The sequence below is a fragment of the Nitrospira sp. genome (assembly GCA_029194665.1).
Lineage (GTDB): Bacteria > Nitrospirota > Nitrospiria > Nitrospirales > Nitrospiraceae > Nitrospira_D.
The window spans coordinates 632,586-1,093,958 of the sequence record JARFXO010000001.1 but is presented as its reverse complement, the minus strand read 5'-3'; the positions used below and the strand labels follow the sequence as shown (position 1 = coordinate 1,093,958).

General features: G+C 56.0%; 445 protein-coding genes, 1 tRNA gene, 1 other RNA gene, 2 pseudogenes and 1 riboswitch (1 of these 450 cut by a window edge). Of the genes and pseudogenes, 237 read left to right on the top strand and 212 right to left on the bottom strand.

The window, feature by feature from the left end:
- Positions 1–43 precede the first annotated feature (43 nt).
- Positions 44–388 (top strand): hypothetical protein, encoded by a 345-nt coding sequence (locus P0119_05230; protein ID MDF0665465.1) that lies wholly within the window; start codon positions 44–46, stop codon positions 386–388.
- Positions 389–643: 255 nt separating this feature from the next.
- Here P0119_05230 and P0119_05225 read toward each other — a convergent pair whose 3' ends face one another.
- Positions 644–1,636, bottom strand: a complete 993-nt coding sequence (locus P0119_05225; GenBank protein ID MDF0665464.1) for a hypothetical protein — start codon at positions 1,634–1,636, stop codon at positions 644–646.
- 326 nt (positions 1,637–1,962) lie between these two features.
- Here P0119_05225 and P0119_05220 point away from each other — a divergent pair, with 326 nt between their 5' ends.
- From P0119_05220 to P0119_05185, 8 genes are all read left to right on the top strand, one after another.
- Positions 1,963–2,916: a universal stress protein gene (locus P0119_05220; protein ID MDF0665463.1), complete on the top strand. Its 954-nt coding sequence runs from the start codon at positions 1,963–1,965 to the stop codon at positions 2,914–2,916.
- 160 nt (positions 2,917–3,076) lie between these two features.
- A complete protein-coding gene (gene rnk / locus P0119_05215) occupies positions 3,077–3,493 on the top strand; it encodes a nucleoside diphosphate kinase regulator (GenBank protein ID MDF0665462.1) in 417 nt (138 codons plus the stop codon).
- A gap of 339 nt (positions 3,494–3,832) precedes the next feature.
- Positions 3,833–4,750: a DUF1207 domain-containing protein gene (locus P0119_05210; protein MDF0665461.1), complete on the top strand. Its 918-nt coding sequence runs from the start codon at positions 3,833–3,835 to the stop codon at positions 4,748–4,750.
- A gap of 83 nt (positions 4,751–4,833) precedes the next feature.
- A complete protein-coding gene (gene ftsH, locus P0119_05205; protein MDF0665460.1) occupies positions 4,834–6,636 on the top strand; it encodes an ATP-dependent zinc metalloprotease FtsH in 1,803 nt (600 codons plus the stop codon).
- A 97-nt stretch (positions 6,637–6,733) separates the two neighbouring features.
- Positions 6,734–7,843 carry an ABC transporter permease gene (locus P0119_05200; GenBank protein ID MDF0665459.1) on the top strand — a complete coding sequence of 370 codons (1,110 nt, stop codon included), beginning with the start codon at positions 6,734–6,736 and terminating at the stop codon, positions 7,841–7,843.
- An 85-nt stretch (positions 7,844–7,928) separates the two neighbouring features.
- The gene (locus P0119_05195; protein ID MDF0665458.1) at positions 7,929–8,738 is read left to right on the top strand and encodes an ATP-binding cassette domain-containing protein; all 810 of its coding nucleotides are present in this window, start codon (positions 7,929–7,931) and stop codon (positions 8,736–8,738) included.
- Positions 8,739–8,813: 75 nt separating this feature from the next.
- Positions 8,814–9,776: an MlaD family protein gene (locus tag P0119_05190; GenBank protein MDF0665457.1), complete on the top strand. Its 963-nt coding sequence runs from the start codon at positions 8,814–8,816 to the stop codon at positions 9,774–9,776.
- Positions 9,777–9,801: 25 nt separating this feature from the next.
- On the top strand, positions 9,802–10,440 hold the full coding sequence (locus P0119_05185; GenBank protein ID MDF0665456.1) for an ABC-type transport auxiliary lipoprotein family protein: 639 nt from the start codon (positions 9,802–9,804) through the stop codon (positions 10,438–10,440).
- A gap of 49 nt (positions 10,441–10,489) precedes the next feature.
- Here P0119_05185 and P0119_05180 read toward each other — a convergent pair whose 3' ends face one another.
- Together P0119_05180 and P0119_05175 are read right to left on the bottom strand one after the other, a co-directional pair.
- A complete protein-coding gene (locus P0119_05180; GenBank protein ID MDF0665455.1) occupies positions 10,490–11,275 on the bottom strand; it encodes a 4'-phosphopantetheinyl transferase superfamily protein in 786 nt (261 codons plus the stop codon).
- 37 nt (positions 11,276–11,312) lie between these two features.
- Positions 11,313–20,561: an amino acid adenylation domain-containing protein gene (locus P0119_05175; protein MDF0665454.1), complete on the bottom strand. Its 9,249-nt coding sequence runs from the start codon at positions 20,559–20,561 to the stop codon at positions 11,313–11,315.
- A gap of 748 nt (positions 20,562–21,309) precedes the next feature.
- On the opposite strand from P0119_05175, the gene P0119_05170 reads away from it, so the two are divergent.
- The 16 genes from P0119_05170 to rlmB all read left to right on the top strand — a co-directional run bounded on the left by P0119_05170 (position 21,310) and on the right by rlmB (position 32,190).
- Positions 21,310–21,528, top strand: a complete 219-nt coding sequence (locus tag P0119_05170; GenBank protein ID MDF0665453.1) for a DUF2892 domain-containing protein — start codon at positions 21,310–21,312, stop codon at positions 21,526–21,528.
- A 67-nt stretch (positions 21,529–21,595) separates the two neighbouring features.
- Positions 21,596–21,763, top strand: a complete 168-nt coding sequence (locus P0119_05165) for a hypothetical protein (GenBank protein MDF0665452.1) — start codon at positions 21,596–21,598, stop codon at positions 21,761–21,763.
- Positions 21,747–22,010, top strand: coding sequence for a Dyp-type peroxidase (locus P0119_05160; GenBank protein ID MDF0665451.1), 264 nt, complete (start codon positions 21,747–21,749; stop codon positions 22,008–22,010). The genes P0119_05165 and P0119_05160 overlap by 17 nt, the downstream gene beginning before the upstream one ends.
- Positions 22,011–22,039: 29 nt before the next feature.
- Entirely contained in the window at positions 22,040–22,399 is a 360-nt protein-coding gene (locus P0119_05155) for a DsrE family protein (protein MDF0665450.1), read from the top strand.
- Positions 22,400–22,427: 28 nt separating this feature from the next.
- Complete coding sequence (locus tag P0119_05150) at positions 22,428–22,964, top strand: cytochrome c (GenBank protein ID MDF0665449.1); 537 nt, start codon at positions 22,428–22,430, stop codon at positions 22,962–22,964.
- Between the two features lie 377 nt (positions 22,965–23,341).
- On the top strand, positions 23,342–23,785 hold the full coding sequence (locus P0119_05145) for a CBS domain-containing protein (protein MDF0665448.1): 444 nt from the start codon (positions 23,342–23,344) through the stop codon (positions 23,783–23,785).
- 268 nt (positions 23,786–24,053) lie between these two features.
- A complete protein-coding gene (locus P0119_05140) occupies positions 24,054–24,638 on the top strand; it encodes a DUF3365 domain-containing protein (GenBank protein MDF0665447.1) in 585 nt (194 codons plus the stop codon).
- A gap of 83 nt (positions 24,639–24,721) precedes the next feature.
- On the top strand, positions 24,722–25,330 hold the full coding sequence (locus tag P0119_05135) for a hypothetical protein (GenBank protein ID MDF0665446.1): 609 nt from the start codon (positions 24,722–24,724) through the stop codon (positions 25,328–25,330).
- Between the two features lie 283 nt (positions 25,331–25,613).
- Positions 25,614–27,263, top strand: a complete 1,650-nt coding sequence (gene cimA / locus P0119_05130) for a citramalate synthase (protein MDF0665445.1) — start codon at positions 25,614–25,616, stop codon at positions 27,261–27,263.
- Between the two features lie 140 nt (positions 27,264–27,403).
- Positions 27,404–27,679, top strand: a complete 276-nt coding sequence (locus P0119_05125) for an integration host factor subunit alpha (GenBank protein MDF0665444.1) — start codon at positions 27,404–27,406, stop codon at positions 27,677–27,679.
- 242 nt (positions 27,680–27,921) lie between these two features.
- Complete coding sequence (locus P0119_05120; protein ID MDF0665443.1) at positions 27,922–28,272, top strand: MerR family transcriptional regulator; 351 nt, start codon at positions 27,922–27,924, stop codon at positions 28,270–28,272.
- A gap of 73 nt (positions 28,273–28,345) precedes the next feature.
- A tRNA-Pro gene (locus P0119_05115) sits at positions 28,346–28,422 on the top strand.
- 95 nt (positions 28,423–28,517) lie between these two features.
- Positions 28,518–29,330 (top strand): 5'/3'-nucleotidase SurE, encoded by an 813-nt coding sequence (gene surE / locus P0119_05110; GenBank protein ID MDF0665442.1) that lies wholly within the window; start codon positions 28,518–28,520, stop codon positions 29,328–29,330.
- Entirely contained in the window at positions 29,330–29,968 is a 639-nt protein-coding gene (locus P0119_05105) for a DedA family protein (protein MDF0665441.1), read from the top strand. Before surE ends, P0119_05105 begins: the two co-directional genes overlap by 1 nt.
- 4 nt (positions 29,969–29,972) lie before the next feature.
- The gene (cysS, locus tag P0119_05100; GenBank protein MDF0665440.1) at positions 29,973–31,454 is read left to right on the top strand and encodes a cysteine--tRNA ligase; all 1,482 of its coding nucleotides are present in this window, start codon (positions 29,973–29,975) and stop codon (positions 31,452–31,454) included.
- Positions 31,429–32,190, top strand: a complete 762-nt coding sequence (gene rlmB / locus P0119_05095) for a 23S rRNA (guanosine(2251)-2'-O)-methyltransferase RlmB (protein MDF0665439.1) — start codon at positions 31,429–31,431, stop codon at positions 32,188–32,190. Before cysS ends, rlmB begins: the two co-directional genes overlap by 26 nt.
- Positions 32,191–32,197: 7 nt before the next feature.
- On the opposite strand, the gene P0119_05090 is transcribed toward rlmB, so the two are convergent.
- A complete protein-coding gene (locus tag P0119_05090) occupies positions 32,198–32,476 on the bottom strand; it encodes a LuxR C-terminal-related transcriptional regulator (GenBank protein ID MDF0665438.1) in 279 nt (92 codons plus the stop codon).
- A gap of 156 nt (positions 32,477–32,632) precedes the next feature.
- On the opposite strand from P0119_05090, the gene P0119_05085 reads away from it, so the two are divergent.
- The 6 genes from P0119_05085 (at position 32,633) to P0119_05060 (ending at position 38,777) form a co-directional block, all read left to right on the top strand.
- Positions 32,633–33,418: a prepilin peptidase gene (locus tag P0119_05085; GenBank protein ID MDF0665437.1), complete on the top strand. Its 786-nt coding sequence runs from the start codon at positions 32,633–32,635 to the stop codon at positions 33,416–33,418.
- Between the two features lie 286 nt (positions 33,419–33,704).
- The gene (locus P0119_05080; GenBank protein ID MDF0665436.1) at positions 33,705–34,136 is read left to right on the top strand and encodes a hypothetical protein; all 432 of its coding nucleotides are present in this window, start codon (positions 33,705–33,707) and stop codon (positions 34,134–34,136) included.
- A gap of 8 nt (positions 34,137–34,144) precedes the next feature.
- Complete coding sequence (locus tag P0119_05075) at positions 34,145–34,630, top strand: prepilin-type N-terminal cleavage/methylation domain-containing protein (GenBank protein MDF0665435.1); 486 nt, start codon at positions 34,145–34,147, stop codon at positions 34,628–34,630.
- Complete coding sequence (locus P0119_05070; protein ID MDF0665434.1) at positions 34,627–35,385, top strand: hypothetical protein; 759 nt, start codon at positions 34,627–34,629, stop codon at positions 35,383–35,385. The genes P0119_05075 and P0119_05070 overlap by 4 nt, the downstream gene beginning before the upstream one ends.
- A gap of 10 nt (positions 35,386–35,395) precedes the next feature.
- Entirely contained in the window at positions 35,396–36,868 is a 1,473-nt protein-coding gene (locus tag P0119_05065; GenBank protein ID MDF0665433.1) for a hypothetical protein, read from the top strand.
- A gap of 82 nt (positions 36,869–36,950) precedes the next feature.
- Entirely contained in the window at positions 36,951–38,777 is a 1,827-nt protein-coding gene (locus tag P0119_05060; GenBank protein ID MDF0665432.1) for a GspE/PulE family protein, read from the top strand.
- 8 nt (positions 38,778–38,785) lie between these two features.
- On the opposite strand, the gene P0119_05055 is transcribed toward P0119_05060, so the two are convergent.
- Positions 38,786–39,106, bottom strand: coding sequence for a PilZ domain-containing protein (locus P0119_05055; protein ID MDF0665431.1), 321 nt, complete (start codon positions 39,104–39,106; stop codon positions 38,786–38,788).
- Between the two features lie 285 nt (positions 39,107–39,391).
- Here P0119_05055 and P0119_05050 point away from each other — a divergent pair, with 285 nt between their 5' ends.
- The 14 genes from P0119_05050 (at position 39,392) to P0119_04985 (ending at position 56,176) form a co-directional block, all read left to right on the top strand.
- Entirely contained in the window at positions 39,392–39,901 is a 510-nt protein-coding gene (locus P0119_05050; GenBank protein ID MDF0665430.1) for a prepilin-type N-terminal cleavage/methylation domain-containing protein, read from the top strand.
- Positions 39,902–39,919: 18 nt separating this feature from the next.
- The gene (pilV, locus tag P0119_05045) at positions 39,920–40,432 is read left to right on the top strand and encodes a type IV pilus modification protein PilV (GenBank protein MDF0665429.1); all 513 of its coding nucleotides are present in this window, start codon (positions 39,920–39,922) and stop codon (positions 40,430–40,432) included.
- Positions 40,433–40,465: 33 nt separating this feature from the next.
- Entirely contained in the window at positions 40,466–41,734 is a 1,269-nt protein-coding gene (locus P0119_05040; GenBank protein MDF0665428.1) for a PilW family protein, read from the top strand.
- Between the two features lie 2 nt (positions 41,735–41,736).
- The gene (locus P0119_05035; protein MDF0665427.1) at positions 41,737–42,330 is read left to right on the top strand and encodes a hypothetical protein; all 594 of its coding nucleotides are present in this window, start codon (positions 41,737–41,739) and stop codon (positions 42,328–42,330) included.
- Positions 42,331–42,377: 47 nt separating this feature from the next.
- Positions 42,378–42,722 (top strand): hypothetical protein, encoded by a 345-nt coding sequence (locus P0119_05030; protein MDF0665426.1) that lies wholly within the window; start codon positions 42,378–42,380, stop codon positions 42,720–42,722.
- A 61-nt stretch (positions 42,723–42,783) separates the two neighbouring features.
- A complete protein-coding gene (locus P0119_05025) occupies positions 42,784–47,142 on the top strand; it encodes a PilC/PilY family type IV pilus protein (GenBank protein ID MDF0665425.1) in 4,359 nt (1,452 codons plus the stop codon).
- 6 nt (positions 47,143–47,148) lie between these two features.
- A complete protein-coding gene (locus P0119_05020; GenBank protein MDF0665424.1) occupies positions 47,149–48,213 on the top strand; it encodes an Ig domain-containing protein in 1,065 nt (354 codons plus the stop codon).
- Between the two features lie 91 nt (positions 48,214–48,304).
- Complete coding sequence (locus P0119_05015; protein MDF0665423.1) at positions 48,305–49,372, top strand: PhoH family protein; 1,068 nt, start codon at positions 48,305–48,307, stop codon at positions 49,370–49,372.
- On the top strand, positions 49,372–49,866 hold the full coding sequence (gene ybeY, locus P0119_05010; protein MDF0665422.1) for an rRNA maturation RNase YbeY: 495 nt from the start codon (positions 49,372–49,374) through the stop codon (positions 49,864–49,866). Before P0119_05015 ends, ybeY begins: the two co-directional genes overlap by 1 nt.
- A 2-nt stretch (positions 49,867–49,868) precedes the next feature.
- Positions 49,869–50,804, top strand: coding sequence for a signal recognition particle-docking protein FtsY (ftsY, locus tag P0119_05005; GenBank protein ID MDF0665421.1), 936 nt, complete (start codon positions 49,869–49,871; stop codon positions 50,802–50,804).
- A gap of 89 nt (positions 50,805–50,893) precedes the next feature.
- Positions 50,894–51,679: a response regulator gene (locus P0119_05000; GenBank protein MDF0665420.1), complete on the top strand. Its 786-nt coding sequence runs from the start codon at positions 50,894–50,896 to the stop codon at positions 51,677–51,679.
- An 11-nt stretch (positions 51,680–51,690) separates the two neighbouring features.
- Complete coding sequence (locus P0119_04995; protein MDF0665419.1) at positions 51,691–53,901, top strand: M1 family aminopeptidase; 2,211 nt, start codon at positions 51,691–51,693, stop codon at positions 53,899–53,901.
- Positions 53,888–55,012, top strand: coding sequence for a hypothetical protein (locus tag P0119_04990; protein ID MDF0665418.1), 1,125 nt, complete (start codon positions 53,888–53,890; stop codon positions 55,010–55,012). Before P0119_04995 ends, P0119_04990 begins: the two co-directional genes overlap by 14 nt.
- Positions 55,013–55,087: 75 nt before the next feature.
- Complete coding sequence (locus P0119_04985; GenBank protein ID MDF0665417.1) at positions 55,088–56,176, top strand: phosphatase PAP2 family protein; 1,089 nt, start codon at positions 55,088–55,090, stop codon at positions 56,174–56,176.
- Between the two features lie 30 nt (positions 56,177–56,206).
- On the opposite strand, the gene P0119_04980 is transcribed toward P0119_04985, so the two are convergent.
- The 7 genes from P0119_04980 to P0119_04950 all read right to left on the bottom strand — a co-directional run bounded on the left by P0119_04980 (position 56,207) and on the right by P0119_04950 (position 63,978).
- Entirely contained in the window at positions 56,207–58,111 is a 1,905-nt protein-coding gene (locus P0119_04980; GenBank protein MDF0665416.1) for a response regulator, read from the bottom strand.
- The gene (locus tag P0119_04975) at positions 58,108–59,535 is read right to left on the bottom strand and encodes a histidine kinase dimerization/phosphoacceptor domain -containing protein (protein MDF0665415.1); all 1,428 of its coding nucleotides are present in this window, start codon (positions 59,533–59,535) and stop codon (positions 58,108–58,110) included. Before P0119_04975 ends, P0119_04980 begins: the two co-directional genes overlap by 4 nt.
- Positions 59,536–59,725: 190 nt before the next feature.
- On the bottom strand, positions 59,726–61,555 hold the full coding sequence (locus P0119_04970; GenBank protein ID MDF0665414.1) for a glycosyltransferase family 39 protein: 1,830 nt from the start codon (positions 61,553–61,555) through the stop codon (positions 59,726–59,728).
- Complete coding sequence (locus P0119_04965) at positions 61,552–61,842, bottom strand: lipid-A-disaccharide synthase N-terminal domain-containing protein (GenBank protein MDF0665413.1); 291 nt, start codon at positions 61,840–61,842, stop codon at positions 61,552–61,554. The genes P0119_04970 and P0119_04965 overlap by 4 nt, the downstream gene beginning before the upstream one ends.
- A gap of 72 nt (positions 61,843–61,914) precedes the next feature.
- Positions 61,915–62,649, bottom strand: a complete 735-nt coding sequence (locus P0119_04960) for a glycosyltransferase family 2 protein (protein MDF0665412.1) — start codon at positions 62,647–62,649, stop codon at positions 61,915–61,917.
- 220 nt (positions 62,650–62,869) lie between these two features.
- Complete coding sequence (locus P0119_04955; protein ID MDF0665411.1) at positions 62,870–63,361, bottom strand: hypothetical protein; 492 nt, start codon at positions 63,359–63,361, stop codon at positions 62,870–62,872.
- A gap of 56 nt (positions 63,362–63,417) precedes the next feature.
- Positions 63,418–63,978 carry a hypothetical protein gene (locus tag P0119_04950; protein ID MDF0665410.1) on the bottom strand — a complete coding sequence of 187 codons (561 nt, stop codon included), beginning with the start codon at positions 63,976–63,978 and terminating at the stop codon, positions 63,418–63,420.
- A gap of 157 nt (positions 63,979–64,135) precedes the next feature.
- On the opposite strand from P0119_04950, the gene P0119_04945 reads away from it, so the two are divergent.
- The 10 genes from P0119_04945 (at position 64,136) to P0119_04900 (ending at position 74,705) form a co-directional block, all read left to right on the top strand.
- The gene (locus P0119_04945; GenBank protein MDF0665409.1) at positions 64,136–65,605 is read left to right on the top strand and encodes an SAM-dependent methyltransferase; all 1,470 of its coding nucleotides are present in this window, start codon (positions 64,136–64,138) and stop codon (positions 65,603–65,605) included.
- Positions 65,606–65,915: 310 nt separating this feature from the next.
- Positions 65,916–66,728: a lipase family protein gene (locus P0119_04940; protein MDF0665408.1), complete on the top strand. Its 813-nt coding sequence runs from the start codon at positions 65,916–65,918 to the stop codon at positions 66,726–66,728.
- Between the two features lie 118 nt (positions 66,729–66,846).
- A riboswitch (guanidine-I (ykkC/yxkD leader) is annotated at positions 66,847–66,951 on the top strand.
- Positions 66,952–67,080: 129 nt separating this feature from the next.
- Positions 67,081–68,559 carry an APC family permease gene (locus P0119_04935; protein MDF0665407.1) on the top strand — a complete coding sequence of 493 codons (1,479 nt, stop codon included), beginning with the start codon at positions 67,081–67,083 and terminating at the stop codon, positions 68,557–68,559.
- 88 nt (positions 68,560–68,647) lie between these two features.
- Positions 68,648–69,796 (top strand): agmatinase family protein, encoded by a 1,149-nt coding sequence (locus tag P0119_04930; GenBank protein MDF0665406.1) that lies wholly within the window; start codon positions 68,648–68,650, stop codon positions 69,794–69,796.
- A 203-nt stretch (positions 69,797–69,999) separates the two neighbouring features.
- Positions 70,000–70,224 (top strand): hypothetical protein, encoded by a 225-nt coding sequence (locus P0119_04925; protein MDF0665405.1) that lies wholly within the window; start codon positions 70,000–70,002, stop codon positions 70,222–70,224.
- Between the two features lie 3 nt (positions 70,225–70,227).
- A complete protein-coding gene (locus P0119_04920; GenBank protein MDF0665404.1) occupies positions 70,228–70,617 on the top strand; it encodes a type II toxin-antitoxin system death-on-curing family toxin in 390 nt (129 codons plus the stop codon).
- 117 nt (positions 70,618–70,734) lie between these two features.
- On the top strand, positions 70,735–72,384 hold the full coding sequence (locus tag P0119_04915; protein MDF0665403.1) for an AsmA family protein: 1,650 nt from the start codon (positions 70,735–70,737) through the stop codon (positions 72,382–72,384).
- A gap of 91 nt (positions 72,385–72,475) precedes the next feature.
- Positions 72,476–73,282: a mechanosensitive ion channel family protein gene (locus P0119_04910; GenBank protein ID MDF0665402.1), complete on the top strand. Its 807-nt coding sequence runs from the start codon at positions 72,476–72,478 to the stop codon at positions 73,280–73,282.
- A gap of 397 nt (positions 73,283–73,679) precedes the next feature.
- A complete protein-coding gene (locus P0119_04905) occupies positions 73,680–74,060 on the top strand; it encodes a putative addiction module antidote protein (protein MDF0665401.1) in 381 nt (126 codons plus the stop codon).
- Between the two features lie 189 nt (positions 74,061–74,249).
- Positions 74,250–74,705 carry a hypothetical protein gene (locus P0119_04900; GenBank protein ID MDF0665400.1) on the top strand — a complete coding sequence of 152 codons (456 nt, stop codon included), beginning with the start codon at positions 74,250–74,252 and terminating at the stop codon, positions 74,703–74,705.
- A gap of 84 nt (positions 74,706–74,789) precedes the next feature.
- Here the strand turns inward: P0119_04900 and P0119_04895 are convergent, their stop codons facing one another.
- On the bottom strand, positions 74,790–74,960 hold the full coding sequence (locus P0119_04895; GenBank protein ID MDF0665399.1) for a hypothetical protein: 171 nt from the start codon (positions 74,958–74,960) through the stop codon (positions 74,790–74,792).
- Between the two features lie 463 nt (positions 74,961–75,423).
- Here P0119_04895 and P0119_04890 point away from each other — a divergent pair, with 463 nt between their 5' ends.
- The 3 genes from P0119_04890 to P0119_04880 all read left to right on the top strand — a co-directional run bounded on the left by P0119_04890 (position 75,424) and on the right by P0119_04880 (position 76,372).
- Positions 75,424–75,606, top strand: coding sequence for a DUF4160 domain-containing protein (locus P0119_04890; protein MDF0665398.1), 183 nt, complete (start codon positions 75,424–75,426; stop codon positions 75,604–75,606).
- A gap of 94 nt (positions 75,607–75,700) precedes the next feature.
- Positions 75,701–75,991, top strand: a complete 291-nt coding sequence (locus P0119_04885; GenBank protein MDF0665397.1) for a DUF2442 domain-containing protein — start codon at positions 75,701–75,703, stop codon at positions 75,989–75,991.
- 30 nt (positions 75,992–76,021) lie between these two features.
- Entirely contained in the window at positions 76,022–76,372 is a 351-nt protein-coding gene (locus P0119_04880; GenBank protein ID MDF0665396.1) for a type II toxin-antitoxin system MqsA family antitoxin, read from the top strand.
- 230 nt (positions 76,373–76,602) lie between these two features.
- Here P0119_04880 and P0119_04875 read toward each other — a convergent pair whose 3' ends face one another.
- The 4 genes from P0119_04875 to P0119_04860 all read right to left on the bottom strand — a co-directional run bounded on the left by P0119_04875 (position 76,603) and on the right by P0119_04860 (position 81,032).
- Positions 76,603–78,231, bottom strand: a complete 1,629-nt coding sequence (locus tag P0119_04875) for an SUMF1/EgtB/PvdO family nonheme iron enzyme (protein ID MDF0665395.1) — start codon at positions 78,229–78,231, stop codon at positions 76,603–76,605.
- Between the two features lie 12 nt (positions 78,232–78,243).
- Positions 78,244–78,729 (bottom strand): hypothetical protein, encoded by a 486-nt coding sequence (locus P0119_04870; GenBank protein ID MDF0665394.1) that lies wholly within the window; start codon positions 78,727–78,729, stop codon positions 78,244–78,246.
- 249 nt (positions 78,730–78,978) lie between these two features.
- Positions 78,979–80,169, bottom strand: a complete 1,191-nt coding sequence (locus P0119_04865; GenBank protein ID MDF0665393.1) for an aminotransferase class V-fold PLP-dependent enzyme — start codon at positions 80,167–80,169, stop codon at positions 78,979–78,981.
- 5 nt (positions 80,170–80,174) lie between these two features.
- On the bottom strand, positions 80,175–81,032 hold the full coding sequence (locus P0119_04860) for a tryptophan 2,3-dioxygenase family protein (GenBank protein MDF0665392.1): 858 nt from the start codon (positions 81,030–81,032) through the stop codon (positions 80,175–80,177).
- Positions 81,033–81,604: 572 nt separating this feature from the next.
- Here P0119_04860 and P0119_04855 point away from each other — a divergent pair.
- Entirely contained in the window at positions 81,605–81,943 is a 339-nt protein-coding gene (locus P0119_04855) for a PepSY domain-containing protein (protein ID MDF0665391.1), read from the top strand.
- Positions 81,944–82,081: 138 nt separating this feature from the next.
- On the opposite strand, the gene P0119_04850 is transcribed toward P0119_04855, so the two are convergent.
- Entirely contained in the window at positions 82,082–83,206 is a 1,125-nt protein-coding gene (locus tag P0119_04850; protein MDF0665390.1) for a lipocalin-like domain-containing protein, read from the bottom strand.
- 316 nt (positions 83,207–83,522) lie between these two features.
- On the opposite strand from P0119_04850, the gene P0119_04845 reads away from it, so the two are divergent.
- The 4 genes from P0119_04845 (at position 83,523) to P0119_04830 (ending at position 86,935) form a co-directional block, all read left to right on the top strand.
- Positions 83,523–84,206, top strand: a complete 684-nt coding sequence (locus tag P0119_04845) for an LON peptidase substrate-binding domain-containing protein (GenBank protein ID MDF0665389.1) — start codon at positions 83,523–83,525, stop codon at positions 84,204–84,206.
- 5 nt (positions 84,207–84,211) lie between these two features.
- The gene (locus P0119_04840; protein ID MDF0665388.1) at positions 84,212–85,183 is read left to right on the top strand and encodes an ATP-binding cassette domain-containing protein; all 972 of its coding nucleotides are present in this window, start codon (positions 84,212–84,214) and stop codon (positions 85,181–85,183) included.
- A gap of 11 nt (positions 85,184–85,194) precedes the next feature.
- Complete coding sequence (locus P0119_04835; protein ID MDF0665387.1) at positions 85,195–85,974, top strand: ABC transporter permease; 780 nt, start codon at positions 85,195–85,197, stop codon at positions 85,972–85,974.
- A gap of 103 nt (positions 85,975–86,077) precedes the next feature.
- On the top strand, positions 86,078–86,935 hold the full coding sequence (locus P0119_04830; GenBank protein ID MDF0665386.1) for a transglutaminase-like domain-containing protein: 858 nt from the start codon (positions 86,078–86,080) through the stop codon (positions 86,933–86,935).
- On the opposite strand, the gene P0119_04825 is transcribed toward P0119_04830, so the two are convergent.
- The 3 genes from P0119_04825 to P0119_04815 form a co-directional block, all read right to left on the bottom strand.
- Positions 86,936–87,691, bottom strand: a complete 756-nt coding sequence (locus P0119_04825) for an MBL fold metallo-hydrolase (GenBank protein MDF0665385.1) — start codon at positions 87,689–87,691, stop codon at positions 86,936–86,938.
- Positions 87,692–87,707: 16 nt separating this feature from the next.
- Entirely contained in the window at positions 87,708–91,103 is a 3,396-nt protein-coding gene (locus P0119_04820) for an adenylate/guanylate cyclase domain-containing protein (GenBank protein ID MDF0665384.1), read from the bottom strand.
- A gap of 117 nt (positions 91,104–91,220) precedes the next feature.
- Entirely contained in the window at positions 91,221–94,616 is a 3,396-nt protein-coding gene (locus P0119_04815; protein MDF0665383.1) for an adenylate/guanylate cyclase domain-containing protein, read from the bottom strand.
- Between the two features lie 64 nt (positions 94,617–94,680).
- Between P0119_04815 and P0119_04810 the strand changes: the two genes are divergently transcribed.
- A complete protein-coding gene (locus P0119_04810; protein MDF0665382.1) occupies positions 94,681–94,842 on the top strand; it encodes a hypothetical protein in 162 nt (53 codons plus the stop codon).
- A 33-nt stretch (positions 94,843–94,875) separates the two neighbouring features.
- On the opposite strand, the gene P0119_04805 is transcribed toward P0119_04810, so the two are convergent.
- Complete coding sequence (locus tag P0119_04805) at positions 94,876–96,957, bottom strand: AarF/UbiB family protein (GenBank protein MDF0665381.1); 2,082 nt, start codon at positions 96,955–96,957, stop codon at positions 94,876–94,878.
- A gap of 230 nt (positions 96,958–97,187) precedes the next feature.
- Between P0119_04805 and P0119_04800 the strand changes: the two genes are divergently transcribed.
- On the top strand, positions 97,188–97,823 hold the full coding sequence (locus tag P0119_04800; protein MDF0665380.1) for a HEAT repeat domain-containing protein: 636 nt from the start codon (positions 97,188–97,190) through the stop codon (positions 97,821–97,823).
- A 24-nt stretch (positions 97,824–97,847) separates the two neighbouring features.
- Here P0119_04800 and P0119_04795 read toward each other — a convergent pair whose 3' ends face one another.
- Entirely contained in the window at positions 97,848–98,687 is an 840-nt protein-coding gene (locus P0119_04795; GenBank protein MDF0665379.1) for a metallophosphoesterase, read from the bottom strand.
- Positions 98,688–98,810: 123 nt separating this feature from the next.
- On the opposite strand from P0119_04795, the gene P0119_04790 reads away from it, so the two are divergent.
- The 4 genes from P0119_04790 to P0119_04775 all read left to right on the top strand — a co-directional run bounded on the left by P0119_04790 (position 98,811) and on the right by P0119_04775 (position 102,818).
- Positions 98,811–99,857, top strand: a complete 1,047-nt coding sequence (locus P0119_04790) for a tRNA pseudouridine(13) synthase TruD (protein MDF0665378.1) — start codon at positions 98,811–98,813, stop codon at positions 99,855–99,857.
- A gap of 218 nt (positions 99,858–100,075) precedes the next feature.
- Positions 100,076–100,459 carry a hypothetical protein gene (locus P0119_04785; protein MDF0665377.1) on the top strand — a complete coding sequence of 128 codons (384 nt, stop codon included), beginning with the start codon at positions 100,076–100,078 and terminating at the stop codon, positions 100,457–100,459.
- A gap of 293 nt (positions 100,460–100,752) precedes the next feature.
- Positions 100,753–102,021 carry a TIGR00300 family protein gene (locus P0119_04780; GenBank protein MDF0665376.1) on the top strand — a complete coding sequence of 423 codons (1,269 nt, stop codon included), beginning with the start codon at positions 100,753–100,755 and terminating at the stop codon, positions 102,019–102,021.
- Positions 102,018–102,818 (top strand): arginine deiminase-related protein, encoded by an 801-nt coding sequence (locus P0119_04775; GenBank protein ID MDF0665375.1) that lies wholly within the window; start codon positions 102,018–102,020, stop codon positions 102,816–102,818. Before P0119_04780 ends, P0119_04775 begins: the two co-directional genes overlap by 4 nt.
- A 92-nt stretch (positions 102,819–102,910) precedes the next feature.
- On the opposite strand, the gene P0119_04770 is transcribed toward P0119_04775, so the two are convergent.
- Complete coding sequence (locus P0119_04770) at positions 102,911–103,111, bottom strand: hypothetical protein (GenBank protein MDF0665374.1); 201 nt, start codon at positions 103,109–103,111, stop codon at positions 102,911–102,913.
- Positions 103,112–103,448: 337 nt separating this feature from the next.
- Between P0119_04770 and P0119_04765 the strand changes: the two genes are divergently transcribed.
- Entirely contained in the window at positions 103,449–104,471 is a 1,023-nt protein-coding gene (locus P0119_04765) for an NAD(P)-dependent glycerol-3-phosphate dehydrogenase (GenBank protein ID MDF0665373.1), read from the top strand.
- Positions 104,468–105,256: a nickel pincer cofactor biosynthesis protein LarB gene (gene larB, locus P0119_04760; GenBank protein MDF0665372.1), complete on the top strand. Its 789-nt coding sequence runs from the start codon at positions 104,468–104,470 to the stop codon at positions 105,254–105,256. The genes P0119_04765 and larB overlap by 4 nt, the downstream gene beginning before the upstream one ends.
- A gap of 66 nt (positions 105,257–105,322) precedes the next feature.
- Here the strand turns inward: larB and P0119_04755 are convergent, their stop codons facing one another.
- Positions 105,323–105,874 (bottom strand): hypothetical protein, encoded by a 552-nt coding sequence (locus P0119_04755; protein MDF0665371.1) that lies wholly within the window; start codon positions 105,872–105,874, stop codon positions 105,323–105,325.
- A gap of 178 nt (positions 105,875–106,052) precedes the next feature.
- On the opposite strand from P0119_04755, the gene larC reads away from it, so the two are divergent.
- Genes larC through rsmA form a run of 5 tightly spaced genes read left to right on the top strand, consistent with a single transcriptional unit; the run spans position 106,053 to position 110,456 of the window.
- Complete coding sequence (gene larC, locus P0119_04750) at positions 106,053–107,270, top strand: nickel pincer cofactor biosynthesis protein LarC (GenBank protein ID MDF0665370.1); 1,218 nt, start codon at positions 106,053–106,055, stop codon at positions 107,268–107,270.
- Positions 107,267–108,268, top strand: a complete 1,002-nt coding sequence (locus tag P0119_04745) for a hypothetical protein (protein ID MDF0665369.1) — start codon at positions 107,267–107,269, stop codon at positions 108,266–108,268. The genes larC and P0119_04745 overlap by 4 nt, the downstream gene beginning before the upstream one ends.
- Before the next feature lie 58 nt (positions 108,269–108,326).
- On the top strand, positions 108,327–109,355 hold the full coding sequence (pdxA, locus tag P0119_04740) for a 4-hydroxythreonine-4-phosphate dehydrogenase PdxA (GenBank protein ID MDF0665368.1): 1,029 nt from the start codon (positions 108,327–108,329) through the stop codon (positions 109,353–109,355).
- 19 nt (positions 109,356–109,374) lie between these two features.
- Positions 109,375–109,665 carry a hypothetical protein gene (locus P0119_04735; protein MDF0665367.1) on the top strand — a complete coding sequence of 97 codons (291 nt, stop codon included), beginning with the start codon at positions 109,375–109,377 and terminating at the stop codon, positions 109,663–109,665.
- A gap of 2 nt (positions 109,666–109,667) precedes the next feature.
- Positions 109,668–110,456, top strand: a complete 789-nt coding sequence (gene rsmA / locus P0119_04730; GenBank protein MDF0665366.1) for a 16S rRNA (adenine(1518)-N(6)/adenine(1519)-N(6))-dimethyltransferase RsmA — start codon at positions 109,668–109,670, stop codon at positions 110,454–110,456.
- A gap of 140 nt (positions 110,457–110,596) precedes the next feature.
- Here the strand turns inward: rsmA and P0119_04725 are convergent, their stop codons facing one another.
- Together P0119_04725 and P0119_04720 are read right to left on the bottom strand one after the other, a co-directional pair.
- Positions 110,597–111,229: an OmpA family protein gene (locus P0119_04725; GenBank protein MDF0665365.1), complete on the bottom strand. Its 633-nt coding sequence runs from the start codon at positions 111,227–111,229 to the stop codon at positions 110,597–110,599.
- A gap of 24 nt (positions 111,230–111,253) precedes the next feature.
- Positions 111,254–112,465 (bottom strand): hypothetical protein, encoded by a 1,212-nt coding sequence (locus P0119_04720; protein ID MDF0665364.1) that lies wholly within the window; start codon positions 112,463–112,465, stop codon positions 111,254–111,256.
- A 942-nt stretch (positions 112,466–113,407) separates the two neighbouring features.
- Here P0119_04720 and P0119_04715 point away from each other — a divergent pair.
- Positions 113,408–114,331, top strand: coding sequence for a GGDEF domain-containing response regulator (locus P0119_04715; protein ID MDF0665363.1), 924 nt, complete (start codon positions 113,408–113,410; stop codon positions 114,329–114,331).
- Between the two features lie 33 nt (positions 114,332–114,364).
- Here P0119_04715 and P0119_04710 read toward each other — a convergent pair whose 3' ends face one another.
- Positions 114,365–115,156, bottom strand: a complete 792-nt coding sequence (locus P0119_04710; GenBank protein MDF0665362.1) for a right-handed parallel beta-helix repeat-containing protein — start codon at positions 115,154–115,156, stop codon at positions 114,365–114,367.
- 276 nt (positions 115,157–115,432) lie between these two features.
- Between P0119_04710 and ybgF the strand changes: the two genes are divergently transcribed.
- Entirely contained in the window at positions 115,433–115,924 is a 492-nt protein-coding gene (ybgF, locus tag P0119_04705; GenBank protein MDF0665361.1) for a tol-pal system protein YbgF, read from the top strand.
- Positions 115,925–115,960: 36 nt separating this feature from the next.
- Here ybgF and P0119_04700 read toward each other — a convergent pair whose 3' ends face one another.
- Entirely contained in the window at positions 115,961–116,467 is a 507-nt protein-coding gene (locus P0119_04700; GenBank protein MDF0665360.1) for a DUF2726 domain-containing protein, read from the bottom strand.
- Complete coding sequence (locus P0119_04695) at positions 116,464–117,663, bottom strand: anhydro-N-acetylmuramic acid kinase (protein ID MDF0665359.1); 1,200 nt, start codon at positions 117,661–117,663, stop codon at positions 116,464–116,466. Before P0119_04695 ends, P0119_04700 begins: the two co-directional genes overlap by 4 nt.
- Before the next feature lie 148 nt (positions 117,664–117,811).
- Between P0119_04695 and P0119_04690 the strand changes: the two genes are divergently transcribed.
- The 4 genes from P0119_04690 to P0119_04675 all read left to right on the top strand — a co-directional run bounded on the left by P0119_04690 (position 117,812) and on the right by P0119_04675 (position 121,226).
- Complete coding sequence (locus tag P0119_04690) at positions 117,812–118,762, top strand: metal ABC transporter substrate-binding protein (protein MDF0665358.1); 951 nt, start codon at positions 117,812–117,814, stop codon at positions 118,760–118,762.
- 38 nt (positions 118,763–118,800) lie between these two features.
- Positions 118,801–119,592, top strand: a complete 792-nt coding sequence (locus tag P0119_04685) for a metal ABC transporter ATP-binding protein (protein ID MDF0665357.1) — start codon at positions 118,801–118,803, stop codon at positions 119,590–119,592.
- 16 nt (positions 119,593–119,608) lie between these two features.
- Entirely contained in the window at positions 119,609–120,439 is an 831-nt protein-coding gene (locus tag P0119_04680) for a metal ABC transporter permease (GenBank protein MDF0665356.1), read from the top strand.
- Positions 120,440–120,596: 157 nt separating this feature from the next.
- A complete protein-coding gene (locus P0119_04675) occupies positions 120,597–121,226 on the top strand; it encodes an outer membrane beta-barrel protein (GenBank protein MDF0665355.1) in 630 nt (209 codons plus the stop codon).
- A 72-nt stretch (positions 121,227–121,298) separates the two neighbouring features.
- Here the strand turns inward: P0119_04675 and P0119_04670 are convergent, their stop codons facing one another.
- From P0119_04670 to P0119_04660, 3 genes are all read right to left on the bottom strand, one after another.
- Positions 121,299–121,730, bottom strand: a complete 432-nt coding sequence (locus P0119_04670; protein ID MDF0665354.1) for a GNAT family N-acetyltransferase — start codon at positions 121,728–121,730, stop codon at positions 121,299–121,301.
- A 326-nt stretch (positions 121,731–122,056) separates the two neighbouring features.
- The gene (locus tag P0119_04665) at positions 122,057–122,479 is read right to left on the bottom strand and encodes a hypothetical protein (protein MDF0665353.1); all 423 of its coding nucleotides are present in this window, start codon (positions 122,477–122,479) and stop codon (positions 122,057–122,059) included.
- Entirely contained in the window at positions 122,473–123,477 is a 1,005-nt protein-coding gene (locus P0119_04660; GenBank protein ID MDF0665352.1) for an RluA family pseudouridine synthase, read from the bottom strand. The genes P0119_04665 and P0119_04660 overlap by 7 nt, the downstream gene beginning before the upstream one ends.
- 184 nt (positions 123,478–123,661) lie before the next feature.
- On the opposite strand from P0119_04660, the gene P0119_04655 reads away from it, so the two are divergent.
- Together P0119_04655 and P0119_04650 are read left to right on the top strand one after the other, a co-directional pair.
- Positions 123,662–125,092: a circularly permuted type 2 ATP-grasp protein gene (locus P0119_04655; protein ID MDF0665351.1), complete on the top strand. Its 1,431-nt coding sequence runs from the start codon at positions 123,662–123,664 to the stop codon at positions 125,090–125,092.
- Between the two features lie 55 nt (positions 125,093–125,147).
- Positions 125,148–126,128 carry an alpha-E domain-containing protein gene (locus P0119_04650; GenBank protein MDF0665350.1) on the top strand — a complete coding sequence of 327 codons (981 nt, stop codon included), beginning with the start codon at positions 125,148–125,150 and terminating at the stop codon, positions 126,126–126,128.
- A 456-nt stretch (positions 126,129–126,584) separates the two neighbouring features.
- On the opposite strand, the gene P0119_04645 is transcribed toward P0119_04650, so the two are convergent.
- The 5 genes from P0119_04645 to P0119_04625 all read right to left on the bottom strand — a co-directional run bounded on the left by P0119_04645 (position 126,585) and on the right by P0119_04625 (position 132,767).
- Positions 126,585–126,788: a hypothetical protein gene (locus tag P0119_04645; protein MDF0665349.1), complete on the bottom strand. Its 204-nt coding sequence runs from the start codon at positions 126,786–126,788 to the stop codon at positions 126,585–126,587.
- 336 nt (positions 126,789–127,124) lie between these two features.
- The gene (locus P0119_04640; GenBank protein ID MDF0665348.1) at positions 127,125–130,463 is read right to left on the bottom strand and encodes a transglutaminase family protein; all 3,339 of its coding nucleotides are present in this window, start codon (positions 130,461–130,463) and stop codon (positions 127,125–127,127) included.
- A gap of 4 nt (positions 130,464–130,467) precedes the next feature.
- On the bottom strand, positions 130,468–131,196 hold the full coding sequence (locus P0119_04635; protein MDF0665347.1) for a peptidase: 729 nt from the start codon (positions 131,194–131,196) through the stop codon (positions 130,468–130,470).
- A gap of 257 nt (positions 131,197–131,453) precedes the next feature.
- Positions 131,454–132,215, bottom strand: a complete 762-nt coding sequence (locus P0119_04630) for a class I SAM-dependent methyltransferase (GenBank protein ID MDF0665346.1) — start codon at positions 132,213–132,215, stop codon at positions 131,454–131,456.
- A gap of 12 nt (positions 132,216–132,227) precedes the next feature.
- Complete coding sequence (locus P0119_04625; protein ID MDF0665345.1) at positions 132,228–132,767, bottom strand: GNAT family protein; 540 nt, start codon at positions 132,765–132,767, stop codon at positions 132,228–132,230.
- Between the two features lie 614 nt (positions 132,768–133,381).
- Between P0119_04625 and P0119_04620 the strand changes: the two genes are divergently transcribed.
- On the top strand, positions 133,382–134,011 hold the full coding sequence (locus P0119_04620; GenBank protein MDF0665344.1) for a DUF3365 domain-containing protein: 630 nt from the start codon (positions 133,382–133,384) through the stop codon (positions 134,009–134,011).
- Between the two features lie 151 nt (positions 134,012–134,162).
- Here P0119_04620 and P0119_04615 read toward each other — a convergent pair whose 3' ends face one another.
- The 8 genes from P0119_04615 to P0119_04580 all read right to left on the bottom strand — a co-directional run bounded on the left by P0119_04615 (position 134,163) and on the right by P0119_04580 (position 143,191).
- A complete protein-coding gene (locus P0119_04615) occupies positions 134,163–134,585 on the bottom strand; it encodes a F0F1 ATP synthase subunit epsilon (protein MDF0665343.1) in 423 nt (140 codons plus the stop codon).
- Between the two features lie 130 nt (positions 134,586–134,715).
- Positions 134,716–136,158 carry a F0F1 ATP synthase subunit beta gene (atpD, locus tag P0119_04610; protein ID MDF0665342.1) on the bottom strand — a complete coding sequence of 481 codons (1,443 nt, stop codon included), beginning with the start codon at positions 136,156–136,158 and terminating at the stop codon, positions 134,716–134,718.
- Between the two features lie 213 nt (positions 136,159–136,371).
- Positions 136,372–137,892, bottom strand: a complete 1,521-nt coding sequence (atpA, locus tag P0119_04605) for a F0F1 ATP synthase subunit alpha (GenBank protein ID MDF0665341.1) — start codon at positions 137,890–137,892, stop codon at positions 136,372–136,374.
- 9 nt (positions 137,893–137,901) lie between these two features.
- Positions 137,902–138,441 carry an ATP synthase F1 subunit delta gene (gene atpH, locus P0119_04600; GenBank protein ID MDF0665340.1) on the bottom strand — a complete coding sequence of 180 codons (540 nt, stop codon included), beginning with the start codon at positions 138,439–138,441 and terminating at the stop codon, positions 137,902–137,904.
- A 321-nt stretch (positions 138,442–138,762) separates the two neighbouring features.
- Entirely contained in the window at positions 138,763–139,752 is a 990-nt protein-coding gene (locus P0119_04595) for a carbonic anhydrase family protein (GenBank protein ID MDF0665339.1), read from the bottom strand.
- 778 nt (positions 139,753–140,530) lie between these two features.
- The gene (locus P0119_04590; GenBank protein ID MDF0665338.1) at positions 140,531–141,334 is read right to left on the bottom strand and encodes an OmpA family protein; all 804 of its coding nucleotides are present in this window, start codon (positions 141,332–141,334) and stop codon (positions 140,531–140,533) included.
- Positions 141,335–141,605: 271 nt separating this feature from the next.
- Complete coding sequence (mscL, locus tag P0119_04585) at positions 141,606–142,028, bottom strand: large-conductance mechanosensitive channel protein MscL (protein ID MDF0665337.1); 423 nt, start codon at positions 142,026–142,028, stop codon at positions 141,606–141,608.
- 47 nt (positions 142,029–142,075) lie between these two features.
- On the bottom strand, positions 142,076–143,191 hold the full coding sequence (locus P0119_04580; GenBank protein MDF0665336.1) for a DUF481 domain-containing protein: 1,116 nt from the start codon (positions 143,189–143,191) through the stop codon (positions 142,076–142,078).
- Positions 143,192–143,891: 700 nt separating this feature from the next.
- Between P0119_04580 and P0119_04575 the strand changes: the two genes are divergently transcribed.
- Entirely contained in the window at positions 143,892–144,896 is a 1,005-nt protein-coding gene (locus P0119_04575) for a hypothetical protein (protein ID MDF0665335.1), read from the top strand.
- 57 nt (positions 144,897–144,953) lie between these two features.
- Here P0119_04575 and P0119_04570 read toward each other — a convergent pair whose 3' ends face one another.
- Positions 144,954–145,436 (bottom strand): hypothetical protein, encoded by a 483-nt coding sequence (locus P0119_04570; GenBank protein MDF0665334.1) that lies wholly within the window; start codon positions 145,434–145,436, stop codon positions 144,954–144,956.
- Positions 145,437–145,498: 62 nt separating this feature from the next.
- On the opposite strand from P0119_04570, the gene P0119_04565 reads away from it, so the two are divergent.
- Positions 145,499–145,843, top strand: coding sequence for a hypothetical protein (locus tag P0119_04565; GenBank protein MDF0665333.1), 345 nt, complete (start codon positions 145,499–145,501; stop codon positions 145,841–145,843).
- Here P0119_04565 and P0119_04560 read toward each other — a convergent pair.
- Positions 145,823–146,482 carry a hypothetical protein gene (locus P0119_04560; GenBank protein MDF0665332.1) on the bottom strand — a complete coding sequence of 220 codons (660 nt, stop codon included), beginning with the start codon at positions 146,480–146,482 and terminating at the stop codon, positions 145,823–145,825. The two genes, P0119_04565 and P0119_04560, sit on opposite strands and share 21 nt — an antisense overlap.
- A gap of 276 nt (positions 146,483–146,758) precedes the next feature.
- Between P0119_04560 and P0119_04555 the strand changes: the two genes are divergently transcribed.
- Positions 146,759–147,496, top strand: a complete 738-nt coding sequence (locus tag P0119_04555) for a methyltransferase domain-containing protein (protein MDF0665331.1) — start codon at positions 146,759–146,761, stop codon at positions 147,494–147,496.
- On the opposite strand, the gene P0119_04550 is transcribed toward P0119_04555, so the two are convergent.
- From P0119_04550 to P0119_04515, 8 genes are all read right to left on the bottom strand, one after another.
- Complete coding sequence (locus tag P0119_04550) at positions 147,497–148,393, bottom strand: hypothetical protein (GenBank protein MDF0665330.1); 897 nt, start codon at positions 148,391–148,393, stop codon at positions 147,497–147,499. It abuts the gene before it with no gap.
- Positions 148,394–148,441: 48 nt separating this feature from the next.
- The gene (locus tag P0119_04545; GenBank protein ID MDF0665329.1) at positions 148,442–148,957 is read right to left on the bottom strand and encodes an O-acetyl-ADP-ribose deacetylase; all 516 of its coding nucleotides are present in this window, start codon (positions 148,955–148,957) and stop codon (positions 148,442–148,444) included.
- Positions 148,958–149,051: 94 nt separating this feature from the next.
- Positions 149,052–149,996 (bottom strand): hypothetical protein, encoded by a 945-nt coding sequence (locus tag P0119_04540; protein ID MDF0665328.1) that lies wholly within the window; start codon positions 149,994–149,996, stop codon positions 149,052–149,054.
- Positions 149,997–150,528: 532 nt separating this feature from the next.
- Positions 150,529–152,577, bottom strand: coding sequence for an isoamylase (locus P0119_04535; protein ID MDF0665327.1), 2,049 nt, complete (start codon positions 152,575–152,577; stop codon positions 150,529–150,531).
- Positions 152,578–152,639: 62 nt separating this feature from the next.
- Entirely contained in the window at positions 152,640–153,890 is a 1,251-nt protein-coding gene (locus P0119_04530; GenBank protein ID MDF0665326.1) for a hypothetical protein, read from the bottom strand.
- 26 nt (positions 153,891–153,916) lie between these two features.
- Positions 153,917–155,071: a hypothetical protein gene (locus P0119_04525; GenBank protein MDF0665325.1), complete on the bottom strand. Its 1,155-nt coding sequence runs from the start codon at positions 155,069–155,071 to the stop codon at positions 153,917–153,919.
- A gap of 2 nt (positions 155,072–155,073) precedes the next feature.
- Positions 155,074–156,876, bottom strand: coding sequence for a GMC family oxidoreductase (locus P0119_04520; protein ID MDF0665324.1), 1,803 nt, complete (start codon positions 156,874–156,876; stop codon positions 155,074–155,076).
- 18 nt (positions 156,877–156,894) lie between these two features.
- Entirely contained in the window at positions 156,895–157,962 is a 1,068-nt protein-coding gene (locus tag P0119_04515) for a gluconate 2-dehydrogenase subunit 3 family protein (protein ID MDF0665323.1), read from the bottom strand.
- A 754-nt stretch (positions 157,963–158,716) separates the two neighbouring features.
- Here P0119_04515 and P0119_04510 point away from each other — a divergent pair.
- From P0119_04510 to panC, 4 genes are all read left to right on the top strand, one after another.
- Positions 158,717–159,400, top strand: coding sequence for a type 1 glutamine amidotransferase (locus P0119_04510; GenBank protein MDF0665322.1), 684 nt, complete (start codon positions 158,717–158,719; stop codon positions 159,398–159,400).
- A 129-nt stretch (positions 159,401–159,529) separates the two neighbouring features.
- Positions 159,530–160,705, top strand: coding sequence for an LL-diaminopimelate aminotransferase (locus P0119_04505; protein ID MDF0665321.1), 1,176 nt, complete (start codon positions 159,530–159,532; stop codon positions 160,703–160,705).
- Positions 160,706–160,794: 89 nt separating this feature from the next.
- Entirely contained in the window at positions 160,795–161,349 is a 555-nt protein-coding gene (folK, locus tag P0119_04500) for a 2-amino-4-hydroxy-6-hydroxymethyldihydropteridine diphosphokinase (protein MDF0665320.1), read from the top strand.
- Positions 161,346–162,206: a pantoate--beta-alanine ligase gene (panC, locus tag P0119_04495; GenBank protein ID MDF0665319.1), complete on the top strand. Its 861-nt coding sequence runs from the start codon at positions 161,346–161,348 to the stop codon at positions 162,204–162,206. The genes folK and panC overlap by 4 nt, the downstream gene beginning before the upstream one ends.
- Before the next feature lie 15 nt (positions 162,207–162,221).
- Here panC and P0119_04490 read toward each other — a convergent pair whose 3' ends face one another.
- The 6 genes from P0119_04490 to P0119_04465 form a co-directional block, all read right to left on the bottom strand.
- Complete coding sequence (locus P0119_04490; GenBank protein ID MDF0665318.1) at positions 162,222–162,734, bottom strand: PilZ domain-containing protein; 513 nt, start codon at positions 162,732–162,734, stop codon at positions 162,222–162,224.
- Positions 162,731–163,165, bottom strand: a complete 435-nt coding sequence (locus P0119_04485; protein ID MDF0665317.1) for a MazG nucleotide pyrophosphohydrolase domain-containing protein — start codon at positions 163,163–163,165, stop codon at positions 162,731–162,733. Before P0119_04485 ends, P0119_04490 begins: the two co-directional genes overlap by 4 nt.
- Before the next feature lie 10 nt (positions 163,166–163,175).
- Positions 163,176–164,534 (bottom strand): DNA recombination protein RmuC, encoded by a 1,359-nt coding sequence (gene rmuC, locus P0119_04480; protein MDF0665316.1) that lies wholly within the window; start codon positions 164,532–164,534, stop codon positions 163,176–163,178.
- 127 nt (positions 164,535–164,661) lie between these two features.
- Positions 164,662–167,298, bottom strand: coding sequence for a PEP/pyruvate-binding domain-containing protein (locus P0119_04475; GenBank protein ID MDF0665315.1), 2,637 nt, complete (start codon positions 167,296–167,298; stop codon positions 164,662–164,664).
- A 15-nt stretch (positions 167,299–167,313) separates the two neighbouring features.
- Positions 167,314–168,651 carry a glycerate kinase gene (locus tag P0119_04470; protein MDF0665314.1) on the bottom strand — a complete coding sequence of 446 codons (1,338 nt, stop codon included), beginning with the start codon at positions 168,649–168,651 and terminating at the stop codon, positions 167,314–167,316.
- 4 nt (positions 168,652–168,655) lie between these two features.
- On the bottom strand, positions 168,656–169,705 hold the full coding sequence (locus P0119_04465) for a lytic transglycosylase domain-containing protein (protein MDF0665313.1): 1,050 nt from the start codon (positions 169,703–169,705) through the stop codon (positions 168,656–168,658).
- A gap of 121 nt (positions 169,706–169,826) precedes the next feature.
- Between P0119_04465 and P0119_04460 the strand changes: the two genes are divergently transcribed.
- Positions 169,827–170,534, top strand: a complete 708-nt coding sequence (locus tag P0119_04460; protein MDF0665312.1) for a uracil-DNA glycosylase — start codon at positions 169,827–169,829, stop codon at positions 170,532–170,534.
- 473 nt (positions 170,535–171,007) lie between these two features.
- Entirely contained in the window at positions 171,008–172,429 is a 1,422-nt protein-coding gene (locus tag P0119_04455; protein MDF0665311.1) for an OmpA family protein, read from the top strand.
- A 76-nt stretch (positions 172,430–172,505) separates the two neighbouring features.
- Here the strand turns inward: P0119_04455 and P0119_04450 are convergent, their stop codons facing one another.
- The 3 genes from P0119_04450 to P0119_04440 all read right to left on the bottom strand — a co-directional run bounded on the left by P0119_04450 (position 172,506) and on the right by P0119_04440 (position 173,461).
- Complete coding sequence (locus P0119_04450; protein MDF0665310.1) at positions 172,506–172,706, bottom strand: hypothetical protein; 201 nt, start codon at positions 172,704–172,706, stop codon at positions 172,506–172,508.
- 87 nt (positions 172,707–172,793) lie between these two features.
- Positions 172,794–173,249, bottom strand: coding sequence for a PIN domain-containing protein (locus P0119_04445; protein MDF0665309.1), 456 nt, complete (start codon positions 173,247–173,249; stop codon positions 172,794–172,796).
- Positions 173,243–173,461 carry an AbrB/MazE/SpoVT family DNA-binding domain-containing protein gene (locus P0119_04440; protein ID MDF0665308.1) on the bottom strand — a complete coding sequence of 73 codons (219 nt, stop codon included), beginning with the start codon at positions 173,459–173,461 and terminating at the stop codon, positions 173,243–173,245. Before P0119_04440 ends, P0119_04445 begins: the two co-directional genes overlap by 7 nt.
- Before the next feature lie 426 nt (positions 173,462–173,887).
- On the opposite strand from P0119_04440, the gene P0119_04435 reads away from it, so the two are divergent.
- From P0119_04435 to P0119_04415, 5 genes are all read left to right on the top strand, one after another.
- Entirely contained in the window at positions 173,888–174,349 is a 462-nt protein-coding gene (locus P0119_04435) for a hypothetical protein (GenBank protein MDF0665307.1), read from the top strand.
- An 81-nt stretch (positions 174,350–174,430) separates the two neighbouring features.
- Positions 174,431–175,018, top strand: a complete 588-nt coding sequence (locus tag P0119_04430) for a hypothetical protein (protein ID MDF0665306.1) — start codon at positions 174,431–174,433, stop codon at positions 175,016–175,018.
- A 213-nt stretch (positions 175,019–175,231) separates the two neighbouring features.
- Positions 175,232–175,459, top strand: a complete 228-nt coding sequence (locus P0119_04425; GenBank protein MDF0665305.1) for a hypothetical protein — start codon at positions 175,232–175,234, stop codon at positions 175,457–175,459.
- 30 nt (positions 175,460–175,489) lie between these two features.
- The gene (locus P0119_04420) at positions 175,490–175,822 is read left to right on the top strand and encodes a nucleotidyltransferase family protein (protein MDF0665304.1); all 333 of its coding nucleotides are present in this window, start codon (positions 175,490–175,492) and stop codon (positions 175,820–175,822) included.
- Between the two features lie 55 nt (positions 175,823–175,877).
- Positions 175,878–176,147: a DUF86 domain-containing protein gene (locus P0119_04415; protein ID MDF0665303.1), complete on the top strand. Its 270-nt coding sequence runs from the start codon at positions 175,878–175,880 to the stop codon at positions 176,145–176,147.
- Positions 176,148–176,439: 292 nt separating this feature from the next.
- Here P0119_04415 and P0119_04410 read toward each other — a convergent pair whose 3' ends face one another.
- Together P0119_04410 and P0119_04405 are read right to left on the bottom strand one after the other, a co-directional pair.
- Positions 176,440–177,045, bottom strand: coding sequence for a 2,3-bisphosphoglycerate-dependent phosphoglycerate mutase (locus P0119_04410; GenBank protein MDF0665302.1), 606 nt, complete (start codon positions 177,043–177,045; stop codon positions 176,440–176,442).
- 68 nt (positions 177,046–177,113) lie between these two features.
- A complete protein-coding gene (locus P0119_04405; GenBank protein ID MDF0665301.1) occupies positions 177,114–177,767 on the bottom strand; it encodes a DUF2628 domain-containing protein in 654 nt (217 codons plus the stop codon).
- A gap of 170 nt (positions 177,768–177,937) precedes the next feature.
- Between P0119_04405 and P0119_04400 the strand changes: the two genes are divergently transcribed.
- Genes P0119_04400 through dapB form a run of 8 tightly spaced genes read left to right on the top strand, consistent with a single transcriptional unit; the run spans position 177,938 to position 186,022 of the window.
- Positions 177,938–179,155 carry an acetylornithine transaminase gene (locus P0119_04400; protein ID MDF0665300.1) on the top strand — a complete coding sequence of 406 codons (1,218 nt, stop codon included), beginning with the start codon at positions 177,938–177,940 and terminating at the stop codon, positions 179,153–179,155.
- On the top strand, positions 179,155–180,132 hold the full coding sequence (argF, locus tag P0119_04395) for an ornithine carbamoyltransferase (protein ID MDF0665299.1): 978 nt from the start codon (positions 179,155–179,157) through the stop codon (positions 180,130–180,132). Before P0119_04400 ends, argF begins: the two co-directional genes overlap by 1 nt.
- An 8-nt stretch (positions 180,133–180,140) precedes the next feature.
- Positions 180,141–181,355: an argininosuccinate synthase gene (locus P0119_04390; GenBank protein MDF0665298.1), complete on the top strand. Its 1,215-nt coding sequence runs from the start codon at positions 180,141–180,143 to the stop codon at positions 181,353–181,355.
- Positions 181,355–182,767: an argininosuccinate lyase gene (gene argH / locus P0119_04385; GenBank protein MDF0665297.1), complete on the top strand. Its 1,413-nt coding sequence runs from the start codon at positions 181,355–181,357 to the stop codon at positions 182,765–182,767. Before P0119_04390 ends, argH begins: the two co-directional genes overlap by 1 nt.
- Entirely contained in the window at positions 182,764–182,991 is a 228-nt protein-coding gene (locus tag P0119_04380; protein MDF0665296.1) for a hypothetical protein, read from the top strand. Before argH ends, P0119_04380 begins: the two co-directional genes overlap by 4 nt.
- Positions 182,992–183,037: 46 nt before the next feature.
- Positions 183,038–184,309 carry a diaminopimelate decarboxylase gene (gene lysA / locus P0119_04375; protein MDF0665295.1) on the top strand — a complete coding sequence of 424 codons (1,272 nt, stop codon included), beginning with the start codon at positions 183,038–183,040 and terminating at the stop codon, positions 184,307–184,309.
- Between the two features lie 8 nt (positions 184,310–184,317).
- Complete coding sequence (dapA, locus tag P0119_04370) at positions 184,318–185,190, top strand: 4-hydroxy-tetrahydrodipicolinate synthase (protein ID MDF0665294.1); 873 nt, start codon at positions 184,318–184,320, stop codon at positions 185,188–185,190.
- Between the two features lie 28 nt (positions 185,191–185,218).
- Positions 185,219–186,022 carry a 4-hydroxy-tetrahydrodipicolinate reductase gene (dapB, locus tag P0119_04365; GenBank protein MDF0665293.1) on the top strand — a complete coding sequence of 268 codons (804 nt, stop codon included), beginning with the start codon at positions 185,219–185,221 and terminating at the stop codon, positions 186,020–186,022.
- A gap of 1,090 nt (positions 186,023–187,112) precedes the next feature.
- Here the strand turns inward: dapB and P0119_04360 are convergent.
- Positions 187,113–187,424 carry a hypothetical protein gene (locus tag P0119_04360; GenBank protein ID MDF0665292.1) on the bottom strand — a complete coding sequence of 104 codons (312 nt, stop codon included), beginning with the start codon at positions 187,422–187,424 and terminating at the stop codon, positions 187,113–187,115.
- A gap of 171 nt (positions 187,425–187,595) precedes the next feature.
- On the opposite strand from P0119_04360, the gene fsa reads away from it, so the two are divergent.
- On the top strand, positions 187,596–188,243 hold the full coding sequence (fsa, locus tag P0119_04355) for a fructose-6-phosphate aldolase (protein ID MDF0665291.1): 648 nt from the start codon (positions 187,596–187,598) through the stop codon (positions 188,241–188,243).
- Between the two features lie 295 nt (positions 188,244–188,538).
- On the opposite strand, the gene P0119_04350 is transcribed toward fsa, so the two are convergent.
- On the bottom strand, positions 188,539–190,422 hold the full coding sequence (locus P0119_04350; protein ID MDF0665290.1) for a potassium transporter Kup: 1,884 nt from the start codon (positions 190,420–190,422) through the stop codon (positions 188,539–188,541).
- A 382-nt stretch (positions 190,423–190,804) separates the two neighbouring features.
- Between P0119_04350 and P0119_04345 the strand changes: the two genes are divergently transcribed.
- The 4 genes from P0119_04345 (at position 190,805) to P0119_04330 (ending at position 193,995) form a co-directional block, all read left to right on the top strand.
- Complete coding sequence (locus P0119_04345) at positions 190,805–191,122, top strand: hypothetical protein (GenBank protein ID MDF0665289.1); 318 nt, start codon at positions 190,805–190,807, stop codon at positions 191,120–191,122.
- On the top strand, positions 191,119–191,388 hold the full coding sequence (locus P0119_04340; GenBank protein ID MDF0665288.1) for a hypothetical protein: 270 nt from the start codon (positions 191,119–191,121) through the stop codon (positions 191,386–191,388). Before P0119_04345 ends, P0119_04340 begins: the two co-directional genes overlap by 4 nt.
- 541 nt (positions 191,389–191,929) lie before the next feature.
- A complete protein-coding gene (locus tag P0119_04335) occupies positions 191,930–192,172 on the top strand; it encodes a hypothetical protein (protein MDF0665287.1) in 243 nt (80 codons plus the stop codon).
- 353 nt (positions 192,173–192,525) lie between these two features.
- Entirely contained in the window at positions 192,526–193,995 is a 1,470-nt protein-coding gene (locus P0119_04330; GenBank protein MDF0665286.1) for a hypothetical protein, read from the top strand.
- 2,401 nt (positions 193,996–196,396) lie between these two features.
- On the opposite strand, the gene P0119_04325 is transcribed toward P0119_04330, so the two are convergent.
- The 5 genes from P0119_04325 to P0119_04305 all read right to left on the bottom strand — a co-directional run bounded on the left by P0119_04325 (position 196,397) and on the right by P0119_04305 (position 200,682).
- Positions 196,397–197,154, bottom strand: a protein-coding gene (locus tag P0119_04325) for an IS5 family transposase (GenBank protein MDF0665285.1) whose coding sequence is annotated in 2 segments (ribosomal slippage) — positions 196,397–196,819 and positions 196,822–197,154 — 756 coding nt in all. Because the reading frame shifts where the segments join, the coding sequence is not laid out codon by codon here.
- Between the two features lie 116 nt (positions 197,155–197,270).
- Positions 197,271–197,564 carry a BrnA antitoxin family protein gene (locus tag P0119_04320; GenBank protein ID MDF0665284.1) on the bottom strand — a complete coding sequence of 98 codons (294 nt, stop codon included), beginning with the start codon at positions 197,562–197,564 and terminating at the stop codon, positions 197,271–197,273.
- Between the two features lie 391 nt (positions 197,565–197,955).
- On the bottom strand, positions 197,956–198,978 hold the full coding sequence (locus P0119_04315; protein MDF0665283.1) for an ATP-grasp domain-containing protein: 1,023 nt from the start codon (positions 198,976–198,978) through the stop codon (positions 197,956–197,958).
- The gene (locus tag P0119_04310; GenBank protein MDF0665282.1) at positions 198,975–200,036 is read right to left on the bottom strand and encodes a putative zinc-binding metallopeptidase; all 1,062 of its coding nucleotides are present in this window, start codon (positions 200,034–200,036) and stop codon (positions 198,975–198,977) included. The genes P0119_04315 and P0119_04310 overlap by 4 nt, the downstream gene beginning before the upstream one ends.
- 148 nt (positions 200,037–200,184) lie before the next feature.
- The gene (locus tag P0119_04305; GenBank protein ID MDF0665281.1) at positions 200,185–200,682 is read right to left on the bottom strand and encodes a hypothetical protein; all 498 of its coding nucleotides are present in this window, start codon (positions 200,680–200,682) and stop codon (positions 200,185–200,187) included.
- A gap of 72 nt (positions 200,683–200,754) precedes the next feature.
- Between P0119_04305 and ttcA the strand changes: the two genes are divergently transcribed.
- The 8 genes from ttcA to P0119_04265 all read left to right on the top strand — a co-directional run bounded on the left by ttcA (position 200,755) and on the right by P0119_04265 (position 209,001).
- Positions 200,755–201,639, top strand: a complete 885-nt coding sequence (ttcA, locus tag P0119_04300; protein ID MDF0665280.1) for a tRNA 2-thiocytidine(32) synthetase TtcA — start codon at positions 200,755–200,757, stop codon at positions 201,637–201,639.
- Between the two features lie 46 nt (positions 201,640–201,685).
- Entirely contained in the window at positions 201,686–202,786 is a 1,101-nt protein-coding gene (locus P0119_04295) for a sensor histidine kinase (GenBank protein MDF0665279.1), read from the top strand.
- Complete coding sequence (locus P0119_04290) at positions 202,783–203,430, top strand: response regulator transcription factor (GenBank protein ID MDF0665278.1); 648 nt, start codon at positions 202,783–202,785, stop codon at positions 203,428–203,430. The genes P0119_04295 and P0119_04290 overlap by 4 nt, the downstream gene beginning before the upstream one ends.
- Positions 203,431–203,681: 251 nt before the next feature.
- A complete protein-coding gene (locus P0119_04285; GenBank protein MDF0665277.1) occupies positions 203,682–204,494 on the top strand; it encodes a methane monooxygenase/ammonia monooxygenase subunit C in 813 nt (270 codons plus the stop codon).
- Between the two features lie 118 nt (positions 204,495–204,612).
- Positions 204,613–205,455: a methane monooxygenase/ammonia monooxygenase subunit A gene (gene amoA, locus P0119_04280; protein ID MDF0665276.1), complete on the top strand. Its 843-nt coding sequence runs from the start codon at positions 204,613–204,615 to the stop codon at positions 205,453–205,455.
- Complete coding sequence (locus P0119_04275) at positions 205,452–206,711, top strand: methane monooxygenase/ammonia monooxygenase subunit B (GenBank protein ID MDF0665275.1); 1,260 nt, start codon at positions 205,452–205,454, stop codon at positions 206,709–206,711. Before amoA ends, P0119_04275 begins: the two co-directional genes overlap by 4 nt.
- Before the next feature lie 355 nt (positions 206,712–207,066).
- Positions 207,067–207,906, top strand: a complete 840-nt coding sequence (locus tag P0119_04270; GenBank protein ID MDF0665274.1) for a hypothetical protein — start codon at positions 207,067–207,069, stop codon at positions 207,904–207,906.
- Between the two features lie 366 nt (positions 207,907–208,272).
- Positions 208,273–209,001, top strand: coding sequence for an MOSC domain-containing protein (locus P0119_04265; protein MDF0665273.1), 729 nt, complete (start codon positions 208,273–208,275; stop codon positions 208,999–209,001).
- Positions 209,002–209,100: 99 nt separating this feature from the next.
- Here P0119_04265 and P0119_04260 read toward each other — a convergent pair whose 3' ends face one another.
- The 13 genes from P0119_04260 to ccmA form a co-directional block, all read right to left on the bottom strand.
- Positions 209,101–209,697, bottom strand: a complete 597-nt coding sequence (locus P0119_04260; GenBank protein MDF0665272.1) for a NapC/NirT family cytochrome c — start codon at positions 209,695–209,697, stop codon at positions 209,101–209,103.
- Between the two features lie 2 nt (positions 209,698–209,699).
- The gene (locus P0119_04255; protein MDF0665271.1) at positions 209,700–210,425 is read right to left on the bottom strand and encodes a cytochrome c family protein; all 726 of its coding nucleotides are present in this window, start codon (positions 210,423–210,425) and stop codon (positions 209,700–209,702) included.
- A gap of 168 nt (positions 210,426–210,593) precedes the next feature.
- A complete protein-coding gene (gene haoB, locus P0119_04250; protein MDF0665270.1) occupies positions 210,594–211,577 on the bottom strand; it encodes a hydroxylamine oxidation protein HaoB in 984 nt (327 codons plus the stop codon).
- 41 nt (positions 211,578–211,618) lie between these two features.
- Positions 211,619–213,331: a multiheme c-type cytochrome gene (locus P0119_04245; GenBank protein MDF0665269.1), complete on the bottom strand. Its 1,713-nt coding sequence runs from the start codon at positions 213,329–213,331 to the stop codon at positions 211,619–211,621.
- A 225-nt stretch (positions 213,332–213,556) separates the two neighbouring features.
- On the bottom strand, positions 213,557–214,849 hold the full coding sequence (gene ccmI / locus P0119_04240; protein MDF0665268.1) for a c-type cytochrome biogenesis protein CcmI: 1,293 nt from the start codon (positions 214,847–214,849) through the stop codon (positions 213,557–213,559).
- Positions 214,846–215,295 (bottom strand): cytochrome c-type biogenesis protein CcmH, encoded by a 450-nt coding sequence (locus P0119_04235; GenBank protein ID MDF0665267.1) that lies wholly within the window; start codon positions 215,293–215,295, stop codon positions 214,846–214,848. The genes ccmI and P0119_04235 overlap by 4 nt, the downstream gene beginning before the upstream one ends.
- A gap of 8 nt (positions 215,296–215,303) precedes the next feature.
- Positions 215,304–215,831 (bottom strand): DsbE family thiol:disulfide interchange protein, encoded by a 528-nt coding sequence (locus P0119_04230; GenBank protein ID MDF0665266.1) that lies wholly within the window; start codon positions 215,829–215,831, stop codon positions 215,304–215,306.
- On the bottom strand, positions 215,828–217,819 hold the full coding sequence (locus tag P0119_04225; GenBank protein MDF0665265.1) for a heme lyase CcmF/NrfE family subunit: 1,992 nt from the start codon (positions 217,817–217,819) through the stop codon (positions 215,828–215,830). Before P0119_04225 ends, P0119_04230 begins: the two co-directional genes overlap by 4 nt.
- Entirely contained in the window at positions 217,816–218,307 is a 492-nt protein-coding gene (gene ccmE, locus P0119_04220; protein ID MDF0665264.1) for a cytochrome c maturation protein CcmE, read from the bottom strand. Before ccmE ends, P0119_04225 begins: the two co-directional genes overlap by 4 nt.
- The gene (gene ccmD / locus P0119_04215) at positions 218,291–218,476 is read right to left on the bottom strand and encodes a heme exporter protein CcmD (protein MDF0665263.1); all 186 of its coding nucleotides are present in this window, start codon (positions 218,474–218,476) and stop codon (positions 218,291–218,293) included. The genes ccmE and ccmD overlap by 17 nt, the downstream gene beginning before the upstream one ends.
- Positions 218,476–219,237: a heme ABC transporter permease CcmC gene (gene ccmC, locus P0119_04210; protein ID MDF0665262.1), complete on the bottom strand. Its 762-nt coding sequence runs from the start codon at positions 219,235–219,237 to the stop codon at positions 218,476–218,478. Before ccmC ends, ccmD begins: the two co-directional genes overlap by 1 nt.
- A gap of 9 nt (positions 219,238–219,246) precedes the next feature.
- A complete protein-coding gene (gene ccmB / locus P0119_04205) occupies positions 219,247–219,930 on the bottom strand; it encodes a heme exporter protein CcmB (GenBank protein MDF0665261.1) in 684 nt (227 codons plus the stop codon).
- Entirely contained in the window at positions 219,927–220,547 is a 621-nt protein-coding gene (gene ccmA, locus P0119_04200) for a cytochrome c biogenesis heme-transporting ATPase CcmA (GenBank protein MDF0665260.1), read from the bottom strand. Before ccmA ends, ccmB begins: the two co-directional genes overlap by 4 nt.
- Positions 220,548–220,764: 217 nt before the next feature.
- On the opposite strand from ccmA, the gene P0119_04195 reads away from it, so the two are divergent.
- The 6 genes from P0119_04195 (at position 220,765) to P0119_04170 (ending at position 227,102) form a co-directional block, all read left to right on the top strand.
- The gene (locus P0119_04195) at positions 220,765–221,316 is read left to right on the top strand and encodes a DUF1269 domain-containing protein (GenBank protein MDF0665259.1); all 552 of its coding nucleotides are present in this window, start codon (positions 220,765–220,767) and stop codon (positions 221,314–221,316) included.
- 424 nt (positions 221,317–221,740) lie between these two features.
- Positions 221,741–222,949, top strand: coding sequence for a threonine ammonia-lyase (gene ilvA, locus P0119_04190; GenBank protein ID MDF0665258.1), 1,209 nt, complete (start codon positions 221,741–221,743; stop codon positions 222,947–222,949).
- Positions 222,950–223,108: 159 nt separating this feature from the next.
- A complete protein-coding gene (locus P0119_04185; protein ID MDF0665257.1) occupies positions 223,109–224,452 on the top strand; it encodes a cytochrome ubiquinol oxidase subunit I in 1,344 nt (447 codons plus the stop codon).
- A 15-nt stretch (positions 224,453–224,467) separates the two neighbouring features.
- Positions 224,468–225,505, top strand: a complete 1,038-nt coding sequence (cydB, locus tag P0119_04180) for a cytochrome d ubiquinol oxidase subunit II (protein MDF0665256.1) — start codon at positions 224,468–224,470, stop codon at positions 225,503–225,505.
- A gap of 24 nt (positions 225,506–225,529) precedes the next feature.
- Positions 225,530–225,733 carry a hypothetical protein gene (locus P0119_04175; GenBank protein ID MDF0665255.1) on the top strand — a complete coding sequence of 68 codons (204 nt, stop codon included), beginning with the start codon at positions 225,530–225,532 and terminating at the stop codon, positions 225,731–225,733.
- A 52-nt stretch (positions 225,734–225,785) separates the two neighbouring features.
- The gene (locus tag P0119_04170) at positions 225,786–227,102 is read left to right on the top strand and encodes a nucleoside transporter C-terminal domain-containing protein (GenBank protein ID MDF0665254.1); all 1,317 of its coding nucleotides are present in this window, start codon (positions 225,786–225,788) and stop codon (positions 227,100–227,102) included.
- Here P0119_04170 and P0119_04165 read toward each other — a convergent pair.
- Both P0119_04165 and P0119_04160 read right to left on the bottom strand, forming a co-directional pair.
- Positions 227,091–228,518, bottom strand: coding sequence for a hypothetical protein (locus P0119_04165; GenBank protein MDF0665253.1), 1,428 nt, complete (start codon positions 228,516–228,518; stop codon positions 227,091–227,093). The two genes, P0119_04170 and P0119_04165, sit on opposite strands and share 12 nt — an antisense overlap.
- Positions 228,519–228,545: 27 nt before the next feature.
- Positions 228,546–228,812, bottom strand: a complete 267-nt coding sequence (locus tag P0119_04160; GenBank protein MDF0665252.1) for a hypothetical protein — start codon at positions 228,810–228,812, stop codon at positions 228,546–228,548.
- Between the two features lie 772 nt (positions 228,813–229,584).
- Between P0119_04160 and P0119_04155 the strand changes: the two genes are divergently transcribed.
- Positions 229,585–230,610: an OmpA family protein gene (locus P0119_04155; GenBank protein MDF0665251.1), complete on the top strand. Its 1,026-nt coding sequence runs from the start codon at positions 229,585–229,587 to the stop codon at positions 230,608–230,610.
- Between the two features lie 154 nt (positions 230,611–230,764).
- Here the strand turns inward: P0119_04155 and P0119_04150 are convergent, their stop codons facing one another.
- Complete coding sequence (locus P0119_04150) at positions 230,765–230,965, bottom strand: hypothetical protein (GenBank protein MDF0665250.1); 201 nt, start codon at positions 230,963–230,965, stop codon at positions 230,765–230,767.
- A 163-nt stretch (positions 230,966–231,128) separates the two neighbouring features.
- Entirely contained in the window at positions 231,129–232,394 is a 1,266-nt protein-coding gene (locus P0119_04145; protein MDF0665249.1) for an MFS transporter, read from the bottom strand.
- 233 nt (positions 232,395–232,627) lie between these two features.
- Here P0119_04145 and P0119_04140 point away from each other — a divergent pair.
- Positions 232,628–232,986, top strand: a pseudogene (locus P0119_04140) (IS1595 family transposase).
- Positions 232,987–233,054: 68 nt separating this feature from the next.
- Here the strand turns inward: P0119_04140 and P0119_04135 are convergent.
- The 3 genes from P0119_04135 to P0119_04125 all read right to left on the bottom strand — a co-directional run bounded on the left by P0119_04135 (position 233,055) and on the right by P0119_04125 (position 237,900).
- Positions 233,055–233,465 carry a hypothetical protein gene (locus P0119_04135; GenBank protein ID MDF0665248.1) on the bottom strand — a complete coding sequence of 137 codons (411 nt, stop codon included), beginning with the start codon at positions 233,463–233,465 and terminating at the stop codon, positions 233,055–233,057.
- Between the two features lie 247 nt (positions 233,466–233,712).
- Complete coding sequence (locus tag P0119_04130; protein ID MDF0665247.1) at positions 233,713–237,249, bottom strand: vitamin B12-dependent ribonucleotide reductase; 3,537 nt, start codon at positions 237,247–237,249, stop codon at positions 233,713–233,715.
- Between the two features lie 279 nt (positions 237,250–237,528).
- Positions 237,529–237,900, bottom strand: coding sequence for a DUF4359 domain-containing protein (locus tag P0119_04125; protein ID MDF0665246.1), 372 nt, complete (start codon positions 237,898–237,900; stop codon positions 237,529–237,531).
- 127 nt (positions 237,901–238,027) lie between these two features.
- Between P0119_04125 and P0119_04120 the strand changes: the two genes are divergently transcribed.
- Entirely contained in the window at positions 238,028–238,321 is a 294-nt protein-coding gene (locus P0119_04120; protein MDF0665245.1) for a hypothetical protein, read from the top strand.
- Here the strand turns inward: P0119_04120 and P0119_04115 are convergent.
- Both P0119_04115 and P0119_04110 read right to left on the bottom strand, forming a co-directional pair.
- A complete protein-coding gene (locus P0119_04115; protein ID MDF0665244.1) occupies positions 238,316–239,608 on the bottom strand; it encodes an MFS transporter in 1,293 nt (430 codons plus the stop codon). The genes P0119_04120 and P0119_04115 overlap by 6 nt on opposite strands.
- 153 nt (positions 239,609–239,761) lie before the next feature.
- Positions 239,762–240,166 carry a hypothetical protein gene (locus P0119_04110; protein ID MDF0665243.1) on the bottom strand — a complete coding sequence of 135 codons (405 nt, stop codon included), beginning with the start codon at positions 240,164–240,166 and terminating at the stop codon, positions 239,762–239,764.
- Between the two features lie 136 nt (positions 240,167–240,302).
- Here P0119_04110 and mtaB point away from each other — a divergent pair, with 136 nt between their 5' ends.
- The 3 genes from mtaB to P0119_04095 all read left to right on the top strand — a co-directional run bounded on the left by mtaB (position 240,303) and on the right by P0119_04095 (position 244,657).
- Positions 240,303–241,640: a tRNA (N(6)-L-threonylcarbamoyladenosine(37)-C(2))-methylthiotransferase MtaB gene (gene mtaB, locus P0119_04105; GenBank protein ID MDF0665242.1), complete on the top strand. Its 1,338-nt coding sequence runs from the start codon at positions 240,303–240,305 to the stop codon at positions 241,638–241,640.
- Complete coding sequence (gene miaB / locus P0119_04100; protein ID MDF0665241.1) at positions 241,637–242,968, top strand: tRNA (N6-isopentenyl adenosine(37)-C2)-methylthiotransferase MiaB; 1,332 nt, start codon at positions 241,637–241,639, stop codon at positions 242,966–242,968. Before mtaB ends, miaB begins: the two co-directional genes overlap by 4 nt.
- A gap of 669 nt (positions 242,969–243,637) precedes the next feature.
- Entirely contained in the window at positions 243,638–244,657 is a 1,020-nt protein-coding gene (locus P0119_04095) for a hypothetical protein (protein ID MDF0665240.1), read from the top strand.
- Between the two features lie 11 nt (positions 244,658–244,668).
- Here P0119_04095 and P0119_04090 read toward each other — a convergent pair whose 3' ends face one another.
- Genes P0119_04090 through P0119_04080 form a run of 3 tightly spaced genes read right to left on the bottom strand, consistent with a single transcriptional unit; the run spans position 244,669 to position 246,508 of the window.
- Positions 244,669–245,385 carry a 3'-5' exonuclease gene (locus tag P0119_04090; GenBank protein ID MDF0665239.1) on the bottom strand — a complete coding sequence of 239 codons (717 nt, stop codon included), beginning with the start codon at positions 245,383–245,385 and terminating at the stop codon, positions 244,669–244,671.
- Positions 245,382–245,786: a (deoxy)nucleoside triphosphate pyrophosphohydrolase gene (locus tag P0119_04085; protein ID MDF0665238.1), complete on the bottom strand. Its 405-nt coding sequence runs from the start codon at positions 245,784–245,786 to the stop codon at positions 245,382–245,384. Before P0119_04085 ends, P0119_04090 begins: the two co-directional genes overlap by 4 nt.
- Positions 245,783–246,508, bottom strand: a complete 726-nt coding sequence (locus P0119_04080) for an A/G-specific adenine glycosylase (protein ID MDF0665237.1) — start codon at positions 246,506–246,508, stop codon at positions 245,783–245,785. The genes P0119_04085 and P0119_04080 overlap by 4 nt, the downstream gene beginning before the upstream one ends.
- Positions 246,509–246,683: 175 nt before the next feature.
- On the opposite strand from P0119_04080, the gene P0119_04075 reads away from it, so the two are divergent.
- Together P0119_04075 and P0119_04070 are read left to right on the top strand one after the other, a co-directional pair.
- Complete coding sequence (locus P0119_04075) at positions 246,684–247,154, top strand: hypothetical protein (protein ID MDF0665236.1); 471 nt, start codon at positions 246,684–246,686, stop codon at positions 247,152–247,154.
- A 183-nt stretch (positions 247,155–247,337) separates the two neighbouring features.
- On the top strand, positions 247,338–247,697 hold the full coding sequence (locus P0119_04070) for a PilZ domain-containing protein (GenBank protein ID MDF0665235.1): 360 nt from the start codon (positions 247,338–247,340) through the stop codon (positions 247,695–247,697).
- 54 nt (positions 247,698–247,751) lie between these two features.
- Here the strand turns inward: P0119_04070 and P0119_04065 are convergent, their stop codons facing one another.
- The 6 genes from P0119_04065 to P0119_04040 all read right to left on the bottom strand — a co-directional run bounded on the left by P0119_04065 (position 247,752) and on the right by P0119_04040 (position 255,297).
- On the bottom strand, positions 247,752–248,789 hold the full coding sequence (locus P0119_04065) for a hypothetical protein (GenBank protein MDF0665234.1): 1,038 nt from the start codon (positions 248,787–248,789) through the stop codon (positions 247,752–247,754).
- The gene (locus P0119_04060) at positions 248,786–249,496 is read right to left on the bottom strand and encodes a toll/interleukin-1 receptor domain-containing protein (GenBank protein MDF0665233.1); all 711 of its coding nucleotides are present in this window, start codon (positions 249,494–249,496) and stop codon (positions 248,786–248,788) included. Before P0119_04060 ends, P0119_04065 begins: the two co-directional genes overlap by 4 nt.
- Before the next feature lie 150 nt (positions 249,497–249,646).
- Positions 249,647–252,394: a CHAT domain-containing protein gene (locus P0119_04055; GenBank protein ID MDF0665232.1), complete on the bottom strand. Its 2,748-nt coding sequence runs from the start codon at positions 252,392–252,394 to the stop codon at positions 249,647–249,649.
- A gap of 338 nt (positions 252,395–252,732) precedes the next feature.
- On the bottom strand, positions 252,733–252,966 hold the full coding sequence (locus tag P0119_04050; protein ID MDF0665231.1) for a hypothetical protein: 234 nt from the start codon (positions 252,964–252,966) through the stop codon (positions 252,733–252,735).
- Between the two features lie 2 nt (positions 252,967–252,968).
- Positions 252,969–253,157 (bottom strand): hypothetical protein, encoded by a 189-nt coding sequence (locus tag P0119_04045; protein ID MDF0665230.1) that lies wholly within the window; start codon positions 253,155–253,157, stop codon positions 252,969–252,971.
- Positions 253,158–254,256: 1,099 nt separating this feature from the next.
- A complete protein-coding gene (locus P0119_04040) occupies positions 254,257–255,297 on the bottom strand; it encodes a cadherin-like beta sandwich domain-containing protein (protein MDF0665229.1) in 1,041 nt (346 codons plus the stop codon).
- A 317-nt stretch (positions 255,298–255,614) separates the two neighbouring features.
- Between P0119_04040 and P0119_04035 the strand changes: the two genes are divergently transcribed.
- The 10 genes from P0119_04035 to P0119_03990 all read left to right on the top strand — a co-directional run bounded on the left by P0119_04035 (position 255,615) and on the right by P0119_03990 (position 269,718).
- Positions 255,615–256,367: a hypothetical protein gene (locus P0119_04035; protein ID MDF0665228.1), complete on the top strand. Its 753-nt coding sequence runs from the start codon at positions 255,615–255,617 to the stop codon at positions 256,365–256,367.
- A gap of 190 nt (positions 256,368–256,557) precedes the next feature.
- Positions 256,558–257,757, top strand: coding sequence for an outer membrane beta-barrel protein (locus tag P0119_04030; protein MDF0665227.1), 1,200 nt, complete (start codon positions 256,558–256,560; stop codon positions 257,755–257,757).
- 226 nt (positions 257,758–257,983) lie between these two features.
- A complete protein-coding gene (gene kdpF, locus P0119_04025) occupies positions 257,984–258,073 on the top strand; it encodes a K(+)-transporting ATPase subunit F (GenBank protein ID MDF0665226.1) in 90 nt (29 codons plus the stop codon).
- Positions 258,073–259,875, top strand: coding sequence for a potassium-transporting ATPase subunit KdpA (gene kdpA, locus P0119_04020; GenBank protein ID MDF0665225.1), 1,803 nt, complete (start codon positions 258,073–258,075; stop codon positions 259,873–259,875). Before kdpF ends, kdpA (P0119_04020) begins: the two co-directional genes overlap by 1 nt.
- Before the next feature lie 18 nt (positions 259,876–259,893).
- Entirely contained in the window at positions 259,894–262,017 is a 2,124-nt protein-coding gene (kdpB, locus tag P0119_04015; GenBank protein ID MDF0665224.1) for a potassium-transporting ATPase subunit KdpB, read from the top strand.
- Positions 262,018–262,056: 39 nt separating this feature from the next.
- Positions 262,057–262,647, top strand: coding sequence for a potassium-transporting ATPase subunit KdpC (kdpC, locus tag P0119_04010; protein ID MDF0665223.1), 591 nt, complete (start codon positions 262,057–262,059; stop codon positions 262,645–262,647).
- Positions 262,648–262,816: 169 nt separating this feature from the next.
- Positions 262,817–264,595, top strand: a complete 1,779-nt coding sequence (gene kdpA, locus P0119_04005) for a potassium-transporting ATPase subunit KdpA (protein MDF0665222.1) — start codon at positions 262,817–262,819, stop codon at positions 264,593–264,595.
- A gap of 566 nt (positions 264,596–265,161) precedes the next feature.
- The gene (locus P0119_04000) at positions 265,162–267,858 is read left to right on the top strand and encodes a sensor histidine kinase KdpD (protein MDF0665221.1); all 2,697 of its coding nucleotides are present in this window, start codon (positions 265,162–265,164) and stop codon (positions 267,856–267,858) included.
- 27 nt (positions 267,859–267,885) lie between these two features.
- A complete protein-coding gene (locus tag P0119_03995; protein MDF0665220.1) occupies positions 267,886–268,578 on the top strand; it encodes a response regulator in 693 nt (230 codons plus the stop codon).
- A gap of 300 nt (positions 268,579–268,878) precedes the next feature.
- Positions 268,879–269,718 carry a hypothetical protein gene (locus P0119_03990; GenBank protein ID MDF0665219.1) on the top strand — a complete coding sequence of 280 codons (840 nt, stop codon included), beginning with the start codon at positions 268,879–268,881 and terminating at the stop codon, positions 269,716–269,718.
- Between the two features lie 49 nt (positions 269,719–269,767).
- Here the strand turns inward: P0119_03990 and P0119_03985 are convergent, their stop codons facing one another.
- Both P0119_03985 and P0119_03980 read right to left on the bottom strand, forming a co-directional pair.
- Positions 269,768–270,502 (bottom strand): hypothetical protein, encoded by a 735-nt coding sequence (locus P0119_03985; protein ID MDF0665218.1) that lies wholly within the window; start codon positions 270,500–270,502, stop codon positions 269,768–269,770.
- 150 nt (positions 270,503–270,652) lie between these two features.
- Entirely contained in the window at positions 270,653–271,120 is a 468-nt protein-coding gene (locus P0119_03980; GenBank protein ID MDF0665217.1) for a hypothetical protein, read from the bottom strand.
- Positions 271,121–271,227: 107 nt separating this feature from the next.
- Here P0119_03980 and P0119_03975 point away from each other — a divergent pair, with 107 nt between their 5' ends.
- The 4 genes from P0119_03975 to P0119_03960 all read left to right on the top strand — a co-directional run bounded on the left by P0119_03975 (position 271,228) and on the right by P0119_03960 (position 276,214).
- Positions 271,228–272,595, top strand: coding sequence for a M20/M25/M40 family metallo-hydrolase (locus P0119_03975; GenBank protein MDF0665216.1), 1,368 nt, complete (start codon positions 271,228–271,230; stop codon positions 272,593–272,595).
- Between the two features lie 301 nt (positions 272,596–272,896).
- Positions 272,897–273,226: a divalent-cation tolerance protein CutA gene (locus tag P0119_03970; GenBank protein ID MDF0665215.1), complete on the top strand. Its 330-nt coding sequence runs from the start codon at positions 272,897–272,899 to the stop codon at positions 273,224–273,226.
- 128 nt (positions 273,227–273,354) lie between these two features.
- Complete coding sequence (locus P0119_03965) at positions 273,355–274,377, top strand: M23 family metallopeptidase (protein ID MDF0665214.1); 1,023 nt, start codon at positions 273,355–273,357, stop codon at positions 274,375–274,377.
- Positions 274,378–274,531: 154 nt separating this feature from the next.
- Positions 274,532–276,214, top strand: a complete 1,683-nt coding sequence (locus P0119_03960) for a formate--tetrahydrofolate ligase (protein MDF0665213.1) — start codon at positions 274,532–274,534, stop codon at positions 276,212–276,214.
- Positions 276,215–276,217: 3 nt separating this feature from the next.
- Here P0119_03960 and hflC read toward each other — a convergent pair whose 3' ends face one another.
- From hflC to P0119_03905, 11 genes are all read right to left on the bottom strand, one after another.
- A complete protein-coding gene (hflC, locus tag P0119_03955) occupies positions 276,218–277,078 on the bottom strand; it encodes a protease modulator HflC (GenBank protein MDF0665212.1) in 861 nt (286 codons plus the stop codon).
- A complete protein-coding gene (gene hflK, locus P0119_03950; protein ID MDF0665211.1) occupies positions 277,075–278,202 on the bottom strand; it encodes an FtsH protease activity modulator HflK in 1,128 nt (375 codons plus the stop codon). The genes hflC and hflK overlap by 4 nt, the downstream gene beginning before the upstream one ends.
- A 515-nt stretch (positions 278,203–278,717) precedes the next feature.
- A complete protein-coding gene (locus P0119_03945; protein MDF0665210.1) occupies positions 278,718–279,785 on the bottom strand; it encodes a cysteine synthase A in 1,068 nt (355 codons plus the stop codon).
- Between the two features lie 83 nt (positions 279,786–279,868).
- A complete protein-coding gene (locus P0119_03940; protein ID MDF0665209.1) occupies positions 279,869–280,711 on the bottom strand; it encodes a phosphate ABC transporter ATP-binding protein in 843 nt (280 codons plus the stop codon).
- Positions 280,708–281,571 (bottom strand): phosphate ABC transporter permease PstA, encoded by an 864-nt coding sequence (gene pstA / locus P0119_03935; GenBank protein ID MDF0665208.1) that lies wholly within the window; start codon positions 281,569–281,571, stop codon positions 280,708–280,710. Before pstA ends, P0119_03940 begins: the two co-directional genes overlap by 4 nt.
- Complete coding sequence (pstC, locus tag P0119_03930; GenBank protein MDF0665207.1) at positions 281,564–282,442, bottom strand: phosphate ABC transporter permease subunit PstC; 879 nt, start codon at positions 282,440–282,442, stop codon at positions 281,564–281,566. The genes pstA and pstC overlap by 8 nt, the downstream gene beginning before the upstream one ends.
- The gene (locus tag P0119_03925) at positions 282,399–283,265 is read right to left on the bottom strand and encodes a phosphate ABC transporter substrate-binding protein (protein MDF0665206.1); all 867 of its coding nucleotides are present in this window, start codon (positions 283,263–283,265) and stop codon (positions 282,399–282,401) included. The genes pstC and P0119_03925 overlap by 44 nt, the downstream gene beginning before the upstream one ends.
- A gap of 35 nt (positions 283,266–283,300) precedes the next feature.
- Positions 283,301–284,338 carry an arsenosugar biosynthesis radical SAM protein ArsS gene (gene arsS / locus P0119_03920; GenBank protein MDF0665205.1) on the bottom strand — a complete coding sequence of 346 codons (1,038 nt, stop codon included), beginning with the start codon at positions 284,336–284,338 and terminating at the stop codon, positions 283,301–283,303.
- Positions 284,339–285,526 carry a methyltransferase domain-containing protein gene (locus tag P0119_03915; protein MDF0665204.1) on the bottom strand — a complete coding sequence of 396 codons (1,188 nt, stop codon included), beginning with the start codon at positions 285,524–285,526 and terminating at the stop codon, positions 284,339–284,341.
- Between the two features lie 357 nt (positions 285,527–285,883).
- Positions 285,884–286,069 (bottom strand): hypothetical protein, encoded by a 186-nt coding sequence (locus P0119_03910; protein ID MDF0665203.1) that lies wholly within the window; start codon positions 286,067–286,069, stop codon positions 285,884–285,886.
- Between the two features lie 213 nt (positions 286,070–286,282).
- Positions 286,283–286,573, bottom strand: a complete 291-nt coding sequence (locus P0119_03905; GenBank protein MDF0665202.1) for a hypothetical protein — start codon at positions 286,571–286,573, stop codon at positions 286,283–286,285.
- A gap of 617 nt (positions 286,574–287,190) precedes the next feature.
- Here P0119_03905 and P0119_03900 point away from each other — a divergent pair.
- The 3 genes from P0119_03900 to P0119_03890 all read left to right on the top strand — a co-directional run bounded on the left by P0119_03900 (position 287,191) and on the right by P0119_03890 (position 290,552).
- Positions 287,191–287,715 carry a hypothetical protein gene (locus P0119_03900; GenBank protein ID MDF0665201.1) on the top strand — a complete coding sequence of 175 codons (525 nt, stop codon included), beginning with the start codon at positions 287,191–287,193 and terminating at the stop codon, positions 287,713–287,715.
- A gap of 104 nt (positions 287,716–287,819) precedes the next feature.
- On the top strand, positions 287,820–288,632 hold the full coding sequence (locus P0119_03895) for a methyltransferase domain-containing protein (GenBank protein ID MDF0665200.1): 813 nt from the start codon (positions 287,820–287,822) through the stop codon (positions 288,630–288,632).
- A gap of 57 nt (positions 288,633–288,689) precedes the next feature.
- Positions 288,690–290,552 carry an ATP-dependent DNA helicase gene (locus tag P0119_03890; GenBank protein ID MDF0665199.1) on the top strand — a complete coding sequence of 621 codons (1,863 nt, stop codon included), beginning with the start codon at positions 288,690–288,692 and terminating at the stop codon, positions 290,550–290,552.
- 164 nt (positions 290,553–290,716) lie between these two features.
- Here the strand turns inward: P0119_03890 and P0119_03885 are convergent, their stop codons facing one another.
- Complete coding sequence (locus tag P0119_03885; protein ID MDF0665198.1) at positions 290,717–290,941, bottom strand: hypothetical protein; 225 nt, start codon at positions 290,939–290,941, stop codon at positions 290,717–290,719.
- An 846-nt stretch (positions 290,942–291,787) separates the two neighbouring features.
- On the opposite strand from P0119_03885, the gene P0119_03880 reads away from it, so the two are divergent.
- From P0119_03880 to ssrA, 3 genes are all read left to right on the top strand, one after another.
- Positions 291,788–292,222 (top strand): hypothetical protein, encoded by a 435-nt coding sequence (locus P0119_03880; protein ID MDF0665197.1) that lies wholly within the window; start codon positions 291,788–291,790, stop codon positions 292,220–292,222.
- 191 nt (positions 292,223–292,413) lie between these two features.
- Positions 292,414–293,658 (top strand): NnrS family protein, encoded by a 1,245-nt coding sequence (locus tag P0119_03875; protein ID MDF0665196.1) that lies wholly within the window; start codon positions 292,414–292,416, stop codon positions 293,656–293,658.
- A gap of 121 nt (positions 293,659–293,779) precedes the next feature.
- Positions 293,780–294,129, top strand: a transfer-messenger RNA (tmRNA) gene (gene ssrA, locus P0119_03870).
- Between the two features lie 178 nt (positions 294,130–294,307).
- Here ssrA and P0119_03865 read toward each other — a convergent pair.
- Together P0119_03865 and P0119_03860 are read right to left on the bottom strand one after the other, a co-directional pair.
- Entirely contained in the window at positions 294,308–294,886 is a 579-nt protein-coding gene (locus P0119_03865; GenBank protein ID MDF0665195.1) for a plasmid pRiA4b ORF-3 family protein, read from the bottom strand.
- A gap of 576 nt (positions 294,887–295,462) precedes the next feature.
- Positions 295,463–296,014: a response regulator transcription factor gene (locus tag P0119_03860; GenBank protein ID MDF0665194.1), complete on the bottom strand. Its 552-nt coding sequence runs from the start codon at positions 296,012–296,014 to the stop codon at positions 295,463–295,465.
- Positions 296,015–296,410: 396 nt separating this feature from the next.
- On the opposite strand from P0119_03860, the gene P0119_03855 reads away from it, so the two are divergent.
- Entirely contained in the window at positions 296,411–298,642 is a 2,232-nt protein-coding gene (locus tag P0119_03855; protein ID MDF0665193.1) for a trehalose-6-phosphate synthase, read from the top strand.
- A gap of 10 nt (positions 298,643–298,652) precedes the next feature.
- Entirely contained in the window at positions 298,653–299,480 is an 828-nt protein-coding gene (gene otsB, locus P0119_03850) for a trehalose-phosphatase (GenBank protein MDF0665192.1), read from the top strand.
- 8 nt (positions 299,481–299,488) lie between these two features.
- On the opposite strand, the gene P0119_03845 is transcribed toward otsB, so the two are convergent.
- Positions 299,489–300,994 carry a fused MFS/spermidine synthase gene (locus P0119_03845; protein MDF0665191.1) on the bottom strand — a complete coding sequence of 502 codons (1,506 nt, stop codon included), beginning with the start codon at positions 300,992–300,994 and terminating at the stop codon, positions 299,489–299,491.
- Between the two features lie 223 nt (positions 300,995–301,217).
- Between P0119_03845 and P0119_03840 the strand changes: the two genes are divergently transcribed.
- Entirely contained in the window at positions 301,218–302,543 is a 1,326-nt protein-coding gene (locus tag P0119_03840) for a UDP-glucose/GDP-mannose dehydrogenase family protein (GenBank protein MDF0665190.1), read from the top strand.
- A 6-nt stretch (positions 302,544–302,549) separates the two neighbouring features.
- Here P0119_03840 and P0119_03835 read toward each other — a convergent pair whose 3' ends face one another.
- From P0119_03835 to P0119_03805, 7 genes are read right to left on the bottom strand one after another with little or no spacing between them, the layout of a single operon-like run.
- A complete protein-coding gene (locus tag P0119_03835; GenBank protein MDF0665189.1) occupies positions 302,550–303,254 on the bottom strand; it encodes a HEAT repeat domain-containing protein in 705 nt (234 codons plus the stop codon).
- Positions 303,255–303,281: 27 nt separating this feature from the next.
- Positions 303,282–304,049 carry a HEAT repeat domain-containing protein gene (locus P0119_03830; GenBank protein ID MDF0665188.1) on the bottom strand — a complete coding sequence of 256 codons (768 nt, stop codon included), beginning with the start codon at positions 304,047–304,049 and terminating at the stop codon, positions 303,282–303,284.
- On the bottom strand, positions 304,042–305,142 hold the full coding sequence (locus tag P0119_03825; protein ID MDF0665187.1) for a HEAT repeat domain-containing protein: 1,101 nt from the start codon (positions 305,140–305,142) through the stop codon (positions 304,042–304,044). Before P0119_03825 ends, P0119_03830 begins: the two co-directional genes overlap by 8 nt.
- Positions 305,143–305,175: 33 nt before the next feature.
- The gene (locus P0119_03820; protein ID MDF0665186.1) at positions 305,176–306,276 is read right to left on the bottom strand and encodes a HEAT repeat domain-containing protein; all 1,101 of its coding nucleotides are present in this window, start codon (positions 306,274–306,276) and stop codon (positions 305,176–305,178) included.
- Between the two features lie 54 nt (positions 306,277–306,330).
- A complete protein-coding gene (locus tag P0119_03815) occupies positions 306,331–307,686 on the bottom strand; it encodes a HEAT repeat domain-containing protein (protein MDF0665185.1) in 1,356 nt (451 codons plus the stop codon).
- Entirely contained in the window at positions 307,679–308,146 is a 468-nt protein-coding gene (locus P0119_03810) for a hypothetical protein (protein ID MDF0665184.1), read from the bottom strand. Before P0119_03810 ends, P0119_03815 begins: the two co-directional genes overlap by 8 nt.
- Positions 308,147–308,151: 5 nt before the next feature.
- A complete protein-coding gene (locus P0119_03805) occupies positions 308,152–309,171 on the bottom strand; it encodes an alkaline phosphatase family protein (GenBank protein ID MDF0665183.1) in 1,020 nt (339 codons plus the stop codon).
- 175 nt (positions 309,172–309,346) lie between these two features.
- On the opposite strand from P0119_03805, the gene P0119_03800 reads away from it, so the two are divergent.
- From P0119_03800 to P0119_03775, 6 genes are all read left to right on the top strand, one after another.
- A complete protein-coding gene (locus P0119_03800) occupies positions 309,347–310,321 on the top strand; it encodes a hypothetical protein (protein ID MDF0665182.1) in 975 nt (324 codons plus the stop codon).
- Positions 310,318–310,866, top strand: a complete 549-nt coding sequence (locus tag P0119_03795; GenBank protein ID MDF0665181.1) for a hypothetical protein — start codon at positions 310,318–310,320, stop codon at positions 310,864–310,866. Before P0119_03800 ends, P0119_03795 begins: the two co-directional genes overlap by 4 nt.
- A 77-nt stretch (positions 310,867–310,943) precedes the next feature.
- Positions 310,944–311,264 carry a DUF2283 domain-containing protein gene (locus P0119_03790; protein MDF0665180.1) on the top strand — a complete coding sequence of 107 codons (321 nt, stop codon included), beginning with the start codon at positions 310,944–310,946 and terminating at the stop codon, positions 311,262–311,264.
- Positions 311,261–311,551, top strand: a complete 291-nt coding sequence (locus tag P0119_03785) for a hypothetical protein (GenBank protein ID MDF0665179.1) — start codon at positions 311,261–311,263, stop codon at positions 311,549–311,551. The genes P0119_03790 and P0119_03785 overlap by 4 nt, the downstream gene beginning before the upstream one ends.
- Entirely contained in the window at positions 311,541–311,930 is a 390-nt protein-coding gene (locus P0119_03780; GenBank protein MDF0665178.1) for a DUF6516 family protein, read from the top strand. The genes P0119_03785 and P0119_03780 overlap by 11 nt, the downstream gene beginning before the upstream one ends.
- A 616-nt stretch (positions 311,931–312,546) precedes the next feature.
- Positions 312,547–313,815 (top strand): hypothetical protein, encoded by a 1,269-nt coding sequence (locus tag P0119_03775; GenBank protein ID MDF0665177.1) that lies wholly within the window; start codon positions 312,547–312,549, stop codon positions 313,813–313,815.
- On the opposite strand, the gene lon is transcribed toward P0119_03775, so the two are convergent.
- Positions 313,812–316,217, bottom strand: a complete 2,406-nt coding sequence (lon, locus tag P0119_03770; GenBank protein ID MDF0665176.1) for an endopeptidase La — start codon at positions 316,215–316,217, stop codon at positions 313,812–313,814. The genes P0119_03775 and lon overlap by 4 nt on opposite strands.
- Positions 316,218–316,510: 293 nt before the next feature.
- On the opposite strand from lon, the gene P0119_03765 reads away from it, so the two are divergent.
- Positions 316,511–317,053 carry an NUDIX hydrolase gene (locus P0119_03765; GenBank protein ID MDF0665175.1) on the top strand — a complete coding sequence of 181 codons (543 nt, stop codon included), beginning with the start codon at positions 316,511–316,513 and terminating at the stop codon, positions 317,051–317,053.
- Between the two features lie 194 nt (positions 317,054–317,247).
- Here P0119_03765 and P0119_03760 read toward each other — a convergent pair whose 3' ends face one another.
- Both P0119_03760 and P0119_03755 read right to left on the bottom strand, forming a co-directional pair.
- The gene (locus tag P0119_03760; protein MDF0665174.1) at positions 317,248–318,228 is read right to left on the bottom strand and encodes a site-2 protease family protein; all 981 of its coding nucleotides are present in this window, start codon (positions 318,226–318,228) and stop codon (positions 317,248–317,250) included.
- An 11-nt stretch (positions 318,229–318,239) separates the two neighbouring features.
- Positions 318,240–319,082 carry an MBL fold metallo-hydrolase gene (locus tag P0119_03755; protein MDF0665173.1) on the bottom strand — a complete coding sequence of 281 codons (843 nt, stop codon included), beginning with the start codon at positions 319,080–319,082 and terminating at the stop codon, positions 318,240–318,242.
- Between the two features lie 246 nt (positions 319,083–319,328).
- Here P0119_03755 and P0119_03750 point away from each other — a divergent pair, with 246 nt between their 5' ends.
- Positions 319,329–319,499, top strand: a complete 171-nt coding sequence (locus tag P0119_03750) for a hypothetical protein (protein MDF0665172.1) — start codon at positions 319,329–319,331, stop codon at positions 319,497–319,499.
- Between the two features lie 44 nt (positions 319,500–319,543).
- Here the strand turns inward: P0119_03750 and P0119_03745 are convergent, their stop codons facing one another.
- From P0119_03745 to P0119_03730, 4 genes are read right to left on the bottom strand one after another with little or no spacing between them, the layout of a single operon-like run.
- Positions 319,544–321,001 carry a pitrilysin family protein gene (locus tag P0119_03745; protein MDF0665171.1) on the bottom strand — a complete coding sequence of 486 codons (1,458 nt, stop codon included), beginning with the start codon at positions 320,999–321,001 and terminating at the stop codon, positions 319,544–319,546.
- 50 nt (positions 321,002–321,051) lie between these two features.
- A complete protein-coding gene (locus tag P0119_03740; GenBank protein MDF0665170.1) occupies positions 321,052–322,656 on the bottom strand; it encodes a pitrilysin family protein in 1,605 nt (534 codons plus the stop codon).
- Positions 322,653–323,300 carry an HAD-IA family hydrolase gene (locus P0119_03735; GenBank protein ID MDF0665169.1) on the bottom strand — a complete coding sequence of 216 codons (648 nt, stop codon included), beginning with the start codon at positions 323,298–323,300 and terminating at the stop codon, positions 322,653–322,655. The genes P0119_03740 and P0119_03735 overlap by 4 nt, the downstream gene beginning before the upstream one ends.
- Entirely contained in the window at positions 323,300–323,764 is a 465-nt protein-coding gene (locus P0119_03730; GenBank protein ID MDF0665168.1) for a hypothetical protein, read from the bottom strand. Before P0119_03730 ends, P0119_03735 begins: the two co-directional genes overlap by 1 nt.
- 336 nt (positions 323,765–324,100) lie before the next feature.
- Here P0119_03730 and P0119_03725 point away from each other — a divergent pair, with 336 nt between their 5' ends.
- The 3 genes from P0119_03725 (at position 324,101) to hemL (ending at position 326,624) form a co-directional block, all read left to right on the top strand.
- Complete coding sequence (locus P0119_03725; GenBank protein ID MDF0665167.1) at positions 324,101–324,529, top strand: ribonuclease domain-containing protein; 429 nt, start codon at positions 324,101–324,103, stop codon at positions 324,527–324,529.
- 26 nt (positions 324,530–324,555) lie between these two features.
- Entirely contained in the window at positions 324,556–325,104 is a 549-nt protein-coding gene (locus tag P0119_03720; GenBank protein ID MDF0665166.1) for a barstar family protein, read from the top strand.
- 236 nt (positions 325,105–325,340) lie between these two features.
- Complete coding sequence (hemL, locus tag P0119_03715; protein MDF0665165.1) at positions 325,341–326,624, top strand: glutamate-1-semialdehyde 2,1-aminomutase; 1,284 nt, start codon at positions 325,341–325,343, stop codon at positions 326,622–326,624.
- A 120-nt stretch (positions 326,625–326,744) separates the two neighbouring features.
- Here the strand turns inward: hemL and P0119_03710 are convergent, their stop codons facing one another.
- Positions 326,745–326,975: a hypothetical protein gene (locus tag P0119_03710; protein MDF0665164.1), complete on the bottom strand. Its 231-nt coding sequence runs from the start codon at positions 326,973–326,975 to the stop codon at positions 326,745–326,747.
- Positions 326,976–327,095: 120 nt separating this feature from the next.
- Here P0119_03710 and P0119_03705 point away from each other — a divergent pair, with 120 nt between their 5' ends.
- On the top strand, positions 327,096–327,692 hold the full coding sequence (locus P0119_03705; protein ID MDF0665163.1) for a thermonuclease family protein: 597 nt from the start codon (positions 327,096–327,098) through the stop codon (positions 327,690–327,692).
- A gap of 395 nt (positions 327,693–328,087) precedes the next feature.
- A protein-coding gene (locus tag P0119_03700) for an IS5 family transposase (protein MDF0665162.1) occupies positions 328,088–328,845 on the top strand; the annotation gives its coding sequence in 2 pieces (ribosomal slippage) (positions 328,088–328,420 and positions 328,423–328,845; 756 coding nt in all).
- Positions 328,846–329,417: 572 nt separating this feature from the next.
- On the opposite strand, the gene P0119_03695 is transcribed toward P0119_03700, so the two are convergent.
- A protein-coding gene (locus P0119_03695; GenBank protein ID MDF0665161.1) for an IS5 family transposase occupies positions 329,418–330,175 on the bottom strand; the annotation gives its coding sequence in 2 pieces (ribosomal slippage) (positions 329,418–329,840 and positions 329,843–330,175; 756 coding nt in all).
- Between the two features lie 77 nt (positions 330,176–330,252).
- Between P0119_03695 and P0119_03690 the strand changes: the two genes are divergently transcribed.
- From P0119_03690 to P0119_03655, 8 genes are all read left to right on the top strand, one after another.
- Positions 330,253–332,025, top strand: coding sequence for a hypothetical protein (locus tag P0119_03690; GenBank protein MDF0665160.1), 1,773 nt, complete (start codon positions 330,253–330,255; stop codon positions 332,023–332,025).
- Positions 332,026–332,481: 456 nt separating this feature from the next.
- A complete protein-coding gene (locus tag P0119_03685) occupies positions 332,482–332,697 on the top strand; it encodes a transposase (protein MDF0665159.1) in 216 nt (71 codons plus the stop codon).
- A gap of 183 nt (positions 332,698–332,880) precedes the next feature.
- Complete coding sequence (locus tag P0119_03680) at positions 332,881–333,204, top strand: type II toxin-antitoxin system RelE/ParE family toxin (protein MDF0665158.1); 324 nt, start codon at positions 332,881–332,883, stop codon at positions 333,202–333,204.
- Entirely contained in the window at positions 333,201–333,494 is a 294-nt protein-coding gene (locus tag P0119_03675; protein MDF0665157.1) for an XRE family transcriptional regulator, read from the top strand. The genes P0119_03680 and P0119_03675 overlap by 4 nt, the downstream gene beginning before the upstream one ends.
- 252 nt (positions 333,495–333,746) lie before the next feature.
- Positions 333,747–333,974, top strand: a complete 228-nt coding sequence (locus tag P0119_03670; GenBank protein ID MDF0665156.1) for a hypothetical protein — start codon at positions 333,747–333,749, stop codon at positions 333,972–333,974.
- The gene (locus P0119_03665) at positions 333,964–334,395 is read left to right on the top strand and encodes a putative toxin-antitoxin system toxin component, PIN family (protein ID MDF0665155.1); all 432 of its coding nucleotides are present in this window, start codon (positions 333,964–333,966) and stop codon (positions 334,393–334,395) included. Before P0119_03670 ends, P0119_03665 begins: the two co-directional genes overlap by 11 nt.
- Positions 334,396–334,606: 211 nt before the next feature.
- A complete protein-coding gene (locus P0119_03660; protein ID MDF0665154.1) occupies positions 334,607–334,843 on the top strand; it encodes an XRE family transcriptional regulator in 237 nt (78 codons plus the stop codon).
- A gap of 119 nt (positions 334,844–334,962) precedes the next feature.
- Positions 334,963–335,163, top strand: coding sequence for a hypothetical protein (locus P0119_03655; protein MDF0665153.1), 201 nt, complete (start codon positions 334,963–334,965; stop codon positions 335,161–335,163).
- A 530-nt stretch (positions 335,164–335,693) separates the two neighbouring features.
- Here P0119_03655 and P0119_03650 read toward each other — a convergent pair.
- Positions 335,694–337,094 carry a pentapeptide repeat-containing protein gene (locus P0119_03650; protein MDF0665152.1) on the bottom strand — a complete coding sequence of 467 codons (1,401 nt, stop codon included), beginning with the start codon at positions 337,092–337,094 and terminating at the stop codon, positions 335,694–335,696.
- 837 nt (positions 337,095–337,931) lie between these two features.
- On the opposite strand from P0119_03650, the gene P0119_03645 reads away from it, so the two are divergent.
- From P0119_03645 to P0119_03630, 4 genes are all read left to right on the top strand, one after another.
- Positions 337,932–338,417, top strand: coding sequence for a hypothetical protein (locus tag P0119_03645; GenBank protein MDF0665151.1), 486 nt, complete (start codon positions 337,932–337,934; stop codon positions 338,415–338,417).
- 366 nt (positions 338,418–338,783) lie between these two features.
- A complete protein-coding gene (locus P0119_03640) occupies positions 338,784–339,218 on the top strand; it encodes a GFA family protein (protein MDF0665150.1) in 435 nt (144 codons plus the stop codon).
- A gap of 600 nt (positions 339,219–339,818) precedes the next feature.
- Positions 339,819–339,992 (top strand): hypothetical protein, encoded by a 174-nt coding sequence (locus P0119_03635; protein MDF0665149.1) that lies wholly within the window; start codon positions 339,819–339,821, stop codon positions 339,990–339,992.
- Between the two features lie 834 nt (positions 339,993–340,826).
- Positions 340,827–341,486, top strand: a complete 660-nt coding sequence (locus P0119_03630; GenBank protein MDF0665148.1) for a hypothetical protein — start codon at positions 340,827–340,829, stop codon at positions 341,484–341,486.
- Between the two features lie 717 nt (positions 341,487–342,203).
- On the opposite strand, the gene P0119_03625 is transcribed toward P0119_03630, so the two are convergent.
- Positions 342,204–342,341: a hypothetical protein gene (locus P0119_03625; GenBank protein ID MDF0665147.1), complete on the bottom strand. Its 138-nt coding sequence runs from the start codon at positions 342,339–342,341 to the stop codon at positions 342,204–342,206.
- A 296-nt stretch (positions 342,342–342,637) separates the two neighbouring features.
- Entirely contained in the window at positions 342,638–342,820 is a 183-nt protein-coding gene (locus P0119_03620) for a hypothetical protein (protein ID MDF0665146.1), read from the bottom strand.
- A 508-nt stretch (positions 342,821–343,328) separates the two neighbouring features.
- Between P0119_03620 and P0119_03615 the strand changes: the two genes are divergently transcribed.
- The 8 genes from P0119_03615 (at position 343,329) to P0119_03580 (ending at position 350,767) form a co-directional block, all read left to right on the top strand.
- The gene (locus P0119_03615) at positions 343,329–344,351 is read left to right on the top strand and encodes a DUF2278 family protein (protein MDF0665145.1); all 1,023 of its coding nucleotides are present in this window, start codon (positions 343,329–343,331) and stop codon (positions 344,349–344,351) included.
- A 126-nt stretch (positions 344,352–344,477) separates the two neighbouring features.
- Positions 344,478–344,870 carry a hypothetical protein gene (locus P0119_03610; GenBank protein ID MDF0665144.1) on the top strand — a complete coding sequence of 131 codons (393 nt, stop codon included), beginning with the start codon at positions 344,478–344,480 and terminating at the stop codon, positions 344,868–344,870.
- A 173-nt stretch (positions 344,871–345,043) separates the two neighbouring features.
- Positions 345,044–345,784 carry a peptidoglycan recognition family protein gene (locus P0119_03605; protein MDF0665143.1) on the top strand — a complete coding sequence of 247 codons (741 nt, stop codon included), beginning with the start codon at positions 345,044–345,046 and terminating at the stop codon, positions 345,782–345,784.
- Positions 345,732–346,418, top strand: coding sequence for a hypothetical protein (locus P0119_03600; GenBank protein MDF0665142.1), 687 nt, complete (start codon positions 345,732–345,734; stop codon positions 346,416–346,418). The genes P0119_03605 and P0119_03600 overlap by 53 nt, the downstream gene beginning before the upstream one ends.
- A gap of 403 nt (positions 346,419–346,821) precedes the next feature.
- A complete protein-coding gene (locus P0119_03595; protein ID MDF0665141.1) occupies positions 346,822–347,154 on the top strand; it encodes a hypothetical protein in 333 nt (110 codons plus the stop codon).
- Positions 347,155–347,321: 167 nt separating this feature from the next.
- A complete protein-coding gene (locus P0119_03590; GenBank protein ID MDF0665140.1) occupies positions 347,322–347,498 on the top strand; it encodes a hypothetical protein in 177 nt (58 codons plus the stop codon).
- Positions 347,499–348,033: 535 nt separating this feature from the next.
- The gene (locus P0119_03585; GenBank protein MDF0665139.1) at positions 348,034–348,441 is read left to right on the top strand and encodes a hypothetical protein; all 408 of its coding nucleotides are present in this window, start codon (positions 348,034–348,036) and stop codon (positions 348,439–348,441) included.
- 322 nt (positions 348,442–348,763) lie between these two features.
- Positions 348,764–350,767 carry an OmpA family protein gene (locus P0119_03580; protein ID MDF0665138.1) on the top strand — a complete coding sequence of 668 codons (2,004 nt, stop codon included), beginning with the start codon at positions 348,764–348,766 and terminating at the stop codon, positions 350,765–350,767.
- Between the two features lie 97 nt (positions 350,768–350,864).
- On the opposite strand, the gene P0119_03575 is transcribed toward P0119_03580, so the two are convergent.
- On the bottom strand, positions 350,865–352,091 hold the full coding sequence (locus P0119_03575) for a hypothetical protein (protein ID MDF0665137.1): 1,227 nt from the start codon (positions 352,089–352,091) through the stop codon (positions 350,865–350,867).
- A gap of 161 nt (positions 352,092–352,252) precedes the next feature.
- On the opposite strand from P0119_03575, the gene P0119_03570 reads away from it, so the two are divergent.
- Positions 352,253–353,110: a methyltransferase domain-containing protein gene (locus tag P0119_03570; protein ID MDF0665136.1), complete on the top strand. Its 858-nt coding sequence runs from the start codon at positions 352,253–352,255 to the stop codon at positions 353,108–353,110.
- 8 nt (positions 353,111–353,118) lie between these two features.
- Here P0119_03570 and P0119_03565 read toward each other — a convergent pair whose 3' ends face one another.
- On the bottom strand, positions 353,119–353,535 hold the full coding sequence (locus P0119_03565) for a YbgC/FadM family acyl-CoA thioesterase (protein MDF0665135.1): 417 nt from the start codon (positions 353,533–353,535) through the stop codon (positions 353,119–353,121).
- A gap of 115 nt (positions 353,536–353,650) precedes the next feature.
- The gene (locus P0119_03560; protein ID MDF0665134.1) at positions 353,651–354,907 is read right to left on the bottom strand and encodes a TIGR02710 family CRISPR-associated CARF protein; all 1,257 of its coding nucleotides are present in this window, start codon (positions 354,905–354,907) and stop codon (positions 353,651–353,653) included.
- A 149-nt stretch (positions 354,908–355,056) separates the two neighbouring features.
- On the opposite strand from P0119_03560, the gene P0119_03555 reads away from it, so the two are divergent.
- Genes P0119_03555 through P0119_03535 form a run of 5 tightly spaced genes read left to right on the top strand, consistent with a single transcriptional unit; the run spans position 355,057 to position 358,750 of the window.
- Positions 355,057–355,485: an NfeD family protein gene (locus P0119_03555; GenBank protein MDF0665133.1), complete on the top strand. Its 429-nt coding sequence runs from the start codon at positions 355,057–355,059 to the stop codon at positions 355,483–355,485.
- A 26-nt stretch (positions 355,486–355,511) separates the two neighbouring features.
- A complete protein-coding gene (locus tag P0119_03550; protein MDF0665132.1) occupies positions 355,512–356,450 on the top strand; it encodes a paraslipin in 939 nt (312 codons plus the stop codon).
- Positions 356,451–356,503: 53 nt separating this feature from the next.
- Complete coding sequence (locus P0119_03545; GenBank protein MDF0665131.1) at positions 356,504–357,082, top strand: D-sedoheptulose 7-phosphate isomerase; 579 nt, start codon at positions 356,504–356,506, stop codon at positions 357,080–357,082.
- Complete coding sequence (locus P0119_03540) at positions 357,066–358,058, top strand: hypothetical protein (GenBank protein ID MDF0665130.1); 993 nt, start codon at positions 357,066–357,068, stop codon at positions 358,056–358,058. Before P0119_03545 ends, P0119_03540 begins: the two co-directional genes overlap by 17 nt.
- Positions 358,055–358,750, top strand: coding sequence for a SprT-like domain-containing protein (locus P0119_03535; GenBank protein MDF0665129.1), 696 nt, complete (start codon positions 358,055–358,057; stop codon positions 358,748–358,750). Before P0119_03540 ends, P0119_03535 begins: the two co-directional genes overlap by 4 nt.
- Positions 358,751–358,788: 38 nt before the next feature.
- Here P0119_03535 and P0119_03530 read toward each other — a convergent pair whose 3' ends face one another.
- Complete coding sequence (locus tag P0119_03530; protein MDF0665128.1) at positions 358,789–361,539, bottom strand: response regulator; 2,751 nt, start codon at positions 361,537–361,539, stop codon at positions 358,789–358,791.
- A gap of 228 nt (positions 361,540–361,767) precedes the next feature.
- On the opposite strand from P0119_03530, the gene rfaE2 reads away from it, so the two are divergent.
- The 4 genes from rfaE2 (at position 361,768) to P0119_03510 (ending at position 367,702) form a co-directional block, all read left to right on the top strand.
- Positions 361,768–362,250, top strand: a complete 483-nt coding sequence (rfaE2, locus tag P0119_03525; protein ID MDF0665127.1) for a D-glycero-beta-D-manno-heptose 1-phosphate adenylyltransferase — start codon at positions 361,768–361,770, stop codon at positions 362,248–362,250.
- 3 nt (positions 362,251–362,253) lie between these two features.
- Positions 362,254–365,724: a transcription-repair coupling factor gene (gene mfd, locus P0119_03520; GenBank protein ID MDF0665126.1), complete on the top strand. Its 3,471-nt coding sequence runs from the start codon at positions 362,254–362,256 to the stop codon at positions 365,722–365,724.
- A 13-nt stretch (positions 365,725–365,737) separates the two neighbouring features.
- Positions 365,738–366,646 (top strand): peptidylprolyl isomerase, encoded by a 909-nt coding sequence (locus P0119_03515; GenBank protein ID MDF0665125.1) that lies wholly within the window; start codon positions 365,738–365,740, stop codon positions 366,644–366,646.
- A gap of 72 nt (positions 366,647–366,718) precedes the next feature.
- Positions 366,719–367,702: a peptidyl-prolyl cis-trans isomerase gene (locus tag P0119_03510; protein MDF0665124.1), complete on the top strand. Its 984-nt coding sequence runs from the start codon at positions 366,719–366,721 to the stop codon at positions 367,700–367,702.
- 27 nt (positions 367,703–367,729) lie between these two features.
- Here the strand turns inward: P0119_03510 and yihA are convergent, their stop codons facing one another.
- Positions 367,730–368,350, bottom strand: coding sequence for a ribosome biogenesis GTP-binding protein YihA/YsxC (gene yihA / locus P0119_03505; GenBank protein ID MDF0665123.1), 621 nt, complete (start codon positions 368,348–368,350; stop codon positions 367,730–367,732).
- Between the two features lie 136 nt (positions 368,351–368,486).
- On the opposite strand from yihA, the gene mtgA reads away from it, so the two are divergent.
- Positions 368,487–369,173: a monofunctional biosynthetic peptidoglycan transglycosylase gene (gene mtgA, locus P0119_03500; GenBank protein MDF0665122.1), complete on the top strand. Its 687-nt coding sequence runs from the start codon at positions 368,487–368,489 to the stop codon at positions 369,171–369,173.
- A 7-nt stretch (positions 369,174–369,180) separates the two neighbouring features.
- Here mtgA and P0119_03495 read toward each other — a convergent pair whose 3' ends face one another.
- From P0119_03495 to P0119_03480, 4 genes are read right to left on the bottom strand one after another with little or no spacing between them, the layout of a single operon-like run.
- Positions 369,181–369,618 (bottom strand): VOC family protein, encoded by a 438-nt coding sequence (locus P0119_03495; GenBank protein ID MDF0665121.1) that lies wholly within the window; start codon positions 369,616–369,618, stop codon positions 369,181–369,183.
- A 9-nt stretch (positions 369,619–369,627) separates the two neighbouring features.
- Positions 369,628–370,356 (bottom strand): hypothetical protein, encoded by a 729-nt coding sequence (locus P0119_03490; GenBank protein ID MDF0665120.1) that lies wholly within the window; start codon positions 370,354–370,356, stop codon positions 369,628–369,630.
- Positions 370,357–370,400: 44 nt separating this feature from the next.
- The gene (locus P0119_03485) at positions 370,401–370,778 is read right to left on the bottom strand and encodes an IS5 family transposase (protein MDF0665119.1); all 378 of its coding nucleotides are present in this window, start codon (positions 370,776–370,778) and stop codon (positions 370,401–370,403) included.
- Positions 370,779–370,786: 8 nt separating this feature from the next.
- Positions 370,787–370,978: a hypothetical protein gene (locus tag P0119_03480; protein ID MDF0665118.1), complete on the bottom strand. Its 192-nt coding sequence runs from the start codon at positions 370,976–370,978 to the stop codon at positions 370,787–370,789.
- 143 nt (positions 370,979–371,121) lie between these two features.
- Here P0119_03480 and istA (P0119_03475) point away from each other — a divergent pair, with 143 nt between their 5' ends.
- Entirely contained in the window at positions 371,122–372,390 is a 1,269-nt protein-coding gene (istA, locus tag P0119_03475) for an IS21 family transposase (protein ID MDF0665117.1), read from the top strand.
- Positions 372,387–373,169 carry an IS21-like element helper ATPase IstB gene (gene istB, locus P0119_03470; protein ID MDF0665116.1) on the top strand — a complete coding sequence of 261 codons (783 nt, stop codon included), beginning with the start codon at positions 372,387–372,389 and terminating at the stop codon, positions 373,167–373,169. Before istA (P0119_03475) ends, istB (P0119_03470) begins: the two co-directional genes overlap by 4 nt.
- Positions 373,170–373,230: 61 nt before the next feature.
- Here istB (P0119_03470) and P0119_03465 read toward each other — a convergent pair.
- The 12 genes and pseudogenes from P0119_03465 to P0119_03410 form a co-directional block, all read right to left on the bottom strand.
- Positions 373,231–373,410, bottom strand: a pseudogene (locus P0119_03465) (transposase).
- Between the two features lie 276 nt (positions 373,411–373,686).
- Positions 373,687–374,925, bottom strand: a complete 1,239-nt coding sequence (locus P0119_03460; GenBank protein MDF0665115.1) for an ATP-binding protein — start codon at positions 374,923–374,925, stop codon at positions 373,687–373,689.
- A 76-nt stretch (positions 374,926–375,001) separates the two neighbouring features.
- A complete protein-coding gene (locus tag P0119_03455; protein ID MDF0665114.1) occupies positions 375,002–375,979 on the bottom strand; it encodes a WYL domain-containing protein in 978 nt (325 codons plus the stop codon).
- Positions 375,980–375,992: 13 nt separating this feature from the next.
- Positions 375,993–376,877 (bottom strand): isoaspartyl peptidase/L-asparaginase family protein, encoded by an 885-nt coding sequence (locus P0119_03450; GenBank protein MDF0665113.1) that lies wholly within the window; start codon positions 376,875–376,877, stop codon positions 375,993–375,995.
- Entirely contained in the window at positions 376,874–377,440 is a 567-nt protein-coding gene (locus P0119_03445) for a hypothetical protein (protein MDF0665112.1), read from the bottom strand. Before P0119_03445 ends, P0119_03450 begins: the two co-directional genes overlap by 4 nt.
- A gap of 117 nt (positions 377,441–377,557) precedes the next feature.
- Positions 377,558–378,007, bottom strand: coding sequence for a D-aminoacyl-tRNA deacylase (gene dtd, locus P0119_03440; protein MDF0665111.1), 450 nt, complete (start codon positions 378,005–378,007; stop codon positions 377,558–377,560).
- Positions 378,008–378,016: 9 nt separating this feature from the next.
- The gene (locus P0119_03435; protein ID MDF0665110.1) at positions 378,017–378,535 is read right to left on the bottom strand and encodes a methylated-DNA--[protein]-cysteine S-methyltransferase; all 519 of its coding nucleotides are present in this window, start codon (positions 378,533–378,535) and stop codon (positions 378,017–378,019) included.
- 13 nt (positions 378,536–378,548) lie between these two features.
- Positions 378,549–380,162 (bottom strand): murein biosynthesis integral membrane protein MurJ, encoded by a 1,614-nt coding sequence (gene murJ / locus P0119_03430; GenBank protein ID MDF0665109.1) that lies wholly within the window; start codon positions 380,160–380,162, stop codon positions 378,549–378,551.
- A 174-nt stretch (positions 380,163–380,336) separates the two neighbouring features.
- On the bottom strand, positions 380,337–380,867 hold the full coding sequence (locus P0119_03425) for a polymer-forming cytoskeletal protein (protein ID MDF0665108.1): 531 nt from the start codon (positions 380,865–380,867) through the stop codon (positions 380,337–380,339).
- A 130-nt stretch (positions 380,868–380,997) separates the two neighbouring features.
- The gene (locus tag P0119_03420; GenBank protein MDF0665107.1) at positions 380,998–381,660 is read right to left on the bottom strand and encodes a hypothetical protein; all 663 of its coding nucleotides are present in this window, start codon (positions 381,658–381,660) and stop codon (positions 380,998–381,000) included.
- Entirely contained in the window at positions 381,647–382,516 is an 870-nt protein-coding gene (locus tag P0119_03415; GenBank protein ID MDF0665106.1) for a TPM domain-containing protein, read from the bottom strand. Before P0119_03415 ends, P0119_03420 begins: the two co-directional genes overlap by 14 nt.
- A gap of 34 nt (positions 382,517–382,550) precedes the next feature.
- Positions 382,551–383,153 carry a LemA family protein gene (locus tag P0119_03410; GenBank protein ID MDF0665105.1) on the bottom strand — a complete coding sequence of 201 codons (603 nt, stop codon included), beginning with the start codon at positions 383,151–383,153 and terminating at the stop codon, positions 382,551–382,553.
- A gap of 100 nt (positions 383,154–383,253) precedes the next feature.
- On the opposite strand from P0119_03410, the gene P0119_03405 reads away from it, so the two are divergent.
- Entirely contained in the window at positions 383,254–383,559 is a 306-nt protein-coding gene (locus P0119_03405; GenBank protein MDF0665104.1) for a hypothetical protein, read from the top strand.
- Positions 383,560–383,574: 15 nt separating this feature from the next.
- Here P0119_03405 and P0119_03400 read toward each other — a convergent pair whose 3' ends face one another.
- The 4 genes from P0119_03400 to P0119_03385 form a co-directional block, all read right to left on the bottom strand.
- A complete protein-coding gene (locus tag P0119_03400) occupies positions 383,575–384,099 on the bottom strand; it encodes a PilZ domain-containing protein (GenBank protein ID MDF0665103.1) in 525 nt (174 codons plus the stop codon).
- 51 nt (positions 384,100–384,150) lie between these two features.
- Positions 384,151–384,570: a hypothetical protein gene (locus P0119_03395; protein ID MDF0665102.1), complete on the bottom strand. Its 420-nt coding sequence runs from the start codon at positions 384,568–384,570 to the stop codon at positions 384,151–384,153.
- 111 nt (positions 384,571–384,681) lie between these two features.
- Positions 384,682–385,005 (bottom strand): hypothetical protein, encoded by a 324-nt coding sequence (locus P0119_03390; protein ID MDF0665101.1) that lies wholly within the window; start codon positions 385,003–385,005, stop codon positions 384,682–384,684.
- Positions 385,006–385,143: 138 nt separating this feature from the next.
- Complete coding sequence (locus P0119_03385; protein MDF0665100.1) at positions 385,144–385,326, bottom strand: hypothetical protein; 183 nt, start codon at positions 385,324–385,326, stop codon at positions 385,144–385,146.
- A gap of 644 nt (positions 385,327–385,970) precedes the next feature.
- On the opposite strand from P0119_03385, the gene lpxC reads away from it, so the two are divergent.
- Positions 385,971–386,900: a UDP-3-O-acyl-N-acetylglucosamine deacetylase gene (gene lpxC / locus P0119_03380; protein MDF0665099.1), complete on the top strand. Its 930-nt coding sequence runs from the start codon at positions 385,971–385,973 to the stop codon at positions 386,898–386,900.
- 216 nt (positions 386,901–387,116) lie between these two features.
- On the opposite strand, the gene P0119_03375 is transcribed toward lpxC, so the two are convergent.
- Positions 387,117–387,632: a winged helix-turn-helix domain-containing protein gene (locus tag P0119_03375; GenBank protein ID MDF0665098.1), complete on the bottom strand. Its 516-nt coding sequence runs from the start codon at positions 387,630–387,632 to the stop codon at positions 387,117–387,119.
- 186 nt (positions 387,633–387,818) lie between these two features.
- Between P0119_03375 and P0119_03370 the strand changes: the two genes are divergently transcribed.
- Genes P0119_03370 through P0119_03360 form a run of 3 tightly spaced genes read left to right on the top strand, consistent with a single transcriptional unit; the run spans position 387,819 to position 389,372 of the window.
- On the top strand, positions 387,819–388,643 hold the full coding sequence (locus tag P0119_03370; GenBank protein ID MDF0665097.1) for an inositol monophosphatase family protein: 825 nt from the start codon (positions 387,819–387,821) through the stop codon (positions 388,641–388,643).
- Positions 388,644–388,702: 59 nt separating this feature from the next.
- Positions 388,703–388,984 (top strand): hypothetical protein, encoded by a 282-nt coding sequence (locus P0119_03365; protein ID MDF0665096.1) that lies wholly within the window; start codon positions 388,703–388,705, stop codon positions 388,982–388,984.
- A 55-nt stretch (positions 388,985–389,039) separates the two neighbouring features.
- Positions 389,040–389,372, top strand: a complete 333-nt coding sequence (locus P0119_03360) for an arsenosugar biosynthesis-associated peroxidase-like protein (GenBank protein ID MDF0665095.1) — start codon at positions 389,040–389,042, stop codon at positions 389,370–389,372.
- Between the two features lie 83 nt (positions 389,373–389,455).
- On the opposite strand, the gene P0119_03355 is transcribed toward P0119_03360, so the two are convergent.
- The 11 genes from P0119_03355 to P0119_03305 all read right to left on the bottom strand — a co-directional run bounded on the left by P0119_03355 (position 389,456) and on the right by P0119_03305 (position 401,003).
- Entirely contained in the window at positions 389,456–389,959 is a 504-nt protein-coding gene (locus tag P0119_03355) for a type VI secretion system tube protein Hcp (GenBank protein MDF0665094.1), read from the bottom strand.
- A 46-nt stretch (positions 389,960–390,005) separates the two neighbouring features.
- A complete protein-coding gene (locus P0119_03350; protein MDF0665093.1) occupies positions 390,006–391,553 on the bottom strand; it encodes an SUMF1/EgtB/PvdO family nonheme iron enzyme in 1,548 nt (515 codons plus the stop codon).
- A gap of 157 nt (positions 391,554–391,710) precedes the next feature.
- Positions 391,711–392,682: a formylglycine-generating enzyme family protein gene (locus tag P0119_03345; GenBank protein ID MDF0665092.1), complete on the bottom strand. Its 972-nt coding sequence runs from the start codon at positions 392,680–392,682 to the stop codon at positions 391,711–391,713.
- Between the two features lie 46 nt (positions 392,683–392,728).
- Entirely contained in the window at positions 392,729–393,079 is a 351-nt protein-coding gene (locus tag P0119_03340) for a 4a-hydroxytetrahydrobiopterin dehydratase (protein ID MDF0665091.1), read from the bottom strand.
- A gap of 83 nt (positions 393,080–393,162) precedes the next feature.
- Positions 393,163–394,434, bottom strand: a complete 1,272-nt coding sequence (locus tag P0119_03335; protein ID MDF0665090.1) for an SUMF1/EgtB/PvdO family nonheme iron enzyme — start codon at positions 394,432–394,434, stop codon at positions 393,163–393,165.
- A 247-nt stretch (positions 394,435–394,681) separates the two neighbouring features.
- The gene (locus tag P0119_03330; GenBank protein ID MDF0665089.1) at positions 394,682–394,891 is read right to left on the bottom strand and encodes a YgiT-type zinc finger protein; all 210 of its coding nucleotides are present in this window, start codon (positions 394,889–394,891) and stop codon (positions 394,682–394,684) included.
- A 133-nt stretch (positions 394,892–395,024) separates the two neighbouring features.
- Complete coding sequence (locus tag P0119_03325) at positions 395,025–395,222, bottom strand: hypothetical protein (protein ID MDF0665088.1); 198 nt, start codon at positions 395,220–395,222, stop codon at positions 395,025–395,027.
- Positions 395,223–395,440: 218 nt separating this feature from the next.
- The gene (locus tag P0119_03320) at positions 395,441–396,910 is read right to left on the bottom strand and encodes an SUMF1/EgtB/PvdO family nonheme iron enzyme (protein ID MDF0665087.1); all 1,470 of its coding nucleotides are present in this window, start codon (positions 396,908–396,910) and stop codon (positions 395,441–395,443) included.
- Complete coding sequence (locus tag P0119_03315) at positions 396,907–398,547, bottom strand: toll/interleukin-1 receptor domain-containing protein (protein ID MDF0665086.1); 1,641 nt, start codon at positions 398,545–398,547, stop codon at positions 396,907–396,909. Before P0119_03315 ends, P0119_03320 begins: the two co-directional genes overlap by 4 nt.
- Before the next feature lie 201 nt (positions 398,548–398,748).
- A complete protein-coding gene (locus tag P0119_03310) occupies positions 398,749–399,495 on the bottom strand; it encodes a hypothetical protein (protein MDF0665085.1) in 747 nt (248 codons plus the stop codon).
- A 467-nt stretch (positions 399,496–399,962) separates the two neighbouring features.
- Positions 399,963–401,003: a hypothetical protein gene (locus P0119_03305; protein MDF0665084.1), complete on the bottom strand. Its 1,041-nt coding sequence runs from the start codon at positions 401,001–401,003 to the stop codon at positions 399,963–399,965.
- On the opposite strand from P0119_03305, the gene P0119_03300 reads away from it, so the two are divergent.
- Positions 400,984–401,673, top strand: coding sequence for a glycerophosphodiester phosphodiesterase family protein (locus P0119_03300; protein MDF0665083.1), 690 nt, complete (start codon positions 400,984–400,986; stop codon positions 401,671–401,673). The two genes, P0119_03305 and P0119_03300, sit on opposite strands and share 20 nt — an antisense overlap.
- A 562-nt stretch (positions 401,674–402,235) precedes the next feature.
- Here the strand turns inward: P0119_03300 and P0119_03295 are convergent.
- Entirely contained in the window at positions 402,236–403,207 is a 972-nt protein-coding gene (locus P0119_03295) for a formylglycine-generating enzyme family protein (protein ID MDF0665082.1), read from the bottom strand.
- A 166-nt stretch (positions 403,208–403,373) separates the two neighbouring features.
- On the opposite strand from P0119_03295, the gene P0119_03290 reads away from it, so the two are divergent.
- Together P0119_03290 and P0119_03285 are read left to right on the top strand one after the other, a co-directional pair.
- Positions 403,374–403,820 (top strand): hypothetical protein, encoded by a 447-nt coding sequence (locus P0119_03290; GenBank protein MDF0665081.1) that lies wholly within the window; start codon positions 403,374–403,376, stop codon positions 403,818–403,820.
- A 3-nt stretch (positions 403,821–403,823) separates the two neighbouring features.
- On the top strand, positions 403,824–404,663 hold the full coding sequence (locus P0119_03285) for a mechanosensitive ion channel (GenBank protein ID MDF0665080.1): 840 nt from the start codon (positions 403,824–403,826) through the stop codon (positions 404,661–404,663).
- Between the two features lie 93 nt (positions 404,664–404,756).
- On the opposite strand, the gene P0119_03280 is transcribed toward P0119_03285, so the two are convergent.
- A complete protein-coding gene (locus tag P0119_03280) occupies positions 404,757–405,806 on the bottom strand; it encodes a cytochrome c peroxidase (GenBank protein MDF0665079.1) in 1,050 nt (349 codons plus the stop codon).
- Positions 405,807–406,146: 340 nt separating this feature from the next.
- Complete coding sequence (locus P0119_03275; GenBank protein ID MDF0665078.1) at positions 406,147–407,604, bottom strand: catalase; 1,458 nt, start codon at positions 407,602–407,604, stop codon at positions 406,147–406,149.
- A gap of 313 nt (positions 407,605–407,917) precedes the next feature.
- Here P0119_03275 and xth point away from each other — a divergent pair, with 313 nt between their 5' ends.
- Positions 407,918–408,691, top strand: a complete 774-nt coding sequence (gene xth / locus P0119_03270; GenBank protein MDF0665077.1) for an exodeoxyribonuclease III — start codon at positions 407,918–407,920, stop codon at positions 408,689–408,691.
- Between the two features lie 70 nt (positions 408,692–408,761).
- On the opposite strand, the gene P0119_03265 is transcribed toward xth, so the two are convergent.
- Entirely contained in the window at positions 408,762–408,917 is a 156-nt protein-coding gene (locus P0119_03265; protein ID MDF0665076.1) for a hypothetical protein, read from the bottom strand.
- A 253-nt stretch (positions 408,918–409,170) separates the two neighbouring features.
- Here P0119_03265 and P0119_03260 point away from each other — a divergent pair, with 253 nt between their 5' ends.
- The gene (locus tag P0119_03260) at positions 409,171–410,436 is read left to right on the top strand and encodes an NAD(P)/FAD-dependent oxidoreductase (protein ID MDF0665075.1); all 1,266 of its coding nucleotides are present in this window, start codon (positions 409,171–409,173) and stop codon (positions 410,434–410,436) included.
- A 50-nt stretch (positions 410,437–410,486) separates the two neighbouring features.
- Here P0119_03260 and P0119_03255 read toward each other — a convergent pair whose 3' ends face one another.
- On the bottom strand, positions 410,487–411,305 hold the full coding sequence (locus P0119_03255; protein MDF0665074.1) for a hypothetical protein: 819 nt from the start codon (positions 411,303–411,305) through the stop codon (positions 410,487–410,489).
- 206 nt (positions 411,306–411,511) lie between these two features.
- Here P0119_03255 and P0119_03250 point away from each other — a divergent pair, with 206 nt between their 5' ends.
- Complete coding sequence (locus P0119_03250) at positions 411,512–411,733, top strand: hypothetical protein (GenBank protein MDF0665073.1); 222 nt, start codon at positions 411,512–411,514, stop codon at positions 411,731–411,733.
- 172 nt (positions 411,734–411,905) lie between these two features.
- Here the strand turns inward: P0119_03250 and P0119_03245 are convergent, their stop codons facing one another.
- Positions 411,906–412,904 carry a zinc-dependent alcohol dehydrogenase family protein gene (locus P0119_03245; protein MDF0665072.1) on the bottom strand — a complete coding sequence of 333 codons (999 nt, stop codon included), beginning with the start codon at positions 412,902–412,904 and terminating at the stop codon, positions 411,906–411,908.
- 51 nt (positions 412,905–412,955) lie between these two features.
- Positions 412,956–413,570, bottom strand: a complete 615-nt coding sequence (locus P0119_03240; GenBank protein MDF0665071.1) for a YceI family protein — start codon at positions 413,568–413,570, stop codon at positions 412,956–412,958.
- A 163-nt stretch (positions 413,571–413,733) separates the two neighbouring features.
- On the opposite strand from P0119_03240, the gene tdh reads away from it, so the two are divergent.
- The 3 genes from tdh to P0119_03225 all read left to right on the top strand — a co-directional run bounded on the left by tdh (position 413,734) and on the right by P0119_03225 (position 417,129).
- Positions 413,734–414,768: an L-threonine 3-dehydrogenase gene (tdh, locus tag P0119_03235; protein MDF0665070.1), complete on the top strand. Its 1,035-nt coding sequence runs from the start codon at positions 413,734–413,736 to the stop codon at positions 414,766–414,768.
- 77 nt (positions 414,769–414,845) lie between these two features.
- Positions 414,846–416,036: a glycine C-acetyltransferase gene (locus P0119_03230; GenBank protein ID MDF0665069.1), complete on the top strand. Its 1,191-nt coding sequence runs from the start codon at positions 414,846–414,848 to the stop codon at positions 416,034–416,036.
- A 169-nt stretch (positions 416,037–416,205) separates the two neighbouring features.
- Positions 416,206–417,129, top strand: coding sequence for a HaeII family restriction endonuclease (locus P0119_03225; GenBank protein ID MDF0665068.1), 924 nt, complete (start codon positions 416,206–416,208; stop codon positions 417,127–417,129).
- 18 nt (positions 417,130–417,147) lie between these two features.
- Here P0119_03225 and P0119_03220 read toward each other — a convergent pair whose 3' ends face one another.
- Positions 417,148–417,450, bottom strand: a complete 303-nt coding sequence (locus P0119_03220) for a hypothetical protein (protein MDF0665067.1) — start codon at positions 417,448–417,450, stop codon at positions 417,148–417,150.
- Between the two features lie 525 nt (positions 417,451–417,975).
- Between P0119_03220 and P0119_03215 the strand changes: the two genes are divergently transcribed.
- Together P0119_03215 and P0119_03210 are read left to right on the top strand one after the other, a co-directional pair.
- Positions 417,976–418,611, top strand: coding sequence for a sigma-70 family RNA polymerase sigma factor (locus P0119_03215; protein MDF0665066.1), 636 nt, complete (start codon positions 417,976–417,978; stop codon positions 418,609–418,611).
- 338 nt (positions 418,612–418,949) lie between these two features.
- Complete coding sequence (locus tag P0119_03210; GenBank protein MDF0665065.1) at positions 418,950–420,656, top strand: hypothetical protein; 1,707 nt, start codon at positions 418,950–418,952, stop codon at positions 420,654–420,656.
- A 227-nt stretch (positions 420,657–420,883) separates the two neighbouring features.
- On the opposite strand, the gene P0119_03205 is transcribed toward P0119_03210, so the two are convergent.
- Positions 420,884–421,255 (bottom strand): hypothetical protein, encoded by a 372-nt coding sequence (locus tag P0119_03205; protein ID MDF0665064.1) that lies wholly within the window; start codon positions 421,253–421,255, stop codon positions 420,884–420,886.
- Between the two features lie 118 nt (positions 421,256–421,373).
- Between P0119_03205 and P0119_03200 the strand changes: the two genes are divergently transcribed.
- A complete protein-coding gene (locus P0119_03200; protein ID MDF0665063.1) occupies positions 421,374–421,937 on the top strand; it encodes a transposase in 564 nt (187 codons plus the stop codon).
- On the opposite strand, the gene istB (P0119_03195) is transcribed toward P0119_03200, so the two are convergent.
- The 5 genes from istB (P0119_03195) to P0119_03175 are packed head-to-tail and all read right to left on the bottom strand — an operon-like array spanning position 421,934 to position 424,883.
- The gene (gene istB / locus P0119_03195; protein MDF0665062.1) at positions 421,934–422,716 is read right to left on the bottom strand and encodes an IS21-like element helper ATPase IstB; all 783 of its coding nucleotides are present in this window, start codon (positions 422,714–422,716) and stop codon (positions 421,934–421,936) included. The genes P0119_03200 and istB (P0119_03195) overlap by 4 nt on opposite strands.
- Positions 422,713–423,753, bottom strand: a complete 1,041-nt coding sequence (istA, locus tag P0119_03190; GenBank protein MDF0665061.1) for an IS21 family transposase — start codon at positions 423,751–423,753, stop codon at positions 422,713–422,715. Before istA (P0119_03190) ends, istB (P0119_03195) begins: the two co-directional genes overlap by 4 nt.
- Before the next feature lie 27 nt (positions 423,754–423,780).
- Positions 423,781–424,254, bottom strand: a complete 474-nt coding sequence (locus P0119_03185; GenBank protein MDF0665060.1) for an IS630 family transposase — start codon at positions 424,252–424,254, stop codon at positions 423,781–423,783.
- Entirely contained in the window at positions 424,205–424,609 is a 405-nt protein-coding gene (locus P0119_03180) for an IS630 transposase-related protein (protein ID MDF0665059.1), read from the bottom strand. The genes P0119_03185 and P0119_03180 overlap by 50 nt, the downstream gene beginning before the upstream one ends.
- Before the next feature lie 34 nt (positions 424,610–424,643).
- Entirely contained in the window at positions 424,644–424,883 is a 240-nt protein-coding gene (locus P0119_03175) for a hypothetical protein (GenBank protein ID MDF0665058.1), read from the bottom strand.
- Positions 424,884–425,020: 137 nt separating this feature from the next.
- Between P0119_03175 and P0119_03170 the strand changes: the two genes are divergently transcribed.
- Positions 425,021–425,899 (top strand): IS1380 family transposase, encoded by an 879-nt coding sequence (locus P0119_03170; protein ID MDF0665057.1) that lies wholly within the window; start codon positions 425,021–425,023, stop codon positions 425,897–425,899.
- Between the two features lie 15 nt (positions 425,900–425,914).
- On the opposite strand, the gene P0119_03165 is transcribed toward P0119_03170, so the two are convergent.
- A complete protein-coding gene (locus tag P0119_03165; GenBank protein MDF0665056.1) occupies positions 425,915–426,037 on the bottom strand; it encodes a hypothetical protein in 123 nt (40 codons plus the stop codon).
- Positions 426,038–427,010: 973 nt separating this feature from the next.
- On the opposite strand from P0119_03165, the gene aat reads away from it, so the two are divergent.
- Together aat and P0119_03155 are read left to right on the top strand one after the other, a co-directional pair.
- Positions 427,011–427,691 carry a leucyl/phenylalanyl-tRNA--protein transferase gene (gene aat, locus P0119_03160; GenBank protein MDF0665055.1) on the top strand — a complete coding sequence of 227 codons (681 nt, stop codon included), beginning with the start codon at positions 427,011–427,013 and terminating at the stop codon, positions 427,689–427,691.
- Between the two features lie 96 nt (positions 427,692–427,787).
- A complete protein-coding gene (locus P0119_03155) occupies positions 427,788–428,108 on the top strand; it encodes a rhodanese-like domain-containing protein (protein ID MDF0665054.1) in 321 nt (106 codons plus the stop codon).
- A 98-nt stretch (positions 428,109–428,206) separates the two neighbouring features.
- On the opposite strand, the gene P0119_03150 is transcribed toward P0119_03155, so the two are convergent.
- The 9 genes from P0119_03150 to P0119_03110 form a co-directional block, all read right to left on the bottom strand.
- Entirely contained in the window at positions 428,207–429,130 is a 924-nt protein-coding gene (locus P0119_03150; protein MDF0665053.1) for an SDR family oxidoreductase, read from the bottom strand.
- Positions 429,131–429,169: 39 nt separating this feature from the next.
- Complete coding sequence (locus tag P0119_03145) at positions 429,170–429,898, bottom strand: TlyA family RNA methyltransferase (GenBank protein ID MDF0665052.1); 729 nt, start codon at positions 429,896–429,898, stop codon at positions 429,170–429,172.
- Positions 429,899–429,995: 97 nt separating this feature from the next.
- Positions 429,996–430,253 (bottom strand): exodeoxyribonuclease VII small subunit, encoded by a 258-nt coding sequence (gene xseB, locus P0119_03140; GenBank protein ID MDF0665051.1) that lies wholly within the window; start codon positions 430,251–430,253, stop codon positions 429,996–429,998.
- Positions 430,254–430,311: 58 nt separating this feature from the next.
- Positions 430,312–431,712, bottom strand: coding sequence for an exodeoxyribonuclease VII large subunit (gene xseA / locus P0119_03135; protein MDF0665050.1), 1,401 nt, complete (start codon positions 431,710–431,712; stop codon positions 430,312–430,314).
- A gap of 68 nt (positions 431,713–431,780) precedes the next feature.
- Positions 431,781–432,560, bottom strand: a complete 780-nt coding sequence (locus P0119_03130) for a TIGR00282 family metallophosphoesterase (GenBank protein ID MDF0665049.1) — start codon at positions 432,558–432,560, stop codon at positions 431,781–431,783.
- On the bottom strand, positions 432,557–434,137 hold the full coding sequence (gene rny, locus P0119_03125; protein ID MDF0665048.1) for a ribonuclease Y: 1,581 nt from the start codon (positions 434,135–434,137) through the stop codon (positions 432,557–432,559). The genes P0119_03130 and rny overlap by 4 nt, the downstream gene beginning before the upstream one ends.
- A gap of 509 nt (positions 434,138–434,646) precedes the next feature.
- Positions 434,647–434,943, bottom strand: coding sequence for a cell division protein ZapA (locus tag P0119_03120; GenBank protein MDF0665047.1), 297 nt, complete (start codon positions 434,941–434,943; stop codon positions 434,647–434,649).
- Positions 434,936–435,190, bottom strand: a complete 255-nt coding sequence (locus P0119_03115; GenBank protein MDF0665046.1) for a hypothetical protein — start codon at positions 435,188–435,190, stop codon at positions 434,936–434,938. Before P0119_03115 ends, P0119_03120 begins: the two co-directional genes overlap by 8 nt.
- A gap of 66 nt (positions 435,191–435,256) precedes the next feature.
- A complete protein-coding gene (locus P0119_03110; GenBank protein ID MDF0665045.1) occupies positions 435,257–437,560 on the bottom strand; it encodes a transglycosylase SLT domain-containing protein in 2,304 nt (767 codons plus the stop codon).
- Between the two features lie 151 nt (positions 437,561–437,711).
- On the opposite strand from P0119_03110, the gene rlmN reads away from it, so the two are divergent.
- From rlmN to larE, 4 genes are all read left to right on the top strand, one after another.
- Positions 437,712–438,791 (top strand): 23S rRNA (adenine(2503)-C(2))-methyltransferase RlmN, encoded by a 1,080-nt coding sequence (gene rlmN / locus P0119_03105; GenBank protein MDF0665044.1) that lies wholly within the window; start codon positions 437,712–437,714, stop codon positions 438,789–438,791.
- 1 nt (position 438,792) lies between these two features.
- Positions 438,793–440,193, top strand: a complete 1,401-nt coding sequence (locus P0119_03100) for a pitrilysin family protein (protein MDF0665043.1) — start codon at positions 438,793–438,795, stop codon at positions 440,191–440,193.
- Positions 440,194–440,272: 79 nt separating this feature from the next.
- Positions 440,273–441,586, top strand: a complete 1,314-nt coding sequence (locus P0119_03095) for a pitrilysin family protein (GenBank protein MDF0665042.1) — start codon at positions 440,273–440,275, stop codon at positions 441,584–441,586.
- A 12-nt stretch (positions 441,587–441,598) separates the two neighbouring features.
- The gene (gene larE / locus P0119_03090; protein MDF0665041.1) at positions 441,599–442,408 is read left to right on the top strand and encodes an ATP-dependent sacrificial sulfur transferase LarE; all 810 of its coding nucleotides are present in this window, start codon (positions 441,599–441,601) and stop codon (positions 442,406–442,408) included.
- Between the two features lie 22 nt (positions 442,409–442,430).
- Here larE and atpF read toward each other — a convergent pair whose 3' ends face one another.
- The 4 genes from atpF to P0119_03070 form a co-directional block, all read right to left on the bottom strand.
- Positions 442,431–442,937, bottom strand: a complete 507-nt coding sequence (atpF, locus tag P0119_03085) for a F0F1 ATP synthase subunit B (protein MDF0665040.1) — start codon at positions 442,935–442,937, stop codon at positions 442,431–442,433.
- An 84-nt stretch (positions 442,938–443,021) separates the two neighbouring features.
- Entirely contained in the window at positions 443,022–443,252 is a 231-nt protein-coding gene (gene atpE / locus P0119_03080; GenBank protein MDF0665039.1) for an ATP synthase F0 subunit C, read from the bottom strand.
- A 36-nt stretch (positions 443,253–443,288) separates the two neighbouring features.
- A complete protein-coding gene (locus tag P0119_03075; protein MDF0665038.1) occupies positions 443,289–444,041 on the bottom strand; it encodes a F0F1 ATP synthase subunit A in 753 nt (250 codons plus the stop codon).
- Between the two features lie 12 nt (positions 444,042–444,053).
- Positions 444,054–444,293, bottom strand: a complete 240-nt coding sequence (locus tag P0119_03070; GenBank protein ID MDF0665037.1) for an AtpZ/AtpI family protein — start codon at positions 444,291–444,293, stop codon at positions 444,054–444,056.
- A 241-nt stretch (positions 444,294–444,534) separates the two neighbouring features.
- Between P0119_03070 and P0119_03065 the strand changes: the two genes are divergently transcribed.
- The 3 genes from P0119_03065 to P0119_03055 all read left to right on the top strand — a co-directional run bounded on the left by P0119_03065 (position 444,535) and on the right by P0119_03055 (position 447,701).
- Complete coding sequence (locus P0119_03065; protein MDF0665036.1) at positions 444,535–446,013, top strand: anthranilate synthase component I family protein; 1,479 nt, start codon at positions 444,535–444,537, stop codon at positions 446,011–446,013.
- Positions 446,014–446,061: 48 nt separating this feature from the next.
- A complete protein-coding gene (locus tag P0119_03060; GenBank protein MDF0665035.1) occupies positions 446,062–446,883 on the top strand; it encodes an aminotransferase class IV in 822 nt (273 codons plus the stop codon).
- A gap of 167 nt (positions 446,884–447,050) precedes the next feature.
- A complete protein-coding gene (locus P0119_03055; protein MDF0665034.1) occupies positions 447,051–447,701 on the top strand; it encodes a lytic transglycosylase domain-containing protein in 651 nt (216 codons plus the stop codon).
- On the opposite strand, the gene nadB is transcribed toward P0119_03055, so the two are convergent.
- Together nadB and P0119_03045 are read right to left on the bottom strand one after the other, a co-directional pair.
- Positions 447,634–449,256, bottom strand: a complete 1,623-nt coding sequence (gene nadB, locus P0119_03050) for an L-aspartate oxidase (protein MDF0665033.1) — start codon at positions 449,254–449,256, stop codon at positions 447,634–447,636. The genes P0119_03055 and nadB overlap by 68 nt on opposite strands.
- Before the next feature lie 14 nt (positions 449,257–449,270).
- Positions 449,271–449,786: a hypothetical protein gene (locus P0119_03045; protein MDF0665032.1), complete on the bottom strand. Its 516-nt coding sequence runs from the start codon at positions 449,784–449,786 to the stop codon at positions 449,271–449,273.
- Positions 449,787–450,007: 221 nt separating this feature from the next.
- Here P0119_03045 and P0119_03040 point away from each other — a divergent pair, with 221 nt between their 5' ends.
- Together P0119_03040 and P0119_03035 are read left to right on the top strand one after the other, a co-directional pair.
- Positions 450,008–450,226: a hypothetical protein gene (locus P0119_03040; GenBank protein MDF0665031.1), complete on the top strand. Its 219-nt coding sequence runs from the start codon at positions 450,008–450,010 to the stop codon at positions 450,224–450,226.
- 140 nt (positions 450,227–450,366) lie between these two features.
- Positions 450,367–452,046, top strand: coding sequence for an ABC transporter ATP-binding protein (locus P0119_03035; GenBank protein MDF0665030.1), 1,680 nt, complete (start codon positions 450,367–450,369; stop codon positions 452,044–452,046).
- Positions 452,047–452,353: 307 nt separating this feature from the next.
- Here the strand turns inward: P0119_03035 and P0119_03030 are convergent, their stop codons facing one another.
- A complete protein-coding gene (locus P0119_03030; protein ID MDF0665029.1) occupies positions 452,354–453,667 on the bottom strand; it encodes an outer membrane beta-barrel protein in 1,314 nt (437 codons plus the stop codon).
- A gap of 375 nt (positions 453,668–454,042) precedes the next feature.
- Between P0119_03030 and P0119_03025 the strand changes: the two genes are divergently transcribed.
- The 4 genes from P0119_03025 to P0119_03010 all read left to right on the top strand — a co-directional run bounded on the left by P0119_03025 (position 454,043) and on the right by P0119_03010 (position 458,195).
- A complete protein-coding gene (locus P0119_03025; protein ID MDF0665028.1) occupies positions 454,043–455,146 on the top strand; it encodes a hypothetical protein in 1,104 nt (367 codons plus the stop codon).
- A 74-nt stretch (positions 455,147–455,220) separates the two neighbouring features.
- Positions 455,221–455,871: a hypothetical protein gene (locus P0119_03020; protein ID MDF0665027.1), complete on the top strand. Its 651-nt coding sequence runs from the start codon at positions 455,221–455,223 to the stop codon at positions 455,869–455,871.
- Between the two features lie 282 nt (positions 455,872–456,153).
- Entirely contained in the window at positions 456,154–456,537 is a 384-nt protein-coding gene (locus tag P0119_03015) for a CBS domain-containing protein (GenBank protein MDF0665026.1), read from the top strand.
- Between the two features lie 173 nt (positions 456,538–456,710).
- Entirely contained in the window at positions 456,711–458,195 is a 1,485-nt protein-coding gene (locus tag P0119_03010) for a CYTH and CHAD domain-containing protein (protein MDF0665025.1), read from the top strand.
- Positions 458,196–458,639: 444 nt separating this feature from the next.
- Here the strand turns inward: P0119_03010 and P0119_03005 are convergent, their stop codons facing one another.
- Positions 458,640–458,879, bottom strand: coding sequence for a DUF433 domain-containing protein (locus P0119_03005; GenBank protein MDF0665024.1), 240 nt, complete (start codon positions 458,877–458,879; stop codon positions 458,640–458,642).
- A 134-nt stretch (positions 458,880–459,013) separates the two neighbouring features.
- Here P0119_03005 and P0119_03000 point away from each other — a divergent pair, with 134 nt between their 5' ends.
- A complete protein-coding gene (locus P0119_03000; protein ID MDF0665023.1) occupies positions 459,014–459,208 on the top strand; it encodes a hypothetical protein in 195 nt (64 codons plus the stop codon).
- Positions 459,209–459,623: 415 nt separating this feature from the next.
- Here the strand turns inward: P0119_03000 and P0119_02995 are convergent, their stop codons facing one another.
- Both P0119_02995 and P0119_02990 read right to left on the bottom strand, forming a co-directional pair.
- Entirely contained in the window at positions 459,624–460,028 is a 405-nt protein-coding gene (locus P0119_02995; protein ID MDF0665022.1) for a cytochrome P450, read from the bottom strand.
- 209 nt (positions 460,029–460,237) lie between these two features.
- Positions 460,238–461,373: the 3' portion of a tetratricopeptide repeat protein gene (locus P0119_02990; protein ID MDF0665021.1), read on the bottom strand. It continues 4 nt past the right edge of the window; only the last 1,136 of its 1,140 coding nucleotides appear in the window; its start codon lies off the right edge, out of view; its stop codon occupies positions 460,238–460,240.

The window sequence follows — 461,373 nt, the reverse complement described above, 5'->3', positions numbered from 1 at the left end:
ACTGGAGACGATGAATTGTTCGGAACATAGCAGGAGGCCTACGATGATGATAGGGAAATGGACCTGCGTATGCTTGGCTCTCGGTTTTCTGATGAGCGTGCCGGCCCTTGCCTCGGACGACCTTGAGGCTATGATCAAGGCCGGCGACCATCGAAAGTTGGAGATGTACTATCGCGAAGAGGCGCAAAACCTCAAAACAAAAGCGGATCGATGGGAGTTTATTGCCGAATATTACGAAAAGTTTCCGCAAGATTTTGCCGGCGACCCCGCGACTGTGCAGATGCATATCAACAATGTTCGCGCCATGGCGGAAGACTATCGGAAAGCCAGCCATGAAGCTCGAGATTTGGCCCGACGACACAGCTCATTGATGCGGAAAGGTCCGTGATGTCCAGGGGCATCGATAATTGAGCCCTGATTCCGCAGTCGACCATTTTCTTTTCTTCTCGTCGTTCCCGCATGTTTCACGCGGGAATCCAGGAAAATCCTGAACGACTGGATGCCCGCCTCGGCGGGCATGACCATTCCTCCGGCAGACCGCGTCATTACCCGCAGTTTTCGACAGGTTCTGATCGCTAGCCCCTGATCACATCCGTTCAACCACGGAATCTGTCGGTGCCATGACTATTGCGCAGGCAAGGGGTTACATGTACAGGAAGAGAGCCGCCACAACGCCGAAGAATTCCGTGGTGTTCTTGCCCCTGAGGCTGAACCATGGACCGGCAATCAGGCCGACGTGTTGATTGAAGTTGTATTCCACGGCTGGAGCGATCGTGAGCAAATTGCCGGATCCCCTTCCAACCGCCGCCGCTTCACCGTTCACTCCGACCCCCGTTGTTCCGGAAAACTCCGTCGCATTGATCGTCTGAAACCCGATGTCGAGCGCGAGATCCACATGCTTCGTGAGGCTATATTCTCCTGCGACAATGAGAGTCGTCACCGATCCAGGATCCACACGACCCTCCGTGCCGAAGCCTCCGCCGTAGGCATTGAATCCCTGTACCGTGACGGACGAGAAGAAACCGTACGTCGCATTCACACGGTATCTGAACACATGATCCCCTCCGAGCGGTATCGCTTTCTGCATTCCGATGCCCAGCGTCGTCGCGAAAGCGCCGCCTCCGGTTCCGGCCAGACCGTTGATGGAGGGACTGAGATGGTTGTAGTGTCCGGTCGGAAAGATTTCCTGGACCCAGATCCGGACATTGGGAACCCAGGAATCGGAACCACTTCTCAGCGCTTGAAAGCCGAGTTGAATCGGCAGATCACCGAACCCGGAGATGGACTCGCCTTCCGCGGAATTCTTGAGCCATTGCGGCGCAATCTCCACGTCGATCCGGTTCGTTAAGCCATAGATGAGGTATGTTTGCTGGACGATCGTGTCCGAGACCGTCGCTGATTGAAGGCGCCAATTGTCATTGTACAATCCACCGTATTGTGTGAAATAGAAGTAGGGTTGAACAACGGCGTGCCCCCGATCGAGAGTCAGACCTCTGGTCGAGAGCAGCGTACCGGTGAACCAGGGACCGGCGGGCTCTGGTTGGCGGTTCTCTGAGTGTTCGCCCCACACTGCCTCCGGAAGGCAGAGACAGGCGATGATCAAGCTGAGAAGGAGCTTGAATATGAATTGAGGCATGGCGCCGCTCGACCGGAAGTTTGTATACTGCCAATGGCAACCGTCGGCCGTCACCATGACGTCGCACTGCGCCGGTCTGGTGGATGAAGCTGCATGTCCAGCTCAGGCAGGCGGCTCATGTCACGGCGTTTGGCTTGTTGGAGAAGCCGCGGTATCTCCTCGTAGACGATGTGTGTCCGCGTTGGAAAAAATCGACTCAACTATGACATATTTTTTTACGGCACGGTGGAGCATGTAATGCGATCCACCGGTTGCCCGGTACCGACCATTCCGCTGCTTCTCGGATGCCGAGGAACAGTGGACGGCGCGCAAGCAAAGGAGTCTGCATGAACGACTTGTTGATTAATCGGATCCTCATCGCCACGGATTTCTCCGCCTGTGCGAGGCGCGCCGTTGATTACGGCATGTGTGTCGCCCGGGCCTGTTCTGCTCATGTGGACTTACTCTACGTGGTCGAGGAGTTGCGGAGGCTGGAGTTCGACGCGCCCTTCGCCGATCCGTTGCTGGAGACGAGGCGGAAGGAGGCGGAGCGACTCTTGGGCGAGCTGGCGGCTCGTGTGAAACAGGAAGGGCTGGACGTGGATTGGCATCTGGGCGAAGGCATTCCCAGCGAACAGATCGGGCAGACTGCGCTCGAACAGCGCGCCGACCTTGTCGTCGTCGGCACCCATGGGAGGACCGGATTGGACCATATCATGCTGGGCAGCACGGCAGAGCGTGTCATCAAGCAGGCTCCGTGTCCGACGCTGACGGTCCGGGTCGCCCCGATTCATGGTGAAAAGGATGCGGATGTTCCGCCATGCATCCGGCATGTGCTGGTGCCGGTCGACTTCTCGAGTCCGTCTCTTGATGCGCTGGAGTATGCGATTCAGGTGGTCGATCGCTTTGGAGCCAGACTCACGATCGTCCATGTGTTGGAACCGATCTACTTCGACCTGGAATTGGGGTTGGGCCGGATCGAGCAGGAGGTCCAGAAGCGGACGCATTGGGAGACTCAACTGGATGGCCTTGCGCAAGTGGTGAGGGGGCGTGGTCTGGAGGCAGGGTCGGTCGTGCTCGGGGGGATTCCATCGGAGTCGATTGTGACCTATGCTCGCGGGCAGCGCTCCGATTTGATCGTCATGGGCACTCACGGACGGCGTGGGCTGACGCGTCTGCGGTACGGCAGCGTGGCTGAATCTGTGCTTCGTCAGGCTCCCTGTCCCGTCCTCACGGTCCGAAGCCCGAAGTTCACCGCCAACCACAGCCGCATGATGCCGCTGTCGGTGGCAGAGCCATAACAAAAGAATGCGCAACGAGGGGGCCATCGATGGCGGGGCAACTTCGGCAAGAGACGGTGCATGGTCGCCTCTGATCTTCCGAGAGGACGTCGAACTTTGCCTCGGGCTTTCGCCCGGTGGTTTCGACGAAGCTGGACTTATGAACAGAAGGAGCATGGATATGGAATCTCGGGACATTTACATCACCAAGTTCGATCTGGCTCGCTTAAAGGAACTGCTGGAGGTCGGGATCAGTTTCAAGGAGCGGGACCGGGACTATCTGGAAAGTTTGCAGAATGAGCTGGACAGGGCCCATATCGTTGAGCCCACCGCGATTCCTGATAACGTGGTCACGATGAATTCTCAAGTTCGCCTCAAGGATATGGAATCGGGCGAGGAGAAAAATTATACGCTTGTCTTCCCCGCCGATGCCGATATTGAGAAGAACCGCATCTCGATTCTTGCCCCGATCGGCACCGCCATTCTCGGCTACCGGGCCGGCGATACGGTGGACTGGCTTGTGCCGGCGGGGACGCGCAAGGTGCGGATCGAAGCAGTCCTCTACCAGCCCGAGGCAGCCGGCCGTTATGATTTGTAGCGGCCCTGCGCGAATCGTTAGCGCCTCACTCGCGCATCGATCAACTCCTTACCCACCTATGCAAGAAGTCACGGTTGCGAAGCCGAGGAGATATGCGCAGTGGGTGTTCTCCGAGCCCTTGGCGTAGGGGGATATTCTTCGGCAAAATCTCCACCGACCGGCTGCGATGCGCGACAAAACATGTGAATTCCACGACAGAAATGTGCTATCGAAGAGACGTAGGGAACGGCGTCCAGCTTGCGCCATGCACGAGGGCCGGAGTGAGAGAGGAAGGATGGGACGCACAGTGCTTTCCTGCCATCGGTGGGTTATCGGATTGCTCGGCATCGGGGTTTTTTTTTGACAGGACCAGCCTGGGCGGACGAGTCGGATGACAAGAAGCCGGATGACAGGAAGCCAAGGGAGTTGCTGGATTGCCGGTTTCAGCAAGGTCCTGAGGAATCAGTTGACAACGCGAAAAGCGAAGTGCTTCCGGCGGACGACGTCTTCCGTCCCCTCTTGGCCGACCCGCAGCAGCTACAGTCCTTTGCCCTCTGGCAATCCACGCAATCACTCAGCAAAGGGACCACCGCGAACATCGGAACGGTCGCCATTGGGGGAAACTTTGGGGTGTATACCAGGCGCAACGGATGTAACGGATGGCAGATCAGCTTCCTGACCGGGATATTCGGACAGTTTGACTTGGACACGTCGAATGCCGAACTCATGAACGTCGATTTCAATGCCGGCATCCCGCTGACCTGGCGTCAGGAAAACTGGTCGGCGAGGCTGCGGTTTTATCACCAGAGCAGTCACATCGGAGATGAATTCCTTGGAGCCAACCCTGGTTTTAAGTCGATTGGTCTTCAATTTGAAGAAGTCGACCTGATTCTGTCCTATGATTTCCAGAAATGGATGCGCCTGTACGGGGGAGGAGCGGTGAAGATCAACCGCCAACCGTCCACGCTCGACCGCGGTACAATACACTGGGGGTTCGAGGCGCGGGCACCGACCGCATGGGGCCAATCCTATCTCTTTGGCGTGCTCACGAATCCGATCCTCTTTACGCCGGTCCTGACGGCGGACTTTAAGTCGGTCGAGGCGCAGGATTGGTATATCAACACGAATCTGTTGATGGGCTTCGATATGTCTCAGCTCGTTTCCTTTCGGCGTTTTCGGATTCTCTTCAACTACTATCATGGATATAATCCCTATGGGCAGTTCTTCTATTCGCAGAAGACCCAATCGTTGGGAGTCGGCGTCTATTTTATGTTTTGAAATCGTGGGTAGACCGGGGAATCAGCCAAGGTTCAACCTGCGTCGAGACGAACCCTCTTCATCTTTGTGGGGGAGCAATGCCGATGAATAAGAAAGTCTCCTTTTCCATCTGGTACGTCCTGCTCGCCATCATGGCGGTGGTGATCGTGCACGATTTTATTCACGCCTTGAATAAAATCGAAGAACTTCCGTACAGTGAATTCAAGCGATTGGTGGATGCCGGGAAGGTGGCGGAAGTTTCCGTGACCAGCCAAGTGTTGACCGGAAAATTGAAGCCCGAGGGTGAATCCAAAGAGCAACAAGCCTTTGCGACCGTGCGGGTCGAGGATCCGGACCTCGTCCGTGAGCTCAACCGACATGGAGTGACGTTTACCGGTGTCATTGAATCCACCTTTTGGCGCGATCTCCTGTCATGGGTCATCCCGGTCGCCCTCTTCGGCGGTATCTGGTTCTTCATCTTTCGTCGACTGGGTCAGGCTCAGGGTGGTTTCATGCAGGTCGGTCAGTCCAAGGCGAAGGTCTATGTGGAGAAGGACATCAAGGTGACGTTTGCGGATGTTGCCGGGGTGGATGAGGCCAAGGAGGAACTGCGGGAAGTCATTGAGTTCCTGAAGACACCGGAAAAGTTCACCAAGCTGGGGGGGAAGATTCCCAGAGGAATCCTGCTGGTCGGCCCGCCCGGCACCGGGAAGACCTTGCTGGCCCGCGCCGTAGCCGGTGAAGCCGGCGTGACGTTCTTCAGCATCAGCGGCTCGGAATTCGTCGAAATGTTCGTCGGGGTCGGCGCGGCACGGGTTCGTGATCTATTCGAACAAGCAAAGGGCAAAGCTCCCTGCATTATTTTCATCGATGAGCTGGATGCGCTCGGAAAAGCGCGTGGCGCTGGCCCCATGGGGCATGAGGAACGGGAGCAAACGCTCAACCAGTTGCTGGTCGAGATGGATGGCTTCGATCCTCGCATCGGGGTCATTCTCATGGCGGCGACCAATCGCCCCGAGATTCTTGACCCTGCGTTGCTTCGGGCAGGCCGGTTCGATCGTCATGTGGTAGTAGACCGTCCTGACAAGGTCGGTCGCCTCGCCATTCTTCGTGTACATGCCAAACAGGTGACGCTTGGTCCCGATGCCGATCTCGAAAACATCGCAGCGATGACCCCCGGGTTCTCCGGAGCCGATTTGGCCAACATCATCAATGAGGCGGCGTTGCTGGCGGTGCGCCGGGGAAAGGATCAGGTCGGGCTTTCTGAATTACACGAGGCGGTCGAGCGAGTCATCGCCGGCTTGGAAAAGAAGAATCGTGTCTTGAATAAGATGGAAAAGGAGCGAGTGGCCTACCATGAGACGGGCCATGCACTCGTCGCTCTTTCCATACCAGGTTCCGATCAGGTACAAAAGATCTCCATCATTCCTCGCGGCGTGGCGGCGCTCGGCTACACGTTGCAGCTTCCGACGGAAGACCGGTTTCTGATGACGAAATCGGAATTGGAGAATAAAGTTGCCGTGCTGCTCGGTGGAAGGATTGCCGAAGAAACGATTTTCGGAGAAGCCTCCACGGGAGCGCAAAACGACCTCGTCAAGGCCACGGACATCGCAAAAAGCATGGTGAAGGCCTACGGCATGAGCGAGAAGCTCGGCACCATCACGTTGGAACGAGAGCGACAGCCTCAATTCCTTCAGCTTCCGGTCGCTTCTGAAAAGGGCGATTATTCCGAAGCGACCGCCCGTGAAATAGATTGCGAAGTGAGACGGATCATCGACGAGCAGTACGGGCGGGTGAGGCGATTGCTGGAGGAAAGGAAAACGACGCTCCAACAAGGCGCGCAGCTCTTGTTGGAACGCGAAGTGATTACCGGAGCCGAGCTCAAAACCATCCTGGAGGCAGCCTGAATCGAGCATGATGATTTCCCGCAGTCGTCGGAGAGGATGGTGATCGAGAGAATGTTCGATGACGTGAAGAGTCAAGGCGGCTGATGGAGTGAACCAGGTGGAAGAGGCAACCATCTCCGTCAAAGATAATGTGATCCACTGCCGAGGGTCTTGGACGCTCCCACACTTGTCTCAATTGGAACGGGGAGGCCGAGCGCTCCGATGGCCTGAAACTTCCACCGTCCAGTACGATGTCGGCGAAGTGACCGCGATGGATACGGGCGGCGCGCTCATCCTGCAGCGCTGCATCGACGGCGTACGACGCAAGGGGCAGCAGACCGCTCTGCAAGGGTTGAAACCTGAATTCGCCGAACTGCTTGAGATGGTGGAGTCGCAATGGACCCAACTCGAGCGTGGAACCGCCGTCCGTCGGTCTGGGTGGATCGATCGTATGGCGGACGTGCTGCGGTCTCGACGCACGGCCACGATTCGCGCACTCGCATTCGTCGGAGAAAGCACCATCGCGTTCGGCCGAGCACTGGTGCGGCCACGTTCCATTCGATGGCGGACGCTCTTGCGGATCGTCGAACTGGACGGCGTGCGCGCCTTGCCGATCACCGGCCTGCTGACGTTTCTGGTCGGTGTCGTGATCGCCTATCAGGGCGCGGAACAGCTCCGTAAGTTCGGCACGAACATTTTTATCGTGGATCTGGTCGGCATCTCGCTGTTGCGTGAAATTGCCCCGTTGATCGTGGCGATCCTCATCGCCGGTCGTTCGGGTTCCGCCTATGCGGCTGAGATAGGCACCATGAAGGTGACGGAAGAATTGGATGCGGTGCGGACCTTGGGCATCTCGCCCATGAATCTGCTCGTGTTGCCTCGCGCGCTGGCCTTGGTCATCGCTCTGCCTCTGTTGACAGTGTACGCCGATGTGGTGGGCGTGTTCGGCGGCATGTTGATTGCTTTAGGGGAGCTCAACGTGAGCTTCGTAGAGTTTGTCTCTCGCTTCGAGGAAGCCGTTCCGGTGCGGCATTTTCTCATCGGCTTGGGGAAGGCGCCGTTCTTTGCGGCGATCATCGCCTTGGTGGGCTGTTATCAAGGATTCCAAATTCGAGGCGGCGTGGACGATGTGGGCCGACACACCACCATCAGTGTCGTGCAGGGGATTTTTTTGGTGATCGTATTCGACGCGATCTGCAGCATCCTGCTCAATTGGTGGGACTTGTAGAGGTGCAGTAGGAAGGTTGACGTTCAGGCTGAAGCGAAACCCTTCACCTCAGTCTTTGGTCCGGTCGGTTGAAAGGTAGTCCCTGATGCCATCTGCCACGAGCATCGAAATACCGGTGATCGACGTGCAGCATGTCTCGACGAAGTTTGGACAGGCTGTCGTGCATGAGGACGTGAGTTTGTCTATTCGTCGGGGCGAAATCTTCGCAATTGCGGGCGGCAACGGGTGCGGCAAGACCACGTTGTTGCGGGAAATCATCGGCCTGATCACACCGTCGGCGGGAACGATCCGGCTGTTTGGAGTGGACAGCCGGCAATTGGAAGCGTGCGATATCCATCCCATCCACCGCCGGTTCGGTGTGATGTTCCAGCATGGCGCGCTGTTCAGTTCGTTCACCCTGGCGGAGAATGTTGCCGTGCCCTTGCGCGAGCATACGCCGCTGAGTGCCGGATTGATCCGCGACATCGTCGCTGCCAAAATCGCGATGGTGGGATTGCCGCCGGACAGTGCCGCGAAATATCCCAACGAACTCAGCGGAGGGATGCGGAGAAGGGCCGCGCTCGCCCGAGCGATCGTCATGGATCCGGAGTTGTTGTTTCTCGACGAGCCGACAGCCGGTCTCGATCCGATCATCGCCGCAGGATTCGATGATCTCGTCCTCTCTCTGAAGAGTCTCTTAGGGCTGACGGTGGTGATGGTGACACACGACCTGGATTCCTTGTGGCGGATCGCCAATCGCGTGGCGGTGCTCGGTCGTGGAACGGTGTTAGGCATCGGCACGATGCAGGAATTGTCTCGATCGGACGACCCCGTCATCCGTGAATACTTCCAAGGTCCACGCGGAAGGGCGGCGCGCGAACAGGCGGCCTGGAACCACGAGGGGGGCCGCGCGTGAAGCATACCTTGATGGAAGAATCGTTCATCTGATGAGAGACGAGCGGCGAAATTCGCCCGGCTGAAGGCACAAACGATGGAACCCAAGGTCAACTATATTCTGGTCGGCTCGTTCGTGGCGTTTCTGGGCGCGGCTGTCCTGGTTGGAATCTTGTGGCTAGGGAAGACGGACTACCGTGGTTCCTACGATCGCTATGAGGCCTATATGAAGGAGTCGGTCGCAGGATTGAGCGTCAATTCCACCGTCAAGTATCGTGGTGTCGACGTGGGGCGAATCAAGACCATTGACTTGAATCCTAATAACCCAGAGGAAGTTCTGCTGACCATGGACATTATGCATGGGACGCCGATCAAGACCGATACGATTGCCGTACTCGAGACGCAGGGGCTTACCGGTCTAGCCACCATCAATTTGACCGGAGGAAGCCGAGACGCTCCCCCGCTGCAGGCCCAGGAGGGACAGGCGTATCCGGTCATCAAGACCGGCCCCTCTCTCTTCTTCCGCTTGGATGAAGCCGTCTCCCGTTTGCTTTCGGAAGAACGCTTGTCTCAACTGTTGCGTGATCTTGATGCAGCGGCAAAAGGGGCGGCGAAGGTCTTGGATGACGACAATCGCGCCACGCTGAAACAAACGATCAAGGATCTCTCCGATGTAGCCAAGACCATTGCGGCCCACAAAACTCAGATTGAGCAGAGCTTGAATGGTGCTGCCAGGAGCGCCGACAATCTGGTGAAGCTGACGGCGTCGTTGAATGCGGAGGTTCCGACCTTGCTCGCCGGCATCAACAAGAGCGTTGTGGCGCTGGGCGCGGCGACGGACGAACTGGCTCGCACGAGCAAGACGGTTGGAGCCGTCGTCAATGAAGCCCGACCCGAACTGCAACAGTTCACCCGACGGACTCTGCCCGAGGCCGGCTTGTTAGTGACGGAGCTGCGGCAGCTTACTGGTACATTGAGCCGTGTGGCGCGGGAGTTGGAGCGAGAGCCGAGCTCGCTGGTGTTTGGACGAAAGTCCCCGTCACGTGGACCGGGGGAATAGCACCGAAATCGCGAACGGTCATGAGATGATGAAATATCGTCTGGCACATGTCGTGTGTGGGCTGGTGGCGTTGACGGCGGCTGGTTGCCTGTCGCCTCGCACGGATGCTTCGAATATCCATACCTATCAATTGAGCCTTGATGGATGGCCCAGCGAGGTCCGGCCTGGCAAGCTTGACGGACCTGTGCTCCTCGTGAGTCCGCCTCAAGCTGAGCCAGGATTTGAGACGCAACGCATGGTGTATGTCAAGCGTCCTTACGAACTGGAGTACTACGCGGTGAATCAATGGGCCGACACGCCGGCGCGTATGTTCGCCCCGTTAATGGTCCAGGCGCTCAATCAGCAGAATGATGTGTGGCGTGCTGTGATTCCGTTGCCGAGCTCGATCCGCGGAGAGTATCGTCTTGATACCCACGGATTTCTGTTGCAGCAGGAGTTTCTCCAACATCCCAGTCGCGTGAGGGTGATGGTCAGAACGCAGCTCATCGACCTGCAAGGGTCGACGATCTTGAGCACGCGGACTTTCGAGGTCGTGGAGAACGCCACGAGCGAGAATCCCTATGGGGGCGTGCAGGCTGCCAACCGAGCGATTGCCGGGTTGCTCGATCAAATCGGCTCTTGGCTCAGGCAATGCGTGCAGCACTCGCCTGAGTGCAGACGCTGATGGAGCCGGTGTGGGATTCGGCGGAAAACTTGAACTCAACAGCGCGCGATTACAGGCTGTCGAGGCTGCAATGTTTAACCTCATCTAGCTGCTGAGCAGCCACCGCTGCTTCCCATCCCGTTTCACAGGGAACCAGCTGAACCCTCAACATATTTAAAAACTGAGCGCCCAATCGGGCCTGAACCTCTGTGTCGGTTCCATTTCCCTCAAGGACAATCTCGCAGTCGGGTAGTCCTCCGAGGCCGACACCTTGTGCCTTGAGCAGCGCCTCTTTGGCGACCCAGTAGCGGAAGAAGATCGTGGCGCGCCGCTCCTCGCTCGCCTCCATGATCGCCGTATGTTCGGAGGGAGTAAAAAAACGCTTGGATAGATTCGCAACCTCGATATCCGCACGAACGAACTCAAGATCAACTCCGACCTCCTGCCCTTTTGAGATTGCAATGAGCGCACGGTCATGGGCATGAGACAAATTGAAGGTGATCGGCGACCGGTCTCGTAACTCCTTCGTCAGGAAGGGTTTGCCTGTTGCGTTGCGATTCAGCGCGATCACATCGGCGTCGACTCCAAGGTACCGACTCAGCACTGCCCTGAGGCCTCCGTGAGCCAACACGTACCGCTGCCGGATATCCTCCCGGATTAGGCGAGCCGCTCGGTGCCGCTCGACTTCATCCAACCAGCCACCGCATCGCTCCAGACAGTGTCGCGACCCGGTGAGCTCGATCCCCCACAGGTGAACGGCATTCTCTTCAAGACGGATATGATCCAGTTGCCTTGTATCGGTGAGGCGCTCAATGGGTAGGAAGGAAATCACCACGCTGTTGCCATTAATGCCCATAGTCGCTTCGCGGGTGGACGAAGCTGGGCGACGAAGATCACGCAGCCCTATTATGCGGCCGAGGGGCATCGAGAGAACGCTCGGCGATATAGCGACGAATGTGGGAGGATATCTCTTCGACGTGCGGTGAAATAAGCAGGTCCGTCGTGCGCCGAGTCGCAATCTCAACAGTCCGGCACCCTTCGGCCGCCAGTTCGCTCCAGACACGCCTGGTATCATGCTCCATGATCCGTTTCGCTGCCACAATGTTCAGTATGTGTCCGCGATAGGGACGTATCGTATAACGGGCGGCCGCGCGGAATATCGCGAGTCGCATATGGTTGTACCGAAGCTCCACCGGTTCCTTCGGGGCCGGTTGTCGTAACCGTGACAAAAGCAAACTGCCGTGGTACTTCAGGACTTGACCCCACTGGGTGATAGGCATTCGACGGAGCTCGCCGCAGGCGCTCAGCGTGACGGAAAGGATTTCCAGCGGGAACGCGAGCGCAGCTGGGAGATCATAACTGTACTTATAGGAGGTATACGAAGTCGGATGCCAACTGTTCGCGATAACCAAGGTGACTTCTTGGTTCTGCTCGGCCAATTGCTGCGCCATCTCATAGGCGACCAGCCCGCCCGTACAGATGCCGACGATCACGTATGGACCATGGGGGTGGCGCGAACGCAATTCAGCGATGTAATGCCTCGCGATCTCATACATGGAGTCGTACGGTTCCGCTGTCCCATCATACCCTCTGGCTTGTAGACCATACACCGGATGTGCCTGACCCAAAAGCCTCGCCAGCTGCGCATACCACAACACTCCTCCTGCTGCTGCCGACACCAGAAACACCGGGGCGGCCGATCTTCCGAGTTGCAGGGTGACGAGCGATTGCCATGGGGGTGTCCGGTGCTCCTCCACAAGAAGCGACGTGAGACCGGCGATAGTCGGCGCTTGAAACAGCGTGGAAAGCGGAAGATGCCGGGCGAATACCTGTTCAATGAGATGGAACAGTTGAGCCGCTTTGAGTGAATGGCCTCCGAGATCGAAAAAGTTGTCGTGAATGCCGACCTTGTCGACCTCGAACACTTGTTGCCACAAGGCCGCCATCTGTATCTCCATCCGATCGCGAGGCGCGACGTGAACGGGGCTACTCGCGCGAGTGGAGTCCGGAGCCGGCAATGCTTTCCTGTCGACCTTGTTATTCGCGGTCAAGGGCATGGCCTTCAAAAAGACGAAGAGCGACGGGACCATATACTCAGGAATCTCGGCCCGCAGAAACGCGCGAAGTTCCGGCTGGCTTGGAATAGAGCCTTCCTGGCAGACCAGATACGCCACTAATTGCTTCACACCGTGGTCATCGTCCCTTGCTATGACGACGGTCTGACGGACGGCGTGATGGCGGTTCAACGCTGTCTCGATCTCGCCCAATTCGATTCGGAACCCTCTGATCTTGACTTGGTGATCCAATCGGCCGAGGTGCACGATGCGTCCATCCGGGCGATACCGTGCCGAGTCTCCCGTTCGATACAATCTCGCCGGCTCTTGAGAAAATGGATGAGGAATGAACCGCTCCTGCGTTAAATCCGGCCTCCCGCAATAGCCTCGGGCTAACCCATGGCCTCCGATATAGAGCTCCCCGGAGACTCCGATGGGAACCGGTTGGAGGAATTGATCCAGGATATACACTTCCGTATTGGCAATCGGTCTTCCGATAGTGATTTCCCCATCGCTCCGCTCGATTCTCTCGATCGTAGACCAAATCGTGGTTTCGGTCGGGCCATACATATTCCAGAGGGCGACGCTCCGATCCAACAAGAGCGTCGCAAGATCGGGTGGAAGGGGCTCTCCACCGCAGAGTACCGTCAATCTGTTACTGCCTTGCCATCCAGCCTCAACGAGCATTCGCCATGTGGCAGGAGTCGCTTGCATGATCGTCGGCTGAACAGCTTCACAAAGAACCCGCAGTTGTCGTCCGTCCATGGCAACGGCGCGATCGGCGATCTCGACACGGGCTCCAACCAGTAACGGCACATACAACTCCAATCCGGCGATATCGAAAGAGAGCGTCGTGACGGAGAGCATGACGTCCTCGGGTAAACATCCCGGCTCCTGTCGTATCGAACACAAGAAGTTCACCAGTGCTTGGTGTGGAATTTCCACTCCCTTGGGCTGGCCCGTCGACCCAGACGTGTACAGGATGTACGCCAAATCATGAGGCGTGGCGGACGGAGGAACATTATGGTCCGACTCCCGTGCGATCCTACCCGATTCTCGATCGAGGCACACCCTGCGGCAGACTTGAGCATCAAACCGATCCGCCAGCGCTTCAGATGTGAGCACAATGGCGAGCGAGGCGTTCTCCGACATATACCGAAGACGATCACGTGGATAGTCAGGGTCAAGGGGCACGTAGGCCGCACCGCTTTTCATCACGGCCATCAACGCTATCACCATCTCGAAGGATCGCTCTAGACCAATACCCACCGTCACGCCAGGCTTGGCGCCCAGCGTTTGGAGATATCGCGCCAACTGATTAGCTCGGGCATTGAGCTCACCGTACCGCAGCACCTCTCGTCCCATCGACAACGCCACGGTGTCAGGCGTCCTCTCGACCTGTGCCTCAAACAGTTGGGGGAAACATTCAGACTGTGGGTAATCTCTTTGCGTGCGGTTCCAATCCTGCAACATCTGTCGGCGTTCGATTGCCGTTACGGTCGGAAGCTCGGATAACTTACTGTCCGGATTCGCCAAGGCGGTCAGCAGCAAGACCTTATACTGACCCAACATCCGTTCAGCGGTCTGGGGCTCAAAGAGATCGGTATTGAACGTCAAGTAAGCTTTCCGGGAAAACTCCGTCTCGATCGTCAAGCTCAAGTCGAATTGCGCCGCTTGTGTCTCCACCTCGAACGGCACCCAGCTCAATCCTTGGACGTTGATTTCTCCGATAGGAGCATTCGGTACATTGAAGAGCACCTGCACGAGCGGGGCAGAGCTATGGTCGCGAGCGGAGTGCATCGTCTCGACCAATTTATCGAAGGGGAAGTCCTGATTGGCATAGGCCTCCAGCGCCGTTTCCCGCACCCGCGCCATCAACTCGATGAACGTCGGATCGCCGGAGAGATCGGTACGCAGGACGAGCGTATTGACAAACGAGCCGATGATCGACTCGACCGCGGATTGAGTCCGGTTGGCGATAGGAGAGCCTACGGCCACATCGAATTGGCCGGAATAGCGACTCAGGAGAATCTGGAAACAGGCCAACAGGGTCATGAACACCGTCACATTGTGCTCAGCGCTGAATTGCTTCAGTCGCTCGATCAACGAGGTAGGCAACTCCAGCATGCGATGTGAGCCGTTAAATGTCTGCACCAGATGTCGTGTGTAATCGGTCGGCAAGGAAAGCTTCGGCAGTCCGGCCAGCTTCTTCTGCCAATAATCCGATTGTGTGCTGAGGCGGTCGTCGGTCAGGCAACGCCGCTGCCACACCGCATAGTCGGCATATTGAAGCGGGATCGCCTTTGGCGCAGGCATTTCTCCTTGCGAAAACGCATTGTAGAAGAATGCAAACTCATACCCGATGATCCCGAACGACCACTGATCTCCGATGATATGATGCATCGTGAGGACCAACACATAGTCCTCGGGCTCGATCTCAATCAAGAGGAACCGTGCCAGTGGGCCCTTCTCAAGATCGAACGGTTGGTTCGCTTCCTGCTCGACAAGCCGAGCCGCCTGCTGTCGTCGATGTTCGAGGGGCACGTCCTGAAGATCCACCTCTGTCCAATGGGGAGAGCGAAAGGGGTGGATCACTTGGACCGGTCCATCACCCCTCATCATGAACGTCGTTCTAAATGCCTCATGTCGGCTACAGATGGCATCGATCGTACTCCGAAGGGCTGCTTTGTTGAGGCGTCCCATTTGCCGAGACGCGAACGGCATGTTATACGCCGTGCTCTGAGGAGCCAGCTGATGCATGAGCCACATGCGTTGTTGAGAATAGGAAAGCGGGAGCGGCTGGTCCCTGGGCACCGAAACGATCGGCGGCATCACGGAAGCCTTTTCCCTCTGGCGCAACCGTATGACTTCTTCGGCCAATGCCGCGATGGTCGGGCGCTCAAAAAGCGCCTGTAGGGAGACGTCGACCTCAAAAAGCTCGTGTATCCGGGAGACGAGCTGGGTCGCCACCAGAGAGTGGCCTCCCTGCTCGAAGAAATGGTCGTGGATGCCTGCCTCGGGGACTTGAAGCACTGATTTCCACAGCTCAGCCAATGATTCTTCGACCTGATTTCTTGGAGCTATCCTGGCTGCCGCCCGACCGGCTGTGAGTTCCGGAGTGGGAAGCGCATGTCGATTCACTTTCCCGGTAGCACTGAGCGGCATCGTCTCCAGCCACAGAATGACGGATGGCACCATGTAGTGCGGTAACCGAGCTGCAAGATGACTGCGAACCTGGTCGAGCGTCTCTCTCAGTGATGGCTCGCCGGCGACATAGCCTACCAACCGGTGCTGTTCCGGTTTATCCTCCCGAAGGAGCGCCGCCGCTTGATGCACGCCCGGGAAGTTACTCAACACATATTCGATTTCGCCCAGTTCGATCCGATATCCACGCAGCTTGACTTGTTGATCCACTCTTCCCAGAAACTCCACATTGCCGTCGGCGCGGTACCGCGCTAGGTCACCGGTCCGATAGAGCCTGGTGCCGGCCACGAAGGGATTCGCAAGAAACCGCTCTTGGGTCAACTGCGGCTGGTTGACATAGCCGCGGGCCAGACACTCTCCCGAGATATAGAGTTCTCCCGGTACGTCGATCGGCATCGGTTGCAGGCGTCCATCCAGCACATAGAGCTGCATATGGTCGATGGGTTTGCCGATCGGTACGCGGGCCCCCGTTTCCTCACGAGTCGTTTGATACACACTGCACCAGACCGTGGTCTCCGTTGGTCCATACTCGTTGTACAGCACGGCATGAGGCAGGAGCTGGTAATGCCGTTGCACAAGTTCAAGAGGCAGGTTTTCTCCGGCAGTAATGACGACAAGCAGCGATTCCAGCTGAGTACTCAACACCTCACCCAGCACGACACGGTACAAAGAAGGGACCCACACGATGTGCGAGATGCGATGGTGCTCGATGAGCGTTGCCAGCTCTGTTGGGTCTCGATGGGCGGTCTCTGATGGAATGACCAGTTCCCCTCCCTGCAGCAAGGTCCAAAATATGCCCGTCACGGACCCATCAAAGGCCAGCGAGAAGGTCAGTAAAAACCTGGAAACCGGTTCCTGATAGTACTGAAGTCTGGCCTGAAGAGAGGTCACCAGACCGCGGTGTGGCACGGCCACGCCCTTGGGGTGCCCTGTCGAGCCAGAAGTGTAGATGATATAGGCGAGCTGATCAGGGGAAACAGGAAGTGCTAAGTTCTCCTCTTCCGCTCCGCCCAGAGTGGATGTACACAGGGTTTCTAGATCACAGATTTGGCCTCGATAACTCTGTAGGTGGGTACGGAGGTGTGCCTGTGTGACGACGATGGAAACTTGGGCGTCCTCCAACATGAGCTGGAGACGATGACTGGGGAAGGAGGGATCCAGGGGAACATACCCGCCCCCGGCTTTGAGAATGCCCAGGAGGCCCACGAGGGCGTCCACCGAGCGCTCGACACAGAGACCCACCGGGAGATCTGGAACGACCCCTAATTTCTGGAGCGCGCGAGCGACTCGATTCGCTCGTCGGTTCAGTTCTTGGTAGCTGATAGACTGGTCTCCGCACGTGACAGCCGGTGCATGAGGAGTCCGATCAACTTGCGCCTCGATGAGCGCATGGATACCCGAGGCCGAGTGACGTGGTTCGTTCCACGTCAGTTGAATGTGCCGTTTCTCCTCGGTGGTCAGCAATGAATGTTGGTCAAGCGGAGCCTCAGGTTTCGCGAGAAATTCCTCAAGAAGGATCTCAAGCTGCCCCAACATGCGGTCGATCGTCGAGTCATCGAAAATCGTGGAATCATGGAGCAACGCCAAGTCCAGGCCGTCAGCCTTGTTGACCACCATCAACACAAGATCGAACTCCGACGCAGTCGGCTCCCAGGGGAGATGAGCGACCTCAAGATCCCTGACGGTGAACGTGGACAAGGGGTCATCTTCACACACGATCATGACGTTAAACAGCGGAGACAGCTGACGCTCTCGGTGTAACGACAGCGCCTCGATGACCTCTTCAAATGGTAGGTCCTGATGGTCATAGGCGTCCACCACCACCCGGCGGACCTGCTTCAGCAATTCTTGTCCTGTCATCCCATTCGAGAGCTCGGACCGCAACGCTACGGTATTGACGCAATAGCCCATCATGTCTTCGATCTCTCTCCGACGCCTGCCGGCCACGATCGATCCGATGACGATATCCGACTCTTGTGTGTAACGACGCAGCCAAGTCGCAAAGACGGCATACAGCACCATGAACGTTGTGACGTTCTGTTGCTGACAGAAGAGGTCGAGGTCGGCCGAAAGTTTCGGAGAAAGCGATCGCGATCGCAGACCTCCCTCGAACGTGCGCACTCGCGGCCTCTGACGATCGGCCGGTAGTTCAGCGGGAGAACGAGCGCCGCTCAACTGCCGAACCCAGTAGGCTCGATGGACCTCACGAAGGCCGTGATCAAGCCTGGCTCTCTGCCAATCGGCATAGTCCGCATACTGAACGGTCAATGTGGGAAGGCGAGCCCCTTGAACATCGCCACCGGCTTCCCAGAGAAGGGCCAATTCTTTCCAGAAGATACGGAGAGACCACCCATCGGCGACCAGACGGTGGACCGTCAGAGCGAGGACATTCACAGTCGGTTCAAGGGCCAGCAGGGTCACTCTGAATAGCGGCCCCTGTCGTAAGTCGAACGGCCGGCTCCTCTCCGCTCGTAGGAATTGCCGTACCTGCATTTCTTGCTCTAGAGGGTCCAATGTTTGGAAATCTTGCCGTCTGATCGTGACGATTGCCTCAGAGGAAACTTCTGCGAATCCCTCGCCTCGCTCCGATCCGAAACGAGTTCGAAGAATCTCGTGACGACGGGCGATTTCCTGCACGGACCGCTCCAACACCTCTGGGTTGACCGCCCCGCGTAGGCGCACCTCCATGGAAATATGGTTGATCGCGCTCCCAGGGCGAACTTGTTCCAGGAACCACAGTCGCTGTTGCGAAGGACTAAGGGGAATCCTGCCTTCTCTTGGGGATGCCGAAGGAAGCGGAACGGGTGAACTCCCTGTTCCACCGTCGACATTGCTGTACCCATCTCCCTCCCCGGCACGATCTGAGGCATTCAGACTCGTGCTCGGTTGACCGATCCGAGCGGCGAGCGCGGACAATGTCGGGCATTCGAACAGCACACTGAGCGGGAGCTCGACGTGGAAGATATCGAGGATGCGTGCAACAACCTGTGCTGCGAGGAGCGAATTGCCTCCGAGTGCAAAGAAGTTCGCATGGCGGTGCGGATGCTGTCCTCCGAGCACCTCTTGCCAAATATCGGCCAGTCGTTTCTCGACGGGAGTTTGCGGAGTCTCGTTCGGCGCTCCATCGGTTTCCGACTCCGGAGCCAGGTCGAGCGTGCTCGCCATGACTACGGCAAGTCGGCCTGACTCAAAGGCGGCTCTGCAGGCGCCCCGCTGAATTTTTCCGCTGGAGGTTCTGGGGATCGTGCCGGACTTGACCAGCACCACCCTGTGGATTTCGAGTTCATATTCGTCGGCCAGCGCGCGACGGATGCAGCTCACCACTTCCCTCAGGTTGGATTCAGGCAGCTGTTTCTCGATCTCATGGACCAGCACCACCAGCTCTCCGGTCTCGCCCTCAACGGAGAAGGCTGCTCCACCTCCATGTCGCAAGCCGGGATGCGCCTGTTGGGCCGACCACTCCAGATCCTGAGGATAATAATTTCGCCCACGTACGATGATCAGATCTTTGAGACGTCCAGTCAGGAACAGCTCTCCGCAGTGGAGGAATCCCAGATCGCCGGTTCGTAAATAGGGACCCTCTCCTGACCCAGCGATCGTGGCATTAAATGTGGTGTCGGTTTCTTCCGGTTTGTCCCAGTATCCAGAACCGACCCCGGCTCCAGCCAGCCACACTTCTCCCACAAGGTCTGGCGGGCACTCGCGGTGAGTCGTAGGATTCACAATCCGTATATGAGTCTCTTCGAGGGGCTCCCCACATCCGACCAATGTCCGAGTTCGCTGTTGCGATGCGGGGGACTCTTTAACGATCGAGTCGGCCAAGGAGTCGGCGTCTACATGCAAGAAGCTCGGTTCGGCTCCGGCCCGCTTCATCGTTACCAACAGCGTGGCCTCCGCAAGCCCATACCCCGGGGCAAATGCCTTGCTTCGGAAGCCACGCGAACCAAAAATGGCGATAAACTGCTCAACCGTATCCGGATGAATTGGTTCGGCGCCGCAACTGGCGACCATCCACTTGCTCAAGTCACCCTGCCACCCTTCTTGCTGCCGTACAGTCCTGAGGCAAGCTTCATAGGAAAAGTTCGGTCCCCCGCTGTGGGTAATGGCAAATCGGGCCACCGCTTCAAGCCAGCGTAGCGGCCGCCGCAGAAACGTGATGGGCGACATCAGATAGGCGGGAATACCGGCATAGAACGGCGCGATGATTCCATGCAGTAACCCATAGTCATGGAAGTACGGCAACCAGCAGAGTGACCGGCTGTTGTCCGACACTTCTCCGGCCAGACTCAAGGCTTTGCAATGGGCAAGCACGTTCCCATGACGGATCATGACCCCACGAGGAGCGGCCGTCGATCCTGAGGTATATTGCAGATAGGCAAGAGCGGTGCTGGGAGGGCAGGGCAACTCAATCGAGTCGACCTCATCGTTGGGTTGATCAGTCGTCACCCATTGAATCTGACCCACTCCCTTCGCGATTGAGAGCTCAGAAGACAGAGTCTGGATGCCGGAGGTCGTGAGCACAAGCGACGCCTGGGCATCCTCAATAATAGAGCGAAGTCTCGGCAGGCTGTGTTTCTGTCTGACGGGATCGGGAGCCGGGGCGGGAACCGGCACGACACCGGCACAGACACATGCCCAGAAGGCGCACACGGCCTCGAGTCCCTGTGGGTAGAGCAGCAGAGCTTTGGTTCCCGGTGAAACCGCCCGCGCGAGATGGCCGGCAAGCGAGCGCACCCTGCGTTCAAGCTGACCATAGGTCAGCTGACTCTCGATTTCGAGGTTGTCACGAATGAGGGCATAGGCAAGCCTATCCGGCTCCTGCCGGCATCGAAGTTCGAAGAGATCAGGGAGGCTATGGATGGCCCGGGGAGGAAGCTTAAACATGTACGCGCGACACCCAGACTTCGACTCTGACAAAACTCTAATAACTGTTACCGGTTATCCCTTCACCGATGACTAGGGTAGTGTGCTTGATAGCAAATTCAAAGAATTTCCCTGTTTCTAACCGCAAATGAGTTTCTTCCCGAACGTTTCATCCTCACTCGAAGGGCACATCTTTCCTTATGTAAGATCTGCCGTCGACTTGCGGTCGGTGGAAATGAGCGGTGGAAATGAGCGGTGGAAATGAGCGGTGGAAATGAGCGGTGGAAATGAGCGGTGGAAATGAGCCAGGATACTACCCACTAAACATTAGTTCAAGTGATTCAAGGTTAAACTCTGTAGCATTCCGCATCATTGGGCGAAGCGGCTCTGCGGAGGTTTTTGCCGATCGACTCCTGGTTCTCCGCGCGATATCAACAAAACAACATAAGTGATTGACGAATAAAGACGCACATTGTCATACGCATTGACGGCTAATGGTACGCCGATCGATCTCATTTCGTCTGTTGTCCAAAATCGATTCGACGGCACGTTGTCCCGACGCATTCATGAAGGCAAACCGAATACTGCCCTGGGTGCGTGGAAATACAGCCTCCCTGATGAAGAGATGTGGGAGGTCTTGGCTTATGTGCGCACGCTCGGGGTTGAGTCTCGTGGACAACCATAAAGGTGAATCCAATGTGCGCGCGTTGTCTCATATCATCGTGACAGGCGAATCAACAGCGCTCAGATTTAGCGAGGAGGTGTGGCAATGAAGTGCAATGTGGGAGGGATTGAGAGACCAATTCGAATTGGAGCAGGACTACTGGCGATCATGATCGGCCTCTTTGCGGGGGTTTCAACCGCCGTTGCAGGAGCCTCCCTTGCGGTGGGGGTTATACTACTGCTCACCGGGGTGGTGGGATATTGCCCTCTGTCCTCGCTGTTGGGGATCAATACCTGCTCTCCAGCGCCCGGTGTGAAGAAATGAGGTCCAGTCTAAGAGCCGACAGCTGGATGCAGCCGGATGCGATTGAGGAACGACGGAGTAGAACGGAATGGCTGATGCCGACATCGCAATCGACGTCCTTGTGGCAGGGAGCCCTCATGCCTATTTTCTCACCTTTACATTCGGCCATGGTGCCGAGCGCTCGGCATGGGTCAAGGCAATAGGGGATATTCTCCCGACGGCGAAGGCGCTCGCAATTCGTGAGACGAGGGCATGACTCTTCCGCACGTTTGGTATCGGTTCCGGCCTCTGGGATCGGCTCTCGTCGGGGAACCGCCCATGCAGCGGGGCGTAACTTCGGCGCCTATACGAAGTCTCTCGACATTTTCGACCTGATGTTGGCTCGCATGATGGGGACGGCAGACGATGGGAAACACGATCGATTAATGGAATTCAGCCGGGCCGTCACAGGCGCGACATTCTTCGCGCCATCACTGGAAACGATAGCGTCACTCAAACCATGACATTCCACACAGGAAGGGAGTACTAGACGATGGCGACTTTCATCATTTCCGGCAGCCGAGGAACAGACGATCCCACGATGGCAACCTTGCCGTTCATGGCAGCCAAGACGGCCAAGGAACAAGGACATGACGTGGTGCTGTGGCTGTGGAATGAAGCTGTGACGTTGGGGAGGAAAGGCGTGGCTGATCACATAACTGGTGTGAACCTGACTCCGTTGAAAGAACTACTCGCCGCGATCCAGGCGTCTGGTGTGCCGATCTGGGTGTGTGGCGCCTGTGCCGTGGCCAGACAAATTGGCGTAGCAGATCTGGTGGCCGGCGCTTCCATCAAAGGCATGCCGGATTACGTCAAAGCCGTCGCCGAGCGTGATCGGAACGTGATGTTCTGATTTGTGGAATGAATGGAGGAACAGGGTGATGAAGATGAGCCGGTTCCTGTTATTGGTTGTCGTGGTTGTCTTTGCGATCCCCGCCGCTGCAGCAGAGCGGCACATGATGCAGCCGAGAGTGCCCGCCGATAAGCTGGCCGAAGCTAGGGCTCTCAGGAGCCCCTTGTCGAATACTCCCGAGGTCATTGAGCAAGGTAAGGTGATTTACAACGGCAAGGGCACCTGCTTCACCTGTCATGGAGCAAACGGAGACGGCAAAGGGCCTGCCGGCACCAAACTGAATCCCGCTCCTCGGAATTTTCAGCACCACGGGTTTTGGCGGCATCGCACGGAAGGAGAAGTCTTCTGGGTCATCAAACATGGCTCGCCCGGCACCGGGATGATCGGGTTTGGTCAGGTCTTGTCCGATGAAGAGATCTGGGCCCTCATTCAGTATGAGCGGACCTTTTCCCGGAGACATGGACCAGGCATGAGGGGTCATAGAGGAGGCATGGGACCGGGTGAAGGTATGGATGGGATGCAAGGCAGGGGACATCAAGGGCGAAGAGACGGTATAGATGAGTGAAAGTCTTTGGCCGTTTCTTAACGAAGCATGCATCACCTGACCGAGGGTCGATTACGAGGTCATTGGAAGCACTGACTAAGCGCTCAGAAGCCATCGGCCCATCACACTCTTTTGTCGCGTTTTTCCCCACCTGACCATTTCGTTCTGGGTATTCCTGCATCACATCGGTCTCCCACCGCTTGGGTTAGCTCTCCCCAGCCGCAGTTTCACTCAATACCCATCGCACATGTCTTGCATTGTGGTGACGGTATCAGAATCGTACTCAATTTTTCTGAATCCAATGTTGAGGAGGACGGCTCTCAATCATTAGAGGAGAGAGAGGCTTTCGTACAAACAACGAATTCAGCTCTATCAGCCATCAATCAGGAGGAGGCGCAATGACTACGCTAACCGGGCCAGGGGTTCCTATGGGAGGGTTCAAGACCGTCGGGCAGTTGCGTGCAACGAACGACCTAGTGTTTCGTCGTGATCAAAATGCGATGGGAGTTGCCGTTGAACTCCTGGCCACTCATACGCCCGGTGCACCGATCGTTGACGAACAAGGTGTTTTCGTCGGCTTCATCAGTGAGTTCGATATTCTTCGGGCGCTGGAAGCCAAAAAGGATCTCAACCGGTTAACAGCCGAAGAGGTGATGGTGAAGGAGCACATCGCCGTGACCGAGGAGACGAGTGTCGATGATGCGGTGAAAATCATGGAGGACAAACGACTCTTGAGCTTGCCGGTGAAGAAGAATGGGAAGGTGGCGTACTCAATCACTCGCCACGATCTCTTAAGGGCCTGGATCGGACTTGGAGTATCCATCGAAGACGATGCGGGCTGAGGGCGAGGGTCGCGGGTGCGCATGACTGGGCCGGCACCGCTTCACATGGAGCACGACATTACACATCTTGGCGAAACCCTTGGAGGTAGGGTTTAAGCAGGGTGGGAGCTAGTGACGTCTGAGATGAAAGAACTGCGAGGGCAGGGGATAATCTTCAAGAGAAGAACTTCCACCGTCCCACAAGCGAGAGGAGAGGGATTCGCCATTTTTTATCATCTTGTTGTGTCGGTCTCCCAGCTGGATGAGGTTCGGTCGAAGGGAGGGTGTCATGTCAACAAGGAAATGGCTTGTTGGAGCCTTGAGCGTCACGGTCTGTGTGCTTGGCAGTTGGGAAGCGGGTAACGCCGGGAAGGAATCGCCCGAGAGCGTTCCATTGGCGACCGTGACGGATTATATCTATTCAGTCCTGTCAGCCGACAGGACATTTTATACAGTCCACGTCGTGGAGCGAATGCGGGGGACGGGCGCGATCAAATCGTCGGAGAAATGGCGTTTGGAAAACGCGCTTCCTCTGCCGGCTCAATTCATTCAGGAATCCTCGAGCTTGGCCGAGCTGACGGGAAGCAAGGTGCGTTATCGGTTGATCAGCCTCAATCCGATCAACAAGCAGAGCGGCCCGCGAACCGAGTTTGAACAGAAGGCACTCGAGGCGGTAATGGCTCATCCCGAGCAGCCGTACAAGGGCTTCGTCAAGGAGGGCGGCGGTCGATCCTTCCAAGCCGTTTACGCAGACCAAGCCGTTTCGCCAAGTTGTGTGACCTGTCATAACGCCGACCCCCGTAGCACGAGGCGTGACTATAAGCTCAACGACGTGCTGGGCGGTGTGCTGATTTCAATCCCGGTATCTGAGTGAGTGGAGGGTGTTGGGTGCCTAGGAACAGGCCCTAACACCACGGATACAGGATCTCCGATTGTCTAACGTGAGAGGTGATGGTTATGACGAAGCGGATTGTTGGGCTAAGGGGAGCGACGGTGATTATCGCGATGGTCGCATTCCTGGGCCTTGCGGACGAAGGCCAGGGAATGATGATGCACGGTGGTCATGATCAGGAGGCCCAAGATGACCATAGCGGGCACTATCTGAAACATCTGCTGAAACATGCCAAGGAGATCGGGCTGACGCCGGAACAAATCGGCAAGCTCAAGGCCTTGCAGCTTGATTTCAGACGAACCGAAGCTCGGCTGGAAGCCGATGTCAAGGTGGCAAAACTTGAACTCCATGCGCTGGCGGAAGATGAGCAGGCCGACCTCAATGCGATTCAGGCGAAAGTCGAGCAACTAAAAAAAGCGGAAGGGGCCTGTTTATTCGAGGCGATCAAAAGTAAGCGCAGCGCCATGGCCCTATTGACTCCTGATCAACGAGAAAAGGACCGTGCCCATCACGAGCAAATGAAGAGCGATACGCGGCAGGGAGGTGGAATGGGAGGGATGATGGGCGGCATGGGTCGTGGGGGCATGGGAGGTGGAATGATGGGAGGCAGCGGGCAGGGTGGTAGCGGTCATGGGAGTGGGGGATCCGGTGGAGGGGATCAACATCCACAGTGACAAGCGACCGTCGATGTCCGTTCTCGACGGAGCCTGCATCACCGGTGAGTCGATGCTATGGAAAAAATGGATTTGAGGGGTGGGACGGATAGGTGGATCGGCTGCCTGATCAAGAGTTTCGAGGATACATTCAAAGTTTGGCTCCCTTTAATCCCATCATGCACACAAGCACGGGGGGACGTCTTGACGAATTTCGGCTGATCGCCAGTGACTCAGGCTGCCGCGAATTGCCGGACCTTGACGTCTCGACAGGAGAGTCCCGCTCCTGATACCCTTTCTTCCCATGGCTCGCAGAACCTCACCATCCGGCTCTTCCCGCGCTTCGAGTGAGCAACAGCCGGTTCTTGAGCGAAAGCTGTCTGCCGATCACGCAGCGTCGTTGGAAATCTACGACACGACGCTGCGTGATGGTGCCCAGGCGGAGGATGTCAGTTTTTCAGCGGAAGACAAAGTGCTCATTGCCCAAAAGTTGGATAGCCTTGGGGTTCATTTTATTGAAGGCGGCTGGCCCGGAGCGAATCCGAAAGACATTGAGTTCTTCCGGATTATTAAGACGATCCCACTGAAACATGCCGAGGTCATCGCGTTCGGCTCTACCAGAAAAGCCAGCCATGCAGCCCGCAAGGACCCCAATCTTCAGGCATTGCTCGGGGCCGAAACGAAGACGATCACTCTGTTCGGGAAAACCTGGTCCTTTCATGTGACGGATGCCCTCGGGATCTCGCTGGCTAAGAATCTGGAGTTGATCGCGGACTCCATCGCATACCTTCACGGGAAGGGACGCCGGGTGTTCTACGATGCGGAACATTTCTTCGACGGATACAAGACGAATCCCGAGTACGCGCTCACCACCATCAGAAAAGCGGTAGAGGCCGGAGCTGAGCGAGTGATCCTGTGTGACACTAACGGTGGAACGATGCCGTGGGAGATCGGAGAGATTTGCCGAGTGGTTCGACGAGAATGCCCGATTCCGCTCGGAATTCACGCTCATAATGACTGCGAAATGGCGGTGGCCAATTCACTGATGGCGATCGAGACCGGCATCGTGCAGGTGCAGGGTACGATCAACGGGATCGGCGAGCGATGTGGGAACGCGAATCTTTGTTCGATCATTCCCAATTTGGAGTTGAAGATGAAGCGGCCTGCCTTGGCCGATCGCTTGAGCCATCTGAAAACTGTTTCGAGTTTCGTCACCGAGGTGGCAAATCTGATGCCGAACAAGCATCAGCCCTATGTCGGCGATGCTGCGTTTGCTCACAAAGGCGGAGTCCATATTCATGCGGTGTTGAAGAATTCTGCTACCTATGAGCATGTCGATCCGACCAAAGTCGGTAATCGACAGCGGATGCTGATCTCGGATTATGGGGGACGGAGCGGCCTGCTCGATAAGATCGAAGCTTACGGAATCAAGCTTCCAAAGAACCATTCCAAGGTCGACGAGCTGATACATACGCTGAAAGACCGTGAAAACCAGGGCTATCAATTCGAAGGTGCAGAAGGATCGTTCGAACTGTTGATGCGGAAGGCGATGGGGAGCCACAAGCCTTCGTTTGAATTGCTTGGATTCCGAGTCATCATTGAAAAAAAACAGGAGAATGGAGCTCCTCTTTCTGAGGCGACGGTAATGGTCAAGGTGGGAGAGGCCATCGAACATACGGCGGCTGTCGGGGCCGGACCGGTCAATGCACTTGACCATGCGCTGCGTAAGTCATTGGAAAAATTCTACCCTCAGCTTCGAGAAGTAAAGCTGCTTGACTATAAGGTGCGCGTGCTGGCCGCCAATCGAGGGACCGAATCAAAAGTGCGTGTGCTGATCGAATCAGGAGACCACAAGGACAAGTGGGGGACCGTGGGGGTCTCAGAAAACATCATCGAAGCGACCTGGCAGGCACTCGTAGACAGTATTGAATACAAGCTTCTCGCCAAGGGCTAGAGCATTTTCGCAAACATTCACCAAATTAATTCTTGACAGGTCTCATAACCTCACGTAACTTAAGCAAAACTCATCGCATTGCGAGAGGAGCCCGTCAGGCTGAAACGCGGCGGGTTGCAGTGGTCACGTAGGGGGGTGGCATGAGAAAGGCGGATATCGGTGACGAAATTTTCAAGCAAGTCGGCATCTCAAAAAATGAAGCAGCTGACATCGTTGAGTTTGTGCTGAATTTGCTGAAGTCCGTCTTGCAGAAGGGCGAATCGGTCAAAATCGCTGGGTTTGGAAATTTTGTTGTCCGTAGCAAGGGAGCCCGTAAAGGACGAAATCCTCGAACTGGAGAAGAAATCGGTATTACCCCCCGTCGAGTGGTGACGTTTCGTCCGAGCCAGGTATTCAAGAAATACGTCAATTCATAGCAGGATGCTGGACATAACCGCCCGCTTCGTTCTCGTATCGCTCAAAGCCGCACCGTACAGCCTGAGCAAACGCCTGTTCACACAGGCGATGGGTGGGCGGGTGATGACAGTCCACAGCGCGGCTGCTCGCTCGCTGCGGCCTTGCGGGTGGCATTTTTGATCTTCCTGCGTAAACAAAATAGACAGGTCAACAACCAGCTCGGCTCAGTCGACAAACGGCAAGGAACAGTGTGAGGCCGGTCATGGGAACTGAACCCAGGCTGGGGAGCAAGGTTTTCTATAAAATCGGCGAAGTGAGTCGATTGACAAAGCTTCCCGCGTATGTCCTTCGTTTCTGGGAATCTCAATTCACTTTTTTGAACCCCAAAAAGAGTCGAGGGAACCAACGCCTCTATATTCAACGGGATGTCGAAACTGTGCTGGAAATCAAGCGCATGCTCTATGAGGAGGGGCATACCCTTGAGGGCGTCAAGCGATATTGGGTCCGTCGTGGCCAGGCTGCTTCACGTCGGCTGCGCCCGCAGGAGGTCGCCAAAAAGTTGAGGGGCGATCTCCAAGTGATTCTCAAGATTATTGACGCCCATTCATTGTGAGTAAAGGGCAGTTCACCGAAGACGGTCGCACGCTCATCTGCCAGGATGGGTACCTACGGAGTTAAGAACGTGTCGGGGCGTAGCGCAGCCCGGTAGCGCACTCGCTTGGGGTGCGAGTGGTCGTGGGTTCAAATCCCGCCGCCCCGACCAATTTCCACAGTGATGAGGACTGAGCGGCTGTATCCACCGGCTCGGTCTTGATCCAAAGACCTGCCACGCGCAGCTCTTTCTGCTGAAGGCTGATCATGCGTATCCTCGTGACTAACGACGACGGTATCCACTCGCCGGGGATCACGACATTGGCGAAGGCGCTTGCTGCGATCGGTGAAGTCTGGATTGTCGCCCCGGATCGGGAGCGCACGGCAGTGGCTCACGCCGTGACATTACACAAGCCGTTGCGGGTCCATGAACTGAGTCCACGCACATATGCCGTGAATGGAACCCCTGTGGATTGTGTGAATCTTGCGCTGCTCAAGGTCATGCCACAACCGCCCGCGATCGTCGTGTCCGGCATCAACAAAGGGGTCAACCTCGGCGATGATGTGATGTACTCGGGCACCGTGTCGGCGGCGATGGAAGGGACTATCCTTGGAATACCGTCCGTGGCGGTATCCCAAGAAGGAGTGGAGACATTTCGCTTCGGCGTTGGCACGACCTATGCGGTACGTGTGGTCCGCCTTGTCCTTGGTCAGGGTCTGCCGGAGGAGACGCTCGTGAACGTGAATATCCCAAATCGCCCGCAACGCGGAATTAGCGGCGTGCGGGTTACCTGTCTCAGCCGAAGGCGGTTTCATAATCCGATCATCGAGAAGCTCGATCCGCGCGGACGTAAATATTATTGGATTGCCGGCGAGCGGATATCCTGGAGTCGCAGCAAAGATGCTGATCACGAGGCGATCGAAGAAGGCTTTGTCTCCATCACGCCGATCCGGCTGGATACGACGCACCATGGCGTGCTGGATCAATTCCGCGAGTGGGTGCCGATCATTGCCAGGGGTGTCAAGAAGTCTTCAACCGATCGAGCAGCGATCGGCCGCACCGGGCGGTTAGGGACGTGATGGGAGGACTGATCGAAACCATCATCAGCGAGCTGAGTCGATTCATCATTGCCTGCATTTCCAGGTTCGGCTATGGCGGGATCCTCTTCACGATGGCCGTCGAAAGCGCCTGCATTCCGCTTCCCAGTGAAATTATCATGCCGTTTTCAGGCTATCTGGTCGTGACCGGACAGTTTACGATGCTCGGGGTCACGTTGGCCGGCGCGGTCGGCAATGTGCTCGGTTCGATTGTAGCCTACTATGCTGGTGTCTGGGGGGGGCGACCATTTGCGGAGCGCTATGGAGCGTATTTCCTGCTCTCGCAACACGATTTAGATATTGCCGATCGCTGGTTCGCCAAATATGGAGAGGCGGCTGTCTTTTTCGGCAGAATGCTTCCGGTGGTGCGGACGTTCATATCGCTTCCGGCCGGCATTGCGAGGATGAACTTCCCACGGTTTGTTGTCTTCACATTTGTAGGGGCGCTGCCCTGGTGCTATCTGTTGGCCTATATCGGCCTTCGTATGGGTGAACAGTGGGAACATCTTCGGGATTACTTTCATCAATTTGACATCGTCATCGGACTTGTCCTGGCTGCAGCCATTGGGTACTTTCTCTGGTCTCACTGGCCAAGGCGACGAACGAGTCCGGAAGCGTAAACACATGCTTAAGCTGTTCAATACGCTGACTGGCCGGCAAGAAGTGTTCGAGCCGATTGAACCGCAGAAAGTACGTATGTACGTGTGCGGTGTGACGGTCTATGACTATTGCCACATCGGTCATGCCCGTAGCGCGTTGGTATTCGATGTGCTCCGGCGGTACCTGGAATACAGTGGCTACGCTGTGACCTTCGTGAAGAACTTCACGGATGTGGACGACAAGATCATTAAGCGGGCGAATGAACAGGGCGTCTCTTGTGGTGCTGTGACGGCCAAGTTCATTCAGGCCTACCATGACGATATGGGTAGGCTGGGAATCCGAGCTGCGACGGAAGAGCCAAAAGCCACGGAGCACATTGCCGATATTATTCAGCTGACAGAACGATTGATCGGGAAAGGGCTGGCGTACGTAGTGAATGGGGACGTGTATTTTGAAGTCTCGAAATATCCGGAATACGGAAGGCTATCAAAACGACGACTCGATGACTTGCAAGCCGGCGCTCGTGTGGACGTGGATGAACGAAAGCGTCATCCCATGGACTTTGCCCTGTGGAAGAGCAGTAAGCCGGGCGAGCCGGCATGGGAAAGCTCCTGGGGACTAGGGCGTCCGGGCTGGCATATCGAGTGTTCCGCCATGTCGATCCGACACCTCGGTGAAACATTCGATATTCACGGCGGTGGAATGGATTTGATTTTTCCCCACCACGAGAACGAGATCGCGCAATCGTGCGGAGCGACGGGAAAAGAATTTGCGCGCTATTGGGTTCACAATGGGTTCGTTCAGATCAACAAAGAGAAGATGTCCAAGTCTCTGGGGAACTTTTTCACGATCCGAGAGATCTTTGAGAAGTCGGACTGGCCGGAAGCCATCACAGGTGAAATTCTTCGATACTTTCTCCTTTCGACGCACTACCATGGGCCGCTGGATTTTTCGGACCAGGCATTGACAGAAGCCAAGAATGCGTTGAACGGCTTCTATGATCTGTTCAACCGGTTGAATGAGCCGGGCGAATCGGTAGGAGGCGATGGCGCTTCTCTCACGGCTGCGATCGAGCAGGCCAGGGCATCATTCGTCCGGGCGATGGATGACGATCTCAACACCCCGGCCGCGATGGCGGCGTTGCAGGGACTGCGCAGCGATGCGAATAAGATACTCGAGAAAGGCTTGCTAACCGAAGGACGCAAGCAAGCCAGACAGGAGTTTCGATCGATCGGCAATGTGCTGGGGTTGCTTCAGTTGGACCGTTGGCAGTTCAATCCCAGACAGGCAATAAGCTATCCTGCGCGAGAACCATCAGCCAAAACGACCCTCAGTTTTACAGCCACGATGCTCTCCGAGCCTGAGATTAAGCAGAAACTTGACGATCGTATCGAAGCTAAGAGGCGAAAAGACTTCAAACGAGCCGACGAAATCAGAACAGAGCTTCACTCGCAAGGCATCATCATCGAGGACAAGCCAGATGGCACGACCCGGTGGAAGCGCTAAGGCGCAAGAAATTCTCTACGGCCTCCATGCCGTACGGGAAGCGCTGAAAGCCGGAAACAGACCATTGCAGCGTATATTGGTCCTTCGGACCGCTAAACAGTTCACCGACCTAGTGCAACTGGCTCGATCACGCCATGTTCCGATTCATGTTCAGCCCCTGACCTCCCTCGACCGTCTGGTTCCCAACGGCAAGCATCAAGGGGTGGTGGCCTTTACCTCAGCAAAGGCCTATCAGACGGAGGAGTCGATCCTCGCTCGAGCTGCCGAAAGGCATGAAGCGCCACTCTTGGTAGTCTTGGATGGAGTCGAAGACCCACACAATCTCGGCGCCGTGCTGCGCACGGCGGAGGGGGCTGGTGCCCACGGCGTATTTGTCCCTGAACGACGGGCCGCCGGACTTACATCCGTGGTTGCCAAGGCTTCGGCCGGCGCGATCGACCATATTCCCGTTGCACGCGTGACCAACATGAGCAGATCGATCGAGTCGTTGAAAGCAGCTGGAGTATGGCTCTACGGAGTGACACCGTCAGCGAATAAGATATATACGGACATCGACCTACGAGAAGCGGTCGGGCTGGTCCTTGGAGGGGAGGGAACGGGCATCAGGCCTGGCGTCCTGCAACATTGCGATGACCGTGTCCGCATTCCTCTGAGGGGCCATGTCCAATCGCTGAATGTGTCGGCCGCTGCCGCAATAGTCCTGTTTGAGGCGGTTCGTCAGCGTCGTCCGACCTAGGATGATGTTACCTGACCCTCAGCGCACCGCCCTGGATGGCGGTTTTCAGCAGTTGAGCCGTATTCGACACGCGCATTTTCTTCATCATATTGGCGCGGTGGGCTTCGACGGTCTTGACGCTGATCTTCAACCGGTGACCAATTTCCTTGTTCTTAAATCCAGCCCAGATCAGCTCCAAAATTTCCTGCTCGCGTGACGTAAGCGACTCAGGCCGTTTTGTGCGGGGAGGAGGTTCAAGATCGGCTAACGATTTCCGAGGTCGCGGCTTCCCAATTGCTTTGGCCATGATGCTGAGTTCTCCTTTGACAGGTGTACGTTTCAGGTATACTCGGTGTGAGATCGTATAACCCACTAGGTCATTATGGAAGGAATGGGCGAGAAAGTAAATGCGGGACTTCGGCCCTAGTAGGGTTGCTGGGTAGGGTAATGACTCTGAGCAATTATGCATGAGAGCAAGGTTCTATTGTGGCTGCCGATGGCCGGTCTTTTCGGCGCACTCATCGGTAGCTTTCTCAATGTCTGTATCTACCGCCTGCCACGGCGGGAGTCGATCGTATGGCCAGGCTCCCATTGCCCGAGATGCTCTCATTCCATTGCTTGGTACGATAACATTCCCATTCTGAGTTACTTCATATTGGCTGGACGTTGTAGGCATTGTACCCAGCGCATTCCCTTCCGCTATCCCTTGGTGGAGATCCTGAATGCCTCTGGTTATGTAGGGCTCATTTGGTTTTTCGGCCCAAGCTGGGTTGCTGTGGCGTACGGCCTGCTCTATTCAGCTCTCCTCGTGGTAGCTGGGACCGATCTTTCGCATAAGATCATCCCCAATGTCGTGACGTTTCCAGGGATCATTGTAGGCCTCGTCTGCGCCACCATTGTCTTACCTCTCGGGTTCCTGGGGGGCATGCTGGGGGTTCTCGTCGGCGGAGGAATTCTGTGGCTTCTGGCCTGGGCCAGTCCCTATCTTTTTGGTAAGGAGGGGATGGGTGGGGGGGACATCAAACTGCTGGCGATGATCGGGGCGTTTCTGGGATGGAAACCCGCGCTGATGACCATCATGGTAGGGTCGTTCCTGGGATCACTCGTGGGGCTTACCCTTCTTGCCACACAGGTGATCAAACGCGAGGATTACATTCCCTTCGGTCCGTTTCTGGTTTGCGGTGCGCTGGTGGCATTATTCTTTGGCCAATCGATCCTTGATTGGTATCAGGGGATCTTGGCCGGATAACGGCTCCCCTGGCCGATTCCCACCCTTTCGTACTGTATCTCTTCAGTCAACAACTGTATCTCTTGCGGTACTACTGCCATCTGCGTTTCTCGCTTCCCTGATAGACGGCATCCCTTCGAGGTCATCCCAGGTCCATCTCATTGTGACCCTATCGATTCAATGGCTTAGGGATCTTCATCCAACAGTTGTTCGGTAAGCACATAACTTCTAAATGATTTAACGATGACTGGCACGAGTCTTGACATAGCGTCGGATTACCTAATCGGCACGGGATGATGAGAAGGATATGAAGCAAGAAGGTAAGACATTGACGGAGCTCATGGTGGTCGTCGCGATCATAGGGATGGTCGCCCCAATGGCGGTTCCCAACTATTCGATCCTCAACACCCGCAATCAGCTTCGTTGTACGACCGAGGAACTTGCTTCGGAACTGCGTGGTGCTCGGCAGCTGGCGATGACCTATCGGGATCGCGTTCGAATCGTCGTCGACCTGGATCAACAAGTCCTTACTACTGAGTTCATCAACAACGCCACCACGCATCACGCCTATCACTATGGGGGAAAAGGGATTGTTATCGAAGAGCCAAGCGCCGGGCCGGAGATCCTCTTCCATCCAAGCGGACGCTCGGCCAGTGCCACGACGATTCAACTTCACAGCTTGGAAGGGCAGACCCAGCAGCTCACCGTGAGTATCACGGGTCGGGTATCGATCCTATGAGTCGAACGATGAAGAATGCGATCAAGAATGATGGTTTCAGTTTGATCGAAGTGATGGTGGCAATGGTGATTTCAGGAGTGGCGCTGGTGGGTACTCTCGCTGCAGTGGAAATTTCCGCTAGGCACGTCCAGCAGGGAGCCTTAACCAGTAAGGCGATCGAGTTGGCCCAGGCAAGGTTGGAAGCGAAGCGGTCCGCTCATTGGCAGTCCCTTCTGGAAGATGATCTCGATCACGATGGCACCCCGGAAACGTTCATGGCGGATGACGGCCAAGGGGCCGACATAACTGCGGGTGATGGGATCTACACAGCCCGGTATGAACGTGACGGAGTGACAGTCGTGTGGATGATCGAAACAGAACGCCCAGGACCGCTGGGCTCGGCCGCTCAGGTGATGATTCGGGCAGTCGCGTCCTATGTCGGGCTCAACGGGCACAAGCGGGAAGTACAGGTGGCAACCATTCGAGCCAATCCCAACTTTGTGGGACAACGATGAACCAAAGAGAAATGGCCAAATCTCACGAGCAGCACCGGAGATCGATCAACGTGATGTTCGAGGAGCGCGCTGTTTGTCTGACCGAAGTGATGATTAGTTTGACGGCAGGAGCGATCGTATTGGCCGCCGCGTTGAATGCGCTGAATGTCGCGCAGTCCCATGTGGGCAAACAGCACCATGATCTGAGACATCAGCAAGACCTTCGCCTGGGGTTAGAGGTATTCGAACAAGAAGTTCGATTAGCGGTGGCTGATTCTATCGTCTCGGCGACTCCGGACGAAGTTCGGTTTCATGCCAATGTCAGCGCCCATCGAACGGTCACCACCGGTGCGGTTGCGCCGGGCCAATCAGTCATTGCAGTGCAGGACGGTAGTGGATGGAGTGAGGCGAAGACCGTAATCATTTGTGGGCACCAAGCCTGTGAAGCGCATCAACTCTCCCGTTCAGGGCAACGGTATCAGCTGACTCTAACTGAACCGGTAGCCTTGTCGTTTCCCGCTGGTGCCTCGGTAGAAGTGAGCAATCGGGTGGGCTATTACACCAAGCGAGAGGATGACGGAACGATGAAGCTGATGCGGATGGTCGATGGAGGAGCGAATACTCTCATCGAGGGCTTAGCAGATCTTCATTTTTCGTATTGGGACGAGCATGGTCATGCGACGCAGCAGCCCTCGCTCGTGAGGCGAGTCGTGCTTGAAATCGAGTCGAATCAATCCCTGCATCGTATGGTGCGGGAGGTATGCCTTCGATCATAGGAGTGAAGACATGTTGTATTCAAGGATCAATGATCGTCAACAGGGAATTGCACTTCTGGGAGCCATGGTCGTCGCGCTCATACTATCGCTGCTGGGTGCGACACTTCTCAATCTGGCAGGACAAGAAACCGTCAGTGCTGGGCTAGCTGGCCATTCGGTGGTTGCCCAGCAACTGGCCGATGCGGCGGGCGAATTGGTGGTGGCTTGGTTTCACAGCCCCGAGACAACTGCGGGCGTATCTCAACTTTCGTCTCTTCGTGAAAAAAGACATCGCGATGAAGGCGGAGCGCCAACCTTTTTCGATGCGTCCGGTCGCTCGCAATTCGTCGGTACGGCGGAGCAGCCGGATGTACGACTCCAAACTGGCAATCCCTCAGACAATCAACTGTTGAACGATTCAGAGACCGGCATGTTTCGCTCATTGACACATCTAGGGCAGGTGGAAGAACTCAAAGTCTACGCGCCGTCCAAACCTGGTCTCCTGTGCACCATCGACGCTACGGTTGCAACCAATACCAATCCTCCAGTCAGGCAATCGATACTCATGCAATTGGGCGCGCTGGAGTTGCCGCCGTTACGAGCCGCTGTGCAAGTGGGGCAGCATCTTGGTCGGTTCCAGCCAGGAAGCGAATCACCGGTCTCTGCGCATTGGGGTGAGTTAAAGGTAGGAGGCGATCTGGTTCTCACACGGGCTGATGAGATCCCGCTGAAGAGTACGCTTGCTCCGGTAACAGGGCAGGCCTATGACGAAATGGCGCAACCAGCAGATCGGTGGATGGAAGGATGGGTGGGGGGAACGGTTCAAGTTACGCAGGCACCTGTGGGACAGACTCCTAGTTTCTCTAATAACCTTCACACGGCCCAGAATCCGATTCCGGGAGTTCGCCTCGATCAATGGCCTTATGAAGACATAAAGCGGGTGGCAAAAAGATTCGGCCGGTACTTCGCGATTGATCGAGCAGGTCTGCTCTATCCACAAGGTTTTGTAGAACCAGGACACGGAATTTCGGCGGACGAGGTATTTCGGTCACAAGGAAGTGGCGATCAGCTTGGGCTGATATTCATCGACACGCTCGATCAGACGGCTCCCCGTCCGGACAATCTCGGGGTTGTCAAATTACAGGTGCCGTACTTTGAGGGCATGGCGATCGTGCAAGGCCACGTTGTGCTTGCGCCTCCCAGTGGAGCAGGACAGTCGATCTGGGTATTGAGTCCTCCACCAACAGACCAAGGTAAGGATGTCGCTCGGATGCCCGTTCAACTTGCGCACATGCATTTCAATGGAGTACTCCACGCAAGTGGGGATATTACGGTAGCCGGACGAGTCAGGTTATATGGAGCGGTGGCAGCGGATGGGACAATTACCTCAGCCAGTTCAGGAGGCAGATTGGAGGTGTGGTATGACCACGATCTCGGTCAAGGGTTATATCGTGGGTTGCCCGTGGTCTATGGTGCTCCTGGTACCTGGATGGCACGATATTGAACCATAGTCGAAGATCGAACGTGTGAAGAAGAACGCCACATAAAAACGACTTCCTATTGTCGATGAGAAAGGATGAGATAGAATGATCACGCAAGGCGTTGAAAGACATCAGAAACGGCAGATCCTCGCGGTACCCAGTCTGAAGAAGTCGTCGATGGCCAAACAATCTCGTAAGATGACGATGGGACGCAGTCTTCTAGACTGCATCGCCTATCGGGGGCTTATCAAACAGACCGACCTCGATGCAGCAATAGAAGAATCTCTGTCGCGGGAAATTGATCTAGAAACCCTCTTGCTCGATAAGTATCGTGTGCCGAAGTCCGCACTCGGGTCCGCGCTCGGCGAGTTTTACCAATGCCCCTACGTCTCCTATGATGAGCGAACCGTCATCGACCCGGAGCTTTTGAAGAATCTCAGTTTCGATTATCTCAGAAGGAGTGCCTGGATTCCGTTGAAACGACAGGGGACTATCCTCGACATTGTCATCAATGACCCGCACGATCTGGAGAAGGGCCTCGATATACGACGCGCGTTCCCTGGGACGACGATACGATTTTCCGTCGGGCTTCGGCGGGATATCGAACAATATCTCCTTGTCGCAACAGGGCAGGCCAACGGGGGATCGATAACCGAGATTCTTGGAGAACTCGTCGATGAAGCGGGCCTCGAACGGAACGGGGACGCCGAGCCCGGAGAGATCGATGAAAACGATTCGGCCATCGTGCGTCTCGCGAACCAGGTGATTGCCGAGGCGTATCGATTAGGCGCCTCGGATGTCCATATTGAGCCCTATTCTGATCGCAAGGAGACGGCAGTACGGTTCCGGGTCGATGGGACCTGTTTTACCTACATGCATATTCCTGCAGTCTATCGGCGCGCCATTGTTTCGCGGTTGAAGATCATGGCCAACCTCGATATAGCCGAACGACGGAAGCCTCAGGACGGCAAAATCCGCTACAAATTGGCGAAGGATCGTGAAATCGAATTGCGGGTAGCTACATTGCCTACAGCAGGGAACAACGAAGATGTGGTGCTGCGTCTCCTAACGGCAAAGGAAACCATGCCTTTAGAGGCCATGGACTTTTCCCAAGACGTTCTGCAGATGGTTAAAGAATTGTCCGAACGTCCGCATGGCATATTCCTGTGCGTGGGTCCGACTGGCTCAGGGAAAACCACCACCCTGCATGCCGTCATGAAGGACATCAATACCGACGAGCGAAAGATTTGGACTGCAGAGGACCCCATCGAGATCACGCAAGAAGGTTTGAGACAGGTTCAGGTCCATCCGAAAATCGGATTTACGTTTGCTGCAGCGATGCGTGCCTTCCTTCGTGCCGATCCGGACGTGATCATGATCGGGGAGATGCGTGACAAAGAAACGGCCGATGTCGCGATAGAAGCTTCGCTCACCGGTCATCTGGTGATGAGCACGCTTCATACGAACAGCGCGGTAGAAACCGTCACTCGATTGCTGGACATGGGTTGCGACTCGTTCAACTTTGCTGACGCGATGTTAGGGGTGCTGGCGATGCGCCTCTGCAAGCGCATTTGCTCTCAGTGCAAAGAAAGCTACCGCCCGACTCAGCAAGAGTATGACGAGCTCGTGCAAGGCTATGGAGCGCGTTATTGGGATAAGCTCGGAGTGACCTACACCGACGATTTAGCTCTCTATCGTGGAAGAGGTTGCGAGGCTTGCAATCACAGTGGGTTCAAGGGAAGGGTGGCGCTACATGAACTCCTAGTTGGATCGGAGGAGATTAAGAATCTGATCCAAGCTAGAGCGAGGACGGCCGAAATACTTAGCGTGGCGATGCGGGATGGTATGGTCACCTTGTTGCAGAATGGCATCCAGAAAGTCCTGAAAGGTCTGACGACGTATCGGCAGGTCCGGGCTGTGGCGATAAAGTGAGGCTCAGGTTAAGACGTCTTCTCCAGCAGCAAAACGAAAGCCTGTAACCGCGTCAACATTTCGGGTGAGACGCGGATAAACTCCAGCCCACATCGTTGTCCGGATATCCAGCGAACTCCAGCCAATTCAATGTCGGCAGGAGCTTCGCCGTTCAAGAGATCGATCTCCAGAGAAATGTAGGTCGATACGGACGGAAGTTGCTCCGCCAGCATGGCACATCCCTGTGCTGAAAGGTTTAAGACCATTCCGTTCAACTTGTCCTTATCGCTCCCAAATTTGCAAGGAAGCTGGACGGCGAACCGCTGGACCTTGCGAGAATCTTGTTTCATACGATTCCTTTTCACCTCTCCAGGTTGAATCCTACCCGATCATACGTCTGTTGTCATAACTCTCTGTCATCTGCCGGAGCGATTGTTCAAGCATTCTGAACGCTACACAACCGCTCCGTGTACAAAAACCGTACAACGTCCCAGCGGAAAATTGTCCCTGCTGAGCACGAAAAATGACCGCATTTACTTGGGTTCGGTAGCGTGAGAATACCATCACATCAAGGGGTTACGCGATGGAGCAGCGGTGCTCAGAGCGGCATGCCCTTTGCTCGATGAGGAGAAGCCATGTTGGTTCGGCAAGCAATACGCGACAGACGACTGCTGAACGATCAGCAAGGGTTCACCCTGCTGGAGATCATGATCGTTGTCGCGATTATAGGGATAAGCGCTGCATTAGCTGTTCCTAATTTCACGATGATGTACGCTCGCCACGAACTCTATCAGACGACTACGAGCCTCTATAATAGACTTGTGTTTGCTCGCTCGTCGGCCATCAGCCGCAACGCCATGATTGTGGCGACACCCGCCAATGTCCCGGGCTCCCAGAGTCAAGTTACATTCACGGCCCCTCTGGGTGTCGAAACATTGCCGCTCAACGTGACCTTTGTTCTGCCGCTGCCGGCTACGCCGATTGGCTTTACGCCGAGAGGATTAAGCACGATCTCTGGGCAGCCTGTGACGATACAGCTGCAAAGCGTTCGAGACCCTACTTTGATCTATTCGATCTCGTTGGCTCCCTCAGGCAAAGTCACATGGTGCAGTGTACAGATTACTCCTTGTATTCAGAACCAGTAGAGAAGGCAGGTGAATGTGATGAATGCCCAGAGTGAGAAAGGCTTTACTCTCGTGGAAGTCTTGGTCTCGGCCGCCATTCTCGGAGTTGGCGTAATGGGGATGGCGGCGATGCAAGGCATGGCCTTTACCAAGAATGTTGATGCGAACGACCTGTCGATTGTTACGAACATCGCGTCGGACATGATGGAACGCATTCAGGCCAATCGGCAGTACGCCTGGGGATACCACAATCTCCAGGCACTAGGTCCAGGGAATTGTGCAGCCCTTCCTGCTCCGCCGCCCACCGGCGTGACCACGCTCGCTTCCCTCAACGTTGTTCGAGTGATTCAAGGTGACTGTACGCAATGGTTGAACTTGGTTCAAGCATCCAATCTGGTCAATGTACAAGGACTGGTTCAGGTTACTAACGGCGTTCCGGCCAATCCATCACTAGGGGCGAGGCAAGTGGTTGTACAGGTACAGTGGAATGATCGAGGCGCAGGCCAACGGCTCAGAATGGTTCGCTTGCAGACGACTCTTGTTGCTGAATGACATGAACAGCCAAAGGACAAGATAGGTGGATTCATGATCGCATCTCACAATCCAATCATATTTACCCAGCGGGGATTTACCCTCACTGAGATTATGGTTGCTACCATGATGACCACAGCGATCATAGCGGCGGGCTTAGGGGCCCTCACGGTCACCCAAAAGACCACCAGAATGACCAATCAAGTGGTGAATACTCAGGCGACAGCGAGAACCGGCCTCGATATGATCACGGCGGACTTGAAGCTCGCAGGTTTCGGCATGCAGGGGCTGGTGGGAGGGGCGGTACTTGGAGGGGTGGGCAATTGCGTCGTGAATGGAATGCCTGCGGCGTTGATTCCAGCTGATAATACTCCTGGCGGCCCCGATCTTGGGCCAGATTCAATCTCAATGGTTGTGCCGATGACGAATTCGATTGCCGCGGTCGGGGCGCTGTGGCAGTTGAACATCCCGGCTGTACCAGGGACGATTGGCGGTCCGAATCAATCGATTGCCACGCTCCCTTTGATGAACAATGCGGTCAATGGCATGGGAGCGGTGATTCCAGGCGGAGCCTCTGTGTTGCCTGGGATGGCGGTAACCATTGGAGGTGTTGCAGGATCACGAATCGCCGCCGGAGGAACCCCTTCAAGCTTGAACCTGAACCCAGCCATACCAGCTCCATCGACATTTGGCCACGGCACACAAGTCTATTTGCTCCAATGCATCACTTACCAAGTGATTCCTCCACCGGATCCTCTCAATCTCTGTCAGGGTAATGCGCCTTGCCTGGTCCGCGGAGTAGCACCGGGTGTCCCGCTTCCTGGGACTCCACCCAATTGTGCTAACCCAAATCCAAGTCCTCCCCTTCCTCATCCCTGTGTGCCGATTATGGATGGGGTAGAAGACCTCCAGCTGGCCTATGCCTGCGACGGTTGTAACGCCAACATTAACGGAGGAGAGCCGGACGGTACCATCGATGACATGAACGGGTCCAACTCATTCGATCAGGGAGATTTTATGGCCGGTATCACCGGCGTCAACTGGTTCCTTCAGCCCCCTGGCAGCAAGATGACAACGAACAAAATACGCATGGCTCAGGTCAGCATCGTGGCGAGACAAACCAGGACCGATCAAGGAACGGGCGAAGGAATATCAACACTTGTCCAAAACACCAATACGATACTCACGATCAGCGATCATAATCATGCGAATGGGGTGTTTGCCCTCGGCGATAACAGCACACCTGCTCAGCAACAAGCATATCTACAGTTTAGGAGACGAATCCTGACCAGGACAGTCGAGCTCAGAAACCAGAGGTACTAACGATGAAGTCATGTAGCAGATTGGAGAGGCTGAGGCAGAGAGCGGTTGATGAACGAGGGGTGTCATTCCTGACGGTCATGATGATCATGCTCATGGCCGGAGCGCTGGGTGTTGCAGCATTGACGATGACCGGTCTGGAAAATTCGACGGCCGGGGCCATGCGCATGGTGGAAGAGGGGACTGACGCGGCTGAATCATGCGTAGGGATGAGTGTCAAGGTTATCAAAGATTCAATCGACGATGGACAGGTCATGCCCTGGTTGATCGCTCCCAACGGACCGGTTCCTGCCGCCAACGCGGCCATTTTAGGGCAAGAGATCAATTTTATTCGTAACAGTCCGGACGTGGCTTGGGGAGTTGGTGCTGCTCCGAACATTGTCATGAATGTCAACAATTATGATGTGAGCGGTGACATCGACCTACAGTTTGGGAAGCAGCGTGCTGGTGGATCAACTGATGAACAAACTCCCGCGATGGACATGGTTTACCGGATAGACTGTCGGGCTGTGAATGCCGCGACTGGCGCGACGAGCCGCGTCATAGCCGTGTATCAATGCCTCAAGAGCGGTGATAGTTGTCTGCAACGCTTCTTATAGGCCGTATCCATGAGCAAGACTCGCTAGAAAAGAGGAGACCGGGCGTCATGACGAAGCTAAATCGAAAGAACGCTTGGAATAGGAAGGTAGCGTATGCAGTGGCCTTCGGAATTGTGGCGATGGTTGGGCTTGCTCCCGGGACGACTTGTGCGGATCAACAGCCTCCGATGATGACGGTCGGATATCAGAGCGGGATGATCACGGGTATCGATGAAACCACTTTTCAGATCGACCACAGGACTTATAGCTTAGCCCCTGATGCGGTTCTGCTGGATCGCCACGGCGACGAGTTGAACGCCAGTTATCTCAGAATGGACATTGAAGTGAAGTTCCATCTCCAAAAGGATTCGAAAGACAAGATTGATCGGATGATTCTATTTTTGCCGGAATAGTCTTCCGGCGGAACTCACTTGCGAGAGATCCATGATGATGTTGGAGAAGAGGGAGGGTGCCATGAATAGTGAGAACGTTGCACTTCGTGGAACCGCCATACTGATGCTGATCGGTTGTCTTGTGCAGTCTGGGGTGGGTGAAGCCCAGACGATGGATCAATACTATGCCGTGCCCCCCTTCGTCAGCGACCAGGTTGCGCCCAACATCGTTTTATTGCTTGATAACTCCGGCAGTATGAGTGGACTCGCATGCGATAACAACGATGATGGGGACTGTAGGGATCCAATTGATCTGGACTTCAACAACGCGACCAGTTGGTCAGGCTATTTCGATACGTTGCGCTGTTACACCTATGACTCGGGTGCCGACGCACGGTTCGAGCCAGCGACGGTCAAAGCGACACTCGCAGCAGCTTGCGGCAACACAGAGTGGGATGGGAATTTCTTGAATTGGGCGACGTTTCGGCGATTCGACGCGATGAAAAAAGCGATGATCGGCGGTGACTGTTTCGTGCCTCGGGCGGCGGATGGAACCTGCCCTACGAATGGAACTCCGGCGTTGAAGACTGTCCGGGCACAGGCAAATGGAGTGAATGTCGAGCTTGCTCTCGTGAATTATAATGCCGGATCCGGAGCCAATACCTATGCCGGAAGAATTCCTACGGCAGATACCAGCGGTACTCCAGGAACACTCTATATAGGCACAGGTCCCGCCTACTTTTGTGTTGATAATGACAGTACTTTCGACAGCAATTGCGGAGATGGCTACAGTCAAGGAAAATATTGGCTAAAAATCGGATATGGCACCGAGCCGACAGGGGTCATCCAACAAATCGGGGCCTCTGCCCGATTCGGCCTGTTTGAATTTAAACCGACTGGTGACGGCGCCCGTATGTTGGTGGGTGTGGGGTCCCGCCAGTCGATCGACTTTTCAGGTTCTGGAGTAGAGACGTTCAACACCAACCTAGCTGCCATGGTTGATGCGGTTCAGGAGTCGTTCCCCTCCACCTGGACCCCGCTTTCCGAGTCGTTGTATGAAACGATTCGCTATGTGGCTCAAATCAATTCTACGTACTTGGCCGGGTCGTATGTCTATCCCATCGCCTTTTCAGGAGGAAATTCCAACGGAGTGTCGTTTCAAGCCAATGGAGTCGGCTCGATCGGAGGTTCAGAAATCTCGGCATTGACAGGAACGGAAGTCTGCCCTCCTGGTTATATCGCGAATGCCTGTGGGCGAGATCCTTATTTCTTTGGGAGTAACCACACGCCGGCGTGGGCATCAACTTCTACACAAGTGGCCTGTTGCAAGACCTTCATCATTCTAGTCACTGATGGGGCGCCTACTCAGGACACCAATATACCGGTTGGGATACGGGACTATGCCCATGGTCAACATGGAGTCCACTGCACGAATGCAGATACGAGCAGTCCCACGGCTCCTATCGACACGACTTGTAACGCCCATCCGTCAACCGCGGCACCATTTCTGTTAGGTGAGCATAAGACCGATTATGCCGACAGCGGAAATCACTATCTTGATGACGTGGCCTATTGGGCGCATACCAATGACCTTCGGCCTTGCAATGGAACAGCCGATGGCTTGATCCCTGTATTGAACGTCAGTGGCCATTGCTTGCAGGGATTCCAAAATGTGACGGTCTATACCTTCTTTGCCTTCGGAAATATTGCAGGCCGTGAAATTTTGATGCACGCGGCTCAGCTCGGTGGATTTGAGGACAGCAACAGCAACAATCTTCCAGACTTGGTTTCGGAATGGGACAAGGTCATCAATGCAACAGGCGCACCTGGAGCCGATGGAATTCCGGACAACTATTTCGAGTCTTCGAACGTCAACGATCTTCAAGATCGGCTGATGGCAACGATCACAGCCATCTTGAGAAAGAGTGCCTCAGGCACGTCGGTCTCCGTGTTGTCGTCATCATCGACGGGTGAAGGGTCGATCTACCAGGCCTATTTCTTCACTAGCGACATCGGACAGGGTGGAGCGAACGTCAAGTGGACGGGCTATGCTCATGGCCTGTTCGTCGATGGGTTCGGCAACTTCAGAGAAGATACCGTAAAGGATGGCGTCCTCGATTACAAAAACGACCTCATCATTACGACGAGGTACGATAATAATCCGCTTAGCTCAACCTATAGAAAAGTGCTCGTGGATAAGTACCTCGACCTCGACGGCGACGGTGTTGCTGATAATCCCACGCCGACCATCCTGGGCGATGACCTGAAGAACATCAAGCCGATCTGGGAGGCAGGTGCGGAACTCGCCAACACCCCCTCCGCATCGCGCAAGATTCTCACATGGGTTGATTCAAATAGTAATGGCCTCGTGGATCCTACTGAGCAGGTCGATTTCAGTACGATGAACTGTAACGCCTTGAGGGACTATCTTCGCTACCCGGGCGATGTTTGTTCCGGTGGCAGTAATGCTATGAATCTCATCAACTTCATCCGTGGCGATGAAGTGGCAGGGTTGCGCACCAGGATGATCGAGTCTCCGCTCGGTAGCGGAACGTTCAAGGTTTGGAAACTCGGTGACGCGATTCACTCCACGCCGACGATTGTTGCCGCGCCGAGGGCTCGATTTGATCTGGTATATGGCGATAAAGACTACAATGCCTACTACGTGCAGTATCGTAGCAGACGCCAGGTGATGTACCTGGGAGCGAATGATGGGATGCTCCACGCCTTCAACGGCGGGTTCTATCACAGGGGCGATGACCCTGCGACTCCCGGAACCGTCGAGCATGGGTGGTTTACCAAGAATCCTACTGATAATTCAAGCGGGCCAAGTCTGGGAGCCGAGCTGTGGGGATTTGTTCCGATGCAATTGCTTCCTCAATTGCAATGGTTGGCAAAGACTGACTATACACACGTCTATTACGTCGATCTCAAGCCGACTGTGGCAGATGTCCGTATCTTCACGCCGGATGCCGATCACCCCGGAGGATGGGGCACGATTCTGATCGGTGGGTTCCGCATGGGTGGGAGTTGCGGAAGATGTGCCGTGGGGTCTGGTGCACCTCCCACGACTGCCACTATCAGTGGTGTCCCTCGTACGTTCTATAGCGCGTTTTTTGTCCTCGACATCACCAACCCCGAAGTCGATCCGAAACTCTTATGGACCTTCTCCGATATTGACCTCGGTCTGACAACTAGCACTCCGACCGTCGTGCGGACGAATCCGACAGGTGATGCCATAACGAGCAAGGTCAATGAGAAGTGGTATGTCGTGTTCGGGTCTGGTCCTAATAGTTATCAAGGAGACCTTCCAACCCCGCCGACCCAGACCGCTGCTCTCTACACGGTGGATCTGGCTGCGGGACCTGGCATAGGCAACATCAATGTAACCCGTATGCCTGTAGGGACTCTCCGATCCTTCATGACTGGCCTGATCTCGGCCGATAAGGATCTCGATTTCAGGACGGACGTTGTGTATGCGGGACGAACCTTGCACGATGGATCTCTGCCTTGGAGAGGGAAAATGTATCGCCTCACGATGGGCTGTACTGCAGCTCCCTGTTTGCCGATCAGCTGGGGCATCCCAAACGGAGGCACTCGCGTACCGACCGAAATGATCGATACCTTCAACGACCCTCTACTTGGAACGGTTCCTATAGGCCCTGTGACCGCTGCTCCGACCTGGACGATCGATGACAGCAACCAAGTGTGGGTCTTCTTTGGGACGGGACGATATATCGGGAATTCCGACAAGGTGGATAACGCTATCCAGCGTTTGTACGGCATGAAAGACAAGGTGGTGAACGGATTCTGCACACAGTCCAACCAGCTCAGTTGTTGGACGAATGATCTTGTCGATGCAACGAACGCGGTAGTCTGCATCGTTTGCAGCGGCTCCACCAATCAAGTGACTGATCCGACCAATCCTGGTGTCACAACGTTCAATGGAACGGGAACGACCTCAATGGTCGGCTTGGTGGCCTCGAAAGATGGTTGGCGCGTCACCTTGCCAGGTCCGGTCAGTATTACGAATGGAAGCATCGTCACGAACTACTCAGCTGAACGGTCTGTCGTGATTCCGGCTTTGTTTGGAGGGACGGTCTTTTTCCCAACCTTCACTCCGACATCCGATTTCTGCGCCTCGGATGGAGCCAGCTATCTCTATGCTCTCTTCTACAAGACTGGAACTGCCTCCACGTCACCGGTTATTGGAACTTCGACTTTTGGTAGCAATACCAATGTGACGACGAAAGTCTCGCTTGGAGTTGGTATGGCCTCTGCCTTGTCAGTCCACTTCGGCTACGAAGGGGGCGGAGGCGGAGGAACCGGCCCAGGAGCGAAGGTATGTTCGCAGATGAGTAACAGCAGCACCATATGCACGAATACTGGCAAAGGCGACATGTATAGTAGGTTTGTCAGCTGGGTCCATCAACGGGACTAGGATGCCATGATGGGAATGTTGTTTAAACAGGTCATGGGCGTGGAACATTCTCGCCATGACTTCCGTGAGTGCAACGAATCGATAGCGACCGATGTGCACACGTCATCTATGAACGTTACTCGGTATTCACTCCTGTCTTTGAGTATGTGGGCAGTAGTCTTCAGCACGTCATGTACCGCTTCTTCTCCGGGTGCGGCCAATGGATCAACTTCGGCTAAGGGGAACCAGCCTCCAACCATTACTTCTGCGAAGATCCTTATCGAACCTATCCAGCTGACCGGGCCTGTAGGTGTTCAGGTCGATGCACAAGATCCTGAGCGAGAGGCGGTGTCATTCTTATATCAGTGGTACGTGGATAACACCCCTCTTGCCGGACAAACCCATGCTACCTTGCCGGCTGAAGTGTTAAGACGCGGGCAGTCAGTTTTTGTGGAAATTGTCCCCTCAGACGGTACCAACAACGGCCAATCCTACCGCACAAAAGTTGCTGTCGTTGGGAATACTTCACCGAAAGTAACGGCTGTTTCCCTGACGCCTCAGGCTGCACGAAGTGGGGAGAAACTTGAAGCCCAGGTTGAGGCAAGCGACCCAGACCATGATCGGGTTGATTTGACCTACAAATGGTATCGTAATGAAATCGTGATTAAGGAAGGAGAAGAATCCTTTCTCAATACGGCTGGATTTGTGGTTCACGATAAAATTATGGTTGAGGTGACAGGACATGATCCCGCCGTTACGGGCAATTCGTCGAAGTCTGAACCACTCGTTTTGGGGAATAGTGCTCCGAGGATCGTCTCCACTCCTCCCATCTCAGACTCTCAAGGCCATTTCGACTACACTGTGAAAGCTATGGATGCGGATGGCGACCGGGTGATTTATTATCTAGAGGCCGCTCCAATCGGAATGAGCATCAATGAAACATCCGGCCATATTCTATGGCAGATCCCGTCCGATCAAGAAGGAATCTTCCATGTCAAAGTAACGGCCAAAGACGTGCATGGCGGTATGGCCACACAGGAATTCGATTTGACTTTGACCAGCTCAGGTCCCGCTAAGCCGTCAGGAACCTGAAATCTCCTCCGAATGTTGTCTCCGCTTGTGTCTGCTTTTTCTAGTCTGTTACAATCTCTTCATGATATAGGAGGGAGAGCACCCTACACTCGTGCGTAAGCTCAAGCTACGAGAAGGCACCAATACCGCTATTCTGTTCGGTCATCATGACCGGCATCTCAAGTTGATCGAGGACGAGTTCGGAGTCCGGCTCTCTGCGCGTGGGGAAGAGCTTACGTTGGACGGTCTTCCCGAGGCTGTCCGTCAGGCAGAACGCATCCTCGTCGAACTTGCCTCCCTGACCAACCAAGGGATATCACTCCAAGCTGAAGATATAACCCATGCGCTCAGCGCATTGCGCCGAGCTCCCGAAGCTTCGCTCATGAACCTGCTCGGCGAGTCGGCAATGATCGTCACAAAAAAACGGTTCGTTGGTCCCAAGTCGCCCACACAGAAGTCCTACATCGAAGCGATTGAGGGGCATGATATTGTGATCGCCATCGGACCGGCCGGAACGGGGAAAACTTATCTAGCTATGGCGATGGCCGTCAGTGCCCTGATGAACAAAGAGGTAAGCCGGATCATTCTTGCTCGGCCGGCGGTTGAGGCAGGGGAAAAACTCGGTTTTCTGCCCGGCGACATATACGAAAAAGTGAATCCTTACCTGCGGCCACTCTACGACGCATTGTTTGATATGATGGACATGGAACGAGCGAATCGTTTGATCGAGCGGGGAGATATTGAAATTGCACCCCTAGCTTTCATGCGCGGAAGGACGCTCAATGATTCCTTTGTCATTCTAGATGAAGCACAAAATGCTACCGCAGAACAGATGAAAATGTTTCTCACCCGATTGGGGTTCCATTCAAAGGTTGTCGTTACCGGCGACATCACGCAAGTCGATTTACCGAGTGATCGAGTGTCCGGCCTCATTCAGGTGAAAGACGTTCTCCGGGAGGTTGAGGGTATTGAGTTCGTGTACTTCGATGAAAAGGATGTGGTCCGACATCGACTGGTTCAAGAGATTATCAAGGCCTATGATCGTCATCAGCCCGTCAATAGCAGTGATTCTCGACATGCTCGAGGGCAGGTCGCCTCCCACCAGCGCCCATCATCCAACCCACGCAAATCGTCCGCTGCCGGCTCGTCGCCGCCCGATCTATCCGGCAGTTCTCATTGATGGCGGTTTATCTTCGCGTACGTCTCACGCGGCCGGTCGTCCGACAAACAACGCTGGCCTATCTAGTTGAACGTGTCTTATCGGCAGTCGGAGAGTCTCGATCGGAACTGAGTCTGGAATTGATTGGAGACGGACGTATGCGACGGCTGAACCGTGAATACCGCAAGAAGGATCGAACTACTGATGTATTGGCTTTCCCTATCCGCAAAGCCGTTATGCCGCGAGGTGCGGGTCCTCCAACCCAGATGCTTGGTGACGTCGTGATTTCGTTACCGACCGCCTTTCGCCAAGCGAAAGAAGCCGGACGATCGATCGACAATGAGCTGGCCATGCTGTTGGTGCATGGAGTGCTCCATCTCTGCGGGTACGATCATGAAGGTAATCCACGAGAAGCGGCTAGAATGTCGCGTCGAGAACGAGCCCTGATTCATCTGATTTCTCCTGTCCCTCGCATGGTCATCTATCGCGCTGGACGGGCAACAAGAGGTCGTTGACGATGGGATGGTTTCAACGGCTGAGCGAAGGGCTAGGTAGAACACGCAACGTCGTGCGGCAATCCCTGGATCAATTCCTCGGGCGTACACCGGACGAGGAACTGCTTGAAGATCTGGAGGCGGCCTTGCTCGCTGCAGACCTCGGCGTCTGCGCTGTCGATCGTTTGATGCAGCGGGTCCGGGAAGAGACGCGCGGGGCGGACGCAAAAACTTCGGAAGGGCTTCAGAATGTCTTAAGTCGGTCGCTCTATAGTATTCTACAAACCGTGTCAGGCCCTACAATCGATCAGCTGGTCAATGAAAGCCCCAAACCGTTTGTCGCCCTTGTCGTCGGAGTCAACGGCGTAGGAAAAACAACCACCATCGCCAAAATCGCACAGCGAGTGAGTCAGGCTGGACGACGATCTCTTCTCGTCGCAGGAGATACCTTTCGTGCAGCCGCCATTGAACAACTTCAAGTTTGGGGGGATCGGATCGGAGCGGAAGTGATTCGTCAACGGCACGGCGCCGATCCGGCTGCCGTGGCGTTCGACGGCATCGTTGCAGCCAAAGCCAGGATGGTGGACATGGTTCTAGTCGATACCGCGGGCCGCTTGCACACCAAGTTTAATCTGATGGACGAGCTGCGGAAAGTCAAACGGGTGATCGCCCAGGAGTTACCCGGTGCGCCACATGAAGTGTTGCTGGTCTTGGATGCCACGGTCGGACAGAACGCACTGGCGCAGGCCCGTCAATTTCACGATGCAGTGGGGATCACTGGACTTGCTCTGACAAAGCTTGATGGGACCGCACGAGGGGGTATCGTCGTCGCGATTGCCGAAGAATTGAAGCTTCCCTTACGCCTCATCGGTGTGGGAGAAGGAGCCGAGGACCTCCAGGACTTCAATGCTGAGGCGTTCGTCGCGGCTCTGTTCGGACAGCCGACTTCCCGCTCATAAAGCACGCATTGTCTTCGCATCGTTCACGGTCTCGTGCTATTCTTTTTTCCTAGAGTGCGGGTTTTCAGGTTGAGGAAGGGTTGGCAGCTATGATCAAAGTCTTGATAGTGGATGATGATCAGATGAATTGCGATCTACTGCAAAGTGTATTTACCCGCCAAGGATGCCACGTCATTTCGACGACCAGTGGACGAGAAGGTCTTGATCTCTTTCGTGCACACAATCCCCGAGTCACCCTGCTGGATCTTCGGATGCCCGAGATGGACGGATTAACTGTTTTGAAGGAAATCCGGGCTATCGACCCCCATGCGCCGGTGATTATCCTGGGCGGAGGAGCAACCGAAATTCAGGAGAATCAAGCACGCGCTCTACGAGCAACGGATTTTATCAGAAAAGGATTGTCGCTGGACATCCTCGTCGAAGCCGTCAGCCGACTCTCAAAGCTACCTGTGCCGCCAACGACCGCGCAGCCCTTCCTTGGTAACGGGAATGTCACCGAGCAGATCGATGAATCCGTCTTGATAATCGATGACGAACCTCTCCTGTGCGACCTCTTGGTTCGTTTTCTCGGTCTGCGCGGTTATCGAGTCGTTGGTGTCAAAGATGGTCATGAGGCTCTGCGGATAGTCGAAGATATGTCGCCCGATGCGATTGTGCTCGACCTGATCATGCCCGGAATGCCCGGGATCGAAGTTCTTCGCGCTCTGCGTGACAAGGGTTATTCGGGTGGTGTCATCATCATGACCGGAAGTCACAATGAGGAATTGCTTCAAGAAGCGTGGAGTCTAGGGCCTCAGGAGATTCTTATAAAACCGGTCGACCTTGAACGACTCTTGACCGCGATCCAGCTTGTACTCGTCTGCCGCGAGTGTTAAAAAGTTTCCTGATGTCTATCGGGAAATTGGCTCTTCAATCTTGTCTCATTAATCTTCTAGTGATCTCCGTCGTCCCGATTCGGGACGCTTTGGCCTCACCATCCAATGAAAGTTTCACACTCGTTCACCATGACCTCTCTGTCGAGCTGAATCCCGCTGCGCACGAATTGACGGCGAGTGATCAGATCGAGCTGGAGGTTGATCCACAGGTCACGTCGGTCACGTTCACACTTGCGCCTACGCTGCATGTCGAGTCCATCGCCTCGCGAACGCACCCGATCTCGGGCGGGCAACGAAACGGGGGCGGCGTCGTCCCATTCACGAGCCTGCGTCCTGCTGAGACCACGGTTCAGCGCATCACAGTCTCCCTTCCAACAGAGCGTGGCCGGAGGGTCATATTGGTCATACGCTATCGCGGCCAGATTAATGAGCCGCCTAAGGAACCACGTCACTTGCGGTTCGTCACCCCCAGCGAAACAGCGGGACACATCGGCTTGGAGGGCGTGTACCTGAGCGGTGAAAGCCTATGGTACCCCGACGTCGCCGGCTCACTCAGTACCTATCGAGTGACTGCTCAGATTCCGCAGGAATGGACCGCGATCGCATCGGGGCGGAAGGAAACGGAGACGACGAATGCAGGAAAGGTCTCCTCGACCTGGGTCCTTCAGGACGGGTCAGAAGCGTTCACCCTCGTCGCCAATAAGTTTGTGGCCAAATTGAGAGAATGGAAAGGTCCGACAGGACAACGGGTTGAGCTCCAGACCTATTTCTTTCCCGACAATGCCGGTTTGGCCGATGAGTATTTGGATGCGGCGGCAAGATACCTCGACGCGTATGTCAAGATATTGGGGGACTATCCGTTTGAGAAATTTGCGGTAGTCGAGAATTTTTTTCCGAGCGGTCTTGGTCTGCCTTCGTTCACTCTCCTCGGTAGCGGGAGCATCAAGCGGCACTACGTGCAACCCTATGCGTTGGGTCATGAGATCGTCCATTCCTGGATCGGCAATTCGGTGTTCAATCGCGATGATCACGGCAACTGGGTCGAAGGATTGACGACCTACCTGGCAAATTACTATTGGCACGAGTTGGTTCAGGACACCCGACAGGCTTTTGAGCAAAGACGAATGATGCTTCAAGGGTACAATCTCTATGTGAAACCGGACGAAGATTATGCAGTGGCGCAGTTCCTCAGAAAACACGACGAGAAGGACAATGCCATCGGATATCAGAAATCGGCCTTCGTGTTTCACCTCCTTCGCCAAGAAATCGGAGACAAGTCATTCTGGCGAGGCTTGAAGGCCTTCGTCAGCGCCTATCGCAATCAGCCGGCGGACTGGAAATCGATCGAAGAAGTCTTTTCTCGAGAAAGCGGGCAGGATTTGCGATGGTTTTTCGAGCAGTGGGTCGAACAGCCAGGCGCCCCTCTATTATCCTTGGGCGATGTCCACGCCCGCCGTGTGAAAGGAGAGGATAGCAGAGCAGCTTGGCGATTGACGGTTCAGGTGGAGCAGGCTGGGAAGTCGTTTCGGATGGCGATCCCCATCCGCATCATGATGAAAGAATCGACGGCCATCAAGCCGATCGTACTTGGACTCTCGCAAACGAGCGTTGAGGAATTCGTCCTTCCCGATCAGCCGCTACTGGTGGAGCTTGATCCTGATCTGATGGCTTTTCGTCGGCTGACGAGACGTCAGCTGACTCCCATGCTGAACGGCTATGTGACGGATCAACAGAGGACAGTGGTGCGGGCGTTTTCCGACCCTGCTTCACCGTTGCAGCAGGTTGTGTCTCGTATCATTGATCACGAACAAACGGGATCGCATAAAACGACGGTGATCTCTCTCAAAGAGCATTCCCTCCCCCACGATGGATCGATCCTGATATTGGCGGAAGCCGACGAGCGACAGGCTATTCAGTCCGCGGTGCGGGAATCATGTGATGACCGAGTTGTACTCGGAGAGGGAGGTTTCCAGATCGATGGTCAGAGGTATGATGGGCCGAAGATGGCCGTGCTCTTGTCTTGCCATCGGGCGAATGTGCCGGACAGCGTCATCACAGTTCTGTATGGTGTGACTTCAGGCGCAGTCGAAAAAGTTTCGCGGTTCCTGTTTTATTATGGGTGGCATAGTATCGTCGTCTTTGAGGACGGATCCGTGACGAAACGCGAAGTGTGGCAGGGGACGTCGGATGTGAAGGAGGTCAGGATTGATGCAAGGCCGTAAGACCGCGGAAATTTGGCTCTGGGGGGTCTGTGCCTTGGTGAGTATTTCCCCCTTTGCCCTGGCAGCTGTTCAGCCGCAGGAGACAGAGGCGTCGGCGCGTTCTATGGAACGGCATCTCGCCAATATCCGTCAGCTGACCTTTGGTCGCCAGAACGCGGAGGCCTATTTTTCCTTCAACGGGACCAAGTTGATTTTGCAATCGACGAACAACTGGCTGAAAGATTCGTCGGCCTCCACCGGCCAACCGGCCGAGTCAGGCCTGGGCTGCTATCAAATGTATGTGATGGATGTGGAAAGCGGAACCGTGCGCTTGGTGAGTACCGGACAAGGCGCAACGACGTGCGGCTATTTTTTTCCCGGTGACAGCCGGGTGCTCTACTCCTCCACACAGGCGGCCGGGTCCGATTGTCCGCCAAAACCAAAACGGGATGGCACCTATCGATGGGCGCTCGACGATTACGATGTCTACTCTGCGAATCTCGACGGACAGGACATGCGGAGGCTGACGGTGTCGCCGGGCTATGACGCGGAGGCGACGATCTCGCCTGATGGGAAGACCATTGTCTGGACATCCGTGAAGGATGGGGATCTTGATCTGTACAGGATGAATCTGGACGGCTCGAACGTGCGTCGCCTGACGGACGATGTCGGATACGACGGCGGAGCGTTCTTTTCACCGGACAGCAAGAGAATCGTCTATCGGGCGGCCCATCCGACCGATCCATCCGAAGTGGCCAAATACAAGGAGTTGTTGGCACAACGTCTGGTCGAGCCTGGTCAGCTTGAACTTTTTGTCATGAATGCCGATGGGTCAAACAAGAAACAGGTCACAACGACCGGCGCGTCGAACTTTTCTCCGTATTTTCATCCCGACGGCACACGCATCATCTTCTCCTCCAACATAGAAACGAGAGGGGACGGAGGACGCCCCAGTTTCCATCTGTATCTCGTGCGTGATGACGGAACCGGATTGGAACGTCTCACGATGGATGGACACTTTAACAGCTTCCCCATGTTTTCCCCGGACGGTAAGCGTCTCGTCTGGGTATCGGATCGAAATGCAAAGGAGCCTGGAGAATTCAACGTGTTCCTGGCTGACTGGGTGCCGTAGGGCACGGTAATCGGTGATGAACGATTGGTGGTCAGCTCCGGAACTCCAGGGAGCCTTGCTATAGATCGTGGCTTGATGAGTGCCCCGTCACAGTCATCCCGGAATAAGCTTACCTCGATCGCCGCAGTCAGTTGTTCCTGCGTCGCATTGACCATCAGCCTTATCGGCGTGGCTCAGTTTGATCTGCCGATCACCAAGTACGTGCGTTCGGTGACCATTCATCTCCCCTGGGATCAACTCATTGTCCCGTGGATGGCGTTCACCAGCGATACGGGAGACTGGATCGGCGAAGGATGGCGGCTGGCATCCTTAAGCATCCTACTGCTCCTTGGGGCATGGGCTTTTGAAAAGCCGACGATCAGGCTAGTTGCCATTCAGTCGCTGATCGCTCATGGCATCGCCGCATTACTCGCCAACGGACTGAAACATCTCATCGGAAGGCCCCGACCGAAGTTCGTCCACTCAGGAGACTGGCAGATAACTCCTTCCTTGGTATCGGGGTTGGACTCATTTCCATCGGGACATAGCACGGCGAGTTTTGCCGTCGCCACGGTGCTGGCTAAACAATTTCCTTTTTTCGGACCGCTCTGTATCGCGATCGCACTGTTCGTCGCGCTCAGTCGTATCCTTCGAGGGTCGCATTTCCTGACTGATGTTGTCGGAGGGGCGGTGCTCGGCATCCTCAGCGGCTTCATCGCTACGGCTCCATTAAGACAGTGGCGCACTTCAATCCAGGATGGGCTACGACATGCTGCGATGGGAGCGTCGGCACTGTTTGGCTCGCTCTGGGTCCTATCCCGTCAAATGGAGAGCGGAGCGGTGGGTATCCTCTTCTTGACGCTAGGGGCTGGGGCGGTAGCGGGTGGCTTATGGCTTCGACGACCTCAATGGGTTCGTCGAGGAGGAACAGGCGGGAGCCGGCACTTGAATACCTCGATGCTGTTGATCGCGTACGGCCTGGCCGCCATGACGACCTCACCTCTCGTCCTCTCGTCGGTTGGATTCGCCTGCATGGCGGCTTGGCTCGACGCGATAGGTCGGAACGGGGACTACGCCGAAAAATCTCCTGGATGGTCCATGATACGGGAAAGTGCTCTCATTGCGGGCTTGGCCATTGCCATTTTGATTCTCGTTGATGCACGAGGAGTTCTGCCCCTTCAGTGACCATAGTAACCATTACGCCTTGCGCCCGATCTAGTCCCGGTCCAGTATCTCCCGCATCTTCTGCGTCAGGGCTGCGATGTCGAACGGCTTGTGCAGGAGGTCCACCGTGGATGATTCCACACCCTGCTGAATCACCACGTCCTCGGTGTATCCCGACATAAACAGCACCCGTAGCCCAGGCTTGAGCGCCGTCAGCCGATCGGCCATCTCCCGCCCGGCCAACTTCGGCATCACCAAGTCTGTGATCACCAGATGGATCGGTCCCCGGTGGTTCTCGGCCACCGCCAGCCCTTCCGATCCGTTCGACGCCTCCAGCACGGTATAGCCGTGCTGCTGGAGGAGCATGACGATCATGTTCCTGACCGTGTCATGGTCCTCGACGATCAGGATCGTTTCGTGGCCCTTTGTCGCCGGCTGGATACTCGGACTGCTCGGCTTGGTCGGTGCTTCCTTGACCACCGGCAGGTACACCCGGAACGTGGTTCCCTGTCCCACCTTGCTCGACACGGCGATGTGGCCCCTGCTCTGTTTGACGACCCCATATACCGTGGCGAGGCCGAGGCCGGTTCCTTTGCCGGCATCTTTCGTCGTGAAAAACGGCTCGAAGATGTGAGACAGCACATCTTCAGACATGCCGCTTCCGCTGTCGTGCACCGACAGCAGGACATATCGACCCGGTGTCACGTCGGGATGCTGCTGGCTCGTCAACTCGACGTTCGCTGTGGTAACGACCAGCCGCCCGCCTTTCGGCATGGCGTCATGGGCGTTCGCCGCCAAGTTCAAGACCACCTGCCCTATTTGCGACGGGTCGGCTTTGATGAGGGCGAGGTCCGGAGCCAGCTCGACCACGAGCTCGATACCGCTCCCGATGAGGCTCTTCACCATCGGCCCCATATCCCGCAGGACGGTGTTCAGGCTCAGCGCAAATGGCATGAGGAGTTGCTTACGGCTGAACGCCATGATCTGCCGGGTGAGCATAGCGCCCTGCTTCCCGACCTCGAGGATGTTCCGTGCCAGTTCTTGTCTCTGTTTGGCGCGCTGGGTGCCGGCGAGCAATAGTTCGCCGAACCACATGACAACGGCCATGATGTTGTTGAAGTCGTGAGCGATGCCGCCCGCCAGCCGCCCGATGGCCTCCATCTTCTGCGCCTGCCGCAGATGCTCTTCCAGTCGGCGGCGTTCCGTGACGTCCCGGAACACCAGCACCGCCCCCTCGACTCTGCCGTTCACGTTCCGGATGGGAGCCGCAATGTCGTCGAGGAGGAATTCCGTCCCGGCCCTGCCGATCAGAATGGTATTCTGGGAGAGATTAGCGGGAGAGCCCGTTGCCAGTGCGACCAGAACCGGGTTCGGGACGGGCTGACGGGTCTGTTCCTCAACGATCTGGAAAATCTCAAGCACCTCTCTACCCAGGGCGTCGGCCTCTGTCCACTCAGTCAGTCGCTCGGCCACTGGGTTCATGAACCGCACCCGCCCGCCCTCATCCGTCGCAATCACCCCGTCGCCGATGCTGGTGAGTATGCCCTCAAGCCATTGCTCGTTTTCCCGCAGCCGACGGTCCATCATGGACTTGTACAGCCCGATCTCGACGGCTGTTTGGATGTCCCTATCCTCGTAGGGCTTAAGGATGAAGCCGGAGGGCTCCGTGACCTTGGCCCGCTGGAGGGTGGCTTCGTCGGAGTGGGCCGTCAGGAACACAATCGGAGTGCCCAACCTGGTACGGATCAGGTTCGCCGCCTCTACGCCGTCCATGCCGGAGCCGAGTTGGATGTCCATGAGGATCAGGTCGGGCCGCCCCTGCGTCGCCTGTCGGATGGCTTCTTCCCCGGTCGAAGCCAGACCAGTTACCTCATAGCCCAACCCCTTGAGGCGCTTTTCGATGCTCTTCGCGATAATCCGCTCGTCCTCGACGACGAGAATGCTGGTCGTGGTCATGTGGGCTCCTCCTGCGATCTATCGGAACCGGGGAAGGTGATGGTAACCACCGTTCCCCTATTATGTACCAGTTCGATCTTGCCCTCCAGTTGCTCAACGAGGGTATTCACCAACTGCAACCCAAAGGACGTGGCGTTGCCGAAAGTGAGGCCTGTTGGAAACCCCGCCCCGTTGTCGGCCACGGTCAAGACGTTGCTCGGACCGTCGCCGCGCCACGTCACCCTGATCCAGCCCTGCTCGGCATCCTTGAAACCGTGCTTGAGGCAGTTCGAGAGAAGTTCGTTCAGGAGCAACCCGCAGGGGATGGCCATGTCAAGAGGCAGCGGCGGCATGACAGCCTCGACATGCAGCACGATGTCGTTATCCGACACCTTGTAGGCGCGGTAGAGGTCGTGGGCGAGTTGCTCGACGTACTCGGTGACGGGCACGCGGGCCAAGTCCCGTGAGCGGTAAAGCCGTTCGTGGATCAGCGCCATCGACCGCACGCGCCCTTGGCTCTCCTTGAACATTTCCTGTGCCTGCCGGTCCTGCGTGTGGTCGGATTGGAGGTCGAGCAGGCTAGAGATAATCTGTAAGTTGTTCTTGACGCGGTGATGGATTTCCTTGAGGAGGATCTCCTTCTCTTTCAGCGAAGCCCTCAACCGCGACTCGTTCTGCTTGCGCTCGGTGATGTCCTCGAAGGTGGCGGCATAAAGCTGAGTCTTCCCATGGGCGTCTTTCAAGGCTGTCATATGAGTCACGCAGGGAAAGCGGGTGCCGTCCCTTCGGACGTGAAGCGACTCGTACACATAGTCGGTCCTCTGGTGAGCGGTCTGGAGGTGCGTCAGCAACTCCGCGCGGCCCTGCGGGGCGCACACATCGGCCAGCGACCTGCCCAGCAAATCCTCGATGGTGAAGCAGTGCATGGCGGCAAAGGCGGGGTTCACGGCCTTGAATCTGTCGTCAACGGGGTCGGTCACGGCCACCGCCCAACTCGCCTTGTTGAATACAGACTCCCACTGACGGGCCTTGCTTTCTGCCTCCTGGCGCTCGACGACCTCCACTTTGAGCTCCGTCCATCGCCGGGCGGCCTCCGCTGCCGCGACTTCGGCCATATGCCGTTGCTGATGCAGCGACTCGCTGAGCGAGCTGATGATGATGCCGACCCCGGCAAACAGACTGATTCGCTCCCATTCGCTTGGCATGATGAGTAGGCCGTCGTCCGTATTCACAGCGAAGGCGACGCTGACGACCATGTTGAGGAGCGTCGCGAAGAGGCCGCACCAAAGGCCGCCGTGCCACGCCGCCACCATGACCGCGACGATCAACGGCAGCAAGAAGTTGAACTGTGTGCCGAGGAAGTAGTCGAGCAGGTGTCGGACGGCGACGGCCACGACTGTCGCGAGGAGCGCAATCAGGTAACTTACCCGGGGCCTTGCTGACATCCTCCACCCACGACTAAAGGTGACACCCTCGGTTGATCAGTAATCGGGACGTCCGACAAGATCGAGGGAAGCGATTTGTTAGTACTCCTATTGTGCTGCCGTAGTCAAGAATGATGGTGAAGCGGAAGAGTTAAAGCAAACTGGCCGAGTTGCGTCACTTATCTGGGGGTGAAAGAAGACGTAGGTAACGCTACGGTCCAGGAGTCTTGGGTGTGTTTGGTGAAACAACGTCTGGACCCTGAGGTACGGTGACCATCTGTTGATTGCCCAACAAGACGTAGCCGTATCGCTTGAGAATCGGCTGAAAGTCAGCGGCTTCCTTCGGCAGGGCATCTTGAGAGTATTCCGGTAGGAGGATCATCGTCCGGCCTGGTTTGCCCAGAGCCGTACGCAACCGGTCGATTTCTCCGGCTGGGATAAAGTTCACCGTTCGCCTCGCGTAGAAGGCGATGGACGGTCTGGTCGAACTGAACGCGATCAGTTGATCGGTCGGATTCAGGTTCAACCCCGCTGCGTAGGCCAACTCTTGCGGTGGCGCGATCGCGTATCGGTTGAATCCTGGAATGACCGTCAGAATAGCGACAAGAAACACACTCGCCAGCGCACCGCCGGCCACCCCGAAGGCGATGCCGCGTCTGTTGTCGTTCAACCCGAAATACCCGATCAGCCCCATCGAGACTACGACGATCGCTGCGCCGACGTAAGGACCGATGCCCAGATCGAATTGAGGGGCAAGCGGAAATTCTTTGACCATCTTCCCGGAGAATTTGCTGAACAGAGAAGAGGCGCTTGCGAGCCCGATCGCTACGAGATAGCCGATCCCCATCATGAAGTGGATCGACCCGCGTAGGCCCCGTGTCGAAGAATCTGTTAACCCCCGAGCCCAATACGAAGCAGCCAAGAGCGCACAGGCCGGAAACAAGGGACCGATATAGTGGGGGAGGCGAGTGGATGAAAGACTAAAAAAGATGAACACCCCGATGATCCACAATCCCGCGAACCATTCCAACTCATCGCCGGAACCTGATGGCTGCCACGATTCATGTGATTCGCCTTGATGGCTCACCATCGCGCGAGATGCCCGCCAGCTCCGATAGGCTTGAAACAACCCTACCGGTAGGAAGGCGCTCCAAGGGTAAAAACCAAGCAGCAGGACCGGGAAATAGAACCACCATCCGCCTCCATGTCCCTCCATTGGAGCGAGGAATCGCCCCACCGTATGGACCTTCGCTTGAGAGGAGTAGGCATCCCCATGGATCAGGAACATGGTTGCATACCAGGGACCTGCGAGGATCAGGAAGAGCAACGTGCCGGCGATGGGTGCGCCTCTCTCCCAAAACACCAACCACTGTCGGCCAGCAGCGAGGTACAAGAGAGCCGTGACCAGGGGAACGGCGAATCCTACCGGCCCTTTCGTTAAGGTCGCCAAGGCCATGCCGGCATAAAATGCCCAGATCCAATGTCGCCCTCGGCCTTGTTCGTGGATCCCGAGCCAAAATCCGTAGAGCGACAGGGTGGTAAAAAAGATCAAGACGCTATCGGTGATCGCCATGCGTCCCAGCGCTAGGATCTCGATGTTCAGCAACAACATCAAAGCGCCGAACAGCCCAGCAGTCGAGCCGCGCAGCCGGGAAAGAAACAGGTAGTGCATCAGGATCAATGCCACCCCGAACAGGGCGGAGGGTGCACGTGCCGCAAACTCGTTCACGCCGAACAGATGGTACGACAGCGTCATCAGCCAATACACGAAAACCGGTTTGGCGACGCGCAGCTCACCATTAAAGGTCGGGGTAACCAGATCGCCGGAGGCGAACATTTCTCGCCCAGCTTCAGCATTGCGGCCCTCGTCGCGATCTGTCAGGCCCATGCTGCCGAGATTCAGGAAGAAAAGCAGGCAGGACAGAAGCAGAAGGAGCAGCAGTTGTATTGATTGAGGGGAAGTGCGTTCCATGCCCGGATCTGGCCGTTGCTCGCGCGTGGTGGAAAGCTTGGTATGGCCGTTGGTTTCCCAGGCGCTCATGCTGCCGGCCGAGCTTGGTTTTTGGTTTGATCCGAGCGGTGAATGAGGATCAGATTGCGCAGATACACGACCGTTCCGAGGCCTTGTCCTGAAATAAACACAGGGTCCATTCGATAGATCGCGTAGCTGAGCGTGATCAGCCCTCCGATGAGACTCATGTACCAAAAGGCAATGGGCACACGGCTTTCGGCGCTCCGCTCGGATGCGATCCACTGAATCAACCAACGACCGAAAAAAAGTCCTTGGCCGAAGAAACCGATACCAATCCAGATTGTCTCAGTACTCATGAGGTGGTCGGGAGGAAGGTGTCATCACGTCTGGTATTGTGCAGGGGACCATCTGAAACGAATCAACTCATGTCACTCGTCACGGAATTTGTAGAGCAACACGCGATCCTGCATCCATCGAACCGCGATCAGATCATAGAGTGATTTGAACAGGCGGTTGCCCATCCCGTACTTGGACAGTCCATGGATGCGTGGATAATGCCTGACCGGCACCTCCGTCACGGTAAATCCATGCATCAAAGCCAGAGCGGGAAAGAAGCGATGCATCCCCTCAAAGAGTCGGATACGCTCCAGTACAGGCCGTCGGAAAATCTTGAGCGGGCATGCTGTGTCGTGTATGCCGTCATGCGTAAAGATGTTCCGTATGCGGTTGGCGATTAATGAGGAGAATTTCCTCACGAGGCCGTCTTGCCGCTGCTGCCTCCACCCACAAACCACGTCGTGCGACGCTGTATAGGGGAGCAGCTTCAAAATATCTTCGGTGTCTTGCTGGAGATCGCCGTCGATCTGGATGATGATCTCGCCCGAAGATTGATGAAAGCCGGCTTCAAGCGCGCAGGTCTTGCCGTAATTTCGGTCGAAGTGGAAGACCCGCACGTTGGAATGCTCGCGTGCCAATCGGTCCAGCTCGTCGCTGCTGCCGTCGCTGCTGCCATCGTCTACAAAGAGGATTTCGTAAGGGTGGGAGCGTGACCGTTCGTGCGAATCCATAACTTTCAGCAGGCTTGCCATGAGAGGAGACAGGTTCTCTCGTTCATCCTTGATGGGGATGATGACAGAAGCCCACAAACTAGATGACGGCGTCATGGTACGCAAAAACTCCAAGGACAGCCAAAGGTTACAATATGAAACGGCGCATTCTAACGGAAGGTGAAGAGAGGGTCAAACAACAAGAAGAATTGTGAATTCGGTGAAAGGCCGTGGGGACAATGCCACCAACCAAACCAGCCGAATGGCGGACAATCGTCACCCTTTGACGCTGGCGCTGCTGAACCTTTCATCCATGAGAGGGATCACAGGGTTTCGTTTAGGCCACGGCCGCAATCGTCTCATGCTTTGCAGGCAGGAAGGCCTCAACCGGCAGGATGTTGTACCGATGCCGGAGCTCCTCGACCTGCTCACCCATGACCGGCCAATAATCCCAGCCGTCGTTTAGGTCCACGTTCATTGCAGCCCCTCGGCGAATAGCGATCATGGCCTTCAACGGATCGAACATTCCCGTCCGTGCCTGGGTGATGGGTGTCATGCGGATGCCTACGTGAAATTGCAGCAGGACGAAGAAGACAAACATCCACGGCTCGCGACGCTGGAAGCCGGCGCTGAAGCACGCGACCTGGACTTCACCCTCCGGAGCCGTTCCATAGCCGGACAAAACATGGGCACAATCATGGAAACCATGGGGAGGCTCTCTCACTCGCGAAAGAGAAGCCATTATATCGTTCGTTCGAATAACTCTGCCAGGTGAGGGTTTCTCCGCTGCCATTCTACAGGGACCGGCCGGCATGATTGCTCTAGCCATGGAGCCTCGATCAGGAGATCGATCGCTCGCCCCAGGTTCTTGACGAGCAGGCAGAACTACTTGCCGGATGCCACGATGGTGAAACGCATCGTGCCCATCAAACTCGTCTCGTTGACTTGCTCGCCCACGTGAATCTCGATTTTATATTGACCAGGCTTCCAACCACCCTTTGGAGGAGACAGTTTGAGGTAGCCGCTGTCATCTTCCAAGGCGATGTGCATGGCGTCTTCGCTGACGATGGTCTCGGGTACGACGTCTGCTACTTTCTCGGGCCTGCAACGGGCGAAGACCTTGAAGCCTTGATAGTGTTGATGGAGCGAGAACACGATAAAAATAGCCGGAGTGTCCGGAGCGAACCGTTCGGTGGGTTTGACCGGCACGATTTCGTGCGTGCGCTGAAATCCAAGCCGCTCCTCAAAATCTTCCGCCAAAGCGATGGAACGAAACATGCCCTGCGGGGGCGCATCGAAATCGTAAGCCCTCGTGTCCTCTGTCCGGTTTTGGAACTCGGAGATCGGTACGTCTTCGGTGAGGGGCAGATCTTCAGCTACAGCAGTGTGATACCACAGGAAAGCCCCAGTTATCACAGTTGCCAGACGGAGAACCTTGTTCATCATGACTGTCTGCTACACCTCTTGAGGCGACCCTGTCAATAAACCATCAAACCATGGCAAACGATCGGGCAAGTTGCCCATTGCGGCGTTTTCCGGGCTTCTGCTAGGATTTCGCCCACCATGGTCTATTCGCCAATCCATTACCAGTGATTGTGAGAGTATGCTGCAAGATGCGGACGCCCTTCCACAGCTGATCGGTGAATACAAGCCGCTTGATCAGTGGCAGGCTCATCTCAACCAGCTCTTCTATGGGCTGCGGGGAGACAACCTTCGATCCTATTACCAGACCTTTGCGTCCGCGGACTTCCGTCTCGCCCATGCGCTGGCGGCCGATTATTTCGAGCGTGTCACGAAGCGCGAGACGGGCGTGAAACGCGGGAAAGGCGAGACGGCTTCGACGGGCTCCTCGGAATTGTCCCGCCAGTCACGCTTGTCCAGCGAGTCTCGCCTCACGATTCTGGAGCTTGGGCCCGGGAACGGGAATCTCGCCGTCTGTTTCCTCAGCCATCTCAAGACCCTCGATAGGCAGAACACGATTTATCGACGGGTTCGGTACGTTATGGTCGACTGGGAACAGCTGGTGTTGGACAGGGCTTTGGCACATCCGGATCTGGCGGTTCATCGGGATCGTGTGGACAGCCATTGCGGTTCGATCGAACATGTGGCCGGCGTGGCCGAGGCGACCATCGATCGAATCTTCTGTAATGAGCTGTGGAACGATCTTCCGACGAAATTGTTGGTGAAACATGGGGGCGAAGTCGAAGAAGAATATCTCCGTCCCAACCTCAGCGAATCGCTCCATGCCACGATTCAGGATTGGTCGGCGTTCGTCCGGGCGTTTCAGGAGAAGAATCTTGCCACGCTCAAGACTTTCCCTCCCTTTCTCGATGGATTGGTCTGGGAAAGAGAATACCGCACAATTGAATGGAAAGACGTGTCCTATCGGAAAACGATTGCGGAATTTCTGCAGTCCATCGACCAAGATGTCTTAGTGCCGGTGAACGTCGGTGCCTTCGCAACGTTGAAAGAAGCGAAGCGTCTCCTGGCTCCCGACGCAATCGGGTTCAGTGCCTTCGATGCCGGGACGGCCGACATGAAGGTTTTGAACGATCCCGAGAAACCCTGTTACGGCCAGTTTGGAGGCCAATACAGCTTCATGGTCAACTTTGCATTGATTCAGGCCGTGGCCAAGCAGCTGGGGCTGAAGCAGACGACGGTCGAGTCGCAGCGGGAATTCGTCGGGCGGTCGTTGAATACGAACGTGATCACGCTCATGGACCTGTTGGCGACCCACTCGACCGCAGGGCCAAAGCTCCAGCCCTGGGAACAGGACAGACTCGTCCTGAAGACCATCAAAGCGTTGAACGAGACGTTCGAAAGTTCCTATCGTCGCCGGATAGATTTCCCCCTCAACGCCAACACGCCGCCTGAAGAAAGAGAGACGTCGAATACCATTCTGCGCTCCCTGAAAGACAATGGCGTTCCTGACACTGTGGCCTACCTGACCGAAGAAGAACTTGCCCGGGCGCAAAAAGACTTAGAAACGATCGGCTACGAGAGCGATGCCATTAGTATGGCACTCAGTGCCCCGCCCAGCCCCGTCGAATACTGTCACTTCTTTTGCCGGTGACCTCGCGGTTTGAAAGGGCGCAGGCCGAGCCCCGCATCATTCCTGTTCCGCCCTCTGTAGAGTGGTGATGTCCCTAAACTGATAGACCGTTTCCGAGCGGCGTATCCATTTCGATTCTTTCCCTGTATCCTTTTCGATCCATTACCTTCCCGACTTTCTGAGATCGGTCATCGAAACCCCTTTTCGATCGGTTCATTCAGGTGACGGGGTCAGAGGCACGAGGTTTGCTGAAGTATTACATCTGAACGCAGCTACGATCAAGCCACAGGTATAGCTAACCAACGTTGACCGCTCATGAGGAGTACCGGACATGACAACCACACTCTCAAACGTCCACTTTGAATCACAGGCCACAGCCTACAGTCTCAACAACGCCTATTGGTTGGCAGAGGCAGCCAACATCGCCTATCAGGAAAAGCACACCATTCAACCGGCAGTTGCCGAACTCGGTTTGAAGAACTTCGAATTTCTGAGCCGCAGAGACACAGAGGGCTATGTCGCCGCGAATGACCACCTCATCATCGTGGCATTCCGAGGGACCGAACCATCGCACTTGCAAGATTTGTTGGCTGATGCGCAGTTTCATAAAGTGCGTGGCCCCTTCGGGCAGGTGCATCGAGGATTCCTGCACGCGTTTGAACTTGTGAAGGATGATCTGCTCAACACGATTAAACGATTACGGGACAGGAGCCGACCGCAGTCGCTCTGGTGCACGGGCCATAGCCTGGGTGGGGCGTTGGCCGTCGTGGCTGCCGCACACTTGCTGGTAGAAGGCCATACGGTGAACGGTCTGTATACCTTTGGTCAGCCTCGCGTGGGCGATGAGACCTTCGCGACCGAATGTGCGCGCCGCCTGGCTGGACAGTACTTCCGGTTCGTCAACAACAATGACACCGTCACCCGTGTGGCGCCGCGTGCCTTCGGCTATGCCCACAGTGGAGAAGTTCGGTATATCGATACAGCTGGGAAGATTCAGACGGACATCAGCTTCTGGGATCGATTTCTTGAGCGGGTCAACGGACGGATGGAGGATTTTCTCCGATCGGGAAGCGATGGGTTGAAGGATCATTCGATGCGGCACTATGTGCAGTACATCGGAAATGCGCTCAAACCCAACATATGAATAACGTGCGGTGCAAGGGGCGGTACGATCCGCAACGGACGTACAGTCGAGGATACCCTGTGCTTTTACAAGCTTGACTTTGGCATGGCAAGACAATAGGATCCTGACAAGATCGTTCCAAAAGGGAAACTAGGGTTCCGGCTGCCTTTAGTGGGAGTGTCTGGTCCAAGAGTTTCCGGCCTCGCATAATGAGGCTCCACGGAGGGATAAAAGCCCGGGAGATCATGTACTGAGGTACATGGCCTTTTGGGAATTTAACCTTTCCCACAGGAGGCTTCGTTATGCATCTTCACCCTATAGTTCTCTCCGTACCGGATCAGTCAGACCTGCTGCCACGTCAGAGGGGTCTGTCATGTTAATGAAAGAAGCTCCGGATACGGTTGTTCCTGCTTCCGCTACAAGTCCTCCCGAGACCCTCAATCGCAGCCTCAGTCTCTGGAACAGCCTCACCATCGGGTTCGCAACTGTCTCACCGGTTGCCGGACTGTACGCCATTATCGGCGTCCAGGCGGTGGTCGCAGGCGGTGGTTGGTTCCCAGCGTTGGCCCTCTGTCTGGTGATGCAGCTGTTGGTGGCGACCGTGTACGCGGAACTGTCTTCCCAGATTCCGATCGCGGGTGGGGCTTATAAATGGGCGAGACAGCTTGGAGGCAATGTGACCGGCACGTACGCCGGGGCCATCTACGTCAGCTCCACGATCGCGATGCTCACCACAACCGCTTACACCGGCGGTATCTGGTTGGCGATTTTTTTCGGGTCAGGTGGTGGGACAGGAGTCACACTCGTGATCTGGGGCGCGGTGTTCATGCTGATCTGCACCGTCCTCAATCTGGTTCACGTTACGGTATTTAAGGTCCTAATTTCCCTGGGGGTCTATGCGGAAATCGTCGGTTCGTTCGGGGTCGCGCTATTGCTGTTCTTTTTCTTTCGACAGCATGAATTCTCCGAACTGTTCGCACGTCTAGGGACAGGAACCGCTCCCAGCCAGGCCGCTGCATTTCTGGCGGCGCTCGCCATTTCCGGGTGGGCCTTCATCGGCTTCGATGCTTGCTCGACCATCGCCGAAGAAACTCACGAGCCCAAACGGATGGTTCCTCGCGCGATCTTCCTCTCTCTCTGCATGGTCGGAAGCGTGGTGCTCTTCAACTCCGCCGCCCTCACCCTCAGCTTCAATCGCGACACCCTGGTCCATACGAGCGCCGCCTCCGATCCTGTCACGCCTGTAATCGTCGCCAACTTTGGAGTTTGGGCGGAAACCCCTTTCCTGACGATTGTCATGATCGCGTTTCTGGCCTGTGGGTCGTCCATGGTGCAATACACATCCCGTATTGTGTTCTCCATGGCGCGCGAGGGAAGTATGCCGGCCGTCCTGAGTCGGGTCACCGCTGCCGGTGCTCCTCATAATGCCGTGCTGTTCACTGTGCTGCTGGCCACCCTCGGATTGCTCTTCGGACTCAACGATGAGGCGGTCGCCACGGTGCTCGCATTCGGCACGGGCGGGTTGTACGCCATGTTTGCAATGACGACGGGGGTTGGACTCTTCACCCGTCTCACTGGCCGATGGGATCCTTCATTAGGTCAGCTGAAGCTGGGGGCTTGGGGGTTGCTGATCAATACGGCGGCGTTTCTCTGGTCGGTGTTTGAATTCGTCAATATCGCCTGGCCACGCCCCTACGCTACCTCGCCTGATGCTCCCTGGTGGCAACTCTGGGCCGTTCCGCTGGTCCTGGGAAGCATCTTAGGGGTGACCACGCTCTACCTTCTCATCGTTAAACCTATCAGGAGCGCCTTATTGATGCGTCCTGAGGAATCGGCGCCCACTCAAGAATGAAAAGCCGGCAAGCTCGTCAAGTTTTGCGTTGCAACAAAGGGGTTCAAACAGAGCCATACATTCATCCATCTCTCAGAAAGGAGCAATCGTGGCAAAAAAGAGAACATACCAAGGCAAGGTTCCACTGCATGATAAATACGGGCCGGAGGCGAAGTACGCGGTCGAAGCGGAGGCGCTGCTGCCGACCACGAAATATGAAGAAGAAGTTGCCCGAGGCCTTGAATTGGGCCTGCCTGGCGCCGATTCGATCAAGGATCGACGAATTCCAACCTTTAGCCGGGGAGAGCTGCCGCATTTCGCCGGCATCAACACCTTCATCAAGGCTCCGTATGTCGAAGATGTCCGCAAATGCGGCCAATACGATGTGGCCATTCTCGGCGCGCCGTTCGACGGCGGGACGACGTATCGCTCCGGTACCAGGTTCGGACCCCAAGGGATTCGCAAAATCTCCGCGCTGTACGGTACCTACAGCTTCGAGCTTGGCGTGGATCTACGGGAGTCCATTTCGATCTGCGATGTCGGCGACGTGTTTACGATTCCCGGTAACATTGAGAAGACCTTCGATCAAGTCAGCAAGGGCGTGGGGCATGTCTATGCCAGCGGCGCCTTTCCCGTGGTCCTCGGCGGCGACCATTCACTAGGTTTTGCGACGGTCCGAGGCGTGGCCCAGAATATGAACGGCAAGAAGCTCGGCATCCTCCACTTCGACCGACATGTGGACACGCAGGAGACCGACCTTGATGAACGCATGCATACCACGCCTTGGTTTCACGCGACGAATATCCCCAACGTGCCGGCCAAGAATCTCGTGCAGATCGGTATCGGCGGCTGGCAAGCCCCCAGACCAGGCGTGAAGTCCGGCCGTGAACGCCAAACCACGATCATGACCGTGACCGACTGCGTGGAAATGGGCATCGAGAATGCCGCGAAGCAAGCGCTGGAAGTGGCGTTTGATGGTGTGGATGCTGTGTGGTTGAGCTTCGACGTGGATTGCTTGGATGCCGCCTTCGTGCCGGGCACCGGCTGGCCTGAGCCCGGCGGGTTCCTGCCGCGTGAAGTCTTGAAGTTTCTCCAGATCATCGCCGACACGAAGCCGCTGGCCGGAATGGAAATCGTCGAGTGTTCACCTCCCTACGACGCAGCGGAGATTACAAGCCTCATGGCCACACGTGTCATCTGCGATGTTCTGGCCTGCCAGGTTCGGTCCGGCAACCTACTCAATCGAAAGAAACGCTAAGCTGCTCTGATCAAGAGGTGACCAAACCGCTATCGAAGGGCTTGCATTCGTGCAAGCCCTTCAGTCACTTGTCGCCGATCAGGTTGGTCTGCATGTTTCTGGACAAACGGAGCGAATCATCGCCGTAGGCATTCACGCCTTTACCCCGCTCGAACATGGTGATACGATGTAACATCATTGTATTAACCGATTGGAGGCGGAAGATGATCAAAAAATTGACCAAGCACGGTAACAGTCTGGCTCTTGTGATTGATCGAGGGGTGCTTGATCTGTTGGACATTGACGCGGAGACGCCGCTCAGCATCAAAACAGATGGAAAGTGTCTCATCGTAGCGCCTGTTCAGGACACCACCCGCCAAAAAAAGTTCCGTGCGGCGCTGGACGAAGGCAATCGACGGTATGGGAAGATGCTGAAAAGACTGGCTTAGCTCATGGCTGAGCCACGATTTCTCTCAATGGAGGATGTCATCGATATCCATGCCGACCAGATTGAACGGTATGGAGGGGGTCTAGGCGTTCGTGATGTTGAGCTGCTGCGGTTTGCAATCGGAATGGCTGAAGCGGGTTTCGGGGATCAATATCTCCATGCCGACCTCATTGAGATGGCCGCAGCCTATTTGTACCACATTGTTCAGAACCATCCATTCATCGATGGTAACAAGCGAACGGGAACAATGGCCGCATTCGTGTTTTTGAAGCTCAATGGGCTCACGTTGGACGCAGATGAATCGACATTTGAATCGCTCGTCTTGAAGACGGCTCAGGGACAGATCGACAAATCAGCCATCGCGGAATTCTTTCGCAAACATTCCCATCAGTAACTTCTGGGTTCAGGGCTTTCGTAGGATAACCTTGCCACGGCCAGTCTGCGGCGCCGACTTGTTTGACTCACCAGAACCTCACTTATATACTCACTTTTTTAACTGGAGGCGATCGAGATGAAGATTCTGATAGGCTTGCTCGTTCTGGTCGTTCTCCTCGTCGGCCTTGTGCTCGCCCTTCCGTTTTTCGTCGATCTCAATAAGTATCAAGCCCAGTACAAACCACTCATCGAAGATGCCCTCAACCGCAAGGTTCAGCTACAAGATATTCGCTTGACGATCTGGCCCAGGATCGGGGCGCGCGTGGCGGGATTCGCGGTGCTGGATGATCCGTCCTTCGGCTCAGCTCCCTTTGCATCGCTCTCCTCGCTGGATGTCGGTGTGAAGCTAATGCCGCTGCTGAGCGGCAAGGTCGAGGTGGAGGAAATCACGCTTCACCAACCGGTCATCACGGTTATTAAGAACAAAAACGGAGTCCTGAACATCTCCACCATCGGTCGCAAAGGTGTGGCGGTGCCGGAGAAGCCGTCGCGCGCTCCGATTCCCTCGACGGAGGGTCCACTCAAGATTCTCGCGCTCTTGGCCGTGGATCGAGTCTCCATCGACGGAGGGAAATTGACCTATCGCGATCTGTCCGCTGTCAAGCCGACGGAGTATGTGGTGCAAGATATGGAGTTGCTCCTTCAGGACGTTCGGCTTGGCCGAACTCCACAGCTACATTTCAGTTCGTTGGTGCAGCCCTTCAATCTGCCGGTGAAACTCGACGGGGCATTCGGCCCGCTGAGAGAAGCGATGGACATCGACGCGATCACGTTCGAGCTTACTGTGGGAAAGACGGAATTTACGATTACAGGAAACGCCGCCGGGAACGACGCCAACATCTACATCACCTCACCGGTGATCAATACTGCGAACCTGCCGGTCTCGCTTCCCCTGAAACAACCGGTCGACATGAAGAATTTCCAGATCGCGGCGGAAGTGAAGGGACAAGGGATCAAGCTGAATACCTTGTCGTTCCGACTGTTCGACGGCCAAGTGAAGGGGCAGGGCAAACTGATCGCTGGGTCCGATGCGCCGCCTTTCAAGGGCGCCGTCACGGTTCAAGGAGTGCAACTCGGTCCGGCGCTCAATGCCGTCGCCGAGACACCGATTTCCGTGAGCGGCACGGCAGGCGCCGATCTTTCACTGCAAGGTAAGGGATTCTCCATGCCGGACCTGACAACAACATTGGACGGAATCGGACATTTGGCGGTCAAGGACGGGAAGATCGAAGGGGTGAATCTTCTGCAGGAAGTGATCTCTGCCCTCAAGGTAGCCGGTATTTCGCTCGACAATCCCAATGCGACGGTTTTTTCGACAATCGAGACGGACCTCGCCATCAAGCAAGGGGTGATCCACGTGCAGCGGCTCTTGATGGACAGCCATGATTTTCAGGCGACCGGCGGCGGCACGATCGGATTCGATCAGCGGTTGAATCTCCTCGTCAATCTCAATCTATCACAGGATATGAGTCAGAAGCTCGCCGAGGCTTCACCTGTCGTTAAACTCGCAATGAAGGATGGCCGAGTGAGTCTCCCGCTCATGATCACCGGGACCGCTCAAGCGCCAGCATATGACGTCCATCTGAAGAGCATAGGCGGGAAGGTCCAGGAGCAGGTGAAGAAAAAAGTGGAAGAGGCAGTCGGTGGATTGTTCAAAGGCACCACGAAACCGGAAGACTTGAAAAAAGAGGGAGAAGAACTTCTCAAAGGCCTCTTCGGACGATAGCAGGCTGTTGATAAAACCCACCAGCACGCGCTCCTGTTGTTCAGGGGAATCAACGTATTAATAGCTGTGAACCACTAGAGGAGACTACCATATGACCGTCGTTGATACGCTCACTCAATATGCCGTGCAGTATGGGCTGCAGGCGGCCGTTGCCTTTGGCATTCTCATCGCCGGTATCATGGCGGCTCGTTGGGCCGGGAATTTTGCTCAGCAGGCGCTCGAACGGCAAACCCTTGAGCCGCCGGTGCGGCTGTTGTTGGCTCGCGTCGTGAAAATCGTGGTGTTGCTCTTTACCGCGATGATCGCCCTTCAGACGCTCGGCGTGCCCATCGCCCCGCTGCTCGCCGGCGTCGGTGTCGCCGGCGTGGGCATCGGGTTGGCTTTGCAGGGGGTGTTGAGCAATCTGATGGCCGGACTCTCGATTATCTTCAGCAAGCCCTACAAGGTCGGCGAACATATTTCCTTGCTCGGCGTCCACGGTGAGGTCGTGGTCATCGATATCTTCACGACGACGCTGATGCACGCAGATCGATCCCGCGTCATCATTCCCAACCGTAAAATTGTGGGAGAAATTTTGCACAACTTCGGCACGATCCGTCAGCTGCATTTGACCATTCCCGTGTCGCCACATGCGAATCTTGATGCGGCACTTGCGCAAGTTCGGGATGTCCTCAATCGGCACCCATCGGTCATGAAAGATCCGGTTCCTTCAGTGGGAGTGGCATCTCTCGGGGACTCGCCTCTGGCTGTGGCGATTGCAATAGAGCCATGGACGGCGGTGGCGGATTACAGCTCGACTCAAGGAGACTTGAACAAATTAATTCTCCAACGATTTCAAGAACAGGGGATTGCGCTACCCTCTGCAAGCCTGACCGTCCGCGTGGTGAACGATCGTTAGCTGCCGAAGTCGCTGATGTCGCTGATGTCGTAGTCTCTTGCGCGCCTTATGCATGATGAGGCCAAGAAAGCCGTTGGTGTAGCCTCGTGGGTGTGTTCGAGGCCGTGCACGGAGAGTTCACGCGCCATGACGATGGTTTCTTCACTCTGGCCAGCTATCAGGACACAACAGTGAGTCCATTCTGAGACTCTTGCAGAGACACCACGTCCGTCGTATGACCGGAGCCCTCCCATTACCTCTCTGTCGCGTCTGGCGCTAGCCAGGCCCCCACCGCGCAGGCGACCCATCGCCATGTGTCTCACCAGGGCGCGCACTGGGACAGATGCAGCACAATCCGATGGACCGAGCGTTCCACCCAGACCGCGAGTTTCAACAGCCGCTCCCGTAACGTCGAGACTTGCGCGTCCGCCGTGCGGAAATTGGCGACGACAAAGCGGGGATTACAGCGGGGCTCTCATCTCGGCAGCCGGACGACCGCTGCCTTGATGACCGTCCGCCGGCACTCAGGTGGAGGACTAAAACAATTCCCTACGACCTCGAGGCTCAATTGCGGACGCCCGAGAAAATGGCCGCATATCTGGATGCTTGGCTTGAAGAAGTTCCCGACGATGCAGCGGGGATCGCTCGGGCGAAGGGAATGGCCAACGTGGCACGACAAGCTGGGTTAAGCCGCGAAAGTCTCTACAAAGCTTTGAGCACCGATGGGAATCCCAGCTTAGTCACCATTCTGAAGGTTGCACGGGCTCGGGGTATCAAACTTCACGCCGAAGCAGCCTAAGTCTTGATAGCAAAAAGTTTCCGGTTGCCGCGCTTCTGACGCAGTGGTCTCTCTCTTCCATTTGACTCAACAATGAATCACTACGGACACGCTCAAATTGGCGCGTTCCTTTGTCTAACCGTTACGCTGTGCTAGAGTCATGCCCGCATGCAGTAGGACCGCTTTCCATGTCCTTGAGGAGGCGTTGCGATGAAGATCCATTGGGTGGCCGGTCTCTCAGTTGTCATAGCCTTCACGGCCGGAACAGCTCAGGCCGATGGTCTCTTTGATAAGATGTTTGACCGCGCGGTAGATAGCGCTGAACGCAAGGCTCAAGACCGCATGAACCAGCGCATCGACCAATCCATTGACAAGGCGATCAACAAAACGGAAGAGACTGTGCAGTGCGTCGCAACCGATCAGGCGTGCCTGAAGCGGGCCAGGGATCAAGGCAAGCAGGTGTCGATCGTCAACCAGCCCGCCCTGTCGGATACAGCCAAGTGCGTCGTCACGGATACGGCCTGTCTTAAACAGGCCAAGGCGCAAGGTAAGAAGATCGAGATCGTCGAGGAAACCGAACTCGACACGATCCGTTGTTCGGTGACCGACGCAGAATGCCTGAAGCGCGCCAAGGCCATGGGAAAGAAAGTGGAAATCATCGATTGATGGCGACCTGGCTTCGTCGTTCCTCAGACAGCTTGTGGCTCCAGTCAGCGACGATCGAATCATGCAATCTCACTCGTAGCCGGATCAAGCGCCTGTCATCCTTATTCTCTCCAGCTTGAGGCGTTCGACGTAGCCGGCCAGCTCAACATAACCTTCGTCCTCCACGGGCCGACCATAGAGGCGCGAGGTGCGCAATTCCTGATCCACAAGCCGCTGAGTGACGTGCCGCACAGGATCGACGGAGACTGTAAACATGCCGGGAGTCTTTTTGTGATATGGCTATGCATGAATGAATATATAAGGCTCGAACCCCCTTAAATATATTGCAAGTTCCACCGCAATCACGGGACTTGTAAACCGCATCATTTGTGGCGATGTAGAGGATCTTCGTGTTCGTCGGAGGGAGCGCGATCGACACGATGGACTCGCTCTCTTTTTGACAGCCGAGGGAGAAGAGCAAGAATGAGAGCAAGCTGAGTGTAAGGACAGTGCGAGGCAGCATCATTGTAGTGGCGGGACCTAACCATAGCGGCCAGACGAGAGTCAAGACGACAACCGAGCCTCTACCAAACTGTGCTGGGTAACTGACAAGGCTGGTGATGTTTCGCAGTCCTATTGCGAGGAATCCGAGGTGGACTTATACTGACTTTTGTCCCATCCGGGATCTGATGCGGAACCAAATGGCGCCTAGTTAAGAATTAGGTTGCAAGAGCATGCCATGCCGATCATCTCGATGTTTTACGGCATCATCATTCGGATGTACTTGCTCGACAGCAAGCATCACCATCTACCTCACATCCATGCCAGATATGGAGAGTTCGAGGCATCGATCGCTATTGGAGATGCCGAAATCCTTGCCGGTGAGATGCCACGCAAGCAATTGCGCCTCGTTCAAGCATAGATCGAACTGCGCCGAGATGAATTGATGGCCGATTGGGAACTCGCTGTCAGCGGAGAACATCCATACAAAATTGATCCCCTCTAAGGTGGCAGCCATGTATTGGGATGTAAAAAATGTCACGCCGCTTCCAGATTACCGTCTTTACGTGGAAATCGTCGATGGTCGGCGAGGCATCTTCGATGTCAAACCGTATCTTGACCTCGGCGTGTTCCGTGAATTGCGCAACCCGGATTATTTCAGGCAGGTGGGCATCGTTTTCGGTGCTTTGACGTGGCCTCACCAGCAGGATATTGCACCGGAAACCTTGCTTGCCGAAATCGTCCCGGTGGATGCCGCAATGAACGAAGCACTGCAGCGTGACAAGCCCCAGGCGGCACGTCCCTGAAATTCGGCGTTCGCCTGCTGGATGTAGTGCATGCTCGAATCGCTTATCGAGAAGAAGCACTGCGAAATGGGCAACAAGCTGACTGGGATGGCTCTCGCCAACTTCGAGGCCAAACGCGATGTGTGGCAAGAAGTTCTGGACGGCGTACGGGAGATCAAAGCCGGTGGGGGCAAGAGGACGAGAGTTGACGCCAAGTCGTACGTCGTTCGTGTGCGGATCAAGCGCGGCCTCTCGCAGGCAGAGTTTGCCGCAGCGCTGGACGTATCAAAGTGCACCTTGGAGCAATGGGAGCAAGGCCGCCGCAAGCCGTCCGGTGCCGCGAAGCACCTGTTGAAAATTGCCGAGCGGCATACCGAGGTCCTCGTTGAGATAGCGGCGTGAGTGGTGTCGGAAATCTTCGCATACGGACCGTTCAAACGGATGAGATGATGCACACCACAGGATCTAACCCTTAGCTTGTGACGCGAGCGGTCGCTGGTTGTTGCGCGTCAAACCTGTGCGACCCCCGGCTTTGTGATCCTCTCCAACGTAGGGTCGCTGCTCAGATCGTTTCAGTGTCAAACTCTGACAGAAACATCGGAGCAAAGGGTCAAAGGACAAAGTCCAAAGGGTTAGGGCTCAAGGTCCTGGGCAAGACGGAAGCCGATGTCGTCGCCCCAGCTGCCGGCGTCGAGCCCGGTCCGGTTCGAGACACGCAGGTACTCCGGTCCGCTGAACCAGGAGCCGCCGCGGATCACGCGCTCGCCGCAGTCGTCACCATTCGCTTCTAACCAAGCCGATCCGTTGCTTGGAGCGGCCTTATAGTTGTCGTGCCAGCAATCCTCCAGCAGCTCAGAAACATTTCCCGTCATGTCATAGAGACCAAGCCCATTAGGTTTTTTGCTGCCGACAGGCCCGGTGCGGTTCGTATCATACACCGCATACTGCTTCAATTGAGACTCGTCGGAGGTTCCAGCCCAGACCTCATCCTCGCCCCCGCTACTCGCTGCATATTCCCACTCCGCTTCTGTTGGGAGCCGGTACCGGTTGCCGGTCTGTTGGGACAACCACTGAGCATAGGCGTTTGCATCATCCCAACTCACGTTGATGACCGGGCGCGACCCACGACCCCACTCCTTATCTTCTGGCAATGGGCGACCCGCTGCCCGAGCAAAGCGGTCGTACTCATCAAAGGTCGTTTCATACCGCGCGATCGCAAATGGTTTGGTGATGTGAACTTTGTGCACAGGACCTGGTTGGAGGAGAAACGACAACCTCCCTGACGATTGCGATGGTTCTGATTTCATCATGAATGACCCAGGCGCAATCCGGACCATCGCCGGGCTGGGGACAGCAGAAAACGAGGGGGTTGGAATATTGACTGGCTGCACGGGCTGTTCTTGCTCCCCTCGTCCAGGGAACACAAACTCTCCCTTATGTCCTGGGCTGAGCGACCAGTATTCAGGCCGCTGTTGATACCCCCTCAACTGCGCTTCCTCATACACTCGGCGGTCAAGAAATTGATAGAGCTCTGATGTGGGAATAATCCCATCGGCGTCCAGGTCAGCTGTCTTGTCATTGCCCAAGCCTTCCAGAAGAAAGTGAGTGAGCAAACTTTGCCCCCATTCCGCAATCTCCAGGGCTTCTTGATCCGCCCCGCCGGCGACAATGAGATGCCGACCCTTTTCCCTGGTAATCTGTTCCCGGTAGATAGGGGTCATGGTGCGAATGCTCTTCGTGTTTTCCCCGATGATTCCGCTGTAACAGGAGTCCACGATAAACAGGACATGCTTTGCAGGCCAGACATTAACCAACTCTCGGACCCGACCCATGCTGATGGCGGTTGCAGCCAAGTCCTGAGGGTTCGCCTCGATCGGGAGCAGATAGCCCGTCCGTTGCCCCCCGCCGAACTGCTCATCTTTGCCATGTCCCGAAAAGAAGATCAGCACGCGATCATTGCTGCTCAATTTCTTGGGCAGCTGTGTCCCCAGGACGCGTTCGATCGCTTTGCGGGTGGTGTCTTTCGGGGAAACCATAGGAATGACCGTGAACCCCTGCTGCGCCAGCAGATCGCCGACAGCCGTGGCATCCTGGCTGGCATACTTAAGCCTCCGCACGTTCTGGTAATCATTAATGCCGATCACGACCGCCCAGTCCTTGCCTTGGGTTGATGCTGTGTCAGCAGCGGCACGCGCCGGTGGTTGGCCTAGCGCCACCAGCAGAATGGAGAGGCCGGCAAGAACAGGGATGGGGCCACGCATGCGAGACACCGTTCAGGGTTGCTTCGCTGTCGCCAGAAGGCTCGCGATGATCGACGACAAATCCGAGCTGGACCCGGACTTCTGTACGTAGGACTCCACGTCTCCATTGGGCTTCCGAACAAGGACCTGCCCTCGATCAAGCGACTGGTTTTCGATGATCTTGATCATGGGGCCTTGCATGTCCACGATGAGCCCGCCATGTTGGGTATCTTTCAGCGTCTTGACGATCGCGTCAGCCAGCGCAGAAAGCGCCGCGACCCCGACGGTGACATATAGCAAAACCGCTGCCGGATTCTTCGTGTTCGGTTCTTTCTCCTGCACCGGTCCCACCTGGCCTCCCTGCTCGTTGAGGAAGCTCCGTTGAGCGTTCAGCAACGCAGCGTTCTTCGACTCCCATTGGAACTGAACCGTACTGAGATTGGATGCTTGAGGCTGTTCGATCGCGATAGGAGAGAGAACGAGGCCCAGAGCCAGCAGGCACACAACAGCGGATCTCATCACACGACTCCGTACAGGTGCGGTGCACTTTGCCCTAGAACCGAACAGGCTGTCGAGAACCCAGGTACGCTATTCTACTCACTTCGCCAGTTTCGTCAATTGGCCGTTTTGGTGCCATGTGCATTCATGGTGTGAGACATGACGATTGACGGAGTCATGATGGTCAACCGCAACAATCGGAAGATGGCAAAGTTACCGGAGTCTTTTGTAGATGTGACCATGCTTGAAAATAGAGGATTCCGCATCCTGCTAGAATTGTGCGCCGCCTGCCGATAGATGCGGCTCATAGGCTTTGGTCTCGAGGATGGAGTGGATGGCCTGCATCGTGGCATCGATCTCGTCATCGGCAGTATAGAAGTGTGGCGCGATTCGAATGCCGACGCCGGGCCGAAAGTCCACAAGGATCTCGCGGCGAGCCAACTCACGCACCACGGCGGCTGCATGGGGGACATCAACCGCGACCATGCCGCCTCGCTTGTCCCTGTCTCGCGGCGACTTGACCTGCCATCCATACTGATCCGCCAGCTCGACCAACCGGGAAGTCTGCCGGATCGATTTTGCCCGGATCTTCCCGACGCCGGCCGCAAGAATGGTCTCGTAGCCGCTTTCCGCCGCATACAACGCCGGGATGCCGGGCGATCCATGGAGAAAGCGGTGGATGTCGGGAGCGTAGGTGACGGGGCCTGGCTCGAAGGCAAAGGGTTCTCGGTGCGCCATCCACCCAGTCACCTTCGGCTCCAGTGTGTGGTGCAGCGCCGGATGCACATAGAGGAATCCGGCCCCTGGACCGCCGCAGAGCCATTTCACGGACCCGCCTACCACAAAATCAACGTCGAGAGCCTTGACGTCAAGAGGCACGGTGCCTGCCGACTGGTACACGTCCAACACAACCTTCGCGCCCACCGAATGGGCCTTGTGAACGACGGTCTGGACATCCTGAATGTACGCGCTCTTGAACAGCACGTGCGAGATGGGCACCAGAAGCGTCTCCTCATCAATGGCGTCCAGCAGACGCTCCGTATCGATGGTCAGTCCGTCATCGCTGGGAACCACAACAAGGCGTCCTCCGGCGGCGCGCACATGCGCCTCATAGACATACATCACGGAAGGGAAATTCAAGGCTTCGTAGACCACTTTGTTACGCTGCTGGGTCAGATCAAAACAGGATGCAATGAGCGACTGACAGACGGACACGTTCTGGTGCATCACCACGGTCCCTGGATCGGCACCGATGATGCGGGCGACCTTGTCGCCGGTGCTCACCGGCATTTCCCACCAGCCCTCGGCCCATGCCCGGATGCCGCGCGTGGCCCAAAGATCGGCAAACTCGCGCAGACGGTCGTAGACGCGAGCCGGCATCGCACCCAACGAGTGACTGATCATGTAGAGGGTCCGGTCAAGGATGGGGAAATCCTTCCGGTACGACAGCAGCTCATCCATCGTCGTCACGATCCATGCTGGTTTTCACACATGAGGGATCGGGCTTCCCACAGCTCGGGGAAAAACTTCTTATCCAAGGTCGCTCTGAGATAGGATGCGCCGCTGCTGCCGCCGGTCCCCCGGCTCATCCCGATGGTCCGTTCCACCATTTGAATGTGCCGCAGGCGCCAGGCGACGAGCAGCTCATCGAACTCCGTCAATCGTTCACAGACATCAATCCAATCGCGATGCTCCCCCTCTTTCCGATACACCGCGACGATCATCTGGGCCCGCAACCGGAAACGCTCGCTCTCCGCAGCGTCCTGGGACATCGGAGGTGCCATGTCCATCGCCGCCAGCGCTTCGAACAGTACATCGCGGAGGGACGGCTCTCGCAGCCGCCGCTGAAGCGCGGCGAACAGTTCCGGGGCCGGCTCGTGCAGGTCCAACATCCGCTCATCCTTGAGACCGCAGAGAAACTCCAGTTCGCGAAACTGTTCGGACTGAAACCCGCTCGCGGGCCGTAGCCGATCACGAAAGGCCAGAAAGTGCGTCGGCAACATTGTTTCCAGGACGGTGAATTGTTCGACCAGGAGTCTGGCGATTTCGGTGCATCGCCGTAACAAGCGAGCCGCCTCATATACCTCGTCTCGCGAACCAGGCAGCCTTGTCGTGGCGCGTAGATTCACCACAACCGCATCCAGTTCGTGCAATAACAATTTGAACCAGAGCTCGTAGGTCTGATGAATGATGATAAAAAGCAGTTCGTCATGGGCCATCGGCGAGGAGAGGGGAGATTGCAGACGCAACAGTTCGCGAATCCGAAGGTAATCGCCGTACGTCAGCTGCCGGTCGGCTTGCAAAGATGGCGGCTCAACGCTCATGTTGCGCTCTGGGTATAATGCGAGGGCTGCTCACGCATTGTCCGCTGGATGGGCTCAGTGACGTTGATCTTGAACGGCTCGAACAAAAACGGTAGCGCTTTCTGAACCTGAGATGGTCTCTATTCTGCACCTTCACGAAACAAGGTTCAATGCCGTTCGTGGTCCGCAGTCTGCGCGAGAGGTAGGTAATGGGTCAGACTCCTGTGTGTCTCATCGGCCCCTTGTTGTTTCTCGCTATCGACCAACCGACTCAAAATGTGATCACCACTCTTGGATCCTCTGTTGGTCTGATCTCCAACTCGACGCAGTGTCTGGTGATCTTGCTCTCATCCTCCTACGAACAGCCATCTGTAGCATCTCGCCCCGAACCGAAGGACCTCGATGTAGACTTTGGCCACAAAAGTATCCGATCAACATAGGGTCTGGTCACAGAATCAACCACTTGACGCGAGCTTTCGCCCCGACCAGGAGGTGGTGAACGGCGGCACAATGATCGCATTACTCATAATGCGTGAGGTCGGATACTCTAACTGTGCATCCGATCTCCCTACTTTACACACAAAGGAGACACTATGAGACAGATTGTCATGGCAGCGTTGGCGGCGGGAATCGTCTTGGCGTTGGGTGGGACTGCGATTGCCGATAAGAAGGGAGAGAAGCACAAGTCCAAGATTGAAATGGCGGAAGAAGCGAAGGTCACGATTGATCAGGCGATCAAGACGGCGTCCGAGAAGGTGCCAGGCCACGTCATTGAGGCTGAGCTGGAAAAGAAACATGACAAGACGGTGTGGGAAGTTGAAATCGTGACGGATGACAAGATGATTAAGGAAGTGCATGTCGATGCAGATTCCGGCGCCATTATCGATGTGGAAGACAAGGGCAAGGAACACAAGGACAAAGGGAAGCATTGACCTGTCGCGGGTGAGGTGACTGGTTTCATAAGCTCTGTCCAGTGGCCATCATGCTCTGGCCTGGGAGTGTTGGCCTGGTTGTCTGGTTGTTTGTGGGGATGATCAGGGCAAACAACTGCCGGCTAATACAGCTTTCCCTTACATCTTGAGACGCTCGGCATATCCGGTCAGCTCAACATAACCTTGACCTTTCATCGGCCGGCCTTGTTTGGTCCCTATCACCGCCACCGCCCCTTCCCAATAGGTAAATCGTGCGAGGCGCGACGTGCGAAATTCCTGATCCGCAAGCAGCGGAGTGACATCCAGCACAAGGTCAAGCGATGGGACCTTCAGGCGCCAGTGGCTGGGATACGTGGCCTTGCTGGCAGAGCTGGTCCACGTGGCACTCGACTCAATCTGAAAGTCGGTCACCACAAGCTGACCTGTTCGTGCGTCTGACGATACGACCGTACCACTGGACGCAGGATCAGATGAGCCATCTTTCCGTCGCATTCGATACAGCATGAGCTCGCTATTATCGTCCAGCTGAATGCTGAACCAGTCCCATCCGGCTTGATCGTCCCCGAGATCAGCGGACCCGAATTCACGGTCCATCCAGCTGGTGCCTGTCACATCGAATGATTCACCATCGATCGTGAGCTTCCCACTTGTCGCAAGTCTCGTGAACGAATAGTAGTGGGAGGCTTGACCCACATCTTTCCCCTTTCGACTGATGCCGTCCACACCGTGAGTGACGAGCGGCTTGGCCGGTTGGAGCGTGAGGGCGAGGGCATGCGTCTCGTCGCGGGCCACCAATGTATGTGACGCGGATGGTTCCGTCGATGCTTCGGCCCGCCAATCATCGATCCAGACGTGGAGCCGCGACTCGTCGGCACCGGCCTTCCCTAGCCCCTCACGGCTGAGCTTTTCGGAGAAATGAAATCGCTTCCCGGTGATGTCGGTCACAGCGAAATGGGCCAGATACAGGTGGTTGATCGACCATTTCGACGGCAGAGTTTTTATTTCATCCGGTGGGACAGCTCGACGGAAGAAGACCAACTCAAATCCGAATGACCGGCCGTTTTTCGACTGCAGATGGCCCGTGTAGTACCACCACTCGGTTCGATAGGTCGGGTGAGATCCATGGTCTCGAGGAAAATTGAACTGATACCCGGCGGTTGCAGACTGAAACGGAATCGGAGGTTGGTTGGCGCCGGATGCCCCGCAAAGGTCGAAGTTCAGGAAGGACACGATTAGTAGCACTAGCAGGACGACGTGCATCATCTCCCTCGTTTCATGGGTCAACCAACGCATCGGACTAGCAGGCTGCGGAAAACCCCTCCGTTCATCCTTCGAGAGCCTCTGGACGAACGGAGTGATCATTGAATTTACTGAGGTTTTCCGTTTGTGCTGAGCTTGTCGAAGCACACAAATCGAGTTTTTCCGCAGCCTGCTAGCACCTGATGCCTTAGGCTGCTTATATCATGTACGCCGCGGGCGAACAAATCGACTGTCTGAGAGCGATGTTTTGCATTTCCTCGTGGCTCGGCGAGCCTCGCACGGCGTTGACAATTTTCACAAGTCTCAGCTATCGTGAGCCATGCAGACTGATCGTGAGCGGGAGCCGTCGGAGCGGAGTGCGTCCAAGCATGCCCAACCTTTTCCGATTCCCAGTCGCCTTCCGGTGTTCCCACTACCCAACGTCGTCTTTTTTCCCAAGACGTATCTGCCACTCCACATTTTTGAACCACGCTATCGCCGGATGGTCGCCGATGCAACGATGGGCGGTCAATGTATTGCCATGGCACTGCTGAAGGAAGGATGGGAGCCGGACTACTATGAGAATCCGGCAATCTATCCCTCGCTCTGTATCGGACGGATCATGAGTGTGCAACCCTTGCCGGACGGTCGCTCCAACATTTTACTGCAAGGGCTCGAACGGTGTGAGATTTCCGAAGAACATTTCGACAAGCCCTATCGCGAGGCGACGGTTCGCATCACGCCCATGCGTTCCGACGAGGGGCTGACGAAAGGCGTTCGACGCGCACTGATCGACATGCTCGGGCGATACCTTCAGGCGAGAGAGGATAGCGCGGCGTGGCAAGGGTTTTTTCGTGATGAAGTCAGCGACGAAGTCTTGGTCAACACCCTCTCGACCTACCTGGACTGCACACCCTTGGAGAAACAATTTCTACTGGAAGCGGACGGACTCCACCAACGGGCTCGTCGATTGAACGATTTGGTTCAATTCATGCTGCACGAACATCCCGACACGAAGGGCTAGGAGTAATGGATCGGACCATCGCCATCGACGTCAGTCGTCTATGCAAAACGTATGACAGCCATAAAGCTGTCGATGACCTCTCGTTCCAGGTCTATGCCGGGGAAATTTTTGGTCTGCTGGGGCCGAACGGCGCGGGCAAAAGCACCACGCTTCGCACGCTCATTACGTTGCTGCACCCGACCTCAGGCACGGCGACCGTCATGGGTTACGACACGGTGCGGGAGGCGGATCAGGTGCGGACTGTGATCGGATACGTGCCTCAAGAACGGGCGATCGACCGGTTTCTGACGGGTCGCGAACACCTCCAACTGCTTGGTGCGCTCTATCATCTGACGAAGGAGGAAGCGGCGAAACGTATCGACGAGCTGCTCAAACTGGTTGAGCTGGAAGCTCATGCGGACCGGCCTGCCAAGACCTATTCCGGAGGCATGAAGCGCAAACTCGACATTGCCTGTGGGTTGCTGCCGGACCCCAAAATTTTGTTCCTCGATGAGCCCACCCTCGGCCTCGACGTCCAAAGCCGTCTCCGGATTTGGGAATATGTCCGCATGCTCAAAGCCCGTGGGATGACGGTCGTGATGACGACGAACTACCTGGATGAGGCCGATCGACTCTGCGATCGACTCGCCATTATCGACGGTGGGAAGATCAAAACGCTGGGCTCACCGGCTGAGCTTAAGATCGCCCTCGGAGGGGATATCGTGGCCCTCACTCTGAAGGAGGCGAACCGAATCCCATCGTTGGAATCCGACCTAATCGGCCGTCCGGCCATCAAGACCGTGAAGGCAACCACCAAGGGCCTGGATATCAGGGTAGAATCGCCCGAAAAGGCCTTGCCCACCATTCTCGAATCGGCCAATCGTTTAGGGTGCGACATCGAATTTATTCAATACAATCGTCCGCGCTTAGACGATGTGTTTATCGCGCATACAGGAAGAGCCATCACCGAATCGCCTCCCGAAGTCGAGTCTGAGTAATAAGGAGTCACGTGGCGCACTACTGGCAAGAAATCAATGCGTTGACGATGCGGTGGGTTCGGCGGCTGAGCCGAGAAAAATTCAGCATGCTGTTCACCTTGGTGCAGCCGATGCTGTTCTGGCTCATCTTCTTCGGCAACCTGTTTCAGCGGGCCGCGGACACGCAGGTCATGCAGGCGCCCAACTACATCAGCTTCCTCGCAGCCGGTGTCGTCGTCATGACGGTCCTGAACAACGGTTTGGCCGGGGGCGTCGATCTGCTCTTCGATAAGGAAAACGGGTTCCTTGAGCGCCTGATGTCCACGCCGATACATCGAACTTCCGTCATCCTGAGCCGCTTTATCTTCGTCATGGCAATCACGTCGATGCAGGTCCTTGTAATTCTCGGCGTCTCGTACCTCTTCGGCGTGTATCCAGCGACGGGTATTCTCGGCGTGGCGACGATCTTATTCATCGGGATGATGTTCGGCGTCGGCCTGACGGCCATTTCCATGGCGATGGCATTCTCCGTGAAAAGTCACGGTGATTTCTTCTCCGTGTTGGGATTTCTTTCGCTGCCGATGATTTTTCTCAGCTCCGCATTGGTTCCGTTGACGGCGATGCCGGGCTGGATGAGTTTTCTGGCGCAATTCAACCCGATGACCTGGGCGATTGATGCGGTGCGACCTCTAATTCTGTCCGGCTGGACCGAAGCCTTGCCGCACGTCGGCATGGTGGTCTTGGTCATGCTCGTGTTCGATGCACTGTGCCTGTACGGTGGAGCCAAGGCCTTCCGCCGCGCCATGGGGTGACCTCACCATGGACCATGGATCGCTTGACCGACGACGGAATCCGTCGGACCATGACCTCAACGCCGCCATGCATCAGGCTGTGAACGAGAGAGAGTCGTAGGGAATGATCCCGGAAAATCAGATTCGCGCGCTGATTCGGCTTCTCTCCGATGAGGACGACCGAATCGTCCGTACCATCAGCTGCAGACTCATCGATATCGGCCCATCGGCTGTCCCCCTGCTCCAAGAAGCTGAAATCGAACAGCCGGAAATGGCAGATCGGATCGCGTCCGTCCTTGATGAAATCAGGGGAAGCAAGTTGGAGGATGAACTTGCGACCCTAACGGCACGCGCGAGCGAGACCATGTGCCTGGAAACCGGAGCCTTTCTGATCGCTCGCTACGCCTATCCGACGCTTGACGTCGCTCGCTATCGTGAACAGCTCGATACGATGGCAAACGAAGTTCGAGCGCGCATCGGCCATCGAGCGTCCGGTGAAGAAGCCGTCAACGCACTCAACCGGTACCTATTTACTGAACAAAGGTTTAAGGGAAACACCAAGAACTACTATGAGGTTGAGAACAGCTACCTCAATTGCGTCATGGATCGGCGGGTCGGGATCCCCATCAGCCTGTCGGCGGTCTACCTGTTGATCGGACAGCGTTTGGCACTCCCGCTGTTCGGTATCGGTATGCCTGGGCATTTCCTGGTGAAGTATGAGTCCGACCGGTACAAGATCTTCATCGACTGCTTCAATGGCGGGGCCTTGCTGACTGAAAAAAACTGCGCTCGCTTTCTGACTGAGGCAGGGTACGGGTTCGACGATAAGTACTTGCAAAAAAGCCCGGTGCGAGCGATTCTGTCCCGCATGATCAAGAACCTCTTGGCCATTTACTCGAAAGCGGGTGACGGAGGGAAAACCGCCCGCCTGACCAACTTCATCGAGATCCTCGGTGGCGTTCCTCGCGAGGAGGGGCTTTAGCTAGACCCGGATCGTCAACAGATCCTTTCCCTTCCAAATCTTCCCCTCAAACTGCTCCCCCGCTTGCGCTTTGACATCGTATCGATCCGCGACCGGATAGAAGTGCGAGAGCACCAGTTGGCCGATGCCGGCCTCCTTCGCCACCTGACCGCACTGTCCGGCGTGCAGATGGGCGGCTCCTGGACGATTGGACGGGAACGAGCAATCGAGCACGGCAAGGTCGGCATCTTTGCACAGAGCAACAAGGGCATCGCAATATTGAACATCTCCCGAGTACACGATCGTCTTGCCTCGGTGCTCAATCCGATAGCCGACGGACGAGAGATCGGGAACATGGACGACGGGTTTGGGAACGATACGGGTGTCCCCGATCGTAAAGGGTTTGCCGGATACTTCCTTGAGGATGACGCGGAACGGTGCCGGCGAAAAACTGGGAAAACTGCGCATGATCGACTGTAAGAGACGGATCGTGCCTTTCGGACCGATCAGGGTCAGCCCTGGGCGATGGCCTCCTCCGTATTTGGTGTAGATCACTGCGTCAAAGAAGAACGTGATGAAATCGGAGAAGTGATCGGCATGAAAATGGGAGAACAAGATGTGCGTGATCCTGTGTCGGTCGACACCGGTTTTGATCAGGTTCATCAAGGTGCGCGGGCCGAAATCCAATAAAATGAGGTGATCTGTGCGCACAAGGTAGCCAGCCGCGGCTCTTGTGGGATGCACATTGGTACCGGAGCCAAGAATAGTCAGACGCATAGCTCTTTCATCCCTCTCATCCATCAAGTTCCATCAGGATGGTTTCCGCCTCGATCAACTCAGGATCGGCTGCTCGTTGAGTCATCCGCGAGCGAACTGCTTGCAACAGATTCTTTGCGGCATCCGATCGATTCAGGCTCTTTAAGAGTCTCGCCATGCTGATGGCCGCTCGAAGCTCGAGCATCGTTGCGTGCTGATCCCGCGCAATCCGCAGAGCTTCAGTAAAACACTGCTCCGCCTCAGACATCGATTGATCGGATTGCCCGAGCAACAGCTCGCCGTTCAGTCGAAACAGTTCCGCTTGCCAGCACCGCTCTCCCTGGATCATCGCAAGTTCCTGGGCTTCCTTAATGACAGTCAAACCTTCTTCAATCTGCTGCTTCCGTAAATACACGTCTGCCAGTAACGCCAGGGTGTAGGTGTTGTTGAGGCTCGCTCTGGCTGCTCGCGTTGCAGCGAGGCCGTCCACCAACCTCCCGATCCCCTCCTCGTTTCCCCTTTCGACCATGGCCCAGCCTTGAAAAGATGTCGCCCATGCCAAAGGCACTTCGAAGGAGTATTTTGTCGACAGAGCTATGGCTTCTTCAGTGAGATTTAATGTCTTGTCCGCGTCTCGAAGTGTGGAATAGGTCCAGGCTACGGTCGTCAACGTGAACGCCAACGTGAAGGGGTGTTCCAACTCTCTGGCCATGCCGACGGCTTCCTGCAACAGTGCTTCGACCTGATCGACCTCGCCCAAGATCCATAGCGTTCTGGCTAGGATGATTCTCGCGGTGATGCCGGGATCCTGAGTGTAGGGTAAAGTGTGTGACCGGTGTCTCCCAGGGTCATACAAGGACTTTGCCGCAAGCAAATGCTCTTTGGCTTCATCGAACCGTCCAAGGAAGAAATAGGTCGAGCCAACACTCTCGTGAACTCGGATTAACAGATCCGGGTTGTGCAGATGAGGCGCCAGCGAGAGGAGTTCTTCCGCCAAGACACGCGCCTGGTCGAGAGGCCCTCGGACCAGATGGAAGACCCATAACCCCCAGACAGCAAGAAAGTGGTGATCGGACTCGCTGTTCTCCCGGGAAAGTTCCCTTGCCCTGAGATAATTACGCTCGTTCTCCTGCGAGGCATAACCTTTCACCGTCACCATAGGAGCTCCGCGCGCGATGAGGAGATCCAACTCCAATGCATCACGCTCAGTGCCCGCGGGCAAATCCTTCAGTAACGTCAATGCGCTATTGAAATGGTTCAGCGCTTCGACATTGGCCGACCGAGCCGCGTCTCTTCGGGCTGCGAGATGCCAATACGTGATAGCCGGATGGATCGAGCCTGCCTGTTCAAAGTGGTAGGCCAGGAGTTCCGGCTCCAACTGCGCGCGCTCGGGAAACTTTTCTTCCACTGTTTTAGCGATGCGGGCATGGAGAGCTCGACGCGACTTCTTGGGCAAGGTGCTGTAAGCAGCCTCCTGCAGGAGCATGTGCCTAAACTGAAATTTTGCGGTCGGTATTTCATTCTCTTGGAGAATGAGTCCAGACTCGACGAACAGCTGAAGAGCATTTTGCAACCGACTTTCCGTTACGTCCACCACGCCTCGCAGCAGTTCATAACTGAATTCTCGCCCTATCGCTGCCCCGACTTGGACAATTTCCTTGGTCGGCCCCAATCGGTCTATCCGTTCCATCAGCAAACCTTGCAGACTGTCGGGAATGGACACATCTTTTAATGGCGCCTTCAAGCTGAAAGAATTGTTCTCCTCAGTCAGCAGTCCGGATTCAAATAGGCTTTGAGCCAGCTCCTCGACATACAAAGGCACTCCGTCGGTCTTTGCGAGAATCGCGCGCTCGACTTCCGGTGGGAAGGCTTTTCCTCCTGTCATCGCTGCGAGAAGTTCGGCGCTATGCCGGCGGGGAAGCCGACTCAGCGTCAAAAACGTCACATGACTATAATCGGCCCAAACCGGCTTAAACTCAGGCCGAAAGGTGATGATCAATAGCACGCGCATCGACTGGATGCGGTCAATAGCCCTTGTCAGGAGGTCCATCGTGGTCGGATCAATCCAATGAGCATCTTCGACGACGAAGAGTGTCGGGCAGCGATCCGCCGACCTTTGTACGTATTGCACGAGCGCGTCAAGGGTCATTTGCTTCCGCTTTTCAGGCGACACATTCAGTGGCGGGTGCTGGACATCTGTTCGGATTGAGAGCAGTTCCGCCAGTAATGACACCGTGGTCTGGTCGCCGATACCGTTGTCGAGTGCCAGCCTGTCGAGCTTCTGCAGTTGCGTGGTGGCGCTGTCCTCACCGGTCAATCCGGCTGCCTGTCGCAGATGATTGATGACCGGATAGAGTGCCGTATTGACGTGATAGGGCGAACATTGAAATTGAATCGTCCGGTAACGCTCCTCGGCAAGTCGATCACGCAGGTTGCGGGCAATTCGAGACTTCCCGATGCCGGTCTCACCACAGAGAAGGACAACCTGCCCTTCACCCTCCGCTGCTTCTCGCCAGCGACCTAAGAGCAGCGCTGTTTCGTGCTCTCGACCTATGAACTGAGTTAAGCGTCCGGCTCGATACGACTCGAACCGACTCGCCGAGAGCTTGCTGCCCAGAACTCGCCAGACCTGGACCGGCGTTTCGAACCCCTTGAGAGAAACCGTTCCCTGATTCGCAAATTCGAACTCACCCCCCACAAGGCGTTTCGTCGCCGAGTCAACGATCAACTGATTCGGCGCGGCCAATGCCTGAAGGCGGGCGGCCAGATTGGGAGTTTCACCAAACACCGACCGTTCCTTGGCTGTTTCTTGTCCAATGATCTCTCCGACAATGACGTGACCTGTCGCAATTCCGATTCGTACCGCGATCTCAGATTCCCGAGATGAAGGATCATCACGTGATGAAGCCCTCGCCAATTCCAAGATGGCTAGGCCGGCATGGATCGCTCGTTCCGCATCGTGCTCTTGGGCCTGCGGGTACCCAAAATACACCAACAGTCCATCGCCCATGTATTTGGCGATATAGCCGTTGAATCGACCGATTGCTTGGCTACAGGCGTCCAAAAATCGACGAATGAACTCTTGAAGATCCTCAGGGTCCAACCTGCAAGCCAGCGCTGTCGACCCTACAAGGTCACAAAACATGACGGTCAATTGCCGTCGTTCTGCTTGCTCTCGGCTGGAAGAGGACGAGGTTGCTTCTTGCGAGGTGGGAATGGCCGGAGAAGACGCATGATCGACATGCCCGCTTTGCGACAGTTGCGCGATGGCGCGCAAGAGTTGCTTTCGATGGCCAAGCACAATGCCCATCGACGCCAAATCGCCGTCATTCAGCTCAGGCAAGACGTCCCAGGTGATGGCGTTCTGCTCAAACAGCTCTCGATAGCGATCAAGGCCAAGACTTTGCAGCCATGCAGCGACGGGGTCATTCATGATAAGCCTTCAAACCTGTATCCATCAGTCCGCAATCGGATAGAAATGCGAGAGGTTGAGTCGGCCTGCACCGGCCCCTTGAGCCACCCGCGCGCCGACCCTGGGTGGAGATCGTGCTCATCTCCGAAGTTGATCAAGGATCGTTCGAGCTTCGACCAAGTCGGGGTTGGCCGATCGATCGCTAAACCAAGAGCAGGCGGCATTCAGGACTCGTTCGGCCTCGTCCACTCTATGTAATTTTCGTAACAGCTTCGCCAGGCTCGTCGCGGCTCGAAGTTCCAGCATTCTCGCGTGCTGATCCTGCGCGATCTTCAAGGCTTCGGTAAAACACTGTTCCGCCTCAGAAGTGGATCGCGTGGATTGCTCCAGCAGTAACTCCCCCCTCAGACGGAAGAGTTCCGCCTGCCAACAACGTTCCCCTTGAGAGTGAACGAGTTGCTGCGCCTCCGCAAGTGCACCCAGACCTTCGTCAGTATGTTTCTGTCGTAAATAGATCTCTGTGAGCAGAGCCAGGGTGAACGTATTATTGAGACTCGCGCCGGCGGCTTGCGCAGCGGAGAGTCCCTTCACTAACCGGCTCAGACCTTCCTCATGACCCTTTTCGGCAAGTGCCCAACCTTGGAAGGAGGTCGCCCATGCTAACATCACTTCGAACGAGTAGTTGGTGGAAATAGCAATCGCTTCGTCAGATAAGGCCAAGGTTCTGTCGGCATCGCGGATCGTGGAGTAGATCCAAGATCCGGTCGCGAGGGCAAAGGCCAGCGTGAAGGGGTGTTCCAACTCCCTTGCCATACCGATGGCTTCTTGCAACAGCGCGTCGACCTGATCGATCTCGCCCAAGATCCAGAGTGTTCTGGCCAGCATGGTTCTGGCTGATACACCGGGATCTTGAGTATAGACCAGGGTCTGTGAGCGATGTTTATGAGAGTCGTACAGCCCCTTCGCAGCGAGTAGATGGGTCTTGGCTTCGTCAAACCGACCTAAAAATGAATAGGTGAACCCCACAGTCTCGTGCGCGCGAATGAGCAGATCTGGATTGTTCCGGTGGGTCGCCCATGCGAGGAGTTCTTCCGCCAAGGTGCAGGCCTTGGTGAGTGGCCCCCTGACCAGATAGAAAACGTGTAACCCCCGGCCAGCCAGAAAGTGGTGATCGGAATCGCTGTTTTCCCGGGAGAGCTCCCTTGCCCTGAGATAATTACGCTCGATCTCCTGCGAGGCATAGCCTTTCACTCTCTGCATAGGGAACCCTCGCGCAATAAGGAGCGCCAACTCCGATGCATCACGCTCCGTCCCTGCGGGCAATTCTTTCAGCAACGTCAACGCGCGATTGAAGTGGCTCAACGCTTCGATATTGGCCGAACGTTCCACGTCTCTCCGGGCTGCAAGACGCCAATACTCCACGGCTTGGCCTATCAATCCTGCTTGTTCATAATGATAGGCCAAGAGTTCTGGTTCCAGCTGTGCGTGTTTGGGAAAGCTCTCTTCCACTGTCTTGGCAATGCGGGCATGGAGGAGCCGGCGAGATTTCTTGAGGAGCGTGTTATAGGCCGCTTCCTGGACGAGCGCATGCTTGAAGCGATATCGCGCAAACGATCGTTCTCCCTCCTGCACAATGAGCCCTGACGCAACGACGAGAGCGAGGGCGTTGGAGAGCTCTTCATCCGATACATTAACGACAGCGTACAGCAGCTCATAGGTGAATTCCCGCCCAATGGTTGCTCCGATCTGAACGATTTCCTTGACCGGCCCCAATCGGTCCACCCGTTCCATGAGCAAGGCTTGCAGACTGTCCGGAATGACCATTTCTCTCAACGGAGCCTTGAGGGTGAATGAGTCGCTTCCCTCTGCCAGCAATCCCGTCTGCAGCAGATTCTCCGTCAACTCTTCGATATACAGCGGTACGCCGTCGGTCTTCGCCAGAACCGCCTGTTGCACCTCCTGCGGAAGCACTTTTCCACCGGTCATCGTTGCAATCAGCTCGGCGCTCTGCCGTCGAGTAAGCCGATTCAACGTCAGCAACGTGACGTGACTATATTCCGCCCACACCGGCCTGAACTCCGGACGAAAGGTGATCAGCACCAACGCGCGCATCTGCCTGATCCGATCGATGACTCGCGTCATGAGATCCAGCGTGGTTGGATCGATCCAATGGGCATCCTCCATGATGAGCATCACAGGGGAACGATGCACGAGCCTTTGCAGATACTGCACGAGTGCTTCCAGAGTCATGTCCTTGCGTTTGTCGGGCGACAGATTCAACAGCTGGTTCTGCTCATCTCCTCGGATCGAAAGCAGATCTGCGAGCAAAGCAACCGTGACACGATCGTCAAGTCCCTTGTCAGCCATCAGAGCCTCAAGCTTATGCAGCTGCGTCGGGGGGCTATCTTCATCCAGCAGCCCCGCCGACTGCCGTAGATAGGTCGTCACCGGATAGAGCGCCGCATTAGTGTGATACGGCGAACATTGAAATTGAATCGTCTGGTAACGCTCCTCGGCAAGTCGATCACGCAGGTTGCGGGCAATTCGGGACTTGCCGATGCCGGCCTCACCACAGAGAAGGACAACCTGCCCTTCACCCTCCACCGCTTCCCGCCAACGACCTAAAAGCAGCGCCGTTTCCTGCTCTCTGCCTATGAACTGAGTTAAGCGTCCGGCTCGATACGACTCGAACCGGCTGGCCGAGAGCTTGCTGCCCAGAACTTGCCAGGCCTGGACCGGTGCGTCGAACCCCTTGAGAGAAACCGTTCTCTGATCTGCCAACTCGAACTCACCCCCGATCAGGCGCTTCGTCGCCGAGTCCACGATCAACTGGTTCGGTGCGGCCAACGCCTGCAAACGGGCAGCCAGATTCGGAGTTTCACCGAACACGGATCGTTCCTTGGCGGTATCTTGCCCCATAAGTTCGCCCACGATGACGGGACCCGTCGCGATCCCGATTCGCGCCGCGATATCACTGTCCTGGTGCAGCTCAGAATCACGTGGCAAGGCCCTGACCAACTCCAGCACGGCCAGTCCAGCATACACAGCGCGCTCAGCATCGTGCTCATGGGCATGGGGGTACCCGAAATACACCAAGAGTCCGTCACCCATGTATTTTGCGATATAGCCGTTGAATCGGCTGATCGCCTCACTACAAGTCTCTAGAAAACGCCGGATGGATGATTGAAGGTCTTCAGGGTCCAACCTACGAGCCAGCGCCGTCGAACCGACTAGGTCACAAAACATGACGGTCAATTGCCGTCGTTCTGCTTGATCTCGGCTGGAAGAGGGTGACGTTGTTTCTTTCGCGGTAATAACAGCTGGAGTGGTGGCAGTATCGCTTTCACCGCGTTGCGACAGTTGCGCGATCGCGCGCAAAAGCTGCTTTCGATGGCCAAGCACGATGCCCATCGACGCCAAATCGCCGTCATTCAGCTCAGGCAAGACGTCCCAGGTGATGGCATGCTGCTCAAACAGCTCTCGATAGCGATCAAGGCCAAGACTTTGCAGCCATGCAGCGACGGGATCATTCATGCTGACCGTTCACCAGCAAGACACGAGTTCAGGCTACTTGCAGTCGACGAAGGATTGATCGATAATGATCGCGATGACCGACAGTTCTTCTGCGATCAAGACTGGCCATCGATCCATTGTCCGACACATCGAGTATCGACTCGTGTGTATCGGCATGTCGGTGATCGCCTACCTGCTGGAAAGAGCCGTCCTGCGTTCAATCAAGCGCGGCACGACCGGACCATAGAGTCCGATGGATCGCCGACCGAACGACCCGCCATCAACGCCCTCTCATCAGATCGAAGAATAGCCCTATGATCAGCGCGACAGCGACGATCCCGAACAAGGGCGGGATCCAACCAGCGGTCGCTGAAGCGGCGGTAAGCCCGGAGGCAAGAATACTTGCCGCAGCCGTCAGCCCCAGCGCCAGACGACGCCCTGTACGTCGGACCATCTCCTCCAGCGAGTCAGCCCGGAAATTCACAACCAGCTTCTGGCCGGGTCGGGCACCAATCATGCGTTCAATGGCTTCGATCGTTTGTTCGGCCCGCACCTTGAGTTTCTGAGACTGATACGCGAGCGTCTTGAAATCGAGCGAAGCCCCCATACGCTTGATCATGACGCGCATCAAAAACTTGCCCGCGACATCATAGGGGTCAAGTTTCGGATCGAGAGCCGCCGTCGCCAGTTGGACTTGCGCCAGCGCCTTGGCGGCGAGCGTGAGCGAGGCCGGCAGCGGCACTCCGTGTCGAAACGCGGTCGCACTCATTTCTTGGAGGAGCGGTCCGATCTGCATCTCCGCGAGAGCCGCCTTGCGGTACTTCGCCATGACTTCGCCGACTTCACCCTGAAAACGAGGAACGTCCAGATCGCTGCGGCCGGCCGAACCAGTCATCATCAACGTGACATCGCTGAGAAAGACAACGTCTTCTTTCCACAGTGCCATCAGCATCAACAACAGATGCTCCCGTAAACCGGCATCCAGAGCCCCAACCATCCCGAAATCGAGCATGTAGATGCGGTCCTTCCACCACATGAGGTTGCCCGGATGCGGATCCGCATGGAAGAAGCCGTCGACGACGATCTGTTTGTAAAACCCTTCCAACAGCTGACGGGCCGCTTCGATACGGGTCGGGCCTTCCGGCGCCTGGGCAATCCGAACCCCTTGAATTTCCTCCATCACCAATAAGCGGGCTGTCGAAATCTCTTGGTAGACGGAAGGAACTGCCAGTCGATCATAGTCTGTAAGGAGGGTCTCCATCCGTCCGATGTTTTCGATTTCTTGACGAAAGTCGAGTTCGCGCTGCAGCGACGTGGAGAGGTGCTTGAACACCGCTTCCATATTGACCATTTGTTTGAGGGCCTGCCGTTGCCCGACTTTCTGAGCGAAGATCTCGAGCAGGGCCAGATCCTGTTCGATGTCCGCTCGAGCGGTGGGCCGCTGCACTTTGACGACGACTCGGTCACCGGTTTCGAGCGTGGCTTTATGGACCTGGGCGATCGTGCCGGCGGCGAGCGGCTTGGGATCGATCGACTCAAACACATCCTCCCACGGCACCTTCAATTCTTGCTCGGCGACCCGAACCACTTCGCTCTCAGGCATAGGGGGCACGTGACTCTGCAACATCGCGAGTTCTTCGATGTATTCCGCAGGAAGGAGATCCGGACGGGTCGACAATATTTGCCCGAGTTTTGAAAAGGTCGGCCCCAGTTCTTCCAGCGCCGATCGTAGACGCTTGGCCTGCTGACGACGAATCGAACCGTCCGATTGATCGGGCTGGCTGAAGAGCTCCTTGAGGCCATGCTTCGCCATCACTGTGGCGATGTGTACGGCTCTGGCTCCGAGCTGCGGCTCAGCAACATGGGAATCGACCTGTGGCTGAAAGACACGCACTGGCTCTGCCCCCGGCCCACCTGCCATCGATTGGGTATTCACGATGATGACTGTGCAGCGGGAATTATGACTGATACGGTTCGGCACATTACCGAGCAGGAATTCCTTCCGCCCCGCCATGCCCGCATTGCCGACCACCAAGACATCGATGGCTTCGTGCTCTGCAGCACGGACGATCGTCAATGCCGGATCGGAATCTATGGAAACTAGGGCATGCCCTCGCTCCCCGGCCAGCTCCCTGACGAGATGCGCAAGCTCATTATTGGCGGCAGCGGCCCTGGTCTGCTCAGCTGCACCGAATTCGGTAGTCGAGGGGTGCTGAGGCAAAATGACCTGCACCACGAACAGCTCTGCCCCGTAGCGGTCTGCGAACTCGGCGGCCCACCGGACGGCATGATCCGCAGTTTTGGAACGGTCGGTGCCCACCATCACACGTCGTATGGCGCTGTTCTGAGGCTGATTCTCCATAAATCCTTGTCCACCTTACCGACGATGATCGGAAAAGAGTATGACTGTGGCCGCAATTCCATGTCAATTATGTGGGGACGCACCAGTTGTAGTGACCCAGAAGTCCGTTCATGGTGAGCATGTCGAACCATGAACGGAGCAAGGTGAAATCTTAGACCCTTCGACAAGGACGAAGGGATTCTCGCTGGAATTTGACGACCATCAATCGCGCCCGTATGATCCCGCCTTCCATGACGAAGCGTCACGAACAGGGACAGATCAATCCTGCCTCGCTTGTTGTTCTGATCGTGCTTATCGTGACCGCTGTATGGGTGTGGAAGCGGTTGTCGGTTGACACACAGGACTACATCGTCGATCAGGCAGTGCCGATGGCTGCAACTGCCGTGGCGCTTGCTGTCCTACTGTTCATTCCTATAAGAGCGCTCCGCCGCCGCAGTGCGAGAACGCGAGAACGAACCAGGCTCTTGACCCTGTTCGAGCACGAATCTGCTTGGGATAAACGGCTTGAATTTGCGTTTGCCTTGCTTGAACTCAACGAGTACCGAATCGATGGGCTCGAATCAGCTATCCCTGCCTTGAAGGAGCTGTTTGCCACGACCTTACAACGAGCGCTGGACGACAAACAGCATCACATCAGAGGAATGGCAGCCAGTCATCTTGGCGCGTTGCAAGACATGTCGGTCGTGCCGCTGCTGGTCAAAGCCCTGGAAGATGACCATGCCTATGTGCGCTCCTGCGCCGCTTTGGGACTCGGACGACTGCGCGCAACGGAAACGCGCGAGCGACTAAAAAACGTCATGGAACAGGATTGGGATCAAACCGTCAGAAGCAGGGCCAGGGAAGCGCTGGAACGGATGCGGGAGTGACGATCATGCCGCTTGCGGCTCAACCTATTCCTGAACCCACTCAATCACGGCAATCTCGGGCCGACAGTTGAAGCGAAATGGGAGGAAGGACCAACCTAGCCCTCGGTTGACGTACAGTCTGTGTTGACCGGATTCGTGCCAACCTGCCACGCGGCCATTACATCCAGGAGGAAGCCAGAAGGTGGGAATGCCCGGCACCCTCCATTGCCCACCATGACTGTGCCCGCAGAGGATCAAGTCAACGGGAGGATGGGCTTCGACATAGTCGAGGATATTCGGTGCATGGGCCAGGAGCAACGTAAAGCGATGGTCGGTGCGAGGCGGGACACATCCAAGGTCGGCGCGATGGAGCGAAGGATCATCGACACCGACGATCACCAGCTCTCCCCCTCCCGTTGAAACGACGGTACTTTGGTTCACCAACAACGTGATCTTGTGTCGATCTGCAAGTTCGGAAAATTCTGACAGAGGGACTCCGCTGTAATGGTCGTGATTGCCCAATGTCACATACAGTGGCGCGATGGCGCGTAGCCGTTCGAGGAAGCGAAAGAGGTGAGGCAAACCTTCCGGTACGTTCAGCAGGTCTCCGGTGATGAAAATCCAATCGGGGTGAAGTTCCCTCACAGATTCGACGATACGATCGAGCCTCGGATGATATCGGTCCAGGTGGAGATCCGTGAGATGGATTGCGCGGCGACCGGCAAGGGTGCCATGCACAAGGATGTGCCGGGTAACCTCATGAATGGAAAGACCGAATTCCCACTGAGGGACGAGACTGAACGTTCGATAGAGTGGCTCGCTGAAGCAATGCCCGATAAACGATCGCATGCGATCAGGCCATGACACCACGCGTCGCCTGCTCATTCCGCAACCTGCCGTTTGCCTGATCGTTTCCGCATGGGCGAGAAAAGTATATCATGGGCTTGTTTCCCAATCAGATTTGACAGCACATTTCCGCAATAGCCGTATTCCGACAAAGGAAAACCTGTGACGCAACCAATCGATCCCTTCCTCACCGGCAACTTGCTTGGAATCGGCGGACAAATCCGCACCGTGCCCGAAGATTTCCAGGTCGAAGAACGGCCGCTCTATCTTCCATGCGGAGAAGGCGAACATCTGTACGTGACCATCACTAAACGTGGTCTTTCCACGCCGGATCTCGTCCACCGACTCTCGTCTTCATTGGGGATCAAAGCGCAGGCCATCGGCGTGGCAGGGCTAAAAGATTCGCGAGCGGTCACGACTCAGATGGTGTCCTTGCAAGGAATCCGTCCGGAACAAGTCTCTCGCCTCACAATCGATGACACGATCCTCAACGTGCAGATCCTCGGGCGCCATCGTAATCGACTACGAACCGGCCACCACTCCGGCAATCGCTTCCGTTTAATCATCCGCCATGTCGCCGATCACGCGGCTGAAACCGTGCCGGCCGTCCTTCAACAACTGAGCACACGCGGCGTGCCCAACTACTTCGGCCCTCAACGGCAAGGGAAAGACGGTGAGAACTATCGCATCGGCGCTCTATTGCTGTACGATGCACGGCGGCGCGAGAGGATGAGCCGTGCTAAGCGCATCTGGTATCTCAACTCCTACCAATCATTCTTGTTCAATCGGATACTTGCACGAAGGATCGACCATCTCGACAAGGTCTTCGCCGGGGATTGGGCCATGAAGTCGGACAATGGCGCTTGCTTTCAAGTCGAGGATGCCGAGAAGGAACAATCGCGGGCGGATCGTTTTGAAATCAGCCCAACAGGCATACTCTTTGGTTCGCGGGTATCCTGGGCAAATGGCGAACCGGGCACAATTGAGGAAACCGTCATCGCTGAAGCAGGTGCAACTAAGGAAAGCCTCGTTGCAGCCGCGAAGGCTTGTGGATTCCGCGGCGAGCGCAGAGCGCTTCGTGTCCCCCTCGCTGAACTGGAATGGTCACTTAGTGGCGATACCCTTAGCCTTTCTTTCAGTTTACCTCCTGGTGCCTACGCCACAAGCGTCCTCCGGGAACTGATGAAAGCCGATGCGAAGGTCTCGTAACGCTACTGGAACGCAGGACCCAGCTTCACAAGCCGCCACACTTCCCCCATCGCCTTCCAGTTCCTTACGATAACCACGCGCTGATTTGAAGCTCTTGATCACGGGATCACATTCATATACTTTTTTAGGGTGCCGGTAGCGGCAGGAGCAGGACGATTGCGCCGGCTTCGATTGCAGCAGAGACCTTTATGAATTACTCCGCGCCAAGGAGGTCACACATGAAGGATGTCGCTCTATCTGTAGTGTTCGCTCTAATATTGACGCTCATGAGTCTCCCTATATCAGCTGAAGCACGTTGCCGAACGGTCGGTGAAAGCGCCAGTCTCGGAACCGAAATCGGCACGTTCCCGCTCTACCCGGCGGAGCGACTGGTGCAGATCGGCGAGCAACGGGACAACGGCGCGCTAATGTGGGCCGGTTTCGTGATCGGCGGGCCGCTGTTTGTTCCAACCCTAGCGACCGGTATGATCGGAGCCGGCGTCGGCGCGCTTTCTCATCCCTGGACGAAATGCATTGAGACAGAGGAGCAACGGATGCCGGAGATCCAAGCAGTTCGGGCGTTGGCAAATCCGGACCATGATCGGCTGGAGCACGTTCGGTAACACATTCCATCACATTTGACCTTCCCCTTGCACAACTTCCTGGGTCAGATATTAAGGCCACAGTTCCCCGGCGACAAAGAGTCCGGAGCCCGATAAAGGCACCCGACCCTTTAGCTACGAGCTCAGGACACTTCGCATGCCTCTCGCTGAGCTGGAATGGGTTTTCGACGACAATACCCTCACCCTTTCTTCCAGTTTACCTCCCGGCGTCTACGCCACGAGCGTCCTCAGGGAGCTGATGAAATTATCGTAGTTCCTCTCATTTTCTTTCTCCTGCCACCGCAGATGGTAAGATGTTCACGTTGAGTGAGATCGCGATGAACCAATACCAAGAACGCGTGTGCCTTCAAGGACACATCATCGACTCTCTTGTGCTGGCGAAGGTGTTGGATCTCATCCTGATGATGGGGGGAACCTTCGACCTGGAAGATGTGTACATCGGCAAGACCAGGGAGGAACCGTCTCGTGCCCGCATCCTGATCCAAACAGGATCGAGACCGCTCTTAGACGACATTCTGAAGACGATTCAACCACACGGCGCCTCGATTGAACGTGAAGCAAACTGCGGCATCGACCAAGCGCCTGCCGATGGAGTGTTACCCGATGGCTTTTACGCCACAACCCATCTGCCTACCCAGATCCGGATCAGCGGGCGATGGCTGGACGTGGATCGGATTGAGATGGACCTCGCCATCGCGGTCAGCGAGACGGGGTCCAGCGCCCAGGCCGTGCCGATGGGTGAAGTTTGCCGTGGTGATCGGATCGTGGTCGGTCGGGAGGGTGTACGTGTCATACCGCTGCAGCGTCCGCAGGAGCGAGATGTATTCGGATTCATGGAATCGCAGGTATCGGCGGAGCGGCCTCACGGCCATATCATCGCCGACATCGCGAGTCGGATGAGACAATTGCAGGAACGGCATCGACAGGGACAGGCGGATTCCAAAGTCTTGTTGGCAGGAGGACCAGCGATCATTCATGCCGGAGGCCGAGAAGCTCTCACCTGGCTGATTGAACAGGGATTCATTCATATACTGTTCTGCGGAAATGCGCTGGCGGCCCATGACATGGAGGCAGATCTGTTCGGCACGTCGCTCGGCTACGGACTCACAGCAGGGCGCGCAGTACCGCATGGTCATGAACTCCATTTGAGGACCATTAACCGGATTCGTACAATCGGCAGCATTGAAACGGCGGTTACTTCCGGCGTGATCAAACAGGGAATCATGGCGGCTTGTGTCAGACAAGGTGTGCCGGTGGTCATGTCCGGAACGATTCGTGACGATGGTCCCTTGCCCGGAGTGATCACGGATTCTGTTCTGGCGCAACGCGCGATGCGCGCCTTGATCCCCGGTGTCGGGCTGGCTCTCCTTGTCGCCTCGACGCTCCACTCCGTGGCGACCGGTAATCTGCTGCCCGCTACCATCCCCACAGTTTGCGTTGACGTCAACCCGTCGGTCCCGACCAAACTGGCCGATCGCGGCAGCTTTCAGGCCGTCGGCCTCGTCATGGATGCGGCATCGTTTCTGTCGGAACTCGCCCGTGTGTTGGGAAGGTCGACATGAGCCGCCTCCTCGTCTGTCCTCCTGATTATTTTGGGATTGAATATGAGATCAATCCCTGGATGCGGCTTACCAATCGTGTGGATCATGGACGGGCGGTGCGACAGTGGCATGAATTGGTGCGCGTGCTTGAAAAGGACCTGGGTGCCGTTCTCGAACGAATGACTCCCGTTCCTGAGTTACCCGATCTCGTATTTACGGCGAATGCCGGCATCGTAGTTGGACGGATCGCCGTCGTGAGTCGCTTCCGGTATCCTGAACGGCAACGAGAAGAAGCTCATTTTGAGAATTGGTTTCGTGGACATGGCTATGAGGTGATGACGGTAGAAGCAGGCCTGCATTTTGAAGGCGCGGGGGATCTCCTGGGCTTCCCGGAATACTGGTTCGGCGGATATCGACAACGATCGGATATTCGCGTCTTCCCGGCCCTCAGCGAATATTTTCACCGGGAAATTATTCCGCTCGAACTCGTCGATAACCGCTTCTACCATCTGGACACCTGTTTCTGTCCCTTAATCGGCGGCGAGCTCCTCTATTTCCCCGCCGCCTTTGATAGTTATGGCCAGACAGCGATTGCGGAACGTGTTCCGGACAAGCTGCGTCTCCCTGTTCCGGAAGATGAAGCCTTAAAGTTCGCCTGCAATGCCGTCTGCCTCGGGAAAGACGTCGTCCTCCCTGTCGGATGTCCCACCACTCAGACTTGGCTCCGCATGAGAGGGTATGAAACCCACCCGGTTCAGCTCGGTGAATTCATGAGATCGGGGGGCTCGGCCAAATGTCTCACCTTGGCGCTGGATTGAGAAAAGTCATTGGTCAGCCATCATTCGGTCACGATCAACAAAGGTCTGAATGACTCTTAACTAATGTCCAACGCCGAATGACTCTTGAGGAATCATCTTTTTCTGAACAAGAACGCGCCGTACAGGCCGGCAATCGCGATCGTGACGAGTTCAATCGTGAGGAGCATGCGGCTCACGACAGCCTCGGGGGCTGGAGGAGAGAGGATGAAATACATGCCGAGAAACTCCGGCGTCTGCGTCGGTGGAGCTTCCCATGGAGGGAATAATACGGCGAGGATCAGAACGACAACCATCCCGTAAAGCACCGTGAGATTGAGCTGGTCCTGTGTCGACGTAGTGTGTGGTGGGGAAGCAGGCGGGCTACCGAATCGACCATCGAGCCGCCGACCACATTGGATACAGAAACGATTGATCTCTGGTTGTGACAGGCTACAGGCAGGACAGATTTGCATAATCGGACCAAGAAAAGATCACAGCGTAGAGAGATTACAGGAAAGAAACGTGTTTTCCCAGTACCACTCCCGCCCACCTGGGTCAATCTACCTTCGTTGACAGGTACTCGTTCGCTTCCTATATAATCCGCCGTCCTGAATGGGTGGATGATGATTTCGCCATGAGGCTGAATCGCGTATGCCGACCACGATCAACAAGATCGGCGTTATTGGAGCCGGTGCGTGGGGCACTGCATTGGCAAAACATCTGGCCGAGAAGGGTCTGGAGGTTCGACTCTGGGCCTATGAACCCGACGTCGTCGACGCCATCAATTCCTCACACGAAAACCCGATCTTCCTCAAAGGCGTCCCGCTTCCTCCAGGTTTGAGGGCCACCTCCTCGATCGTGGATGCGGTAAAGGGTTGCGACGGCATTTTGTGTGCGGCTCCTTCGCACTTCATCCGATCTGTGTTGCATCAGTTGACACCCTGCCTATCCGATCCCATACCGTTGATTTGTGCAACGAAGGGTATCGAGGAAAACACGGCCAAGCTGATGACACAGGTCATGGAGGACGAGTTGCCACCGTCGATGCACCACTCTCTCATGGTGCTCTCAGGACCCAGTTTCGCGGCAGAATTCAGTGCCGGTAAACCCACGGCCGTGTGTTTGGCCGGCACCGATGAGCAGTTGGTGCGGTGGTTTCAGCGCGTATTAATGACGCCTGTATTTCGAGTGTACGTGGACACAGACGTCATCGGGGTTCAACTCGGCGGGGCCCTAAAGAATGTCATGGCGCTGGCTGCCGGTGTGATCGACGGTCTGGAGCTTGGGCTCAATGCCCGCGCGGCGCTCATTACCCGAGGTCTGACTGAAATCATCCGACTGGGCGTGGCAATGGGAGCCGATCCTCGCACATTCTACGGACTTTCCGGAATCGGCGATCTGGTACTGACCTGTACCGGCACACTGAGCCGAAACCATTCGGTAGGGGTTCGGCTCGGCAAGGGAGAAAAGTTGGAGACGATATTGGCCGGAATGCAGGCTGTCGCAGAAGGCGTCCGGACGAGCCGCGCGGCATTCACGTTAGCCCGTCGCTATCAGGTTGATATGCCGATCATACAGGAAATCAACGCCGTGCTGTATGACGACAAATCTTGTAGACAGGCCGTCCGTGATTTGATGGAACGGGACGCCAAATCAGAGAAAGGACGGACATGAATCCGGAAGGACTCGAACGGCTGTTACATCAGGTCCGTCAAGGACATGTGACGGTGCAACAGGCGCTTCAGCGCTTACGGTCACTGCCTTTTGAGGATCTAGGCTTTGCCTCGCTCGATCATCATCGGTCGTTACGACAGGGGTTTCCCGAGGTGGTCTTGTGTGAAGGAAAAACCCCGGCGCAGGTCGTCGCCATCGCGCGGGCACTCATCAAGAAAGAGGGACCGTTTCTGGCGACTCGCGCCGATCCATCGGTCGCACGTGCCATTCGCCGTCTGGATCGTCGTGCACAGTACTATCACGATGCACGCATTGTGGCGATTCACCCGTCCAGGCAGAAGCATCATGGGCATATACTCGTGGTCACCGCTGGAACTGCGGACGTGCCCGTCGCCGAAGAAGCCCGTGTGACCGCAGAAGTGATGGGAAGCCACGTCGAACGGCTGTACGACGTTGGTGTCGCCGGCATCCACCGGTTGCTCGGAAAGAAAGATCGGCTGTTTGAGGCACAGGTCGTAATCGTCGCTGCAGGGATGGACGGAGTCCTGCCGAGTGTGGTGGGAGGCTTGGTCCACTGCCCCGTGATTGCCGTGCCGACCAGCCGAGGCTATGGTGCGAGTTTCGGCGGAGTCGCTGCGCTGCTGACCATGCTTAATTCCTGCGCGGCGGGCGTCGGAGTGATGAACATCGACAACGGATTCGGTGCGGCCTGCCTCGCGCACCGGATCAATATGCTAGGTTCCGGCCGAGACGAGCGCGAATCGCGGGACAAGCGAGAAACGTGAGCGGCCCAACAAGTGACGGCGTTCATCTCGTACAATTCGCGCCTGTCTCGCATGTCCCGCTGAGCCTTACTTCACTTCCAGTATGCCCCGCTTCGGCCAAGCGACCATCACGGTGCGTAACCCATTCTCTCCGTTTGCCAACAACTTTGTCCGCACTTCATACGAATAGGTGCCCACCTCGGCAAGTTGCTTGCGATGATCCTGCCCATCCCACGCGAGTTCGACGGCCACTGTCGATCGCTCCAGCTCCCTAGTTTCCGCTGGTGGGATGAGAAGAGGCTGTCGGTGCGTAAGGAATCGGAGCGAGGTCTTCGAAGGAGAGCTAATGAGCGATGTCACCTCCAGAATGAGGTCTCCTTTGACGTCTTTGGGAAGCTGCACCGTAACGGAAAACTGAAGAGGCACGTCACCCAGAGTATAGGGTGTCGGCGCAATGGTGAGTCCGACGATTTTGAGCCCAGGCTCAGGCCTGGGAACGCGAGGGGGCTTCACCTTTGCGAGACTGTCTGCTGGGAGGAATGCAGCCAGACAGCCGCACAGGACGAACAACAGGAACAGGATTTTCAGCGGATGTCGGTTGTTCGAGGACTTCAATGAAAAACCAGAATCTACTTTCATGGGTGAAAATGGCGGGCTCGCCACGATACAGGGTGAAGGAGATCAACGCATTGTTAGGGGGATAACATAGCATCCCTGGTGTGTCAACGAAGCGTCGACAATGAACCATCGATTGCCGTTCGGCAATATGTTTGGGTAAGATGTCCGGTCATTTTACCTGTGGCAAGTGAGGAACTCGGTGGGCCGGCATTTACACTTCGATTGTTTCTCCGGCGTCAGTGGAGACATGGTCTTGGGCTCACTGGTCAGCGCCGGGCTTTCGTGGACAGACTTGATTAACGGCCTCAAATGCCTACAACTCAACGGTTACCAACTGCGAAGGCGTGAGGTGCATCGTGGCGCGCTTCCGGCGATAAAGGTCGACGTGATCGTTCAACAGGGGTTTCAACGGCCGTTGACCCTCTCTCGTATCCGAAAGATCCTTGCCGGCAGCCGGCTGCCTGGGCCGGTCAAGGAGCGGAGTCGGTCGGTCTTCGACCGGCTGGCTGAAGCAGAAAGCCATGCCCACCGAGTCGATGTGAAGGAGGTTCACTTTCACGAAGTGGGGGTTGTGGATTCGTTTATCGATGTCGTCGGAGGCGTACTAGGCTGCCATCTCTTGAATATCACCCGAGTCACATCGTCTCCCATCAATGTAGGGGCCGGTTCTGTTCAGACATCCCATGGGCTCTTGCCGGTTCCGGGACCGGCTGTGGCGGAGCTGGCGAAGGGCATCCCGATCTATGCCGCCGGTCCACCCTGCGAGCTCGCAACTCCTACCGGAGTTGCGCTGCTCAGGACATTGGCATCGGAATTCGGCCCTATGCCGGCCATGAAAAGTATGGCAGTAGGGTATGGGGCCGGTGACCACAATCCAGACGGGTGGCCTAATGCCTTGCGAGTGTTTATTGAGGAAGAGTCTGCTTCGGAAACGCGTCAGACCGAGCGGATGATACAGCTTGAAACGAATCTCGACGACCTCAGTCCACAGACCTACGAATACCTCATGGAACAGCTCTTTCAAGTCGGTGCCGTTGATGTCGCGTTGGCTCCCGTCGTCATGAAGAAAAGTAGACCAGGAGTCGTGCTGAGCTGCCTGGCCGCTGAAGATCGGACGGATGCCGTCCTCGAGGTTCTCTTCCAGGAAACGACCACGCTTGGAGTACGTTTTCACGAGGTACGCCGACGAGTCCTCCCTCGACGATTCATCCCTGTCACGACCCAAGGCGGAGTCGTTCGCATAAAAGTCGCAGAAGTCGGCGCAGGATGGGAAAAAGCCGCCCCCGAATACGAGGACTGCAGGGCGATCGCAAAACGAACCGGTCGCCCCCTCAAGACAGTGATGGAGGAAGCACTGCTGGCCTATCGGCGAGGATTCCCGAAGCACGGAACGGCACGTGTGCGAGGCGGGACGTGACCGTTCTCTACTACGTACTCCTCTTTGTCGTTTCCGTTGCGGTCACGCTTGGTGGTTGCGCACTCTTTACTAATGCCATTGAATGGCTGGGCAAGCGGCGGGGTATCTCCGAGGGTGCCGTAGGCAGCATCTTTGCCGCAATCGGCACAACCCTGCCTGAAACCTCCATCCCGATCATTGCGATTTTCTTCGGGGAAAGCCGGGAAGAGGTTGAAGTCGGTTTGGGCGCCATCTTAGGGGCGCCGTTCATGCTCAGCACGCTGGTGTTGCCCATATTGGCCGTTCTGCTGTTGCTCTTTGCACGAGCCGGCAAGCGGACTGCACGATTTCATCTCAACTATCGGGAAGTGCTGACGGACCTGACGTTTTTTATGATCGGATATTTTATCGCCTTGGGTTGCGCCTTCGTGCCCTCCAGGCTCATCCACCTCATTGCGGCCGTCATATTGATCTGTTTGTATCTCTACTACATGAAGCTCAAATTCGAACCGACCGGCGGTGAAGAAGGAGGTGAGTTGGAGCCGCTGATTTTCAACAAAGGCGCCGCCATACCGTCGTATGCAATGATCGGATTTCAGGCCCTCTTGGGTTTAGGCGGATTGATAGTGGGTGCCCATTTGTTTGTCATGGCTGCAGAATCGATGGCCGGCTTATTTGCCATGTCGCCGTTGATTTTGGCGCTGTTGATCGCACCGCTCGCCACCGAACTGCCGGAGATGTCCAACAGCTTTCTCTGGCTCTACCGCAAGAAAGACCGGCTCGCCGTGGCCAATGTCACAGGGGCCATGGTTTTTCAAGGTACCTTCCCGGTCACTCTGGGGTTGATCGGAACCGAATGGTCGATTGCACCATCGGCATTGACCACCATGGTCTTGGCCGTGCAGGCGGTGGGACTCTGTCTCCTGCAGATTCTGATAGGCGGTCAGTGGCGGCCGTGGCTACTCGCCGCCGGGGCCGTCTTCTATATTGGCTATACGATAAACCTCTATGTCAACTGAATCGGGATCACTTCGCAAACGTTCCTTCTCTCCCCAACTACCTTTGCTGGGAATCACGATGGGAGATCCAGCTGGCATCGGCCCGGAAGTGATCGCCAAGGCTCTATCTGGAGCTCGCTTGCACAATGTTTGCCGACCGATCGTCATCGGATCGCTGCCTGTGATGGAGCGAACAATCAAGGCACTGAAGCTCAAACAAAGGATCCTCCCTGTTGCCGGCCATGAACCAATGATGCCGCAAAGAGAAACGGTGGCCGTGCTGGACCCGCTGGAGACACCACTGGGAACGTTCAAACCTGGTATCGCGGCAGCAGAGACCGGTGCCGCTTCGGTCGCCTTTATCAAGAAAGCTGTCGAACTGGCTCAGCTCGGCTGTATCGAGGGAATGGTGACGGCGCCCATCAACAAAGAAGCCATCAATATGGCCGGCTGCCGGTACCCTGGCCATACCGAGCTATTGGCTGATCTCACCCACGCGAACGAGTCAGGTATGATGATCGTGGGCGGGCCGTTACGCATCATGTTCGTCACGACACATGTCTCGATCAAAGATCTCTCATTGCTGCTGACCCAAGCGAAGATTGAAAAGGCGATCCGCTTGGCCCAATCGGCGCTGACGACGCTCTTCGGCATCAAACGTCCTAGGATAGGAGTGGCTGCTCTCAATCCCCATGCCGGTGAGCATGGATTGTTCGGCGATGAGGAAGCCCGGGTGATTCTTCCAGCGGCTCGTGCGGCCCAGCAGAAAGGCATCCTGGCAAGTGATCCGCTGCCGGCGGACACCCTATTCGGGAAAGCCGCGAAAGGGTCATTTGACGGCGTCGTCGCCCTCTACCACGATCAGGGCCTCATTCCTCTGAAACTTGTCGCCTTCGGCACCTGCGTTAATCTCACGGTGGGCCTGCCTATCATCCGCACCTCAGTGGACCATGGAACAGCGTTTGATATCGTCGGGAAAGGCGTCGCCGATCCCGGAAGTCTGATCGAGGCAGTCAAGCTGGCTGCCAAAATCACTCAGAATAGGATCGCTCAGAATAGAATGGCGGCAACTCCAGCCAAGAAGGGACGGGCCGGACGTGTCGCCTGATAGCTCGAGGGGTCTTACTGTGGTTCGGCAGCAGCTTGACGAATTGGAGATTATCGAGAAACAGACCTCTCAAGATCTGAACACCGTAGCCGGAACGGAGCGGGTAGCAAAATGGAAAGAGCGCACCGTGGCGCTTATCTGCCAGACCGTCGGCCCTCTGGAAGGACAGGCGATCGCTCGTATCCAACCGGGACCGTCGTTCACCAACGATCTGGTCGAAGAGTTTACGGATCTCGTGGAATGTTATCGCTCGCCGTTGATCATACTCGCCAAGCGATTAGCAGCCCCGGCTCCCCCAACCGGGAGTTGAGGGTGGACTCCCTGCCCCCTATAGCAATCAAACGTCTTGGACAGAATTTTCTCATCGACCCCAATATTGTCCGTAAAATCGTCGCGCTGGCTGAACTCACCCCGACCGATACCGTTTTGGAAATCGGACCAGGCCGCGGCATCCTCACAGAAGCGCTTTGCCGCGTCGCTGGTCGCGTCACGGCGATTGAAGTTGACTCACGGCTCCATGCTTACCTGACTGAACGACAGCCTCAAGTTTCAAATCTCACGCTTGTCCTTGGCGATGCGATGACCTATCCGATCGAGTGCCTTCCAATCGGCACCATCGTCGTCGCCAATCTTCCATATTATTTGTCCACACCTCTCCTCTTCCGGCTTCTCGACCAGCGCGACCGTTTTCCCCGCATGGTCCTGATGCTGCAAAATGAAGTGGCCGATCGACTCGTGGCCAAACCCGGGAGTTCTGACTACGGTGTCCTGTCCGTCATGGCACAGTATGCGGCGGAGATCACCAAAGCGTTCCGAGTCTCCGCCCAGTGTTTTAGACCAAGACCGGAAGTCGGCTCCGCTGTGGTTCTGCTGAAGACCAAACCTCAGAGAGTACTGACTCAGGAGGAAGAGCCCAAATTCGCAGCGCTAGTGAGAGCCGCCTTCGCGCACCGCCGTAAAACGCTGGTCAATTCGACGAAAGATAAAGGGTACGAGCAGAAACCGGTGACAGCAGCATTGAAGTTCCTCGATCTCTCTCCTTCCACCCGTGCGGAAGTCCTCTCCGTCGAGCAGTTTATCGAACTGAGTCGCCACATATAGGGGGCGAGCTTCTCAAGTCTCCACCGATAACAATTGCCGGCATGGGACAAGCCGGCGGCAGACGGGATCCGAATCGATCTGAGATCGTGCACAGGCGAACCAGCGATGGTTAAAACAGCCTATTGTGCGGGCTCGCCTCGCTACCCAGGTCGCATGTGAATTTTAAAAACGACTCGGCGGCTCTTATCGCGGTCGAGCTGTCCGGCATCATTGTGTAGAAGGTTCTGTTTTCCACGCCCGTTCGCTGTGGCTTTCTGCAAGAAACACTCATAGGCCCAAGGAAGCTTCTCGTGAATGACTTCCAGGCTTTTCGACAACACCGCAAAAGAGCGGTCCTGACTGAGCCTCAGATTACGTATATCGTCCCCCAGATCGTCGGTGTACCCCTCAATGACAAACGCCTCCACCTCTTGACCACCAGATTGACAAGTGATTGAGGCGTAGTGAGGCATGGCCTCGGACAGGAAGATTTGGGCAGCAGGGAGCAACGTGCTCTTCCCAAACTCAAAGTTGATCGCGGTATCCGGCACCGTGATCGTATGGACGTTCGGCCTTCTGGCCTCCAGCGGTGGATGAAGTGGATCAAGTCTCGGTGTCATGTCCGTCGGTACGGCACGGCCCTCGGCCGGACTGGCATTTCCATTTTGAACGCGGGTCACATAGGCCACGAGCAAGAGAACGAAGATGACGGCGAGCGAGGTCATTAGATCTGCAATCCCGCCCGTCACCACGGCTGAGTTGTCACGAGTGTCTTGTGCAAAGCTCGACTTCATCCCAGTCGTTCTCTCCGTACCTTGTCATGTGACACGAGATGACTTTCCCGAATCGCGGATTTTATTCGCCGGACGCACATGTTCTGCCGTCGCAGTTGTATTGCTCCTGAGTTTCTGGAACATCGTTTCGATCTCTGATTGAGACAGCTTCACCGGGGAGGATTGCTCCTTAACCGAGATCTTGAGATCGTGAATGGCTTCCAGCAAAGAATTCAGCAGCGGCCTTAACGCCCGCTGGACTTCGCGGCCGATCTCTTCGGGCAAATCAACAAGTTTCATCGGTGAATCTTTGGGATTCAAAGCCGCGAGCGCTTGTGCGGCGGAGTTCAGAGCTGTGACGGTTGATCCGAGGTGCTGCTGCACGACCTCTACAAGTTGCTGTGCGGTATCGTTCCGGATGGGACTGACCATGGCTGTTGGAGCTCCGTTCGGAGACGGGGAGACATGGACAGATTGATCGGTAGCTTTTTGAGGAAACATTTCGTCCAGGAGAGAGACGCATTCCCGGTGTCGATTGTCCAGCCGATGCCAGAGGGAATTTTCGAGGAGCGTGAAGGCATTGGCACAGGCCAATCCGACGATGGATGTGACAAACTTTCCTGAGAGCCCGTTGATAAGCCCTTGGATTCCGTCGATCTCCGACCCGTTCGCATGAAGCTTGCTGAGGCCGATCAAAATCGCAAGGAAGGTGAACATCAAACCCATGCCCGTCATGAAGGCGGGAAGCTGCCTGTAAAAACGGATATTGAGTTGGGCGGCGCAGAGAGATTCGAACGAGAAAAACTCGCTTGCTGAGCGCTGGCTGTGGACTGTCGGCTCAAGAAACCAGGCAGATTGCTCTACCGCAAGAGTTTTGCGGTATGAGAGCCAGTCTCGGACAAAAGCCTGCTCCGACCGTACCGCACGATCGAGCGCTTGCAGGTCATCAAGATCGTGTCGCGTTTCCGCCGACTCACCATGACGCGCACGCCTTTTCGCCAAGGCCGGAATGACAAGCCAGTCTGTGGACGCCTGTTGACGTGCCGATACCAGCGGCGCAACGATTGCCTGGAACCGTGAAAGGGTCCGTCGAATTTGCACCAGACCTCGAATGAGCACCGCACCATGCCAAAGACAAAGGGTGAGGATACTCGCAGCGCCGATCCAGCTGAGCATGGGACTTTGAAGCCCGCCGACAACCCTCACGTCGCGACTGAGCAGTTCCCAAAGAGCGGTAACCGGATCTAATTCGTGCATCGGACGGACCTCGCTGAGGACCCAACCGCCGGTCTCAAAAAACAAAGCTCGATCATCTCCGTCAACTTCTGTGCCAGAGGGAATGGTGTCGATAATGGGCTCTGTACGGCCATGATCATGATATGCCGCAAGAGCTACAAGAATATTCTTGCCGAGAAGGAGGCAATTTCTGCAGGGATACGCCCTCCCCTAAGATCGGGATAAAATTTGTGCTCGGGTCGATTGAAAGCGGGTTTTCGTGTTATGGTCTGATATGTCTTTTGATCTTGGGATCACCAGAGGGTATCCCAAAAGAGACGGGACCATGCCTTTAAGAACACGGCTGCAGCGGCTTACCAGAATTATTTGTGTGGTCTGCTCGGTAACGGGATGCGCAAGCGAATTCTCCTTTTTCAGCGCCTCCGGAGAGCCGCTTCTGATTTCACGCCGTGGATATACGTCAGACGAATGTACTCAGAAGGTTAAGGATGACGCTGCTCGCTTGGGTGTCACGTTACGGTATGTTCACATCCGTGGCAGCGTCCTGGGTCGTTCGCTACTATGGCCCTTTGAACCGGGATACGCCTGTGAAGCTGCAATCGGCCCACCGCAGGGTCCAATCGGTGTCTACCCTGGTGACCTCCGTAGCATTTCTCAGGGTTCATGACTCAATTGTTCCTCTCCACTTCCTTTTTCCATTTTGAATCGACACAACCCAGGGGCGGATGCTGTGGTCCACGATCTTCGCCAAATCGCTGGATGACCAGCTGACTGTTTTGCATGCTACTGCGGTGCCTCATTTGCCGGTGAGCGTACATCCCTCCCATGGACCCTCGGTGAAGCTAAAAACGGAAGGCACTGCTTCGACGATTCGCTTGTTGATTCAGGGGCTTTGGCTATACTTATCATGTGTGTGAAGCGTTGGTCGGGAGGGGCAGGGAGAAAGCATTAGCCCGGAGCGCGATGATCAAGGTCCTGTTGGTTGAAGACAACGATGTCGATGCGCGGCTGACTCAAGATATTCTGCTGGAATGTGACATGGAAGCATTCGAGATCATCCGCGTGACCCGCTTGAGCGACGCCTTTGCACGTCTGGCCCGGGCGCGTTTTGACGCCGTCCTTCTCGACCTATCGCTGCCCGACGGTTACGGACCCTCAACCGTGCGTCAAATGCAAGCCGCGAATCCTACAATTGCCATCATCGTGCTGAGCGGACTCAATGACCAAACACTCGCGCTACAAGCAGTCCAGAACGGGGCACAGGATCACCTCGTCAAGGGGCAGGGGCAGTCGGAGCTGTTGGCCCGCTCAATCCGCTATGCCATAGAACGGAAACGGGCTGAGGAGCACCTGACCTACCTTGCCCAATATGATCAGCTGACGGGCCTTGTAAACCGCACGTTGTTTCGTGATCGCCTTATCCAAGCGATGGCGCGCAGCAAACGCCTCCAACAGGCTCTCGGTCTCATGCTGCTTGACCTTGATCGATTCAAACCGGTGAACGATACCATGGGTCACGATGTCGGCGATCAGGTTTTGAAGGCCGTCGCGGAACGACTTCAACAGTGTGTGCGTGAAGTGGACACGGTCGCCCGCATGGGAGGAGATGAGTTCACGATTATCCTTGAGGGCCTGACGTGCGAAGAGGACATCACGCTTGTCGCACAGCGAATCACCAAGTTATTGGCGGATCCATTTCACCTTGGCCAGCACAGGGCATCGATCGGAGTCAGTATCGGGATTACCGTCTACCCGACCGATGATCACGAAGTCGATGAGCTCTTGAAGCATGCCGACGCCGCGATGTACCGGGCCAAACAGCAAGGGGGAAGCTCCTTTCAGTTTCACATCCCCGATGATTCGCCTTCTTCCACCCGCTTGAGTTAACGATCCTCTACTCATCAGGGCCCCTGGCCGCCATCATCGCCCGATCTCAGCAAGGGGCTGATCGGAGATTGAATACGCCCCCATAGGATTCAGCTCGATTCGATTCATTGTAGGAAGCGCCGACGGCGCCGGGTTGGGATGCGAATCGGGTGTCAGGAGAATGCCCCAATGCTGATTATTCCGACAGACATTATCGACAATCAACCCTTCGGACTGATGGAACAAGAGAATGCCGCTCAGCATGTTTTCTTCACAGAGATTCCGCACCAGCTCCGGACGACTACCCGCATCCCTGACGGCGATGCCGAAATGGTGATTCTCAACACAGCGATTGTCGGCCACTCGGGGTTGAGCACCGGCAAAGACGAAAATGCCCGACTCCCGATTGCGGCACACTTCGTTGTCGGTAAATGCGACCCGACATTCGGGTCCATACAAGACCACTCCCGACAAGATTCCTTCCATCGCTCGGCATTGCGTGATGATGCAGGTGGAGTTCAGTATGTTGAGAGCCGAATGTTGATCGCTGCCGACATAGCGGAACGTGATGCCGGTTATCCACCCTTCCGGCACCTCCTGTAGGTAGAGCGGGCCGCCACGTCGGCAGAAGATTTGAACCCTATCTCGTCCGGCACCGACAAGCCGCACCGGTCGTTGAGTGACGACCAGCTTATCCTCATAAATCCCAGGACGGACATAGACCTGGTCCGATTCACCGACATCCTTCAGTGCGGCGCTTGGAGATCCATAACAGCGCGGATCAACGCGATCGACAACCAATGTTCGTCCGCCCAAGGGGTTGGACGGAATGGTCTCTTCAGTCACGATGCTCTCCTCAGGAGATATTTATCGCTTTCGTTAGGACGTTGGCAGGGAGCGAGTTCATTGAAGACCGAATTCCTGGATGAGGGAATGCGAACCACTTTGTACAAATCTGTGTCTTCCTCTACACGTCCCTGAAGACGATCAAGACCGAAGGATTCTGGAATTGAGTAAAATTCTATTTTTTCAACGGTTCTCGTACCTGAATGATCATGGCTCTGGCATACCGATTGCGTAGATAAGCCTTTCGACTGTCATATAAGAAGATGGAGGCTGGTTATGCTCCGCAAATGTATCAGAATTCTCATCGTCCTATTTATTCTCTTTCCGGTTGGCCAGTCCTCGTCCGCCCCTACTCAACGGCAGGACACGACCCGCCGATTATACGATCGCGTGATGGATGAATTTAAGCACCGCGACTATGAGGCAGCGATGGCAGGTTTCCGACTCTTCATCGAGCTGCATAGCCAATCCGCCTTGGCAGCGAATGCGCAATATTGGATCGGAGAATGCCAATACCGGATGAGGCGATATCGAGACGCGCTCAAGTCGTTCTATGAGGTCGTGTCCAATTACCCCCTCAGCCCTAAATCGGCGGCTTCGACGCTGAAGCTCGGCCAGACGTACACGAAACTGGGCGATCACGAGACGGCACGACTCATGTTTGACCGAGTTGTGGATCAATACCCGGATAGCCCGGAAGCTGAAGTCGCTCGCAAAGTCATCGAGCCTAACCCAAGTGCCGAAGCCTCGACAACTGAATCGCCATAGGAACCCACGTGTTCGATTGCACCGACTCCGCCCTCGTCACTCCTCTGCAGCGATCCCCAATTGAGCGGCGAGATCTGGTAGCGAATAGCTCTTACTCGACGACAGCTTCGTCAGCTTGATCCCCGCCGCGTCGAGCACCGACTCGATGACGTGCTGCCGGTCGGTCTGATGAGGGTCCGAGGATTCGCGTTCGATCAGTACGACCTGTTCGACGCGGCACGACCCGGGATGGACAAAGACGAAATCGACTCGTTTGAGCGCGATCTGACGCAAAACATCGGAACGCACCTTTGCCGCCGCTTCGACCTCGACGAATGACCAGAGCGGCACCTGACTAAACACGAGGTAGCGCTCTTCGACGGCCATTTGCAGGAGGCTATACAACGCGACCTCCTCCTCCGCGAGCAAGCGGGCGGAACCGATGGTGACGCCGGGAGGAATGGCAAACGGCGATGCCCGTTGCTTTCTTCGACGGACACTCCTCAGATAGCCCCAAAGACCGATGCTCACCGCGATGACCGCACCGGCCAGAAGAATTTTCATCTTGTCTTACTTCCGCCTTTGCGCGAGCGCAGCCGTTCATGCCACCGTGGGCCGCTTGGGACGATGCAACCCAACAGCCTTGGGGACGCTGCCCCCGTGACCGATGGGACGTTCCCGCATTGTTCCATCACGGTCTGATACGCCAGGACGGCAAAAGCGACCGATTCCAGAGCCTTACTGTCCCAACCGTGCGTCTCAAACGGCGTGACCGGCACCGGAGCAAAGATGTCAGCTAAATGTCCCATGATCGCCCGGTTCCGGACACCGCCCCCACCCACGATCACGTCATCGATCCCGCCCTTGATCCACCGCCTTGCAGTCCCGACCGATTCGGCAGTCCAGCGGCTACAGGTAGCCAGAAGATCTTCGACCGCCAACCGACGTGTTTGTTGCCAGCTAAGCAATTCTTCCAGCATCTTCGCGCCAAACGCCTCGCGACCGGTCGATTTTGGAGGCGCCTGAGAAAGATACGGATGCGCGAGAAGTTTGGCGAGCAATCTTGAATCGATCCGGCCTTTGGCCGCCAATCGTCCCTCGCGATCCATCGAGGCCCGGCCATTCGTGATACGGGACATGAGCCCATCGAGCACCATATTCGCCGGCCCCGTATCGAACGCGACGAGTTCATCGGAGCCAGATCCGCGAGGAAGGTAGGTGACGTTGCTGATGCCGCCAAGGTTTACGATGAGCCGGGCGCGGCGCGGATGTCGAAACAGCAGCGCGTGGACCCCTGGGGTAAGCGGCGCCCCTTGTCCGCCGGCCGCGATGTCGCGTGGACGGAAATTCGCCACCGTGGTAATCCCGGTGCGTTCGACAATCACGGCCGGCTCAGCGATCTGAAGAGTGGAGCGTATGGCGCCGACACCTGTATCTTTGATGCCATGCGGCAGGTGGTGCACTGTTTGGCCGTGAGATCCGATCAGGTCTACATTTTCCGGGGATAGTTGAGCCGACCGAATGACGCCTAAGGTGGCGTGGGCAAACCATTCGCCTAGGAGCGCATTCAGGTGGCAAATGTCCGCCACCGTTCCGGAAACCGATGCCGCGAGAATTCGTCGCTGCAGCGAACGAGGGTACGGAAGCGAATGAAACGCGAGCATCCGGACATGGAGACCGCCCTTCTGACGGACGATGGTGACTAACGCCGCATCGACTCCGTCCGCTGAGGTTCCTGACATCAATCCGACAACGTTCATCTCCTGTATCCTTTCACCCGCCGCATGAATGCCCGGGGCCCACGGGTGTGCTACGCTAATCGAACTTTAGTGTGTGGTCAAGGAGTCGAATGGACAGGGCCTATTGAGCGGTATGCCCTCATGATCTCGTTGACACCATCATACGCGGATGGTACCGTCCCCGCCGATGTTTCTGGTCAACCACCTGTGGGAGTCGCCTGTCTGTTCTTTCTTTGCCGTGCTAGCGGGAGTTTTTCTCCTCTCCGGCCCTATTGCGGAGGCTCGCGACCCGATTCCTGTGGTGGTCACGATTCCCGTCCTGCAAGATCTGGCGCAGCAGGTTGGTGGCCGGTACGTACGAGTCACTTCGTTGTTGAGCGGCTACGAAAACGAGCATACCTATTCACCCAAGCCCACCGATCTGGTCGCAGTCCGGAAGGCCAGGCTGTTGTTGGAAATCGGCATGGGACTGGAGGTCTGGGTTTCATCCCTGGTGAAGAATGCGGGAGACCAATCGTTACGTGTGATCACGACATCCCAGGGGGTAGAGCTGATTCGAGACGGCGCCGATGCTCATGAAGGGACGCATCGTGAAGGAGAAGCCGGGAATCCGCATATTTGGCTGGACCCTGAAAATGTCGCCATCATGCTGCGCCATATCACCCAAGCCTTCATTGAAGTGGACCCGAGTCATACGGCTGAATACCAGGCCAATCAAGCGGCCTATCTCCGACGGCTGGGTCAGGTGCAAAAGGAACTGCTTGAGCGCACCCAGCGGCTAACCGACCGGCGTTTCATCGCCCATCACCCAGCTTGGCCCTATTTGGCAAAGCGATTCAGCTTCGACATTGTCGGCACGATTCAAACCCAGTCCGGCACAGAACCATCCGCCCTTCATCTACAGTCTCTCATTGAGAAGGTGAGAAAGGAGAATATCAGAGTTGTCGTATCCGAGGTTCAACTCAGCCAGCGACTCCCGGAGCTACTGGCGCGGGAGACCAAGGCCCACGTCGTCGTCTTGACGGCGATGCCGGGCGGCTTGGCGGGAACTGAGACCTACCTCGACATGCTTCGCTATGATGTGCTCCAATTGGCCAGTGCGCTGGAAACAACCTCGTAACCGTTCTCGTCTTGGCGCCGGAAGGAGCTTCGGATTTCGTGTCTGACCTCCGCGAGCCGATCATCCGCTTCGACCATGCCTCCTTCGGATTTCCCGGGCTCATCGCCCTCAAGGACATTTCGTTGACTATCTACGAGGGCGAATTCGTGGGAGTCATCGGCCCGAACGGATCAGGCAAGACGACGCTTTGCCGCGCCGTACTGGGCCTTCTCGCTCCAGTAGAGGGCCATCTTCATATCTTCGACTGTGCCTGTGATGAGCTCCGCTGCCACCATCGCGCAAAAATCGGCTACCTCCCCCAGAAAGGTGTCGTCGATCGGAATTTTCCGGTGACGGTTCTTGAAACGGTGATGATGGGTCGTTACGGAGCACTGGGCCTGTTCAAACGCCCAGGGAGGAAGGATCGGGACATCGCGCTGGAGGCACTGGCTCAGGTCGGAATGGAATCTCACCAAGACAATGCGCTCGGGCATCTGTCCGGCGGCCAGCAACAGCGCGTCTTCATCGCCAGGGCCCTGGCCCAGCAACCCAAGGTCCTGATATTGGATGAACCGACGACCGGTCTGGATATCACCACTCAACACAATGTCATTGAGCTAGTCCAACACCTTCACGAGGAGCTCAAGCTGACGGTCCTGCTGATTACGCACGACATTAATATGATTCGCTCACGAGTGGATCGAATGGTTCTTCTCAAAACCAGACTCTTCGCCGCCGCTCCCCCAGCGGAGGTTCTCAAACCGGAGATCCTTCACCAGGTATACGGCAAAGACCTCGTTATTACAGAAAACGATCTTGTCATCGTCGAAGATTACCATCATCACCACTAGGAATTGACTGCCGGCCATGTTGGATCTTCTCACCTATGATTTCATGCAACGCTCACTGCTTGCCGCAGCGATGGTGGGTGGGCTCTGCTCCGTCATCGGGGTGTTCGTGGTATTGCGGGGATTGGCATTCGTCGGCGCTGGGACGTCACATGCCGCATTTGCGGGCGTGACACTCGGCTACTTGATGGGATGGCCGCCCTTGTTGCTCGCCATTGTGTTCGGCCTTGCGACGGTCTGGATCACCGGATGGGTCGAAGAACGTGGCCGAATGAAGCTGGACGTCTCAATCGGTATTCTCTACACCACGACCATGGCACTGGCCATTCTCTTTATCGGACTGATGAAAACCTACAATGCCGAGGTGTACGGATTCTTATTCGGCAGCGTTCTATCGGTCACTCCCGAAGAACTACGCATCATTGGAGCGTTGAGCGTTCTTGTGTTGGGCCTTCTGCTCCTGTTTGCAAAAGAACTCTATTTCATCGCCTTCGACCAAGAGATGGCCGAAGCGTCCGGCGTACCGGCCCGTCAGATATTTTTTCTCCTCCTGACGTTGATCGCCTTGACGGTGGTGGTGTCCCTGAAAACCGTCGGAGCGATCTTGGTCTTTGCCATGATCCTGATTCCGGCCTCGACCGCCTACCAACTCACCCATAGCCTCGCGGCACTGACCTTCTATTCCTCGGCAATCGGCATTCTGACGGCCGTGTCCGGTGTCCTGATCTCTGCCCTGTGGGATGTGCCTTCCGGGCCGGCCATTGTCCTACTAGCCACCACTCTGTTTTTCATCTCGGTTTTCTTCTCGCCGAAACGTGTGCGGCGGATGCGGGCCGCTCATTCTCATTAAGTACCTTGCCCCGCTTTCGCTATAATGCTATGTCTATGCGAGCCCTCTCCCCCGATGGGAATCGGCGGTGAGTTCTCGTTTCTCCAAGTGTAACGAGATACCGAATCTGTCAGTATCAACATGCGAGCGAAGCGGCCACATTCGAGAGGAGGAGTCCATGCGGAGACGAGGTCTGCGGGCTGGATTGGTTGGATTGTTGGTCGTCATTGCTGCAACGGTGATCCTCACGTCAACCGATGCCTTGGCTGAAGGATTCGGGGGGATTGAGGCAGGCAAGTGGATAGTGGGTTATCGAGCAGGCTTTGCCCCGCTTACCCAGCAGCTCACGGAGAATACTTCGACGTCAATAGGACCACTGGTCAATTTTCAAGGTATGTACAGTCTCAATACCTGGTTTTTGATCGGAATGATGCTTGAGTGGGAACGGCACGGAGTCAGCGTAGAGCGAACTGACACGGACCTGGGACATCAAGATACAGTATCTGTGCTTCCCACAATAGAGCTACGTCCGGTGAAAGTAGGTCGGTTCACCCCCTATGTGAACATGAGCTTCGGCGTGAACGTCAACAGTTTCGGCGAGGATACGCCTACTAGCATCAGTCCGAGCAACAACTTCGCCTGGCGATTAGGCTGGGGAGGCGATTACCGGTTCACCGAACGGTTCGCCTTCAACGTCGAATGGGCCTACAAACAAAACAACGGTCACGCGACCGTCAACGGATTCAGGAATGATGATTGGAATGCCTCCTCGTTCGGCTTTCTCTTTGGCGGGAAGATGTTTTTCTAGCTTGGTACCGCCGGGCTGTGACCAGCCTTTCGTGTGACTGCGGAAGGGTCGGCTACACCAGGAAAACAGTTTCTATCCTAGACGGCGATTTTTGCCCCGGCTCCACACCATGCCGGTCTGCTCCTTTGAACTGAAGCCCAGTCTTTCATAAAAACCCGGACGCCTGGTACAGAGCCAAAAGAGCTCCACTCGCTTGAGGCGGGGGTGATTGAGGATGCGCTGCACGATCTCGCTCCCCACTCCCTGCCCCTGATACGCCTTGTCGACGATCACATCCCAGATCGTTGCACGGTAGATGAAGTCTGTGAGCACTCGGCCGAACCCGATCAGTTGATTACCATCCCAGGCACACAGAGTTAGGTCGGTATGGCGTAGCATGTCCTTCGCATCATCGAGCGATCGGCTCTTGGCCCAAGGCGCCTGGTGAAACAGTCTGATGAGCTGACCTGCTTCCGGGAGTTCTTTCGACGAGTAGGTGACGGCGGACTTGAGGGTTGGAGGCATCTTATACTAGAGTATCTCCCGAATCGTCTTGAAGTGTACGGGGAAACCGATGTCAACGCAAGTCCGAACCTGTCCAAAGTGTGCCCAGCTGATGTGGCTGAAACCGGATGAGTACGAGGTGCTCGACGATGAAACCGTTCGAGCGAAGTGCCCTCACTGTGGGAGTGTTGCGCGCTTCAAACTTGTCACCGTTGGCCCGAACGCATTAGGGCCAAAGATGGGGCACTAGCCGCTTTGCTGAGTTTTCAGTTGTGAGTTTTGAGTGATGAGTTTGGGGTCTCTCCGGAAAACTAAGAACTACGCACGCAGAACTCAAAACTGCGGCATCACATCCCTCCACCGGCACCATCCAGCTCAGGCTGATTGCCCGGAAGGATCTTCTGTAAAGCGGCTCGATAGTCCTTGAGTCGCTTTTCATCCACCGGTCCGATCTCAATTTCCTTATCCCGTTGCATTCGTTCCAAGTGATCCAATGCCGAGAGAAGCGGCTGAACGGCCCCGAGGAGATTTCCGATTTCAAACGCCTCCAGAGATGACACCAACGATTCATTCAGCGACTTGTATGGGGTGCCGGCACTCTGGCTTCGCGCACGTGACACGATGGTTTCATAGCCATCCACCGCCTCGAAAGAAGGTTTCACTCCCGAGGGTAGCGAGCTCAAGTGGACAATGGGTGGAAGTTTAGCGGCATAGGACTTGAGGTGGGACGTTAACCCTCCCACGGTATCAAGTACTTCGGTGGTCAGCATGCGTCCTCAGCAAAATGGAATTCCGCGGCTGATCCGCGCGCCCTACCATGGGTGGCGAGTATCAGCTCTTCAAACGCATTCGTCACCGTCTCCATATCACCGGGAATCGGCCTCGTGAATTCCTCCACTTTACCCGTCGTTGGATGAACGAATCCCAGTGTCCTGGCATGGAGCATCACCCGAGGAATCACCACTTCATCGACCGTACAGACCTTCCGTCCGCCGTACGTGTGATCCCCCAGAATGGGATGTCCCAAGGAAGCGAGGTGAACCCGAAGCTGATGAGTGCGGCCTGTTCGGGGATACAGCAGCACATGGGCAGCCGCTTTCCCATACCGCCGCTCCACTACATACTCCGTCACCGATTCCTTAGGACTGGTCGTTCTCGGAGAAAATTTCTTTCGATCTTTGATGTCCCGGCCGATAGCCAGTTCGATCAACCCTCGGCCTTTCTTGGGAACGCCCCAGACCAAGGCTTCGTACACCCGGGTGATGGTATGGTGCTTGAATTGCGCCGCAAGCGCGCGGTGCACCTGGTCGGTCTTGGTGATGACCATGACGCCGGATGTTTCCTTGTCCAGTCGATGGACGAGACCGGGCCTCTCCTTTCCACCGATGGTCGAGATCGTGCCGCCCGATGTTTGGAAATGATGGAGCAGCGCGTTCACCAGGGTACCGGTCCAGTTCCCCGGAGCAGGATGGACGACGATGCCAGGCGGTTTATTCAAGACCAGCAGAGATTCATCCTCGAACAGCACTTGAAGAGGGATGGCCTCTCCCTTGATTGAAAGAGGCTCCGGCTTCGGGACATCCATGGTGATTCTATCGCCTGGTTTGATCTTGTGACTCGCCTTCACCACCTGATCGTTGATTCGAATGCGCCCCAGCTCGATCAGCCGCTGCAAGGCAGACCGCGAGATCTCCCGTTCTCGATTGACGAGAAAGAGATCCAGCCGTTTCGGCTGTTCTCCGGAAGTGATGATAAATTCTGTAATCATGAGCAGAACACGCTACTAAAGAGCTCTGGTCAAATGCAATCGGCTATTGCCGGCGGTTTGCTTCCTTCGTAACGGAGGGTCATAGTATCAACGCAACCCGGTCCGCTAAGCTCTGGCCTCTCTCAGCGGAGCAGTTGAAGCCAACGAGGGGTTTTGCTAGGGTGGCTACCCTGGGGTAACTCACATGAGCATACGATTTTCGCATTACGACCCAGAGGGGTTCTACGACGAGCTCTACGAGGAGAAAGGCCAGCCGCGATCCGGAAGCACGCTCTTACTGCGGAAGTTTGCATCACTGCCGGAAGGGGAGCTGAAAAAACGACAGGAAGCGGCTGAACGCGTGATTCTCAACATGGGGATGACGTTCGGCGTCTACGGGAACGATGGTGGACATGAGCAGATCTTCCCCTTCGACATCGTACCACGGATCGTTTCGGCGTCGGATTGGGAGCACATTGAATCCGGCCTTCGTCAGCGCATGCGCGCGTTGAACTTGTTCATCGACGATGTGTACCACGATCAACGGATCATCAAGAACGGAGTGATTCCTAACGAGCTGATTCATTCCAGCAAGGGTTTCTTGCAGCCCTGTATGGGCCTCCATCCACCGCGAGGTATCTGGTGCCACATTGCCGGGATCGATCTGGTGCGAATCAGCGATGGCCGGTACTATGTCCTCGAAGACAACACCCGTTGCCCGTCCGGAGTGGCCTACGTGTTGGAGGCCAGACAGGTCATGAAACGGACATTTCCTGAGCTGTTTGAGGCCTATCGTGTCCGGCCGGTTGATGGCTATCCAAGCCAACTCTTGGAAACCCTTCGTTCCCTTTCTGAGCTTCCGGATCCGACCGTCGTGATTCTCACGCCGGGCACTTTCAATTCCGCCTACTACGAACATTCCCTGCTCGCGCAAAAGATGGGAGTGGAATTGGTCGAAGCCAACGATCTCGCAGTCGTAGAGGGATCGGTCCACATGCGCACCACCAAGGGGTCTCAACGTGTCGATGTGATCTACCGCCGGATCAATGACGACTATCTGGACCCCCTGGCGTTTCGAAGCGATTCCCTGCTTGGAGTCCCCGGTCTGATGGAATCCTACAAGAGAGGCCGAGTCGCGCTCGCCAATGCGCCCGGTACAGGTGTGTCGGACGACAAAGCCATTTATGCCTACATCCCGAAGATCATCAATTACTATTTGGCGGAGGAACCGATACTCCCGAATGTACCCACCTATATCTGTTCGGATAGACAGGATCGAACCTATGTCTTGGAGCATTTGGATCAACTGGTCGTGAAAGCCACCAATGAAGCCGGTGGGTACGGGATGTTGATAGGCCCACAGGCCTCGCGACAAGATCGCGAGGAGTATGCCCGTCGCATCGAGGCCGATCCGCGCAATTACATTGCCCAACCCACTCTGGCCCTCTCGCGAGTGCCTACCTTGGTGGAGGATCACTTGGAAGGTCGCCATGTTGATCTACGCCCGTACGTCTTGTATGGACGTGATGTGTACGTCCTGCCGGGTGGCATGACGCGCGTGGCGTTGCGGAAAGGGTCACTCGTGGTGAATTCGTCTCAAGGCGGGGGCAATAAAGATACCTGGGTCCTTTCATGAACGACGACTTCACCGCTGAAGCTCAAACCAACAACCGTCCCGCGCTCGACCGACGATGCTGAGCCGTGTCGCCAGTTCCATCTATTGGTTGAACCGTTACATCGAACGGGCGGAGAATTATGCGCGGTTCATCGAGGTGAACGTGAACCTCACCCTTGACCTTCCCAGAGGCACCACGGAGCAGTGGGAGCCGTTGGTGGCCACAACGGGAGATCGTGAAAGTTTTACCGGTCGCTATGGAAAAGCGACGAAGGAAACCGTGATCCAGTTTCTCTTGGCCGATGCCACAAATTCCAATTCGATTCTCTCTTGCCTCCTGGCCGCCCGGGAGAATGCTCGGACGGTCCGGGAAATCATCTCCACCGAGATGTGGGAGCAGGTCAACCGCTTTCATCTCATGGTCAGAGACGGTGTCTCGAAGGGCCTGTCCAGCCGAAATCTCCACACATTTTTGACGGATGTGAAAGCGAACTGCCACCTCTTCCTGGGCATTACCGACGCCACCATGTCGCACGGAGAAGGTTGGCACTTCGCCAGACTCGGCCGCCTGCTGGAACGAGCGGATAAGACTTCCCGGATTCTCGACGTGAAATATTTCATGCTGCTCCCGACCGTGGCCGAAGTCGGCACGCCGTTCGACATTATCCAATGGTCCGCCTTGTTGAAGTCCGCCAGCGCCCTAGAGATGTATTGCAAACAACATGGCCGCATCTCGCCCAACCAGGTGGCGGAGTTTCTGATTCTCAATCCGAACTTTCCGCGGGCCATCCGCTATTGCCTCATCAAGGCCGAAGATTCACTCCATGCGATTGTCGGATCAGAGAGCGACAGGCATAGCAATCTGGCGGAAAAGCGGTTGGGTCGGTTACGGTCGGAAATGGACTACGCCGATATGGCGGACATCCTGTCGGGCGGGTTGCACGAGTTTTTCGACGACTTTCAACTCAAGCTCAATCGGACCGACGACGCCATTTACGAAACGTTCTTCGCCCTGCGCCCGATCGAAGGGAACGTGGTGAAGGAGAAAGTGCAGTGAGGCGTCTACCGTGCCAAACGACCCCGGTTCAGCCGCGTTGGGCTCATGAACCTCCTGGCCGTCGTCGGTTGCAAGCCGTGGTTAGCTGGCCCTGTTATGAAGCCGCCGGTTGTGCCTTTTCTTCGCGCCGCGGATAGCACCCAGTGTGGTTGTACCCGGAGTTCTCTGATTCTCATTGGTCAAGTCCTTTGAAACGTTAGCCTTGTTGCTTGATGCGCCGCTCGTACTCATCATGCGGTCCGATCCAAACCCAAATGAAGTCCGCCTCATCCTCGACTGCCAGCGCCCGGTGATGAGGTCCGACCCTCACCGACCACAGCTTGCCAACTTTCTTGAAGTGTAAAGAAGGGTGCCGAGGATGTTTTTTCAGGAGGTCGAAGTTTTGTCGGGCCACTTTCTGGACAGCTTCTGGCAGACGCGCATAGGAAGCCCAGAACCGGGCCGTGGTGCGATGCTTCACAGGTCCTTGAGTGGCCCCTTAGCTTTCTCGTCGAGCGCCTCACGCACCAGGAAGTCAAGCCGTCCAGCCTCGGAGTCGGCTTCGATCTCCTCGTCCCATCTCTCCCAATCCTTTTCTGAAAGCCACCGGACGAGTTCACTGAACTCCTCCCTGGGAAGTCCCTCGATTTCCGTCTTGAGCTGATCTACCTTTGACATCATCCTCCCCCCAGGTAAGAACCCATCAGCGCCCGACCGGCAGCACGACCTTCTTCACAAGGTTAGTATGCCACCCTTGCCTGTTCAGCGCCACACCCTAAGAAGCCGAAACGAGCCGAAACGGGAACATTGTGAGATTCCCTAGGCCGCGATTCCCTTAATGCGAGAGGATAACCAGAATGTCCCCTTTATTCCCTTCCTTCTCATATTGCGCGACTTCACAAATTGGAGATGGTGCAGGAGGAGCTCTTTTGAAGCTGTCGGAAGCGTCGTCTAGCGGTGCGTCCAACCATGACGTATTTGTCTCACTCGCCCAGCCTCCGATTGCTCTGCAATCGATCACCCGGGACTCCGTCGCAGATCGAGGGTAAAGGGAAAGTCCCGATTCCGCTCCTCGGGGTGGACGTTCATCGGACCCGGTGTGTGGCCATGGTCGCAGAAGCGAGTGAGGCGTCGGGCTTCGGCTTCGTTCGCATTCACGGGAAAGACGTCGTAGCTCCGTCCTCCCGGGTGCACCACGTGGTAAGTGCAGCCGCCGACCGCACGGCCAGTCCAGGTATCGACCAGGTCAAACCGCAGCGGGGACTGCACCGGGATGGTCGGATGCAGGGCTGAGGGCGGTTGCCAGGCTCGATACCGGACCCCCGCGACGAATTCACCGCGCGTCCCGGTCGGATGAAACGGAACAGGACGGCCGTTGCACGTCACGACGTGGCGCGGATCGATCATGCCGTTGACCTTGACTTGAATGCGTTCCACCGACGAGTCCACATGGCGCGCAACGGCGCCCGCAACCGTTTCTTCCCCCAACACGTGCCACGGTTCAATCGCCTGTCGTAGTTCGATCTCAACGCCCTCGAAGACCACGCTCCCGTACCGGGGAAACCGGAACTCAAAAAATGGCGCGAACCACTCGCTCTGAAATTGATACCCACCGGCTCGCAAGTCCCACAGCACATCCCTCATGTCTTGCGAGACGAAATGGGGCAGCATGAACCGGTCATGCAATTCGGTTCCCCAACGCACCGCCTGAGCATGATAGGGCTGCTTCCAAAACTTCGCGACGAGGGCGCGGAGTAACAACATCTGCGACAGACTCATCCGGGGATGAGGCGGCATTTCAAAGGCCCGGAATTCCACCAATCCCAGGCGGCCTGTCGCGGAGTCCGGGGAATAGAGCTTGTCGATGGAGAATTCCGCGCGGTGCGTATTGCCGGTCAGGTCCACGAGCAAATGTCGCAGTAAGCGGTCCACCAGCCACGGAGTCACTGTGTCTTGCCCGGCCTGCTGTTTGGCCGCCATCTGCTGAAACGCAATCTCGAGTTCGTACAGGTGGTCATGACGGGCTTCATCCACTCTGGGCGCCTGGCTGGTCGGCCCCACAAACATGCCGGAAAAGAGGTAAGACAACCCGGGATGATTCAGCCAGTAGGTGGTGAGGCTCCGGAGCAGGTCCGGGCGGCGCAACATCGGACTGTCCCCCGGCGTGGGACCACCCAGCGTGGTATGGTTTCCGCCGCCTGTGCCGGTATGACGCCCATCGAGCATGAACTTTTCCGTCCCTAGCCGCGACTGGCGCGCTTCTTCGTAGAGGATCTGCGTGTTGCTGACCAGCTCCTCCCAGGTCCTGGCCGGATGAATGTTGACCTCAATGACGCCTGGATCGGGAGTCACCTTGAAGGACTGCAAGCGAGGATCATACGCAGGTGGATAACCTTCCACCCACAACGGGCTCTGTAACTCAGCAGCAGTCTCCTCAACCGCGCTGACCAGGTTGAGGTAATCTTCCAAATAAGCCTGAGGCGGCATGAAGATGTGCAGTCGTCCCTGCCGGACTTCGACACAGAGGGCGGTCCGAAGCACCGCCTGAGCCGATTCACCGACCGCCCATGTTTTATTGATCGCGAGTTGGAGCTGGTCTGGCACATCAGCTCCACGCCGTCCAGCCCCAGCTGATCCTAGTGGTTCGCGCGCCTCCAGCGGGTCGCGTTCCTGCTCGATTTCAACATCATCAGGGGCTATCCAGGGGAGCGCGGTCAAAGGAAGCCGATAGCCCATCGGTGAATCTCCCGGTAGCAGATACAGCCGCCCTCGCTTGAGCGGCCATGGGCCGGAGATCCATCGGGCTTTGCGCGGACCAGAGTGATGGAGCGACGACGCTACTGCTCTTAGAGGCAGCACATAGCCCGCCACTTCACCCAACCCCCGATCCAGCAGGCGTGCTAACGTCCTGCGCTGTTCCGGATCTTTGAGGTCTTTTTCGAGCGGGTCCACATTGACCGGTAACTTCTGTTCCTCCATCAGGTAATGCCAGACATCTTCATAGGCGGGGATGGCAAAGGCGGGATCGAGATTCAGCCGTTCGGCCAAACGGGCCGCAAACTTCTGCGCGCGATCAGCCGAATAGCCGTAAGAAACTGATTCATCGGCAACCAATGAGGGATTGGACCAGACCGGTTCGCCATCCAGCCGCCAGTAGCAGCCCAATGCCCACCGGGGCAGCACTTCACCCGGATACCATTTGCCCTGACCATAGTGCAGCAGCCCACCAGGCGCAAAACGGCTCTTCAGCCGTTTGAGCACATCGCCGGCGAGTTTCCGCTTGGTGGGACCGAGCGCTTCGGTATTCCACTCGGCCCCCTCCATATCGTCGATCGAAACGAACGTCGGCTCGCCTCCCATCGTGAGCCGTACATCGCCGGCCCGCAGATCGGCATCGATCCGGCGGCCCATCGTCTCGATGGCTTGCCATTGTTCGTCGCTGTAGGGCTTCGTGACACGTGGATCTTCGTGAATCCGTGTCACGGTCATGCGGAAGTCCAGCTCGGACTCGCAGACACCAGTACTCCCGATCACGGGTGCGGCGCTGGACGGAGAGGCCGTGCAGGCCAAGGGGATATGTCCTTCTCCTGCCAGTAAGCCGGACGTTGGGTCGAGTCCGATCCAGCCGGCTCCCGGAATATAGACCTCAGCCCAAGCATGGAGATCGGTAAAATCCTGCTTGGGCCCGGCCGGCCCATCGAGAGGCTTCACATCTGCTACCAGTTGAATCAGGTACCCCGACGCAAACCGCGCCGCCAGACCACAATTCCGCAGAATCTGCACCAGCAACCAGCTACTGTCACGGCACGAGCCTCGCCGGAGGCGCAATGTCTCCTCGCAACTCTGTACGCCTGGTTCGAACCGAACTATATAGTCGATATCTCTTTGAAGCCGCTGATTGAGTCGGACCAGAAAGTCGGTAGTCGCGTGTGATTCGTCGCGATCAGCCAGTCTGAATTGTGCAAGCCATGCGCCGAGCAGCGGACCGCAGGGGTCCACTTCCAGAAAAGGGGCCAGCTCCTTGGCCAACTGCGGCTGATACGCAAAGGGAACCTGTTCGGCGGAAGGCTCGATGAAGAAGTCGAACGGGTTGATCACCGTCATGTCCGCAACCACATCCACCACCACATCGAGTTCGATGGTCTGCTCCGGAAAAACGACGCGCGCCAGATAGTTGCCGTAGGGGTCCTGCTGCCAGTTGATGAAATGATTGGTGGGACGAATATTCAGCGAATAGCTCTGAATGCGGGTCCTGCAATGGGGGGCGGGGCGCAGCCGGATCTCATGCGGGGATAGGCTCACCGGCCGGTCGAAACGATAATGGGTCTTATGGTTCAGGGCGACCCTGATGCTCATAGGATCAATTGTTCCAATGCGGATCAGGCAGTTCACTGAACAGCCGCTTCAACCCAGCTCCCCATTGCTCGCGCATGTTGTCGAAATAGGAGTCATGGTCTCCGAGTCGTCGTTGGAGGGCGACCTTGAGGCTATCTCGTTCATAACACAGTAAGTCGATCGGCGGACCGACGGAGATGTTGCTGCGCATCGTGGAGTCAAAGGAGATCAGGACGCATTTCGCCGCCTCCATCAGGCCGGTCGAATAGGTGACCACTCGGTCGATGATCGGCTTCCCATACTTGACCTCCCCGTTCTGGCAGTAGAGCGTATCCGGCGTTGCTTCAATGAAATTGCCTTCCGTATAGAGATTGAACAACCGGTGCCGCTCGCCGTAGATCTGCCCTCCCAGGATAAACGCGGCACTGGCATCGATATTGTGTTGCAACAGATAGGGTCCGTCTCGGTTCTGCACCCCGCGCATGGTCTCGCCCACGAGGCAGGCGACATCATACATGGAGCCGCAGCTCCAGATGTTGTGCTGGTACATCTGCCCCCCCTGTTCCAGCAGGGCCACCACCCCCTGGGTCACCGCCAGATTGCCGGAACTGAGCATCACGATCACCCGATCACCTGGGCGCTCAAACACCGTCATTTTCCGAAAGTTGCCGATTTGATCTACGCCCGCATTGGTCCGTGAGTCGGACGCGAGCACCAAGCCCGACTCGACCATGACCCCCACACAATACGTCATCCGCACCCCTCACAGTTCTGATATGACTGGAACAGGCTCGGTCGTCCCTCGCGAGTCCAGAAAGACCAGCGCCTAGGGGAGGAAGCCTAGACTACGCCCCCATGAGGCGTCAAGACAACTCGTCTAGGCAGGCTACGCCGTGATGCAAGCTTGCACCGACTGCCACAATCCTCATCCCTGTAGCCCGGAGAGCGATTACAAGGCAAACGATGTCCCGTGATCAGAATTCCATGACGGCAACGGTGTGAACTTTCTCATCACCCAACGGTCGGCTTGACGGCGTGGCAACGCAAGCGGACATAATCAACCGTCCAGCGGCCATCTGGATTTGCCAACACCGGTCGCAGCGTCTCACGCACTCGTGCAATGAATTCTGCTTGACTCGCGCTGGGGATGAGATCAAAAAAGGGCTGGGCGAACATTTCCAACCACTTCGTGATATCGCCCGGTAAGCCGGTCGGGCGAGGAAACAGGTTGATTGTGATGACCTGAAACCCTTGCCGTTCCAGCCTCGCACCATACTCCTCTGCGGTCGGGAAGTACCAGGGCTGAATGATCGTAGGATCGCACCCGTAGGTCTTGAGAACTTTGTGAAGCCCGGCCAGCAGGTTGGTGAGGTTGCCTTTCCCCCCGAACTCTGCCACGAGCCGGCCACCTGGGCGTAATGCGTGCCGGATACCGCACAGCGCTTCGTCCGGTTTCACCATCCAATGCAGGGCCGCGTTGCTGAAGACCGCATCGAACTCCTGGTGGAAGGGAAGCCGGTGCCCATCGATCACCTGAGCATGGACGCCGAGAGCCTTCGCCGTCTCGACCATCGCCTGGCTCGAATCTATTCCGACGACATCGCACCCAAGGTCTAGGAGCTGCCTCGTCAACACCCCGTCGCCGCAACCAAGATCCAGGACACGTTCGCCCGGTTTGGGAGCCAGCATGTCAATCAGGGGCGCGCCGAGGTCAGTCACAAACCGCGCATGCTCTGCGTATTGTTGAGGATTCCAGATTGGTTGTGTTGACATGGAAAACTCAACCTAGATCAACGAGCGAAACATAATGATCGCGTCTTGGTACTGACTGTCGTCCATGCGAACCGCACCGGGAATCACGCCGAGTAGACGGAAACCGAGCTTCTCCCACAAGTGACGCGCGACCTGATTTTCGGAAAAAACGAGGTTGAAGATCACACTGCGATACCCAAGTTCTTTGGCGTAGTCGAGCATCACGGCGCCGAGCAGCCAAGCTACCCCGCGATTCCGCCACTCCGGGGCGACAATGAATCCTGCATTCGCAACATGCCGTGCCCGCCCGGGCCAATTCGGTTTGAGATAGAAGGCTCCGAGCAGATCGGCCTTGTCCTTCCGCGGCCGTTCGTAGGCTACCACCGTGCTCTTACCCCGTACCCAATAATCCTGAAATTCGTCCTGGCTCAATGGACGCTCGTGGGGGTACGACGTGCCCTCGGCGACGATTCGATCATAGAGCCTGGCGAGCAGGGGCAAATCCTGGTTTCCTGCCAGCACCAGCTCAATTGGGGTGCCGTCTTTCAGTTTGGCTTCACATGGGAGCTGCATGGACTGAACTCAGAACTGCTGTCGACTCGACGGAGCCATCACCTGACCCAAGATACAGTCTCGTTCCAGGACTCGTTTACATTCTATGTTGTTCCCTCAACTCATCGTAGTAAAGAACCAAGGTTCGCACCAGGACCCTCGTGAGGCAGTTCGAGTTAGCCGGTGACCCATTTCCAGGGATCAAGTCGAAAGATACGACGAAGAATCATGCCAAAGCGACTGATGAGCGCCTTCAGTGGTGCCTGTACTCCTGCCCGGGACTCCCGCCGACAGCGATTGGACAATGTGTAGAACTGGAGAGTATGCTTCAGTGTCGTATGCTCGTGTGGACGCGTCACGTCATGAGAGCAAGGGAATGGGGCCATGTCATTGGTACCTTCCCACGATTTCTTGCACCACAGGGAACCCGCCCGTAAGACAGGCTTACCTATCGACCTGCACAGGTCCATCAGACCCTTCCGATCCCTTCATGTAAGCGCTCCTACTGATCCTGCCCGGGGATCGGTTCGTCTACCGGCACAACGATTTCTCGTGTTGAACATCCGTGCAATTCATCCGCTCGCGGCCTGGAACCGGTCAGACAATCCATCCGCGCGCACAACCAGGAGGTACCTATGATGTCCTCCAAAACATTGTGGTGGAGAGCCGCCCTGCTGGGATTTGCAGTAGGATGCGCGACCGTCCTTTGGCCGGCTCGCGCTGTTCCTGAAACGGCAGCGATCACCCTCCCGATCGAAACGGTGGCCGACTATATCCACGCCGTCATCGAGGCCGACCGAGATATCTATACCAAACATGTCGTGGAGCGTATGCAAGCGAAAGGTGTGGTCGTCGCATCGGAAAACTGGGAACAGAAGCATACGTTGCCCCTACCCGCTCAATTCCTGTTGGAATCGGGACGGTACAACGACAAGCGAGGCCTCGGCATGCATTACCGGCTGATCAGCTTGTGGCCGATCAACAAGCGCAATATAGCGACGAATGCCATGGAAAGCATCGGACTCGGGACCATCATGGCTCAACCCAACCGTCCCTACACCGGAGTCACGAGGGTGGCTGATAAGCGGTATTTTGAGGCGGTGTATGCCGATCTGGCCGTCACACAGGCTTGTATCGGCTGTCACAATGCTCATCCCGACAGCCCGAAGCGTGACTTCAAGCTCAACGATGTCATGGGCGCGATCGTGATCAGTATTGAGTTGAGACAACCGGCAACAGAGGCGTCCAGCCACGATGGCTACTGAGCATCTACAGCCGCTTGAGAGAGTCGATGGTTCAGCTAGGACTGACTCCCTGCCCGGCAGAGGTGAGGTCGTTCTGCCGGGCGGGATGATACCCAGGACCTCTTTCGTACTATCGCGTTGGGTCCTCGGGGCACGGCAGGAATCGAGTAACCTAGGCGTGGCCGATCTTTCTCGTCCGCTCGGCGATCTTCTTGCGAAGCCGAGCCTTTTCGAGACTGATCTCGGCTTCTTTGACTTCGGACGGCAAGCCGCCCGCTTGAAGACGTCGCTCCGCCTCAGCGACTTTGGCCGTCGCACGGTCTACATCGATGTCTTCCGCTTTTTCCGCGATTTCGGCCATGACCGTGACTTTAGTCGGGGTGACTTCAGCAAAGCCCCACAGAACGGCCATTGAATGGACGTGACCATTAACACGATAACGAAGTTCGCCGATGCGAAGGGTTGACAGGAAATGGCAGTGTCCCGGGAGGACGCCGAATTCTCCTTCAGACCCAGGGGCAATGACTTCATCCACCTGCTGGCTCAGCAGCTGCTTCTCCGGCGTCACGACTTCCAATAGAATCTTTCCCGCCATGATTTCTCTTCCCCAATTACCTTCCCTCTAGAGGCGAGGAAGCGAGGTGTCCTCCAGTGCGCGCATGCAACGAGGGTCTTCCGAGACCGCGCGTTGCGCGAGCAAGGAGGATGCTCGGTTCATCACCTCTCTAAACCTTCACTCCCATTTTCTCGGCTTTGGCCACCGCTTCTTCGATCGGGCCGACCATGTAGAAGGCTTGCTCCGGCAAGTGATCATACTTGCCCTCGAGAATCTCTTTGAAGCTACGGACCGTATCCTTGAGTTTGACGTACTTGCCTGGGGCGCCGGTAAACGCTTCGGCGACGTGGAAGGGCTGCGACAGGAAGCGCTGGATCTTCCGGGCGCGAGCCACGACCATTTTGTCATCTTCCGACAACTCGTCCATCCCAAGAATCGCAATAATGTCTTGAAGGTCCTTGTATCGCTGGAGGACGGACTGTACGCCGCGCGCAACCTTGTAATGCTCATCCCCGATGATCTGTAGATCAAGAATACGCGAAGTCGAGTCTAGAGGATCGACCGCCGGATAAATCCCTAACTCAGCGAGGGATCGGGACAACACGGTGGTCGCATCCAAGTGTGCAAACGCCGTCGCCGGAGCAGGGTCAGTCAAGTCGTCGGCCGGCACGTAGATGGCCTGCACGGAGGTGATCGAACCTCGCTTGGTCGACGTAATGCGCTCTTGTAACGCACCCATCTCCGTCGAGAGAGTCGGCTGATATCCCACTGCGGATGGCATGCGGCCCAGCAACGCGGATACTTCCGAACCGGCCTGGGTAAATCGGAAGATATTATCGACGAACAGCAACACATCTTGATTCTCCTCGTCGCGAAAGAATTCGGCGACGGCCAAGCCGGTCAACGCGACGCGGAGACGGGCTCCGGGAGGCTCGTTCATCTGTCCATACACGAGAGCGGCCTTCGACTTCGTGTAATCGTCCGGGTCGATGACCTTCGACTCCTGCATTTCGTGCCAGAGATCGTTTCCTTCGCGGGTTCGCTCCCCGACACCGGCGAACACAGAAAATCCGCCGTGGTGCAACGCGATGTTATTGATCAGTTCCATGATGATGACGGTCTTACCCACCCCGGCGCCGCCGAACAGTCCGACCTTGCCGCCCTTGCTGTAGGGTTCGAGTAAATCGACGACTTTGATACCGGTCTCCAGCACTTCTGTCTTGGTTTCCTGATCTTCGAGCTTGGGAGCAGGGCGATGAATCGGGTAGTTATTCTTCGCCTTGATCGGTCCCTTTTCGTCGACCGGCTCACCGAGCACGTTGATGAGACGGCCGAGGGTTTCGCGTCCGACCGGCACCGAGATCGGAGCTCCGGTATCCTGTACATCCATGCCGCGCGTCAACCCGTCGGTCGAAGACATGGCGACCCCACGCACACGGTTTTCGCCGAGATGTTGGGCGACTTCAAGCGTGATATTCACAACGGGCTTGCCCGCAGCCTTATTCTCTTCTTGCGTCACCTTGATCGCATTGTAGATGTTGGGTAGCCGGCCGGGAGGGAATTCCACGTCCACGACCGGTCCGATGACTTGTATGACTTTACCCGTGTTCATATCGCTCCTCTTGCCTTGTTAATCGTTAAACGGTATTCGTTAATCGTGCTTCCTATGGCATCGGTTTGCGTGTGACAACGGTTGACGATTCACGGTTAACGACTCATTCGAGCGCTTCGGCGGGGCCGACGATATCCATGAGTGCTTTCGTAATGGCCGCCTGTCCGGTCTTGTTGTCGTACGGTGTCGCTTTCTTGATGAGGTTCCCTGTGCCTACGCTTTCGCCCCGTATCCCATCTTCTGCTTGAAGGTCGTGATGATCTCTTTCAAGCGGCCGCCGACCTTGTCGTCGATCTTGCCGATGGTGGTGACTTCCTTTTTCAGGTCCGCATGGTTCTGTTGGATGTAGTGGAGCAGATCGCCCTCGAACTGCTGCACTTTGTCCACCGGCACATCGTCAAGGTAGCCGTTGACACCCGCGTAGATCGAGAGCACCTGATCGGCGACCGGCATCGGCTTATACTGCCCCTGTTTGAGCAATTCCACCATGCGCACACCACGCGCCAACTGCATCTGAGTCGCCTTATCCAGCTCGCTTCCGAATTGAGCGAACGCCGCCATTTCGCGATACTGCGCAAGGTCCAACCGGAGTGTTCCAGCCACCTGCTTCATGGTCTTGATCTGAGCCGATCCTCCGACACGAGAGACCGACAGACCGACGTTGATCGCCGGGCGGATACCAGAGTAAAAGAGATCGCTCCCCAGATAGATCTGGCCGTCCGTGATCGAAATGACGTTCGTCGGAATGTAAGCCGACACGTCGCCCGCCTGTGTCTCGATAATGGGAAGAGCCGTGAGACTGCCTCCACCCAGTTTATCGCTCAGCTTGGCTGCGCGTTCAAGCAGCCGAGAGTGGAGATAGAACACATCGCCCGGATAGGCTTCACGTCCCGGTGGCCGGCGGAGCAATAACGAAAGCTGACGGTAGGCGACCGCGTGTTTCGACAGATCGTCATACACGATCAGCGCATGCTTCCCGTGGTCGCGGAAATACTCCCCGATCGCGGCGCCGGCAAAGGGCGCCAGGAATTGCATGGGCGCCGGGTCGCTGGCGCTGGCGGAAACCACCATGCTGTATTCCATCGCGTGGTTTTCTTCGAGTGTTTTTACCACTCGCGCAACAGTCGAACGCTTTTGGCCGACGGCGACGTAGATACAGAAGACATTCAGGCCTCTTTGATTGATGATCGTATCGACCGCTATGGCGGTCTTTCCGGTCTGGCGGTCGCCGATGATCAATTCACGCTGGCCTCGGCCGATGGGAATCATGGCATCGATGGCCTTGATGCCGGTCTGCAACGGTTCGCGAACCGATTGACGGGTGTTCACGCCGGGCGCGACCACCTCGATACGGGAGGAGTGAGGTGACTTGATCGGGCCTTTGCCGTCGATCGGCTGACCGATGGCGTTCACAACGCGACCGACGAGCGCTTCACCGACGGGTATTTCCGCGATGCGGCTCGTGCGCTTGACCGGGTCGCCTTCTTTGATACCGACATCGTCGCCCATCAAAACGGCGCCGACATTGTCTTCTTCGAGGTTCAGCGCGATGCCGTAGAGGCCCCCGGGGAATTCGAGCATCTCGCCGGCCATGGCTCCATCGAGACCATAGACCTTGGCGATGCCGTCGCCCACCTGAATGACGGACCCCGTCTCCTTGACATCGACTTGTTTATCGAAGCCTTTGATCTTCTCTTTGATGATCGCACTGATTTCTTCGGCCCTGATCTGCATGGCTACTCCTTATTCTCGCGTCAACAGAACTTGCAAATCGCGCAAGCGACCTCGCACAGTGCTGTCAACCACCGTGCTGCCGATGTGGATCTGCAAACCGGCGAGATGACCGGCGTCGGTCTGAAACGTCACATCGACTTCGCGCTTCAGCGATTCGCGTAGGTGCGTCTTGATTCGATCCTGTTCCGCCGGTGGAAGAGCCGTCGCGGAGGAAACCGTCACCGGCTGCGTCCGTTTTAATTGATCGACCAGCTTGCCGAATGCGTCGGCAATTTCCGGCAAAAAGCCCACTCGGTTTTTCTTTACCAACTGGCCCAAAAATGCCTTACCGGCAGGAGGGCATCCCAGGCTCTCGCCGAGTGCGGTCAGTACAGCAATCTTCTCCTCCACCGCGAACACAGGTGAGGCCACGACGTGGCGAAGCTGAGCTGATTCTTTCATGGCCTGACCGAGGCCGGTGAGCGTCCCTCGCGTGGCTTCGATGGTCGATTGATCGAGGAGCCCGAAGAGGGCTTGAGCGTAACGTCGCGCAACTGTTGTCTTAATCACTGTTCCAGATCCACGTGCGATATTTGGACAAACCTAAAGGGTTCGTGCGAGCCACGAAGCAGAGCGGCGAAACGTAGCATTGGGACCTAGGAGCTGTCAATACGATGCAGCGTGGTCGAGTAGGTTGTTCGTCAGTACTACCGAGCGAGGAATACTATACGCTCAGCTCTCATGAGGGGAGTGTCTAACCTATGGAAGAATGGCGGCGAGCTGGAAATCAGCTCGCCGCGTGTGACTACATGTAGGCGGAAGCTACCTTGAGAAGCGATGCGCAGCCCAGTTCTTTAATTCCAAGGCATCATGGATCGCGAGATCTGGCGACTAATACTTTGTTGAATCGCGATCGACATCCAGATGATTGTGAATTTGTACGGTACGCGGAACATTGGTGTTGCTGTAGTTGGTGTTCTGAACGATGCGATTGTTCGAGGGATAAAACTTTCTCAGTTCTTCAATCTGAGCCGCGGGCACCTTCAGGGGCTCAGATACAATATACCAACTCACCCCTTCGCTACATGGTGGCGTCGTTAAGGAACCGGCGTAGGCGAATACCTGTTTGCTCTCCATCGGGATCAACTTCGACGGATCCAGTGCAAGGCCGCCACCGGTCGAGTTAAACGCCGGATGCTGGGCTGGCTCTTTCGGCGTATGGTCGATGACCTTTTTCAGTATTGGGTTTTCGGCAACGGAGTTGTTTGATCCGTCCAAGAATCTTGTTAAGACGACAAGTTGTCCTCCCGCGCTTGCATGCACTAAATGTAATTCAGCGTCATATTGGATCCCGGCGGGATGTGAGTCCGTGACGATGATGTGCTCACTCGGTGTATGGAAATGAAACTGCAAGAGCGGATACACATCACGTCCGATGAGTAATTTACCGAGGTACCCCTTGGAGAACGCCACCTGGACCGCATGGCCGGTGTTCATAAAGACATAGGCATTAGCATCATTCGTCGAAATGGCCGGAACTTCGGTACTGCTGGTCGAGCGTGGATATTGAGTACTCAGGCGATTTGCATGGCGCTCGGTTTCGGCTTGTGGATTATTGTCGGCACTCAACGTAATGGGGTTGATTGTGAGCGGACCTGACGTGAGATTGATCGCAATCGGCGACTGATGAAACCCGATAGCACATGTGGCGTACGGCAGGTTCAGACTGGCCTGATTCGAGCTCGGGTCACCAAAAATGTTTGCCCAGCTCGTTCCGTCGCTACCCTGACTTGCATGATCCCAAGAAGCCGCACCGACAGGGTTGCCCAGCGAGATGAGGAAGACGCTGAGTATGCCGACTTTCATAATATGCTGTTTCATATGTCATCACCTCCTGATTGTGGTATGGGACGAATCCGTCCCAAAATGGCGTAGCAACCCTGCAACCGATCCAGCGAAAGTCGGCATCAACCGAGCGTCTCCGTAACCTGCTAGTCACGAACAGCCGCAGACGCGACTCTCTCAGCCGACAACGATCGACAGGTGGTGTCTTAGCAAGTTTGTATTCGGCAATCAGGAGCTGACGATGCCGGGGCATGGGTGTCCGTCACGGTCGACGGTGATAAACCAGGAGGTGATGAACGATCAAGGAAGATTGGATTTCCAAACAGAAAAACGAGGAAGGCGAAAAACAATGCCTCTTTCATAGGAGCCTCCTTCTGTACCGAAGATGTTATTTATGAGGTAGTTGCGACATCACTCACCGATGGTGATTTCGCGTAGAAGTTGTTCCGACCGTTGACCAACACGGTTCTCGTCGGTCATTGGAGAACATTCGCTCGGTCGGCTCTATAGGCATTGCTGACGATTAGGAATTCGTCTCGGGGTGGTTGTATACCATGAGAGCATAAGTATTTGCAACAGGGCAGGCGCCGCACTGAACAGGTACACCGCGCGTCTCAACCTTTGCCCGCCGACCCAACCGCACGTCACAAAAAGAAAGGGCCCTTCCCAGCAGGAGGAGCCCTTCTGTCTTCAGCAACAGCAAGAATGTTTCTCGTCCGTTCCCCACTCATACAGACGGTGATTTGCAGAACACGATGTCGCTGCTGACCTCATTCTATGCGGGTTTCATTCGTGTTGTTGCCTTAGTTGCCGACTACTGGGTAACGATGACCTCAACCCGACGATTCTTGGCTCGTCCCTCTGCCGTTTTGTTGCTGGCGACCGGGTTGCCCTCGCCGTAACCGGCTGCGGACAGGTCGCTGGTGAGCCCGCCGTCCCGCAAAGCGTGAACCGCGCTATTCGCACGGGCTTCCGACAGCTCTTTGTTCGTCGGATACTTCTGTTTCAACGCGCCGCCTATCGGCTGATTGTCAGTATGACCGCCAACTGCCACTTTGTACTGAGGATACTCGTTTAAGATCGCTCCCACCTGCTTAAGTGCGTCGACTCCCGCTGGCTTGACCTGAGCTTCGCCTGAGCCGAAGAGGTAGCCGGAAGCCAAGTTGATCAGAAGACGCTCGCTGTTTAAATCCACCGTGATATCACCCTTACTGATCTCAGGACGAAGGGCTCGGAGCAATCCACGCTCCGCCTGTTTCAATTTTTCTGTTTCTTGGGAGAGGTCTCCGCGAAGGCCCGAGAGTTCTTTGTCACGGTCGGCAAGTTGGTTTTCCAGATCAACCACACGCTGGTTGGCGGCTGTGAGTTCCGCAGCGAGCCTCTCCCTCTCCGCTCCACCCGCCTGAGCGGCCGCAAGGAGGACAGGCATCTCTTTCGATGGATCGGGGGTTACTGCCTTGACTGTGGATGGGCACCCACCCTCTTTATGATAGCCGTACCATCTGTCGGTGCACACTTTCGACTGCTTGATGTATGGATCAGGTTGCTTGAGGGATGAAGCACAGCCCATCAGGACAACCAACCCTGTCATAACAACAGTCGTCTTAAGCGCTCGCATGATGATCTCCTTCTCCGTAAGACGCATGGTAGATACCTCGTAACCTTCCTGTTCTGGTTATCACGGTCGTATTATCACGGATCAGATAGTTGCAAGGCAAGGAGGCTCGCAATATGTAGGATCCAGCGGAACGAATTTCCGCACAAGCAGCAATACCGGGTCTCACCGGATTCAACGGGGCGCAGTTCGGCGTTCGGATCTCAAGTCATGGATCATCCAGCTGTTCCTTATACTCGTTTTCTTGCTGCACTGGCTACTGCGGAATACGGGATTATTGACGGCCCTTCAGCAGATCGCGGATCTCCATCAACAATTTCTCCTCGTTGGTCGGAACGGGTGGAGGAGGCGGTGGGGGCGGAGGTGCTGCATTCTTGAATCTGTTGACTTGCTTGACCAGGATGAAAATGACGAACGCGATGATAAGAAAGTCAAACACGCTTTGCAGAAAGACCCCGTAATTGAGGGTCGGAGCCCCAGCGGCTTTCGCCGCCACCAAAGAGGGGTGGGAGGTATCCGATAAATTGATGAACAAGCTTGAAAAATCCACCTTGCCCATCACCAGGCCAAGCGGAGGCATGAGCACGTCGCTGACGAGCGACGAGACGATTTTCCCGAAGGCTCCGCCGATGATGACGCCGATCGCCATATCCAGGACATTGCCCTTCATGGCGAATTCTTTGAACTCTTTCAACATGGTCTTCCTCCTCTGAGAACGTGGGTTGGTACCGTACCACAAACATCCTATCGCTTGCGGGTGGTGTCAAAGGCATAGCCGAAGGTGAGAAAATACATATTGTCGGTCGTGACCGTGCCCGGAGCCGGTCGACTGTTGTAGCGTGTGGTCACTTGAAATCCGGTCGTCAGGCCTCCCCACATCTTGAAGCGAACGCTGTTATTCATGGTTAAATAAAAGTCGGACAAGTCTTGGAGGGACGGAAACATTTCGATGTCGTGATGTAGCGTCACGAGGTCGGTGAACAATGACCAATCGAATTTCGTGGCTACGCGGGCACGGAAACTCACCCGGTCCGGAATCGTGCGGAAATCTTCATTGAAATACCCCGGACCGGCTTCTGTATAGAAAGCCATGTCTTTGTATACTCCGCTGAAGTCGCCCTTCTCAATCCATTGGTAACCGGGGCCGCTCGCGAGGGAGGTACGTAATTTGAGATCTTGGAATTCATCGGTCTCGAAGAAGGCCGACGAGAACCAATAGAGCCGTTTCGTGAGGAAGTAGTCCAGCTTGATCGTGGCTCGAGCATTGTCAGCAGTGACGCTCCCGTCTTGGGATCCGTACACATAGCGGCCAAGCAAGGTCAGTCGGAGCCGTTCGCTCCTCGCCACGGCGTCTCCCACGAAACTCGCCGTGGTAAGATGGGCGTTTCCCACTACTTGTGTATAGGCAGCGTTTACATTTCCGACGTAGATCACCGACGGCTGAACGATCGGGTTCACCTTTATGACCGTATCCATCGGCACCGTGATGATCTCTCCGCTCGGGCCGGCTTTCAGCCTCAACTCTCCCGGTTCGCCCTCTTCGACCGTCCCGACCAGCATGGTCCCTTCCTTTAAGTGGAAGGGAAGGGGATGAGAGATAGCGAGCTTGCTTACTTCAGCCCACTTGATCTTGATCACCTCAGCAGCCAGCGCATTCTTGATCTGTAACACCCCATCCATCATCTCTATCACTTCGCCATAGATCACGCTGCCGTCTTTCAACGTGACAATATCCAGCGGCGGAGCCTCAGTCGGTAGCACCGCAGCCGACGTGATCGGGGCCGGTCCATCGTCGGCAAAAACTGACGTCACCACCGTGGTCAGAATGAGGATTGCGATCAGTAGAACAGACCGTTTCATTTATTTTCCTGCATGCCGATAAATACTTAGCTGAAGCTATTCCAACCTAGGCATGCGCCTTGTTTGCGCACATCAGTGCAATACGCTCATCCCACTCACGCCGTTGTTGGGTGTTTAGTAGGCTGGAAATACCTCCCGTTCACCCTTCGAGAGCCTCAGGGCGAACGGAGCGCTTGTTGACTGCACTGAGGGGGTTCGATCGTGCTGACCTGGTCGAATCACACACATCGCTTCTTTCGCATCCTGGCAGCCTACATCATTCATGACAGTTTGTCGCGAAATTGCGGAGTCTCCAGACGAGACGGACGCGCGGAGCTCCGAGGACGAGAGGCAGACCTGAGACAGTCTGTTGACCGACCAAGCGGTGAGCCCAACCGCCATACCAAGCTTCCCTTGAGCCGCCGCGTTCGATCATATCGCGGCGGAGAGGTCTGTTGCCTTCGACTCGGCATGTTGGCTGGTCGCAGCTGCGAATCAGCCGGTGCAGCAGAAGCGCTGCCTGGTGCCGCTCAAGACGCGCGCTGGACGGCAGACTTATGGACGTGATGGCATCCCTGTTCGCCGGGTCCGGTGATTCATCCACCCGTGTTAGATAGGGGCTCGGTTTCCATCTTGACTCCCGTCCGACCGCTGTGCTCCAGTTTCACCCTACCACGCCATGTTGACTCGAACTGTCTGTTCCGTTGCTCGATTCGTCTGCTTGTCTTTTGTCCTTCTTTGCCTTGGCTGCCAAAAGGAGAGCGAGTCCATTGTCTCGATCGCGCTCCATCCGACGAACGCGAATATCCTCTACGTGGCCACGAATGATGCCGTTTACAAGTCCCGTGATGGTGGTGGGACTTGGGAGCGATTTCCGAGTTTCAGCGCACGCCGGGTCACCACTCTCGCGATCGATCCGCTCCTGCCGGCCACGATCTATGCCGGCACGATGGGGGATGCGGTCTACAAAAGCCCGGACGGCGGGCAACATTGGCTGCCGCATAACGTGGGATTGAAGGAACATGTCTCGTTCGTGAATCAGTTCGTGTTTCATCCCGCATTGAGCGAGAAGATCTATATTGCGACGACGGTGGGTGCTTTTCTTACAAAGGACGGCGGCCGCGAATGGGAAGAACGGATGAACGGGATGAAGGAAGTGCACATCGTGACATCCATGGCCATCAACCCCAAGGATCCCACGATCCTGTACGGTGGCACGACAGGCGGGATATATCGTTCCGACGATGGGGCGATGTCGTGGAAAAGGATCAATAACGGGCTGATCCCGGAGAGCGAGCTGATGGCGTCCATGGCACTGGGTGTCAATGCCATTGAAATCGATCGGACGAATCCCGGTATCGTCTATGCGGGCACAACCAAAGGGCTCTTCCGCACCACGAACAGTGGAGAGCCGTGGGAACGGATCGGACAATCCCTCTCCGATCCCTTTATCAGCAGTATTCTTCTTCACCCCACTGAGCCGTCACAGCTCTATGTCGGTGGTCCGAAAGGGGTCTCGAAAAGCTCGGATGGCGGGAAGACCTGGCAGACCGTGAACCATGGTTTTGCAACGCTCAATATTCGCGCCCTGGCCATGAATCCTAAGAATCCGCAGTTGCTCTACGCAGGTACCAATGGTAGCGGGCTCTATCGTTCCACCGACGCGGGCGCGACTTGGACTTCTGTGCCGCTTAAAGCAGTGCAGCCTTCAGTAGGCTCAGGTTGAGGTCACGGTTGAACGAACCAGCATGTCACGTTAACCTCAGCCTGGCTCTTGCCGATCTCAATATCCCGTCTTCGCCCCCTCGCTTCCGTGCCGGTAACGGCTGCTATAGGACAGCATGCGGTCCGAGAGCGCCTTCCACTCGTCGGCGGTCATCAGGTCTTTCATCTTGAACCGCAGATCCAGAACCTTCGCCGACGTCTTCATCCGTTGAGCGCTCGCCTCGTCAAGGATCTTGCTAAACTCTTCCGGTGGGGCGGTATAACTGGCGTTCAAGGTATAGAGGTCCCGGTGATAGGCCCGTTCCTGCTCACGGCTTGCCTTGAGCTCGTTCACGATCTCGCCGACGATCGCATTGACCTGCTTCGCCTTGTCGGGATCCTTGACGGTCCGATTGATCAACCCCTCCATGTCTTGCTGACCCTTCTGCCAGTAGGCCTCGCTCTTGGCACCTCCCATCATACCGTGATGACGATAGGAGGAGCAGCCGACCAACAAGACCAGTGCCAGCAGAATCACCATGCTGTTCAAGACTCGATTCATACATCCCTCCCGTGAAGAGTTGTCATACTCTTTCTTCATACCGTATCATCGTGCGGAATGCCATGCCGGAAGCCGCACCAACTCAGTCTAATCATCTCCAAGCCCTCAAAGGCGAATTCCGCCATCACCTCGAAACATTTTATGCTGGATTGAAATTGGCTCCTCCGTATGAAAGCGTGGAGAAGGCCATTCGCGTATTAACGACCACGATACATGCTCTACCCGTGGAAGAACAGACTCGGATTATGTCCGACCCCGCCGTGCAATGGCAGCAATTCCGACGCGCCTTCGAAACCTCCGGTCTCGTCAAAAAACATCGTGGGATCATCGCCGCCTTGGCTCGCAACCGAGCAGCGGTGGATCTGCCCATCGAATACGATCATTTCTTAAGCTTGTTCATTGCCTGAAGCGTTGAACTGGATCACGGTACCGGCGGAAAGTGGCTTCTCGAGTGCTTCACGCAATTCGTCATAGACTTTCATGAGGCGGCTGTCCTCGAGCCGATACGCGAACGCCACCGTGACCAGTCCGAAGGCCAGCACCAGAGCGGCAAGGGCCATGACCGCCACGCCCGTGAGGGTTCCTCCAAGTGAAGCGAATCCTCCATTCATGGCATACTGCACCGCGAATGTCAGGGACCCGATCAAAACGAGTGCAAACCACAGGAGCGTCATGAGGGCCGACGACCAGGGCATACGCTTCACACACAGCGCGCTCAGCGACTGGTCATGCGGCATAAGCTGAATCAGCCCTTTCACCGGCCAGGCGGTCCGGAACCGCCTGGAGAACAATCGATACTGCGGGCGGATCGCGATCTGAGAGAGCTGTGGATAAAACCAGGCCACTCCATGCGGAAGCATCAGCAGGCCCTCGGGCGTGAACCGATCACTGAGGGATGCGAGCCCGGTTCCAGGCCACTGATCCGGTTTGTTCGCGACAGGGTAACCGTACCTGATGGCGTCCGGGGTCAGCCGAATAAAATACAGCCAATCACCGACGACCAGCCCGATAAGCAAGATTCCTGCGAAGAAGCCGGCCAGCATCATAGACAGCTATCACATAGGAACGAGGCATGAATCAAGGAGGGAAGACACGAAATCACCGTTCTGCCGCTGTGGCTTCAGGGAGGTATTTTCGTCTCGAACCCTCCAAGAATCTGTTGACTCAGGAAGTTGAGATTGGCTAGAGTACCCCGTCTACGTTCTGGGCGGGCCTTGTACTACGTGGATTTCCCGCCTCAATTTTATCCCCGCGTCGCCATGGCCGTCTGCCGCCTCTAGGAGGAAGGCAGAGGCCGGTTCGTGTGAGATTTGGAGGAGAGCATGGATCCCAACAAGATTGAGCGTGTGTACACTACCTATGCGGGGTTCTACGACAAGGTTTTTGGCAAGGTTTTCCACGAAGGGCGTGAATCGGCTATCAGGAATATGAATGTGCAGCCGAACGAACAGATTCTTGAGGTGGGGGTTGGGACCGGCCTCGCCCTGCCGATGTACCCGCGGCATTGCCGGATTGTGGGGATCGATCTGTCCGAAGGGATGCTGGCAAAAGCTAAGGAAAAGGCCGAGGCCCATGGGCTTGATCACGTCCAGCTTCATCGCATGGACGCAGGAGCCATGGAGTTCGAGGATGACAGCTTCGATACGGTGGTTGCAGCCTATGTTGTGACGGCGGTCCCTGACTATCGTAAAGTCGTCAATGAGATGATTCGAGTCTGCCGCCCAGGCGGCCGCATCATCATGTTGAACCACTTCAGCAACGGCAACAAGGTCATTGCCGCCGTGGAAAAAGTCATTTCTCCGTTGACCAAACATCTCGGTTGGCGAACGGACTTGTCGTTGAATACGGTGTTGGAGGGAACATCTCTGGAGATCGCCCGAAAACAGCGGGTAAACCCTTTACGGCTGTGGGCGTTGGTGGAATGTGTCAACGGAAAGGAAAGGCAGACCAACGGAACCGCCGCGGCTCATGCTGTCGCGGGGTACGCGAACGGCAACGGTACAGCCGGTTTTGCGAATGGAAACGGCAACGGGCACTATTCAGCCGAGCACGCGCACTGATCAGCTTCCCCCGTCGCTTCCCTCTCCTCGGTCTTGTCGTGCACGGTGCTCTCGAATCAACCAACCTTCCCATTCACGGCCTGGAATGATCGTGGTGCCCACGAGACAGTCACCGGCAAAATGTTGGGTGATCTGATCGGCCAGGACTTCGAGGATCCGGCTCATCTGGCGATCTTGAATCCCCAGCACCCGCAGCATCAAACCGAAACCCTGCCCCTCCAGTTGGCCATAGGCCATGATATGCACCATATTGTCTCCATTGGCCGTGTGATCGCCTGCCGGGATCAGATCGCCCTCCCACTGCACCGCTGGATGAAGCCGGACGGCCCGTTTCGCTTCACGCCAAGCGCAAGGCAGGCCGGCCTGATCCAACTCGTCTAATAGCCACTGAACCGTGGGACCTTTGGCAGTCCGACCCTGGAAGGTCCATCGAGCCAGTTCTGCTGCCTGCTGGACCGTCACGAACGGAGTGGCGATCTCCTCCAGATCGGCCTCATCGCACACTGCATAGAGCTCTCCCTGAGGATCAAACCAGAAGCGCAATTTCCCGGCAGTGAGTTCGGTCTGGATGACGCCGAGCGATGAACAATCGGCACCGTCTTGTTCGAAGACCGAGAAATCCGTCACGCCGGTCATGGTGAGTTTGGCTACTCGAACCATCCCGCGAATCTCGTACCGGATGGTCACCGAGACGGTGGTACCGGCCGGCACTTCACGTCCGGATCCTTCGTCGAACAGGCGGCGTTTGGATATCTGCACGTCGGTGACATAACCTGAACGGAAACCGCCCGTATGGCCGATCAGCCATCGCAGATCCTCAGCGTTCTTGATGGAGTGTTTCACGATGCGATTGTAGCGCAGGCCTGAGCGCACTACCAGCCTTGCGAGAACACCCAAGATGATGCCATCACGGGAGCTGGGAGCACAGAGTGGCAAACAAATAGATCAGCGGACCTCGGCAAGTAGCTGTTGATACACTGCGAAGTCACTTGGAGAGAAGCAACAAAATGTCACCTCTCGGATCGAGACGAGTTTCTGAAGAGCGGCACGAACAGAATCGCTCGCCACTTTGGCGGCGAGGTCGATCGGATAGCCGTAAATACCGGTACTGATGCTTGGAAAGGCAACGGTCTCAATCCCATGTGCGGCTGCGACCTCAAGACAACGGCGATAGCAGGAGGCGAGCTGCGTCGACTCGCGGTCGTTCCCTCCCTTCCAGACCGGTCCAACGGCATGGATGACGTACCGAGCAGGTAAACGATAGCCTTTCGTCAGTTTCGCATCGCCGGTTTGACACCCACCGAGCAGGCGACATTCCTGTGTCAATTCTGGCCCCGCCACACGATGGATCGCTCCGCACACCCCGCCGCCAGGACGCAGCGGCTCGTTTGCCGCGTTGACGATAGCGTCAACCGTCAGAGTCGTGATGTCGGCGCAGATGGCTTTGAGCGAAACAGACATCGTCCATCACCAGACCTGTCCGCAAGTCGCGAACAGTTCGTGCAGTGGGTCTTAGCATGCAACCTGAAACCAAACCGCAGCGTCTCTCGTCCGTTTAGGGCCTTTCTGCTCTCGTAGTCGGGGACTGGCTGAATCCAATGGCTAAACCATCCATTCGGTCTGGGGAGAGGATGATTTTCGGGCCACCTGTTGGAACCAGCGATCGCTTTTCAATCAGCTTCTGCGCGGTCGATTCGAGGTCGGTACATGAAAACTCGATGCCGAGCAATCGATTTCTCCCACCGGGATGAAATCGAAGCTGCGGTCCCATGCTGAAAGAATGGATCGAACCTGTATTCAAGTCAGGTCGATCCAGGAGTCTCCTCCAGCAGGCAGTGTTGGCAGCCAATTCAATATCGACTGCTGCGATCCCGGCGATTCCAAACGGTCCGCTCTGTCGCGTTCTCCGCCAGTTGGCCTTCAATTCCGTGAACCGTTCTTGATGACGATCGATTTGGTTCTCGCACATGAAAACCACGGAGCTGCCCAAGAGCTTGGAAAACGTCATGGAGCCGGCTGCTGTGCCGACCATCCAGGTACTCAGGGCCGCCAGCGCTCGACAGACCCGAGTATTCCCGCCCCATGGCCGACCGAGCCAAAGCGGTGTGTTCGGCTGGCCATCGAGGAGGTTGCCCAAAAAGGTGAGTGTGGACCTGGTTGAGACCGGCTCTTCGTAGTGCAGCGTCACAGGGGGCGTGTGTAACACTTTTCGAGACACCAATCCGTTCACCGTCTCCCATGTCGGCTGTGACGGGGCAAGGCCAAGCCCATAGAACCAGGTGCCGGGAAGTCCAAATCCTGTAAACCGACCAATTTCGATATTCATGTTGCCCGCGTGCAGGCCACCCGACACGAGCAGGCCACAGTCGGTGATCGGCCACGCGACCGGTAGGCCGAACTCGTAACGAAATCGCCCAAATACCCGCTCTACGTCCTGTGTGTGGATCAGAACGCGATCGATCCCGAGAATCAACGACGGTGTCGTAGTAGGTGTTAACATATCGGGCACCTACTTTAAGGGAGAGTGAATAGAAAAGGGAAGCCACGACGAGTGGCACAAGCATTCGGTGGCCAGGTGTCGCCGGCTGATCCACTTGTCACGTTCAGAAGGGCCCGCCACTTGCTCTCCAGGGTCCAAACTCAATTATTCAGTTGATAAACCGTTGATGATTCAATGGTTATGCAATGACGGGGGTTTTGCATGACCCTGAAGAGAGTCAATATGTGCGGCTTGTGTGAAGCTGTTCCCTTGTAGGTTCCGGGCTTTAGTGATCGTCTTGTCGAACGGGACGTATTTCTTGATCGATACCTAATGTCGAAGGCGGTTTGCCGCAATATGCAGGCCTATTCTGAACGGCAGACGTTGATATGTACCCAGACAGGGCGGGAGGCATCTTGTACATTCTGATGGCATTTGGATCCGTGACACCCTTGAGACCAACGTCTAAAAAGTTCTGGAACAGGAACGGTGTAGCCTTCATCTAACTGTTACACCGCGATATGGCATTCGGAACGTTGAACTACATGGGTTTTCATACGCGCAAGAGCACAACAATAGACCGAGGCGTCACTGTGTACCTGAGCGTGGGTAACAGCGGCTCGGTGTTCGGCTCCATGATGTCGTTGGGAGTGGCGAAGCTTGTATCGATTGCGCGTCTCCAGTCACCGTTTTGTCCTTCCTGAATGGTAAAGGAGAGGGGCTCCCAATAGGCATTAGCCATACAATAGATATCACGATCTCCCTGAGACGCGCCGTGCAGACACCACGCAAGACTATGCGAGTGTTCCGACAGATCTGGGGTCGTTCCGGTTCCATACCATCGGATATCGTCTCGCCAAAATCGACTCCGAGACAAAGAAGGATGCGCCTTGCGAAAAGCGATCATCCTCTTCCAGAAACGGAACATATCCTGGTGCTTCTCTAACAAATCCCAGTTTAACCAGGTTGTCTGGTTGTCCTGATTATATGGGTTGTTGTTACCCTGTTGGGTCTGCATGAATTCGTCCCCGGCCGTAAACATCGGTGTACCGTTTGCCAACATGAGTAGACAACAGAAGTTTTTTATCTGTCGCATGCGAAGCGCCATCACTTCGGGTGGAACATCTAAATCTCCCTCCCATCCACAATTCCAGCTCACGTTGTTGTCCGTGCCATCGCGGTTCTGATGCCCATTCGCCTCGTTGTGCTTCTGATTGTAAGAGACCAGGTCGTAAAGGCAGAATCCGTCATGGGAGGTGACATAGTTTATACTTTGATACGGATGGTAGGCATCAAGCAGGTCGTCGGGAAACAGATCATCGCTGCCGTACAGACGTCGCATTACAGCAGGCACAGTCCTTGAGTCGCTTTTCACGAAGCTGCGCATGTCGTCCCGGAACTGCCCGTTCCATTGCAACCAGCTCATCCCGGGAAAGCTTCGTCCAAGTTGATACGAGCTCATATCCCAAGCTTCGGCGATCAGGCGGATATGCTCAAAGTCCGGGTCTGCAGTAATCTCTGAGATTGCCGCAGGATCTTCCAGGTTGAGTGAGCCGTCGTTGTTACGGGTGAGGATTGAAGCGAGGTCGAAGCGGAAGCCGTCGATATGCATTTCTTTGGCCCAAAACCGCATACTGTCGAGAATCAACTTGCGCACCGCGGGATGGGCGGTCCGCAGCATATTACCCGTGCCGGTCTCATCGCGATAGGTTCGGCCGTCCGATCTCAATACATAGTAGGTGCTATTATCGATTCCTCGAAAACTATACGTAGGTCCCGATGCACCAGCTTCACTCGTATGGTTATAGACCACATCCAGAATGACCTCGATACCAGCCGCGTGCAGTGCCTTCACCATATGACGAAACTCATCAAATGCCCCTTCCGCGCTCCCTTCCGCGGCGTACGCTTGATGCGGGGAGAAGAAGCCGAGCGGCATGTAGCCCCAGTAGTTACTTTCGTCTGGATCGTACTGATAGACCGGAAGCAGCTCGACCACTGTCACGCCGAGGTCTGTGAGATACGGGATCTTCTCGATCAGGCCCGTGAAAGTTCCGCGGAAGGCGTCGCGCACTCCTGATCTCGCACTCCTCGTGAATCCTCGTACATGCACTTCATAAATGATCGTGTCCGATGTATGAATTGGTCTGACATCGATCCCCCAATCGAAAGGTTGTCCTCTCTTCGGAAGAAGGCCGAGGGGTGCCCGACCATCGTTGGCTGCGCTTCCATTGGCTGCGGCTCGGCTGAATGCGGGTGGAAAGAAGACGCCGCGCGCGTATGGATCCAACAGGACCTTGGAAGGATCGAAGCGGTGTCCGAACGAATCGTCCCCTTGGCCGTCGACGCGATAAGCGTAGTAACGGCCGTTTTTGAGATCCGCCACCGGGACACAGCAGTGCCAGACGCGTCCTGATTTGTTCTTGAGATGGCTGAGGGAGGACTCGAACACCGGCGCAGTCAGATCGCTCTCCGCATACACAAGCAGGGTCACCGTGCTCGCGTGGCGGGCATATAAGGCAAAGTTATAGGCCTGCTCCTCTTCGAGCCACGTCACGCCGAGCGGAGCCGATGCCCCTTCGGTCCTTGTCCATCCATTCATCGCCATCCCCTCTGATTGTCCTTCCTTCGGACGACCCCGCGCGAGCTAGACTCCGCCGGGCGCTAGTCATAGCCGCCGAACATGAACAGATTGATGTTTTCATCGGTCGCATTCATCAGACCGTGCAGATTGCCGCCTTTCAGCATGGCGAAGTGTCCCGCATGCAACGTGCGGATCTCAAAGCACCGCTCCCGCTCCGGCATCTTGCACCAATCTCCCACGACCATGTAGCCTCGGCCTTCCATCATCAGGAAGACTTCCTGATTGTCGCGATGCCGATGCAGCCCGATGCCGCAACCGCCTTGGAGCAGGTGAAGATCCATATAATCGACGGCCAAGAATTCCTCCCGTCTGGTAGCGCCCGCCTTTGTCCCGAACGCATCAAGATTCCATGGTTCAATCGTCCGGCCGAGTTCCTTGCTGCCGGCATACCGACCGTAATTCGAGAGCAGGTTGCGATATTCCAGAAAGCCGATGCCCCCATGGGGGTTGGGGCTCATCCCCACCGTTAAATAATTCTGCCAGCCGCGGAGGATCATATTGAACTCGTAGTGGTAATTCGCGCCTGCCAGTGAATCGAAGATCGACTCGCTGTTGTCCGCCCAGGCAATCTCCAGGTGCAGGGGCCGTATGGGATGCATCGCGTGGTTGGGCGCCACCTCCGCGGTGTAACGATTTTCCAGGCCTTCACGGGTGAAATCCGCCGGACCGCCTTGGATGAGATCGGTGCGTACTTGTAATTCACCGCGATCAAACGCCGACTTTCCCTTGTCATCGAGGCGAGCACGCAAATCATTCCCTGGATAACCCCAGAACTCGATTTCGTAACGATCCGAAGCAGGACTGTATGGTACAGGGATGAATCCCGAGGCCGCCGTATTCCCGACCTTGAGCCACAGTTTAATGCGATCGCCGAGCCGGTGCTTCGCCGCTTGAGAGAGCAGCGAATCCGGGCCGCCTCGGTAGGACAGGCGCAAGAACGGACCCGTCCAGTCGCCGATGCTCACGAGCCCCCGCACCAGAAACGTGTTCGTCGTCTGAAACGACCGGACGTTCTGTTTTTGGAAATCCGTCTTCACGTCCTGCTGACGCGGGTCCAGTACGTCGGCATTCGCTCCGCTCGGCCCATACAGCTCGAGAAACTGGAATGGGAACAGGTACTGTGTTTGGCCCATCAGATAGAAGTCTCGTTCGGCGGCGAGTTGGACCCGCTCCATGAGTCCCAGCAGTTTTAACAGTGGGTTGTTCTGATTGTAGTTCGGAGACGTGCCGGGCTCGACCTTGAAGATGCTGTCGGTATGGACAATAACCATAGGCTGCCTCGCGTTGGGGCTGTGAATTAGCTGCTGTGATAGAGGAACGCCACGAACTTGAGCGGTGCGCTTGCCGGATCAAGATTGGGATTGCGGATCCCGTGCATGCCGCCGCTCTTGGTAAAAATCATGCTGCCAGGCCTCACGGGAATCGCCTTGAAGTCACGCTGGCCGAGCCCGAATACTTCTCGGCTCTCTGTCGGGAACCGATCGTCGGCGATGGGATCATCACCAACTCGCAAGTAGGCGATACCTTCCCCCTGTGTAATGAAGTACAGTTCCTCGGATCCAATGTGCTGGTGGTTGCCCTCCACCTTCCCGGGCGGTACGGTGACCTCGTGAAAAAACACCATTGAGCTGCCGAACTCCCGTTGAAACAGCCAACGCATCTCAATGATGTTGTCGTTCTTGGCGTCTGGATTCTTATCGCCCTCCATCATCGCGTTGCGATAGCGGACCGGTTTGATGTCGCTCGCCTGACGAAACCAGCCGCGTTGGAAATCCAGCAGGTAATTCTGGTCTAGGACGGTGTTTTCCGGGGCGCTCGGTCCATCGCTTCGCGGCTCTTGATGTGAGCGCAAAAAATCATTGTCCCAGCCGGGATCGGCAATCACACGCCCGGACGGAAGGTCCCGGTCATTCTCACGAAAAGCCAGCTCTATGCGTCGAAGCGCCGCAAGATCGGCTAAGACAGGGTTGAAGACCTTGATCCGAGTGATCGGACGATCACGTCCCATCATGTCCAGCACGGAAAAGTCGTGGTAGCCGTTGGCTGGCGCCTCCAGAGTATCCCAAATTTCGACCTGGTAGCCGTTGATCCAGTCGTCATAGTGGAGCTTCACCATACTCTCGGGACCGTCATCCTTCTCATTTGGGTGCAGCTTGACCCATGCGAGGATCTCCTCGCGAAGGAATCGGTTCTTGAGCCGCGCCTGCTCCACCAGACGGCTGGCTCGGTATTCGAGGCGAAGCACGTTGCAGAAAAAGCTGCCGTCCAGATACACCTGAGCCTTCAGCGCGATGAGGTCGAGATAGCCTCGCACTTCTGTCACGTTGTACCTATAGCGCGAGCTGCGTGTCGCATTCAGGTACGGCGCGTGATAGATTCGGTCCGGGAAGAAGACCACTTTGAAGATGCTGTTTTCAGGACTGGTAAAGATATCATTGAACCTAGGATCCATCGTTACACCACCTGCTTGAGGAGATCAGCCACTCGAAACGAGTTCGCCTGAATCGTGAGCGTCGGATTCGCGCCTCCGGATGTCGGCATGAAGGCGCCGTCGGTTACATACAGGTTGTCGAAGGCCCAAGCGCGGCATGTCCGGTCCAGCACCGAATCTTTCTGATCGTTCCCGAACCGCGCTCCACCCAGAATGTGGTTTGCGCAGCGAGCCAGTGCATTTTCCGCCTTATACACACCGCCTTCGCCCAGCCCATTGATAACCCGTCCTTTCCGAAGGACTTCCGCGCACTGACTCGCCAATACGTCCATCAGCGCAGCGTCATGACTGTGCCATCGCTTCAGGATGTAGGCCACCGGTCGCCCCCATTTATCCGTGGCCGTAGGATGCAGCTCAATGCGATTTGTCTTCAGTGGAACCTGATTCGCCATAAAACTAACCGACAGTCCCCGGCCGAAAGTCCCATCGAGAAAATCCACAAGGGCCTGGCCGGTCATGCTCAGGTCTTCGATGAAAGCCTTCCAGAAGGTATCCAAGTCCTGGCTGCCGTGGGTGCGCGCCAACGAGAGGGGCAAGGCCCGATCGGAGGTATTGTTGTACACCGCACCGCCCGCCCACAGTCCCGTCTCTCGCAAAAAGTCGGGAGTCGCGCATTGATCGGTAGCCCAGTCGCTGTCCAGCGTGAGCGATTTGTCATATCGAAGTGGAGCGGAGACGTATGCCGAGGCTCCGCCGAAACAATGCGTCAGGAAATAGCAGCCCAGCAAATCGTTCTGGTGTATGCGCCGATCGAATTCCTGATCAAGGAGGGCCGACAGTTTCAGCAGGCGGATGCTCTCGATCGCCGAGCATGCCACTACGACGACCTTTCCTTGCACCTGCCGGCGTTGGCCGCCGGGATCGAGGTACTGCACACGTGCGACTTTGGCGCCCTGGCATTCTAAATGCGTGACCACACAATTCGGCCGGAGTTCGAAGTCCGGTCGTCCCTCGAGCGGCGCCAACAAGGCGACCCAGGTGCTCGACTTCAACCCTAGCGCATCACCGTACCGGTTGACATAAGCCGTCCTCGCCTGTTGCCGATCCTGAGGCACCTTCCGCCCACTGGGTTCATGATCCTCGGTGATGACCGCCAACGGCGTACGGTACCGGGGCATCCCAAGCGCATCCATCCCGTCGGCGACATGCTGGCTGATCGGATTCGTGTCGAGCGGCTTTTGGTAGTTATTCGAACTGAAGCGCTTTTTCTGCTTGTCGATCGTTCCATTGATGCCGACGAGCCGCTCCGCCTGGCCGTAATACGGCTCCAGTTCGTCATAGGTGATGGGCCAATCACGCGCTTCGCGCTTGATGTCCCCGGTCGAGTCGTCACGTAGGTCGGTCCGATCCTCATTGAACGATTTGAGGGTAAGATCAAGCTCGGTAAATCGCAGGGAAACGCCCCCGTAGAGTTGAGTGCCGCCGCCTACCACCTGCGCCGTATAGCCTTCGATTGTCGCCCGATCCCGGCCGTCGCTATGGTTGTAGATGTGTGGTTCATCGTTCAGGTCCGGCTCGATATGACTGCTATAATACGACACACCTGCATTCGCAACTCCCGCAATATTGATGCGCTTTTCCGTGCCGGTCGCGAGCATCTCGTCACGCTTGAAATCGCTCAAGCCGTCGTTCCGTTGATACTGCGGCCGGCAAAGAGGCCCCTTCTCCAGGATCACGACGCTCTTTCCCTCTTGTACGAGGGTATGCGCGATCGGTGCGCCGCCCGCTCCGCTGCCGATGATGACGACATCGAATGCATCCCTCATCGCCTTGCTCCTTTGTATTTAACCGTGATAATCGGGATTGCGGCCCAGAGGACGCTCCATGGCCCGCCTCCAGTCGAAGGCGCTGTCGTTCTGAGCGTCCCGGTACGTCTCTTCAAGGTATGCCCAACCCGCCGCGCCGACATTGCCGCCATACTTCGGATGAGAGAAGGCTCCGGTGTAGGTGTGCCGCCTCAGAAGCTGCAAAAAATATTGCGGATTCCCATAAGATTCATAGTCCCACCCGTTTACCCGCCCTGATGCCAGGTCCGCGTAGATCTCGATATAAGCCTCCTTCGAGAGAGCGGCGGGTTCGGCTTGTGGATAACGTTGTCGGAGTATCCGATCGATCTGACCGAGACAGATTCTGTAGTCGATTAGATGATGGTTTTCTTCCTTGGCGAGCAGCTTGTCGAGGAAATTGGCCACGCCGACCGATTCATCCAGCTGGTAGGCCAAGCTGTATTGGGTCTCTTTCGTCTGGCGGTCGAGCATGTTGTAAAACCGATTGAGAAAGTTCTGCGCGTCGCGGGTACGAAAAGGCAGAACATGGTCGGTCAAGCGGATCAGTAATTCGTATTCGTGCCGATCGAGACGGATGGGCTGACTGCAGAACTGTGTGAAAAAGGAGGACCAGATTTTCCCATTGTCCAACTCGATACGCTGCGGATTTATCGAGTCCAGAGCTAATTGACCATCCACCAGATACTGGTACGTGTGTACCTCTCCTTTGGGAACCTGCACCGATACCGCATAGTAGCCCGTCTCTTCGTCCTGCAATGTAACAGGACTCAATGGCACCGGGTCGTATAAAGCGGTAAAGGTGCCCACGACTGCAACGTGACTCGGCGTCTCTTCGTTCAAGCTGCGGTAGACAAACGTGACTTTATTGAAGCGGTAGCTGGATTCTGGATCTTGCCCGTCAAAAAACGTGTCGACGATCGGAAAGCGCCAGGCTTCGCAGACGCGCCCACGTGGGTCACCGGTCGGATATTGTCCAAAGTTGTGGCGTTCGTCAGTATTGGTCCGTGCCAGATAGCGCGTGCAGTGATTCAGAATGTACTCGTCATCCTTCTCGAGCGCTTTCATAGTGCAAGTCCTTTAAAAAAGGGACACGGTTGATGAATGTCATTGAGTTCCACAACCATAGTTCGAAGCAAACGAAGTGCCAACTTCAGATCTTGACTCTTCAATCGTGTTACTATGGCAACATCTCGTGGTCTGTATCAAAATTGATCCAGGAGATGGGAAAATTGGATACACAGTGAGAGAGCTATAATTGTGTTACTCCTTCTGAGTCTCACAATCAGGGACATTTTCCAGCGGAGGAGTATAGCAAGGGAAAACCGAAATGTAAAAACTACGTATCAAGTCATCTAAAATCTTACCGGGCGACCGATCGTTGCGTCATTTGAGAATCTTACCCTCCGACCCTGCGTGGTGCAGCCCAGCGCACCCGGTTTACGCGCTCCTTGATAGGAACCAGGGCTGTATCTGTCGGACACTGTCAGCAGGTTCTGTAACAAGGTCTGCAGAAGAGTGTATGACAGCCCGGCATCGAGTGGCCCCCCGTCATCGTCAGAGGGCACGCAAACCTGCAGAACGGATCGGCGACCGCATGTCTTGCAGGACGCACCAGCAGCCTGGTGGCATCATCGGAACGAAGCTGTCAGAATGTGAGTCACGCCGACGTTGTCTGACAGATCGAGCCTTGAATTTTACAGGCATCCTGTGTCACAAGCCTGCTCTACACCGCGATGTCTTTTGCCATCTCAATGGCGAAGCAGAGTTACTAGTGCATGAGCGTGACAGTTTGTCCTATTGATGGCCAAGGGATATGACGATGCGCTCGACCTGTCTTCAGCATGTTCCCTTTGAAGGTCCCGGAGCCTTTGCAGCGTCTCTTTCCAAGCGGGGAATGGCATTGAAGCACCATCTCGTTCCACGAGATGGGTTGCCCAGGGGTACCGGTGATCTTCTGATCGTGATGGGCGGACCAATGTCAGTGAATGATTCCGACAAGTGGATTGCCGAGGAGACAGCCTTCATCAGATCTGCATTGCTCGCCGGTACGCCGATGATCGGGGTTTGTTTGGGGAGTCAATTCATGGCGAAGGCGCTCGGCGCCACGGTACGATCAGGCAAGGCATTGGAAATCGGCATGACCCCTGTTCGCCTCACTGATGCAGGGAAACAGGACCCTGTGTTTGGGGCCGGCCCTGAGTTCTTCCCCGTCTTTGAATGGCATGGGGAGGTCTTTGACCTGCCGAAGGACTGCGTGTCATTGGCGGGTTCTGACATTGCGCCGGTGCAAGCGTTTCGCTATGGCGATCGTGCCTATGGCCTTCTCTTTCATCTGGAAATGGAGGAAAATGGGATCGACTCGCTATGTTATGAATGTGCACCGGATTTGATGAAGGCTCGTCTTACGGCACAGCAGGTCAAACGAGCCGCTCTGTCACAGCTTCCGCAGCTCCATCAAACGGCTGACCGCTTGATCGGCCATCTTCTTACCTCTGCACGTTGATTGCCGACTCTGTGCTGAAGTACCCTATCGCTTCCATTGTGAAAGCGGAAAAGCTGGAAAGTCTCTCTCTGCGCTTTCTAACCTTGTAGCTTTCCGACATGTGAACTTATCTCGAAAGGAGCCAAAGGAATGTCCGGTTTCCCGATCGAAGTTGCCACACGCATTAAGACACTACCTCCCTATTTGTTTGCCGCGATCGACAAAATGAAGCAAGAGGCCATCGCACGTGGGGTCGATATCATCAATCTCGGCATCGGCGATCCCGATCTGCCGACACCGATGCCGATCATCGACAGTTTGGCAAAGGCTGCCAAGGACCCGAAGCATCACCAATATCCGTCCTATGAAGGCATGTTGTCCTTCAGAAAAGCCGTGGCTGGTTGGTACAAACGCCGATTCAACGTGACGCTTGATCCGGCAAACGAGGTTCTCACGCTGATCGGTTCAAAAGAGGGCATTGGGCATATTCATCTGGCCTTTGTTAATCCCGGCGACGTCGTCTTAGTTCCGAGCCCCGGCTATCCCGTGTATCCCGTCGGCACGAGCTTTTGCGGAGGCCTGTCCCACATCATGCCGCTGACGAAGGCCAACGGTTTCTTGCCTGACCTCAGCGCGATCCCGAAAGAGGTGGCCAAGAAGGCCAAGCTGATGTGGCTCAATTCTCCAAACAATCCCACCTCGGTGATCATGTCGAAGGACTATTTTAAGCGCGTGGTGGAATTTGCGCAGGAGAATCAGGTGATCGTGTGTCACGATGCCGCCTATTCAGAAGTGTATTATGACGGGCGCCGCCCGGCGAGTTTCATGGAAGTCGACGGTGCAACGGACGTCGGGGTTGAGTTCCACTCTCTCTCCAAGACCTACAATATGACCGGTTGGCGCATCGGCTTTGTAGTCGGTCACAAGGAAATCTTGGCCGGCCTCGGCAAGGTGAAAAGCAATCTGGACTCCGGCTGTTTTGAGGCGGTTCAGGAGGCCGGGATTACGGCCCTAGCCATGGACGACTCGGTGACAGACAGTTTGAGAAAGACTTACCAGGATCGTCGAGATACCCTGATCCCTGGTCTCAAGAAACTGGGCTTAGAAGTCGATCCTCCTCCAGCCGCGTTCTACGTGTGGGTGACGGTACCGAAGGGCTATACGTCGACGTCGTTTACGGCGCATCTTTTAGAAAAGGCCGGTATCGTGACCACACCCGGCAATGGATTCGGCGCGCCTGGAGAAGGCTACATCCGTATGACGCTCTGCACCTCCAAAGAACGGTTGGCGGAAGCGGTTGAACGGATGAAGCAGACAGGATTCTAGAATCGCTATTCGTTAAACGTTCACCGTTAATCGCATCGTGAAAGTTCCGTCTCGTTTAACGATTCACGAATAACGCATCACGAGAGCATATGCCTGAGACCGTCTTCATCGGGTTCGGGTCGAATGTCGACGATCGAATCGATTTTTGCGATCGGGCAGTCACGCTGCTGAGTCTCCTGCCACATTCCAGGCTCAAAGGGGTCTCACTGCTGTATGAAACGGAGCCGGTTCACGACGGAACCAATCCAGGTGAAGACTGGTTCCTCAACGGGGTGGTGCAGCTTGAAACGAATATCACGCCACGCAGTCTCTTAACGATCCTACAAGAAGTCGAACGCTCTCTTGGTCGGGATGATGACAACCGGTCAGGTCCTCGCACGATCGACCTGGACATCCTCTTTTATGGCGAGCGTGTGATCAAAGAACCAGGGTTGACCGTTCCGCATCCTCGTCTCTATCAGCGACGATTTGTCCTCATGCCGATGAATGAGCTCGATCCGCTGTGGGTGCATCCGACGCTCAAACAGTCGGTCGCGCAGTTATTGACGGACGTTAAGGACCAGTCCCAAGTACGTCTCCTCTTCCCCCAGCCTTCGACGAGATACGGTTCACGCCCAGGCTGCGGTTCACAACCTGGCTCATGAAGATCATTCGCTCCCTTACAGCAATGGCAGCTTGGAGCGAGGGACTTGTTCGCGAAGGCGTGAAGATTGGATTCGTTCCGACAATGGGAGCCCTCCATGAGGGTCATCGGGCGCTGATACGGGCGGCGCGGTTGCGATGCGATGCACTGGTCGTCAGCATTTTCGTGAACCCCACACAGTTCGGTCCTCAGGAAGATCTGGCCAAGTACCCCCGCCCTATCTCTCAGGATCGAGCCCTATGCCGAAAAGAAGGCGTAGATATCTGTTTTGAGCCGACCGTAGAGGCGATGTATCCGAAAGGATTTCAAACCATCGTGACGCTTCCGACGATTGCATGCCGGTGGGAAGGGGAGGTGCGTCCTCATCACTTTTCCGGCGTTGCAACCGTCGTGACAAAGCTCTTCGGAATAATCCGCCCTCGGATCGCGCTATTTGGGCAGAAAGATTTTCAACAATCGGTACTGGTCCTGCAACTGGTGAAGGATCTGAACCTCGGTGTAGAGATTGTAGTCTGTCCTACCGTGCGTGAAGCAGACGGACTGGCGATGAGTTCACGCAATGTCTATCTTTCAGCGGATGACCGAATTCGTGCCGTCACGTTGTACAAGGGCCTACAGGCAGGAGCTGAGGCGATTCGAAGCGGCGTCACCGACGCGGAAGCAGTACATTCAGCGATGGTTCAGGTCGTCAAGACGGAACCGACCCTTACGATCGACTATCTGTCAGTCTGCGATCCGTATACCTTGGAACCGCTTTCCGATGTGCGGTCGCGAGTTGTGCTACTTGGCGCGGTGCGGATAGGATCCGTTCGGCTTATCGATAATCTTCTGGCCGCTCTGCCACGGCGGTCTACCTGATGCGGTGAGGTACCCTCAAGAGAGGAGATTCGAGTGGAGGCTTTGTCCTACCAGCAAGCTGAGGATCACCTGACTGAGGCGGTTCTTGTCATCCGCCACCATTTCGAGGAATCGGATGCCCATCGATTCCGGTCGCGAAGAACAGACCATGGCCGACCCAATCTTAATGGGTTCTTCGTCTGAAGCCGGTTTGATGACGAGTCCGATACAGGTCCCCTGAGGCAAGGTCGTCGTCGTCTCGAGCGTGCACCCCCCCATGGAGATATCCGTCACACGGTGGTCATTCCGTACGGCATGCTCTGCGAGAAGGTTGGCGCGGAACGACACCGGCAATCGTTTGTATTGCCGGCGATCCGCGGCTGAAGTCCGGCCAGGAAGCTGATTCCGATAGGTACGGAAGCGTGTGGTGCAGAGTTGGCACCGGAATGAAAATATCCTGAAGCGATTCAAGAGTCGCTCCAAGGGTCCTTCGTCATAAACGACTCGGACGAAGGGGGTTCCGCAGCTTGGGCAGTATGGATCTTTCATGAACTCCGAGGCATACCGACCGGGGTACCATGCATAGGTAGCCGCTCCGCCACCAGTTGCTCCCGCTGTACCTCCATAATCGATTCGATATCAGCCGGCGAGTACGTCGGCGGCTTCACCCATTTCCCATCGGCCCGCTTGTAGCCACCGACTTTGCTCAGATTCGACCGATGCACTTCCTGAAACACCGGTTCCATATCGATCCCGTAGGACACCGCAGTTCCATAGGTCACATACAGGAGGTCCGCCATTTCTTTCGCCACCGCGGCGAGATTTCCGGCGGCCATCGCCTCCTTCAACTCATCGAACTCTTCCTGAATGAGTCGAACGCGAAGCTGTTTCGTCTCCTCATTCAAATCCGTCGGGACCGGTCGCACTACAATTTCGAACTTCTTATGAAATGCTTCGACCATGGCTTGTTCGTCTGTCATCTCCACTCCTTCATTCAACGTCAAACGGCAAGGTCTTGCGGGGAACCACTTCCGTCGGCCCCAGCACCGGGATGTCCCTATCCGACGACACCCCCAATTCCTTGAAGCGCCTTGCTGCTGGCAGAATGCGTGTCTCAAGAGAACCGACGGCCCGGTTGTACGCAGACACGCTCTTACCGAGGGCCTGGCCGACATCGTTCATATGTTCGGCCAGTATCGCCATTCGTTCATACAGTTCTTTGCCCAACCGACCTGCTTCCTCCGCATGGGCGGTCATGCGTTCTTGGCGCCAGCCGTAAGCGACCGCTCGAAGCAACGCAATGAGCGTCGCCGGGGTCGCTAATACGATCCCGTTTGCAAACCCCTCCTCAATCAGACGGGGATTTTGATCCAGCGCCGCTCCGAGAAATTGCTCCCCCGGGAGAAACAACACGACAAACTCCGGCGCACGGTCGAACTGGGTCCAGTACGCTTTCAGAGACAGTTCGTCCATGCGACTTTTGACCTGAGCGGCATGGCGGCGCAATGCCTCCGCTTGTTGGGTCTCGTTTTGGGCTTCATGGGCATCGAGGTAGGCCGAGAGTGCGGTCTTCGCGTCCACGATAATTTGGCGCTCTCCGGGCAACTGGACGACCATATCTGGGCGGAAACGGCCATCGTCGCCGTTCACAGACGGCTGTTCGACAAAATCGCAATGGTCCACCATACCAGCGAGTTCAGCCACTCGCTTCAACGTCAACTCACCCCACTGGCCCCGCACGGTCGGAGCCCGTAACGCTTTCACTAGATTGCCTGTCTCCTGCTGCAGTCGGTGTTGCGATTCCGCTAACGATCGTAGATGTTGATCCAATCCACCATAGGCCGACTGACGAGATTGTTCCAGCAAACCTACTTGCTCGGCATAGCGTTGCAACGATTCCTGGAGCGGGCGTACCAAGGCATCGATCGCCTGCTGTCGTTGCACCAAGTCACGGTCCGCTTTGACATGCAAGGTTTCGAACGACACGGCGGCGAGCTTCAAGAATGCTTCGTTATTTTGCTTCAATGCCTCGCCGGAAAGAGCCTGGAACGATCCGATGAGTTCTTGGCGCGTGTGGTCGATGAGGGACTTCTGTTCCAGAAGTTGTCGAGCTGTATCTTCCATCCGAGTTTCCGCCGTCACTCGGGCCTGTTGAGCTACGGCCCAGGTTTGGCGTACCGACACGAGGGTGTCTCGTTCCCGTTCGAGTTCCTTTCGCAGTTCGTCCACGGTTGCCTCGGCTCGTTGAGCCTGAATCCGCAGGCGACCGGTAATCAACGGACCCGTCAGCAGACCGCCCAGGACTAGTCCTCCCACGAAGCTTATGGCAAGAATAACTGTGTCGGGCATGCTTGACCCCTCTCACAAGTATCGAAGCACAAACTCCTATATGTAGCGTTATAGCGCGATAATTTTCTGGAGAGTACGCAATGGATTGAGAAAGGTCAAGGAAGCAGAAGGCCCCGATCGATCAGCTCTATCTGCCTTCCTGTTGGGGGGACGACTCGGTACAAATGGTCCCTGACGCGGCGTCGATTGTGATGCGCTGCCCATCAGCAAGCCGTGCCATGGCTCCTTTCACGTTGGCGATGGTCGGCAGTCCGTATTCGCGAGCGATGATGGCTCCATGAGACAATGTGCCGCCCATTTCCGCGACCAAGCCTCCGGCAAGACCGAAAAGAGGAGCCAATCCGGGGTCGATAACCGGGACCACCAGAATCTCTCCCGGCATCACCCTGGTCCAATCCGCCGGCGAACGGACCACTCGCACCGGACCTGCCACGGTTCCGACGCTGATCGGCGTGCCCGACAAGACGCCGTTCCTTTCAGATTTGTCGGATATCACGGTCTGTTTGCTCGAGGTTTCCCAGTCGCGGATCGTGTCCGGTACCTTGAGTGCTGCATCGTGATCTCGCTTGGCTCTCCGGGCCGTGATCACGGCCTTCCAGTCTCGGGTGTCTCCTGCCAACAGGTCGTCCCGGTCGCCGGTCGTCAGAAAAAAGATGTCGTCAGCCTGGTGGAGCCGACCCTGCTCGACCAGAAGGTCTCCGAGGCGCACCAAGAGACTGCGGAGGGCGGTCGAGTAATACATCAAGTGGTGTCGATTGGCTTCACGCAACGCGAAGAAGCGACAGACCCTTCGGTAACACCACGTAAAGACGATCCACCTATGGTAGCGCAGCCCGATGCGTTCTTTGATCCGAGCCAGCGCAGCGGTCCTGGCGTTGCCCTGACGCAAGAGGATGCTCCTCTGTGAAGGAGAGCCGGAGGTGAGTTGAGTACGCACGATAGCCAGAATCGAGTCAGGGGTATCGGCGAGACGTGGGGACATGAGGTCTGATTCACCGACTGCGCGATGGCCATAATCCTCCAAGTACCTGTCGAAGGTCCGTAGGAATTTCGTATTGGCAAGAGTCTCGCGAAACCGTGCAGGTTCCCATGGCTCCGATGTGAGAAATGTGCCTGCAGCCGGTTCGTCTCGGGCGATATCCGTCAGCCCGGCAAGGCGGATAATCTGTTGTGCACTGATGACGGTTCCTTGTCCTTGGAGAGCGGCGTTCAACAAGCCTCTCCAGTCTGGTCCGACCCACCGAGGCAGGAATCGGCTGAAAATCCCGAGGCATTGGCCGACGCCACCGACAATGCCGAACGTGACGTCGCGGCCCTCTAACCAGGGGCCGAACTTGTCGATCTCGCGCACGAGATCTTCCACCGACAGGTGCAGAATTCGCTCACGGCGATACGTCGCAGCCAGATCCTTCATTTCCCGGAACAATTCTGGACCGGCCCGCTCACCCCGCCGCATTTCCGCCCACATCACCCACAAGGCACGAGCAAGCGCCGCCCCGTTGATCGGCTGTACCTTGGGGATGGTTTGCAACGGTTCGCCGCCCATCTGTTCGGCATTCAGCGATGGGTCTCCGCCTAGTTGGGCTATCAGGATATGGAACAGGGTCACGTTCAGATAAGGGCGTCCTCGCAGGACACGGACCGGCGTAAGCCCCTCGGGGATACGGCATCCAAGTCCTCGATAATGAGAAAGGATATGGCGGTCCATGAACCGTTCAAGAAATGAGAGACTCAACAGACTCGGCAGTTCGGGCAAGGTCTCTTTGAAATTCGTTCGCGACCACTCGCAGTCGTCGTTCGTGAGATTGGAAGAAGGGCGAACCCTCGTAATCGGCCTGGCCTGTAGGAGCCACAGTTGTTCGGCATTGAAGGCCCATTCGAGATCGACGGGGTGACCGAAGACCTGTTCCACCCGTTTCGTCGTCTGTGCGAGGGAAACGAGCTGTGCATCGGTGAGCGATGATTGGATGTGGATCGCGTTGCCAAACCGTTCGACTTGCAGCCCTTCCTTGGAAACGACCAGTTGTTGGGAGTGATGCGCAAGGATGCGCTTGCGAACCGAGATCGGCTGCTTGTCATGAGTGACCTCCACGACATACTGGTCCGGCTTGACTGTGCCATCGACCAGCGATGCTGCGAGACCAGGTACGGCGTTGATCGTCACCTGATTCGATCGCCCGGTCACGGGATGTATTGAATAGGCCACTCCCGCCGATTGAGCGTCGATCATCGGTTGGATCACCACCGCCATCCGTGGAGCGGTCTGGTCCTTCGTGTGAGCTACGTAGCTCACCACCCGTTCTTCCCACAGTGAAGTCCAGAGGTCCATCACCGCAGCATCAATGTCTGACAGAATCACGCCCAGGTGAGTGCGATAGAGTCCGGCGAAGCTGGTGTGAGCGGCATCCTCATTCGTGGCTGATGATCGGACGGCCCAGCGTTGGCTTGGCGGTAGACTGAGAGCTTGGAGTGTCATCCTCCATTGAACGGCAAGTTGGGAAATTTCTGCTTGTCTGATGCGAGTCCGGCAATCGCCTAGCGCCGACGCCCGCTCGTCTCCAGATAATCCACGGGCCCTCTGCCACTCCTCATTCTCGACAAACCCTAAGGTCTGCAAGCACTGGATGTACGCTTCTGTCGTGACGCAGAACCCTTGGGGGACAGAGAAGCCGGCCGCGATGAGCTTTGCGAGCCCGATGGCCTTTCCTCCTGTGAGAGTGACATCGAGACACTGAATCAGAGGAAGGATAAGGGGACGGGCCATAAGTCGGCATAGTAGCTAGAGCAGCAGGACAAGGTAAAGGTCGTTGACATTTGTTCCAGTGGGACCGGTATGGATGTGACATCCAAGAGTTTTCAAGGCAGGATAGGTATTGTGTCGACTCAAGGATGAGCGGAGATCAATGCCGAGTTTCGTTGCTCGCGCGACAGTGTTTCCGGTGACAATTGCTCCGGCTGCGTCGGTGGGTCCGTCGGTTCCGTCGGTGCCCAGTGCCACGACCCATGTGTTGGGGAGGCCGGCGATCTCGAATGCCGCAGCAGCGGCGAATTCCTGGGCACGTCCACCCCTTCCATGACCCGTGACCGTCACCGTGGTCTCGCCACCCGCCACCACGCAACAGGGGCGTTTCAAGCCACCAGGTCCCTCCGTAAGCGCCTTGGCAAGATCCGTCAACTGCTTCGCTGCTGCGCGCGCTTCTCCCACGATAGGGTCAGAGACGAACTTGGGGTGGAGCCCTGCCTGCTGTGCGGCGCGCGCGACCGCTTCCAGCATCATCCGGTTGTTGCCGATGATGTGATGCTGCACGGAGCGCAACCGCCGTGAACCAGGCTTCAAGGTCTCCGGCACATTTCCTGTTCGGCCTCGGCACAAGTAGCGACGTACGGCGGCAGGCACGGCATGCCAGCATCTATACCGTTGCAACACTTCCACTGCGTCCGTAAACGTCGAAGGATCGGCTGCTGTGGGTCCCGAGCCGATAGAACCGAGATCATCGCCGAGAACATCCGAGAGTAGGAGCGTTACAACCTTCGCCCCGGTGGACAGGGCCAACCCGCCACCTTTGACCAGTGACAAATGTTTCCTCACGACATTGATCTCATTGATTGTTGCCCCGCTGCGGAGCAGCAGGCGCGTCGTGCGTTGCTTGTCGGTCAGCGTGATATCTGCGACTGGCGCCGGGAGCAGGCTCGATGCACCTCCGGACAAGAGAACGAACAACAGATCGCGAGGGGCAAGGCCTTGGATCAGAGCCAGAAGCTGCTGAGTGGCCTCAAGGCCAGCACGATCCGGAATCGGATGACCGGCTTCGACCACGGTGATCCGTTTGGTGGCGAGTGCGTGGCCTGTCTTGACGACGACGAGTCCATCTTCCAATCTTGTGCCTAAGGCTGCCTCTAATGCCTGTGCCATCCTTGCCGACGCCTTGCCGGCGCCGACCGCTGCTACACGATCGACACACGAAAGGTCGTAGGTCCTACGTCCCACTCGCAAGGAATGTCCATTGAGTGAGACGCTAGTAAGGACGGCCTGATACGGGTCGGCAGCATCCAGACCTGCGGTTATCAGCTTTTGAAGGAGTGGCCGTGCAGGAGAGGAGGGAAGGCAAAGCCGCATGGCGCTAGGGAATCTTTTCTTGTTTGAAACAGCGGCTAGGACAGGTCTGCCGGGGCACGCGGATTTGATAGGTGCCATGAGGGAGCACATCTTTCTTAAACTCAGGATTCAGCATCTTGAGCTCGAGGAGGTACGTGCCGAATTCTTCGGCGATCGAGGTCATCGCGCGATGGGATTCCTTAATATTCACTGTGATGGTTTCAATCTCAAGCGGCATGTAGAGATCCTTCTTGGTCAACCCGAGATACTTCTCCGGTTGGGAGTAAATTTCTTTCGCGGCGATGATACGGGGGACATACCGCAGGGTCTCGCGTGGGCCATGCATCTTCCAATAGTCGGAAATTTTTTGCTCCTTGAGCAGCTTGCGGATTCGTTCCTCGCCGGCGTTGTAGGAGGCCATAGCCAAGAACCAATCGTTGTCCTGAAAATCCTTGAGGTACTTGAGGTACTTCACGGCCGCTTCGGTGGACATTTCGAGATTTCGACGTTCATCTCGGACTGCGTCGCTCTTCAGTCGATACCGGCGTCCGGTGGAGGGGATGAATTGCCATGGACCGGACGCCTTGGCTCTCGAGTAGGCGGCTGAAATGCACTTGCTCTCGACCAGCAACATATATTTGAGATCATCCGGTAAACCGGCATCGGACAGCTGCTTTTCGGCAGGAGGGAAACAACGTCCGGTCCGTTTGGCGAGGATGATGCTTTCACCTGCATCTTCCAAAAATTGATAGAACTCGTATTCGACCCGTTCTCTCACCTGCCAATTATCCAGAGGAACCGGTACTCCAGCAAATGTGATCTTGTCGGGCAGCTTGAATGAACTCAGAAAGAACCGCTCTCCCTCGCGTTTGATCTCCGGTAAAATGACCAGCCGATCCTCCGGTTCCGGTTGTGAGTCCAGCACCTCGGGCAAGAGAAGATCCTTCTCGCTTTCTGGTTGTTGGCCATTCGTATCTGTTTGGTCGAGTGCCGCCGATACTGAACTGCCTATCAATAGGATAGTGAAACTAATCGCAATCGTAGGAAGTAAGGATTGCTTGCGGCAGGTCATCATTCGCAGTCTCCTCCATGGCGTACGAGCAGGAACTCATAAAGAAACGCGAAATCATGCTAACAGCTCACTCCATCACCGGCAAGGAGAATAGGGTTCCTGCTCGTGTTACACTGTCGCCTCTATGAGATCCCTGACAGTTCTGAACAAGACTATCACCGAATGCACGGCCTGTCCCCGGTTGGTTGTCTATCGAGAGGCGATTGCACGGCAGAAACGGAAACAATATCGTGATTGGACCTACTGGGGGCGGCCGGTTCCCGGCTTCGGAGATCCCGGCGCGCGGCTCTATATACTTGGGCTCGCCCCAGCGGCACACGGAGGGAATCGAACCGGGCGTATCTTCACTGGTGATCGAAGCGGTGATTGGCTGTATGACGCATTGTATCGGCATGGATTCGCCAACCAGGCTGCATCCCAATACAGAGACGACGGCTTATCGTTGACGGATTGTTACATCGGAGCGCCCGTGCGGTGCGCACCGCCGGATAACAAACCGACGCCGGATGAGTTTGAACGCTGCGGTCGATTCTTGCAGGAGGAGGTGTATCTCCTGAAGAATCACCGCGTGGTGATTGCTCTGGGAAAGATCGCCTTCGATCATTATCTCAAGATCTGCCGGACCCAGGGGCGTGCCACGCCGACGCCGGTCCCCAAATTTGGCCATGGTGTCGTCTATCGCTTACCCTGGGGTGTGACGCTGCTGGGTTCCTATCATCCCAGCCAACAAAACACGTTTACCGGGAAATTGACTCGCTCGATGTTTCACGCAGTGTTTCGGAGGGCGAGAAAAGAAATTGGGTTATCGCGTAATCGAGTGGATCGATTGTGATCATTTCAGCTCTCCCGCAACATGACTCAGAAGGAGGTCAGTCACGTAGGAGACTTTTTTCACTCTCCCATATCCGATCCACCAGATATGGTGTAGCCTCTCCTGATACGTACCATTACGTTTGCGTATTGAACCCCGTCACGTCCATGCCTCATTGAACCCATTCTCCGGCACCGCTTGGACTGCGGGCTGAAATCGACGCGAACAAAAATCCCCATTGCAAAGTAGCGCCAGACGGCGTATAGGACATAGCAAGACATTCTAGCACCACCCAAATTTCAAGAACGCGTAACAGTTATAGCTCCAGGGTTTTTGTCGAATCGCCTTCTTCTCCTTCGTGGCGGACGTTTTACCTGGTCAGGGGGAGGGGTGTTTGCCGATCGTTGGACTTTGAAATTTCGAATTCTTTGAACCTATTCCTATTTGTAGAGTTGCCGCCACCTATCATCTTTATTCTAGTAGTGAGGTGAGACATGATTACAAAGCTAATCGCCTTCGCCTTTCTCTTCACCCTCACGGTGAATGGACAGGAATTGAGTCTGGCCGCCGCCGATCAGTCTATTGCCGAGAACCAGCCGACCACCATGCGATCGGACAATGGTCAGAGTTCACCCATGGCCATGCTCGTCGCGTTCCTGAAACCGGCGGATGTTCGGCAGGCCCAACAGGACAACGAGGGGGGCTCGTACGTCCATAAAATCGACAGCGACGATACCTCTCCTGCTGCTTCAACCGCCTCGATTACTCCTATTACTTCCATTACCGTAGACGCTCCCCAGAGCCAGGTTTCGGAGGCAGACAAAGAGACCATGCGGTTGGAGCAACTCTTAGAGCAGCTCACAATCAAGGAGAAGGAGTTGGCCCTCCTGCGAGAAAGAACGGCAGCGGCGGCGAATCAGGTGAATGTCGAGAAGACCCGCGCGGAAACGTTGGAAGCGCAGCTGAATCAAAAGGAGCAGGAACTCGCGGGGCTCTGCACCCAACGAGACACCCACCAAGAAATGTCGCAGGAGTTGAACCGGACAAAGAGCAGACTGGAGTTGGCCAAACAGCAAGTCAACGACATCGAGCGACAATTTGTCATCAGCAACGACCAGCTCGACGAAGCGATGCAACGCATTGCGGACCTCGATTTGATGTTGGTGGCGAAAGAGCAAGAATACCAGCTGGCCAAGGCCAACCTGGACTTGGAAATCGCCGCTCGAGACGCTCAGCTGACACAGGCGAAGCGCTTGCTTGCGAGCCTGGGGAAGAGCTTACCGAAGCTGGCCAAGCAGGATCCCTCAAACAAGAATGCGGTTCCTCGGCAAGCCGTCGCGACGGCACGAGCTACGATCGACCTCACCAAGGTCAACGAGAAATTGGTGACCGCGCTCCAGGATGAGCTCAAACGGGGCAGCGTGGTGTTGGAGCAACGCGGAGACAAGTTGACCCTTGCGTTGTCGTCGGGCGAACTGTTCCCCAAAGGGCGAGCGACTATGACACCGACGGGAACCTCCTTGGTCAAGCGAATCGGCGTGGCCTTGCGTAAATTTCGTCCTCAAAGCGTCGAAGTTGCTGGACATACTGACAGCACACCGGTCAAGTACGATACTCGGCGGCCCTATAAGGACAACACTGAGCTCTCTCGGGCGCGGGCCGAACATGCCGGCAAGGCTCTGATCAAGGGTGGGGTAGCTGCCGACCGAGTCAGAGCTGTCGGGTATGCGGACTCCCGTCCCATCGCGACCAACGACACGGAGGAAGGTCGGAGCAAGAACCGACGGGTCGAGATTGTTGTCAGCCAGTCGCCTGAGCCGATCGCTTCCGCTGGTGAAAAGGATGCTCAAGGCGCAAGCACCAGCCAAAACACTTCCCCATATGGAGGAATGGTTCGAAAAGTCGTGAACCGCTGATTCTGCACTCATGACCATGTCGGCCAACCACTGGCCGACATGGTCATGCCGTTGTCCCAGTACCCGCACCGATCCCCTATCGCTTCGTCAATAACGCCTCCGGAACGCCAAACCGTCGCCGCTCTGTATCCGTTAGTTCCCGCCCGATGGCCTTCTGCAATTCGGTCGCGAGCTCATCCACCGGGCGACAGATGACGCAGCGCCACAGCCGCGCGGTCTTGAAACAGAGCCTCGATAGGAAACGGGCGATTGCACTCGCCACTATCTTAGCAATCAAGGATGACTCTCCATTTCCGTAGTCCAGGATGAAAGGAATGGATACAATGAAGTTTGAACCGTTTCGAGAGAGGCCCCTGCAGTGAGACTAGACCAGGTCATCCACGATGATGCACTCAATCTCTTTGACTCGCCGCAGCCCGTGATCATTCCCGTAAAAACGAACGGCTTTATGGCCGATGGCCGTTGCGAGCTGTATAGCATCCGGCGTGCTGAGACGGTAGCGGGCACGCAACTCAGCGGCTCGATCAGCCAGATTCATCGTCAGTGAGACCCACTCGAGCTTTGGATAGGTGGTGCTCAGAGCAAAAATCTTTTGAGTCAATTCCTCCTTCTGATCACGATACGGCTGAACCAAGAGCTCCAGAAGGGTCACGGTCGACGTGACCGCGGGATTCTGCCCCCGTTCAATGAGATCGAACAGAGTTGCACACCAAACCCCATACCGTGGATGGTCTTCCAGGAAATAGATAAAGACATTGGTGTCAAGACCGATGCGTTGGCGTTGGGTGGGAAGACCTTGGGACAGGGGCGTTCCTACCACGATCGTCGCTCTCGCTTCAGGTAGTCGCTGGGATAGGTCCCCTTGGCAAGCCCCTGCAAGACCTTGGCATACCGTTTCGGCTTCGGCATGATCAGCGTCAGGTCGTCCTTGACGACCACCAACAATTCATCCCCCCCCTTCACGCCCATCGCTTGCCGAGCTTCTTTCGGGATGACAATTTGATTTTTACTACTGAGCTTCTGAACAGCCATCGTACCCCTCTTGTGCTCGTGCTTTACTTTATCACAGCAACGTAAAGCACGGCAACGTTGCCGCGACAACTGATTACTCGCGCAGGGAACCAGACACACACCTTTTCAGACAAACGTCGATAGGCGAAGCCTTCCGGCTGGTCCCTCGTTCTTGTTCTCGCTCCAACAAGGGCACTGGTCCGTCGGCAATAAGTCAATAGTCATGCCTGACCCTAGTTTCTGATGTCCCACGCGCCGGTTGATATGCCGATCCGCATAAGAACCCATGAATCATAGTCAGACAGTTGCAACTCGTGCAACCAACGACACAAATGACGTATAGTGTCCGAACGTTCGTCGCGTGTTACGCGGATTGAAACAGCCAGATGCCGCGCTTATGCGGATCGGTCTAAACATTGTTGGGCCGCCCACAGGTCGGGGAAGCACATGAACCCAGAAATCATCCCAACCATCCTCGGCGCAACTGCGAGTCTTCTCGGTGCCGCCCTCGCCTCGACCGAGCTTATTCAGCGACTTGTTCGGATTCTGCTGAAGCGTGAGGAGCCGCAGAAGCCGTATTCGGAGCGACTGGCCGAACTGACCGAGAATCTGTCCAAGGCCTCACGCGAAGTCGACGCCGTGCTGGCTGAACTGGCTCAGGTCGCGAAGGATCGCGCCCAGGCAGCCCAGCAGCTTGAAACTGACCTTGCGACCATGTCTGGGCGGGAAAAGGAACTGAAGGAGAGAATCGATGCCCTGGAGAAGACGCCCTTGGCGGTTGCCGAACACTTTGTGAAGCTGGTGGCGCCCGGTGAGAAGAAGAGCGCCATGCGAGACTATCTGCTGTTTGGGGCGGGCGTGGTCGTCTCGACAGCCATAGGCATTGCGATCCAGGTGTTTGTGCGATGAAGCGGCCTAACAATCGGCTTCAGCGGACGCCCGCAAGCGGGCACCGCTGAGCCGAGACGTTGGGCGTTGTGAAGGAGCACCGTGACTGACCAACCAGAGCAGGGAGCCCTTGGCGCTTCGGTTGACGCGCTGCGACGAGACGCTGAAGTGTACTTCGATCGAGCTGCCACAGCTCTGGCGGAGTTCCCTCGCCCAGACCAGTGGGCCCGTCCTGATCGCGACCATTTCTGGGCGGAATTGCCGGCGCCAGTTCGGGAGGAAGCGGGAAAGTTGGTGGAACGCCTGCTCGCGCTGGCTGGACCTATCGCCGATGCGGTAAGGAACGCATCTCTGGCGTCGGAGGCTGACCAGCGAGACGTGATGACGGGCACTAAGGCACTGCGCGCCGCACTACTGCTTCGCCAGTTTCGCTCATGGACGGCCGAGGTGCTCCACGACGAGGGCACAGTCCTGGGTGTTCAGCCAGCCGGGCAATCCGACGATGATCCGAGCCCTCCCGAGATTGCCAGGCGCAGCTTCGCCGATTGGGCTGGAAAGATCGCGGATATCCTGGACTTGGTTGCCGCCTCGCGCGGACTTGGGCCGTCGGGAAGAGAGGCTCTTTCTTCAGCGCCTGCTCGCTATCGCCCTGGCACCGCCTTCATCATGATGTCCATGGATAGGTCTTGACCAGAGCTCGTCGACGTTGCTGACACGGTCAAGCAAGTCTTCGAGCAGTTTGACGTTCGCGCCGTTCGGGCGGATGACATCGAGCACGAGGAGCAGATCACGACGCGAATTCTCGGCGAGATCGAGACGGCTGAGTTCTTCTTTGCCGACCTGACAGGCGGGCGACCGAACGTCTACTACGAAGTCGGTTACGCGCATGCCCTCAAACGTCGCGTGATTCTTTACCGAAAGGCCGGTACGGGGCTGCACTTCGATTTGGCAGGGTACAACTGCCCCGAATACCAGAATCTTCGAGACCTGCGGGAAAAGCTCACTCGACGCCTCGAGCACCTGACGAATCGGCAAGCGAGAGCGGCTGGTTCTGCCGCAACTGCCCCAACGACGCCCAACACGCCGCTCCGGCCGCCCGGCAGGGCCGGCGACCGAGCGGCCGGCCGTTAGGCCTTCCGCCTCGTATCAGTCGGATGTTTCGTGTATATTCTCCACCTGAGCAAAAGTTCTCTCACCCGTGACGAGGCGATCCGGCGGCTGCAAGCCGTTGAGTCCGAGATTCGATGCCTCGGCGTTCGTCGGCTAGCGCTCTTCGGATCCGTGCTTCGCAACGAGGCTCGCCCCGACAGTGATGTTGATGTGCTTGTCGAGTTCGCTCCGAGAGAGAAGAGCTTCGATCGCTTCATGGCGCTGGCGGATCTGCTCGAAGACACGTTGGAGCACCGGGTTGAGGTGGTCACCACTGAGTCACTCTCACCTTTTATTGGGCCGCACATCTTGGCCGCGGCAACGGATGTCCTTCGAGCCGCGTGACTACCTGCGGCATATTCTCGTGGAAGTCGAGTACCTCCTCGATTAGAGTCAGAGTCTGACCTATGAGCGTTTCGCAGCTGATGAGACGTTGCGACGTGCGTTCGTGCGGAGCTTGGAAATTATCGGCGAAGCGGTGAAGAACCTGCCCGAGGAGTTCCGGGCATCGCATCCCGAGGTTGGATGGCGTCCGATTGCTCAGATGCGCGACCGTCTGATCTACGGGTACTTTGGGGTGGATTATCAGCTCGTATGGGACGTGGTGCGCGAGAAACTTCCAGAACTGGAACGTAGCATTCAGCGGATCATTGATTCACAGCAAGCCTAACCAGAGAGTTGAGAAGGACCCGGCACGCCGCGTCTCTCACCCGTAACCTAAGGCGTTTCTGCGCGAGTTTTCCATATGAAAGCCATCTCCTGATATGTGCTCACAGGGCCCGACGACCTCGTTTGGAGGCCCTCGAACATCATGCCCGTTCCAAATGCGGGCTTCCTTGAGAGGAGCGGAAGCCAAATTCTTGGGGCGAGACTATGGCGATTTCCCCTCTCGAAGCGCCAATACGCTGCACAGGCATCCCAAGATGGAAGAGTTTTATCTTGTGATCGAAGGCGATAGGTGATTACAGATAGCGGTGCGAGAGCACCTTGCCGGTTTTGTCAAATTCATAGAGCAGCGGCACGCCGGTCGGAATGTTCAGCTCAAGGACCTCTTCCCTCGACAATTGGTCCAGCTCCATCACCAACGCACGAAGACTGTTGCCATGCGCGGCAATGATGATGGTCTCTCCCTTCAGCAGATGAGGTTTGATCATCTTCGCATAGTACGGCAAGGTGCGTTCGGCCGTATCTTTCAGGCTCTCTCCACCAGGCGGTTTCACATCATAACTTCGGCGCCAGATTTTCACTTGCGCGTCACCGTACTTCTTGGCGGTTTCGGCCTTATTCAGACCTTGGAGGTCTCCATACATCCGTTCGTTCAGCGCCTTGTCTTTTTCAACGGGAATAGTCGTTTGCCCGAGGACTTCCAGTACAATTCTCAGCGTTTCATTGGCCCGGGTGAGGACGGAGGAGAAGGCCCGGTCAAAGGCAAACCCGCGGAGCTTCTCGCCGGCTTGCTTGGCTTCTTCGACACCTTTTGCGGAGAGCGGCACGTCCACCCAGCCGGTAAACCGGTTCTCCAAGTTCCATTGCGATTCCCCATGTCGAAGCAAGACTAATCGCGCCATCACCTATCCTTTGTCATCAACCCGAACATCCGATCAGGGGCCAAAGCATACTGAATTGCCGTGCCAAGTCAAGTCTGTGACAGCCGGACTGCTTGCTTGGCCGGTCGGCCGGGCGATTTATCCAGATCGGGCGGGCCTTCTTGAATCATCTTCATCAGTGTCGCCAGGAAGATGATGTAGAAAAACACGCCGACCCAGATGACGTAGGGCTGTACCCCGCCCGATTCTTTCAATGCGGTTTCTTGCGCGGCACGATCCACCCGATCGGCTTTCTTGATGTCCCCGACGTGCTCTCGGCAATGCCAATAATACAGATAGTTCGCGGTTGCTCCCGCCATGATGCTCCAGACAATGCCAGCGGAAAAATCTCCCGTGAGATAGGTCGAAATCATCGGGCCGACCGCATAGACGAACGCGTGCAGGTACATCTTCCGGTACAGAAACCACAGGAAGGAAATGTAGAGAAACGCCGGCCAGTTCCACGAGAGGGCGAACTTCGGCCGGCCGTGTGATGAAAATTTCTTAAATACGGTCAGGTAGTGGTCGGCGTTGGGGCCGATGAATTGGCGCCACAACGTCTCGTCGTCCTGAATCGGCTGAGCGGCGGGAGCCTCAGGGACGGCCTCGGCGACAGGCTTGGTCTCAGCCAGTTTGGTTCCGCACTGATGACAGAATTGGGCCTCGTCGGGGTTCTGTTGATTGCACTGTCTGCACATCATCATGGCGACGCAGCTTACCACACTCGGAACGAAAGGATACGTCCTATCGCTGATGACGGACCGTGGAACTGTGAGCAAGCCTCGCCTGAGGGCGATTCCCCCGCCGCTCCACTTATTGCTCTTCCCACTGCCCCTGTGCTAGCTTTCCTTTATTTCTCAAGGGATACGCTGTCATGCCGAGCCAAAACCTGAGAGACGATGCCGACAAATATCTCATGCAGACCTATAATCGCCAGCCGATCACGATTGTACGAGGCCGTGGTGCAAAGATCTACGATCTGGAGGGGCGAGAGTACATCGATTTTGTCGGTGGGATCGCTGTCAATGTGTTGGGACATGGTCATCCTGACCTGGTTCAGGCCATCCAACGCCAAGCTGTGCAACTGATTCATACCTCGAACCTCTACTACACTGAGCCTCAAGTGACATTGGCGAAAATGTTGATAGATCATTCGTTTGCCGACCGTGTGTTCTTCTGCAACAGTGGGGCGGAGGCCAACGAGGCGGCGATTAAACTGGCGAGGCGGTATGGGCATGAACGGCATGGGCCCGACCGCTTTGAAGTCATCACGATGAAGAATTCATTCCATGGCCGCACGCTGGCCACGCTCACCGCCACGGGACAGGAGAAGGTACAGAAGGGTTTTGAACCGCTGATGCCGGGATTTGCTTACGCACCGTTCAATGATTTCGGCGCGATCGAGTCCATGGTTAGTGAGAAGACCGCGGCGATCATGCTGGAACCGATTCAGGCGGAAGGCGGCGTGTATGTGGCCGACCGGGATTATCTGAGAAAGCTGCGTGACCTCTGTACGCAACGGGACATCTTGCTCATCCTCGATGAAATTCAGACAGGCATGGGGAGAACCGGTACCTTCTTCGCCCATGAACAACTCGGCGTGATACCCGATATCATGACCCTCGCAAAAGGTCTCGCGGGCGGAGTGCCGATCGGAGCCTGTCTGGCAAAAGACTCGGTGGCCGCAGCATTTACTCCCGGCTCTCATGCGTCGACGTTCGGCGGGAACCCCTTGGCCTGTGCCGCGGCGCTGGCCGTGTGCCGGGTGCTGCTTGAAGGAAAGGTGCTGGACCAAGCGCGACGCATGGGCGAGTACCTGGCAAAAGGGTTGGCCGATTGCAAAGACCGTCATCGCATCGTGAAGGAAGTGCGAGGCCTTGGTCTCTTGCAAGGCATGGAGTTGGAGGCCGACGCGCGGGCAGTGGTGGCCGATGCGCTTGCCCGCGGCCTGCTGATCAATGCCGCAACCGAGCGGGTGCTGCGCTTTGTGCCGCCCTTGGTGATCACACAGCCTGAAGTGGATAAGCTCGTCGAACTCCTCGACATCCTGCTCAACCAGCGCACAACGGCGGGAAAAGAGTCACCTCACTGATGGCCGTGCCAGCCCGACAAAAAATCAACGGCGGGGGCTATGCCAAGGACCTGCTCGACGTCGCGACGATGCCGAGGCAACAGGTATTCGACTTGCTGCGTTTGGCGACCTCTCTGAAGAAGAAGCAGCGCCAGGGCACTCCACATCGGTTGCTGCACGGGAAGACCTTAGGGCTGCTGTTTCAAAAGCCGTCGACAAGGACCCGCGTGTCGTTCGAGGCAGGGATGAACCAACTCGGCGGCCATGCACTGGTCCTTCCCATGAGCGACATCCAACTCTCGCGCGGTGAGACGGTCTCGGACACGGCGCGCGTCCTGTCTCGCTACCTGGACGGGATCGTGATCCGAACCTATGACCATTCCATCGTCGAAGAATGGGCGGCAGAAGCCACGATGCCGGTGATCAACGGGCTGACCGACCATAGCCATCCTTGTCAGGCCTTGTCCGATTTGATGACGATTCAGGAGATCAAGGGCCGGCTCAAAGGACTCAGCCTCGCGTATATCGGCGATGGAAACAACGTGGCCAACTCGCTCATCGAAGCGGGAACGAAGGTGGGCCTGCGCGTCGTGATCGGCTGTCCGTCCGGCTATCAGCCGGATCAGCGGGTGATCGACCGTGCCCGAATGGAAGGCCAAACCACCGGCACCTCCATCGAAGTGTTTGAGAATCCCCTGGTCGCCGTGAAAGAGGCGGATGTGGTGTATACCGACGTGTGGATCAGCATGGGACGCGAGCGGGAGCAGGCTCGACGATTACGAACGCTCGCTCCCTACCAGCTGAACAAACGGCTGCTCCAACGGGCGAAATCCGACGCCATCGTCATGCATTGTTTGCCGGCTCATCGAGGAGAAGAGATTACGGCGGAAGTGCTGGACGGCGCACAGTCCGTCGTCATCGATCAGGCGGAAAATCGCCTCCACATGCAAAAGGCGATTCTGACCCAGCTGCTCAGCCGGAAGAAACATACCAGATAGCTTCCATCATGAAACCAAAACCGATCAAGAAAATCGTCCTGGCCTATTCCGGCGGACTGGATACATCCGTCATCCTCAAATGGTTGCAGGAAACCTATCAAGCCGAGATCATCGCATTTTGCGCCGACCTTGGCCAGGGGGAAGATCTGAAGGCGGTCAAGACCAAGGCCCAAACGCTCGGCGTCAAGAAGGTCTATGTCGAGGATCTTCGGGAAACCTTCGTGAAAGACTATGTGTTCCCGATGTTGCGAGGGAATGCGATGTATGAGGGCTGCTACCTCCTTGGGACATCGATCGCTCGCCCGCTGATCGCTCGCCGACAGGCTGAAATCGCGATCAAAGAGGGCGCCGAAGCGGTGTCTCACGGCGCCACGGGGAAGGGTAACGATCAGGTACGTTTCGAGCTGACCTACATGGCGCTCGCACCTCACTTGAAGATCATCGCGCCTTGGCGGGAATGGACCATGCGTTCTCGGCGCGAACTGATTGAGTATGCCGATCGCCACGGCATTCCTGTGACCGCGACCAAAGCCAAGCCCTACAGCACGGACCCAAATCTGTTTCACATCAGCTACGAAGGCGGCATTCTTGAGGACCCCTGGGAATCGCCGCCGGATGAAATATTCCAGATGACCGTCTCACCGGAAAAGGCACCGGATAAACCGCAGGAAGTCGAAATCGAGTATCAGGCGGGCAACCCCGTCGCGGTCGACGGCAGGAAGATGAGCCCCGCGGCCTTACTAGCTCAGCTCAACAAATTGGGCGGTGCACACGGAATCGGCCGAGTCGACCTGGTGGAAAACCGCTACGTCGGGATGAAGTCGCGTGGGGTGTATGAAACGCCGGGAGGAACGATTTTGCACGTGGCGCATCGCGGACTCGAATCCTTGACGATGGACCGCGAAGTCCTCCACTTCCGGGACAGCTTGATCCCACGATTTGCAGGCCTGATCTACAACGGCTATTGGTTCAGCCCTGAGCGCGAAATGATACAAACTGCGATCGATGACGCACAGAAGGACGTCAGCGGCGTCGCACGAGTCAAACTCTACAAGGGAAGCTGTACGCTGGCCGGACGTAAATCCAAACAGTCCCTCTATCGCCTCGACATCGCGACGTTCGAGGAAGATGACGTGTATAACCAGAAGGATGCGGAAGGGTTCATCCGATTGAACGCATTGCGACTGAAGATTCGCGCGCAGAGAAGGAAAGCCTCGTCCTGATGGCCAGGCGGAGGCACCATCCGAAGTCGGCCGGCAGCGGAGGGAAGGCCTGGGCCGGCCGGTTTCGAGAGCAGACCGATCCATTGGTCGAAGCGTTTACCAAGTCCGTGACGATCGACAGTCGTCTGTATGGCGAGGATATCGCCGGGAGCATCGGCCATTGTAAGACACTCGAAAAGGCTCGGATCCTCACGCGGGCGGAAACGCGCGCCATCGTCCGTGGGTTGGAATCAGTCAAACGCGAGTTCGATCGCGGACAATTCGTCTTCTCATCTCAAGACGAAGACATACACATGGCCATCGAGCGGCGATTGACCGAAATGATCGGCCCGCTGGGGGGCAAATTGCACACGGGCCGTAGCCGGAATGATCAAGTGGCCCTGGATATTCGGCTGTATTTGCGTACTCGGCTGGACGAGCTGAATGAGCGATTGGCCGGATTTCAACGCGTGCTGGTTGCAAAGGCCGGTGCAAACCGCTCACTGATAATGCCCGGGTATACCCACCTGCAACGGGCTCAGCCGGTTCTGTTTGCGCATCACTTGCTGGCGTACGTGGAGATGTTCGAACGGGACAAGGGCCGACTCCGTGATGCAAGAGGCCGACTCAATGTCATGCCGCTCGGGTCCGGTGCCTTGGCCGGTACGAACTACCCGGTGAACCGACGATACACGGCTGAACTGCTGGGGTTTCCTGCCATCACTCAGAACAGCATGGATGCGGTTTCCGACCGCGATTTCATGATTGAAACGGCATCGGCCCTCTCAATTGTGATGATGCATTTGTCACGGCTGAGCGAGGAGTTGATCGTATGGGCATCGCAAGAATTTCGCTTCGTCGATCTGCCGGACGCATTCTGTACCGGAAGCAGCATGATGCCGCAGAAAAAGAACCCCGACGTCCCCGAACTGGTCCGAGGAAAAACCGGACGCGTATACGGTCACCTCGTCAATCTGCTGACCCTGCTCAAGGCTCTGCCGTTGAGTTATAATCGGGATTTGCAAGAAGACAAGGCTGCCCTCTTCGATGCCCTTGATACGGTAACGGCATCTCTCCAAGTGATGACGGAATTAATGCGCCGACTGAAGGTCAGCGGAGAGACCATGAAGCGGGCGTTGCAGGGAGGAGGACTGCTGGCCACGGAACTGGCCGACTACTTGGTCATGCGAGGCGTGCCTTTTCGAGAAGCTCATGGGATCACTGGACGAATCGTCCGGGCCGCGCTCGATCAAGGGCGTGACGTCACGGATTTGTCACTTGAGGAACTTCGGGTATTTTGTGAACGGATCGACAAGAGCGTGTTTTCTTGGTTGACTCCCGTAGCGGCAATCGATCACAAGGGACAAATCGGGGCGACAGCGCGGGAACGAGTTGAGCGGCGAATTAAAGACCTCGAAAGGTCACTGTCATGAAAGCTGTTGTTATTCTTGTATCGGCAGGGCTCTTGATTTCTTGTGGAGTGGCTGGTGCACCGGTCCCCCCGGAATTAGTCGGAGTGACGCCCACGATCGAGAAGCAGAAAAGACAACATGCCCTTGAGGCAGAGCGGCAAGCGACAGAATCGGCTGAACAGGATCCTGCTCTGGGAAACCAGGACATCGATCTGTCTCCACCGCAGCCTGTGGGAATACGGTAAAAGGTCTTGGGCCTGATGTACTCGGTTTAATACAAGGAACCACGCAATGCATAGCTTCGAGTATCACCACGGTGAAATGTACTGTGAACAGGTACCGGTCAGCCGTGTGGCGAAGGAGCTCGGCACTCCCTGTTATATCTATAGCCATGCGACACTGGTCCGGCATTTCCACGCCTACGACAGCGCATTCAAGAATATCCCGCATATCATCGCGTTTGCGATGAAAGCCAATTCCAATCTGGCCATTCTTCGCATGATGGCAAAGGAAGGCAGCGGCGCGGACATCGTGTCGGGCGGCGAGCTGTTCCGAGCGCTCAAAGCCGGCGTGCCGTCTTCCAAAATCGTGTTTGCCGGCGTCGGTAAATCGCCGGAGGAAATCCGCGACGCGTTGAAGGCCGACGTCCTTATGTTTAATGTCGAGTCGTCGGCCGAGATCCATGCGATCAACGAGGTGGCGGCTTCGGTCGGTAAAAGAGCGCGGATCGCATTGCGGATCAATCCGGACGTGGATCCGAAAACACATCCGTACATCTCTACAGGGATGAAGAAAAGCAAGTTCGGCATCGCCTCGGATCGCGCGCTGGAAGAATACAAAATGGCGTCTTCTCTGAGCCATACCGACGTTGTGGGCGTCCATGCCCACATCGGCTCGCAGTTGACGGACGTGACACCGTTTGTCGATTCGCTGAAGAAGGTCGTGGCGCTCATCGATACGCTGAAGAGACAGGGAATCAACATCCGCTACCTGAACATCGGAGGCGGACTCGGCATCACGTATTCCGAGGAAAAGCCGCCTTTGCCTCAGGATCTGGCTGACGCCGTTTCGCCGCTCGTCAAGGATCTGGGGCTGACGCTGGTGATGGAGCCTGGCCGTGTTATCGTCGGCAACGCCGGCATCTTGGTAACAAAGGCGCTGTATGAAAAGGCCGGAGAAACCAAGCACTTCGTCATCGTCGATGCCGCCATGAACGATTTGATTCGGCCGAGCTTGTACGGCGCCTACCACGAAATTCGTCCTGTGAATGAGGAAGCGATCCGTAGGACTAAACAGACGGTGGACATCGTCGGGCCTGTCTGTGAATCAGGGGATTTTCTGGCCAAGGATCGATCGTTGCCAAGCGTCAAACCCGGTGATCTGTTAGCAGTCATGAGCGCCGGGGCATACGGCTTTGTGATGGCATCGAATTACAACTCTCGGCCTCGGGTACCGGAAGTGCTCGTCAAGGGCGGAGAGTTTCACGTCATTCGTGATCGAGAGACTTACGACGACCTCGTACGTGGCGAGAGAATCCCGTCGTTTCTCAACGAAACGGAATGAGAGGGAGTATGTTCGACGGATCGCTTGTTGCTATTGTCACACCGTTCCGACAGGGCAAAATTGACGAGCCTGCTTTGGCCGAGTTGATCGAATGGCAGATCGCCAACGGCACCAACGGTATCGTGCCATGTGGAACCACCGGTGAATCGGCCACGCTTTCTCATGACGAGCATAATCGGGTGATCGAATTGACCGTCGAGGTAGTCCGTCGGCGAGTACCGGTTATTGCGGGAACCGGTTCGAACAGCACGGATGAAGCCATCATGCTCACGAAACACGCGAAGCAGGCTGGGGCCGATGCTGCCTTGCTCATTACCCCCTACTACAATAAACCGACACAGGAAGGACTCTATCGACACTATAAGGCGGTTGCGGAGGCCGTCGATCTGCCCTTAGTCCTGTACAACATCCCCGGTCGCACTGGAGTCAACATGTTGCCTTCAACGATCGGCCGGCTTTCTGCCATTAACACGATCGTCGGAGTCAAGGAAGGGAGTGGCTCTGTTCAACAGGCCTCAGATATCGTGCAGATGTGCGGTGATCGCCTCACTCTGTTGGCCGGCGACGACTCCCTCACGTTACCGATGATGGCGGTCGGCGGGAAAGGTGTGATTACCGTAACGGCTAATATCATGCCGTCGGAAATGGCCGGCCTTGTGAAAAGCTTCACCGAGGGAAGGATCGACGAAGCACGAGGGATTCATTTTAAACTTTCCCCCCTCTTCGCGGCATTGTTCTATGAAACCAACCCCATTCCGGTCAAAGAAGCGTTAGGACTCATGCGGAAGATTGATCCTGAATTACGCTTGCCGCTCTGCCCGATGGCCCAGGACACACGCGAGAAATTGATTCGCGTGCTCAAGGATGCGGCGTTGATCTGACTCAAGCAATATCTAGGTCTATGACAAGATGATCAAGGTCATTGTAGCGGGTGCAGCCGGCCGAATGGGCTGTCGACTGGTGTCATTGATCCGAGATTCTACTGCGTTGACCCTGGCTGGTGCCTTAGAAGGGAAAGATCATCCTGCGTTGGGAATGGATGCGGGCGAAAGTGCTGGATCGGGTCGTGCAGGCCTTCTCATCACGGAAGACCTCTCCGTTCTGATGGAGCGAGGGGAAGTTGTGATCGATTTTTCCGCTCCCGAGGCGACGCTTGAGCATATGCGGACGGTGGCTCACCATCGAGGGGCCATAGTCATCGGGACTACCGGCTTTTCGGCTGTTCAACTCGACGAGTTGAGGTCACTGGCCCAGCAGATTCCCTGCGTCTTCTCTCCGAACATGAGTGTCGGAATCAACCTGATCTGCAAAGTCATCGGCGAGATGGCCAGAACACTTGGGGACGATTACGACATTGAGGTCATTGAAGCTCATCACAGACTAAAGAAGGACGCTCCAAGCGGCACGGCCCTCAAAATTGCCGAGGTTCTTGCCCGGTCGGTCGGCCGAGACTTGAACCAGGTCGGAGTCTATGCCCGCAAGGGATTGATCGGTGAGCGAACCAAGGGGGAGATCGGAATACAAACCGTTCGCGCCGGCGATATCGTCGGCGATCACACGATTCTGTTCGGCGGTATGGGAGAACGAATCGAGGTCACCCACCGGGCCAGCAGCCGCGATACGTTCGCCCGTGGAGCCCTACGAGCCGCGCGATGGGTCGTCCGCCAGCCGGCCGGCTTATACGATATGATGGATGTTTTAAATCTTCGTTGATTCCGCTTTCATCGCTTGACAACATCGCTAAGCAGCCGGTTTTGTCTTTCTCTTCACGGAATATCCGAGTAAGTACTTGCGCCGTGTTCCATTCACTGACTCATGTGCAACGTGCAGCTAGCTGAAAATGCGACTCCACGGTCCTGTTGTGCTCGATGCGAGTGACGGGTGTGCGGAAAAATTGTGTGTAAGTATTCAAGCCCTACGAGGATTTCTGTCAGCGGCGTTGTAATCCGCATGGCAGTCAATGGTGCTCTCCGGGTGGCGGTGTATCTGAAAAGAGTGCACCATGACGCCAGGTTGGCCTGTAAAGGACCGAGATATACCGCCCCGTCCTTCTGTGTTATCAGAAGGTGGTGACTTGAGGTTCGACGGTGGGACCGAGGATTAATGTCGAGCCGTGATTGGACGAGGTTCCTGATCAGCTGCCTTCCGACGACCACAATTCAAACAGGCAAAGACCGTGATCGCCAGTCCAGCGTCCAAATCCACTGCTCGTTCTGGTAGCATCGCCCCATGACATTTATCGCAGGTTTTCATGGTAGGGCAGTTTAGCACCAGAGCATAGGGTAAGCCAATCCCCCTGAAGTACTGAACGGCACTAGCAAGAGCTCCAATCGGACCTATGAACATAGGTCGTTTGCGCGTGTCTTCCCCAGTAGTTTTTCACGATTACCTGCTGGTAGTTATCTTGACAGGCCCCCACAGCTTTCATAGGATTGTGGCGCCTAATTCGATAGACCACTATGTATAGATTGATCCTAGTCGTTTTGCTTCTCACGGTTCTCTACTTCTTGCTCCGACAAATGTTTCGCGGATTCAAAACACCAATTCGAGATGGCCGGGAGAAATCGGCTGCGCGAGTCCAAGACGAAGAACAAGACCAGATGATCGAGGATCCGGTCTGTCACATATTCGTCCCTAAGCGAATTGGAATAATCGAAACGATCGGCGGACGGGAGTACTGTTTCTGCAGCCAGGAGTGTGCGGTAAGATTTCGGAACGAGCACCCCGTCTAGCGGTGTATTCTGGAACTACAAGAAATCGTTGCCTTGGAAGGAAAAGCCGGCAGACTCTTGAACTAAGTTGATCAGCAGCCCGAATAGGTATAGTCGGAAAGTTTCTCATCTTTCTCAAACTTGAGGGTGATCTGACATTGATTGGGAGAGAAATTGAAGAGTGGAGCCCGGGATTGTCCTCCGGCGATACGATAGTAGGTCCAGGTCTCTCCGCCAAAAAAGCGGGAAGCTTTGGCGTCCGGAGGACCCCAGTTTTTTTCAAACCACCCCTTCTCCTTTCCCTGGAGCTCGGCCGGTTTTAGTGAAGCTTCTAGGTATGGATTCTTCTCTGAGCAGGCTGGGGTGATAAGGGAGAAGAGCAGCAACCAGGCAAGTCGTTGCATCGTGATTTCTCCTAGAAAATCAAGGGTCACTGTCAACCGCAAGAGTCTATCTTCCGCTCGAAAGTCTGTCAAACTTGCGTATCGACTTCTTGCACTGGTATTGAGTTCTTCATAAAATGACCGATAGCAAGGGTATCGCATCACGATTTCTTCGCTAGGAAAGGGACAGCCATGAAAATTTATCTCGATACGGCCAACGTCAAGGAAATCCATGAAGCGGCAAGCCTGGGCCTGCTCGACGGCGTGACCACAAATCCCTCGCTGGTGGTCAAGGAAGGCCGAAGTTTCAGAGAAATGTTGCAGGAGGTGTGTAAGATCGTGGACGGGCCGATCAGCGCCGAGGTCGTGAGTCTGGAAGCGGATGCCATGGTGAAGGAAGGCAAAGAGCTCGCCAAGATTCACAAGAACATCGTCGTCAAATGTCCACTGATTCCGGAAGGGCTGAAAGCCACGAAGCGGCTGGCTGCTGAGGGGATCAGAGTGAACGTGACTCTCTGTTTCTCACCCACACAGGCGCTCTTGGCGGCCAAAGCCGGAGCCTGGTGCGTTTCGCCTTTCATCGGACGGCTTGATGATATCAGCTCCAGCGGCATGGAGCTCATTCGCCAAATCCTGACGATCTATAAGAACTATGACTACAAGACCTTGGTGTTAGTGGCGAGCGTCCGCCATCCGCAGCACGTCGTCGAGGCGGCGTTAGCCGGCGGCCATATCTGCACAATGCCGTATAGCGTCTTCCAGGCGCTTTTCAAACACCCGTTGACCGATGCTGGACTGAAGAAGTTCTTGGACGACTGGAAGGCAAAAGGACAGCAGTAGCAGTCGATGAGTGAGGGTGAGCTCCATGTTCTGCGGATGTTCACCCCACTCCAAACACCGATCCGATCCCAACCGAGAATCAGCGGAAACGAGACTGGCCAACCTTGACATTCTATTCAGCTACGCACGGGCAATTTCTTTATCCAGCTACCAGGCGATTCAAAATATAGAGCGTCCGATTTGCTACCTAGCAGAGGCTGAAACAGAGGAGCTGATTGTTATGTTGAGCGCGCGACGAATGAGCTGATCGAGGCCAGCGCGATTGGCTGCGTCATTGTCCCCTTCACTGAGCCAACTAGATCTCCACGACCACGCCGATCTCAACGACCTGCTCAGCGGGAATATGGAAGAAGGAACTCGCCAGCTGGGAGTTGCGGCTGAGGAAGATGAAGAGCCGTTCCCGCCAGAGCGCCATACCAGGCTTCGGTGTTGCGAGTGAATTCACGCGACTCAGGAAGAACGTGGCATGGTGAAAGTCCAGATCCAACCCTTGCGTCCGACAGGCTGTGAGTAAGCGGGTGATGTTTGGTGTCTCCATGAACCCATATTGCACCACGACCAGGCGGACATCTTTGGCGAGAGGTTCGATGCGGACGTGATGGCTGCCGGTGACCGTCGGAACGCGGGCGGTCGTGGTGGTCAGGAAGACCAATTGTTCATGGAGCACCTTATTGTGCCGCACGTTCTGTACCAAGGATGGCGGCGTGAGGTCGGGAAACTGGGTCAAGTAAACAGCCGTACCAGGGACCCGGGTGAGTGGCTGCCCCAGCACCTCTTTCAGGTAGGCCGTGAGTTGCGGCATTTTGCTCCAGAGATGCTTCGCGATGAGCCGACGACCGCCATGCCAGGTCGTCATCAAGAGAAACAGACCGGCTCCCAGGGCCAGCGGCAACCAGCCACCGTGAGGAATCTTCAGCACATTGGCTCCGAAAAACGAGAGGTCTATGACCAGGAAAAAACCGGTGATGAGCACGACGGCCGGCCAGCCCCATTTCCATTGGCGTCGAGCGACGATGAAGATCAGCAGCGTCGTAGTCACCATCGTGCCGGCCACAGCGATCCCGTATGCAGCGGCCAGGTTGCTGGAGGTGCCGAAGAGGACGACCAGGCCGACGGTGCCGATCAGCATAAACACATTCATGGCCGGTACGTAGATTTGCCCGATCTGGGAAGCGGAAGTGTACCGAATGTCCATTCGCGGCAGATAACCCAACTGAATCGCCTGATGGGTAAGGGAAAAGGCACCGCTCAGCATCGCTTGAGAGGCGATGATGGTCGCCATCGTCGCCAGCATGACCAACGGCAGAAGCAACCATCCCGGTGCGAGAAAGTAGAACGGATTCGTGATCGCCTCAGGTTGCCGGACCAGCAGAGCGCCTTGCCCTAAGTATTGCAGGACAAGCGACGGCAACACCAGGCTGTACCAACCGAGGCGAATGGGGGCCTTCCCAAAGTGCCCCATGTCGGCATACAAAGCTTCGGCTCCTGTTAAGACGAGAAACACACTCCCCAATACCGCGAAACCTTGCGCGGGATGATCCAGCAGGAACTGGACGGCATGGTGGGGGCTGACCGCGGCAAACACTTCTGGTGTCTGGACCGCACTCTTGGTCCCCAAAGCGGCGAGCGTGAGAAACCAGAGCAGCATGATTGGACCGAACCATTCGCCGAGTCGTCCCGTCCCGCGCGATTGGATCCCAAAGAGCACGAGCAGCACGGCGATGGCGATCGGCAGCGTATAGGGCTGATAGGCCGTGGTCTCAACCTCGATTCCTTCTATGGCACTCAAGACCGAGATAGCTGGGGTGATGATGCCGTCTCCGTAGACCAATGAAGCTCCGAGCAAGCCGAGGGCGATCACCGGGCCGATCCGCAAGGGGAATGCGGACTCTTCTCGATGACGTTGCCCCAAGGCCATCAACGCTAAAATGCCCCCTTCACCTTGATTGTCGGCTCGCATGACGAACAGTAAGTACTTCACCGTCACGACCAACAGCAGAGCCCAGATGATGAGCGAGAGCAGACCGGTGATCGTTGGAAGCGTGACCGACAAACCCTGGGAGAGGTGAAAACATTCCCGCAGCGCATAGAGGGGACTGGTTCCAATATCGCCGTACACAACGCCAAGCGCGGCCAGCGCTGTCCCAGGGGACGTCGAGCGTTCGGGTGGACTACTCATCGGTGCGACGGAACGGCCAGGGGCGCAGACTTAAACGGGGCAGAGCGTGGATGTCGAGCATAGGGTCTCGATCCTAGCCGCTTCAGGAAGACAGCACAAGGCGGTTTGGCGTCAATTCCATTCCCACTCCAGTCGGCAAGATTCGGGCGGATCGCGGTGCGCGCGCATCTAAGTTGCGCCGCAAGCTGTCCGGGTGCCGCAAGGACGAAAGCGCTGCCCTCAATGTTTTGCACAGTTCAAGATCCGAGCCCAGCTATGCCATGCCGCCTGTGCCATGCTCGCTACTCTCCCGCCAGCGTTTCCGTTGACTTTCTTGTGCGCTCTCGCTTAGCGTAAACCGTTCGCTGATTTGCGGAGACCAGACGCGGGTGAAAGGGACTGCGTGACGAAGGTCACCACGTATTGTTATTTGCTCACGCTCTCCGACCGCAAACGGCATGAACATACCACCGTCCAAGGGAAGGTCGTCCGGTTCGTGGTGCAATATGAGACATTGGTGGAGGGAGTCTGGCGTCCCGTTGTGCGGTACGACACCGCGCACGGGTTTCCGCATGTCGATCGCCTCTTTCCAGATGGCCGCACGGAGAAGATTCCGCTCCTGACGACGGACTTGGCCGAGGCGCTCACGGTGGCCGATGAGGACATCGAAGAACACTGGGAAGACTACAAGACCCAGTATCTGAAGGGGAGGCTCCGATGACAGACCAGGAACTGTTCACCAAGAATCTGAAGCTCTCCCGTGAATTCGACCTGTATTTGGTCGAACATCCCGAGGTAGCGGAGAAGATTCCGGCGAATGCGTTGATCGTGCTGCTGCCGGAGGACGACCCGGAGCTTTGTGTCAGGAATCAGGAGTTGGCGCAGGCGAGACGAGAGCCGGGCCAAGCTCTCGTGTCGGTGCGGGTCGGCACGCTCATGCCACCTCGGTCACGGTTGGTCAATCCGAGGGTCGAGGTCGCGGCGTAACGAACCGGCACACGGGCGCCCCACCGCGTGCAACGGAAGGGCCCCACCGAGTGATGGGTGGAGTGAGCATGGTGGCGTAGTTCGCCGCGAGAGGACCCGCAGGATGGACAATTGGGGCTGAAATTATTTTCGGATTGGGGCTAATAGGCGCGACTCAAGCTTCCCGAGTGGGGCGAGGACGAACGTATTACCCTCCATGTCTTTTGCACTGTTCAAGGTCCGACTCAAATTTTTCCCTCCTTGTGATCCCTTCACTTGATGCTCAGCATCTGCGCCTGTGATCGCGCATGCAGCGACCCAGCACGCCTTCACTGAATCCATTCGGATCCTCGTGTATCGAAAGAGATACGCCTCATGGGGCGACTACTTACAGAAACAGCAAGGCAATCCTTCGGAATTCGCACGCCACCTCGCGGATTCTTCGCGGCATGGTCTTTGCGTATAAACACGCAGTATTGAGTCGCTTTCAAAGAGACATGGTGGAACCCGTTCAATCAATAATATTTAGCGTGCAAGTGGAGAGCAAAGTAAGGAGGGCCTTATGATCACGGTCAAGAGCCAGTTCGTTCAGCAGACGTTGGCGGCGATAACCCTGGCCTTAGTTCTTGGTACTTTATCGATGATCTGGCCCGTCATCCTTACCCTCTTTCTCGGAGTGCTTCTGCTGATCCAATCGTTCAGCGAAGCACCGGAAATTGCGGTGCTGTCGTGGGCCGAGGTCAGCAATGTGCCGATCGTCCTCGCCTCACTTCGGCGTCCCGGGCTCCCGGCGATGCTTTCGTGATGAGTTCGAGCGGTGGGTTCGTCAGTCGAGCGCATTCCGTCAGGAGGGGATTGGCTCCAAGGTGCTCATGAGCGTCCACGTGGGCGAAACAGGCGTGCCTCCAGCGGCCTGATGTATTAGACCTGTGAACATAGCTCTTCTCGGTTGTCGCGCAGCGTGGGTTGATTCGTCACGAACCGGAAGGGATGACGCTGGTGAAGTCAATAGTCGTGCGTGACACAATATCACTGGCCGATAAGCCCAAAGTGGGTGTCCCGTGTTTCAAGGACATTTTAACTTGCCATTTTGCGCATTTCATGAGTTGTGCAAGTCAATATTGAAGCTTCGTAATTTTGCAAAAAACGGAGGCTGTCATGTCTGTATCTGCATCACTGAGGCCTATCCTTGGTCTGTTACTAGGATTAACCGGATGCGGACTGTTTAACGAACCCATCCAAGAAGAAAGAGTGTTTGTTGGGGAAGGTGGATGTAAGCGGCCAGCTGCAAATGTTGGAATTAACCCTACTGACCTGGACTTAACTCTGGGAAAATTTAGAGAATTTATAACTTTACCAGCTATAAAGTATAAGAACGATCCAAAGGTTTCTCAGTTACTGCAAAACCAAGATACTGGTCTACTCGTCATAGATTATTTAATCTGTACAGCCAAACATAGAAAAGACATTGATGATACACCTGAACAAATAAGATATTTCACCAATTGGCTGAATTTCATGTCAACAAGTCCGACATCAAAGGACGTTATTGAGTGGGAGGAGAAACATCCATTTCCAAAAGACAAAATCAAAGTCACAGCCCGTCCTGAGCAAGCGGAGATCGCAATATCCCTCGGCGGTCGAGAGATTTCAGTAAATACTTCTCAATTAGCGATTTCAAAAGACATAACAAAGGTAGCAAACCCCAAGATTTTTCAAGATTCTATCCTCGGTTTTGCGTTTGAGCTTCCCGCAGATAGTAAATGGCCGCAACCAAAACAAATTAAGGGGGTAGATCAGTACTTAAAACGGATTTTGGGAGATGGAGTCACGGATGAGATGATGATGCGAATGGCTGCGCATCCATTCGGTCAAGCATTGCGAGATATCGAGAGCCTAGTCTTTGTATTGAGTGAGTCTTTGGCTGTAGAGAGAACGGAAAATACCTCTATACCAATTCTTAACGAAGCTATTGCGCACTCAATAAGTGGAATTGAGAATTCTGACGCGTTCAGGAAAATGATAGCAGAGATGGTTAAAGGTATGGAGGAAGAAGCTCAAGCTGGCACCGCCTCCGAAGAACGGAGCCATGATGCCAAGAGCCTTGTGGAGGCGGCTAGGAAAATTAAGACCATCAGCGATTTTGAAAAGGTAGTCAAAATGCAAATGGACTTAACGCCAGAGAAGGCCAGTGAGCTTAAGCAATTTTTAAATATGAGAAAGTCAATTTCAGAAGAGGTAATGAGAGCAAGCTTCCCAATTCAAAAGTGGAACTTAGCTAATGAGTTTTCTATCACAGTTTTTCACAAAGATAAGTTGGTAGGTTCTCCTATTAGATCCCTAGCATCATTTTATTCCGTCGTTGGCAGTCAGCTTGGCGCAGTTTGCGATAGACTTGTGGCGAATGAAAAAGGGATTTTGACCGGAGGGACTGTGTCATTTAACAACATAAAAATCAACGGTGTTGAGGGGCCGCTCACTGTTTCCCGTGCGTGGTTCTTTACGGAGTCGCAACACTCATACTTTCTGGTAGAAATAGCTTATTCTCCCCAGGCGAATAGTTCAATAAAAGTATGGGAAGATTTAAGAAAGGCCACCGACTCCTTCAGTCTTATCGAGAGCACATGAGTTTGACGTTGGCCCCATTCGACGAGAAGTCTTAGCCGGTCACGAGAGGGGGCACCGGAAATTCGGACAGTATGATAAGTGGTAGCCTGGCTTCACCAACAGAGGTGGCTCCGCTTGTTTGGACAGTTTCTGCCAGGTCATAAAGGAAAACACGGCGGAGTCAAGTCTAGTCTTGTGCATTAATTCATAATCCCATGGACTCACACCTCCCCAAACCTCCCGACGCCCTCTGTCACTTCACAAGACAATGCTCACAACCCGTTAATGACCCCGAGTGGCAACCGTTCTTCTCTTGACGCGGTACAAGATGGCAGCGCCCCAATCCTGTGAGGCCTCTTTGTCCGTGAGCTGAGGTCTTGATCTGTAGAATCATCCCTTAAAATCTGTTACGGGAGAAACAAAGGGGGACATTCTACTTTTCATGGTGCCCACGCCTGTACTCAAGGATAAAACCCGCCTTTCTCGTCAGTGTCGTTTGTCCGTAACCCTCACCTCGCAGTCAAACGGCTTTCCGCCGTTCGCTCCGGGTTCATACTGTGACAAAGCGATGAGACCTGAAAAGGTTGATGACCCTTTCTATGCGGGCCGAACTTGCCGCCACGGAACCACGGCGCGTCCGGTCTGCCGCATCAGGACGCCCGGCACGCCGCCTGGCACACGTTCGCCTCATTGACGTTTTCTGCATCGAATAAAAGGAGTCGGGAGCCTGTGTGCTACGAACGCGACTTTCGCGAGAGCGATGGTGGCGGTGCTTTATTCATGATGAGGGGAGGCCCCTCGAAGTCGGCGTGCAGGTGCAGACTTCAAACCGCGGCAAGCGGCGGCGATCAAGAGTCGTCGTCGTGAGCGTTGCCGGACAAGGCGGAGAGACACTCCGTCAGGTGAGAATCAAGAAGACGAACGCAAGTGAACCGCTGAGGACGTGTCGAAGGACCTTAAGCGGCGTCAAAACCGAGATCGAGGCTCTATCCCGCGAAGCAGGTGGAGGGGAACCTGTCTACGGCTCCACTGGCGTCCGGCATGAAGGCAGCGTGATCTTGATGCAGGCATGGATGAGGAACGTAGGAACCTGTCACTCTGATGCAAAGGGAGACGCGCAATCGGGGAGTCCCCGCAAGCGCTTGAGTACCGAGGCGGGGCACAGGGGCGGAGTCGCTCATAGTAGGGTAGAAGGTTCCGTAATGAGACCGGACCGAAGGGGCGGTGTCGTCTGGTCTTATCGGGTGGGCAACCCATGAGGGGAGGACCTGCAGGGATAAGACAAAACCGTTGGTAGCAGTTGGACGATAGGAGCCGGATGAATCGAGAGGTTCACGCCCAGTTCTGGAAGGGCGTGGGAGTGAAATTCTCCTGCGCTACTCAACTTGTCAGCCATGTGAGACACGCAACATCGAAGATGATCTCTGAAAGGTGATGTGAGCACGACGGGATGTACGGCCTCGCCGTTCATTAGAGACTGCCGAAAGTTACACGATCGAGACGAACCTGCGCTAGTGCTATCGACCATTTCCATCGAGGCTATGGATCAGCCGGCGCAGCCCTGGCGGTAGTGTCCATAAATCCTGGTGACGCTCTGTTCATCATGAGGTTGCTGAGAACGGCAGGACCTCATATCGTTCCGTTTATGGTTCGACAGGCTCACAACGAACTGCCCTCGAGGACACCCCATTAGATTTCCACTACCACGCCGATCTCAAGGACCTCGGTGGGAATATGGAGAACGAACGTGTCTGCTGGAAATTATGGGGTTGGATTGTTGGCAGGTTAGACAATGTGGCCGACGTATGCGGAAACAGCTAAGGGGCAGATCTTGTTTTGTGCATTCGATGAATCAAACCGTAGGTCCGTGACTTACGTATCTAGACGGCCGACTACTTATAGTGCCGTGCGGCGACTGAGCCGCATATAAGCGCTGCGATAGGTTTTCACATCAGCCCTGAAGAAGACGCGGCGGGGGCAAGTCTTGTCTTGTGCATTAAGTCATAACCCCATGGTCTCACACTTCCCCAAACCTCCCGGCACCTTCTGTTACTTCACAGGACAATGCTCACAACCCGTTAATGACCGCGAGTGGCAACAGTTCTTCTCTTGACGCGGTACAACATGGTAGCGGCTCAATCCTGTGAGGGCTCCCTGTCCGTGAGCTGAAGTCTTGATCTGTAGAATCATCCCATAAAGCCTGTACAGTCGTGCAAAAGGGGGACGCGTCTTGTAATCCAACATTGACGAGGCCTGGCGATATTTCGGTCTGGTCAGCGTTGTTTCAGGGAACCGGAGCGATCCGATTGTGCCAGCTGGGGTAGATGGACTACCTGTCCAGCTTGGACGATGTGACCGACCTGTTGAGCACAGACCTCTAAAACAATCTTCAGGAGTCGCGTCTCGAAACTAGGGCGTGTCATCAATTAAGCCATGTCATTGAAGCAGCGAGATAGATGGCACCGAGGAAATTGGCGGCGCGTTTGTCGTAGCGGGTGGCGATGGCGCGGAATTGCTTGAGTCTGGCGAAGAAGTTCTCAATCAGATGCCGGGCTCGGTAGAGGTCTTGATCGTATTCGCGGGGGGTGGTTCTGTTGGCTTTGGGGGGAATGACCACGACCTTGCCCGCTCGTTGCAGCGGCTGGATCACCCGTTCATCGGCATCAAAGGCCTTATCGGCAATGATGGTATCCGCGTCAATGCCGGGTAGCAAGACATCGGCGCCCTCCAGGTCATGCGCCTGCCCTGGGGTGAGATGAAACCCCGTTGGGTTACCCAACGCATCACAGGTGGCGTGGATTTTGGTGGTCAGGCCACCCTTGCTGCGTCCGATGGCTTCCTGCGCGTGGTGCCCCCTTTTGCACCAGCGCTGTGCTGGTGGGCACGAACGATGGTGGAATCGATCATCGCGTATTCGTTGTCAGGATCGTCAGCAAGACGTTCAAACACCCGCTTCCAGACGCCGCGTCGACTCCAGCGCGTATGGCGTGTGTGGATCACTCGGAAATCTCCGAACCGCTCCGGCAGATCCCGCCACGGGATCCCCGCGCGATACCGGTACAACACCGCTTCCACAAACAGCCGGTTGTCCTTCGCCGTCACGCCCACCGTCTCTTCACGACCAGGCAGCAGATGCTCGATCTTCTCCCATTGGTCATCACGCAATCCATACCGTCTCACCATCCGCAGACCCCTCCTTTGGTCTGGGACGGAGTAAATCACAACACGATGGCTCTGTGAATCGAGAAAATTAATTGATGACACGCCCTAGAATCGTTGGATGACACAAGAAGCTTTTACGCTGCTCGTGAGGCGGCTTGCTCTAGTAATTCATGGATCAAGGTTTGGTAAGGCTTACCCTGCTTGGCCGCCATCCTGCGCAACGCCGCCACGAGGTCCGGCGACAGCCGAATGGCAATCACCTGCTTGGCCATTCCGGTAACAGGCCGTCCGACCCGACGCATCCGCTTCAGTTGTTCATCAGACAACTGAGGGATGTCGGAGAAGCCAATCTGTGAATCGGGCATATGCTTGACGTTCCTTGCGGCTCGCTTGCCTAGCGCTGATGAGACGGATGATTTCTTTTTCATGGTTTCTTCTCCTGATCGTATAGATCACCAGCAGAATACGATCGGTGACTGATTGTGCGAGCCGTTGCCGACGACGCTCATGTTGCGAATGAGCAATATCTTCACCATCTAAGCCATTGGGATCACTAAACGCCGTCGTCGCCTCTTCAAAGGAAACGCCATGCTTCTCATAGTTGGCAATAGCCTTCTGAATATCCCATCCGAGCACACGAGCGTATATACGCGAATTGGGCGATGAACCTCAAGAACATGTGCCAATGAGTACTGCGTTTTCGGCCACCTGCTCGGCAGGAATATGGAAGAACGAACTCGCACGCTGAGAGTTGCGGCTGAGACGACGCAGAGTTGTTCCAGCTAACAGCGCCATGCCCGGTAGTCCGTCGCAGCAGATTCACGCCGCTTTGGCCGGGCCCCGGCGAAGGCCCACGTTCAAGATTTCTTGGAGCAACTCTGTGTAATGGTAGTCGGCTTTCTTCGCCGAATGGGCGAAATCTTCGTCTTCCGCGATCTGAGGGTTGGGATTGGCCTCCAGGACGTAGAGTTGTCCGTCGCCGGCCATGCGCATGTCGATGCGGGCATAGCCGCTGAGTCCAAGCACACGATAGACGCGTTTCGCCAGATTCTGAATTTCTTCGCGCTTGCCCTCCGGCAAATTGTCGGCTTCTCTTGAAGTGATGCCGTACTTCTGCTGATACTTCCGGCTCCATTTCACCCGTTCCGTTGCGATGCGTTTGGCGTCCTCCGGCAGCTGGTCCAGGATGAGTTCCCACACCGGCAATACTTGAAGGTGCCCGTTCCCGATGATTCCCACATAGAACTCGCGACCTTCGATATACCGTTCGATCAGCGCTCCGCTGCCGACGCTCTCATGAACGAAGGCCACTCGCTCACTCATTTTGTCGTCGTCCACGACGATCGAGGCTTGGGAGATGCCCAGCGAGGCTTCTTCGTTAACCGATTTGATGATCAGCGGAAAGGACAGCCACTTGGGCCGTTTCACCGTGCGTCCTTGAGGGACCTCGATGAATTCAGGGTAGGGAATTCGGTGAAAGGACAGCACTTTTTTGGTCAAGGCTTTGTCGCGTGCCAACATCAGTCCGCGCGGATTACAGCCCGTGTAGGGCAGGCGCAAGAGTTCGAGATACGACACTACATGCTGGTCATAGACGGCCATACCGTCAAACTCTTCCAAGAGGTTAAAGGCGATGTCCGGCTTCCAATTCTCTATGGCGGAGTGGATGACCCCGAGATCGCTCCTGACGCCGAGGGGATACACCTCGTGTCCCAGTTTCTTCAATGTCGAGAGGACGTCATATTCCGTCCTCCACCCCACGGTTTTCAAGTCGTAGCCGTCCGCCTCTTTGGGAGGCACAAGGTCTTCATGCATGAGGACCAGTACGCGAAGTCTCTTCATAGGGCCACTCGATGCCGTCCACTTCGCAAAAAGTTCATGGTGTGAACGGTCAGAAGGATGGTGAAATCGAGCTTGGCCTGCTCTTCCGCGGCGGGAACTCGTAGATTCAGTTCGCGGCACCGCTGGATCATATCCTCCAGTACTTGGTCGATCGTGTATTGGTACTCACCGGTCCAACTCGCCACCTTTCGTCGCACTTCTCGGCGAAAACGGTTCAGAAAGGTGGCGGCGCTCAGTTTGCTCGCATGGCTCGGCATGGTCGAAAACAGTCGCTTCAGATCCGGGTCATACTGCAAGTGGCGATCGATTCCATAATGTCTCCGTTTACGCTCGTAATGCTCCCGTAGGGTCTTTTTCAAACTGGGAAGCGCATCGACCTCTTCTTGTGTTGTCACGAACGGTGGGGTTCCGCTGAGTTCTTTCATCAGCCCATCGACATACCGGAGCTTCTTGAGCACCGGCCACCCTCGGTACCGTTCCTCCCATAAGGAGTCCGGCGTCAGCCACACGGCAAAGGTCTCGGCGAAGTCTTCGTCCGGATGGCTTTGCGCGTACCACAAGTCCAAGTGGCGCACGAAACTACGGCTATAGGGGCGGGGGGAGTAGTACAGCGGGTACCGTTCAGAAGACTTGCCGAAAATGTGCCGGCGAGTTTTTCGCCGGCGGAGTTTGTAGGCATTTTCGATCGCGTGGCCCGCCTCGTGACGAAGGATTCGCAAACACCATTCCTTGGTGCCGCCTTCCACTTCAAACATTTGGGCTTCTTCCAGTTTTGCCAGGCGAGGATGGGCCAGGTAGAAGGGGACGGCGATGCCGGGGACTCCATCGGGAGTAAACCACTCGTTGGAGAGCCAGAAGTGCGGACGAAACAGCAATCCACGGCCTTCCAGCTCACGAGTTAATTCGGCGATGGGCCGTTCGAGGAATCCGCCCTTGAATCCGACATCCAGTCCGCACATCGGGAGGTCCAACAGCGCATCGTCAGACCAGGAGGCCCATTGTGGCTCATCCTGGCCGCTGACAGGTGTCCTCAAAGCGTCGGAGACTGTACGGTCCATGACAAATAGGCCTCTGAAATGCGCTTATTTTTCCGCCCATGAAAATATAGCATGCGGTGCTTATCTCGTCTGACGAGGAGGCTTCACTGAGATGGTAGAGAGGCAGGTGAACAGGAGATTGCGCAAACGGTTCCGATTTGGACCGACGCTACGTCTTCGTTGATTGTCGGCTTCTCTGAAACTGAGGGAGTCGTGCAATCAGCGCCGGTGCTGATTCCCAGATGTGGTCGATGACAGATTCCACATAAGACCGGGCTTCATCGATATCACGCTCCCAATCAGGGAGAGCCTCATGCAGGTCGAGGATCGGCGTGTCCTCACCGAACGAAACTTCATTGAAGAGCGGAACTTTCAATCCGAACTGTTTCTCGATGAATTCGCGGTGGTCCCGCCCCATGGCAATCACGAGATCAGCTCGATCGATCAGCGCTCTGGTCAACATTCGAGGGATATGTGGAGATGGATCAGTGCCCTTTTCGATCAACCGATTCGAGATGATTGGATGGATGGGTTGAGGCTTGGCTTTGATCCCAGCCGATTCCACTCGATAGGAGGATTGCAAGCAGATCCGTGCCCGTACCGAATACTCGGCCGCCATACTGCGGAAGACGTTGCCGGTACATACAAAGAGAATTGATTGCACCATAGACGAATCGTATACCTTTTCCTGAGGGTGGTCCTGTCGACAGGATCACAATGGAGCCGCTACAATCTTGCCATGATCGTCCCGCATGCTCCAACCTCAACGCCGAAATTAGACGACGCCACGGAGAAGATACAGACGCGCCTTTGCCGGCTGGTGGGTCAGGCCATCGCCGACTACCGACTCATTGAAGACGGTGACAGGGTGATGGTGTGCCTGTCGGGCGGTAAGGACAGTTATGGTTTACTGGATATCCTGGTTGCATTGCAACGCCGAGCGCCCATTCGCTTTGATCTAATCGCGGTCAACCTCGATCAACGGCAACCGGGCTTTCCCGAGCATGTGCTCCCTCAATACCTGAGGCAGCGCGGAATTTCGTTCCATATTGAATCCCGCGATACCTATTCAATCGTGAAGCGCCTCATTCCGGAGGGACAGACGACCTGTTCGTTGTGTTCACGGTTACGACGAGGCCACCTCTATCGCATCGCGACTGAGCTTGGAGCCACGAAGATCGCGCTCGGTCACCACCGCGACGACATCATCGAGACCTTGTTCTTGAACCTCTTCCATACGGGCAAGCTGAAGGCCATCCCTCCCAAGCTTCGTTCCAAGGACGGTCGACATGTCGTCATTCGGCCGCTTGCGCTCGTGAAAGAAGCCGACCTCGCACGCTATGCGGAGCTGCGAGGATTTCCGATCATTCCCTGCGACCTCTGCGGCTCTCAGGAGGATTTGAAGCGAAAGAAAGTGAAGACGTTTCTTCAGCAGTGGGAACGGGAGTCACCCGGTTGTACGGACAGCATTGCCGCGGCCCTGGCCAATGTCGCGCCGTCTCTCTTGATGGATTCTCGCCTCTTTGATTTCAAGTCGTTGGCAGCGACAGCGAAACATCAGGCCGAGGGTGATGTCTGGTTAGATGAAGAACCGTCGAGCCGAAAGCATGATCGTCCTTCTTGATTGAACGAGTCTGAAGGAGGATAATTCGACTGTGTGAGGTCCGCCCATGCTTGTATCGCGAGTTAGAACCGGGGTTTTTGCCGGCGGTATCGTCGTATTGATGGTCGGATTGCTGATTCTTCATCTTCCCGCAGACGTTGTGAACTCTTTCCTCTCGCTGTTTCCTCAGCAAATAGCGACGCCGTTCGAGATGGAAAACCTTATATCTGTGGCAAGGGAAGATGTCACTGCGCTTTCGCCTCAAGCCTACGAGGAATCTTCGTGGAGACCGTTAGTTATTCGGGTTGTAAGCATGGCCCTGATCGGGCTGCCCATTTGGTACCTTCTCCAACGTCGTGAACGTGAAGAGGAGATCCAGCGCCTCGATGAGGGTTGGGCCGCGCGCTTACATGCACGCAGCGAGGAGCTGCTGGCCGTCAATAACGCGCTCGTCAGCGAGGTGTCAAAACGAATCGACACCGAACAATCGCTCGAAGCCAACCGCCGGGACCTCCGCGTGCTTGCCTCGCAGCTGCTTCGCCTCCAGGAGGAAGAGCGACGGCGGATTTCACGCGATCTGCACGACGACATCAATCAACGCCTCGCGCTCTTGTCGATCGACATCGAAATGTTGGAACAACAACTTTCCGACGCCCCCATCCGTATGGTCAGCACGGTGCATGCGATTCATAACCGTATCGTCGAGCTTTCCGACGATGTTCGCCGCTTGGCCTATCAGTTTCACCCATCCATCCTTGACGACCTAGGTTTAGCTATTGCGCTCCGACGCCTCGTCGATGACTTTCAAGCCCGCACCGGGATCCGTGCCCAGTTCTTCTGTCAAGACATCCCCACACACGTGGCGCAAGATGTCGTGACCTGCTTGTACCGCGTGGCACAGGAAGGCTTAGCGAACATTTCCCGCCATGCCAGGGCAAAGAATATGCGCGTCGAGCTTCGGAGGGTGCGAAACGGCCTGCAGCTTATGATAGGCGATGATGGAGTGGGATTTGATGTGAATCAGTACGATGGTCGGCGGGGAAGCCTCGGGCTGTTGAGCATGAGGGAACGCGTTTTCCTGGTTGCCGGAAACCTGGAGATTCAATCGACACCGAGCGAGGGGACACGTGTCTGTGCGTGGGTGCCGTTCACACAGGAGCGTGCATGAGCAAGCCCCGCGTCCTCTTGGCGGATGACCATGCGCTGGTGCTGGAAGGATTCAAGAAACTGCTGGAAGAGCAGTGTCAGGTGGTAGGGTCCGTAGAGGACGGGCGGTCTTTGCTGGATGCGGCGAAGCGATTGCGGCCTGACATCGTGGTCTTGGACATTTCGATGCCGCAACTGAATGGTCTCGATGCGGCGCGCCGCTTGCGAAAGATCGTTCCCCAGGCCCGATTGATTTTTGTCACCGTGCATGCCGATCCGGACTATGTCAATCAAGCGTTCAAGGCCGGCGCATCGGCCTACCTGCTGAAACGGTCGGCAGGATCCGAGCTGTCATTGGCTATTGAGGCTGTGAGGAACGGCAATTATTACGTCACTTCCTTGATTGCCAAGGATTTGGTTCAATCCGCAATCTCTGACTCGGAGCCGAACATCGGTGGGCAGAACCGCTTGCCCGTGCGACAGCGAGAGATTCTCCAATTAGTGGCCGAGGGCCGGACGCTCAAAGAAATCGCTTCAACCCTGGGTCTTTCTCCAAAGACGGTCGAGTATCATAAGTCAAAGTTGATGGAACAGCTGGGCCTCCATACGACGGCTGAGCTGACCAAGTACGCACTGGCACACGGCCTCACTCCCTCATCGGAATAGCCTCGCAATCCTTTCCATTCTCTTTGGATCCTTCCCGTGGAATTTCCTTTTGAACTCTAGGGAAGTGCCTTATGGCACAGGAAATGATGTTTTGCTAAGGATTAGAGCATTAGATGGATCAGCAGCTCTTCGAATGAAAGGAGTAGAGCTCCTGGCGGTTCATCTCTGGAGGAGACTTGAGGCAGTGGTCTGTATGTGCCTCTTTAGGGAGAAGGCTAGCACATTCGTTCTAACAACGAGGAGGTCCCACTATGGCAAACGATCGAGGGTATGACATTTCGCAGTGGTACGATTCGAAGCCGTGGAAGATCGGGTGGGCGGCGATGCTGATGATGGGCATCTTTTGGGTCCTGTATCAACGGGCGTTTGGGTACTCGCACGGGTTGGATTCGATGACCCCGGAATTCGACTCCGTGTGGATGGGACTGTGGCGGTTTAACATCGTGGCGAACGCCTTGTTCTTTGCGGTGTCGGTGGGATGGATCTGGACCACCCGGGACCGCAATCTGGCCAATCTGGACCCCAAGCTGGAGTTGAAGCGGTATTTTTATTGGATGGGCTGGCTGGCCTGTTACATCTGGGGCGTGTACTACGCGGGCAGCTACACGTTGGAGCAGGATGCGGCGTGGCATCAAGTGATCATCCGAGACACGAGCTTCACGGCGAGCCACATTGTCGCGTTCTACGGGACGTTCCCGCTGTACATCACGTGCGGGGTGTCGAGCTATCTGTATGCGCAGACGCGGCTCCCGTTGTACAACCAGGCGACTTCGTTTGCGCTGGTGGCGGCGGTGGTGGGGCCGATGTTCATTCTGCCGAACGTGGGGTTGAACGAGTGGGGCCATGCGTTCTGGTTCGTGGATGAGCTGTTCTCGGCGCCGTTGCACTGGGGCTTTGTGACGTTGGGTTGGTGCGGGTTGTTTGGGGCGGCCGGTGGAGTGGCGGCGCAGATCGTGAGCCGGATGTCGAATCTGGCGGACGTGATCTGGAACAACGCGCCGAAGAGCATCCTGGATCCGTTCCCCAGCCAGGTAGACCCCAACGCCAAGGGGGCGGGGTACTAAGCAGGAATAGCGAGCAGTCCACATAACGAGCGGTCGGCGGTGCAGGAGGGGTGCGGTGCTCCGAGGGACGGAGCGCTGGCCCCGCCTCAGCCGGCTGAACTGACGGAGGAAGGCACTTATGTTTAGAACCGACGAGATTATTAAGGCCTCGAAGTTGCCGCCGGAAGGCGTCGCGATGTCTCGGCACATCGACTACATTTATTTCATTCCGATCTTGTTTGTCACCATCGTGGGCACGTTCCACATGCACTTCGATCTGCTGGCGGGCGACTGGGACTTCTGGTTGGACTGGAAGGATCGGCAATGGTGGCCGATCGTGACGCCGATCACGGCCATTACCTTTTGCGCGGCGCTGCAGTACTACAATTGGGTGAACTATCGTCAGCCCTTTGGGGCCACGATCACCATCCTGGCGCTGCTCGCCGGCAAGTGGGTCACCATCGTGGCGGCCTGGTGGTGGTGGTCGAACTACCCCTACAACTTCGTCATGCCGTCCACGCTGCTGCCGAGCGCCATCGTCCTGGACATCGTGCTGTTGTTGACCAGGAACTGGACGTTGACGGCGGTGATCGGCGCCTGGATGTTTGCGGCCTTGTTCTACCCGACCAACTGGGCCATCTTTGCCTATAGCCATACGCCGCTCGTCGTCGATGGCACCTTGCTCTCCTGGGCGGACTACATGGGCTTCGCGTATGTCCGGACCGGGACGCCGGAGTACATTCGGATGATCGAGGTGGGCTCGCTGCGGACCTTCGGCGGGCACAGCACGATGATCTCCTCCTTCTTCGCCGCGTTCGCCTCGTCCTTGATGTATATCTTGTGGTGGCAGTTCGGGAAGTTCTTCTGTACCTCGTACTTCTACCTCACGGACGACAGACAGCGGACCACGAAGGTGCACGACGTATTTGCATATGCCACGTTGGCCCACGGCGACAAGGCAAAGATCGGGGGGAAAGCATGAACGCTAAACACGTCTTCAAACGCTGGGTAATGGGTCTCTGCGGAGTGGCGACGCTGGCGTTCACGCCGGCTCTCGATATCACTCCTGCATATGCTCATGGAGAGCGATCGCAGGAGCCGTTCCTGCGGATGCGCACTGTGAATTGGTATGACACTCAATGGGTTGGGAAGTCGACCCCGGTCAATGGCGTGACCGAACTGCGAGGCAAATTTCATTTGTCAGAGGATTGGCCTCGTGCAGTCGTCAAGCCGAACCGGACGTTCCTCAACGTTGGTTCCCCAAGCTCTGTGTTCGTACGTCTTAGCTCCAAGATAAATGGAACGCCCATGTTCGTCGCTGGTCCAATGGAAATTGGCCGGGATTACGAGTATGTGGTTGTCCTGAAGGCACGACTCCCCGGCCATCATCATATCCATCCAATGTTTGCCGTCAAGGACGCAGGTCCGATCGCAGGACCTGGTGGCTGGATGGATATCACGGGTCGGTCTGAAGATTTCACGAACCCGATCAAGACACTGACGGGTGAGACGTTCGACTCGGAAACCATGGGTACTGCCACTGGAATCATGTGGCATCTGTTCTGGGGAGCCGTGGCGATTTTCTGGGTCGGCTTCTTTATGGTCCGGCCGATGTATTTGGTCCGGGCTCGGGTACTGGCCGCCTATGGTGAGGAGCTTCTCCTTGACCCCATCGATCGCAAGGTTGGAACCGTGGTGCTGATCTTCGTGTTGGTCGTCGTAACCGTCGGTTATCTCGCGGCCGATGCACGACACCCGGTCAGCGTACCACTTCAGGCAGGGGAGGCAAAGATCAAGCCGCTACCCATCAAGCCTAACCCGCTGGTGGTTGAGGTCACCCATGCAGAGTACGATGTTCCTGGCCGAGCCTTGCGTATGAATCTCCATGCGACGAATAACGGTACGCAACCGGTAACTATTGGTGAATTCACGACAGCCGGTATCCGGTTCACCAATAAGTTCGGCGCAGCTAAGCTAGATCCAAACTATCCAGCCGAGCTCGTCGCTCAGGCCGGTTTAACGATGGACAACGAAGCTGCAATCCAACCTGGCCAAACCGTGGACGTCAAGGTCGAGTCAAAGGACGTCCTGTGGGAAGTGCAGCGGTTAGTGGATATCCTCCACGACCCGGATCAGCGCTTCGCAGGATTGCTGATGTCCTGGACCGATTCTGGTGATCGGCTCATCAACCCGATCTGGGCTCCTGTTCTCCCGGTCTTTACCAGACTGGGAACCTAGAGCAGCGCGCATCTGACAAGACGCCGACCCCGCCCCATCGAAAGATGGTCAGCCGGGTCGGCGTTTCTGTTTCTTCTTTCCACCGATTCGTCTTACACACACCTTTTGCCTATGCTTCTCTTCACCATGCTATCTAAGACATTCCCATGCATCATCGATCCGACCCTTGGCTCGAATCGACCACTCTTGATCGAACGTAATTTCTGAAAAATTCGACCGCCACCTCACCAGAACTTGCCCGTTCGCGGACGGTCCTGTATGATACCTGCGCTACTTGTTCAACATGGTTCATCAAGACTCACCATTCTAGGAATTGCACGGCACACCGCATCATTTTGGAAGCTCAGTTTACCGTATGGACGCCCCTTCAAGTACTCAGCATCTTGGGCCTTGGTTCACTAGCATAGAGCGAATTGCTCTCCGCCATTTCCCCAAAGCCAGTCCCCTCGATACACATCGAACCCGCGATTACTTGATCGCTGCATTTACATTCTTCAGCGTTGCCGTCAGTTCCCTGTTCGAGATCAGCGCGAGTGTCGAGCGGCAACAACTTCTTGGAGGGTTCGCATGGATATTCCTCGGTGCCATGTTGCTTGGTGAGAATCGAGAAACGAAGGCTCAGGTCATCATCGCCGTGCTATTTGCAACCATGGGCGAGCATTTCGCGTCTATTTACATGGGTGGATACACGTATCGGTTCGAAAATGTGCCAGCCTACGTTCCGCCCGGTCATGGGATGGTCTACCTGACTGCCGTAGCGCTTGCGCGATCCGGGCTGTTTGTAGGCCACCCCCGAAAGATAGCTATCTTTGTGGTGGCGGTATGGGGCACCTGGTCACTATGGGGAGTCAGCGGATACCCGGAACGTGGCGATTGGGTTGGTCCGTTGCTATTCTCCATATTTTTAGTTTGGCTGCTGATCGGCAGGTCGCCGATGGTTTACCTTGCCGCGTTTTTTATTACAACATGGCTGGAACTGATCGGAACTGCCGTGGGCGCTTGGAAATGGGCGACCATAGATCCTCTTCTCGGATGGCCTCAAGGAAATCCACCCAGCGGAGTTGGAGCATGGTACTGTTTGGTTGACGCGGTAGCCATCGGAGGAGCAAGGCCGACACTATATGGCATGAAGCGTATTTGGGGCTGGTGCTTGAACAGATCAAATAGAATCCTGAGCAGAACAAGCGGTTCGTGAAGACACCGGCTTTCCTAAATCTTCCCAAGCGATTGCTTCCAATGCTGGCATCTGAAAACTCGTTCGTGAGCTTTCGATTGGCTTTTATCAGCAAGCTCAGGACCGGCACGTCACGTAGGTATTGGCGGAATCTGTGGATGGCTGCTCGCCTTACGCAGGCCGCCACGCATTTGAGGCTGGAATGGAACACCAAGGATCGTCGACTGCACGCCCACTCAGGCAGCAATGGTCGCTTGGAGAGCCGCGTGAGGGCGAGGACTTTGTACCGAACTTACCATGCCATTGCCTCTCGCATCGACCACCTAGGGGAACGAGGGGACATTTGATAGGATGATTAAGAAGTTTCATTGAAGCGAGGAGCTCGTCTTGAAAGACACCATAAGCGCAACTGTCATTTCTCTACAAATCGGGTTACCGAAAACGGTTGGGAGCAACCAGTCGCCTGACCCAATGGATCAGGCTTGGACAACCGGCTTTTTTAAGGAGCCGACGTCCGGGCTAATTTGGTTGGGACGGACCAATCTCCAAGGTGATGGGCAAGCAGATCTTGAGAATCACGGTGGCCCAGAAAAGGCAGTCAATGTCTACCCTTTTGAGCACTATCCCTATTGGTCGCAAACCTTAATGTTGCCCAAGCTTCCACTTGGGGCCTTCGGGGAGAACTTTACAACTCAGGGTCTGGTAGAAAGTAATCTTTGTATCGGGGATGTATTGGCGGTTGGCGAGTCATTGGTTCAAGTGTCTCAACCAAGACAACCATGTTGGAAACTCGCTCGCCGCTGGCGTGTCAGCGATCTGGCACTTCGTGTTCAAGAAACCGGTCGAACCGGTTGGTATTTCCGTGTCGTCAAAGAAGGTCATGTCCAGGCTGGAAACAGACTCATCCTTCTTGAACGCCATCACCCAAACTGGACGGTATCCGCCGCGAACGAGGTGATGCATCATCTGATCGATGATCGGAAGGCTGCTCAGGAGCTCGCCGACTGCGCCTACCTCTCAACAAGATGGCGTGAAAAACTCAAACGGCGTGCAGTCAACGGGATACCAGAGAACATTGCAGCACGGCTGGATGGGCCCACGAAGGTATTCGACTAGGAGGCTGCTTTTTTCTTTCGGCTAAGCATCAGGGCCATACCACCTTAGAAATGGATACAGCCCTGACGCTTAACTGCGGTCGAGTGATCTCGCTAAGTGCTAGTCCTTCTCGTCTTCGTCGTCATCGTCTTTCTTCTTCTTGACTTCCTTTATAACCGGACGACCTTGTGCAAGGCTCGCGTTAAGATCGTGTTCAGGAACTTTCTTATGCACGAGGTTCTGGTGGCAATCGATACACGTTGCCCCTTCGCTTTGCATCTTGGCATGTGCCGCTTTAGCCGAAGCGCCTGGCGGCTTCGTATTCTTGTGACACGCTCTGCACGTGAGACTATCCCATTCTTTAAGCTTCATTCGAGCGCGATAAGCAGCTTCTGGACGGTGTTCATTGAATTTTTCGACAGTTGAATAGTCAGTGGTGAACTCCTTGATCAAGAAGGGCACACCGTCTACAACGTGTGTATAGATCGCCTTGTGAAAGTTTGACAATCCTTGAGGCACATGGCAATCCTTACATCCCGGATCCATACCAAGTGCACCCCAGTGTGATGATTTTTTCAGCTCCTCATAGGGGTAAATTTCTGAGTGACAACTTATGCAGAACTCGGTCCTGGAAACCGCTGCTTCACCTCCAAAAACAACAGCGATGGCTCCAATCCCAAGAACTGCGCCGGCAGCTAATGTCCCTAGCTTTGCCATTGTTAGTCTTCCGCCTTATCGGATTTCAACGGAGGTTTAGCGTTCTTCTGGAATTCTTCGTGGAACTTCGGCATGGGTGGACCTGTAAATGTGCCGGCAAGCTTGAAATGCTCATGCATCGCCTTGTCGTTCCTCACATACTTTTCGAAGTCAAATGAGTATTTCTTGTCGACTTTAGGAGTAAACGGAGTATAAGGTTTTTTCGCACCTTTCCACGGCGATCCCTCATAATTGAGGTGACAGGCATTGCACTTTTCTTCAAACTCAAAATCCTGTCCGGCTTCAACAAGTTGGGCCCTCTCCATGGTCTTCTGCGACTTTTCAAACGCTTCACCAGCTTTTCGGTGAATCTTCCGATAGTCGCTCCCAGCTCCGTGACAGGATTCGCACCCGACACCGGTTAAGAATTTCTCCGGCTCTTCGATGACGTACCCGCCTTCCTTACCAAACCCATCGACGTGGCATCCGACGCAATCCTTGTCTTTTGTATAGTCCTTCTTGGGGTCCAGCTTGGCCTTGACCATGGCCTCGTCCTTCTTCTTGCCTCTGCTGGGCTTGAGCGATTCCATTGCCTTACCATGGAGAGTCTTCTCCCATGACTCGCCCTCTCCTTTATGGCAGTTGTAACACTTCTTTCTCCCTTCAAATGTTCCTTCCGCCCAAGCCGTCCCTGCCACGGCGAGGAATACCGTCGCAGCGACGAATGTGTATGCTATGCGGTGATTCACGGCATCTCCTTTCCGATAAATATTTGAATAAAGTCAGTAATCATTTTTGCTGGTCATGAGACCTCATAACCACCTATGCATCATTAGCTCTAGAAAACGCCGGCAGTTTAGCATGACCAATATCGGACCGCCACCATCAAATTCTTGCTCTTCATTCTGTGAATGAGCTTAGACCGAAGGAATCCTATAAATCCAGTATCCGCCCTGCTTATGAACAAGTTGCAACGCCTCAAAGTCTATCGGGGTTGAATTCATCAGTGGCAGCATCTGAGCCAGCAAAGTTTTCTCCTTGATACTCTGCTTAAGAAAATAAGCCCGCACGACCTTCTCCGAGACCGACTGGAGCGTGTATGTATCATACCCATTCTCTTTCATCCATGCTTTAACCTGGCCGACAAGCCCATGCACGTTCCCCGTCAAAGGGAAATCCTTAAAAGCCATATCAAGCTTGTCCGGGCGCATGAGACCAAGCTTATAGAGATCCGCAGGATGCACGACGATATATGCTTCGCGTGAACCTACCAGTTCACGAAGCATGGCGACGCCCTTTGTCGCCTCGGAGGAAAGCGCATCGGCAAAAATTTGAAACCTTCGCTGCTCATCTCCCGAACCCGAATTACCCCAAAACTGATTCTCGTACACCCGGATAGAATCCGACCGTTGTTTCCAGTAGGTGGGTGTAATCACTGGTTCTCCAAGATGCGACGTGAAAAGGGTCTCACGTCCCGACAGCAAGCCCAACTGGCGAGAGGTATCCCACCATGCTAGAACGACTGCCCCATTCGGCACATGTTTCGTAACATCTCCGGCAATCGCAGCAAGTTCTGAGAGATCCGTGGTCATGACACCGATGGGTTCGGAAACCAGATTTTCCCAATTTAAGAGAACAGGCTGTTCCCCATCTCTGCTTGCAAGATAGGCTATAGCGATGGGCTTCTCAATGGAGGGAACACGAAGTTCGTATTTGCTGATCTTCAGATCAGGCCAGTCCTGCAAGGGAAGGTTATTGAACTTGGTGGCCATACCCTCATCGACAAGTTGGTAGGCGTAGGGCGCCGGTAAAGGCGTGAGCCAAAGATAGACAAACCACCCACTCAGAAAAAGACCTCCCGTCACCAGGAGGATTCCTAGTGACGGGAGGATTTTAGACACTGACCGGTTCAACAGAGGCACGTTCAGGGACGGAGCAGAGATCAACGATCCTTCCTCTCACGCCTCCGCCATCCTGCGATTGCAATCGTCCCGGCAAGCATCATACCCCCTCCAATACCACCGAGGGAAATCTTACCGGTTTCGCTATCGAGGTCAAGCATGCCCTGCTTCATATGGCCCTCGAGCTTTGCAACTCGAGCTTGGAGATCAAGCTTCTCCTTCAATCTCGTGTCATCGTCCATGATCTCAACGTACGCACGGTTCATCGCCGCCCAGCCTACCGTATAGGTGTAGCCCCAGTATTGGTGGGCCAAGCTGACGTGCAACTGAACCAAGTGGTCTTCCGCCATTTCAAACAGTCTCAACTCATTGGCAGCTGGGTTGTTACCCTTCGACCAATAAATCTGGAAGAATTTCTCAAAGCCATCCGTCTCAGGAGCCGGTGGCGCCGGTCGGTTCGTCTTCTGCCCGGTCAATAACCCGGCCTTATATTGCTCTTCCACAACATGATGGGCCTCATCATATTTATCCAACCCTGAGAAGGTTCCATTATCCATAAATTCCATCCAGGCCCTGGCATAGGTTTCCGAATGGCAGTTGGTGCAAGTCTTCACCCACGCATCGTTTCGCTTTTCGGCCCAGTCCGTTTTAATATTTTCACGGATCCCAGGCACGAATGGATAGTTGGCCCAACGAACCTTACGCACGACATTGTGGGCGATTTTCCCTTGATACTCCATATGACAGTATTGGCACGTTGGTGCCGTTTCGGCTCCTTTGGCCATAGCCTCTTTAATTGGAATATTGAAGTTCCAATGAGCCTTATCTCTCTGATACTTCAACCCATGCTTGGAAAAATTGTAGGCTTCCCAGTTGTTATGATCGGCTCCGCTGTGGCATTGAGCGCAGACTTCTGGCTTGCGGGATTCGGCCACGGAGAATTCGTGCCGAGCGTGGCAGGTATCGCACTTGTTCTGATTGACGTGACAGCCCGTGCAACCGTCGGCGATTTCACGTTGCGGCATACCCGCATACACTTCGACTTCCACGTTGGCCCTGTAGTCCAAGGCATGTGACGGGCGACCCTTTGGCCACTGATCTTTTGGCCAGGTGATCGTATCTCGTTCCGATTCTCTCTCTGCAAACTCTTGCAAGTGGCAGGTTCCGCAGGTGTCGGCAGTGGCCAATCTGATGTCCTTACGGTGATCGGCCTTGTTCTTCGCATTGATGTCAAAGTGACAGTCGATACAACCGACCTCCTTCAGATGTTCGCCCTTGCCTAACTTGCCCATTGAACGAAGATTCTCTTCGATACCTTCGAGCTTGGCTTTCTTGTAGTAGGTTTCGTCCTTTGGGGTCAGCTTGCGGATCTTATCCAAGTTCGCGTGGGTACTCTTCTTCCACGCCGCCACCCAACCCGGTGATTCATCTGTGTGACACTTGACGCATTGCTCACGGCTCGCCACCTCCTTTACCGCTTGTGGGGGCTTATAGAAGGTGTGAGGATCAAAATACTTACTAAACGATACCGGCTGCCAATAGTCACCGTACTTCCCCTTACCTTGCCCATTTTGAGCAGGGTCCATGTACCGCTTGAGTAACGCCTCATACAGTTCCTTAGGCGAGGCTGATCGATCGATCTTCAGGGCCTCGTAGGTTTCCTTTGGAACGGTGGGGAAATTCGCCTGAGCCTGTGCGGCAACTAACACGCCACAGACTGCCAGGGCATACTTCACCAAGTGTTTGACTCTCACGGTTTTACTCCTTCCGTTTGATGGGCGATACGCACCGCCCTTCAAAAAAAGATTCGCTCTATAGCCTTCCGTTTTTATCGATATTCATTGCGCAAGTTCTTAAAAAATAATGGCGGCGAAATATAGCTTAGCCTCTCTAGACTGTCAAGAGAATTTCAAGGGATCAGGACCAATGGAGCCTTGCCCAATGCTTCTAAAGAATAGCTGCAAATAACTACGTAGCATTTACGGTCGTTCCCGATCGATGACAACGGTGATATTTTCAGTTCCCGGCTTTATCGGCTGACTCATCCCCTCCAAATCTCCACTTTCAGCCATCGCTTTTCCGGATTTCGATAGGCGCGCCACGATGACGACCGTGTCAATGTCGGAAAGCTTTCTTGATGGCATGGGACTGGTCGAGTCATCCAGCCGGAAGGAGAAGGGTAAATCTTTCTTCGACGCGCGCACGATTGCCACCGGCATCGGAGGACCGGCGACGTCCTTGGCAAACACAAAAAGGGTATCCGGAAGAGAAGCTTTGTTCGCCATATTCGGCCCTAACACGACTTTACCCGTTATCGCCCGCGATCGTCCGGATTGAGTCGCCGGCTTGGCGGGATTGGTCTGTTCCATCGGTGGATTCGCAACCAACATATTCGCACTGGGACCACCACCGAGTCGCCGTTTGGCCTCGGCAATGCTGGCCTTCAGCTGGTCGGATGATTCCTGATCATCGGAAGGAAGGTAGGTGTGCGCCTCTTCCCACTCCTTGGCGGCACGCGCAAAATCTTTTCGGTTGTACGCGATCGTCCCTGACAACATGAGCGCCTTCACGTTGTGCGGGTCGAGCTTCAACGCCTTTTGAATCAGCATCTCCGGCTTCCCATCCAACTTGCGCCCCTGATGCACACCAAGAGCATCCGCATAGTCGGCCAGGAGGCTCGCATTGTTTGGATTGAGCTTGGTGGCCTTCTCGAAAATCGGCACCGCGTCGGCATACCGCTCCATGGCCATGTAAGATCGCGCCAAAAGCCCCCAGCCGACTGCATCGTTGGGATTCTCCTCCAGCTTCTTCCTCAACTGTTCGATCAAGGTATTCAGGCTATCCGCCATCTGTGATTCATCCCCTGAGCCACCTTGAGCGGATGCCGCAGACACAGCAGGGTGTGTCATTGCGGCAGGATTTCCCAATGTCCAGTAGAGCACCCCACTGGCGGTCGGAATGATCATGGCCAGAGAGAGGGCAACGACCCGAAGATTCACTGACCCTCCTGCAGGAGCGATAGATGCTTCTGCCGAACCCGTTTCCTCCAACACACGACGCTCCAGCTCACTTCGCGCCGTCTGGTACTGTTCATCGGTCAACAAACGGGCGGCACGATCTTGTTCCAGCTCAGAGAATTGCTGTCGATAGACCGGCAGAGTTTTCCCCCGCTCGTTTGCCGCCTGTGTGGAATGTTTTAACAACGGCCTCAGCAAGAGTCCAAGGATGACTACAGTCATGGCCGACGCAATCGCCCAAAATGTCACAGTCATGATCGCTTACTTCCTTCCGCCAATAGCTGTTCGACCCGTCGATGCTCTTCATCCGTCACCGGCACATCGACGACTTTGTGCGCCCGACGCCGCAACGTGATGACCAGCGCGGTGGCTCCGATCATTAAGAGGACAAACGGGCCAACCCACAGTAGCGTAGTCGTTGCCTTGAGGGGCGGACGATACAGCACAAAGTCGCCGTAGCGCGCCACGAGAAAGTCGATGATCTCCTTGTCGCTCATATCCTTGGCGATCATTTCCCGAACTTCTCGCCGCAAGTCCTCCGCCAGCGGAGCGTTGGAATCAGCCAACGTTTGATTCTGACAGACCAGACATCGTAGCTCGACCGCGAGGTGCTTGAGGCGCGCCTCGGCGACAGGATCATCGGCCAACGGCCTGGCTTCCCCTGCCCACACTTGTGCGGACAGGAGCAGCACTATGAGCATCACCGATGTCATTGTGATTCGAGCTGCTTCACGAGGGGAAGAATCTTCTTGGCGACCGTGTCAGGATCTAAGGGCCCGATCTGTTTATAACGGATCACACCCTGCTTGTCGATGACATAGGTTTCGGGAACTCCATAGACCCCATAATTGATGCCGACCCGGCCGGCATCATCCACCCCAACCACGGGATAGGGATTGCCCCAGCGTTTCAACCAAGCCAGGGCTTCGTCACGTTGATCCTTGTAATCCATCCCAAAGATCGGCACCTCACCGGATTTGGCCAACTCCATCAAAACCGGATGTTCCGTCCGACACCCGCTGCACCACGAGGCCCAAAAATTGAGCAACCACACCTTTCCCTTGAGGTCAGCCGGCGAAAACGCTGTTGCCGGATCGTAGAGCTGCGGCTGGGAAAAATCAGGTGCGGCCTTCCCCACCAAGGGGGACGGAATTTCCCGAGGGTTGAGCTTGAGTCCAACCCCGAGAAAAACGACCACCACGATAAAAATCGACAGGGGCAGGAGAAACCGATTCATGCCACCTTTCGCCTAGCTGTTCCTGTTGAAGCAGGCACGGCCGGCTCTTGCTGACGCCACGCAATTCGATACCGGCGATCGCTGACGGCCAATACGCCGCCCAACGCCATGATGAAGCACCCGCCCCAAATCCAATCCACAAACGGCTTGTGATAAAGTCGCACGCTCCAAGCTCCGTCATCGAGCGGTTCGCCCAACGACACATAGAGATCGCGCAATAGTCCGGGATCGATCGCTGCTTCGGTCATGACCTGATTCTGCACGGAATACCGTCGTTTCTCCGGATACAGGACCGTCGTTTCGCGACCATCGCGACTCACCTGGAAGGTTCCGCGAGCTGCTGTATAGTTCGGCCCCACGACATCCTGTGCACCGTCGAATCGGAAGGTATAGTCGCCGATCGTCGCCGTCTCGCCCACGTTCATCCGTACATCTTTCTCGGATTCGAAACCCTTCACCATCGTCACACCGACAATAAACACCGCAATGCCGCAGTGCGCCACGAGCATTCCCCAGTAAGATCGCGGTACCGCGGCCAAGCGCTCCGCGAGACTATGGCCGCCAACATGGGTCAGTCGTTCACGTAGACCGACTACGGCTGTTGTCATGATCCAGATAGCCAATAGAAGCCCCAGGCTCAGCAACGGAGTCCATGTGCCCATGACAAACGGCAAGGCCAAAGCCGTCAGAACACTCACTCCGAAGGCCCAACGCAACCGCTTGGCCAAATCAGGCAGACTCGCCTTTTTCCATTGGGCCAATGGACCGATTCCCATCAAAAAGATCGCCGGCGCCATTAATGGAACGAAGACAGAGTCAAAATACGGAGGCCCGACGGAAATCTTCCCGAGATCCAGCGCGTCCAAGAATAAGGGATAGAGGGTACCCAATAGTACCGACCCCATCGCGGCCACCAGCAACACGTTGTTCGCCAGCAGCATTCCTTCGCGTGAAACTATGGCGAAGCTTCCGCCCAATCCGACGCGCGGCGCCCGCCAGGCATATAAGGCGAGCGACCCTCCGATGACCACGGCCAAGAAGGCCAGAATGAACAAACCACGTTTTGGATCGGTGGCAAAGGCATGTACCGATGTCAGGACGCCGGAGCGGACAAGGAATGTCCCAAGGAGGCTTAACGAAAACGCCATGATGGCAAGCAAGACCGTCCACACCTTGAACCCGCCCCGCTTGTCGGTCACGGCCAATGAATGAACCAGCGCTGTTCCGGCTAACCACGGCATGAATGAGGCATTCTCAACCGGGTCCCAGAACCACCACCCACCCCATCCCAACTCGTAATAGGCCCAGCCGCTTCCCATCGCAATGCCCACCGTCAAAAAGCACCAGGCGACAGTGGTCCAGGGGCGAGACCAGCGAGCCCACGCGGCGTCAAGGTTCCCTCCCAATAACGCGGCGATGGCAAAGGCGAAGGCCACTGAAAACCCGACATAGCCCATATAGAGCATCGGTGGATGGATCACCATGCCGGGGTCCTGCAAGAGCGGATTGAGGTCGCGCCCGTCGAGAGCGGCAGGAATCAGCCGTTCGAACGGATTCGACACCGTCAGCATGAACAGAAGAAATCCGATGCTGACAAAACCCATCACGCCGAGAATGCGGGAACGTGTAGCGTCGGGGAGATGAGCGGAGAAGAGAGTCACCGCAAACATCCAAATGGTCAGGATGAATGTCCAGAGAAGGAGCGATCCTTCGTGAGCGCCCCAAATTGCAGCCAGTCGATAGTGCAGCGGCAGCTGGGAATTCGACGTAGCCGCGACATACAGCACGGAAAAATCTTTTTCCGCAAAGGCATAGCCAAGACAACAAAACGCGGTTAAGACCAAGAGAAACTGCCCTCGCGCCGCCGGTTTGGCTACGGCCATCAACGCCGAGTTCCCGACCGCAGCACCGTAGATGGGGAGGATACCCTGCACCACGGCAACACAGAGTGCAAGAATCAACGCAAAGTGACCGATCTCAGGAATCATAGCGAGTCTTCCCTACCTTGCCCACCTTGAGGGACAACGAGTGATTTACTTTGTTGGGCCCCGGACGCCTTGGCCTTCGCCAAGGCGTCAGCCGCTTCAGGCGGCATGTAATTTTCATCGTGCTTCGCCAAGACTTCGCTGGCGACGAACGTGCCGTCGGCGTTGAGTTTCCCCTGTGCCACGGCGCCCTTCCCTTCCTTAAAGAGATCCGGCAGAATCCCTTTATAAGTCACCGGCACGCGCTTCGCGGTATCGGTGACGATGAAACGGACCGTCAGCCCATCGTTCTCACGAACGAGGCTCCCGTCTTCAACCATGCCACCGATGCGGAAACTGCGTCCTTGCGGCACTTCGCCGCTCGCCACTTGGCTGGGCGTGAAGAAAAACACGAGATTACTCTGAAAGGCGTTCAAAATCAGGACGGTGGCCACACCAAAGACGAGCAACCCAAGGCCGATAAAGGCAAAGCGTTTATGCCGTGGTTTCATCGGTGCCTCCTAACAACGCAGTGCGTTGTTCGGCGCGCGCCGCGCCCCGTCGACGCCACAAGGCCAACACTTCCCACAGCATGCACAGCGCGGTCGCCACAAACGAGGTCCACACATAGAGCCCATAGCCTCCCATCGCGAAGAACTCCGAAGCGCTCCCCCACTCCATCAGCGAGCCTCCACCGTTTCCTGAATAACCGCCGGTTTCTCATTCCACACCGGCAGGGATTCCCGCTCAACCATGACACAGCGTACCCTGGCAAGAATGACGGCGATGCTGTACAGCCAGAAGGCCAATGTCATCAGCAACATGGCAGTGAGCATGGTCGATGCCATTTTTGATCCTGTCGCCATACTGACCGACGCCCCTTGATGCAAGGTATTCCACCACTGCACGGAAAAGTAGATGATCGGGACATTGACCACGCCAACGAGGGCGAAGACAGCGCTCGCCCGGTCCGCGCGGCGCATATCATCGATCGATGTCCGCAGAAGCATGACCCCGGCATACTGGAACAATAAGATGAGTTCCGATGTCAGCCTGGCATCCCAGACCCACCAGGCTCCCCAGGTGGGCTTTCCCCACATGGCCCCGGTCAACAATGCCAAAAACGTGAACATCGCCCCGGTGGGAGCAATCGCTTGCGCCATCATGAAGGAAAGGCGCGCGTTGAGACCCATCCCGATGCCGGCCCACACAGCCATGACGACATAGAGAAACATCGACATCCAGGCCGCCGGAACATGGACGAAGATAATCCGGTACGCCTCGCCCTGCTGAAAGTCGGTCGGTGCGACGAAGAACCCCATGTAGAGCCCTATCCCCATCAAGACGACTGCTCCGCAAGCAAACCATGGGATCAGGCGCCCCGCCAATGGATAAAAGGCTTGGGGAGACGAATACTTGAGCCAGTTGATGTCTATGCTCATGAAACAGTGTTACTCCAACGCGATCCGTAACGCCGCCGCAGTGGCCCAGGGCGCCAGAAAAAGAGACAACACCAGACATGCCCCGAGCAGCGACAGATTTGCTTCACCACCGATTCCAGCCATGCTGCTGGTGACGGCGCCGGCCCCAAAGATCAATATTGGAACGTAGAGTGGAAGCACCAGGAGGGCAACCAGTAGACCACTCCCCCGTACGCCAAGCACCAAGGCGGCGCCGATCGCACCAATCATACTCAACGTGGGCGTCCCAAGCAAGAGCGACATCACCAGTACTCCCAGTGATTCTCCGTTGAGACCGAATTGTAGTCCGAGCAGAGGTGAGAGCAGCACCACCGGTAACCCGGAGACCAACCAATGGGCGAGAACCTTCCCGACCACCAATACCGCAAGTGGTTGAGGAATCAGGACCATCTGTTCGAGGACACCGTCCAGATAGTCCGCCGTAAACACGCGTGAGAGTGACAACAAACATGCCAATAACGCCGCTACCCACAGCACCCCAGGACCGATGGTCCGCAACACCGCCGGCTCCGGTCCGACACCTAAGGGGAAGAGACTGACGACGATTACGAGAAAGAAGACCGACATCGCGGCGTCAGAACGGCGCCGCATCGCCAGCAACAGGTCACGACGAACGATTCCACCTATAGCCTCCCACATGCTGGAGCCGCTCATTCAGTCAGCTTCAGACGGTGCATTGTTTCCGAGGGAAGGGCGACTTCCTGATGTGTCACGACGACCGCCAGCCCTCCACGCTGCAGATGGGCATGCAGCCGTTCTGTCACGACCGTGGTCGCAGCCCTGTCGAGCGACGTGAACGGTTCATCAAGGAGCCATAAGGGACGTCGGGAGAGCCACAATCGCGCCAAGGCGACGCGGCGCTTTTGCCCTTGCGAAAGCACCCTTGACGGCAAATAATGGATGGGCCGCTTGAGCCCGATCGCCTCCAACGCCTCCTTCGCAGCATTGTTGGAGCAGAGTTCTCCGGCAAGCGACATGGAGCTCGTGACATTTTCGAGGGGCGTGAGGTCGTCCTTAATCCCATTCAGATGCCCGATGTAGGTCAGCTGCCCCGAATAGAGCTCCTTGAGTTGTTGGATATCTTGCCCCTCCCACAAGACCGATCCGTGTTCGGGGGGCAACAAGCTGGAGAAAATACGGAGCAAACTGGTTTTCCCACTGCCGTTTTCACCTAACACCGCCAACAGCGACCCCCGCTCAACCTTCACGTTGAGATCGGAGAACAATCGCCGTTCACCGCGACTGCAACGTAATGAAACAGCTTGCAACATAGGGAGCTCCACCGACAGTGCGCGACGAGAGTAAGGGAACAGAGCGTGGAAAAACAAGGGGCGAGAATAGGCTTTGCCGCTACAGGGTTCGGAGCACCGTTCCAAACCCCATCTTGCTCTGAGCCCAATCATACTGTTATCTAATGCGTGCGTCACAAGGCTGACCATCTGCCTCAGTGGAGAGCAGCTGCTCACGTAGCATCAACGGGGAGGGATCATGAGTGAACTTGTCTGCATTGCGTTTAAAGACCCCAGCACGGCCGACCGGGTGCTGAACGAATTGCGAGCCATGGAATCGGAGTATGTCCTCGACCTGGAGGATGCAGTCATCGTCGTCCGCGATCAGGATGGCAAAGTGCATCTGAAGCAGTGCGTCGATGTATTCGGGGGAGCAACCAAACATGGCGTGGCCTTGGGGATGTTATGGGGCGGGCTGATGGGGCTCCTGTTCATGAATCCTCTGGCTGGTCTCCTGGGAAGTCTTGCCGGCGGTGCAGGAGCCGGTGCTATCACCAATGCTGCCAATGAGTATGGACTCTTGAGCGACTATGGGATCCCCGATCAATTCATTAAAGACTTGGGAAGCACGATCAAGCGCGGCACCTCCGCAATCTTCCTGCTGATCCGGAACGTGGATCAAGCCAAGTTGCTTGTCGGCTTCTCAAGATACGAGGGGACCATTCTCAAGACATCCCTGAGTGGGGAGCAGGAAGAGAAGTTACGGGCTGTCCTCGCAAAACAACAAGACCAGAGGACCGGTGCACGGTAGCTGTGGCTTGGAAGAGCGAGTAGAGGTCGCCTTCATCGATTCTTGATCTGCCTACGGCCTGATGGTATAAGCTGAACGTGAGAGAAACAAACTCGGCATCCAAACAACAATGACGATCGTCCGGCAGAGCATGGGGATTAGGATGGCGGCGGCGATGATGATCGCCGACTCCGCCTAAGCCTGCCTGCGACTGGAAACGTACGCGAGCAACGGCCCCTGGCGGATTCGGTTCCGCCAGGGGTTTTTTATTCTCCTTCGCCGAATACCCCGTAGCGAGCTACGGGGATGAAGGCGTGGAGAACCCTCCGTAGCCTTGGCGAAGGAGGGTCGTGGCTTCGGAGAACTTCGCAAGATACCCCACAGCAAGCTGCGGGGAGCTTCATTGTCTAGGGGCCGGAGGAATCACGAGAAGGGAGCACGGAGCATGGTCACTCTTGAATCGATCGAAGCAGCTGCAACCCGTATCGGTCCGTCTATCTATGAATCACCCCTGGTACATTCCAAAACGCTGTCCCGACTGAGCGGAAATGCGATCTTTCTGAAACTTGAAAATCTGCAGATGACCGGATCGTTCAAGGAACGCGGCGCGCTGAACCGTATCCTGACGATGACGGACGACGAACGGCGACGGGGAGTCATCGCGGCATCGGCAGGGAACCATGGGCAGGGCGTGGCCTATCACGCGACCCAGCGGGGCATCCCCGTGCAGATCTGGATGCCGCGTTCGACGCCACTCATCAAGCTGACGGCGACCCGCGCCTACGGCGCGGATATCGTTTTGCACGGGGACAATTACGACGAGACCTGCGAGGCAGCCATTGAACGGAGCCGGCAGAGGAAGGCCACGTTTGTTCATCCCTTCGACGACGACGCCGTCATCGCCGGACAAGGGACCGTCGGGTTGGAACTCCTCAAGCAGAATCCCGCGCTGGATGTGATCATTGTGCCGGTCGGAGGCGGCGGATTGATCGGCGGGATCGGCTGTGCGGTCAAGGAGCAAAACGCTGCCGTAGAAGTGATCGGCGTTCAAACGGATCGACTGCCGTCGATGCAAACGGCTCTGCAACAGCAGCAACCGGTCGATCTTCCGGCAAGGTCCACCTTGGCCGACGGAATCGCCGTTCGAAAAGCGGGCCTGCGTACGCTGCCGTTGGCCCGCAAATATGTCGATCGGCTCGTCACGGTCGAGGAAGACGAGATTGCGGAGGCGATTTTGATGCTGTTGGAGGGCGAGAAAACGGTGGCGGAGGGGGCCGGTGCCGTTGCGCTTGCCGCCCTTCTGCAAGCGAAAACGGGCCATCGTGGGAAAAACATTGCGGTGTTGGTGTCCGGAGGCAACCTTGATGTCACGCTGTTGGCGAGAATCATCGAACAGGGCATGGTTCGCGACGGTAGGCGGCTGCGCCTGCGAGTGCGTCTCCCTGACTACCCCGGCGCATTGGAAGGACTGGCATCGGTGATTGCCAAGGCCCAGGCCAACATCGTGGAGACGTCGTACAATCGCGCCCACTACGGAGTGAGCTTGAACGAAGCGGCGATCGACATCACGATGGAAACCCGTGGACGCGACCACGCGTCGGATCTATTGGCCGCCCTGACGAGCTCGCGTTATGAATTCAGCGTCGTCGAATGAGCGCCGGCGCCGCCAGGAAAGACCGCGAGGGTCCCGCCTCCCGCCGCCGTCTTCCTGTGCCTCGTCTCGACGTCACGGCGGGTCTTTGGATACGTGGGAAAAGACCTTTACGGTCAATACCCATGCCTGGCACCGATACTTCACCACTGAGAACATATCATGACAAGCGCACTTCTCTACGACCGGCTTCAATTCGCGTTCACCGCCACGTTCCACTACCTCTTTCCACAATTGACGATGGGATTGGCGTTCCTGCTGTTTTATTTGCGCAGCCGGGCGCTTGTCACCGATGACGAACATTATCAACAGGTCTCGGATTTTTGGACGAGGATCTTTGCCTTGAACTTCGGATTCGGCGTCGTGACCGGCATCCCGCTCGAATTTCAGTTTGGAACCAACTGGGCCAGGTTTTCCAACTTCGCGGGTGGAGTGATCGGCCAAACTCTCGCCATGGAGGGAGTCTTCGCATTTTTCCTGGAATCATCGTTTCTCGGCATCCTGCTGTTCAGAAAGCGATTCAGTCGTCGGATGCAATGGTTTGCCGCTCTGATACTCTTTGTGGGTTCGTGGCTATCCGGCTACTTCATCCTGGCGACGAATGCATGGATGCAACATCCTGTCGCGTATCAAGTGGGGGACGATGGCAGAGTGTTCGTCAACAGTCTTACCGGGCTGCTCACGAATCCCTGGTTATTCTGGCAATTCGCGCATAACATGACAGCGGCCGTCGTCACGGCGTCCTGTGTGATAGCAGCGGTGGGTGCGTACTATCTGTTATCCGGTCTCTATCTATCCCATGCGAAGACCTTCCTGCGAACCGGCGTTGTCGCCGGCGCGATCGCTTCTGCACTGATGATTTTCCCCACGGGACACGGCAACGCCAAACAGGTCTTCGAACATCAACCGGTAAAGGGAGCGGCATTTGAGGGGCTCTTCACGACGGAGAGAGGAGCCGGTCTCTACCTGGTGGGACAACCCAATCTTGAAACGATGACCATCGACAACCCGATTGAGATTCCTAATGCGCTCAGTTTTCTCGTGTACAAAGACCTCTACGCCAAGGTCAAGGGGCTCGACGCGTTTCCTCGCGACGAGTGGCCGGATAATCTTCCCCTCCTCTACTATGCCTATCACATCATGGCCGGATTAGGAACCATCCTTGCCGCCATCCTTGGCCTGGCCTTGTTCTCGCTTTGGCATGGCCGCCTGTTCAACATGAAGTGGCTGTTGTGGCTAGTGATGCTCTCAGCTCCATTCCCATACATCGCTACGTCGGCCGGCTGGATGACCGCCGAACTGGGACGGCAGCCCTGGCTCGTGTACGGCTTGTTGCGCACCGCCCATGGCACATCTCCATTGGTTCATTCAGGGAACGCCTTATTTACCTTGATTGGATTCTTGGGACTGTATCTGCTGCTCGGGTTGCTGTTTGTGTTTCTTCTCGGCAAAACGATTCAGCACGGACCCGGCTCGATCAGCTCACAAGCGCCGTATACCGCCTGAACGAAGGGACGGTTAATGGAAACCCTGTGGTTTATCGTCGTCACACTGATGCTCGCCATCTTCATCGTCCTGGACGGTTTCGACTTTGGGGTCGGCATGGTCTATCCGTTCGTCGTTCGGACCGAAGCGGACCGTCGAACGGTGCTCGCCTCCATCGGCCCACTGTGGAACGCAAACGAAGTCTGGTTGATCGCCGCCGGCGCTGTCCTCTTCTTTGCCTATCCCAAGGCCTATGCCGCCGGATTCAGCGGGTTCTATCTGGCGTTGATCCTTGTGCTGTGGCTGCTGATCTTTCGCGGTCTCGCGCTGGAATTGCGATCGCAGGTGGATCATGTGTTGTGGAAACAGGCCTGGGATACGGCCTTTACAACGGCCAGTTTACTCTTGGCGTTTGTCTTTGGCGCGGCGCTGGGCAATCTGATTCGCGGTGTGCCCTTAAACCGTGACGGATATTTCTTCGTCCCGTTTTGGACAGACTTTCAGCCTGGGCCGGAGCCAGGCATCCTGGACTGGTTCACGGTGCTGCTGGGGCTGACGACTGTGTCGATCCTAGCCTTCCACGGGGCAAATTATCTCGCGATGAAAACAGAAGGCGCCCTGTATAAACGAGCCGTCTCGACCGCCTGGGTCATGGGGCGGGTTTCGGCTGGATGCACGGTGCTTACCGTGACTGCGGTCCCTTTCGTCCAGCCAAGCTTGCGGCTCAACTTCGCTGGCCATCCGATGGAATATCTTGTACCATTCAGTGGGATATTCGCGCTCGGATCCAGTCTGTACCTCCGCCAGCGACAGCGTGACACCGCCGCCTTTCTGTCTTCCAGTGCATTTATTTTGCTGATGCTCGCCAGCGTCATGTTCGGCATGTATCCCTACATCTTAGTTTCAACAACTGATCCAGCGCTCAGCCTCACGGTGTTCAATGCAGCCACCGACTCCTATGGATTAACAGCCGGGTTTGCCTGGTTCGGAGTCGGCTTCCTGCTTGTAGTGGCCTACCAGAGTTACGTCTATTCCCTGTTCTCGGGTAAACCGCGCTCGGATGACGCACATTGATATGTGCCAAGATCGGGCTGGACGATGGTCAAGACCTGTTCTCAAGTCATTTACGAATATGTCGGCGCACGATATTTTGAAGAAGTGCGCACGCTTGCAGACGAAGCGACGAGGGAGCATGCCAGCTTGAATGTCGAATCCTATCGTGCAATTGAGTGCACGGTTCAAGATCCGACCCTCTGTCCCTTGTCTCTCCGTGTAACTGCAAACCCCTATTTTCTTTCTTGACGACAGTCGGTTCTCAGCGTAGCCTCCCGCCGGGCTTCCGCGGAAGGAGGACATGACGGTGGAGGAATGGCCCTATCGCCTGCTTGCCTGCGTCGGTTTCGTTACGATCGCGTTGCTGGCCTGGGTGACGGGAAATCGCAGTCGGCTGAACTGGACGACCATTGTGGGCAGCGCGGCTTTGGCCTGGGGACTCGGTATCCTGTCCTTTTGGTTTCCGGGCTCCCGCTGGCTCTGGAGCGTTACTAACGACATGGTAGTCGCCGTGCTCACCGCCTCGCAAAAGGGCACGCTCTTCCTGCTCGGTCCTCTCGCGCTCGACCCGGGCCAGAGACTCCCGGATGGAACCGTCTCGGTGGGCTTTATCCTGGCAGCGCAAGCGCTGCCGGCCGTCGTGTTCTTTGCCGCATTGATGGCGGGTCTGTACTATGTGGGCGTTATGCAAGCGATCGTAGGTCTGTTCTCCCGACTCTTTTACCGGACTATGGGCTTATCGGGGGCCGAGTCCCTGTCCGGCGCCGCGAACATCTTCGTCGGCATCGAGGCGGGCTTGATTGTCCGTCCCTACCTCGCTGCCATGACGCGATCGGAACTGCTCTTGGTGCTGACTTGCATGATGGCGACCGTGGCGAGCACGGTCATGGGCATCTACGTGTCGGCTCTGCAACATGTGGTGCCTCAGATCGCCGGGCATTTGATTTCTGCGTCGGTGATTTCGATTCCTTGCGCGGTGCTCATCAGCAAACTCACATTTCCCGAAGATGGACAGCCCATGACGCTGGGCGGCGTGCCCTCTACCGACCGGAACCCATCGCCTTCAGCCGATAGTGAAGCGATTCCGCCGCCCTCCAACCTCGTTGTCGCCTTAATCGATGGGGCAGGACAGGGGATGAAAATGGCTGTCGGCATTGCTGCATTGCTGATCGTGTTTCTCGGATTGGAAGCTCTTGTGGATTTGGCGCTGGCGCAGCTTCCTACGATTGGTGGAGCGTCTCTCTCCGTCACACGGGTCCTCGCCTGGCTGACTTGGCCGTTCGCCATTCTCCTCGGTCTCCGTCCTGAAGAATGGCAGATCGGCGCGGACTTGCTGGGGTCGCGGTTTATCGAGACGGAAGTGGCGGCCTATTTCAAGTTGGCCGCGGTGCAATCTGCGACTCCGCCGCCGCTCTCTCCACGGTCCCTCACGGCCTTGACCTATGCCCTCTGTGGGTTCGTGCATGTCGCGAGCATGGGCATCTTTGTCGGCGGCATCTCCGCATTGGTGCCGCATAGGGCAAAAGACATCTCGCTCCTGGGACTGCGCGCGTTGTGGACCGCCTATTTGACGACGTTGCTGACCGGTTGTATTGCGGGAGTCCTCTCATCTTCCTAGCTCACCGATCCCCCCTCCCCATCCCAACGGACGAACGAAGAGCAGCAGCAGCGCGCCTTTCACGAGTTTGAACACCGCCGCGATCTCGATGAGGACATCGGGCATGGGTGGCTGGATCGGACGGCGTCCGGTCGTCGTCTTCAGTTCGCTCTCTGACAACGGCCAGAGCTGGGTTGAGGGTTGGGGGCGTATCCCGATTCCCAGATACTGCAAGGCGGCGGGTCGAACTTCCGGCCCGACCCAGGCTCGCTGCGCTGCTTTCTCCAACTCTTGAAACGTTTGCACACTTGGCTCCAGGAAGAAATCGTCGGCCTGCAACGCTGCGGCGGAATCCCACTTCTTCTGTCGCTCCCGCATCCCGCGAAACGATATCCGCAATTCGACGGCAATACCAGGCCATGGCTTCTCGGTCGCAATGATTCCCTTCCGGATCCATTCTTCCGCTTCTTCCCACTGCTTGGCTTTCTTGAGGGGCTCCACCAAACGGAGGTAACTGCCTGTCCGCTCAGCTTCTTGCCGGCACAGCGGGATGATCTCTTCACGCCGGCCGGCCCGTTCCAGCGCCACAATCAGCCAGTTGCTCAGGCGATCGCGTTGGAACTTTTCTGAGAATGCGTCCTGACTCTTTTTCCATCGATCATGTGCGAGCCGCTGGGCAAGTTGCTCGGCAAGCTCGTTCCACGCCCCCACCGGATGGCTCCGGTCCCAGAAGGTCTTGGCTCCGCGACAGAGTTCGTACTGGTCCGCCAAGTCCGCCGCCACCGCCCAACGCATCTGCTCGGTGGATAGATGAGACGACTGCGGTAATGCCCGGAAAGCAATATCTAAACAGGATGCAATTTCCTCTGCCGTCTCTCCTTCGTCGTCGCTCATCTCCACCTGCCTCGTACCGTCTCCCAACAATTGTGCTCCCACCTCCACCACTGCATCCGCATGCCCTTGCGCCAACAGCGCTTCCAGGCGATCCCGCACCCGTGAGTAGTCTGGGATCGAGCCCGCGCCGCTCGGGTGGTTGCGCCAGCCCGGCTCTGCGCTGAGCTGGGCAAGCTCAGCCCGCAGGGCTTTGACCAGCTTCGGCACCGCGCCCGCCGACACATTGTGACGATCCTGCAAGAATTGCCGGACACCTGGATAACGCTGAACTAATTCCTTCAGGAGCGCGAGAAGCTGCGGTTGTGTCTGCTGTTCCAGGAAAGACATCCATGCGCCGGTGGCAGCCTTCCCGGCTTTTCGCGTTGGTCGCGCCGAAACAGGAATGAGATCTTCGGTCGTAACACCTTCCTCATCCCCCTCGTCCTCCTCGTCCCATTCCCCTTCGTCCTCATCACGCTCCAACAACTGAAGCCGCTGGTCCTGCTCGGTCACGGTCGGGATCGTACGATTGCGCTTCACCTGCTCCTGATAATCGAGCACCACGGCAACAGCATGTTTGCAGATGCCTCCTTAGGGGCAGGTACAGGCCGCAACCAGTTCGTCATCTTCCGTCTCGATCCTGGTGGCGTATCGGTTCGAACCCAGCACCCACGCGACCAGGCCACCGCTTGAGGTTCGGGCGGGGTCCTGAACCTGGCGGCTGCGCTGGTAGCGCCGCCCTCGCGATACGATGATCGGCCCGGCCCAGTCCTGGAGCTCATCCCACGTGAGAGAATTGAACGGATCAGCCTGTGACTGCTTGCTCTGGGTCCCGTTCTGTGAGTTATGTTTCCCCATTGTCGTCGATGGTACTCACATCGGCATCATATTCCAAGATGGTTTTGGGAGGAATGAGAGAAGCGCTTGATCCGCAAGAGAGCAGACCGCACATCACGCTTTGGGAAACGGTTACGCGCAATCCATGTAGCCTCACGCTACCCGCCAAACCTTGACGGTCGGACGCACCTTCGCACCAAGACGAGCAAGCATGTCGATAAGCACGTCAGTGCTGAAGAGTGACTTGTAAAGGTGCCGGGAGTCTTTTTCTGAGGAATAGCTGAGTCATCACCGAAGCTCGTTCCCACGGGGATGTGACCAAGAACGGTTCTTGGCACCATTGCTTGCCCCGGTGCTGCCGTTTACGGGGGTACAAGCAATCAGGGTGGGACCAGGATGCACTGGAACTCTCCACTGAGGTGAAGACCCTCCCTATAGTCAAGCAAACGGCTTGATGTATTTCGCTGCTCCTGCCTGTGATCAACGACCTTTCCGAAAGCGCGACGCACCACCGAGGTACGGTACAATCACCGATCTTGGAACCACGCCGAGGAGACGGCAACCTGTTAAGCGTCTTGCCCCTTTCTCTTCGCAATCCTATCTTGCACGCGACTCTTCCAGTGCCTGTAGCTCCATGGTCCAATTCTCTTGACGACGACACCGATCTGACTATAATTCCATCCTCGACTCGATGAGAGATACGCACTTCTCTTCAGTCGAGTGCTCGAGTCGTCTGGTATCAAGCTTATTCCGTTTGATTTATTCCTTGTGCCTTCATTCACGGGAGGAGACTATGCGATCCACATCAAGCCATCGAACCATACCGATCCGGAGCGCCGCGTTAACTCTGCTGTGCGCGTTGGCCCTAGGAGGCTGCGTAAGTGCGAAAAGTCACCAGCGGACTCTTGGCGAACTCCAGGCGGCCAAGAAACGATCGGCGGAACAGGAAGCCCAACTGGGCGGGATGCGAGAGTCACTCGACATGGAAGCAGCTCAGCGGAAAGCTGCTGAGGACCAGGCCGCCTCGTTGTTGAAGGAACGGGAAGACCTCAAGGGTCGATCCGAACAGTTGACCGGCGAACTCGCCGCCGCGCGCAGCCAGCTGACGGATCTCGAACAGAAACATGCCAGCGACAGTGCTTCCGCGCAGGAAGACATCGCGAAGCTCCAGCAACAGGCTGCATCGATGGAAGCCGAGGCAGCCCAAATCGCAAAGGAGCGTGAACAGCTCCGTCAAGAACAGGCTCGATTGGCCACGAAACTCGATCAGGAACGTGCTGCCAAGGAAGCGAAGGAAGCGGAGATCAAACGGCTGACGCGAACGCAGGAAGAGTTATCCAAGTCGCTCCAAGAGGAAATTTCCAAGGGCAATATCACCGTCCAGCAAGTACGCGACAGCCTCACCATCAACCTGGTGGACCGGGTCTTGTTCGACTCCGGCCAAGCGGAGGTGAAACCGACCGGTCAGCATGTGCTGAAGCAGGTCAGCGACCTTTTGAAAACCGTCACGGACAAGCAGATCCGAATCGAAGGCCACACGGACAATGTGCCGATCAGCGCCAAACTGCAGAGCCGTTACAGGACGAATTGGGAACTCTCGACGGCGCGGGCCACGGCGGTCGTACGCTATTTGATCGATCAGGGCGGTGTAGACCCGCGGCATCTCTCCGCAGTCGGGCATGCGGACACGCAACCCGTCGCCTCGAACGATACCGAGGAGGGACGATCGGCCAACCGCAGGATTGAAATCGTACTGTACCCCAAGGACCTCAAAGAAATCGCCGACCAGGTCGAAACCAGCCCGGCAGTATCACAGTAAGAGAGAGCGTCGTCGGAGGCGCGCACAGCGCCCACGGAAATGAGGTCGGCCCTTGTATCGTGCATAGCTGTTTCATCAATGACACCAAGGAACGTAAAAAGATCGGCTGGCTTTCATTCAGCCTGGTTCGATTCCGTTCATGGTGTCGGCTATCTTACTCACTCTGGTCATCATAGGTGTCCAGGAACACCTGAAGCTTGTCGAAGAGCTGATCAAGTTCCTTCCGTCGTTTGGCATTCTTCGTGTGGTTGGCCTCGATAGCCACGTAGCCTTGAATTTCCTCAATCTGGTCCAATGACAGCTCCACCTTAATCCCTGTGCTCACCACCAGGCGCGATTCGGGGTCGTATCTCATCGCACCTCGCCATTACACTGGCCCTGTTCCGTGAGGTGCTTCTTCCCATTGCCGCCGATGGTACTCACATCGGCGGCATATTCCAAGCGGGTTTTTGAGGGAACGGACGGAATACGTCACCTGCGAAATCCAAGTTGAGAAAATGGACTGGAGATAAGACCTTCTACCCGACCGAAAGGTGCTCACACGCGACGAAGCGCCTGAACCACAGGCTGCACATTGCAAGGGCGAGCAGGACTGCACCGATGCCGATCAGACTCGCAGACTCGCTGGATACTTCGATGAGCCACCCGAAGAAGGTCATGCCGGCCATTGAAGTCGCCGTGGCAATGGCCGTGTAGAGCGCCATGACACGCCCCACCATGTGGGCGGGCGAGATTTCCTGGATAATCCCCCAGGCGATCGGTGTCCAGGTCCCCAACCCCATGCCGATCAACATCACAAGTAGAGTTGCCACCATGATGTTCGATGTCCAGACCAGCCCGCACAAAGCCAACCCGCCGACGGCGCTCGACCACGCGATAACCGATACCCGACGCCGAAGCTCCCATTCGGAGAGTCGCACGAGACAGAGCGATACGAGGAGTAGGCCCACACCGAGCCATGACCAGAGATATCCCACCTCGACCGGACCGAGAGAGAGGAGCTTTTTTCCGAACACAGGAAACAGCGTGGTAAAGGCTCCGCTGCCGAACGTATAGAGCGAGGCCAACATGATCAACATCAGAATTGTGCGCCGAGCAATCAACGTATAGCGAATCCCGTCGAACAGATCCTCGATTGCCGTTGTCCGACGGCTCTCCGGCGGAGGGGTCGTCAATCCGGCCGACAGCCGGAGGGGGAACAAGAAGACTGCGGAGGCCACGTAGGTCACCGCATTGATACAGAGCACGTCCTGGGAACCGGAAAAGGCAATCCCCAGTCCGCTGATGACCGGGCCGATGATGATGCCGAGGCTCGTTGTGCCTTGGAGAAGGGCATTGGCGGCGGTCAACTGTTCTTTTTCCACCATAAGCGGCACCGACGAGGACAGCGTCGGGACGAACATGGCGGTTGCAATCCCGTAGAGAAAGGTCAACAAGTAGAGCGCTTCTATTGTAAACGATTCTACAGATACCCAGCAGGGGATCAGGCCGATCAATAGGGCCCGGGTCAGGTCGCTGCAGATCAGGATGGCCTTCTTGGGTAATCGATCGACCACCACGCCGATCACGGGTCCGAGGACAATCGGGGGCAATGTTTGCAGAAGACCGATGACCGTGGTCTTCAGCGCCGAACCGGTGATGGAATAGACAAACCACAAGAGAGCCAGCTTGCTGACTCCGTCGGCCACCTGCGACAGCACCTGACTCCACCACACGAGGCTGAAATCGCGCGTGAGGAGCCATTGTCTGCGACGGAGGATCGGATATTCCGCCAAACGAGGCATCTCCGCTTTCTCCTGATCCATCGTGGGTGACCAGCCTGACAGTATGCGTATCCTGGATTAGCTCCCGCATACGTGACCTCAGTTTACTAAGTTATATCGGAATGGGGCCGACAGGAAAGGCGGGCAGAACAATTGGGTGGTTGGCGACCTGAATCAAACTCTAGGTCGTAATTCGCTGAGCCATGACTACAGCTGCTTATCAGCTTGATTCAGGAGACCACGATGGGTCGTGTATGGCTGTATCGCATCCTCCGTTCCCGACCAGTCTCCGAGCATTCCAGCGGCAGTTCGCCGACGAGGCGGCCTGTCGGTGGCCCGAGGGCTATCGCTGTCCACGGTGCGGCGGAGCGCGCACGTACCTGCTGCTTGAATGGCAGCGCTGCGAATGCGCCCAGCATCGACACCAGGTGTCGCTGACGGCGGGCACCGTTTTCATCGAACCCGGACGCCATTGACGACGCGGTTTTGAGCGGCGTCCTTGACGACGACCGACAAGCGTGGAATTTCGGCATTGCTGCGGCAACGACAACTGGGCATTCGGCGCTACAAGACAGCGTGGGTGATCCTGCATCAGCTGCGTCGCGCCAGGGTCGACCATTTATACCGACTATACCGATGCGCGGAAAGGGTGGGTTTCATGAGCGGCATAGGCCGCATCGGTCAAAACTCGTCGAGCGATTGATTGCGCAGAATAGCCAGGGCCTTGTCAATGTTGGAAACGGTTAGAACAACGATCGCTCGCTTCCCTTCACGAGAAGGTGTGCAATAGCCGCATTTGATGTTGATCCGGCTCTTCATCAAGATATCTGCCACTTTCCGCAATGCTCCAGGCTTATTTTCGAGACTCGACAGGAGTGTGGTTTCTTCGCCGGACTTAATCTTCGCCGCCTTAAGGGCCTCGCGAGCACGTTCCAGATCTGCGACTAGCAGACGCAACTTGCCAGGCCCCATCGCTTCCGGAGCAGAGAAAGCCTTGATATTGACCCCGGCTTCGCCGAGGACTGCCGTCACCCTGGCAAGGGCACCAGGCTTACTCTGCCCTTTGATAACAAGCTGCGTCGTAGTCGGCATATCGGTACTCCTCGTGGCTCTCCGGTCTCAAAACCTTTTTCGCCTCGCTGAACGAGCAACTCGCAACGGAGACCAAGACCCGTAATGATACAATAGGGTGCGAGGAAACGCCGGGCTCACGCAAGGTTTTCGAGCCCGTAACCGTGGAGACAAGAACACATCGGCACCCGATCGAATTCTGATAAACCGCCGCTTCCTACAGCGGAGACACGATGACGGCCGCTTGCTCTGCATCCTCACACTCCTCTTATGAACATCCGCTCGTTGCGCCGCACGTCACACATTTGAGACAAGTACCGTTACGAACCATGGTAAATTGCTTGCATTCTTGGCAGGGGTCCCCTTCGTAGCCCTTGACTTTGGCCTCTTTCGCGCTTTGGACCTCCGTCAGGGTGAGCGTCTCGCGCATGATCTCCACGTGTCTGGCAACACCGTGTCCGTTTCCATGGCCATTTCCTTTTCCACCGTTCCGGCGGATGGGAAGATGTTCCGTAATAATGGAGGATTGAGCCAGTGCATCAAGATCCGCTTCTTCATCGAAGCATTCGGGATCCATATTGTCTTTCTTCACGGCATCCATGCGTAGATCTTCTTCTTTCACCTGGGCGAGGTCATACCGATCGAGATACGTAACGGCCAATTCACGGAAGATATAATCGATGATCGAGGTCGACATCTTGATTCGATCGTTCATTTTGACAGGACCGTTCGGCTCAAACCGTGTAAAGACGAACGCCTCGACGAATTCTTCCAATGGCACGCCGTGCTGAAGTCCCAGAGAGATGGCGATGGCAAAACAATTCATCAGGCTTCTGAATGCCGCCCCCTCCTTGTGCATGTCCAAAAAGATTTCCCCGACCGTCCCATCCTCATACTCACCGGTGCGCAGGTAGAGCTTATGTCCTCCGACAATTGCTTTTTGAGTGTATCCACTTCGGCGACTCGGTAGTGGGCGTCGCTTGGCGAGGTACCGAACGAGCACCCGTTCGGTGACTCTCTCCGCCAGCTCCATCACGCCGGCAGCCGCCTCCACGGTCTTTCCATTGTCTGTCGAGGCACTCAATGGCTGACTCAGCTTTGACCCGTCACGATACAGTGCGACCGCTTTGACCATGCTCTTCCAAGCAAGCAAATAGGCAGCCTTGACGGCTTCGAGCGTGGCGTCGGCCGGCATGTTGATGGTCTTGCTGATCGCGCCGCTGATGAACGGCTGTGCTGCGGCCATCATGCGGATATGCGCATCGACGGCGATGGAGCGTTGTCCGATTCGTCCGCACCGATTGGCACAGTCGAATACCGCAAGGTGTTCAGCCTTCAAATGCGGCGCGCCCTCTACCGTCATCGTCCCGCAGCAGAAATCGTTTGCAGCGGCGATCTCTTCTTGCGTAAAACCGAGCGTCTTCAGCATGTTGAAGTTCGTTTCATTCAGCTGGGCCTCGGTCAAGCCAAGCTTTTCGAGACAGAACGTGTCTCCCAGCGTAAACTTATTGAACGCGAACTGAATTTCGAACGCCTGCCCCAAACTGTTCTCCAAACGGCCCAAGGCTGTGTCATCGAATCCCTTCTGACGCAGCGTGTCGTGATTGATGAACGGTGCACCTTTGAGCGTCTGGGCACCGACACAGTACCGGACAATATCCTGTGCTTGCTGGTCCGTATACCCGAGGTTGGCCAGCGCAATCGGCAAACTTTGATTGATGATCTTGAAGTACCCACCACCGGCCAGTTTCTTAAACTTCACCAGAGCGAAATCCGGTTCAATCCCTGTGGTATCACAGTCCATGACCAACCCAATTGTGCCGGTCGGAGCGATGACTGTCACTTGTGCATTGCGGTATCCATACGCCGTTCCTAATTCAAGCGCGTGATCCCACGCTCGTCTGGCAGCAAGAAGCATGTCGGGAGGACAATGCTCGGGACGGATTCCCGCAGGAGCGATCGTCAGACCTTCATATTCCCCATGAGGCACCTGGTAAGCCGCCCGACGGTGATTACGAATAACACGCAGCATGGACTCTCGATTTTTTGCGTACCCCGGGAAGGGCGACAATTCGGCAGCCATTTCAGCCGACGTCCCGTATGCTTCCCCGGTCATGATGGCCGTGATGGCTCCACAAATCGCCAGGGCCTTGGGTGAATCATAAGGGATCCCTTGTCGCATGAGCACGGTCCCCACATTCGCGTACCCCAACCCGAGCGTCCGGAACCGATAGCTCTTTTCAGCGATGGACCGGCTCGGGAAGGAAGCCATCAACACGCTGATTTCCAGTGCAATCGTCCACAACCGAACGGCATGGCGGAAATGTTCCAGTTCGAACTGCCCGTCGGCGGTGTAAAACTTTGTGAGATTGAGGGAGGCGAGATTGCAGGCTGTATCATCCAAAAACATGTATTCGGAACAGGGGTTCGAGGCGTTGATGCGGCCGTCTTCCGGACAGGTATGCCACTCGTTGATGGTGGTATCGTATTGAGTGCCAGGATCAGCACAAATCCAGGCCGCCCAAGCGATCCGGTCCCACAGCTCCCGCGCCCTGACGGTCTTACAGACTTTGCCGTCCGTTCGGCGTTTGAGCTGCCAATCGCCGTCGGTTTCGAGAACGGTGAAAAACTCATTGGGGATTCTGACACTGTTGTTCGAATTTTGCCCGGAGACGGTCTGATAGGCCTTCCCGTCCCAATTCGTGTCATACTCATGAAACACAAAATGTGTGAAGCCTTGCTGTGCATAGGAAAACATTCGTTGGACATACGCCTCGGGCACCATATCCCGACGGGCCGAGATCAAGGCCTCACGCAAGACCGGGTTGGTCTTCTGATCGAGGTCCAACCTGAGAGCACCCTCGCCATCGACCGTATGACAAGCTTTCAGCACGGCGTTGAGGCGCTGTGCACAAATCCTTGAGCCCGTCACCATCGCCGCGACTTTTTGTTCTTCGATGACTTTCCAATCGATGAATTCTTCGATGTCCGGATGATCGAGGTCCAAACAGACCATCTTGGCGGCGCGGCGCGTCGTCCCTCCGGACTTGATCGCTCCGGCGGCTCGATCCCCGATCTTCAGGAAAGACATGAGGCCTGAAGACCGCCCGCCACCGGAAAGCTTTTCGCCATCCCCGCGCAGTCTCGAAAAATTAGTCCCGGTCCCGGAACCATATTTGAACAACCTCGCCTCCCGGACCCAAAGATCCATGATCCCGTTTTCATTCACCAGATCATCCTCGATTGATTGAATGAAACAGGCATGAGGCTGAGGGTGTTCGAAGGCATTGGTGGCTTTCACAATTTCGCGAGTCTGGGGATCGACGTAATAATGTCCTTGTGCCGGTCCCGATAACCCATAGGCAAAATGAAGGCCTGTATTGAACCATTGAGGAGAATTCGGCGCGGCCATTTGGCGCGCCAGCATGCAGCACATTTCATCGTGAAAAGACTCGGCATCTTCCGGCGTCTTGAAATACCCATAGGATTTGCCCCAATGGGTCCAGCACCCGGCCATGCGTTCGAAGACTTGGCGAGCGTCTCGCTCACCACCCAACACCGGCTTGCCATCCGGGTCGATGGCCGCCTGCCCATTCTGATCGCGCTGCGGGACTCCGGCCTTCCGAAAGTATTTCTGGGCCAATATGTCGACGGCAAGCTGAGACCATGCCTCCGGAACATCGATATTTTCGAGCTTAAATACGGTGGATCCGTCGGGATTCCGAATCTCCGACGAACGCTTCACAAACGTAATCCCCTCGTAGGGATTCTGCCCGCGACGGGTAAATCTTCGATCAATTTTCACGGTAGACCTCCTGAGAGAGGGAACAAACTGTGACCATGCATCGATTAGGCTTCATCATCATGAAAGGCAGAGTCACTTAACTTCAACGAGTAGCTACATATAGCTATCATAAATTTTTGTCAACACCAAGTATTGTGGATATTGAGGAAATGAGAGGAAAGGCTGTGAATAGTCGCAACGCGAATCTCATAGCCGATTCTGATCACTTATCAACGGAGTTATCCACAGAAATAATCGCAGAAATCAGGTCCCTCCAAATTACCCTGGCCATTTTTCTTTTTAGAAGGCCATTCGTCCGATTTTCAGCGTCGCTTCCTCGACACCTTGAAGGGGAATGAATCGACCGCCGAGACCCAGAACGACGACTTTGGTATCCGCCACCTGTGTTTCATACCGGCTCGCAATTCCCCAGTTCTGTCGCGCCGTATTGGGCCTCACGATGGATTCGAGAAGCTTCTTACTTTGCGACTGAAACACCTGTCGAATAAATTGTTGTTCTCGAGTCGGTGCACCCCGGTCCATTCGGTCTATCGCTTTGCTCAATTCCTGTTCAACGAAGCGTAAATAATCATCCGTGGTCGGATTCGATAACGCCAGACCGATCGCGCCTGCGAGTGCAACGACGATCACGCTCAAACGAAGGAGGCTCATGGTGTTCTCGTAGCGACCTTTCAAGGCAACAGGATACCGACTGGCTTCATCTCATTTGACAAAGGAAGAGCGCCCCAATTAGCTTAGCCGAACTCCGTTCACATTCTTCTTGAATCAGGAGGAGCCTATGTTCGTCTGGAGCAAGAAACTCGTCGGCGCCCTGTTAAGTGCCTTTGTTCTGCTGTTAGGAATCTTCCTCCTTCAAGGCCCGTCGGAGAGCACGAGCGGTCTGAAGATTCACACGACCCAATGGATCATATTGAACTATGCATGTCTATTGGTCTGGCTTTTTGTTTGGATGATCGACCAAGCGCGAGTCCGCGGTAAGAATGTCTGGTTATGGCTGGTTCCATTTATCCTAGCGCCACTTCCCACTCTCATGATCTTCGTACTCTTCCTTCAACGACGACTGTCCTCATAGACGATCGGAAACCGGCGAGCCTGCAGGCTTCGTGACTGAGTGGCGCAGGACCGTCTCCGGTTCTGGTTCAAGCACACGCCGGATCCGCCAGACGGCCCAGAGACCTGGGAGTGCCACCACCACCGTCAAGATAAAAAACTGCGTCCAGCCGACGAGGGCCACGACATCCGCCGACGGGCGACCGGCAAAAACCCTTCCCAACGCCTCTAACGAAGATAGTAGCGCGAACTGAGTCGCCGTATACCGAGGATCGCAAAGCGACATCACCAGCGCCACGAATGCAGCTGTGCCCATTCCTCCCGTCACATTTTCGATCACCACTGCTGCCGTTAGCACAGTCGAATCCTTACCTACCAAGGCCAATGCGACAAATCCCAGGTTTGAGACCGCTTGCAAAACTCCGAAGATCAAGAGGGAGCGCACGAGGCCGGCTCTGGTCATCAAGAGTCCGCCGAAAAAAGCTCCCAACAATGTCGCAAAAACCCCTAACCCCTTCACGGCGCCTACCTCCGTCGCGGAAAAGCCGAGTCCCCCGATCAGGAAGGCCGTCTGGAGCGTAGACGCAAAGGCGTCTCCAAGTTTATAGAGGATAATCACGGCCAAGAAGCCAAGCGCATGAGGCCGAGCAAAGAATTCCGCAAGCGGCGCACCGACCGCCTCTCTCATACTTTTTGGAGCCTCAGCGACAAGTGTGGGGTCCGGGCTGATCAATACGATAACCAACCCAGCCAGCATGACGGCTGCCATTGCCAGATACGTCATCTGCCAGCCCACATGATCGGCAAGGACCAACGCGCCGGCTCCGGAGGCCAACAAAGCGATTCGATAGCCGTTCACCCACACGGCGGCACCCAATCCACGCTCGTGAGGACGAAGCGTTTCCGTTCGATAAGCATCAAACACAATGTCCAATGAAGCGGCAAGAAACGCGACGAGCAGGGCATAGGCCGCCATCCATCCAGGGTGAATCCGTGGATTGGTCACGGCCATAAACACCAAGCCGATCGCGACACAGAGTTGTGTTAGGACCATCCAGCCGCGCCGCCGGCCGAACCAGGGAGGGATCACACGGTCCATCACGGGAGCCCAAAGGAACTTGAGCGTATAGGGAAGGCCGACCATGGTGAAAATACCGATGGTCTTAAGGTCGACTCCTTCCACTGTAAGCCAGGCCTGTAAGGTCCCGGACGTGAGCGCAAGAGGGAGACCTGACGCAAAACCCAAGGGCAGCATCACCAAGATGCGCCGATTCATGAGACCGGCAAGATCGAACGCTCCTTGTTTCACGAAGACTCTCTCGTACGAACGTGAGCGAATCAGTCAGGACCTACACACAGACCGGAGCAACCTTCCGCCGCAAGGCAGAATACCATCGCCTTCCAGGGGTGTTCAGCAGAATCACAAAACATGCGAGAGTAGCCTCACCGGCCGGCGCAGAAGCTAACAAGGCTGTCCATTGAACACACAGGGCTTGTATCGCGAGATATCGAAGTCAGTATTTTCCTGGTAGACCTTTTCGTTGCCGTTGACCCCGTCCTGCTCCGGATCGTTCCACATGGTGTGGTTCCACCAATAGAACAGCGGTTGGGCCTCCGTCTGGTAGATGGGATTACCATAAGTACTGCGAGAATGCTCCTGAACCAGCCGGGCCGTCACATAGTCGACTTTGCCGTTTCCGCCGAGGGAATACAGCATGATAAAGAGACGGGCCTCATGGTCATACAGCTCATCGACGCGAGTATTGAGATCCGGCTCGGCGGGAAGCGAATCCGTGCTCCATCCCGTCACAGGATGGCTCCAGAGCATCCCTGTAAAAACAAAAACAATGAGGGCACGCGGACGCATGATCCTTACGCTCTCCGACCACTCGAATATGATCCTATCAACGATCTTGCCGACAAGGAGTTACTACTCCCTGAGACCTCCGCCGCAATAGACCGCCTTGCCGGAACCGGCATGATCTTCCTATAATGCCATCCCTATGGTGACGACCCGTGCATCTCTTCATACGCTCGGCTGCCGCTTGAATCAAGCTGAAACCTCGATCCTTGGGGAAGGGCTCAGACGAAAAGGGTTTAAGCTCGTCGAGTTCGGCCAACCGACGGATCTCCTTGTTCTCAACACCTGTGCGGTCACGGAAGACGCCGAACGGACATCGCGATATCTGATCCGGAAGACCTTGAAACACTCTCCCCATGCCTTTATCGCGGTGACAGGGTGCTACGCCCAAACGGGCATGGACCGCCTCAGACAGCAAACGGGGATCGATCTCATCGTGGGCCACCAATTCAAGCTCGATCTGCCGACCTATCTTCCTCCCGCCCATGAGCTACGGAAACGATCGAACGTAGAGATTCATCATACCAAAACGATTGTGCGTGGAGACTTCGAGCTGCCGCATTTCGCGGAATCGGACTCCACCCGTGCATTGCTCAAAGTACAGGACGGCTGCAGCGCGATGTGCAGCTTCTGCATTATCCCGTTTGCACGGGGTCACGAGCGAAGCAGAACTTTTGATGACATCCAGCGAGAAGTCGAGACCTTAGCCGCTCGCGGATACCGGGAAATCGTGTTGACTGGAGTAAACATCGGGCAGTACGCGCACCAAGGCCGGGACTTTTGTTCGTTGCTTCGTTGGCTCGATCAAGCGGCCGACTTCGAACGTATCCGCATCTCTTCAATCGAACCCACAACAGTCAGCGAGGAATTACTCGACCTCCTCGCCTCGTCGAAGAAACTCTGTCCTTATCTTCACATCCCCTTGCAAAGCGGTGACGATCAGATTTTGCAGGCTATGAATCGCCGCCATACGGTCAAGAGCTATATCAAACTGATTGAAAGGGCTCTCGTAACCATCCCCGGCCTCGGCCTTGGGACTGATCTTCTGGTAGGATTCCCCGGGGAATCTGAGACCGCGTTTCAAAATACGATGGCCGTCGCCGCTGATGTTCCATTCTCCTATCTCCACGTATTTCCATACTCCCTACGTCCCGGAACTGCTGCAATGCGCCTGAAACAACGTGTCCCCTCTGCATCGGTGAAGAAGCGCACCGATCTCCTCGTGGCTCTCGACAGAGCCAAGCGACTCGCCCATCACAACAAACAGATCGGCAAGACGCTCTCGGTCCTTTTCGAAGCTGGGGGTCGAGATGCCTATCATTTCGGCACAACCCCAAACTTCACACGAGTGGGAATCGCAGTTTCCGAGGATTTCCAGAATCAAATCTTGCCGGTCCTGATCACAGCCGCAACAGACCGTTGCACGTTTGGCCATGTCGCTTCTGCTCAAACAGCGCGACCTTCCATAGTATCGCTATGATCCTAAAGATCGCTCCACAAGTTCATATCGAAACCTTCGGCTGCCAGATGAACGAGTCCGACAGCGAACTCGTTCGTTCGATGCTCAAGCGAGAAGGGTTTGTCTTCACTGAGGAACGTGAACGGGCCGACGTCATATTGGTCAACACCTGTGCCATCAGAGAGAACGCGCACAACAAGATCTACGCCCATCTCTCCGAGTTGAAAGCACTCAAAAAGCAGCGCCCGCTCGTCGTCGGCGTCCTCGGCTGTATGGCCCAGAATCTGAAAAGCACCCTGACCGAAAAGGAACCGCTCATCGACGTCTTGGCCGGTCCGGATGCCTACCGCCAACTTCCTTCGTTGCTGACAACTGCGCTTGAAGCCCAAGAACAGGGACTCTCCCAAAAAGGATTTGCGCTCGATCTGTCGGAGTATGAAACCTATGAAGGGATCATGCCTGATCGCGACGGCAGGGTGAATGCCTGGATCACCGTGATGCGAGGCTGCGATAATTTTTGTTCCTTCTGCGTCGTCCCCTATACCAGGGGACGTGAGCGGTCACGTGATCCGAGGTCCATTCTGCTTGAAGCACGCGAGGCTTCCGCACGAGGATTCAGGCAAATCACATTGCTCGGCCAGAACGTCAATTCCTACCGCCATGAAGACTGGGACTTCGCCAGACTGATCACCGCCGTGGCGGATACATCAGGGATCGATCGGGTACGGTTTACCTCGCCGCACCCAAAGGACTTTCCCACCGCGCTGATCGAAGCCATTGCTACACACCCAAAAATCTGTAAGCACATTCATTTGCCTCTTCAAGCAGGAAGCGATCGGATTCTGGAACTGATGGGACGAACCTATACAGGAGCCGAGTATCTTACGTTGGTCGATCGCATTCGAAGCACCGTCCCCGATGTCGTCCTGACCACAGATATCATCTGTGGTTTCTGTTCCGAGTCGGATGAGGACTTTCGAGCCACAGCACTTATGGTAGAACAAGCCCAGTTCGACTCAGCCTATATCTTCAAATACTCAGAGCGGAAGCATACGATCGCGGCTAGGAAATATACCGACGATGTCCCTGATCAAGTCAAAGGCATGCGTGTCGCTCAACTCGTAGAGACTCAACGCCGCATTACCTTGGAGCGCAACCGCCGATACATCGGAAAGGCCATGGAGGTGTTGGTCGAAGGTGATGCGACCCGATCGTCAACCCAGGCAATGGGGAAAACCGACGGAAATATCACGGTCGTATGGGATAAGAGCACCGGCCACTTCGAACCAGGCACTTTGACGACGAAACTCATCTTTGATGCCTCGGCTGCGACCCTTTATGGCGAATGACCCACACCAGTACTGACGTCGTATTCTTTCTGAGACACCTGTCTCAAGATTTCGGAACAATTCTGCACGTTCAACGGGTGAAACGAACATTCTCTGAACAGCTCCATGAGCCACCCTCGGACGATTCCTCGACTGTACTTTCCCTCGCTTCGCCTCCCATTTCGCCTCGTTTATGACAGACTCGTTGACGATTGCCCGAATCTCCCCCTCCACTCGATTGAACACTTAGACACTATCCCTATGATTATCAACGCACCCTTCACGGTCTCATTTCTGGAGCTTGGTTTCTCGTCCTGAATTTCTAGCCTCGAGTTTCATCAAAAGCATCCTCCCCACCTTGAGCGACAATACAGCCTGTCACTTATAAAAATGAGAAGGCATGAACCTTGCTATAGATGCCGGTGTCCATCTGTTCGGAAACCAGGGATTTCGCTTCTGGTTATGAAGTCCAGCGACTCCGATTCAAAGCCCAACCCAAACCCGTCTGACTCCCGCATCACCCTCGAACTAATCATTTCAGCCGGGGTAGTGGGATGGTTGGCGATCGGCATGGTGCTCATGGGCTTGGGTATCTGGTAGTTCAATATCCAAACCACAAGAAGCTTCTGATCTTTCGACAAATGCGAACCGGGCCCCCTCAGCCACAAGACGACATGTGAGGAGTGCAATATGCAAGCCTATTTCAATGTCAGCAGTACCCATTATATCGGTGCCTTGATATCTCTCAGCCTAGTCGTGGCGGGATGCTCGATGTTTTCCGGAGAGGCAAAGCTCCACAAGAACGCCAACGGCTCCGTCTATCTCAAGGAAATCGCCGATTGGTCATTTGAAGCCAGCCATCCAGCCACCATCGACCAGATGACGATGCTGAAAATAGTCAAAGGCGTTGTAACCGACGACGTCCAGAAAATGAAAGGTAACATGCCCGCCAGTGGCAGCAAGCCGATGAGAGTGTTCAGCGATGAAGACGCCGAGTTCCTTGCTCCCCTGCTAGCCCAAGGTTTATCGCAAGCGAAACCGGAGCAGATTGTCGGTTTCAAGGTGTCTCCATCGGCAGGGTCAGGCGCTGAACCCACAGCGGGCACCCTCTACATGTATAAAGGGTCGATTTATCTGACAATTGCCCCTACTCAAAACAGGACGGTATCTGGATTCATTCCTAATTCCGTCGCTCGTCTTGAAAAAGCTCCTTCCTTCGTCGCCCTGGGAAGCGGAGCGATGACCATGGTGATCGATTATCAAGTCCTCGCCAATGGACCGACGCAGGGGTCGCCTCTTGCAGCGGGGATGCAGAAACCTGTCTCTGCTTCTGCATCACAGACTGCTCCGATGACACCAACCGCCGCACGGACGCAACGTGCATCGGCCATGGAAACAGCGTCGTCGCAGGACGCTTCCGCCCAGCTGGGCACTCAAGAGTTTCCAGTCACTACCTATCCCCGGACTGATTCAGAAATTCCTCCATTGAGTACCGATGAACTCCTCAACAGGAAAATGGATGAGCTCCGAGAAGCGCGCGAGGCCAGCAAGCTCAAAGACTCTGAGATTGCGATGCTGAAGAAGGAAACCACGTGGATGAAAAAGGAGCTCCGTCAACGGACGGAAGAGTTGAAAGCCTTAAAGGCCAACAAGACAGCCGCCCGTTCAGCCCTGAAAAAGAAATCGGCGCAAGCCTATCCAACCCGTTGATCGACTATCGATCAACCGACATCGTAGAGCTCAGGCTGCAGCAGCACAACCTCCCTGGACAGCGGCTGACGAAAGTTCATGCGACAATAGCAGGCATAGGTCACATAGGTATCTTGCAGACAGTATTGTGCAAGCTCGCGACCTTGTCTCTTCTCCCACATTTCGGCGACTTGTTCTCCACTGCCCGACTTCGTGTCGACCTGTAATGCGCGGGCCAATACATCGAGCTTGACCCAACCCCTCATGTCCCAATTACTCCAGACGGCCATCGTGTCATAGACCGGTTCGGTACGGAATTTTGCGAGGTTGATGTCGAGGCTTGGTTTCACTTGATTGATGGTGGACCGCTTCTTGATAAAAGGGAGATCAAAGCCAAGCCCGTTATGCGTGATGTACAAGGCAGGACGGTCCTGGGCCAATCTCGCCCAAAATTGACGGAGCAGCTCCCGTTCGTTCGCCCCAAACCAGGCGACGGCGCTGCGCGCTTCCAGCTGATCGGAAAACTCCAGCATACCGATACAGACGATGCGGCTGAAGGTCCCATCGAACGCTGACTTCGCGTAGGACTCGTCCTCCGCACGACGTTGCTCTTCAGCGGCTCCTGCCGCAAAGAGATCGAAGCCCCCTTCTGGCGGATAGGACGATTCGTTTGCCTGAGGCTTCCCCAATAGGCGGGCCCATTCATCGCGCGTGGCCTGGACGGTTTCAATGTCGAGCACCACCTTCATCGTGAAACTCCGAGCGCCTCGCGTCGTAAGGCTTCGATAATCGCGTAGTCTGCCGGCGGGAACTTAAAATGCGTAAGATCTTCGGGGTACACCCATCGGATTTCTTCACAGCCGATAGGCAGCGGCTCCCCCTGTCCAATAGCACATCGAATAAAATGCAACTCTATGATGCGATCGAGATAATCATGCTGGATGATCCGGTACGGAATAACAAGGTCGACGCGAATGCTCAGCTCTTCAAACAGCTCCCGTTGCAAACAGTCTGTTAACGATTCTCCCGGTTCTCGTTTTCCGCCAGGGAACTCCCAGAAACCGGCTAAGTGACCGCCGGGCTTTCGACGGGCAATCAAATAACGACCGTCACGGTGGATGAGGCCCGCTGCCACTTCGATGACTTTCATAATCGGCCGATCCTTTCCCGAGGCGTCGCCTTGAACGGATACGTCTTGCAGAACGACTTCATTGGACAAAGCAGACAATAAGGATCACGCGCCGTGCAGACCGTCGCTCCAAAGTCCATGAGAGCCTGGTTGAAGTCGTACCCTTTCCCCGACGGGATCAAGGTTTCTGATAATTCCCAGAGCATCGTCTTCTGTGCTTTGGGATCACCCTCAGCGACAAACACCCTGTGTAAGACACGGATCACGTTCGTGTCCAAAATGGGCGCATCTTCATTGAAGGCGAAGGAGCGAATAGCCCCGGCAGTATAACGCCCGATCCCTTTGAATGAGAGCAACTCGTCAGCGTCATTGGGTAACTTCCCTCCGTACCGTTCCACCGTTTCGCAAGCGATCCCGTGGAGCCGCTCCGGGCGAATGTTGTACCCAAGGGGATACCACGTCTTCTTGACATCAGCGACCGGAGCTTCCGCCAAGTCTTCGAAACTTGGATAGCGTTCCAGAAACTCGTGGTACTTGGGGATCACCCGATCGACTTGAGTCTGCTGGAGCATCACTTCAGAAACAAGAATATGGTAAGGATCAGACGTCTTTCTCCAGGGCAAGTCACGGCCATATTCCTCATACCACTTCAGGAGACGCAGTTGGAATCGGCGCTTCGCAGACCGGTCGGGTAGACCGGTCTTGCCGGGCTTTTTCTTGTTGGGAGGTCGTCTTGCAGGCATGCACCGAGCCCTATGATCACCGTCTCTCGACCACGACATTGTAGGAGTCCCTCCCCTTCAAAATCAAATGCACCCATCACCCTCTTGAGTAAAGGAACCTATGCTCAAGCGTCGACGGACTATCTGGCCAAGGAACAATTCTCGTGGTAGCCTCTAGGTAGCTCATGAGGGAACTATGAAGGTGGAGATCTTTCGAGAGCGGCTATTGCAAGGCTTGGTTGTGGTTGGAAGCTTGGTCTGCGCACTTTCCCCCTTTCCCTCCCTAGCTGAAACCCTCCAAGTACCATGGGAATGTTCGAATTACACGGGCGACGCGCAGATCCGTTGCGTGAACGCCTTCATGGAAGCGCAACAGAAGAAGATTGCGGAGCTCGAGGGGAAGCTTCAATCTCAAGAGGGGACCGTCGGTCAACTCAAAAGCCAGCTCGATCGGCAAGCGACCACGACAGCTGATCTGCAGCGCCAACTTGCGGAGCGCCCCTCCACGAGCATTGTCCCAATTCCATATTCCTATCCTTACTCCTATGGCTATCCCCTCGGCCTTGGGTTCGGACTCCAATTTGGTAGCGCTGGGATTTATGCCTCACCCTACTATGGTCCATTTTGGGGCCACCGACATTACGGGTATTGGGGTTATCGCTGGTAACGTTCCAGATGAAGTAGCCGGCAACAATCCGTTAGTTCTGAACTCAGCCATTCCTGCTCAGATCAGTCTTTTCGTTGACAAGTCTCCACCTGCCACATAGCCTGCTACCGAGTAGCTCATGACCTACAACGGTGGTCGGCTCGGCAGTCAGTGAGCCCACATCCCACAACACAAGGATGCACGATGGTTGTTCGGAAATTCCCCCGCTTTCCTGTTGCAATTTCAAGCACGTTGGTTCAGAGAGACAAACTTCGATACAACGCTTCGGTCAAGGACCTGTCGCTGAAGGGCTGTCGGCTAGAGAGCACGATCCGCCCCTTCACCGGCATGCAGGTGGAACTGTTTCTTCAACTGGAAAACGGATCCCCACCAATCCACGTCATTAAAGCGACCGTCCGATGGGCCGGTTCACAGGGCATCGGCATGGAGTTTCTCGCGATGGAACCGACCGAACATGAACGACTCAAACGGGTAGTCGACCAAGCCTCCGTTACAGCAGGACAGGCGTTGATCGTTCCCCAAGACGAGCTGCCGAAGACGTAAACCGTTCCCACCCATATCGCAGGATTAGGGCCTGAGCTTAGCTGACAACACAGACTACTCACCCAGCTTGATGAACTGAATCATTGTTTTCAGGCTGCCAGCGATCTCCGGTGTCACCTCGCTCGCGACTGCGAGGTAGTTCCGGAGCTTGGAGGGCAACTTGCGCATTGCCTGCTCACTCCAGGTGCGTTCCTGAGCGGCGAGATATTCAAAATCCCTCACGACTCTAGCTGCCAGTCTGGGGGAGACGTCCGTGAAGTCTTGAAGGATATGGACCGGAACAGGTTCAGGCGCTTGAGTGAGTGGAGGTTTCACTGAAATCAGGTAGGGGCCTCGGTCATAGCTTTTCTCGAATTTATTCAACAGTACTTTTGCTCTATCAAAATCGTAGACAGCTAACACCTTCTTCGCGAAGTCTGGATCGGCTTCCTTCCCCTTTGGCAGGTCTGTCACCGGGATATGCGTCGCATTCAGCTGGCTCGGACGGACGTACCGACCGAGCTTGTCGAGTTGGCGCATGACCCGCAAGCAGGCCTCCAGCGTCTGGAGAGCGCGCCCCGTTTCCTTTTCACCTTGCGGCTCCGCACTCAGAAGCAAGTAGCTGTAGAGACCGTAGTTGGGTTTTTCCTCTTGATTGGGCAATAGATACCGTCGGGCAGTAATCAGTCCACCGCGGGTCCCCTCAGTTGAGTCCTCTCCACCTGCTGGCTCCTTTTTGCCAATGAACACCTCTACTGTACAGCCTGCCGTCATCGCCTTGACCGTCGCCGTCACCTTTGTATGCGACTCGCCGGACTTGATACGGACCTTGCTCAGATTCCATTCAACCTCTGGACCACTGCCTTGGACAGTTCCATCGCTAACTTGCCATTGAAATGAGACCGCTCGTGCAGTCGGATTGCCATCCTGAGTCCCAACGACCACTTGCAGCCTGGTGCTCTCTCCCTCAACGATCGTAGGACGATCCGTGAGGCAGATAAGATCCATTGCATCGTTCTGGGTGTCAGTCTGGGCTGACGCTGTTGCAGAAACCAGAAGGACGACGAGAAGCGACAGACCTCCAAGAATCCTCCAGCACAACCGCCACCTCATGCCACTCTCTTTCGCCGATTACTGATGAGACGCCAGATCCGTTTGCCGCCGAGCGCGAGGCCATAGGAAATGACGAGCAGGACAGGAATTTCTTTCTCGGTAAACCCTCCTGAACTGTACCCGATCATGGCCAAGACCACCGTGAGCACAAACGCAATTCCGACCGCAGAGTAATCCAACTTGTACCAAGGGGACTGTCCCTTGTCCGACTCACCTTCCGCCACATCCGACTTTGCAGTGAGCCCACCGACTGATTCAATGCCCTTGATCAGCACCTCCAGATCCGCCTTACGGCGGGCCTTGGTATCGCCAACCTTGTAGGCCTGCTGATCGGTTAGGACGCGAATGTCCTCCGAGAGCTGTTCACCTTTCGGCATTGCGGCATCATCGACCAGGACAGGAATAACCGTCACGCCTCGATGACTTAAGGCAAGGGCAATTTCTTGGCGATGCACATCATCAGGCAAACCGATCCGAGGCCGTTGCTGCTCATCGGCAGTGGTCAACCACTGACGCCCGATCACCACGAGAACGACCGTGCATTTAGCCAGCGCCCGCTGCAACTGGTCCCGCCAGTTCCCCGGACCAAGGGCATCCTTGTCGAGGAAAACTTGATCGTCACCAAACGCCTTGGCAAGATCATCGCGTAAACCGATCGCCCAGGCTTTCGCATCCGCTTGGCGATAACTAATGAAGATACCGGCCATGGGTATAGCCTTGCTTATCTCTAATGCAGAGAGTCCCAGAATACGTTCGTGGTGAGCATGTCGAACCATGAACGGAACTGCATAAATTCACACGCCCTTCGACAGGTCTCAGGGCGAACGGATTATGATACGAATTTTCCGAACACTCCACTACCGACTTTTCGTCAGCGGCGTCCAGTTGCCAATGGGAACAAACGCCGCCCAGTAATAGGGGTGCGATCGATCCTTGCTCTTCAGCATGGCCAATTGCGCATTGCGCAAAGCCTCCGAGCGGCCCTCGCCTTTCAAGAGTCGCTGGTAGTAGTCCACCATGAGATCCTTCGTCGCCTCATCTGCCACTTTCCAGAGCGATGTGACTTGGGATTCTGCCCCAGCAAGCACAAGTGCTCGCCGCAGCCCGTAGACTCCTTCGCCGTTCTGCACATCGCCTACACCGGTCTCACAAGCCGAAAGCACCACGAGCTGGGTCCCACGGAGGTCCATCTGTGCGACCTCCGCTGCAGTTAAAATTCCGTCATCCTTTTCTCCCGAGCGTCGCTGATTAGCCCCGGCCAAAGCCAGCCCAGACCGCAGCAAGGGATTCTCACCTAATGGGACAGGGGCTATGTCTTGAATGAAATTGCGTCTGAGCGCTGCGTTCGAAACCTCTCTGTCTTTCAGGAAAAACCCATGCGTGGCCACGTGAAGAATGCGCGGCCCGTGAAGCTGTTTGAACCGCTCCTCCGTGGCCTTGGCTTGCGTCAGCACATGGTCATCAGGAACTTTAAGCAACGTTTTGAGTGTCTTGGCCTCTTCAGCCGTTCCAGGCAGTGACGTAAAGCTCATCGCACCACGATCCAAATCGACTGAGCGCTTCATATGATTGGAAGGTTCCACCTTTGCCACTTCACCAGCAACTTCTCCATAGTTCGGATCAGCGACAATGATTGCATCACCCTTCCCAAGAGACGGTGTCCCATATCGTACCAAGTCCCGACCACTCGTAACGTAGGTGATTCCTTTCTTTGAGCCTAGGTATGCTCCTGTTTCATCAAGAAGCGCGGCAAAAGGCACCAAATTCAATGCGCCGTCCGGTGAAATGAGTAGATGATCGATATTGCTTAAGTGATGCTGTAAGGGTCTTAGCAGTTTGTCGTATAACTCCTTGGCCAACTCTTGAACATAGGTGTTTGTTGGATCGCCCAGTCCCGTTCGAAAATCTTTAATTAACTGGTCAAGTGCTTCCGCATCACCAAAATCCATCACCGCCGGCTCACCTATTCGCTTAAGCACATAGGCCACATAGCGCGGCTTACCCAGTCTCGATTGCGCATCCTTAGCGTTGGGATCAAATGGCTTATAGCAATACCATTCTACGAGGGCTGTCTTTTGAGGGATCGCGGTCTGGGTAGCTGCCAGGGCGATAGGAGCGATCTGCTGCCGAAATTCTGCACTACGTTTAGACAGATCCGCTTCGAGTTGTTCCTGCCGAGTCATGAGATCTTGTAATTCCTGGCGATAAGCCTCGGGCTGAAGATTTCCAAGGGCCTGATGGGTCAGAGTTGATAATTTCTGTGCGACCTCGCTGAGTTGTTCGAATAGACCCCGATCTTCTGGCTTTGCATTTCGCCGCAGACGTCCAGCACTGTCCGATATGACATCCAACACACGCCCTTTTACCATCAGCACACTCCGGAGTCCTAATACCTTGGCTTGATGGTCCGGCGTTGTAAGCGAGAGTGAGACCCGCATGAATGTTTGACCACTCAGCTGAGCGAGATAGGCTTGCTTGCGCGATTCCGATCCGGTCAGAAGAAAAGTCGCCAGGGTTTTTTCGTGAATGGCTTGTGCCTTTCTATATAATGGTCCTGTTCTGGCCAGATCGCCTGTCGCCCAATACAAGGTTGCTAGAATGTCGAGCGATCGGGCCGTATCCTGGTGCTGCGGCCCCAAGACCTTCTCTTGGATCGCCAGTGCCCGCTTAAGGAGTGCCTCCGCCTGTCCGTAGGCCCCGGTCACCCAATAGAGCACCGCTAAATTGTTGAGGGATCTAGCCGTATCCAGATGTTCCGGTCCCAGTGCCTTTTCACGGATCGCCAGGGCTCGCTCCAGCAACGGCTCTGCCTGCTCAAAGCGCCCTGTCTCCTCATAGAGCACCGCCAGATTGTTGAGGGATCTAGCCGTAACCAGATGTTCCGGTCCCAGTGCCTTTTCCATGATTGCCAGCGCCCGCTTGTACAGCAGCTCCGCTTGTCCGTTGTCTCCGGTGTTCCAATAGAGCAGCCCCAAATTGCTGAGAGAATAAGCCGTATCCGGATGCTCTGGACCCAGTACCTTTTCACGGATCGCCAAGGCTCGCTCCAGCAACGGCTCCGCCTGTCTATAGGCTCCCGTGTCTATATAGAGTCCCGCCAGATTGCTAAGCGACATGGCAGTACCTGGATACTCGGCCCCCAGCACTTTCTCCCGGATCGCCAGCGCCCGCTTGTACAGCGGCTCCGCCTGTCCGTAGGCTCCGGTGTCATGATAGAGCCTTGCCAGATGATTGACCGACACCGATGTGTCCAGATGCTCTGGTCCCAACGCCTTTTCCCGAATGGCCAGTGCCTGCTTATACAGTGGCTCCGCCTCCTCATAAGTCCCCGAATCCTGATAGAGCATGGCCAGATGGTCGAGCGACTTTAACCTGTCCGGATGATCCGGCCCCAGCGCCTTTTCCAGAATCGCCAGGGCCTCCCGTACCAGAGGAATGGCCTCTTTGTAACGGCCCTGTCCATAAAGCCTACCGGCTTGCTGGTCGAGTGCCTCCGCGTCTTGGATCGAGTTTTGTTGTGCAACCGATGCTGAAGTGACTCCAAGCAGATAAATCAGGACCACTCCTTTTTTCAGCCATCTGAGGATTCTTGTGCCCCTGGGCATCGTCTCCTCCTCATGTCGGCTCACCCGCGCTCGACGGACACCTTTGTATACCGAAAGAACCTGCTAAGCAATCACCTTGCCTACCGACGAACAATCCCAATGTGGGCGATTTTCGAACGGATCCCCACAAGACCATGACATCCGAATGACTACGTACCTGTATCCGAACAGATTCAGGTGTATCCAAATGTCTCAATGCAGAGATGACATGCGACGGCAGGGAACTTTTTCCAAAACGCCGGCCTATCCGGTAGACCAGCAAGATGAACGACGGGATGTATCCATTTGATCCAGGCGATCACCAGATTCCGACTATTGCAGGCGAGGGTGAGAGCGATTTAGCGGGGAGATGGAGTACGCATGAGGGCGATGAAGCCCTCTTGTTCGAAATGCCGGTCGGTGGTCAATGCCTCCGTGATTCGATGCTGCAGCATCACGACCATGGACCAACAATCGGTCAAGCTGTACCCCTTGTCTGGTCTCCCTTTGTAAAAAGCCAGGCTCTTCCGAAAGGTCTCTCGCCCAAATGGCAGCACACGGACGCTCGGGGCAAGGAGTATTTGGTCCACCATGTCTACTGCCGCACGGCTATAGATGGGCCGCCATTCGAATGGGCATTGAGCAGTTCGGTCAACACCGCATCGGTCGTTAAAAGACGGCTGTTCTCCAACGTCGTCGACAGGTCGACAGCGAGACTGTGATGACGATCAAACGGGCTGGCCAACGCGAGCCAGTAGGCCGTGTCGGCAAAGATGATCCTCAAGAGCGTGCCTGACCCGAGAGGGAGTGATCGTGATGCTCAGCCAGATCGGTCGGCAGCTTATGCAAATCAGACTCCGGCACACGACGGACGATATTGAGAATCTGTTGCCAGATCGGTTCGCTACGAGACGCGCGTTTGTTGGGAATGCGGCGTCCTCGGCGGCGAGTGTGTTTGCGGGTTATGGATGAACTAGGCATGTTCGAATTATAGCCAAAAATTGGAGAACCCGACAAGTTTCCTGCTAAGCCGGTAAGTTGCCCCTGCTAGAACCCCGGCATGTCCGGTAGGCTGGCGAGATGGAGTCGAAACTCTCTGCTTTTTGCATCGACCACGTAGCGTCTTAGGGCTTCGCTGACTACCGGGAAGGCCATTGTCTCCCAGGAAATGTCTGAGAGAGGAAACAATCGGACATCCAGCAGGCTGCGGAAAAACCTTCTGTTCATCCTTCGAGAGCCTCAGGACGAACGGAGCGGTCATTGAATTTGCTGAGATTTTTCGTTCATGCTGAGCATGTCGAAGCACGCGAATCGAGTTGTTCCGCAGCCTGTTAAGCTTTCCGGTCCCGCCTGAACGGAACCCTTCTTCTGGTGATGCCTGAGAGTTGGATAAGCGTGTCAGTGCCGAGAGGGATCACGCATGCGCGCGATGAAGCCCTCTTGTTCGAAATGCCGGTCGGTGGTCAATGCCTCCGTGATTCGATGCTGCCGCATCACGCCCGTAGACCAACAATCGGTCAAACTGTACCCCTTGTCGGACCTCGCTTTGTAAAAGGCCAAGCGTTTCCGAAAGGCCTCACGTCCAAAGGCCAGCACTCGGCACCAGAAGTATGCGATCCACCATGTCCACCGCTACACGACGGACGGGGCACCATTCGAGTGGGCGTTCATGGAGGGACTGTGGGGGATCGGGCACTCTCCTACCATGGATCCTCAGGTTCCCTTGGGTCGTAACCGAACGATTATCGGATGGATTGCGTTTGCCGTACTTGTCGTCACATTTCCGCCGGTGCCGTTCTCCTTCCACTAAGCGATTCGTGGCTTCTTCCGCCCTCACTCGCTCCGTTTTCTGATTTTCTTGTTAGGTCCTAGCGCGCAGGTTGTTAGCTTGTTGTTCCCGCCTGTGGGGCTGCGGCGCGGATAATTTGTAAGCCATAGTGTTTCACCTGATTGTTCTGCGCAGTCACGACTAGAGTCACCAGCGTGGTTGATCCAGGATCCCCAAGGTCGATGAGGGTCGGGCTGGGCACTCCGTTAATTGTCAGGCTATGTGCAGCGCTATCTTGAGGAGCCCCGGTGATCGTGACGTTTTCCACGCTACTCGCTACAGTGACGGAGTAGTCCACTATACTGGGACTAAAGGTTGGAGATAGGCTGCCTTGTGAAACAGTCAAACTCCCCAGATTGGCATTGTTTGAGATTCCGCGACTCACAGCCACCTGGTAGTTCTTCGGAGCGCCGTTTTGGGCCTTCACGGCTACGGTGATGGCAGTGGTTTGCCCGACACCCTTGAGGGCCACTGGAAGACCCTGCCCGGATAGGACAGTTGGCCCGTTCACCGTCATCGTCGCGGCCGGATCCGACAGCGTGGGGGTCACAGTGACACTTCCGATATTGTCGAGAACGCTGGCTGTATAGGCTTGTAAGTTCGGATCGAACGTCGGTGCCAGGGTTCCGGGTGGAACCGTCAAGCTCTGTAACGAGTTGTTCCCCGTTGGGCCTGCTCTGGTGATAGTGACGTCGTAGAATTGCGCATTGGTGTCTGATTCTGAAACCGAGATTCTCACCACTGTGGGAGCGTCGCCAGGCGGATTCAGGGGAATGGAACTGCTTGTCGTGACGGAACTATTAATGCCGACCTTGTGGCCTGGCACGGCAGGCAGAGCGGTCACAGTCACGCTCGCGACGTCGCTGGAAAGATCAACCTCGTACTCCGTCGTTGTGGGGCTGAAGGGCGGTTGCAACGTTGCCGTAGTCGTGTCAGTCGCGACGGATAAGCTGGCAAGCTGTAACTGTGACTGCACGGGGTTCGGAGGGGGCGCGGTTTCTGAGTCGCCACCGCAGCCAGAGGCGATCAATCCGAGCGCGATGAGAAAGGCGGCAGAGAGATACTGTCTCACAGCGGTAGTGGTACGCATCATCATGGTAACTAGTCTCCTTTTCCTAACAGGATATCGACTCTGGCGGGATATTGACTCTGGCGGGATATTGAAAAAGTCTCCCAGCGGTACTTGCCTCACCTAGAGGCTTGAGCCTACGACAAATTTTTACTGTTACCGTTCCACGGTTGTCAAGGCCCTTTTTCTGATGGGCAATGCTGGGGCACATCTTGTTCTGTGGATTGGAGCCGTTGTTCGGTATGTTGGCTATGCACCAGTACAAAATCCGGCCTACTGCTATTTTCTTGTCCCGTTCATCTGATTTTCTTGTCCGATTCCGCAGACGATCTTAAAGTAGAGCCATGCTCGCGGCCGGCGCCTCCACGACCCGCTGTCCGAAATGTCACGCTGAACGACTTGATGAGGCGGTGGAATGTGACGGCTGCGGCATCATCTTCGCCAAGTACCGACCCGGCGCGGAAAAAACTCGTCTCTCGATCTCATCCTCATCGTTTGCGAGATCGAAGTGGCAGGTGACGGCCAAGCTATGGCTGATTGAATCGGACCGGACGACCGATTCGATGAAGTTCTACGGCCGCGTGGTCCTGTTCCTGCTGCTGATCTGGTGGGGTTGGAAGTTCATCATCACGCCGCTCGAAACGAACTACACCGGCGAGTCATTTCTTCACCTGATCAATCTGCCCTTTCACGAAGCCGGGCACTTGGTTTTCATGCCCTTCGGCCGGTTCCTGATGTTCCTGGGCGGGAGTCTCGGCCAAATTCTCATGCCGATCATCTGTCTCGGGACATTCCTTATGAAGACTCGTGATCCATTCGGAGCCTCAGTGGCCTTGTGGTGGACGGCAGAGAGTCTGATGGATATCGCTCCCTACATCAACGATGCGCGAGTGCTTGACCTCATGCTGATCGGCGGAGTGACAGGAAAAGAAACCGACGGTCATGACTGGAACAACATTCTGACGATGCTGGATTTGTTGGAATGGGATCACCGATTGGCTCATCTCACCTACAACCTGGGCATCCTGGTGATGCTGGTATCCCTTGCCTGGGGAGGCCGGCTTTTGCTGCGCCACTACCGGCGTCTCTCAACGTAATCCTCCCCTTCACGGCCTCTGTCACTTCCCCTTCGGCGGGAACTTCATCTAGCCCACAGTTTCTCACAGTCGTTTTTATACGGCCTTAACATATTCCGGCTTCGGTTTAACATGATTCTGACACCGATCATGATAGGGTCTCGATAAGGCATGCCGAAGCACCAAGGCAGCTTGAGTACGGAGAAAAAGGTTGGACCTGATCACACAGGTTGTTCGGCGGTCAACGATATTTCTAGCGTGCCTGGTATGGGCAACGACCGTTCCGGCCTTTGGTGAAGATCTCGTCGGGCCGATCATGCCGGTGCAGCAACGGAAGTCCGAAGCCGTCGACGCGCCGAACAAGCCCAGATTGTTTCACTACGGCGGGTTCGTGGATCTGGGATATCTCGTGAACTTCAATTTTCCGGCCAACCATTTCTTCCGCGACCGCAGCACGACGCCGATGGTCAATGAGTTCAATTTGAATATGATTGGAGGCTATGTCCGGAAAGATGCGACGGAATCGTCCCGCTGGGGAACGGAATGGTTGCTTCAGGCAGGCGAAGATTCCAAAGCCTTCGGATTCGCCGTCGGCCTACCGCATGTGCAGGATTCCGATGTATGGCGTCACTTTGGACGGGCGAACGTATCCTATCTGGCGCCCGTCGGCAACGGGCTCACGGTCCAAGCTGGATTGTTCAACAGTTTCATCGGCTACGAGTCGCTCTATGCCAAGGACAATGCGAATTATACGCGCGCCTGGATCGCCGACTATTCACCCTACCTGATGTTCGGAGTCAACGCCGTGTACTCATTCAACGACCGGTGGACCGGAGCCGTTTTCATCATCAATGATTACTTTCACCTTGAAAATTCCAACAGCGTCCCGAGTTACGGCGGGCAAGTCCAATACAAGCCCACGTCGGCCTGGACCATCAAAGAGACCATCTATTACGGGCCGGACCAGTCCGACACCTCGATGGAATTCTGGCGCTTCTTCTCCGACAGCATCGTCGAATGGAAAGGCGAGCGCCTCACCGTGGGTGTTGACTACCAGATCGGGACCCAAAGAAATGCCTCGGCGCCCGGGAACCCTCGCGATTTCTACACCGGAGCGACCTTGGAAACGCGATGGCGCATCGCGGGGCCCTGGACGGCTTCGGTCAGGCCGGAGTTCTACTGGGACCGGAACGGTCTGATGACGGGATCCGAGCAGTTCATCAAAGCGATCACGACGACAGCCGAGTATGCCTTTCGCTACAAATGGACGAACACGATTATGCGGCTCGAATACCGCTATGACGAATCAACCGGTCCGGGTGGGGGTTTCTTCAAAGGGCCTCAGAATGTCCTGGTTTCAGGGCAGCATATGGTGATTGGCGGCATTATCTTGACGTTGGATTCTCCGTGAAAGAGGTCAACGATGCGCAGCCCGATACGACGTCAGAAGGGTCACCGACAGCAGGACTATTTACACCGTTTTTACGCGCCGTTTGTTAGGTTCTTCACCGTGACTGAACGGAGGCAATATGGATCTCGTGTTCATCGGATTGGCAATCGGTTTCTTTCTCGCGTCTGGCTGGCTCATCTCGGCGTTGGATCGGCTGTAGGACTTTAGGATTGTAGGGGGTATGGCCATGAACGGTATGTATCTGCTCGGCGGCATGCTCTCGTTGGGCCTGCTCGTCTATCTTATGGTCGCGTTGTTGAAAGCGGAGTGGTTCTGATGACAACCAACGGCCTCGCGCAAATCGCCCTCTTTTTCGGAGTTTTGATCGCGCTCGTCAAGCCGCTCGGCTGGTACATGGCGCGCGTGCATGAAGGCAAGCCCTGCGGCCTGGATCGCCTGCTGGGTCCCGTTGAGAGAAGCCTCTATCGACTTTGCTGTGTCCGGTCCGATGAAGAGATGACTTGGAAGACCTATGCCGTCGCGATGCTCCTGTTCAACGGGGTCGGACTACTGGCTCTCTACCTACTGCAACGGATACAGGGAGTCCTGCCGCTCAATCCCCAGACGTTCGGCGCCGTGGCACCCGATCTGGCCTTCAATACGGCGGCCAGCTTTACCACCAATACGAACTGGCAAGCCTACGGCGGCGAATCGACGATGAGCTATCTCACTCAGATGATGGGCCTCACCGTTCAGAACTTCGTTTCCGCCGCCACCGGCATAGCGATTCTCGTCGCCTTCATCCGAGGGCTGGCTCGCCGCAGTTCGCAGACCATCGGCAACTTCTGGGTGGATCTCGTTCGGAGCACTCTGTACATCTTGCTCCCGCTCGCGACGATCGTCGCCTTGCTGTTGGTCGGACAGGGAGCGGTCCAAACGTTCGATGCCTCTCACACAGCGCGCTTCGCACAACCGGTGCGCTATGAGAAACCGGTGACCGATGGAACCGGGCAGCCGTCGGTGGATGAGGAGGACAAGCCGAAGATGGAGCCGGCTATCGAGCACCATCAGCTATTGGCCGTCGGTCCGGCCGCCTCGCAAGTGGCCATTAAACACCTCGGCACCAACGGGGGCGGCTTCTTTAGCGCCAACGCCGCGCATCCGTTTGAGAGCCCCACGCCCTTCACCGATTTCCTGTTGATCTTGGCCGAAACCGTGCTTGCCGCTTCTTTGACCTACACGTTCGGCGTCATGGTCGGCGATACGCGGCAAGGCTGGGCGATTCTCGCGACGATGCTGGTGGTGCTGCTCGGCTTCATGCTCGGCGGCTATCTAGCGGAATCAGCCGGGAATCCCAGGATTGCGAGGCTCGGTGTCGATCATACCCCGAGCGACGTCCAGCCGGGCGGAAACATGGAAGGCAAAGAGGCGCGCTTCGGCATCGCGCGCAGCGCGATCTTTGCCGCCGCGACGACGGCAACGTCGACCGGCGCCGTCGATTCGATGCATGACTCATTCACGCCCTTGGGCGGTCTGGTTCCGCTGTTCCTGATGCAGTTCGGCGAGGTGATTCTTGGCGGCGCCGGCTCGGGCCTCTACGGGATGCTGGTCTTTGCGATCATCGCCGTGTTCATCGCGGGGCTGATGGTGGGGCGCACGCCGGAATATCTCGGCAAGAAAATCGAGCCGTATGAAATGAAAATGGCCTCCCTGCTTATTTTGATCATGCCGATCGTCGTGTTGGGCCTGACGGCCGTTGCGTCGGTCACGACTGCCGGCACGGCCTCGATTCTCAATCCCGGCCCTCACGGCCTGAGCGAGATCCTCTATGCCTATACCTCTCAGGCGAACAACAACGGGAGCGCGTTCGGTGGGTTGAATGCCAATACGGTCTTCTATAACACCACAGGCGGTTTAGCGATGCTCGCCTCCCGCTTCTGGCTGGCGGTGCCGACCCTCGCGCTCGCCGGCGCCCTGGCGCGGAAGCCATCGGCGCCTACCGGTTCCGGAACGTTACCGACGCATACGCCGCTGTTCGTTGTCTTGCTGATTGGAGTCGTGCTCCTCGTCGGCGGGTTGACGTTCGTGCCGGCGCTGGCGTTGGGCCCGATCGTCGAGCATGTGTTGATGATGAGCTGATTGTTGCCGAGGAACATCATGACGAAGCAGACACAAGAGGAAAAGAGCCGGTCCTTATTCGAGCCGACGATCGTGCGCCAGGCAGTGGTCGATTCCTTTCGTAAGTTGAACCCGCGCCACCAAGTCAAGAATCCGGTGATGCTTGTGGTGTGGGTCGGTTGTGTCGTCTCCACCATCCTATTGTTGCAGGCGCTGGCGGGCGCCGGTGAGGCCCCTACCCAGTTCATTCTCTCCATCACGATCTGGCTTTGGTTCACGGTGCTGTTTGCAAACTTTGCGGAGGCGATGGCGGAAGGTCGGGGCAAGGCACAGGCCGACTCGCTCAAGAGGGCGCGTCGGGAACTCACGGCCAAGAAACTGGGTACAGCCGATCCTGGGAGCGAGCATGATGTCGTGTGGAACCGACAGTTTGAGCGAGGCGATACCTTCAGCGTGGTGTCGGCGAATCAACTGAAGCCAGGAGATATATTCCTGGTGGAGGCAGGAGATTTCATCCCGGCCGACGGCGAGATTGTGGAGGGGGTGGCCTCGGTGAACGAGAGCGCCATCACTGGCGAGAGCGCGCCGGTCATTCGAGAAAGCGGCGGCGATCGCAGTGCTGTCACCGGCGGAACAAAGGTGCTGTCGGACTGGCTCATCGTTCGTGTTACGGCGAGCCCGGGGGAAAGTTTTCTGGACCGGATGATCGCCATGGTGGAAGGAGCCAGACGCCAGAAGACTCCGAATGAAATCGCCCTGACGATCTTGCTGGCGGCGTTGACGATCATATTCTTATTGGCGACTGTCACGCTCTTGCCGTTCTCTCTCTACAGTGTGCAGGCCATGGGGCAAGGGACACCGGTCACCGTCACCGTCTTGGTCGCGCTCCTGGTCTGTCTGATTCCGACTACCATCGGGGCTCTCCTCTCGGCCATCGGCATTGCCGGGATGGATCGCATGGTGCAAGCCAACGTCATTGCGACGTCGGGAAAAGCCGTTGAAGCGGCAGGCGACGTGGACGTCCTGCTGCTTGATAAGACCGGCACCATTACGTTGGGCAACCGTCAGGCGACCGCCTTCACTCCCGCAGAAGGAATAGAGGCCCAGGCGCTGGCCGATGCAGCCCAGATCTCGTCGTTGGCTGACGAAACACCGGAAGGCCGCAGCATCGTCGTCCTGGCTAAAGAAAAGTATGGGTTACGCGCGCGGGACATCCGTGAGATCGGTGCTACGTTTATTCCCTTTACGGCCCAGACAAAGATGAGCGGGGTGAATCTTGACGGACGGGAGATTCGTAAGGGATCGGCGGATTCTGTCGAAGCCTATGTGACATCGCAGGGAGGACACTTTTCTCAGTTTGTTCGGCGAAACGTTGACATGATTGCCAAACAAGGCGCGACACCGCTCGTGGTGGCGGAGAAGGCCAGGGTGCTCGGAGTGATCACGCTGCAAGATGTTGTCAAGGGAGGAATCAAGGAACGGTTTATTGAACTGCGCCGGATGGGTATTAAGACCGTCATGATCACAGGCGACAACCCACAAACAGCCGCGGCCGTGGCGGCGGAGGCGGGAGTCGACGATTTTCTGGCGCAGGCCACCCCGGAGGCCAAACTGAAATTGATTCGCGAGATGCAGGCCGAAGGCCGTCTTGTGGCCATGACGGGGGACGGTACGAACGATGCGCCTGCGCTGGCTCAAGCTGATGTGGCCGTAGCGATGAATACCGGAACACAGGCCGCCAAAGAAGCGGGCAATCTGGTCGATCTGGATTCCAACCCGACGAAACTGATCGAGATCGTAGAAATCGGCAAACAATTGCTCATGACTCGCGGCGCGTTGACCACGTTCAGTATCGCGAACGACGTGGCGAAATACTTCGCGATCATTCCAGCGGCCTTTGCCACGACCTATCCGGCGCTCAACGCATTGAACGTGATGGGGCTGGCCACGCCCCAAAGCGCGGTCCTGTCAGCAGTCATCTTCAACGCGCTGATCATCATCGCGCTCATTCCGCTTGCGTTAAGAGGAATCAAGTACCGGCCGATCGGCGCCGGTTCATTGTTGCAGCGTCATCTGTTGATCTATGGATTGGGCGGCATGCTCGTGCCGTTCGTCGGCATCAAGCTGATCGATATGATCCTAACCGCATTGCATCTTGCCTAACCAGATCACGAGCCGGTCGCGAGCAGAGAGGAGAGAACGATGAAAGAACAAATAAGACCCGCCCTGACCATGGTGCTGCTGCTGACCGTTTTGACCGGCCTAATCTATCCATTGACGGTCACAGGGATCGCGCAAGTGTTTTTCCCAGACCAGGCGAACGGCAGTCTAATAGTGCGTGAAGGCAAGGTGATCGGGTCCAAGTTAATCGGGCAGCATTTTGACAAACCGGGGTACTTCTGGGGCCGTCCGTCTGCGACTGCGCCGTTTCCCTACAACGCCGCTGCGTCGGGCGGGTCGAACCTTGGACCGAGCAACCCGGTACTGATCGACGCGGTCAAGACGAGGGTGACCACCTTACGAGCAGCCGATCCTGGCAACGACTTGCCTATCCCTGTGGACTTGGTCACGGCCTCCGGAAGCGGACTGGATCCCCACATTAGTCCGGCGGCCGCCTTATACCAGGCGAAACGTGTGGCGCGGGTTCGTGGCCTGGATGAGAACAGCGTGCTGGCGCTGGTGAGCACACATACGGAAGGGCGCCAGTTCGGCCTGCTGGGAGAGTCGCGGGTCAACGTGCTGATGCTGAATCTTGCGCTCGATGCGTTAACCACTAAGCCGGTTTCTCGTTGAAACGCACAGGAGAAGGTGCTCTGTGTTACTGCTCATCTTGTTTTTAGTTGCCCTCTGGACGATAGCGTTCTTGATCTGGCTATTGTGGAAATGGCTGCCTCCAGGCGGCAAGGTGCGCCGTCCTCCTCACACCTCGGTCGATAGGTCGTAGAATCTGGTGCAGTCTGATATGACCTTGCATGGGCTTCTCCAAGTCGCGCTGTTTTTCGGGGTCCTTCTCCTCGTCACCAAGCCGTTGGGCCTGTATATGGCCCGGGTGTATGAAGGACACCAGTCGGCGCTTTCTACCCTGTTAGGACCGCTTGAACGGGGCATCTATCATCTATGCGGCGTGCGCAGCGAAGAAGAAATGGCATGGAAGCGCTATGCCCAGTCTCTCCTTCTGTTCAGCGCGTTCGGCATGGCAGTCCTCTATGTGCTCTTGCGCTGCCAACAGGATTTGCCGCTGAATCCGAATCACGTTGGTTCGCTCGCGCCTGACTTGGCCTTCAATACGGCGGCCAGTTACGTCAGCAATACGAATTGGCAGGCCTATGCCGGCGAATCGACGATGAGCCATTTGAGCCAGATGGCTGGATTGACCGCACAAAACTTCATGTCGTCCGCGGCCGCGATGGGCGCCCTGATGGCGCTGATTCGCGGACTCGTCCGACGAGGTACGAAAACCGTAGGAAATTTTTGGGTGGACCTGGTCCGCACGATTCTCTACATCTTGCTGCCGCTGGCGATCGTGTCGTCGCTGATACTTATTTCTCAAGGGGCTGTGCAGTCGCTCGAAGATTCCGTGACGGTTCCCTGGTTGCAATCGGTGAATTCTGGCCGGGCCCTGATTTCCGGCGACCAACCGAATTCGAGTACACGCAGTGCGGGGACTGAGCAGGTGCTCTCGCTCGGCCCAGCCGCAACGCAGGTGATTGCGCGGGATCTTGGAACGTCGGGCGGAGGATTCTTCAGCGCGAATTCGGCTCATCCCTTTGAAAGTCCCACCCCGCTCAGTGATCTTCTCCTGCTGCTCCTGCAGACCGTCGTGGCGGCAGGCTTGGCCTATACCTACGGGAAGATGGTGGGTGACACATACCAGGGATGGGCGATTCTGTCGGTCATGCTCCTCGTCCTCTCCGTGGGCACAGCCATTACCTACTGGGCGGAATCGGCCCGCAACCCGCGAATCCTCGACCTTGGCCTGGATCTGTCCATCACGGACCATCAGCCCGGTGGGAATATGGAAGGCAAGGAAGTCCGGTTTGGGATTGCCCAGACGGCCTTGGCAGCATCCGCCACGACTGCCACTTCCACGGGAGCGCCAAACGGCATGCAGGATTCCCTCTCCCCGCTCGGGGGACTTGTGCCGCTTGTCATGATGCAATCTGGAGAGGTGATCCTGGGCGGGATCGGCTCGGGATTCAGCGGGATGATTGTTTTGGTCATCATCGCGATGTTCATTTCAGGCCTGATGGTCGGTCGCACGCCGGAATATTTAGGCAAGAAATTGGAACCCTATGAGATCAAGATCGCTTCGGTTGCCGTCTTGGTTATGCCGATTGCAACCCTGGTCGCGACAGCTCTTGTCATCATGACTGAGGTCGGGAGGGGCGCGATGGCCAATCCTGGACCCCATGGGTTCACCGAGGTTCTCTACGCCGTTACGTCGATGGCGAACAACAACGGAAGTGCCTTTGCAGGCTTGAACGCCAATAGCTTCTTATTCAACGTGAGCGGCGCGGTGGTTATGCTACTCGGACGCTTTTGGACCACCATTCCGATCTTGGCCCTTGCCGGTTCCTTTGCCGCTAAGAAGGTCGTCCACGTCAGCGAAGGGGCATTGCCGACCCATACGCCGCTCTTCGTCGTTTGGCTGATGATCGTGACGGTCGTGGTCAGCGCCATGTCGTTCTTTCCCGCCCTTGCCCTGGGACCGATTGCGGAGCACCTGTTGATGACTGATTAACCCCTGCGCAAGGTGTATGAAGATGAGGTTCGTGAATACAGGTCCCGTATCGGGTTCAGCAGGACACCGGACAAGCGCAGCTTGAACTCTGAGCGTGCCACGCCTGGAAGGGCGGTGGATAGGTATCTGCTAGAGAAGTTTCCGAGGAGCAGGGTGTCGATCGCCTATTGCTGTACAGGGGCCGGATGGCTTCCGTGGGAACTGGCGTCTCCACCAGGCCTAGTGGAAGAGGCCTTAACCAGGTCGAGTCGCAGGCCATCCAATCCGGGGTGTCGAATCATCACGACAATCCACATGATGAGCTGGATCAGTCCGATGCCACACAGGCCTGCCACAATTAGCGTTCCGAGATCCGTGTGTTCCATAGCGACTCCTCTCTGTTCTACTCGGAACAGCATAGGCCTCATTACATCAAGATGTGGTAAGAAGACGGCGTCAGGTTATCAAGATGATGTAAAAATCATGTGGCGACTGCCGGTCCGGTCGGCGGATTGTGTGACGTTGTTGCCACCCTCAACCGGGGAAGTTGTTCGAGCCCCATCAACGGACCTGAAGTGAGTCGTTCGATGAACCCACAACGACCAGATCCCGATGCGCTCTTGAAGCGTGTACAGGCCGAAGAAGCCCGTCTGGAGGAAGGAAAACTCAAGGTCTTTTTCGGCGCCAATCCCGGCGTAGGGAAGACCTATGCCATGCTGCAAGCGGCGCACGAGCAGCGACGCGATGGGCTTGATGTCGTCATCGGCGTCGTCGAGACCCACGGACGGACCGAGACCGACGCGCTGGTCGAGGGACTTGAGATCCTCCCCCGCCAACGTGTTGCGTACCGAGGCACGACGCTGTTGGAGTTCGATCTCGACGCGGCGCTGGCGCGCCGACCCGACGTCATTCTCATCGATGAACTTGCGCACAGCAACGCCCCGGGTACTCGTCATGCCAAACGGTGGCAGGACGTGCAGGAACTGCTGCGCGCAGGCATTCACGTCTACACGACGCTCAACGTGCAGCACCTGGAAAGTCTCAACGACGTGGTCGCCAAGATCACGAACGTCCGCGTACGGGAAACTGTACCGGATTCCGTGCTCGAACGGGCGGACGACGTGGAGTTGATCGATCTTTCCCCTGACGACCTCCTCCAACGGCTCAAAGAAGGGAAGGTCTATGTCCCGGAACAGATCCAGCATGCGATTCACAATTTCTTCGCCAAGGGCAATCTGATCGCGCTCCGCGAACTCGCCCTCCGCCGCACGGCCGAGCGGGTCGGTCAGCAGATGGAGGTGTACCGGCGCGCCCAGGCGGTGGTGCGGACCTGGCCAACGGCGGAAACCATCATGGTCTGCGTCAACATGAAGCCCCGCGGTCCCCGGCTGATCAGGGCTGCGCGCCAGATGGCGGCAGGACTCCATGCCAAATGGATTGCCGTCTACGTACAGGTCCCGCGACATCTCCGCATGTCACAGTCCGAGCGCGACCGTGTCATCCATACCCTTCGATTGGCTGAGCAACTCGGGGCCGAGACGGTCACTCTCACCGGAGATGACGTCGCTCAGGAGATCCTGGCCTACGCGCGCAGTCGCAATGCCACCAAGCTCATCGTCGGCAAGCCGATGCGGGCCTGGTGGAAGGAATGGCTGTTCGGGTCGGTCGTCTTGGATCTTGTCAATCAAAGTGGAGAGATCGATATCTATGTCATCACGGGAACGGCCGACGAGGGACAACCCGTTGCGCACCGTCCCCTCCGAAGTGCCGGCGATGTCTCAGGATATGCCTATGCTTTCGCAGGGATCATGATCGCGACGGCGGCCGACTGGCTGATGTTTCCCTATTTCGCGATGGCAAATTTGATCATGATATATCTGATCGCCGTCGTCGCCGTCGCGATCAGCTGGGGACGTGGTCCGTCGGTCCTGGCCTCAGTGCTGAGTGTGGCGACGTTCGATTTCTTCTTCGAGCCGCCGTATTTTTCTTTTGCCCTCTCCGATATGCAATATCTGTTGACCTCCGGCGTGATGCTGGCTGTGGCTCTGGTCATCAGCAATCTTACCGCACGTCTCCAGCAGCAAGCGGAGCTCGCCCGTTATCGAGAAAAACGCACGGGAGTGCTCTACACCATGAGCCGAGACCTCGCCATCAATCGGGGAACCGGCATGCTGGCCCAGCTTGCGGCCAAGCATCTCAGGGACGCGTTTGACGCGCAGGTTGCCGTCTTCCTCGCGGATGCCGATAAAAAGGTGCACCTGCAGCGCGGGGAACTCCTGGTCTTTGATTTGGATCCGAAAGAGTCGGGTGTGGCTCAATGGGTCTACGACCACAGCGAACGAGCCGGACTCGGGACGGATACGCTTTCGGGTACCAGCGCGCTGTACTTGCCGTTGGTGGCTTCAGCCGGCGCCATTGGTGTCGTGGCGTTGCGGCCAAAAGACAGCACTCTCCTCCTAGACCCAGAGCAGCTGCATCTGCTGGAATCCCTGGTGAACCAGGTGGCCTTGGCAATCGAAAGGACTTGTTTATCCGACGAAGCGGAACAGGCGCACGTACGCGCGGAAACGGAACGTACACGCAACGCCATCCTCAGCTCGGTGTCCCACGACTTACGAACCCCGCTCGCTATCATCACCGGCGCCGCCAGTAGTTTGGCGGTGGGAGGAGGGGAACTCGACCCCATGGCACGGGGCGAGCTCGCTCAATCCATCCATCGAGAGGCTGATCGTCTTGATCGGTTGCTGAAGAGCCTACTTGAGATCATGCGGCTTGAAGCCGGCGCCGTGCAACTGAACAAACAATGGCATCCTTTAGACGAGATTATCGGTGCGGCCCTAGCTAGCCTGGAGAGATGGCTGCGCGATCATGCCGTCCATACGGCTGTTCCGGCCGACCTGCCGCTGGTCCTGGTCGACGGGGTTCTCCTGGAACAAGTGGTGATCAATCTTGTGGAGAATGCCGTGAAGTATGCACCCCCCGGAAGTTCGATTGATCTCTCCGCATCGGCAAGCGATCGCGAAGTCATCGTCGCAGTCGCGGATCAAGGGCCAGGCATTCCCGTTGGGGAGGAATCCCGCATCTTTGAAAAATTCTATCGCACACAACATGCGAGAGAGAGAGGGGTCGGCCTAGGGTTGACGATTTGTCGTGGTATTGTGGAAGCGCATGGCGGCCGTATCTGGGCTGAGAATCGCTCCCGAGGCGGGGCTCTCTTTCGCTTCTCGATCCCGTTGCCTGATCAGCAGCCGCCTTTAAAAAGCGAGCAGGCGCGGGAGGCGTAATTCTGTTCAAGCGAGCCGGCAGGCCCTATGTCACAGGAAGCCACGATACTGCTCATCGAAGATGAACCTGAGATCCGGAGGTTTCTTAGGACATCATTGCCCGCCCATGGCTTTCGCCTCCACGAAGCCGCGACAGGACAGGGTGGGCTTACAGAGGCAAAAGCGAGGAATCCCGATCTCATTCTCCTGGACCTTGGCCTTCCTGATCTCGACGGAGGCGAGATAATCCGTCAGGTACGGGAGTGGACGCAGATTCCCATTATTGTGCTGTCGGCTCGAGATCAGGAGCAGGTGAAAGTGGCGGCGCTCGACCTCGGTGCCGACGACTACGTCACCAAGCCGTTCGGAGTGAACGAACTTCTCGCACGGATGCGAACCGCGCTTCGCCATGCAGCCCGAACCGGTGATGGCGGGGAATCGGTGTTTGTGCTCGACGATCTGAAGGTCGATCTCGGGCGGCGGCAGGTGTTTCTCTCAGGGAAGGAAGTTCACCTCACCCCGATAGAATACAAGCTGCTCATCACGTTGATCCGCTATGCAGGCAAAGTGTTGACCCACCGCCAGCTGTTGAAAGAAGTCTGGGGGCCGCTCCATGTGGATGAAGGACACTACCTACGGGTCTATATGCGCCAATTGAGAAATAAGCTGGAACGCAATCCGGCGCACCCACGTTATCTTATGACAGAGTTGGGAGTCGGATATCGGCTTCGAACAGAATGATCCACTCCGGCCTCCGCTAAGTACTGACAGCGATCTTCAGCAAGGTGCGAGAACGTCCGCATGACCGACCTTGCTTGATGCCCAAACCGTCACTGCCTAGTCCGGCGGCAGCGTCCCATCGATTCGACCGCGCTCGCCGCTCCATGTCCGGCGCAAATGTGGCACCGCAAAGGAAGGATTGGAATGAAGAATTTACAACTCATTTTGATTCTGTCGTGTACAAAGTAAGTTGTTGATCTTGGTCTCACGCCGGGGAGCGTTATGGGCCTCCCACAAAGTGGGGGGATTGAAAGACCCGTGATGCAGACAAATCCACCAGGAACTCGTTTCATACGTTGCGCGTTCTTCTTTCTCGGTCCCATCGTTGGTTCCTTCTGTCCAGATACTGCGCTCGCTGTTCGCCCCTTCGTCACGGACGATGCCCGGATCGCCTACAAGGGACAGCTTGTGACTGAATCGTACGGCGGTGTGACAGTGGTGAATGGAGATAAACCGGCCTTCGAGGCGCGTTCACTGCAAGGCATGTCCCTCACGGACCGATTCGAACTGACTGCTGGCGGATTCGGTTTCACCTATCAGGACCATCAAGCCCGTCCACTCGATATGCTCATTCAACCGAAGTATGTCCTGCATAGTTCTCTCGGCCTGGTTCCCTCGCTCTCCGTTGCCGCCGCCACGCTATTTCCCCTCAGCGGCAATCGCCAGCAGTGGGACGGCTACGCCATGGCCCACCTCAGCTGGTTCTTGTTTACACCGGATCCCGAGACCGACCCCTATGACAACAATCTAGCCCTTCATTTCAACCTCGGCATGAAATACCGATATGATGCAGGTCCTACGACTTTCCAGAGCAAATTGTATTGGGCTGCCGGTTTTGAGGTGGTCACACCGCTGACACGCGAATTGCGGATCTTGGGAGAGGTTTTCAACGGCGATCCCTTTTCTTACGAAGAAAAGTTTCCCGCGTTTCAAACCGGTTTCCGCTGGTACAAGAGTCCCATGACTCAGATCGATCTGGTCTTTCGCGGCCTACGGAACGGTTCGCTGGAAACTGAAGCCCTGACGGGAGCTGAGTTTGCTCCGGGTTGGAACTGTACGATTCAGATGGGATTCCGTGTGCTATTCGACGTCTTCCGATAATTGCGCGACCTCTCGAAAGAGGCAAGCAGCTTCTTCCCCACAATTCGATTCACCGTGAACGGAGCTTCGTGGCTGGAAGCTCTTCTTTGAGGCGGCGCAGCTGATCGATGATGCGTATGCCCAAGGCCTGGATTGCCCGCTCCTTCGCCTCTTGCAGGGCTGTGCTGTCTTCAACTAAAACCGCCGACCCAACAACCTTCGACACTCCTTCACCTGTTTGGATGGGAGCGTGCCATTCGGATCGAACAGCCCACAACACGCCGGTGGTCATGACAAGAGCGTCGCTTTCGGTACCAGGCGCCAGATAGGCACCGATCAAGGTCGAATACCACCACGCAGAGCGGTTGTTGTACCGATCGATGGCGGCCGCACCCTCTACGACCAAGAGCATATCGGCTCCATGTCGAGCACCCGCCTGGCGGATTCCGCCAAAGTCCTCTCCTCGCAGAGTGGCATCCATCAACACGACGGTATCCGTGAGTATTCGTTCATCTTGTAAGGTCGTCAGCAAACGGAGAAGTTGCTCCCTATCCGCGCCCAGCCACTCGACTTTCTTAATGGACTGTCGATTCGGAAAATCGTGTTCCGCGAAAAAGACACCAAGACGAAATGGTAGGGAAAAGTTGGACATCCGGTCTACGGTGAGTTGGGGATCTTGGTCAGCTGTGGGATCTACGGCAAGAGCTTCGCTGATGGCGGGTCGATCAAATCCTTGGCTGCGTGCACAGCCGGCCAATGTTGCCAAAATGAGCGCGAGGACGATCGTGAGGCCTTGCCCTCTCATCTCTATACTCATCGGTTGAATCATCTCATGCCGTCAGATTCCGCTCCGATCTCCGAACCCAATGACGATGAGCTTGACAAGATTCCTGCCGCACGATCTCGTTACGCGGCAGCTCCATAGCATTTCTGTGAATCTATTGAAGGGAAAGACCTACTCCACGATCGGGAGAATGCGATCGGCTACTGCTTGAACGACTCCTTCCTGCTCGGTCACCACTTTCAATCCTTTGAAACTCAGATAGTATCCCCCGTGACTCGGTGCCTGAATCGTGGCACCCACTTCGACTCGATCTCCATCCTCGACTTCCGGATCGCGGATAATTGGTCTCCCACAAATACCCAGCACTGCTACTGGGATGGTGGCCTCATCGTCTTCAAGGCGGAATAGGTACGCACCATAACAGTTGTCGCCATTTGGAACTGTGTAGGGATCGAGCGGCTGCACATCTCGTACAATCCCTCGCAATGTCGCACGTCGGAGATGATAGATCCGGGGTTCCTCGAGTATCTGTTGGATGCTGGTGGCTTCTTCTGCATGCACCACTGTCCCTGTGGTAGCTCCTAGAAGTATGAGCAGAACGATACCGAGCGGAATCACGATTCTTGCCGAAGGGGTCATGGTGGATGAAAGGCATCTTATCATCATTCTTACTAAATAACCCGTATCTGCTTCCTCTTGCGGGGTACGATCGCTATAATTCTCCGTCTTTGAGCCAAGGAGGATCAATGGTGAGTGAGCGGCGACTGAGGAAGTTTGTAAGCGAGTCACGCCCCAGGTTTGAGGATCTGTTGGGACAGATGGTGGAGGTGCCGTCAATCAGTATGGAATCATCCCGTGCGGGTGATATGCGACGGATGGCTGACCTTGCGAGGCAGTACCTGGCCGGACTGGATGCCAAGGTGCAAGTCGTAGAGACAGGAGGATACCCAATTGTCTCCGGAGGATGGACCACAGGCGGCCAGTATCCGACTGTCACCATCTACAACCATCTGGACGTGCAACCGGCGCAGGAGCCGGAATGGAGGCAGGCGCCGTTTACCTTTAAGAATGAAAACGGCATCTATCGAGGGCGCGGAGCGACCGATGACAAGGGGCCGGCTCTCACGGCGATGTTCGGCGCTCGATTTGCCATCGAACAAGGTTGGCCGATCAACATCCGATTCTTGTGGGAACTGGAAGAAGAGATTGGAAGTCCACACTTTGCCGCCGGGCTTAGACACCCTAGCGTGATTCCGCGACCGGATTCCGTGGTTGTGTCCGATACGATCTGGATTGCCAAGGGGCGACCTGCTGTGCCATACGGCTTGCGGGGCTTGGTGGGTGCACGCCTCATCCTGCGTACCGGAGCCAAAGACGCACATTCAGGTGTGACCGGAGGAGCGGCTCGCAATCCATTGGCTGAATTGATCGAAGTGGCGAACACCTGCGTTGATGCCAGGACCGGCAGGGTAAAGATACCGGGTTTCTATGACGATGTGATCGGGCCCACGAAGAGCGAGATCAAGAATTTCCTCAAGTCTGGCTTCGAAGTGGAACGTTTCAAGAAAGCTTATGGGTTTCGGTCGCTTCGTACGCAGAATCCTGCGGAGATCATGACACGGATCTGGGCATCTCCCACCTTCGAGATCCATGGACTCAGCGGGGGATATCACGGACAGGGTGTTAAAACGATTGTGCCAGGTCATGCGGAACTCAAGGTCAGCATGCGCCTGGTTCCCAACCAAGTACCCGAAAGAATGTTTGCCCTGTTCAAAGCGCATGTTGCCAAGGTCAATCCAAGCGTGAAGGTTGAGCGAGAGGGCTTGCTCCATCCCTTCAAGGGCAGTTTTGACGGATCTTACGTAGATTGTGTGAAACGCGCCGTAACGGCTGGGTTTGGCAGGGATCCCGCCTTTGTGCGAGAAGGAGGATCAATCGGTGCAGTGGTCGCCATGCAGAAAGCCTGGAAGGTGCCGATCCTTTTCATAGGTCTGAGTCTGCCCGAGCATGGATATCACGCTCCCAACGAATATTACGACTGGGGCCAGGCCTTGGGAGGAATGAAGACATTTGCTCATTACTTCTTGGAGATAGCAAAGATGGGGAAGATATAAGAGTTGGTCTTTGATCACCTCGTGGGCGGGTCGTGCAATGCTAGAAATGGTCAGTTTTGAACAGCGTGTCCAAAAAATTGTTTGACCGCCACGTTTACCATACAATCGCTTGCCCCAGACCAACATCCTCAATCGAAGTTGAAGTCATAAGTCATTGTAAATAAACACAATGTTCTTCATGGGCCTTAATTGATAAGGCACGGATGTTGCTCAGCATCAACCCAGTGGGTTGGGAGTTAGTTGTTCCGATGGAAGGATCACGTTGAATTGTAGAGAAAGGCTTGGGTATTCTGGTCACCCTATGGTGGCTGAACCGATCCAGGTGCTGGTTGTCATGGTCACAGCAGCAAGCCAAGATGAAGCGGGTAAGATTGCCGACCAAGTGGTACGCTCCCGCCTCGCAGCTTGCGCTTCGACGATTCCGACAGTGCGCTCAACTTACTGGTGGGAAGGAAAGATAATGAATGACCAGGAGTCACTGCTTCTGATCAAGACAACTTCTGATAAATTCAATGCGCTCGAAGAAACAATACGGAAGATTCATTCGTACAAGGTCCCGGAAATAATAGCGGTTCCGGTGAGTAATGGGTTTCCACCTTATCTTGAGTGGGTTCACCAAGAGACATCCTAGATGATGTGGTTGAAACTATCTCTTCAAAACATTATCCTTAAGGTCGACCAAGAGGAATCAATCGAATAGTTTCCAAGGCTGGTTCAGAGATACCTAACCAGATACCATAGGCACGGGGGACGAAGGTCATGGGTCAAACGAATCTTCAAGACAACGACGCCTTTACCGTTGTAGTGTTTCGAGGTTCCACCGCAAAGCCCATCCGCTTCAGCTTTTCGAGGAAACTCCTTCGTCGATTGCTGGTTTGTCTGGGTGTGGTCATCCTTGCCGATCTCCTCGTGGTTTCACATTATGTCATCAGAACAGGAGAGGTTTGGGAGCTAACGGCTTTCCGTACTGAAGCCATGAGTGCACGAGAGCAGACTGCGGCATTCTCAACCGCCGTTGATGATTTGAAGAAGCGTCTTGGGGCGATGAATGAGGTTAATCAAAGGCTTCGAGTCATGCTGGGTATAGAAGTTCCTAAGACGGGTGATATGGCAAACGGCAGAGGTGGAGAAGAGGTACCGATCCCAGAAGGAGGAGGAAACACGATTTCCGGTGGAAACGAACCAGGGCCTTCATCCAGTTCCCCAAGGCAGATATCCGAAGGCGATCAGGAACGCTCCTCTACCGTCGGCCTAGGGTCATCTCGAGATAACCTCCGGGCCGTTGCATCAGTGAAAGAAGGTCTGGAATGGCTTTCAAGACAAGCAACTGTACAGGAACTTATCCTTGACGAATTGTCACAAGCGGCTGAGCAGCGTTCGTCTCGCTGGGCATCGACGCCCTCAATTTGGCCGGTGAAGGGCTGGATAACGTCGGGATTTGGCCCGCGAATTTCACCTTTCACGGAGAAGCCTGCGTGGCATGATGGATTGGACATCGGGGCCGCCCCGAACACTCCGGTCCATGCTCCAGCCCAAGGAAGAATTACGTCCATAGGCTATGATCCCAAGCTTGGGAACATCGTCCGACTGGATCACGGATTCGGAGTTGAAACGCTTTACGGACACCTTGCGAAGGCCTTGGTAAAGGAAGGCCAGAGGGTCGAGCGTGGCGATGTCATTGCGCTTGTTGGGAGCTCAGGACTGTCCACCGGACCCCACCTGCACTACATGGTGAAATTGAACGGCCAGGCACTTGACCCAACCAAGTACATCTTAGAGTAGCGGGCAGTTCAGACCTTAATCGATGTTCTACAGACTTGGTTCTGTCTTCTCGATAGTTGAATCGTCTTCACTTTGAGCACGATAACTTGCTTCCAATCGCTGCCAACTGCCTCTGCTGTTGTCTACCACATAGACAAAGCATGATGAGCGCCTCTTGAGCGATATCGAGATCGCCCAATCCGGTACCTTGCGCCCCATTGTTGAAATCGGCTCTCTGCTTGGGATACGTGCCGAAGAGCTCACCCTCTACGGACGGGATAAGGCGAAAGTCTCACCGCAGGTATTGGATCGGCTTATGACTGCCCCGAAGGGGCGGTATGTTCTGGTCACAGCAATGAACCCAACACCTTTGGGAGAGGGAAAGACCACGACGTCGATAGGTCTTGCCATGGGACTCTCGCGGCTAGGGTATCGTGCCGCGCTTACTCTCAGGCAGCCATCGCTCGGTCCTGTCTTTGGGGCGAAAGGAGGAGGGACTGGTGGAGGACGTGCCCAAGTCGCCCCGATGGAAGATATCAACCTTCACCTGACTGGGGATGCCCATGCTGTGGTTGTCAGCCACAATCTGCTCTCCGCCTTCCTCGATAATCATCTGTTCCATGGCAATACTCTCTCAATCGATCCTCAACAGATTACGTGGCCTCGGACCTTGAGTATTAGCGATCGCGCTCTCCGGAAGATCATGTTGGGTGAAAAACCGGACAGACGTCCAGGGCAATTCGTCATCACCGAGGCTTCAGAAGTGATGGCGGTGCTGGCGTTAGCGAAGGACCAACGCGATCTCCGCGAGCGGCTCGGGCGAATACTCGTAGGGGTGACAAGGGCCGGTACGCCGGTCACGGCCGAAGAGCTCCGTTGCGTGGGATCGATGGCTGTTCTCCTAAAAGACGCCCTCATGCCGAATCTGGTTCAAACTCTTGAAGGGACTCCGGCATTCGTCCATACGGGGCCTTTCGGTAACATCGCGCATGGCAACTGTTCGATCATTTCCGACGCAATTGCGCTGAGATGCGCGGACTTCGTCATAACGGAGGCGGGTTTCGGTAGCGATCTTGGGGCCGAAAAGTTTTTCAATATCAAATGTCGCGCATCGGAATTGGCTCCGACACTGGCAGTGGTCGTGGCTACATTACGGGCGCTGAAACTCCATGGCGGCGGAGGCATTGCCAAGGCAGGCGTTGCCTTGCCTTCGAGTCTCACGGGTCCGAATCGGGAAGCCCTCTCGAAAGGATTGGCCAATCTGGAGCAACATGTCTCCAACGTTCGAGCGCATGGGGTGCCGGTCGTTGTCGCCGTCAATGCTTTCAAAGATGACCCACAGGATGAATTGGACTGGGTTCGGGAACAGTCGCTCAAGATGGGAGCGGCAAGTGCGGCAATCTCAACCCATTGGGTCGACGGTGGGAAAGGGGCCGAACAGTTGGCAGCCGCCGTCGTCAAGACATCGGAAAGGCCGGCCCACTTCAAACATCTTTACGAATTGTCATGGCCGATCAGAAAAAAGATCGAAACCATTGCGACCCGCATGTATGGAGCGGCCGGAGTCACATTCGGACCGGAGGCCGAACGTCAAATCGAAACAGCGGAGGCGTTGGGGTACGGCGGCTTACCCGTTTGCATGGCAAAAACTCCTCTATCACTATCACACGATCCTGGACTGAAGGGGAGACCAACCGGATTTATGGTGCCGATCCGGGAGTTGCGGATTCTGGGCGGAGCAGGATTTGTGACCGCCGTCTGTTCAGGAATTCAGCTCATGCCGGGATTACCCAAGAAACCGGCCGGTGAACGGATCAATCTCGACCCAAAAAGTGGAAAGATTGTGGGTCTTTCTTAAAACTCAGCGTTGCTTGAGGTAACGGAAGAATTCTGAGTCCGGGCTCATCACCAACGTTGAGCCGTCTTTGAAGGCGCTTTTGTAGGCTTCCATCGAGCGGGTAAATTCGAAAAACTTTTGATCTTGCCGGTAGGCATCGGCATAAATCCGAAACGCTTTGGCATCTCCGCTGCCGCGAAGTTCTTCAGCTTCTTTATAGGCCTGGGCGAGGATAATTTCCCGGTCTTTCTCGGCTTCCGATCGGATTTTTTGTGCTTCCTCCGCTCCCTCAGCTCGATATTGCTTGGCCTGTCGTTCTCGCTCCGCTTGCATGCGCGCAAAGACCGCCTTCTCGTTCTGTTCCGGCAAGTCGGCTCGCTTGATCCGCACATCCTGAATTTCAATGCCGTACGCTGAAGCTTTTTCGTTCGCCCTTGCGGTGACTACTTTCATGATGTCCGCCCTTGTGCTTGAGACGATCTCAATCAGGTCGTGTCGGCCCAACTCCACGCGAAGCTCAGAATAGATGATGTCGTGCAGCCGTTGGAGAGCACCGCGCTGGCTTTGGAACGCCTGATATACCTTCAGGGGATCAGTGATTCGCCATTTGGCGAAATTGTCCAGGAGCAGCGTTTTCTTGTCTTGGGTAATGACATCCTGTGCACTTGAATCGTAGTCCAACAGTCGCTTCTCGAAGTACGTGACCTCCTGCACAAACGGCATCTTCACGTACAGCCCTGGCTCAGTGATGTTTCGAACGGGCTTTCCGAGTTGCACGACGATCGCAGTCTGGATCACGTCCACGACGAAGAGGGGGGAGGCTCCTAGCACAAACAGCGCAATCGTTACGGCGAGTAACGCGATCGCCATTCCTTGTTTTGTCATGGCCTGGCGTTCCTCGACTTTAGGGTCGGCGATTGGTCCGGCCTGGACTCCTCGCCCTCAAGTTGCGGGACAGGTTTGGCAATGGGCGTGGACGCGGGTTTGGAGAGGCGATCCAGTGGGAGATACGGTAGGAGACGCTCTCCGCCTTTCCCGTCGATGATGATCTTCTCCATATGGGGAAGGATTTCTTCCAAGGTTTCGATATAGATGCGCTTGCTGATGACGTCCTTCGCTTGGTTGTACTCTTTCAAGGTGGCCAGGAACCGATTCGTCTCGCCCTGAGCGCGATTGACCCGCGCCTGAGCAAACCCTCTTGCCCGGTTGACGAGTTCAGCGGCTTCACCCTTTGCTCTCGGTATGATGTCGTTGCGGTACCCTTGCGCCTGGTTGATGAGCTTTTCCCTGTCTTCTTTGGCGTTCGTCACGTCTTTGAAGGCGGCAGCAACGGCCTCGGGAGGATCGACGTCTTGGAGTTGCACAGCGGCGATCTGCACGCCGGAGTGATACTGGTCCAGAATCGACTGAAGCAACGTCATGGTATCTTGCTGAATCACCGCTTTCCCGGTGGTCAAGGCTTCGTCGATCTTACTCTTACCGACCACTTCCCGCATGGAGGCCTCAGCAGCTTTGCCGATGGTCTCATGGATATCAGCGACGTTGAACAGGAAGTTGCGGGCTTCTTTGATCTTATACTGAACGATGAATTCGATCGCAAGGATGTTCATATCGCCGGTCAGCATCAAGGCTTCCTGAGGCACCGTCTGTTGACGGCCTTGTTGATTGGTGCGGAAGCCGACCTCCACGCGATAGAGTTTGGCGACCTTCGGCTGAAGGACGGTTTCAACGAGCGGAATCTTGAAGTGAGGCCCCGGTTCCACCGTACGGACTGGAACACCGAACCGTTTCACGACACCTTCTTCATCCGGTGCGACGATAAACACGCTCTGCCAGACCAAGAAGATCAGCAGAGCGGCGATGACGAGGTTCACAATGCCGCCTGATGGCAGGAGACTTTTCAATCCACCGGGAGGGAAAATATCCTTGAATTGTGATTGAGCCTGCTTGAAGGCCTCTTCAAGCGGATCAGACTTCTTGCCCCACGGATCTTTTGGGTCCCAGACCATTCAGAGATATTGATGTTCAATATAGAAGTAAAGATGAAGCGACACCTTAACAGAGTGCAGACTCAGGAGCAAGATGGCCATGCAAATGCGTGACCAAGGTAGGATTCATTCGGTGATCTGCTTTGGCGGTTTTGAGAGCAGATGCGGTTCCAGTTCAGAAATTCGTTGTGCTAAGCGCTGTAGGATCTCCTGAAGCCTTTCTTTTTCTACCACCCCGGCTTTCTGCGCAGCGCCGCCAAACCGTCTGGCGCATGCGGTGTGGTGAAACTCCTGCCCTCTGGGCTTCACAGCAGCTCAGCACAGCGATATTTTTAGTGAAAGGGATTTTTGCCATCGCTGTTGCCTCGTCAGAGACCAGAGGACTTAGCGATCGTCTGGTTTTCTCCGTCTTGTTTGTACGCGGTGGTCTGTCGAGATCCAGACCCGTCGGCACAGAAGCATTTTTTGATCTGGGCACGACAGCTCAAGGGCATTCAGTATGAGACGGATTCCGTGGGAGGCTCGACGGCTCTGCATTACTCAAGAAGGGTCTCGATGGACAAATCCGTTCTCAGTCCATTGGCCGCAAGCCATTCCGGGTTGAAGATCCTCGATTGATACTTCGCGCCGGAGTCGCACAGGATCGTCACGATGGTCTGGCCCCGTCCGTGCTCAAGGGCCATCCGAACCGCGCCGGCGACGTTGATGCCGGAGGATAGGCCGAGAAACAACCCCTCTTCGCGCAGTAGTTGGTACAAAATGGTGAGTGCGTCCTGGTCGGGAATGCGCCACGCGGCATCGACCGCAAGACCCTCGAGGTTCTTGGTCACGCGGCCTTGGCCGATCCCTTCGGCAAACGAATCACCGTCCGTGATCTCTGTGTTGCCCTTGGTAAACCACGACCACATCGCCGCGCCGTAGGGGTCGGCGCAGCCAATCGCGATGTTCGGATTGCGTTCCTTGAGATACAGCGTCGTTCCTGCCAGCGTCCCGCCGGTACCAACGGCGGACACAAAGCCGGTTACTTCTCCATGGGTCTGTTTCCAGATCTCCGGACCGGTAGTACGGTAATGCACGAGACGGTTGGCGCGGTTGTCGAATTGGTTGGCCCAGAACCACCCCTTGTCCTCCGCCATTCGCCGAGCGACGTGGTTGTAGTTGTCTGGATGGGAATACGGCTGCTCCGGCACGGGAAGTACCTCCGCGCCGAGTGTGCGCAGCAGGTCGATTTTTCCCCGCGACTGAGTTTCGGGAATCACAATGACGGAATGGTAACCCCTCGCATGGCCGATGACAGTGAGCCCAATGCCGGTGTTCCCGGCCGTCCCTTCGACGATGGTGCCACCTGGCCTGAGAAGCCCTTTCTCCTCGGCATCCTGGATAATCCCGAGCGCTGTGCGGTCCTTCACCGATCCGCCTGGGTTCATGAATTCCGCCTTGCCGAGGATTTCGCAGCTCGTCAGCTCAGAAAGATGACGTAGGCGGATCAGCGGAGTATTGCCGACGTGGTGGTCCACACCATAGTACTGCGATGTATTCATGGACGGGAAGGAGGCAGGTTCACCAGCCGGGCCATCATTGCGTTCATCCTGGATGCTCTTCATGACAAAATGCAAGTGGCCCAGCAAAGCCAGCCGAACGGGAGTCTGTAAATATCAGTGCTCCACATGTACCGCTAATGACATCACTATCCTCGCATGCCGCTGACATATGCAGCGGTCAGTGGATCACGAGGATTCTCGAATATCTGTTTCGCGGCTCCGGCCTCGATCAAACGACCGGCTCCGTTCTGGACCCAGAACAAGGCAACATAGTCCGCGATTCGACGGGCCTGGGCCAGATTGTGCGTGACGATCAAGATGGTATAGCGGCCTCGCAGACTGACGATCAGATCCTCGACCATTCCGCTGGAGAGTGGATCGAGGGCGCTGCACGGTTCATCCATGAGCAGCACCTCAGGTAAAAGAGCTAACGCCCTCGCGATACAGAGGCGCTGTTGCTGGCCCCCGGATAGGGCCAGAGCCGGCGAGTCCAGCCGATCCTTGACCTCGTCCCAGAGGCCGACATCGCGTAAGGTGGTCTCCATCGTCTGCGCAATCTGTGTTCGATCTCGTAACCCATGCTCGCGTAGGGGAAACTCTAGGTTTCTCCGGATAGACAACGGAAAGGGATTCGGTTTCTGAAAAATCATGCCGATGCGGCGGCGAAGCTGGATCACATCGGTGCCTGGTGCCAACACATCGAGAGCATCGATCATGATCCTGCCCGAGACACGACACCCGGCGATCAGATCGGAGAGGCGGTTCAGGCAAGTGAGGAAGCTGGTCTTTCCACACCCGGACGGTCCTACGAGGGCCGTAATGCATCCCTTGATGATCGACAAGGTCACGTCCTGAAACGCCGGTTTTTCCCCGTAATACAAGCTGAGCTGATCGACCTTAACGAATGGTTGGGGTTCACAGCAGGCAGACCGATCTCCGAACGGATGTCGAGGGCGCGGTTCTATTTTGCTCGGTTCGACCGGCCTCATACGGTCATGATCTTTCGGTGGAGCCCGTATGTTGCCAGCCAAGAGGCGGCACTGTTGATGGCGAGCAACAAGATGACCAAGACCAGCGCTGAGGCATAGGCATTCGCGTCTCCGCCGGACACGTTCATGGAGAGATCGAAGATGTGGATAGACAATGAGCGGCCGGAATCGAGCAGCGACCCCGGCATCCGATCCACATAGCCGCTTGTGAAGATGAGGGCGGCCGTCTCGGCAATCGCACGGCCGACTCCAAGTACCAGACCCACCAGGAGACCTGGTACCGCTGCCGGCAGCAAGAGATGAACGAGGGTCGTGGTACGGGACAGTCCCACTGCCGCTGCGGAAAGCCGATAGCTCGCCGGCACAGCACGAAACCCTTCTTCCGTCGAGCGGATCAAGATCGGCAAGACCATGCAGGCCAGAGTCAGCCCGCCGGAGAGAATCGAGAAGCCGAGCCCCAGTGTCTTGCAAAAAAACGCGTTGCCGAACAGACCAAAGACGATCGACGGCACACCAGCCAGGACATCCAGACTTCGGCGAGTCATCCGTCCGAACAGGCTGTAGTCCGATGTGAACTCGGCGAGGAGGACGGAGGTGCCGATACCAATGGGAAGGGATACCGCAAGACAGACGCCCAGAATCAAGAATGTCGAAACAAGGATAGGGCCGATCCCGCCTCGGCGTCCGGCGTTTTCAGGGAAGGCTGTCAGAAATGTCCAGGAGACATGACTCAGCCCATGCCAAACGATGTCCCCCAACAGCCAGCAGAATACAGCGGTCACGAGCGCCGCCGCGCCCCAGACGAGCACGAACGCAAACCATTCCCGGGGATCCTGTGGCCGGCTCAACGGCTCAGCCATACATTCTCCCGCGAGTAATCCATTCCGCCGAGACGGCAAGCGCTATAATCACGGCCATCAAGACGAGTCCACTGACGAACAACGCAGCGCGATGGTCTCCGAGCGCATAGGCCATCTCCAGGGCGATATTGGCGGTCAGCGTCCGGATCGGGTCGAAGAGGCTGGAAGGAGTCTGCACCACGTTTCCAGAGACCATCAGAATCGCCATCGTTTCCCCAATGGCTCGACCGATTTCCAGGGTCACCCCGGTGAACAATCCCGATTTTGCCGCTGGTAACACAATGTTTCGGATAGTCGCCCATCGCGGAATCCCCAATGCAGCAGCCCCCTGTAAATATTGTTGAGGTACATTGGCAAAGCTGGCATCGGCCATCAACGCGATGGTGGGGAGAATCATGATCGTGAGGATGAGGATGCCCGCTAACAGGCTGGGTCCGGGCGGTTGTATCTCTGCAATCAACGGGACCAGTACGACGAGTCCCCAGAATCCGTAGACCACGGAAGGAATGCCTGCGAGCAACTCGATCAGGCGTCGATAGGGCCGGGCAAGCGCGAGCGGCGCATAGTAGTGGCAGAAGATGGCGGAGAGAATGCCCAAGGGGGTGGCAATCAGCACAGAACCAGTCATGGCGAACAGCGTTCCCCACAACATCGGGGTGAGGTTGTACAATCCCTCTGCTGGATGCCAGGAAGGATCGGTAAAGAATCGGAGCAGACCAAGGTGATGGAGAGCGGGAAGCGCTTCCAGGATCAGGAAGACTACGATGAGCAGGACGATTGTGCCGACGATGGCCGCGGTGCCGCGCAAGACCCAGCACAGGAGCTCGTCAGTCGACCAGCGGGACAAAGTATTGCTGCTTAATGATGTCATGCACGGCTTTAGACTGTGCATACTCGATAAAGGCTTTAGCCAATCCAACCGGCACAGTACGAGTGACGAGGTGTAATGGACGAGACATCGGAAAGGTACCGTTCCGCACGGTTTCGGTGGAGGCGGCAACCCCTCCGACTGAGAGTAGCTTAATCGGTACCCCTTGCGATTCATCATATTCTGCCGTGCCGATGGAGACATACCCGATGGCATGACGATTCCCGGCTACGGTTTTGATTCCCTGTTCATTGTCACCAATGACCACATGAGCTCTCACGTCCGTATTCTTCAACCTGAAATAATGCAAGAACACTTCCACCGTAGACCGTCCCTCCGCTTTATTCACGACGGTGATGGGAGCGTGCTTTCCACCGACATCCTTCCAATCAGTGATCTTGCCCTTGTAGATCGTGACGACTTGCTCGTCGGTGAGTGCTTGGACAGGATTTTCTTTGTGCAAAATGATCGCAACACCGTCGCGCGCCACCGGAAACGCATGCAGATCCTTCTCCTCGTCTTTCATCACGCGCGAGACCATGCCGATATCGGCGAGGCCCTGGCGTGTGTCGGCGACTCCGCGCGAGGAGCCGCCCGTCTGGACATCCACCCGCACTTTGGGATAGAGATTCTCGAATCGTTTACCGATCTCGGCTATCAAGGGAGCCAAGGTGCTGGCACCAGTAATTGCCAGCTTGCCCGATAGGGGATCAGTCGCGGTCGTCTGGGGCGTCACGGATTCCGGAGTCCCTAGGAGGGCCACGATGCATAGCACGGCAAGAGAACCGGGTATGTTCTGCCGAATTAAATCGATAGATCGATGCATTGAGATATCTCAATATCTTAGTCGTAGATAATTCTTCAAGCGACCGCTCCACCGCAAGATGAGCCTGAACCGGCCGTGCAGCCGAAACAATGATTGCGTGTGACGATCTGGCGATGATGGAGCTTGGCCGGGTCGAAGTCTCGGATATGCGACGGCAGTCCATGATCGAGGGATAGATCGAGCATCTGATTGAAATCGCAATCGTACAATCGACCGTCCCAGCCGACTGACAGGGTATAGCGGCACATGACTCCGGCTGCGGCAGCGGGGTTGAACGCATTGGCCAAGCGAGTCATGTATTGTTCGTAGTTGCCGCTTTCAATAAGGAACTCCAGGAATCGGCTGATCGGCATGTTGGTGATCGTATAGAGCTGGTTAAATTCGATGCCGTGCCTGGTCCGGAGTTCCTTCTTAAATTGCGCTTCAATGGCCTCTTGCTTGGGAGGTAGAAACGCGCCGACAGGATTATGGACGAGGTTCAAGGCCAGCCCACTGTCCGGTCGTCCATAGCCGAAACGATTTAAGAGCCGAAGTGCCTCCATTGATTTCTCAAAGACGCCCTCGCCTCGCTGCGCATCGGTCTGACCCGCACGATACGAGGGAAGAGATGCGATGATCTCAACACGATGATCGGCCAGGAATCCCGCCAGGTCCGCCTGCGAGGGCAGCAGCAACACGGAGAGGTTGCAGCGATCAATGACATGCCGGCCGAGACCACGGACCTGTTCGACCAACCAACGAAAGTGTGGATTGAGCTCCGGGGCCCCACCCGTAATATCGGCTGTGGGAATGTCGGTTTTGGCCAGAGCTCGAACGCACTGTTCAGCCGTTTCTAAGGACATGGCTTCTGTACGATCAGGCCCGGCATCCACATGACAGTGACGGCAAGTTTGATTACAGAGCTTTCCGACATTGATCTGAAAGACTGTAATACCGGTTGCCCGAAGAGGGAAAATACCTGCCTGATTGAGCCGAAAGTCAAACGGTGGTGAAACGGTTGACTGCTCAAGGAGACGAAGTTGTTCAGCTGCGGAGGCGAGAGGGTTGCTTCGGCCAAGCAACGTGAGAGTCATCTAGCAACAGCCTCCATCCGGTGAGCAGGTCACAGCTTCGCCGCTCACACGATCGCCGGCCCGATTCAGAATGACGAAATGAGGTTGGTATCCTGCCGTTTCTAGGACAGCCACTGTTTTAGAGCAAATCTCCAGCGGCTCTCCACGGCGATAGAGATGGTGGTCGTCATCAGCAGCTTCGATGAAAGGTCCGGCCAGGAGCGCATAATCGCCTTGCCAGGTGCATGGGGTCTGTGCCGGAAACACTGTGGTCCAGCGTGGATCATGGTCATCCAACACAACAGGGTCGGCAGTCAGGAGAAAATGATCGGCGAATGGAGGATGGCTCAGCAGTTTGACATCATCCGTGGTAATTGGCTGTGGAATACCACGCTGGTACTTCCTCCCTCGCTCATCCACGACGAAGCTGAAAGGACCCCGAAGGGTGGCGTAGTGGATCGAAGAGACCGTCAGGGCCATGGGCAACTTGTAACCTGTCAACGTGACGGAAAAGAAATGAATGCCGTCGATGACCCGCCAGGGTGAAAACTCCACGAGATGGATGCCAAGAAATCCTGCTGCCCTCATGCCGCTCATGTAGTCGGTAAGCGTCAAGGCGCCCGATAAACAATCTCCCCATTTCTGGGTATCGTGGACAAGGTATTGTGGGACGGTTTGGTCCGATACAATGTCGGAGATAGTGAACCGTCCCCCTGGCTTGGCGACCCGATGCATTTCCTGGAACACCTTTCGCTTGTCCGGCGCGAGGTTGATCACGCAATTCGAGATGATCAGGTCGATCGTGCCGTCTTCCACCGGCATCGCATCGGCCAGGCCTTTGCGAAATTCCACGTTCGATGTGGGATAGCCGAGATTCGCTGCCACCTTCGCCGCATTCTTGCGGGCGATTTCCAGCATCGTATCGGTCATGTCGATCCCGATCACGTGGCCTGTGGGGCCCACCAAACGCGAGGCTTCAAAACAATCGATGCCGCCGCCCGACCCGATGTCTAAGACAGTTTCTCCGGCCTGCACCGTCTTGAGCCCAGCCGGTGTGCCGCAACCATAGGAGACCTTTAGCACCTCTTCGGGAATGAAGGTTTTAAGGTTTCCCATGTCATAGCTGGTGGGGCAACACATTTGTTCGCCCGTCGTAGCGGCCTTGGCGTACCGGTCGCTGACTTTTTGTGTGATTTCATCAGTGGGCATGGTCGGCCTCGCAAAATTGGTCAGAAAAACTGCAAAATATGTGTACCAACACTCCACCCGTCGGGTCAATCAGAGCTTCCCCAGGGGACGAAGAAGATCGGTGAATAGAACATCCGATCGTTTGCCTTCCAGAGTCGGTTTCAGAACACAAGTCTTACAGGTATGTCCAAGTAATCGGATAGGAGATGACGACTTCGGCAGGCTGGCGATGACCTCGCACGGGCGGAGGAACATCCGGGATACATCGAGGTCAGGAGCGTAAAGGATGGCTTACTGTCAGCACGGCATCGGCTGTTCACATCTGTCGATGTATCAGCAACCGCTGGTCTCGCGTCGCCGAGCGCCCTCTGCAGCAATTTATGGAAGGCTGAGTTCAGAAACTTTTCGCAGCGCTTCGAGTAACGTCAGGTCAAAATTTAGACGAGATAAGTTGAGTTGCAGCGCCTCGAAGGTCTCTCCTTGTGCCCAATGGTCAGGAAAATTCGGCAAAGAGCCCAGCCACTGTTTCTCATTATCCAGATAGAAACATTTGAACGTCTGCATAGGCACCTCGTTTCTAGGCTATGGACCTGGACCGCCGAAGAGCCGTCCCGGCCTCCAGGGGTGCTAGGTCCATTTCAACACGCCCTTGTCGATGGGTCAAGGATTCCTAATGAAACCAAGGTCTGTGGCCGTTCAGGGAGGATGGCCTGGTCTTGATTGAGTCGAACTCCTGTGTCGAGGCATGAAATGATCCGTGGCGGCGATCGGCTGCGTTCAGCGATTACTGATCATCGCGAAGAGGAGCTGTTCCACCCTGGCTCGGCGGTTGATCTGGGCACGCGACATGGTGCGTGACCTCGTGGGTGTGTGACGGGAACGCGTGGATGTGTGACTATGATGCCGGTCGCACTCTTCACTCCCGTATTGGTCCTGTTCTGATTCTTGGGCGATAAGATCTTGGTGCAGCTGCCACAGCTTGATCTGTAAGTCCTCGAACGACTCCCCATGGGCCTCGTGCTCCGGGTAACCCTGCAGATAGCCACGCCACCCGTTTCCATCCTGCATGATGATGTATTTCGTGGAATGCATCAGGGAAAGTATAGCTGGACATTTCAGATGCGCAAGCGAAGGGAGAAAACAAATCAATTTATGTTCCAACATTCGCAACGCATTAAGAGATCCTGTGAGTTAAGACGCTTGTCTCCATCCAGCTAAGCCATCTTGGATAGCCTGCTTGGCTCATGCTCGTTCACCTGAAAGGATGCGTTGAATCGGGTGAGAGTTGAAGTTCACCGGGTCGAAGTGAACGTTCGTCTTTTAAGAATGTACGTATCAGATCTTGCAATCATGCAGTGATAGTTCGCGTGTTTGAGCGATTCCTATCCGTGCAGCCTATTAAACCATGATTCAGTGGCCTGCCTGTGATTTTTGAGGTCCCTTCGGCATCTTCTCTACGTTTCCTTCGCAGTAAATTGATTTTCATTCTATATCGTCATTTTCGGAAACCGCGCGACACGTAAAATGACGGTGTGTGGTCGGAGTTGTCAGGCTGATTGGACGGCGGACGAGACTGTCAATTTGTGGTGAAAAGATCGACAAGAACCGATGTCACGGTTACATTTCGAATGAGGCCCTGTGCAACCCTTTTACTACTCCGACCGAGTGGAGAGAGGAGCCAAGACATGATCCCAACCCTAACACCGACGGATGAACAGTTGAAGGACCAGGCGATCAGGCAAGCTGTGACGGGCGATACCGCTGGAGCGCGACAAACTGCAAATGACATCGTTGACAGACGGTACCTGAGAGAGGCGTGGCAGATGATGCTGTTCGCCGAATCGGAGCGGGGGGATGTACAGACCGTGACAGACACGATCCGCTCATGCCCTGATCCGTCGCTCTTGGCCAGCCACTTTTACCTTGAGCTGCCTCAAGTCTTCGTCAAGGCCGGGGACCGATCCGGAGCCATCGAAATTGCCACAGCCATGGGCGATGCCGGAGTCTTACCGCTCATCGGCATCGCCGCGCATCTGGCGCAGGACGGAGATCTCGAAGGGGTACGTGACGCGCTCTCTCATATCGATGATGAAGGGTTGCGAGCCATGATCCTGCGAAAAGTGAGTGTCTATCAACCGGATATTCAGCGACTCGATGGACTGAACAGGGTGGGAAACCAAGCCACCACAGCCGATTCACTGGCGGCATGACAGTTTTCATCCCGTAGCCCTCCCCTCCCCTCTCTTGACTGCTCTCACTGAACTGCCTACTCTCTATTCCTGCGACGATTGTGGGTAGGCAAGGGAGTACGTCCGTGAATCCAAATAAGGCACTCTGGGAAAAAGGCGACTTTACGCGCATCGCGGCGAGTATGAGGGAGAGTGGAGAAGCACTTATCAAAGCCCTCGGAATCACGCGAGGACTCAAGGTGCTGGATCTGGGATGCGGCGACGGCACGACGGCGGTCCCGGCGGCAAAACTCGGTGCGGAGGTCTTAGGCGTCGATATCGCCAGGAATCTGGTGGCTGCGGGGAATAAGAGGGCACGGGTGGAAGGCCTCACAAACCTGAGGTTTCAGGAAGGCGATGCAACCGATTTACATGAAGTGAACAATAAGACGTTTGATCTGGCCATCAGCATTTTTGGCGCCATGTTTGCGCCGAAGCCGTTTGATGTGGCCAAGGAGATGGTAAGGGTGACCAAGCCCGGAGGCCGGGTGGTGATGGGAAACTGGATACCCAACGATCCGACGTTGGTGGCCCAAATCCTAAAAATCAGCGCCACTTACTCGCCGCCTCCGCCGGAAGGCTTTGTTAGCCCGATGACCTGGGGCATCGAGAGCCATGTGGTCGAGCGATTCACAGGCGCAGGGGTTCCCCAAGAACGGATCTCATTCGTCCGAGATACCTATACGTTCAATTATCCAGACACGCCATCCTCGTTCGTCGACACATTCAGAAGATACTACGGACCCACGATGAGTGCGTTCGAGGCTGCGGAAAAGAACGGTCGGGCGGCTGATCTGCAGAAAGAACTCGAGACTCTGTTTGAAAGCCATAATGGGAGCATCAACAATGAGGTCACCTCTATTCCGGCGACCTATCTGCGGGTGACTGTTTTCGTATAATCGATCGATGTGCAGGCGCGTGTGGCCTGCATGCTTTGTTTCTGATTCACCTTTCCAGTGGATGATCTGATTCGACAGCTTAACGACCGGTTCGGGTTTGCGACGTTCCGGCCGGGCCAGGAGGACGTCATTCACGCCGTGTTGGCGGGGCGCGATGCAATGGCCGTCATGCCGACTGGGCAGGGGAAGTCGCTTTGCTATCAATTGCCGGCGACCCTATTGCCGGGGCTGACCCTGGTGATTTCTCCGCTGATCGCGTTGATGCAAGATCAGGTGACGGCCATGAAGCAGCGGAAGATTGCAGCGGCGGCGTTTCACTCCGGCCTTAGCGGTTTGGAAAAGAGCCGCGTGATGCAGGATCTCCAGCAGCGGCGAGTTCAGCTGCTCTATCTGGCACCGGAACGGATGCAGCATGAAGAGTTTCTCCGACTGTTGCGTTCCCTCTGGCTGTCGTTGCTGGTGGTCGATGAGGCGCACTGTATTTCCCAGTGGGGTCATGATTTCAGGCCAGACTATCTCAAGATCGGTCGTCTGCGCCGGGATCTCACGAATCCACCCTGCTTGGCCTTGACGGCTACGGCCACCGCCCGTGTGCAGACGGACCTGTGCCAACGGTTGTCGCTTCGCGATCCGTTCCGATTGGTCGCGGGTTTTCGGCGGACGAATCTGGCCCTGTCCGTCCATCATTGTCAGACCTTCCAAGAGAAATTAGGAATGGTGGAGCGCTTGGTTTGCGGAACAGAGAAGGGCATGATCCTGATCTATTGTGCGACCCGCCGGACGGTGGAAGAGGTGGCGGCCTGGTTGGAATCATCTCACTCGTCGGTCGACTACTACCATGCCGGGCTCTCGGATGAAGAGCGGCGACTGGTGCATGACAAGTTCCGCCGGGGGGCGTTGAGAATCCTGGTGGCGACGAATGCCTTCGGCATGGGGATCGATAAGCCGGATGTCAGGCTGGTCCTCCATTTCGACATTCCGGGCAGTCTGGAGGCCTATTACCAGGAGGCAGGGCGTGCCGGCCGTGATGGACAGCCCGCTGCCTGTGTGTTGCTGTTTCATGAACGTGATGTGGCCACGCAGGAATATTTCATTGCGCAGGCCTCAAAAGATTCTGAAGGCGCCGAGCGTGCGGAACGCATGAGGACCATGCTGCAAGAATTGCTGGGGTACGTATCGGCGTCGACCTGCCGCCAGCTCGCGATTCTTGACTACTTTAGCGATCAAGCTGAGTTGGCCCTGGGGCCTTGTGGCCTGTGTGATCGTTGTGTTGCGCCGGTGCGCCAGCCGAGCCGGATGATCTCCCACGAGACCGCCCTGTCCGCGAAGGCGATTATTGATACGGTATCCTGGTGCAGGGGTCGGTTAGGTATCGGACGAATCGTCGACATTCTTCGTGGAAGCCGTTCGAAAGCGCTGCTGGCTTACAGCGTAGAGGACTGTCCGACTTATGGCATCTGCCGTACCCGTTCCAAGGTGGCAGTGACGACGCTCGTGAAGACTCTGATCGGCTCCGGGTATCTCCATGTACAAGGTACGGAGTATCCCACCATCGATGTAACGCCCAAAGGACGAGAGGTTCTGCAAGGACTTTGCACGTTAACCTTGGAACAGGTAGAAAACTATCCGGCCGGTAGATTGGAGAGGAAGCCGGATCGTCAGCGAGCCGCCTTGGTGAATATCCCTCAAGCTTCCCCACCGGATCGACAGCTTATTGAGCGACTCAGACGACTCCGCTCTGAACTTGCCGAGGAAGAGGGTGTCGCGCCGTTTCTCATTTTTCACGATCGAACGTTGAAAGCCATTGCCGGTCACAAACCGGAGACAGCGGCAGCCCTGTTAGAGATTCCGGGTATCGGCGAGAGAAAGGCAGAACGGTATGGCCGGCGGGTATTGGCTGTGGTCAATGGACATCAATAGCAATCTGCCTTCGGCTATCGACTCGAATCCAGCGACAGGTCATCGTCGGGAATGGGAGGCCGTTCCATAGCTCCTACCGGCTGGTTGTGCAAAGACTCCTACACGCGAATGCCACCAGAAATTTCCACCTGTGCCAAGTCTCGATGAGTAGGTTTGCTATCCCACTACGCCGCTGCCGGCCGAACGACCTTTTTCGCCAAGGCCAAGCGTGTAGCCAGCCGGTTGGCCCTCCGAGTGCGCTGCATAATCCGGTGATGGTGGATCACCGGATCCTCGATATTGCCGCAGGTCATACACCGTAGTCCGCGCATCCACATCGGCAGATAACTTTCTTGCATATCCAGTAAATGGTCCACGACCATGAGCCCGCTGCATCTGGTACAGGTCATCGGAATCCCTCCTCGGTAAACAGTTGAGAACCGCTGAATCGCGATTCATCAACCGATGATCTCAGTAACTAAGCAATGCCGGTGCCACCAGGAGATCAACGAGGGCGCACGAGGGCTATCGGCAATCAATGCCGGATCTGAGCGCCCTTTCATGGTTTCCTTTATAGGGCGCTATGCAGAGGATTCCATTTGGCGACCGTATCTCAAACGATACGCTCCGAGAGACAAAAGGATACAGGTCTCTGCGAATGTAGAATGGTCCGATGCGACCATGCCACATCGTTCGAAAAGGCTATGTTTTTCATACGTAAACGGTCCGAGCCGGTCGATTCCACATAGAACCTCTTTGGACTGAAGTATCCGTGATTCCATGGATATTGGGGTTGGCTCCCTGGACGACCGCTGATTCCAGAGAGATTCGCTCTGAATCATATTCGATTCAACGCCTTTCGAAGCCGTTCATCTGAGGAAGGTCTGAATAATTTCCGATGTCGATTAACCAGCAGACAAAACACAGGGAATTTAACTGATCACTGTCTGAAGCCCTGAATTAATCAGACCTTTCCTAAGATCTTATTACGAAGCACGCCGTCTCGCCTGCAAGTTACGTATGCTAGAAATGCGTATGAATAATTGTGTATATTTGAGCCCCGAATCTCCGCACGATCTTTGCACGGTTGTTGGTCAAGCTATGGGTCGCCTAATGCTGAAGCCCCATGCGGTTTTATTTCAGACAGCGATGGATTTTAGGTTTTCTGACGAAAGACAGTGCAAATCCTGCGCGCCTAGGACCTATGACAATTGCGCGGTCAACAAATCGAAATGGGTCTTACGAGGAGGTGCCTTATGAGATTCATACCGAACGTGATGTTCGCCATGGGACTGCTAAGCCTCATGACCGGGTGTGTGGAGAGGCATCGCACCTGCAACAGTCAGGAGATGATCGCAATGAAAGAGAAGGGGTTCAGCGTTGATGACATCGACAACATGTGTACCACCTTTAAAGTAAGAGACGAGTCCATCAAGGCGGTTGCCGACGTGATAAAGGTCGTGGCGCCCATTGCGGCAGACCCATTCAAGCAGAACCCTTCCGGGCAAGCCAATTCAAACACAGGGGCAGGTCAGACAAACCTACCATTCAATGTTCCCGCGTTCTCAAGTAGAAACGCAACCTTCTGCGCCACTCAGTATGGGAACTGCCCACTGGAAACGCATATGCCGACAGGGCTTCCCTGCGGATGCCGGACGCCCTTCGGGGCTATACCGGGTGTCACACAATAGGAGATGGAGTTGAAATGAATGTAGCCGGTCGAATCTATTGTTGAGAAGCTGATCGAATTATCGAGGTATCCTGCAGCTGTGTCGGCAGGGAGATGTGATGATCGGCGCCTGGACGATCGGGGACAGTGTCAGCTTTGGTAACGCAGCTCTCAGGATTGACATGACTCCGATCCCCCGGCGAGAATCACACAATGGCACCAAAGGAAATGCAGATTGTGACTCAGCCGGTAGCCGTCGTAACACAAGGGGGCGACGAACCATCGTTTCCCCTTTACGCGGGACCAGCATTTTTGTCGTACGGATTCCGGCCGTTCTTTCTGGGTGCCGCGCTCTTCGCTGGTCTGACCGTCCTCTTCTGGATTACCCTGTTCGCTGGCGGTGTGCATGTAGAATTTCTTTATCGCCCGCGTGAATGGCATGTCCATGAGATGCTGTTCGGGTTCATACCGGCGTTGATTGCAGGATTTCTGCTGACGGCGATGCCGAATTGGACCGATCGCATGCCGCTCAGAGGCGCCCCCTTGCTAGCCATGTTCCTGCTGTGGCTGGCTGGGCGACTGCTGTTGGTCTTCCCGTGGACAGGGGGCCCTGCAGCCGCCGCGATCGACGGAGCCTTCTTGGTCCTGCTGGCGGCCTACGTCTGGCGGGAGATTATCGCAGCCGGCTGTTGGGACCGGGCGCCGATCGGTGTGCTGGTCAGTTTCTATGCTTGTGCGAACATTCTCTTTCACATATCGGCTTTGCCCGGTGTGCCCACTGATTTCCCCGAACGCTTTGCCTTGTCGGTGATGACGCTGCTGTTGACGATCATCGGCGGACGTCTCACGCCCACTTTTACCCGGGAGTTCTTGGCTGGTAGGGACATGACAAAGCTGCCGGAAGTATTTTCTCCGATGGATGCTGCGGCTATCCTGCTGGTCCTCGTGGCTGCGCTTGCCTGGATCGCCCAGCCGGAAAGTGTGTGGGCAGGAACCATGCTGCTTGTCGCCGGAGTAGCAAGTGTGGTGCGCGTGCTGCGCTGGGGAGGGTGGCGGACCTTGGGCGAGCCACTCGTGGTGATTCTCCATATCGGTTATGGATGGGTGGGATTGTTTTTGATCGCGCTTGGCGGGGCGATTCTAGGAATTGGATTTTCCACCGCGAACGCGGTTCATCTTCTCACCACTGGAGCGATGGGGGCGATGACCCTGGCCGTGATGACTCGAGCGAGTCTCGGCCACACGGGACGACCGCGACATGCTGATCGGCTCACGGTGGCGATCTACATACTCGTCAATGTCGGAGCATTACTGCGAATTTTTGCCCCGAACCCCGAGACACCGACACTCCTTACTCATGCGTTACTTAGCCTGTCGGCACTCAGCTGGAGTGGCGCATATCTACTCTTTGCGTTCCACTATGGACCTTTCCTTGTCCGTCCGAGCCTGGATGAGTAGAGACCTCAGGCGGATAGTGTTCGACAATCTTCGAGAAGGGGCTTTGGACAGAAAGTGGCGTCCGATTGACAGGTGCGGTATGATGAGCATCTGTAATGAGTTGGGCAACAACCTGAACAAAGGGGGCGACCGGTTTCGACGGGGATACTGAGGTCACTGTCGCATGTCGAGCTCTCGGGGACTCGTAACCCTCCGGGAAAATGCAACTGCCAATCAAGAACTGGCACTCGCAGCCTAATTTAGGCTGAGACGTCGTTCCATCTGAGGCCCGCGGGGGTGGAATGGCGTGATGCAGCGGGCTGGTCCCAAGCCGGTGCTCAGCGGCTGAAGACGAGACTTTTCTGGGCTAGCGGCTGTTCTAAGCCTGCCGATGGGCGTGGACGGCTGCGAAGCTTAAATTGTCGGCTACACATGTAGACGCAGTGTACCGACGATCTTCGGACAGGGGTTCAACTCCCCTCGCCTCCACCAAACCTCGCTTGCGCGTGCCGCCCGCTCTTTATCGCTTTATCGGGATTAAGGCGGGCGGATAAACGCCTTCAGTGTTTCCATTTGTGTCATACCGCACTTCGTGCGTTCCGACAGCTCGCGCGAGGTCTTTTTTCGTGATGCCTCCGAAGGACTCCATCAACTGATAGTCGCCATCGCTTCAAACCCGAAGACGCCGGAGTGATGTGTTGACGGCGTCCAGATCGAACATCTCCGGATCAAAGCTGCCGCCTACCCAGACCAACAGCTCCTCGTGCTCCCTGTGGGCGGGATTCATGATCGCTTCGAGAAATTCCTGATATCCCCACAGACCGCCGCAATCCTCAGGTGGACATGCCCGCTCGCCGGCCAAACAGAAGGGGTAGGTGGCTCCAGACTCCGGTTGAAGCGTCTTCTCCACGACGATGTCGTGCTTCCAGCTATCTCCGAAGTCATATTCGTACTCGAACTTCTGCTTTGCGCGTGCCACATGATTCAGGCGAGCGCGCCGGTCGCTCTGAAAATTCAGGTGCCCGTCCGGGTCCGGTTCGGCGTAGTCCACCCCTCCGATGCTGAACCTGTGCAGGTGTGAATTGGTCCATCCCATCGCGATCTGTAACACAAGGTGCAGCTTCGCCAAGGTGATGTCGCTAGGCACTTGCACGCGTCGCCAAATCGAGGGCGTAATCTCTCGCAAAGAGACCCTGAGCTGGTGCACGGACGCGCCGATCTTCTCCTTCTTATCCTTGTCCTGTCTCATGCCACCCCGAGGCTCCACTCAATTCAATTTAGAATCTGCTCGTCGTTCAGGATGATCGGTTTACTGGATGCATAGGAGCTTAGAGCACATACGGGCACAGGTCGGCCCCGTTGGGCCACACACTCGTACCGATCTAAGGCCGTCCATTTCATGACCAACCCTAAAACCCTTGGCGGTAATTTTCAAGTGATGATCGAGAGCATTTCAATGGCAATCTCCGCCGGATAGGTGCGGTCCTGAGATGAAAAATGTGCTTGGTGGCGCAAGCCATGAAGCCGCACCTTTTGCGGTCAGGGGAGTCTGCCTCGACGGGGCTGACAGCATAGGCAGCGCTTCAGGTCTTGGAAACCTAGCGTGCTTGGCACGTTCCCTTGCTACCTGCAGTCCAATTCAAATAGGAGCACGCGGGGACGCGACAGGCGTTCAAGTAGAGTGGATGAGACGGTCAAGGGCCTTGAGACTCGAAAGCAGGTTCGAACCAGCTGCAAGATGGTTCCGCCACACCTCACTTGGGCGTAGCGCCCACTCTTCATCGTTGATCGGGATGGAGGCCGGGAAATACGCACTTCCTGGAGTTTACTTCTTCCTTTGCCTCTGCGTCCCGCGCTTCGTCGTTCTTTTCTGGGCCTTTGTCTGACCTTGAAGCAAGTTAGGTTGGCGTCGCTGCTTCTTCGGTGAGAGAGCCTGCGACGGTTGCTGCTCTGCTTTGACGAGGCGCATGAAGGCTGGGTCTCTATACCTTCGTCCTGCTGCAACCTGACGCACGGCTTTCAGAAGCCTGGCCAATGTCAGACTCTTCAACGCAAAGCCGGCTTGTCCGTGAGTGAGATCCTCCAGAAGTCTAACCAGCGAGCAGTGCGCGAGCGACTCCAAAGTATAGAGAACACGGAGGGTGGGCAGTCGACCCAACACTCGTTTTGGGATCGGAAAGCTGTCTGTAATCAGCACATCAGGCTTGCAGCGCCGTAAATCCTGTAGGGCAGCGGCAAGCGTGGTTGCATCCCCCGATACGTTGATGGACGGGTACCTATCGAAGAAGGCTCGCAATCCAAGCCGAGCCACAGGATGTGCGTCGACAAGGTAGAGTCGCAAAGGGCCGGAGGATCGCTTCCGTGCTGCTGGGGTCATGATCCATCTTTCGTCTGGGGTTTGAGCGTCAACATTGGTGGGCAAAGCGTCGCCCAGTGAGCGCTCCCAAGGGTATCGGCCAAAGGTCGGGGAACACCCCCCGAGCGGGGACTTCCTTTGGCAGGTGTTATTGCAGAGCAGGTGAGGGAACCTTTACGAAGACGGTTGGGGGTTTCCAGAGATGCGGAAGAAGTCGACGGATCGTCCAGTCGATGGGCTGGAAGCTACAACAGGTCACTCCATGGAGGAGTGACGACGAATGAGGCGTTGATCGCGTCTATGGGCGAATAGGCCTGTGGGAAATTGCCGGACAATGACCGATGAGTCAGTACGAGTCCACACCGGAACGCATTTGATTTCTCAGGGCAAGTACACTAACTTGTTCCCATGAGGTTCTTGCGGCTCTCACTTCGGTTCGTTCTCCCGTTAGTGATCGTGTTGGGAGTGATCGCCTATGGCGTAATCCCTCTTGTCGACTCGCTTGAATTGAAATGGTTTGTGCGAGATCTCGACATGCGATCGAAACTCATGGTCAATACGATGGAGGTCCCACTTGCAGACCTCTTGGTAACCAATTCAAAGGACAAGATCCTGGCCTATTTTACGCGCATTCTTCAGGACGAACGAATGTACGCCCTGGGATTTTGCGATCTCGACCACCATCTGCTTTATGAGACCCAGGCATACCCGCAGGACGTCACCTGTAAGGCTACACTCGATTTTGCATCCGACTCGTCCACTGTCAGGTCATTCAGCAGCGGACCCCTCCATATCACTTCTGCCTTGATCGAAGCAAACGGGCGCCGGTTGGGCCGTCTTCTACTCATCCACGATATGAGTTTTATCCAACAACGAAGCAGCGATACAAAACGGTACGTCTTCTATCTGTTTGCAGGACTGACAGCCGTCATCTCGCTGGTCACCGTGTTGGTGGCACATTTCATTTGGAAAGGATGGATGACCGGAGTTCGGGCCATGTTGAAAGGAGAAAGGCTGTTGACCCCGCTGGCCCATGAACAGCATGCTCCGGAACTCCGGCCCTTGGCGAAGGACTTGCGCTCGTTGGTGCAGGCTCTAGAATCTGATCGCCGCATGCGCGATGAGAGCCAGATTTCGTGGACCCCGAGCAGCCTCAAGACGATCCTTCACGAGCAGCTCGCGGGCGATCAGGTGTTGATTGTGTCTAACCGACAGCCCTATGCCCACTACTGGCAGGATCGAAACATCGTCCTACAGGTACCGGCGAGCGGGCTTGTTTCGGCGCTCGAACCGGTGATGCGTGCCTGCTCCGGCGTATGGATCGCGCATGGGAACGGTTCTGCCGATCGGGAAGTGGTGGACGGACGAGACCATGTCGCGGTGCCGCCGGCGCATCCCAGCTATGAGATCCGCCGCGTGTGGCTCACTGCGGAAGAGGAGGCCGGATACTATTACGGGTTCGCCAACGAGGGATTGTGGCCGCTCTGTCATATCGCCCATGTCCGGCCTACGTTCCGTTCATCGGATTGGAAACACTATGTGGCCATCAACGAGCGATTTTCTCAGGCCGTCTATGAGGAGGCCACCACCGACAATCCGGTCGTCCTTGTTCAGGACTACCATCTTGCGCTGCTGCCGAAGCTGATTCGAGATAAATTGCCGACCGCGACGATCATCATGTTCTGGCACATTCCATGGCCGAACGCGGAAAGCTTTGGGATCTGTCCCTGGCGCGAAGAAATTCTGGAAGGGCTGCTCGGAAGCAGCATTCTGGGCTTCCACACCAGGGTTCATTGCAACAATTTTATCGATAGTATCGATCGGTTGCTTGAGGCGCGGATCGATCGAAACAGTTCGACGGTCTCTTATGGGGGCAAGTTGACGGCGGTCAACCCCTATCCGATTTCTATCGAGTGGCCGTTGCAATGGCTCCATGAGCAACGGCCGGTCCCGGAATGCCGAGCCAAACTCCGCGAGACCTATGGGATGCCTCCCGATCGTCTTGTCGGTCTCGGGGTGGAACGGCTTGATTATACGAAGGGGATCCTGGAACGGTTCATGGCCGTAGAACGGTTGCTGGAATTGCTGCCGGAATGGATCGGGAAATTTACGTTTGTTCAGATCGCAGCCCCCAGCCGTTCAACGATCGAGCAGTACCACCATTTTACCGGCCAAGTCTCTGCACTGGCCGAGCAGATCAACAAGCGGTTTGGGCGGGACGGCTATGAACCGATCTGCCTGAGGATTCAGCATCATGAGCCGGCACAGGTCCATGAGTGTTACCGTGGCGCGGACCTGTGCGTGGTCAGCAGTCTCCATGACGGCATGAATTTGGTCGCCAAAGAATTCGTCGGTGCTCGGGACGACGAGCAAGGAGTGTTGATTCTGAGTCAATTTACGGGAGCCGCTCGTGAACTGACGGAGGCGCTCGTGATCAATCCCTACGACATCGACCAGTTTGCCGCCGCGCTCCACCTTGGCCTGACGATGCCGAAGCTGGAACAGCGGGCCAGGATGCAGAGTATGCGGGGACTGATTCAGGAGTTCAATGTGTACCGCTGGGCCGGTCGCATGCTCATCGATGCGGCCCGCATGAGACAAAAGGAGCGAGTCATGAAACATGTGCGGCGGCCGAGCTTGCTGAATTGATGGACGGACGATGGACTATTTGTTGACGGAAACAGGAAGAAACGACCTTGAGGCGCTTTTGAAAGTGCGTTCTTTGTTTGCGTTTGATTTCGACGGGACCTTGGCGAAAATCGTCCGAGATCCTCCCGCTGCCAGGATGACGCGTCCCATCCGTGTCCGGCTTGAGGAACTCGCGAAGCGCGCTCCCATCGCCATTATCTCCGGACGCTCCGTGGAGGACTTGCGCTCACGTGTCGGGACCGCCGTTCCCCACTTGATCGGGAATCATGGCTCAGAAGGCCCTCATGCGCGCCGAGAAGACATACAGCAAGTCCGAGAAACCAGTTCCGGATGGCTGCAATTGATCAACGAACGATTTCAGGACGAACTGGCTCGAAGTGGAGTGCTCGTCGAGGAGAAGTTCTACTCGCTCTCATTCCATTATCGAACCGCCGATCGGCGAGATGAGGCGCGGGCGCTCATCTCTCGAATCGTTGCCGAATTGTCTCCTCCACCCCGCATTGTCCTCGGGAAGTGCGTCGTCAATGTGATGCCGCCGACGGCATCACACAAGGGTACGGCCTTGTTGGAGTACATGCGTCGACTTGACTGTAGCGGCGCTCTCTACGTGGGAGATGACGAAACCGATGAAGATGTCTTTGCGCTACGAGATGCCCGCATCGTCACCGTGCGAATCGGCAAGAAGAACGGTTCCTCCGCCCGGTATTTCCTAAAAAGACAGGCAGAAATCGTCGAGGTGCTTCGACTTCTTATCGAGGGCGGTGACAAAAGCATTCACACCTGGAGCGGCTGCCACGAGCTGGGAGTCTCTCAACCTGCTCAGCATTCAGACGAATAGAACCATCCTCATTCCACCAATTGTGATCGTTCCCGCCCAAGGAGCAGATCGTAGGGGGCAAAGTCGTCGCTCAGCACGACGCCGGGGGGCCAGGGCTCGGTTCGACGTGTATTCAACAGCGCGATCGTTTCCATCGGCAGGCGCCGATTCGTCGCCATGTCCGTAATCTTTGCCATGAGACTGTCCGGCGATTCATGCTCGATGAGACGGCCTCCAAAGAAGATCAAATTCTTCGCCGGGGTCATGCCTGTCTTCCACGGCCCCTCGACGGCGAAGGTGGTGAGGACGGGAAAGGCCTGTTTCATGGTTTGGACGACCGCGGCGGCTCGAGCGAGATCACCTTCCTTGCCGGACGACGCCAGATTCACCGCGACGATTCCCTCCTGATTCAGGCGCGTTCGTACCAACGAGTAAAACTCCGTCGTGGTGAGGTGAAAAGGGATCATGTCTCGTGCGAATGCATCGATCCACATGACATCGTACGTGTGGCCCGTCGAGTTGAGAAAGGCTCGACCGTCCTTCACAAAGAGGTGATGATTGGCAGGCGGGCGATAGTCAAAATACTCTTCGGCCATGCGGACGACGACCGGGTCGAATTCCACAACATCAAGCTCCAACGCAGGCCAGTGTCGTGCCAACCACTTCGCCAACGAACCGCCGCCATGACCGAGAATGAGGCCGCGCTTCGGCTCGGACACGAGTGCCAGCGAAGACACCATCATTTGGCTGTAGGGGAGGAAAAGGGAAGTCGGGTCGACTTTCCACATGGTGGCGTGAAACGTACGATCCAACACGAGATACCGGAAGAGATCATCTTCGCGGATACGGACTTGCTGGTATGGACTTTCCTCTTGATAGATGGGGGTCTTCAGTCGTTGGAGTGGGTGGAGGGCTATCGCTCCCAGGAGGGTGCAACAGCCGAGAATGATCAGCAGTACGACCCGACTGGTCGAGGTTCCTTTTGCGAGCCATAAGACCCCAAGCCCGACCTGAATACTGCCCAGCCAGGCCATCACCGATTGGCTTCCGAGCCAGGATAGGAAAAAGAATGCAGTGCCCCAGGTGCCGGCAAGACTGCCGACGGTCGATAAGGCGATCATGCGGCCTGTCTGTCGACCGAGGTGATCCATGTCGGGTACTGCCAGACGCAACATGGCCGGCAAGACGCCGCTGAGCCCGAATGCGGGGGGTGCGAGGAGTACGGTTGCGGCGAGGCAAGGGCCCCAGCGAGGGTCCTGCACCATCTTCTCGATCTCAAACAAAATGGGTTGGTTCGCCCAAGCCACAAGAAACGTCCAACTTCCGGAAAAAAGCAATAGTCCGGCCAGCACTCCTCCGCCGGTATAACGGTCGGAGACCCAACCGCCGAACGCGTAGCCACTGCTCATGGCGGCCAGAATCACGCCTATCAGAGCGCCCCAGACAAACAGCGAACTGCCAAAGACGGGAGCCAATAAACGACTGCCAAGGATTTCCAATGCCATCACGACCGCACCGGTCACGAGGGCGGTCAAAAGCAAAAACCAGCGGGGAATTCGTGGAGGATGAAAGACCATCGATTCGACGAAAGTGCAGAGTCTCGCTCGTTATCGTGTCAGAGAGGGCGTCGGATTGTACTCAACGCATTTTCCGAGAGTCAACGAACGGGCCGCAACGACAAGTAGGCATAGATTCGTTGCCCGCATTCGCACTGGCTGTTATACTTCCGCTGCTTTTGCCAGTTAGGAGGGTCGTTCGATGCACATTAGCGTGATTGGTACTGGGTATGTCGGTTTGGTGACGGGCGCCTGCTTTGCCGAATTCGGCGTCCACGTCACCTGCATGGACAGCGACAGCCGAAGAATCGAAAAGCTTGAGAAGGGCGAGGTCCCGTTTTATGAGCCGGGTCTTGCGGACCTGGTCGCCAAAGGGATCAAAGAAGGCAGGTTGAACTTTACCACTGACATCGCCAAGGCCGTCGAGAAGGCTCTCGTCATCTTTATCGCCGTTGGAACGCCGCCGAGGGGTGACGGCTCGGCCGATCTCTCGTATGTCGAGGAGGTCGGTAAAGGGATTGCGCGTCACATGACCAGTTACAAGGTGATCGTGACCAAGTCCACGGTTCCGGTAGGCACCGGTGCAACACTTCGTGAGGTCATCACGAACGCTCAGACGAATCCCTTTCGGTTCGATATGGTTTCGAATCCGGAGTTTCTCCGAGAAGGGTCGGCGATTGAAGACTTCATGCGGCCGAATCGCGTCGTGATCGGGGCGGACAGCGATCAGGCGGTTGCCATCATGAAAGATCTCTATCGTCCCCTCTATCTGATCGAAACACCGATCGTCGTGACGGATGGTCCGACGGCCGAGCTCATCAAGTACGCGTCCAATGCGTTCTTGGCCACGAAGATTTCGTTTATCAACGAGATCGCCAATCTTTGCGAAAAAGTCGGAGCCAATGTTCAAATGGTGGCCAAGGGCATGGGGCTGGATCATCGCATCGGGGCGAAGTTCCTTCATGCGGGGCCTGGTTTCGGAGGATCGTGTTTTCCCAAGGATCTTGTCGCGCTCATCCAGACCGGCGAGCGCCATGGCTATTCGATGCAAATTGCCTCCGCCGCCTCACGGGTGAACGACAGCCAACGAGGACGGATGATCGACAAGATTCGAGAGGCGTTGGGGGGATTGAAAGGAAAGACGTTGGCGATGCTCGGACTCTCCTTCAAACCGAATACCAACGATCTCAGAGAAGCCCCGGCCTTGTTGATCGGTCGAGCCCTCATAGCAGATGGTGCGGTCATCCGCGCGTACGACCCTGAGGCTCTGGCAGAAGCCTGCCGGATGATGCCTGAACTCCAGCCCTGCCGAGATGCCTACCATGCAGCCGAAGGGGCTGACGCACTGGTGATTATGACCGAGTGGAATGTGCTTCGAAACCTGGATTTTGGAAAGTTGAAGTCGGTCATGCGGGGTCCTGTCTTGCTTGATCTCCGAAACGTCTATGATCCCGAACGCGTCGCGGCTGCCGGCTTCACGCATATCTCCGTGGGACGTACCGCACGGAGTCCCAGGAACAATCCCTGAACGGAGCTAGGTCAGTCGCGGCAGTTCGGGTTTGACCTGTTCCTTGGTTTTCGGCTTGTACCCCATTCGATCGAGCACCTTCATGATGCGGGTCTTCAGCCGATCATCGGCGTCGGTCAACGCCGTTGCCAGCGGCTCGACGGCCGGTTTGCCGATCTTTCGTAGAATCTCGGTGGCGGATTGACGAATTTCGTCTTCTTCGGACACCAATAACGGAATCAGCGAAGGCACGGATGGGCCACCGAGCTTGATCAACGAATCATAGGCCCGTTGCCGCACGTCACCGACTTCATCGGTCAACGCCTCTACCAAGGGATCGACGGCACGCGGATCTTTCAACTCGCCCAAGACCTCCGCTGCGTACTTTCGATTCAGCCAGTGTGAATCTCTCAGGTCAAGCAACATGGCGTCGGCTCTGGCAGCGTTTGGGTCTTTGGGGCGAATCTTAAAGTGCTTCGCGACCCGCTTGCCGTTTTCTTCCACTACTCGAATGGTGGCACCGTCTCCCACCCTGATCCTCTTGAGGTCCTCCAGCGCCTCTTCGTCCACCTCCAACAAGACCGTCTTACCGTCGTAAGCCAAGAGTTCGACCTCGAGCTGTCTGCTCTCGGGGTTGACCGCCACAACGCGCTCTGTCACCAAGTTGAAACCGTCTTTCTTGTCTCCGCCTTTCGGAACGATCTGAATCAGCTTTGGAGCTTCTTCTGCCATGGGCATGTATCCTCTTATCGGGGTAAATTATTGCGGTTCAGGAGTCCAGCCGAGACTGGCCAGCACGGCCTCAACGGTTTCCTGGACCATGGTGTTTTCGTCCTCGCGCAGCCTCAGCAAGGGTTGAATGGCTTCTTTCGCGCCAAGCCGCGCTAGTGATTCGGCGGCGTTGCGTCTGACCAGCCAGTCCTCGTCTTGCAGCGACTCTATCAACGGGGTGACTCCTCGGCGATCGCCGATCTTGCCCAGCGCCTCCGCCGCATGGCGGCGAACCATCCAATTGGAACCCAAGAGTCCATCGATCAGCGCCTCGACCGCCCGCACGTCGCCGATCTTCTTCAAGACTCGGGCTGCGTCCTCGCGCAGGGTGCTGTCCATGAGGGCCTCGATGACCCCCGGCACTGCTTGTGGATCGCCGATCCGCTCGAGCGCCCACAGGGCTGCCGTCCGCACAGCGCCGTCACGATCCTTCATTGCTCTGACTAGGTGATCGACGGCGCGCCTGTCCCGCAACTTGCCGAGCGCCGAGGCCGCCTGTTCCCGGATCGCCCAAGAGTCATCTTGCAGCGCGTCGATCATCGAGTCGACGACGGAGGGGCCTATCCGTACAACCGCACTGGTGGCGGCCTCCCGAATCACCGCATCTTCATCGGTCATCAGGTCGATCAACCGAGGCAGTGCCTCCGGTCCGCTCTGACCGAGGCTCGCGATGGCGTGCTCGCGCAACGCTTCGTTCTCATCGTGCAATGCCCGTATGAGTTGTTCGATTCGCTCGGAAGCGCCCTGTTCAGCCATTCTGAATATCCTCTTTGCCAGCCTGGCTTTCCATGGCCGTGATGGCTTCGAGCTTGTCGGCGATCAAACCGGCATTATAGGCCACCAGGCCGTCACGATCCGTTCGGAGTCGGTCAAAGAGTTCCTTGTGTGGACGCAAGATCCCCACTTCCTTGATCTTGGCCAAGGCCTCCATGGCATACACCCTCAGTGGCCGGATGGGAATGGCGTCTAAATAGAGGCGGGCGGGGCGCGCATCGCCGATCAGCCCAAGGGCTTTGATCGCCAACTCCTTGACTCCAGTATCCTTGTCCTGTTCCAGCCGCTTCATCAATGGTTCTACGGCTCGCACATCGCCTATTTTTCCCAGTAAGTCAGCCGCTGCCTCGCGCACGAGCCAGTCGTCGTCTTCCAAATACTCGATAAGGATTTCCACGCTCGGGCGCCCGATCCCAAGCAGGTCGATGACCGTCGCCATTCGCGCTTCCTCGCGCTCACCGGCTCCTTCGACCTCCCGCAACGCATTGAATGTCTCATCGATTCGTTCACGGATTGCGCTCAGCTTCTTCAATGTCCCGACCGCGATATCTCGCACAGCCGGCTGGCCCATGGCATCGATGAACGCGTCGATGGAACGGGGATCCAACAATTGATCCAGCATCAATGCGGCTGCGACCTGCGCATCCTCGTCTCGATGTTTGAGCATTTCGCAGAGGGGGAGGACGGATGTGGGAATCGCCCCAATCAGGTGGGTCAGAGTCTGCCGTTCCTGGCTTTCCAAAGTTTTCGGCAGTAATGAAACTAATGCCCTGGCCGTGTCCATATCGAGCACACCCGCCATCTGTTCAAGAGCTGCCGCACCTGCTTCCCGGACGACCTCTTCATGATCCTCAAGGAGTCCGACCAGGGCCACACCGGCATGTGGGTCCTTGATTCTTGCCAGCATCGCCGCCGCTTCTTTCTTCAGTTCGGTAGGGCCGGACCGTAAAGCTTCGATGAGCGCCTGCACCGAACGAGGACCGCCGGCCACACAGGCGGCCGTCGCTCGCATACGGCGCCAATCCTCTTCATGGATCAGTTCGGAGACCAGCGTCTCAATCGCTTCTTTCGGCATGACATTCGGTAGCGGAACGGTCTAATCCTGAAACTATGTTTTACCGGCCTGTGATCGCCTGCCGGTTCTCCATCCTGCTGACGCCAAGGTTTCACGGACATGAAACAGGAGATTTTCATCGCGAGGCTCGTGAAGCAGGGGAAGCAGCGATGGGATGACCTTCGCGCCGAATTTAGCCAGCGCCGACGCCGCTTCCGTTCTCGTGAAGGTCTGATTCAGTGCCGAGACGAGCGCGGGGATTGCCCTGTCGTCGCCGATGGCGCCGAGCGCTCGGGCCGCCGCGCCTTGCGTGATCACCTCTTCGCTCCATTGATCTCCACAGCCGGCCACCACCCTCGTCACCGGGGGAGGACTGGCTCCTGTGACGATGTCGATCAGCACAGGAACCGCACGAACATCACCGATGCAGCCAAGCGCTTCAACCGCCAATGTCCGCAATCCGGGCTCCTGCATCGCCGTAAATAGGAATTCAACCGCTTGCGGATCGCCGATCTCGCCAAGCGCTCGCACGGCATCTTCGCGAACCGCCGAATCTCGATCGTTGAATAACACAGACAACAGAGGTTCCACAGCCTGTGTGGCTTGAGCCTTCCCCAACGATTCCACCGCATGGAGCCGAACGAGCCAGTCCTCATGCTGCAGCGCCTTCAAGAGGGATGGAATCGCCGCATCGCCGATGGCGGCCAGCGCAGCGGCCGCTTCCTCACGAACCGCTTTGACCTTGTCTTGAAGCAGAGGAATGAGCGGCTCAACCGAGTCGGCGTTCCGCATCCGCCCCAACGCCTTGGCCGCATGCATCCGAATGATCCAGTCGCTGCTGAGCAGCGACTGGATAAGCGGAGCAAGCACCCGCTCATCAGCAATGGTGGTCAAGATTGCCGAGGCTGATTCCTGAACCGAGAGATCAGGATCCGTGAGGCAGATTCCCACCGTCTCGACGGCCGGCGCTCCGATCGAGCGCAACGCTTCAATTGCCGCGTCCCGTACTGAACGGTCCGGGTCTCGTAATAGTGCCACCAGAGGAGCGACAGCACAGGGGTCTTTGAAGGTACCGAGAAGACCGGCTGCCTCCTGGCGGATAGCCCAATCCTGGTCCTTGAGTGCCGCAATCTGTTCTGCGACCGCATCGATCATATGGTTGTCCGTACAGAATTCAGCGGGTCACCTCAGAAAACTCTTGCGGCATCCTCACACGAGGTCGCCGGACGGGCCAAAGCGTCCGGTTTGACCTAACGGTCGATCGACACGCAGATTGTCGGCCTGGCTCGAGCTGATTTCTATCTGTTCATCAGGAGGCGTCCATCCAAGCTTTTCCAAGGTCTCGAGAGTAATCTGCTTCAAGGCGTCTTTTGCCGTCAGCCGAACAGACGCGTACGAAAGCACACGTTCTTTTTCAGCCTCGACCTCAGAAGCTTTAGGATCATAGAGGAAGGCGATCAGCGGTTCGATGGCCGCGTCACCGATCACTGCCAGCGCCGCCGCCGCTTTTTCCCGCAAGACCCCGTCCTTCAGCAACATAATCAAATCCGGAATCACCAGAGGGTCGCGAAACTGACCGAGGGCAGTGGCAGCGGCTTCTTTGATGAAGGCCTCCTCGCTGACGATGCAACCGGGTGTCGGCGAACCCTCTTGCTTGATGCCCTTGCCCTTCAAGGCGTCCAATACGGCTGGGAGGGCGCGCGAATCGCCGATCATGCCGAGTGAGGCAATGGCATGGCGCTTCACCGCTCCGTCTTTCATGGCTTCTACCAGCGCATCGATCGCCCGGGGATCGCCGATCATGCCTAACGCGATGGTCGCGTCTTCGCGAACGGCTCGATCAGGATCCTTCAAGACGCCGATCAAGGCGTCCACGACCTTTGCGTCTCGTACCCAGGACCTGCCGATTTGATAGTCGGTGGTCATCCCGCCCAACGCGCGAGCCGCGTGACATCGAACCACAAAATCTTTGTCCTTGAGACTTTCGATCAACGGATCGACCGAGGGATGCCCAATGTAGACCAGCGCCGTTCCGGCCGTCTCCCGCACGATTTTAGAAGAATCTCGAAACAGCTTGATCAAGGCCGGAATGGCTTTCGGGTCGGCTATTCTGCCCAAGGCTTCCGCCGCCGCGCTCTTGACGGCCCCGTCCCTGTCGCGACAGGCGACGATCAGCGCGTCGACGGCTCTGGAATCCTTGATTTTGCCGGCCGCCTTGGCGGCATGTTCGCGTACGCGCCAACGCTCGTCCTTTACGGCGGTCACCAGACGATCGAGCACAATCGGGCCCATCCTCGCCGTGGCCTCGACGGCCTGATCGCGAACCTCCATGATGGCATCGTTGAAAAGGCCGATCAGGGCTTCGACAGCCTTCGGCCCGCCGATTTTTGCGAGGCCGCAGCCGGCATGGGTCCGCACGGACCAGAAGTCATCGGTGCAGGCGCCGATCAGCGCGTCCAAGGTGGTCGGATCGGCCATGTCGGCAAGCATCCTTGCCGCCTCCTCACGGGTGGCATCGTCCACATCTTCAAGCGCTTCTAACAGATCTTCGAGTACGTCAGCCATCGTTCGGCTTCTGATCGTAATAGGCATCGCGCTGCCCGCCATGTGGATACGTGCGTTTGCACAACACCACCAGGGTCTGCGTTCCGCGTCCTTCAACACACTGATCTAATGTCTTGGAAAAATCGAGGGTGCCGTTCAGAGTGACCGTAAAGGGAAAATCGAAGGTAAAGCTGATGAATTTGTATTTGCCCGGTTTCAACCGCAGTTCGCGGAGTTCCGACGTTTTGGGTGCGTCGAGGGAGTCAGGATCCGAGCCCCAAATCGACGGCGTCACGCCCGGTACCTGCCACCATGAAGCAGGGACCAACTTGGTCGCATCGATGATGACCGGGTGTTCTGTGAGTCGGGTGGGCGGCGGTTCTCCGGCTAGCCCTGCGTCGGTAGAGCCCATGGTCACCAGGCCTGTCAGCACCAGACTGAAGACCGGGAACCAGTGTCGTATCGCAACATTGTGGCGCATGGATATCAGGGTTTCTTGACGGGCGGCATCGCAGACGTCGCCGCAGCGGTTTTGAAGATTTCTTCCACGACTTTGCTGTCCCACTCCGTGTGGGTGGTGAGTCCTAGGATTCGCATGACGGTGGCCCCGGTATCGATGATGGATACCGGTTGGCGGATGGTCTGTCCCTGCTTAATCCCAACACCGGAGACAATCCACGGAACAATCGGTGAATCGGTCGTTGGAGACTCGGCTCCGGCGTCGGTTCCCTTCCCGCTCAAGGCAGTGACGAGGATGGTTGTGCGGTCCAAGAGCGAGTATTCTTTGAACAGGTCAAGGATAGACTTCATCGCAGTATCGACGGTTCGCAACGCGTCACGATACTCTTTGGAATTCCAACCCTGTGCCACACCGGCCCGACCGGCTTCTGGAAGATGAACAACCAACAAATGAGGCAATGAGAGAATCGCATGCCCATATCCATGTCCGCTGGTTGCCTTGTGAAGATACTGCTGGATGTAGGCGACGAGTTTCTGAGAGCCGCACTCGGGTCGCAATGCTCCGCAGAGTTGATAGTCGGTGTAAGGTTCCGGTTTGGCGAGCTGATACAGGGACTCATCCATATAAAAGATGGCACTGTCGCGGCCTCCACTCAAATCCAGATAGTCGAATAGGCTGGGTGAGCGAGGGTAGCCTCGGCTGAATTCGAAGAAGTTCCAGGTAATCCCATGTTTTTCGACCGGCATCCCGGTCACCAGCGAGGCCATTGTAGGCAAGCGTAGGGCCGGCTTGACCCCACTCGCGGACCAGGTCACCGACCCTTCCTTGATGAGCTTGCCCAGGACCGGCATCGTGCCGCCACTAAGCGACTCCTGGCTCAGCCCCTCCAAGACGAAAAGGATGACAAATTCCGTAGGAGAGCCGGTAGGAATGGTTTCCCTTCCAAGTGTCGTGGCCGCATCAACAGGCGCGTGAAGTCCGGTTTCAAGCAAAAGGGTCAGGAGGCCGACAAGGATCGAGCGAAGAACCCGTGAAGGATGTGTCATAGCGAAGTATCACCCGCAGGTACGCTAAACTTAAGCATGGTACCCTAACATGCAAATTTTCCGGAAGGCAAGGTGGGGGAGGCACCCGGCGATTGCTGGCGGAACCGCCTTCCGGGTGCTATGCTGAAACCGCTGACCGTTTCCCTCCACGCTCAGGGAGAAGAAGAGGTAGGCGATGTCCGGTCGGTTATTCCATCGACTGCCTCTTTGCTTGGTCCTGGCGGCCTATCCATCGTATCGACCCATTGTCCTGTTCCTCGCGCTCGCGGCGTTGATGGTCCCCTCCCTTTCACTCGCTGAAATCAGAGTCGTCAATGCCCAGGGTGAGCATCGCATGGGGAACCGCGACACCCGGGAAGACGCGATCAGACTCGCCACCGAAGTGGCCAAACGGAATGCGCTCGAACAGGTTGCAACGTACTTGGAGAGCGTCACGGTCGTTCATGACATGGATGTGACCAAGGACGAAATCCGGTCCTATACAGCCGGATTGGCGATCGTGCTCAACCAACAGGTCGCCACGACGTTGGATGGCGATGTCGTGGTCGTGAAGGTAGATCTTCTCGCCCAGATGGATACGGACGAGGTGGCGAGGGCAATCGCAGCCCTTCGCGACAACGAAGATGCCCGTGCGCAGCTCACCGCGCTGAAACAAGAGAACGAACAGTTGCAAGAGGACCTCAATGCCGTCAATCAGACTCTGGGGAATGCGGCAACGCCGGAGCAAGTCCAGCAGGCAGCCCAAAAGCGGAAGGAAATTCTCAATCGTGTGCAATCCAACGCGATGGTGTCGCAAGCCTGGACAAATTGGGTGCTCGTTTCGCCGGTTGGCATTCCTCAAGGTCTGCTGAACAGCGCCAGTGGTCTTTCTCCGACCAATCCGTACATCGCAATTGCGCAGCAGACTATCGCGTACAGGCAGCCATCGACTCCTAGGCAGCCCCCTGAGCCAGGCAGCACGAAGCCTCGCATGCCGAGCCATGAGCTTGTTCCACCTCCCGGACTCTCGGGAGTCCCACGGACGTCGAACGAGATCATTCATAGAGCACCTTCGGGACAGTTTCAGAGCGATCATCAGCCCATGATCCAACCAGGACAGGGTCCGGTTCAGCAGCAGTCAGGCCAGTACTATCGTGGAGGGAGGCCGTGAACAAGATCGCCATCGTCGTGGGTCTGTGTCTTATCGAGGGGCTGGTGGTCACCAGCGTGCAGGCGACCGACACGGAAGATGTCAGGACAAGGGCTGAACGATCGTTCGATCAGCTCAAGAACCACCAGGAGGGGAAAAGAGCAGACTCTTCCTCGGTCAGGTATTTAGCTGAAGTCGGTCAGGACTCATATTTTTCAGACCAGTATTGGATCGGTAAGGGCCAAGGCGATTTAACCAAGGGCAAGGTCGTCTGCCAACGTGTGTCGGAGCTGTCGGCTCGGACGGATTTGGCCAAGCAGATCCGCGTCTTGGTCAAGGAACACATGATCGATCGTGTCCGCGAACGATCAGGGCGTGAGACTGAGCAAGATATCGAGTTGACTCGCGAAGAGATCGTTCAGGAATATTTGCAAGATGTAAAGATCGTCGACCACCGGATCGATGAAGAGAATAAGATATGTACTGCCACAGCGGTGATGCCGAAAACTCATATTCAGATGAAGCCTGCCACGGATCAGGACCTCAGCCAGACCGTTGACCATTAACAACTACCCGGTTCTATGCAAGCTCTACCTGATCACGGCCTATCTGACCGATTGTATCAAGAAAGGAACCACGGTCTATGACGCCGATTCGGATCACCTATAATCGCAAAGGCAATGTGCTCTCCGTCCGGTTCAGCACGAAGAAAGAAGTCGTTTCCCGAGAATCCGACGTCGGCAAAAAAGAAGTCGCCTACTCCATTGCAGCTGATGGGTCAGTCATTGGCTTTGAAATTCTGGACTCTCTGAACAAGCGGGAGCGGCGTCCGTTCAAAACGCTGCCGGTGCAGACGCGCACCCTCATGAGCCGCAGCTCCGGACGGAACGGTACAATTGACCATGTTCGATATCCCTGCCATAATGCAGGCAATTACGGCATCATGGAAAAGGATTCGCGATGACACAGCTGACGTTGACCTCCTCCGGCTCGCATCCGCTGAAGCCATTGGTCGAATCGGCGATCCAGAACGAATTGCGGATAGTGGAGGCCGGCATTCAGCGGACCGAGCAACGGCTGCGCGACTTCGAAGCCCGCTACGGAATGTCGACGCAAGAATTTCTGCGGCGCGCCGAAGCCGGCGAGGTGCCGGAGTCCCTCGACTTTGCCGAATGGGAAGGAGAATGGCGCCTGATTGAGCGGCTCCGGGAAAAAGCGGGCACCTTGCAGACGCTCCACATTGCGAATTGAATCCTACTTCCAACGCATCCGCGAGATTCTCGATACCTGTCCATTCATCCAATCCTCCGAACTGACATTCGACCAGCGAAGCAGCCACGAAGGATTTCTTCGCGGGAATCTGTACTTTCGCGACGGGTCCCTCCTCCACCTTCGAGAGTTCATCGACGGCGAGACTTCCGTCGAGCGACTGACGTACGTCTTTCAGTACATGGATCAGACCGGCAAACTGGTGTTTCGCTATGACAATACCCGGCACCAGCGAGATAGGCACCTGCTGACGTACCCTCATCACAAACATGAGGGGGAAGAAAACCGGATTGTCGCCTCCTCCCCCCAAGACCTGGCCGCTGTTCTCAAGCAGATCGAGGGTTTGATTCGGCTTCCCTAACGGGCGCGAGGAGAGGGCAAGGCACCCGCCAGAGCCACGGCGGGTTACCAGCACCCAACATATTCACATGACTCACATCCACCGCCGTCATGCCGAAGAAGGACATGGCCCTCAAGCCACCTCCAGATACTCCATAACCTCCCTCGACAGTATCTTCCCAGGCAGGTCACACCTCCTACTACTATTTTCGTTGCCTAACGCGACAGCGCAGGACTCTGTCATCCGGAGGACAAATTGGGATGACGATGTATAGCTCAAGGAGGATATTGCCCATCGTTGTGCCGGTCCTCGGCTCATGCGATTCTGGCCGTTGACTGTCGGATTGTAAAAACGAGTGGTGCCACGTGGCTCAGCCGGTCGGTCCTTCCCGCAACCGATCCATCCGTGTCTTTGTCTCTTCTACCTTTCGGGACATGGTGGAGGAGCGCGAAGCGCTCATGAGCCACACCTGGCCCGCGCTCCAACAGTTTATTCGGCAACCAAAAGTAGAGACGGTCAAACCTACGATTGCTATCTCCTTGCAATTTTCAAATGCACGATCGCTGACTCTGTCGAGCGTTGCTCCGCATCTATCGCGTTGCGCTTCTACCGCTCTTTCAGGTAAGAACGTCTTCCCATGCCGCTCGAAAATAACTTTCAGCACGACGAGCTGTCACGAAAGAACCCTGGTGAGCGCCTGAGCGTCGCAGATCTGGCGGATGTCGCACCTCCGGATTCGCCGGTTTGGGCCGAAACCATGGGCAAGTATGGGGTAGCCCTGTCTCGTGCCGCGGTCGCAAGCGTGGTCTTCCTTCATGGTTCTCTCCATGGCACCGATGTCTTCGGCATGCAGAGGCTGGATGAAGCGGGTGGACTCAAGCGGGGCTATTCTAGGGGCGTGTCCGGTGTTGATGCGCTGCTCGCAGCGATGCGCGAAGGTGACAATGGAATCCCGTTGCTGCCTGGTGGGTTAAAGCCGCCGCTTCCGGACGATGATGCGACGAAAACGCTTCTGGACCAACAGATCGGGGACGCGGGCAACTTCACCGACACCTACGTTCAATCATTCAGGAAGGGCATCAATCAGAATCTGGCTCAGCCGATCACCTGCCTCAGGCTGCTCTGGTCATGCGAGCACCACCATCTAGGGCGGGCAGTCGCCGCCTTGTCCCTGCTCGCTGAGCTACACAAGCTCTGTAACCATCAGAACTTGGGGAAAGGGCATCGAATTCTGATACAGGCTCATGGACAAGCCGGACTGATTCTGGCGCTGCTGTCCAACCTTCTCTGTCCAAGCCCCATCACCGGTCGACCAAGGTTCCTCCAGATTCTCGCCGACTATGCCGACCAGACAAATCAGTCCAAGCTCACCGGCACCATCAAACTCGTTGAGTCCTTGCTCGCGACGGGGTCCCCCTTGAATGAAGTCGCACTCGACATCGTGACTTATGGTACACCGGTTCGCTATGGGTGGGATCCCTCTGGAATTGGGAAGCTACTGCACGTCCTGAATCACCGGAACTTACGAACGGATGGAAAGGGCTGGCTGGCGAAGATGGAGCTGCCCCAAATTACCATGGAGATGCCGATTGCCTGGGGCGGAGACTATATACAAGAATTGGCGGTCGCGGGCAGTGATGCCGTCCCTCCGACTGAGCCTGCTAAGGCGGCGAATAAGAGAGTGTGGGAAATGGTCGAGCCGTACGATGGGTTCGAACGGTGGCTGGAATGTGCCAGGCGAGCCGTGCGTTTTCCCAGCGAAGGAAACTGTCTCCTCGTCGATTACAAGGACAGCACCGGCTCGACCAATCCTCGCGACCATTACTACGGCCACGCAGTGTACACGCGGCGGCATGCACGGCTGTTCAATACGACTCAAATCGTCCGAGTTTTCTACGAGGCTTAAATCTTCTTTGTCGCATCTGCCGCCTCTACAGGCTCGCTCCCGCTTCGGGCCGGCCCGTACTCGGAGTCTGAATTGAAGGCTGCCAACAACACCTCTTCAATCCGTTCAGCCAGGATGAACGTAAGTTGGTCACGCACCTCTTGCGGGACATCCTTGAGATCTTTCTCATTGGCCTTCGGCAGAATGATCCGTTTGGTGCCGGCCCGATGGGCCGCCAGTACTTTTTCTTTGATGCCGCCCACCGGCAAGACCAGTCCGCTCAGGCTGATTTCACCCGTCATCGCCGTGTCGCTTCGTACGGCCTTGCATTCGTAAGCCGAAGCCAGGGCAGTTGCCATAGTAATGCCGGCCGATGGACCGTCTTTCGGAATGGCTCCGGAAGGCACGTGAATATGGATCCCGTTCCGCTTAAACCGAGAGATGTCCAAACCCATGCTCTCTGCATGCGACCACAGATAACTCCTGGCCGCCCGCGCGGACTCTTGCATGACGTCGCCCAACTGGCCCGTCAGAGTCAACTCGTGGCTGCCGGGGAGCAAGGTTGTTTCGATATAGAGCACGTCGCCTCCGGTCGGGGTCCAGGCCAGGCCGGTTGCCACGCCAGGAGGCAGGCTCTTCCGAGCTTCTTCCGGCATAAACCGTTCGGAACCTAACCACTCGCCAAGAAGGTCTGTCCGAATGGCGACGGGCTGTCGCTCCTGACCTTCAGGAAGGTCGGCGAATGTCAAGGCCACTTTTCTGGTCAACCGCCCCAGCATCTGCTCAAGCTGGCGCACACCGGCCTCACGGGTGTAACGAGAGATGACGAGATTCAATACCTCGTCCGTGAGGACTGCTTGGCTACCCTCGATGCCCGCTTCCTTGAGCCGCCTCGGCCAGAGATAACGTCGGGCAATTTCAGCCTTCTCACGCTCGCTATAGCCTTGAAGGCGAATCACCTCCATCCGATCCAACAGGGGTTGGCTGATGGTGTCAAGGGTGTTGGCGGTGGTGATAAAGAAGACCTTCGACAGATCAAACGGAAGATCCAAGTAATGGTCACGGAATGTGTGATTCTGTGCCGGATCCAGGACTTCCAACAGAGCCGAGGCCGGATCGCCACGGAAGTCGCGTCCCATCTTATCGACTTCGTCAAGCATCAAGACCGGATTGTTGACTCCGGCCCGGCGGATGGCCTGGATGATGCGACCTGGTAGAGAACCGACGTACGTGCGGCGATGGCCGCGCAGTTCTGCTTCATCATGGACGCCGCCGAGGCTGAATCGCTCGAACTTCCGGCCCATCGCCCTCGCAATCGATTGCCCCAAGCTTGTTTTACCGACGCCGGGAGGACCGACGAGGCAGAGAATGGGGGCTTTCGCCGTCGGGTTGAGCTTCAAGACCGCCAGGTGTTCAACGATGCGTTCTTTTACTTCCTTGATCCCGTAGTGGTCTTCTTCCAACACCTGTCGGACCGTTGAAAGATGGAGGTGTTCTTCGGATGCCTTCTTCCAGGGGAGTTCGAGAACCAGCTCAAGGTAAGTCCGAAGGACCTGATGGTCGGGTGATGTCGGCGGGACCTTGCTCAACCGAGCGGCTTCGCGTTCGACTTCCTTGCGAATAGGCTCAGGCAAGTCTGCCTCAGCAATCTGCTTTCTCAGCCGAGCTGCCTCGTTCTCCTCACCCTCGCCTTCGCCAAGCTCGTCCTGAATGGCTTTCAGTTGTTCGCGCAGGATATACTCTCTTTGATTCTTGCCGATTTTGGTCTGCGCATCCTTGGCGATCTTTTCACGCAACTGCAGTATTTGGATTTCCTTCGACAGCGCGGTGTAGAGGCTGCGAAGAAGGTCCAACGTCGAAGAGCTTTCGAGCAAGCGCTGTTCTTCCACCACATCAAGATTGACGAGCGAAGCGATACGATAGGCCAGCGCCACGGAGTCATCCTCGTTGCTCAACACCGTGCCGACCTCTTGGATGCCGGGAGCTTGGATCAGTCTCGGCAGGTCCGACACAAGTTCTTGAATGGCTCGGTGAAGCGCTTGGACTTCGGGGCCACCGTCCGTAGGACGTCCCAAAGAACGGACACGCACGATGGAGTAAGGAGTGGCCTGTTCTTCTTTCAGAAGCACGACGCGATCCAGCCCCTGAACCAGCGCATGGATTGTTCCCTCTGACGACTGACCGATTTGTTTGACGGTCGCCTTCGTGCCGATGGAATACAAATCGGCCAAGCCTGGTTCTTCAGTTTGAGGATCTCGCTGCGCGACAACGACGATGAGCTTCTCCTCGGTCTTCATTGCGGCATTGACCGCAGCGACGGACCGCTCTCGCCCAATCGTCAACGGCATCATCACTCCTGGGAACAACACCGTCCGTTTGACGGGGAGTATCGGCAATGTCGACAACAGATTATTATTTTCCATAGGAGTCCATCCTTGCTCGACGTTCAAGACATTATAACAACCTGATAGGTTTCCTTGCGTGGAAGTCAAGGGAAAGAATTTAGGACAAGCAATAACTCCCGGAAGCTCGTATCGCTGTATCCCGGTGATCTTGAAAGGTTTCTTTCCACTCGCGGTCATCACCTGTTTTCCGGCAGGCCGCTCGTTTTCGCAGGCATCGCTCGGGGCCAAGGCTTGACGCCGGTGTGCAAAGCGCAGCGTATTTGTGCTATCCGTATTGTATTCCTAACGAGAACCACCCGAAGCAAGTTCTCATGAACTATTGCAGCCACTGTGGCGCAACGGTGACGCATAAAATTCCTCTCGGGGACACCTTGCCCAGGCACGTGTGCGACCAGTGCGAACGCATTCATTATCACAATCCAAAAATCGTCGCAGGTTGTATTCCGGAATGGGAGGATAAAATCCTCTTGTGCCGACGGGCCATTGAACCTCGGCTAGGGTTGTGGACGTTTCCGGCTGGATTTATGGAGCTCGGCGAAAGCATTGAGCAAGCGGCGGTGCGCGAAACAGTTGAAGAGGCCCATGCAGACGTCACCATTACCGGGCTCTATGCCGTGCTGAGTCTACCCAATATCGGACAGGTCTATCTGGTGTTTCGTGGCAGAATGCAGACACCGGCGTTTCAGGCGGGACCGGAAAGCTTGGATGTCCGAATGTTTCCTCTCTCCGACATTCCCTGGGAGACGATGGCCTTCCCCGTGGTCAGCGAAGCCCTGCGGCGCTACGTGGCCGACGCGAAGAACGGAACGTTTCGGCTCCACCTCGACAGCCTACCGGACAAGCCGGCGTTCTGACGACGATTGAGGGGGCTCCGGAAATTCTGACGGTGTGGTAAGTGGGAGTCTGGCTTCACCCATGACACCACGGGGTGGCCGAGCCATTCATGGTCCATCCCCCCCCCCAGATCAATGACTGGAAGCACTACCTATTGGCCCGGGCCGCAAACGTATGGGGCGGGACGAGTGAAAAGGTAGAAGTCACGAAGCAGTTAGTGGAAGGAAAACGGCACCGGCGCAAAGGTGACCACGAGTACGGCCAAGGCAATCCATCCGACAATCGTTCGGTTACGACCCAACGGAACATGAGGATCCATGACAGGAGGATGCCCGATCCCCCACAGCCCCGCCATGAACGCCCACAAGAACCAGCCTGACCAGCCATAGAACCCTAAGATCAACAGAATTGGAAGAAAGGCGAGCGCCATCGTCCGTTGGCGCCGGCCACACAGGGCATATGCGACATGGCCACCGTCGAGCTGGCCGATCGGAAGCAGATTGAGGGAGGTTACGAAGAGCCCAAACCAGGCGGCAAACCCGATCGGATGGAGCACGACATCAGCCTCTGGTGGTAACGGCCCGATCACCAGCCACGATATGAACTGCAGCAGCAAGGGTTCGCCCAGGTGTAAGCCAAAGGTGGCCGTTCGATCCACAACCGTGGACAGACTGAGTCCGACGATCAGCACGAGGACGGCGACCACGAAGCCCGCCAAGGGACCGGCGACCCCGATGTCGAACAAGGCGCGGCGGCTCAGAATCGGACCTCGCATGCGGATGATGGCGCCGAACGTCCCGATGAAATGAGGAGGCCCGGGAATGAACAGCGGCAAGGAAGCTGGCACCCGATGGATTTTCGACAAGAGATAATGCCCCAACTCATGCGTCGTGAGGATAAAGAGCAGCGCGCCGGCAAACGGGATTCCCCGCCAGAGGCTCTCAGGAGTGGTCAGGAGAAAATTCAGAGGTCCGCGCACCGGACCGTTATAGACTTGGTAGGCCCCTGCCCACAAGGTGGTAAAGACCGTCATGAGAAAGAGGACGATCGGCAATGTCCACTTGGAGAAAAACGACGGCTCTTCCTCAGCAGCATCCTCTATCTGGTCCGCTAATTGTGGAACCCGCTCTTCGCACGCTTCCATGACGCGACCTCCATCGAACTCGCGAGGTTCATGTCGTCCGAATCCATCCATACAATCCCTGCTTATTGAATCGCCCCAAACGGATTATGGTCGAGTTCTTCCTCAACCGTCGTGGCAGGTCCATGTCCGGGCAAGAGCCGATAGTCCGGTGAGAGGGTGAGCACTCGGGAGCGAACCGAATTGAGATGCGTCGAATACAGTTCCTTGGGATTGGACCGGCCGATTGATCCGGCAAAGAGCGTATCACCGACAAAGCAGACTGGGTGTCGTGCATCATCCAGCCGATAACAGATGCCGCCAGGCGTATGGCCCGAGGTCGCCATACAATGAACCGTGCGTCGCCCAACCTGGATGGGCAAACCATCGCCCGGCACGACCAGCAACTCGGCCCCTGGCCGCCAACTCAACAGACCCACATCCTCCGGTCCAAGATACACCGGGACTTCATATTGGCTCAGAATCTGCTCGATGCCATCGGCATGGTCTGCATGTCCATGCGTCAAGGCAATGCCGACAAGGCGCATTCCTCGCCGACGAAGCAAATCAAGCATCGCGGGCGCGTTGTAGGCGGTATCGACCAGGAGCGCCTCCCCCTCATCATGCAGAATGTACCCCTGCACACCATATCCGTGAATAGACCCATGCACCATGTCCACCCACGACGGCATGTGCTGCGCAACCGGCTCCCACTTATCGATGGCGATTTGCTCGAGTGGTACGGATCGCAGACCCAAGGCCTTCGCGAGTGCGCGCACCTCCGCACGGTCTCGCGGCTGATCGCCACGTTCCAGCGCCGTAATATCGCCGCCGGGCAATCCTGTCATCCGCGCAACATCGCCGACCGAAAGGCCCTGTCCGGTGCGTGCTTTCTTCAGAATGTCGCAAAAATCATCTTCGAGCGGCATACGAGCGCCTTATCCGTTCAGCGATCACTTAGGCTTGCCGAAACTGACAAACCCTCATTCGGAAATTCTCCCGCTATTGATCAACCGGATAAAGAGTACCATGACTCGGTCACTTCGGTGAAACCCACCCTTCGGTGCTTATACGCTTCACAGTACCGCGCTATGCGACGGGGATCAAGGCAATGAATTGGTGAAACGATATGACATTCGCCACGATGCCGCGGAAGTCAAGAAGGAGTTGGGACAATGAAAGTCAAACGACTGAAGGTGGGAGTGCGCTCATTAGGGAACGTGCACGCCGATCTGAAACTCCTCGCCGACCTCGGTCTGGTACAGCTGGGACCGGGTACGCAACCAAGGGACTCCGTCACTCCGACTGTCCCCTACGAACGAATTCGTTTCGAAATTGCGGTGTGATACTCGAAAACGAAATCGTCTCGATCGGCATACGACCCCTCGTGTCATGGCGACGCGGGACCTGGCCGCGCTTCGTCTGTCGAGAGAACTTGCCCTTCCGAGCTCAGTTTGATCTCCTGCACATCCCCAAACGCCGCAAGGGCTTTTGGCAGCGCTGCCCCTGATCCGACGGCGACGATCTTCAAGCGATCCGGGTGCAAATGTTTCTTGGCAGCCGCTAAGACGTCTTCCTTGGTCAGCTTGACCACCTTGGTGCGCAGCTGCTGCAGAAAGTCCTTCGGCAATCCATCGTATTCTAATTCTACCAACCGGCTGACGATCGCCGAAGGACTGGAAAAGGAAAACACGAACGAATTGACGTACGCTTCCTTGGCTTCAGCAAGCTCTGCATCGGTCACCGACTCGGCACGCATCCGTTCGATATTCGCCACAAACCGATCGATCACTTCCTGGGTGGAAATCAACTTGGTTTCCGCTCGCATCAACCAGATACCTTGGTCATGCATACCGGTATTGAGGCGGCTCCCGACGGAATAGGCCAAGCCTCGTTTCGACCGCACGTCATTGAACAGACGGCTGCGGAATGAGCTTCCCCCCAAAATATCGTTCGCGATGGCCAATGCGACATAGTCGGGATCATTCTCCTTGATCGAGAGATGTCCCACCCGAAGATGGGTCTGCGAGGTATCTTTCGCGACGAATCCGACAACAGGTCGGACCAACTCCGCCTCCGGCACATCGGAAATTTTCAGCTCCGGCACCATTCCCTTTTTCCAATCTCCGAAGACCTTACCGAGAGAGGCGATCATCTCGTCTCTCTTGAAGTCACCCGTCACCCCGAGGATCATACCGTTCGGGTGAATCGTGTTGCGATGGAACGTGACGAGATCGTCCCTGGTGATGTGTTTGATCGAGTCCACCGAGCTTTCTCGCGCGCTCGGATGATCAGACCCATAGAGCATCTTGGCAAATTCCCGGCTGACGACAGAGCCGGGATTATCCTGACGCCGGCGGATCCCCTCCATAGCCTGCAACCGGGCCAGTTCGACACGAGAGGGCTCGAACGCCGGCGCTCGCAGGAGCCCGGCAAAAATCTCCAAGCCCCGATTCACATCCTTGCTCAGCACGTCCAGGGATGCCGATCCGGATTGTCTGCCGATTCCGATGCTCACATCGACCGCGAATTGTTCCAGTTCAGCATCAACCTGCTCTGCCGAAAGACCGCCACCGCCACCGGTGCGCATCACCGCCCCGGTCATGCCCGCCAGTCCGATCTTATCGGACGGATCGAGCCAACTACCGGTCCGCATCGTAGCCGTGATCGTCACCAAGGGTAGCTCATGGTCTTCGAGCAGATAGAGGACCATGCCGTTGTGCAGAACGACTCGTTCCGGCTCCGGTGGTGAAAATTCCACCGGCTTAAACGTCATGGTTCTGGGATCGCTGACGGTCGAATCGGCTGAATAGGCGACCGCAACGGACGTCAGCAGTATCATCAGCATGCCGAGCTCCGTCCCCGCCCGGCGAACGCTCCTCCGACTCAACCTCTGCCTCATGGCTTCACCTCGCCAGCCGGCATGGCCGCAACGATATTACCGGTACCTTTCTTCACCAAGACCGCGACGGTCCGATTCGACTTGGTAAAGTACTGTTTCGCCACTCGCTGTACATCGGCAGCCGTGACCGCAGCAACCTTGTCACGAGATGTCAGGATGTAGTGCCAATCACCGGCCACCGCCTGATAGAGCGCGAGTTGAGAAGCCAGACCGCTGTTCGATCGCAGGCCTCGCACCAAATCTGCATCCAAATTGTTCAGCACCTTCTCCAGCTCCTTGGAGGAAACCGGTTCACGCTTCAACCGCTCGATCTCCTCGTAGATGGCGGCCTCTACTTCCGCTGTCGTATGAGGGGCCAACGGCGTAGCCGTAAAAATAAATAGATTCGGCGCACGCACACCCGGATGGTTCGCATCCGACCCGGCTGAGGCAGCCAGACGTTTTTCCCGCACCAAGGTCTGATGCAAGCGAGATGTGAGTCCGTCGCTCAGCACCGCATCGATCACGTCAAACACATCGTCGTCAGGATGCCCCAAGGTCGGTTTGTGGTACCCGATGACAATTGCCGGTTCCGCATCAAATTCCACCTCGACTCGTCGCTCACCCCGTTGTTCCGGCTCGACCGTCACCAGGGGTGGCGGCGGGAGCGCGGCAGGAATCTTTCCGAACGTCTGTTCGATCAAGGCAATCGCTTCTTTCGGATTGATATCACCGACCAGAGCAATCGTGGCTTGATCCGGACCATAGTGGGCTTTAAAGAAGGCCTCCGTAGCGGCAGGTGTCAGTGACAGGATATCGGATCCCCATCCAATGGTCGGGACCCCATAACTATGGGCCCGGAATGCCGCCGACGTGAAGGTTTCGAACAACAGCCCGTTCGGGCTGTCGTCGTTACGTAGACGCCGTTCTTCCATCACGACACCGCGTTCTTTATAGAACTCGCGCAACACAGGGTTGGCCATGCGATCCGACTCGATCGCCGCCCACAATGGCAACCGATTAGACGGCAAACTGATCATGTACCGCGTCACGTCCTTGCCCGTTGATGCATTGAGTCCCACCCCGCCGTGTCGCTGGTACAACAGAGCCATTTCATTCCCGACAACATACTGAGCGGCCTGAGCCTGTAGCTCTATAAGGCGCTTTTGAAGTGATTCGATCGTGGCTCGCTCTTCAGCCGTCGCGCCATCTCCTTTGGTGGCCAGCTCACGCTGACGTTGGTCCAGCTCGGTCCCGACCAGCGCGAGTTCGTCTACAATCGGTTTTTCCTTCTCATAGTTCGTCGTACCGACCAACCTGGTACCCTTAAAGGCCATATGCTCGTAGAGATGCGCGAGACCGGTTTGGCCGACCTGCTCATTGACGCCGCCCACGGCGAAGGTGATGTTGATCGAAACGACAGGCGTCTGATGTCGTTCGACCATGAGCACGGTCAACCCATTGGCCAACCGATGCTCGATTACACGTTCGGCAAGATTCGGCGACCCCGCAAGAAGTGGGGCAAGGTTGAGAGCAAGGCTCAAGAGGATGCCCGAACAAATAATCAGGAATTTATCCCGCTTACGGACAAGAGCTTCACTCAGCCTCAATCTGGATTTCATTCGAATATCTCCATCAATTGTTCAGGCCTCTCGATGAACCAATCTGGTTCACAAGCTTGCATCTTCGCTCGATTCCCCATTCCATATCCGACGGCACAGACACGAATACCCGCGTTATGTCCTCCGTTGATATCGTTCGTGCTGTCCCCGACGAGGACCGTCCGCTCTGTCAGTGCACCTGCCTTTTCCATGATGTGCAATAACATCCCTGGCTCCGGTTTCAGCCCAAACCCATCGTCTCCACCGACCATGTACCGAAAATGTTGCGGACCCAAGCCGTTCAGAATGACGCGGGTGTATTCGATCGACTTGTTGGTCGCAATCGCCTTGTCTTTGTTGGCGAAATGTTGCAGCATCGGCTCGATGCCAGGGTAGAAGCTGGTCCTGTCCAAGCAATGGGCGAGATAGTAGCTTCGAAATATTTTCAACGCTTCCTCGAACTTGGCCTGATTGCCCTCTCCTACTGCAAGGCGCAGTAGCCGCTTGACGCCGTCGCCGACAAAACCGAAGATCTCTTCAATGGGACGTTCGGGCAACCCCAGCTCGGTAAGGGTGAAGTTGACGGATCGCGCGATGTCCCACTTCGATTCGATCAGCGTACCGTCGAGGTCAAAAATCAGCAGGTCTACGGGGATCTGGGCCATTACTTTGCCTTTCGCAAAGATTCAACGAGTTCCGCAAGGATCCTACGATGAGTCTCATCTTGTTCATTGGTTTCGGCTTCGCGCGCAAAGCTCACCATCCGCTTCAGTCCGACATGCGGCGGGATCATCGGATCGAGGATGCGCCAGAAGTTCTCCACGACCTTCACGTGAAAACGAACCTCTTCCGTCGTTTCCTCGGGGACGAAGGTGGCGGTTTCCAGATAGACCGCCCCCCGCACATGATAGGTGACCGGAATGATCACTTCCAGATTGTTGAGGATCTCCCACTTTCGATAATCCTCCGGGACGGTTGTTTTCTCAACAACAACGACACGGCCCCAGGCAGGTTCTTCTCTCCAATCAATATAGGGGGTCAAGGTTTCGAATGACGGAGCGTCTAAGCGAGCACCCTTCCGGTCCAACAGAACATACCGCTTCACCACTTCCGCTGGAGATCGCCTCATCGAACCGCTCGGACTCAGTTGTGCGTTCGAAGAGACAGCCAAGGCGAGGACAGCCAGGGTGACTAGATAGTGGACCAGGCGCTTGGGTAAAGGATTCACGCGTCTAACCGGATAGATCACACACACATTGATCTCGCACAATACCGCATAGACACAAGTCAGAGGTACATCCGACAGCTGTTTTCTTCAGATATAGACCTAAGCCGCCTCATTCTAGCAAACCGACCGAGAGACATCCAGGTAACGAGATGATCACTCCTGCGTCGTTTGACCTTTTTGAAAAACGAATGCTACGGTCGCCCTTCAGGTCAACGTCTTGCCAAGGAAAAAGAACCTGTGTTCACCCTTCGATGGAGATGGATTCGGCTCATCGGTCTTCTCATCCTACTGTGCACGTTCAGCTTGGCATCCCCCGTCTTCATTGCCACTGCCGATCTTGGTAACGGGCCTCTGAATATCAACAACATTGTCAGCCCGCCAAGTCAAATCGAGCCACCGCCCGCTCTCGCAACACCTCCTCGGAAAGCCTACAACCTGCTCAAACAGCTCGAAGAGCGAAGCTGGATACCGCTACCGGGCTATGTCGGAGGGCGTGAATTCCAAAACCGGGAACGGCGTCTTCCACGAGGCTACTATCGAGAGTATGATGTTAACCCCAAGAGACAAGGTCGTAGGCGCGATGCCGAACGACTCGTCATCGAGCAGCGAACCGGAAAAGCTTACTATACCGGAGACCATTACCGAACGTTTGCCCCTCTGAACTGACAAACGTTCGAACCGAGAACAGCTCTATGGCGGGAAACTCTACCTTACAGATTCATCTTTGCAATGCGACCCCTCCCTGGTCGGCTCTCCTTGTCGTTCCTCGTGGGACCTCACCCTCAGGGTTGGTGAAAACGCCGCCGGGGTATGTCTTGCGTACCATCCAAGGAAAGAAATGTGGAACTCCATCGGGTCTCTTCGGTGAGTTCGCACGAGCGCTCGACTTCCCGGATTACTTCGGACACAACTGGGACGCACTCGAAGAATGTCTGGCTGATTTGGAGTGGCTTCCGGCCAACGGGTATATCCTACTCATTACCGACACACAAGCCGTGCTTCCAGAGGATGAAGAAGAGTACGACACATTGCTGGAAATCCTCGACGACGCCGGCGAGGCTTGGAGCAAGGGACAGACCGCCGACGGCCGGAGCGCCCCATTCCACGTCGTGTTCGTAATTGCCGAGCAGGACAAATCGAAGAGAAAGCACTGGGAGCTGGAGGAATTCTCCTCCACCGATTCGAAGACAGCCAAGACGAAACCCAGCCCGAGACGTTCAGCCAAGCGGTCCAGAGAATAAGGCCTTCAATGACAAGCTGTAATAAGATCGCACTGTCAGGCCAAAACAATGACCAAGGCGAAAACCAAAGAGCATTTCCAACTTCCAGTCGATGCATCAGATCTGTCACCGTATCTGAATCGATTGAACTGAATCTGTTACGACATTTTTTGACCTCCCACGCGCTCTCCAAACAGATCGCACAGCAATCAGTTTCTTGACCGGCTCTCGCCCACGTGATAGGGTGCGCCCCCGTTATGATAACAGCTCGCTCTGCCAAGCTCTTCACCGAGGCTCAGCAACTTATTCCTGGCGGCGTCAATAGCCCTGTCCGCGCCTTCCGCTCGGTCGGAGGACAACCGCGCTTTATCGCACGGGCGAAAGGATCGCGGCTCTATGATGTGGACCGCAACGTCTATATCGACTATGTGCTGTCGTGGGGGCCGATGATTTTAGGCCACGCCCCTTCCGCAGTGATCACCGCGATCAAGAGCGCGGCCGGGCGAGGCACGAGTTACGGAGCGCCGACTGAATCGGAAGTATCACTAGCCCGGGAAATACGGCACGCCTTCCCTTCCATGGAAAAGATCCGGCTTGTCAGCTCCGGCACCGAAGCCGTCATGAGCGCCATCCGCGTGGCACGCGGATTCACTAAGCGGACCGGCGTCATGAAGTTCGAAGGCTGCTACCATGGCCACGGCGACTATCTATTGGCCAAAGCTGGGTCCGGCCTGGCTACCTTAGGGATTCCTGATTCACCGGGTGTCCCGGACGACTTCGCCAAACATACCCTCACCGCTCCCTATAACGATATTCGTACGGTCCAGCAACTGATCAAAGCCAATCGGGGTCAGCTCGCCTGCATCATTGTCGAGCCGATCGCAGGGAATATGGGAGTCGTCCCTCCAGCTCCCGACTTCCTCGCGGCGTTGCGACAGCTGACCAGCGATCACAACATCCTATTGATTTTCGACGAGGTCATCTCCGGGTTTCGTGTCGGTTATGGAGGGGCGCAGGCCCTCTATGGCGTCGCCCCGGATCTCACGGTTCTCGGGAAGATCATCGGTGGAGGGTTACCGGTCGGTGCCTACGGCGGACGGAAAGAGATCATGGATCTCATCGCACCGGTTGGCCCGGTCTATCAGGCCGGTACTCTCTCCGGGAATCCGCTGGCAGTCTCAGCGGGACTGGCAACCCTCAAGCAGTTGCGGGTGAAGGGGGTTTATCAGAAACTCGAAGAACGATCGGCAGCTCTAGCCAAGGGGATCGGCGAGGCTGCAAAAAAGACTGGGATTCCCGCGACACAAACCAGAGTCGGGTCGATGCTCACGACCTTCTTTACCCCAGGTCCTGTTGTGGATTGGAATACGGCGAAACAGTCCGACACGAAGCGGTACGGCCAATTTTTTCACCAGATGTTGGAGCAGGGCGTCTATCTGGCGCCTTCTCAGTTCGAGGCTGCCTTCCTCTCCACTGCCCACAGCGCACAGGACATCGAGAAGACCATCCGCGCCGCGCACGCCGCCTTCAGAAAACTCTAGAAACATCCTTTGGGGACGCAGGTAGCTGTATCTTCCAAGATACAGATTGATATCAGTTTAGATACAGAGTTGTTCCCCCAGAAACCTCGCCTGCTTTGACGACTGACACTCGATGATTCCTTATTCGTCGTCCTCGTCTTCTTCCTCTAGCGCCTCCTGCCGCTTCTGTTCTTCCATCGCGTTGTGCAGCAACATGCGGATAAACATGGAATAGAGCGACCCTTTTTCCAATGTTCCGCCGGGCGGGATGGCGATTTTCCCTTCCTTAATCATGCGATCCATCCAAGCTTTCTGATCAGGGGCGATCAACACAGGAATTTCGACCAGCCCCACCTTTCCCATCATATCCATGACATAACCCTCCGTGAATCAACAGAAGTCCGATTCGATGCACCGTCGCATTGCAGCATGCCGTTTTGCACGTTGTCAATCGATCGGAACCTGGCACGACACCTGCGTCTGCGAAATGTCATGAGCTGGAGTTCAAGAATCGTTACGGCATGGTTGCTCATCGGCTGGGCGTGGTTTGTCCTATCACCGCCCGACGCCTCGGCAGAATCCCTCCAGAAATCCACCCTCGGATCCACTCTCAACCAGCAATGTGATCTCTGCTGGTATCCCTCGCCCAATGACCAGGATCCTGATCGCCTTCCCACATACAAGCAACCACGCCACAAACGTCCCCCGGACAGCCGACCCCAACGCTATCCCAAAGGACGGTACAAGCTCGATCCTCCGCACAAACAGTCCCGGCTTTCCACTCTTCGGGCCCGGTCGAGACACGAGATGAAGGTGTTGAGCAATCTGCAAGTACGTGCCGTCGATGGCGATACGATTCGTGTTGGAGGCGAGCGGATCAGACTTCGCGGTATCGACACGCCAGAAATGAGCGAACTCGCGGGGCCAGCAGCCAAACAACGCCTAGAAGAACTCCTGCGCAACGGCCCGATTCGCATCGTGCCGCATGGCCGCGATGTCTACAATCGCCTCCTGGCCGATGTGTTTGTGAACGAACAGAATGTCGCGGAGACGTTGATCCAAGAGGGATACGAGAAGCCGAGGTCATAGAGGCTCCGAACCCTCATCGTTGAAACGTGAGGTGTTGGCGATCCGTCGTAAGTCCCGTGAATTCTAATCGCAAGGCCAACGAGGGATGGAACCAAACGTATCCAGCCCTAGGGTAATGCTTAAAACGTATTAGTCCTAAACGTATGACCGTACTTTTACTATAGTTAGCTCTTGACAGAGATTTCGGATGCGAAGATTATAGCGTCCCAAACTTTGTTCCATGCGCACTTATGTCTTTTCGCAAGCTCACTCAAACACTTTTAGGTAAAGGCCTATCGGCTCACAGTAGTAAAAATGGGAATAACTAGGGCGTGTCATCAATTAATTTTCTCGATTCACAGAGCCATCGTGTTGTGATTTACTCCGTCCCAGACCAAAGGAGGGGTCTGCGGATGGTGAGACGGTATGGATTGCGTGATGACCAATGGGAGAAGATCGAGCATCTGCTGCCTGGTCGTGAAGAGACGGTGGGCGTGACGGCGAAGGACAACCGGCTGTTTGTGGAAGCGGTGTTGTACCGGTATCGCGCGGGGATCCCGTGGCGGGATCTGCCGGAGCGGTTCGGAGATTTCCGAGTGATCCACACACGCCATACGCGCTGGAGTCGACGCGGCGTCTGGAAGCGGGTGTTTGAACGTCTTGCTGACGATCCTGACAACGAATACGCGATGATCGATTCCACCATCGTTCGTGCCCACCAGCACAGCGCTGGTGCAAAAGGGGGCACCACGCGCAGGAAGCCATCGGACGCAGCAAGGGTGGCCTGACCACCAAAATCCACGCCACCTGTGATGCGTTGGGTAACCCAACGGGGTTTCATCTCACCCCAGGGCAGGCGCATGACCTGGAGGGCGCCGATGTCTTGCTACCCGGCATTGACGCGGATACCATCATTGCCGATAAGGCCTTTGATGCCGATGAACGGGTGATCCAGCCGCTGCAACGAGCGGGCAAGGTCGTGGTCATTCCCCCCAAAGCCAACAGAACCACCCCCCGCGAATACGATCAAGACCTCTACCGAGCCCGGCATCTGATTGAGAACTTCTTCGCCAGACTCAAGCAATTCCGCGCCATCGCCACCCGCTACGACAAACGCGCCGCCAATTTCCTCGGTGCCATCTATCTCGCTGCTTCAATGACATGGCTTAATTGATGACACGCCCTAGAGTTCTAGATGAAACTACAAGTGTTTGTATCGTACTGCCACGCTGATAATCCACCAGATCAAGGTCGTCTTCCTGCATTTGTTGATGCCTTACAGTACGCTGGGGGAAACCTCTTCGATGTAATTGTCGATCGAACGCACTTAGACGCAGGAATCGGGGCAAACCTCAACTCATTCATAAAGCAGAAAGTGGACGACGCAGACGCAATCGTCGTCCTTCTAACACCGAATTATCGGGCGCGTATAGTCGAACACACCAAATGTGGGGTTTATGATGAGTATAGGCGGATCTATGATCGATTGCAGGAAGCAGAAGAGAAGAAGGCCTACGGGCGGAACTTCTTGAGTTTTCCAATTATTTTCTCCGGCACTCATGAGAATTCCTGTCCTTCTGAGCTGAAGCCACTCATCGCTGGAGACCTGGGATGGCTTTACGTCCGAGGAAATGGCCACAAGTACGCATTACGAAACAACATGCGAAACCGTTTGAGAGATTTCTGCACTGGGCTAATCTCACGAACCGCTGCTATCGTCGAGACTAAACGGGCTAGGGCGTGTCATCAATTAAGCCATGTCATTGAAGCAGCGAGATAGATGGCACCGAGGAAATTGGCGGCGCGTTTGTCGTAGCGGGTGGCGATGGCGCGGAATTGCTTGAGTCTGGCGAAGAAGTTCTCAATCAGATGCCGGGCTCGGTAGAGGTCTTGATCGTATTCGCGGGGGGTGGTTCTGTTGGCTTTGGGGGGAATGACCACGACCTTGCCCGCTCGTTGCAGCGGCTGGATCACCCGTTCATCGGCATCAAAGGCCTTATCGGCAATGATGGTATCCGCGTCAATGCCGGGTAGCAAGACATCGGCGCCCTCCAGGTCATGCGCCTGCCCTGGGGTGAGATGAAACCCCGTTGGGTTACCCAACGCATCACAGGTGGCGTGGATTTTGGTGGTCAGGCCACCCTTGCTGCGTCCGATGGCTTCCTGCGCGTGGTGCCCCCTTTTGCACCAGCGCTGTGCTGGTGGGCACGAACGATGGTGGAATCGATCATCGCGTATTCGTTGTCAGGATCGTCAGCAAGACGTTCAAACACCCGCTTCCAGACGCCGCGTCGACTCCAGCGCGTATGGCGTGTGTGGATCACTCGGAAATCTCCGAACCGCTCCGGCAGATCCCGCCACGGGATCCCCGCGCGATACCGGTACAACACCGCTTCCACAAACAGCCGGTTGTCCTTCGCCGTCACGCCCACCGTCTCTTCACGACCAGGCAGCAGATGCTCGATCTTCTCCCATTGGTCATCACGCAATCCATACCGTCTCACCATCCGCAGACCCCTCCTTTGGTCTGGGACGGAGTAAATCACAACACGATGGCTCTGTGAATCGAGAAAATTAATTGATGACACGCCCTAGCTTCCGCGAGCACGAACGTAAACTCTTCGAATCATTTCTCTTCCGAGATACTAAGTCTGCATGGGACAAAAACGAAAATCAAAGGTACCTGCACGACTGTATTGTGAAGACATCCACCTTTCTTAAAGTTCGTGATCGTGAAGTTAGCTTTCTTGTCGGAAGGAAAGGTTCAGGAAAATCCACGATCACACACGTTCTTCCTCTCCTCTCTAACCGACCTCCAATGGCTGTCGTTCGGATCGATTTCGAACAACTTCCCCTGACACTTTGCTTCAATGAACTCTCGAGCAGGATGGAACAGTTCGAAGAACTAGCAAAGACATTTTCCCCTCTTTACAGTTACCAACTCGTGTGGGATGCCTTTCTGCATCTGATTTGTGCATGGGAGTTACGTGAATCACTCCCAGAACGATCCCACCTTCGACGTCTACTGCTGCAACTTGTCGACACCCCAGTCGATTCAATCATTGACGAAACAGAAAGGACTGCGGTTATAACGAAATCCCTGTTCGCCTATTCATTGCGCAAACTCCTCGATTTTGTTGGACCGCGTACCCATGCTGCACTTTCGCCTTTGGCCCTACCAGCTAAAGTTGCTAGCTTTACGCCGAGCAAATTTCGTGACTTTGTCCTCGGCCCAAAGTGCGCGGCTATTATCGCCACAGCTCTCAATCAAATCACCGCTTCAAATGGAAGAATATTAATAACAGTTGATGGATTCGACACCATGACCGGCTACTTCACAAGCCACGGACACACTTCGCGAGATCAAAATGACTTTGAACTTGAAATTTTACTGGCACTATTGCAGACGGTGTTGAACAAGGGACCTGCTAGGCTATCTGGCGGGAAAATCTATGACGTCTCGGACTTCTGCATTGCCATACCTTACGACCGTTTCATTGCACTCCGTGTGGAAGATCGCGACCGATATCAATATCGACACCGTTTTGCCGCTGTAGAATGGTCAGGAATGGAACTGTCCGCGCTGATCCGCAAGAGATTGGCTCTGCTAGCTAAAGTACCAGACCCTCGCGGTCGTCTTCTCGAAGACAGGTTTAGCGATGTCATGCGCCGAGGGTTCCCTCAATTTCCTGACCAACTTGATTTCCATTTTGGCTCTCGTAAGTACAGGCTTCCTCTATTCTCGTACGTGCTTCGTCATACATTTTGGCGACCAAGGGATGTCCTTTTCTATTTTGCTGCTCTACTCACAGCTTTTCGACCTTACGAGCGTGCAAAGCGTCAGATGCCTACTGAATTTGTGAGACAAGTAATTGCAGGATCCACGCGGTTCATCGTTGAAGATGAATTCATCAAAGAGTTTGAAGACTCTTTTCGAAATTTGCGGCAGGTTATTTCGGCCTTCCGCCATGCGCCACAGGTTTTGTCCTGGAATGGCCTAAAAAAACGGCTTGACCCACTCCGATTTGATATGTCAACGCAGGAAATTGCTCCAGCCAACTTGGAGTGGAAGGTCGAACAACTCTACAACATTGGCGCTCTTGGAATTATTCTAGATTATACAACAGCTGACAAGTTATCTGCCTACCGCCATGCCTTTTCTTTCAATGAGGGCAGGTTGCTTAGTGATAAATTAGGGAGAGACTTATACCCCTCGCTTCAATACGCTCTGCATCCAGTGTTTGAAGAATGCCTACTTCTCAACACTTCGCAAAATCCTGAGCTAGTGCTTCCCATGGGATGGGCCGATCTACATTTGAACGAAGAATTCCGTCAAACGAGGCCCATCACATAGCTCTAGTGAAGCAGAACGCAAGGTCAAGGCTGGTGCCACCTATGAAAAACGGCTGTCACTGTCAAGGGGCCGGCCCGACCGTCGGCGATTCGGATCCTTGGGCGTCTCTGCGGACCACAAGTCCGTCACATCTTGTTGTGTGCATGAGACCCTCCGCCTCATGCTTGAGGGGAAGAAACGGCACCGGGAATTGTTTCTGGAGTCTACGCTTGCCTCAGATCTGCAGCACGCACTCCCGCACACGATGCCCCAACCCGCAGTGGTAACCCCCTCTCCATTAGCACTGTATCGACTTCGATGCGAGCCGCATCAGTTCTGATCCAAGGTTTCTCTCGAACGACCAGGAGAGTGAAGATTATAGTCGCGTGTTGCGATCACACCTTGCGCGATCAAAAACGCCTAGGATTGAGGGTCAGGTCTTACAGCAGAACACTGACTCTGGTATGGTTCCCTGCTATGGCACGACCCCTCCGCCTTGAATATCCCGGTGCCGTCTACCATGTCACGAGTCGCGGTAACGCCCGGCAGGCCATCGTGCTCGACGATCGAGACGGCACGCTCTTCCTAGACAGGCTGGCCCACGTCATCGATCGCTTCGGCTGGCGCTGTCACGCCTACTATCTGATGGAACGAACAGAACGTGGCGGAGACATTGATCCTGGAGGGATATGAAAAGCCGCGATCATAGGGAGGGGGAAGCCGAGTCGCGGGACGCAAGTCCCTATTTTGTCTCAAGATGTATCTGACAGAATCCGGCAAAGACAGCCTCGTCGCTTTCCCACACCAGCGACCTACACGCGATAGGTCAACAACTTCTCTTGCATCACCATACGACTATTCGTATAATCACCCCGCATGAAGGCCGCGTACTTCGTCGGCACGGCTCGCAAAGATTTGGCACACTTCCCGGAGGCAGCACGACGGCGGGCGGGACACGAGCTCTTCATGGTGCAAGCCGGGCGAACGCCGTCGGACTTCAAGCCGATGCCGGGCGTCGGAGCCGGGGCTTACGAAATCCGTGTGCGGGACGAAGCCGGTTCATTCCGCGTGATCTACGTGGCCAAATTCGATGACGCCGTCTACGTACTACATGCTTTCCGGAAGAAGACACGAGAGACCGCGAAGGCGGACATAGATCTGGCAGCGAGGCGCTACAAGTTCATCGCGGAGGAGTTATGAAAAAAGCACGCGTACGCATCACACGAGGCAGCGGTAATGTGTTTCTTGATTTGGGATTTCCTCCACACGAGGCGGCCGTTATGCTGCTGCGTTGCGAGCTTGCGGAGGCATTACGCAAGTGGATGACCCGCGAAGGATTGACCCAGGCACAGGCGGCCAAACGCCTTAGTGTGGTTCAACCGCGCATCTCCGAGATCGCGTGTAACAAGGTGGACAAGCTTTCCCTCGACTACCTGGTGGGCCTCTGTGCCAAAGCCGGCGTAACAGTTTCGGTCAAATTGGCAGCGTAGTAGGCTAGGAAATGGCGATGGCACCATCCGAAGAACATCGGGAATGTCCTCGTAGATGGCCATGATCTATGCGCACGTGTTAAACGTGTAGAAAAGGTGTGCGGAGCCCAGCAGATGCGCTGGTCCAAAGGTTGAGCTCTTCGCTGCGGTAACGGAGCTATGCCGGTCCGTCTACTCAATATGAGACGCTTCGCAAAACAAAGACGCCAGTGTATAGTGACAAGAGACTAATGAGGCTGGAAGGTGGCGAGTATGGAAACAAAGACCATTACCATTCGCGTCAGCCCTGAAGCAGCATCTGCCTACGAGACAGCGCCCGCCGAACAACAGCGAAAGCTTGATGCCCTGCTCAGTCTGAAACTTTCGGAAGTAACGCGCGCGAAACGACCCTTGGAAGTCATCATGAGTGATCTGACCCGCAAAGCCCAAGAGCGGGGGTTGACGCCAGAAATTCTGAAATCCATTTTGAATGAGCGGTAGCCCACGGTACGTCTTCGATACGAACACTCTGATAAGCGCCTTGTTATTTGACCACTCCACCCCAGGGCTAGCGTTTCGTCGTGCTCTGAAACAGGGAGAGGTTCTCAGCTCGCCCGTGACGCTAGAGGAGTTGGCCGAGGTGCTCCAACGGGAGAAGTTCGATCGCTACGTGACTGCTGCTGAACGCGAAGAATTCTTGGAAGCCTTTGTAGAGCGAGCGACCTTCATGGAGCCCTCAGCAGAGATACGGATCTGTCGCGATGCCAAGGATGATAAGTTTCTGGAGTTGGCAGTCAGTGGAGGGGCTGCCTATCTGATCAGCGGGGACAACGACTTACTGTCGTTAAATCCATTTCGTGGGATAGTCATAGGGACGGCATCCGAATTCTTGGCGACCACTAGTAGAGAGGAAGATGTCTAACAAACGGCGTGCAGGCCGACCGCAGCCCGCGAACGGTTCTTGGTGAATACGGAAAGACACATTTGGGCGACGGCCGCTTCTCATGGGGCTTTCGAGCGATATACGTAATTTCTATCCAGACGACTGATCATCTCCAAGGATAAGCTTCGATTCTTGGTCAGAATTTTCGACACCTGTGCGCACCCGATGAGTAGTGCCTCAAGGTTTTTGCGTGTCATGCCAAGTTGATCCATCTGATATGCTGCTGCGCTGCGAGATTGCGGAGGCATTACGCAAGTGGATGACTCGGGAAGGATTGACCCAGGCACAGGCGGCCAAATGCCTTGGGGTGGTTCAACCGCGCATCTCCGAGATCGCGTGTAACAAGGTGGACAAGCTTTCCCTCGACTACCTGGTGGGCCTCTGCGCCAAGGCCGGTCTGACTGTGGCAGTCAAGTTGGCCGCATAGCTGAACGCTTCCTTTCAAAGCCCGACGGCCAAGCGGCGCCCGAAAGGCCACCAAACTGGAACGGCAAGATTATGAAGAAACCCATCCCTCATTAACGCCAACGCAGATCCACGGATGAGATGCGGGCCGAATACCGCTTCAACTATGCGAAGGCGAAACCGAACCGGTTTATGTCTCGCCTGAAGCAAGGCGCCATCGCGGTCATCCTCGATCCGGATGCCGCCTCAGTTTTTCGTTCTTCAGATGCCGTCAATACATTCCTTCGCTCAGTCATCGCGACGTTACCTGAGCGGGAAGATCAGCGAGCGAAAGCCGGCTGACAGTTGCCAGAAGCAGCTCAGGGATCCGGGAACCCTTGATTTGTCCTAATCCTCTAACATCCCCTGAATCCAATCCGATCCATCTGTTATCCGTTCAGATACAGATGCACGCCGTCCCACTTTGAAACACTTCGCTCAGATTGTGGGAATTACTGGCTTTGCGCTTAAACTGCGCATGGCGCACAAAGTGCTTTCGTGATCCATGTGTTCGTGAACGAACAGAATGTGGCGGAGATGTAATCCAGGAGGGCTATGAAAAGTCTCGGTCCTAGAGACTCTGATCCCCATCGTTGAAACACGAGTGCAAGCGATCCGTCGTGTCAAGATGTCACCAAGGGTATCCGACCCCTTATTATGGTTTCAGTAAATACATCGGAGCGCTCGCATGAAGGAATTATGAGTAACGACCGTCCCCAAACGTGACAGCATGTCGCTCGAAGAGTTGGCCATCTCCAACATACTGGAGACCGGGGCCATTCAAGAGGGAGCGATTACTTTTGTAGGGATACTGAGAATAGGTTGTGAAGCACTCACTCAAACGGAGATCCAAAATGTGTCAGGAGCCAGAGTGCAAGCAGATAAACGCTGATAAGGGACTGCACTCCTGAAACAGCGCGGATCCAACCCGTTGCACGTAACGTGTAATCGTCAAATTGCAATCTGGAAATCCATGAGCCGACATTCAAGTCTCGCCAACCGATATGGAATGCTGACAACAAACTAAAATAACAGCTCCAACAGAAAAGCAAAAAGTATTGTCCGCTAGGTTCTCCTAAACCTTCCGTTATTCTTAATGACCTATTGGCGATGCCATTAACGTTTTCGGTACGCCATATTTTCCATATATTGCTTGAAAGAGAATTCCGCAGGAGACCAATGTAATAAAATACGCCAAAAATCGGAGTTAGAATAATCAGTCCAACAATGCTGTGTATGGGTTTCGCTCCATAATCTGTTATCCAGCCCCCAAAGATCCATGCTTGAAGAAAACGTTCAAAGGGCGTGTCTTTGTCTGTTGCGAACTTTCTCAAGGCTGCCGTTAACGCTTTCTGTTCGTTGCGCAGTCCAAACTCCTTCGACCGGTTTCGTAGTTTCACCAGATTCCTAGGATCGTCAAATTCTATAGTGGATAGGCCTTCTGAACTAATTAGCATAGAGTCGCTAACATTCCAGGGCTGGAATTTGGCGCGAGAGAAATTGACTCTCGTCAATAACGATCCTTCGAGGTCGACGCTTCTTAGATCTGCTGCTGTGAAGTTCACGTCAATAAAGGACGAATGGCTTAGCTTGGCTGCTTGTAAGTAGGCGTCACTTAAGTCTACATCCAACAGACTCGAACCTCTCAAATCCGCAAATTCAAGAATAGCTTTGTGAAGACTAATACCCCATAAAATCCCAGCAATCTTCGCACTCCGTAGACTTGCTGCCTGAAAGTTTGAGCAGTACGGGTCCCCTATCTGCCATCCCGGGCAAGCCGTGATCACTCCTTCCAGCTTCACGAAGTCCATGATCGCCTCGGCGAAATTTGCTCCGCCAAAGTCAACTTCATCCAAAATAGCACCAGACAGATTGACTCTGGAAAAGTTCGCTAAAGTCAAATTGGCGCCTGTGAGATCAGCGCGTTTAAAAATTCCTGCTGGCAGCGCCGATAGGTCAGCACCACACAAGTTTGCCCTTCTGCTGTCTTGGAGGGCCTCTGTGGTCAGCCTCAATTCTTTGGTTGAGTATATTTGGAGCCAGTGAGAATGCTTTTCAAGCATCTGCTTGATTGCGCTGTCAGAAGGTTTAGTACCACCCTTATATTGACCATCATATTGATCATCGCAGTTCGGACGAGAGAAGGGCAGCCTATTTCCTAACTTTGGCCACAAGTGAGCGATCAATGCGATAGTCTGAACCAGGACTAGGGTGGCAAGGACTACAAGAATCATCTTGTGGTTACGTGTAAGCATCTACACTTGGCATTTGTTCGATGGTTACCCTTGAACTGCAGGAAGTGTCGTAGAGCGTAACTATCCGCTGACTGCCCCCTCGATAGGAGAAATCTAGAATGGAAGAGAGGTGCTTTTGCCCCCAGGATACGCGTAACTTATTTCAAAATCGAGAAGGTTGCGGCTAACTATCCATGGTCGGATGACCTTCCCCCGATTTCACAGACACCTTCATAAGTGGGAAACTGAGGAAATCGGAGGACAGCATAAGCACGACAACACGACGGTCATCTACGGCGGCGTTCAAAGCAGAAGCGGTGCGCTTGGTACGCGAGTCAGGCCACCCGGTTGCGCAGGCCTAGAAAAATGGTTAAAAAAAGGTCGGGAGTCTTTGGTCATGCATTTCCGTCTGAATTTCTGTTATGGTCGCGTCTTGAATAATCAAAAGGTGGGGTCACATCTTGTTCTATGCATGCCTGTTTTTCATCTGCTGCGGGTCGTGGGAATAAACTTGAGAGGTCATTGTGAGCAGAGCGACCCAGCGGGGCCCGTTGGTGCCTCTCGCGACTCATGGACCTGCATTTGGGTATTCCAAGCATTGACCAGAGCACAGCTGAGCTAGCACCTGGATGGGGTCAAATGCTACACTTCTCTTCATGAGTCACGAACAATCGTCGACGCTCCCTCCGGACCCCGTCATCGAACGCTACAAGCGCGATGTCGATCGCACGCTGATACGGGAAAATTTAAAGTTATCCGTCGAACAGAGATTCCGTCAACTTCAAAAGCTTCAGCAGTTCGCCTCCGCGCTGAAACGAGCGCCTCGCTCGCCCAAGAATGACCGACTTTGAAACGCTCGTCCGATTATTGGCGAGAGCTCAGGTAGAGTTCATCCTCGTCGGAGGAGCCGCCGCGACCGCCCATGGATCTTCCCGACTGACGGTTGATTTGGATATCGTCTACGGCCGATCGCGACAGAATCTCGACCGCCTTGCTTCATGTCTGGCACCTCACCATCCCTATCTGCGCGGTGCTCCCGAAGGCTTGCCGTTTCAGCTCGATGTCCAAACCCTCCAGCGAGGGCTCAACTTCACTCTGATCACGGACCTGGGTGCCTTGGATTTGTTGGGAGAAATTACCGGAGGTGGGCGCTATGAAGACCTGCTCCCTCATACGATTGACATCGACCTATTTGGTGTTTCCTGCCGATGCATCACCTTGTCCAGATTGATCGAAGTTAAGCGTGCAGCCGGCCGCCCCAAAGACTTCGATGCGCTTGCCGAGCTGGAAGCCATTCGTGAGGAGGAAGCGTCCGGTGAGTAGCATCAACCATCCTGGGTTGCAGTAAGGAGGTCGGGACTCTTTTGTCATACATTTCCGTCTGAATTTCTGAATTCGGGTCGCGTCCTGCGATCACACATTTCGTGAAACAAGGCGAGGCCTGCCTGGCAATTCACCGTTCATCTTTTCGCGCTCCGCGTTTCCAGGAGAGCTTCAAGAGCCATTCTGGTTTTCTTCCTCCACGATTCGAGTAAGAGTTCCCCACCATCATCTTTACTTCTGCGGATGAGACAATCCACAATGCGAGTGGATTTGTAGCTAAATCTCAATTCTCGATCCAAATCGCGGGAAAGAACCGCCGTCACACCGGTATAAGCAAGCCAACCCACACCACCAAGGAGAGACACCATGAGCAACGAGAACGTGTACCAAGGAAGCTGCTTTTGCGGCGCGGTTCGCTTCACCGTCAGCGGAGAGCCGGCCGCAATGGGATATTGCCACTGTGAGTCTTGTCGAATTTGGTCGGCTGCGCCGGTCAACGCCTTCACATTGTGGAAGCCCGACTCGGTGCGAATCACGCAGGGAGCAGAGAACATCGGCACGTACAGCAAGACGCCGCTCAGTTATCGCAAATGGTGCAGGACCTGTGGAGGCCATGTCTTTACCGAACATCCCACGTGGGGACTCACCGATGTGTATGCGGCTGTTATTCCGGACTTTCCCTACCAGGCCGGCATCCATGTGAACTATGAGGAGACGAAGCTGCGAATAAAGGACGGGCTGCCAAAAATGAAGGACTTGCCAAAAGAAATGGGAGGCTCAGGCGTCAGCGTACCCGAATGAGTCTGTCGGGATTTCAAACCATCAGGAATGGCGAACTGCAACCGCAAGGCTGGTCTCTTGATACCCGAGCAGGCTCACTAGCTGGAAACGATCCGTGAGGAACAGGTGTCCAGCGAACAGAACCATGTATCTTGACCAGTCTTGGCAAATGCGGTGAACCGTCTCCAAGACACCGGTCACATGAGGAGAGAGCTTTTCCCACAGCTCAACGCATCAGATCCGTCACATCGGCAAACCCGCACTGAGTGAGCTCCACGGTTTGGCGACCAAGCAGCCGTTGGAAGATTACTACGTAACGGCCCGATCCTCAATCTCGCCTGAATCCGATCCGATCCACCTGGAATCCATTCAGATACAGATGAGCGCTGTCCAACTTTGAAACAGTTCGCTCAGACCGTTGGAATACTTAACTTTTCGTTTAGAAGACGCGTGGCGCAGAACGTGCTTTCGTGATCGATGTGTTCGTGAACGAACAGAATGTCGGGGAGATGTTGATGTAGGAGGGGTAGCGCTGAGTGCGTTGCAAAGGCTCGCGGTGGATGGCGATACGATTTGTGTTGGAGGCGTAACCCGGGCAAAACGGATCTCATGGAGGATCTCATGATCAGTGTTAAAAATCATCTCGTCCAGCGGCCGTTGGTGGTGATCACATTCGTCCTAGTTCTCGGTGCTCTATCGATGATCTGGCCCGCCGTCATTACGCTGTTTCTAGGCGCAGTATTACTGCTGCTCCAATCCTTCGGCGGCGAGCTGGCGATTGTGGTGCTGCCATAGGCAGAGGTCAGCAATCTTGCGATCGCCCTCGCCTCTTTTCGGCAGATTGGTCTTCCGGCGATTCTCCTATGATACGTTTGGAATGGCGATTTCGTCAGGCGAGAGCACTCCACCTGGGGGCGGGCTTCGGAGAGAGCATGCGGACGGAAGGGTTGCTGCCAAGCGGCTCAATCCGTATCGAGCCGCTTGGCCGGGACCTCTACAATCGCCTCCTGGTCGATGTATGTGTTTGTGAACGAACGGAACGTGGCGGAGACGTTGATCATGGAGGGACACGAGAAGTCGCGGTCCTGGAGGCTGTGGTTTTAAGTAGCATGAAGATCGCAGCTCAACGGGCTCCCACGCTGACGGTCTCTTGGCAGCGTATCCTTCATGAAGCTCCTTCAAGACAAATTTGCCCGGTCAGTTGACCAGCACCAATCAGTAGTCATCTCCTCCAACACCTGCTGTATCTAATCCGATCCACCGTAGTATCTATTTAGATACAGACACAGCCTGTCCAAGTCCAAAGCACTTTCCCTAGGCTATCGAAGTACCAGGCCTTTTGTCATGTACGTACGTGTATATACGTGGCACAAGAAATGCCTGTGTGCGTCTTACTCAGAAAGGCTGAAATTCTCGCAAATGAAAGGTGTAGGCGCTTGGCATAACCTGCTTTCACGGTCGTGCTAAGGAGCCTCTGAATCCTAAAATGCGGCTGTTAAGGAAGGCGATATCTCCGTGCCCAGGGTAAGACAGATAACGATCATGCTCAGCAGCACTTGTGCTGATCTTGGTCAGTATCGAGAGGAAACGTCGACCGTCAAGCGTAACCATTTCTTGAGGAGGTGCACTGTGAACAACAAAGATCTTGTGATATGCGCAAGCCTGCTGCTCGTGCTCCATGGCTGTAGTGGGATGGAAGGCATGCCGCTGCCAGGGATGGGAGCATTTGAGCAACCTAAGGAAAGGGATCTTACGATTGTCGATGTCAACAAGGATTTCAAGCCACTCGCGGATACCGACCGCGATTACGTTAAGAAAGAGAAGATCAAGTATCTCGTGACCGGAAAACAGAACTTCGATACCTTCCTCAAAGAATCATCAATCGTATATGCCGGCTTTGCTGTGACGAACGGCATGTTCACCGATGTAAACAAAGAGCTCGACCAATTAGTCACGGAAGTTGAGGGTAACTCCTCAACCCCAGATTGCCAAAAGCTTAAGAATCTAGAGAAGGCCGGTGGATATTTGACGACGGCCGGTGTAACACTTGAGGGTGGTGTCCGAAATGGCAAACACTTAGTGAACGAAGGGGCAGACTTGTTGACTGAAGCAAAGAGTGATTTTACGGGTGTCACCCTGCCGCAAGTTACAAACGCCATTCAGACAAACGTAGGTCGCCTCAAGGTTGTAGGGTCGCAGGGCATTACGCTCGTGAACAAAACTCTTGAACTAACAGGGCGAGTCACAGATGTAGTCACCGTGAATGGGAAGGCATGCGGGCAACCTTGACTGCGGCAGACCTAAATCACGTATGCGATCTATCGGATTCAGCGCGACTGAAGCGCAGCGAAACACGATACGCGTTATGCTGCATCCGCGAACAAGACAATGTTCCTTAATTAAGGCGGGGAGCTGGGGTTGGGCCTTGGCCGCCATAACAATCACCATGGTTTCATGCACCACCATTGAATGCGCGTGCATAGAAGATGTACTTCGCCGGGCACATTGTGAGGTCGACGTAGACAGAGCCAAGAGAAGGGGCGATCCAATTAGAACGGATTGTGTATCAGCTGGTGATGAGAATGGTACTACGACACGTTGTGCACTGAGAGGGCATATTGGCCATCAAACATCATGGAGGGATGCTCGTACAGCATCGCTAAATTATTCTGGCTCATCAGGAAATCGAGTGGGTAGCTTTCAAGGTTTTTGGAGCGCGAGAAGCATGCATCTAAGTACCTTCGAGCGCAGATATTCTTCGTCGCGCAGTCCGTATGCTCGACGTTGGATGAGGCGGTTTGTATTGTTGAGTCCCTCGACCAAAGCGAGCGAGACCTTGTTCTCGGGCTCGCCGTAGGCAGCGATTCCATCCTAGCGACGATCGATCATGGCGGCGACTTTCTCGTAGGGCGTCATCCTTATTAAAAGGTCGGTACCTTTTCTGCCAACCTTGGGCTCACGATGGATCGCTTGCACTGGTGTTTCAACGAGGCGGGATCAGAGTTTCTATGATCGCGGCTTTTCGTATGCTTCTTGGATCAACGTCTCCTCCCCATCTTGCTCGTTCGCGAACACCTTGGCCAGGAGCCGATTGTAGGCATCCCGGCCATACGGCCCGATGCGAATCGGGCCGTTGTGCAGCAACTCCTCCAGTTAGCGCTTAACTGCTAGACCGTCGAATTTCACTCAGTTCGGGCGTGTCGATCCCACGAAGCCTGATGCGCTCGCCTCCAACACAAATCGTATCTCCATCGACGGCACGTACTTGCGGATTATCGACAGTGAGGATTGGGGTCGTGCCTTGCGATCAAACATTTCGTGAGGCAAGGCGAGGCCTGCCTGACGATCCACCGTCATCTTTTCGCGCTCGCCGTTCACAGGGCAGTTTCAGGAGTCATTGCGGTTTTCTTACTCCACGATTCTGGATCATGCAAGTGAAGTCACATCTTGTCCTGTGCATGCCAGTCTTTCAGCTGATTTTTGAGAGACCATCGTGGTCGGAGTGCCCCAGCGATGCCCGTTTGACCGTCCTGCACTTCATAGACCTGCATGTGGTATTCCGAGGATTGACCAGGTAGTGGAGCCGGCACATGGATGAAGTCAACTGATCCACCCCGTTTCATGGTCGACGATCACCCGACGACGCTGCCTCCGGACCCTGTCATCGAACGCTACAAACGCGATGTCACTCGAAGGCTGCTGCAGGAAAACTTACAGTTATCTATCGAACACGATTCCGTCAGGTCCACAAGCTTCAGCAGTTTGCCTCCGCGCTGAAACGAGCAGCTCGCTCGACCGAGAAGGACCGACCTTGAACCGCTCATCCCGCTATTGGCATTGGCTCACGTGGAGTTCATCTTTCTTGGAAAAGTAAAGGGAATTGTCGCTCTTCCAGTATCAAACTGCTCACTCCTACCCTCTGTCACTGTATCGAATAAGATTCTATCCGTATCGGTATGGATACAGTCCCAGGTAAACAGACCGCGCGGAACTTCTTCAATCCACTGAAGCGACAGGCCTATCCATGAAGGTCCGGTCATTGCATGCCGATCGCGATACAACCTGAGCGGGCCCTGTCAATTTCACACTTGATCATTGAATTGTAGGACGACACGACAACGGAGGTGACGGATGCCCTTAAAAAAATATGGGGTGCTCAAAGGCAAAGCCATTGGCGCCAAGCGAGAAACCGAGCCCAAGTCTCCACATTACCAGGTTCATATCCAAGCGGGGGCAGTCCAGTACCGAATTGCGGTGAATGTGAAATCCCAGCTCAGCCCGTCAGAGTTGCTGTTTTTGCTCGACGACAATTTCCAACACTCAATTACAGCCTCTCTACCGGGATTGCCCGTCGGATTCACATCGTTGCAGAGTCAGCCTGGAGGCCCGGCGCTCGATTTTATTCGTGGCAATCTGTTCAATCGCCTGGACATGAGACTCCTCCCTCCAAATGTGCCCGGTCCAAATAACGATTTGAGCGACCAGATCGAGCACTATGTCGCCCGAGCGATCCAGGAACCGGATGCGCAGATCTACGCCTTCGGCCAACGGTGGGGCCCGGAGGAACAGGTACCCGACAAAGTGTTCCGCTTCACCCCGGGCAATGGTATTCACGACATCCACATGAATCAGGGGAATGTTCCACCCCATACCGGTGATGATGGAGTGTGGCAGGATGGAGCCTTGATGTTTGCATTTCCTAGTTCTCATCAATGGGTGGCGGTCTTCCTGGCCTTTCAGTCTCAAGCCTGGCATACCGATGATCGCACCGGTCATACCAGTCCCGACGTGTCGAACCCCGGACCGGGACCGCAGCCCGGTCCTACAGAACCTGATCATCTCGTCAGAATCGTCGGCGCGATGGTGAATCCTGTCGGTCCTGCGCCGGAACAGGAAACGGTCACGTTGCTCAACACATCACCGGAATCGATCGACCTGAGGGGATGGAAGATCGCCGATCGGCTCAAAAAGAGTCACAGTCTCTCCGGAGTCATAGGTCCCGGTGCCACGCTTGTTGTTACACTGCCCCAGGACGTTCAATTGGGAAACAAGGGCGGGATCATTACTCTGCTGAACAACAAGGGCTTGAAAGTGGACGGCGTCTCGTATACCGCCCAGCAGGCACAAAAAGAAGGATGGACGATCGTATTCTAGGAGATTGCGACAGACACAGGCCGTGTCGCGACGAATTGCTGATGCAAATTACTCTCAACAGCGGGCCATGCCACGAATGGCCGCGAAAACAACTACCAATACCTTATTGTTATGGAGGGTATCATCATGGAAGGATTTACACGCGCCAACCTATTCGAGCTCAGCAGCGGGACGATTCAGGTAACCTATTCAACCACAAGTATTTTAGGAGGCCCCATTTTCAGTTATCGCGATAACACGCTCAGCCGTTCCTTCAGGGGCGAAGAAATTCTTATCGAGAACAGTGCCATTGGAGAAATCGTCACTGTCACGCTCGAGACCATCCCGGACTTACGCACTGTCACCTTCTCTTTGATTGTACCCATTGTAACGGTGATGACTCAATCGAGCGGAACTCGGATTAAGGTGCTCGGAATTACCTCAACGGCCCCCACGACGATTGCAGGACCACCACCAGGACCGCAACAACTTTATTCCGCAGTTTATCTGAGGGGGACCGCGCAGTTTATCGTGTCCTGACGATAAGTTACTCAACCTGGTCTCATTGCGAAGTGACTAGGGAAACTTTTCGCACACTGGGGCATGGGGTTATGGCGCTCTCGTGAGAATGAGTTTCGAGCCGAGTTTGGAAGGGGAACTAGCCTCGCCTGTTTCATAGGGTCTGCATAATCAGGAACACATCCGGGGGTAGGATGCCTATTCAGTGGATCGGGAGTCCGAATAGAGACAAGGGACGAGAGGGCTTCAGACCCGAAGCGATCGTGATCCATATCATGGAAGGCACGCTCAGGGGCACCGACGCCTGGTTTTCAAATGAGGAGTCAGGAGTCTCCGCCCACTATGGGATCGGGAAGGAGGGACAGGTTCATCAGTACGTAGGCGAAAGTGATCAGGCTTGGCATGCCGGTCGAATCGTCGCTCCGACTTGGCGCCTGTTGAAACCCGAACTCAATCCGAATTTGTATACGATCGGCATTGAACATGAAGGACGGGTCGATACACTCTGGTCCGATGCGTTGTATGACGCCAGCGCGCGGTTGATTGATGAGATTTCCCGACGGTGGGCTATCCCCTGCGACCGCGATCACATCATCGGCCATCGAGAAATCCGCTCGGATAAGACATGTCCAGGATTCGACGTCGATCTCGACAAGCTCGTCGACATGGCCAATGAGTTCCAACGTGATCCGCGCACGTTCAATTTCATCAAGAAACCGGGCATTGTGAAGGCACGCGCCGACCTGAACATTCGCGAACTGGCTCCCACCACCGAAACGGCGGCGGTCCGAACGATCAAAAAGGGACGCACACTCAAGTATCAAGGTTGGACGAGCAACGGAATGACCGTCAACGGCAATGCCCATTGGTATAAGGACTCCGATGATAATTACTTCTGGGCAGGAGCAACCGATCGGCCGATTCCTGGACTCTGAGATCTATACGGTAGCCCGTATCGATCGTCGCACCCGTTCCGTCCTAGGTCTTCTTCTCGTAGGCAGCTTCGTACTAGCCTGCGGTGCCAAGCCTGTATCGGCTTACCCCTCTGTGCAATTGACGCCCGACCGACAAGCCATTCTGGTGATTCACGCTGATCGGACAACTCCCTCTCAAATTCTGCTTCAACGTTTGCCGACCGAATCCACGGTCGCGCCTGGTCTGTCTTACCGCCTGCAGCGGTTCGAGCTCGTTCGTGTGTCACCGGACGGACGATACGCAGCCTTCTCTGCTGCGGGACATCACAACCTGATCGGCCTTCTGGATCTTGCGACCATGATGGTACGAGAAATCGACGTCGTGACGGAGGGAGACGTGGTGGCCTTCCATTGGACAGCCGATGGCCGAACGCTTGCATATGACTACTTGCCGGCGAGCGGCTATCGTCTGGTGAAGGGTTACGATATTGAATCTGGGAAAAGTTTAGTCGTGCCCCGTACGGAGCGCAATTCGGCTGTCCATGTCACGTTTGAAAGCTGGGGACCACGGCCGCATGAGGTCATCCTACGCGTAACCGACATACGCAACAACGAACGTCGAACCGAAACCGTCACGCTGATTCCGCACCAGTAGACGACCGACATGACCCTCACTGCCGACAGCTCCAGTTGTAGGCGAGTGTGCAGCTATGATGACTTTCGGCATCCAATGCGACCCAAGGTCTTGTGCTCTTGGCTCTCCTTTTCAATCCTCCAAGTCACCGGCTGCGTCTTGGGACAGGCCATTGAATAGACACAGCGGTGCGACTACAATCCACCTTTCGCCAACTTGAAGGGTCGCCGGTACGACACGGCCCTCGTTGCAGCGGGTGTGTTGTTCCAAGAAAGCGTAACTTGAGATACGTAACTTGAAACTGAGGAATTTCATCGCCATCTGTGGATTGTTCTGGGCATCACCCGTGCACGCTCAGAATCCCATGGCAACACAGGTCTGCAGTATGCTCGTATCTCCTGCGTTATCAGCCGTCCAGTCCAGGATGGGTACGGGTGATGGCTGCGCCTGGCAATGGCCTAACGGTCAAGCGCTGTCGGTGTATGTGCACATCGACAAACAAACCGAAACAGCGGCGGAGATCAAACAGATGATGGCCCTGTACTTGCAGAACCCCGCGTTCAAGAGAACGGCCTTCCCGATTTGTACGGGAGGTGACATGGTCGTCGGTGATTTTCGAAACGGCAAAGGCCCCGGCGGCACCGGATACACGCAATGTTCTGGTTTTTTGCTGACCTTCAGCTTTCAAGGTGGCGATGCCCAAAACCATTTACCTGGCATTACAAAGAAACTCGCCGGCACAACCTTCGCTCGCTGACTCCCTGATGCTATGAGAGAGATGTCCCTTCTCAAATGGCGCTGGATCATGAACCTCGTCCAGGGGCTCGGTATTGGCAGAACCCTTCGGCCAATTTCGTGATCAGAGATTGGATCGTCGTTGAGAGCCAAAGTAATCACCATGTGTGCAGCTGAAAGGACGCAATCATGAAAAACATTGAGATGAGCGTCGAAGGATCTGTATTGACGATCAGAGTGGACCTCTCAAAGGAGTTCGGTCCTTCTTCGACGGGCAAGACCATCATCATTGCTTCGACGGAAGGGAACGTCACCATTCCGAATCGCCAAGAGAAGGTCGGGATCAATGTTTACCGAAAACAGTAGCGCCGCCCGCAGTCCTTCGGCCCTACCTGCTTCACCGGCGGGGCTGCTTTCCTTTCCGACCGGCTCTTGACAGATTAGAAACAACGCTCTAGACGTATCTCCTGGGCTGCGATCCACAGAAAGTTCTCGTAGTTGTGGATAGCCATGCACCTGGTTGTTCGACCAACGACTCGTTTGTGGACGTCGGGCGCACCGTGCAGGGAATGCATGAAAATGTCTGGGAGAACGATACGAACCACTATTACTGGGGGCGCTTCTGACATAGTGCGGACGCCTAAAAAATAGGCAGTTTGATGAATCGACACGTCCCTTGCGCATGATTTGGTCAAGAAACAGACTTGCTCACAAGGTTATCCACAGAAGATGGGGACCAGTATTTGAACGTTGTTTCCCGCGTCCCAAGGTCCATGCAACGGAGTGACGATGATCTTGAAATTCAGAGCTCTCCGTCTGTTTCTTCACACCCTTCTCGCCTTTCCTCGACAATCCGGCGAATTCAATCACCTTTGAACGCAGACCGTTCAACCACGATGAGGTGCTTCATCAAATCGCACGCGTCTCGTTCCTTGAAATCTGTAATCCGATCGGCACCTACAGATTTCTCGAGGTGGTCGTGAAACGCTTTTTCGTAGTGCTTACCGTCGTCGTTCCCCTGTTTCTCGTCGCCTGCACTTCTCACGTTGATAAGCCTCCCGGAGGAGGACCCGACGCTTCTCGAAGGATTACCGCAAGTGGATACTCGGAAGAGGGCTGTCTGCTCAATCTGAAACTGGCTGCGCGCGAGAAAAACGTGCGATTGGTGCCCGACGACTTACAGGTAGAAGCGAATATCTTGATGTTTATTTTCCCATTCTTGAATCATGAAGGCTATCATTGTTCGGCAAGTTTCATCGAACGAGAGAAACGGCCCTTGAGCAAAGATCCGCTCTATCCCTTCGAGTAACGCGGGCAGCGACTCATCTCGTTCGGTTCGCCGCTGTGCTGGATCTCGCCGCCGCCATGCGGCACACGCAGACAACGATCGGTATAAGAGCGAACAGCTTCACTGCCCCGTTGCAAAGTGAATCAGGAAGACGATAGGATCCTCTTCTCCTTGTCTTTTTCCATTCATGAAGAGGGGAAAGCGCCGACATCGGGTTAGGGTTCAACTCAGGTGTTTCCGCCTGTGCTTCATTGACGGATTTCAAATACACACAGGCCTATTGAAGTCCGATGGCGTGGGGGAATTTATCGAATGGCCACCGCACCTTACTTGTGAGTGAGACATGATCATCAAGGTATCCGCCTTCGCTCTCGTATTCATCGTCATGTTATGCGAAACCGTGCCGGTTTCGATCGCGACTGTTCAGTCGATTCAGTCGATCGCTCTGAACTCGGATTCAGAAGGCCGGTCGTCACAAGAAGAATTGCGCGTGGTGAGGAACCAACTCCAGCAGGCCTACCAAAGAATCGATGAGCTTGAGCAGCAACTTGCTGCCGGCAATCTGGAGAATGCAAAGCGACGGATCGGTGAGCTCATTCTCCAGCTCCATGCCAAGGAAAATGAGATCGCGGCCCTGAGATCCAGCGCCCACGAGAACTCCAAGAAGTTTCGCGAAGATCTTGCAGCACAAACCGAGGAGCTCAACCAAGCCAAGCACCGTATCTCTGAAATCGAACAACACATGGCGGCCGGGAAAGGGCACGAATTGAATCAGGCCAAACGTCGCGTCGCCGAAGCTGAACAACAGACGGCGAGGAAAGAACGAGAGCTGGACCAGAGCAAGCGGCGTGTAGCTGAAGTTGAACAACAGCTGGCGGGGAAAGACCAGGAACTCGCCCAGACCAAACGTCGCATCACCGAAGCTGAGCAACAGACGACGGGGAAAGACCAGGAACTCGCCCAGGCCAAACGTCGCGCCACCGAGGCGGAACAACAGACGGCGAGGAAAGAACGAGAGCTGGACCAGAGCAAGCGGCGTATAGCTGAAGTTGAACAACAGCTGGCGGGGAAAGACCAGGAACTCGCCCAGACCAAACGCCGCATCACCGAAGCTGAGCAACAGACGACGGGGAAAGACCAGGAACTCGCCCAGGCCAAACGCCGCATCACCGAAGCTGAGCAACAGACGACGGGGAAAGACCAGGAACTCGCCCAGGCCAAACGTCGCGTCACCGAGGCGGAACAACAGCTGGCGGGGAAAGACCAGGAACTCGCCCAGACCAAACGTCGCGCCGCCGAGGCGGAACAACAGACAGCGGGAAAAGACCAGGAACCGGCCCAGGCCAAACGCCGGGCCACCGAAGCTGAACAGCAGACGGTGGGGAAAGAACGAGAGCTGGACCAGAGCAAGCGGCGTGTAGCTGAAGTTGAACAACAGCTGGCGGGGAAAGACCAGGAACTCGCCCAGGCCAAACGTCGCGTCACCGAGGCTGAACAACAGACGGCGGGGAAAGACCAGGAACTCGCCCAGGCCAAGGACGACCTCAAGCAAGTCACACAAAAGCTGGCAGCCCTCAATCCCCAACTCATGGCGAGAGAGGCGGAACTCGCACATACGAAGCAATTGTTGGCGGACCTCGAGCGCAAATCCTCCAAACCGGCCGAGCCCACTCACCCTCAAGAGGAGAGCCTTGTCGAGAAAAACTCATTTCCTCCGCAATCGATCGAGGATAACCTCTCGGTGGCCAGTCTGCCGCCGTCTAACCCCTCGGTCGCAGAGGATGCAGAAGCCTTATTAAGCAGCGACCTCGGCAAGATGAGTGATAGCCTTGCGAACCTGTTACAGCCCGAACTCAAGAAGGGCAATGTGGCCTTGAGACAGCGAGGCAACAAATTGACCCTTGCGTTTGCGGCTAGTGAACTATTCACCCCTGGTGACGCCACAGTCACGCTGGGAGGCACCTCGTTGCTTGAGCGCGTCGGAACCGTCTTGCATGGTTTTCGTTACCAGAGCATAGAGGTTGCTGGGCATACCGACAACACGCCCCTCCGAAACGTTTCTCGGAAAGGCTTTCGGGATAACAGCGAACTCTCCCGTGCAAGGGCCGAACGTACGAGTCACGCGCTGGTCACTGGAGGGCTTGAGGCCGATCGAGTTACGGCGGTTGGCTACGCGGACACTAAACCTCTCGCGACGAATGACACCGAAAAGGGGCGGAGTAAGAACCGACGAATGGAAATCGTGATTACTCAATGGTCGGAACAAGGCGGCGATTCAGGTGATGCGAAACCACAAGCCGGCAAGAAACTCCGGGGATTCTCCACTCAGGCGGTGACCCATCATTGACAGGAACAGAACCGATCGTGTTCCTCCGTAATCGGGGCCGGGAAGGGTCCTTCAGAAGCTCTTCACCATAGCGGGCCGGTGTTCTCATGACGAGCAATCAGCGAGCCACAATCCCCAACCGGATAAGCCCGGAGATATCCTCGCTGTCGGCGGGACGAGCGACTCGATTGATCACGCGATTGTAACCGCCTTCAAATCCAATTTTGGTCACCCACCTGGTTGAGGAGTGCAACGACCAATCCAGCGCGCCTCTCCACCTGAGGTGTTCGTTGTGGAGCAATCCATCAGAGGAACGAGAGCTCGAATAGTTACCCACGGCGCTAAGAAGGAGCTGAGGGCTCTGCTGGTAACTGAGCGCAAGAGAAGCGGTTGGATTGTCGATGCGTACGCCGGACCAGAGTTGAAACTCTTGGCGATAGGCAAGAACCGGTGTGATGGTCAGCTGGTTGACCGGCCGAAGAATCACCAAGATCGATTGAGCCCTGATGTTGCTGTCGGCGTTGCTGCTGAGGAGATCGCTGGCCAGGATATAACTCGACGCGACTCTGAGATCCCAGCCGGGACGCTGGAGAGTCACGGCACCTTCAATCGTGTGGTTCGAGGATCGCTGCCGAGCCACTCCTATCGGTTCGAACGCGCTATTGAGGGAATTTCTCGAATAGGTGACGCTGAGTTCCGGCCATAGGGGCTTGCTAAGAAACAGGCCGACTTGCCCGTACGTTTGCTCCAATCGAGACCGCGTCACTTCTCCTTCGACGTTGTTCCAGGTTTGACCAACGGCATGCCGGAATGTGATCCATTCGGTTTTCCACTCGCTCCAAATTTCGCGGCTGGCTCGATCAGGGGAGAGAAGGAAACCTTGTCCTGCATGACGAAATGTCATTCCATATCGAAGCCTTCCCTCCACGCCGCTGAGCCCAATCCTGAACATGCGTGCCGACGCATCGGTTTGTGTATTTCCAATGATCGACGGGATCGTCCCACCCACTCCGTTCGGACTGTATGCGACCTCTGCCTCAGTCCCTAACTTCCCGCTGAACCATGTCGTTGTCGCCAGTAGTTGTTCGATCCGCGGACGCGTGGTCTCCGGAGTCAGATCTCGCAAGCGAGGACTCACAACCGAGGGGTACTGAACATGCGAGATGAAGATGATCCGGAGCCCTTCGGCTTGAGCAGACATGAGGTCACCAGCTTGCGGAGTCGGAAATTCGATGGACCGATGCGAGAGTGGTGGGTTCAGAAAAAAGCCATCGCTGCACCAGGTCTGAGAGACGATGCCCAAGAACAACGCCACTAGGCTCGCGACCAATAGTGGATGCTTCATGTATGATTTCAGCCATTAACCAGTCTTTCTGAAGTGTAGCAGCCAGGATTGTCATCTTAAGTCTTGGATTATATTTAGAGATTTGGTCATTCCCAGAGAGCAGTGAGTAAAGAAGGACACGGCGTTGACAGGCCGATGGGCGGGGAATTACGGTAGCAGGCGTGGCGCAACAGCGAGATGGAACGAACCGCGAGGGCATCCATACATCTGAACCGCGGTATCGCCTTGCTGCAACGGGACGCCAGGAGGCTGAAGATGAGCGGCTCAGTCTTCTCGAAGACATCTTCGATCCGCTTTCTCGTCAACGGCGTGCCATTGTTCAACCAGGCTGGCGCTGTCTCGAAGTCGGCGCAGGCCGCGGGTCTATGGCTGTGTGGCTTGCCCAACAAGTCGGGGCCGACGGCCGAGTCGTGGCCACCGATGTCAATATCGCGTATCTCAATCGGCTTGACCTCCCGAATCTCGAAGTCCGTCGGCACAACATCCTCAGCGATTCACTGGATACGTTGGGTCCCGGTTCATTCGATCTTGTCTGTACACGACTCATGTTATTTTGGCTTGCGGGCAAACAGGAGATCGCCATCCGCCGCATGGTGGAGTGTTTGCGACCGGGAGGATGGCTGATCGACGAGGATGGCGACTGGGGCATGGTCGCCCCGGTAGACCCTTCTCATTCACACTACGCCCTCTACCATCGCGTCTGGAAGAACGGCGAATGGTGGGTGTCGCGTGGATACGACCCTACGTTTGGACGAACGCTACCGATGTTGTTCGAACGCTGCGGCTTGGTGAATATCCGTCACGAAGCGAGCGCAACGGTAGTTCGTGGAGGCAGCCCATGGGGACGTTGGTGGTTGCAAAGCCTGGAAGGGATACGTGCCTCTGAAGAAGCCGATGGGAACCTGACTGAGGAACGAGATCAAGAGTACGGAGTGCTCACCGCCCCGTTGACCGATCCATCTTTTTGGTTTCTCAACGCGCTCATCCATGCTTGTTGGGGCCAACGCGGATTCTCCTGAGCCTCGCTTTAGGATCGAGGCAGTTCAGAATGGTGGTCTGCCGACTGAAGCGCGGCGACCATGACTCTGTCCAGACGCTTAACTTTTCCGTTCCCGTCCGTCGCCGCCAACCGAGCCGAGCCTTTCACCACCACGCGGCTGCTCACCTTCTCGCGCACGACATGTGAAAAGGTCAACGCAGCCCTCGTGATATCGCTGACGTCCGTTTCGATGATCAGCGTTTCGCCGTAGCGACCGGGCGAGCAATAGTCCACTTCGGCATGCACGACCACGAAGAGGATCCCCTGTTTCATTAAGGCGGCAACCGAATACCCTTGCATTTCCAGATATTCGGTACGAGCCCGCTCAAAATACTTCAGATAATTGGCGTAATAGACGACCCCGCCGCAATCAGTGTCTTCGTAATAAATTTTGACTTCGATCATCTCTCCCCGTTCGTGAAACGTATCTCGCAGGCGGCGGAACTCGTATCCCGAAAACCAGGACTGTTCGGAGTCGTTTGGTGAGATTGCTCAACATCACACTTCACGCACGAAGGCACTACAGATGCAACACCGGAAACTTCGGCAGCGAGGTCTCATTGACGCCCGACAGCTTGACGACCACCTCATAGAGCTGCTGCACTCGCTCTGCCTTGATCGGCTCGAAACCGTGCCCCAACACCGCGTGGTTTGCGGCATCCAGCAACGGCTTCATCTTCTGCCATTCTCTGAGGAAGGCCTGGCCCAACTGATCGCCTAACCCGGCCAGCACGCGGAACTGGGCTTGAAGAGGCAGCTTGTACTTGCCATCGATGTCTTCGAGGTAACAGGTGCGACAGGTCTCTTGAAGCGCTTGAGGAAGCTGTCCCGGCGACACATCCCAGCTTTTGATCTTGTGCGACTTATAGAGCCGGACTTGCGCGAACGCCTCCAGCGCGCGAATAAGTGCGGTCATGGCCGCTTCGGGATCGTGCCCTCCATGGAGTCGCCTCTCTGCGTGGGCCAACAAGTCTAGCGTCATGGACTCTTTAACCTCAGCAGGGTCGAGGACAAGCTTCTCAAGGAAACCCGCGTTGGCCTTCAGGGGAGGCAGGACGGCCTTTAACCCCGGCGGCCCGCCCCACAGCGAAGCCATCTCAAGCGCCTTGATCGCGGTCTTCACTTTGTCCCAAGCCTGGCGGTAGTGAAACCGTTCCCACAAGTCATAGCCCTCGGCCAAATCCCTCAATGCCCGATACAACGGCTTCTGTCCACCACTCACCAATAGCTCTATGTCGTGGAACAGTTTCGCGGCAGCGTGAAACCGGCCTCGGTTGAACAACTCACATCCTTCTCGCCGCGACACCGTTCCCTGCTCATCCCATGGATTCGTCTGCGTCCAGACCAGCGTCTTAGAGCCCAACTCGACACGATCACCCTCCAGACCTTCCCGCGCCTGAACCAGCTCGATCACCCGAGAAGTCCACGGGAGCGCCACCAAGGCGAACGCGCCCGCCATCGCCGCGGTCGCTCCACTGAGATCCACGACCAGCTCTCCCGGCTGTACCTCCCATGTCCGTAAGAGGTCCGGTAGGGATCGCGCAATAGTCTGATAAGTGGATGGAAACTCCCCAGCGTCCGCCAGCACGATCCAATCCCACCGTCTCGGCATCTGTTGGATCTTCGGTTGGACCTCCGATTCCACCAAGGCCTTGCTTCCTTCAGGCAACACGAAACACAAGATATCCGGGTTGAGCCGGTTGATTGAGTAGACCGCCGACGCCGCGTCATCGACCAAGGCGATCACGAGCGTCTTGATGGGTTGATCTTGTCCCATGGCGGGACGACTATACCATCGCATTCTGGCCGGTTCAATTCGCTGCCGTTCAACCGTACTCCGCTTGACGGCTATTCGAATGATCCTTAGACTTCGCAAGGATTCCCGGTATCTCGTCTCAGTCTCTTGCACAGCAACGAGGTGTTTGAATGAGCTGGTCGTACTGGTTGTTCATGGGATTAGTCCTTGCGGGCGCAGAAATGATTGCGCCGGGGGGATTCTATCTCCTGTTCTTCGGCATTGCGGCACTGATCGTTGGTGCACTGGCCGGTCTGGGAATTGTACAGACTGCGTGGCTGGAATGGCTGCTGTTCTCCATTCTGGCTGTCGTTTCGCTCCTGCTTTTCCGTGGCCCCTTGCTGCGAATGACCAGAACTACACCGGCCCATGTCGTAGACAGCATGGTAGGAGAATCCGCCGTTCTCCTTGACGATCTTCCTTCGGGGCACACGGGCAAGGCAGAATTGCGCGGCACGACGTGGACTACGCGTAACGACGGACCCTCTTCGCTGACCAAGGGCCAGCGCGCAATCGTGACAAAAGTGGACGGGTTAATGCTCTGTGTGAGATCAGAATAACGACTGTTATTAAACGAGGTGTGGGCATGGAAGGTGGAACATTCGTTGTTATCCTACTGGCGCTGATCGTGGTCATCGCGATCGCGAAAACCGCTGTCGTCGTCCCTCAACAGAACGCCTACGTCGTGGAACGTTTGGGGAAATACAGTTCCACGCTTGATGCGGGATTACACATTCTTGTGCCCTTCGTCGACGCAATTCGATATAGGCACGTGCTGAAGGAAAATGCCGTGGATATTCCCGAACAAGTGTGCATTACGCGCGACAATGTCCAGGTGCATGTCGATGGGGTTCTGTACATGCGGGTTCTTAATCCTGAGCGTGCGTCTTATGGGATCAGCAACTACCAGTTTGCGCTCACGCAATTGGCACAGACGTCGCTGCGAAGCGAGATCGGCAAGATCGAGTTGGATAAGACCTTTGAGGCAAGAACCACCATCAACGCTCAGATCGTCAATGAATTAGACAAGGCGTCGGAACCCTGGGGCGTGAAAGTCCTTCGATACGAGATCAAGAACATCACTCCACCGAACGATGTGCTCAACGCAATGGAAAAACAGATGCGCGCCGAACGGGAAAAACGCGCACTGATTCTGACGTCGGAAGGAGCGCGCGACGCCGCGATCAATCAGGCGGAAGGTGAAAAGCAACAAGTGATTAAGGCGTCTGAAGCCAAGAAGCAGCAACAGATCAACGAGGCGGAAGGCGCTGCGGCTGCCATACTCGCCATTGCGCAGGCTACCGCCGACGGACTCCGCAAGGTCGCAGAATCCACCAAAGTTCCCGGAGGCCAAGAAGCCGTGCAACTTCGCGTCGCCGAGCAGTACATTGACAAGTTCGGCGAACTTGCAAAGTCGAGCAACACATTGGTGCTTCCTGCCAGTATTTCTGATGTCGGTTCGATGATCGCGCTGGCGATGAACGCCGTAAAACAGACCGGAACTTCGGTTTCGGCAAAGCCATGACGATAAGGCTGTGCTGTTTGACAGCCTTGTAGGCATCATCCTAGAATCCCGCCATGCAAGCAATTGTTTTGACGGCCTTCGCGGACAGTGCTCGGGTCAAACAGCAGTTCGCGCGCGATCACGCCGATCGCATCGTGCAGGTCGCGACGCTTATCGCAAAGGCCTTCCAAAACGGTAATAAAGTCCTCCTCTTCGGCAACGGCGGAAGCTCGACCGACGCGGCACATATCGCAGCGGAGTTCGTGGGGCGATACCAGCGCGAACGGATGCCTCTGCCTGCGATCGCCCTCGCGACGGACATTGCCGCGATCACCTGCATCGCGAACGACTATGGATATGAGGAATTGTTTGCCCGTCAGGTGCGGGCGCACGGCCGCCAAGGCGACATCGCCATCGGCATCAGCACGAGTGGAAACTCTCCAAACGTGCTGAAAGGCGTCGAGGCAGCCCGCGACTGTGGTTTGACCACGATTGCCTGGACCGGCGCCAACGGCGGAAAGCTGGCTGGGTTGGTCGAATATCCCTTCATCGTCCCCTCTACGGTCACGTCTCGGATTCAAGAAAGTCACATCACGCTCGGCCACGTCTTGTGCGAACTGGTAGAGGATCATCTTCTTGGGAAAGCGTCCTGATCAGACTTCTCGGCGTCGGCCTGCTCCTCGACTGATTCAGCCGATCGATGTCTCGGCCCTTAAGACCTATCCACTGAAGAAACGCCCGAGCCTAGTGCAGCTTTCGAACTTCGCCACCCCCTGGAAGCCCCGCGGATCGTTCACAAGGTTCTACGAAACGCTTCCCGATATTTTGGCGGTCAAGACCCTGCGGGCCATCACCCGCGCCATCGTGAAGGCTCATCGGAAACGCCGTCCGATCATTGTCGGAATCGGCGCCCATGTGATCAAGGTGGGGCTGGCTCCGATTATTACGGACTTGATGGAACGACGGATCATCACGGCAGTCGCCATGAACGGAGCAGGGATTATTCACGACTTCGAATTGGCCTTCATGGGCCATACCTCCGAAGAAGTTGATGCCGAGATCGACGAGGGGCGCTTCGGCATGGCGGAGGAAACGGGACGGATGCTGAATGAGGCCATCACGCGAGGCGCGAAAGACGCCCATGGGTTGGGTGAGGCCATTGGCCGCTACATGAACCAGGTGGCCGATCAATTCCCGAATCGCGCTGGTAGTATTCTGTCGACTGGTGCTCGACTCGGTATCCCGGTAACCGTGCATGTCGCGATCGGGACCGACATTATCCACATGCACCCCTCGGCGGACGGTGCTGCCATCGGAGCCACTTCTCTCCTGGACTTCAGGCGTCTGACCGCCGTCGTCGCCGGGATGGAAAACGGTGTTTATCTGAACATCGGCTCGGCCGTGATTCTTCCCGAAGTCTTTCTGAAAACTTTGTCGTTGGGAAGAAATCTCGGCCATCCGATCGCCGACATTACGACCGTGAACATGGACTTTCTCCCCCATTACCGGCCACAGACCAACGTGGTGCGGCGCCCGACGCAAAAAGGCGGGCAAGGCTATTCCTTGACCGGTCATCATGAGATCATGCTACCGTTGCTCGCGGCGGCTGTGCTGGAGGAATTGGGATGACCTCGACTTCGGCAGGCCCGAGCCTTCCGGTACTCCTTTCTTCCGAAGAATTACAGGCTCGGTGGCAGCACCTGAACGCGCGCTACTTTGCCTGCTCACTCAGGCCGATCGAGGTCGTCTGGAGTCAGCGCCTGACCGCCTCGGTCGGGATGTTTGCCTGTCGTCAGGGACCAAGGACATTCTCATCCCTCGCCATGACTAACCGTCATCGTGAAATTCGCCTTTCTCTCCCGTTGTTTGAACAGCTCGCCGCAGGGACACCGTATGCGGAACAGGAACTGCTCAACACCTTGGCTCATGAAATGATCCATCAGTGGCAGTTCGATGTGCTGAAGCATCGGCCGGATCATGGCTTGGAGTTTTTGCGAAAGATGACGCAGATCAACCGGTCTGGGGAGGTGGCTGTTACGACGTACCACTCGCTGGAGAAGGAAGTGATTGCCCTGTCGAAATTCACATGGCGATGCCGAGACTGTGGGCGTCTCTATCGACGGCACCGAAGAACGATCCAACCCGAGCACCACCACTGCGGATCCTGTCGGGGCCCGTTGCAAGAGCTCGTGTCGCCGACACAACTGATCGAGGATCGTCCCAAGCCATACCTGGCTCCTTCCTTAGACCCATCACCCTCATCAGCTAGACCGACTGGATCCGACAGAGCGCCCGAGCAACTGACACTTAAATTGACATGATGGTGGAAAGAAGGTTCTGATGGGGGAGATCGGAGGAGCTACGCTGCCTCGTGGTTGTTGTCCGGCTCCGAAGGTTCGTGCTGCGGATTGACTCGATCCAGGACAGAGGCCAGCGCGTCTACCGAAATAGGTTTTGAGAGATAGTCGTCCATTCCCGATGCCAGACATCGTTCACGGTCTCCCTGCATGACGTTGGCCGTCATGGCGATGATCAGCACACGATGGGAAGGTCCGGAGGCCTCTTGTTCCCGAATGAGGCTTGTCGCTTCGAAACCATCCATGTCCGGCATCTGGCAATCCATGAACACCACGTCATAGCTGATGCGAGACATCGCCTCGACCGCCTCACGTCCATTGACCACGACATCAATTCGATAGCCCAGCCGCTGGAACATGCGAGCGGCCACCTTCTGATTCATGATGTTATCCTCGGCCAGGAGAATACGAAGATCCCTCTTGGCCTTGGTTTCCGCCAGGGTGTGCCGAGTGATGAGCGGCGACGATTCCCTCGCGGCCGGCGGACGTAAAGCGACCGGGCGTTGCATGACCGCGACGAGACAATCATGCAACTGTCGCTCGCGAATCGGCTTGGTCAGATAGGCTGCCAGTCCCGCCTCTTTGGCTGCCTTTGCATCTCCTCGCCGACCGAACGACGTGAGCAGCACGAGTTTGGTATCGCCTCCTTCAGCTCGTGTCTTGATCGCACGTGCCAATTCGATCCCATCCGTCGGACTCATATCCACATCCAGCAGTGCAAGATCGAACCGCGGTTGCCCATGCTGCCCCCTCAGGACATCCAAGGCCGCGGAACCGCTGGAGATCAGCGTCGGTTGCATTCCCCATTTCTTCGTCAACAGCTCCAAGATCCTTCGATTGACGGCCTTATCATCCACGATCAAGATGCGAAGACCAGTCAACGGGGGGGTAGAGGCATCGGCGCTGGTGGAGGCATCGGCCTGTTTGCGCAGATTCACCGTAAACCAGAAACAGCTCCCCTCTCCAACCCGGCTCATCACTTCGATCGTTCCTCCCATCATCTCGACAAGACGTTTACAAATCGCAAGGCCGAGGCCGGTCCCACCATATTTCCTCGTCGTGGATCCATCGGCCTGGCTGAACGACTGAAACAACCGTTCGCGGGATGCCTCGGAGATCCCGATCCCTGTGTCCGTAACCGAGACTCGAATCGTCGCTTCCTCCTTCGATTGAGCATCAACCGTCACCTCCACCACCACATCACCACTATCGGTAAATTTGATGGCGTTCGCCGTCAAGTTCATCACGATCTGTCGGAGGCGACTCGGATCACCAAGCAGATGTTGCGGCACATCGGCGTGAAAGAGACAGGCCAGATTGAGTCCTTTGGATGACGCGCGTTCCGCCACGAGGTCCAAAGACTCCTCGATGGCAAGACGAAGATCGAACTCAATCACCTCCAAGTCCAGTTTTCCCGCTTCAATCTTGGAAAAATCTAGAATATCGTCGATGATCGTCAATAGATGATTGCCGCAGGTCCGAACCGTTTCGGCATATTCGCGTTGTTCATCCGTCAGTGTGGTCTCCAGGAGGAGACCGGTCATCCCGATCACACCATTCATCGGCGTCCGGATTTCGTGACTCATGGTCGATAGGAACGACGACTTCGCCTCGGTGGCGGCTTTCGCTTGCCTCAACGCGGCATCCAGCTGCTGATTGATGTGCTCCAACTGCCGAGCATGGTCCTTCAGCGTTTGTTCCGCCGCTTTCCGGCTCGTGATGTCTCGGATGAATGCGCTGAAGATGACGGATCCTTCGACGGCTAATCGCGTCATGGCGATTTCAATGGGGAATTCGCTGCCGTCTCGCTTGAGACCGATCATTTCGACCAGTCTGTTTGAGAGAGACGCGTCCTTGGGTTCAAGGAGCCGCTGAACATACTCGCGATAGCTGGGGCGATGGGACGACGGAAAGATAGTGTCGGCTGCATCGCGCCCGATCACCTCATGCGCAGCCCAACCAAACACCCGTTCCGCCTGAGCATTCCACTCGGTAATTCGACCTGTATGGTCCATCGTCGTCACGGCGTCGAGGGCCGTGTCAATGATCAGGCCGGTACGTGCTTCGTTTTCATGCAACGCCGCTTCCACTTCCGTTCGTTCGACGAAAAGCCCGATCTGTCTTCCGACTGTGCCCAAGGTTCTCAGTAAATCCTCTTCCTCGGCCTGAGGCTCACTGCTGAAGAGCTCCATGACGCCGTAGACGTTTGCCCTCAGCCAAATCGGAAAGGCACAGGCCGCGCGCGACATCCCCGTCGCTTCGACAGACCCGGGCGGACACATGGAGTTTCTTGCCACATCCTCCACCCACAGCGGCTCGCCGCGAGCCCAACAATGCCCGGGCAGATCGGACCCGGCAGTGTGGGCATCCTGAAGCCTTCTTCTCAGAAACTCCTGCGCCCCCGTTGTTCCGATCGACCAGCCTTGCGTACAGATGACGGTCCGACGGTCGTCCTGCACCAGCCAAAACAAACCGACCTGCCAACCGAGATTCACGACAACCGCCTGGAGGAGGTCAGGGACCGCTTGCTCGACAGTGGAGGCACCTGCGAGCACTTTGGCCACAGCATGCTGGAGCGCTTGCCGACGCTCCAAGAGACTCCGAAGCCTTTGCTCATTTTCTTGGAATCGGACTCTCTCGGCCTCGGCCAGAATTCTTTCGGTCCCTGCTCGTCGAGCTGTCTGTACAAGGAAGCCAACCAAGAGAACGACGAGCAGAACATTAGCCGCTGCAATGAGCCAGAATATACCCATCCCATCCTCAGTCATCGTCCACGGCCTCGGACATATGATAGGCCATATCACTTCTCAGGCCTTCGAGTCCGTTATGTGCGGTATCGGTCTATTAGCTGATGACTTGAGAGCAACGACAGGAAGGACCGTTTGATTCACGGAATAGCCCCAGGACGAAGCAACGGGCTCCGTCCAGTTCGGCGCTCTTTCCATGTAGCCGACAGCACGGTATGCAAGGTATGATGAGCCATGGCGACAAAGGTGTTGCCCCACGAGCAACTGCTCTCCTCGCTTGCCGATGAACGGGCAAAGCGCAAGCGGATCGTGTTCACAAACGGCTGTTTCGACCTGATGCATATCGGACATACCCGCTATCTGCAGGCAGCCAGGGCCCTCGGCGATATTCTGGTCGTTGGTGTCAATAGCGACGCCTCGGTCCGTATGCTGGACAAGGCGCCTGACCGACCGATTGTGCCTCAGGCACAACGGGCGGAGGTGATCGCAGCCTTAGGCTGTGTGGATTTTGTGGTCCTGTTCGACGAATCGGACCCCCTTCAGCTCATCACCGCCGTGCAGCCGGACGTCCTGGTCAAGGGCGGAGATTGGATGATCGACCGGATCGTCGGCCGCGACATTGTCGAAGCTCGTGGAGGGGTGGTCAAGACGATCCCGCTGGTTCCCGGCATGTCGACCACGGGACTTCTTCAACGTATCCGATCAACCGCGAAGTAATGCGTGTCTGAAACCAATCCCCAAACTCCATCCTGGCTGGCTCCGGTTCGCTCGGCACTGAAGCAAGACCAAGCCCGTATCTGTCTGCTTGGGACCCATGGCTCAACTGCTGCCTGCGCCCTGACCCTGCTGAACGACACAGGCCAATGCACTCCAGACCGCGCTCGTCCCTGGGTTGTTGTGACTTCGAACGATGAGTCCGCCGAAAGAATGTTCAATGACTTGTGTTTCTTCCACGAACTCATGGGCCGTCCAGTCGAGGATCTCGCCTGGTTTCCAGAATGGGAAACGCTTCCCTATGAAGCGACGGCGCCGCATGTCGGGTTGATCGCACACCGGATGACCACGCTCCATCGCCTGTTGGTCAACCCGCCCACCATTCTCGTCACCTCCGTCGCCGCTGCCATGCATCTTGTCGTTCCGCGCTCGACATTCGAACAGGCGGTCATTCGATTCAAGACGGCGGAGGCCTTCGAACGGGACTCGCTCATCACCAACCTCCTTCGCCTGGGATACCGACGAGTGTCCGTCGTGGAAATCCCTGGTGAATTCAGCATTCGCGGCGGCATCGTGGATATCTTCTCGACGGCCTATGCCAACCCGGTTCGTGTGGAATTCCTGGGTGATCAAGTTGAATCGATTCGGTTGTTTGACCCGGCAACCCAAACGTCGATCAAGAACTTGAACGACGGCTTGGTCTTGCCTGCACGGGAGTTCGTTCGTCCACCACAGGCCCCGGATGCGATCATGCCGATCCAAGCGGATGCTGAATGGCGAAGCCCTGACCTGTATGATTCAATGGACACCCTATTCGACTATCTCAGCGCGACTCCCTGTCTGGCGCTCGATCAACCGGAAACCCTGAAAAGGGCCTGTGAGACGGCATGGGAAAAGATCGACGATGGTTACCTCCGTCATGTCGACCGTGATGCCACGCAGCCGTATCCCTCCCCCGAGCGACTCTTTCTGACCTGGCAGGGCCTCCAACAGCGGATCGCGACGTGGCCCATGTTGGCTCTGGAGCCGCTGGCCGCGCCGGACTCAACGTGGAAGGAGATTTTTTTGTTTTCGACTCAGGCACCGGGGAGTATCGGACTCGGTATCAGGGGTACTGCCTTCAGCCAAACCCTGACCCTGTTGGATGGACTCCGGAACGAACATCGGGTCGTCTTGGTGGCGCGAAGCCGCGGGCAGGTTGACCGCTTGCTCGCGCTGTTCCGAGAGCACGATTTGCCCGCCGACCCATGGAATCCGACAGCCTGGTCCGGCCACAGGACCGGTAAGCTGCCGTTCTATGTCCTGCACGGCGACCTGTCGGCTGGATTTCTCTCCACAGAGCTTCCAGTCGCGCTCCTGACGGAAGAAGAGCTATTCGCGAAGGGAGCGCGCCACAAACCACAGCCGAAAAGCAGAACGGCGACCTTCCTCTCCTCCTTGGAGGACCTGAGCGTGGGCGACTACGTCGTGCATGTGCAACACGGCATCGCCAAATATCGAGGGCTCAAGCGCCTCTCGGTTCAAGATTTCGAGAGCGACTTCCTGATTCTCGAGTTTTCCGGCGGAGATACTCTTTATGTTCCTCTCGATCGGTTGAACCAGGTCCAGCGATACAGCGGAGCCGAAAGCCATGTCCCTCGGCTCGATCGTCTGGGCGGCACCAGTTGGGCCAGGACCACCGCGCGCGTGAAGAAGGACATCGAAGAGATGGCCCAAGAATTGATCGACCTCTACGCAAACCGTGAGCTGGTGAAACGAAATGCGTACGGCGCGACCACGACTCTCTATCACGAATTCGAAGCGGCCTTCGAATACGAGGAAACGCCGGATCAGCTCAAAGCCATCGAAGATATCGGCAAGGACATGGAATCCACCAAGCCCATGGACCGACTCGTCTGCGGAGACGTGGGATACGGGAAGACGGAGGTCGCCATGCGCGCCGCGTTCAAAGCCGTCGAGCATGATCGACAAGTTGCGGTACTGGTACCGACCACCCTGCTGGCCCACCAGCATTATGAGAACTTCGCTGAACGATTCGCCCCGTTTCCCATGCGGGTGGCGCTGCTCTCACGATTTCAATCGACCAAAGACACGAAAACCATCCTCAAAGATGTTGCCGCAGGAACTGTCGATATCGTAATCGGCACGCACCGGCTCTTGCAGCAGGATGTGACGTTCCGCCATCTCGGCCTCGTCATCATCGACGAGGAGCAATGGTTCGGCGTCAAACATAAAGAAAGGCTCAAGCAACTTCGCACACAGGTCGATGTGGTGACCCTTACCGCGACCCCCATTCCACGCACCCTTCAGATGGCCATGTCGAGCGTCCGTGATCTCTCCATCATCGATACCCCGCCGGCTGGACGATTGGCGATCAAGACGGAGGTCATCCGGTTCAGTGACAAGGCCGTACGAGACGCCATCCTGCGTGAACTCGGGCGGGGGGGACAAGTCTATTTTGTCCACAATCGTGTCGAAACCATGGAGCGGATCGGAGCCTGGCTGCACCAGTTGGTTCCCGAAGCGCGTATGGTCATGGCGCACGGCCAGATGGATGCCAGACCGCTGGAAGCCGTGATGCTGAAATTCGTGAAGCGCGAGGCAGACGTCTTGATCGCCTCAGCCATCATTCAATCCGGACTCGACGTTCCCAACGCCAACACCATCATCGTCAATCGAGCGGATCTATTCGGCCTCGCGCAACTCTACCAGTTGCGTGGACGGGTCGGACGCGGCGGGGAGCAGGCTTACGCCTACTTCCTCATCCCCGATGAAGGTACGCTCACCGGCGATGCTCAGAAACGGTTGATCGCGATTCAGCAATTCACGGAGCTCGGATCGGGCTTCCGTATCGCTGCGGCAGACCTTGAGATTCGAGGAGCAGGGAATCTGTTGGGCAAACAACAGTCGGGCCATATCGCCGCGATCGGCTTGGATCTCTACATGCAAATGGTGGAGCAGGCCGTCCAGCGGTTGAAGGGGCATGTGATGGAGGAAGAGCCGGACCCGACTTTGCAACTCCCCGTTTCGGCCTTCATTCCTGAGCAGTATGTGGCCGATCCGCACCAACGTCTGTCCCTCTATAAACGACTGACGGCTTGCGGCCAAGTCGGTGAGCTGGCCCTGTTGCATGGGGAGATTCAGGACCGTTACGGCCCTCCTCCGGAGCCGGTCGAACGACTGCTTGAAGTGATGCAACTCCGAACTCACGCCAAACGTCTGCGCCTGGCCTCGATCGAGGTACACGACCAGACGACCAAGATCGTGTTCCATCAGAAGTCGATCATCCCTGAGGCCTCCGTCCACCGATTGATGGACCAGCTCAAGAAGCGGCTACGGTTCCTGAGCCCGGTCTCCTTCGAGATCCAGATGCGTCATGACGATTGGCCGGCGCTTTTTTCGGAACTCAATGCAATCTTGCAAAGCCTCCATCTCTGTGATACCAAGACCATCCAAGAGGGAGCGACTGCCTCTTAATCGCGATCTACCAGTGCCACGGCTTATGATGCCCTTCCGGTTGCTGATCTTCCCCAAGACATATTGTCTATCTTGGCTATTTGTCGGCATATTGGCCGGTTTGGGGCCGGTGGTTTCAGGATGCGCCGAGCGACAGGAAGAACCGGTCGTCGCCTTGGTGAACGGTCGAGCCATTACTCAAACCGAATTCGACCTTCGCTGGGATGAACTCTCCAAGGCCACGCGGTCCCGCTATGAGAAGGAGGGTGGTCGGCGACAATTCCTGGAGGAACTCATCACCCGAGAGTTGCTGATGCAGGAGGCCCGTCGGCGAGGCCTTGATCAGGACGATACGATTCGGGACAAGACCCAGCGATATAAAGAACAGCTGATCCTCGACGAACTGTTGAAAGACAAGCTGCAATCCAAGGTCGAGGTCACCCAGGCAGAACTCGATGCCTACTACGAAAAGCACGCCAACCAACTATTGGACCCCTTGAAGGCCAATGTCTCGGTGATGCTCCTCCTTAATGTGTATGCCGCCAGAGACCTTGAAGCACAGGTGCATCGAGGCGGAAGTTTTTCCAAGTTCGCGCTGCGATACTCAATCGATGACAAGACGAAATCCAAGGGCGGCGAGCTCGGACCCTACCGAAAAGGGCTGGTCCCCCCCGAAGTCGATGCCGTCATCCACACCCTCAAAATCGGGATGGTCAGTGCACCGATTAAGACCGATCACGGCTATTACTTGGTCATGCTGAGCCCGCTTGACGAAGCCATTCTTCAAGTGGATCTGGCGACGCAGGAACGGCTCCGACAAGAATTACTGTCCGATAAGCGCCGCAAGCGATTCGACGAGGTCATCGCCGATATTCGGGCAAATGCCGTGATTCGCTTCGCCGGGGCCTCTCGCCATATCACCGAGGACACCGGTAAACGCTAGCCTGGCTCGATTCCACAGACGTATCTATTTCGTGTAGAATTGTCGGCTCCGGCGCCATCAGGTGGAAGGATCATGAAACGCGTTTCGCACCGATCGGACAGGCTGGTCCGATTCAAGTTGCCGTTGGTCTTGTTGGTCATCTGGTCCTGGCCGCCGGCCTTTTCAGCGGCTCATCTGCAAGATCGCATCGTCGCCATCGTCAATTCCGAATTGATCATGTTGTCTGATGTGAAGCGCGAACTTGAAATGGAGCAAGAGCGGCTTTCCCGCGAGCGCCGTGGAAACGACCTCCCCCTGCGGTTGAAAACAGCGGAGTACATGGCCTTGACCAAGCTCATCGAGCGGCGGTTGCAACTGCAGGAAGCCAAGGCCAAAAAAGTTGAGGTCTCAGACCTTGAAGTAAAACAAGCCCTTGAACAGATGCAGCGGCAAGGCAGCCCCTTCAACATCGCCAATGCGAATCATGTACAGGCCGTACGCGATCAGCTCCTCCTCATGAGAGTCGTGGACATGCATATTCGGGGCAACATAACCGTCGGTGACTCCGAGCTCAAGCGGTTCTACCAAGAGCATCGTGACCGGTTCGCCGTTCCCGAAGAGTACCAACTGAGCCAGATCATCTTCCATCCGCGCTCCTCGGATGGACTGGCCGAGGCCTTGACCAAAGCCCACCGAGCCATGGACGACTTGAAGCGAGGAGAGAAATTTGAGGATGTCGCCATGCTGCATTCCGACGGCGCCAATGCCTTGCAAGGCGGACGACTCGGATGGGTCCGACAGGGGGAACTCATACCCGTCATCGAACAAGCAGTCGCTCACCTCGTGCAGGGAGGAATCTCGGAGATCATCGAGAGCCCTGAGGGGATCCAGATTATCCGCATGGACGACAGGAGACCGAAACAGTTTCGTCGATACGAAGATGCACGGCGGGAGATTCAGGAACTGGTCTATCAACAAAAGAGCGATGCCATGTATCAATCTTGGCTCGCTGATCTCAAGAACAAAGCCTACATCGAGATTAAGTTCCAACTAGATGCGGGCACGGTCCATCGATAGCCGTGGCCGCCTGTATCTGAACCGAGATCAAACCGGGTCCTTGCGCAGGTTGCCTGCCGCATCACATAAGACTCTCCACACTCGATCCCGTCCATCCCCGGTCACCGAGGAATAAGGAATCAACATTTCCTCCTCGGCGAGTCCTAAGACCCGATGTATCTGCCTCAGAGTACGAATCCGCTCGCTCGACCTCACCTTGTCCACCTTAGTCGCAACGACGAGGAGATTCCGACGGATTGAACGGAGCCACGCGATAGTCTGACGATCCTGATCGGTCACGACCCGGCTGTCCACCAACATCACGACCCGGAGGAGCGAGGCTCGCTCGACGAGATAGTCTTCGAGCAACGGTCCCCACTGGGTGCGGACAGATTTCGACACTCTGGCAAACCCATAGCCAGGCAGGTCCACGAGGTGGAATTGCGACAGGCTCGGGGCGGAAGTCGAGACGAGGAATACATTCACGGCTCTCGTCTTTCCAGGAGTCCGACTGACCTTGGCCAGGTCCCGACGATTCAGCAACGAATTGATCAACGATGACTTGCCCACATTGGAGCGTCCCACAAAGGCAATTTCTCGAAGCTGACCGGACGGAAATTGTTCTGGAGTGACGCAACTTTTGATAAACTCAGCTGCGAAGATTTTCATGCCGACAGGCTGATCAATGGATGCAAGACGGAAAGCAAATTACCGTCCGACCTTTCTGCGTCCCTACACATACGATCCTCCTTTGCCCAAGTCAACCGGCCGACGCAGAGCGACCCCTGTTCTTCTCTGGAGCGCCGTGATCATTGCACTTCCTTCAAGCATCCTTGCGCTGAGCTGGCTCAGCACTCTTCCCGACACAGACCTCCTGGCCAGAACCAACCCGACATCGACCGCGCTCATGGACCATCGCCTGGCAAGAGCGGCCGAGCAGGGACGCACCGACAAGCGACAATGGATCTGGACACCCCTGAGCCGAATCGCACCGGAGTTACAACGTGCCGTGATCGTGGCGGAGGACGCTTCGTTCTTTGTCCATGAAGGATTCGATTGGGAGGGCATCCGCGACGCCGCGCTGTACAATCTGGAAGCAGGAGAACTCAAACGGGGCGGGAGCACCATTACGCAACAGCTGGCGAAGAATCTTTATCTATCGTCAGAACGGTCGCTGTTCCGCAAGGCCCGTGAAGCCTTGATCACGCGCTCGCTCGAACACCGGCTGACCAAGACACGGATCCTCGAACTGTACTTGAATGTCGCGGAATGGGGACGCGGCGTGTATGGGGCGGAAGCCGCAGCTCGTCATCACTTCGGGAAATCCGCCTCCGACTTGACCGCGGACGAAGCGGCTTGGCTGGCCGCCATCCTACCCAGTCCGCAACGATACGACCCCCTGCGCAAAACCGCCTTCCTCACGCGCCGACACCAACGTATCCTTGGTTGGATGGAGAAGGTCGCCATGTCATCCCACAAACGCCTTCAGTGAGACTCGACTACATTTCCTCGGCGTCGCCGACCTGGCCGTGAGCTGCTTCTCCAAAGATGGCCGATTCGTAGGTGTAGTGTTTGAATTCGAGCAGGTTGTGAGATGGATCCTCAAGAAAGAACGTACGGTGCTCGATGCGTGTTCCTGGAAATCGCACGCGCGGCTGTTGATAGAAAGCAAGGCCCTTTGCCTTGGCCCGATCCACCAGCGCCTGCCAGTCTTCCTGGGAAAGAAAGGTCAACCCGAAATGGTTGGGATAGATACCTTTCTGTTTCGAGGGCTGATCTGAAACGACATGCGCCACGAGTTGATGACCGGCGAGACCTAGCGTAACGGCCTGTTTCGATCGACGCCCGACGACACAGCCTAGACCGTCCACGTAGAACCGAAGCGTGGCGTCAATGTCGTGAATTGGAAAGGCGAGATGGAAGAGGATGTTCGACATATTTGGGTTCTATGAAGCTAGATCGGCCTCGTTTTCTATTTTATCACTCATAAATGCAGCTACGCTTTCTGGCTGATCAAGAAACCTCATGATAAGACGATGCACCCGTTTCCAACTATAGCCCCCGCTGGAGGGATGTACGGTGGCAAGGCACCACACTTTGGTTCCATCCCTTAAACGATATGCTTGAACATCATCGTGATAGCAATCATTATCGTATCTGTTCTCCATATTTCTCCACAGTCTTTTGCCGCAAACTATCACCCGATCAGGGCGAAGTTGTTCTAGAACTATTCGGAATGGAGCATGTGATTTTTGGAATAAACTCTTCTGAGGAGGCGCCTCTCGTGGGCCACCAGGAATAGCCTCTTGCACGAAGTTGTAGAACGCTACTTTTTCCCAAAATGGCATGCCACCACTTAGACACCGTCCATCACTACGAACTTCATTAAGTAAGGCTTGCTCAATATACTTCCAGAAGTCGATACAGTCCTTTCTATCAACGACTTCTTGTACACACTGCCTCGTAATGTTTTTATCTAAAACGTGTCTTTCGCCATTCCATTCATCGTAATGGCTCTCGCCCAAGATGAGAAGGCGCTGATTGGAGAAACCTTGCTCGTACCTCTTGCCAATCCATGGTAAAAATCTGACACCTTGCTGGACTAGATAATTATCGCAATCATCGGTATTCACGATGACACCTCCTTTGCCAATCGTTTCATACACAGCACCCATAAGAGTGCTCAATTTATAGAATCAACCCATATTAGGGCGTGTCATCAATTAAGCCATGTCATTGAAGCAGCGAGATAGATGGCACCGAGGAAATTGGCGGCGCGTTTGTCGTAGCGGGTGGCGATGGCGCGGAATTGCTTGAGTCTGGCGAAGAAGTTCTCAATCAGATGCCGGGCTCGGTAGAGGTCTTGATCGTATTCGCGGGGGGTGGTTCTGTTGGCTTTGGGGGGAATGACCACGACCTTGCCCGCTCGTTGCAGCGGCTGGATCACCCGTTCATCGGCATCAAAGGCCTTATCGGCAATGATGGTATCCGCGTCAATGCCGGGTAGCAAGACATCGGCGCCCTCCAGGTCATGCGCCTGCCCTGGGGTGAGATGAAACCCCGTTGGGTTACCCAACGCATCACAGGTGGCGTGGATTTTGGTGGTCAGGCCACCCTTGCTGCGTCCGATGGCTTCCTGCGCGTGGTGCCCCCTTTTGCACCAGCGCTGTGCTGGTGGGCACGAACGATGGTGGAATCGATCATCGCGTATTCGTTGTCAGGATCGTCAGCAAGACGTTCAAACACCCGCTTCCAGACGCCGCGTCGACTCCAGCGCGTATGGCGTGTGTGGATCACTGTCAGCGGTCATGCAATAATCCCCAGATGTGGTCAATGAATTCTCCCCACCCTCTCACCGAAGGAGGGATGTGATGGAACTTGACGATAGCAAGGAGACAACGATCATACCGTCCCAGGTAGACCACACTCGGGAGGTATGTATGGTGGATCAAGAGCGGTGGGCGGAGATTCGACGGTTGCGTCATGAAGAGCGGGGATCCATTTCAGGGATTGCGCGGCGGTTGGACCTGGATCGGAAGACCGTGCGGCGCAGTCTGCAGCAGACGACGTGGCAACCCTATCGCCGAGCGGCGATGACGGAGACGCTGCTGACCGCCCATGCCGACTTTGTGCGGACCCGTGCGTCGCAGGTTAATTATTCGGCGCGGATTCTCTATCAGGAACTGCGAGCGAGCCACGAGTACATCGGCAGTTATGAGACGGTGAAGCGAGGGGTGGCGCCGCTGCGTGAGGGTCAGCTGCAGGCGGAGCGGGCCCTCCTCCGCTTTGAGACACCGCCGGGCCAGCAGAGTCAGATTGATTGGGGCCAAGCCACCGTGCCCTTCCGCGCCGGCCCGACGGTGGTGCACGTGTTCGTGTTGACGTTGGGGTTCAGCCGACGTGGGTTCTATTACGCCTGTGCCGATGAGCGGCTGGCGCAGTTTCTCGAGGCCCATGAACGGGCTTTTGCGCATTTCGGTGGCCACACGCGAGAGCATCTGTATGACCGACCGCGAACCGTCTGTTATGCGGATGAGACGGGGCGGCGGCTCTGGAATCCCACCTTCAAAGCCTTCGCCGACTATTGGGGCTTTGAGCCGCGCGTGTGTCGGCCCTATCGGGCCCAGACCAAGGGTAAGGTCGAATCCGGCGTGAAATATCTGAAACGGAACTTTCTGCCGGGACGAACGTTTGTCGATCTGGTGGACTTTCAAACCCAACTTGACGAATGGACCGCGACAATTGCCGACCGCCGCATCCATGGCACGACGCATGAGGAGCCACTCGTCCGGTTTGCGCGAGAACGCAACCACCTGGTCCCGCTGGCGGACCAGCGCGCCTTCCAGCAGGAGGCGCGCGTCTCACGGATCGTGGCCGAGGACTATTTGGTCAGCCTGGCGACGAACCGCTACTCCGTGCCCTTCCGGCTCATTGGTCAGCGGGTTGAAGTGCAACGACGGGGGGACACGGTCCACATCTTTCACCGTGACCAAGAGATCGCGACGCACCCGGTGCTCCCGGGCCAGCACCAATTCCGAATCCAGCCCGAGCACGGCCCTGGAGCCAGTGCGCGTCTCGCCCGCCACCGTCGGTCCACGGTGAGCGATCGGTCCCCTCGCCCCGATGCCTTGCCGGAGGTCGAAGTGCGGGATCTGGCCTGGTACGAGGCGGTGTGTGAGCGCACGGCGTCGCAGGAGGGGCGGCCATGAACGCGGCGCAACTGGAACGGCTCCGTGACCAACTCACGCGCCTACGGCTCTTGAAGAGTCGGGAGCGGCTGGAGGCCCTCTTACAAGAAGCGGCCGTCAAGGAGCTGCCCTATGCCGACTTCCTCGACCAGGTGCTCGGCGAAGAAGTCGCGTCCAAGACCGCGAAGAACATTGCGATGCGGACGAGTTTGGCGCGATTTCCATTCGTCAAGAGTCTGGAGGTCTTCGACTTCAGCTACCAGCCTTCGTTGGATAAGAAGCAGATTCAGCAGGTGGCGACCTGCCACTTCATCGAGCACGGCGAGAATGTCGTGATCTTGGGGCCGCCCGGTGTGGGCAAAAGCCACCTGGCCATCGGGCTAGGGCTGCAAGCCATTGCCCAGGGCTATCGGGTGTTGTTCACGACAGCCGCCGCCATGATCGCTACGCTGACTCGGGCGCTCACGGAGAATCGGCTGGAGGACAAGCTGAAGCTCTATACCATTCCCCGGTTGCTGATCATTGATGAGATCGGCTATCTGCCCATTGACCGCACCGGGGCCAACTTGTTCTTTCAGCTCATCTCACGCCGCTATGAGAAGGGGCCGATGATTTTGACCAGTAACCAGAGTTTCGGGGCTTGGGGCGAGGTGTTTGGCGACCGGGTGCTGGCGACTGCGATCCTGGATCGGGTGCTCCACCACGCGATCACCATCAACATCCGGGGCCATTCCTACCGGCTGAAGGAGAAACTCAAAGCCGGACTTGTGCGGGTCGAAGAAGCGTCAACGACAACCTAACGGGGTGGGGAATTTTCGATGACCATAACTGGGGCAATTTGGATGACCCTTGACAGATCACTCGGAAATCTCCGAACCGCTCCGGCAGATCCCGCCACGGGATCCCCGCGCGATACCGGTACAACACCGCTTCCACAAACAGCCGGTTGTCCTTCGCCGTCACGCCCACCGTCTCTTCACGACCAGGCAGCAGATGCTCGATCTTCTCCCATTGGTCATCACGCAATCCATACCGTCTCACCATCCGCAGACCCCTCCTTTGGTCTGGGACGGAGTAAATCACAACACGATGGCTCTGTGAATCGAGAAAATTAATTGATGACACGCCCTAGTTTAACCTAAAAACGGCAATTGACGCTCACGTTCAAGCATAAGGTACGGAATCGAGTGATTTTTCTACTGCTCCGCAGTTCACCAAAATGGTGAATTGATCAATAGCGTCAAATAGTTGGATAATGTGGCGATCGCTCGTTTGCAACTACCTCAACTGCCGTTTTTAGGTTTAACCATATTGAGCCTATTGGCTTCTATTACTCAACAAACCAAACCCCACGCGCTCTCGTTCCTCCATCGATTCTCCTGGCTTCGAGGCCTCCTTGCGCTGCAGCCGTAGGGTATCCAGGCTCTTGAGCAGATGGTCGTCGTTCGGTGGCTGGTCGTCGTGTGTGCATTCGAGCAGTGCGCTCACGATGATTTCCTGGACATAGGCCATCGAGAAGCCATCCGATCGTCTGGCTGCCGTTTCAAGGGCAGGATCTGAAAAAAACTTCCCACCCCGCTTGCGCAGGAGAACCAGACGCTGGTCGTACTTGGGCAATTCAAATCTCCAGACCCGGTCGAACCGGCTGGGACGATGAATCAACGCTGGGTCCAACTTATCCGGCTCGTTGCAGGTTGCGATCACCAGCACGCCGTTCAGCACTTTGAGTCCATCCAGTAAGTTCAGAAAGTGGGATAGCGAAATCTCTTTGGTCTGCACGATCCGGTCCAAATCCTCCAACAAGACGACTGCCGGAGTATACTTCTCGGCCAGATCCATGGCGTAGCGGAGCATGCCATCGTCCACATCGGCCGTTCCCAGCACGGAGATGAATTTCGCCGATGTGTTGGAAGCCAGCGTCTTGAGCGTCAGCGTTTTCCCGCAACCTGGCGGTCCGGCAAAGAGAAATCCCCGGCGGTGCGGGATGCCAAGCGACGCGTACCGCTCTGAACCGGCAAAAAAGCCATCAACATTCACTCTGATATCCCGCGCCATCTGAGTCGGCAGCACCAGATCATCCCATGAGTGTGCGGTTACTGGAATGTTGTCGCCATTGACGACATGAATTTCTTTCTTCTCTTTATGTCTGGCTTGGCCATACCGGTCCAGCACGAGAAGCAAGTCTCGAAAGGCTACAAGAGACTTGGTTGCAACGAAATAGATCTCGGCTAAGCCATTGCCTATCGCGAGCGAAAACTTGTGACAGTGGATGTCGTGACCGTTCCAGACCAATTCAATGGTTCCTCGCCAGCTATAGGCGTTCGCCTCATTGGAAACAGCGTTCCAATCCCGGAATACTCCTGCCGCAACGAGCGGGAAAGCCATGCGACGTGTTATTGCCGCCGGGTGCCACTCTCCCAGAGAATCCAATAGATAGTTCAGCGACATCTCCCGAGCTGAGTCTCCATCGATTTGATGAACGACCCAGCCTGCCTCGCGTGGGTGCGCGTCAAGAAATCGGTCGCTTACTCTCTGCAGATACAGGGACTCACTCATGGCTTTCCTCCTTGATGTGCCAAGGGAACCCTAGCATGGAGGTGTGACAGAATAGGTCCCTGGAAGTTGGAAGCGGTTAAGATCGATACGATTGGGCGGCGGCTGTCAGTTGACCTGACACCTGATTGATGAGTGATTGAGGACCAAGCACCTTCGCACCAGGCCCGAAGGAAAGAACCCACGCGGTCAGTTCGTCGAGGCCGCCGCACTGCATGGTCAGAATGACGGAACCGTCCTTCTGGAGTTTGAGCATCTGCGTTAGATGCCAGCTTCGTTCTTTGACGAAATAAACCCACTCAGGCGCAATCCAGATCTTCACTTCCTGCGGCGGCTCCTCGATCAGGCCGAAGGCTCGATCAAGGCGTTTCGCAAGGGGAACCTTGGGCAGCTCGAACATGTCCTCCGTGACCGTGACGCTCTTGATCCGCTCCAGCGCGAACATTCTCAGCGCTCCCGCTTGATGGGAATACCCGCTGAGATACAGCCCGTACTGGTACAGAATCAATTGATAGGGATCTACCAAATAATCCTGAGGATCCTCTCCAGGCTTCCGGTAACCGTGCAAGACAATGGTAAGTTGACGTAGTAATGCCCTTCGAACGGATTCTATGACTTGTCTTTGAGAAACGTAGGCTCGCACGGGTCGCTGCAGGGGCGCAAAGGTTGTTACGATCCGTTCAAGATGATTTCTGACTTTATCGGGAAGCCCCGCTTCGACTTTCCTGATGACGGCTTCCAAAGCCTCAACAAACGGCGTTCCTTTCAAGTACGCCAGATGGCTCTGGGCAAGATAGAGCGACATGAGTTCATACGGTGACACGGCGACTTCCAACCCCTTGAAGCCCGAAGGAAGTCTCCACCTCCCATCATCCCGTTCCAACGGATAACCAGAATCTTCGAGCTGCTGAAGATCACGGTGAACCTGACGCTTCGTGACTTGGAACTCTTCGGCCAACTCTCCCACCGTCGCTCCGCCAATGAGCCGACGAAGCATGACGCTGATACGCGCGACTTGGCTATAGCGTTTGGGTTTCCGTCCCTTGCGATGGGCCACGGCAAGTCCTCTTCTATCGGAAGGTATCTTTGACCACCGGGATTCCGCGTCCGGCCCAGTAGCCAGCCATCATGTGAGGGGTGGAATGACGAATGGTGAATCGTCCCTGAGGCGTGACGACCAGGCATCCCGCAGATCCGTCGATCCGAGCGACCAGTTTCTGCAACACAAGTCTTGCCGCGGTGGCTGGTGTGGTTCCTTGGGCCAAGCGGTCGCAAATTCCTTTGGCCACGGCCAGGCGCATGATGCTCTCGCCCCATCCTGTCATTGAGACGGCGCCGGTCTCATTATCAGCATACACGCCGCAGCCGATGATCGGCGTGTCCCCGACTCGCCCAGGCAACATGCGATCGATCCCACCGGTCGAGGCGCCAGCAGCGATCGTTCCGGTTCGATCGAGCGCGACTGCTCCAACTGTCCCATGCCGATCTTGCGAAGCCCTCTTCCGCTTGAGCATCGAACCATAGGAAAGGCGTCTAGACGGAGTCCAAAGCCGGTGGCGCTCCATCTTGAAATACCCGGCGAACTTTGTCGCCAGAGGTCCCACCAGCAACACATGATCCGTTTCTTCCATCACATGGCGTGCAGCCGTAATGGGATGAATGATGCCTTCGACGGAAGCCACCGCCCCAGCGCGGAGGCTATTCCCTTCCATGATGGAGGCATCCATCCGCTGTACGCCATCCAACTGGAGGCGCGATCCTTTCCCGGCATTGAAAAGCCCGCTGCGTTCGAGTACACGAATAGTGTGTTCAACGGCAATAAGTGACGAGCTTCCGCGATCCAGCAAATGATAGCCGACCTGCAAAGCGGCATGCAGGCAGGCGACTTGTGATGAGGTCATTACACGGGAGCCGGCACCCCCGTGCGCGAGAATGATGGGACGGACAGCTTTCAATTTAAGAGCAGATCCCGGGTCTTCTGATAGGCAGGATTTTGCATGCGTTCCAGATCGGACCGCACAAACCCCAGACCTGTTACGCAGAGCTCGAAGTTCTCGGATAATTTTTGAAACAAGGGCAAATTGGTTTCGGCATCATCACGGCCGATTTGCGCGACGATCCCGTAGGACCGTTTCCCCGTTTTCACATAGTCCACGAGGAAGTCCTTGTGATAGATCGGGCCGGCCGACTTGAGCCGTCGAAGATACTCTGGGAAGAGTCCGGCCATGAACAGAGTGAAATCCCCAATGTGGCGATGAACATCCCGTTCACGGTCCAGCGACTGGGCTTCGAACATGACTTCCGATTCAAAGAGCAAATCAACGACGTTATCGACCGGCTGGTTCTGTCGATTCTTGATCTTGTAGAGTTGATCCGTATGGGTGAAATCGACGAGGAGATTGGAGACGTACGATGTGACTTTGGCGTCAGGCCAACCAAGGTGTTCCGTAAAGCTCTTTTCGGTTAACGCGCCGAAGAGTTGCCGGAGCGGGTGTCGTGGAGGAACTTGAGTGCCCATCTCCACCTCCTGCGAAGGCCGATGAGACTTGAGCTCAGTATATCAGATCTCGATGACGAACCGCTTCTCAGTCTTGTCGATGCTATCGGATCTCCGACGGCCGACCTTGAGTCCAAACTAACGCCCTTCTCTGCTGTCTACCACGAACGTCACTGGTCCGTCGTTCACCAAGGCCACCTGCATATGCGCGGCAAACACACCGGTTTCAACCGACGTTCCGCCTGCCTGCAAATCAGCCGCAACCTGCTCATAGAGGCACCTGGCCAGGTCGGGAGGAGCAGCCTCATCAAAGCTGGGGCGACGCCCGTTGGTGGTCCGGCCCAACAGAGTGAATTGGGAGACCAACAGCACCGCGCCGCCCACGTCCATCAGCGATCGGTTCATCTTGCCTTGTTCATCCGCAAAAATACGGAGGCTTCGAATCTTCTCGACCAGATATCGCACATCCGTCTCATCATCACCTTTGGCGACTCCCAACAGGACCATGAGGCCTTCCTGGATTTGACCTACCACCTTTCTCTCGACCTCTACCGAAGCATTCGTGACGCGTTGAAGAACGGCTCTCATCGATTCGCGTCACCCTCGTTGCAATTGAGTCAATGTCCCTTCGAGAGCCAGCAACTTGCGTTTCATGGACAGTCCACCGGAGAACCCACCGAGCGACGCGTCGTGAGCGACGATCCGGTGACAGGGTATAACGATCGGAATCGGATTCGCACCAACCGCGTTGCCGACCGCTCGAGCGTAGTGCTTCCCTCCAACCCGTGAGGCAATCCATTGATATGAACGGAGCTTGCCGTATGGGACCCGTCGCAGTGTCCGCCAGACTTTCCGTTGGAACGATGTTCCTTCCGAGAGATCGAGCGAGACATCAAATGTGTTCCGTCTCCCCGCAATATAGTCGAGCAACTGCCGACGAGCCGCTTCCAGTCGAGCAGATTCTTCTTGTTGCAACGATCCGTCCGACTGTGCCCTGAGATCGGACTCGACGGCCCGTTTCGACCGTTTCGGCAATACAATCGCTTGAATCCCTTTCAGCGATTCCACGATTCCCATCCAGCCCCAGGGCGAATGAAAGATCACCGCACGTCGCACAGCTCGCTCCCTGTCATGCCGTCAATCGACCCAATTTTCTGCTCACCATCCCCCACACCACCCCGAGTTCCTCGGACCGAAACAACGCGTGGACCGCGAGATATCCACCGACACTCAGACCAATAGTGGCAACGAGCATCGCGGATTTGGTGACCCATTCGGCAGGATGCGTCCATACCTCTGCTCCAGCTGTCCACCAGCAGGCGATCACCAGCGGAATACATGCGCCCAGAACCCGCAGGGAAGACCGTCCCACCGCTTTCCAGTCAACTCCGCCTAGTCTCCGGTTCAATACCGCCACCAGAATGATTCCATTTACCATAGCCGCCAATGCGGTGGCGAGTGCCAACCCCGCCGCACCTATTACAGACATCAACACCAGCGAGAAGAGGATATTCGCAGCCAGCGCGACCGCCGCCGAGATGGCCGGCGTCTTGGTATCTTGCAGTGAGTAGAACGCCGTGACGATGATTCGAACCCCTCCGAATGCCCACAAGCCGATGGCGTAGCAGAGGACCGTCATCGCCGTTTCAGCCGTATCTTGCGCAGTGAATGTGCCGTGCTCAAAAAAGAGATGCACGATCGGAGTGCGTAACAAGATTAACCCCACCATCGCCGGCACGATGATGAAGAGGATCATGCGCAGACCGAACCCGAGCGTGATGCGGAGTTCCTCCAAGGCACCTCTTGCCGCTTGTGACGATAATGTCGGCAGAATCGCCGTCGCCAACGCAACCCCGAAGATACCCAGTGGAAATTGGATCAGCCGCATGCCGTAAAACAAATAGGTCGGTCCACCGGCGAAGAAGGACGCCAAGACCGTGCTCACCGTCAGGTTGATCTGCGTCACAGACAAGCCGAGCAGCGTGGGCAGTATCAACATGCCGATCCGCCGCAGGCCAGGATGGTCAGGCTCCAATCGGAAGCCGAACAACAATCCCCGCAGTTTCAGGCTCGGAAGCTGCATGACGAACTGGGCCGCACCTCCCGCCACCACGCCGATCGCCACCCCGATGATCGGTTCCGACAGAAGCGGAGCCAGCCACACGGCGCCGATGATGATGAAGACATTGAGGAACAGCGGTGAAAAGGCCGGCGCTGCAAAGGCTCGTACCGAGTTCAGAATGCCCATGGCCAACGCCGCCAAGCTGATGAACAGAAGGTAGGGAAACATGACGCGGGCGAGCAGCGTCGTGAGCTCGAGTTTATCGGGGTGGTCCTGAAATCCCGGAGCGAGCAGCTGGACAAGCCAAGGAGCGGCCAGAATCCCGACCATCGTCACCAGTGTGACGATGGCCAGGAGCGTCGTGAAGACCGCGCTGGCCAGTTCCCAGGCCTCCTGTTTGCTCCGCGTCGTCCGGTATTCCGTGTACACAGGAATGAAGGCCGATGACATCGAACCTTCGGCAAATAGCTCGCGAAGAAGGCTGGGGATGCGGAACGCGATGAAAAAGGCGTCCGCCGCCGGCGTCGCCCCGAACAATCTGGCCAGCACCATGTCGCGAATGAAGCCGAGGATACGACTGGAAAACGTGGCGACACCGATCACCCCAGCCGCTTTGACGACTGATCGATTTTCGTCCTGGAGTTTGACTGGAGCGCTGGTCGAAAGGGTGGGCTCTGACATGGACCCGGATTCTAGCGGAACGATCGCGAGGCGTCTATCGAACCTGAGATTTCTAGGTACTTTCTTAACAGCAGGGCGATTCAGAAATAAGGAAAGAAGGTAGGTTGAGTTCTTGCGGAGCCAGGCTCCTAGCGCGTGTTGTAGATTCGCGCCAGGAGACCTGTTGATGATGTATCACGCCGCGAGTCGTTGAACCGGTGGCCGGCTCGTGATATTGACGACGTTCGCCCCCATGTCCCTTGTCACCCCGGCCTTGGCCTGGGGCTTCATCTCCAACGTCCCATTGAACACCACCCCTTCTTCCATCGAAAGCACCGGTGTGGTCAGGCTGCCTTGAACCACGGCCGGAGCACGGAGGAGAATTTGGTTCTTCGCGTGGATATCACCTGTGATGTTTCCGTGACACACCACGGTTCCAGCCGTAATCTTGGCCTTGAGCACCGCATCAGGGCCGACGAGTAAGCCACCGTCGGTGTGAATTTCGCCGTCCAAGGATCCATCGATCCTGACTGTACCGGAATAGGTGATGATGCCCTTGAACTCGACATCTTTGCCGACGAAGGCGACCTCGTCCGGAAGGGTCGGACCGTTCTTTGATGGGCTGCGCCTGTCCTCCACCCACCGCTCCCTTGCCCGTTCTCCTGCTGTCTGTTCTCCTTCCGCCCGTTCTCCCTCTCCTCCTTCCCCATCTCCCTGCTTCCACATAATGACGCTCCCTCCTTCTCCGTAGTATTTCACTATACAAAGATCGAGCCTGCCGATCGGGCCCGCCCGACCTCTTATCTATCGGTCGGCAACGATATTTTATTGAGTCTTCAAGATATGGAGGGGGGCCTCACGGTTCCTGTACCAAGTCATTCGGCAATTCATCGGGATTGTCCCCCGGACGACCAGGACAAACCTCGGCAAGGAGCATGCCGCACCTATCGATGCTCTGGCACAACCCGCCGACGATATCGCCCGTTTCCATTCGGTCGAAAGCAGCTTGGGCGACCTGGGACCACCGTTCTATCGTGACTCGTCGAAACAAACATTGATCCGGAAGCACGTAGATCTGATGCTCTAAGAGAGAGACCATAATCAGCACACCGATACGCTCACGAGTCTGAGAGACGGCATGCTGTGTGAAGGCACGTTCAGCCTTGAGCTTCACCTTGCCCTGCATCCGATCGGTCGATGTGAGCAGGCGAATAATAGGGACAAAGGTGCCAAGCCAGACTCCTCCACCATAGGCCAGGATTGTCGCCAGTACCAGCCAAGCCGCATTGGAGGCATGCCAGCCCCATGGCAGCCACAGAAATTCAGTGGTCAGGAAGATCGTAAGTACCGACAGCGCGAGGGCTAATCCGGCGCGATGTTGCGCTTCGCGATAGAGCCCGGATCGGCTTACGATCATGGGGACGATCTCCGCATTCGTGTGTTGTTCCGCTGCATGCACAGCCAGCCTGATTCGCTCCCGTTCCTCGGCTGTGAGTCGCAGCCCTTTACCAGTTTCCACTGGCCCCGCCTCCTCCGAAATCGCCTCCGCCACCACTGAACCCACCTCCACCACCAAATGAACCTCCGCCCCACCCGCCGCCACGGCTACTGTACCAAACCCAATCATCCATACCGCTGGGCCGACTTCTCCTTCCCCCGGTACCAGAAGCACCGATCGCCAGCAACAGAAGCAGGGTGATACCGCCTGCCAGGATTGCCGGAACCACCCAAGGAGCCAGCAGGGCGGTGATCCCTGCTCCCGCGACCGGCCCGATGAATCGATATAGGTTCATGAACAGGAGTCCAACAAGTAGTCCGACAACGACAGCAACCACGGCTTGCCCAATGATATCGGTTTCCTCCCGAGGCACTGCCTTCTCGGACGGCTGATAGGTTCCTTCAATGGTCTTTACGATCGCATTGATGCCTCCAGTCACCCCACCGGGTATGTCACCGGCCCGAAACCGAGGAACAATTTCATTCCTGATGATTTGTGCCGAGCGAATGTCGGTCAAGACCCCCTCCAGGCCGTATCCGACTTCGATGCGAACTTTTCGCTCCTTCATCGCCACGAGCAACAGAACGCCGTTGTCGGAGCCTTTTTGACCGAGTTTCCAGCTCGTCGCAACACGATGAGAGAATTCTTCGAGCGGTTCGCCTTCGAGGGAGGGAACTATCAGGACAGCCACTTGGTTGCTCGACTGAGTTTCATGCGTCGCCAGCTGCGCCGTCAGCGACTCAGTCGTGGAGTTCGGCAAGACATGGGTGAGATCGACGATCCGCCCTGTCAGCGGAGGAACATCAAGTGCAACGGCAGCTGTGGTGAGGAAGAGGGTTGCGGCTGCCAGGCAGCAGCAGAACGCGAGGCGGCTCATTCCGAATCCTTTCAACCTTCACCTCAACCTCGATTCAGAAGTTCACTTCGGGTGGTTTCGCCACGGCTTTCTCATCGGCGACCGTAAAGTTGGGGCGCTCTTCCAGGTGCAGCAGAAGCTTCGCTGTGAGGTTGGTCGGGAAAAATCGGACCATCTTGTTATATTCCGCCACACGGTCGATGTACCGCTTGCGCGCCACCGTGATCCGATTTTCCGTCCCCTCCAGCTGGCTTTGGAGGTCCCTGAAATTTTGATCGGCTTTCAGGTTGGGGTAATTTTCGGCAATGGCGATCAGCCGGCCTAGCGCCGAGGTCAGACCGGCTTGGGCCTTTTGAAATGTCTCGAATGCGGCTGGATCTTTGAGCACCTCGGGCGTCATCTGCATCCCTGTCGCCTTGGCTCTGGCGTTCACAACACCTTCAAGGGTCTCTTTTTCGTGCGCTGCGTACCCCTTGACCGTCGCAACAAGGTTCGGAATGAGATCGGCACGGCGCTGGTATTGATTGATCACTTCGCTCCACGCAGCCTTTGTATCTTCGTCCAAGCCTTGAAGGTCGTTGTAACCGCAACCGGACATAGACAATACGACGATCATCGCTATGCTGATCACCATCTTTTGCCGCCAAGTACGCCCCATCGGTTCCTCCTTCAGCAGACGAGCAGAACGCAGTGTCCCCAGATCTCGCGATCATGCTACCATGGGCATAATCATTAAGATATGTCGGTCAAGAGGACCTATGCCACGGGAGCAGTCGATTCGTAAACCTGGTGGGTTTCAAGTACGACACCGCACCCTCGGCATCTATCAAGGCAGTGCGATCGACCTCGCTTTCTGGCACCCGTCGTCAGGCATGCCCGAACATGGGCTCTGCCGCTTTTCGACAAGAGACAAGGCACAAGCGTTGATCGATGTGCTCTCCTCCTCCGCCTGCACGGAACCGATGGATCCAAACGATCTGACCATTGAGCCGTACGATATAGTCGAACATGACCGATTGATCAGCGAATACCCACTACCGTCTGTCTGGGAGACACCCACCTAAACGAAAAGCTTGAGACTAGCCGGTAACTGTCGGCTCGACGGCCTTGGAGAGGACGTTGGAAGTGGAGCCCGAATGGGATTGGATGAACGTCAGAAGGCGGTTGTTCTCTTGGGCCTTGCGGAGAAACTTAAAGGCGATACCGCGCGTACTCACTGACCGCACCATGGCTGCTACTTCGACGGGAGCTTCATCTTCGGCGATAACGATCTCCAGGTAAAAAATATCGTCAACCCGCACGTGGGCCTGGCTCTTGATGATGCAGCCGCCTAACGAGAGGTCCAGCACCGTGCCCTCGCCCCTCACTTTTCCCCCGGAAAACGACAGGCACAGACGAACAGGGATACGGAGGTGTTCGCGGCGCTCGATTGGATGAGAGGATCCCGCCACGCTCACGCGACGTGCAAGGAAACGATGGCGGCAATGTCGGCACTGGAACGGCACAATCCAAATCAGCGCCGCAATCAGTTCTCGCGGGGTCTGCGGCCATACCCGCAATGCACCCTGCTTGTGACAGCACGGACAAGCCACCTGCCGACTCATTCGATGAGCATCTCCCACATAATCTAGCCCCACAACCAATCTATGATCGCACTATAAAGGCCTTTCCCCCACAGTCAAGATGATTGCCATCCGGCGCAAATCAGCCTCCATCAACATTTTGCAGTAGGGAGAGGTCGGCGGCTGATACTCGGGATCGCGCTTGGTTACGAATCGAAAGGAGAGAAGACCGTGCCGTTGGCCTGTCCGCGAAGTGGACTCTGCATGAGGAGATTCCGGCTCAGCGGGAAGACCCGATTCGACGACTCCGGCTCGGAGGTATTCGCGATTGAGAATGGCGAGCCCTCCCATCGTATCGTGCGGCGCCGGGTAAATGCGCATGGGTGCCTGGTAGGCATCCTCTCCTGTGATCCGCTGATACATGTCGAAGAGGTTGCCATAGCGCTCGCGGACCACCTCAAGACCCTGCTGGGCGATGACATCGGCAAAATCCAAGTGCACGACGGACCGCACAGCCCGACGCCACGGTCATCGTCGCACACGGCTTTCACGGCACGGGATGCAAGATCTCGTGGGAAGAGATCGCCGAAACGTGGGTATCGGCGTTCCAGAAAATAGTCGCGTTCACCCGCTGGAATGTCGCCTGGACACCGGTGATCCGCCCGCATCGTCGGCCTTGAAGAGGCGATTGAATGAGGCATATTCCAGCCCCAATGTCTGGAAACTGCTGGTGACGGCAGGGTTCAGATGCAAGCCTAGCCCCAACTGACCCGCCAAGTAGAACGCCACGATGAACGGATTCTGAAAGGTATGGACGAGCTTCCCATAGACATCACGATGTCCTTCGACGTCGAGACGATCGACAGAAGAGGGATCAATCATGCCGGCCGTCAGATGCAGGAGGTGAAATATGAGGAAGAGCAAGAGCACACAACTGGAGGTAACCATCGTGCGAGACGCAAAAGATGCCTGACGATATTCGCGGACCGCCTAGGCGATCGGACGAGCACGGCGATTTCGCAAGGTCAACCGGATCGCCAGCACGACATGGAGGGCCGCAAGGCTCAGCAACCCAATTCGGGCTGCCTAGAGGAGGTTCGGCATGTCTCGGAGAAGCGCCGCATAGGGATTGACCGCAAGGGGTCCTTCGAACACCTGAAGGTTTCCCAACATGTGAAGACTAGCATAGAGCACGAGCCCTAACCCGCGCAGAGCCATGACAACTTTACTGCCGACTGAGGACAGGAAATGGTTAGACGGGAGTGCCATCCGCGAGCATTATACACCGCTGGAACTCACGACGAATCATGAGAACGTTCGAGACATGTCGTTAGGAACTGGCGTTGTGAACGATGGAACAGAGGCGTTTGTCGGTTCGTGCTCGCTGATTTGTTGCGCCCAATGAGGGCGTTACCTGGCAGAAGGCAATCCGAGGAGTGGCGTTACTCGCTCGACTTGGATCGCCAGGTGCTCGGAAGGATTCATCTCTGAGACCAGCAGGTTGAGCGTCGCGACACAGTTCCGCCCGCCCATTTACCCGATAGTCAACATCCTGCTCAAAGAGCCGCTTCATCCTTGGTTGGTGCTTACGTATAAAATCTCTCGGCCGCCACGTCTTGGGTCGAGGCTGATCACTTCGCCTTCCCACGGTGTTGATGCTGTTCGCCCGCTACCCTGTGTCATGTCCCTGACTCTGGTGCAACCCAAGTCGCGACAGCCTACATTCCTCTTGCGGGGCCTTTTCTTGAAGAACACAGTTGTGTTTTTTAAGATACAGGTATATTTTTACCTATTCGCAGTATTTAATCGTAGTATCAACTAGTTCTGGATGTATCGTTTTGGCACATTGATTGCTTGGCTAGGATACGGCTGGTGGTGTTTAGGCATTTGTCTGTATGTATGAGGGAGGGCTTGTGCGCAACCAACAAACTCTGGCATCGGCAGTAACTTGTTCGGGCGTGGGACTCCACTCCGGCCAATCGGCGTCGATCACGCTGCGACCCGCTCCTCCTGACACCGGTGTGGTTTTTGTCAATCGTAAGGCAGACGGTGATACGTATCTTTCCGCCTCCATTGAACATCGAGTCCCGACCGAATTGTGCACGGCCGTCAGCGGCAATGGCTTCCACGTTCAGACCATTGAGCATCTGCTATCGGCGTTGTCCGGGCTTCATGTCGACAATGTTTTCATCGATGTCACGGCAAGCGAAGTTCCGGTCATGGATGGAAGCGCAGCGCCGTTTGTCCGGCTGATTCAATCCGTCGGCCTCGTCCCGCAGGAGCGGAAGCAGCCGTTTCTCAAAATTATGGCTCCGATTGAAGTGACCGAGGGATCAAAGCGCGTTCGGATCGAACCGTCCTCCACCCCGAGGATCACGTACTCCATTCACTATGAGCATCCTTTGATCAAGACACAAACCTATACGTATGATTGTTCCGTCAGTACGTTTGAGAATGAGATTGCCGAAGCCAGGACATTCGGATTTCTGTATGAAGTTCAAGCATTGTGGGCTCGGGGACTCGGCAAAGGCGGGACCCTGGACAACACCATTGTGTTGTCGGATGACGGGGTCGTCAATGATTCCGGCCTCCGATTCGGCGACGAGTTTGTCCGCCACAAGATTCTCGATCTGATCGGTGACTTGTCCCTTTTGGGAGCACCCTTCATCGGTCACATTGTCGCGGATCGGTCGGGGCATGCACTTCACACTCGGTTGGTTCAACAGATCCTGACGCAGCCGGAGAAGTGGGTGCTGCTGAACGTGGAGCCCTCAGGAGACAGGAAGCCAGCGTTCGCACACACGGCTTACCTTGAGCCAGCCGTTGCACTTCAGGCCTCTTAGGTTATAACAGGTTGTCTGTATCCTGTTTGTGGTCGTTCTAGGCGGGACGATCTTCTCACTCCAGAACATCGCAGGGTGATACGCCGGAGGTAAGTGGCCTTACCCCCGGCGTATCACACATGGCGGGGATTACTTCTTCTTCTTCTTCGCTGCCTTCTTTGTTGCCAAGATTCTCACCCCCCTTCGGACTGTCGAGTTGAGCCCGTTGACGAACCACTACACGGCTTGAATCAGCATATCGTCCAAGGCTTCGAACGTATTGGGGCCGACCTTTCTGAACCGCTTGTCACGCTTGAGCGACGTCGCGATCGACGTGAGCGGCGTCTTCCCTTTGATCTGCAACCCGCCTTCGATCAAACGCTGCACCAGCTCTTTTGCGTGCATCGCACGATTCGATTCGCGGAGGATTTCATAGGCTGCTTGAGGGACGCTTTTCCCTACATACTTACTCCGTCCGAGGAGAATCTCGCGTGATTGGTCGGTGACGTCCATAACCGGCGCAGGCCGGATCCCCTTGGAATCATCCGTTGTAATGATCTGGTTGGAGAGGCTGGCCAGCTTGGCCTTGTCGGCCTCGACACGATAGAGGGTTTCAGCGAGCTCCAGATATTTCTTAATGGTGGCGATTTCGTCATCGAGTCGGCGACGCTTCTTCTCTAGTTCGTGGAACCGGCTCTTATACGCGTTGATCCGTTGCTCTAGACCAACGAGAATGTCTGTTAATTCCTCCACATGATCACCTTGAAAAGCATGCTTGCTTTATAGCATTGCTTGTACATTATGTCAAGACTTATTATTCGAATCATACATTGACATCAATGTTTGGTGTGTTGCAAGCAAGTAATCCTTTTCTAGATCATGTTGATAAGCCTTGTACCTATACAAGGCTCATGATCTTTTCAAGTGGACCATTCGGACATGCTACAATCAGACGTGTCCTTTCCTCACGAACCAATCTCGCGTGACAGTCTCCTCGAAGCGGCGGTCGCCGCCGGTCAAGAAGCCGGAGCCCTGCTGCTTGAATATGCCGGAGCCGGTTTTCACATCGAGTATAAGAACCCGATCAATCTTGTCACTGATGCAGACCGCGCTGCCGAGCAGCGCATCATCGACTGTATCAAGGCTCGTTTTCCTGCCCATCGGTTCTTGGCCGAGGAGCAGGGTCGTCTTGAGGAGGCGCAGTCGCCCTATTTGTGGATCATCGATCCGCTGGATGGGACTACCAATTTTGCGCATGGCTATCCAGCCTACTGCGTTTCCATCGGCCTCGAATACGAGGGGCGCTGTGTGCTTGGTGCGATCTTCGATCCATCACGGAATGAACTGTTCACGGCCATTGAAGATCGAGGTGCGTGGTTGAACGGTCGCCCCATCCATGTGTCACGCACGATGACCCTCGACCGCAGTCTATTAGTGACGGGCTTTGCCTACGACATCAGAGAAACGCCGCACAATAACCTCAATCATTTTTCCAGCTTTGCTCTCAAGGCGCAGGGGCTCAGGCGAACCGGATCCGCAGCCTTGGACCTCTGTTACGTGGCGGCAGGACGCTTCGATGGGTTCTGGGAAGTCCGGCTCAATCCATGGGATATGGCGGCTGGGTCGGTGATCGTGCGGGAGGCCGGCGGACGGCTGAGCAATTTCAGCGGAAAAGACCTTTCAATTTATGGTCAGGAACTCGTGGCAACCAACGGACAGATCCACGACGCAATGCTCGCGGTCCTCAACCAAGAGAACCCTTGATATATACGATAGCTCCGAATACAGTATGCCGCATGAACGATTTGCCTTGAGGGTTGCCTATGGCACGCACGGTCCCTCCTTCTGAACAACCGGACAAGACTCCTCCCGGCGACAACGCTCCCGATCCGACCTGGGATGTGGAACTGCTCCGCGTGCTGGTAATCCGCAAGGGAACACAGGTCGAAGCCCAATGGGCTATCCATCCACAGCTGAAGCAAGACTTGCTGCCCAATGAATGGCACGAAGTGGTGGACCTCATGGCGAAAGCCACCGACATCGTCGGTGGTCGCTTCTCCAAAGCCCTGGCTGAAGCCGACCCCATACCTCCGGGCAATGCCTGATTGCTCCACCGCTCTATTCCACTTTTTCACGTTAAAGTCGACATGGGAGGTTCGTATGGACTCGTATTATCACGCGCATGATCTCGACAAGTTTTCCGATATGGGGAAAGGCAACAAGGCACTGTGGGAAAAGTTTGCGGCGTATTACGATGCGGTCTTCGCGGAAGGGGCGTTGACCGAGCGAGAGAAGGCGCTCATCGCCCTCGCCGTCGCCCATACCGTGCAATGCCCCTACTGCATCGATGCCTACACCCAGGCATCGCTGGAAAAGGGGTCGAATGTCGAAGAGATGACCGAAGCAGTCCACGTCGCCTGTGCCATCCGCGGCGGAGCCTCACTCATCCATGGCGTGCAGATGCGAAACGTGGCAGAGAAGCTATCGATGTAGATGCTTTCCGCTGCCATCCGCGGGCAAACCCTACCAGGAGAACGTTTCCAGATCGCTTGGAGACCGTCCACTTTCCCGGAGCCTCACCGGCGCCTTCTTCGAGAGGGTCCTGTTTTCTTTTTCACGTCGAAACTCACCATGACTGGGCCTCCAAGCGAGCCATCCGGATTGATCCTCCTATACTCCAGTTCAATCTTGGCGTAGTTCAACGAGACTTGGTCAAGAGGAACTACACCGGATCCGCCCGATCCACTCTGTTGATAGGAAGAGACCACCACATCCGTCAGCGTGACCTTCAAATAGTCCTGTGTCCGGTCGCCGGCTCTCCTTCCGGTCATGGTCGCTTTCAGCATGTGCTTACCGGTAGCACATGCTAGAAAGAGCATCGGCGAAGCCTGACTGATCTTCGCCGTAAAGTGAAAGTCCGGCGCATTGAATCTTCCGGCGCCGGCGCCTCCCGGCTGGAGAGCACCTGATACCGCCCTTCCGAACGACCAGGCATCTAGTTCAATTTCTCCTCGATGCCTATCATCGGTGCTCTCACCTTGAATCCCATCGATTTTGAGGAAGTAGTCGTCAGTTGCCATAACGTCCCCCTTTGAAATGTAAGAAAACAGTGTCACAGTGTACGGACTACTTCGGAGCGTCTTGGGCGCAACGGAACCCGAGAGCGTCGCCCCGAGCCGAGGGTGTGTCCCCGTACCGGTCTGCGGATCGTACGTCGTCCGGAGCACTGGTCCAGGACCCACCGCGGCGCACCCGATACTCGCCACGCGAAGGACCTTTTGGATTGCGCTCCGGACCCTTGCTGTAATAGTTCGGGTCGTACCAGTCCGCCACCCATTCCAAGACATTGCCGGCCATGTCATGCGCGCCGTAAGGACTCGTCCCCTGCTTAAACGACCCCACATCGGTCAGAACACCATAATCTCTAAAATCGCAGCAGTGACTAATGTTCGCTCGCTGCTCGCTTGATGCCTCGTTCCCCCAGGGATAAGACCGCTGATCAGTTCCTCGCGCGCCCTTTTCCCATTCAGCCTCGGTGGGCAAGCGTTTCCCCGCCCAGGAGCAGTAGACAGCGGCATCGTTCCAATCCACTCCAACCACCGGCTTATACCCATGGTGCTTCAGGACCTGTTCAGACCAATACTTCGGCGCAGCCCGCTTTGTCTCCTGAAAGAATGTGGCGTAGCGAGCGGTTGTCACTTCATATTGATCGAGATAATAGGCATCGAGATACACTGAATGGGTCGGTCGCTCGTCGCTCTTAGCACTCTCGTCCTCTTCACGTGAGCCCATGGTGAATTCTCCAGCCGACACCAGCACCATCGACGCACAGTCCTTGCCCGTGATGATCTTCGTCGGGCTAGCCGTCGATCCTGACCCGGCTGCCGGATTGTTGCCGGCTGTTACCTCTCCCGTGGCAGCTGATGTTCCCTCGGTTGTAGGCAACACAGGCTTCTCCGGTGGTTCTGGACAGGGTGAGGGCGGCTTCTCTTGGCTTGCGGCCTGCGGCGATTCCTTACTCAAGCCTACGCTGGGTGCTGCGCTCAGTGGAGCGCTCTCGCCTTTCACGGGTGGCTTCGGTTTCTTTTGCGCTACAGTGGGTGGCTTGGGCTGCTCTTGTAGAGGGAGCGTTTTGATCACCCCAGGGGGCTGTATAGTCGTAGGCGTAAAGAACACAAAATAGAACAACGCTCCAATTATCGCCAGGAGACCAAGTCCACCGGAGAGGTATTTCGGCCAGGGCGGGACCGGTTTCACGTCAGATAGTGGACCATCAGGGGGTGGACCGATGACCCCGGCCAGAGCCTCTATAAATTGGTCGAACTCGGGGTGATCCTGATCCGGCTGCCAATCCACTAATTGAGCGGTTTGCACATGCTCGAATTCCAAAGGGATCTCGACCTCATCCGCGAGCATCACCGGAAACAAGATGCCCCGTCGCAAGCCGCTCCTCGATTCGTTCTTGACCCAAGTGCTTTTCACCGAGGTTTTGGTCCATACCACCACCACGGACTTGGCTGCTTTCAAGGCTTCGTGGATGGCCTCGTCATAGGACTTGCCCGGAAAAATACGACGATCCCACCAGACCGACCAGCCTTTTTTCGCCAGAGCCTGTGCCAGCGGCTGAACACGTTTCCGATCTTCACTGGCGTAGCTGATGAAGATGTGACTCATGGGGCTGCCCTTGTAGCTCACACCGAAGCGGTTCCGTCAACACGAAGCATCGCCTAGGAACAAGAAGTATTCCAGTGTATCGCTTGTACGTAAGGCTGTCTAGACGGAATGAGGCCGTTCGGGAGTCGAGGGGTCTTGCAGAATCCTCAAAGAAAGATCATTTCGGAACGTCCTGGGCGCAGCGGAAGCCGATATTGTCGTGCCGAAACGTGGGTGAGAGCTTGAGGCGGTCCGCGGAGCGAACGTAGGCCGGAGTCGAGTCCCAGGCCCCACCACGGAGCACGCGTTTTTCACCACTCGAAGGCCCTGTCGGATTGCGCTCCGGGCTCTTGCCGTAATAGCCCCCATCGTACCAGTCCGCCACCCATTCCCACACATTGCCGGCCATATCAGAGGCACCGTAGGGGCTCTTCTCTTCTTCAAACGAGCCGACGTCGCTCAAGACCTCATAGGCGTTAAAATCACAACAGTGGTCGAAATTTGCCCGTTGTTGACTGGGTTCCGCATTCCCCCATGGATACAGACGTTGGTCCGTCCCTCGCGCAGCCTTCTCCCACTCAGCTTCGGTCGGTAGGCGTTTCCCAGCCCAGACACAGTAGTCGGCTGCGTCATTCCAGTCCACCCCGATCACAGGCTTGTTTCCATACCTCTGGGGAATCTGGTCTGACCAGTACTTTGGCGCGCCTCGTTTCGTCTCTTGAAGAAATCTGGCGTAGCGAGCGGTGGTGACCTCATATTGGTCGATATGGAAGGCATCCAGTTGCACCGCATGGGCGGTCCGCTCATCCTTGGCCGCCATGGTGTCATCCTGGCGGGCCCCCATCATGAACTCCCCAGCCGGCACCAGGACCATCGGCGCAAGCCCAAGGTCCTGCGTACTCCCCTCGCTCTGGGTTGACGGATTCCTCGTGAGAATAGAAGTAGGGATAGGTGACAAGATCCATTGCCCCACAAATGCTCCCACGACCACGAGCAGGCCCGCTCCGATGATGAGGTATGGTGGTGACTGCTTTGATTGTGCTGCCCTGGTCGAGGCACCAGGCTGCTGCGTATCAGTACTGGCGCCTGTGAGGGGTGGCTGCCGGTCAGGCACGGAAGAAGGTTGTTCACCCTCAGATTTCGAAGGCATCCCGATGCCCCCCTCGATCGTTCATGGCAGGGAGTTATGTTGCCGGCTAACCGGCAGCGGATCGGAACGGTTCAAATTCCCGATCCGCCTTGGCTGCCAAGTAGAAGTCGCTCTCAGTCAAGCCATTGATCTTGTGTGTCCAGATCTCCACCTTGGTTTTCCCCCAGGCCAGATACAGATCAGGATGATGACCTTCTGCCTCAGCAACCGCACCGACCTTGTTCACGAAAGCCAGCGCCTGCGCAAAGTCCTTGAACGTATACAACCGCTCAAGATGTCCTTGCCCATTGAGCGTCCAACCTTGGCCCAGCTCCTTCAATAACGCCTGAGTTCGATCATTCGGTAGCGGCGGCACCCCGCCACGACAGGGAACACATTTATTGTCTGCAAGACCCATTTGAGCCTCCTCATCAGTGCGAATCAGTTTATCTCAGGGATATTCTAAAGGGGCATTGAGCGGAAGGGCAAGGTGGAGAAAGCCTATCGTTCCTTCGCGAGATCCTGTACGCAGCGAAAGCCTCTGCCGGGCGCTCCATCGTAGGCACTCGCGTACATGCGCACCTGATAATCGAGCTCGCCGATAGCCTCACGAATGCCGAGAGCCTGAAGATTCCCCCGAAGTACCTTGCGCGTCTCGTCCTCCGGTGGCGAGGGATTCCATCGGCCTTCTTGGTACGTGGTGGCCGTCCACTCATACACCTGGTCGTTCAAGATCCGGCCCTGCGTGTCACGTGCCGCCTTCTCCCACTCATCTTCCGTCGGGAGCCGCTTCCGAGCCCATCGGCAGTAGGCTACGGCATTGTGCCATGTCACACCTTCCACCGGTCCATCGAGATCGAGCGACGCGGATTGCTCCATCAGGTCTGGAGGAAGCGTTACGCCGGTGGCCTCAACAAATCGGCGATAGCGCGCGTTCGTGACCAGCGTTTTCTCGACATACAGATCGTCAGTCAAATACACAGACCGTGCAGGACCTTGAACCTCTTCCGCCCTCCCCCCGCCATAGACCTCCACCATCTTGCTCGGGATGCGCCCTGACCGGATCAGCACCATGGGGACGCCGTCCGCGCCGATTTTTTCCTGCGGCGCCATCGAGTCGCTCGCACGCGCTTCAATCCGCCATCCACGAAGAGCGACGGCAAGGATCGACGCGGGAACGGCATACCCCTGCCGACCTCTGGCATCGCTTACAACGCCGATCACCTGCCCGTTCAGCAAGAGTGGGCCACCGGAATGGCCTTCTTCCACCAGAGCCTGAAACGCGAGGGTCGGCCCGCTCATCCCACTCAGACTGCCAGTCGAGACAGTCCAAGGCGGTAACGTCCGTGGAAAGCCGATGAACGTGAGCGCCTCGCCGCCGATCACCTTCGTTGTCAGATCCAGCGGCAGCGCCACCACGCCGTCTGGGATAGGCCCAGCCACATGCAGGGCGGCGAGCCCATGAGGATCTCCGCCTTCAATCCCGACCACGTGGGCGACAAGTGGTTGCTGGGGGTTGGGGAAAAAGGTCACGGTGGGCTTAGGATCTCCTTCAACCACATGCGCCGCCGTGACGATATACGCGGCGTCTCTGTCTACTCGCACGACAATCCCTGTCCCGACCTTGGGCTGCTGGCCCTCTCCCCGCGCAGTGATCTTCACCACGCCGCGCTTGAGGTCATTACTGTCTTGCGCCAAGAGATGATCCGGAAGCAGGAATGTGGACAGCAGGAAAAAGGCTACCGGGAAGAAAGTAATTCTTACGATGGACATAGGATCACGTACGGTCACTGAGGGAGATCATTGCGCCGAACGGACTTTCGGTCAAAGTGGCCGCCGAGGCGCTTGGCGTTTCCCGGCCTGCCCTCTCCAACCTGCTCAACGACAACGCCGACCTTTCCGGCGACATGGCACTCGCGCCAACCCCAAAAGTTACCCAACGATGAACGAATCTACCGCAGTACGATTGGACGGAAGCGTGGAGTCACAGATCAAGGACGCGAGCCTGGCCATCCGGACACTACGCCTGAATTTTCACGAAGGCTGGAGAGTGAGCCTCAATTTTTTGCATGGCTTGGCGATCGTAGATTTTCTCACCGCATGTGGGACACTCATAAAGCTCCAGCCCAGGCACCGTATAGACCTGCCCCTGGAAGTGGCCGGTCCAATTCCGCTTGACTCGCTTTATTTTGGCACTGCCACAACGAGGACACTTGGTGATCTTGAGCATTGAAACGACCGTGGCCTCCCTACAAACTTCGCTTCGAAGAGATCAGAAAGTAGTAGGTTTCGACGCCGGCTTCGAAGACCAGTCTACCCTTCGTCTAAATGGGAAATCCAGTCAGGTTTGTGCTGTGAATAATTTAGAGACGTTCCCTTTTGCTCTGCCGAAACGGATTAGTCGAACGAATCGTTTTTGTGATGGCCACAGCATTGAGAATTGATTCGGCAATATCCAGCTCAGTGAGACAGTCCGCTTCCATCTCCAAACGCGCTTTTTCGCTGAACACATAATGCCCCGCCAACACAGCGCGCTTGATGCGAACAAGGATATCACTCATTAATCAGATACCATATCGAGAATAGATCAGCCTATTCATCCTTGCAATTCTCCGCCCGGCCGATGAAAAGAGCCCTGGATCTTAGCTTTCGTGACGGCGACTGGAAGGCTACCGGTCTCTTCCCCCGTCATGAGAATTCTCGACTGACACTCAATGTCTCGTGCCGAGAAACCAAGAGCGAAGACCGGAGAAAAGGAAATAGAGTCAAAGTGTAAAGGTTACTTCGGAACGTCCTGGGCGCACCGGAACCCGATAGAGTCGGACCGGCTCGTCGGTAAATCCTTGTGCCGGTAGGCGGACCGTAGGACGTCCGGTTCATAGCTCCAGGACCCACCGCGGACCACACGAAATAGGCCGCTCGCAGGCCCGGTCGGATTGCGTGCCGGACTCTTGATGTAATAGGTCTCGTCATACCAGTCCGCCGTCCACTCCCAGACGTTGCCAGCCATATGGTGGAGTCCATACGGACTGTTGCCCGCTTCGTAGCTGTCAACCGGTGCAAGGCCTTCCTTATAGGCGCGCGTCGTGAGACCTTTCGCAAAGTTGGCCAACCTTGCTGTCGGTCCTTCATTACCCCATGAGTATGTTCGTCCATCCGTTCCCCGAGCAGCCTTCTCCCACTCCGCCTCTGTAGGTAATCGTTTCCCAGCCCACTCGCAATAGGCTTTTGCATCATCCCAATTGACCCCCACGACCGGAAGATTCCAATGCTTGCTGCTGTCCACCTGATCCCAATAGCCAGGTTTCGGCCTGTTCTTCGCCCGCACGAATTCGGTATATCTCGCAACCGTCACTTCGAACTTGTCCATGTAAAACCCGTCCAGATAGATCTGATGACGCGGGTGTTCGTCTTTCCTCCCTTCGCTGTCCGGTGAGCCCATCCAGAATTCCCCAGCCGGAATGAGCACCATCGGCGCACCGTCCTTGCCGGTGATCTCGCGTGCCAGTGTTATGGACTGTACCTCCGGTTTGGCCGTGGCTGCGGGCGGTGGTGGTGAGGGTGCAGGAGTCGTGGATGCGGACGAGCTGCCTGCGCTTTCTTGCGCTGTGATCCCAAAGCCCTCAAGATAATCCTCGACACTTCCGACAGTAACCCCTCGCCCAACTGACTGGCCTCCCGAACCGACGACACCAACAACCTTCCCGCCTTGAAAGATCGGCCCACCGGAATGGCCTGACTCGACGGAAGGAGAAAAGAAGATGTCTCGCCCTTGCCGCGATGAGATATTGCCTTTCACGATCGCCCAAGGCCCAGCATTGCGAGGGAAGCCAATCACCAGGATATCTTCGCCGCCCGTCAGTCGCGCAGCTCCGACAAGCGACAACGAGGTAAGACCTTTCGGAATATTCTCCGCTCCCTTTACGACCAACAACGCCAAGCCTCTCACCTCATCATCACCTTCCAACCCCAGCACCTCAGCCATCACCGGCATGTTTCGCTTGGTGAAGAATTCCACTTTGGGTTGTTGGTCTCCGGCCACCACATGAGCCGCCGTCACGATATAGGCCGCATCCTTGTCCACACGAACAATGAACCCAGTGCCGACGTTTGTCGTTCCTTGTGGTGGTTTGGCAGTAACCTTGACCACCCCAGCCTGGAGCCGCGCGATATCCTCCGCACTAACCAACTCCACATGAGTGAACCCGATGAGCACGATACATGCTGCGAACACTGCACGGACCATCATCGCTTAAACTCCTTCCACAGCCGATAGGCCCCGAGACTGGTCGTAAACACCGTGACAATAATCGTCAGAAACACCGCGAGCCGCGCATTATGCCATAAGGCGTCCAGTGCGGTCAGGCTGTGCTTCTGGATCGGAACCTGGCCGGACCTCGTGCGGATCTCCTTGGCCATGCCTTCACCCACTAGACGCATACCGGTCTCATTGGCCGTCAGGCTGAGCTCCTGAATGGTGAATCCGTCGAGATGCTCCAATCCAACGGCTTCGTCCTGCTTAATCGAGACCGTACCAAGGAGATGTTCGTAACCTGGAAAGGTAATCGTCCCATCGCCGGTCAACGCGCTGATCCGCGCGCCACCTTTGACGAGAGTTTGCCTACCACCGTCGGCCTCGCTGGCTTGTCGGGTGAAATCGACCGTGGTAACAGGGATACCTCCAAACACCTGGTGCGCCGATTGCCCTAACGCGAATGTCGGTAATAAGACCAGTTCATCTGACCCCGCCTTGACCATGACGCGAGATCGCTGGTCCGGCAACGTGATACGATAGGTCAACTCATCATCTTGATTAAAGGGCAAGCCTTTGAGTCCGTGTATCTCCACATGATCTGCGATGAAGGTGAACTGTCGGCCTGGACGCAGGATGGACTCGTTCTGCCCAGCGACTCTGATCGTGACACCCTCTCTCTTCTCAGTCTTCACCTTCGTATCCTTTTTGTCTCTCTCCTCTTTTTTCTCTCTCTTTTCCTTCTCTCGCGTTTCGAGTGAGACTCGCGACTTTGACTTCACCTCGATGGAATCCAGCTTAACCGGCTCTCGTTTGCTGGCGCTTGTTTCTTCAAGCACCACTCGTGAACGTCGTGCCTGATGATTCGCAACTATTGCGACTTCGGAATCGGCGAGGGCCAGCTGTCGCCACGCTTTGTCCGGATATGTATCTTCCTCAAATTGATATTGAGAGGGGTCCGCCACCTCAACCGTTGAAGGCGCAAACGTGATCGCCTCGAAGTTCTCGATCCCGACTGAGTCCGCAACCATCCCCGCAAGCGTAAAGGAATCCTGTGATTCCTTGGCACCGACCTCGAACTCGATGCGCTCCGTTGTGAGGTCTATTCGGACATGCGCAGACACAGGCCACAGCATCAGTCCGACCACGACCACTGCCGCCATGATGGCCGGGGAACCAACAAGCCAGATGGGATGAACGCGTTTCCACCAAGGCGTAGGGCCGAACTCAACTTGCGTCGGTGGACGCTTGACGAGTCGTTCAATATCCTTGAGCAACTGGGAGAACCCGGCATGCTCGACGCCGGCTTCCCAATCCACCAGGGATTGAAAGGTCCGCTGGGTAAAGCCAAGTGGAATATCACTCTGATTAATCTTGACGGGGAGATACTTGTCTTGTTTCTTAGCTTCGGCAGCTTCCGCTTGGACCCACTCGGACTCGACGGACTGTTCAGACCACACGACGATCGCGCATTTGGCGGTCCCAAGCTCCCGTCTGATCACAGCGTTGAAGGATCCACCGGTGGGTATGTTGCGATCCCACCAGACCGACCAGCCGTGCGCCTCTAATGTCTTCGCGAATCGTTCGACCCAGGGGCGATCTTTGCTGGAGTAGCTGATGAAGATGTCGCTCATGGCCGCTACCTACGATTGCATCCCGCAATACGTTCGTGGTGAGCCCTTCGCCCAGCTCAGGGCAGGCCAGTCGAACCCTGCGGTGAGCTCGGTCGAACCGCATGAACGGAACTGCCTGAAACCGCACACCCTTCGACGAGCTCAGGGCGAACGGACGCCAATAAGAACTTCTGGGACACAACACTAGGCCTGCATCGCCCGCTACCGCACAGTCGGCTTGTGAAAGAACCACACGGTTTGTCGTAGAGGCTGGTTGGTATCGAGAAAATAGCCGTCGCAGACGAGAGAATACTGGCCTTCCGGCACGCCTCCCGCGTCCCACCGTACGGTGAACGGCCGCCCTCCGGGAAGTCTGCGGAACACTTGCGTCATGAGCTCGGCCTGCTCTCTGCCTCGAAAGACCTTGCAGGAAAGCCGCGCATCCCCGTTGGTCTTCATGGTGAACAGGTACCCGCCGATCTTGTCGGGAGGCTGTACATGATAGAAGATCGCCGGGGCGATCTCTTCGTTGTCGGTCGGTGTTCCCTTTCCGAGGCGTATCAATACGCCCAACTCATAGGGGTTGAGCTTTTGATCCAACTGTCGCAGCACCGCCCCTGTCGGCCAGGTGAACTCATTGATCGACTTGGCTTGCCATCCTTTCGCTGGTTTTACCTTGTCGAGCCAATAGTAGAGCCGATAATCCAGCTCCCGAACGGTGAGATGAACTGGCGTCTGGCTCCGGAGATAGAATCCGATCCGGAGTTGATCGGGCAGTTGCGTTGCGGGCTCCTGGTAGTCGGCCAGAACGGAAATGACTTCGATGTCATAGCCTGAGACCGGCTTTGGTTTTTGTCCCTCGGAGCGGTCGCCACGGTCTTGGTACTCCAGGTTGGCATCGGCCCAAAGAGGCAGGGGGGCCATCAGCCAGGCCAGCACGAGGATATTCCGCAGGACTATGCGAGTCATCGCAGCGCCTAAGAGAATAGGCACGAATCGATTGTGTGACGATTCCAAATTCGCAAGGAGTATAATCCAGCTACGTAAGTGAGTCTAGCGAGGAATCCATGAACCGCGCTCATTGAATGAGACGAAATCGGATCTGGACCTTCGTGGCGGACACCGGCTGCGCTATGATGGACGAGATTGATAACGCTCCACCGTTCTGGAGCCTACAGGAAAAATGGCTGGATTTGGTTAAAAGAGGGTAAAAACACTGAGGCCAGCCCCTTGCGGAAACTGGCCTCGCACCCTGGCCCGAAGGCTCAGGGGGGATAAGTGGTACAAAATATAGCATGGTTGATTCGAAGGGGACATTCCATAAGCCTCAGGAATGGTGATCAGCCACAGTACCAGCATCAGGGTACGTGATGGGAGTTTTCACCAGCAACGACCTAGGATACCGGGCCTTCTGCCGGTGTTTCTGATCGGTAGCCCTACTCACTCTCGTCCGGCGCGCCGCCTGACTTCGCCAGATCGTCCATCTTGATTTTATCCGGATTGAACTTCTGCGCAGCCTGGGTCATGCGATCGAGCGCGTCGTCGAACGACAAGGGCGGCGCATCTTTGGGACGAAAGCGAATGGGATTCACCCGGGCCACGACGAAGCTTTTGAGATAGGGACTGGTCAGCCCCTTGGCTTTGAGGGCCTCGACTTGTTTGACGATGAGATCATCCAGCGCCAGGACGGTCTTCGCCCGCTGCTGGCGAAGGCTCAAAGCTGCCTGCAGCCGTTCCTTCTGAAATTCATCCACCCGCTTCAGCACCGGATGGTAGGCGCCGCCACTGAAGCGAGGCCGTTCTTCGTAACAGAGCCCCAGCGTAATCAGCGCCGGCTCCTCGAACTCCAAGACATAGGCATCTTCCGTTGCGTGATCGAGTTGTGCCAACTCCCGGTACATCCGGATCACTTCCAGCGCCTTTTCGCGCAGGTTGTGCGCTTTCTCCGTATTCAGCGCGAGAATCTGATAGGCGGCAGCCGCTTCTGGAACCACGATCGCGATGATGCTCTTCGCCCCCAGGGTCCTCATGGCGGACAGACGATGGTTGCCGTTCGGTGTCCAGTACTTCGCTTCATGATCGGGTTTTGCGATTCTCACGGTGATGATGGGGTCGAGAAAGCGACCGATTTTTCCGATGACCGCTTCCAACTTGCGAACATGCATGTCAGAGATATTGCGTTGATAGGGTGTCGGCTCGACCAGCTCGATCGGCAAGGCGGCAAGCACCAACCAATGTCCTCCGTAAGGTTCGCGATAGATCGAGAGGACCTTCCCGCTATCCTGTTCGACCGCCTGATGCAACTCGGCCACTGTCCCAGGCGGTGCAGCCGCTTGGAGCTCCCCGGCCGCCAAACCGGTTGAAGCCCCGGTCGGCTTCCGACGCCGTCTCACCCCTTTGGGTAGCGGCGGTTTTTTCGCTTTCTGTTTGGCCACCGCGATATGGTAGGACAGAGCCATGGCAAATGAAAGCCCCAACCAAAAGATTCTCCGCATCGGCCACCGCGGCGCCTGCGGGTATGCAGCGGAAAATACACTGGCCTCCATCGAGCAAGCGATTGCACTCCGATGCGCCTTTACTGAAGTGGATATCCAACGAACTTCCGACGATGAACTGGTCCTCCTGCATGACGAGCGGGTAGACCGCACGACGAACGGTCGCGGGCGGGTTTCTGACCTGACTCTTTCAGATATTCGAAAGCTGGATGCCGGTAACGGTCAGATGGTTCCGCTGCTGGAGGAAGCTCTCAGGGCCGCCAAGGGACGAATTGGATTGATTCTGGAGCTGAAGACCAAAGGGTTAGCCAATGATGTCTGTGCCATGGTCCGCGCCAGTGGCCAGGACCGCTCGGTTATCTATGCCTCATTCCTGCATGATGAACTTCAACAGGTACGAAACATTGATCCGCAGGCCGACACGTTGGTCCTCTTCAAGTGGTTTTCCAAAGCCCCTGTCGCACAAGCCATCAGGCTGCAAGCCACGCACGTAGGCCTCCGTTTCAATACTGTTACGAAACGTCGGGTGAAGGCCTTCCACAAGGCGGGGCTGACTGTGTTCGTCTACACCGTCAATAAGCCTGCCAAGATCAAGGAGATGAAAACGCTCGGCGTGGATGGGATTATTTCGAACTTCCCGGATCGCATTTGAACAGGGACAAAGAGGGAAGGATTTAGAAACAGCGCGGGCGACCTTGCACTACGGTGGGGGGTCGCCCGCGATTTGGCGCTTAGGACGCCGCAAATATTTCTAGTATGTCTGTTGTCGCGGCCCTCAAGACCCACGCGATACTTCCGGTGGTCCACGGTTTCCAGTCGGGGGAGACCTCGTCAATCCCGGGTGCCTGTGTTCCTCTTGCTACCGATGGTTTCTCCGCTCAAGAATGGCTTTCACCCTGCATTATGAGGGCTCTCCGTGCCGATCCGGCACAGCCGGCGGAGAACTGGTCAGCATGACCGACAAGAAACCCACCCTTGCACCGGTGGGCCTGATGGGCCAGGTGGCGTCGTGTCGTCCATCTCCACCCTCCTCTCGCGATGAAGTTACCGAGAGACCTGGATGGCAGCCGCGCGTACTACCCGATCTCTCGACCTTCGATTGATAGATGGGCCGCAGGCTTCTCTCCCTACGCCCATTAGGAGATCTTGTCAAGAGCCACGTCGCGCTTTTCTGGGAGCCGATGCATAAGGCATAACAGATGCCGACCAGCCTCCTACGGTTGCTTCTGAACATCCTGGGCACAGCGGAAGCCCACATTCGGATCTTGCTCGGTTGGATCACTCTTGGTGCGAAACGACGACCGCAGCCGATACGGGGTATTGAGGTACGATCCACCCCGCTGAACCTTTACCGTCCCCTCTCCGGGACCACGCGGATTGACGGCGGGGCCGTTGATAAAGCTGGAATAAAAGTCCTCGGCATACCAGTCCATCACCCATTCGTAGAGATTCCCCGCCAGATCCTGCACACCGTACGGACTTTGCCCCATGTGGTGATCGCCGATGACCGATACGGTCTCCGCGCCGCCTTCCTTGAGCCCATAGACCGCATGCACCGGAGTCGGTGGATCATTGCCCCATGGATAGACTCGTTCGTCGGTTCCACGCGCAGCCTTTTCCCATTCGGCTTCTGTGGGAAGTCGCTTGCCTACCCAGAGGCAGTACCCCATCGCATCCATCCAGTTCACCCAGCGGACAGGATGTTCCGCATGGATCAGGGGCGTGTCCTTGTCCGTGAATCCCCATGGTGGTTCGCTCTGGATGGCCTCGACGTACTTGGCGAATCGCCCGTTCGTCACCTCGAATTTGTCCATGTAGAACGCATTGAGATAGACACGATGCACAGGGGCTTCATCCTCATCACCCTTATCGCTTCCCATCACAAACTCACCGGCCGGTACCAGCACCATCGGCGCACCATCTTTCCCCATGACGTCGGAAGAGGCCGCAGTCACCTGATACGGAGCGCCACCGTTGGTCGGCGACTTGCTCTTCTCTCCAACCTTGTGATCGCCGTTGGAACCAGGTGGTTTCGCCGGCAGGGGAGGAGGATCTGATCGGAGGGAGGTTGGTGGAACAGACTCGGGTTTAGCTGCCCGGTTTTCGGTCGCCGCTGCAGACCCTGCCTGTAGCGAGAGGGTCACGAGACCGGCCATACATGCGGTAAAAATTCGTTGGACATCCATGCCTTGGTCTCAGCCGATAATAAGGTACCGAAAACGTCTGGTCAAATCCAGCCCACCTCGACCCAACACCGCTGCGGCTCGACGACGGCAGTCCGTCGAACATGATGGCGGGTGATTGTGTCTAGAGTTGCACTTACCGATCGTCCGGTGTAGCGTAGGCGTCAGGATGTCGGTCTCGATTTTTTCCTCCATCTATAAGCGCCTTCCACTTGTTGCCGGTGCCCTTCTTGCCGTTCTGACCATCGGCGTTTCCGGCTGTGGCGCTCCCTGGCGAGATACCTATTTCAAGGAAGGGGTTGGTCGGCTGACACAGGAGGATATTCGGGAGCGACTGGGTCCCCCACACACGGCGAAGACCCCGGCTCTCGGCGGGGATAGTCTCTGGACCTATCGGTTCGCGCTCGGCGACCAGGACCTCACCCCGTGGAATACCTCGGTCATCGCCGACGCTTCCAACTCGGTCACCAGCTTGATGGGCAAGGGAGGAGAGAGCGCCAAACGTACGTTGTATTGCTATCGGTACACATTGACGTTCTCCGAGGACAAAATCCTCAAGACCTGGAAACGTGAGGAGTGCGTTCCTGGTACCCGCGAAACACTGACCGTCAACTAGAGGATGATGGCGTCCCAAATCGAGTGGTTTGGAATCGACAGCTCCGTCGCATTGGACGGATTGAAGTCGTTGATCCTCTTGCTGACGTTGATCGTCGTCAGATCGTTGATCGTGCGTTGGATCGCTCACAATCCGACGCTCTCGATGGAGTCGAAACGCCGCTGGGTCGTCACGACCCGAAACTCGGTCGTCTTCGCATTTCTCATCGGTCTCGCGATCATCTGGGCTCACGAACTGCAAGTCTTTGCCGTTTCACTCGTCGCATTGGCTGCGGCGTTCGTTTTGGCGACGAAAGAGCTGCTCCTCTGCTGGAGCGGCGCGGCGCTTCGAGTGGGCGGCAAGGTCTATGCCGTCGGTGATCGAATCCAAATCGCAGGCCATCGCGGAATCGTGCTGGATCACGATGTCTTTGCAACGAAACTCCTGGAGATCGGTCCCGGCCAATCCGCTCATCTCTATACCGGCCGTGTGACGATTTTTCCCAACAGCCTGTTGTTCACGAACCCATTGATCAAAGAAAACCCTGAGCAGGAATACGGACTCTACACAGTCGTGGTGCCCATCAAGAACGACGAGCATTGGCAACGAGAGGAGCGGAGCTTGCTGGAAGCCGCGAAAACCGAATGTGCGCCGTTTATGGAAGAAGCTGTGCGGCAGATGAAGCTGCTCGAGAAGACCAATTTACTGGAAGCGCCTTCTCCGGAACCGCGCATCACGATCCAACTGCCCGAATCCGGAAAGATCCATCTGGTGCTCCGATTCCCAGCTCCGGATCGAGGACGCTCCCGTATCGAGCAAGCAATCCTGCGTCGGTATCTCATCGGATCGACCACAGTCAACTGACCGGCTCATAGAGTTTCAACCCGACAAAGGCCGAGGGCTCCCTTCGTTGACGAAGGAAGCCCTCTGATGACCTCGTGCGATCAAATCAACGGCTTACTTCGGAAATGCCTTCGGCGCCGTGATATGTTGCCACCCTTCGCCGTTGAGCGTACGGAGAAACTCCACCAGGTCATGTTTTTCCTGTTCCGTCAGATCCAGCGGAATAATGAGATTGTCCTGGTGGGGATTCTTGACACCGCCCTTATTGTAGAAACTGACGACTTCTTCGAGCGTCTTGAAGCGCCCGTCGTGCATGTATGGAGCGCTTCGAGCGATCTCCCGCAAGGTCGGGGTCTTAAATGCGCCAAGTTCCTCAGGGTTCTGAGTGACCATGTAACGGCCAAGGTCTACTTTATTGTCGTCCCAGCCGATGCCGAGGTTGTGAAACTTTTCGTCGGTGAAATTGAACCCGGAGTGGCACTTGGTGCAACGTGCCTTATCACGAAACAGGATGAGGCCCTTCTGAGCTGCTTCTGGAATGGCCCCCGCTTCCCCTCCCTGATCGAACCGGTCCGCCGGGCTGTTACCGGACAGAACGGTGCGCTGGAAGCTGGCAACGGCCATGCCCACCCTCTCCGTCGTGATGGTGTCATCGCCGAAGACTTGTTTGAAGAGCTTCCGGTACCCCGGGATTTTCATCAGCTTCGCATTCATCACATCGTGGTTGGCAAAGCCGTGCTCGATCGGATTGATAAACGGACCGACCGATTGAGCTTCCAATGTCGCCGCCCGGCCGTCCCAAAATTGTGCGCTGCTGAACAGCCGGTTGAAGGACACCGGCGCGCTGCGCCCACCCTTCTGGCCTCGGATGCCGGTGGCAACCGGCTTGCCGTCCGTAAATGCAAATTTCGCGATATGGCAATTTGCGCAGGCAATGGTGTTGTCCTGCGATAACCGCTTGTCAAAAAACAGCAACCGGCCTAACTCGACCTTCTCCTTCGTCAACGGATTGTCGGCAGGAATGACCACAGCCGTCTCTTCGAGGCCGAAGGGAATCTTGAGCTTGTAGTCCTCCGCTTGTGCTTGACCGAAAGAGAACCCCAACAGTCCCAACACCAGACACACAGGCACGGGCATCGACTTCGTCAGCTTCCGCCTCTTCATCTTCATCTCCTCCCTTCTACAGGCTATATCTGTGACTCCCTCTGGGAACTCACCGCTTCATCATTCATGATCTCTGGATCCTTCTCAGGTGGACCGACGATGCGCGGAAACTACCAGCTCTCTCAGATCATTCCAGCTGGCTGCGGAGCATCCACCCGATCCGGTCCACGGCCGGGCTTGTCATATCACGACTCATGCTATGGACTCAATTGTCGAGACGGTTATCACGGCCTGATCCACAGGACGCACAAGAAGATTCAGGTCCTCCAGACCCCATGCTCTCGATGACATCCTCGCTTTTCCGCTCGCATCGATCTCCAACAATTTAGGCATCCCCTATCTAGGCAGACACATCAGTCAGCGCGATACCCAACGCGTCAGCAACGCCTTTGCCGTAAGCCGGATCGGCTTTCAGGCAGTGGCGGATGTGCCGAATTTGGATTTCCCGTGGCGCTGCACCTATTGAACGAGCAGTGTTTTCGAACAGCAATTTCTGTTGTGCCGTCGTCATTAAACGGAACAACGCGCCGGGCTGCGAGTAATAGTCCTGGTCTTCTCGGTGGTTCCAGTGGTCGGCAGCGCCTTCGAGCGACAGAGGCGGCTCGCGGAAATCCGGTTGCTCCTTCCATTCGCCGGAGCTGTTGGGCTCGTAGCCGAGCGTGCTACCGTGGTTGCCGTCTACACGCATGGCACCGTCGCGGTGGTAGCTGTGCGCGGGGCAGCGAGGAGCATTTACCGGTATGAGGTGGTGATTGACGCCGAGGCGATAGCGCTGGGCGTCGCCATAACTGAACAGGCGCCCCTGCAGCATCTTGTCCGGTGAAAAGCCGATGCCTGGCACAACATTCGCCGGGTTGAACGCTGATTGTTCGACCTCGGCGAAAAAGTTCTCCGGGTTGCGATTGAGCTCCATGACGCCCACGTCGATCAATGGATAATCCCTGTGTGGCCAGACCTTGGTGAGGTCGAACGGGTTATAAGGGACCTTCGCCGCATCCTTCTCCGACATGATTTGTACATAGAGTCTCCACTTGGGGTAGTCGCCGCGTTCGATGGCGTCGTACAGGTCACGCTGGTGACTCTCGCGGTCCCTGCCGATCACTGCCTCAGATTCGGCATCGGTCAGATTCTTGATGCCCTGCTGACACTTAAAGTGGAACTTGACCCAGTGGCGCTCGCGCTTCGCGTTGATGAAGCTAAATGTGTGACTGCCGAACCCGTGCATGTGGCGGTACGTCGCCGGAATACCGCGATCACTCATGACAATCGTGATTTGATGCAGAGCCTCGGGCAGCGAGGTCCAAAAATCCCAGTTGTTTTTCGCACTGCGCAGGTTCGTACGTGGATCTCGTTTGACCGCGTGATTCAAGTCCGGGAATTTGAGTGGGTCACGCAAGAAGAACACCGGCGTGTTGTTGCCGACCAAATCCCAATTGCCTTCCTCGGTGTAAAACTTCACCGCAAAACCCCGAATGTCACGCTCGGCGTCGGCGGCGCCTCGCTCACCCGCTACTGTGGTGAAGCGGGCGAACAGCTCGGTCTTCCTGCCGACCTGACCGAAGATCTTCGCGCTGGTGTACTTCGTGATATCGTGCGTGACCGTAAACGTGCCGTACGCGCCGGATCCCTTGGCGTGCATGCGGCGCTCGGGGATCACCTCGCGGTCGAAATGGGCCAGCTTCTCCAGGAACCAAACATCCTGCAACAATTGTGGACCCCGCGGCCCGGCCGTCATCACGTTTTGATTCTCGGAAACTGGGCAGCCGGCGTTCGTGGTCAGCTTTTTCTCATCACTCATGATGTCACCCTCCTTCTCTGATGTGGATCACTGCATGCACGTTCACAATACGTTCTCCCGGATAGCCTTTCGATCTACCACACACTCCCACCGGAAGATCAAGACTCATGTTTACGATTCAATCGACAGGCAAAATCGAAATGTCAGCACAGGCGCCTGGTCGTCGACGTAATCCAGGACGCCATTCATACGTTGAATGTGCCAGGCCTCAAGATGGTGACAGAGTAACGTATGTGACTCAACAGGTCCCCGCCGCTTGTTGCCTGGGACGGCTTTTGTTAGGATGCGCCGATTCTATAGGAGTGTGGTGAGAATGAAAATCGCGACGTTCAACGTCAATTCCTTGCGCAAACGTTTGCCGATCGTGCTCGAGTGGCTTGATCGGCATCGACCGGATGTCCTGTGCCTCCAAGAAACCAAGGTCCAGGACAGCGAGTTTCCACTGCTCGCCCTGGCACCCAGCGGGTATGAGACGACCTTTCGAGGAATGAAATCCTATAACGGGGTGGCGATTCTCAGCCGGAAGAAACCGGAAGCAGTTGTCTACGGATTCGACGATGGAGGAGACCCTGAAGACTCTCGCTTGCTGAGAGTCCTCATCGATGGAATTCCCATCATTAATACCTACGTTCCGCAAGGGTTCGAAATCGATTCGCCGAAATATGCATACAAGCTTGCCTGGTATGAGCGACTACGCAATTACTTCAATGCCCATCTTTCACCACAATCCCCGGCAATCTGGTGCGGAGATATGAACGTGGCCCCACGCCCCATGGATGTCCATAGTCCGGAGAAACATCTGAACCATGTCTGCTATCATGAGGCCGCCCGCAAAGCTTATGAACAGACGGTCGCCTGGGGATTTCAGGATGTCTTTGTGAAGCTGTACCCGACACGTCAACAATATACATTCTGGGACTACCGTGCGCCGAGCTCGCTGGAAGCGAACAAAGGATGGCGCATCGATCATATGATGGCGACGGCACCGCTGGCGGCAAAGTGTGTAAAGGCGGATGTGGACGTCGAGCCGCGGCGAGCGAAAGAGCCTTCAGACCATACCTTTTTGTGGGCCGAGTTTTCGATCTGACCACGCACGCGACGCCCAATCCGACAGCACCATAGGTTCCACGGCCTCCGGTCCGGCCAAGATTCGTCTCCTAGGCGGCCTTGGCTCGCATCTGGTTGTAGCGATTCAGCTGAATCAAGGGATCAATGATCAGGCCGCAATTGAGACAACGGAGAATGATCGTACTGGATGACGCGGACGGTTGACGCTCGCAGATCATCAACCCTTTGCATTTGACACAGGTCATGTGGCATTCCTCCTCGCCGATATTGACTACGGACAGTATCTAACATTCCAAGATTAATGACATGTTAACCGTTAGTTAGAAATCTCTAACCCCGCCTGATTATGGTTATGTGGCCGACAGTACTTTTCGTCCTCCTCCGCGCACTCTGGCATAAGATCTCTCCTCACCTCGATCCGAACGGAATCGCAGGCGAACTCCGATTCGCGATGACACGACGTTCCCCGTGAAGATGATGACTGACGAGGTGGTTAACGTGGCTGTCGTGGGAGCCGGCGCTGCAGGACTGACTGGTGCAATCGTTACGGCGGAGACTCTCGCAAGAGCCGGAAACCCTGGACGGGTGCTCTTGCTGGATGGAGCCAAGCAGATAGGAGCCAAAATTCTGGTCTCGGGCGGCGGGCGGTGTAATGTCACGCACGAGGTGATCACCCCAAAAGATTTCTTCGGCAATCAAAACATTATCCGAAATATTCTTGCGACGTTTTCACTCGAACGGACCATCGCGTGGTTTGCTTCGCTCGGTGTCGACTTAAAGCGTGAATCGACGGGCAAGTTGTTTCCCACCACGGACGACGCGCGAACCGTCCTCACCGCATTGGTTGCTCGTGCTCGGCATGCGGGCGTCATCATCCGTCCGAACCATCGGGTAACCGAGATCTCAGCATCACGCGCAGGATTTCTGGTGCAGGACAATCATGCCCTGACACAGGCATCCCGGGTCGTGCTCGCCACAGGCGGCCGGTCGTTGCCGAGGACCGGCAGCGATGGATTCGGATATCAACTGGCTCGTAGCCTCGGTCATCGCGTGACGCCGACAGTGCCGGCTCTCGTCCCTCTGATGCTCGATCGTTCCATGTTTCACGCAACGCTCTCAGGCCTCTCGCATGAGGTGGAGCTGACCAGCGTGGTGGATGGTAGAGCAGTCGATCGACGGACCGGTAGCCTACTCTGGACCCATTTTGGGATCAGCGGGCCCGTGGTCATGGACGCCAGCCGCTTCTGGACCTTGTCGACGAATCGAGGCGCACACGTTGATCTTTACGGCAACTTTGTTCCAGGCAGGACATCGGACGAATTGAAGGAGTGGTTTGTCGCCCGAGCGGCTGAACATCCCAGGCGTTCGCTGACACGAATACTGTCGATGCTGGTCCCGGAAGGACTTGCCGAATCTCTCTGCCGCCATTGTTCATGCGACCCGCAGAAACTAGTGGCTCAGGTCGTGCGTCGCGACCGAGAGCAGGTACTGAGCAGCCTGGCAAGGTTTCGTTTTCCGATCGAGCGGGACCGTGGATGGAATTTTGCGGAAGTCACGGCAGGCGGCGTGCCGTTGGAAGAAATCAACTATCGCACCATGGAGTCGAAGCTGGTTTCCGGGCTCTATCTGATCGGGGAGCTGCTCGATTGCGACGGCCGCATCGGCGGGTTCAATTTTCAGTGGGCTTGGACGACAGGCTGGCTGGCCGGTCAGTCGGCGGCGAGGAGCCTACTGGCCGCGAAGGTTCCGCTTCACAGCCCATGATCGAGAGGGGGCCTCGTTCCCGCCTTTGACTCCGACTCCTGAGTCGAAGATCACCATACACCCGCTTCTGCTTCCGAGCAGGCTTTGGCCCGAGAAAGGACTTGATACGACACCTCTTGCTCCTTCGACTCATTGGGCGGCAACATCGTCACCTGGAGTTTTTCAGCGGCGAAGGCCTCGTCGTCGCTGCGCAACACCCCTTCACGATTCAACATCTTGACCGCGTTCGTGCGTGAGACGATCGGGGGGTACTGTCTGAATTGATCCGCCGAGACATAGGGGACTTGAATGGTGACGGGGCGTCGCTTGTCATAGATGAACTCGCGCAAATAATCGTCGATGGGAGTCTTTAGACTGACCACCACCGAGCTCGAACCAGGAACCGTCGAGATCGAGATGACATACAGGGGCTTGACATCAGGTGGGGCCTCCTTGTTGCCCGTGGCGACCAAGGTTGGGGCAGTCACCAGCTGCGTCGCCTGATTAATGGCGGGTGATCTCACACCAACCCGAAGATGCGTGATGTCGCGATCGGATACGTTTTCGAGCAACAGCTTAATGAGCACCCAGGCTTGCGGATCGGGTGCCATCGCGCGACCACTCGGGACAGATTGCTCCTCACGACGGATGCTGCAATTGGATACCAGATTGCGCCTTTCGAAGAAATAGAGCGTATTCATTCCCTGTGGTTGGACTCCCCGTTCATACGTGTAGAAGGCCACGCCGACGTGAATCATGGTCGGCCTGAACCAGGACACTATCGTCGGGAGGACGAATGGGACGAAAGCTGCAAACAGCCCAACGAGGGCAACCTTGCTGAGCAGGCTTTGCCGCCAGAACCAGTCCCACGATCGCTTCAGGATATTCACAGAATCCTCGCTGACTCATTTTTGAGCAGATTCATTCTAGAAAAACCGAGGATCAAACGGCAAGGCGTGGCGCTTTGGAAAGATGCAGAGCCACCCATCCAACGCTGGGCCATCGGCCGCAGGAACCTCGCCTCAACGAATGACCGAACCTTGACCGTCGTCCCTTCAAGCCGCCATGCTAAGGTTGTCGGACTCGCTGGGAATCTATGCCGGAAAAGAAGTCAGAAGCCCCTCACGAGACAGATCGACGGACTTCGATCCGCTGGAAAGTTATGCAAGCGCTCGGTGCCGTCCTCATTGCGATGGGCCTTTTCGTCGATTGGCCGCCTCCGCAGGAAGCCGGCCTGCCTGACACCGCGTCGTTTCTGATCATCCTGGGCGGGCTTCTGGGCGCCGCGGGACTCCTTGCCGCTATCCGGAAGGACTAGGCCATGGTACTGTCCCGAACCTTTTCTGTGCTCATGCGTACGGCTCGATAACATCTACCCTCCGATACGGACTCGATCTCGAACACATAATCGGCACGCCGCTGGAATTGGCGAGGACGCGGGTCAGCCGCGAGTGAGTGGAGCAGTGAATCAGGAATGGCGCCTGCCAATATCACATCGTGAGGACCGCTGCGCCTTGAAAGGTTCCGGCTTTCAGTTCTTGTAATGCACGGTTGGCTTGTTCAAGGGGAAAACGGACCGTATGTGGTTTGATAGGAATAGCTGCTGCTTCGCGCAACAAATCGACTCCGTCCTGTCTCGTGTTGGCTGTCACGCTGCGGATCACCCGCTCTCCGAACACCTCACGATCGTAGTCCAGCAAAGGAATCGGTGACATGTGGATGCCGGCCAATGCCAATGTCCCGCCTCGGTCGAGTGCTCTCAAGGCCGGAGGCACCAGTTCACCGGCCGGTGCAAAGATGATCGATCCGTGCAGCTTATCCGGCGGCATCTCCATCGCCCCGCCGACCCAGACTGCTCCCAGTTGTCTTGCCAATTCCTGATGCTCCCGCTTGAGCGAGCTCACATAGACTTGACAACCCCACTGGCGCGCGATCTGGATGGCAATGTGCGCCGATGCTCCAAATCCATAGAGCCCGAGACGTTGCCCCGGCTTGATGCCGCTGAGCCGTAGCGCCCGATAGCCGATGATGCCGGCACATAACAGCGGAGCGGCTTCTTCGTCGGGAAAGATCGGTGGGATTGGGTAGGCGAATCGTGCGGGCACGACCGCATATTCGGCATACCCTCCATCGACCTGGTAGCCGGTGAACTTCGCTTGTACGCAAAGATTTTCCCGCCCGTTTGTACAGAATTCGCACTGTCCGCATGTCCCCTGAAGCCAGGCAATCCCGACGCGATCCCCTTCCTTGATCTCAGCAGCCTCCGATCCGACTTGCGTCACAGTGCCGACTGCTTGATGGCCTGGAATTAATGGGGAGGGAATATCGGGTAGTTCTCCTTCCACCACATGGAGATCCGTGCGACAGACGCCGCAAACATGAATCTTGACGAGGACCTGACCCGCCTGTGGGACAGGTATCGGCCAGTCGTGAAGTCGTAGAGGACCAGTGGAAACGTCTTCGGTATGGTCGAGAACCATCGCTTTCATAGTCACTCAGGTTATGAATGTCGGGTCGAAAGATTCTGCTGTCGTAATCTCTCACGGATTTTTCGCTTTGATGCATTCGATGTCCAGGCGGATCTGGACGTCGTCTCCGACGACTAACCCGCCGTTATCCAGCGTCTTGTTCCAGATCATGCCGAAGTCCTTGCGATTCAATGTTCCCTCGGCGGTGAATCCAGCCCTGGTATTGCCCCAGGGATCCTTGGCGACGCCATTGAACGTGCCGATGAGCGCGACCTCTTTGGTCACGCCGCGCAGAGTCAGGTCGCCGACAACCTTATACCTATCTCCCTCTTTCTGATAATTTTTCATCTTGTACGTGATCGTCGGGAATTGTTTGACGTCCAAGAAGTCGGGGTTGCGCAGATGCGCGTCACGTTTCTCTTGGTTCGTGTTGATCGATTCAGCATTGATCGTGGCTTCGATTGTCTTGAAGGTTTTCGCGTCAGCGTCCAGATCAACAAATCCACGATAGGACAGGAAGCGCCCCGACGTTTTGGACACCACCATGTGGGCCACGCGAAACTCAATGATCGAGTGATCGGGATCAATGTCCCAACGAACCGTTTCCGCCCCGACGCCCAGCGGGAAGCATCCCACCAGAAGCCCCGCCATGACGATTCCCTGCAACCAGTTGGACCAGATTTTCATCGCATCACCTTTCGCCATCTCCATGCCTACTTGTATGAACCGATACTTCGCCCCATCATCACGATGAGTCCGGCCATCCTACCCATCGCCAGGAAGCCCGTGCAACCCGTTTGTTTCGTCGAAACACGGGTGTCAACTGATTGAGGTGGTATAGAATGAGTTCATGCAAGCACTCATCAAGACTATTGCTGAGCCTGGTTTAACCCTCACCGATTGGGCGGATCCAATCCCGGGGCCACACGACGCTGTGGTGAAGGTCGCCGCGACCTCGTTATGTGGAACCGACGTCCATATCTATCAGTGGGACGAATGGGCACAACGACGGATTCGCCCGCCACGCATCATCGGCCATGAATTGTGCGGCCACGTCGTAGAGGTCGGTCGCGAGGTGTCTCTGGTCAAGGTCGGTGACTATGTCGCCGCCGAATCACACCTGACCTGTGGAGCCTGCTTTCAGTGCCGCACTGGACAGGCGCATGTGTGTAAAAATTACAAGATCCTCGGGATCGATCGTGATGGGTCTTACGCTCAGTATGTCGCGCTGCCCGAGGGAGTTTTGTGGCACACGGCTCCCGAAATTCCTCGGGAGTTGGCCTGTGTCCAGGAACCGCTTGGCAACGCCGTTGATGCCGCCCTTGCTGAAGACCTGACCGGGCATACCGTATTGATCACGGGCTGTGGCCCGACCGGTCTATTTGCCGCCGCTGTCGCACGCACCGCCGGTGCTGCGATCATTATCGCGTCCGATGTCAGCGACTATCGGCTTGGCCTGGCGAAGCAGGTTGGAGCGGATCACGTCCTCAACGTGAGAGCCGAGTCCCCGGAGCAAGTGGCGGCGGCCATCCTTGAGATGACCGGTGGTGAGAGAGTCGATGCCGCGCTGGAAATGTCGGGAGACCCTACGGCCATGCATCAAGCCTTTCGCGCGGTGAAGAACGGTGGACGAGTCACCTTGTTCGGCATCCCGACCGGTCCCGTTTGCTTTGATCTGCCGAACGAAGTTATTTTTAAGGGCATCCGTGTCTATGGGATCACCGGGCGGCGATTGTTCGGAACCTGGTACCGGTTGGCTGGTCTCTTCAAAGCAGGTCTCGATATTCGACCGGTGATCACACATTCATTCCCGCTGCGCGAGTTTGCGACGGGCTTTGAGTTGATTCAGTCAGGGCAGTGCGGCAAAGTTGTCTTGATTCCATAGTAGGGCTGATGTACGAGAACTGAGGACTGGGAGAACAGAAGGGTGGTCCTCACTCAACTCTCAGTCCTGTTTTGGCCATGGCCTACTCGTCATTCAAGAAGACCCTTGCAGCTCAGCTCGCCGATATCAGATCCCACGGTCTGTACAAGTCCGAACGCCAATTGTTGAGCCCCCAGGGCTCCGACATCCGAGTCGCGCAAGGCCAGGTTCTCAATCTCTGCGCAAACAATTATCTAGGGCTGGCGAATCACCCGGCTATCGTGCAGGCTGCCACAAAGGGATTGGAAACGCATGGATATGGCATGGCCTCCGTGCGGTTTATTTGCGGCACGCAGGATTTGCACAAACAGCTGGAGCAGGCTATCAGTGAGTTTCTCGGCACCGAGGACTCAATCTTGTACAGCTCCTGCTTCGATGCCAACGGGGGATTGTTCGAGGTGTTGTTGGATGAGTCTGATGCCGTCATCAGCGATGCCTTGAACCATGCCAGCCTGATTGACGGCATCAGACTCTGCAAGGCCAAGCGATTCCGATACGCCCATTCCGACATGGCGGACCTCGAAGGGCAGCTTCAGGCAGCAGGCGGATGCCGGCTGCGTCTGATTGCAACCGATGGAGTGTTCTCCATGGATGGTGATCCAGCCAAACTGGATCGGATCGTCGAGCTGGCAGAACGGTACGACGCGGCGGTAGTGGTCGATGACAGCCATGCGACTGGGGTTCTGGGTCCTCAGGGCAGGGGTACTCCGGCTCATTTCCGGGTGGCTGATCGAATTGAGCTCGTGACGAGCACCCTGGGGAAAGCGGTTGGTGGTGCGACCGGCGGGTTTACATCCGGCAAGGCCGAGGTAATCGAGCTGCTGCGTCAACGGTCGCGCCCCTACCTGTTTTCCAACTCGCTTCCTCCGCCCATCGCGGCTGGAGCCTTGTGTGCACTCGAACTCGTGAGACAGGGCGATCATCTCAGGAAGCAGCTTCGGGAGAATGCCGTCTTCTTCCGGGCTGAATTGACCAGACTTGGCTTCAGGCTTGTCCCTGGCGAACATCCCATCATTCCCGTGATGTTGGGTGATGCCGCCCTTGCGACCTCCATGGCGGAGGCCTTACTGAAAGAAGGGGTCTACGTCGTCGGATTCAGCTATCCGGTGGTGCCGCAAGGACAGGCAAGGATCCGCACTCAAATGTCGGCAGCCCATACAAGGGATCAGTTGCAACAAACCGTGGCGGCGTTTGCAAAGGTGGGCCGGGCTCTCGGTGTGATCTATTAGCAACTCGTGCCTTCCGGTCCCTCCAGCACTGAGGCGTCGGGATATCATTTTCCGACCCTAGTCCCACACCAAGACTCTTCTGGTTTGATCTCTATTCCCTCATCACGGTATTCTCGACCCCACTTGAATGTCGCGCAATATCACGGGGATCGTGTTTGCTCGTTGAGCTATGGCCAGGAAATCAACAAGAGGGTCGGTTGATGCTATCGTTTTCTGTAAAGATGAGATCGAACGCATGCTTACGAACTCTCAGACAAAAGCCATAATGCCGGTTATAACCAGCGGCTTGCTACGGGAGTTTCTCACCACAGGCAAGCAGCTTTTCACTGATTCTGAAATCGAAGTGGCCTACAAGGCAGCTGTTAAAGAGCTGAAAGAATTTCTCGGCCATGACGTATATATCGGAGGGAAATACTACGACGCTTATGGAAACCGAATGTCCCGCTATAGAGTCCTGAAGTCAGTCGGGCATCTGAGATACAAGCTATTGGCTCCCTACACAGACGTCGCAAAAGCCATCTTAGATTGGATCCCGTTAAGAATAGAGCGACACATACAAAGCCGCCTTGGAGTTGTTCCGTCGCTTCACGACTTGGAAACTCGTACAGCACTGGCATCTGATATGCCCCGCTTCCTGAACTTAATCCAGGAGCAGATCAGCAAAACACCGGCCAATTTTGAGGTTTTTAGTTTCGCCGTATTGAAGGTTCATCTGGAAAAATTTGCGTGCAAGATCTATCGGGACACACGCACTGCCGCCCACGATCAAGGAGTTGATCTCTCAACCAACTTTGGCGTGGTTTATCAAGTCAAGAAACTTCGCATCCACACAGAACTCGAAGCTGCACAGATATATGGTGAACTAAAGCGCAACTTCGACAACGAACGGATTCAGAACGGCAATGTGGTTCTGGTTATTGACGATGTCTCAAAGGAAGTAAAGAAATACTTGGTCGATATGAAGGTCCAGTTGCTTAAAAAAGAGGATGTCGTGAAACTTGCCTCGAACTTTGATGAACAAGAAGACAGGCAGAAGGTTTTACGAATTGTTTACGAAGAATTTCGACGAGAGTACTCGAGCCGAATATCTTGAGAGGGGAAATCCATCACGTCATTCCACCTTACGAAACTTTTCGTGAACCACCAAGCTCTCAGCTTTACGAACGGCCTTTTCTTCAGACGGAAAGCGTTCTTCGTACTTCGTGATGAAGTCAATGGGATAGTTTCCCTCGATTATGCAGGTTGTCGCACCACCCATTCCATCAGCTTCAACTACGACGACTTCGTCTTCCAGCGAGCGAAGCGGTGATGAGTAAACTACTGCACCTGGAGAGCTAAGCCCTAGCTGGCGGCGGATTGAGTCAATTTCCTTCTGAAGACGACGGACGCGCCGTAACTCATGATCTCGTTTCATTCTTGATCTCCCTCCGGCTATTTTGGACAGTAATGAGGAGCAATGACGCTTCATTGCCGATGCTGGCTTCGGCTGAATCCTGTAAGGTCTCGCTGACCCACTTGAATACTGCATTTCCCTCAAGAAACCGACTCGGGCATGTCGTGACTGGAGACTGTGAAATGGAGACGGTTCCATCCGTGCCCCTCTCGTAAAGGGTCAAAGAGCAAACTCCACCTTTCTTGTGGCAGCTGGCATGATCCGGCTTAAAAGGGCAGGAGATCGCCCGGTTATCGGCCGACGACAATCTTCGTAGCTCTTTGGGATCGATGCCGACAAGCGAATGCCCGAACAGCTCGGCCGCGCCGTATCTCTTGCTCGGCCGCAACGCAGGTTGTTGTCGGGCTGGCATCGTGAAAGGATAGCTTGGTCAAACTTTGTGGGTCAAATTGTATCTGGCTGTATCTGGGATCAGACAATCGATACAATAATGCCGCTTTCATCATCTTGACTCTCTTTTTAATCCCCTCGTAGACTGCGCCATATATGGGCGCCTCACCCACCACTCGCCAGTCGCCGACCTCGTCCTCGAGTGCGCCACAATCGGCCAAGAATTTTGATAGGCTGTACAAGGATCACGTCGACCTCATGTATCGCTTCGCGCATCGTCTGTGCGGCGAACCGGAGTCGGCAAAAGATTTGGTACAGGAGACCTTTTTGAAGGCCTATCTGGGCCTCGACAGATTTCGTGGTGATGCTCAGATTTCAACGTGGCTCTATACCATCGCCTCGCGGGCGTGCCTACGCATGCGGCGCAGACGGAAAGGAGCCCCGGAGCGCGAGTTGTCGCTCGATGAATTCATTCCCACGTCGGACGGTGAATTCCGCTTGCAGATTCCGATCGACGGACTTAGCCCTGAAGCCGCGCTTCAAAATAAACAATTGCGGCAAGCTCTCGATGGCGCAATCAACCAGTTGCCGAAGAAGTATAAAATGGTCTTGGTGCTTCGTGACATGGAAGGGTTAAGCGCCAAGGAGGTCGGATCCATCATGGGCTTGAACGAACGAGCGGTGAAATCACGCTTACACCGGGCTCGACTGTTCGTGCGCCGCCAACTCAGCGCACGAGGCCTCGGCGAAGCGTCCAGCGACCATGACCCGCTTGGGTGGCGGAGAAACTGAACCACATGGTAAAACGTAGCGCTTCCAAGCGGCAGCGGCATTCGTCAATGACTCAGCACCGACATCCTCATGGGAAAAGCCGGTGTCTGCGTATCCTTCGCCGGTTGTCCGCCTATATCGATGACGAACTTTCGACGAGTATTTGCCAAGAAATTCGTCGACATCTGGGCGCTTGTCCAAATTGTGAAGGCTTCGTGATGTCGTTGCGCCAAACCGTGTCGCTCTGTCGCCACAGCCCCGCGCCGACTCTATCGCCAGCCGACCGTGCCTTGATGCGTGAGAAAATCTTGAGATCCGCCTCAACACGATAACCCACAACAGCGTGAGTCTTGTTCATCATGAATAGGAAGCTATTGCTCGGAATTCTACTCCTCTCGGGGCTGGTGATGGTCTTTGAGATGACCTTCCCTGAACTTGCAACTGCAGTGTCCACGTCTCCTCAGAAGGGAACGAAAAATAGGGGCACCCATAATGTCGCTATCGACACAGCTCTTCGATATGCCGAGGCCATCGCCAAGGGTGACAAGGTCACGACCGGACAGCTGGACTTCGCCTGTCAATACAATCTCCTGACGGTGCCGTCGACCGGCCGGCCGAATCTTCGGACAACGGACGCCTCGTACGAGGGCTGTTGGCAGGAACTGACTGCCGGCCATGCCCCGGTCTTGAAGCGGTCGGATATTGGGATGAACATACTCTGGCCCAGCACAGGTTCGCTTGCTTTTTATGGGGACGAGCTCCCCCGGACTCAGGCCTCTGCCTTTGTGATGGATGCCCTTGGCGTCTCGCCACCTGGAACCGGCCTTCATCTCACCGTGACAGACAGCCGTCCGATCCCGAACGGATCCTTCCCACTGAAGCCCAACGGGAAAGTCTTCAGCGTCCCTACTACGCGGGTCGACCTGACCGTCCACTATCATGACCTCCTTTCGTCACCGGTCACGTACGGGCCAGGCACCGTCCACTGGACGAATACGGTGAAACGAGAGCGGCGCGCCATGCAATCCATCACCACTCGATGGGTGGTCTTCACCGGGCTCAAAAAATACGGCTTTCCTCGAGACTCTGCCGTCCTTCATCTGCCCGTGAGAACCACGCCTGAGGCGCCGGGGATGGTCACGGACAGAATTCCGTTCACAACCGAAACGAGCCGAGCGCTTCCTGACTCGATTGTCTGGTGGGGTCCGGATGATCAGCCCGGTACGCTGACGACGGCAGCAGCTCGTGCCGCCGACTTTCCCGAATTACGCGATCGACTTGCCATGCTCAATCGCATTTTGATCATCAATCCGAATCAGGTTGATGCCCTGACGGTCTTGACCCGAAATCTCTATGCGGTATTGCTTAGGGAGGCCGCCAAAGGTCACAACCTGACCGTTAAAGATCCGGCGCTGTCTCTGACCCTCAACGAGTTTTATTGGAACATCTATGCGGCCGCCGGCCGCCTCGACCTTGCGACCACGATGGAGATGGGTGCCTTCTCCCAACCAACACCGGCGGATTTTCTCTACCGACTGTTGCCGGCATTGGAAACCCTCGCGAAAATCCGTCCTGAGCAATTGGATAACCGCTTCCGGCTCGGCATGGCCTATCGCTGGAACAACGATCAACGTTCAATGATCGGGACATTCGAGGCTTTGGTCAAGGACATCCCAGCTGGTCGCAACACGGCCAAAGCCGAGGCGCTGGTGCAACTGGCCTGGTCACGTATCAACAAGGTGGCTTGGAATCGAGTCTTGCACGACCCGGACAGTGTTCGAGCGTACGAGGACGCTCGTGCGTCATCGACCATGGCCGAGCTGCCGATCGATAAGTTTCTCGCCGAATACACCATGGCCTACAGCATGATCTTCATGCCCGACTACGGCGATAAAAACAAGATGCTCCGACATCTGACCGAGGCCAAACACTGGTTTGACGAAATACCGGGCAAAGATGACGAGGTCTGGCGTTATTTCCTCCACAGCGACTTACTCAAGGCGGTACTCGATGCCGATCCGATGTTCCAGCCCATCCTGGCGGCGGCGGAGAAACCTAAAGACTAGCTGCCTCGTTTCTTCTAAGCCTTGCTTCATCAGGCAACAATGCGAGATGAACTCAGGCATCAAAAGTCCACGCCCGGCCAAAGACGAACGTTCAGCGCTGAGGTCGCACCATCGTAAAGCCGTCCTCAGCCCTGTCGCATTGACCCTGGCCGTAACCGGCTGGCGTAAGCGCGTCACGGCGAACTGTATCGCATGCATGCCTTGAGACCATCCGGTCGACAACATGGTTAGACATCGGCTTTCACGTGAAATTGGCCTGATGCCTTGAGCACCTTGAATTTCTCGTTCCAACTCCTTCTGTATCCTGGTCCAAGCCACGCCGTTTGCGAAATGACACCATCACACACATACCGCCCTCGGTAGCGAACCAAACCTGCCTCCATAAGCAGCCCGGTACCCCCGACAATATCTCGGATTCCCTGTGTAAGCCCGATCACCCCGAATGCACGATCAGCGGACGAATCAATCATGATCGAATGAAGCTTGGTGTCGCGAAGATAGACCCACTGCCGTACTTCGAGTCCTTCGAGAGCCATGACGACCTCGCGATCCAGCCTGGCCTTTCGTGCTTTAAGCTGCGCAATCGACTTACGCAGCAAGGCAGGCTCACTAGCCCGGATAATTCACGACCTGTGAAATAAAAAAGCCATCGAGGCTCGAAACTGTGCTATAGGAGCGGTGCTCAGCCACTTCTACGAACAGTTTGGAGGAGACCCGATGGCGACAGAGTGTATACCGCAAGTGACGTTCGAATTCTATGACAAACTGAAGCCGGTGGTCGCCCGCTTCGATCAGGCCCATGCCAGCACGGATGGGGGCGTCCTGTTGCTCAAGGCGCTGGATGACCGCCTCCGGCTGACCGACCAGTTGGCGACATGTGTGGTGGATTGCCGGGAGCCGGACAAGATCCGACACACGGTGCGGGAGCTGCTGCGCCAGCGGATCTTTGGCTTGGCCTGTGGGTACGAGGATGGGAACGATGCCGCGCGGCTGGCGGACGACCCGATGCACAAGCTGGCCGTGGGCCGGGACCCGCTCACCGGGACGGCCCTGGCCTCGCAGCCGACCCTGTCCCGATTTGAAAATGCCGTGGGCCCGCGGGCGCTGGTCCAGATGGGCCGGGCTGTGGCGGACACGGTCATTGCGCAGCAGCGCCGCTTCCGCCAGGGACGGGCGCAGCGCATCACCATCGATCTGGACCCGACCGACGATCCGACGCACGTGTCAAGGGTCATCCAAATTGCCCCAGTTATGGTCATCGAAAATTCCCCACCCCGTTAGGTTGTCGTTGACGCTTCTTCGACCCGCACAAGTCCGGCTTTGAGTTTCTCCTTCAGCCGGTAGGAATGGCCCCGGATGTTGATGGTGATCGCGTGGTGGAGCACCCGATCCAGGATCGCAGTCGCCAGCACCCGGTCGCCAAACACCTCGCCCCAAGCCCCGAAACTCTGGTTACTGGTCAAAATCATCGGCCCCTTCTCATAGCGGCGTGAGATGAGCTGAAAGAACAAGTTGGCCCCGGTGCGGTCAATGGGCAGATAGCCGATCTCATCAATGATCAGCAACCGGGGAATGGTATAGAGCTTCAGCTTGTCCTCCAGCCGATTCTCCGTGAGCGCCCGAGTCAGCGTAGCGATCATGGCGGCGGCTGTCGTGAACAACACCCGATAGCCCTGGGCAATGGCTTGCAGCCCTAGCCCGATGGCCAGGTGGCTTTTGCCCACACCGGGCGGCCCCAAGATCACGACATTCTCGCCGTGCTCGATGAAGTGGCAGGTCGCCACCTGCTGAATCTGCTTCTTATCCAACGAAGGCTGGTAGCTGAAGTCGAAGACCTCCAGACTCTTGACGAATGGAAATCGCGCCAAACTCGTCCGCATCGCAATGTTCTTCGCGGTCTTGGACGCGACTTCTTCGCCGAGCACCTGGTCGAGGAAGTCGGCATAGGGCAGCTCCTTGACGGCCGCTTCTTGTAAGAGGGCCTCCAGCCGCTCCCGACTCTTCAAGAGCCGTAGGCGCGTGAGTTGGTCACGGAGCCGTTCCAGTTGCGCCGCGTTCATGGCCGCCCCTCCTGCGACGCCGTGCGCTCACACACCGCCTCGTACCAGGCCAGATCCCGCACTTCGACCTCCGGCAAGGCATCGGGGCGAGGGGACCGATCGCTCACCGTGGACCGACGGTGGCGGGCGAGACGCGCACTGGCTCCAGGGCCGTGCTCGGGCTGGATTCGGAATTGGTGCTGGCCCGGGAGCACCGGGTGCGTCGCGATCTCTTGGTCACGGTGAAAGATGTGGACCGTGTCCCCCCGTCGTTGCACTTCAACCCGCTGACCAATGAGCCGGAAGGGCACGGAGTAGCGGTTCGTCGCCAGGCTGACCAAATAGTCCTCGGCCACGATCCGTGAGACGCGCGCCTCCTGCTGGAAGGCGCGCTGGTCCGCCAGCGGGACCAGGTGGTTGCGTTCTCGCGCAAACCGGACGAGTGGCTCCTCATGCGTCGTGCCATGGATGCGGCGGTCGGCAATTGTCGCGGTCCATTCGTCAAGTTGGGTTTGAAAGTCCACCAGATCGACAAACGTTCGTCCCGGCAGAAAGTTCCGTTTCAGATATTTCACGCCGGATTCGACCTTACCCTTGGTCTGGGCCCGATAGGGCCGACACACGCGCGGCTCAAAGCCCCAATAGTCGGCGAAGGCTTTGAAGGTGGGATTCCAGAGCCGCCGCCCCGTCTCATCCGCATAACAGACGGTTCGCGGTCGGTCATACAGATGCTCTCGCGTGTGGCCACCGAAATGCGCAAAAGCCCGTTCATGGGCCTCGAGAAACTGCGCCAGCCGCTCATCGGCACAGGCGTAATAGAACCCACGTCGGCTGAACCCCAACGTCAACACGAACACGTGCACCACCGTCGGGCCGGCGCGGAAGGGCACGGTGGCTTGGCCCCAATCAATCTGACTCTGCTGGCCCGGCGGTGTCTCAAAGCGGAGGAGGGCCCGCTCCGCCTGCAGCTGACCCTCACGCAGCGGCGCCACCCCTCGCTTCACCGTCTCATAACTGCCGATGTACTCGTGGCTCGCTCGCAGTTCCTGATAGAGAATCCGCGCCGAATATAGCTAAGCCCATAGTTATGAATAGGCCTTCACGATCTGATCGAGGGTAGCGGTTTCATGGTATTCCCTGCGTTTCTTGAGGGCAGCGAAGTCCTGTTCGATCGGGTTAAAGTCGGGAGAGTACGGCGGCAGGAACAGCAGCGTGGCGCCGGTGGCCTCGATGAGCGCCGCCGTCTCCGACGATGTGTGAAAGGCCGCGTTGTCCATGATCACGAGGTGCTGGGCATTGAGACGCGGGCACAGCCTCGTCTTGAGCCAGGTGTTGAAGACCACCGTATCGCACGTCCCCTCAAACAGCAGTGGTTCTTCGAATCGCCCATCCATACGGGCCGCAATCAGCGAGGTCCGTGGCCGGCGCTGCCCGGAGACCAGGCCGTCCACGCGGTGACCCTTCGGTGCGTACCCATACCGCCGCGCCGTCGACGACGCAAACCCGCATTCATCGATATGGACGGGTCGTTTGCCACGGCGAAAGAACCGCTCGCGCAGGCGCAGGAATTGTTTCCGTTGCTGCGGATCGCGCTCCTGGTACCCGATCCTTTTTTTTATGGGTCAACGCCAGTTTGTGGAGTGCGTTCCAGATGCAATGCCGGGACACCTGGAAATGCCGTGCTCGCTCCGCTTGTGTCCGATCGGGATGGACTTCCACATGACGACGCAAGGCGTCCCAATCCAGTTTGTGGGGTCGTTGTGGGCCGGGACGCTTGTATGCTAGGCCGCCGGGCTTGAGCCAGCGGTAGACGCTGGCCTCGCCCACCTTGAATCGCCGAGCCGCCTCGGCCTTGCTGCCACCACTCCGGACAAAATCCACGACCCGTTGGCGCAAATCTGATGAGCATCTCATGCCCCATGATCGCAAAGTCCACCGTCAATGTCCATCAGTAATTGAGGGCTTGGCTATAATTAACCTGCGACGCACGGGTCCGCACAAAGTCGGCATGGGCGGTCAGCAGCGTCTCCGTCATCGCCGCTCGGCGATAGGGTTGCCACGTCGTCTGCTGCAGACTGCGCCGCACGGTCTTCCGATCCAGGTCCAACCGCCGCGCAATCCCTGAAATGGATCCCCGCTCTTCATGACGCAACCGTCGAATCTCCGCCCACCGCTCTTGATCCACCATACATACCTCCCGAGTGTGGTCTACCTGGGACGGTATGATCGTTGTCTCCTTGCTATCGTCAAGTTCCATCACATCCCTCCTTCGGTGAGAGGGTGGGGAGAATTCATTGACCACATCTGGGGATTATTGCATGACCGCTGACACACGGCCAGCAAGCGCTCACCTTCTTCAATGGGCACTATGATATCTGGTGCTACCTGCCGTTGGTGGCGACGCTGACCTTCAACGACGAAGCCGAGCAGTACCTGGTGGCGATCGTGTTGCGCCCGGGCAACAGTCCCGCCAAGCAGGGCGCGTCGGGCCTCCTGCGCCGGCTGCTCCGCCGCCTGCGGCGCGCGTTCCCCAAGGCCGCGCTGCGCGTCCGCGTGGACGGTGGGTTCGCCGGGAACGACTGGCTGGACTTCCTGGAAGGGGAGCGGGTTGAGTATGTCGTCGGGCTCGCCAGCAATGCGCGGCTGGAACGGCGGGCGGGCAAGCTGTTGGCCGAAGCTTGGGCCATGTCGAAGGCCAGTGGTCGGACTGAACACCGCTATGGGGAGACCCAGTATGCCGCTGCGTCGTGGTCCGAGCCTCGGCGGGTGATCATGAAGGCCGAAGTCGTCCGGCTGCCGGGACGGGATCCCAAATGCAACCCGCGGTTCGTGGTGACGAATCTGAAGGTGCCCCCGGCGAAGGTGTACGCGATCTACTGTCAGCGGGGCGACATGGAGAATCGGCTCAAGGAGTTGCATGGCGGCCTGGCGCTGGGCCGGACGAGCTGCTCGCGGTTCTGGGCGAACCAGTTCCGGGTGCTGCTCACCACGGCGGCATATGTCCTGCTGCAGGAGTTGCGGCGGCGCGCCGCTGGCACGGGCTGCGCCCAGGCCCAAGTGACGACCCTCCGCGACCGGTTGCTCAAGCTGGCCGTCTGGGTGGAAGGATCGGTCCGTCGACTCGTTCTGCACCTACCTCGCACGGCGCCGTGGCACCGCACCTGGCGCCGACTGGCCCTGGCCGTGGGCGCGTCGCCTGGGTAACCGAGCGACTGGGGCTTAGGCGAACACGGTTTCCACCCGCTCGCGCAGGAACGGTGTCTCCAGATCCGGCCGGACACGACTGGTCTGAGGGGGTGCAACCAGACGGAGAGCCTGTGCTGCCCTCACTTCACACGTCACGAGACCTCCACGCACTCGGAATCGACGCCGATGGCTCTCAGAAGTATGCGATCCGGTGGCCGTGACCATCAATCACGAATAAAGGAGGCTAGCAAGCTTCGCACGCGCCTTCGCAAGCAACGGAACGACGCTTTCGGTGATGCGATCTTCCTGTTCACCTAATACCTCAAGCATAAGAAGCTTGTAGCCTTGGATGAACCGCTGCGCGTCGTCGAGAGCGAGGTACATTCCGATGCCTAACGGCGCCACACTCTGACGGCGTCCCTTTCGAACGATAGACTGAGGCTATAGCACACCACGCTCTATCTCGTGCAGGTAAATGAAGTCAGGCGCTTTGATGCCGGCTTTTCTCAGGATTTCTCCCAGCTCAGGAGACTCGAAGAAACGTTATGCCTTGTCCAGCGAGGACCACTCCGAGAAGTGGACGATTTTATTTGAATCTTTGTCATGGCGCAACAAGTGGTAGCTGATTCTCCAGATATGCCGCTGGTACGTCGTGCGCTACAGTGGCAGCTGCTTGTATGCGCCAATCAATTGACATGCGTTGTAATGTTATTGCCCGAACGGCCACGAGCGCTAGCCGCAGGGCCGTTCGGGGGACGCGAAGCGTCACCCAAAATATGTTTGGGCAGATCCGCATAAGCGCTGGATCGGCCAGTTCCAGTTCGTCTAACACGCCGTTACTGTTCACGAACAATACGCCATACCTGTTGACGTTTCAATGAGTTGGAGCGGTGGGACCATGTATCACGACTTCTTATGCGGATCGGTGTAAGCCCCCCTTTTTTTTGAGAAGGCTCACATTCCTAGCCCGCTGCACACACCGACGTTGAACGGCCGCTTTCAATCAGATGATCGACCGCTTTGGATCGATAGCTGACATTGCTTATCAATTACCTGACCTATACAACACCTCTTTCTCCCGACGTAGTCTTTTCCCTTCGCTTCACGTATCGTACGTGCGATGTTTCGCGTGAATCGGCACGATCTTGGTTTTCCCCCGGTTGATCGGGCATCCCCTGAAGGCCTCCTCGCCGTAGGCGGAGATCTGAGCCCGGAGCGGTTACTCGCAGCATACCGACGAGGCATCTTTCCCTGGTACAACGACGATCAACCCATTCTCTGGTGGTCGCCGGACCCTCGCGCTGTCCTGTTCCCCGACAAGCTCCACATCTCGCGTAGCCTCAAGCGAAGCCTTCGTCTGGATGTGTTCACAGCCACGCTCGATACCAGCTTTCGAAATGTCATGGAACAGTGCGCGGGGCCGCGCCAACAGTATCCCGAGGGAGGAACCTGGATTACAGGCGACATGCTGGATGCCTATACACGCTTGCACGAACTCGGCTATGCCCATTCCGTCGAGACATGGCAGGACGGTCGCCTGGTCGGCGGACTATACGGTGTGGCGCTCGGAGGGGCCTTCTTTGCCGAGTCGATGTTTACCAGAGTCGATGATGCTTCGAAGGTAGGGCTCGTCCGGCTCGTGCGTCAGCTTCAGGCCTGGAACTTCCACCTCATCGATTGCCAACAATTCTCGCCCCATGTCATGCGGTTCGGGGCCGAAGAGATTCCACGGTCGGACTTCATCACACAGCTCAACCAGGCGCTCACGCTTCCCGAGCGCCGAGGACGATGGAAGCTCGAAACGCCGTGAGAAGTCACGGAAAGTACAAGCCTGACACTCTGCCATATTTGACAGCCTTTTCCTCGGTCGCTTATGATTTCGTCCTAGTCATGAGGAGGACGTCACATGAGCTTTACCATTACGCCAAAGGAATTGAAGACTCGAATCGATAAAGGGGACAAGTTGGTACTCTTGGATGTGCGCGAGCCTTGGGAAAACCAACTCGCCAAGCTGGACAACTCTATCCTCATTCCACTCGGCACGCTGCCGAACTCCCTCTCCAAGTTGGACAGGACTGCCGAGATTATCGCCTATTGTCATCATGGGATGCGAAGCGGAGACGCGACAGGGTTCCTGCTACAGCAGGGATTTTCAAACGTGAAGAACCTGATCGGCGGGATCGATGCCTGGTCCGTCCAAATCGATGGGGCGGTCCCTCGATACTGATACGGTCAAAGTTTGATGGTCGATGGTGAAGCGTTCCCGATGGAGTTCGAAAGAGCGTTTGGCTCGCGAACTGCGCTTTCGCGTTCCAGTGACGGACACTATCCGCTTTTCCCCTGGAAAAACTCCACCGTCTGCTTCAGCCCCTCCGCAAGGTCCACCTTGACCTCCCACCCAAGTTCCTGTTTGATCCTGGACGGGTCAACCACGCTGCGAATCTGTTCGCCAAGCTTGGCTGGTCCGTGGACTTCTTTGGCGCTGGAACCGGTCAGACCAGCCAGCACGCGGAACAATTCGTTTACGGATGTCTCGGTCCCGGTTCCGACGTTATAGACTCCGTGGGCATCCTGACCCATGGCTGCCAGGTTGGCTTCCGCCACATCCTCGACGAACACGAAATCACGACTTTGTCGCCCATTTCCATTAATAATGGGCTGTTCACCGTTCAACATCTTTTGGATGAAGATGGCGACGACACCTGCTTCCCCCTCTGGGTCCTGCCGCGGTCCATACACGTTGGCGTACCGTAGGCTGACTACCGGAATCCCGCTTGTCCGCTGGAAGTAGGACAAGTAATGTTCTCCGCACAGCTTACTGATGCCATAGGGTGACAGTGGCTTCGTGACGTGAGCTTCAGCTGCAGGAAAGGTCTCCTGTTCACCATAGATCGCGCCACCGGACGAGGAGAACACGACCTTTCGGCAACCATACCGAACCGCTTGTTGCAACACATTCATGGTTCCCAAGACGTTGACCTGCGCATCAAACACCGGGTCATCTACCGAACGGCGAACGCTGATCTGAGCTGCAAGGTGGAGGACGATGTTGGGCCGTTCATTCCGAAAGACCCGTTCAAGACGCCAGCTGGTAATGTCGGTCTTGTATAGACTCGCCGCACGGTTGACACGCTTCCGCTTTCCGGTGGACAGATTGTCGACGACGACGACTTGGTGCCCCTCTTCAACGAGGCGGTCCACCACATGAGACCCGATAAAACCTGCGCCGCCCGTCACGAGTACTTTCATTGGCCCTCCTGAATGAACTCTCAGCAGTTACGACATTCCTTACATACCACGAAATGATATGTTGTACTCAAAGATTGCTAATATTTCCTGATTGCCCTTTTTCCCTTTGACCGGCGACGCAACGGTCCTCACGGTCTGCAATCCCATCTCCCTCGCAAACCGTAACACTCTCTGGGCGGCCTCCTCCCGCTGTGCGTCATCGCGCACGACGCCGCCCCGACCGACTTGACCTTTACCCACTTCAAACTGAGGCTTGATCAAGGCGATGATGTGCGCCTCGGGTCGGAGAAACTGCGTGATAGGCGGAAGAACCTTGGTTAAGGAAATAAAAGAGACATCGATGACGACCAGATGGATCGGTTCCGGGACGGCAGAAAGAGGCATATGACGAATGTTGGTCCTCTCGATCAGTACGACGCGTGGATCTTGCCGGAGCCGCCAATCGAACTGACCGTACCCCACGTCAACCGCGTAGACTCTCGCAGCCCCTCTTTGGAGCAAACAGTCGGTGAACCCTCCGGTTGAACATCCGACATCGAGACAGATCAGTCCTTGAGGGTCGATCGAGCCTGAGCCCAGGGCCGCCTCCAGTTTTTCGCCGCCTCGGCTGACGAACGGCTTGCTTCCTCCCATGATCTCGATGACCGCATCGATGGGAATCAGCCTGGACGGTTTGTCGATGACCGCCCCGTTGCTTTTGACCTCACCCGCAAGAATCTTCCGGGCTGCGGCATCTCGACTCTGCACCAATCCCTGAGCCGTTAACACATGATCACAACGATCCTTCTGGCTTCGTACTTTCGTACCCATGAGCACTAAAATGAGGAAACGCTGCGAAGAGAGCGAGGATCAGAAGAACGACCTGTTATGGATCCTCAGCCGAACCTAGTACAGCATTGTCATCGGAGGTGAAGGCGCGTAGCTGTTTTTTCCCATTCGTATCCTGAACGAGCACTTCGACTTTTCGCTCAGCCTCTTCCAATACTTTTAGACAATTCTTCGACAACCGAATACCTTCCTCGAAAATCTTCAACGATTCATCGAGCGGCAAATCTCCCTTTTCTAACTCCCCCACAATGGCTTCCAGTCTAGCCATCGCTTGTTCAAACTTCACCCCAGCCACGACAATCTCCTTTATGCATCCAACGAGCAGCCCATTATAACGAAGTCTCGGCCGGCTTTTAAAACAATGGATCCAACCCGACTTCTTCCACCGTGCATCGGAGCTGCCCTCGGGCCAGACGTGCCAGAATCTCTTCACCGACGGAGACCTGTCCAACATCCCGAATGATTCGGCGTCCAGGCATCGTCTCGAGAATTCCATAACCTCGACCGAGAACAGCAAGAGGGCTGAGTCCGTGAGATCGGCCGATATAGGCATGGGTTTGCTCGGCCTTTCGCTTGAGACCATAGTTCATGGCAGCGATCAAACGCGACCTCAACTGTGGAACAATCACCAGATCCCGATGCACTTGAAGCGCCGGACTCTTCGCCGCCAGAGCTTGCGTCCATCCATGCACATTCACCATCGCTCGCCTCAGCCGAGCGCGGACTGCTTCTCGCATGCCTGCCACGGCGCCATCCACCCGCTGAACTTCCTTGAGGACCTTAAACCGGAGGTTGTCCATCTGAGCGAGCAAAAGCTCAAGCCGCTGATGCTGCTCAAGGCATCGCGAGCTTATGACTTGCCGACAGCGAGCGGTGAGCATGCTCAGCCGTTCAACGATCCCCGTCAACAGTGGGGCAACTATTTCGGCCGCAGCGGACGGCGTCGGGGCACGTACATCTGCCGCAAAGTCGGCCAGCGTCACATCGGTCTCATGTCCAACAGCTGATACGATGGGGACCCGTGACGCAGCGATGGCTCGTACGACCGCTTCGTCGTTGAAGCTCCACAGATCTTCCATTGATCCACCGCCTCGGCCGATGATCATCACATCGACTAGGCCGAGTTTGTTCAAGGTCTGAATCGCTGCTGTGATTTGTTCAGCCGATCCAGGCCCCTGCACCTGGACAGGCGCGATGATGATGTTCAAGATAGGACAGCGACGGTGCAACAGGGTGATCAGATCCCGAACTGCCGCTCCGGTCGGCGAGGTCACGATTCCAACGGTCCGCGGGAACATCGGTAGTGGTTGCTTGCCCTCCCTATCGAAAAGTCCTTCGGCTTCCAGGCGACGCTTCAGTTGCTCAAACGCGAACTGGAGGGCACCCCGCCCTTTGGGTTCAAGATGATCGAGAATAACCTGGTACTCACCTCGCGGTTCATATACCGAAAGCCGCCCCCGCACGACGACATGCAGCCCCTCCTCAAGGCCGAACCGCAAACGAACCGCCGCGGAACGGAAGATCACCGCCCGAATCTGACTCGACTGGTCCTTGAGTGTACAGTAAAGATGGCCGGAAGCTGGTGCGCGCAGGTTCGAAATTTCCCCTTCGAGCCACAGCTCGGCAAAGTTAGTTTCCAGGGAGGCCCGAACCATGGTTGTCAGTTCTGAGACGGTGAGAATCTGCCTCGATGTCGAGTCGAGCGCAATACGGGACGGATGGGCGTGGGTATTCGTGAGTCCTCTCCTTCTCAAGCCCGTGCGGCACTCACGGATCGCGACGATGCTATTGTGGGGACCCGAACCCTCATTCGATGTTCCGCTTAATCCATGAGGCGGATCCGTTCGAATGCTACCGCCTTGCCCAAGCGCGGATCAAGGTCGAGCAAGACCGCACAAAACACCGAGAGCCCTGAGGCGACTTCAAATCGTCTCGGCATGCCGGTCAAAAATTTCTCTATCGCCAGTTCTTTCTTGACTCCGATCACCGAATGGAACGGTCCCGTCATGCCGATATCCGTGATGTACGCAGTGCCCTTCGGCAGGATTTGTTCATCCGCAGTCTGCACATGCGTGTGCGTCCCGACGACAGCGACCACCTCCCCATCAAGGAAATGACCCATAGCCATTTTTTCAGATGTGGCTTCCGCATGCATGTCGACCACGATCGCGGAGGTCTCCCGCTTCAAGCGTGACAACTCGCGTTTCGCCGTCTGAAACGGACAATCGATTGTCGGCATATACACCCGACCCATCAGCTGTAATATGGCCAGCCGTTCGCCGCCTGCGGTTTCAATGACGACACTCCCGTTTCCAGGGACTCCCGCCGGATAATTCGCCGGACGCAACAACCGGGGCTCCCGAGAAAAGTACCCGACCACCTCCTTCTTATCCCAGGCGTGATTGCCGGTGGTGATGACCGAAATGCCTGCTTCGAACAGCTCTTCAGCCAACTCCGGTGTGACCCCGAACCCTCCGGCCAGATTTTCCCCGTTGGCGATGACCGCATCGATACGATGCTGTCCGATCAGCCGAGGCACCGTCCTGGCGACAGCCCGGCGCCCAGGCTCCCCCATGATGTCCCCGATACATAGGATCTTCACTTGGCGTATTCCACGTATCGGCTTTCTCGGATGACCGTGACCTTGATCTGTCCCGGATAGGTCAACTCCTGTTCGATCTTCTTGGCAAGTTCACGTGAAAGCTGGAACGACTCGGCATCCGTGATGTCCTCTTGTCTCACAATGACACGAATTTCACGCCCAGCTTGGATCGCGTACGCCTTCTGCACTCCCTTATGTCCGGTCGCCAGCGATTCCAGCTTTTCCAGCCGTTTCACGTAAGACTCCAGCGCTTCCCGCCGCGCACCGGGCCGTGCCGCCGACAACGCCTCAGCAGCCGCCACCAAGACACTCTCCGGACAGATCGGGTCCACCTGCTCATGATGTGCGGCAATCGCATTGACAATCTTGGGAGATTCGCCGTATTTCTTGGCGATTTCAGCCCCCAGCATGGCATGCGGCCCCTCTTCTTCATGGCTGACCGCCTTGCCGATGTCGTGCAGCAAAGCGCCTCGCCGAGCCAATCTGACGTCGAGACCCAACTCCGACGCCATGATGCCGCAAATGTACGACGCCTCGCGGGCATGATACAGGTTATTTTGCCCGTAGCTCGTGCGATACTTGAGGCGCCCCAACACTTTGATCAACTCCGGGTGAAAATCTGAAAGGCCCAGTTCAAAGGTGATCTTCTCGGCCTCCTCATACATCAGCTTATCGATGTCGATCTTCACCTTTTCGACGATTTCCTCGATTCGCGTGGGATGAATACGGCCATCGTGCATCAGGCGTTCCAGCGACACTTTGGCGATCTCGCGCCGCAATGGATCAAATCCCGAGATAATCACTGCTTCAGGGGTTTCATCGATGATCAAATCAATGCCCGTCGCCGCTTCAAGGGCACGGATATTCCGTCCTTCCCTGCCGATGATTCGGCCTTTCATGGCATCGTTTGGAATGGGAACCACCGAGATCGTTGATTCCGACACATAATCACGCACGACGCGTTGAATCGACGTGGTGATGATCTCTCGAGCTTCCCGTTCCGCAGTCTCACGGGCCTCTTCGATCGTTCGCTTGGCAATGCCTACGGCATCGAGCCGTGCCTGCGATTCCATTTCGAGGATCAATTGTTTCTTCGCTTCATCGGCCGTCATCCCGGCTACCCGTTCCAGCGCCTCGCGATGCTCGCGTTCGGCCTTGGCACAGGCAGACTCTTTGGCCGCAAGCCCCTCCTCTCGTTTTGCGAAATCCACCTCCCGCTTCCGGGACTCACCCTCGCGCTTCTCTATGGCGGCGAGTTTCCCGTCAAGCCCTCCTTCCCGCTGGATGAGACGCTTTTCCATCGCTGAAAGTTCACCAAGCTTGGTTTTCTGCTCTTGCTCGAATTCGGACTTCGCTTGAAACGCGAGATTCCTGGCTTCAAACCTGGCTTCCTTGAGAACATTCTCTGCCTCTCGTTGTGCGTTCTGCACCACCTGCTTGGCCAGCTCTTCCGCCTCAGCCTGCTTGGCACCAGTCATGCGACGACGCAGGAGCACAAATAGCCCTATACCAATAACGGCACCGAAAATCCCCGACAACATGATGTACATGACAATTGAGGTTGAAATGGGAGTCACCCCCTTCTCTTGAAAGGCTTCGGATCAGCTCAAGCCGCTCCTGGCGCCTAGTCACAGATCAAGTTAATCGGCACGAACACGATGTGGGGTGAAGAGGAGAGACTCAGGAGACTGCGAATCGTGTTATTTGGAAACACAAGAGATCGTCAGGGTACGCTGTTGTCCACGACTGTCGGTTTCCACCTGTCAGCCGCCGGAGGGAATCAGTTATTGAAACAGGTGCTGGTGGTAAAGACTCATGGCGTCCGGATGGTAGTTGTCGGACATCCTCATACGACGCACCAGGCCGTCGCCTGGCACATAGAAACCCTTGACTGAGCACGACCTGCACCATGAGTATCCACTAAACCAACCCTTCGTACCCCATGATCCAAACGTTCTCTGTTGTTCTCACATTGTTTCGTTTCCAACAAATCAACGATCCTACGAGTTTATCCTTTCCAATCCATCGACACACTCACACATCTGCATGATAACAAAGGGACTCTTTGAAAGCAAGGCGCGTCACCTTATCGGAAGAGCGAGGCCGGCATCTGCTCATCGATCGATTGCATCAACGTGACCATCCGCTGTTCGACATCGGCCTCCCCTTGGACCCTCTTTTTCTCAGACTCAAACAACTGATGGGCAAGATTGATCGCCGTCAGCACCGCCAACTTCGATGGAGTCGTCGTCTTCATCCCTTCCGCCAAATGTTTCATATGATCGTCGACGAAATGTGCCAGCCGTCGGATATAGGCATCATCGCCATCTCCCGTGATCGCATATCGTTGGCCATAAATTTCTACATCAATGGTCTTAGTCAATGGCCACCTCCTTAGGGTCTTCGACACATTCCAACAGCTCCATTTCATTCATGACTTTTTCGATTCGCACCTTGATGTCCAGTCGCTCCTTTTCCCATTTGCGGTTCATATCATCCTGGGCAGCCAGCCGCTGGCGCGCCGCCTTGAGCTCCTCCTCCAAGAGCGCATTCCCTCGTTTGAGCTCTTGAACGAGCTTCACCAAGTCACGAATTCGGGTTTCCAATGCATCAAGTCGATCCAAGTCCATAATCAACCCCTCTGCGCTATTGCCCCTACGGATTTGGGCGCACTATAGAAACTTCACAAGATCTTGTCAAGAAAAGGCCTTTGGATCCCCCGCCAGACGCAGGTATTCTTTGTAGCTACGCAGTACGCGTTTGACGTATTGTCTGGTCTCCTGATACTGGATCAACTCAACGAATTCATCCTCGCTCCGTCCCCGATAGGCCGCCGCCCAGGTCTCTACAACGATCGGGCCGGCATTGTACGCGGCGATCGTCTGCACCACATTCCCCGCAAACTGCTTAAACAGTTGCTCTGCATACCGAGTCCCGATCCGAATATTGATCTCTTGATCGAACAAATCCTCCCGGGATAGGCTTGGAAGCCGGTGCTGTTGCGCTACGGCGTTGGCGGTGGCCGGCATGACCTGCATCAATCCGATCGCCCCGACACGCGAGACGGCCTTCCAATCATATTGACTTTCTTCCCGAATGATCGCGGCAACGAGAAACGGATCCACCCCGCTGGCTCCCGACAGTTTAATCGTGGGAATCAATCCGGTTGGATAGGCCACATTCCAAAGTCCATCTGCGACCGTTCCGCCGGTCCGCTCCAACTTCTCACGGAATCGAGACCGCACCAGGCGCAGGGCATGATGATAGGCACCAACCTCGTTCAACATCATCGATAACGCCGCCAATACTTCGGGATCACGACTATATCGATCCGTCAACGCGCTGAGCTCTCTGGCGGCATCGTGATCGAGACCGAGTGTCTTGAGTTCCACCGCCCGTCTGTACGCCGGCTGTAGCTCGATCTGCATGCGATGACTTGTCTGATCGTCCTGACCCGATGTGGGAGGTACCTCGGGAACAGGTTGAGCGGACGAGGCAGCGACGACGGAACCCTCCCGTTTCGTCTGCCCGGCAACCGACAGGTCTGTGTGTTCGCGCGCCAACTGGCAGTAGTAGGTGTACGGAAAGCGCTGACAGAGCAATGCGAACGCCTCTTTTGACTTCACATCTTCCACTTGACCGTAGGAACGGGCAATCCAGTAGAGCGCCTGGGGTTCAAAGTCGCTGTCCTTCTGATCGACGATCTGCTGCCACACGGTGATGGCCTCCCGATAACGAGCCGTTCGGTAAAGCACCCACCCTTCCCGCCAGTAGGCTTCTGCTCGTTGAGAAGCCGGCTCTCCGAACTTGGACACCTGTCGATACCTTGCGATCGCTTCATCGAACCGCGCCTCATCTTCCAACCAGGTCCCGACAAATGCATTGATCTGTCCTTTCTGTTCCGGAGTCATCGTTCGTTTCGAAAGCGTCCGGCACAGATCCAATAACTTTTCCCCCAGTCCCTGTCTGAGATAGACCCTCGCGAGCCATACGGTCGCTTCATCTGCCCGAGGGCCTTGTTCAGCAGTCAGGGCATGAAAGGTGTCGCGGGCCTGATCGTACAGCTTCAACCGGACCTGAGCGATTCCCAGTTTGAGTTTGGCATCCATACGCTGTGGAGAGGACGGGTCTTGCGCCATGAACTTTTTCAGTTCCTCGATTGCTTCGGCATGGAGCGATTGCCCTAAGAAGGCCTGGGCACGCTCATAATGCATGTCGGGCATCACAGTCCACGGCACACCACCGATATTGCTCCTAAGCAGAGTCTCGGCTTCCTTGGCTTCCTTTGTCTGCGGAAACTTCGTCCAAAGCTGCTTCAGCGTTTCTCGTCCCTCCGTCAATTGACTCTCTCGAAGATAACAAGACGCCAACCGCAACCAGGCCTGAGGGATCTGCGCGTCCTTATCATTGACATTGACGGCCTTGACGAACCAGGACACCGCCTCTGGACAGCTGGACGCCTGATACCACGCTTCTCCGGCACGGAGCGCCACCTGATTGAGAAGATTGGAATCTGGGACCGCTTGCGACACCCCTTCAAACATGCCGGCCGCCTCCTTGGCATCCCCGGAGCGCAGCAAAGCCTCTCCGATCCAGAAGCGAATATAATCATCGAGTACGAGAAAGTCTCTCTGGGCTGCCCGAAGGTATGGCAAAGCCCCGGCGGGATTTCGATCGATCAAAATCACCCCAGACAGCAGCCCGGCACGCTTGGCCCACTGCGTGGCGGGAAATCCCTCCATGACCGTGCGGAGACGTTCCAGCTTGAGCGCCACCACTTGATCTTTCGTCAAAGCGTGACCCAGGCGCTCCTTCGGCCAGGCCGCCGCCGCGAAACAATCTTCCGCAGTCGTACAACCATTGGCCGTCGATTGTTCGGACATCTCAACTTGCGCCGTATAGCCGTCGCTGGAGAGAAAACACCCGAGCACGAGTGCCAGACCTGACGCAACCGTCAGCGCGCAACCACCGATGGAACGACACTTGTTACAGGTTTTCATGACAGCCTGCCGACGCCCGCCCTGTTCATTATATACAGAGCGGCCAGCAATGGAAGAAGTTTCAGGACCCGATGATGGGTAGGGCCATAAACGGTATGACTTCAGCTATGGTAGCCTTCATGGTTTGAAATATGATACTGCAGGCTTGTCAATGAGCCCTCCCGCTATCGCGACAACGCTCCTGAGTCTTACCGAACCACAGATGGTGAAGTTTGTCCGTGCGCAGCGCTGGCCGGACTATCGTGCAAAGCAAATTTTGCGCTGGATCTATCAACGACGCCTACGAACCATCACCGATATGACCGATCTCCCTATGCATGATCGCATGACGCTTTCTCAATCGGCCACGATCGGACGTTCATCCCATGTCAAGGTCCTGACCTCACGGGACGGAACGCGCAAGTTGCTGCTGCCCCTCGACGACGGCATGTCAATCGAAGCCGTGCTGATCCCGGATGAAGAGCGGCTGACGCTCTGTGTGTCAACTCAGGTGGGTTGTATGTTGGATTGCGGCTTCTGCCTGACCGGGCGCATGGGGCTTAAACGCAACCTCAAGCTTCACGAAATCATCGATCAGATCCTCACCGCGCAAGATGTGCTGAGGTCCGATGAACACATTACGAACCTCGTGTTCATGGGGATGGGAGAACCCCTGGCCAATTTAGACAGTCTCAAGGCCGCCGTGACCGCGCTGACCAGCAAAGCGTGGGGTCTTGGGTGGTCACGTAGGCGCGTGACGGTGTCGACGGCGGGGTTGGCGTCCCGCCTGACGGCCGTCGCGACGCTCGGCGTGAACCTCGCCATCTCGCTCAATGCCACCACCGAAGAACAGCGTCGGGCGCTGATGCCTGCTGCCAGCGAAATCGCTTCATTGAGGTCACTTCTGGCAGCCTGTCGCCGCTATCCCCTCGCCTCTCACCAACAGCTGACCTTCGAATATGTATTGCTCGCCGGTGTAAACGATCATGCGGCTGATGCTCGCCGCCTGGTGCAACTGGTGAGAGGCATGCGATGCAAGGTCAATTTGATTCCGTTCAATGAATTTCCGGGCAGCCCTTTTCATCGCCCGTCCGAACAGGCGATTCTTCGATTTCAATCCATCCTCCGCGACGCCGACCTCGATGCGTTTGTTCGAAAAAGCCGAGGACGGGACGTTCTCGGCGCCTGCGGACAGCTTGGAGAACTCTCCAGCAATCGACCTTCCTTGACACCTATCGAATCTCGTTGCTAGCATGACGAGTTCTACCTTCATCATGATCATGCGGACTATGCAGTCTCATTGGCACATCCACATCCTGACGACGCTTCTCGTCGTTGGTGCCGTCTCGGTCTCGCTGGGAGCAGAGCCGAGCGAGTACATCCTCGCAAACGGCATGAAAGTCCTGCTGGTCGAGGTTCCCAAGGCTCCGGTAGCCACGGTGCAGGTGTGGTACAAAGTCGGTTCGCGAAACGAGGTCATGGGACGAGCCGGACTTTCACACATGCTCGAGCACATGATGTTCAAGGGTACGGCACGCTATCCGAAAGGCTCGTTCTCCCGGATCGTCAGAAAGAACGGTGGAATCGACAACGCATTTACCGGACAAGACTTTACCGCCTATTTTGAGAATGTGGCGGCGGATCGTGTCGGATTGGTCCTCGAACTGGAGGCCGATCGGATGCAGGGCCTCATTCTGGACAACAACGAATTTCAGACCGAGCGCGACGTCGTGAAAGAAGAACGTCGTCTCAGATCCGAGGATGACCCGCAGGGTGCGCTGGTTGAAGCGTTGTTTGCTCAGGCCTTCTTCAGCCATCCCTACCATTGGCCCGTCATCGGATGGTTCGCCGATCTCGATGCGATGTCCCTCGAAGACTTGCAACGCCACTACGACACCTTTTACTCTCCCAACAACGCGACTCTCGTGATCGTGGGTGATATCAAGGCCGAAACTCTCCTTCCGACGATTAAACGTCTGTTTGAGCCGATTCCCAGAGGTCCCTCACCCAAGCAAGCCCTGCCGCCGGAACCGGAACAGCGAGGGGAACGCCGCTTTCTCTTGAAGCGCGAAGCCCAGGTACCGTTTGTCATGCTGGGGTTTCGCGTCCCCAACTATTCGAACGAGGACTCGTATGCGCTCGACATCCTCGAATCGATCCTGTCACACGGAAAAAGCTCCCGCCTCTATCAGAGCTTGGTCTACGAGCAGAAGAATTCATTGGCCGTCGGCGCCGAGTATAGCCTGTTGCAGGCCGATCCCGGTCTGTTTTATTTCTACTCATTGGTGAATCCCAGCGCCAAGGTCGAAGGGGTCGAAGAAGCCATCCATCGAGAGATCGTGCGGCTGCAGAATGAGCCGCCGTCCGAGCAGGAGCTTCAACGGGCTAAGAACCAAGTTGAGGCGGCGCGCATCTTCGAGCAAGATTCGAATTTTCGCCATGCCATGTTGATCGGGCAGGCGGAATCCGTCGGCGCCGGCTGGCGCCGGATCGATCAATTCGTTGAACGCATCCGTGCGGTTACGGTAAAAGACATCCAGCGTGTCGCGAAGCAATATCTTACCCCGGACAATCGGACTGTCGGAATTCTTATTCCTTTGCCCCCTCCTTCCCCGGATTCAGCACCCACGGCGGGGCATGACGGGAAATCATAGCATCATGGTCACCGAGCCGAGAGCCCACAGACGATCTTCTCCCGCGTCTCGATCCGTTCGCCGGTGGTCGGTTACCGGCATGGTAGTGCTGGTCCTATGCTGGCTGGGCGCCGCGAGGCCGTCCGCTGCCGCTGACATTTCGCCCACGAGATTCACCACACCGAATGGGATGACCGTTCTCGTGCTGGAACAACATTTCCTTCCCATCGTTGAAATCCATGCCCTCATCAAGGTCGGCTCAGCGCAGGACCCTCCGGAAAAGGCCGGTGTGGCGAATTTAGTCGCCGGCCTCCTCGATGAAGGCACCACAAGCAGATCCTCCAAACAGCTGGCCGAACAGATCGACTTTGTCGGAGGTTCGTTGGGAGTCCAGGCGGACGAAGATTTCACAACTGCATCGGCGCGCATACTGAAGAAAGACCTCGACCTCGGGTTCACTCTCCTTGCCGATATTCTTCAGCGTCCCGTTTTTCCCAAACAAGAGTTCGAGCGAGTCCGAGCGCAGATCCTTGGAGAAATTACCAGTGATAATGACGATCCCAGCCATGTCGCCATGAAGGCCTTCAATCAGTTGGTCTTTCAGAATCATCCCTATCGTTGGCCTGTGAACGGGACGGAAGATACCTTGGGCAAGATCACCTTGGCGGATGTGCAGGCTTTCTACGCCAAAGAGTATCTTCCGAACCAAGTCATCCTCACCATCGTCGGCGACATCACGGTTGAACAAGCGACGGCGCTCGTCCAGGCACATTTTGGATCCTGGAAAAAAGGGGTGCTGCCGCCGAGAACAGTTAAGAAACCGGCTGTCATCGACAAAAAGATCGTGCAGCTCATCGAGAAGGATCTTACGCAATCAACCATTGTGATAGGTCACCCCGGAATCAGCCGGACCAACCCGGACTTTTATGCCGTCACCGTCATGAACCATGTGTTGGGGGCCGGAGGATTTTCATCCCGACTCATGGACACCATTCGAGACAAGCAAGGGCTTGCCTATGGCATTACCAGTCATTACGATGCTCGATTGATGCCTGGTTCCTTCTGGATCAATCTTCAGACCCGTACCGAAACCACCAACCAGGCCATCACCGGCGTCCTGGCTGAAATGAGAACGATCCGAGAGGCCCCGGTCACCGATCAGGAGTTGGCCGATGCTAAAGCATTTTTGATGGGCAGTTTCCCCTTACGACTGGATTCCACTGCGAAGCTGGCGAAAGTCTTGGCACAAGTAGAGTTTTTTGGGCTGGGGTTCGACTATTTTAGTCAGTACCCAAAATGGATCGAACGAGTGACAAGAGAGGATGTGCAGCGCGTGGCCAAACAATACCTGGATCCTCAACACTACGCGCTCGTCGTGGTCGGCAATATCGCGAAGGCAAAAGTTCGCAACTAGTAAGCCTATACTATGCAAGCGTCCCTTCTCCAACAGAAGCTCCGTCGCCTCCGAACGCTCATGACGGAGATGGGCTCGGTCGTGGTGGCCTATTCCGGTGGAATCGACAGCACGTTCGTGCTTAAAGTCGCGCACGACCAACTCCACGAGCAGGCGGTCGGCATCACGGCCATCTCAGCGACGTTTCCATCTCTTGAGTTGGAAGCTGCCGAGCGGGTTGCCCGGGAGATCGGCGCCCGCCATGAAACCGTACAGACGGATCAGCTGGCCATTGACGACTTCGTGAGGAATGACGCGAATCGTTGTTTTCACTGTAAGGCGGACCTGTACCAACTTCTTGGAAATGTGCGGCAATCCAAAGCTGCCACCTATGTCGTCGATGGAACCAATCTGGACGACCTGGGTGATGATCGCCCCGGCATCAAAGCTGCCCGGGAATGGGGCGTGCGCAGCCCGCTCGTGGAGGCCGAATTATCAAAGGCCGACATCCGTATTCTTGCCAAAGATCTAGGGCTTTCCAATTGGGATAAGCCGGCTGCGGCTTGTCTCTCGTCACGGATCCCACGTGGAAACATGATCACGCTGGAAAAATTGCACCGTGTTGAAAAAGCCGAAGCTGTATTGCATCGTGAGGGGTTCCGTCATTTTCGAGTACGAAGTCACGGTGAGATCGCGCGGATTGAATTGGCACAGAGCGAACTTCCTCGGCTCATGCAAGCAGATCTGTGTGCAGCGATCAGTACAAAGCTGAAAGCGCTGGGGTTTAAATTCGTGACGGTGGATTTGGAAGGATATCGGCCTGGTGGAGTCACCCTAAACTGACTCCACCGTAGCTGACGACATGTCAGCGTGGCTGCGATTTCGAAAGAGCCTCGAGCGCCTCGTCTGCAAACTTTTTCTGATCAGCCTCTGTCAGGCTCCGCTGAACCACTTTTTCCGCCACCATAAGAGCGAGTTCAGTCGTCTGGGTTCGAATATCTTGTAGCGCTTTACGACGCTCTTGCTCGATCTCGCGTGTCGCATCGCCCTTGATACGTTCGGCCTCCGCGGTCAACCGTTGTTCGTTTTCATCGAGCAACCGTTGAGCGCGCTCTTTTGCCGCGGCGAGTATAGCCTCGGCTTCCTTCCCCGCCGCGTGAAGCTTAGCCTCATATTCTCTGAGCCGTCGCTCAGCCTCGAACCGGTGCTGCTCAGCCTGATCGAGGCTGTCCTTAATTTTCTTTTCTCGCTCCTCCAAGACACTCAAGATGCCGGGAAATGCATACTTGTAGAGCAGAAACAAGAGAATCCCAAACGAAACGATCTCCCAGAAAATCAAAGAAGAAAAAAAGTCAGATTCAAACTGTGGCATATACGTTTCGCAAAACGTTACACGTGAATCGTCAAACGAGAATACCCTCTCGATGAACGGTTAACGAATAACGGTTAACGCTCCCTACTTCCGAAAGCCCATGATGATGAAGGCGATGACCAGGCCGTACAGAGCAATAGCTTCTACCAGCGCGAACCCGATCCACATATACTTCGTGACGCGAGCTTCTGCTTCAGGCTGGCGTGCCACCACTTCAATCATCTTCCCGAAGATGTAGCCGATCCCCACACCGGCCCCGGCAAACCCTGCCGCAGCACATCCCATACCGATCAACCCTGCTGCTGCTGAATCCATTATGTCCTACTCCTCTCTTGTCTAAACCGGCACGCGCTAATGCGCGTGCTCATCATGGCCATGCAAATGAAACGCGTCCCCCAAGTAGACACAGGTCAAGATGGTAAAAATATAGGCTTGAATGCCTGCGATAAGGAGGAATTCCAATCCATACACGAGAAGTGAAATCGCTAAAGGCAGCCACCCGATCAACAATCCACCGCTGATCGTGAGGCTGAACAGAACCGCGAGCATCACATGGCCCGCCGTCATATTCGCAAAAAGCCGAACAGCCAGTGAAACAGGCCGCGCCAACTGACTGACGATCTCGATCGGGATCATCAACGGCACCAGCCATGCAGGAGTTCCAGGCGGGATAAGGATCCCTAGAAACTTTGCACCATGTAACCAGAATCCCAAAACCAAGCTCAGCCCGTACACAACGCACGAGAAGACGGACGTCACGACAATTTGGCTCGTCACCGTATAGGTGCCCGGAATCAACCCGATATAATTGGAAAAAAGAATAAATAAGAAGAGCGTGGCGACGAACGGGAAAAATCGCAGCCCATCCTTCCCCATCGTATCTAGGATCATGTTCCGAATGAACTCCACCAGCATCTCCGCCAGGCTCTGCAACTTGCCGGGCACCAATTTGCGCGACGATCCTGCCATGATCATGAGGACCGCCGCGACGGCGATGACAATCCACATAAAGATCACGGCTTTATTGATGGAAATGTCCACACCGCCGATCGAGAGCGGAATCCAGTGATGAAGCTCGAATTGATGAAGCGGACTTTCTTCCATGACTATCCCTGCTTACTTATTTGCGTTGTTCGACGGGCCTTGCCATCGTTGTGCGGATCGATAGGCGTTCCTCATTCCAGCCGCCGCACCGAAGACCAACCCAATGATGAGACCCCACGGAGTTGTCCCTAAGAGATACGTATCGACGACCCATCCAAGCCCACCTCCGACGATCAGCGCAGCCAGCAGTTCCGTTCCGATTCGAACGGCCTGACCGAGCCCCGCGTATAAGGGATCTTGTTGAGAGGGCATCCCAAACCCACGGAAGGCGAGAGCAGGTGAGCAGAACTCTGCCCCTCATCGGGTGCGCAATTTAAGCAAACCCGTGCTTTGAATGTCAAGCGGTTGGAGGCCTATGCTCGCAGAAATCGCTACGGTATAGTAAAGCCCCACGGCTCCATCCATCCTCCGTAGCAGACTACTGCGGAGGGCGGACAAACGGGGCTTCCTGCAGAGGCGGTGATCACTCGTTCCTGTTGGAAACGGGCCTACTATGCCGAGAACCTTACCCTCGTCGATTCCATTTTTGCACGGTTCTCCTTCACCGCTCATCCTGGCCGGCCCTTCTCGCTCGGCAAGCCCGTTTCAATTGTACGCGAAGGTCGCCTCGGCTGAACATCCCTCGTTTCTCTTTGAGAGCGGTAACGGTAAGGGCGCCATGGGACGGTATTCGTACTTTGGCGTCGATCCCTATCAAACATTGTACGGGAAAGGGCATACGTTGGTGCACCGATCGATTCAAGGCCACATGGACTCAGGCGCATCTCCGTTTCAAGGATTGGCTCACCTCCTGAATCGTCAGCGAATCGCCCGTCCTCCCGATGTCCCACCTTTTTTTGGCGGTGCAGTCGGTTACTTGAGTTATGATCTCGCACGCCAGTTCGAAAGGCTGCCGTCCTTGGCCCTCGATGACCTTGCCGGCCCTGATCTGGAGTTCGCGTTTTTCGATCTTGTCGCAGCACTCGACCATGAGTTGGACCGTCTGGTGCTCATGTTCTGTCCGCCGCTCGAGCGATTCTTGGGTGAGCCCCGGGAAAAACTGTTTCGTGAGGGAAGGGATCGACTGGCCGAATTCGACGCCCGATTGACCAGGCCCGACAGGGCCGATGCACAGTGGAGCAATCTCGGTCGCCTGACGTTTACACCGCAGCAGGAGCAGGCGTCCTATAGTCAGAACGTACGCCGTTGCCAGGAATACATCGCAGCCGGTGATGTCTATCAAGTCAACCTCTCCCACCGTTTCACTGTGACCAGTGAAATCTTCTCCTCTCTTGAGAACCTTGAAACCGATCTGGCCGTCTATAGTCGATTGCGTTCATTGAACCCTTCCCCCTTTTCGGGATTACTCCGGTTCGATGCAGTTCGTCTCATCAGTTCCTCACCTGAACGACTCGTTCGGCTGGAAGGACGTCGAGCCGATACGAGGCCGATCGCGGGCACCCGACCCCGGGGGAGAACCTCCGACGACGATCGGCGGCTGATCGATGAATTACTGACGAACGAAAAGGAACGTGCGGAACATGTCATGTTGGTCGATCTTGAGCGGAACGACCTCGGTCGAGTCTGCCGTTTCGGGACCGTCCATGTGAATGAATTGATGACGGTCGAGCAATATTCCCATGTCAACCACCTGGTCTCACATGTGGCCGGCACCCTCAGGGGCCATGCGACGGGTTTCGACCTGCTGAAAGCCATGTTCCCTGGTGGAACAATCACCGGTGTCCCAAAGATCCGCTGCATGGAGATCATCGAGGAGTTGGAGCCCGTGCGGCGCGGCCCGTACACCGGCTCGATGGGTTATCTCAGCTGGAGCGGAGATCTCGACTTCAATATCCTGATACGCACGTTGGTTATGAGACATGCGGTGGGCTATCTCCAAGTCGGAGCAGGGATTGTGGCCGATTCGGAACCGACGCGCGAATATGAGGAAACGATCCATAAGGCCCAGGCTTTCTTCAGCGCCTTCTTATAACCGATGTGGATATACCTGAATAACAAGTTCGTCACAGACGAGGAGGCCGTGGTCTCCGTCTTCGACCATGGATTTCTCTACGGCGATGGGGTCTATGAAACGATTCGTTCGTACGGCCCCCGCATCTTCATGCTGAATGAACATCTGTCACGATTGCTCCGGTCCGCTGAGACGATCGGTCTGACGATCCCAATTCCATTGGAAGATTGGCCAGGCATTCTGCATGAAGCCATGGCCCGTAACGAGGTCGGGACCGATCGGCATGACGCCTATCTAAGGATCACGGTCACCAGAGGAGCCGGAGACATCGGACTAGACCCGGCACTCTGTTCATCGCCGACCGTCGTCGTGATGGCCAAGCCACTCGTGCCTCCGGCGTCCCATCTCTATGAAAGAGGCGTCGACGTGATCGTGGCTTCCACGAAACGAAATCTGCCGAGTGCCTTGCCGCCACAGATCAAGACCACCAGCTTCTTGAACAATATCCAAGCCAAACGTGAAGCGATCGCAGCAGGCGCATTCGACAGCATCCTGCTCAATCGGGAACAGCATCTGACCGAATGCACCGTCAGCAATCTGTTTCTAGTGATGGACGGCAAGCTACGAACGCCTATTCTGGCATGCGGCTTACTCGACGGCATCACCAGAATGGTCGTGCTTCGGATGGCCGAAGAACTCAACATCCACGTCGAAGAAGGTCGCTATGCCGTCGACCAGTTATACCGGGCCGATGAATGCTTTCTGACGAACACCAGCATGGAAATCATGCCTGTGACTTCCGTCGACCGTAGGCCTGTCGGCGACGGGAAACCTGGTCCGGTCACCCAGTGGCTAAGGGAACAGTTCGTGGCGGTGCGAGGCCGATTCTAGGACGGTCCTTCCCGCCGATTAAACCTCATCTTCCCGTTTTTTCTCAGAATTCTTCAGATCTCAAAGGCACCGGATCTGCCTTTCCTTGACAGACAGTGACAGACTGCTATCGTTTGAACATGCCAAAGCTGAATATCCGACCTCGCGCTTCAATCAGCCGGCCTGGCATGGGCGTCCTCGTCGCGTTGAGTGGTATCCTGCTAACCGTTCCAAGTGACAATCGGGCTGAGATTTATCAATATGTCGATGCCAAAGGGACGATATCGCTCACCAACGTTCCCTCTGATGCTCGATACCACCGGATCGACCCCCACCCGAATCGCCTGCATCCCGTTCTTTCGGAAGAAGAGTTGAATCCGATGATTAGTCGATTCTCACGGCAGCATCAACTGCACCCTGCCCTTATCCGCGCCATCATCAAGGCCGAATCGGATTTCGACCCTCGCGCGGTATCACGAGCTGGAGCCGTCGGATTGATGCAATTGATGCCGCAAACGGCCGTGAGGTTGGATGTCCGAGACCTCTACGATCCCGAGGACAATATCAGAGGAGGGACAAAATACCTACGCCAGCTGCTCGACCGATTTCGCGGCAACCTTCCACTGGCGCTCGCCGCCTATAACGCTGGGGAGCATACCATCGATCGTTACCGAACTCTTCCGCCGATCGACGAAACCCGCCAATACGTCCGCAAGGTCTTGCGGTATTATCGGCTCTTCCTCGCCCGTGACCTTGCCGCGACCGGACACGTCATCCCGTCCTCGGAGTCCGCAATGCCACGACCCGCCCCTGTGGCTTCAAATCGGTCCGGCGAGTAGTTCGGATCTCCGAACACAATTGACTATGTTGTTTCCAGCCCGGCCGTTTGGACTCTGGAAAATCGGATCGGTAATGGGCGCCGACGCTGTTTTCTCTCCAGAGTGCCGCTTCCGCCACGCAATGGGCCACCTGAACCATGTTCTTGACCTCCAGGTCGGCTCTCCCAGCAAAGGACCTGGACACCATCCGTTCCCACCGCGCAAGCTGAGCCGTGGCGCGAACGAGCGATTCCCGAGAACGGACGAGCCCTACTTGCCCCCACATGGTCCGTCGAAGGGAGCTGCGTACCTTTTCGGCATCCTCCAATCGTTCCAAACGAACGCGCTTCAAGCGCTCCACATGGTGAGTCAAATCGGGCATCGAACTACGAAAGGCCCAGCCTACTGCGGCAACTCCGGCCCGCATTCCGAAAACCAATCCCTCCAGCAATGAATTGCTGGCCAGTCGGTTAGCGCCGTGCACACCGCTACAAGCCACCTCGCCCGCTGCAAAAAGACCCGGCAATGTCGTGGCTCCATTGATATCAGTCGCGACTCCCCCCATCATGTAATGGGCGCTCGGAGAGACCGGGATCCATTCTTCCGTGATATCGATATCGTGGCGTAGACAGGTCGCATAGATCGTCGGAAATCGCCGTTTGACAAAACTCGACCCCAAGTGAGTCACATCAAGATAGACATGTCGCGCCCGTGTCGCCGCCATTTCCGCCCAGATCGCCCGCGCGACGATATCCCGCGGAGCCAAGACGCCGAGCGGGTGATACCGCTGCATAAACGGCTCTCCCCTATTGTTGCGCAACTGACCTCCCTCTCCTCGCATGGCTTCCGACAACAAGAAAGGCGGACTCGATGGTAGGTACAGCGACGTCGGGTGAAACTGGACGAATTCCATATCTTGTAGCTCCGCGCCTGCCCGGAACGCCATGGCCATACCGTCGCCGGTCGCATTGGGCGGATTTGTGGTACGCGCAAAAATCTGTCCCGCGCCCCCGGTCGACAGGACGACGGCTTTTGCAGGAATGATGAGGTGTTCCTCTGAATGTTCATCGAGCACGACCGCTCCGCAACAGCGGCCTTCCTCAACCACAAGATCGACGGTGAAGTGGTAATCCAGCCGGACGATCCGCTTTTGTCGCGCGGCCTGCGCCATCAATACCCGCACCATCTCGTTTCCTGTCGCATCGCCTCTCGCACGGAGGATTCTGCTGCGGCTGTGGGCCGCTTCGCGAGCAAATGCAAACTTCCCACCCGTTTTGTCGAATTTCGCACCCCAACGAATGAGCTCTTGAATCCGATCCGGTCCTTCCTCAACCAACACCCGCACGGCCTCACGACGACAGAGGCCGTGTCCTGCCTTCACGGTATCCGTCAAATGGATGGCGACATCATCCTCTTCGCTCAAGGCCACGGCAACCCCGCCTTGCGCAAAGATGGAATTGCTCTGTAAGGGATGCCCTTTGGTAAGAACGATCACCCGGCCTACTCGGCAGAGGTCCAGGGCTGCGCGAAGCCCGGCGACTCCGCTGCCGATGACGAGAAAATCTGCTCCCAACATACTCCGCGGCATCGTCATTGTGGTTGGGTGAGCGGCGAGAGAGGTTCCGACAACATCTGTTTTGTCTTCATCCCAAAGGGCAAATCTCCCTGTGCGCTGCGCAAGCGAATCGAGTGTGTACCAGACCATTGCAATCGTGCGTATCCTCGTTGCCGGATACCCATGTCACCGGCATCCCTTTTCCACGTCCCTTGCCAGTGGATGAAGACATCGATGTCGTCTTTCTCGATCACCACCCGTTCAATCTTGAATTCGACGGAGATAACGGAAAAGGCTTCGAAATCCATGTCGACCTGTCGTTTCAGCTCGTCCAGTTGATCGAGCGGCAACAGCATGGATTGAAAACCGGCCCGATCCTTTTGTTGATAGGCGCTCCGTAACGATTCCACCGCTTGATCGATGCGGAGGAGTCGCTCATGCTCTGCTGGGTATTGGATGGTCTTCGATGGACATCCACCGAACACAAGCGCGAGTAGTATGAGCCACGAGATGAATGTAGACGGTGAAGGGTCACATCTTCGGACAAACATGGGAAGGCAGTATAGCACAGGGCAAAAGAGCGCCATGAGCTTGCATTTTTGGCGGAAAGCACTTAGACTCGCCCCTCCTTAAGGAGATACAGCACATGTCAAGCGTCCTGAAAAAGCGACGAAAGAAGATGCGGAAGCACAAGTACAAGAAGTTGCGCCAGCGTCAGAAATTTCTTCGCCGCAAAAGCTAAGCTCAGCCGGCGTGGCGGGAGGAGGGAACCGTGGCCGAGGGGAGGAAAGTCCGCATCCGCGTACGGACGGTCAATTGTACCTATGTGGGAGACTTCCTGGTGCCTCCGATGCGGAATCGCGTCTCCGATGCGATCAACGAAGAAGCACGTCTCTTCATCAGTCTGACAGACGTCGTGATCAACGATAAAGACCGGTCGGATTTCGTGGCGGTCAATAAGAATCTGATCGAGTCGATCGCTCAACTCTAGTCGCTCCATCTCACCCCCGTCAGCCTATTGTTTGACCGTAGCCGTAAAACGGAACACGATCGCCTGTCCGATCACACCCCCTGACCACGATGTCGATCTTCAAAAGATTTTTCCCGTTCGTGCGTCCTTATGTGGCGCGTATGATGCTGGCCGGGCTCCTGGTGAGCGGGGTTGCACTCATCAATCTCGCGTTGGTTCGGTTGGCCGGCACCCTTTGGGATATCATCACGGTTCAGCACGATGCCGATAAGATGACGCAATCGATCGGCCTGTTCCTGGTCCTGGTGATCCTACAGGGGTTCTGCTCGATGGGTCATAGCTATCTGACCGCATGGGTCTCTCAGGAAGTCGTCGCCGACTTTCGCAAGCACCTCTTCAGCCACCTGCAGACGCTGACGGTCAGCTTTTTTGCTCGGCGCCGTACGGGAGAGCTGCTCTCCCGATTGATGACCGATGTGACGGTGATCCAATCCATCGTGACAGAAGCCCCCATCGACGGGGTGAAACAACTCGTGACGTTCGTCGGCGGCATCACGTTCCTGCTCATGATGAATTGGCGCCTCTGCCTCCTGATCCTCATCCTGCTCCCATTACTGGTCCTGGTCGCCAAGATATTCGGTCGCAGGTTGAAATCCCTTTCCACCTCGATTCAAGACCAGACAGCCGCGCTCAGCACTCTCGTCGAAGAAGTGATTTCCGGCATTCGCATCGTCAAATCATTCGTCCAGACGCAACGGGAAAAGGCTCGTTTCGCGGATCAGGTCGATCACACGCTCCACCTCACACTCCGCCGAGCCGCCATCATGGCCGTCTTCATTCCGGTCATCAGCCTCCTGACGTTCTCATCGGCAACGGCGGTGCTGTGGTATGGAGGCAGACAAGTCATCGAGGGGGTCGTCACGCCCGGCGATCTGTTCGCCTTCGTCTTGTTCGCCGGCATCTTGATCGGTCCCTTCAGCTCGGCAGCCCGCGTGTTTGCGCAGGTCAAGGAAGCCCAAGGAGCGACGCAACGGGTCTTCGAAATTCTGGATGCTCAGCCGGACATTTGCGATCGGCCCGACGCCCAGACGCTGGTGACCGTCGATGGTCAGATGCGGGTGGAAAGCGTCAACTTCAGCTATGATGCTCGCCATCCGGTGCTGTCCAACCTGTCGTTCGAAGCCAAGCCGGGTGAACTGGTCGCGTTGGTAGGGCCGACCGGTGCCGGAAAGACTACCGTGGTCAACCTGCTTCACCGCTTCTACGATCCGACGGAAGGTCGCATCACGATCGACGGCAAAGACTTGCGCCAGGTGACCGTTGAGAGTTGGTACCGACAGATTGCGCTTGTCCCACAAGAAACGATCCTCTTTGGGGGCACCATCCTCGACAACATTCGCTACGGCGATATGGCAGCGAATGAAACCGCAGTATTGGAGGCGAGCCAGGCTGCGCATGCGCATGACTTCATCACCAGCTTGCCGGACGGGTATCAAACCTTGGTGGGCGAGAAGGGGGTCAACCTCTCAGGCGGACAACGCCAGCGAATTGCGATCGCTCGGGCGATTTTGAAGAATCCTCGCATTTTGTTACTGGACGAAGCCACCTCCTCGTTGGATACCGAATCAGAACGGCTGGTGCAGGAAGCCCTTCAACGACTCATGGAGGGTCGCACGACCTTCGTCGTCGCCCACCGGCTGTCGACCATCCAATCCGCGGACCGAATTCTGGTCTTGGACAAGGGGAAGTTGGTGGAAGAAGGCACCCACACCCAGTTGATGGCCCGCAACGGGCTGTACCACTACCTCTATACCATCCGCTTAAATGAGCCGGCTGTTTGACTCAATTGTTTCAAAAGGCGCTCATTCCAGATTTCTCAAATTTCAGGCTGCGGAAAAGCTCGACAGATGCCAACAATATAGCTGGAATTGTCCGCACGGTGCTAACGCCGGAATCCCTTCGGGATGCTCAAAAAGGCTGTCCAGCAAGGCAGCAGCAAGCGAAGAGGCCGAGGTTTACGCTCCGGTCCAAGGGCTCACCATGCCGTTTGTGTTGGCTACCTGGTTTCTACGGCTTTCCATCTTTAATTCCCGCCGCACCGGCTGACGCCATCACGCCGGAGGAGAATCTTGAGCGATATCGGTCTGCTCAGAACAGATAGATAACCTCCAATGACAGCGTCGATTGATAGCTGGTCGCGCGTGAACCGATTTGAAACACGTTCTGATTGGACTTGTCGTACCGATATTCCAGCCGGGTGATGAGGGATTTGAACGGCTTGTATTGTAATGTCGAGGTGACTTCCCAGAGGGTTTGAGCGACGGGCGGCGCTTGTGACGTCGAGGTGGCCCCGAAGCAGACGTTGGCTCTCGGCTGGTAAGCCGTCGTTCCTTCGCAGGTTACAAATCCGCCGGCATCCTCAAACAGTTCCCCGCGAAGCCGTACTCCCCATTGCTTGGTAAAATCATGGATCACATAGCCCGCCACTCCGTTCCACCGCGCATTGCCTGCCTCGCTGATCCTGCTGCTGTTCGCCTGATTCGCATAGTAAGACTCAAGGACGAACGAAGTCTGGTCTGTCGCCTGGAAGCTGGCAAATCCCCCGACCAACAGGAGATCCCCACCGGGCGTCCCGCTCATTCCAGGCCGCGGCCCGGCCAAGCCGTACATTGTCAGTTTGACCCGATCAAACGGACTGATGGTCAGAGCTGATTCCATCAATGAGTCATGTTGACTGTTTCCTCGCGCCGAGTTGATGTAGCCGATCACCCCGACCGACAGAGAGATCCGTTCCGTGATGTCATATGACAGCCGCCCTCCTCGAGTCGTAAACGGCTGCCCGAGGCCGAAGAGCCACGATCTCGAATAATTGGGATTATGCGGGCTTTCCACGACTTCGTAGCCGATCAAGGTATTGAACTGACCGAGTTGTATCGTGAGTCCCTTCCCAACCGGCGCCACATACTGCACATAGAATTCCTGGAAATCGGCCCAGGTGCTAAGCCCGACGCCACCGATGAAATCAGAATCGCGGCCGACATTGAACTTCACGCGAAACCCGGCGCGATCTTTCCAATTTCCGTCGGCTTTGGCTTCTCTCTCCAACACGAATTGCGCGAGATTCGGCCGAAACTGGTTCGAATTCACGTCGAAGATACGAAGCTGATTGATGTTATTGGAAGGATTACTGAAGTTCTGCGTATAAGAGCCCTCGAGATAGCCGTACAACCGCAATCCCAAGTCCTCCGAGAGCAGGCGCTTCGCGACAGCTCTCGGCGTGCCCTTGTGCCGGAGGGCGACGTGATCCAGCGTTTCGTCCCCTTCGCTCTCCGGTGTATCGGCCCGCGCCTCAACAAACGCGATCCCCCACATGAGGAACAGGGTTATTAGGATGACAGCTGGACAGCGCCGTAATATAGACGACCGAAAATAGACCACCGAGTCAGGAATTGTATCCTGCATAACCTACCGTGCCCGTTTCAGCCGGTACCTGTCCATCGCATCAGGCATGCCAAGATGATCAACCATGTCGGAAGGATTGCCCTTGGCACCGATGGCCCTCATGTCGGTCCGAGCATGTCATGCACAACAGTATCCCGTGATAATACCGCAGTCCCTCTTAGGCGAACTTGAATTCTACGCCCTTTCAGGGATCAGGCAGTGATTCACGACTTCGGTAGCGACATGCTGGACGGCACAAGCAGCGTTGCGTCTCCCAGCGAGCCTCTATGTCAGGCCATCACACGGCCTGCCATAGTACGCAACAGACTTAAGACGTTTTCCGGACAATCTCTCCTGCGGTGAAACTGGTAAAATGATGGTCTGCGCGGAATCGCCATGCCGGAACATGCCATCATCACCAAAGGAACTTGTTTCGCCCTTTTCGCATACGATGTCGGTCTCTCCATCAACCTGACTGATGCGGAGCCGCGGATCATCGCCGGGACGGAGCGAGGGCGCCTGCGCCATAAAACCAGGGCCCCTCAGTACTTCGAGTATCGACCGGCTCCCCTGCGACTCGTTCAGGAAGGAAGCGTGTTCGACATCGGTCAGTATCAGACCAGTTCGACGGTCGAAGCGATGGTGTACGACTTCGGGGCTGTGACCATCACCTATCGCTTCCCGATCGACGGATCGTTCGATCGGTTACTGGATCTGAGCGAGTCGCTCTACGAGCATGAACAACTTTTGGCCGATTCACGCACCCGCGTGGAACAGCTGCTCCAAGTGTTGGGCCCAGCAGTCGAGCGGCCGTCCATTGCGCAGGAGGTGGAAGATTACATTATTTTCTCGATTGAGTCTCATATGCCGGCGAGGCCGCCGTTATGGACGAGCAATGAAACCGACCTGGCTCATATTCTGCGCGCAGAGCGAGCCCCGTTTTCTGAACAAGAAGTGACGGACGCCGTTGCTTGCCGCATCTCGTTCGGTCAAGAGGATGCCGCGATCATCGACTGGCATTCAGCCGTCTTGTTCGGCAAGGAGATGGACGACGTCCGGGCGGTGCTGGAATTCGCCAACGTCGAGTTGCTGGAGATGCGGATCCTCGATGAACAGCTCGATCGTGCACTGGACGAAGGCTACGAGGCGTTGTCACGGAAGCCCCGTCTCTTATCATTGCCCGGCTTCCATGAAAAGGACATGACGCACATTGCGCAGCTTCAGGTAGACAGTGCGTTGATTTTTGAACGCGTCACCAACACCTTGAAGCTGCTGGGCGACCAGTATCTTGCGCGGGTCTATCGATTGGTCTCGCAGCGCTTTCACTTGGAGGCCTGGGACGCGAGCATTCTGCGCAAACTTCAGACTTTGGAAAGCATTTACGGCAAGATGACGGATCGTGCCGGCACCAGACGGATGGAAGTGCTTGAGTGGATTATCATCATTTTGATCACGCTTTCCATCGCCCTTCCATTTCTGCCGATAGGGGTCGGCCACTGAGCGTCTCATGTCCTGTCATCACGCGACAGCTTGTAGACGATTGGGGAACCGATACACATCGATTTCCTTGGAATATGAAGACGGCTGATGCCCTTTCCCCTTTGGTCCGATTCTTCTGCATAGCCGGCCTTTCTCTGACTTTGACGTTTTCACCCGCCGTCACTGCAGCAGACTCTCAATCAGAGGTCTCGTTATGGTTCGAATCTGGTCTGGCCGTGGCGACCAGCCAACTGAGCGGGCGGAGGGAAATCGCGTTGGGTGCTCAGGAAAGCGTGAGCAGTTCGGGCACGAATGGTATCAACGGCATGGTGGTGACATCTCGTCGACTCCTAGGGTTTTCAAGCCGCGCCCTCACATGGACCAAAATTGAACTGGACGTGAACGAAACAGTCCTCGAACGGAAGATCCTCCCAAGCTTCAGCCTCATCAGGACGGATCGGCATGTGTACGGTTTTCGCGGCGTCAACGGTCTCTGGCTCGAAGAAACGTTAGGCGTGCGGGAAAAAGTGAATCGCTTCCACAGCAACGACTATGGAGCGGTCTTCATCACCAATGAGCGAATGATCGGATTCACGCCGCTTCTCGGCGGCTTTGCGTCGAAGCCGTTGGACGTGCATGAGCGCATCGTCGGCGTGGAGAATGACAACGGGCTCATACTCGTTTCCACCACAAAGCGCACGCTGGTCCTGGGCAGTCGCTTGAGTGGATGGGAAGAATTCGAGTGACCGCAACCATGTTTGCTCCCTAATAGACTGTGGAAAAACGCGATTTGCGTGCTTCGACGGGCTCAGCACGAACGGACAACTTCAGTAAATTCAATGACTACACCGTTCATCCTGAGGCTCTCGAAGGTTGAACGGAGGAGTTTTCCGCAACCTGCTAAAGCCGTGTAAGGATAGTTCTCCTCCCTTCAGATTTTACCGGTTTGTAACATCCTCCTAACCCCGACGCAACATATCCTCGATAGGCTTGATGTCAAATCACAAATAACAAACAGGAGGATCAGTATGATCACAGTCGGCAACTTGATGCACAAGGAACCGGTGACAGTGGATGCAGGCACGTCGGTCGTCGAAGCGGCGAAACTCATGAAAGCCTGCAACGTCGAAAGTCTGTTGGTAAGGCGCCAAACGCAGATCATCGGCATCGTAACGGAATCGGATGTCGTCAGAAAATTCGTGGGAGTCGAGAAAGCGCCCTACTTCGTGCCGGTGGAGGATATCATGAGCAGTCCTGTGCCCGGCATCGAAGAGCGGCGGCCGCTGACGGAAGCCGCCGACCTTATGGATAAGCATCGCACTCTCCACCTCGGCGTGACTAAAGGAGGGACACTCATCGGCCTGCTGTCGGTTCGGGATTTTCTCCGACCGGTGTCCCTCGACGCCTTCTAACAGCCTTACCTTGCCTGAGCCGCGCCTACGAAGCTAGGCAGCCCTTCGCCTCCATGTCGCCGGTTGCACGGGCGAACTGCCCTCCTATTCCCTGACCACCCCCTGACTTGCATTTCTCTCTCCCCTGCGTTGACACTTATAGGGTGGGTCGGCTCTGCCATGAGAATTCCACGATGACTCGGTCGGACACCCATCTCGCGCCTCTTTACCGCTCAGGTTCGATGTCGTCGCAGACCGAGCATGAACTCAAGCTGGCCGTTGCTCCCGGCTTTCGCATGCCTCGGCTTCCCGGCACGCCGCTCCCTCGGCGGCAGTTGATCTCCACCTATTACGACACCGCCGCCTACGACTTGGCCCATGCAAAGATTACCCTTCGCCATAGAATCGAAAAGGGGAAGAAGTCATGGCAGCTGAAAATTCCGTTGGGCGATGATCGGCAGGAGATAGAGGTGATCGACGGCGAGGCCGTTCCACCGCCCTCGCTACGCGGCTTGCTGATTCTCCACCTTGGACATCGGAAACTGCTGCCGGTCGCGACGCTGCGCGCCTGGAGAAGAGGCTTCCTGGTGCGTCATGGCCGAATACCCGTCGCGGAGATCAGCCTCGACCGAGTGTCAGTCGACAAGAACGACCGCACCACCCAGCGCTTTCACGAACTTGAAATCGAACAACGGCGGGGCGACGAGGCCTCGCTTCGTTCCCTCGAACAGCAAATGCGGGAAGCCGGTGCTTCTGATCATGATGGACAGCCAAAGTTCTTTCGTGCCCTCTCCCTCGCAGCTCCCATGCCACCTGCGCAGCCTCAACCGGACGCGCCGGTGGTTGAGTACATAAAGTGGGCGCTCGCTCAGCACGTCGTATGGCTCCTCGCCCATGATCCCGGCACGAGGCTTGGAACTGAGCCTGAGAGCCTGCATCAACTGCGTGTCGCGACGAGACGCCTGCGCGTGGTCCTCTGCACAGCTCGACCGATTCTTCTCCCCGAGTGGGTGACGTCGTTGCAACAGGAGCTCAAGTGGCTGAGCGAGCTGTTGGGACAGGCCCGCGATCTTGACGTCCAGATCGCCTATTTCACGGAAGAATCTGCTGGATTGGCGGCTGGAGATCGCAAACTGTTGGACCAATTTATTTCTCATCTTCACACACGACGAGTAGCCGTTCAGCAGATGGTGCTCAGCGAACTCACGAGCGCTCGATACTTCGAACTCATCCGGCGGCTGCAACAAGCGGCGCAGGCCCCCTCGGTGGTGGAATCTCCCCTGACGGTCCGTCAGCTCGCCAAGCGAACGTTCAAAAAACTGCGCAAGGCGATCTGCCGACTAGGTCCCTTGCCGTCAGACACCCGACTTCATAAGATCCGCATTAAGACCAAACGCGCCCGCTATGCGACGGACCTCGCACGCAGCTCGGCGGACAAACCAGCCAGCCGGTTTATCAAGTCCGCGCGTGCGCTCCAGGATCTCCTGGGCATCCATCAGGATGCGATCCAAGCGGAACGTTACGTCCGACAGTTTCTGAGGTATTCGACGAGTGTCCGCGCCGGATTTCTCGCAGGACGCATGGCCGAGCGGCAGCGCCACCGGCGAGACACCATCCGCAAGGACATGAAGCCGCTGTTCAAAACGTTACTGAAACGGGGGAAGAAGGCCTGGGGATGAAGGGGAAGATAGTTGTCCGCAGAGCAGTCACTTCATCAGCGAAGAACACCCCCATTGTCCCCGTCGGCGTTGACTGGAAAAGGCAAGGATCATACTAGATCACGGGAATTACCGACGATCGATCAACTTCGACCAACGTGTGGGTTTGAAGAACCTGCTCGACTACTGGCCAGTGACGACCGAGCAACGCACTCAAGTCCTGAGCGGATATGTTGCCTGTCTTGATCAATAGCAATTTCCAGGGACGTCCGTGTAACACATGGGAAAATACGAAATCCGAGCCTTTGGAGACCACGACCCGCTGCTCTCTCACGGATATCTCGCTGATAACCGAATCTTTCGTGTGATTGCCAGCCGAGAGATTCAACGTGTGAATCGCATCATGTCCACGTTCTGAGAGAAGAATGCAGAGACGGCGTGGGAGGTGCGCATCAAGGAGAAATTTCACTTCAAGGCCAGGTGAACACTTTTGGCCGCCAGCATCTTTCGGGAAAACTCTAGGCAGGCCAAAATATCATCTCGCTCCAAATCAGGAAACTCAGCCAACACCTGCTCCACGGAATCTCCCCCAGCCAGATATTCAAGAATGCTTTCCACGGGATACCGCAAGCCACGAATGCAGGGCTTCCCATGACAGAGCTCTGGATCGACCGTGATACGTGAAAGTAGATTGTCGCGAGACATGCGGCTATTGTACAGCTCCTGCCCAGCGATGCCAAGGTAATGATATGCGCCCGCTATGCGGTAGAGCTCGCCTAAAGCATGGTTGGTAAACCCGCGACCCGGTTCATGAAGGTGGCTCGGGGATTCAGGATCTGTTGGGTCTACATCAAGATGCAGTGCAAGGGAAACGTCACATCCAGCAGTTCGTCAAGTTCTCGACCAGCGTTCGAGCGCCATTCGTCGCAGGACGCATGGTCGAACGTCAGAGCCAACGCTGCCACCACATCCGCAAGGACATGAAACCGCTGTTCAAAGCCTTGCTCACTCGGGGCAAGAAGGCATGGGGATGAAGGGAATAGAGGCGCTGTCAGTCAAACCGATCGATCACGTGGGCAAATGGGGCCAACAATGTCGTTCGCTCCCCATCGTCAACGACGAGGTCCGGTGAGGCATTCCCGAAGCTGGTGACATGGTAAAGGATTTCTGGAAAATCGAGACGTAGCGGTCGCGCGGGCGATGCTCGAGACCATCTCTGCGATGTTGAAGAACCAAAACGTGTTTCGTCCAATGGCGAGGACGGCGGGAATCACCGCTTAGTCCACGGGCATACACACCCGTGAGACTCGTGGACGGATCGGATCGCGAAAACGGCCAGGTACGGCCACTTCAGACACTTTTTCATAGGTGACCCTATTCTTCCACTCGAACTCGCTCCGTTCGTCGTGAGGCCCCCGAAGGATGAACGGAGAGTTCTTCCGCAGCCCGCTAGGCGACCGATACAACCGGCGCCTGCCGCGGTTGGAGCACCATGCGGATGCCACCTTTCGGTCGCAAGGTCACGAAGAATTCAGGCTCGACAGTCTTTTGATCCAGTTGCAGATTATAGCGGCGACCGATCAAGGCCAGCAGGAGCGGCCCTTCAACCGATGCGAAATGAAGTCCCACGCAGGCGCGCGGTCCTGCGCCAAAGGGGAGATAGGCATAACGAGCAGCCGGTCGCTCGCCGTCCAGCCATCGCTCCGGCAGAAATTGTTCGGGGTCCGGCCAAAAGGCTGGGTGTCTATGCAGATTGTATGTACTCATCATGATGAGTGCGCCGGCATGTAGCGTTAATCCCCCGACAGTGGTGCTGGTTGCCGCCTTGCGCTGTAGGTGAGAGTGTGACACCATGGCGTCACGGGAGGGAACCGGTCTGTGCCAAGGCATAGGAGAGCCTGGACTCGACGGCGATCGAGGCTCCTGCGCCAATTGTGTGCGAAGAATTTTCACCGGGGAATCTGAAAACTCCCGATTTAGCACTTGACTGTCAGCGGAGACAGTTGCTGACCCCATCTTATAGCTTGAGTTCGATACCAGAGATCGTCCTCTTTCCTGGCACATCACTTCTGAGCGAAACGCTTTGTCACATAGTCTGGTGTGGGTGCATTGTTAGCTTGAGCAGCCTTGAGGAGGTTCTCGTATGAAACAACGAAGATGGTCTTCGTGCTGTCGCCAGACAGAGCCGCATTAATCGTTGCCATCCTATCGTAGTTTGACGAGAGAATCGTAGTCTTCTTCACGGCCTCATTGGTGCCAAGTGTTGGCTTCCATAACTCGAGACCGTATCTCTGCAGAAGAAGTCCTGCAATCGCCGCTCGTATTCGATCAATGTCTGCTTCCATTGCTTTCTCGATGACAGCTCCGGCTGAGCAATGGAGTAAAGAGCCCGTTTGCTGTGCCGCCAGCGAAGGACTATTCATAGTAGTTGTCACATCAAGGCATGCCTTATCAACTGCGACACTAGCGAACAGGTCAAATACTGCACTTGTGTCACCGTCAAGAGCGTAGGTCAAAACCTTGCTCCAGGTGTCAACGTCGATCACGTAAGCCATATCAGACTCTTCGAGCCTTTGACCATCGCCTTCGTAGGCATTCAAAATGTTCTTCGCCGCAGGCAGTCCGGCCTTGGCAGCGGCGCGAAGCCATCGCAATCCTTCTGCCCTGTTCTGAGACACGCTCTCACCTCTCACATACATATATCCCACGCTCATCATTCCTTCAGGCAATCCTCTATTAGCAGCTTCGCTGAACCATGAAAATGCCATGCTAAAATCACCGCGCCTATAGTAATAGGCTCCAACATTGTATATAGCTCCAAGATCACCAATCTGAGCTGCTCTAGTCCACCACTTTATAGCCTCTTCCCAATCTTCGGGAACCCCAATGCCTTTGCTGTATAAAGCGCCCAAATCGGACATAGCCTTGGGGTATCCTAGTCCGGCAGCTTTACTCAACAGTTCAAGCCCTTCTCGCACTTGGCCAGCACTGAAATGAGACGAGGCTTTGTGATAGAGAGCTTCCGGAGCGATGCTATCATTATCGATGTCCATCGAATTTCGTTCAGGAGAAGCGATACCTGCAGAAGGATTCGCTTGTAACGCACTGTTCGGATGCGATGTAACTAAAACACGGTCTAAAATATAATCGACTACAAATGCAGTAAAGGCTAATATTATAGTGATATAAATTATGGTTT

Excerpts from the sequence above, each read along its gene's own strand:
- P0119_03340 (MDF0665091.1), bottom strand. The coding sequence starts at position 393,079 with ATGGGTCTTGCAGACAATAAATGTGTTCCCTGTCGTGGCGGGGTGCCG.
- P0119_04965 (MDF0665413.1), bottom strand. The coding sequence starts at position 61,842 with ATGAGTACTGAGACAATCTGGATTGGTATCGGTTTCTTCGGCCAAGGA.
- hflC (MDF0665212.1), bottom strand. The coding sequence starts at position 277,078 with ATGACAAAACAAGGAATGGCGATCGCGTTACTCGCCGTAACGATTGCG.
- P0119_04085 (MDF0665238.1), bottom strand. The coding sequence starts at position 245,786 with ATGAAAGTCATCGAAGTGGCAGCGGGCCTCATCCACCGTGACGGTCGT.
- P0119_04195 (MDF0665259.1), top strand. The coding sequence starts at position 220,765 with ATGAGTGAACTTGTCTGCATTGCGTTTAAAGACCCCAGCACGGCCGAC.
- cydB (MDF0665256.1), top strand. The coding sequence starts at position 224,468 with ATGGAAACCCTGTGGTTTATCGTCGTCACACTGATGCTCGCCATCTTC.
- P0119_03880 (MDF0665197.1), top strand. The coding sequence starts at position 291,788 with ATGAGATTCATACCGAACGTGATGTTCGCCATGGGACTGCTAAGCCTC.
- P0119_04390 (MDF0665298.1), top strand. The coding sequence starts at position 180,141 with ATGAAACCAAAACCGATCAAGAAAATCGTCCTGGCCTATTCCGGCGGA.
- P0119_03285 (MDF0665080.1), top strand. The coding sequence starts at position 403,824 with ATGATGGCGTCCCAAATCGAGTGGTTTGGAATCGACAGCTCCGTCGCA.
- P0119_04470 (MDF0665314.1), bottom strand. The coding sequence starts at position 168,651 with ATGCGGCTTTGCCTTCCCTCCTCTCCTGCACGGCCACTCCTTCAAAAG.
- kdpB (MDF0665224.1), top strand. The coding sequence starts at position 259,894 with ATGACGAAGCAGACACAAGAGGAAAAGAGCCGGTCCTTATTCGAGCCG.
- ybgF (MDF0665361.1), top strand. The coding sequence starts at position 115,433 with ATGCTCCGCAAATGTATCAGAATTCTCATCGTCCTATTTATTCTCTTT.
- P0119_04635 (MDF0665347.1), bottom strand. The coding sequence starts at position 131,196 with ATGACGTATTGTGTGGGGGTCATGGTCGAGTCGGGCTTGGTGCTCGCG.
- P0119_03390 (MDF0665101.1), bottom strand. The coding sequence starts at position 385,005 with ATGGTTACCTCCAGTTGTGTGCTCTTGCTCTTCCTCATATTTCACCTC.
- P0119_03290 (MDF0665081.1), top strand. The coding sequence starts at position 403,374 with ATGTCGGTCTCGATTTTTTCCTCCATCTATAAGCGCCTTCCACTTGTT.
- P0119_05165 (MDF0665452.1), top strand. The coding sequence starts at position 21,596 with ATGGCTGATGCCGACATCGCAATCGACGTCCTTGTGGCAGGGAGCCCT.
- P0119_05090 (MDF0665438.1), bottom strand. The coding sequence starts at position 32,476 with ATGGCCAAAGCAATTGGGAAGCCGCGACCTCGGAAATCGTTAGCCGAT.
- P0119_03600 (MDF0665142.1), top strand. The coding sequence starts at position 345,732 with ATGATAATTACTTCTGGGCAGGAGCAACCGATCGGCCGATTCCTGGAC.
- P0119_03965 (MDF0665214.1), top strand. The coding sequence starts at position 273,355 with ATGGGTCAAACGAATCTTCAAGACAACGACGCCTTTACCGTTGTAGTG.
- P0119_05075 (MDF0665435.1), top strand. The coding sequence starts at position 34,145 with ATGAAGAATGCGATCAAGAATGATGGTTTCAGTTTGATCGAAGTGATG.
- P0119_05000 (MDF0665420.1), top strand. The coding sequence starts at position 50,894 with ATGATCAAAGTCTTGATAGTGGATGATGATCAGATGAATTGCGATCTA.
- P0119_04810 (MDF0665382.1), top strand. The coding sequence starts at position 94,681 with ATGATCGCGATGACCGACAGTTCTTCTGCGATCAAGACTGGCCATCGA.
- P0119_03110 (MDF0665045.1), bottom strand. The coding sequence starts at position 437,560 with ATGAAAACCTGTAACAAGTGTCGTTCCATCGGTGGTTGCGCGCTGACG.
- P0119_05225 (MDF0665464.1), bottom strand. The coding sequence starts at position 1,636 with ATGCCTCAATTCATATTCAAGCTCCTTCTCAGCTTGATCATCGCCTGT.
- rlmN (MDF0665044.1), top strand. The coding sequence starts at position 437,712 with ATGAGCCCTCCCGCTATCGCGACAACGCTCCTGAGTCTTACCGAACCA.
- P0119_04645 (MDF0665349.1), bottom strand. The coding sequence starts at position 126,788 with ATGATGTCAAAGGTAGATCAGCTCAAGACGGAAATCGAGGGACTTCCC.
- P0119_04725 (MDF0665365.1), bottom strand. The coding sequence starts at position 111,229 with ATGAAGTCGAGCTTTGCACAAGACACTCGTGACAACTCAGCCGTGGTG.
- P0119_04340 (MDF0665288.1), top strand. The coding sequence starts at position 191,119 with ATGACAGACCAGGAACTGTTCACCAAGAATCTGAAGCTCTCCCGTGAA.
- P0119_03345 (MDF0665092.1), bottom strand. The coding sequence starts at position 392,682 with ATGCCTTCGAAATCTGAGGGTGAACAACCTTCTTCCGTGCCTGACCGG.
- P0119_03765 (MDF0665175.1), top strand. The coding sequence starts at position 316,511 with ATGAACTATTGCAGCCACTGTGGCGCAACGGTGACGCATAAAATTCCT.
- P0119_04700 (MDF0665360.1), bottom strand. The coding sequence starts at position 116,467 with ATGAAAATTCTTCTGGCCGGTGCGGTCATCGCGGTGAGCATCGGTCTT.
- P0119_04650 (MDF0665350.1), top strand. The coding sequence starts at position 125,148 with ATGCTGAGCCGTGTCGCCAGTTCCATCTATTGGTTGAACCGTTACATC.
- fsa (MDF0665291.1), top strand. The coding sequence starts at position 187,596 with ATGAAAATTTATCTCGATACGGCCAACGTCAAGGAAATCCATGAAGCG.
- P0119_04870 (MDF0665394.1), bottom strand. The coding sequence starts at position 78,729 with ATGAGATCCGCTGTTGTGTGCCTGCTGGCTCTGGGCCTCGTTCTCTCT.
- P0119_03805 (MDF0665183.1), bottom strand. The coding sequence starts at position 309,171 with ATGACACATCCTTCACGGGTTCTTCGCTCGATCCTTGTCGGCCTCCTG.
- P0119_04360 (MDF0665292.1), bottom strand. The coding sequence starts at position 187,424 with ATGCAACGACTTGCCTGGTTGCTGCTCTTCTCCCTTATCACCCCAGCC.
- P0119_04630 (MDF0665346.1), bottom strand. The coding sequence starts at position 132,215 with ATGTCAACACAACCAATCTGGAATCCTCAACAATACGCAGAGCATGCG.
- P0119_03690 (MDF0665160.1), top strand. The coding sequence starts at position 330,253 with ATGACACGCCCTAGCTTCCGCGAGCACGAACGTAAACTCTTCGAATCA.
- dapB (MDF0665293.1), top strand. The coding sequence starts at position 185,219 with ATGATCAAGGTCATTGTAGCGGGTGCAGCCGGCCGAATGGGCTGTCGA.
- P0119_03490 (MDF0665120.1), bottom strand. The coding sequence starts at position 370,356 with ATGGGTGCTGTGTATGAAACGATTGGCAAAGGAGGTGTCATCGTGAAT.
- P0119_04640 (MDF0665348.1), bottom strand. The coding sequence starts at position 130,463 with ATGAGCATCAGGGTCGCCCTGAACCATAAGACCCATTATCGTTTCGAC.
- miaB (MDF0665241.1), top strand. The coding sequence starts at position 241,637 with ATGATCCTAAAGATCGCTCCACAAGTTCATATCGAAACCTTCGGCTGC.
- P0119_04075 (MDF0665236.1), top strand. The coding sequence starts at position 246,684 with ATGAAGGTGGAGATCTTTCGAGAGCGGCTATTGCAAGGCTTGGTTGTG.
- dapA (MDF0665294.1), top strand. The coding sequence starts at position 184,318 with ATGTTCGACGGATCGCTTGTTGCTATTGTCACACCGTTCCGACAGGGC.
- P0119_04850 (MDF0665390.1), bottom strand. The coding sequence starts at position 83,206 with ATGATGCACGTCGTCCTGCTAGTGCTACTAATCGTGTCCTTCCTGAAC.
- P0119_03650 (MDF0665152.1), bottom strand. The coding sequence starts at position 337,094 with ATGATTCTTGTAGTCCTTGCCACCCTAGTCCTGGTTCAGACTATCGCA.
- P0119_03030 (MDF0665029.1), bottom strand. The coding sequence starts at position 453,667 with ATGCAGGATACAATTCCTGACTCGGTGGTCTATTTTCGGTCGTCTATA.
- P0119_03860 (MDF0665194.1), bottom strand. The coding sequence starts at position 296,014 with ATGACCCCAGCAGCACGGAAGCGATCCTCCGGCCCTTTGCGACTCTAC.
- P0119_03115 (MDF0665046.1), bottom strand. The coding sequence starts at position 435,190 with ATGGACTTGGATCGACTTGATGCATTGGAAACCCGAATTCGTGACTTG.
- cysS (MDF0665440.1), top strand. The coding sequence starts at position 29,973 with ATGCTTAAGCTGTTCAATACGCTGACTGGCCGGCAAGAAGTGTTCGAG.
- amoA (MDF0665276.1), top strand. The coding sequence starts at position 204,613 with ATGTTTAGAACCGACGAGATTATTAAGGCCTCGAAGTTGCCGCCGGAA.
- P0119_03995 (MDF0665220.1), top strand. The coding sequence starts at position 267,886 with ATGTCACAGGAAGCCACGATACTGCTCATCGAAGATGAACCTGAGATC.
- P0119_04475 (MDF0665315.1), bottom strand. The coding sequence starts at position 167,298 with ATGGCCCGTCCCCTTATCCTTCCTCTGATTCAGTGTCTCGATGTCACT.
- P0119_04825 (MDF0665385.1), bottom strand. The coding sequence starts at position 87,691 with ATGCGTCTGACTATTCTTGGCTCCGGTACCAATGTGCATCCCACAAGA.
- P0119_04655 (MDF0665351.1), top strand. The coding sequence starts at position 123,662 with ATGAGCATACGATTTTCGCATTACGACCCAGAGGGGTTCTACGACGAG.
- P0119_03645 (MDF0665151.1), top strand. The coding sequence starts at position 337,932 with ATGACCGACTTTGAAACGCTCGTCCGATTATTGGCGAGAGCTCAGGTA.
- cimA (MDF0665445.1), top strand. The coding sequence starts at position 25,614 with ATGGCTCGCAGAACCTCACCATCCGGCTCTTCCCGCGCTTCGAGTGAG.
- P0119_03815 (MDF0665185.1), bottom strand. The coding sequence starts at position 307,686 with ATGGCTGACGTACTCGAAGATCTGTTAGAAGCGCTTGAAGATGTGGAC.
- mscL (MDF0665337.1), bottom strand. The coding sequence starts at position 142,028 with ATGTTGAAAGAGTTCAAAGAATTCGCCATGAAGGGCAATGTCCTGGAT.
- P0119_04510 (MDF0665322.1), top strand. The coding sequence starts at position 158,717 with ATGCGCTCGACCTGTCTTCAGCATGTTCCCTTTGAAGGTCCCGGAGCC.
- P0119_03280 (MDF0665079.1), bottom strand. The coding sequence starts at position 405,806 with ATGAAGAGGCGGAAGCTGACGAAGTCGATGCCCGTGCCTGTGTGTCTG.
- P0119_03655 (MDF0665153.1), top strand. The coding sequence starts at position 334,963 with ATGCGGGCCGAATACCGCTTCAACTATGCGAAGGCGAAACCGAACCGG.
- P0119_05125 (MDF0665444.1), top strand. The coding sequence starts at position 27,404 with ATGAGAAAGGCGGATATCGGTGACGAAATTTTCAAGCAAGTCGGCATC.
- P0119_03250 (MDF0665073.1), top strand. The coding sequence starts at position 411,512 with ATGCCGGAAAAGAAGTCAGAAGCCCCTCACGAGACAGATCGACGGACT.
- kdpA (MDF0665225.1), top strand. The coding sequence starts at position 258,073 with ATGACAACCAACGGCCTCGCGCAAATCGCCCTCTTTTTCGGAGTTTTG.
- P0119_04110 (MDF0665243.1), bottom strand. The coding sequence starts at position 240,166 with ATGCGTCCGCGTGCCCTCATTGTTTTTGTTTTTACAGGGATGCTCTGG.
- P0119_05220 (MDF0665463.1), top strand. The coding sequence starts at position 1,963 with ATGAACGACTTGTTGATTAATCGGATCCTCATCGCCACGGATTTCTCC.
- P0119_03620 (MDF0665146.1), bottom strand. The coding sequence starts at position 342,820 with ATGAAACGGGGTGGATCAGTTGACTTCATCCATGTGCCGGCTCCACTA.
- P0119_03295 (MDF0665082.1), bottom strand. The coding sequence starts at position 403,207 with ATGGATGTCCAACGAATTTTTACCGCATGTATGGCCGGTCTCGTGACC.
- P0119_04715 (MDF0665363.1), top strand. The coding sequence starts at position 113,408 with ATGATCAAGGTCCTGTTGGTTGAAGACAACGATGTCGATGCGCGGCTG.
- P0119_04465 (MDF0665313.1), bottom strand. The coding sequence starts at position 169,705 with ATGATGACCTGCCGCAAGCAATCCTTACTTCCTACGATTGCGATTAGT.
- P0119_04580 (MDF0665336.1), bottom strand. The coding sequence starts at position 143,191 with ATGAAACGGTCTGTTCTACTGATCGCAATCCTCATTCTGACCACGGTG.
- P0119_05190 (MDF0665457.1), top strand. The coding sequence starts at position 8,814 with ATGGAACCCAAGGTCAACTATATTCTGGTCGGCTCGTTCGTGGCGTTT.
- P0119_03705 (MDF0665163.1), top strand. The coding sequence starts at position 327,096 with ATGAGCTGGAGTTCAAGAATCGTTACGGCATGGTTGCTCATCGGCTGG.
- P0119_03210 (MDF0665065.1), top strand. The coding sequence starts at position 418,950 with ATGAATAGGAAGCTATTGCTCGGAATTCTACTCCTCTCGGGGCTGGTG.
- P0119_03415 (MDF0665106.1), bottom strand. The coding sequence starts at position 382,516 with ATGAGCCGCCTCGCGTTCTGCTGCTGCCTGGCAGCCGCAACCCTCTTC.
- P0119_04330 (MDF0665286.1), top strand. The coding sequence starts at position 192,526 with ATGTCTGTATCTGCATCACTGAGGCCTATCCTTGGTCTGTTACTAGGA.
- P0119_03820 (MDF0665186.1), bottom strand. The coding sequence starts at position 306,276 with ATGATCGATGCGGTCGCAGAACAGATTGCGGCACTCAAGGACCAGGAT.
- P0119_04515 (MDF0665323.1), bottom strand. The coding sequence starts at position 157,962 with ATGAAAGCGCTCGAGAAGGATGACGAGTACATTCTGAATCACTGCACG.
- P0119_05185 (MDF0665456.1), top strand. The coding sequence starts at position 9,802 with ATGATGAAATATCGTCTGGCACATGTCGTGTGTGGGCTGGTGGCGTTG.
- P0119_04880 (MDF0665396.1), top strand. The coding sequence starts at position 76,022 with ATGCTCGAATCGCTTATCGAGAAGAAGCACTGCGAAATGGGCAACAAG.
- P0119_03590 (MDF0665140.1), top strand. The coding sequence starts at position 347,322 with ATGAAAAACATTGAGATGAGCGTCGAAGGATCTGTATTGACGATCAGA.
- pstC (MDF0665207.1), bottom strand. The coding sequence starts at position 282,442 with ATGACATCATTAAGCAGCAATACTTTGTCCCGCTGGTCGACTGACGAG.
- P0119_03240 (MDF0665071.1), bottom strand. The coding sequence starts at position 413,570 with ATGAAAATCTGGTCCAACTGGTTGCAGGGAATCGTCATGGCGGGGCTT.
- P0119_04805 (MDF0665381.1), bottom strand. The coding sequence starts at position 96,957 with ATGGAGAATCAGCCTCAGAACAGCGCCATACGACGTGTGATGGTGGGC.
- P0119_04350 (MDF0665290.1), bottom strand. The coding sequence starts at position 190,422 with ATGAGTAGTCCACCCGAACGCTCGACGTCCCCTGGGACAGCGCTGGCC.
- P0119_04620 (MDF0665344.1), top strand. The coding sequence starts at position 133,382 with ATGATGTCCTCCAAAACATTGTGGTGGAGAGCCGCCCTGCTGGGATTT.
- P0119_03330 (MDF0665089.1), bottom strand. The coding sequence starts at position 394,891 with ATGCTCAAGATCACCAAGTGTCCTCGTTGTGGCAGTGCCAAAATAAAG.
- tdh (MDF0665070.1), top strand. The coding sequence starts at position 413,734 with ATGCAAGCACTCATCAAGACTATTGCTGAGCCTGGTTTAACCCTCACC.
- P0119_05120 (MDF0665443.1), top strand. The coding sequence starts at position 27,922 with ATGGGAACTGAACCCAGGCTGGGGAGCAAGGTTTTCTATAAAATCGGC.
- pstA (MDF0665208.1), bottom strand. The coding sequence starts at position 281,571 with ATGGCTGAGCCGTTGAGCCGGCCACAGGATCCCCGGGAATGGTTTGCG.
- P0119_03810 (MDF0665184.1), bottom strand. The coding sequence starts at position 308,146 with ATGCGCCACAATGTTGCGATACGACACTGGTTCCCGGTCTTCAGTCTG.
- P0119_04815 (MDF0665383.1), bottom strand. The coding sequence starts at position 94,616 with ATGAATGATCCCGTCGCTGCATGGCTGCAAAGTCTTGGCCTTGATCGC.
- lysA (MDF0665295.1), top strand. The coding sequence starts at position 183,038 with ATGCATAGCTTCGAGTATCACCACGGTGAAATGTACTGTGAACAGGTA.
- P0119_05155 (MDF0665450.1), top strand. The coding sequence starts at position 22,040 with ATGGCGACTTTCATCATTTCCGGCAGCCGAGGAACAGACGATCCCACG.
- P0119_04840 (MDF0665388.1), top strand. The coding sequence starts at position 84,212 with ATGGATCGGACCATCGCCATCGACGTCAGTCGTCTATGCAAAACGTAT.
- P0119_04435 (MDF0665307.1), top strand. The coding sequence starts at position 173,888 with ATGAACCCAGAAATCATCCCAACCATCCTCGGCGCAACTGCGAGTCTT.
- nadB (MDF0665033.1), bottom strand. The coding sequence starts at position 449,256 with ATGTTGGGAGCAGATTTTCTCGTCATCGGCAGCGGAGTCGCCGGGCTT.
- hemL (MDF0665165.1), top strand. The coding sequence starts at position 325,341 with ATGATAACAGCTCGCTCTGCCAAGCTCTTCACCGAGGCTCAGCAACTT.
- P0119_04865 (MDF0665393.1), bottom strand. The coding sequence starts at position 80,169 with ATGGATGAGCTGCTGTCGTACCGGAAGGATTTCCCCATCCTTGACCGG.
- P0119_03335 (MDF0665090.1), bottom strand. The coding sequence starts at position 394,434 with ATGTCCATCGTAAGAATTACTTTCTTCCCGGTAGCCTTTTTCCTGCTG.
- P0119_04920 (MDF0665404.1), top strand. The coding sequence starts at position 70,228 with ATGGCTGAGCCACGATTTCTCTCAATGGAGGATGTCATCGATATCCAT.
- ccmI (MDF0665268.1), bottom strand. The coding sequence starts at position 214,849 with ATGACTGTGACATTTTGGGCGATTGCGTCGGCCATGACTGTAGTCATC.
- P0119_05105 (MDF0665441.1), top strand. The coding sequence starts at position 29,330 with ATGGGAGGACTGATCGAAACCATCATCAGCGAGCTGAGTCGATTCATC.
- P0119_04530 (MDF0665326.1), bottom strand. The coding sequence starts at position 153,890 with ATGGTTATTGTCCATACCGACAGCATCTTCAAGGTCGAGCCCGGCACG.
- P0119_03530 (MDF0665128.1), bottom strand. The coding sequence starts at position 361,539 with ATGGGTATATTCTGGCTCATTGCAGCGGCTAATGTTCTGCTCGTCGTT.
- P0119_04955 (MDF0665411.1), bottom strand. The coding sequence starts at position 63,361 with ATGGCTAGAGCAATCATGCCGGCCGGTCCCTGTAGAATGGCAGCGGAG.
- P0119_03550 (MDF0665132.1), top strand. The coding sequence starts at position 355,512 with ATGGAAGGTGGAACATTCGTTGTTATCCTACTGGCGCTGATCGTGGTC.
- P0119_03750 (MDF0665172.1), top strand. The coding sequence starts at position 319,329 with ATGAAAGTCAAACGACTGAAGGTGGGAGTGCGCTCATTAGGGAACGTG.
- P0119_03325 (MDF0665088.1), bottom strand. The coding sequence starts at position 395,222 with ATGAGTGATATCCTTGTTCGCATCAAGCGCGCTGTGTTGGCGGGGCAT.
- murJ (MDF0665109.1), bottom strand. The coding sequence starts at position 380,162 with ATGTCAGAGCCCACCCTTTCGACCAGCGCTCCAGTCAAACTCCAGGAC.
- P0119_03985 (MDF0665218.1), bottom strand. The coding sequence starts at position 270,502 with ATGAGAGGGCAAGGCCTCACGATCGTCCTCGCGCTCATTTTGGCAACA.
- P0119_03800 (MDF0665182.1), top strand. The coding sequence starts at position 309,347 with ATGTCCGGTCGGTTATTCCATCGACTGCCTCTTTGCTTGGTCCTGGCG.
- P0119_03905 (MDF0665202.1), bottom strand. The coding sequence starts at position 286,573 with ATGCAGGATGGAAACGGGTGGCGTGGCTATCTGCAGGGTTACCCGGAG.
- P0119_04160 (MDF0665252.1), bottom strand. The coding sequence starts at position 228,812 with ATGGGGAAACATAACTCACAGAACGGGACCCAGAGCAAGCAGTCACAG.
- P0119_04525 (MDF0665325.1), bottom strand. The coding sequence starts at position 155,071 with ATGGATCCTAGGTTCAATGATATCTTTACCAGTCCTGAAAACAGCATC.
- P0119_03360 (MDF0665095.1), top strand. The coding sequence starts at position 389,040 with ATGGACTCGTATTATCACGCGCATGATCTCGACAAGTTTTCCGATATG.
- P0119_03010 (MDF0665025.1), top strand. The coding sequence starts at position 456,711 with ATGACTCGGTCGGACACCCATCTCGCGCCTCTTTACCGCTCAGGTTCG.
- P0119_03830 (MDF0665188.1), bottom strand. The coding sequence starts at position 304,049 with ATGGCTGAACAGGGCGCTTCCGAGCGAATCGAACAACTCATACGGGCA.
- P0119_05230 (MDF0665465.1), top strand. The coding sequence starts at position 44 with ATGATGATAGGGAAATGGACCTGCGTATGCTTGGCTCTCGGTTTTCTG.
- P0119_03610 (MDF0665144.1), top strand. The coding sequence starts at position 344,478 with ATGGAAGGATTTACACGCGCCAACCTATTCGAGCTCAGCAGCGGGACG.
- P0119_03575 (MDF0665137.1), bottom strand. The coding sequence starts at position 352,091 with ATGAAGCATCCACTATTGGTCGCGAGCCTAGTGGCGTTGTTCTTGGGC.
- P0119_05140 (MDF0665447.1), top strand. The coding sequence starts at position 24,054 with ATGTCAACAAGGAAATGGCTTGTTGGAGCCTTGAGCGTCACGGTCTGT.
- P0119_04505 (MDF0665321.1), top strand. The coding sequence starts at position 159,530 with ATGTCCGGTTTCCCGATCGAAGTTGCCACACGCATTAAGACACTACCT.
- P0119_03560 (MDF0665134.1), bottom strand. The coding sequence starts at position 354,907 with ATGGGACAAGATCAACCCATCAAGACGCTCGTGATCGCCTTGGTCGAT.
- P0119_03710 (MDF0665164.1), bottom strand. The coding sequence starts at position 326,975 with ATGGATATGATGGGAAAGGTGGGGCTGGTCGAAATTCCTGTGTTGATC.
- P0119_03680 (MDF0665158.1), top strand. The coding sequence starts at position 332,881 with ATGAAGGCCGCGTACTTCGTCGGCACGGCTCGCAAAGATTTGGCACAC.
- P0119_03730 (MDF0665168.1), bottom strand. The coding sequence starts at position 323,764 with ATGAGGCGATCTCCAGCGGAAGTGGTGAAGCGGTATGTTCTGTTGGAC.
- P0119_04765 (MDF0665373.1), top strand. The coding sequence starts at position 103,449 with ATGCCGACCACGATCAACAAGATCGGCGTTATTGGAGCCGGTGCGTGG.
- P0119_04235 (MDF0665267.1), bottom strand. The coding sequence starts at position 215,295 with ATGCTCATAGTGCTGCTCCTGTCCGCACAAGTGTGGGCAGGGGAAGCC.
- P0119_03265 (MDF0665076.1), bottom strand. The coding sequence starts at position 408,917 with ATGACCTGTGTCAAATGCAAAGGGTTGATGATCTGCGAGCGTCAACCG.
- P0119_04980 (MDF0665416.1), bottom strand. The coding sequence starts at position 58,111 with ATGACCACGACCAGCATTCTCGTCGTCGAGGACGAGCGGATTATCGCG.
- P0119_04150 (MDF0665250.1), bottom strand. The coding sequence starts at position 230,965 with ATGAGATACGACCCCGAATCGCGCCTGGTGGTGAGCACAGGGATTAAG.
- P0119_03095 (MDF0665042.1), top strand. The coding sequence starts at position 440,273 with ATGGTAGTGCTGGTCCTATGCTGGCTGGGCGCCGCGAGGCCGTCCGCT.
- surE (MDF0665442.1), top strand. The coding sequence starts at position 28,518 with ATGCGTATCCTCGTGACTAACGACGACGGTATCCACTCGCCGGGGATC.
- P0119_04590 (MDF0665338.1), bottom strand. The coding sequence starts at position 141,334 with ATGCGAGCGCTTAAGACGACTGTTGTTATGACAGGGTTGGTTGTCCTG.
- P0119_05020 (MDF0665424.1), top strand. The coding sequence starts at position 47,149 with ATGATGGGAATGTTGTTTAAACAGGTCATGGGCGTGGAACATTCTCGC.
- P0119_04615 (MDF0665343.1), bottom strand. The coding sequence starts at position 134,585 with ATGGCGGGAAAGATTCTATTGGAAGTCGTGACGCCGGAGAAGCAGCTG.
- P0119_03875 (MDF0665196.1), top strand. The coding sequence starts at position 292,414 with ATGGCACCAAAGGAAATGCAGATTGTGACTCAGCCGGTAGCCGTCGTA.
- atpF (MDF0665040.1), bottom strand. The coding sequence starts at position 442,937 with ATGCCACAGTTTGAATCTGACTTTTTTTCTTCTTTGATTTTCTGGGAG.
- P0119_03760 (MDF0665174.1), bottom strand. The coding sequence starts at position 318,228 with ATGGATGGATTCGGACGACATGAACCTCGCGAGTTCGATGGAGGTCGC.
- ccmD (MDF0665263.1), bottom strand. The coding sequence starts at position 218,476 with ATGGAGTGGGGGAGCGCTTCGGAGTTCTTCGCGATGGGAGGCTATGGG.
- P0119_04040 (MDF0665229.1), bottom strand. The coding sequence starts at position 255,297 with ATGATGATGCGTACCACTACCGCTGTGAGACAGTATCTCTCTGCCGCC.
- P0119_03275 (MDF0665078.1), bottom strand. The coding sequence starts at position 407,604 with ATGAGTGATGAGAAAAAGCTGACCACGAACGCCGGCTGCCCAGTTTCC.
- P0119_03975 (MDF0665216.1), top strand. The coding sequence starts at position 271,228 with ATGGTGAGTGAGCGGCGACTGAGGAAGTTTGTAAGCGAGTCACGCCCC.
- folK (MDF0665320.1), top strand. The coding sequence starts at position 160,795 with ATGCCTGAGACCGTCTTCATCGGGTTCGGGTCGAATGTCGACGATCGA.
- P0119_03300 (MDF0665083.1), top strand. The coding sequence starts at position 400,984 with ATGGCAAATGAAAGCCCCAACCAAAAGATTCTCCGCATCGGCCACCGC.
- rlmB (MDF0665439.1), top strand. The coding sequence starts at position 31,429 with ATGGCACGACCCGGTGGAAGCGCTAAGGCGCAAGAAATTCTCTACGGC.
- P0119_04940 (MDF0665408.1), top strand. The coding sequence starts at position 65,916 with ATGACAACCACACTCTCAAACGTCCACTTTGAATCACAGGCCACAGCC.
- P0119_04070 (MDF0665235.1), top strand. The coding sequence starts at position 247,338 with ATGGTTGTTCGGAAATTCCCCCGCTTTCCTGTTGCAATTTCAAGCACG.
- P0119_05180 (MDF0665455.1), bottom strand. The coding sequence starts at position 11,275 with ATGGGCATTAATGGCAACAGCGTGGTGATTTCCTTCCTACCCATTGAG.
- P0119_03910 (MDF0665203.1), bottom strand. The coding sequence starts at position 286,069 with ATGCAGACGTTCAAATGTTTCTATCTGGATAATGAGAAACAGTGGCTG.
- P0119_04845 (MDF0665389.1), top strand. The coding sequence starts at position 83,523 with ATGCAGACTGATCGTGAGCGGGAGCCGTCGGAGCGGAGTGCGTCCAAG.
- pilV (MDF0665429.1), top strand. The coding sequence starts at position 39,920 with ATGAATGCCCAGAGTGAGAAAGGCTTTACTCTCGTGGAAGTCTTGGTC.
- P0119_04785 (MDF0665377.1), top strand. The coding sequence starts at position 100,076 with ATGAAGGATGTCGCTCTATCTGTAGTGTTCGCTCTAATATTGACGCTC.
- P0119_03675 (MDF0665157.1), top strand. The coding sequence starts at position 333,201 with ATGAAAAAAGCACGCGTACGCATCACACGAGGCAGCGGTAATGTGTTT.
- P0119_03355 (MDF0665094.1), bottom strand. The coding sequence starts at position 389,959 with ATGGCAACTGACGACTACTTCCTCAAAATCGATGGGATTCAAGGTGAG.
- P0119_03790 (MDF0665180.1), top strand. The coding sequence starts at position 310,944 with ATGACGCCGATTCGGATCACCTATAATCGCAAAGGCAATGTGCTCTCC.
- ybeY (MDF0665422.1), top strand. The coding sequence starts at position 49,372 with ATGGCGGTTTATCTTCGCGTACGTCTCACGCGGCCGGTCGTCCGACAA.
- P0119_03045 (MDF0665032.1), bottom strand. The coding sequence starts at position 449,786 with ATGTTTGTCCGAAGATGTGACCCTTCACCGTCTACATTCATCTCGTGG.
- P0119_04230 (MDF0665266.1), bottom strand. The coding sequence starts at position 215,831 with ATGAATCGGTTTCTCCTGCCCCTGTCGATTTTTATCGTGGTGGTCGTT.
- P0119_04665 (MDF0665353.1), bottom strand. The coding sequence starts at position 122,479 with ATGCTGACCACCGAAGTACTTGATACCGTGGGAGGGTTAACGTCCCAC.
- P0119_04080 (MDF0665237.1), bottom strand. The coding sequence starts at position 246,508 with ATGCCTGCAAGACGACCTCCCAACAAGAAAAAGCCCGGCAAGACCGGT.
- P0119_04540 (MDF0665328.1), bottom strand. The coding sequence starts at position 149,996 with ATGTTAACACCTACTACGACACCGTCGTTGATTCTCGGGATCGATCGC.
- P0119_04720 (MDF0665364.1), bottom strand. The coding sequence starts at position 112,465 with ATGCACGAATTAGATCCGGTTACCGCTCTTTGGGAACTGCTCAGTCGC.
- P0119_04065 (MDF0665234.1), bottom strand. The coding sequence starts at position 248,789 with ATGAGGTGGCGGTTGTGCTGGAGGATTCTTGGAGGTCTGTCGCTTCTC.
- P0119_04285 (MDF0665277.1), top strand. The coding sequence starts at position 203,682 with ATGGCAAACGATCGAGGGTATGACATTTCGCAGTGGTACGATTCGAAG.
- P0119_04270 (MDF0665274.1), top strand. The coding sequence starts at position 207,067 with ATGGACGCCCCTTCAAGTACTCAGCATCTTGGGCCTTGGTTCACTAGC.
- P0119_03545 (MDF0665131.1), top strand. The coding sequence starts at position 356,504 with ATGCAAGCAATTGTTTTGACGGCCTTCGCGGACAGTGCTCGGGTCAAA.
- P0119_04485 (MDF0665317.1), bottom strand. The coding sequence starts at position 163,165 with ATGACAGACGAACAAGCCATGGTCGAAGCATTTCATAAGAAGTTCGAA.
- P0119_04295 (MDF0665279.1), top strand. The coding sequence starts at position 201,686 with ATGCTTGTATCGCGAGTTAGAACCGGGGTTTTTGCCGGCGGTATCGTC.
- P0119_03225 (MDF0665068.1), top strand. The coding sequence starts at position 416,206 with ATGGCCAGGAAATCAACAAGAGGGTCGGTTGATGCTATCGTTTTCTGT.
- P0119_03230 (MDF0665069.1), top strand. The coding sequence starts at position 414,846 with ATGGCCTACTCGTCATTCAAGAAGACCCTTGCAGCTCAGCTCGCCGAT.
- P0119_04095 (MDF0665240.1), top strand. The coding sequence starts at position 243,638 with ATGCAAGCCTATTTCAATGTCAGCAGTACCCATTATATCGGTGCCTTG.
- P0119_04860 (MDF0665392.1), bottom strand. The coding sequence starts at position 81,032 with ATGAGCGTTGAGCCGCCATCTTTGCAAGCCGACCGGCAGCTGACGTAC.
- P0119_03495 (MDF0665121.1), bottom strand. The coding sequence starts at position 369,618 with ATGTCGAACATCCTCTTCCATCTCGCCTTTCCAATTCACGACATTGAC.
- P0119_03510 (MDF0665124.1), top strand. The coding sequence starts at position 366,719 with ATGAAACGCGTTTCGCACCGATCGGACAGGCTGGTCCGATTCAAGTTG.
- P0119_03640 (MDF0665150.1), top strand. The coding sequence starts at position 338,784 with ATGAGCAACGAGAACGTGTACCAAGGAAGCTGCTTTTGCGGCGCGGTT.
- P0119_04670 (MDF0665354.1), bottom strand. The coding sequence starts at position 121,730 with ATGCCTCCAACCCTCAAGTCCGCCGTCACCTACTCGTCGAAAGAACTC.
- P0119_03005 (MDF0665024.1), bottom strand. The coding sequence starts at position 458,879 with ATGTCTCGCGACAATCTACTTTCACGTATCACGGTCGATCCAGAGCTC.
- P0119_04400 (MDF0665300.1), top strand. The coding sequence starts at position 177,938 with ATGCCGAGCCAAAACCTGAGAGACGATGCCGACAAATATCTCATGCAG.
- P0119_03155 (MDF0665054.1), top strand. The coding sequence starts at position 427,788 with ATGAGCTTTACCATTACGCCAAAGGAATTGAAGACTCGAATCGATAAA.
- P0119_03535 (MDF0665129.1), top strand. The coding sequence starts at position 358,055 with ATGACCTCGACTTCGGCAGGCCCGAGCCTTCCGGTACTCCTTTCTTCC.
- P0119_03900 (MDF0665201.1), top strand. The coding sequence starts at position 287,191 with ATGATCCCAACCCTAACACCGACGGATGAACAGTTGAAGGACCAGGCG.
- P0119_04310 (MDF0665282.1), bottom strand. The coding sequence starts at position 200,036 with ATGGACCGTACAGTCTCCGACGCTTTGAGGACACCTGTCAGCGGCCAG.
- P0119_04890 (MDF0665398.1), top strand. The coding sequence starts at position 75,424 with ATGCCGATCATCTCGATGTTTTACGGCATCATCATTCGGATGTACTTG.
- P0119_04985 (MDF0665417.1), top strand. The coding sequence starts at position 55,088 with ATGAGTGCCCCGTCACAGTCATCCCGGAATAAGCTTACCTCGATCGCC.
- P0119_05055 (MDF0665431.1), bottom strand. The coding sequence starts at position 39,106 with ATGAAACAAGATTCTCGCAAGGTCCAGCGGTTCGCCGTCCAGCTTCCT.
- P0119_03925 (MDF0665206.1), bottom strand. The coding sequence starts at position 283,265 with ATGCATCGATCTATCGATTTAATTCGGCAGAACATACCCGGTTCTCTT.
- ftsH (MDF0665460.1), top strand. The coding sequence starts at position 4,834 with ATGAATAAGAAAGTCTCCTTTTCCATCTGGTACGTCCTGCTCGCCATC.
- P0119_03635 (MDF0665149.1), top strand. The coding sequence starts at position 339,819 with ATGATCAGTGTTAAAAATCATCTCGTCCAGCGGCCGTTGGTGGTGATC.
- P0119_04780 (MDF0665376.1), top strand. The coding sequence starts at position 100,753 with ATGTTCACGTTGAGTGAGATCGCGATGAACCAATACCAAGAACGCGTG.
- P0119_03840 (MDF0665190.1), top strand. The coding sequence starts at position 301,218 with ATGCACATTAGCGTGATTGGTACTGGGTATGTCGGTTTGGTGACGGGC.
- P0119_04305 (MDF0665281.1), bottom strand. The coding sequence starts at position 200,682 with ATGGTGCAATCAATTCTCTTTGTATGTACCGGCAACGTCTTCCGCAGT.
- P0119_04950 (MDF0665410.1), bottom strand. The coding sequence starts at position 63,978 with ATGATGAACAAGGTTCTCCGTCTGGCAACTGTGATAACTGGGGCTTTC.
- larE (MDF0665041.1), top strand. The coding sequence starts at position 441,599 with ATGCAAGCGTCCCTTCTCCAACAGAAGCTCCGTCGCCTCCGAACGCTC.
- P0119_04990 (MDF0665418.1), top strand. The coding sequence starts at position 53,888 with ATGCAAGGCCGTAAGACCGCGGAAATTTGGCTCTGGGGGGTCTGTGCC.
- P0119_03410 (MDF0665105.1), bottom strand. The coding sequence starts at position 383,153 with ATGGGGCGTACTTGGCGGCAAAAGATGGTGATCAGCATAGCGATGATC.
- P0119_03970 (MDF0665215.1), top strand. The coding sequence starts at position 272,897 with ATGGTGGCTGAACCGATCCAGGTGCTGGTTGTCATGGTCACAGCAGCA.
- P0119_03175 (MDF0665058.1), bottom strand. The coding sequence starts at position 424,883 with ATGGTGGATCAAGAGCGGTGGGCGGAGATTCGACGGTTGCGTCATGAA.
- P0119_04120 (MDF0665245.1), top strand. The coding sequence starts at position 238,028 with ATGTTCGTCTGGAGCAAGAAACTCGTCGGCGCCCTGTTAAGTGCCTTT.
- kdpF (MDF0665226.1), top strand. The coding sequence starts at position 257,984 with ATGAACGGTATGTATCTGCTCGGCGGCATGCTCTCGTTGGGCCTGCTC.
- P0119_02995 (MDF0665022.1), bottom strand. The coding sequence starts at position 460,028 with ATGGTGTCACACTCTCACCTACAGCGCAAGGCGGCAACCAGCACCACT.
- P0119_05135 (MDF0665446.1), top strand. The coding sequence starts at position 24,722 with ATGACGAAGCGGATTGTTGGGCTAAGGGGAGCGACGGTGATTATCGCG.
- P0119_03740 (MDF0665170.1), bottom strand. The coding sequence starts at position 322,656 with ATGAAATCCAGATTGAGGCTGAGTGAAGCTCTTGTCCGTAAGCGGGAT.
- P0119_04405 (MDF0665301.1), bottom strand. The coding sequence starts at position 177,767 with ATGATGATGTGCAGACAGTGCAATCAACAGAACCCCGACGAGGCCCAA.
- P0119_04975 (MDF0665415.1), bottom strand. The coding sequence starts at position 59,535 with ATGTCAGCAAGGCCCCGGGTAAGTTACCTGATTGCGCTCCTCGCGACA.
- mtaB (MDF0665242.1), top strand. The coding sequence starts at position 240,303 with ATGGTGACGACCCGTGCATCTCTTCATACGCTCGGCTGCCGCTTGAAT.
- P0119_04000 (MDF0665221.1), top strand. The coding sequence starts at position 265,162 with ATGAACCCACAACGACCAGATCCCGATGCGCTCTTGAAGCGTGTACAG.
- P0119_03670 (MDF0665156.1), top strand. The coding sequence starts at position 333,747 with ATGGAAACAAAGACCATTACCATTCGCGTCAGCCCTGAAGCAGCATCT.
- pdxA (MDF0665368.1), top strand. The coding sequence starts at position 108,327 with ATGGGAGATCCAGCTGGCATCGGCCCGGAAGTGATCGCCAAGGCTCTA.
- P0119_03245 (MDF0665072.1), bottom strand. The coding sequence starts at position 412,904 with ATGAAAGCGATGGTTCTCGACCATACCGAAGACGTTTCCACTGGTCCT.
- xth (MDF0665077.1), top strand. The coding sequence starts at position 407,918 with ATGAAAATCGCGACGTTCAACGTCAATTCCTTGCGCAAACGTTTGCCG.
- P0119_04155 (MDF0665251.1), top strand. The coding sequence starts at position 229,585 with ATGCGATCCACATCAAGCCATCGAACCATACCGATCCGGAGCGCCGCG.
- P0119_04185 (MDF0665257.1), top strand. The coding sequence starts at position 223,109 with ATGACAAGCGCACTTCTCTACGACCGGCTTCAATTCGCGTTCACCGCC.
- P0119_05025 (MDF0665425.1), top strand. The coding sequence starts at position 42,784 with ATGAATAGTGAGAACGTTGCACTTCGTGGAACCGCCATACTGATGCTG.
- P0119_03025 (MDF0665028.1), top strand. The coding sequence starts at position 454,043 with ATGCCGGAACATGCCATCATCACCAAAGGAACTTGTTTCGCCCTTTTC.
- hflK (MDF0665211.1), bottom strand. The coding sequence starts at position 278,202 with ATGGTCTGGGACCCAAAAGATCCGTGGGGCAAGAAGTCTGATCCGCTT.
- P0119_03835 (MDF0665189.1), bottom strand. The coding sequence starts at position 303,254 with ATGGCAGAAGAAGCTCCAAAGCTGATTCAGATCGTTCCGAAAGGCGGA.
- larB (MDF0665372.1), top strand. The coding sequence starts at position 104,468 with ATGAATCCGGAAGGACTCGAACGGCTGTTACATCAGGTCCGTCAAGGA.
- P0119_03100 (MDF0665043.1), top strand. The coding sequence starts at position 438,793 with ATGACGAGTTCTACCTTCATCATGATCATGCGGACTATGCAGTCTCAT.
- P0119_03065 (MDF0665036.1), top strand. The coding sequence starts at position 444,535 with ATGCCGAGAACCTTACCCTCGTCGATTCCATTTTTGCACGGTTCTCCT.
- P0119_04290 (MDF0665278.1), top strand. The coding sequence starts at position 202,783 with ATGAGCAAGCCCCGCGTCCTCTTGGCGGATGACCATGCGCTGGTGCTG.
- rmuC (MDF0665316.1), bottom strand. The coding sequence starts at position 164,534 with ATGCCCGACACAGTTATTCTTGCCATAAGCTTCGTGGGAGGACTAGTC.
- P0119_04855 (MDF0665391.1), top strand. The coding sequence starts at position 81,605 with ATGAGACAGATTGTCATGGCAGCGTTGGCGGCGGGAATCGTCTTGGCG.
- P0119_05060 (MDF0665432.1), top strand. The coding sequence starts at position 36,951 with ATGATCACGCAAGGCGTTGAAAGACATCAGAAACGGCAGATCCTCGCG.
- P0119_04490 (MDF0665318.1), bottom strand. The coding sequence starts at position 162,734 with ATGAAAGATCCATACTGCCCAAGCTGCGGAACCCCCTTCGTCCGAGTC.
- P0119_04520 (MDF0665324.1), bottom strand. The coding sequence starts at position 156,876 with ATGAGGGATGCATTCGATGTCGTCATCATCGGCAGCGGAGCGGGCGGC.
- ilvA (MDF0665258.1), top strand. The coding sequence starts at position 221,741 with ATGGTCACTCTTGAATCGATCGAAGCAGCTGCAACCCGTATCGGTCCG.
- P0119_03565 (MDF0665135.1), bottom strand. The coding sequence starts at position 353,535 with ATGATCGAAGTCAAAATTTATTACGAAGACACTGATTGCGGCGGGGTC.
- P0119_03015 (MDF0665026.1), top strand. The coding sequence starts at position 456,154 with ATGATCACAGTCGGCAACTTGATGCACAAGGAACCGGTGACAGTGGAT.
- P0119_03980 (MDF0665217.1), bottom strand. The coding sequence starts at position 271,120 with ATGACCCCTTCGGCAAGAATCGTGATTCCGCTCGGTATCGTTCTGCTC.
- P0119_03945 (MDF0665210.1), bottom strand. The coding sequence starts at position 279,785 with ATGAAGAGCATCCAGGATGAACGCAATGATGGCCCGGCTGGTGAACCT.
- P0119_05195 (MDF0665458.1), top strand. The coding sequence starts at position 7,929 with ATGCCATCTGCCACGAGCATCGAAATACCGGTGATCGACGTGCAGCAT.
- otsB (MDF0665192.1), top strand. The coding sequence starts at position 298,653 with ATGGACTATTTGTTGACGGAAACAGGAAGAAACGACCTTGAGGCGCTT.
- P0119_03605 (MDF0665143.1), top strand. The coding sequence starts at position 345,044 with ATGCCTATTCAGTGGATCGGGAGTCCGAATAGAGACAAGGGACGAGAG.
- rnk (MDF0665462.1), top strand. The coding sequence starts at position 3,077 with ATGGAATCTCGGGACATTTACATCACCAAGTTCGATCTGGCTCGCTTA.
- P0119_05050 (MDF0665430.1), top strand. The coding sequence starts at position 39,392 with ATGTTGGTTCGGCAAGCAATACGCGACAGACGACTGCTGAACGATCAG.
- P0119_04565 (MDF0665333.1), top strand. The coding sequence starts at position 145,499 with ATGCCGGAAGCCGCACCAACTCAGTCTAATCATCTCCAAGCCCTCAAA.
- P0119_04680 (MDF0665356.1), top strand. The coding sequence starts at position 119,609 with ATGTTGGATCTTCTCACCTATGATTTCATGCAACGCTCACTGCTTGCC.
- P0119_04145 (MDF0665249.1), bottom strand. The coding sequence starts at position 232,394 with ATGCCTCGTTTGGCGGAATATCCGATCCTCCGTCGCAGACAATGGCTC.
- P0119_05150 (MDF0665449.1), top strand. The coding sequence starts at position 22,428 with ATGAAGATGAGCCGGTTCCTGTTATTGGTTGTCGTGGTTGTCTTTGCG.
- P0119_03615 (MDF0665145.1), top strand. The coding sequence starts at position 343,329 with ATGCCCTTAAAAAAATATGGGGTGCTCAAAGGCAAAGCCATTGGCGCC.
- P0119_03035 (MDF0665030.1), top strand. The coding sequence starts at position 450,367 with ATGATGCTGGCCGGGCTCCTGGTGAGCGGGGTTGCACTCATCAATCTC.
- P0119_03915 (MDF0665204.1), bottom strand. The coding sequence starts at position 285,526 with ATGCCCACTGATGAAATCACACAAAAAGTCAGCGACCGGTACGCCAAG.
- P0119_04910 (MDF0665402.1), top strand. The coding sequence starts at position 72,476 with ATGACCGTCGTTGATACGCTCACTCAATATGCCGTGCAGTATGGGCTG.
- ccmE (MDF0665264.1), bottom strand. The coding sequence starts at position 218,307 with ATGAAACCACGGCATAAACGCTTTGCCTTTATCGGCCTTGGGTTGCTC.
- P0119_05080 (MDF0665436.1), top strand. The coding sequence starts at position 33,705 with ATGAAGCAAGAAGGTAAGACATTGACGGAGCTCATGGTGGTCGTCGCG.
- P0119_04795 (MDF0665379.1), bottom strand. The coding sequence starts at position 98,687 with ATGAGCAGGCGACGCGTGGTGTCATGGCCTGATCGCATGCGATCGTTT.
- argH (MDF0665297.1), top strand. The coding sequence starts at position 181,355 with ATGGCCAGGCGGAGGCACCATCCGAAGTCGGCCGGCAGCGGAGGGAAG.
- P0119_04260 (MDF0665272.1), bottom strand. The coding sequence starts at position 209,697 with ATGGCAAAGCTAGGGACATTAGCTGCCGGCGCAGTTCTTGGGATTGGA.
- P0119_03070 (MDF0665037.1), bottom strand. The coding sequence starts at position 444,293 with ATGCCCTCTCAACAAGATCCCTTATACGCGGGGCTCGGTCAGGCCGTT.
- P0119_04625 (MDF0665345.1), bottom strand. The coding sequence starts at position 132,767 with ATGCAGCTCCCATGTGAAGCCAAACTGAAAGACGGCACCCCAATTGAG.
- P0119_05170 (MDF0665453.1), top strand. The coding sequence starts at position 21,310 with ATGAAGTGCAATGTGGGAGGGATTGAGAGACCAATTCGAATTGGAGCA.
- P0119_04770 (MDF0665374.1), bottom strand. The coding sequence starts at position 103,111 with ATGGTTGTCGTTCTGATCCTCGCCGTATTATTCCCTCCATGGGAAGCT.
- P0119_04275 (MDF0665275.1), top strand. The coding sequence starts at position 205,452 with ATGAACGCTAAACACGTCTTCAAACGCTGGGTAATGGGTCTCTGCGGA.
- rfaE2 (MDF0665127.1), top strand. The coding sequence starts at position 361,768 with ATGGCGACAAAGGTGTTGCCCCACGAGCAACTGCTCTCCTCGCTTGCC.
- lon (MDF0665176.1), bottom strand. The coding sequence starts at position 316,217 with ATGGAAAATAATAATCTGTTGTCGACATTGCCGATACTCCCCGTCAAA.
- P0119_04995 (MDF0665419.1), top strand. The coding sequence starts at position 51,691 with ATGTCTATCGGGAAATTGGCTCTTCAATCTTGTCTCATTAATCTTCTA.
- istA (MDF0665117.1), top strand. The coding sequence starts at position 371,122 with ATGGTGGATCAAGAGCGGTGGGCGGAGATTCGACGGTTGCGTCATGAA.
- P0119_03350 (MDF0665093.1), bottom strand. The coding sequence starts at position 391,553 with ATGAGTCACATCTTCATCAGCTACGCCAGTGAAGATCGGAAACGTGTT.
- P0119_03365 (MDF0665096.1), top strand. The coding sequence starts at position 388,703 with ATGGCACGCACGGTCCCTCCTTCTGAACAACCGGACAAGACTCCTCCC.
- P0119_04335 (MDF0665287.1), top strand. The coding sequence starts at position 191,930 with ATGATCACGGTCAAGAGCCAGTTCGTTCAGCAGACGTTGGCGGCGATA.
- P0119_04125 (MDF0665246.1), bottom strand. The coding sequence starts at position 237,900 with ATGAGCCTCCTTCGTTTGAGCGTGATCGTCGTTGCACTCGCAGGCGCG.
- P0119_04175 (MDF0665255.1), top strand. The coding sequence starts at position 225,530 with ATGGTCAAGACCTGTTCTCAAGTCATTTACGAATATGTCGGCGCACGA.
- P0119_04875 (MDF0665395.1), bottom strand. The coding sequence starts at position 78,231 with ATGCGTGGCCCCATCCCTGTTCTTGCCGGCCTCTCCATTCTGCTGGTG.
- P0119_05175 (MDF0665454.1), bottom strand. The coding sequence starts at position 20,561 with ATGTTTAAGCTTCCTCCCCGGGCCATCCATAGCCTCCCTGATCTCTTC.
- P0119_03220 (MDF0665067.1), bottom strand. The coding sequence starts at position 417,450 with ATGAAACGAGATCATGAGTTACGGCGCGTCCGTCGTCTTCAGAAGGAA.
- P0119_04170 (MDF0665254.1), top strand. The coding sequence starts at position 225,786 with ATGACGGTGGAGGAATGGCCCTATCGCCTGCTTGCCTGCGTCGGTTTC.
- P0119_03055 (MDF0665034.1), top strand. The coding sequence starts at position 447,051 with ATGGGCGTCCTCGTCGCGTTGAGTGGTATCCTGCTAACCGTTCCAAGT.
- P0119_04915 (MDF0665403.1), top strand. The coding sequence starts at position 70,735 with ATGAAGATTCTGATAGGCTTGCTCGTTCTGGTCGTTCTCCTCGTCGGC.
- P0119_04830 (MDF0665386.1), top strand. The coding sequence starts at position 86,078 with ATGATCCCGGAAAATCAGATTCGCGCGCTGATTCGGCTTCTCTCCGAT.
- P0119_03425 (MDF0665108.1), bottom strand. The coding sequence starts at position 380,867 with ATGTGGAAGCAGGGAGATGGGGAAGGAGGAGAGGGAGAACGGGCGGAA.
- atpE (MDF0665039.1), bottom strand. The coding sequence starts at position 443,252 with ATGGATTCAGCAGCAGCAGGGTTGATCGGTATGGGATGTGCTGCGGCA.
- P0119_03555 (MDF0665133.1), top strand. The coding sequence starts at position 355,057 with ATGAGCTGGTCGTACTGGTTGTTCATGGGATTAGTCCTTGCGGGCGCA.
- P0119_05065 (MDF0665433.1), top strand. The coding sequence starts at position 35,396 with ATGTTGTATTCAAGGATCAATGATCGTCAACAGGGAATTGCACTTCTG.
- P0119_04970 (MDF0665414.1), bottom strand. The coding sequence starts at position 61,555 with ATGAGCGCCTGGGAAACCAACGGCCATACCAAGCTTTCCACCACGCGC.
- argF (MDF0665299.1), top strand. The coding sequence starts at position 179,155 with ATGGCCGTGCCAGCCCGACAAAAAATCAACGGCGGGGGCTATGCCAAG.
- P0119_04555 (MDF0665331.1), top strand. The coding sequence starts at position 146,759 with ATGGATCCCAACAAGATTGAGCGTGTGTACACTACCTATGCGGGGTTC.
- ttcA (MDF0665280.1), top strand. The coding sequence starts at position 200,755 with ATGATCGTCCCGCATGCTCCAACCTCAACGCCGAAATTAGACGACGCC.
- P0119_05145 (MDF0665448.1), top strand. The coding sequence starts at position 23,342 with ATGACTACGCTAACCGGGCCAGGGGTTCCTATGGGAGGGTTCAAGACC.
- P0119_04035 (MDF0665228.1), top strand. The coding sequence starts at position 255,615 with ATGCTCGCGGCCGGCGCCTCCACGACCCGCTGTCCGAAATGTCACGCT.
- P0119_04060 (MDF0665233.1), bottom strand. The coding sequence starts at position 249,496 with ATGGCCGGTATCTTCATTAGTTATCGCCAAGCGGATGCGAAAGCCTGG.
- P0119_05040 (MDF0665428.1), top strand. The coding sequence starts at position 40,466 with ATGATCGCATCTCACAATCCAATCATATTTACCCAGCGGGGATTTACC.
- P0119_03775 (MDF0665177.1), top strand. The coding sequence starts at position 312,547 with ATGCCGCTCGAAAATAACTTTCAGCACGACGAGCTGTCACGAAAGAAC.
- P0119_04535 (MDF0665327.1), bottom strand. The coding sequence starts at position 152,577 with ATGAATGGATGGACAAGGACCGAAGGGGCATCGGCTCCGCTCGGCGTG.
- P0119_04935 (MDF0665407.1), top strand. The coding sequence starts at position 67,081 with ATGTTAATGAAAGAAGCTCCGGATACGGTTGTTCCTGCTTCCGCTACA.
- P0119_03785 (MDF0665179.1), top strand. The coding sequence starts at position 311,261 with ATGACACAGCTGACGTTGACCTCCTCCGGCTCGCATCCGCTGAAGCCA.
- ccmB (MDF0665261.1), bottom strand. The coding sequence starts at position 219,930 with ATGAGCGGCTCCAGCATGTGGGAGGCTATAGGTGGAATCGTTCGTCGT.
- P0119_04050 (MDF0665231.1), bottom strand. The coding sequence starts at position 252,966 with ATGGTGGACCAAATACTCCTTGCCCCGAGCGTCCGTGTGCTGCCATTT.
- P0119_04570 (MDF0665334.1), bottom strand. The coding sequence starts at position 145,436 with ATGAATCGAGTCTTGAACAGCATGGTGATTCTGCTGGCACTGGTCTTG.
- P0119_04320 (MDF0665284.1), bottom strand. The coding sequence starts at position 197,564 with ATGAAAAAGAAATCATCCGTCTCATCAGCGCTAGGCAAGCGAGCCGCA.
- panC (MDF0665319.1), top strand. The coding sequence starts at position 161,346 with ATGAAGATCATTCGCTCCCTTACAGCAATGGCAGCTTGGAGCGAGGGA.
- kdpA (MDF0665222.1), top strand. The coding sequence starts at position 262,817 with ATGACCTTGCATGGGCTTCTCCAAGTCGCGCTGTTTTTCGGGGTCCTT.
- P0119_04560 (MDF0665332.1), bottom strand. The coding sequence starts at position 146,482 with ATGATGCTGGCCGGCTTCTTCGCAGGAATCTTGCTTATCGGGCTGGTC.
- P0119_03075 (MDF0665038.1), bottom strand. The coding sequence starts at position 444,041 with ATGGAAGAAAGTCCGCTTCATCAATTCGAGCTTCATCACTGGATTCCG.
- P0119_04895 (MDF0665399.1), bottom strand. The coding sequence starts at position 74,960 with ATGTTTACAGTCTCCGTCGATCCTGTGCGGCACGTCACTCAGCGGCTT.
- P0119_03180 (MDF0665059.1), bottom strand. The coding sequence starts at position 424,609 with ATGAGATGCTCATCAGATTTGCGCCAACGGGTCGTGGATTTTGTCCGG.
- P0119_03215 (MDF0665066.1), top strand. The coding sequence starts at position 417,976 with ATGGGCGCCTCACCCACCACTCGCCAGTCGCCGACCTCGTCCTCGAGT.
- arsS (MDF0665205.1), bottom strand. The coding sequence starts at position 284,338 with ATGACTCTCACGTTGCTTGGCCGAAGCAACCCTCTCGCCTCCGCAGCT.
- P0119_04690 (MDF0665358.1), top strand. The coding sequence starts at position 117,812 with ATGGTACCGTCCCCGCCGATGTTTCTGGTCAACCACCTGTGGGAGTCG.
- P0119_04775 (MDF0665375.1), top strand. The coding sequence starts at position 102,018 with ATGAGCCGCCTCCTCGTCTGTCCTCCTGATTATTTTGGGATTGAATAT.
- P0119_04885 (MDF0665397.1), top strand. The coding sequence starts at position 75,701 with ATGTATTGGGATGTAAAAAATGTCACGCCGCTTCCAGATTACCGTCTT.
- P0119_04090 (MDF0665239.1), bottom strand. The coding sequence starts at position 245,385 with ATGAAGGTGGTGCTCGACATTGAAACCGTCCAGGCCACGCGCGATGAA.
- P0119_03940 (MDF0665209.1), bottom strand. The coding sequence starts at position 280,711 with ATGAGGCCGGTCGAACCGAGCAAAATAGAACCGCGCCCTCGACATCCG.
- ccmA (MDF0665260.1), bottom strand. The coding sequence starts at position 220,547 with ATGTTGCAAGCTGTTTCATTACGTTGCAGTCGCGGTGAACGGCGATTG.
- P0119_03735 (MDF0665169.1), bottom strand. The coding sequence starts at position 323,300 with ATGGCCCAGATCCCCGTAGACCTGCTGATTTTTGACCTCGACGGTACG.
- P0119_03405 (MDF0665104.1), top strand. The coding sequence starts at position 383,254 with ATGCCACGGGAGCAGTCGATTCGTAAACCTGGTGGGTTTCAAGTACGA.
- atpD (MDF0665342.1), bottom strand. The coding sequence starts at position 136,158 with ATGAACACGGGTAAAGTCATACAAGTCATCGGACCGGTCGTGGACGTG.
- istB (MDF0665062.1), bottom strand. The coding sequence starts at position 422,716 with ATGAACGCGGCGCAACTGGAACGGCTCCGTGACCAACTCACGCGCCTA.
- P0119_03400 (MDF0665103.1), bottom strand. The coding sequence starts at position 384,099 with ATGAGTCGGCAGGTGGCTTGTCCGTGCTGTCACAAGCAGGGTGCATTG.
- P0119_04960 (MDF0665412.1), bottom strand. The coding sequence starts at position 62,649 with ATGACGCCGTCATCTAGTTTGTGGGCTTCTGTCATCATCCCCATCAAG.
- dtd (MDF0665111.1), bottom strand. The coding sequence starts at position 378,007 with ATGAGAGCCGTTCTTCAACGCGTCACGAATGCTTCGGTAGAGGTCGAG.
- P0119_04675 (MDF0665355.1), top strand. The coding sequence starts at position 120,597 with ATGCGGAGACGAGGTCTGCGGGCTGGATTGGTTGGATTGTTGGTCGTC.
- P0119_04055 (MDF0665232.1), bottom strand. The coding sequence starts at position 252,394 with ATGCCCAGGGGCACAAGAATCCTCAGATGGCTGAAAAAAGGAGTGGTC.
- P0119_04945 (MDF0665409.1), top strand. The coding sequence starts at position 64,136 with ATGCTGCAAGATGCGGACGCCCTTCCACAGCTGATCGGTGAATACAAG.
- P0119_03755 (MDF0665173.1), bottom strand. The coding sequence starts at position 319,082 with ATGCCGCTCGAAGATGATTTTTGCGACATTCTGAAGAAAGCACGCACC.
- P0119_03720 (MDF0665166.1), top strand. The coding sequence starts at position 324,556 with ATGGCGGGAAACTCTACCTTACAGATTCATCTTTGCAATGCGACCCCT.
- P0119_04440 (MDF0665308.1), bottom strand. The coding sequence starts at position 173,461 with ATGGCTGTTCAGAAGCTCAGTAGTAAAAATCAAATTGTCATCCCGAAA.
- P0119_05070 (MDF0665434.1), top strand. The coding sequence starts at position 34,627 with ATGAACCAAAGAGAAATGGCCAAATCTCACGAGCAGCACCGGAGATCG.
- P0119_04315 (MDF0665283.1), bottom strand. The coding sequence starts at position 198,978 with ATGAAGAGACTTCGCGTACTGGTCCTCATGCATGAAGACCTTGTGCCT.
- P0119_04135 (MDF0665248.1), bottom strand. The coding sequence starts at position 233,465 with ATGCCGACTACGACGCAGCTTGTTATCAAAGGGCAGAGTAAGCCTGGT.
- P0119_04380 (MDF0665296.1), top strand. The coding sequence starts at position 182,764 with ATGAAAGCTGTTGTTATTCTTGTATCGGCAGGGCTCTTGATTTCTTGT.
- istB (MDF0665116.1), top strand. The coding sequence starts at position 372,387 with ATGAACGCGGCGCAACTGGAACGGCTCCGTGACCAACTCACGCGCCTA.
- P0119_05030 (MDF0665426.1), top strand. The coding sequence starts at position 42,378 with ATGACGAAGCTAAATCGAAAGAACGCTTGGAATAGGAAGGTAGCGTAT.
- P0119_04820 (MDF0665384.1), bottom strand. The coding sequence starts at position 91,103 with ATGAATGACCCCGTCGCTGCATGGCTGCAAAGTCTTGGCCTTGATCGC.
- P0119_03385 (MDF0665100.1), bottom strand. The coding sequence starts at position 385,326 with ATGGCACTCCCGTCTAACCATTTCCTGTCCTCAGTCGGCAGTAAAGTT.
- P0119_03020 (MDF0665027.1), top strand. The coding sequence starts at position 455,221 with ATGAAGACGGCTGATGCCCTTTCCCCTTTGGTCCGATTCTTCTGCATA.
- P0119_04545 (MDF0665329.1), bottom strand. The coding sequence starts at position 148,957 with ATGTCTGTTTCGCTCAAAGCCATCTGCGCCGACATCACGACTCTGACG.
- P0119_04660 (MDF0665352.1), bottom strand. The coding sequence starts at position 123,477 with ATGATTACAGAATTTATCATCACTTCCGGAGAACAGCCGAAACGGCTG.
- P0119_03315 (MDF0665086.1), bottom strand. The coding sequence starts at position 398,547 with ATGAGCGACATCTTCATCAGCTACTCCAGCAAAGATCGCCCCTGGGTC.
- P0119_04595 (MDF0665339.1), bottom strand. The coding sequence starts at position 139,752 with ATGAAACAGCATATTATGAAAGTCGGCATACTCAGCGTCTTCCTCATC.
- P0119_04695 (MDF0665359.1), bottom strand. The coding sequence starts at position 117,663 with ATGAACGTTGTCGGATTGATGTCAGGAACCTCAGCGGACGGAGTCGAT.
- P0119_03200 (MDF0665063.1), top strand. The coding sequence starts at position 421,374 with ATGGCGACAGAGTGTATACCGCAAGTGACGTTCGAATTCTATGACAAA.
- P0119_03745 (MDF0665171.1), bottom strand. The coding sequence starts at position 321,001 with ATGCTGATGATACTGCTGACGTCCGTTGCGGTCGCCTATTCAGCCGAT.
- ccmC (MDF0665262.1), bottom strand. The coding sequence starts at position 219,237 with ATGAGCATAGACATCAACTGGCTCAAGTATTCGTCTCCCCAAGCCTTT.
- P0119_03825 (MDF0665187.1), bottom strand. The coding sequence starts at position 305,142 with ATGCCGAAAGAAGCGATTGAGACGCTGGTCTCCGAACTGATCCATGAA.
- P0119_03685 (MDF0665159.1), top strand. The coding sequence starts at position 332,482 with ATGGCACGACCCCTCCGCCTTGAATATCCCGGTGCCGTCTACCATGTC.
- P0119_05035 (MDF0665427.1), top strand. The coding sequence starts at position 41,737 with ATGAAGTCATGTAGCAGATTGGAGAGGCTGAGGCAGAGAGCGGTTGAT.
- P0119_04410 (MDF0665302.1), bottom strand. The coding sequence starts at position 177,045 with ATGGCGCGATTAGTCTTGCTTCGACATGGGGAATCGCAATGGAACTTG.
- P0119_03990 (MDF0665219.1), top strand. The coding sequence starts at position 268,879 with ATGCAGACAAATCCACCAGGAACTCGTTTCATACGTTGCGCGTTCTTC.
- P0119_05085 (MDF0665437.1), top strand. The coding sequence starts at position 32,633 with ATGCATGAGAGCAAGGTTCTATTGTGGCTGCCGATGGCCGGTCTTTTC.
- P0119_03665 (MDF0665155.1), top strand. The coding sequence starts at position 333,964 with ATGAGCGGTAGCCCACGGTACGTCTTCGATACGAACACTCTGATAAGC.
- P0119_03445 (MDF0665112.1), bottom strand. The coding sequence starts at position 377,440 with ATGGGCACTCAAGTTCCTCCACGACACCCGCTCCGGCAACTCTTCGGC.
- P0119_03320 (MDF0665087.1), bottom strand. The coding sequence starts at position 396,910 with ATGATGGTCCGTGCAGTGTTCGCAGCATGTATCGTGCTCATCGGGTTC.
- P0119_03460 (MDF0665115.1), bottom strand. The coding sequence starts at position 374,925 with ATGAGTGAGTCCCTGTATCTGCAGAGAGTAAGCGACCGATTTCTTGAC.
- P0119_03150 (MDF0665053.1), bottom strand. The coding sequence starts at position 429,130 with ATGAAAGTACTCGTGACGGGCGGCGCAGGTTTTATCGGGTCTCATGTG.
- P0119_03580 (MDF0665138.1), top strand. The coding sequence starts at position 348,764 with ATGATCATCAAGGTATCCGCCTTCGCTCTCGTATTCATCGTCATGTTA.
- P0119_03865 (MDF0665195.1), bottom strand. The coding sequence starts at position 294,886 with ATGAGACAGGACAAGGATAAGAAGGAGAAGATCGGCGCGTCCGTGCAC.
- P0119_03595 (MDF0665141.1), top strand. The coding sequence starts at position 346,822 with ATGGGTACGGGTGATGGCTGCGCCTGGCAATGGCCTAACGGTCAAGCG.
- yihA (MDF0665123.1), bottom strand. The coding sequence starts at position 368,350 with ATGAAAATCTTCGCAGCTGAGTTTATCAAAAGTTGCGTCACTCCAGAA.
- P0119_04925 (MDF0665405.1), top strand. The coding sequence starts at position 70,000 with ATGATCAAAAAATTGACCAAGCACGGTAACAGTCTGGCTCTTGTGATT.
- P0119_03310 (MDF0665085.1), bottom strand. The coding sequence starts at position 399,495 with ATGACTCGCATAGTCCTGCGGAATATCCTCGTGCTGGCCTGGCTGATG.
- P0119_04460 (MDF0665312.1), top strand. The coding sequence starts at position 169,827 with ATGAGATCCCTGACAGTTCTGAACAAGACTATCACCGAATGCACGGCC.
- P0119_04900 (MDF0665400.1), top strand. The coding sequence starts at position 74,250 with ATGAAGATCCATTGGGTGGCCGGTCTCTCAGTTGTCATAGCCTTCACG.
- P0119_03370 (MDF0665097.1), top strand. The coding sequence starts at position 387,819 with ATGCTACAATCAGACGTGTCCTTTCCTCACGAACCAATCTCGCGTGAC.
- P0119_04225 (MDF0665265.1), bottom strand. The coding sequence starts at position 217,819 with ATGATTCCTGAGATCGGTCACTTTGCGTTGATTCTTGCACTCTGTGTT.
- atpA (MDF0665341.1), bottom strand. The coding sequence starts at position 137,892 with ATGCAGATCAGGGCCGAAGAAATCAGTGCGATCATCAAAGAGAAGATC.
- kdpC (MDF0665223.1), top strand. The coding sequence starts at position 262,057 with ATGAAAGAACAAATAAGACCCGCCCTGACCATGGTGCTGCTGCTGACC.
- ftsY (MDF0665421.1), top strand. The coding sequence starts at position 49,869 with ATGGGATGGTTTCAACGGCTGAGCGAAGGGCTAGGTAGAACACGCAAC.
- P0119_03885 (MDF0665198.1), bottom strand. The coding sequence starts at position 290,941 with ATGACCTGTACCAGATGCAGCGGGCTCATGGTCGTGGACCATTTACTG.
- P0119_04755 (MDF0665371.1), bottom strand. The coding sequence starts at position 105,874 with ATGAAAGTAGATTCTGGTTTTTCATTGAAGTCCTCGAACAACCGACAT.
- P0119_04455 (MDF0665311.1), top strand. The coding sequence starts at position 171,008 with ATGATTACAAAGCTAATCGCCTTCGCCTTTCTCTTCACCCTCACGGTG.
- P0119_04800 (MDF0665380.1), top strand. The coding sequence starts at position 97,188 with ATGACGAAGCGTCACGAACAGGGACAGATCAATCCTGCCTCGCTTGTT.